This window comes from Sodalis sp. RH16, assembly GCF_047324245.1.
Taxonomy (GTDB): Bacteria; Pseudomonadota; Gammaproteobacteria; order Enterobacterales; family Enterobacteriaceae; genus Acerihabitans; species Acerihabitans ligni.
In genome coordinates this window covers 857,837-1,319,209 of record NZ_CP178737.1, presented here as the reverse complement: position 1 = coordinate 1,319,209, position 461,373 = coordinate 857,837, and the positions used below count along the sequence as shown (strand labels likewise).

The window sequence follows — 461,373 nt, the reverse complement described above, 5'->3', positions numbered from 1 at the left end:
CCCAGATATCCTTGCCGGGGCACTCGGTCCGGACCCGCTGCACCAGGTGCAGCACCGCGGACAGGTTATGCGGATGCAGCGGATCGCCGCCGGAAAGCGTCAATCCCTGCCGGTGAATCCGCGTATCCTGCAGGTCGGCGATAATCTGGTCTTCCAGTTCGCTGGTAAAAGGGAACCCCGAGTCCACCCGCCAGGTGCTTTTATTGTAGCAGCCCGGACATTGATGCTCGCAGCCCGCCACAAACAGGGTGCAGCGGGTGCCGGGACCGTCAATCACATCTACCGGGTAATACTTGTGATAATTCATGACCGTATCAGCCCAGCTGCCCGTCCGGTAAATGTTTAACCCGCCGTTTCACTTCTTCCTGTTTACCCGCGTTAAAAGGCCGCGCGTCCGGACTGCCGAGATAACCGCATACCCGCCGCGTGACAGAGACCTTGGCGGGATTATGGTTGCCGCATTTCGGGCAGGTAAAGCCTTTGCTGGTGCAGGAAAATTCGCCGGTAAAGCCGCATTCGTAGCATTCATCGATAGGAGTATTGGTGCCGTAATAGGGCACGCGGGTATAGCTGTAATCCCAGACGTCCTCCAGCGCTTTCAGGTTATGCTGGAGATTGGGGTACTCGCCGTAGCAGATAAAACCACCGTTGGACAAAGGCGGATAGGGCGCTTCGAAATCCAGCTTATCGTAGGGATTCACCTGCTTTTCCACATCGAGATGGAAGCTGTTGGTGTAATAGCCTTTATCGGTAACGCCGGGGATCACGCCGAACTCGGCGGTGTCCAGTCGGCAGAAGCGGTCGCACAGATTTTCGCTCGGCGTACTGTACAGGCTAAAGCCGTAACCGGTTTCTTCTTTCCATTGCTCGGTGGCGGCCTTCAGGCGGGCCACTATCGCTATCGCCGTTTCGCGCAGATGCTGATCGTCAAAGACATGGGTCTCGCCGCCGAACAGGGCATTGATGGTTTCATGCACGCCGATATAGCCCAGGGAAATGGAGGCCCGGCCGTTTTTGAAGATTTCCGCCACATCGTCATCAGCTTTCAGCCGCACGCCGCAGGCCCCTTCCATATACAGGATCGGCGCAACACGGGCCTTCACGCCGTCAAGGCGCGCGATACGGGTCATCAGGGCCTTCTTGGCCAGCACCAGCCGTTCATCCAGCAACTGCCAGAAACGCGCCTCGTCCCGCTTTGCTTCCAGGGCGATACGCGGCAGGTTCAGGCTGATAACGCCTAAATTGTTGCGGCCGTCATGGATTTGCTTGCCGTCCTCTTCATAAACCCCCAGGAAACTGCGACAACCCATCGGCGTTTTAAACGAACCGGTAACTTTCACCACCTGATCGTAATTCAGGATATCCGGATACATCCGTTTGCTGGCGCATTCCAGGGCCAGTTGTTTGATGTCGTAGTTGGCATCGCCGTATTTGTGATTCAAACCGTCGCGAATAGCGAACACCAGTTTCGGGAACACGGCGGTTTTGCGGTTCTTGCCCAGGCCGGCGATACGGTTGCGCAGGATGGACTGCTGGATCAAGCGCGATTCCCAACTGGTGCCCAATCCGAAACCAAAGGTCACGAACGGCGTTTGTCCGTTGGCGGTATGGAGCGTGTTGACTTCATATTCCAAGGACTGGAAGGCGTCATAACACTCTTTTTCCGTGCGGGAAAGGGCATAGCCTTTGGCGTCGGGAATTTTCCACTGTGCCGCGGTATTGCAATGTTTATCGAAGCTGGCGGCAACGTAGGGGGCCAAAATCTCATCAATGCGGTTAATGGTGGTGCCGCCGTAGATATGGCTGGCGACCTGGGCGATAATCTGCGCGGTAACGGCGGTGGCGGTGGAGATGGACTTGGGCGGCTCAATCTCGGCGTTGCCCATTTTAAAGCCCTTGGTCAGCATGCCCTCCAGATCGATCAGCATACAGTTGAACATGGGGAAGAAGGGCGCGTAATCCAGGTCGTGATAATGAATATCACCCCGCTCATGGGCCAGCACCACGTCACGGGGCAGGATATGCTGCCGGGCATAATGCTTGGCCACGATGCCGGCCAGCAGATCCCGCTGGGTGGGGATGACTTTGCTGTCTTTATTGGCGTTTTCATTCAGCAAGGCCATATTGCTTTGTTCCACCAGGCCGCGTATTTCCTGATTCAGGCGGCCCCGCTGCTCGCGGGCGACGTCTCGGTCGTGGCGGTATTCGATATACAGGCGGGCCAGCTTCTTGTAAGGTCCGGCCATCAGCTGGTTTTCCACGGCATCCTGGATATCGCGTATATCCACGTGGGAACGGCTGTTCATTTGTTCCGCCACCGAGGCGGCGACGGCGGCGCAATACTCGTTATCTTCGACGTCGGCTGCCTGTGCAGCGTGTTTGACGGCCTGGCAGATGCGTTCCTCGTCGAAATTAACCTGGCAACCGTCTCGTTTGATCACTACCGGTTTCACGATGCAACTCCTTGTACGCCTGATGCGGGGTGAGTGGTTAGCTCCTTACCCCCAGTTTTCCCGGTGAAATGCCTGCGGGTGCGATAGCTAGGGATAGGAGTGGTTGCCACTATATATAGTCTAATAGTAATAGAAACGACACTAGATGTAGAGTATGGGCCAGAAAAAGTGAACTAAAATTGACTTCGCGCAAGAAAATCGGCCCCTGGCCGAAGAGTTGACCAGCTCAATTTTTAGGCTGAAAAGGGCAGGTTAAGACTTATCTTGCTGAAAACGAATCGGTAAATCCCTTAAAAACTCCAGCCAAGATGGAAAAAATATTTACTAACACCAGATCACGTCCCGTTTGGCCTTCACCTCAAGCATTTTCAACGCATACGGCTTTTATCGCGCTGGGGGTAACGGCCGGCCGTCTTATTTTTAAGCTATTTTCTGCAAGTAATCAGGAAATGCTTAGACGCTATTCCTATGCGCTGATGGATAAGGCGAATTCCTTTGATGCGGCAGTGTTTGAAGATGAGAATGTGTTAGCCGACTGGAAGAACCGCCTGCTCTCCCACAGCAACACTCTGAAACAATCCCCCTCTATAAAACAGTGAATCGTTTAATTTACGTTTAGAATTTTGGCTGTAAAATGCGCTCCGCTTGGCGTGGCGTTTGTTATGGTTAAACGTCAAAATCCTTGGCCGTACTGAACGGTCAAATCTATGTACGACACATTTAGTTGGATTCCGAAAGTTGACGGCATTGATTTTTAATGACTCCGTCTGGCTATGCGGATTTTTTTCCTTTACCGGAGGTGTTCACCCCATATGGACCCCGCACCTAAACCTGAAGATTATTCGCCCATCCGGTAAGGACTCCCGTCTTTTTACGTCTGCCTAACCGGGTGATTAACGGTAGGCAGAAGTTTCCCTCTTCTGCTGATGACACTTTTTTCCTTTTCCGGCCCTTGGGACCGAAAGAGGCAAGGAAGACAGCATGGTATTGAAAAAAGTTACCCGGCGGCTGTTCACACAGTTTTACCGCCACCTTCCCCGTCGTCTGTTTCAGCGCGACGTCATGCTGGAAGGCATGCAAAAAAACCTCAACCGCAATGTGCCGGCGGCACTGACCCACGCCTGCCTGACGTGCGCCCGTGCCGGCGAAGAGCAGTTGCTGGCGCGTTTCTCCAGCCACCCGGAGGGATTGACCGAGACGGAAGTTTCCGCCGCCCGCGCCCGGCACGGCGCCAATATCATTGCCGGCGAACAGCCCGTGACCTGGTGGCGGCATTTATGGTTGTGCTACCGCAATCCGTTCAATTTATTGCTGACGGTACTCGGCATCGTCTCCTACGGCACGGACGACAGCACGGCGGCGGCGGTGATCGCCCTGATGGTGATGATTGCCACCCTGTTGTATTTTGTGCAGGAATCCCGTTCCAATAAGGCCGCCGATGCGTTGAAAGCGCTGGTGAGCAATACCGCCACCGTACTGCGCTCCGACGATATCAGCGGCGAAAGCCGGTACCGTGAAATCCCTATCGACCAATTAGTACCCGGAGATTGGGTCAAACTGTCGGCGGGGGATATGATTCCGGCGGACTTGCGCATTTTGCAGGCCAAGGATTTGTTTATCGGCCAGGCCTCCCTTACCGGCGAATCGCTGCCGGTGGAAAAGACCGCCCACAGCCGGCTGGACAACCTGCGCAATCCTCTTGAGTGCGATAACCTGTGCTTTATGGGCACCAATGTCATCAGCGGCACCGCGCTGGCGATGGTTATCGGTACCGGCGACAACACCTGGTTCGGCCAATTGGCGGGCCACGCCACCCGAGAGTCGGCGCCGCCCAACGCCTTTCAGGCCGGCATCAGCCGGGTCAGCTGGCTATTAATCCGTTTTATGATGGTCATGACCCCGGTGGTTTTGCTGGTGAACGGCTATACCAAGGGCGACTGGTGGGAGGCGGCGCTGTTCGCCCTATCGGTGGCGGTGGGGCTGACGCCGGAAATGCTGCCGATGATCGTCACCTCATCCCTGGCGAAAGGGGCGGTGCAGCTTTCACGCCAGAAGGTTATCGTCAAACGCCTGGACGCTATCCAGAACTTCGGCGCGATGGACATTCTCTGTACCGATAAGACCGGCACGCTGACCCAGGATAAAATCGTGCTGGAGAGCCATACGGACGTGTTCGGCAGCCGCAGCGACCGGGTATTGCAGAATGCCTGGCTCAACAGCTTTCATCAAACCGGGCTGAAAAACCTGCTGGATAAAGCGGTGCTGGAAAGCGTCGCCGACCATAATCCCGAGCTGGCCCAGCCGCAGTGGCGCAAAATTGACGAGATTCCCTTCGATTTTTCCCGCCGCCGCATGTCGGTGATTGTGGCGGGAGATGACGGCATTCCGCGTTTGATCTGTAAAGGCGCGCTGGAAGAGATGCTCGAGGTATGCAGCCAGGTGCGCCATGATGACGAGATCATGGCAATGACGCCCGCGCTGCTGGAACGAATCAATACCGTTACCGGGGAGCTTACACTCCAGGGGCTCAGGGTGGTGGCGGTAGCCAGCCGCGACATGGCGCCGGAGCGTTGCGATTTCAGCCGGGCGGATGAATCCGACCTGATTCTGGAAGGCTATATCGCTTTCCTCGATCCGCCGAAAGAGAGCACCGAACCGGCACTGACGGCATTAAAAAACCACGGAGTGACGGTCAAAATCCTTACCGGCGACAACGAACTGGTGGCGGCCAAGGTCTGCCGGGACGTGGGGCTGACGGTGAATAGGGTCCTTACCGGCGGCGATATCGAGCAGATGAACGACCAGCAGTTGGCGGTCGCCGCCCATGAAACCACGGTATTCGCCAAGCTGACGCCGCTGCAGAAGGCGCGCATCGTCAGCGTGCTGCGCGGCGAAGGCCACGTGGTGGGCTTTATGGGGGACGGCATCAACGACGCCCCGGCGCTGCGGGCCTCCGATATCGGCATTTCGGTGGATTCGGCGGTGGATATCGCCAAAGAGGCGGCGGATATCATCCTGCTGGAAAAAAGCCTGATGGTGTTGGAGCGCGGGGTGGTGGAAGGACGCCGCACCTTCGTGAATATGCTCAAGTATATCCGGCTCACCGCCAGCTCCAACTTCGGCAATGTGTTCAGCGTGCTGGTGGCCAGCGCTTTCCTGCCGTTCCTGCCGATGTTGCCGCTGCATCTGCTGGTGCAGAACCTGATTTATGATATTTCACAGATTGCCGTGCCTTTTGATCGGGTGGATGAGGATCAGCTGCGTTGTCCCCAGCGCTGGCGCACCAAGGATCTGGGGCGGTTTATGGTCTATTTCGGGCCCATCAGCTCCATATTCGATATTTTGACGTTCTGCCTGATGTGGTGGGTATTCAAGGCCAATACGCCGGAAAAACAAACGCTGTTCCAGACCGGCTGGTTTGTGGTGGGGGTCTTATCGCAAACGCTGATTGTCCATATGCTGCGCACCCGGAAGATCCCTTTCTTGCAAAGCCGGCCTTCCTGGCCGCTGGGGCTGACCACCCTGACGGTTATCGTGCTGACCGTGGGCATGACCTTTACGCCGGTGGCGGGTTTCCTGCATTTGCAGGCGTTGCCATTGGGGTATTTCCCATGGCTGGTGGCTATACTTGCCGCTTATATGCTGCTGGTACAGGCCATGAAAGGCTGGTATGTGCGGCGCTACGGCTGGCAATAATAACAGCCCGAACAATTGATGGCGAGGCCAGGCAACCTGCCGTCAGTAAGTTGTCCAACTAATGCAGATGGGATCCAGGGTGGTGACAATATGCCACCGCCATGTTATGCTTAATCGGTCAATGGTTGGCAAAGCGAGGATATGTAATGGCTACACTCTCTCATTCTGAGCGCGGTCGCATCACGGCGCGCGTTTCAGGTGCCGTTCAAGAAACCTTGGAAGCAGCAGCCGGTATCCTGGGCTCGACGCTCAACCAGTTTATCGTGCAGTCAGCGTTGCGAGAAGCTGAACGCGTTATTGAGCACGAGCGCATCATTCGTTTATCTGAACAGGAGGCCACCGCCTTTTTAGCCGCGCTGGAAAACCCATTACCGCCCAACGATGCCTTAATGGCTGCACTTCAGGACTATACGGCGAGACGAAATGATCAAACTGGAACCTTTGACTGGGCACCACGACCGAAGCACATTTGATTGCGGCATTGAGCCTCTAAATGTCTGGCTCAAGCAAACCGCTTTGCAACACCAGAATAAGGGAATTTCGCGGACTGTTGTCGCTGTACTTCAGGATAACGACGCGGTAAAAGCGTTCTCTGCTGCAGGCTATCCTATCATCGGCATTGCCAGTATCCTGGGCTTCTATGCATTGGCATCCGCGCTGGTTTCATTGGATGTGTTACCGCAAACCCTGGCTAAACGCTTTCCACGCCAAATTCCGGTTACCCGGTTGGGACGTCTTGCCGTACGTGCAGATTTGCACGGCCAGGGATTAGGCAAACTTCTTCTGAGTGATGGTATTACAAAGGCTCGAAATGCGGCTTTGGTTGTCGGTAGCGCCGGCATCATGGTTGATGCGAAAGATGACGCCGGTGCCTGTTTTTATCAACAATACGGTTTTATTCCCTGCGGACTTCAAACGCGCATGCTTTTCCTGCCTCTATGGTAAAGGCTTGTTCAGACTCGGCAGAGTATTCGTCCAAGGCGCTCCCAGGCAAATAAGCCCGCTAATCCGGGCTTAACGTGAAGGATTCAGCACATTGCCAACAAACCTGGACGCAAGCTCACTCCTCCGCCAGGTTCAGCGGCGGCATTTGCAAAAAGGTATTCAACAACCCCTCAGACCAGGCTTTGCGTATGGTGGCGAAATAGGGGTTCTTTTCAGTGATGCGGTATTGTTCGTCGCTGGCGAAACTGTCGCGCCGGTAGATCATCACATCCAGCGGCAGGCCTACCGACAGGTTGCTGCGCAGGGTGGAATCGATGGAAATCAGCGCGCAGCACATGGCCTGCTCCAATGGCGTATCGTAGGTCAGCACCCGGTCGATAATGGGCTTGCCGTACTTGCTTTCGCCAATCTGGAAGTAGGGGGTATCCTCGGTGGCCTCGATGAAATTGCCCTCCGGATAGATATGGAACAGCCGCGGCGGCTCGCCGATAATCTGCCCCCCCAGCAGGATGTTGCAGCTGAAATCGGTGCTGCTGCCGCTTTGCTGGGCGCTGCTGTCGCGGTGAATCACCTCCCGCACCGTTTCGCCGATAAGGCTGGCGGCGTCGAACATGGAAGTGGTATTCAGCAGATTAGCGCGCTCGCCGTCCTTGGCCCGCAGCCGCAGCAGGTTGATAATGCTCTGGGTGGTGGCCAGATTGCCGGCGCTTTGCAACACCAGCGTGCGCTCGCTGTCCTGGTGCAGGACATGCAGCTTGCGGAAGGTGGAGATATGATCCACGCCGGCATTGGTACGGGAGTCGGAAGCGAAAACCACACCCCTCGACAGGCGCATCGCCACACAGTAGGTCATTTAATACGTCCTTCATAAGATATTATTGTTGCTGGCCGCCTTGGCCGCCGGCCTGCCGCTCCTCGGTTTGCTCCACGGTGGCTTCCGAATACATCTCTTCATAACCGCCGCCGATGCGCGAACCGCGCACCGGGCAGGCGTCAAGATAATCAAAACCCACCGCCAGCTTAAGATGCTGGCCGGGATTGCAGGTGTTATTGGTAATATCAAAACTTTGCCAACGATCGTCGAACCAGACTTCCACCCAGGCATGCATGGCCACATGCTTGGTGTCTTCACTGTAAATATAGCCGCTGACGTAGCGCGCCGGGATATGCAGGCTGCGGCAGCAGGCGAGAAACACATGGGCATGATCCTGACAGACGCCGTGCCGGGCGGCAAAGACTTTGGCGGCGGTGTCCTGCACCTGGGTCACGCCGGGCGTATAGGGCATCCGCAACCGCAGCTCAGACATCATTTCCCGCAGGCTCTCATCCGCCGCATCGGCGCGATAATAACGCGCGGCGAAGTTGCGTATCGCCTCATCGGGCAGCGTCAACGGGCTGCAGCGTAAGAATACCAGAGGGGAAAGCGGACCGCACTCCTCAAGAATGCTTTCGCTGTCGTCGGCAATTTCCACCTGCCCCTTGGCGCGGATGGATATCACCTCATGGGGACGGTCCAGGGTCAGTACATGCAATATATTGCCGAAACCGTCGGTGGCGGGAGTGGCCTGTTCCGGCAGGGTCAACGTCCAATCGATAATGCGCTGGCGCGGCGTATTTTGCGGCGTCAGGCGCAAATACTGGGTACTGAACTTGACTTCATGATCGTAGCGGTAATGGGTGAGGTGATCGACGGTCAATTTCATAGCGCCTCCAGATAGGTATGGTTAATGCTCTCCGCCAGCGCGTTGATTTTGCCCTGAAACTGCATCATGTAGGTTTGCAGGCCCTCCGCCAGCACTTCCTCCAGCGAGCTAAAGCGCAGCTCCACGTTCAGGGTATGGGCCAGCCGGCGGGGGACGTTGGCCCGCTGTCCGCCGATACGCTCGAGCTGCTGCACCACATCCCCGACGCAGGCCCGCAGGGAACGCGGCATATCGTTGCGCAGTACCAGCAGTTCGGCCACCGTTTCGCGGCTCACCGGGTGTTTGTAGAGACTGTGATAGGCTTCACGGGCGCTCACCGCGCGCAGCAGGGTATCCAGGCGATAATATTCCCGCACCGGATCGGAGTCGGTGTCCAGTTGCTGGTCCTTCAGTCCCAACAGCTGCGCGGTGGCGTAAGCGCGCTCTATAAGGGTACCCAGACGGATAAAACACAACGCATCATTACGCAGCAGGGTGCCGAACATGGCGCCGCGAAACAGATGCGCCCGCTCTTTAACCCAGTCGAAAAACGCGTCGGTGCCCACCTTGGCCACGCCTTTGCTGCGCATCAGCTTCATTTCGATCCAGGTGGCGTTGATGCTCTCCCACACTTCCGACGACAGGCTGCCGCGCACCGCATGGGCATTATTCCAGGCCGTTTCAAAGCAGCTGTAAATGCTGCCGGGATTGCGGTCGTCGAGAGCAAAAAAATTCAGCAGATTAGTCATGTTCAGGCGCTGGTAATGCTCCTCGAACAGCGCATGAGAGCCGGTGAGGTTCAGCGGCAGGGTCAAATCCTCGTTCTGCTGGCTGCGGATTGGCATCAAGGATAATTTATAGGTGACGTCCAAGACCCGGGCCAGGCTTTCGGCCCGTTCCAGGTAGCGGGCCATCCAATACAGTTCGCTGGCGGTTCTGCTTAGCATTCGTTGTCCTCCATTATCCAGGTGTCCTTGGTGCCGCCGCCCTGGGATGAATTCACTACCAGCGAACCGGCGTTCAGCGCTACGCGTGTCAATCCCCCCGGCACCAGCCGTATCTCATCGCCGGTAAGGGCAAATGGACGCAGGTCGATATGGCGCGGCGCCAGGCCTTCATCCACAAAAGTGGGGCAGGTGGACAGCGCCAGGGTTTCCTGGGCGATATAGTTGTGCGGCATGGCCAGCAGGCGCTGGCGGAATTCCGCCAGCTCGGCGCGCGAGGCCTTGGGCCCCACCAGCATGCCGTACCCGCCGGCGCCGTGGACCTCTTTTACCACCAGTTTTTCCAGATTGGCCAGCACGTAGGAGAGCGCATCGGCATCGCGGCACTGCCAGGTTGGAATATTGCCCAGGATCGGCTCTTCGGACAGATAAAAGCGGATCATTTCCGGTACATAGGGATAGATGGATTTATCGTCCGCCACGCCGGTTCCCAATGCGTTGGCCAGCACCACCCCGCCGGTACGGTACACCGACAGCAGGCCGGGCACCCCCAAGGTGGAATCGGCGCGGAAGGCCAGAGGATCGATATAGGCATCGTCGATGCGGCGATAAATCACGTCCACTTTGCAGGGGCCTTCGGTGGTGCGCATAAACACCGCCCCCTGCTTGACGAACAGATCGGCGGCTTCCACCAGTTCGACCCCCATCTGCTGGGCGAGAAAGCTGTGTTCGAAATAGGCGCTGTTAAAACGGCCCGGCGTCATCACGACAACCGTGGGATCCTCCACGGCAGTGCTTTCACGCAGGGTTTGCAGCAGATCGAAGGGATAGCGTTCAATCGCGGCGATATGCTGATTAGCAAACAGATCCGGATAGAGCCGCATCATCATCTTGCGGTTTTCCAGCATATAGGAGACCCCGGAAGGGGTACGCAGATTGTCCTCCAGCACATAATAATGGCCGTCGCTGTTGCGCACCATATCGGTGCCGACGATATGCGCGTAGGTATTGTTGTGCAGGGCGACCCCTTGCATACAGGGCTGATACTGTTCGTTGGCCAGTACCTGTTCCGACGGTATGATGCCCGCCCTCAGGATATTCTGCTCATGGTAGATATCGTACAAAAAGGCGTTCAGCGCCTTGACCCGCTGACGGATACCGCGGTCCATCCACTGCCACTCTTTGGCCGGGATAATCCTCGGCACGCTGTCGAAAGGGATCAACCGTTCGGTGCCCCCCTCTTCGCCGTAAACGTTAAAAGTGATTCCCACCCGGTGAAACAGCAGCTCGGCCTCTTCTTTTTTTTGCTGAATGGCCTGCTGATCGGCCTGTTGCAGCCATTGCCAATAGGCTTCGTAATGGCTGCGGTGCGTCCCGTCAGCCAACAGCATTTCATCAAAAAACGGCGACCCGGAAAGATTAATTCTTATCATCGGCATACCCTGGCTTGCTTAGCGAGCTGATAATGACGTTATGCATAAAGCGCGCCAGCGCAGGGGGCGGTTCCATAGGAAAAAACGAGGGAATTATAGGGTAACTTGCACTAATACGGTGCGCATGGCGTTTAGAAGATGAGTTATTACCTAAAGAGGGGCAATTATTTAACCATTTAAGAAATAGGTCTGGTTCGTTTTTGAATTTAAAGATAACCAATAGTATTACATGGAGATTTTGTCCTTCGGACTTGATAACGCAGGTAAAAAGGAGGGCTTAAGCTTTCTTTTATCTCTCGCATATCGTGGTTAAATTTGTACTCAATTTATCCTCCCGCGGATGATATGATAAACTCTATCATGATGAAACGAGTGCAGAGTCATATCCCTCATCAGCACAGGATTAACAGGAGAATATAAGCATGGCTAACACGATGTCGCAAAAAACGGCCCGTGAAGGGTTAGGCTCACCGGAACTCTTCAAGGGCGGCGTGTTTGTCACCAAAAATGGTGTCGCTGAGCTGTTCGTCGAAACGGCGGAAGAGCGTGAAGCGGAATTGGTAACCCAGGCAAGGGAACAGCAGGCCAATGCCCTGCTCAAGTTAACTATGCTGGCTAAACAGGATGTATTTCAGCAACGCGTTATGTCTCCTGAAGAGGCATTAAAACAATTGCGCGCAGCGCGTAAATAAGGGATTAGATGGTCAATGTGAACATTACCGAAACGGCATTGTTATGCCTGACCGATATTGAATCTTTTCAAAGTGATTTAAACGGGGCTCAGTCTGCCGCTGAGTTAACCGAGTCACTGCTTTTAGATTCCGTTGCTGCTTTGCAGGAAGATCCCAAACGTTACCGCTATAATTCGATACTGGCTGATTTTGGATTAAAAGTTCGCGAACGGCTTGATCCTAAAGGATATAGACTCCTTTACGATGAAAATGACGAAGACGTTAATATTTTGCTCATACTTCATACCCGCCAGGATCTGGTACGAACTCTTTATCGCTTACAGATTGTGCGCTGATTGTTCACTCCGGCGCACGCGGGTCCGTGCGCCCAATGCCTCAGCGACGACAGGCAATCGCTTCGATTTCTATTTGCACATCTTTCGGCAGCCGCGCCACTTCAACGCAGGAGCGGGCGGGGAACGGCGCGCTGTTTTCCTTGAAAAAGGCTTCATAGGCGGCGTTTACCGTGGAGAAATCATTGAGATCTTTGACGAACACCGTGGTTTTGATGATATCCGCCACCTGTAAACCGGCCGCTTCCACGATGGCTTTGACATTGGACAGGGATTGCCGGGTCTGATCGGCGATATCTTCCGCCACCTGACCGGTTTTCGGACAGATGGGGATTTGGCCGGAGGTGAAGACCAGATTGCCCAGATCCACCGCCTGGACGTAAGGGCCGATGGCGGCCGGCGCGTTTTCGGTACTGATAATGCGGGACATGGCGTCTCCTGGAGTCTACAAACAACAAATAGAAAAAAGGTGCCGGTCATTATAAGGAGTAAACCGGCGAATGCCCAGCCTGTCATTGTTGCGTTACGCTTGCGCCAGCGCGGGTTTGGCCTGCTTTCCTTTAAATACGCTCGGTTCAGCTTTGGTGTCGGCGGGCTTACCGTGGCATGGGGCGCCGCGCGGCCGACTATGGCCGCTTCGGCCCCATTGCCGCGGTCTCCCTTTAACACGCGCTCACTTCAACAGGCCCGGTCGGGACTTCAGGAATTCTGGATCACCGCCTGATGTTCGAACTCTTTTTCGCAATATTTGCATTTCAGGTGTACCTGATTGCCCCGGCTTTTGACGGTGAAGCCGGACGCCACCGGCTCGCTGCGGCTGATGCAGTTGCTGTTGGGGCAGGTCAGCACGCCGTCCACGCGATCCGGCAGCGACAGGGTCAGCTTGCGCACCACCTCGTAATTATCGATGCGGTTGACCGTGGCGTGGGGGGCGTAGATGGCCAGTTGGTTGGCCTGCTGCTCGGTAAGGAAAACGTTTTCGATTTTGATCAGGTCTTTTTTGCCCAACTGATTGGAGGGCAGGTTCAACCCGATGGTAATGCGCTGATCGGTGGCCGTCAGCTTGAACAGGGTTAACAACTTAAAGCCCACCTGCGCCGGAATATGATCGATTACCGTGCCGCGGCTGATGGCCTCAACCTGTAACTTATTGTCCTGAGTCATCATCTTCTCCTTATTCTGCATGATGGTTGTTCAATACCAGGGACAACAATGCCTGGCGCGCGAAAATCCCGTTACCGGCCTGTTGAAAATAGTAGGCATAGGGTGTGGCGTCCACTTCATGGGCGATTTCATCCACCCGTGGCAGGGGGTGCAATACTTTCAGATTGGCGCGGGCTTTCACCAAATCATCGGCGCGCAAAACGAACTGGGCTTTAACATTGGCGTATTCCGACGGGTCCAGTCGTTCTTTTTGTACCCGCGTCATATAGAGGATATCCAGCTGCGGCACCACGTCTTCAATGGTGGCGTGCACGCTGAACCGGATGTTTTTCTCCGCCAGCATATGAAGTATATAGGCCGGCATCGCCAGGGCTTCCGGGGCGATAAAGAAGAAATGATTGCCTTCGAACTTGGCCAGCGCCTGCGTCAGGGAGTGTACGGTGCGGCCGTATTTCAAATCCCCCACCATGGCGATATTGATATTGTTCAGCCGTCCCTGGGTTTCCTGGATGGTAAAGAGATCCAGCAAGGTCTGGGTGGGATGCTGATTGGCGCCATCGCCGGCATTGAGGATCGGCACGCCGCCGGAAAACTCGGTGGCCAGGCGGGCGGCTCCCTCCTGGGGGTGGCGCATCACAATGGCATCGACGTAGGTGCTGATAACCGAAATGGTATCCGCCAGCGTTTCGCCTTTTTTACCGAGGGAGGTGTTGCCCGCGTCAGGGAATCCCACCACGGAAGCCCCCAGGCGATGCATGGCGGTTTCAAACGACAGGCGGGTGCGGGTGGAGGCTTCGAAAAAGCAGCTGGCGATGACCTTATGCTTTAACAGTTCCGGCTGTGGGCGGGTTTTCAGACTGGCGGCGGTCTGCAATACCAGCTCCAGATCTTCGCGGCTGAGGTCGTTGATGGATACGATGTGCTTCTGGTAAAGGGGATTGGCCATGTTTTATCCCTCCTTCGGGTGTTGTTAACGCCGGTGTCTGACGCAAGTTTAGGCAGTGGGCTGAATGCCGCGCAAAAAAAAGCCCCTCAATGAGGGGCGGGATACGAATACTTCACAACGGGCAGCGGGAGCAACAATGGCAACCGGCTGCCCACAGGCAGCCGAAGATCGTTATAAACATTAAATTTCTCAGTGCTGTTCATCGATCCTCCCGGCAAATTGCCCGAAATTATACTCGGGTACCGCTACACTTCAAGCGTAAAAGATCGATTATCCGTGATTAAGCAAACGATTGGCTTGCTAATAAAAATAAGTGTTAAATAATCCTCAGTTTCCCATTGAGTACGGTTATATAATGAAACAACATTTCAGTTTAAGGAATAGTTATGATCAGCGGTAATATTCACCATCTTGAGCTTGTTCCCTATCTGCCGGCAACGCTGCGGGACGCTATTGAGTATGTTAAAAAACACATAACGGCCGATACCCCGCTGGGTAAGTATGAGATCAAGGGGGATCAGGTATTTGTCATAATATCCAACGACAGTACCGATGTGTTTGAGCAGCGCCGCGCCGAATACCATGCCAAATATCTGGATATCCAGATTGTGCTGCAGGGTGAAGAGGGCATGGCCTTTAGCAACCTGCCGGCGGGCAAGCCCGATACCGATTGGTTGGCGGATAAGGATGTGGCGTTTGTGGCGTCCGGCGCGCACGAAAAGCAGTTCGTGATGCGGGCGGGGGATTTTGTGGTCTATTATCCTGGTGAAGTGCATAAACCGCTGTGTGCCGTGGGTGCGCCGGCGCATGTGCGTAAAGCGGTGGTGAAGATTGAAGCGGCGCTGGTGCGGTAACTGGCGCTCTCCCTTTAACCGGCTCGTTGCACGTCCGGTGATAGCGGGCCTGGCGTGCCAAGGAGCGCTCTCCCTTTAACCGGCTCGTTGCACGCCCGGTGATAGCGGGCCTAGCGTGCCATGGGGCGTTCCGGCCGCCGCCAGACGGCGGCTTCGACCCCATTGGCGCGCTCTCCCTTTAGCAGGCTCGTTGTACGTCCGGTGATAGCGGGCCTAGCGTGCCATGGGATTTTTACTCTTTCGACAGCGTTGCCACCATCACCGCCTTGATGGTGTGCAGTCGGTTTTCCGCCTGATCGAACACCACGCTGTGGGCGGATTCAAATACCTCGTCGGTGACTTCCATGCCCCCCGCCAGGCCGTATTGTTCGGCCATCTCTTTGCCGATGGTGGTTTGGTCGTCGTGGAAGGCGGGCAGGCAGTGCAGGAATTTGACCTGGGGGTTGCCGGTGAGTTTGATCATCGCCATGTTCACCTGATACGGGCGCAGCAAGGCAATACGTTCCTGCCAGAAGGATTTGGGCTCGCCCATGGAAACCCATACATCGGTGTAGATAAAATCCACTCCTTCCACGCCTGCGCCGATATCTTCGGTCAGGGTGATGCGTCCTCCCTGCTGTTCCGCCAACTGGCGGCATTGCGCCACCAGTTCATTTTCCGGCCAGCAGGCGCTTGGGGCTACGAGCCGTAGATCGAGCCCGGTCAATGCCGCCGCCTCAAGCATGGTGTTGCCCATATTATTGCGGGCATCGCCCACGTAGGCGAATTTGATTTGGTTAAAAGGCTTATGGGGGAGATGTTCTTGCATGGTCAGCAGATCGGCCAGTAACTGGGTCGGGTGGAATTCGGTGGTTAAGCCGTTCCACACCGGCACGCCGGCATAAGCCGCCAGTGTCTCGACGATCTCCTGACCGTAACCGCGATACTGAATACCGTGATACATCCGGCCCAGTACCCGTGCGGTGTCCTTGATGGATTCCTTGTTGCCGATTTGGCTGCCGCTGGGACCGAGGTAGGTCACGCGCGCGCCCTGATCAAAGGCGGCCGCTTCAAAAGCGCAGCGGGTGCGGGTTGAATCTTTTTCAAAGATAAGCGCAATATTTTTTCCCGCCAGACGCGGTTTTTCCCGCCCGCTGCGTTTTTCCTGTTTCAAGGTGGCGGATAACGCCAATAATTCAAGAAGTTCTGCCGGTGTGAAATCCAGGAGTCTGAGAAAATGACGCTGATAAAACTCTCTCATAAGCATTTTGCTCCATTCATAATCATTAATATCATTTGCATTAAAATTCACTTTATATGTATGAATATTCAATTTCAAGCATTGAAAGCAAATCTTTCATGTTTAAGCTGGAGCCTTAACCGCCGCTGTGGGAAAATAGTGGTCCGAACGGCCGACTCATTGAGGACAGGGGCATGGCACATCAATTTCTGGAAGAGCAGCGCGATGAAACGCGTTTAATAATCGAAGAGCTGCTGGAAGACGGCAGCGATCCGGAGGCGCTTTACACCATCGAACATCACTTTTCCGCTGAAAATTTCGATATGTTGGAAAAAGCCGCGGTCGAAGCGTTTAAACTGGGCTACGAAGTTACCGATGCCGAGGAACTGGAAGTGGAAGACGGTTCCGTGTTGATGTGCTGCGACGCCATCAGCGAAGTAGGGCTCAATGCGGAAGTGATCGATGCCCAAGTCGAGCAGCTGTTTGCGCTGGCGGAACGGCATGGCGTCAATTATGACGGCTGGGGCACCTATTTTGAGGACGGCGAAGACGACGAAGGCGAAGAGGAAGACGGTGGCGATGTGGTGCCGCCCATTCACAATCACCTCATCGATCGGGATGATAACGGCACCCGTCATTGATACCGTGGTCCGGCGTTTTTACCGGCATGGCATTACCGGCGCGGCATTACCGGTGCGGCATAGTCCTTAATCGGTATCGGCGCGGTTAAACCACAACGATACCGGTTAGTCTCGTCACGGCAGGCTCAGGATTTCACAGGCGCTTGAGCATTCTCACTTCACAATCCACATGCCCGGTGCTGCCCAGCGGGCCGTCGATATGTTCAAATCCCAATCGTTCATACAGCGCTATCGCCCGGGTCAGCGCGGCGGTGGTTTCCAGATAGCAATGGGTGAAGCCTTGGCCGCGAGCGAAGGCCAATCCCCTCTGCGCCAGCTCATAAGCTACTCCGCGTCCGCGCAGACTGGGTAAAAAATACATCTTTTGCAGTTCACATGTTTCCGGCGCGGCGCCTTCCAAGGGTGCGATACCGCCGCCGCCGGCCAACCGGCCTTCATATTCGATAATCCAATAGGCGCTGCGGGGACGGCTGTAGAGCTGATACAAATTGTCCAGATTGGGATCGGATACCGTATAGCCTTTGTCCGCGGTTAGGCCAAATTCGGCCGATACCTGGCGGATCACGTCGGCGATGACCTGATTATCACCCGGCGCGATGGGCCTTACCAAAATGTTGACTGAAGTAGCTGTGGACATCGTCATTACTCAAGAATGTGAAATACATTATCTGTTTTATTATTACGAGTAATAGCATTGCAGATACTGGTGATGCAAATAAAATCATGGGGCGAAAGGCTGCCCCTGTCGGGTTTTTTCATGAAAGGCCTAGCATGATGGACGCCGAGGAATCCGGTCTACGGCCGGAAGGCGACATTCAATGAGACAAGTGCCCGCCGCATCCTCATGCGGCAGGCACTCGTTGGTCGGGCGATAGCTTTGCAACCTGCCGGGTTCCTGATCCATAAAGCAGCACAGCCCGGCGCGGCATCAAAGATTGGCGATGGTTGCCCGCTGTTCCAGCAGCGTCTCTTTTGAAGCGACATAACCCGCCAGCTTTTCCCGCTCCTTGGCCACTACCGCTTCCGGCGCCCGGGCGACGAATCCCTCGTTGGAAAGCTTGGCCTCGATACGGCCGATTTCTCCCTCGAGCCTGGCGACTTCATTGGCCAGCCGATCCAGTTCCGCCGCTTTATCGATAAGACCGGCCATGGGAACCAGCAGTTCGCCTTCTTCCACCAGCTTCACCACCGAAACCGGGCCTTTGTCGCCCTCATCCAGCAGGCTCAGGCTTTGCAAACGCGCCAGGGTCTGGATAAAACTCCGATTGGTGTCGATGCGCTGCCGGGTCAGAGGCGTGGCGCCGCGCACCAGCAGATCCAGCGGCTTGCCGGGGGAGATATTCATTTCCGTGCGGACAGCCCGCACCGCCATGATGACCTGCTTGATCCACTCCACGTCCGCCAGGGCCTGTGCGTCGTCCAGGCCAGCATCAAAGGCGGGGAAGGGCTGCAGCATCAGCGTATCGGCTTCAATGCCTTTCAGCGTCTTCACCCGCTGCCAAATGGTTTCGGTGATAAACGGCACGATGGGATGGGCCAGGCGCAGTAAACTCTCCAGCACCTGCACCAGCGTATGGCGTGTACCGCGCAGCTCGGCGTCGCTGCCGCCGTTCATGACCGGTTTGGTGAGCTCCAGATACCAGTCGCAGAACTGGTTCCAGGTGAAGTCGTACAGCACGTTGGCCGCCAGGTCGAAGCGGTAATTATCCAACGCGTCGCGATAGGCTTTCACCGTCTGGTTAAAGGCGGTCAGGATCCAGCGATCCGCCAGGGACAGGCTCATCTCGCCCCCGTTCTGGCCGCAATCCTGCCCTTCGGTGTTCATCAGCACGAAGCGGCTGGCGTTCCACAGCTTGTTGCAGAAGTTGCGGTAGCCTTCCAGGCGTTTCATATCCCAGTTGATATCGCGGCCGGTGGAGGCCAGCGCCGCCAGGGTGAAACGCAGGGCATCGGTGCCGTGCGGCTCAATCCCCTGCGGGAACTGCTTTTCGGTGCGTTTGCGGATTTTATCCGCCAATTGGGGCTGCATCATATTGCCGGTGCGTTTTTCCACCAGATCCGGCAGGGAAATCCCGTCCACCATATCCAGCGGATCGATAACGTTGCCCTTTGATTTGGACATCTTCTGCCCTTCATCGTCGCGGATAAGTCCGGTCATATAGACGGTTTTAAACGGCACCTGCGGACGCTGGTTTTCATCTTTGACAAAGTGCATGGTGAGCATGACCATGCGGGCAATCCAGAAGAAGATGATATCAAAGCCGCTTACCAGCACGCTGGTGGGATGGAAGGTCTTCAAATCGGGGGTCTGTTCCGGCCAGCCCAGGGTGGAGAAGGTCCACAGGCCCGAGGAGAACCAGGTATCCAGCACGTCTTCGTCCTGGCGAAGCTTCACTTCTGCATCAAGATTGTTTTCCCGGCGGACTTCGTCTTCATTGCGGCCCACATAGACCTTGCCGGCTTCGTCATACCATGCGGGGATCCGGTGTCCCCACCATAGCTGCCGGGAAATACACCAGTCCTGGATATCGCGCATCCAGCTGTAATACATATTCTCATACTGCTTCGGCACGAACTGGATCTCGCCGTCCTCCACCGCCGCAATAGCCACTTTAGCCAACGGCGCGGTCCGTACGTACCACTGATCGGTGAGCATAGGCTCAATGACCACGCCGCTGCGATCGCCATAGGGCGCCGTCAGGGCATGGGGCTTGATTTCATCAAGCAGTCCCAGGGCGTCGAAAGCGGCCACTATCGCCCGGCGGGCGGCAAAACGCTCCAGGCCGCGAAACTCGGCGGGGATGTCTTCATTGGCAGCCGAACTCACTTCTCCCAGGGAACTGAATACTTCCGCCTGTTCACGGATATTGCCGTCCAGAGTCAGGATATTGATCATGGGCAGGGCGTGGCGCTTGCCCACCTCATAGTCATTAAAATCATGGGCCGGGGTAATCTTCACGCAGCCGGTGCCTTTGGTCATATCCGCGTGTTCGTCGCCGATGATGGGAATACGACGGCCCACCAGGGGCAACAGAACATATTTGCCGATGAGATCCCGGTAACGGGGATCCTCCGGATTCACCGCCACGCCGGTATCGCCCAGCATGGTTTCCGGACGCGTGGTGGCCACTACCAGGTAATCCTTGCCTTCGGCGGTTGTGGCGCCGTCCGCCAGGGGATAGCGCAGATGCCAGATGTGGGATTGGGACTCGCGGTTTTCCACTTCCAGATCGGAAATGGCGGTGCGCAGCTTCGGATCCCAGTTCACCAGCCGCTTGCCGCGGTAAATCAAATCCTCTTTGAACAGCTGGACGAACACTTCCTTCACCGCGTTGGACAGCCCTTCGTCCATGGTAAAGCGCTCGCGATCCCAATCCACCGATGCGCCGAGGCGACGCATCTGGCGGGTAATGGTGCCGCCGGATTCCGCTTTCCACCGCCAGATTTTCTCGATAAAGGCTTCACGGCCGTAATCGTGACGGTTTTTGCCCTCTTCCGCCGCGATTTTGCGCTCCACCACCATTTGCGTGGCGATACCCGCATGGTCGGTGCCCACCTGCCACAGGGTATTTTTGCCCTGCATGCGCTGGTAGCGCACGATGATATCCATAATGGTCTGCTGAAAGGCATGGCCCATATGCAGGCTGCCGGTCACGTTCGGCGGCGGGATCATGATACAGAAGCTTTCTTTGCCCGGATCGTTGTTCGGTTTGAAATAGCCCTGTTTTTCCCAATGCTCGTAAAGCGGCTGCTCAATATCGTGCGGGTTATATGTCTTTTCCATTATGCGTCGTATTTCACTGCGTTGGCGGCGTGGCCGTGGTCAATTGGAAGCCGACGCTGCGATAGGCTTTATAGCGATCGCGCGCCAACTGTTTCATGTGGTCTTCATGGGGGACGAAGTCTATCACTTCATGGAAAGCGGAGGCAAAATCGGCGCAGTGCGGCAACAGGCTGATCAACAGCTCGCGCGGCGCGTTGCCCCGGCGCCCGGGCCAGCATATTTCCACCGGCGCGCCGTAGCGGGGACCTTCCCCCGCCAGATTGTGCGGCACAAAGGATTCCGGATCCCGCTGCCATAATGCTTCATCCAGTTTTAATGCCTGCGCCTCGTCCTCACAGGCCACCAGCACTCTTTTACCCCCGCGCCAGCGGTTTGCCGCCAGTTCGCAGGCCAGCCGCTCCACGGCGGTCAAGCCGTCCCGGAGATCGTCCTGGTCAAGAAGATAAAAGGTCGCGTTTTTCATGTACCGTTTTCAAAGAACCTGAGAGGGGAAGACAAAAAAATAACGGGCGACCTGAGCCGCCCGGTAAAGCATACCTTTTTTACGCTTATTCGTCACCGTTCAGACCGGCGCGATTAAGCAGAAATTGCGCCAGCAGCGCCACCGGCCTGCCGGTGGCGCCCTTGGTCTTGCCGGAACGCCAGGCGGTGCCGGCGATATCCAGGTGGGCCCAGCTGTATTTACGGGCGAACCGCGCCAGGAAGCAGCCGGCGGTAATGGCGCCCCCCGGACGGCCGCCGATATTGGCCATATCGGCAAAATTCGATTCCAATTGCTCCTGGTACTCATCCCCCAGCGGCAGGCGCCAGGCGCGATCGCCGGACTGTTCGGCGGCGGCGATTAGCTCATGGGCCAGGGGATTGTGGTTCGACATCAGGCCGGTGAGATGATGCCCGAGGGCAATCACGCAGGCCCCGGTGAGGGTAGCCACGTCGATAACCACTTCCGGATCGAAACGTTCAACATAGGTCAGCGCGTCGCACAGCACCAGCCGCCCTTCGGCATCGGTATTCAACACTTCCACCGTTTGTCCCGACAGGGTGGTCAACACGTCCCCGGGGCGGAAGGCGCGGCCGTCCACCATATTCTCGCATCCCGCCAGCACGCCGACGATATTCAGCGGCAGCTCCAGCTCCAGCGCCATGCGCATCACGCCGTACACCGTGGCGGCGCCGCACATGTCGTACTTCATTTCGTCCATGCTGTCGGCGGGCTTGATGGAGATACCGCCGGCGTCGAAGGTCAGGCCCTTGCCCACCAGCACGATCGGCTTGGCTTCCGGATCAGGACTGCCTTTATACTCTATCACCGACATCAGCGATTCATTTTGCGAACCCTGGCCCACCGCCAGATAGGCGTTCATGCCCAGTTCTTTCATCTGCTGTTCGCCGATAACCCGGGTGGTGGTGGTTTTGCCGAACCGATCCGCCAATTGGCGGGCTTGGGAAGCCAGATAAGCCGGGTTGCAGATATTGGGAGGCATATTCCCCAGATCCTTGGCGGCCTTGATGCCGGCGGCAATGGCCAGGCCGTGCTGGATGGCGCGTTCCCCGCCGGTGAGTTCACGGCGGGTGGGAACATTGAACACCATTTTACGCAGCGGCCGGCGCGGTTCGATGCGGTTGCTTTTAAGCTGATCAAAGGTATAAAGGGATTCTTTGGAGGTTTCCACCGCCTGGCGGACTTTCCAGTAGGTATTGCGCCCTTTGACATGCAATTCGGTCAGGAAGCAGACAGCCTCCATGGAGCCGGTGTCATTCAGCGTATTGATGGTTTTCTGGATTACCTGTTTATATTGGCGTTCATCCAGCTCGCGTTCCTTGCCGCAGCCAATAAGCAGAATACGTTCGGACAGCACGTTGGGAACATGGTGCAGCAGCAGCGTCTGCCCCACTTTACCTTCCAGTTCGCCGCGGCGCAGCAGGGCGCTGATATAGCCGTCGCTGATCTTGTCGAGCTGTTCAGCGATGGGAGACAGGCGGCGCGGTTCGAATACGCCGACAACTATACAGGCACTGCGTTGTTTTTCCGGGCTACCGCTTTTTACACTGAACTCCATGCACACTCCTGAATCTTAAAGACAAAGACGGCCAACGAAGATAAAATAGACCTTTCCCTATTGTATCCCCCGCCTTTGCATTAACTCTATGTGTTAATCTAAACGACGCAAAGGACGTTATTCCGGCAATAATCAGTGCGTTCTCATAGCACGGCCGAACGCTTAATGTTGTTATACTCTATCTGGCGATAAAGGTGGCTAATTGATACGTATTATTGGTGGATTAGCAAAGAAATTATCGATTTTCCTGCAAAAAGACAAGTTTTCACAGGCGAAATAAGCGTGATCATCCTTAGATATCTGGTTCGGGAAGTTTTCAAAAGCCAGCTCGCCATCCTGTTTATCCTGTTGCTGATTTTCTTCTGTCAGAAGCTGGTACGGGTGCTGGGAGCTGCGGTTGACGGCGATATTCCGACAAACCTGGTGTTATCCCTACTCGGTTTAGGGGTGCCGGAAATGGCACAGTTAATTCTTCCCCTCAGCCTATTCTTGGGCTTACTGATGACCCTGAGCCGATTGTACACCGAAAGCGAAATTACGGTGATGCATGCCTGTGGGCTGGGTAAGAGCGTTTTGGTCAAGGCGGCGCTGATTCTCAGCGTGCTGACGGCGATTTTCGCCGGCGCCAACGTTATCTGGCTTTCTCCCTGGTCCGCCCGCCACCAGGACGAAGTCCTGGCGGAGGCCAAGGCCAATCCCAGCATGGCGGCGATGGTGGAAGGGCAGTTCCAGGCGGCGCAAAACGGCAATTCGATACTGTTCGTCGGTAATGTCAAAGGACAGCAGTTCCAGAACGTGTTTCTGGCCCAGCTGCGACCCAAAGGCAATGCCCGGCCCTCGGTGGTGGTGGCGGATCAGGGGCACATGACCCAACGTGCCGACGGTTCGCAACTGGTGATGCTGGATAAAGGCACCCGCTACGAAGGCACTGCGCTGCTGCGGGATTTTCGCATCACCGATTTTACCCAGTACCAGGCAGTCATCGGCCACCAGGCGGTGTCGGCGGACAGCACCGACGCGGATCAGATGACCATGCATGAACTCCGCCACTCCTCCGACCCCGGGGCCAAGGCGGAAATGCAGTGGCGCCTGACACTGGTGGTCTCGGTATTTATCATGGCCATCATGGTGGTTCCCCTCAGCGCGGTTAACCCGCGCCAAGGCCGGGTGATGAGCATGCTGCCGGCCATGCTGATGTACCTGATCTTTTTTCTGCTGCAAAGCTCGCTGCGTTCCAACGGCGCCAAAGGTAAACTCGACCCGATGATATGGATGTGGTTGACCAACCTGGTCTATCTGGGCATTGCCGTGTTACTCAATCTTTGGGAAACCGTGCCGGTGAGAAGAATACGCGACGGATTACATTCAAGAGGAGCGGTTTGATGTTTGGAGTACTGGACCGCTACATCGGTAAAACGATTTTCAACACCATCATGATGACCCTGTTTATGCTGGTCTCGCTCTCCGGCATCATCAAGTTCGTCGATCAGCTGCGTAAAACCGGCCAGGGCGACTATTCCGTCGTCGGCGCCGGTCTTTACACGATATTGAGCGTCCCCAAGGACATCGAGATATTTTTCCCCATGGCGGCGCTGCTCGGCGCGCTGCTCGGTCTGGGCACGCTGGCCAGCCGCAGTGAACTGGTGGTGATGCAGGCCTCGGGCTTCACCCGCATGCAAATCGCCGCCTCGGTGATGAAAACAGCCATTCCCCTGGTGCTGCTCACCATGGCCATCGGCGAATGGGTGGCGCCGCAGGGTGAACAAATGGCGAGAAATTACCGTTCCCAGGCCTTGTACGGCGGTTCGATGCTCTCGGTGCAAAGCGGTTTATGGGCCAAAGACGGCAACAATTTCATCTACATCGAGCGGGTGGTGAGCAACGACGAATTATCCGGAGTCAATATTTACAATTTCGACCAGCACAACCGCCTGCAGACTCTGCGCTATGCCGCCGATGCGAAATATGCCGACGGCGTCTGGCATCTCTCCCAGGTGGACGAGTCCGACTTGACGGATCCACAGCAGATCTCGGGCCACCCTCAGCAAATCTCGGGCCGGCAGATGCTTAGCGGCGTGTGGAAAACCAATCTGACCCCTGACAAGCTGGGAGTGGTGGCGCTGGATCCGGACGCCTTATCCATCACCGGCCTGCGTGATTATGTGAAGTACCTTAAGCAAAGCGGACAGGAGTCCAATCGCTATGAGCTGAATATGTGGAGTAAGATCTTCTCCCCCTTCTCGGTAGCGGTGATGATGCTGATGGCGCTGTCGTTTATTTTCGGCCCGCTGCGCAGCGTGGCGATGGGCGTGAGGGTAGTGACGGGAATAAGCTTCGGGTTCTTGTTCTATGTACTGGATCAGATCTTCGGACCGTTAAGCCTGGTATACAGTCTGCCGCCCCTGTACGGGGCATTGTTACCCAGTATGGCATTCCTGGTAATCAGCGTGGCGCTATTGCTTAGAAAACGCTAATCGCGGCGAGGCGCTATGCCTAAATAATTCGAGTTGCAGGAAAGCCAGCAAGCCTGCAACTTGAAGTATGACGGGTATAACAGGCATATTCCTGTTAGCGCCGGTTAGTGGTGAAGACCTCATTGCATCGACCTTCAGGTTGTTATCAGCCGTTACGACCACAAATCATTCATTTAATACTTTCTACAAACAGCACTTTGGTCAGGTCGCGCAGCCACTTATGACAGGGTGAATGGTTATGTTTCGAGTGCCAGGCCTGGATGATGCTGCGCTTGCCTAAATCAAAATCCGCACTGAAAAATTCCACCGCGATATTCAGTTTGCGCAAATTCTTCACCACAAAATCCGGCACGATGGCCAAGGCGTCTGAATGGGTAATAGCATTCATGGTGGCCATATAACCGGGCGTAGCCCCCATGACGTGGCGCGCGGACCAAAAATATTTCATTGCCTCATCCGTACCGGCCGGATACTTCTCCTTGGTCTGGACAAAATGATATTTCAGCAGATTGTCCATGCTCTTATCCGTACAGATGATCGGATGGCCGCAGCGGCACATAAAATAACACTTCGCTGAGTGAATGGTACGTATGGTAATCTCCGGATTCAGATCGCGCATTTCGCCAATGTATAAATCGATATCGTTTGATCGTAAAAAGTCATCATCAAATTCGGAATCATGAACCATATTGATAAACACATTTGGCGCGCTTTTCTGGATTTCCCTGAATAATGTGGCATTGAGGGTGAAAACAATGGTGGCGTTCGCCGCGATGGTAAATGACACATTGGTGGTATGGGGTTCGAAGGCCATATTGGTATTCAACATGGACTCAATGCGGTTAACCAACTGCCGCACATCCTCCTTCAATGCAATTGCCCTCGGTGTGGGAATCAGCTTGGTTCCGCTGCGAACCAGTATCGGATCGTTAAACAAAGCCCGAATCTTGTTCAGAGACTTGCTGATGGCTGGTGCGGTGACGTTCAGTTTCCTGGCCGCCAGATTGACGCTGCAATCTTCCAGCAGCGCGTTCAGTACAACCAATAAGTTAAAATCAAAATTGTTCATATAGTAGTCATAATTAGAAACGCGGGTTTGAGGGATATTCGTTAGGTAACGAATGCAAGGGCACTTAAAATTATAATCTTCATTCTCCTCTACATAACTCATTAGCATGAGAACAATTGACTAACTTCTTTTAGTGGCTAATGATTTTATCTTTTATTTTTTAATAATGACAAGGCTAAAATACTCCTTGCGGAGTGCCCTATCCCTTCATTAACCTATTGGACCGACCGCGAACGGGCGTTACTACTGGCGTGTCCCGTTATTTTAGATATGCTGAATAATATTGTTAAATGTCTTTTAATAGCAGATTAATAATATTATTTGAACTATGTAGAATATGCCTTTCCTAATATACCCAATAGATTTCGAATTGCAGCAAGGTGGCAATTTGAAAGATGATGAGTATCTGCATATTGCATGATAATGAGATCCTGCTCCATCGGAAAAACTGCTGAATGTCCCTTCCGTTGAGGTTACTGTGGCCAAATGTGCGGGTAAGCTGTTGTCCAAGGTCGTTGCCCACGGCGGGCAATCGTTTTAGCATGGGAACGTTTTGAGACGTCGGTTCATCAAGACCCTGAATCGCCGATGTGATTGCAACATTGCGAGGATACTCATGACCCATTTATCCCTGTTACCCGGTTCCGTCGCCGTTATCACCGGCGGCGCGTCCGGCATAGGTTTGGCCGCCGCCAAACGTTTCGCCCAGCGCGGACTGCGCGTCTGCATCGCCGACCTCGAGGCTGAGCGCCTCGCTCATGGGGCCGAAGAGGTGGCCGCGCTGGCGGCAAGAGGCAAGCAGGATGTTTTCACCTTCCAGGCGGACGTCAGCCAGCCGGATTCCCTGGTCAGCCTGCGGGATGCCGTTGCCCAGCGCTTCGGCGGCACCGATGTGCTGATGAATAACGCCGGCATCCAGCCCGGCAGCGGCGTGTTCGGTCCGGCGGAAAACTGGCGGCGCATACTGGAAGTGAATTTATACGGCGTCATCAACGGTACGCAGATTTTTGTACCCGAGATGATGGCCCGCGGCCGGCCTGGCCTGGTGATCAATACCGGCTCCAAACAGGGCATCACCACGCCGCCGGGAGACCCCGCCTATAACGTCGCCAAGGCCGGCCTAAAGGCCTTTACCGAGGCATTGCAGCACGAACTGCGCAATACCGACGGCTGCCGCCTCAGCGCCCATCTGCTGATTCCTGGATTTGTCTTCACCGGGCTCACCCGCCGCGGTCGCGTCGAGAAACCCGCCGGCGCCTGGACCGCGGATCAAACCGCTGATTTTATGATGGAGCGGCTGGACGCCGGCGACTTTTATATCCTGTGCCCGGACAATGACGTGCCCCGTTCCCTGGATGAAAAACGCATTTTATGGGCCGCCGGCGATATCGTCGAAAACCGGCCGCCGCTTTCCCGCTGGCATCCGGATTTCGAATCGGCATTCAACGCGTTTATCAAGCAGCCGCGCCGATAGCGCCGCCGTCAGGAAATGAAGTTCTTGCCCTGTTTCAGCACCAGATTGCAGGCTTTGTATTTCACCTTCTGGCCCAGCTGCGAGGAGCCGAGATCCTTCAGGTTCAGCTGACCGCCCTGGGCGGTATTCAATATTCCGCCGAGACCCTGCTGATAATCCTGGCTCTTGGCGTTGGATGGACTGGAAATACCCAGCTTGCCCATCAGCTTGTCTTTAATTGCCGTGGTGCCGGTATCTGACAGCAGATTGTTTTTCGCACAGTACTCCAGCACCCCGGCGGCATTGGTCATGGTGCCGGCGCTCAGGGCCTTATCGCCGCCCCCCAGCAACCCGGCAAGGGATGCCGTAGAGCCGCTTTGTGCGGCGCCGTTGCCCGTGGTGGTGCCTGATGTGCCAAGGGCGCTGTTAACCGAATCCATCAAGTTGGCCGCCAGGGCCAGGCCAGGGGCCAAAGTCGCCATCAAAGCCAGCGAAAGAAGGTGACGCCGCAGAGTGATTGTCATGGTCAATTTCCTGTTTAACATAAGCATAAAAAGTAAAATCGTATTATTCCATAGGTCCCTTTTTCGGACTTTAGTATGCCGGACAAGTTCATGGCCTAAAGAGAACAGACCAAAGAAGGGGCGATTTAATGTCGGATTTAGGATAATTCTAAGCGCCATTATTTTCATAACGCCCATAACAGGAGAAATGTATGCCGGAAGGCCCTGAAATTCGGCGCGCGGCCGACGCCCTGATGATGGCGGTAGCCGGCCGGGCAATCACCCGGGCGTGGTTTGCCTTCCCGCATCTGAAGCCTTTTGAATCCCAATTGACCGGTCAACGCATCAAAAAAATAGAGACTAGGGGCAAAGCGCTGCTCACCTGGTTTTCCAACGGATTGGTGCTGTACAGCCATAACCAGCTCTACGGCGTATGGCGGGTGGTCAAGGCAGGAGAAACGCCGGTCACCAAACGCGATCTCCGGGTTCGCCTGGAAAACGAACAGTTTGCCATCCTGCTGTACAGCGCGTCCGATATTCAGATTCTGGATGCCGACGCGCTGGCGGCCCACCCGTTTTTACTGCGCATCGGCCCCGATGTGCTGGATCCGGCCCTCACGGTGGAAGAAACAAGATTGCGCCTGCTCTCGCCGCGCTTTCGCGGACGCCAGCTCGGCAGCCTGCTGCTGGATCAATCCTTTATTGCCGGACTGGGCAATTATCTGCGGGTGGAGATTTTATGGCAGGCTAGGCTGACGGCGGGGGTAAGAGGGCGGGATTTGAGCCCGGAACATATTGACCGCCTGTGCGAGGCGATTGTGGCTATCCCCAGGCTTTCCTACGCCACCCGCGGCACAATGGATGACCCGCTGGATGAAGGACAGCACCATGGCGCCCGCTTTCAGTTCAAGGTGTTTCATCGGGCGGGACGGCCTTGTGAACGCTGCGGGCATCCCATTGAAAAAACCACCCACGGGTCGCGGCCGTTTTACTGGTGTCCTGTTTGCCAGCATGACTGAACGGTTAGAGCCAATGTAATAATGACCCACCGTGTGATTGCGACAGAAATCTTGGACTCGTTTATGCCGCAACTATGTCGCAACCCCCGTGGGTTAGGATTTCACTGGCGATGATGCTCAAGCCGTAATCCAGGCCTGGGGAAGGGCATTTTTTCAGCAATCAGAGTGGCTTCGGCCGGATTAGTCTTGCGCAGGAACGCGTTAACGGTATAATGCACCTCGTTTTCCGTGTACGACTTCAGTGCCGAAGTGGCGAAATCGGTAGACGCAGTTGATTCAAAATCAACCGCCTTCGGGCATGCCGGTTCGATTCCGGCCTTCGGCACCATTAGTACACAATCAAGTCACCCACGGGTGGCTTTTTTTATGTCCATATTCTTCCACTGTGTTTCATAGTCATCTGTTAAATAGAGAAAATATTTCACACCTTTCTGAACCGTCGATTTCTTCCTCTTCCATACTGGTCGTTTTTCATCCATTGACATCCGGTCCATTTGGGAGCTTTAATGGGGGGCTCTTTCGGTTCGATTTACACGAGGCCCCCAAAATGCCTTTATAGATCGCGCTGCCCACAACGCCAAACCGCTCGAAAAACCCTACAAGCTCAGCGATGCCCACGGCCTATATCTGCTGGTAAAACCGGCTGGCTCGAAATTATGGCAGCTTAAATATCGCTACCAGGGCAAAGAAAAAAAACTCTCCTTCGGCGCTTACCCGCTTATTGGCTTATCCAAGGCCCGTGAACTGCGGGAAAAAGCCCGCGTGTTACTGGCGGACGGCCTCGACCCCGCCGAAAAGCGCAAAGAAGAAAAGCTGGCCAATGCGCCGGCGCATACTTTCGCCTCGGTGGCCCGCGAATGGCATGCCAGCAATCAACGCTGGTGGGCGGACCATGCCGCCAGGGTGATGCATTACCTTGAGGTATACCTTTTCCCGAGCCTGGGCGACCGCGATATTACCGAGCTGAAAATACGCGATTTGCTGGAGCCGTTAAAAGCGGTGGAGGCGGCCGGGAAATTGGACGTAGCCTCTCGTTTGCAACAACGGGTCACCGGTGTAATGCGTTACGCCATGCAAAACGGCTTGATTGACTATAACCCCGCCCAGGATTTGGTCGGCGCTATTGCCACCCGTAAGGCAAAACACCATCCCGCGTTATCGTTGGAACAGTTGCCGGACTTTTTAGAACGCCTGGATGATTACGGCGGCAGAAAATTAACCCGGTTGGCGGTGCAACTGGCGTTGGTTGTCTTTATCCGTTGTCAACGGCGATTTAAAACGAATACAGTTCGCGCAGCAGGTCGTTTTGGTTGTCACAAGGTGGGATATTCAATAATACGCCGAGGTGTTTCGCCGTGGCTTTACCGAATATCCGCATCTTGACCAGAGTGGTATTGGGGTCGTCCGGGTAGTTATTCTCTGCGGCACAAGCAATGGCGTAAATAAAATCGTTAACGCCTTTCAAAAAATCGAAGTTGGATTTATTCATGCGCATTCCACGACCCAGACAGTCTCAGGCGATGCTGAAATATTAGGGTAATATGTTACAAAGTGAGAGCGTTTTATATTACGCCCCCGGTGGGTATGCAATCAATTGAATAAAACACACCTAACTCAATATTTTTTAAGGTATTATGCCTCGCAATCTTAAATCCGTGGGAGTGACTTGCCGCACAATAGATAGCACAGGCGATTTAATGCTAGATGAAGTACAAAAAATCGTTTATTTCAGCATAATACCCCGTATTGATGTCTGTTAACATTCATCCGGGAGAGAGTTCTGATGACTCACTTCTGATCAATGGGCTTCGTTCAACATCGATATCAATTGATGCAACGGGGAAGGGCAAACATTCCCTTAACCTGGCTAAGGTATTGATTAACATATCAGCGTTTCTGCTATATGATTCCAAGCAGGATGAAATAGCTTAGAAAGGCTGATCGAAGTGGATGATTTAACAATTCAGCAAATCCATGACCGGTGTCTAAGCACCACTCAACAAGCCATTGAAGGTTTTGGGTGGGATAACATCTCGGTTGGCGTGTTAAGCGAAGCAGATAAAGAACGGCTGGAAGTGGGCATTGACCACAGCATCCTCAACTGGCCATGGGCGATGAATCGTTACCAAGGCAACGCCGACGATGGCATCCTAGACATCTCCCTCAAGGTTATCGATCATGATGACCCTGGCTCGTTACATGCGGTCATTATTTGCAAGTATGATGAGCGGCGTGAACAGTTCTCTATCTGCATGTTGGAGAATTTTATCTCTGATAAAGAGACTGCTCTGACAGGCAATGTGCTGATTATTGCCTTAATATACTCAACAACATTCTGCAATATCATTGAATTTGAAGAAATTTTTATTCAAGATCCAATTCCTGATGCCCAGCCACGTTACAGGTCGTATGGCTTTGCTCAAGTGTGGAATGATCATGATAAAATGTCGGCTGAAGTGCGGGACATTCTGGAAATGATCCGTATCAAGGTGAATGGCGTCGATCTTGATGAGTAAGAAGTTACCTCTATGGCTAACAGGGGCTGTTTGTTAAATGAACAGAGTTGATGTAGAATTGTATGCAATGATAGTAAGAAAAAAGGAGGCGTAATGATCAAGCAAACTAAAAGAATCGATTCTGACAAAGCGATGGCTGCTGCGAAACGCTCCTTAGATTTCTGGGCAACTATTGACGGCAATAAACTCGCCAAAGTGGGTCAGAAAGAGAAAGAAATGGATATTGTGGGACCGAGAAAGAAAGTAAAGCCGGCCAAATACGCATAATCTGTGTTCGTCATGAGTACATCTGACACAACAGCTTAAAAGATTGAGAGTTACCGGTTTTGATATGGGTGTCGAATCCTTATACAAAACACAAAATGTAACTCTCATGCTTCTCTCTAACAATCCTGTCATTAAACACAAAGTGGGTTTATTGAATCTCGCCGAAGAGTTCGGTAACGTGCCGAAAGCAGCCTGCGAAGTAGCCTCCCCAAAAATTCGAGCATTTTCAGCCTTAACAAAGATGCCCAGCCCCTTACCGTTTACTCACTCGATGCCAAGACGTGCCTGATGACGCCGCCCGAGAGCTTTGCCCGTAACGGCATGCAAAACCCACTCATCTGCTGATGCTGGCTATTTTATAGGCAAGGTGTATTTACTAGATAGCGTCCACGTTACTGGCCCAATTCACGCAGCAGCCTGGCGTTGATATACTGCTTTTAACGGCCATCAGTCATTTCCTCCAGTACGCCAATGGTCACTAACTGTTTGAGGTATGTTGATGCCGTTTGGCGTTTGGCCACACCTCGTTCAATAAGGTTATCGATCCGGCAATACGGCTGCGCAAAAAGCGCCTGGATAAGTTCATGGGTGTAGATTTTCGGCAGTTGCTCGCGCACGTACACTGTGGTTTTTGCCATTAGTTCTCTGACAACCGATATCTTGTCACTCGTCCACCGAGACGTGTTCCTCACTGCCTCTAATATAAATAAAATCCACGATTCCCAGTCAACCTCTTCTGTCACCCTGCGCAGGAATGTGTAGTAATCATCACGCCTTTCCAGGATGTAGCGGGACAAATTCAGTATAGGCAGCGAAAGCAATCCAGTCTGAATCAGGTACAGGATATTCAGGATGCGACCAGTCCGCCCGTTCGCCGCCGCTGTCTCTACGACGAGTTGCCATAATTTCAAATTTATCTTTAGCGTGGCTTCGGCCTGTGGGCCTGTTAAACAGGCCCACACCTTTACAGCGTTCTAATCAATCGGGCTGGGTTGCCGGCATAAATCCCTTTCACCGTGATGGGATTGACTACAACTCCTCCAGCTCCTATCACTGACCCACTGCAAATGAAATCGGTTAGTATCGTCGCACCGCTGCCGATGGTGACATTATCGCCAAGGCTGATTTTAATCCAATTTCCTGGATCTGGGTCTGGCGCACCACGCCTGAATAGATCATTGGCGAATGTGACATTATGCCCAATAAAACAGTTCTCCCCCAATGACACGTTCTCACAAATAAACGTGTGTGACTGTACGCGGCTGCCGCGCCCAATGACACATCCTTTCTGAATCTCAACGAAGGGGCCGACAAAAACATCGTCATGAAGCTCACATCCATAAATGTTTGACGGTACCATCACTTTGACGTTATCTCCGGTAGTCACGTCTCTTATGTCACAGTTGATAATTTTCATAACCCATCCATAGTTTATTGGTTGCCGCCAATGTAAAAATGCCCCCTTGAAGTCGGGGATGTCAACATGGGTCAATGGAAGTATACTGCGTCCAGCGGAAATCATTTATAGCCCCTACGACAAGTATTGTTGGTACTTATGTTGGTATAAATGAAAGCTGACTAATATTTATTCATTAATAAACAATAGGTTAAATGCTATGTGCGAGTCCGGCCTTCGCACCATTAGTACAAAATCAGGTCACCCAAGGGTGGCTTTTTTTGTGTCTGGAGTTTTCCGCTGCGTTCCTGTTAGTTCGGCCAAAGCACCTGCCCGCGCATTTTTCCAAAATGTGGCTGATAATATGAAGTGCAGGACTTGTCTGATGGCAGAGGGTTGGGTATCTTGGCGCAGAATAAATCAACAAAAACCAAGGAAAATTTTATCAAATCTGACATCTGAGTCAAAATGCCTGAATTAAGCAATAGTTAGATTACTGATAAAATTTATAAAAAAATATAGTAGATGTTTGAAGTAAGGACATAAACAAGAACCAGCGGTATATCTCTATCTATAGTTACAAAAGGAAATCAATCTCATGGAAATTGATATATTTAAGCCGCTAGGATTTGTACTGATAGCAATATTCCTTAGCAAGAAACTCAAAGAAATTAGCGTTAAAACAATTTTATCGACTGCTCTATTGGCTTTTTTGTCAAATTTATCTAAATTACGCTCGCTAGAACAAATAAAAACAGATATCTTAACTAAGGACGGTTTTTTGCATTATTGTATATCGTCGGCCATTACCATGGTTATCGCTATCATCATCCTGTTAATATATGGATTTATCAAGAAAAGGAATACTTATGAATAATTCAAATGTTGGACCTAATAATAGAGAAGTTGCGAGAGGGCTTGCGAATGATGTGGCTTGGGGCGCAGGGTTAGGGTTGGCAACCTCTGGCCCCGCCGGTGTCCCATTGGGTGCGGGTTTGGCCGCCGTACAAAATGTAGTGCAAGCAGCAAAGGGACATTGTCCACTAGATATTCAGATGCCTCACATTCCTATGGACCTGCCCAGCTAAACCGAAGCAGCCAACCTAATGTCCATCATGAAACGTTGTCACCTTCAGAACAGTGGAAAAGAAATTTAAGACCCTAATAAGGCTAAAAGAACAAGTCGAAATTGAATGTAGAAATTCTGCTGACATTCTCAATATATTAGTATTTAAATAATCTTATCGACCCTAAAACATCATTCATTAAGCGGCGCAGGGTCTAAAAAATATAGAGTTTTAGACCCTACGGGATACGGCGACTATGCAATATATAGTGTAAAATATGCTTAAATAAATGGGTAAATAAAAGAAATTTTTAAGCGAAAATTAGTAGTGCGCCTCAATTATCGTTTAGGATTTTTTACGCGCTGTTTTTTATTTTCATTGGCGGCTCGTTCGTTTTTTAATTTCCTAAGTAGCGCCGCCGCACTATTTTCACCGCTTATCAGCTCTGGGGTTTTTTTCCGCCATAGCGCTGTCAGTTCACCGCGAAAAGCTTTCGCCAGAATAGATTGTGTGAGGTTGTTAACGCGGGTAAGTGCGTTGTAAATTTGTTTTTCAATGACGTCGGCGTACGCAAAGAGTTGTTCCACTCGGCGGACAATTTCGAGTTGTTAGATTAGGGAGGAACATTTAAAGGATAAGCAGCTAGCTTTTGAGCGTTAATGTTAGACTGACTCACTCCATCAGTTTTTATGGAATAACAATACGCCAAGGTGTTTCGCCGTGGCTTCACCGAACATCCGCATCTTGACCAGTGTGGTATTGGGATAGTCCGGGTAGTTGTTTTCTGCGACACAAGCAATGGCGTAAATAAAATCGTTAACGCCTTTTAAAAAATCGGAGTTGGATTTATTCATACGCATTCCACGACCCAGACAGCCTCAGGCGATGCTGAAATATTAGGGTAATATGTTACAAAGAGAGCGTTTTAAATTACGCCACTGGTGTGTATGCGATCAATTGAAGAAAACACACCTAACTCAATATTTTTTAAGGTATTATGCCTTTCAATCTTAAATCCGTGGAAGTGACTAGCCGCACAAAAGATAGCACAGGCGATTTAATGCTAAATGAAGTACAAAAATTCGTTTATTTCAGCATAATACCCCCCGTATTGATGTCTGTTAAAATTCATCCGGCAAAGAGTTCTGATGACTTACTTCTGATCAATGAACTTCTTTTATACCGAAACCAATTTTGTAATAGCGTTGGGAAATGCCTCGCAAGTTGATTGATACGCTCAATGCAAAAATTCCACGACTTGTGGCACAATCAATTTGTCTTAAAAAAGAACTGAAATGGGGTAATATCCGTAAAATTACCCCCCTTAATGGGTTCATTACCCTATTTGGCCGAATCAGGCGCTTGTGTAAGGTGGTCATGTACAAAGACCACGGTCATTAAGATCTTTCACGGTCACAAGGGTGGTCGGGGCATGGCCAACTGGTTTCGCTCGCCGGCGGCCTCATGAGTACCTTGTGTCCACAAAATCTACTCTTTATGCAGCTTCAGCCTGTAGCTTCTACTGCACACGTTGAAGTACAAGAGATCACCTATCTTACGGCTTATACGCTGTTTTATTTCTGTACGCCCTATAGGCTGTATTTTGCATTTACAGCTTATAAGGTGTAGTATTCGAAAACAGCTTATAGTCTGTATATATCTCTACAACAATGGTTGACGCTTTATGAATACTGCTTATCCGTTGCAGACCTTGAAACAGTTACGTCCGTTGCTCATTGGCTTTCGAAAAGCTAATGGGCTGACGCAAAAGGATGTTTCTGAAAGACTAGGTGTAACACAGCAAACCTATGCACGTCTGGAGGCAAACCCAGCCAGCGCCAGTATCGAGCGTCTGTTCAAGGTGTTCAATGTGCTGGGTATCGAAATAGTGCTCTCATCCGGCGCATCTTCAACAATCATAAAGCCGTTAGAAGATCCAACAAAGCAGATAAATTCGCCTGCCAGGCGGGAAAAGTGGTGATGATATGCCTAGCAAGCAACAACGTTTAGCGATCTGGATGAACGGTATACAGGTCGGATTCTGGGAAAAGGTTAAGGGTGAAGACAGATTGCGATACCTGCCTGAGTGGATCGCTGACGAGCAAGGCCGGCCCTTGTCGCTGTCTTTGCCTTTTACCCCCGGCAATCAACATTGGCGTGGCAATGTTGTGCGGGACTATTTTGATAATCTACTCCCTGACAGTGAAAGCATTCGAAGGCGTTTAGCGATGCGTTATCAGGCGGATAGCCTTGAACCCTATGATCTGTTGGCTGAGTTGGGAAGAGATTGCGTTGGCGCAATACAGTTGCTTAATGTCGATGAAGAGTCCGCGGATTTATGCTCGGTGAATTTCCGCCTGCTTTCTGAAGCAGAGATCGCCACAACATTGCGTAATACCACGACAGCACTACCTGGTCGACAGGATGATATTGACGACCTGCGCTTATCTATTGCCGGTGCGCAGGAAAAAACGGCTTTACTGTGGCACAAGGGGCAATGGTGCTTGCCGGAAGGGAGTACCCCCACAACGCATATTTTCAAGCTGCCGTTAGGACTGGTTGGCAATATGCAGGCGAATATGAGTAGCTCGGTTGAAAATGAATGGCTATGCTCTTTGATCCTTGAAAACTATGACATGCCTGTTGCAAAAGCGCAGATTGCGCAGTTTGAAGATCAGAAGGCATTAGTCGTTGAGCGTTTTGACAGGAGGTGGTCGGGCGATGGGCAATGGATCGTTCGTTTACCCCAAGAGGATATGTGTCAAGCGCTGGGGATTTCTCCGCTACGGAAATATCAGGCGGATGGCGGGCCGGGTATTACCGATATTATGGATATTCTGAATCATTCTGAGCAAGCAGGACGGGATAGAGAACTGTTCTTCAAAGTACAAATCATTTTCTGGTTAATAGCGGCCACTGATGGGCATGCAAAAAATTTCAGCATCGCGGTGGAGGCTTGTGGCCGTTATCGTCTTACACCGTTCTATGATGTTTTATCGGCATGGCCGGTAATTGGCAAGAGTAATAGCCATTTCCCCTGGAAAAAATGCAAACTTGCAATGGCAGTACGCGGGAACAGTAATTATTACCACCTCTATAGAATTCAGCGGCGGCACTGGATTAATCATGGGAAATTAACCGGATTAGTTCAACAATACGTTGAGTCTATGATGGATGACATTATCGCCATGACGCCGCGAGTGATTGAACGTGTATCCGCGTTGCTGCCGGAATCGTTTCCTACAGAACTGGCTGAAAGTATTTTTACCGGCATGCGGCAGCAGTGTGAAAGATTAGCTCGCAGAGGCTGAACAACAACGAAATATACCCTAAATAATTCGAGTTGCACGAAGGCGGGGCGACCTTACCCCTTTTTTTCATCGGTTTGCTCTCAGAGATTGGCCGCTTCCCACTGACGATATCGTACATAGTCCTGTGCGATATCCTGCTCACTTATCCCCGTCAGAAAGAAAGCAGCGGGGCAGGAGTAGACATCCGTTGTGGGTTTGAGTCGGGCGCCTTCGGCTATTTTCATCACCGCGCTCACAAATCCAGGCAACGTTTCCAGGAAACTCCGCAGTTCAGCGTGGGAAAAAGGACCGGTCTGCGACGCTATAGCATGAACGCAGCGTAATGGACGGATGAGCTGATACCGCTCGCTTGCCTGATAAAATGATTCAGGGCACGTATAAGCATACCTGATCAGTTCCAGCTGATCGCTGCCGGTGGCAATTCGTATCGCTTCAGGATTAGCAGCGCCGGAAACGCGGGCGCCGACTTCAATGAGCGTGGGGCCATCAGGGGATAAGATAAGCTCAGTATGGCCCGCTCCCTTAACAATACCAATTGCATCAAGTGCTTTGAGAGTGTAAGCGATACAACGTTCTGTCTCTGGAGCCTGCGGGGGACACAGTTCATCAAAATCATATAGATTCCTGCCGACAGAAAGTTTTTTAGAAACGCGCCATACATCAGTGACTTTATGTTTTCCGTTCAGGCTAACAGTATTAACGACGTGCTCTTTACCTTCAATGAATTGCTGGATCAGCGCTTTTTCATTACGGTTATGCATGATATTGATTTTGCTAGTGATGATGCGTGCTGCGTCTTCTACCTGAGCTTCATTCGTACAGATATATACGTCATCTGAACCAGCGCTGTCGAGGGGTTTGACCACAACTTTTGATTGACCATATTGCCTGAACCAGTTTTTCAGAACGCAGGGGTCATCACTGGCAGCCTGTTTAACCGTTTTCAGGCCCGCTCGACCTACTGCTTCATTCATCAGAAATTTATTTCTGCGAAGTGCCGTGGTTGCAGGGTTATTGCCATCTCCATTGATGCTCCAGGCAATCTTTTCGCTCAGTTTAACCGCAGATTCATGGCCTGGAATAATTGCCAAAGGATTGTGCAAGGCGATTTGTTCAAGGCATTTTTCTGCCTGGCTACGGTCCCAGTGATAAAAAGCCTTAAAATGATGTTTATGGAAACGGGGATGAGATAATGCGTTGACGGCAACATCTGATTCAATGTGTATCAGGTCATAATGCCCGGCCATCTCCTGCGTGACCAGCGCACCCGCGGAAACGGCATCAACTATCGCCACGACCGGCCTGCAGTTTGCAGAATATTTAGACATTGTCTCGCTTTCCATTTATCTGAGGGGGTAGGTGGTGCCCGTTTTTTTCTTTTTTCCGCAAAACAACCGCCGGAAAACTCTGACAAGCAGGTTCTTTGAATGCTTTTTTTCTTCCATGTTAAATGACTTGTTCATAAATAATCCGTCCCATTTCTTCGTAACCGGCATCGTTGAAGTGCAAGTGGTCGATATAGATATTTTCATTCAAGATAGGTGAGTCTTTCATGAGCATGTTCATATCAAAAAAACAAATGTCTTCATTCAAGCATCCCTGTTTAAGCTGCGAAGAATAAGATTCATGTAAATCCGGCGTTGCGAGTTTTTCAAATAAGCGCCAGAAGTTATTAGCACAGGCGTCGATAGCATAGAACATCTCCTCCTCTGTTTCATGAAAGATCTCTTTACTCCATCTGGACAAAGGCTGCAGGACATAATGCACGCGGGCGCCATTTTTTCGGGCAAGCTGATTGATTTGCGCCGCGGAATCAATAGTGCTGCGAGCGGCCCGGCTGATACGCTCGGCCAGGTCCATGTGAGTATCGGTAAATACCCTTTCTGCCGGGTTCCCTTCAGTATCATCCAGCCAATGATTGAATTTCTCGGTGAGCCGTGGAATTAATTTTTTTACCGCTGATTCATTCATTGAAGCATAAGAATTTGCCCTTTTTTTAATGTCCTCATTATATCTATTCATATAATGCAAAAATTCATAGGAATAATAGTATTTACCATACTCACTGGTATAATCATCAGGCAGTCCTTCCAAGGTAAGCGTGTTTAGACCACTTAATATAATGATGTTATTTATTTTATCGAAGCGATGCTGGTTGAGCATAAAAATGATGGCTTCCTGCACCGAGTTATAGCCCCGCCCGCCAAAGTTCAACCAGACTTCTCCCGTCAGTTTTGACAGCGCGGAAGAGACCGTGCTTGCATCGGATGTCGTACCGGTACCCAGAGCCGTTGAACCGCCAATCACAATATTGACGGGTTTATCAGCAGGGAAATCGGCGGTTGATGCCCAGCCGCAAGGGGAATGACTCAGGCGAAACCCCATGTCATCCGTATTGATAATCGCTGAGGTATAATTCCGATGATGGAAAAACATGGTATAAGGCAACCACCGGACGCCAAGGTACATGAACTCATCGTATTCACGCAGTTGTGGGGTAAGCTCATAGCATCGGTTTACCGCCTCTTGATGGGACATTTTTTTAAATTTCATTACTCATCCTTTGAGAACTTGATTCCGAAAGTATTAATCCAGAGGGTAATGTTTCTTCCAGTCTATTTTTTCTTCCCAGTCGGGTTGATCCTGTTTGCGCAATAGAAAATTTCCCAATACGAGATAATCCATTGATGTGCGCATGAAACAGACATAAGCATCTTTAGGTGATTCAACAATCGGCTCTCCTCTGACATTAAAAGACGTATTTACCAGCACCGGACAGCCTGTTCGAGCATGAAAGGCGTTCAGGAGACTGAAAAAAAGCGGGTTGTGACTCCCATCGACCGTTTGCAGACGCGCCGAATTATCAACATGCGTAACGGCTGGGATTTGTGAGCGGATTTGGTTAAGTTTTCCAAGTCCGCTTACCTGAACGGCACCGGGACCAGGTGGTGTGAGCTTGGAGTTTGCTACCGGGTGGACAAACAGCATATAGGGACTTTTCGTTTTCACGCTGAACCAGTCCTTTGCATGCTCTTCTAATACGACCGGAGCAAAAGGACGGAATGACTCTCTGTTCTTTATCTTGAGATTCATTACCGTCTGCATTTGGCGATTTCGGGCATCGCCCAGGATCGAGCGCGCGCCGAGTGAGCGGGGGCCGAACTCCATCCTGCCCTGGAACCAGCCGGTGACATTACCTTGTGCCAGAATCCCGGCAACCTCCGCGCAAAGTTTATCTTCCGTGAGCTCGGTGAAAACTGCGCCTTGCTCATTAAGGTAATGAAGGATTTCTTCGCGCGTGTAACGGGTCCCCAGATAGCTACCCTTCATGCTGTCTCCTGCATCAGGTATGCGTGGTGCGCCTACGTGTCCATACCAGCCTGAGAGCGCCGCACCCAGCGAACCGCCGCTGTCTCCGGATGCCGGCTGTACCCATATGTTTTTGAAGATACCCGCCTGCGCCAGTTTGCCGTTTGCCACGCAATTCAAGGCAACGCCTCCGGCCAGGCAAAGATTTTCCAACCCCGTCTTTTTCTGCCAATAACGGGCAGTAAGCAATACCACTTCTTCCAGAACGGCCTGTATGGACGAGGCTAGGTTGAATTGCCGTTCAGTAAGCTCGCTTTCCGCATCACGCGGCGGGCCGCCGAACAGGTCGTGAAACTTTTCCGACGTCATCTGGTCGCCCGTGGCATAGTCAAAATAGGACATGTCCATCTCAAAGCTGCCGTCCGGTTGCACCTGTATCAGATGCTTTTTAATCATATCGGCATAAACGGGGCGTCCGTAAGGAGCAAGGCCCATCAACTTATACTCGCCGGAATCAACCTTGAATCCGCAGTAAAACGTGAACGCGGAATAAATCAGACCAAGTGAATGTGGAAATCGCGTTTGCCAGAGCTTCGTGAGTTTACTGCCTTCACCTACCCAGGCTGTTGTTGTGTCCCATTCACCAACGCCATCAATGCAAAGCACCAATGCTTTCTCAAATGGACTGGGAAAAAATGCGGACGCAGCATGAGAATGATGATGATTAATATAGGTAATTTCAGGCACGGGCGTGTTGGCGAAGCCCAGTGCCTTTGTAAGTTTTTTTCTGACGTACAGCTTATTGGTCAACCATCCCGGCACGTGGAAAAAAAGCGATCTGACCCCCGACCAGCCGGAGGTGACGGCGGTGGACATTATGCGTTTAAATTTTTCCGTGGGGTTTTCGTAATAAAAAATCCGAGATACCTGGTCTAAAGTAATTCCTGCCGTGTTTAAGCAGAACTTAACCGCATTTTCGGGAAAAGAAGGATCCTGCTTAATACGGGTGAATCGCTCTTCCTGCGCGGCCGCCACAATTTCTCCATCGCAAAGCAACGCGGCGGCGCTGTCATGGAAGTAGCATGACAGTCCCAGAATATACGTTTTCATTCGAGGCTCCTTAAAAAACGCGCTTTTGTGTCAGCGGAGTGAACTGACGGGATGCCATGAATTCCGGTCGAGGGGAGGGCACTTCGTTTAAACAATTGCTGACCAGGTTGTAGGAGATAAATACGGCTTTTCTGTCCCATGGCGACGAGTTCGCGCTAGAGCAGTGCAGGAGATTGCAATGGAAAAAAAGTACGTCACCCGGGCGACCCTTTGCGGCCACCATTCCCTTATTTTCGATTTTTTTGCGCAGGTACGTTTCAGAGAGACGATACTTGAGCTTTTGCGCAGTCGTGATTGCCCAGTTGTCACCCCCATCGAGTTCGCCGTATGGCCTATCGTGAATCTCGTCGATGAGCACGTCATACTGTGTTCCGGGCACAAGCAACATTGGGCCGTTGAATTCATTGACTTCGTCCAGGAAAATAACCGCGGTCAGGGCTTTCGGTTCCGGCATGCCATCCTCTTTCTTCCAGAACCAGTAGTCTGAATGCCATTCCCAATTCTGGCCCTGGAACGCCTGCTTGGTATTGATTTTATATTGATGGACGTAAACAGGTCCGCCCAGTAACATTTCCGCTTGACCAAGCAATCGCGCGTCGCCGGCTAAATTTTGAAAAAGTTCGCTGTTAAGGTTAGGCCCGTTAATGCTTCTCAAGGTTTTTCCATTGCCTTCCAATACCTTTCCGGCGGAGCTTTCATGCATTAATCGATGGGTTTCAGCATTGAGTATGTTCACTTCCTGGCGAGTATAAAGGGATTCTGAGATGTTGAATCCTTGCTTGCGATAAAGTTCCAGATCTTTAGATTCCATTCCTGAACTCCTGCTATATTATTTTACATAAATTCCTTAAGAAATCAGTTATGCATATATATATATTTTATCCTGCACTTAGATTTAATGTATTGTTACCGGCACAGATAAAATTTACTTACAAGTGAACATTTCGTCAACGCTTAAATGAGCTCTCAGGTAATTTTTTTGGCCTCATTCTGATAAAGATTACATAGAAAATATAACATTTGACATAATTATCAATTGATATAATTCCTGCAATACATGAGCAGTCTTTTAATCTTCTGTTAAAGCCCAAATAAAGTGCATTATTCAGGGCAATACGCGTTCAGAAGAAATAAGTATTTAAAAGGATGTAAAAATGTCTATTGCGGTAGGGGGCACAGTCATTTATAGTAAACAATCAAAATGCGTAACATGCTGTTATGAATATTACGTTTGCACTGAGATATTGCCGTCATTGCCTCTACCGTCATGATGAGGGCAACAATCTCGCCGAATGGGTCGGAAGGAGAAAAAAGTTAATATTTTAATGTCGAGAAGGAAAGTAAAGTCGGTCAGGGTAGCTTAGTCTGTTTGCAATGGATGTATGAATAATATCATTCTTTATTTCAAGGCGTTTAAATAAAGGAAGTTAACTGCATAGAGATTGATGTATGGACTTATTAATGAAAGGAATAGATATGAGTAATTCAACTAATGGGCCAAATAAGAGAAAAGCCATAAGAAGTCTTGCTAATTACGTAGCCTGGAGTGTGGTATTGGTATTGGCTACATGTGGACTTGCAGGTATCTTCTTGGCATCGGATTTAGCCGCCGTACAAAAGGTAATACAAGTTGCAAAAGAGCATTGGCCGCTACATATCCAGATGCCTGATATTCCTATGGGACCTAGCCAATTAGACCTAAGCAGCTAACCCAATAACGATCATGAAACATCGTCAAGTATTTGAAGATTAAATAATGTAATTTTAAAAATTATAATAAGCATGTTGGTTGACGAGGAAGGAAAATGCCTTTGATACAATCTGGATTCAAAATTGAGAGTTGGATATGATTTTTATCGAAGAAGTTAGCGCCACTCTATATAGCATTCCCTTCCATGAAAACAGCACGAACTGAATCAAATTCTAGACCTTCTTTGAGTGCAATTGCATGGGCATGCCTAATCACTGCGCAATCAAGTTCTCTACGCTTGAAGTCAAAATCGACAGTATCAAAACCACTATTGATAGGAATGGGTTTGTTATTGGCATCTAATGATTTAACCATTTCGGAATGAGCGAATTTCACAAAATCAATATGTTTTTGGTCAAGCAAATCCAAGCAATTACCAAGTTCAATTACTGCACCTAAAACAAAAGGTTCTTTGATCTTGGTTTTAGGTCTTTTCATGTCCTCAAGGGCATAATGTTTCGCTCTTTCATGATTGTTTTCCCAAAAATTAACTCCATCACCAAGCCAATCATAAATATTATTGCTAAGACGGAAATTATCTTGATAATTTAAAATTGACATTGCAGCAGCTTTATCCATTCCATTGAATCTATAGACCACACTCGGCTTGGATGAGTACATAAATAACCTTTGAAATAAAAATATCTGAGTATTAGGCTTTACTTTTTTGTACTGTTTCTTTATTGAAAAACCGGGAGTTAAAATTGCCTTCTTTAGTCAGAATTGAATGGTTTTATGCCATCAAGGCACCCATTCCTGGTCTTCATTTTCAACTTCCGCGATCAGCTTTACCCCTTTGCCGGTACGCACCCAGCGAGGGGCTTGCAGTTCGCCGGCGAAGTAGCTGACCAGTTCGAACATCAGCCCAATCAGGGTTTGCTCCATTTCCGGCGTTACCGCCCGGTTCGTCAAAAGGCGCGCCAGCGTCAGACAATATTCGCAGAGCAGATCGGCATCGGGTTCAAAGCCGAGCCTCGGCGAGGGGAGCTCATCAACGGTCAGGCTTTCCATCAAATGAGGCGGAAGGGGGGCATCCATGGTAGGCAGCAGCGTTGCCAGGCAGTCGGCCAGCCGGACGTAGAGCGCCTGCCGCTGCATGGGTTCGTCGACCTCCAGCAGGGTTTCGGCAAATTGTTCGCTATAATCTGCCAGCAGGGTGAAATCCGTTTCGGCGCTAAAGGGTATGGCAAGCAGCGCATCGGCGCGCCGGCATGAAGATAAGGTCATTGTAGGCATAAAAATCTCGCTAGTTTCTTTGAGTAAAAACAACGACACCAAAAATTATGGTGCCGGGAGGCTCAAAACGGTCTAGCGAACCGCGGACTTATTTCCCCGAAGGGTATTGTATTAGTCGCCCTCCCGACGTTGATCGGGCAGCTTGAACCCTCCGTCTAAATAGACGGAGGTCAAAAATAAGGAGTAGCTGATGACCCCCAGTGATCGATTTACCCGGAGAAGATCCCGGCAATGGGATAATCTGGCCGCTATTCGCCATCTCTCTCAGGCAGAGTTAATCCGCGAAGCCTTCAATCTTGCAGATAATCGCGCCGCTAGTAATAAGCATGCGTTTGGATTATGGGCTGATGGAAACACTGACGGAATTCATTATGACATTCAGATCCGCAAGGAGCGGGAATATTTGTTAAATACGCGGCTTGCCTATCGCATCACGATATACGCTACCGCAAGCCGCGATTACCAGCACTTTTATTCTACTCGTCAAAGAACCAGTATCCCTGATTAACCAGCCCGGTTAGCTCAGCCGCAAAAGCCGGATGATGAAGCGCCTCCCCCAGTTCATTTTTACCGATAAAGGTATATTGGCACAGCGCGTCGGCGGCGTCGGGATTGACCGTAACCAGCGGTTCGCCATTGATGAAGAAGCCGTCGCCGACCTGCAGAACCCTCAGACCGTCAAGGCGTTTCAAGACTTGGCCCTCCATCAGCGCGCCGACAATCTCGTCGCTCTTATAGAGCGGCTGGGCGGGAGCGATATCCAGCTCGTGGCGCGGCGTGGTGGCGAAGCGGCCAAACCACTGTTTAAAATCTTCCGGCTGATTAATCATATCGGTCATCATCGTACGCAGGCGATTAAGCTCATGATCTTCAACCCGTCCCGGATGCTCCCGGCAGGTTAAATCAGGATCGCTGTAATGCTCGCCGCCGAGATCGTTTTCCAGCGCATAGTCGGCGAAACTGCTGATTAAATCCCGGCCGTTGGGTCCGCGGAAACCCACCGAGTAGTTGAGGGCGGTTTCGTGGGTGAAACCGTCGTGCGGGAAGCCCGGCGGAATATACAAAATATCCCCCGCATTGAGGTCTTCATCAATGATTGGCGTGAACGGCTCAACGTGCAGCAGCGCCGGATGCGGGCAAAACTGCCTAAGGGGCAGTTTATCGCCGACGCGCCAGCGGCGGTGGCCCATTCCCTGGATGATAAAGACATCGTACTGATCGATATGCGGTCCGACGCCGCCGCCAGGTACGGAAAAGGAGATCATCAGATCGTCCAAACGCCAGTCCGGCAGCACCCGAAACGGGCGCACGAGTTCGGCGGACGGGGCATGCCAATGGTTGACGGCCTGGGCCAGCAGCGACCAGCCGGTTTCACCCAGATCATCAAAGTGTTCAAACGGCCCGTGGCTGGCCTGCCACTCCCCGTTTGCATGGCTTACCAGGCGGCTGTCCACCTCCGCTTCCATGGCCAGGCCCGCCAGTTCGTCCGGCGTAATAGGATCGATAAAGTCCGGGAAAGCGTTCTTTAATATGACGGGTCGTTTTTGCCAGTATTTTTCTAAAAATTCGGGCCAGTTAAGGTTCAGCTGATAAGCCATGCGTTCACACCAGTGAGAAGACAAACGGCCCTGATTATATCGAGTCCCCCCGTGGCCGCCTTGTCATTGGTCAAGGCTACGCGTTCAGCCAGGCAAAAATGAAGAGGGTCAGTCCATTCCCGGGGGTGACGTTGTCTGGCAAAGGCGTATACCCGTCATACTTCAAGCAGCAGATGCGTTGCCGCCTTCCCGCAACTGGAATTATTCAGAGTATAACGTTATCCGGATCGCTTATTCAGAATGTTTCCCAGCCGGCAGTGTCGTTTTGTTTCTCAGCAGGCTTATTGGCGGGAAGAGGCGATACTTTAGTTATGTCTGGTTTGACCTCCTCTGGCCTGCCTTTCGGTTCATGTAATTTGAACACATGAATAGTTTCAAGCAGCAGGCGTACCTGCTCCATCAGCGAGGCGCTGGCCGCTGAGGACTGTTCCACCAGCGAGGCATTCTGCTGCGTTACCCCGTCCATCTGCGAAACCGCGAGGTTGACCTGGTCGATACCGGTGGATTGCTCCTGTGATGCCGCCGAGATTTCCGCCACGGTGTCAGTGACGTGCTTCACTGACGAAACGATTTGATGCATGGTTGCACCGGCGCGCTCTACCTGCCCTGCGCCTATGTTGACCTTGTCTGCGGAGTCTTCTATGAGGGATTTGATCTCTTTGGCCGCGGAGGCGGTGCGTTGAGCCAGCGTGCGCACTTCGCTTGCCACCACCGCGAAGCCCTTGCCTTGCTCTCCGGCGCGTGCAGCCTCCACCGCCGCATTTAGCGCCAGTATATTGGTCTGGAAAGCGATGCTATCGATTACCGAAATAATCTCGGAAATTTTGCTTGAACTGGAAGAAATCGCATTCATTGTCTGGACGACCTCTGAAACAGCCTTGCTGCCGGACTCGGCCATTTGGGAAGCATTGGCGGCGAGTTGGCTGGTCTGTCGCGCATTATCGGCGTTTTGCTTGACGTTGGAGGCGAGCTGTTCCATCGAGGCGGCGGTTTCTTCAAGTGAAGAGGCCTGTGCTTCGGTGCGGGACGAGAGGTCTGTGTTGCCTGCCGCAATTTCTCTGGAGCCGATGTTTATCTCTTCAGCGCCAAAGCGAACTTGCGTGACCAGACGCATCAGGTTTTGTTGCATTCCCTTGATGGCGAAGAGCAATCTACCGATTTCGTTTTTGCTTGATACCCGTATGTCGGCGGTTAAATCGCCTTCCGCCACCGCATCGAGCTGTTCGATGGCATAGTTCAGTGGCCGCAATATGATGTTTCGCAATAAAAACAGCACGGTAATGGCTATCAACAGGGTAATGAATAATACGATTGCCATCGTCCACAGTAACTGGCGGTATTCGCTGTTTCTCATCTGCGCCAGCGTGTTTACAGTTTCACGCGTGTCTTTCTGATACTTCTCCAGCGATGTGGAAAATCGTCCTCCGGCTTTGTCGATATCCTGTATGTTGATATCGTAGTAGCCTTTCACGTCCCCCGCCTGCAACAAATGCTCCGCTTTGTCGAGAAGCTGGCTCAAGGCATTCGCCGACTCGACCAGTTCAGTCTTTATAGCTTCGTCGCTACCGAGCATGACGGGGAGGCCTTTGAATAGTTGGATATTGGCCAGCATGCGCCCGTGGGTGGTCTCGATGTTTTTGTAAATCCAGGGTTCGGCTTTGCCATCTTTCAATAAGCTGGCATAGACCAGGGCAAAACCCGCACGGGTACGAGCAGAATCTTTGTAGACATCATTAATCAGAATTACCCGGCTATCCGCCTGGTGAACAAAGTCAGTAGTGTCGTTTGACCGCGTGAGCGCGAACAGACCTGCGCAGGAAATCGCCAAAATCATCAGCGCAAAAACGGAAATTGCGCCGGTCAACGCAAGTCGAACTGAAATATTCTTCATTAAAAATTAACTTCCATAGTTTAAACAGCAAATTTAGGAACTAGTGCAATTAATTTGTGCTAATTCAACTCGACGCACCGTACCTGCCGAATTTTTCCAGGCACGGGGTACTGTATTTTTGTTATATAACGGCAAGAAACCAGAAAACTTTAATTTTTGACCTTATGCCGCCGTCCTTATCGTTGGCCGATATCCGTCTCGTATGGCACGTAAACACTGGGTACTGGCCGCTTTTTTCATTCAGTAAATTGTTATGGTGGCAAATGATTTCCCGTTGCCATTATTTTTTGCCTGGCATCATTCTAATTTGTATATTGGGTTTTATTTTCTAATAGGTTCATTCATTGCAGAGATTATCATTTATATATTGTGTTTCCATAATAATTATCCCATGAAACTAAGATAAATCAGGTATTTCTAAAGTTTATTTTTAACAATTGATTTTTATTAATAATTTTGGCGACATGGAAAATTGACCCTGCAATAGGAATAGGATAATCTGATTTTTTTTGGTTTTTCGATTAATTGAAATATAATGATAATTATGCATTCATCTTATTTTTTTATTTGGTATTAATCGTATTTCTCCAATGAGCTTGATTAAATTGCCGAAGACCCCGGTGGGGGTTTCATCGTGATGCGCGTATGTGTCTTGCCTATTTCACGTCCGGCCCGGCCGGCAACTCCGGCAAGGTCATCAGTTCAATAGTGAGTCCCCCCAGTAGCGTAATGAAGTGAAATTCAAACCGAGCTTAGCAAGGAAGGCATCTGTAAGAAAGTGTACGGCGGGGCAGTGCTTCAGCTACCGGAAGCCGGCAGTTTTATCAATCGCAAAGAGCGGAATTTAGCAAACAAAGACATGATCGCGCAGGCCTGTGTGGGACTCATTACGGCTGATAGCTGTATTTTTATTGATTCAAGCACGACTAATCTCGCCATTGCCAGAGCACTGCCTGAGGATATCCGGCTGACGGCAGTAACAAATTCTCCTGCCATTGCCGTTGAGTTGATGAAACATCCCCAAAGTGAAACGATTGTGCTGGGTGGACGCATCCAGAAGGCGTCGGGTGGGAGCTTAGGCAGTACTGCTGTAGACCAGCTTCGGGGAATTATCTTCGACCAGGCTTTTATCGGCGCTTGTGCCATGGCTTTGGAAACCGGGCTGACGGGTTTTGATTTTGAGGACTGCGAGTTCAAGAAGGCCGTTATCAAACAGAGTAATCAGGTCGTCGTGGCCCTGACCGCGGAGAAAGTTCCTGGTGTGGCGCGTTATGTTGTCGCCGACCCCAGTGAAATTGATGTAATGGTTGTTGAGGAGAGTTTACGTAAGGAGTTTATTAACTTTTTCAAGATTGTCTGTCGATCGCTGTCTCCAGAGATAATTAGAGACAGCGAAAAGGGTAATTTAATTAAGATGATACTGAAGCGTTATTTCCGCTTTCAGCAACTGCGATACCGGGCAGCCGGCTTTGGCTTTTTGAATGATTTTTTCAAATACCGCATCATCAATGCCCGGCAGCTTCACCGTGCTGTTCAATGCTACTTTAGTGATGGCGAATCCGCCTTCAACTTTATCCAGCGAAACATCCGCTGTGGTATCAATGCTTTCCGGCGTAAAGCCCTCGTCGCCAAGCATCAGGGATAATGCCATGGAAAAACAGGCGGCATGGGCCGCGCCTATCAGCTCTTCCGGGTTGGTTCCCGCCGCGCCCTCGAAACGGGTGTTGAAACCGTAGGGCTGCTGTTGCAGCGCCCCGCTCTCGGTGGAGACGGTACCTTTACCGCGTTTGATATCGCCTTCCCAATGGGCCTGACCTTTCTTATGAATCGTCATGTTTTTCACCTTTGTGGATGAACAAGCCATAAGTATAGAAGATCGTGCCCATTGCGCGTCGGGCAACAAAGCCATCCGAAAATTTTCTCATGGAAGGGGCTAATGGGGGGAGGATTTTTCCGATGCCCTACGCCAACTGTGCATCAGCGTCAGGCTTTGTTCGCGAATGCATTTTTTTATCATCTCTTTTTTTTCCGCCGTAACGCTGCCGGTTTCCGTCAGGGTAGGAAACAGGGTGTGGCGCAAGACGTGAAAGGTGGTGACCTGACCAAGCAACGACAGGGTGCGAAGCTGCACCATCTCATCGTCCATCGGGCTGTCGCAGATGCGAGCCACCAGCTTAACCGCCCCGGAAAACAGCTGTCCGAACAGCTTGTTGCTGAAATCTTCCGCGGTCTTGCCCGGCCCTTGGCCCAGGCGAATACGCGCATAAAACAGCCGCTGGCCGCTGGTGGCGTTTTTGCTTAAAATCCGCTCAAGCAAACTGTCCAGCATTTGACATAGCGTCTCGATGCAGGTGTCCGTATCGGCGCTGTCCTTTACCAGGGTCCGCGCCAGAAAAGGCTGGAGCCATGCCTGATTCTCCTCCACGAGAGATGCCGTGCAGGCGATGTACAAACCTTCTTTATTGTCGAAGTAGTATTGCAGCGCGGGGGGATTGACGCCCGCCTTTTTGGCAATCTGCCGGGTGGACGTACTCTCGTACCCTGATTCGCCAAACAGTTCGATGGCGCTGTCGATGATGCGCTGGCGGGTTTCGCTCCCGCGGGCATAACCTCCGGAAGAGGGATGGCGGAGTCGCTTCGGCTGCATGCTTTTAGGCATATTCTCAGGTCCTGTGCAAAAACATACCGATTATAACCATCGGTGGGACAATTAGGAAATATATCACTTGACACAATTATTCCATATGGAATAGTTGTTCCAATTGGAATAATTTCATAAAGGCTTATCGTCATCCATGGCTACAACAGCTTCAACTCCTAGCGCTTCACAGCCTCCTGTTCCCATACGACCGCGTCGAAAACGCCGCATCCTGCTTTATCTGGTGCTGGCGGGCGCCGTTCTGCTGGCGGCGGGGCTGCTTTACTGGCTGCTGGTCGCCCGTTTTAGCGAATCCACCGACGATGCCTATTTGCAGGCCGACAGCGTGACGCTGGCACCGAAGGTCACGGGTTATGTGCGCGAGGTGCTGGTGAAGGATAACCAGAGGATCGGCGCCGGGCAGCCGGTGGTGCGGTTGGAGGACGATCAGTATCAGGCGCGCCTTGACCAGGCGGACGCCACTATTTTGTCCAACCAGGCGGATATTGACCGCGCCACGGCGGAAATTACCCGCCAGCAGGCGGAAATAGAAGAGGCGCAGGCACGCCAGCGGTCGGCGCTGGTGCAACTGCATTATGCGGAGCACGAATACCAGCGCTACCGGCCGCTGGCGGCCAGCGGCGCGGAAAATCAGGAGAAGCTCACCGATCTGGGCCGTAGCCGGGACCAGGCGCAGGCGGATTACGACGCCAACGTGGCGGCGGTGAAATCGGCTTCGGCGCAGATCCGGTCCATGCAGGCGCAGATTGAACAAGCCAAAGCGCAATTATCCTCCGCCCGGGCGAACCGGCAACAGTCCGGTATCGATCTGCGCGATACGGTGATCCGTAGCCCCATCGACGGTTTTGTGGGCGACCGCGCCGTGCGCGTAGGCCAGTATGTTCAGCCCGGCACTCGGCTGTTAACCGTGGTGCCGAATGATGACATTTATCTGGTGGCGAACTTCAAGGAAACGCAACTGACCAACATGCGCCCCGGCCAGCCGGCCACGCTGCATGTGGACTCTCTTCCGGACCATGACTTCCAGGGCCAGGTGGAGAGTTTCGCCCCCGGCACCGGTTCATTGTTTGCGCTGCTGCCGCCGGATAACGCCACCGGCAACTTTACCAAAATCGTCCAGCGCGTACCGGTGCGCATCCGGATTACCGAACATTCCGACGAGTTGAAACGTCTGGTAGCGGGCATGTCGGTGTCTGTTGATGTGGATACGCATCCGTCCCGGCAGCGTACGCAGCCATGAGTGAGTCAGTGCGGGAAAAAGCCGATATCACGGACTGGATAGCCGTGCTGGCCGGCGCGCTGGGTGCGCTGATGGCGACGCTGGATATCTCCATAACCAACTCGGCGCTGCCGCAAATCCAGGGCGAAATCGGCGCAACCGGTACGGAAGGCACCTGGATTTCCACCGGCTACCTGATGTCGGAAATCGTCATGATCCCGCTGGCGGGCTGGCTGAGCCGCCTGCTGGGCCTGCGCAATTTTCTGGTGGGCTGCGCCCTGCTGTTCACGTTTTTTTCCATTATGTGCGGCACTGCCGACAGTTTGGCGCAAATGATCATCGGCCGAATCGGCCAGGGTTTTGCCGGCGGCGCAATGATCCCCACCGCGCAGATGATTATCCGTACCCGCCTGCCGCGCAGCCAGTTGCCGTTGGGGATGTCGCTGTTCGGCGTTATCGTTATCCTCGGGCCGGTGCTCGGGCCGGTGGTGGGCGGCTGGCTGGCTGAAAACGTCAGCTGGAACTGGTGCTTCTTCCTCAATATTCCGGTGAGCGCCGGCCTGGTGCTGTTATTGTTGCTGGGCCTGCCGCCGGAGAAGCCCGTCTGGGACGACTTTTTCAAAGCGGACTGGCTGGGCATTTTCGGCTTGAGCGCGGCTCTGAGCAGTTTGACGGTGGTGCTGGAGGAGGGCCAGCGGGATCGCTGGTTTGAGTCGAACCTCATCATTTGGCTGACGGTGGTGATGGTCGTGGGATTCATTTGTCTGGCGATAGCCCAGGTTACCGCCAAAAAAGCGGTTATTCGCCTCTCCCTGCTGGCTAACCCGCGTTTTGCCAGCGTGCTGGTCATCGTGTTTGTCGTCGGCATGGGCCTGTATTGCGTACTTTATTTACTGCCGCAGTTTCTGAGCGGAATTGTCGGTTATAACGCCCTGCAGTCCGGCAACGTATTGTTGATTTCCGGCATTCCCAGCCTGCTGATGATGCCCATATTGCCGCGTCTGCTGGGCCGTGTGGATGCGCGCTTGCTGGTTATTACCGGGATTATCCTGTTTGCGGTGAGCTGTTTTCTGGATACCACGCTCACCGCGCAGAGCGCCGGCAATGATTTTTTCTACTCACAGCTGCTGCGGGGCGCCGGGCAAATCATGGCAATGATGCCGCTCAATCAAGCATCGATGGCGGCAGTGAGCAATGAAGAAGCGGCGGATGCCGCCGGGCTGTATAACATGATGCGCAATCTCGGCGGCTCGGTGGGCCTGGCGCTGATGGGCGTGTTTATCGACCGCCAGAACAAATTGCACAGCGACATTATCCGGGAGTCCGTGACCGCCAACTCGCCGCTGGCGGACAGCCGCTTGTCCGGCAATACCGCTCTGTTCGCCAGCGAGCATGGCGATATTTGGCACGCCAAAATGCAGGCCATGGCGCAATTGGCGAATGAAATCAATCAGCAGGCGGCGGTAATGACCTATTCCGAGTCGTTTTTCCTGCTTGGCATCGCCCTGATGTGCTGTATTCCGCTGGCGTTGCTGCTGCGCGCGCCGCGTTTAACCCATAAGTGAAAATCAAAATGACCACTGATGCATACGGGAAACTGTTTTTACCGGCCACGCTGGCTTTGCTGCTGGCGGGCTGCAGCGTGGGGCCGGACTATCAGGGACCGCCCGCCGCGCCCGCGGTGAGTCAATTCCAGCGCTTGCCTTCTTCCGGCGTCGGCACGCAACCGGCGCAGGCGCGCTGGTGGCTGGCATTTCATGACCCGCGGCTGAACGGGCTTATCGATAATGCCCTGCGGCATAACCCGGACCTCGCCATTGCCGCCGCCCGTCTGAAGGAGGCGCGGGCGACGCTTATGGGCGACGAAGCCCAGCAATATCCGAAACTGAATGCCAGCGCCCTGGCGGCGCGCGCCAAATTGCCCGACAGCATCGGCTTGGGGGGCGATAACCCGATGAACCTCTACAGCAGCAGCTTTGACGCCAGCTGGGAATTGGATTTGTTCGGCCAGGAGCGCCGCGCGGTGCAAGCCGGCCGGGCGCAGGCGCAGGCCAGCGAGGCCAGCCTGGCGGATACGCAGGTCTCCATCGCCGCCGAAGTGGCGCGCAATTACCTGCTGTTGTGCGGCACGCGCGAGCGGCTGGCAAACCTCAATCAAAACCTGCAATTACAGCAAAAGGCGCTGGATCTGGTGAGCCAGCGGCGCGAGCGCGGCGCGGCAAACGATAGCGACGTCAACCGGCTGCAAACGCAGTTGGAAAACAGCCGGGCGGAGATTCCGTCACTGCAGGCGGATATTAACGATTACCAGGACCAGTTGGCATTCCTCTCGGGTTTGACGCCCGGCGCGCTGGATACGCTGCTGGCGAGTGCCGACCGTCTGCCGGCGCAGCCCGACCGGGTCAATGCCGGCGACCCGGTGTCCCTGTTGCGCCATCGGCCGGATATCCGTAGCGCCGAGCGCCAGTTAGCCGCCAGTACGGCCACCGTCGGCGAGCATGTGGCGGATCTTTACCCCAAGGTCACCCTGCGCGGTCTGCTGGGTTTTAGCAGTTCAGACAGCGGTCAAATATACAGGCAGGAAAATGAGTCCTGGATGCTCATTCCGATGCTGCAGTGGAATATCCTGGATTTCGGCCGGGTTCGGTCACAAATCAACGTGGCCAAGGCACAGCGGGACGAAGCCGAAGCGCAATGGCGCAAGACCGTGCTGGATGCGCTGCGGGACGCCAACAGCTCGCTGTCGCGCTACGGTCAGCAGCGCCAGACGCTGGTGAATTATCTGCAGGTGGAAAATACCGCCGACCGCGACAGCGCACTGGTCAGCCAACGCTATGGCGCCGGCGTCTCCAGCCTGATTGACCTGCTGGATACCCAGCGTACGGCGCTTACCGCCGGGCAGAACCGCATCCAGGCGCAAACCTCCCTGGCATTAGACTTCGTCGCGCTGCAAAAAAGCCTGGGGCTGGGCTGGCAGGACGGCGCCGGCTGAATGAAGCGCTTCAACCAAACTCGCTTATACGATGGGATACGCAGAGTTTTTTGATTTCATCCCAGTCAAGTTCAACACCCAGGCCAGGTTGTTCCGGGACATGGATAATCCCTTTATCGTCGATAGGAAGCTTATTTAACAGCGGGAACATAAAAGCGTGCTCAGGCACAAAATACTCAAAATAGTCACAGTTTTTAATGGCGCAGGAGACATGGAGATTCGCAATATCCATCAACCCCATGGTGGTGGTATGGATTTCGCAATTCAGTCCGTTTGCTTCAGCCATATGGGCAATTTTTAGTGTGCCGGTGATCCCGGTTTTCCAGGATACATCGGCGCGGACGATATCGGCCGCCTGTTGCGCAATGGCCTGCGCAACTCCCCAATGCGCCCCTCGGGTTGTTTCCGTCGCGGCAATGGCAATGTCCAGACTGGCGCATAACTGCTGGTATTTGGTCAGTTCAAAATCCCTGAACGGTTCTTCAAACCATTCGTAATTCATCTCTTCAAGTGAACGGCCAACCTTGATAGCCTCGCTTAAGGTGTAATCCCCCACCGGATCGGCAAACAGTAAAAAGTCATCTCCTACCGCATGGCGCAGTGCTTCATGAACTTGAATATCTTTTCGCCACGGGCCGGGGGAGTGAACTTTATACCCTTGAATCCCCAAATTTTTATAGTGAAGGGCTTCCTTGATATACTCCTCGGTTTCACCGTGGAACAGCCCGCTGGCATAGACCGGTAAGCTATTACGATAGGCGCCGAGATATCTGAACAGCGGTAAATCAGCCGCTTTCGCCGCAATATCCCACAGCGCCACATCTACCGGGCCGGGCAAATAATTGGGAAAGAAGGTTAGATGACGATCGAGGGTCCAGAGCTCGTGCCAGATGCGTTCCCGTTCCGTCACATCCTGTCCCAGGACCAGAGGCGCGATATTTTCATGCAGATAGTTCTCGGTAATAATGCCTGAACGGGCTGCCAATGCGCATGCTTCGCCCGCGATATCGGCATCGGTGTGCAGCTTAATCACTACAACATCCCATGACATATTGGCACCCGATCTGTTTTCGGGGAATAAGCTGAGGTTTCTTGCACAATGCCATGTTTCCAACGCGGTGACTTTCATTTTTCCCCCTGAATAGGCATTAATAATGTTTTTGAATAGGGCCGGAGCGCATAGGGTGACTGAGCGGATCGTTATTCCGTTAAAAGCCGATCAATGCTCCGCCATCAACCACCAATACATGCCCGCTAACAAAGGCGGCGGCATCAGAGACGAGATAAACAGCAGCCCAGCCAATATCTTTGGGTGTGCCGAATTTTTTCATTGGCGTTCGGTTGAGAATCTTCTGGCTACGTTCTTTATCTCCGGCAATGGCCTTTCTTAACATTGGCGTATCAATCCAGCCGGGAGCAATACCATTGACCCGGATGCCCGAATCCGCCAGTTCAGTCGTCAACGCCCGGACTAGCCCGAGACAGGCTGATTTTGCCGCTGAATAACCCGACACATAAGGGACGCCGATAAAAGACGCCATCGAGGCCATAAAAAGTATGTTGCCGTTACCGTATTGCTTCATATGCGGCACCAGGGCTTTTGTTAATGCAAAGGCACCCACGATATGCACATCGATAATGGATTCAAAATCCCCGACGCTCATCTCCTCGATGGATTTTTTACAGTGATTCCCCGCGTTATTAACCAATATATCGATGCGGCCATGTTCCGCCAGTAAACCGCTAACCCATTGCCGGGTTGTTTCTGTGTCAGCGACGTCAAAAGCATATCCAAAAGCCTGAGGGCCCAGGGCTTCGGCCGCCCGTTGAGCATCCTCCTGGTGCCGTGATGTGATAATAACCTTCGCGCCGCTATCCGCCATGCACTGCGCAATGGCAAAACCCAGCCCGCGGGATCCGCCGGTAATCAAGGCGGTTTTACCTTGCAATGAGAATACGTTTGCCTGCGACATACGCCACCTTATTCTGATTGAAGCTCAACTAAAATTTTAGTGACGGCTCCCGGGTCGCTCGCCCAGTGTTCCAGCGCGCGATCGGCTTTTCCAAGGGGATAATAAGCGCTGATAAGCAATTCCACCGGATAACGATTCTGTTCCATCAGCGCAATAACGGCGCGGAAATCCGCTTCCGTGGCCCCTCGCGATCCGCGGATATCAAGTTCCTTCAGCAAAAAGATCGCGCTATCAAAGGTAACGGGTTTTTTGGCATAGCCGACATAGACAATCCGTCCCGCAAAGGCGACCAGGTCAACGGCAAGCTCGATAGTGCTGCTCAGGCCCACCGCTTCGATGACCAGGGACGGACCTCGTCCTTCATCGAGTCCACCGGCAATCTCAACGAGATCGGATTTGCTGCTATTGATGAAGCGGGTTGCGCCGCAGGCAAGGGCAACCGCTTCTTTCCGGTCGTCAATATCCACGGCAATGACTCTGGCCCCCATCGCCGCCGCCGCCGCAATGGTCCCCAGGCCGATAACGCCGCAGCCAATGATAACCACCCACTCGCCCACGTTTATCGCTCCCCGCCGGGCGGCGTGCAGTCCTACCGACAGCGGTTCAATCAGGGCCAGCTGCCGGCTGTTCAATTGGTTACAGACCAGCGCTTTTTGGAAAGGCACGGCGAGTTTCCTGACCATGCCGCCTTGCCGCTGAACCCCCAGGGTCTGGTTGTATTTGCAGGCGTTGGGCCGGCCTTTTTTACAGGAGCTGCATTCGCCGCAGGCGGTATAAGGCAATATGGTGACGCGATCGCCTACCTGGCACTTGGTGACATCTTCCGCTACCTGCATAACGGTGCCGCCGATTTCATGTCCGGGCAGGCAGGGATAGACCACCAGCGGGTTCAACCCGCGCCAGGTATTCAAGTCAGAGCCGCATAGCCCGACATATTCCACGGAAACAAGCACTTCACCCTCTTTAATCGATGGCTCTGGAATATCGTCAAAGCGGGTTTGACTGTTACGATCAATAATTAACGCTTTCATGAATTTCTGCCCTAAATGATAAGAAATATTTGCTATGTAGGCGATTTCTCAGCAGATTCCATCAATGGAGAGACCCGGACAAACAGGGCCACGCAGAGAGCGCCGATAACGCCTATCACACCTGTAAGGATAAATGCAGCTATGAAATTTCCCGTGTATTGCACAATGAATCCTGTCAAGATCGGCGCGATGACGCCGGCCGTATTGGCAATAAGATGAATAAATCCCCCCACGCTGCCGACATTCCTGCTACTTACATTATCAGCCACCAGAGCCCAGGGCGCCGCGGCGGCAAGATACATAAAGAAGATACCCAGCGCCATCATGACTACCGCCCCTACCAGGGATTGGACATAAGCGGAAAAAATCAGGCACAAGGATGATAAAATAAGGGCAACCACCAGGATCGCTTTTCGGGACAATATAAGATTATTCGTTTTCTTATATAAAATGTCGCAGGCGACTCCTCCTAACGCCATGCCAATACTGCCGATAATCCATGGAATCGAGGAAGCAATGCTCAGCTGCTGGATATTCAGTCCTCTCGACATGGACAAATAACTTGGGAACCAGGTCAAAAAGAAATAGAGAATATAATTAATGGCAAAGAAAGCCATCGCTGTGGCCAGGATCATCGGTTTTTTCAGGTACTCTTTCAGCGGAAGAGTTTGGGTTTCGCTATCATGAGAGGCCTGATCCAGAATGCTGTTCTCATATTCTTCCACCTCTGTTTTGCTGGCGTGGGGATTATCACGAGGGTGGTCGGTAAACGCTTTCAACCAAAAAAAAGTCCAGATAAATCCCAGGCACATCATGATGAAGAATGAAATACGCCAGCTCCACATCACCGCGATAAGGCCGACAATGGGACCCGCTATCGCGCCTCCCAATGGGTTGCCCGCGTTAGCTATGCCTACAGCCCTTACCCGTTTACTCAGAGGTACCCAATTACTGACCGTTTTGTTAACTGTCGTACCCATCGGCCCTTCGCTCATACCAAAGAGCACGCGTATTATAAATAAAATCACATAGTTAAAAGCGACCCCCGTAAGTCCGCAAAATAAAGACCACGAAACCATTGCTATCGCAAATACTTTTCCCGGGCCATAGCGATCGGATAAATAGCCGCCAACAAAATTAAACAGGGCATAGCCAAAAAAGAAACTGCTGAGTATGAAACCTATTTCAACAGGATTTAATCCCAGATGCGCCTTGATATAAGGCATGGCGACAGAAAAAGCGGCCCTGTCAAGGTAGTTTATTGCCCCAGCGATGAACAGCAAAAAAACAATTTTTGAATATTGACGCTTGAACATAGTCAGTTCCTCTGCTCGCCCGGCTTATCCTACCTGGATGATGGAATTGGATGACATTGGCTTGTTGCGGCAATTGCTGATGACCGAGTAGTTAGAAAATAGATACAACGTGTAAACCTGTCAAACAGGTTGAGGCGGGATGTCTTGTATTTGTAACTCAGCTCACATTTTTGCTGCCGCATCCGGCGCTTGACGCGGCGTTCAAGACCTGACGAGTGCCAGGAACCCAGCCAGGATTGCTGACGGATTGCGTTCGTCGTATGCCACGGCGATGCCGCTTGACAGTGTTGCGGCCTCGTCTTTCAGCGGCCGGAAGACCACGCCGCGCCGTTTGACATGCTTTAGCGAGGCGGGGATTAACGCGATGCCTTGTCCTTCGGCGATAAGGCCTAGCAAGATGTGGTGGTCGTCGGGTTCTGGAATCGTTTTGGGCTTGAAGTCGATTTTTTCGAAGAATGCGTGGCAATGGTCGTAATAACCGGGATTCAACCAGCGCTCAAACCGGAAAATCGCCTCGCTGCGCAGGTCATCGAACCCAAGCCTGCGCTTATGGGCAAGAGGATGGCCGGCGGGCAGGGCGGCAATAAGCGGCTCCTCAAGCAGTGTCTCGGTCTTAAGGCCCTTGGTCTCGGTGTGCAGGCCGATAAAGGCGACATCCATTATCCCGTTCTTGATGTCCCGCACCAGGCTTATTGAATGTTTACCCTGGGTGACGAGCCGAAAATCCGGAAAGCGCTGCTGTAAAGGTTCGAGCACGTCGGGTATGACGCTGCGATCAAACACCGTGGTGTAGCCTATGAGAAATTGTCCGCCCGCGCTGCTCCGCGCCGCCCTGGCGGCTGCTATCGCCTTTTCCGCCTGAGCCAACGTGCGCCTGGCCTCCGGTAGAAATGCCGCCCCCGCTTTCGTCAATACCACACCCGATTTGGTCCGCAAAAACAGCTCAACGCCAAGCCGGTCTTCCAACTGGCGGATCTGTCGGCTTAATGGCGGCTGGGATATGTACAGACGTGCGGCCGCGCGCCCGAAATTAAGCTCCTCGCTGACCGCCAGAAAGTAGCGGAACTGTCGCAGGTCAATGGATTCATTCATACCGAAAAGGTATCACAAAAAAAGTATTGGCTGAACCTGCTGCGTAAAACATACAGTGCCTTCAGCGCATCAACCCGGCAACCAAAGAGGATTTATGGATAACGAACGTTACGTACGCGGTTTAGCGAAGCTTAATGAGGTGGATGGCCACGCGGGTGAGAAGGTCATTGACAGTCTGCGTGATATCGCCCCTGACTTTGCCCGGCTGCTCATTGAGTTTCCGTTTGGCGATATCTACTCAAGACCGGGCATTGACCTTAAAATTCGTGAACTTGCCGTGGTGGCGGCGCTCACCGCCATGGGAAACGCTTCGCCACAGCTTAAGGTACATATTCACGGCGCCCGAAATGTGGGTTGTTCCCGGCAGGAAATTGTCGAAATCATTATGCAGATGGCGGTCTATGCAGGCTTTCCGGCAGCTCTCAACGGACTGTTTGCAGCGAAGGACATTTTTTCTCAAGAGCCAGAAGCAAGCTGAGATCATGGTAAGCCTGGCATATTCTCATGCCGCATTGACCCGGCCCGCTTTATCCAGCAGCGCATTAATCAACACATTCGCCCCCGCGGTGGCCCAGTGGGGGTGAATATTTTCATCTTCGTTATGGCTGATGCCGTCGACGCAGGGGATAAAAATCATGGCGGTGGGCGCGGACTCATTAAGATAGCAGGCGTCATGTCCCGCGCCGGATACCATATCCCGATGGGAATAGCCAAGCGCCTTAACCGCGTCGCGTATGCTGGCGATGCAGCTTTGGTCAAATTTCACCGGCGGATAATCTAATATGCGTTTGACAACCGCCTCAAGTTCACCGTTATTGACGATGTTTATGGCTTCACGCAGCAGGCATTCCATTTGCTCAAGTACCGTCTCGTCAGGATGGCGGAATTCGATACTGAAAAAAACCCGGCCGGGCACGACATTGCGGGAATTCGGGCTGATTTGCGCCATACCGACGGTGGCCCGTCCGTCCGGCATGAAGGTCCGGCCGATCCGGTTGACCTCCTCCACCATGCGGGCAAAGCCCAACAGCGCGTCCCGGCGTTTATCCATCGGGGTGGTGCCCGCATGGGCGCTGAAGCCAACTATCTCCGCTTCAAACCAGCGTTGGCCCTGGGCGGCGGTGACGATGCCGATTTGCCGGTTCTCGGCTTCAAGAATCGGGCCTTGTTCAATATGCAGTTCAAAGGCGGCATGGATGGGAAACCCGCCCACCGGGTGTTCGCCTTCGTAGCCGATTTGGCGCAGCGCTTCCAGGAGCGTGACGCCGTTCTGGTCCCGGCGGCTATGACCGAATTGCAGGTCGAAGACGCCGGCAAAGACGCCGGAGGCGATCATTGCCGGGGCGAAGCGGGCGCCTTCCTCATTGGTCCAGTTAATGACTTCTATGGCGCGTTCGGTTTGAATGTGCGTGTCGTTCAGGGTCCGCAGCGCTTCCAGGCCGGCCAGCACGCCATAGACGCCATCGAAACGGCCGCCGTTGGGCTGTGAATCCATATGGGATCCGGTGACCACCGCGGGCAGCTCCGGGCGCGTCCCTTCGCGGCGCAGGAACATATTGCCCATGCGATCCACCCGGACCCGGCAACCGGCGCCCAGCGCCCAATTTTTGAGGCAATCCCGCGCCAGCCGGTCTTCTTCGCTCAGGGCCAGACGACATACGCCGTCTTTGGCAATGGCGCCGAACCCGGACATGATTTGCAAGGTTTGCCATAAACGTTCGCCATTGACGGTAGTGATATTACTCATGCTTGCCGCCCCCGGTGTCTTTTTCGTCCACCGCATAGCGAAAGTCACAGCGCGGCGCCCCGGACATGATGGTTTGCGTGCGGGTCAGTTTGACCTCGGGGGCATAGCCGACGATAAACTTGCTGTCCCGGGCGCAGGAGAGCAGGTGGCCGATTTCCCCCAGCCCCATCTCATGGTACATCTCGGCATAGCGGCAGCGATGGACGTCATAGTCAAAATGCCGATCATCGCTGGAGAGTATTTTCACCTCCAATGCATCGTCTTTCTCCCACAGGTACTGCAGGGCGACAAAGCTTTGGATATCGGCGCCGGCCGGCTCGCGGCGGGCAAAATCCTTGCCGGCGGCGATGGCCGCGTTCTCTACGGCCTCGCCGATGACCTCTTGCGCCCGGGCTTTGCCGAAGTCGCGCACCAGAATCTCATAAATGGGTTTTATGATTTCGGCCTCGATGCGCCGACGGGCCAATATGCCCAGGTCGTTTCTATGTTGGCCGGAATGGTGTTGGCCGGAATGCTGCTGACAGGAATGTTGGCAGGACATCGTCTTGCTCCTTTATGGTATGGCATTATTGCGGGTAATGGGGTCCGGCCAAGGCCGGTCCGGGCCGTAGGGTCAGTTGCCGGCGCCGCCGCCCAGTACGCTTTGCGGCACCCATTTGCCGTTAGTCACCCGATAAACGGTGAATGTGGGATTGAGCAGGTTGCCCTGGCCGTCAAACGCAATGATTCCGGTGACGCCCTGATGTTTGATGACGCGCAGTTTCGGCAGGTATTTCGCCGGATCGGTGGAGTCGGCCTGTTCTATAGCGTCAATCAGCACGCTGGTGGCGTCATAAGCAAACGGGGCGTGCAGTTCTATATGGGTCTTGTAGCGGTCGATATAGGCCTGTTCGAATGCTTTGCCCCCCGGCATTTTATCAATGGGCAGGCCTGGCTCCAGCGCCACCACCCCTTCCCCCTCTTTTTGCGCCAGCGTCAGGAAGGTCTGGCTGACAAAGCCGCCCGCGCCCATCAGCGTGGCGGGCAGCCCGAGCTGTTTAATGCGCCTGGCGAGCGGCGCCGCCTGCGAGTCCACGCCGCCGAAAAAGATCAGATCGGCGTTTTTACTGCGGATATTGGTGAGAACGGCGCTGAAATCAACGGTCTTATCATCGATATACTCGCGATCGATCATATCTACTCCCTGTGCCTTAAGGGACTTGATGAATTCGTCGGCCAGGCCTTGGCCGAAGGCGGTACGATCGTCGAGAACGGCAATACGTTTGGCTTTCAACACGTTTACCGCGTATTGCCCGGCATCATTGCCGCCGTCGTCATCGTGGCCCATGACGCGGAAACTGGTGTCAAAACCCTGTTGGGTATAGGCATGGCCGGTGGCGACCGGCGCCACCTGGGCAATGCCCGCGTCATGGTAAATCCGGGCCGCCGGAATACTGGTCCCGGTATTCCAATGCCCAACCACCCCCACCACGCCTTCGTCCACCAGGCGTTGCGCCACGGCAACGGCGGTGCGCGGATCGGACTGGTCATCTTCCGATACCAGCTTGAAGGTCACGGCCTTGCCGTCAATTACCGGTTTTTTATTATTGGCGTCGGTGATGGCTAACTGCGCGCCGTTCTCCAAATCCTTGCCGATTCGGGCGGAAGGGCCGGTGAGGGGCCCGGCAAGGCCGATCAGGACGGTTTCGCCGTTCGCCGCCGCGCTGTTGAAGGCGGCTAAAACCAAAGATGCCAGCGCCAGTTTGCTAAAGGTATTTTTCATAAAGGTTCCTTGTTGTAAGTAGTGTGAAATCAAGTGGTTATTCCCCTAGATAGGCCTGCCGGATCCTGGCGTCGTCCAGCATGTCCCCGGATTTGCCGCTGTGGCTTATCAAGCCGCTATCCAACACGTAGGCGCGGTGGGTGGCTTGCAGCGCCAGGCGGGCATTTTGCTCCACCAGCAGCAGCGTTACGCCCTGTCCGCCGATGCGGTGGATGACCGAAAAAATGGCCTCAACCATGATCGGCGCCAGCCCCATCGAGGGCTCGTCTAAAATCAGCAGGCGCGGTTTGCCGAGCAGGGCCCGGCCCATGGCCAGCATTTGCTGTTCGCCTCCCGACAGCAGGCCGGCCGGTTGTGAAAGGCGCTCCTTCAGGCGTGGGAATATGCGATAAATTTCCGCCAAATCGCGTTTGACGCCATTGCCGTCGCGGCGCAGGTATGCGCCGATTTGCAAATTCTCCAGTACGGTCATGCGGGCGAAAATTCCCCGGCCTTCCGGCACCATGACCAATCCCTGCTTTAGCAAATGATAAGGCGGTACACCGCGAATGGATTTCCCGGCGAACCGGATCTCGCCGCGAAAGTCCTGCAGCCCGGTCACGGCCCTGAGGCTTGAGGTCTTACCCGCGCCGTTGGCGCCAATCAGGGTCACCTGCTCCCCGTCGGCGACGTCAAAATCGATCCCCTTGACCGCATGGATCCCGCCATAGGAAACGGTTAATCCCCGTACGGAAAGCAGTGGGTCAGACATGAGCGTTCCCTCCCAGATATGCCTGGATTACCGCCGGTTCCCGGCGCACCGTCTCCGGCGCGCCTTCCGCTATCACCTTGCCGTAATCGAGCACGGTGAGCCGGTCGCAGATCCCCATCACCAGTTTGACGTCATGTTCAATCAGCAGCAGGGTTTTGCCGTCATCACGGATGCGCATCAGCAGGTGTCTCAGATCGACTTTTTCCGCGGCATTCATGCCGGCGGCGGGTTCATCCAACGCCAGGAGAAGCGGATCGGTGGCCAGCGCGCGGGCTATCTCCAGCCGGCGCTGGTGTCCATAAGAAAGAGAGCCGGCGCGGTAGTGGGCGAATTGGCTGATGCCGACATACTCCAGCAGCTCGTAGGCCCGTTCGTGGGTCTGCGCTTCTTCTTCCCGCGCGCGCCGGTGGTGGCTGATGGCGGCCCATAACCCATTGCGCGTGCGCACATGCCTGCCTACCATCACGTTTTCATGAACGCTCATGTCATTGAATAAGCGCAGATTCTGAAAGGTGCGGGCAATTCCCGCCCGGGTGACTTTTTCAATGTCATGGGGCCGGTAAGGCATGCCCGCCAGTGCAAATACCCCCCGATCCGCCCGGTATAGTCCGGTAATCAGATTAAAAAGGGTGGTTTTCCCGGCGCCGTTGGGACCGATAAGGCCGTAAATCTCCCCTTGGTTGACGGTCACATTGACGTCATCCACCGCCACCAGTCCGCCAAAGCGCTTGCTGACGTTTCGTAAGGCCAGGAGGGGCGTCATGGATGCTTTTCCCCGTGATGGTGGGTCGGCCATAGCCCGGCCGGGCGAAAGAGCATCACCAAAATCAATGCCAGCCCGTAAAACAGCTGGCGGATGATTTCCGGGTCGATGATTACCTGGCCAAACAGCGCCTGCTGCAACGGGCCGGTGCTGCTGCGTAAAAACTCCGGCAGCGCGGACAGCAGCAGCGCGCCGAGAATAACCCCGGGAATGTTGCCCATCCCGCCGAGAACCACCATTGCCAGCACGGCGATGGATTCCTGTAGCGAAAAGGATTCGGGGGAAACGAAGCCCTGGAAGGCAGCGAACATCGCGCCGGCGATGCCGCCGAAGGCGGCGCCCATGGCGAAGGCCAGCAGTTTAAAGTCACGGGTATTGATACCCATGGTCCGCGCGGCTTCCTCGTCTTCGCGAATGGCCGTCCAGGCGCGGCCGATGCGCGAGTGCTGCAGGCGAATGCATATAAACATGATGAGCAGAATCAGCGCGGCAAACAGGTAGTAATAGAGATAAAGGGATGAGACGCGCACGCCGAACCACTGATGCATGCCGGAGAACCTAAGGCCGAACAGCGAGGCCGGGTCGATGCCTGAAATACCTTTCGGTCCGTTAGTAATGTTCACCGGGCGGTCAAGATTGCGCATCAGAATACGGATGATTTCACCGAAGCCGAGCGTCACAATCGCCAGATAATCGCCGCGCAGGCGCAGCGTCGGCGCGCCGAGCAAAATGCCGAATGATGCCGCGAGCAGAGCCGCCAGGGGAACGATAATGATCACCGACAAATGGAGCCCCTGGGGAAAATACTGCAGCAGCTGCGGAAACTGCGTGGTCAAATGCGGCGAGGAGAGCAGCGCGGCAAGGTATGCGCCGATAGCGTAAAAGGCGATAAAACCCATATCCAGCAGGCCGGTGAAACCCACCACGATATTCAGGCCGAGGGCCAGCATGATATAGAGCAGGGCGAAGTCCACCACGCGGATCCAGTAATTCCCTCCGGACGGACCTATCAGCAGCGGGGCCAGCGCCAGGCCGGCGACAAACAGCCACATGCCGAGGTGCGCGCGCCGGCGGGAAGCCGGGAAAAAAGTATTGAGGGTTGTCATAAGCGGTTCCTAGGCGCGGTTGGCGACGCGTTCGCCCAACAGTCCGGAAGGCCTGAAAATCAGCACGGCGATCAGTACAATAAAAGCGAATATGTCTTGATAGTTGCTGCCGAAGTTACCTTTGGTGAGCTCGCCGAGATAACCGGCTCCCAGGGATTCGATCAAGCCGAGCAGCAGGCCGCCGAGCATGGCGCCGCGAATATTGCCGATACCGCCCAGTACCGCGGCGGTAAAGGCTTTTATCCCCGGCAGGAAACCCATGGAAAAACCGGCGTTGCCGTAGTTGCTGGCCATCATGACGCCGGCCAGCGCGGCGAATGTCCCGCCGATGGCAAAGGTGAGGGTAATAATGCGGTCGGGATTGATACCCATCAGGCCGGCGACCTGGGGATTCTCCGCCGTTGCGCGCATGGCGCGGCCCAGGCGGCTATGTTCCACCAACAGCAAAAGACCGGCCATCACCAGGCAGGCGATAACCAGCGTGGCGATACCGGTAACGGTGATGACCGCCGGAGCATGCGTCCCGTCGCCGCGGGTGAGGGGGATGGGATCCATCGGCAGGAGCTGCGGAAACATCAGCGGATTGCGCGACCAGATAATCATCGCCAGGGTTTGCAGCAGCAGTGACACGCCGATGCCGCTGATCAGCGGCGCCAGGCGGGGAGCATGGCGTAAGCGGCGATAGGCCAGGCGTTCGATTGCCATAGCCACCAGCGCGCATACCGCCATCGACAGCAACACCGCCAGCAGCAGCAGGACATAAACCGGCAGGCCGGGAAAATGGCGCTGAAGAAATGTCACGACGGACAGTGCGCTGAGCGCCCCCACCATCAGCAGATCGCCATGGGCAAAATTGATGATGCGCAGGATGCCGTACACCATGGTATAGCCGAGCGCCATCAGCGCATAAATGCTGCCGAGGGTGAGCCCGTTAATGGCTTGCTGGATAAAGGTATCCATACTGCGGACGTCCTAAATAAAAAGGAATGCATGGGCATACCCTAATCGTTTAGTTTAATTAGTGAAATACCGATAAATAATTATTTATATCAAAAATAGTAGTTTTTAATTTATTGTTTTAATTATATAAATAATAAATTAGCAATTCAGATTGGCGATGAAAGAATCAATATATGAAAAAAACAGAACAATATAGATATGCACCGAACGACCTTATCCCGCCGACGGCCTTGGCCGACGATCCCCCTTTACGGGCCGTCCGGGCTTTCGAGGCCATCGCGCGTTTGGGCAGTGTCACCGCCGCCGCCCATGAACTGGATATCTCACCCTCCGCCGTCAGCCACCAGCTCAAAATTCTGGAAGCCTTTTTGCAAATGCCGCTGACGGAACGGCAAGGGCGCAATCTTATCTTACGTACAGAAGGGCGCGAATATTATCGTTCCATACGCTCCGCCTTTAACGTGTTACGCCAGGCCACGGAGCATGTCAGGGAGCAATCCGCCTCCCGGCAGGTAACCATCAGCCTGATACCGCTGTTCGGCATGGGCTGGTTTATCCCCCGCATGAGCGGTTTTTTGCAGGAAAATCCCGACATTGATATTAACGTTGTCTATGCCAACCATCGCAACTACCCAAGCGACGCGGCGGATATTTCCATTCGCTTCGGCGCGGGCCAGTGGCCGGGATATCGCTGCCAAAAATTGATGTCGGGGGAGATGATTCCGGTTTGCAGCCGGGGCTTTATCAAGTGGCATGGCCTGATAGATACGCCGGATCAGCTCTCAGCCATGCCGTTGCTCCATGATGAAGAGCGCAACACCTGGATGGCATGGTTCCAGAGCATCGGCGTCAAACGGCCGCTGCGCAGTTCCGGACCGTTGTTCGAGGACGGCTTGCTGACCCTGGCCGCCGTGCAATCAGGGTTGGGCTGCGCACTGATGCGCGAGCCTCTGATCGCGCCATATCTGCTGTCGGGAGAGCTGGTGAAATTATCGGACCATGCCATCGACGACGGGCGCGATTATTATCTCTGCGTCAGGCAAGACAGCGAGCTATCAAAGGAAGGGGTGAATTTGCAAAATTGGCTGGTCAAAGAGGCGCAGCGATAAGGCTGTTTTTCCACGCGCCTTCGGCCGGCAGGTTACTCAGGCTTCCGGTTCATGTTAAATAAATAACTATTTAAAGTTAAAATTGTTATTTTTAAATCGTGATATTTAACCGTCTAATAGCAGGCTTTCTGGTCTTAACCACGGCATGGCCGGTGGGATAAGACGTGATTTCGTCGGTGGCTATTGCCCTGACGTTATTTTTTATCCAGGAGCGACTGCATGGCATGGCGTTTAGATCCGCGCAATTTTCCCGATTTCACGCAAAAGAAAATCATCGATAAGCATCTGGACCGGCTGGATACCCATGGCGTGTCCAGGCGCGATTTCCTGACCCTGGCATCCGCCGGCGCGGTGGCCGCCGCCACCGCCAGCCTGACGCTGGGATTTCCGTCGGCGGCCGTGGCGGCCCCCAGCGGGAAGCTGGCCTATCTCTCCTTTAACGTCAACGAATACAACGTGCAGACCGATAAGGCATTCCAGGCGGCCAGCCGTGAGTTCGGCCTGCCTTACGCTTTCCTGGACGGGCAAAACGACGGTCAGCGCCAGGTGAATCAATTTGAAGAGCAAACCGTGGCTGGGGCAATCGGGGCGGTATTCAACCTGGCTGACGGCAGTTCGCTGCGGCGGGTATCGAGCCTGGCGCAGCAAAATAAGCTTTTTTTCGGCAATTTCTGGAATACGCTGCCGTGGTTTACGCCTTTCGACGCCAGTGAGTATTACACCCTGTATGCCGTGCCCGAAGAGTTCGAAGCCCACCGCGCGGTGACGGTGGAGCTGCTGCGCACCGTCACCGAGAAATTCGGCGGCGGCGATATCGTGGCGGTGACCGGCATTGACGGTTATGTATCGGACATCGCCCGAAGCCGGGGCCGGGACGATGCCTTCAAAGACTTTCCGAAAACGCGGCTGGTGGACAAACTGCCGGGTAAGTGGAACCGCGAAGACGGTCTGAAGGCTACCGACGATTTGCTGACGCGCAATAAAAACGTGGTGGGCATCGTGGCGCAAAATGACGATATCGCCCAGGGGGTACTGGCGGCTCTGCGCGCCCGCGGCCTGCGTCCGGGCGAAGATGTCTTGGTAGTGGGCGCCGACGGCACCACCGAAGGGGTGAAATCCATTATCGGCGGCAGCCAGCTTGCCACCAGCGCCAATAGCCCCGCCTATGCGGCGGCATTGTTTACCGCTCGCATCTACGATGTTACGCACGGTTGGACGCCGCGCGCTTCGGAGCGGGTGCTTAACTGGCAATCGCTGAACCTGACCCGGCGCAACGCGGATGTTTATCGTAGCCGTTTTGTCGATAACAACGGCGTGGCGCCTTTTGACTATAGGCGTCTCTCCCATGTGCTGCACCCAAGCGATTGGGATCCCCAGGCGCATGTTTACCCCATCAACCTGGAAAAGGAGTGGACCGGCATTCCCAAGCCGGCGGGTTATCAATTGCCGAAAGAGTATACGGATGCGCGTAATAACGGCGAGTTTGAGCGCGTGCGGGCGGAGTATGCCGATCATTACAAGATCAAGTTTGACGGACCGTCCCCCAATGTTAAAAGCTGACGTTTTTTCCACCGCCGCGCCGCCGGCGGTACTGTCTCCATTGTTGCCAAGGCCGCAGCCGCTATGGCCGCGTGCCGGCGACGCCGCCCGTTATGCGTGTGCATCATCCCTGAATGGCGCGTTTTGGCCTTTATTCAACGGAGCATTCCGCCATGGAGCATAATCTGCTCGCCGTGAACCATCTGGGCAAACGCTATGGCCGCACCCTGGTGCTGGATGACTTGTCGCTGCTCATTCCCGCTAATAAAGTGGTGGCGGTGATCGGTGAAAACGGCGCCGGCAAATCCACGTTAATGGACATCATCAGCGGCATCGTGCCGCCGACGTCGGGGGAGATGCTGGCGCGGGGGCGCCCGTATCAGCCCGGCAATTACCGCGCCGCCCTGGGCGAAGGCGTGTCGCGGGTGTTCCAGGAGCAATCGCTTGTCGCCAATGTGCCGGTCTATGAGAACCTGTTGCTGGGTGAAGAGGCGCGTTTTACCCGCGCAGGGCAATGGCTGGATAAACGGAAAATGATCACGGCCGCCGAGGGGATCGTCGAGGCATCGGGTTTTGATATCGATGTGCGCAAACGCACCGGCGATTATGATTTTTCCAAACGCCAGGCCATTGAAATCGCCCGCGCCTGTTTAACCCCGTCGCTGTTACGCGGCGTCAGCCAGCCGCTTATCCTGCTGGATGAACCTACCTCCGCCCTGGACCGGCGCGATGAGGAGATATTTTTCCGCCTGGTGGCGCAGGTTAGGCTACAAGGTTCGCTGCTGTTCGTTTCACACCGTCTGAGCGAGGTGATGAGCCATGCCGACATTATCTGCGTGCTGAAGGACGGCAGGCTGGTGGCGACGCTCTCCCCCGGCGAGACCGATGAGAGCGGCCTGCACCGGCTGATGGTGGGCCGGGAGCGGTCGGCGGATCACTATTACCAGCAGCGGCAGGAGGACGTCAGCGCGAATCCGATACGGCTGGAAACCCGCCGGCTGGCTCAGTCGGAGTCGTTCCAGGATGTTTCCCTACGGGTGCGGGCCGGCGAGGTGCTGGGCATCGGCGGACTGCTGGATTCCGGTAAAAGCGCGCTGGGCAAAGCGGTGGCCGGCATTACCCCACCGGATGACGGCGAGGTGAGCCTTGACGGGCAATCAACGCGGCGCCCCGACATCAGGCGTTTTATCCGTCAGGGCCTGGGCTATATCCCGGCGGAACGGCTTACCGACGGTTTGATTGCCTGTTTTTCCGTGGCCTGGAATTTCTCGCTGGCCGGCGGCGGCGACCTGTTTGCCGGCCGGCTGGGGCTGTGGCGTCTGCGCCGGGAACAGCGGGACGTTCAGCGCTATATCGAGCAACTGCGGATTCGTTCCGCGACGCCGGTGCTGGCATGCTCCCGTCTTTCCGGCGGCAATCAGCAAAAGGTGGTGCTGGCGCGCTGGCTGTGCCGCAGCCCGAGGGTGCTGGTGTTGGATAACCCGACCCGCGGGGTGGACGCCGGCTCGAAAGAAGAGATTTACCGGATTATCCGCGAACTTACCCAACAGGGCGTCGCCATCCTGCTGATTACCGATGAACTGCTGGAATTGATCGGTTTGTCCAATCGCATCCTGATCATGCGCCGCGGCCGGGTGGTGAAAGAGCTGGCGGCGCCTCCCGACCAAAAGCCGGGGGAGCGCGACATCATCCCCTGGATGTTGCCGGACGGCGCCTCCCGTCCCGACGAACCTTCCGCTTTTCCTCTTCAAGGAGCCGGTTATGCAAACTGATCTCCCAACCGTATCCGCCAAAACCAACCGGGCCGGCGACTTTTTACGGGCCATTGATAAAAGCTTCTGGTTTCCCGTCGGCGTGGTCGTGGCGCTGTTCGTTTTTTTCTCCCTGACCACCGACTCCTTCGCCACGCTGCGCAACTTTACCGCCGTCAGCGGTCAGGCGGGCGCGCTGTTGATTGCCTGTCTGGGGGGCAGCTTTATCATCCTGATGGGCAGCATCGATCTGTCCATCGGCGCGATGGTGCTGCTGTCCGGCGCGGTGGGGGTCACCCTGATTAACGGCACGCCGCTGGGATTTGCCGTGATTCCCGTGGTGACGGCTATCGGCTGCCTGTTCGGCCTGTTGAACGGCGTCATTTATGTCTATGGTCGCATTCCGTCATTTATCGTGACGCTGGGCACCCTCTCCGTATTCAGCGGACTGGCGCTGAAAATCCTTGATGGCCGCGCCATTGAGTTTAATTTGCCGGGCTTTGAAACCCTCTCTATCGGCCAGGCCATACCCCATTTACCCAATATCACGCTTTGTGCGCTGATTGCCTGGGCGCTGATGGTGTTCGTGGCCGTTCGCACCCGGTTCGGCCGCTATATGTATCTTATCGGCGGCGGTGAAACGGTGGCGCACACGGCGGGCGTGCCGGTCCGGCGCTATAAGCTTTATGCCTTTATCGTCGCCGGCGGGCTGGCGGCCATCGCCGCGCTGCTGTCGGTCGCCCGGCTCGGGGCGTCGGGTCCTTCCCTGGGCAGCGATCTGCTGCTCAACAGCCTGGCGGCCATCGTGGTGGGCGGCACCTCGCTTTCCGGCGGGGTGGGCGGCCCCCACCGCACGCTTATCGGCGTGCTGATTATCGCCATGCTCGACAACGGCCTGAACTTGCTGGGTGTATCGCAATATTCACAGATGATGATCAAAGGCGCGGTGGTGATCGCCGCGGTGCTGGTCAGCCGCGAATCCAGCCTGCGCGTGAGCGTCAAATAGGAAAAAACATGCCAAAAAGATTGATATTCAATGCCTTTTCCATGAACGCGGTATCCCATGTCTATCACGGGCTATGGCGGCATCCCGAGACCCGGCAAACCGAACTCAACGATATTTCCGCCTGGGTGGAACTGGCGCGGATCCTGGAAAGAGGCAAATTCGACAGCCTGTTTCTTGCCGACGCCCTCGGACTGGACAGCGGCCATAACGGCAGTTGGGATATTTATGCGGAACAAGGCATCCATTTTCCGGTTAACGATCCCACGGTGCTGGCGGCGGCGCTTATCACCTCCACCGAGCATCTCGGCCTGGCGTTTACCAGCTCTATTTTGCAAAGCCATCCGTTTGATTTCGCCCGGCGGGTGTCCACCCTCGATCACCTGAGCCGCGGCCGCATCGGCTGGAATATCGTCACCAGCACCAGCCGCAACGCCGCGCAAAACTTCGGCTTTGACGCCCCGGTACCCCACGACGAACGCTATCGCTGGGCCGACGAGTATATGGCGGTGGTCTATAAGCTCTGGGAACACTCCTGGGAGCAGGACGCGGTGGTTGCCGACCCTGTGGCGGGGCGTTATGCCGACCCGCGCAAAATCCACGCCATCGATCATCAGGGGGAGCGGTATCGGGTGCGTGGACCGCATCTCTCCAGCCCGTCGCCCCAGCGCACGCCCTTTTTGATCCAGGCCGGCTCGTCCACGGCGGGCCGGGCCTTCGCCGAGCGTAACGCCGAGGCGACCTTTGTGGTCTGCCTGACTCCCGAGGCGGCCCGCGTCGCCATCAGCGGGCTGCGGGCCGGGCTGGCGCGGGCAGGCCGGCGGCCTGAGGATTTACTGGTTTTCCAGGGGCTGTCGTTTGTGGTGGGAAGCACGGAAGAAGAGGCGGCGCGCAAGGCGCGCGCGCTGGACGAATATGTCAGCACCGATGGATTGGCGGCCCATGTGGGACGCGATCTGGGCATAGATTTCGGGCTGTTGGATCCTGATAAGCCGGTGGCGGATTTCAACATCGAAGGCTTGCAGGGCTTCACCCGTTTTTATGAAGAAGCTCATCCCGGCAAAAAGGCGCGGCTGGCGGATCTGGTGACGGCCATGTCCTACAACGGCCGTATCGTAGGTACGCCTGAACAAATCGCCCACCGCCTCGCATTGTGGCAAGAGGCGGGCATTGACGGCGTGAACGTGGCTTACCAGACCACGCCGGGCTCCTTTGTCGAGTTTATCGACCACGTCATGCCCGTTTTAGCGCGGCGCGGGCTGGCGCAGACGGAGTATGCGCCCGGTACGCTGCGCGAACGGTTTTTCCCCGGGGGAGAGGCGCGGATCAATGCGCGGCATCCCGCCCGGCGAAGCGACTGACCACCATTTCTTGCGGCGCGCCCGCCAGGATGCCGCTGCTTTTGATAAGGATAACACCATGACATTAGCTACTAATGCCTGGGGATTGCCCCCAAGCGAGCGTTATTCGTCGCTGGCGGAGCGATTCCGGCCGCTGTTCGCCAACATCAGCGCCGGCGCGCTGGAGCGGGAAATTACCCGCACGCTGCCGTATGAACAGATAGGCTGGCTCAAAGAGGCCCGTTTCGGCGCGCTGCGGGTGCCTGAGGAGTTCGGCGGTTTCGGCGCCACGCTGCCTGAGCTGTTCGGCCTGCTGATTGAGCTCTCCGCGGCGGATTCCAATATCACCCAGGCGCTGCGCGGACATTTTGCCCTGGTGGAGGATATTCTTAACACCCGCATCCCCGGCCGGCGGGAAAAATGGCTGCCGCGTTTCGCCACCGGCCAAATCGCCGGCAATGCCTGGACCGAGCTGGATTCAACGCTTCAGGGATTCTCCAGCCGTGTGAGCCGCGACGGTGACGGTGCTTATTTAAACGGCACCAAATTTTATACCACCGGCTCGGCATTTGCCGATTGGATCCATGTCGGCTGTGTAAACGATAATGACGAGCCGATATCGGCGATTATCCATCGCCACGCCCGCGGCGTCACCGTGGCGGATGATTGGGATGGTTTCGGCCAGACCCTGACCGCCAGCGGGACGACAGTATTCGACCATGCCCCTTTGGAGTGGGACGATGTTGCGCCGGAGGAAGATCGGTTTAACTACTCTCCTGCGTTCTATCAGCTGGTTATCCTCTCCGCCCTGGCGGGGGTCGGCCGGGCGGCGGCAGACGAGGTGGCCGGGGCGGTGGCGCGGCGAAATCGCACCTATTCCCATGCCGCGGCCACGCAGGCCGGCGCCGATCCCCAGGTGCTGCAGATAGTGGGTCGTATTCAGGGCGCGGCGTTCGGCGCCGGCGCCATCGTGCTCAAAGCCGCCGAAGCGCTCCAGGACGCCTATGACACTGCGCGCCGCGGCGACGCCAGGGAAAAAGAGGCGGTGGCGCTGGCGGAACTGCAGGCGGCGCAGGCGCAAACGGTGGTGTCCGGCCTGGTGCTTGACGCCACGGCGCTGATTTTCGATGCCCTCGGCGCCTCGGCGGTAAGGCGCGGAGCCGGCCTGGACCGGCATTGGCGCAATGCACGGACCCTGGCATCCCATAATCCGCGCATTTATAAAGACCGGATCGTCGGCGACTATGCGGTAAACGGCACGCCGCCGCCGCCGCAATGGACGGTAGGCAGCGCCTGAAACAATGGATATTGTCTTCCCCAGGCTACCCCGCCATGCACGCCAGCAGCCACTCCCTTAGCCGGACGATATCCTCACGGCTGGACTTATCTAGAGTGGTAACAAAATAGTAGTTGGCGCCCGGTAGCCGCCGGTGGAAGGGTAGGGTAAGCATCTGCTTATCAATAAAATCCCTCGCCAGCAGGCTGCTGACGATGGCCACTCCCTGGCCGGCGATTGCCGCCTGGATGGCGTGGATCTCATCGCTAAAGCGCGGGCCGGCGTCAATATCCAGCGCGGCGGGGCCAAAGCGGCTGCGCCACTGTTTCCAATCCGGCGATGGCTGCGGGATAAGCCGGTTTTCGACGTGAAACAGCGTTACCGACAGCAAATCGTCCACCTTCTTCAACGACAGGGCCGGGGCGGCCACCAGCACGAAACTGTCTTCATACAATAACGTTGTGTGGAGATTTTCACCGGGTCGGGTGCTGTAGCGGATGGCCGCGTCCACGGTATTTCTCGCCAGATCCACCAGCTCAATGCCGGTATGGAGCCGCAGTTCCATCTCCGGGCAAGACGCTTTCAGGGCGGACAACCGCGGCACCAGCCAATGGGTCAGAAAATTGGAGGTGGTGGTGAGCGTCAGTACCGGCGGCCGCCGGGCGTTGGCAATGGTATTGACCGCCTCCTGCAAATCGGCAAAGGCACGGCGGGTGGCCTGATGCAGTATCTTGCCCGCGGCGGTCAAGGCGACCTCCCGTGGGCCGCGCTCGAACATCGCGGTTTGCAAGGCCTCCTCCAGCGCCCGGATCTGGTGGCTGACCGCGGTAGGCGTCACGTTGATCTCCTGTGCCGCCCGTTTGAAGCTGCCCTGACTGGCGACGGCGTCGAAAGCCTTCAGAGAATTCAGCGTCGGCATGCGCTTGTCTTTCATGGTGAGTTTTTTTCAGCTTATGGTGAAATATTTGATTTTGATTGTCACAAATTAAGCGGTGTAAGCTTTGATTTCAATGCCTGATAAATGAGTTTTTTTCATTATAGGCCAAAGAAGATATGCACATCGCTAAGGCTGAGGACAATCATCAATGATCGCGATTACGGCAGTCAAATCCGGCAAGGAACAAATCGGCCCCGGTGCGTTGGCGGGCATCTCTTTAGCGCAGTTTATCCTGGCGCTGGATTACTCCATCGTTTATCTCGCGTTGCCGTCCATGGCGAAAGACCTGGGGCTGGACACCGCCTTGTCTCAATGGATAGTCTCGGCCTACGGCCTGATGTTCGGCGGCTTTTTACTCCTGGGCGGCAGACTGTGCGACCGGTTTGGCGCGTACGGGACATTTGCCGCCGCCGTATGCCTGTTCAGCGCCGCCTCTTTACTGGGCGGGTTGGCAGGGAACGGCGCATGGCTGATATTGGCCCGCGGCGCGCAGGGTATCGGCGCGGCGGCGCTGCAACCGGCGCTTTTGTCTATGATTGCAGCGCATTTCCCTTCCGGACCGTCACGGGCCAAAGCACTATCGATATGGGGCGCGGTGGGCGCTCTGGGGTTGGTGGCGGGGGTATTGCTTGGGGGCGTTTTCACACTGTTTTCCTGGCGGCTGGTGTTTTTTATCAATTTTCCCATCGGCATGCTTTGCCTGTGGCTGTTGAAACGCAAGATGATGCCGGGTACGGCGCCAAGGCACCGCGCCCCCATTCCGGTATTGGCCGCGCTGTCAGGCACCCTGGCGATGATGAGCGTGGTGCTTTGGCTGACGAGCCTGGCGCAGGCCGGCCTTGACGATATCCATACCCATGCATGGGCGGGAGCGGCGGTAGTAGGGTCGTTAATCTTTTTTGCCGGCGAAAAACTCGGCCCGCGTCCGCTGGTGGCGCGGGCGCTGCGGCGATTGCCCGGCCTGCGCACCGGATGCTGGACCAGCGCATGTTATATGGCGAGCGCCGGGGCGGAATTCTTTTTGCTGACGCTGTTGCTGCAAAACGTCTATGGTTACGGTGCGCTAAGGGCAGGTCTGTGCTTTTTGCCCATGGCGGCGCTGATCGTCATCGGCAATGTACTGGCGGGAAAGCTCATGGGCAAGATGACTGCCGAAAGAGTGCTGTTCGGCGGATTTGCGCTGGCGGCATTCGGTCTGTGGCTGCTCGCCCTGTCGCTTGCCGGCGGGGCATTCCGCTGGCGCTTTGCCGTGGGACTCCTGCTCAGCGGGCTGGGACACGGCATAATTTACGCCGCCAATTTCGCCGCGGGCCTAAAAGAGCTGCCGGAGGATAGGCAAGGGACGGGCAGTGGACTTTTGGTGACCGCCCAGTACGTCGGCGGCGCCATTGCTCTGTCGCTGCTGGTGATTCTACTGGGCTATTATCCGGGTGAAACCGGATATTATTATTCATTTACCCTGCTGGCGTTTTTTGCCTTATCGGGCGCGGCGGCGGCATTAGCAGCGGAAAATTGAATTTTCTGACTGCAGACTATAAAGCCGCGAAGGATAATGTCCTCTCTCATTCCGGGCTAACCGACAGGATTAACCGAACTTGCCATCGCTGGCCCGCTCGCATGTTATTTTTTGGTCAGAGACGGCAGAATACTGTCAAGGCATAGAGACAATATGGCGAATAGACTGATAAAAGAGGGAAATTTTAAATACATATGCCTGATTGCCATTTATAAAATATATATAATCTTTATTAAGAAACAAAGACGGAAATATTCTGCCGTTAATCTGACCCAATCTTGATATCCGCCTATTTAAATATTCATTAATACGAAGTAATTGTTGTATGGCTGGTCAATTGAAATGCAGCTATTTATTGCACTGGCGATATGGGAAAAATAAATTCCACAACAATTGATTGTTAATTAATTGTAAATAAGTAAAAATTTCAGCGTTTTTCCATTTGCCTCCGCGTTTGATAGCATGCCGACCGCTGGCAAAAAACGCCTTGAATTAAACTAAATATTACTCCACAGTAAATGAAAGGTTTTTATAAAACAACAAAATGTGAAATCTAATGCATAAAATATCATATTATTATTTTGAATATCGATAGTAAGTTCTTTTTTCTTAATGCGGGGCGTAATGCGCTCTAAGCCCTTACCGGAGATTTTTAATAATGCAGAAATTTGGACGCTGGGCTTATCCCGGTCTGTTATCTATGCTGGTTATTTCATTAAATATAAGCTTGGCGAGCGGCGCGGAATCCACGGACGGCGAGAAGGAACTCACTATTGGTTTGGCCGAACAATCGCAATGTATCGATCCGCAACAGGACAATTACGGTTATGCGGCAATCGAAGGCCGGGGCCTGGTGGATTCCCTTACCGATCAGAATTATGAAAATCCATCAAAAATAACCCCCTGGCTGGCTCAATCCTGGGAAATAAATACTGATGCGACCCGCTACACTTTTCATATTCGCAAAGACGTCACTTTCAGCGACGGCAGCAAACTCGATGCGCGGGTGATCAAAGCCAACTTCGATAAAATATCAACCATTCCCGGTGCGGCCGGCGCGTCCTATTTTAAAGGGGTAAAGGCCATCACGGCCATTGATGACTACACATTGCAAATCGATTTCAACCAGCCGAATGTCCCGTTCCTGGCGGCCACCTCGACGGGGGAGCTGGGTATCGTCGCCCCGGCGACGTTGGCGAAGTCACCGGAGGAACGCTGCCATACGGGAGTGATAGGTTCCGGACCTTTTGTGCTCGACAGCGTCAAGCTGAACGAGAAGACCGAGCTGGTGAAGCGCAAAGGCTATAACTGGCCGTCGTCGCAACGTAAGCACAGCGGCGAAGCTTACCTTGATCGGGTTATTTACCGCATTATTCCGGAATCGACGGTACGCACCGGCGCACTGAGGAGCCATCAGGTCAATATTATCGAATCGACGGGATATGAGGATGCCGAACCGCTGGTGAAAGAGGGTTTTCCGCTGGAGAAAATCGAATCCCTGGGCACCTCTGTCAATCTGCTGATCAACACCTCCCGCGGCATCCTGGCCGATGAGAAGGTGCGGCAGGCCTTCAGCAAGGCCATCAATCGTAAAGAGGTCGTCGATCTCGCTTTCTCGGGTTTTAAAATTCCCGCCACCGGCGTGTTGACGCGCAAGACGCCGGGTTACCTTGACCAGAGCGCACAGCTGGTTTTCGATCCGGCCGCCGCTGACAAGCTGCTGGACGAAGCCGGCTGGACCAAGGGACCGGATGGTATCCGGGTCAAGGACGGCAAGCCTTTGCGTATTACCGTTTCGTTCTATGCCGCTCCGATCAACCAGGCGTTTCTGGAAGTGGTTCAGCAGCAGGTTCGCGATGTGGGCTTTGATTTGCGTCTGCGCCCGCTCACCGGCGGCGCCTATGATGAAGCGCTGCTGGCGGGAGATTATGATCTTCATCGCTGGGAGTGGTCCCTGGGCGATCCGGACGTGCTGCGCCAGCTCTACTCAACCAAGGCGCTCAACCGATTCCGCCTCCATCCCGATAACGACATCGACGGCCCGCTGGACGCTCAGCGCGCCACCACCGACCCGGCCGCGCGCAAGAAACTCACCGATCAGGTGCAGAAAATCATCCTGGACCGGGCTTATGCGGTTCCGGTGTTTTCTACCCAGGAACTGTGGTCGAACGACGGCACGGTGAGGGATCTGGAGTGGGGCGGGCCGGGAGCCGGTTCAACCAGCCAGATTCTTTACGACGTTACGCTGGCAAAGGCTGCCCGTTAGCGTTTGGCCTCGAGGGGGAAGGCGGCTTCTCCCTTCTTCATGGCAACAAACCCGGATGACGATATTATGACTTTTTTTATTGCCAAGCGGATTGCCCACGCCCTATGTGTTTTATGGGCCACCTTTACCGCCGCTTTTCTGCTGCTGTATGTATTGCCGGGGGATGCGGCGTTAAGCAAGCTGAATCTTGGCGCCGGCGGCAGCGGTTTTTCGGCGGAGGCGTTGCAGAAGATGCGCGCCGATCTCGGGCTGGATCGGTCGGTCTTCATCCAATATGGCCGGGCATTGTGGGCGGCTCTGCATGGCAATTTCGGTCTGTCGGCGCAAACAGGGCAGGATGCGCTCCAGATGTTCGCCGCCGGCGTTCCGGAAACCCTCAAGCTGGCCGGACTGGCGCTGTTCCTGGGACTGGTGCTGGGTATGGGTCTGTCGCTGTTGGCCGCCTATGTGCGTTCGCCGGCTTTACGCAATCTCCTGTTGCTGTTTCCGGTGGTGGGGGTTTCACTGCCCTCTTTTTGGATTGGCCTGATCCTGCTGCAGATTTTTTCCTTCCGGTTAAAACTGTTGCCCGGTATGGGTAACGACGGGGCGGCCAGCCTGGTGCTACCCGCCATCGTGCTGGCCATTCCCACCGCCGCGCTCATCGCGCAAATCCTATCGCGCAGTTTGCACGCCGTGCTGAAGTCGCCTTATATCACCACGGCCAAGGGGCGCGGCGCCAGCCGCCGCCGGCTGCTTATCGGCCACGCGCTGCGCAATTCCATCATTCCGGTATTGACGGCGTTAGGCATGACCACCGGCCATCTCATTGCCGGGTCGGTGGTGGTGGAAACGGTATTTTCCCGCTCGGGCATTGGCTTGCTGACGGTAAAAGCCGTGCTGTTCCAGGATACGCCCATCGTGCTGGTGGCGGTGTTGTTTGCCGCGACGGTATTCGTCTGCGTCAATCTGCTGGTTGACATTCTTTATCCCTTTATCGACCCGCGTATCGACATCGGCGTACGCCGGCCGAAACTGTCAGGCCCGCGCATATGAGTAACATTTCCCTGACCGGCAACGCCTCCCGGCGACCGGATGACGCAAACCGCGATGCTGAAAATGGCTATGGTTTTTCACGGCGTATCCTGTGGCCAACGGTACGGGGCGTCATTACCCAGCCCGGCCTGGCCTTGTCGATCCTGGTACTGTCGGCGGTCATCGCCGCCGCGCTGTTTCCTGACCTGTTCACCTCCTACAACCCCATACGCGGGCAGGGCGGAGCGAGACTTAAGCCCCCCGGCCTCGAACACCTGTTCGGTACCGATCATATGGGCCGCGATTTGTTCGCGCGCGTGGTCTATGGCACCCGGCAGTCGCTGAAGGCGGTGGTGCTCGCCGTGAGCGTCGGCATGATGGCGGGGTGCGGCATCGGTCTGCTGGCGGGGTATATCGGGCGCTGGGTGGACGATGTCCTGATGCGGATGATGGATGTATTGCTTTCCGTCCCGATGCTGCTGATTTCAATGGCCATCATCAACGCGCTGGGTTTCGGCATGGTCAACATCGCCATCGCGGTGGGGATCGGGAGCATTGCCGGGTTTGCCAGGGTCACCCGTTCCCAGGTGCTGAAAATCCGGTCGTCGGACTATATCGAGGCGGCCCTGTTCGCCGGCGTCAGCAAGGGCCGCGTGCTGATGCGCCATATCATCCCTAACGCGCTGGGGCCGGTGATTGTACTGGCGACCCTTGAACTCGGCTGGGCTATCCTGAGCGTTTCGGCCCTGAGTTTCCTGGGATTCGGCCCGCCGCCGCCTACGCCGGAATGGGGGCAACTGGTGGCCGGCGGCCGTGATTATATGACGGCGGCCTGGTGGCTGACCACCTTGCCCGGACTGGTTATCCTCATCACGGTATTGGCCGCTAACCGTGTCGCCGAGGCGCTTGCCGGCCATGAGGCGGCGAACACATGACCTGGAAAACCAAGCCGGCTCGCCGCGGACCGGGGCAAACCTCCGGCCGCACCCTGACGGAGGCGGATACCAGCCCCTTATCCATTGAGCAGCTCTGCGTTGATTATAACGCCCGTGGCCGCCGCGTTTCGGCGGTGCGCGGCGTCTCTTTTGAGGTAAGACCAGGAGAAGTTGTGGCCCTGGTGGGTGAATCGGGATCGGGCAAAAGCACCATCGCCCTCGCCGCCATGGGCATGCTGCCCGACAGCGCCTCCATTACCGGTGGATCTATCTCCCTGGCGGGGCGTGAACTGACGCGCCTGGGGGAGCGCGCGCTCAATCGTATCCGCGGTCGGGAGGTGGGCTGGATCCCGCAGGATCCGATGATGGCGCTCAATCCGCTGCACCGTATCGGTAGGCAGGTGCATGAGCCATTGATAATTCATCATATCGGCGATGGCGGGGGAACAAATGATGCCGCCGTCGCGCTGCTTAATCGGGTGCATATACCGGATGCGGCCAGGCGCGCCTGGCAATTTCCCCATCAGCTTTCGGGGGGAATGCGGCAGCGGGTGCTGATCGCGTCGGCTATCGGCCCGGGCCCGCGGCTGATTGTGGCCGATGAGCCCACTACCGCGCTGGATGTCACGGTGCAAAAGGCGATCCTGGACGATATCGACTCATTGATAAGCACATCGGGCATGTCGATGTTGCTTATTACCCACGACCTGGGGGTGGCGGCGGATCGCGCGGATCGCATTATTGTGCTCAAGGACGGCAGAATCGTTGAGCAGGGGCCCGCACAGGAGGTCTTGGCGAGACCGCAACATGACTACACCCGGCTGCTCATCGCCAGCGCCCCTGGGCTGTCCAACGGACGCCGGCGCGCTGCTTTCAGTGGGAAAGATAACCGGGAGCAGCCTGCCGCCTTCCCCGCCGTGGCCGGCGAACCCCTGCTGTCCCTTCGCCATGTCTCGCGCACATTCGTGTCATCCGCACGGGGAGGGGGTGAACATGCGGTGCAGGCGGTGATCGACGTCAATCTTGAGGTGAAACGAGGCAAGACCCTGGCGGTGGTGGGGGAGTCCGGCTCGGGGAAATCCACTACCGCCCGTATCGCCCTTGGTCTGACGGCGCCGGATCGGGGCAACGTCTTTTTCGACGGCGTGGAGACCAAAAGTCTCGATCTCCACGGTGTCAGGCGAATGCGCCGTTTAATGCAGCCAATCCACCAGAATCCGTTCGCGTCTTTCGATCCGCGCTTCACCGTCGCCGAAATCATCGGCGAGCCGCTGTTGGGATATGGCCTGGGGGATAAATTCAAACGCCGTCAGCGCATTAACGATCTGATGGAGCACGTCAACCTGCCGAGGGGGCTGCTGGACCGCTACCCGGCGGAACTGTCCGGCGGACAGCGGCAAAGGGTGGCCATTGCCCGGGCGCTGGCGCCGGAACCGGCAATATTGATCTGTGACGAGCCGGTATCGGCCCTGGATGTCTCCATCCAGGCGCAAATCCTGGATTTACTGTCCGGACTGCAGGAGCGGTATGGACTGAGCTATCTGTTTATTTCCCACGATCTGGCCGTGGTCAGACAGATGGCCGATGAGGTCGCCGTGATGAAGGCCGGCCGTATTATCGAATACGGTCCCGCCGACTCGTTATTTGCTCATCCACAACATGACTATACGCGGCTATTGCTGGCGTCAATTCCAGGCACCGCCGCGAGGAAAAAATCATGACCGACACCTTGGGTATATCCGCCTGTTCGCCGCGGGGAAATCCGCCCTCCACCGTGGCGGACCGCGATAGCGATATCATCAACGACAACAGGATTTTCCAGGCCGCGGTGGCGGACCTGAATATCAACCGGGCTTTCCAGACCGTGGCCCAGGCGGGAGAAAACGAACCTGCGGCGGCACTGGCGCAGGTTAACCAAACGGTGGCTCGGCTGCTGTTCGGTTCCCTTGACCCTAACCCCCGGGATATTGCCGGCTGGGTGTGGCCCCGGTGGCCGGACGATAGCGTTTATCCTGACGGCGCGTTGACCGCGACGGTCTCGGGAAGCCGCTTGGCTATCAGGGGACAACAATTTTTCCGCACGGCAAACCCCAAAGGGGATACCGCTTTGCTGCTGGTGCGGGACGCAGACCCTGCCAAGGGGGGGTATTTTGTGTCCCTCGACGGGAAAGCCAATATCCATGCCGGCGGAATTATCTTCGACCGGACCGGTTTTCAGAAAGATGAGGTCAGAGCGCCGGCGCCGCTGGCGGCCACCACTCTGGGCGCCATCGATGCCCGAACGCTTGAGCACATAACCGGCTACGCCGCCCTGGTGGAAGAGCTGCTACATGCCGCGCTGGACTTCGGCATTTTGCAGGGGTTCTCGGCGGCGGCCCATACCCATATCACCACCCGTACCCGGCCCTGGCAAGGTCAGTCCCTGACCAGGGCCACGGACGACCCGCACCTGGTGAGGCGCTATGGGGAGTATATCGCCACGCGGCATGCCCTGGCGGAGCTGTTGACCGAGGCTCGGGAGGTGGTGGCGGGGGTGGCTCCCGGTACATCAAGGCAGGCGTTTTCCCAGGCATGGGATGCGGTGGCGGCGGCGAGGCTGTTTGCGATTCTGGCGGGCCGCTCAATCATCAATGGAACCATTGAACTGCTCGGCGCCGGCGCCACCAGCCAACGTTATGGCTTCGACTGCTATTGGCGCGATTTCACCGCCCACGGGGTGGTCTATCCGCCGTACCGGCCGGCCGAGAATATCGGCCGTGAGCTGGTGAATAACAACAAACGGGAGGCCGCGGTATGAGCAAGAAGCAGATGCACATCAATGTCAATATTTTGAGTTCCGGTTCCCATGGCGCAAGCTGGCGCGCTAACGAGGGCAACCCCCTCGGCTATATCCAGATAGAGCATTACCAGGAGATTGCCAAGGTGGCCGAACGCGGATTGCTGGATGCGGTGTTCCTGGCCGATGCGCTGGCCATCTCCTTTAATCCCGGCACGCATCCCAGCTGGGCGCTCGACCCGGCGGTGATTGTGGCGGGCATGGCCGCGGTGACCAGCCGGATCGGCTTTATCGCCACCGCCTCCACGACGTTTTCCCATCCCTATAATATCGCCCGCAGTTTCTCTTCCCTTGATCACATTTCCCATGGCCGCGTCGGCTGGAATGTGGTGACCACCTACGACGAACGCGCCGCCGGTAATTTCGGCGAACTGCATCTGCCCCAACATGCGGATCGTTATGCCCGGGCGGCTGAGTTCGTCGATGTGGTGCAGGGGTTATGGGACAGCTGGGAAGATGACGCCCTGATCCTCGACCGGTCCTCGGGCCGGTTTGCCGATACCGGCAAAATACATGCCATCAACCATGCCGGAACGCATTTTACCGTTTCCGGACCGCTGCAAATCCCCCGCTCGCCGCAGGGAAGGCCGGTGCTGGTCCAGGCCGGCAGTTCGGAGCAGGGGCGCGATCTGGCGGCGCGCTACGCCGAGGCGGTATTCAGCGTTCAGCAGGATTTGGCACAAGCGAAATCCTATTATGCCGATGTCAAGCAGCGGGCGGCCCGTTATGGCCGCAACCCGGACCAAATCAGCATTCTGCCCGGTCTGTTCGTGATCGTGGCCGCGACGGAAGAGGAAGCCCGGCAACGGCGCAAGGCCTTGGATGAGATAGCGGGGGAGGACAGCGTGCTGGCCCGCTTCGCCGGACAGCTGGGGCTGGATCCGGCGGATCTTGATCTTGACCGGCCGATACCGGAAAGGCTCTTGCCGATAATCAACAACTATATGGGGACGCGCGGTTTCGTCGAAGCGACCCTGTCCCTGGCGCGCAACCGCTCCCTGACGGTGCGCGACATTATTGCCCGCGGCGGCGGCGCGCACCGGCTGGTGGTGGGCAGCCCGCAACAGATTGCCGACACCATGGAGCAGTGGGTCGCCGAAGGCGCCGCGGATGGCTTCAATATTATGTGCGATGTCTTTCCGTCGGGGCTGGCCGCCTTTGTGGATCTAGTGATTCCCGAACTGCAAAAGCGCGGTCTGTTCAGGCGGGAATATACCGGCGGCACGCTGCGCGACCATTACGGCCTGCCTCGCCCGGCCAGCCGCTTTGCCGGCAAAGCCGCCGGGGAGGGGCCCGAAGATAACGGCAACGGCCTCTGGGAGGTGGCGTTATGAACCGGCCTGGGGATAAAGAACATGGCGCGCCGGCAACGGCGCATGTTATCGCCACAGCGCAGGAGGCCATTGCGGCGGCCCATGAACTCGCTGCCATCTGGCGGCAAAGCGCGGTGGAAATCGATGCACAGCGGCGTATACCGGTAAGCGAACTTCAGGCGCTGTCGCGCTCCGGGCTGCTGGCGATTACCGTACCCCGTGAGTTTGGCGGCGCCGGCGCGTCCACCGAAACGCTGATGGAGGTTTTCCTGATCCTGGCGGCGGCGGATACCTCCCTGGCACAGGTGCCGCAAAATCATTTTGATTTCGTCGATACGCTGCTGGTGGCTGAACCGGCCACGCGGGACTTTTTTTATGCAAGGGTCTTGGCCGGCGCGCGTTTCGGCAATGCGCTGGCGGAACCCGGCAGACCGTCGCGCCGGGATATCGCCACCACCATAGCCCCCGAGGGGAACGGCTACCGGCTTAACGGGCGTAAATATTTTTCCACCGGCGCGCTCACCGCCCAGTGGGTGCCGGTATTCGGCAAAGATGCGGATGGCCGGATTTTGACGGCGTATATCGAGCGCGATAATCCCGGGCTGGATGTTCTGGCCGACTGGGATGCCTTCGGCCAGCGCGGAACCTACAGCGGCACAACCATCATTAATGATGTATGGGTTCCGGCGCACCAGGTGGTTGACCGGGCAAGGGGCGATGCCGCCGTTCTGCTGGCCCAGTTTGCCGGCAACCAGCTTATTCACGCCGCCATCGAGACGGCGGGCGCGGCGGGCGCCTTGCAGGCCGCCGCGCGCATCCTCTCTGAACATCCGGCGCCGCACGAAGCCGATCTCGCCCGCCTCGGTGAATACGCAGTACGCATTCGCGCCGCACGTTCTCTGGTATTGCGGGCCGCCCGGCGGGCAGACGCGGTCCTCGCCGGCGACATTCCCACGGTGGCGGCGGCATCGGAGGCTTTTGTCGCCACCGATGAGGCGAAAAGCCTCGCCTATGAATTGTCCCCGGCCATCGCCAACGAGATAGCGCATTTCCGCTCGCCGGTGGTCAATGGCGAGCGGCGCGGCCTTGATCGCCTGTGGCGCAACGTGCGGACGCACTCGCTGCATGACCCTGTGCGCTGGCGGCAGTTTTATGTCGGCGACTTCCACCTCAACGGCAATCTGCCCCGCGACGCGGCCGCCATTGCCCAGGGCGGCAAGCGATGACAAATGGAATCGTAAAGCCGGCGGCAGCGTTTAAACCAAAAACCGGTTTGGGCGCATTGACTCGTGAAATCCTGGCGCGCTTCGGTATTTTGCCGGTGTTTATTATCGTGCTTGGCGCTATTGCCGGCATTACGCCGTCCCTGCTTAATGGCGACAATATCGCCCAGGTTTTACGCCAGTCATCCATCGCCGGCGTGATGGCGCTCGGGGCGACGTTCGTGCTTATTTCGGGACGTATCGATTTGTCTATCGGCTCGCTGCTGTCCCTGGCAAGCTTCGTCACGATAGATGTGCATGAACGGGCAGGCGCCGGCGCGGCGCTGCTGGCGGCGCTGGGCATAGGCGGCGCCGTGGGCCTGGTAAACGGCTTTATCGTCGGCTATTTGCGTCTTAATCCGCTGATTGCCACCCTGGCCATGATGTCCTTGTTGCAAGGGGTCACCTTGGTTTACAGCGGCGGCGCGGATATCTACGTCGCCCATCCCGATACCACCTGGTTCGCCGTCTTCGGCCGCGGATTTCTGTTTGGTCTGCCGGTTCCGGTGCTGCTCTTCGCGGCGCTGGCCGTGGCGCTGGGTATCCTGCTGCATATGACGGCGTTCGGGCGAAAAATCTTCGCCATCGGCGGCAATGAAACCGCCGCCGCCTTTTCCGGCATTGATACCAGAAAAACCGTTGCCCTCGCCTACCTTATCGGCGGCCTGACCACCTCGGTGGCGGCTTTGATTATCGCCAGCCGGGTTATGGGCGCTCAGGCCAATACCGGCGCCGGCTACGAGTTCGACGTCATTTCCGCCGTGATCCTGGGGGGCACCAGCTTTCTGGGGGGCTCGGGAACCATGGCCGGGACGGTGGTGGGGGTGGTGCTGCTGGCGTTTATGCAAAACGGACTGCTGCTGCTCGGCCTCCCTTATTACCTCCAGTGGATTATTACCTGGGGCGTCATCATCTCCGCCGTCTGGGCCGAAATGGCGGCGAAGCGCAAAAGGATATTATTGTGAAAGCGACCGGCAACGCCGAAATACCCGCCGCGGGCATTATTGACTCCCTGGCCGGCAACGCGCGCCGTCTGGCGTTAACGGCGCTGGGCAATCCCATTTGGCTGTCGCTGCTGGCGGCGATATGTTTCTTTGCCGCGCTGAGCCCGCATTTTCTGTCATGGTTCAATATCGGCAATATTCTCCTGCAGGCGTCCTTCCTGGGCTTCCTGGCCATTGGGCTTACGCTTGTCATCATCAGCGGCCATATCGATCTCTCTATCGGTTCACTGGTGGGCCTTTGCGCCGGCCTTTGCGTGGTGCTGCAAGGAGACCTGGGGCTGCCCCTCGCCGTTCTGGCCGCCTTGGGGGCCGGTGTTTTTTCCGGTCTGGTAAACGGCTTTTTCGTCGAACGCCTCGGCGTCAATTCCCTGATCGTGACCCTCGCGGCCATGATCGGCCTCAAGGGGCTGACCTTCGCCGTGGTGGGTGAAACCTCAATTATCGCCCAAAGCGCGGTATTTACCTGGATAGGTTCGCTGCGGCTGGGTTCGGTACACCTGATTACCGTGCTCTTTTTCGCGTTGCTGATCGCCGCGCACTGGGTGCTGTCGAACACCAGGCACGGACGGGAAGCGTATGCCATCGGCGGTAATCGCAACGCCGCCGTCAACGCCGGCGTACGGGTTCGCCGGCATGTCATGGTCAATTTTGTGGTCTCGGGTTTTCTGGCGGCCCTGTGCGGGATTGCCATTGCCGCCAATATGGGCGCGGCGGTTCCCACCTACGGCCAGGGCTATGAGGGATGGGCCATCGCGGCGGTGGCCCTCGGCGGCACACGGCTGACCGGCGGCGCAGGCAATGTCATCAATTCACTGGCCGGGGTTTTGTTGCTTGCCGTCCTGCGCAACGGCCTCAATCTGATTCATCTTTCCGCACATTACGTACTGGTGGCTATCGGCCTGGCATTGCTGATAGCGCTCATTCTCGACAAGCGACCCGGCGCGGGCAAGACATTACCGGCATTTTTTCTATTTAACAAAAACAGGAGAGGTTAATGAACAGGTTTAAACGTCTGGCTATGGCGGCCGCAATACTGATTGGGGCATCTTCTTTCGCCGCTGCGGCCGCTGCGCCGGACTGGTTGAATCAACCGCTGAAAAAGCCGCTTGATCAATTGGTTATCGGACTGTCGTTCCCATTGCTCGATCCCTGGAGCGCCTCGTATGAAAAAAATTTCCAGGACTATGCCAAGGCGCTCGGGGTCAAGGTGATCGTGCTGGACTCTCAAGCCGACGTGCTTAAGCAAAGTAATGATATCCGCGACCTGGTGGCACAGGGCGTCGATACGGTCATTGCCCTGCCTTTGAATAACCAGGCCATTGTATCCTCACTTGGGGAGGCGCATGCCGCCGGCATTCCCGTGGTGCTGTCCAATGGCCGCGTCGCGCCTTCGGGGGCGCAATACGTCACCGCCTGGACCGGACCGGACCATTTCAAAACCGGCTATCTTTCGGGACAAATGCTGATTGAAGCATTGGGCGACAAGGCAAACATCGTCATCATCAGCGGCACGCCGGGTACTGAATCCGGCGATCTGCGTGAAAAGGGCTGTCGAACGGCATTATCCGAACATCCGGGCGCGACGCTGCTTGATGCCCAGCCCGCCAACTTCAAACGCGAAAAGGCCCAGTCGATCATGGAAGCCTTTATTACCCGCTTCGGCAACAAGATCGACGGAGTCTGCGCCAATGACGACGATATGGCGCTCGGTGCGCTGACGGCGATCAAGGCGGCGGTTCAGGCCGGGCGCCTCAAACCGGATCATATCAAGATTACCTCCGGCGCCTCGCAAATCGAGGGCTACGATGAAATCAAGAAAAATGGCTATTTCTACGGCTCGGTGCTGATGCAACCCGACGATGCATCCCGTCTAGCGCTAAAAACCGCCGTTGAGGTCGCGGAAGGGCAAAAGGTGGCAAAAGAACAGTATTACGACACCCCGGCCTACACCCTGAAGAATATCGATGGGACGCCCCGTCCCACCTATTAAGCAGGGAGGCGGTTCGAATGCGAGGTGGCGATAGTGAACGACCATGGCGATAACGAAACGGGCGGGGAAATCATCCTGCGCGCCGAAGGCATCGGAAAACGCTTTCCCGGCGTTCGCGCCCTTGATGCGGTGGACTTCGAGCTTCGTACCGGCGAAATCCACGGGGTCTGCGGCGAGAACGGCGCCGGCAAATCGACGCTGATGAAAATCCTCGCCGGTATCTACCGGCCCGATCAGGGGGAGATCCGTATCCGCGGCGAGGAAGTATCCCTTGAAAGCCCCCTGGCGGCGAAAAAACAGGGCATTTTGCTGGTACACCAGGAGCTGTCTGTGGTGCCTGAATTGACCGTGGCCGAAAACCTCTATCTGGGTGAATTGCCGCTGCGTTCTTTCTCGCGGATTGACTGGCCGGCATTATATGGAAATACCCGGCGTGTTCTGGCGTTGCTTGGCTGTGAATTCGCGCCTGAGGCGGTAGTGGGAACGTTATCCATCGCCCAGCAGCAGCAAATCGAAATAGCGCGGGCGGTGGCTTTCGACTCGGCTATCGTCATTTTCGATGAGCCGACGGCGTCGCTGACGCAGCGGGAGGCCGATACGCTGTTCGCGACGATTCGCCGCCTGCAGGGCCAGGGGGTTACCACCGTTTATATTTCGCACAAGATGCGCGAAATCTTCGCGATTACCGAGCGAATAACCGTCTTGCGCGACGGCATTGTCACCGGCGTGCTGGTCACGGCGAAGACAGACGAGCACGAAGTGACCCGTTTGATGATCGGCCGCCATCTCGACAGCTATTTCCAACGCGCCCTCTCGCAGCACGGACAGGAGGTATTGCGGGTCGAGGATCTCAGCGTGCCGGGCCGGTGCCATAACGTCGGTTTCTCCATCCGCGGGGGAGAAGTGGTGGGACTTTATGGCCTTGTCGGCTCGGGCCGCAGCGAAATAGCCGAATCGATTTTCGGTATGCTGCCCGCGTCTTCCGGCCGCATTTATTGGTATGGGCAAATGCGGAAAATCCGTCACAGCCTGGATGCCATTCGGCTGGGCATGGCGCTCGTTCCGGAAGACCGGAAACGGCAGGGGATCATTCCCGGGCTTGGCGCGCGCGATAATATCGCTCTTGCCCGGCTTGATACCCTGTCCCGTTGCGGCCTCATAAGCCGGGCCAAAGAGACGGCGCTGTTCGCGTTTTACCAAAAGGCCCTGCGTATCAGCGCGGCCGGACCGCGGCAGGAAACCTCCACCTTAAGCGGCGGCAACCAGCAAAAGGTGGTGATTGCGCGCTGGCTTGCGCTGTCGCCCAAACTGCTGATCCTGGATGAGCCCACGCGCGGCGTTGACGTCGGCGCGAAAGCGGAAATCCACGGGTTAATCGCCACGCTGGCCGAAAAAGGCCTGGCCGTATTGGTCATTTCCTCCGAAATGCCCGAAATCATGGGTATCAGTCACCGTATTCTCACCGTCGCCGAGGGCCGGATTACCGATGATGTCGGTTATCAGGATTTCAGCGAGGAGAGGATTATCGCCGGTGCCATGGCGCGTGCGCCTGCCTAACCGATATTACATTTACAGGAGATCAACAATGTCACGTTCAATTATCTATGGCGCGGTTACCCATCACACGGCGATATTAAGCCGCTTTGGCATGCAGGCGGGGTTCTTTGTCCGGGAAGGCATCAATCTCACCGTGCAAACGGTATTCGGCGGGCCGGAAATGGCCGCCGCCGTGGAAAGCGGCGCGGTGCATATCGGTGAAGTCGGTACGCCGCCGGGTCTGACGGCCATCGGCGAAGGCAAGAGGATCCGCATTGTCGGCAGTTCACTGGATCGCGGTCTGTCGTTCTTTCTGATAACCCGTTCGGATATCAAGAGCTGGGCTGATTTCAAGGGCAAAACCGTCGCCGCCCTGTCGAAGGGGAGCTGCGGTTACTGGTATCTGCGCGACATCCTGGCCCAGCACGGTCTTGATCCCGATCGGGACGTGGTCTTTCGCCATCTGGGCGCGGATCACGGGCGGCAGCTGGAACTGCTGGCGTCCGGCGAGATAGTCGGGCTGCTTACCGGTGAACCCTACGTCTCGCTGGGCGAGCGCTCGGGCATTACCCGTACCTGGGGCGCGCCGCAGGCCCTTGCCGATGTTCCCTCCATTCAATGGAGCATTCAAATCGCCGGTCAGGATTTCATCCAGCAACAGCCGGATCTTTTGCGCGACGTGCTCGAGGTTATCAGGAATACGGCCCACTACGCCTGGAATCATCAGGATGAATGGCTGGACTTCTATCAAACCCTGTTTGCCGTGGATCGCGAGATCGCCCGCAAATCCATCGATCATGAATGGCCCTATTTTCATTTTGACGGACAGATCGATCTTCCGGGGCTCGAACGGGCGCTCGATTTGCAATACAGGATCGGCTCGACGCCGCGCCGGCTGGCAATCGATGAGGTTCTGGATCTGCGTTATCAGCCGGCGCCCAGTCCTACCGCCCCGCAGTTTATCCCGGGATGATTTTCCATTTCCAACAGGCCGCCGCTGAGGAGAACCTGAATGAATTTACCTGCTCCGATGAGTGAACCCCATAGCTTTGCCCAGGCCCTTCCAACGGAACTGGACAAGATTCTTGAGCCGTTGCCGGCAATCATGGCTGAAATAGCCAAAGACGCCGCCCGGCGGGAGCGGGAGCGGATTTTACCTCATTCGGCTTTCGCGCTGCTGCGCGCCACCCGGCTGGGCTCACTCAGAATACCCGCCGCTTTAGGCGGAGCGGGTGCGTCAATACGCCAGACCCTGGCGGTGGTTAGCCAATTGGCGGCTGCCGATTCCAACGTTGCCCATGCCATGCGATCGCATTTCAACGCCGTCGAGACTCTGCTGCTGTCCCCTGCCGGACGGCTCGATCGTTATATTGCCTCAATACTGACGGGGGAGTTGCTGGGTGGCGCGCACACGGAACGGGGGAGCACCAGGCCGGGAGAGGTCCGCACGCGTTTAACCCGGCGTGACGGAGGGTATCGTCTCAATGGGCAAAAATACTATGCTACCGGCGCGGCATTTGCGGATCGCATCTTTATATCCGCGGTGGATGAAGAGGGCCGGCCGGCCAGCGTTGAGATACAGCCCAATCGAAAAGGGGTGCGGATCGCTGACGATTGGGATGCCGTGGGGCAGCGGTTGACTTCAAGCGGCAGCATTGTGCTTGAGGATGTACAGGTTAGTGCCGATGAGGTCGAATGGCGCGATACGCTTGAACCCGAAGATGAGGCGGGGCGCCATGCCGCCACCTTTCGCCAGCTTTACCTGGCAGCGTGCCAAGCCGGTATTGTGCGTAATGTGTTGTCTGATGCAATTGAATTTGTGAAAAAAACAGCGCGTACCATCACCCACGGCCATACCGACCGGGCCACCGATGACATGTTTGTGCAGCGGACCCTGGGACTGATTTCCGCCCGCTCGTTTGCTATTGACGCCCTGGTGGACAATGCTGCCGGGCACATCGACCTTGCTTTTAGCGCTATCATGGATAAAAACTCCGCTGCGGGCCCTTTGCTGGAGGAGTCGGCCTTGGCAACGGCCAAGGCGCAGGCGGTGATCGGCGAACTCGCCCTGGCGGCGGCCAGCGGTATTTTTGATACCGGCGGAGGGTCGGTAACCAGCCGCTCCTTCAACTTCGATCGCCATTGGCGCAATATCCGGACGTTGCTATGCCACAATCCCAATGACTATAAGTTAAAGGTTATTGGCGCTCACAGCCTGAAAGGCGAGCCGCCGCCGTTATCAGGCGGATTTTTTTAGCGGTACGCCGCTTAGGCGGCGCCTTCCCGGACGTTTTTTGGGCAGCGCCGGTTCGGTGCGCTTGCTCATCATGTGGATGACGAACAGAGATTAAACACGTATCATTCAACCTCTGTCCTTCAAGCCATACGGGATTGTCGGTTTTGGTCTCGCTTTTTCATCTATCGCAGCGACGCATGCCAGCGCTTATCGGGCTGGTAGCGATTCTGATGCTTTTTATCGGTCCGGTGGTATCCAAATCACTGGAACACCGGCGCGTGGGTGTTAACATCGACCCGGGTCATACGGTGGCAACCGCTGCCATGGCGATGGTCGGAATGGACATGTCCGATGATGAGATGAATGGCGACGGCATGTCCGCCATGTCCGAACCTGATAACAGCCAACCGGTACCGGTGCATGATGCTCGGCACGCCGGCCACGATAATCACCTCGCTCATTCTGCGTTATATGCCTGGACGGACGGTAGCACTTCGGGATTGATGAATGATATCGCCTGCGGCTATTGTCAGCTTTTGCTCCATCTGCCTTTAATGGCATGGCTATTCATTCCTTTTGTCTGGCTGATGTTGCTCATCTCACGCGCCCCGCCGGCCGCGATATTTACCCGTCCGTTACTTTCGTTTTTCCCAGGCGATCCACAGCCGCGCGCGCCACCCCTGTTTAATTAATCCAATTTTTAATGAAATAATCCGATCATTTTTCTTGCTCAATGCAGCGGGATGAATTTGTATGCGCAATATTAATTCCTAAATAACAGGTTAATAAATATGAACTCGAATATGTCAAAACGCTTTATTGCCACGGCTTTATTGATGGCAGGTCTGGCCATAAACCAGCAGGCACAGGCTCATGCCCATCTGGAAAGTGCTTCACCCGCGAATCAAAGCGTGGTGGAAACGTCACCAAAGCAATTGATTCTATCGTTTAGCGAAGGAGTGGAACCCGCCTTCAGCGGGATTGAGTTAAAGGATGGCGGAAGTAAAACCATCGCTACCGGCGAGGCGACGGTTGATCCGGCGGATAAGAAAAAGATGATTATCCCGTTATCCACACCGTTGGCCCAGGGTAAATACGAAGTTGATTGGCATGCGGTAGCGGAAGATGGTCACAAAACGAAGGGAAGCTACGAGTTTAATGTAAAATAAGAAGTTTAGGGCGCGCAGGGGACTATGGTCCTTTGCGCGCTCTACAGCATACGTAGCACAGTACGTTATTAACATAACTATGGCGATAGTATAATAGTGGCAGTGCGTGCAGTTAAAATATATAAAATTTGAATAAAGGTGATAGCATCAAATTCTTGAATTTATATAACTTCAAAATCTACTAAATACCTTATGCAGGAAAGCTATCCTATCAAATAACCTGATATCCTTCTTTTAAAGAGATGAAGTAACGGATTGCGGCTTCCGCCAAGCTATCTGCGGTATCTATCATGACAAAGGGCTTTGGCCCATCATAAATCAGCGGACTGATGTCAGTGCAAGCAACGAGTACCGCCTGCGCTCCGAGCGCCGCTGCTTCCGATAGTACGGAGTGCCAGCTTGCTGTTACCGCTTTATCTTTAAAACCTTTTTCTTTGACCAGTATTATGAGTTCGGTGGTATGTTCAAGCAGACCTGCTGACGAGACGACTTTTAAGCCGGCAGCGATAAGACGTTCCTGATAAAAACCGGCCTCAATGGTGGGCGCCGTCCCAATGATTGCAACGTTTTTGGTAGCATCCGGGATTTTTGCAATCGCGCAATCTGCCATATGTAATATAGGGATACCTGCACCGGCCGCTTCAATATCGGCAAAATACCGATGTGCGAGATTACATGGAACCACGATGAAATTCACTTTCGCTTTCACCAGATCGGTAATGCCGCTTTGCAGCGCCAATATCATTTTTGTATCTGAGCGCGCCATCGCATGCGCCAGCATGGCGAAGCGACAAGCGGTTTGGGCAATAATCGGGAAGGATCGGGCTGACGCAGGCAAACACGGATAAGGTAGTGTCATGGAACTCATTTGATTAAAGGAGCGTTTCATGAAAACCATCGGTTATGCGGCGTTAAATGCGAACACGCCTCTGGCGCCATTTATCTTCGAGCGGCGCGCCTTGCGCGATAATGACGTGGCTATCGAGATTTTATACTGCGGCGTATGCCATAGCGATCTTCACCAAAGCCGGGACGATTGGAAAGACTGGGGACCCACGGCCTATCCCTGCGTGCCCGGCCATGAAATCATCGGCCGGGTGGTTGAAACCGGCGCCGGCGTTACCCGTCATGCCGTAGGTCAATGGGTTGCAGTGGGCACCATTATTGACAGCTGCCAGCATTGCGACCAGTGCCGCAGAGATGAGGAACAGATGTGTCGGGAATACCCAACGGTAACCTATAATGGGCACGATCGTATCAGTGGTGAAATAACCCGTGGCGGCTATTCCAAGCATATCGTCGTGCGTGAAGAGTTTGTCCTCAAATTGCCGGACGGGCTCGATCCATCGCGTGCCGCGCCTTTATTATGCGCAGGCATCACCGTTTACTCGCCGTTGCGCACCTGGCATGTCGGGCCGGGGTCGCGGGTCGGTGTTATCGGCATTGGCGGTCTTGGCCATTTGGCGGTGCGGCTGGCCGCCGGTCTTGGCGCCATAGTAACGGTTATTACCCGCACCGCGGAAAAGGCGGCGGAGGCCAAGGCCCTTGGCGCGGAGAAAATGCTGCTGTCAACGTCAACAGAAGATATGTCGGCTGCAAACGCTTCTTTTGACGTGATTATTGATACCGTTCCTGTCTCCCATGATGTGTCGCCTTATGTTCAACTGCTGGATGTCGAGGGTGCGCTGGTGATTGTCGGCAATTTGGGCGATATGGCCGGGTTCAACACCCTGCCGCTGATAATGGGCCGTCGGCGCATTACCGGCTCACCCTCGGGCGGGATTACCCAAACCCAGGAAATGCTGGATTTCTGTGCCAGAAAAGGGATCCTTCCCGACTGTGAAATCATTCCCATGCAGGACATTAATCAGGCCTTTGAACGCATGGAACATGGCGAGGTGAAGTACCGTTTTGTGATTGATATGGCGTCGCTGGCATTGCCATGAAGGTCATCAGAATGTGCTGGGATTGTTAAAGACGGGGGCGCGTAGCCCCTTCACATCCTTGATCGGCGGCGCGCCGAACATGCGCCGATATTCCCGGCTAAATTGGGTGACGCTTTCATAGCCGACCCGTACTGCCGCCGTGGCGGCATCTACGTTTTCCCCGATCAGCATGCGCCGGGCTTCGTGCAAACGCAGATGTTTTTGATATTGCAGCGGGCTCATGGCGGTCACCATGCGAAAATGGTGGTGCAGCGTTGATTGACCCATACCGACGAATGCGGCCAGTTCGGCCATTTTTAACGGTTTATCAAAGTTTTCCCGAAGCCAGGTAATCGCCTTGGCGGTGCGGTGGCTTCGGGTGCCGGTGAGAACCGTCTCGCGCAGCCTGCCCCCTGCCGGGCTGGTGAGAATGCGATAAAGAATCTCCTGCTGTATGAGTTTTCCCAGATGAGGAAGATCCTGCGGTTTATCAAAGATGGCGATGAGTCTGGCAATGGCATCAAAAAGCTCAGGGGTTGCCGGACCGGTTGCCATTCCGGGACCTTTAACCGGCGAATGAGGACCGTGCTGTTCAATGTCAGCCATCAGTTGGCGCGCCATCTGCAAATCCAGCCGCATCAGTAACGAAATATAGGGCGCTTCGGCACTGGCCTGTAGAACTTCCGTGACGGTGGGGAGATTCACCGAGGTCAGCAGAAACCTTGATTCATCATATATATAGGTTGTTTCTCCCAGCTTCACTCTTTTGCGTCCACGTATAATCAGCGACAGGCTGGGTTCGTACAAATAGGACATTGGCGGAGTATATTCACATACCCGGGCAAAGCTAAGCCCTGATGCCGGGGTCATGCGCTCATTTTGGCCGCCCAGGAAGGCCATGATTTTCTCCGCCAATTCTCCGCGGACGCGTTCTGTGCCTTTGCTACGCTTTCGATCTTCTTCTCCCAGTTCAACAATCATGCTGGCCTCGGCGCTTTCTGCTCATGAGCGGGCAGGTTGCTTTCTCAGGGTAGGATTGCCTAATTTAACGTAATCCGGATGAATTAAGCAATGAACCGGATTAACGCCATGGGATGCCCGTTAATTATGCATCTTCCAATAACATCCCGCGTAACACCGTATCAAGCTCGACTTCACCAAAAAACCTGTCTGTTGTTTTGCCTTCAAACGTAATCCATTCATCATTGAAGCCATCAAGCATCTGTATTCGGGGCAGGGGGTTCTGGGCGCCCTGTGCCCGGAAAAGCGATTCCCAGCTCGCGCGCGGAACCGCTTTTGCAACAACCGGGCGTCCCAGTATATCGGCGAAAGCCTTGGCAATATCGTTCGGCGAGACGCGCCGCGGCCCTTCCAACTCCACCACCCGTCGTCCTGACCAGCTCTGCTGCAGCACCATTGCCGCCACTCGTCCGATATCAGCCGTAGCAATCATCGGAACGGCTTTGTCCAGCGGCTGTAAATAGCTTTGGATAACGCCGCGATCGCGCGCCGCGTCAATGTCCAGCGCCGCATTCTCCATAAACCAGCCAGGCCGCAGGAAGGTGACGGGCACGCTTAATGCGGCCAGCTCTTTTTCCATCAGGGTACGTTGCGTCAGCAGATTGGTTTGGACGGCTTGAGCGCCGATGGTGGAAAGGCAAACCGCCTTTTCCGGCATCGCCGCCTTGATGGCGCTGGAAACGGCGGCAATGACCTTTCTGGCTTCAGGGAAGCCCGGGGCGGGATCAAATTCCGGGGGAGGGAGAATAAATACGCCGGTCGCGCCTTTGAATGCCTCGGTGAGCTGGGGGGCATTATCCATGTCGGCGATGGCGATTTCACATCCCTGCGCCCGCCAGTACGCGGCCTTGCCGATATCCCGCATAACGGCCCGCACAGGCTGATGCTCACTGAGCAATTTTCGCGCGGTTGCTCCCCCGACTTTTCCGGTGATACCCGTAATGACATACATTGAGTGAGCTCCTATATAGCGTAAAAGAAGAAAAAGCCGATAAGGCGGGTACTCTTTGCCGGGGAAAGTATATAGTGGGCGCTATATTGACAGAATGAGTATCTGGTCATAACTTTAGTGACTTTAAATCACGAGTAAATCATGGGCTTTGACGGACGACTGCTTTCCAACATCAACGTATTGGCTGCAATAGTGCACAGCGGCAGTTTCGCACGCGCGGCCGAAGCACTGGGCATGACGCCTTCGGGGGTCAGCCGCGCGGTGAGCCGCCTGGAAGCCGGCATCGGCGTACGTTTATTCGATCGGACAACCCGCGCGGTGACGCTGACTGATGAGGGCAGGCGGCTTTATGAAGAGATTAGCCCGCTGCTGGCGGGCATCGACGATGCCGTCAATCTGGTCTGCGGCGCATCCACGGCCGTTCACGGACGGCTCCGGGTCAATGTCGATCCGTTTTTCTCCGGGCGAATGCTGGCGCCCCATCTCACCGCGTTTTTGGAGCGTTATCCCGGATTATTCCTTGAGCTTACGGTGCGCGATCAGTTAGGCGATCTGGTATCAGAAGGATTCGACATCGCCGTGCGCTTCGGACAGCCGCCGTCTTCTTCACTCATTGCGCGAAAACTGCTGGAAACACATACCGTTACCGTGGCTTCGCCGGAATATATCCAGAAACACGGTTACCCCCGGACGCCGGAGGATTTGATACAACACGACTGTATCCAGATGCGCAGTTCCATGACGGGGCTGCCGTTGGAGTGGGAATATGTTTCCGACGGCAAGATCATTCCGGTAAAAATCGCCAGCCGGCTGCTGGTTAACGAGGCCGGTACGCTATTGGGAGCATGTCTTGCCGGCGCGGGTATTGCCCGGATTAAAGAGAGAGGGGTCAAAGGCTTGATCGCACAGGGACGCCTGGTAGCACTGCTTACCGACTGGTCGGGAGAGAAATTTCAGCTCTATGCGCTTTATCCTTCCAGGCATTTAGCGCCGGCAAAGGTGCGGGCATTTATTGACTTCGTGGTGGATATGCTCCGTTCAGAACCAAACGAGGCAATGGAAAATCATTTTGACGCCAGGGCCGAGTAACAGAATCGAAATAGTGTCCACTGTAAAAAGCCATCAATTTTAACACGTTGAAAAAGCTTCCAGGCACGTTATGAAATAGCTTTTTGGTTAAAAACGTTATATGAATTTAGTCTGTATTTATTTATGTGGTGAATATGATATTTAACACCTATGAATCTCTCTACGGATAATTATGTGTATATTGGAAGTGATCAGCATGGGTGAAATTTGAATAATCAATTCATACATAAGCAGTATTATACTAGTTAACACCAGGAGGTAATAGGGTGAATTATGAGGTGGGATCAATCAGGCCGTTACCAAAAATCTATCCCTATGAGCATGAGAGCAATACTTTAACAAAAAATATAATATCTGCGTATTCTTCTGAAAATAAATTATCAAAAAATAATTCATCATTAAATGGCCGTGATCTTTAATATATGGCGATAGATTTTAATAACGAAAACAAAACGATCATTAATGATGAACTCAATAGACAATGGAAACTAAAGCAACCCAAAAATAACATAAAAAAATTAATTTATGGTCTGCTGCTGGTTTCGCCTTTTAACAGCGGCTTTTTGTCCTGCAAACCTCCGAACAGGGATATTTGCTGCGTAAAATTCACCTTGATGATAGTTACCTGAGCACGCTGCGGCCGTTTATGGCGGATTGGCCGGTCCCGAAATGGGTGCCTCAGCATGAATTCACTCTGTTGGCCTTGAACAATGTCTCCGTGATGAAACAGCCAAACGAAACCTTGTCTGTTTTTCTTGAGCGCTACGCAGATTCCCATTACCAGATCTATCGGCTGAAAATCCACGATATGGGCTTTGAGGGGCCGGGGCCTACTTTTGCGGAAATTATGGATACGGCCGCCGGCTATATTGTTCCCTTTTATGGCTGCGTCAGCGCCATTAAGGCCGGGCAGCATCAGGTTGCATTCGCGGAGTGCCTGGTAAATGGCGCCCTGATAGGAATGCCGCTGGTCTTTACCGGCATCAAAGCGGGTTCTGGCCTGTTCCGCGCGGTGGTAATCGGTGCCGGCCGTACTATTGGCGGGCCGAGATTCAGCGCGTCAGGGCAGGTTCTCTTCAAGAACGTTGTCCCCGTCACGACGCAAATTTCCGGCGGCATCATGGCCGCCCGCGACCAATTAGGCAACTTTATGGATGTGATGGGAAAAGAGGTGCTCAGAAGCGTCGATCCGGGATTTGCGACGCTACGCTCGCTGAGCGTATTAGCCAAAGGTCTCTATCTGGCGTTGCTGTGCAGGGCGTCGCTGGGGCTGGTGGGATGGCAACGCAATCTGGCCAAAGTTTCGGGCGATATCCCTAAGTTCGTGGTGGCGACCCACGCCCAGGATTTTCAAATTTCCTATGACAAGGACGGCTTCACGCCGCTCACCGTCAAAGTAAAAGGCGTCACGTATCCGGTTTTCCATATACAAAACAGCAGTATGGTGGCCGTGGAAACAGGCGAGCGGACCCCCGGCGACCAACTGATGTTTGCCCAGTTGGATTTACAGAATCAGTTCGGCATCTATAAAAAATACTATTGCCTGTATATCGGCAGCGCCCGGTGCCAGATGAGGGCCTACGCTTATCCGGATTTCAAGATAGAAATGGATGCGAAGCTCCCCCGCCTGGCCGATTACACCCTTGATGATGTGGAGGACATTTTGGGTTTACCCGCCGTCATTCATGACGACGCTACCCTGAGCGTGCATATCGGCGAATTCCGGTATCTGCTGACGCCCGAAAAGAACGCCGCCACCTTCCTGCTGCGTCATCCCAAGCTGCCCGCCGCGCCGGCATTCCGGGTGGCTTATCTGGTCGGCAATGGCGATTTTGTCTTTGTGACGCCGATGGAGCCTATCAATGCCCATCACATCGGCGAGCAGTTGCGGCAAAAAATCGCCGATATTCCCCAGGCCACGCTGGCGACCCCATGTCGATATATTGTTGCCGCCGCTCTTTAACGGCGCCTTTAGCTACGGTAACAGTATGTTCCTGAAAATCGGCGATCGATTTTTGCCTATCACGCCGATTGACGGGCTTTATCATACTTTGCCCGGAGAAGAAGAGGCTGGGCCGTATAAAATTCGCTGGACACTGCGCTATGAGCTATTCACCGGCAGTTTCGATATTGTCGACATTGACGATTTCACCGTGCCGCACAGAAAAGGGGTAGGGGGGCACACTTCCAGGTTTGAAAGGCTTGCGGAACGTGCTGACCTCAGGCTGTTTATCGTCAACAAAGAGCCCTCCCCTCTGGGGGAGCTATTGGAAAGAGCCTATGAAATACGGATTTTCCCCGATCGGCTGGCGGCGGCGCTCCTCACGAATGAAGGCGGCTTTCGTCGCTGGCTGCCGGCAACGGATGATATTCTGCCTACAGTGGTGACCAAGTTTACCCTCGCGGACACACCGCAGCCGATTTTCTGGGTGGATGATACACAGCAAATTTGGGTGCAGGCGCCGGACGGGGCTAAAACACGATTGTACCGTCCAAACATGAATCGTCCCGTGCTCGATATTATCGTCTCTCCCGACGGCGGCACGGCGGTATTGATTGTTGAGCGAACGGCACAGATGCAATCGGCGCTGTTTTATCATCTTCCGTACATGAGCAGCCGGGCGGCGCCGGCCGAGATAGATTTCTATCAAGAAACCCCGCTGGCGAGGCCTTATTTAACCGGACGGTCAAATTGGGTCACCAATCAAGGCGATTTATATGTCATTTGCGAAAAAAGCTGGTCCTCACTTAATGAAAACTCTCTTCGTTGGACCGTCCCCGAGGGCTACCAACCGGACTTTGTCTCGCCGGATCAGCGCTTTCTCGGCTACATCAGGCGTGACGCCGAAATGCACGATCAGCAGTTATTGCTGATTGATATCATATGCGATAAGTTACTGCATTTACGCCGCAGCCAGCCGGTGAATATTAAGGGATTCGGCGCAGGCAAGGTCTTGAGCGTCGCCTTTTCCGCTCTTAATGCATTGGCGGCGGTGGGTTTTTCCGATGGGTATATCGAGATATACCGCATCGTTGAAAACGATGATACGAATAATGCGCTTTCTCTCGGCCACGCGCGCATGCCGATGGGCCGGCTTGTCCTGGCGCAGGAGTGCTACTTCAAACCCAAGCAGATGGTGTTAGCATTCGACAATGCTTTTGACCGGTTATTGGTTTTTCATGATATCGGTGACTTTCACTCGGACCGTCAAGGCAACGGGACCTATGCCGTGTCGGAAATATATCTGGCCGATCTGGCATAACCATCGCCCTGGGATACTTTGCCGGTCACTCATTCAAATTATATTAATTAATGCAGGCGCTTTTCAAAACGAACCGGTAGCCAAGAGACATACTCTATATATGTCTCCCGGCGCCGGTTATATCGTCTTTCGCCCCGCGCTTATTTATAGATGTCAGCCGCACCGGAATAAGAGTTGTTGCCGCCTGCGGCAATGATACGATAATAACGGGCGCCGGCGGCATCCGCTTTCGTCGCCAGGTTACTCTGTAAATCGGAAAGCGTGCCGGCTCCGCTGTTGTCGGTAACCCGGCCGATGCGGGTCAGTCCGTGGGGCATGGTCGTTTCCGTTGCGGCAAGGCATGACAGGGAAACGGTGCTGAATATAATGGCGGTCAGGATCATTTTAACGGTTTTCATATTTCACCTCGTAGTGACAGGATTAAAGCGGAGGAGAGGAAGTTCTCCTTGGCCCGACGAGATGATTTAACCATTGCCATGTATCCCTACTATTTTCGCCGGCGGCGATAATGTAATCCGATGTAGCTTATTTCGCCCCAGCGACATAGGGATACAATTTAAACTGTCATGTCCGTGAGCGTTATTGTCACCGCCAGTCCGCCGCCGTCCCGATTTGCCAGTGCCAGGCTGCCGTCGAGGGAGGCCACCAGCTGCTGGGCGATAGCCAACCCAAGTCCTGTTCCTCCGGTCATACGATTGCGCGAACTCTCCACCCGATAAAACGGCTGCAGCACCGCGTACAGTTCCGCCGGAGGAATGCCCGGTCCCCGGTCCAGAACCTGAATGATGATGTTACCGGCGGCCTGTCCCACCACCACTTCGGCGCTACCGGAAAATTTCAGGGCGTTATCGATCAAATTACACAGGGATCGCCGTAGCGCATGGGGTTTGGTCAGCACCGATCCCGGCAGTTTGCCCGCCAGGGTAACAGGTTGCCCGGTATCCTGATAATCACAGACCAGGCTATCGATAAAGGCATGGGGCTGGATTCGGCAAGGCTTTTCACTGCTGCTTTCGCTGGTGCGGGCATAGGCTACGCCCTCGCGTACCAGATGGGTCATCTCCTCAAGGTCCTGGAGCAGTTTGGCTTTGATGTCGTTTTCTTCCATCAGTTCGGAACGCAATTTGATGCGGGTTATCGGTGTTTGCAGATCGTGTGAAATTGCCGCCAGAATTTGCATCCGTTCCTTTAGATAAGCGGCGATACGATCCTGCATGGCATTAAAGGCCTTTGCCGCGTTACGCACCTCCACAGGCCCGCTCTCCGCCATTCTCACCGCCGCCGAGGTATCGGGATTTAGGGACTCCGCCGCGCGCGTCAGCGCCACCAACGGGCGCACGGCATTACGGACCGCGAACCAGGTACAGCCCAAAAGCAACACCAACTGAATAACCAATACAATCGGCAGCCAGGTGGCAAACGGCATGGTGCGCGGGACGAGATCGAGGGTTAACGGGCTGCCGTCGCTTAACCGCATATGGGCTTGCAGACGTCCTTGATCACCGGGGATGGCGTTCACTTTCAAGTGGTACCGATCCCCCAGGGCTGCTTTTAATGAACGAGCGGTATCCCGTAATCGTTTCCCGGTGGGATAATCGCCGCTCCGGCCTTGCTGTAATAAGTAGTGATAATTAACCCGATCAAGTCGGGGGATCCAGGCGGGACGCTCAACGGCGGGGAGGCGATCGAGGATGGCAACGCTTGTGGCTACATCATATTCCAGGTTGCCCAGCATCATGGCTTTGGCGCTTTGCGCACGCTCAAGCAGCAGCAGGCCGAGCGTCAGGCCGTTGGCCAGCAATAAACCCAGCAGCAGAATCAGCAACAGGCGCGATACCAGTGTCTGCGGCCAGAGTCGCCAGGCGCGTTTCACTTGTTAGCCTCGGTTATCTCGACGGGCATGGCGAAAACGTACCCTTCGCTGCGCACGGTTTTGATATAGAAAGGCTCCCGCGCATCGTCGTTCAATCTCTGCCGTAAACGGCTGACCAGCAGGTCGATGGAACGCTCGAACAGCTCCGCATCGCGCCCTTGCGTCAGATTAAGCAATTGATCGCGGTTCAGCACCCGCTGCGGATGATCGAGGAAAACCCGTAATAAACGGTACTCGGCGCCGCTTAACGCCACCATCACGCCCTCATTGTCCACCAGATTACGCGCGGTGGTATCCAGCAGCCATTCGCCGAAGGCCAGCATGCGGGCCGCTTCGGTTATCTGTATATTGGGCGGCATCATCCTGGTGCGGCGGAGTACGGCTTTGATACGCGCCAGCAGTTCGCGGGCCACAAAGGGTTTTACCAGATAATCGTCGGCCCCCATTTCCAGGCCGACAATACGGTCGGTATCTTCGCTTCTCGCCGTAAGCATCAATACCGGTATGCCTTTATGGTTTCCGCTGCGTAGTTCCCGGCAAAGCGTGAGGCCGTCATCCCCCGGCATCATGATATCCAGCACAATCAAATCCACCGGTGTGGTTTCCAGAAACGCGCGCATCTGCCGTCCGTCCGCCACCGCCGTGGTGCGTAAGCCGTTTTTTTGCAGGTAATCGGCAATCAGACTGCGAATTTCGCGGTCATCATCAACGATCAGGATATGATCGGTATGTTCCACAGTAGCGTCCTCTTTTAGGGGCGGGGCACGAATCGCCATCAGTTTACCCTAGTTCAACAGGGAAAACGGGCGGCTTTGTATCCCACTGTATCCGCCAACGCGGCGCTTTCAACCGGCGGATGCGGCCAGGGCCGATATTCACTGTTATGTCCGCTGAATTTCCTGCTGATCCCCGCTACATAAAAATACAAATCCCCCGGTATCAGGAAACACTTCCGATACATCCCTTTGCTTTAATTGGCCGCATCTGACCGGCACGGTCATCCGCCATAACGCTGAAGGAAACCCTATGAACGCCATCTCCCGTTATCTCATTATCCTCGGCGGCGCGCTGCTGCTCTGCCAGGGCGCTGAAGCCCATAAACATGCCGACAGTGCGGCGTCCCCTGCGCAAACCGCCGCCGAGCAGCCGTTCCTGCAGGATAACGATCGGGCGATGAATACCATGATGGCCAATATGGCCATCAGCCCCTCCGGCAACGTGGATGAGGATTTTGTCGCCCTGATGACGCCCCATCATCAGGGCGCCATTGATATGGCGGTGGCTCAGCTTCGCTACGGTAAGAACCCACAGCTCAAACGCATAGCCCAGGAAATCATCGTGACCCAGCAACAGGAAATTACCGCCATGTATCAGGCGCTGGGGAAACCGTTGCCTCCCGCCCTGCCGGCGCCGGATCAGATCTCGCCGGCCCGGTGAAACCACACCATAACGAATAGAAGGTAAGGATCATGAAACGACACTTTGCACGTACGGCGATGGCGACTGCCCTGGCGCTGACATCTTATTTGTCCTGGGCCGGGCAAGCGCCTTATGCCGCCGCCGCGCCGGACATTGCCATCAGCCACCGCGATCGCGTTTACGCGGCGGAACAGTTTTCCAATACCGTTTCGGTCACCGACCCCGCCAGCAATACCCTGCTGGGGGTTATCAAATTAGGGGATGCGCAGCCGGCCAACCTCAGCCCGCTCTACAAGGGGCAGGTTTTGGTGCACGGCATGGGCTTTTCCCCGGACGGCAGAACGTTGGCGGTGGTTTCCATAGGCTCCAACTCCGTCAGCCTGATCGATACGGCCACTAATGCGGTGAAGCATGTGACCTATATCGGGCGTTCGCCGCACGAAGCGTTTTTTACCCCGGACGGTAAAGAAATATGGGTCACGGTGCGTGGCGAAGATTATGTGTCTGTGCTTGATGCGGCCAGCGGGGAAGAAAAGAGCCGAATCAAGGTGCCTGGCGGGCCGGGAATGCAGATTTTCTCCCCTGACGGGCGGTACGGCTATGTCTGCTCATCCTTTAACCCCGAAACGGTGGTAATCGGCGTCAGCGATCATAAGGTTGTCGGCAGCATCAAACAGGCCAGCCCGTTCTGTCCGAATATCGCCGCCACGCCGGATGGGAAACAGGTCTGGCTTACCCTGAAAGATACCGGCAAAGTGCAGGTCTTTGATGCAAAACCGCCTTTTTCCCTGCTGAAAACGCTCGATACCGGTCCGATAACCAATCATGTCAATATTGTCCGTAACGCAAAAGGCAGTTTCGCCTATGTGACTATCGGCGGACTCAATCGGGTCAATGTCTATCGTACCGATGATTTTACCCAGACGGCTTCAATTCCGGTGGGTAATCTGCCCCATGGCGTTTGGCCGTCCGGCGATGGCAGCAGGGTGTATGTCGGACTGGAAAACGCCGATGCATTGACCGCCATTGATACGTTGAGTAATAAGGTCATTGCCACCATACCCATCGGACAGGCGCCCCAGGCGGTGGCCTACGTTCCGAACGCCGTTCCCGCCGGCGACGGCATGCAAGGACTGCAACCGCTGGGCATTGCCGGCCAGGCGGTCCATCTGGCGCTGAAAAATGTCAACGCGGTACATAACGCGCCGCCGGCCACCACGCTTTCCCTCTTTGATCAGGGGATTACCCAAATATTACAGGCTTCGGCCACCGGGTTGGAACCCAAGCAAAACTATCTGCTGGGGCTCTCTTCACAGGCGGATGGCGGCGGCAAACTGGAACCCCTGTCTCAATTCATGACTAATCCGGCGGGTGCGGCAATTGTCAACGCGGTGGGGCCCATCAGGCAAATCGTGGACAGTCATCACGCTGATGAGCGCCGTTATCTGGTGATAGTAAAAGGTAACGCCGAAGGATATGGTAAACCCATTCAGATTCAGGTCCGGTAAGGCCGCGTCGAAAGGCCAAGCGCCGGATTGATACCTTAACGCAAATAGCCCGTTCCAGCATGTCTGATACGGGCACTGTGCTATTCACCTTTCCCGAAAGACCGACGCTATAAAGTTCATCACCCTAATGAATAATCTATTTATAGTATTTAATAATTGTATGAGAAACAGATACTTTCAATCCAATATAGCCTAGTGCTGGTAAAAACACTATTTTTATGCTGATTAACATTCTGTCTATATTGCCGCAAATAATAATGATATATATTCCATAATAATTTTGGTTAAAGAGATATGTAGATATTTTATTTTTTTATGGCCATAAATTGAAACTATATAAATAACAAGCTATCCCAAGGAGAAGGTATGCCTATTTCATCCATTCATGATCACCAGCGGACAATCGGCGTCTACCAGCAACGGCACAAAAAAAAAGGTAAATCATCGACGAAGGCCAATACGGCTTTTTACCAATGTAACCCATTTGAGGAAGGAAGGGCTATTCAGCAACTAGCCCATGCCGGTAATGTGACCCTTTGCCGCAAAAAAAATGAAAAGCAGATCAATAAACACATGCTGGCATCTTCCCTTTTGAACGTGACGATACTGTTACTTTCACTGAAGCCCAATCATAATGATCATAACAAAACTATTTCATTTGGCAGGGAAATATTGATAACTTCCTTGCCCGATACGCATAATGCGAGCGGTGCGGTGTTGTCTTGTGGAAACATCTGTTTTTTTGATAAGTTTCCATTGCGAAAACCATCTGTTGCGGGCAGAAAAACGGCGGGCGTTTTTTCGAGAAAAAAAGGCTCGCCCGCCGCGCCCGCCATTGGCAGCCGCCCCGCCAAAACCGCCAAAACCGCCAAACCCGCTCTTCCTGCCGATAAACGCCATGTTGAAAAACCCGCCAAAACGGATCGCGTCGAGGTGCCCCCTTATAACGTGTCTAGCGGGGCTGCAAACCAGCCGGTTCATTATTGTGAAAGGCCTTTTATAGATGGCCTAAGGCAATTTATCAATCCAATGAAATACTATCAATCACTATTTGAACACGAAAAATCGGATCAGTATGGAGCCATTGCAAAAGAAATAAAAAATAATTACAGAACAGAGGATGTGTGTATAAGGTATTTGAAAGATCGTGATACAGATATTCCAGACCGATTTTTTTATCTTAAGAAAAATATGGACATGTTCAGAATTGAAATCAATAAGGTCCAGGGTGTGGTAAGCAAAGCTTTGCTGAAATTAAAACGGTCTACGGAAAAAAATGTGTTTGGCTCTCTGCGTTACCATCCTCAAAATACTATAGTAAGATATCTGCAAAATGCCCTTGGCACTCATGATGATGGCATTTTACAGCAAGCAATGCTTAGGGTGGAATATTATCTATTGCAATTGGAAAACTATTTCCGTAAATACAAAGGCAATATACTTTTTGCTACGTCAAAAATCATGAACGCTCCCGAGATACCTTTTCAAGAACCGCTGATGGGATTTACCCTGCCGATGGACTCTCGCCATAGAATAGTGGTTATGGTGGATTATTTTGATAAAACCGTGGCCCGCAAGGATAGATTGCGGATCACTGAGCTTGCGGAAGATGCAAATATACAGGTCGGAACAACCAGTTTTGTTTATTCTCCCAAAAGCCGACAGCTGGGCGATGGGAATGAGATTCTTGAGTTTTTCGATGAAGACATATTTGCCAATGGTAAGGAGGCCTTTATCTTTGATGATTTGTTTATAAAAAGCTACGAAAACGCTTTAGACGTCAGGGTTGATGCCGCACAGCTTATTCAGGCCATCAAGAGCGATCCTATGCTGCAAAAAAACATCATGATGGATAATGCCCATTTTATGGCAAAGATTATTTATGATATTGCCCATTATCAATCTTATGGTCAGGATTTCCTCTCACCGCCGCATGATAGAAAAAATACCAATGGCCTGGGCCCGGTATTTACCAAAGCGCTGCTTAACCTGATTATCAAACAACACGGCGTGGCCTGAACCGGTCGCGCCCGAGCCGCCGGGTAGTCTGCACGGGCGGCGAACTGCTTGGTAAGCCGGGCCGAAGCGGGACCATAGCGGATTTCTCCGGCCGCTTTGCTCAGCCATCGTTCTACCTGGAGAATAACAAAATGAGCGGTTGCCGGTCTCTTTTCGAATTAGGGGTTGATTACCCTCTCATCAAGAATTAAAGTTCAAATAACATCTAATTTCACAGAGGTCAATTGTGGGAAGATCTACTCGTGCACAGGCTGATCAGAATCGCGCCCGCATCGTTGACGCCGCGTCGGGATTGTTCCGGGTGAAAGGGATTGATGCGGTGAGTATTGCCGAAATCATGGAAGCCACCGGCATGACACAGGGCGGTTTTTATAAACATTTTTCGTCTAAGGAAGCGTTGGCGGCCGAGGCCTGCGCCGAAGCGTTCGAACGCTCCACGACGACCTGGAAAGAACTGGTCAGCGCCGGTCCCGAATCGGGAAGAACCAATAGGCTGCGGCAACTGGCGGAATATTACCTCACGGAAAAACCGCCGGAAAAAACCTGCCCGATGATAGCCCTCGGCCAGGATGCCGCCGGACATGCCGCCGACGAGCCGTTTAGCCAGGTCTATCGGAAAGGCGCGCAAGGGATGTGCGAACTCTTTGTCAACGCGGCATCACCGGAACCGAACGGGCGGCAACGAGAAGAATTGATGCTGCTGTTCGCGTCCATGGTCGGGGCTAATCTGCTTAAACGCGCGGTGGGGAATGAGCCCTGGATCCAGGAGATGCAGCAGGCGCTGATGAAAAAATTATCCTGTGAAGGAAGCGGGGATTAAGGTTTTATAACCATGCCGGCCCATCCGCTGCGGCGCTTGGTAGCGCTGGGATTGCCGCCGAAACAGCGCTTGAAGGGAACATTGCCCCCTCCCGCAAGGGAAAAGGGGCATGCATTAAACGTATAGTAATGGCATCTGTCCGCTGTTAGCGAACGGCGGCCGCCAGGGCCTTTTGTATCCATTCTTTATTCAGGCGGACGCAGTAGGCCGGCGTGCCGGTCTGGAAACGCCAGCCTTCGGACAGCGGTCCGACGTCCACCGCGTCGAAACCGAACTGATCGTAAAGATCCGCCACCCGTTTTTTCGCCTGGGCATCATCGCCGCACAGGGGCAGCGCGCGGCGGTCAAAGGAGCCGGCGGGCTGGCTGTCCCGTTCGATGTGGGTCATCATAATGGCATTGAAGGCCTTGACGATGATGGACTTCGGCAGGTGGGCCGCCAGCAGTTCGCTGCTGGTGGTGGAGCCGTTGTCCAGGACGTCTATTTTGTCGTCGCGCTGGGGATAATAATTATTGGTGTCGATGACGATTTTGCCCACCAGGGGTTCAACCGGGACGGCTTTGTAATGCTTGAGGGTAATGGCGACAATCACGATATCGCCGAATTTAGCCGCGTCGTCTATGGTGCCGGTTTTGCAGCCCAGCATGGCGGCGTCGCTGAATAAGGTATGGGGACCGCGGGAATTGCTTATCATGGCCTCATGGCCGTTCTTTACCGCCGCAGCGGCCAGGGCGCGACCAACATATCCCGCACCGATTATGCCGATTTTCATTTTAAGGATTCCTCTGGTTAAGGTAACATTGCGTTCAATGGCCTGCTTCATAAGTGTAAAACAAGATGGCGCAGAGCCTTGGCCTGAAAGAGCGGCTATTTCCCGAAACCTTTTAATTGTCTATTCGACCGCTTCCGCCCCTTTAATGACCGTTTAACCAAAATTCACGGTTGATTTCTTCATCATTGTCATAGAGTACCGTCTTATCTTTACCTACTGAAGACAGCGAAATGATGAAGAATAATCTGCTTAAACATATACCCTGGATGATCATCGGCCTGATCGGCGCGTGCTGCCTCGGCGTAGTCGCACTGCGCCGCGGAGAAAACATCAGCGCCCTATGGATTGTCGTGTCCTCCGTCGCCGTATACCTGGTGGCCTATCGGTACTACAGTCTTTTTATTGCTAAAAACGTCATGCAGTTGGATCCCGACCGCGCGACCCCCGCCGTGATTAATAATGACGGCCTCAACTATGTGCCCACCAACAGAAATGTGCTGTTCGGGCATCACTTCGCCGCCATCGCCGGCGCCGGACCGCTGGTGGGCCCGGTACTGGCGGCGCAGATGGGATATCTGCCCGGCACCCTGTGGCTGCTGGCCGGGGTGGTATTGGCCGGCGCGGTGCAGGATTTTATGGTGCTGTTTATGTCTTCCCGGCGCAACGGCGTCTCCCTGGGGGAGATGATCAAGGAAGAGATGGGCCCGGTACCCGGCACCATCGCCCTGTTCGGCTGTTTTCTCATCATGATCATCATTCTGGCGGTGCTGGCGCTGATCGTGGTGAAAGCGCTGGCGGAAAGCCCGTGGGGCGTCTTTACCGTTTGCTCCACCGTGCCCATCGCCTTGCTGATGGGCATTTACATGCGTTATATCCGCCCCGGACGGGTGGGGGAAGTCTCGGTCATCGGCGTGGTATTGCTGCTGGCGGCCATCTACTTTGGCGGCGTTATCGCCCATGACCCCTATTGGGGACCGGCGTTAACCTTCAAAGACACCACCATTACCTTTACCCTGATTGGTTATGCCTTTGTCTCCTCCCTGCTGCCGGTGTGGCTTATCCTGGCGCCCCGGGACTATCTGGCCACGTTCCTTAAAATCGGCGTAATCGTCGGTTTGGCCATCGGCATCCTGATTATCGGTCCTGATCTGAAAATGCCGGCGGTGACGCGTTTTATCGACGGCACCGGCCCGGTATGGAAAGGCGCGCTGTTCCCCTTCCTGTTTATCACCATTGCCTGCGGCGCGGTATCCGGTTTCCACGCCCTGATCGCCTCCGGCACCACGCCCAAGCTGCTGGCCAGTGAAAACGATACCCGCTTTATCGGCTACGGCGCGATGCTGATGGAATCCTTTGTGGCCATCATGGCCCTGGTGGCGGCGTCCATTATCGAACCGGGACTCTATTTCGCCATGAATACCCCGCCGGTGGCCTTGGGCATCACCATGCCGGACCTGCATAACCTCGGCGGCGCGGATTCGGCGCTGATCCTGTCCAACCTGCGGGATGTGACGACGCACGCGGCGGCAACGGTGAGCTCCTGGGGCTTTGTGATCACCCCTGAGCAAATCCTGCAAACCGCCCACGATATCGGCGAACCCTCGATCCTCAACCGGGCGGGGGGCGCGCCGACCCTGGCGGTTGGTATTGCCCATGTTTTCCATAAAATCATGCCGGGCGCCGACATGGGCTTCTGGTACCATTTCGGTATCTTGTTCGAAGCCTTGTTTATCCTGACCGCGCTGGATGCCGGTACGCGTTCCGGCCGGTTTATGCTGCAGGATCTGCTGGGGAACTTTGTCCCCTTCCTGAAGAAGACCGACTCCCTGCCTGCGGGTATGGCGGGCACCGCGGGATGCGTCGGGCTATGGGGCTACCTGCTGTACCAGGGGGTAGTGGATCCCCTGGGCGGCGTGAAAAGCCTCTGGCCGCTGTTCGGCATATCCAACCAGATGCTGGCGGCGGTGGCGCTGGTGCTGGGCACCGTGGTGCTGGTGAAAATGAAGCGCACCCGTTATATCTGGGTGACCGTCCTTCCCGCCGTCTGGTTGCTGATTTGCACCACCTGGGCGCTGGGACTGAAACTGTTCAGCCAGGATCCTCAACTGGAGGGCTTCCTGTACCTGGCCCGCGCCTACAGCCGCAAGATCGACGAGCAGGGCGCCAGCCTGACGGCGCAGCAAATAAGCAATATGCATCACATTGTCGTCAATAACTATACGAATGCGGTGCTGAGCGTACTGTTCCTGATTGTGGTCTATGGCATCATATTCTACGGAATCAAAACGGTGATGGGTGCTCGCAAGACCACCCTGCGCACCGATAAAGAAACCGCTTATATCGCGCTCCCCGAGGGTGGGGTAACCACCTCGTCCGGTCACTGAGCGGGATAGATGACTCACAACCCGCATCACCCGTCATGGTGATGCGGGTATCACAGCGGAGATGCCCTATGTTTGGAAATCTGGGTCAGGCAGGAAAATATCTCGGACAGGCCGCCAGGATGCTGGTGGGTATTCCTGACTATGACAATTATGTTCAGCATATGGCCACCAATCACCCCGATCAGCCGGTGATGGACTATGAAGCGTTCTTCCGCGACAGGCAGGAGGCGCGTTACGGCGGCAGCGGCAAAGGGGGATTCCGCTGTTGTTAACGCTAAGGTTGGTCAAGAGGATCCAAGTATGAACACGCCTTTGCCGGCCACCATTTTATCCGGTTTCCTGGGGGCAGGGAAAACCACCCTGCTGCGCCATATCCTGAATGCCGATCACGGCGAAAAAATAGCCGTCATCGAAAACGAATTCGGCGCGGCGCCCATTGACAACGATCTGTTGGGCGACCGCGCCACGCGCATAACCACGTTGAGCAACGGTTGTATCTGCTGCAGCAGCGCCAATGAACTGGAGCGGGCGCTGCTGGATTTGCTCGCCGGTCTTGACCGGGGAGAGGTGGATTTCAGCCGGCTGGTTATCGAATGTACCGGGATGGCCGATCCCGGCCCGATTATCCAGGCCTTTTTTTCCCATGAGATTATCAATACCCGCTTTTTGCTGGACGGCGTGATTACGCTGGTGGACGCGGTGCATGCCGAACAGCAGCTGTCACGGTTTCCTATCGCCCAGGCCCAGGTGGGATTCGCGGACCGCATCCTGCTGACCAAAACGGATGTGGCCGGCGATTGCGAGGCGCTGGTGCGGCGCCTGCAGGCCATTAACGCCCGTGCGCCGGTTTATCGGGTGGTGAACGGCGATATTCCGCTAACGCAGCTGTTTGGCGTCGAGGGTTTTATTCTTAACGATCGGGTGACCGTGGCCAAACCGTTGTTCCGTCCGCTTATCCCAACGCAAAATAGCGTGCAGTCCATCGTGGTGTATCTGGACGACGCGGTGGAGTTGCCGGTGGTGTCGGATTTTATGGAAAGCCTGCTGGTAAAATATGCCGATAACCTGCTGCGCTATAAGGGCATACTAGCCATCAAAGACGATCCCCGCCGGCTGTTGTTCCAGGGCGTGCAGCGGCTGTACAACGCCGACTGGGACCGGGAGTGGCGTGCGGACGAGGCAAAAACCAGCGTGCTGGTGTTTATCGGCATCGATTTGCCTGAGGCAGAGATCCGCGCCGGCTTCGCGGCGCTGGCATAAAGCGGCCTCAAGCCGCCGGCTGTCCGTGGCCGCGGCCGAACAGCAGCATCGCCAGTCCGCCGGCCAGCACCGTCAGTGCGCTATAGGTAATGGCTCCCGGCGGGCCGAAGGAATCCACCAGCACCCCCCCGGCAACCGCCCCCAGGGCGATGGCTATCTGAAAAGTGGTCAACAGCAGGGCTCCGGCGGTTTCCGCATGATCGGGGGCGGTCAGGGTATTCCAGGTCTGGATGCTGACCGGGAAAGCGCCAAAGGCAAAACCCCAGCCCGCGGTGGCGATAAAGGCGATATATATCGATGCGCCGTCGGCCAGCAGGGAAAACGCCATGGCCGACAACAGCAGCGAACCCAGGGCGACCGCCAGTCTGGCGCTGCGCCCGGCCAACATTCCGCCGGCGATATTGCCGAAAAAGCCGCCGATGCCGAACGCCAGCAGCACAAGAGAGATCATGCGAACGTCAAGATGCGGGACCTGCTCAAGGAAAGGCCGGATATAGGTAAAACCGGCAAAATGGCCGGAGATGACAAACATGACGGTGATAAGACCGATACGGATGCCGGGACGGCGCAGCAGGACGCCGAAGGTCCCGAAACCCGCGCCGGCCTCCGGTTGCAGCCGCGGCAGACTGAGCAATTGCAAAAGCAGCGCCAAAACCCCGATACCGGCGGCCGCCAGGAACGTGGCTCGCCATCCCCAAAGCGCGCCGAGATAGGATCCTAATGCGGGCGCGCACACCGTCGCCGCCGAGACGCCGGTAAAAATGATCATCATGGCCCGCGCCAATAACCGGGCGGGAACCAGCCGCAGCACCAGGGCCGCCGCCAGGGACCAGACCCCGCCGAGGGCGATGCCCAGCACCACCCGCGCCGCAATCAGCGCCCAAATAGTCGAGGCTGACGCCGCCAGCAGGTTTGACAGCACCAGCATCAGCGTTAAACCCCAAACGACATTACGCCGGTCGATTCGGCCGGTGCCCAGCACCACTGCCGGTCCCGCCACCGCCGCCACCAGGGCCGTGGCCGTTACGGCCTGCCCGGCGGCGCCGTCTGAAATGCCCAGATCTCCTGCGATGGGGGTCAGCAGGCTGGCGGGCAGGAATTCCGCCGTCACCAGGGCGAATACACCCACTGACAGCGAAAGCACCGCATACCAGGCGGCGCTCCGTTCATCATCGGCACGGGACGCGGGGCAGGCAAGGGCGTCATCGCCGATACAGCTTTTTTCTGTCATGGTTTCTCCAAAAAATGTGTCAGCACTCGCTTTTCAATGCGGTTAAATGGATGTTACAGTCGATGGGTTGGAACTTCCATGCTAGGAAAACCAAAATGCATGACAATTCGTCCAAATCGGCCCCGCCGACCCCTCATGATCCCCTGACGGATATGCTCAAAGGACTCAGGCTGGACGGAGTGGAATATGGCCGCTGCACGCTGGCGGCGCCCTGGGCGTTCGCCTTTCCGGCCCGGCAGGACGCGATATTTCATTTTGTGTCGGAGCGGGGGTGCTGGCTGCTTAACCCTGCCGGCCAATGGATTGAACTGGGGGCCGGCGATGCCGTGCTGTTGCCCCGGGGCAGCGCCCATGCGCTGGCAAGCGAGCCGGGAGCGACGCCGCATCAGTTCCCCCGTTGGCAGTGCAAAGCGCTGAGCGGCAATATTTTCGATTACCATTCCGGGGCCAAGGGAGAAAACTGCCTGCTGTTTTCCGGTTCCATGCGGTTTAATCTCGACAGCCTGCATCCGCTGTTGCGGATGATGCCGGATGTGATGCGCGCCGATGAGCTGATGAAATGCGAGCCTACCATTTTGCACCTGCTGGAAGCCATGGGATGTGAAGTTGAGATGAACCGGGTCGGCGCCTGCGGCATTATCGCCCGCCTGGCGGACGTGCTGGCCGCCCAGATAATTCGCGCCTGGGTGGAACATGGCAGCGTTGATGCCACCGGCTGGATAGCCGCGGTGCGGAATCCTGAAATCGGCCGGGTGCTGGCGGCCATTCATGCCAGTCCCCATCGCGACTGGCCGCTGCGTGAACTGGCGGAGGTTATGGGGGCGTCGCGCTCCAGCTTCGCCAGTAAATTTTCAGCTATTGTGGGAGAAACCCCGGCCCGCTATGTGGCACAGGTACGAATGCATCTGGCGCGGCAATGGATCAGCCGTGATGCCGCGCGTATCTCGGAGGTAGCCCGCCGGCTGGGTTACGATTCCGAAGCCTCCTTCAGCCGCGCGTTCAAACGAATTGTCGGCACGGCTCCCAGTCAGTTTCGGGCGCAAAACAAATAAGCTACCTCTCGGGGGCAGTCGGCGGCCCATGGCTTGCTATGCTGTTATTTCGTTGCAAAAATAAAGGAACGTCTCCCGCTATTTTTAACATTAAGGCTGGCAAAAAATACCATTGCAAAGCAATGGGTTTTCTCTACTATCACTATTAAAAGTAATCATTGACCCTAAATAAATATTGATGCATCCATGCGAGCATCGATTAAGGAACGGCAATGGCACTTGCACCTCCCTTTTTACCACAAATAATGAATGGGCAAATACCGACAGCCAACATCCAATCTGCTGGCGGCGTGATATATCAAATCTTTCGTAACCAGAATCCAGCGGTGGATGATGTCGTACAGGTATTTTGGGATGGTGTATTAATAGGCAGTTATATTATCAGAAATCCAGATACGGATTTCCCCATAACAGGTTTCGTGCCGGTGCAGTTGGTACGGCGAGGCGTAAATACAATATTCTACACTATCACGGATCGTTTCGATAATCCTGCCAGTTCAGATCCTTTGAATGTGAATATAACCATTTCATTGTCAATGATAATTTCAATCGGAGCCGCCAATCTCGATTTCGACGCTATTAGGGTGAATCCATTTAATCGCGGTGTGGTCTATGGCAATCCGGGCGCTAGAATTAGGCTTAGTGTAAGTAACGGAATGGCTTATTTCTATGAAACAGAAGAAAGGACTTATGAACTTAATATCGATTCCACCGGGCAAGGTTTTTTTCGTCTATTTTCATATGATCAGGAAAATTATTTTGTAAGTGCTTATGAACTGGCCACTAGCGCATCTTCTATTTCCACGACGTTTTTCGGTCCCTTCCGGGCCGGTGAAGATAAAATATTATATGTCAATTATACTACCGGCGCACCGGCGAATAATAGAACATACAACTCCATTTATGTGAAAACGGACACCGTTTCCAATCGAGGAACGCCTATCACCCAGATTTTGGCGCAAATTCAGAACAGCAGTACTGCATCCATTATCGGCGGCACGAATATCGGCGGTCCCAGCTATTCGTTGATTTCACTCAACAGCGATCAATCCGCCACCATTGATATTATTGACTCGGTTGCTGAGCCGGTCACCGTGATACTCTCTCTGCCTCAAGCCAGCGGTTCGTCACTGTTTATAGATACTGTGTTCGCTTCGCCGCCTTTAGGACTTCTCAATATTCAGCCGGAGCCTGCGGAGAATTTTGATGCGGAAATACTTTCAAATGGTGGTTAACTTCGTTGCTGTTATTAAACATGCTCCCGATATTTCTATATCAGCCAGAGGTCTATTATGCAAGAAAAACCCTGTTCAGATGAGGAAACCTTCCCCGAAGAGGAGCCATTAGCCGATTACAGCCTGACCCTGGCGGTGACGTCAGGTGCTCTGGCGAATGGCATTGCAACTAATGCCGCAACGGCTACGTTGAAATCTGGCAATAATTACCTGGCTCAGAGGACTATTAACTTTGAGCTAACGGGCAGCGCAAGATTCACCACCAACAACTTGCAACGTGATTCCGTTAATACCAATAGTCTGGGTAATGCCACTATCACTTTTATCAATAGCCTTCCTCAAGAGGTGACAGTCTATAGCAGTTTTACTCCTTTGAATGGTGAAGAGATTTTAGCGAGAAAGAATTCTACCTTTGAAGATGCTGCTTCTCCGGTGCTCATTTTAAATTCAAGAGTTGATAAAAATAATGCTTATGCGGACGGTATTCTGCCTAATACCATAATTTATACAGTGCAGAATTCCGCCGGGCAGCCAGTTTCTGGTGTGCTTATTAATTTTACGCGTTTATCAGGCGAGGCCAACTTAATTCCTGCCGTTGACAGCCGGACCAATTCACAAGGCATGCTCACTCTTTACATGTATACATTGACACCTGGCCCGGTCTCGGTTCGCGCATACATTGCCGATCAGCCGGATATCTATAAGGATGATAATGTTAATTTCAGGTCCAATGACATTTTAATCGTTAGTGTGGAAAATGACTTCGTTCCCGCCAATGGCACGACCCCGGCTCAATTGTTATATCTTCTTTTGGGTAGTCAAAGCCAACCGGTAAGAGATGCACAGCTAGAATTTCGAGCTACCGGTAATGCCATGTTGCCCAGCTCGGGTTATACAGATAACAATGGACAGTATTTATTGAATGTCACTAATTTCTATCCTGAGAGAGTGACGGTAACATGCTACTTGATAGCTGACCCCTCAGTGAATATTCATACCGATGTGACTTTTGTTCCATCATAGCGAAGGCGAAGTTATCGCATAACCCTGATTAATTCGGTTATCGAGACCGTCACGGTTACTGCCGAAATCGTATTAGAGCCACTGACGAATAGCTATGCGGATGTGAGCTTTACCTAATCCTTACGAAGTTATACCCCAGAATCGGGCAGCTTTTTTAGCGTGCCGTATACGGGCTACCGATATAAAGTCAAACAGCCGGAGGCAACTATGTCATACAATACTTTGCCATCAATTCCTCAGGGTGAATGCCATGACCTGACGTTGGCGGCCACCACGAATGCCATAGCCGACGGTTGCGATACCAATAGCGCAACCGCGCGGTTAAGTTATCAAGGCTGCCCGTTATGCGGACAACTCCTCTCATTCAGTTTGTCCGGCGATGCCCTGTTTAGCGATGGAACCCAGCAATGCTCCGCTACCACGGACGGGCAAGGGGAGGCGACGGTATTTTTTACCGATACCCGGGCGGAAACAGTGCTCATCACTTGCAACTATTATCAGACCCAATCCAGGGAAAGCGTCAGTTTTGATAACAATCCCCTGGCAGATATCAATCTCTCCGGGGCGGTATTGCAAAATAACGCACCGGCTGACGGAATTAGCCGAAACGCCATGCGTTATCGCGTTTATCAAGCGGCAGGGAGCGCTCCCGTACCCGGAATAGCACTGGCTTTCAGCGTCGGCGGGGGGGCGATGCTGATTCCACCGACCGGCCCCTGGGTTACCGATGACAACGGGCTCTATGATCTGCATGTCACCAACGGCACGCCCGGCCAGGTGTTGATTAACGCCCAGGTGCCCAGCGTTCCCGGCGCCAATAATAATACTTTCCTGAATTTTACTCCGGCGGCGGTGTATTCCCTCACTTCCAATACGATCAGAAACTATCAACCGGTCGGCGGCCTTTCCAACGCTATTGTCTTCTCCCTCGACCGGAGTGGCGCGCCGGCGGCTAATGAAAGAATGAGTTTTACCGCGACTCCCCCTACCGCGACGATTATGGCCGCCAATGCGACTGACCAGGCTGGTCAATTGCTGGTAGATATTCTTAGCCCCCAGGCCGGGGAAGTGGAGATTACCGCCGTTGTTGATTCACAACCCGGCCTGCAGCCCGTCCATGTCATTGTGACTTTCACCGAACCTGCACAGCGGTATTTTATTGCCAACACCGTAATAAGAGATGATACGCCGGCTGCAGAGCCCATAGGGAATATAGTGCTCTTCACCGTTTACTCGCTCGCGGACAGTACAATTCAACCCGGCATCGTATTGGATTTTTCCACTACCACTCTCGGCACATCGCGGCCCCTGCCAATAACAGGGACAACCGGCCCGGATGGCTCTGTTAGTGTAAGGGTGCTTGCTAGCGATGCCGGGACTGTCAGGTTGACAGCAACCATTAGAACGGAGCCCGCGACAACGTCCAATGTCGATACGACATTTATTTAAGCGTTGCCGGCGAACGGCCATAGCGCCAGGAATATCCATCCCCTTCCCGCGTGACATATCCGGCGGAGGCGCCGGGGAAATGCGCGGGCAGAATAAGCGCGTTGTTTTGTGCCGCCTGTTCCAGTAAAGCCAATCTTGATGCCAGGGCCGTCCGCGGGTCCAGGCAGTAGGTTGATCCCCACTCCGGGCGGGCAACCTGCAGCGGGCTGTGCATGGCATCGCCGGAAAAAATGGCTTCATGGCCGCCGGAGCGCAGGGAAATAATCATATGTCCCGCGCTGTGCCCAGGGGCGGGATGAAAAGCGATGCCCGGCAAAATCTCACCGCCGTCCGCGGCCATGACCACCGCCTGATTGGTACAGATAACCGGCAAGATACTGTCGTCAAACAGCATGCGGCGTTTTTCCCCGGCGGGGGTAAAAAAATACTCCAGCTCGGTCCTGGGCAAAACATATTTGGCCTTGGGAAAGGTAGGTTGCCATGCGCCGTCCACCCAGCGGGTATTCCAGCCCACATGATCGGTATGCAGGTGGGTCAGCAGGACATAATCAATGTCTTCCGGCGCGGCGCCCGCCGCCGCCAGCCGTTGCAGGAACGGGTTTTCCAACTGATGGAACAGCGCGCTGAAAGGCCGGGGCTTATGGTTGCCGATGCCGGTGTCGATGAGGATTTTCAAACCGTCCATGTCAATCAGCCATGAATGCACGCTAAGCGTTATCTCCTGTGCCGCGGTAAAATCCACCGGCAGTTTCCGGCGTGCGACGGCCTCATCCATATCCTCCAGCGCGGCGGGATACAGGGTGTTGAACGCCAACGGAAACTGCGTTTCCACGATGCGGGTGATGACGGCGTTTCCCAGCCGGTAAGAGACGGTATTTTCTGACATACTTTTTTCCCCGCGATAAGCAGGCCTGATGACAACGACCATTCTTTATGATCATGGCAAGCCGGCACGATAAACGCCAATGCCGAATTATTGGTGTTTTGATGCCTGCAAAGCATCAATGCCTTTTGCCGGCATCTTCCGCGACGTGCTGCGCCAGCAGTTCGACGAAACGGTCCAGGGCCGGGTTGAGATGGCGCCGACGCCAGACAAAATAGAGCGGCAAGGGTACGGAGATATCCGTCAGCGGCAGGTAGTCCACCTGCGGCAGGGGCCGGGAAAGATTAAAGCTGTTGACGATAGCCACGCCAATCCCCGCCGACACCAGGCTCAGTACCGCACCCTCGTCACGGGCCGTTTGGACAAAATCCGGCGAAAACCCGGCGGCCCGGCAGGCGCTCAGTAACTGGTCGAAATACGCCGGGTATCCTGCACGGGGGAAACCGATATAAGGCATGCCTTTCAGATCTCTGGCCGCGACGCTTTCGGCAAAACGATGGCCCCAGGCCGAAGGCGCCGCCAGCACGACATTGTCGCGGCGCAGCGCCAGACCGGTCAATGGGTCTTCCAGCGGGTTGAACAGGTAAATAAAACCGCCGTCGAGCGTGTCCGCAAGCATCATTTCCAACTGCTGCGGCGTGTTGCCGGCAATCAGCTCCATACCGATATCGGGACAGGCCGTGGAGAAAGCACTGATAACATCAGGCATGATGCCGCGCCAGGCGGCAATTTCCAGAAAGCCCAGCCTTATCCGTCCCGCCTCGCCGGCGGCAATACGCCGGGTTCGTTCGCCGGCGGAGTCGAGATCCGCCAGTATCCGCTGTACCTCCCGGGCATAAGCCTTTCCCGCGGCATTGAGGTGGATGCCGCGGGGCAGGCGTTCGAATAATCTCATGCCCAGTTCGTCTTCCAGATCTTTTAACTGGCGGGAAAGGGCCGGCTGGGTGACATGCAGATGTTCAGCGGCCAGCCGGACATTTTCCGTCTGCGCAATCGCCAGAAAATAACGCAGATGCCGTAATTCCATATGACCGCCCATGCCTTATAGGCATCAGTTCAGATTACGATCATTATCGTCATAATCGGTCAGCGTTGGCGAGCGGAGTTGTATCGGACCTGGGTGATTACCAGCCCAGGGTTTCGCCCCGGTAGTTCAGGAACGCGATGCCTTTTTTACCCAGGCGGCCCAGCAGCATATCGGCGACCCCGTTGGTGCTGGTTTCAACGTCCAGGATCGCGTCCGGTCCACCCATATCCGTTCTGACCCAGCCGGGCGCCACCGCCGTCAGCGACCAGGGCGCATGCTGACTTTCCGCCGCGAAGCTGCGCAGGGATTGATTCAGGGCGGATTTGCTTGAGCGGTAGGGTTCCCAGCCTCCGTCGGTATTGCCGGAAATACTGGCCAATTCCGATGACATCACCGCCACCGCGCCGCCGGCCCGCACCAGGGGCGATAAAACCCGGGTGGCGGTCATGGCGCCGATAACGTTGGTGCGCATCACCGCCAGCAGCCGTTCGCCGAACGGCAGCGCGGCATCCCCGGCGGTGCCGGCATTCACCATCAGCAGATTAATCTGGCGGCCGGAGAGTTTTGCGGCCAGGGCGTGCAGCTCCTCTTCTTTATCGATATCCACGGTCTCGACGGACAGGCGCGGCTGGCTCGCCGCCAACTGGCGCAGATCGGGCCGCGTGGAACCCAGGCGTTCGGTTGCGATGACAAACCAGCCCCGTTCAAGAAAACGACGTACCAAACCATATCCCAGCCCGCGGCTGGCGCCGATGATAAGCGCGGTAGATTCATTGGTCATAAAACCTCCATTAAGAGTAAACGCGGTCATCCGTAAGGATGTCGGTAATATGCCGTCAGAAAGATTGACTGATAAGATCTTACAATAAGCCAGCATGTCTGACGGAGCGATGTGAATAAAACCCACAGTCTGCTGGGGAGCGACGGGTTTGTCGACAACGCTAACCTCATTTCATTGATGCCATAACGTCATTAATCGACGCCCGGACGCCTCGATAATTCTGTGGCCGTAGAGTTATTGTGTCTCGGCCATGACTTTAAAGCCTTCATTGAAATGTCATAAATCTCGCGCAGAGTGTCCAGCAATAATACCCACCAGCTCGGCTGTCTTTTCCTGTTGTTCAGAACGAAACGGGTGATGATGACGCGTTTTTTTAATCCCTCGGCAACGAATGTACGCCTTCTCGCCCTAGGCTGTGCGGTCCGGGTGTTGTGCGCCATGGCGCTGGATGTCTGGATTGGCGTAAATCCTCGCAGCGAATGCCTGTCCGAGGCGCAACGCATCATGGAGATGATGGCGCAGGCATGTGCCGAATAGCGCATGCCGGGTCAGGCCGGAATAATCCGCTGAGCCTTCAACAGCTCAAACAGGTCGATAAACGCGTCGCGGGTGTCCTGATAGTCCAAAAACCCGGCTTTCCTGCTTTTGCTCATATTGGTCATGACCTCCATCGGCCGGCCGAGATCGGCGTCGGTGTGCCACCATGAGGCCAGTTTATCAACGTCGGCTTCCCGCAGCGAATGACGTGCGGCAATGGCTTTCCACTGGGTCGCCGCATCCTGCATGTGGTGTTCCAGCGGTTGAGGGGAATCGGGGAAAGGCGCCGCCTCGATACCGAAATAGTCCGCCAGTTGCGACCACATCCATTGCCAACGGAACACATCGCCGTTAACCACGTTGAAATCTTCATTTTGTCCGCCGGGCCGGGTGGCGGCCCATTCCAGATGCCTGGCCAGCAGCCGGGCATCGGTCATATCCGTCAGACCGTGCCACTGCATGGCCGAACCCGGAAACACAAACGGCCGACCGGTGTGCTTGCATAAGGTTGCATAGACCGCCAGCGTCACCCCCATGTTCATGGCATTGCCGATGGCATAGCCGATAATGGTATGGGGCCGGTGCACGCTCCAGGAAAAATCAAATTGTTTGGCCGCGGCGAACAGTTCATCTTCCTGGGCATAATAAAAATTATCCACCGGCTGCCGCCCCTGCTCTTCACGAAAGGGCGTCGGGGGAACCGCGCCGGTGCCATAGGCGTCAAACGGACCTAAATAGTGTTTTAATCCGGTAACCAGGGCGGCATGGCCATGGGCCAATGTCCCGCCGAGAGTATGCAGCACGTTGCGCACCATGGTGCCGTTGACCCGGATGTTCTCCTGTTCATTGGCCTGCCGCGCCCAGGCGGCAAAAAATACCCGATCAACCTGCAGCCCTTGCAGCGCCGACCGTACCGACGGCTCGGAGGCGAGATCGGCAATCAGGGAAATCGAACCTTCCGCAACGGGGGTACGGCCGCGGGAGATGCCGTAAACCTGCCATCCGTCTTCAAGCAGTCTTTCCGCCAGCGCGCTGCCGATAACGCCGCTGATGCCTACAATCAATGCGCGATGCTGCATGATGGATAACTCCCATACTGTCAGTGAAATAGCTTTGCCAAGCTCTAGCCTGCCAGCTTAAACTAGAACTGATTTCTTATTTCAGTTATTATTTCCGGCCATTAACGAATATTTGTCCTTAATATGACATCTTCCCTCGAACGCCTGACCGGCATCGCCCCCTTTGTCTATGCCGCCGACTGCGGCAGTTTTGTCGCGGCGTCGGAACAATTGAACCTTACCGGTTCCGCCATCAGTAAAAGTGTAGCCCGGCTTGAACAGCGGCTGGGCGTTCGCCTATTTGAACGCACTACCCGGCAGTTGAAGCTCACCGATGCCGGGCAGGCCTTTTACGAAACCTGCACCCGCATATTGTATGACTTGGCGGAAGCGGAATCGGTGCTGGCGGCCCAAAAGACCACTCCTGCCGGACGGCTGCGCATTGATTTACCGGCCTCGTTCGGACGGCTTAAGGTCATGCCCGTCCTTACCGATTTTTGCCATCGCCATCCTTATTTGCGTCCTTATATCACCTTCACCGATCGTCTGGTTGATTTAGCGGAGGAAGGCATCGACGTCGCGGTGAGAATCGGCGGCATCAACGAGCTGCCGCCGGCCATCGGACACCGCTATCTGGGGTGCGAAAGGCTGATTTTCTGCACGACCCCGGCGTATCTGGCGCGCCGGGGCGTACCGGCAACCCTGGGAGATCTCGCTGACCATGACAACATTGTTTACGGTAACGCCAACGGGGCGATGAAACCCTGGTCTTTCCCGCCGGACGTGGTCACCCGACCTCCGATGATGGGCTATCGCATGATGGTAAGCGACAGTGAGGCGCAGCTGGCTGCTCTGCGGGCCGGACTCGGCATTGCCCAGATCGCCACATGGCTGGTGGACGAGTGTCTGGAAAACGGCACATTTGTCCAGGTGCTCAAGGATGTTTCCCAGGATGGACTGCCGTTGCATCTGGTGTGGCCAAAAAACAAACAGCTGCTGCCTAAGGTTGATGCGCTGCTACAGGCGTTAACGGAGGGTCTGGCAATTCGTTGACGGCTGCGTAGACATTCCGCAGCCGCTCCTGAGCAGTCATGGCCGAGGGGGTAAAACCTTTATTTTATTGACCTATTTTTTATTGACCTGTTTTTTTTGTTGTACCAGGCAGTCGAGCTCCTCATCGGTGAGACCCGTCCACTTCTTGACCAATGCACGATCAGTACCATCCGCTAAAGACTGCCGGGCTACCTCAAGCTTACCTTCCAACTTGCCTTCTATTCGACCGACATGCTTTCCCTCCTGCTTGCCCTTCTTTAGCCCTATCAATTCAAAATGTTGTGCTATGGTTATCATATCCTCTTCCTCCAGACAACCCGTCGATGGGTTTTAATCTCATTATCCGGGATGACCGACAGATCAATCACTGGAAAGGGGCGGGTATAAACATCCCTGGCCAATTCCCCATCGCGGAAACAGCTAAACCAGTCATTGTCATAGGGGTAACCGCTTTTAAGGCCCCCTTGATAAAACAACAGCGGCACCACCACCGGCAGCGTTTTATGCCCCTGATCAAGGTGCTGCTGCATGGCCGCCAGGCTATAACGCAGCAAACGAAACGCCATTAACCGATGCGGGCTGCTCTGGTGTTCCACCAGACAATAAATATAGCCTGTTCCCTTGCGAGTCCGCACCGAATAAAGCATATCCGAGTAATGGGTGCGTAAATTTTTTTCAACAAACGAACCGGAGCATAGGGTCAGTGTATTAAAATTGCAGCGCTGCCGTAAAGAGGGCGGCAAATGTATTTGAAAAAAATCCCGGGCAATGCCGACATCGCTCAAAAATGTTTTGAATAATGCATCATGATGGGAATGATTAATTATCATATAAGATGTCCATATCATTATTAATTATAACAATCGAAACAACACGGCGTTCTCGTTTTTCTCAAAAAAGATTTTCTATGGGGCCTTGTAATGCGTCTTGCGCTTATTTGTAGACGATCATGCCCGTTACGCCGCCGGGGCCGGCCTGATAACCAATCGCCCCGGTTCCACCGATACCGTGACATGCTGGCCGGTCAGAAAGCCGCAGGTCTCAAGCCAGCGGCCGCCAAGATAAATGGCCGGGGAAGGGTTGTCCCTGCCGCCGTTTGGGACGTAGCCCACAATATAACGCCGGTCTGAACGGTCCGCTTGTGCCGTATGAGTTACTGCATGAACAACCTTTTTAGCCATGGTGAGTCTCTCTTTGATTTAACGTTGTTGACGGTGAACGACGAATAAGAACTGCCAACGGTTTGCCGCACCAAGGTAGGGAAAACAACGGGCATGGGAAATAACGAAACGCCAGATAAACCTTGGTAGTTCTGTTATCAGATAAAAAGTGGAAATATACGCCGTCTTAACACTGTATATATTATCAGGAGGATTAAAAAAGTCGAAATAAAAAACAGAAAAGAACGATGAAAAATATTTATTCAAAAAGATATGCTTGATGTAATTTTAAGATATATAACGTTCATTGATATCATTTTTTATTTCACCGCTGGGATAAACTCACATGCATTATATGGGCTGCATATCGACATGATGGCGCACAGTAAATAGGCTGATAGGCAAAAATACCGGCGCGGGCCGGTCTCCTCTCCTCTCTTGCCCGTTGCGCTGCCTGGGGTAAGGCAGTATGTTGAATTGAATCCTTTACAATGTTGAATCAAGTATTTCGTCGCCGCGTTTGGCTTAACGTTTGGCGCACCGAACACAAAAGGGTAATGTCATGATCACGTTTTACTTTAATTTGGCGCCCAACCCCGCCAAAATCGCGCTCTTCCTGGAAGAAGCGCAGCTGCCTTACGACGCCGTTCCGGTGGATACCGCCAAAGGGGAACAACATCTGCCCGCCTTTCGGGCCATCAATCCCAACGGTAAGGTGCCGGCGATTACCGACGGCGAGGGGCCGGGAGGCAAAGAGATCAGGGTGTTTGACTCCACGGCCATCCTGCTTTATCTGGCGGAAAAAACCGGCAAATTCCTCGGCGCTCCGGAGGATCGGCCGGAACTGCTGTCCTGGCTGCTGTTCATTGCCACCGGCGTGGGACCCTATTCTGGCCAGGCGGTGCATTTCCAGTACGCCGCGCCGGACGCTATTCCTTATGCCGTCAATCGCTATCGCCGGGAAGTGGAGCGCCATTACCGGGTATTGGATAACCATCTGGCGGGACGGGAGTATATCGTGGGAGAGGGGTTTACCATCGCCGATATATCAGCCTGGGGCTGGCTCGACCGCGCGCCGAAGATATTCAAGGGCGAAGACGATCCGCTGGGGAAATTTCCCCATCTGAAGGCCTGGTTCCAGCGGGTGGATGCCCGTCAGGCCGTGAGCCGCGCCCGGGCGCTGGGTAAAGATCACAATTTTAAAACCGCCAGCGACGAAGAGAGCCGCCGGGCGCTTTTCCCGTCCAATTATCCGGACAGCCAGGGCTAACGGACAGGACCCTGCGACGGCTTCGCCGGGTCTTACCTCACCATACCGCCCATATCCCGCCCATTAGCCTTATCATCTTTACGCTCTGCGGCGAGGGCAAGGGCTTCGTTCCGTTCTGCGGCGCTCTTCGTAACGGTTTTCTCTACCCTAAATGCAAAGCCTTTTTCCTTCATAACCTGATCAACGTCGGCAGACAATTTATGCAATTGACCTGCCTTTTTGCTGTTATGGGCCGCCTGGTTATTTTTCACCGTGGCAAGTTTGTTGGCCACCTGATCGCGCAATGCCGTTAACTTAGTGTTAATGGTCTTCGGTGTATTGAAGGCGTTGATCGGCGTATTGCGTATTTCTTTGAACTGCTTGGTCAATGCGGTGATTTCCCGGCTTGTGACATGCTCCGCCGGGGTGAGTGCTTGATGTTTACAACTGCCTAATCCGAAAATACTCATTGTTCGCTCTTTATGTAAGTCAAAATAATTAGGCTGAAAACAATGTCACAGTAATCGTCGGGAAAATATCAAAAAACGACCAACTCTGTCAGCCCACAGAATGGAAAATTGATCTTGCTGCGATTGCAACCAAGGAAGCGCTAACGAAAAGCCCAATGCATTTAATGGGCTAGAGGAGTTTAGGGTCCGACTGAACGCCTTATGAACCGAATGGGGAGATTCATCGTTAACGACGGTGAATCTCCCGGGAAACACGTTTAAGGCTTAATGTAGCGGCGCCAGGGTGGAGTCGCTTCGGGGTTGGGAAGGGGATTTGTCATCAAACTTCGGCGCTTTGACAAAGGTCCATAAAATCACCGCGCCGCCCACGTCCAGTACGCTTAAAAAGATAAAGAACGGGTTGTAGCCGATGGTTTTCACCAGCGCGCCCATGATCAATGTACAAATCAGGATACCGGTCCAGCCGGCGGAACCGGCGAAGCCGCTGACGGTGGAGACCTCGTCCCGTTTGAACAGGTCGGTGGCCATGACGATACACTGAGTGGACAACATTTGATGGGCAAATGCGCAGATGGAAACCAGTCCGATGGCCACATAGGCGCTATTGACAAAACCGACAAATGACAGCGGCAGCATCATGAGCGCGCCGAGGGAAAAGGTCAGCCGACGGGCATTGATGGTGTTTACCCCCCAAACCTTCATCATGATTTTATTTAGGAAGCCGCCGGCCAGTCCGCCGAAATCGGCGGCGAGAAAGGGCAGCCAGGCGTATAGGGCAATGTCTTTTAGCTCCATGTGGCGTACCGTTATCAGATATATCGGCAGCCAGAAATTAATGGTGCCCCAGGTGGGATCGGCAAGAAAGCGCGGCAAGGCGATACCCCAGAAATTGCGCATTTTGAAAAAGGACATCACCGCCGGTTTTTTGCCGTCGGCCATCAAATGCCGCTCTTGGCCCGCGCTGATATAATCCGCTTCCTCTTTGGTCACCATAGTGTGTTTTTGCGGCGAGTCGTATAAGAACCACCACATTACGGCAAAAACCAATCCTATGGCGCCGGTGATGACAAAGGACATCTGCCAGTTGTATTTCAACAGCGCCCAGACCACCAGCGGCGGCGCCAGCATGGCGCCGATTGAGGTACCGATATTGGCGATACCGCCGGCGATGCCTCTTTCCGTGGCCGGGAACCATTCGGAATTACATTTTACCCCCGACGGAATGGCGGATGCTTCGCTGAGTCCCATGATGCCGCGCAGGAACGCCAACCCACCCCATGAGGTGCATCCCGCATGGGCCATATTGGTCACCGACCAAATGACAATCATGATGAAAAAGCCGAGTTTCAGGCCAATAATGTCGATGATATAACCGCATATGGGCTGCGCGACGGTATAGGCCAGTTGGAATGAGCTCAGAATCCAGGAATATTGTTGTTCAGTAATATGTATTTCTTTAAATAACGTCGGCGCGGCCACGCTTAACGAGCTTCTTGCCAGAGCGTTAATGATGGTGCCAAGCGAAACCAGGCCAATCATCCACCAGCGAAGATGTTTTATTTTCATTTTGAAAGCTCCTGCGCGCCCAAAGCCGACAGCCAAAGATGAGGCAGTACGGCGGCTACAATGTTCATCACCAGTTGTCCTTTGCAGAGTAATTAATTATGAGAGCAAATTAGAACATGTAAGACTACCATTCAAGTATGATAGGTGTGGTTTTATGAGACGTGTACCATATAAAAATGCAACGCAACTCTTTGCATTGCAAAAGTGTAAGGCCAGGCATTTTAAGCGCTTTGGGCAGGCTCACATTACCTCTCTACTGCAAAATCAGGTATTGTTGGGATCTTGCTGCCGATGATGATGGTGAATGTGAATGGGTCTCGTGGGATTCTCTTTTCCGCTTCTGTGCGCCTTGCTATTGCTGGCTATCGATCTGACGCTGTGGCAATGGATTGCAAACAAATGGTTTCGCTGGAAGGTATTAATTCGTCTGGGTTTGTACTTCCTTTTCAGCCTGGCGTTAATGAATGCCGGATTAAGCCCCTTGTCCCCGATTCCGGCGGCAATACCGTCGTCCTATCATGCACTGGTGATTATCCTGGCTATTGCCTGGTGGCTGTTGGGGGCCCGGACGCTGACCGTGCTGATGATACTGATATTGGCGCCCCGCATCGGCGGTAAAGGCCATCTTCTGCAAGACGTGCTGGGGGCGTTTATTTTCCTGATGGCTGCCTTGGCGGCGTCAACCTACGTGCTCGATTTACCGCTGAAAGGCCTGCTGGCAACCTCCGGCGCCGTGGCGATTATCCTTGGCCTGGCGGTGCAAAGCACCCTGAGCGACGTATTTTCCGGCATTGTGCTCAACGCCACCAAGCCGTTTCGCGTCGATGACTGGATACGGGTGGATGATATCGATGGGAAGGTGATTGAGATCGATTGGCGCTCAACCCACTTATTGACCCCGGAAGGCAGCATGGCGGTGATCCCCAATGCCATGGCGGCCAAAACGCGCATTGTCAATTTCAGCCGTCCCGATCATTTTCATTCCGTTACGCTCAGCGTTGAACTCCCCGTGCGGTTGCGTCCCAGCCTGGCGCTGGACGCCCTGGAGAAAGCGCTGCAAGGCTGCCGGGAATTACTGCTCCAGCCCCAGTCCGGGGCGCTGGTGAAAAAAGCCTATGTACGATACGTGGAATATGAAGTGACCGGCTACGTCAAATCCCGGGATCGTCTCGATGCGGTGCGTAATCAGCTATACGACCTCATTTATCGCCAGCTGTCGGTCATGGAAAGCCTGGATCGCGGGAATCCGGTCAGACCGCAGACGCGGCAGTCGGCTGTGCTCAATACCGTGAGCGCGTTGCGCATGCTCAGCGACGACGACAGGGCCGAGCTCGGGGAAAAAATGCGGCTGACGCTGTTCAGCGCCGGCGAGGTGATCCTTGAGCAGGGCGTAGTGCCGGAGGAATTGCTCATTATCGAGTCCGGGGTGGTGTCGGTGACCACCGGATCGCAGGATAACGAACTGGAGGTAGGCCGCATGGGGCCGGGAGAAGTCATGGGGGAGACCGGCATCGTCGATCACAGCGCCTGCGTGGCGCGGTTCAGCGCCATGACGGACTGCGTGGTTTACCGAATCAGTTACGACTCCCTTGAACCTTGGCTGGAGGAGCATGGGGAATTGCGCGAGGTCATGGTGAGATTGGCCCATTTCCGTGCGCAAAAAAGGGATTCAGTGGTTCAACAGCAGCCCCCTGCGCCCAGAAAAAAAGGCTTTATGCACTGGCTGCGCCAAATGCAGAGGAATCCCAGGGAATGACCCATGCCAGTCTTTACCCTTTGCTCGGCAGCGCCGTCACGGAGCCGGGGTAAATGACTTTCCCACGGATGATCACTTTGCTGGGTTCGACATCCGCATCCGTGGCCCTTCTGATGGCCAGATTCAGCGCCTGATAGGCAATTTCATTCATGTTGTGGGCGATGCAGGGAAAGCTGAAACCGTAGATATTGGCATCGGGTATTTCGTCAATACTGAACAGCGAGACATCTTTCTGGGGTTTTATTTTATGATCGATACAGGACTTGATGATACCCAGGGAAATCTGGTTATTGGTGCCGACAAAATAATCCGGCAGGGGATTGCTTTCGATATAGCGGCTGGTGACCTGGTAGGCCGGCATCATGAAAAAATCGGCGTGCAATATGTCCAGATTCTCAATGGCTCCCTGTAATACCGCGCTGATTCCAATGATGCGATCCCGCGATACGTTTGAGTCTTCCGGACCTGAAACCACCACCACCCGGTTGACCTGCTTCGACAGCAGGTAGCGGCCGGCCTGTAGCCCGCAGTCAAGGTTATCGATATATACCCCGCTGCAGTTCTTGACGTTGAGATCCCGGTCCACCAAAACCACGGGGATATTCAGTATTTCCAGCCGTTTCAAATAGGCGGGGTAATAGGACCTGTCGGAAGAAATAACGGAAAGAATAATCGCATCGACGCCGTAGCCGATGAGCTTGTCAATGATACGGTTTTCTATTTCCTGTGACTCATAGGAATCGAAAATCAGGGTGTCATAGCCTTCTTTATGCGCGGCCAGCGTCATCTCTTTAGCCAATTGCCCAAAGAAAGGGTTGCTCATATCGGGATTGACGATCCCGATGGTTTTGCTGGCCTTGGCCCGCAGGGTCCGGGCCGCGGCATTGACGATGTAACCCATGCTTTCAGCCGCGTCCAGGACGCGTTTCAACGTGTCGGGATGAACTTTTTCCGGATGCGTAAAGGCTCTGGACACGGTGATCTTACTAACATTTGATTGAGCCGCGACGCTCTCCAGCGTCGCCTTCCGATGTCGAGATGCTACCACAGGCGCCCCACAGTCTAAGCTATCATTGTGCATCATTATTCTATCATGACATAACAATGCTGATGATGCCAGTCTCCCGGAGACGGTTGTCGCCGGCGGGCATTAGAGCGTCGAGGCGCGCACGACCTTCGGATCGGTAAAAATATCGTAATCGTCGCGGCTTTCCGAGGAGAATTCCGACACGACGGCGCCCTGCGTACCGGCCTGGAACCAATGCCGGGTATTGGGGGCGATGGTGTATTGTTCGCCGGGCCTTAAGAGTATATATCTATGACAAGTATAATATTTTTCAAAGCCTTCCGGCGGTCGGCACATGAGGGAACCGTCCTGGCGTTTATTCGGCGTCAGGCTATCATCATCCACAAACAGATAGACTTCCCCCCAGCGACAGCGAAACGTCTCCTGCTTGCCCGGCCCCTGATTGAAAGGGGGATGAAGATGTTCCGGGCAGGTCTGCTCGGGCAACAGCACCAGCTCTTTGGCACAGTAGCGCGGCGAATTGATATAGGTCAGCAGTTGCAGTCCCGAACGGGGATAATCACCCAGGCCGAAATCAGCTATCTCAATGTTTTCCCTTTCTTTTGCCGTTAACATGATATGAGCAGATTCGAACATATGCTGCGTTTGTTCGAGAGCACTGGTACGAGAGGTGTTGATCATCTTATCCCCTTAATAATGTTATCGTTTTCATTTAAAAGGCGAACCCATGCCGGCGTGTTGTATGCACTGAGTCGTCACAAATAATACTTTCGAATATTTAATAAAAGTTCTGACTCCGTCACAAAATAATAACAAGCTTTCCATTAGGATTTGCATCAATCAATGTTATCGATATCATTTAATGATAAATTTCGGAGCGATCAAATGAAAGCATTAGTGCTAGAGAAAGCCGGCAAAATCTCCATTCAGAATAAAGCGTTTGATGAAACTCTGGGGGAAACCGACGTTCAGGTCAAAATCCACTCCGTGGGCATCTGCGGCAGCGACATCCATTATTACCAGCATGGACGTATCGGACCTTTTGTCGTTCAGGCTCCCATGGTGCTGGGCCATGAAGCTTCCGGCACCGTGCTGGCGGTGGGCAAGAAAGTCACGCACATCAAGGTGGGCGATCGGGTCTGCATGGAGCCGGGCATCCCGGACATGCAGTCGCCGCAGTCCCGCGCGGGCATTTACAATCTCGACCCGGCCGTGCGTTTCTGGGCGACGCCGCCCATCGACGGCAGCCTGCGTGAAACCCTGATCCATCCCGCCGCCTTTACTTTCCCGCTGCCGGACAATGTGAGTTTCGCCGAAGGGGCTATGGTTGAACCTTTAGCCATCGGCATGCACGCGGCAACCAAAGCCGGCATCAAACCCGGCGACATCGCCCTGGTGATCGGAGCGGGCACCATCGGCGTGGTAACGGCATTGGCCGCCCTGGCCGGGGGCTGTGCGGAAGTCATCATTTGCGATGTATTCGATGAGAAACTGGCAATTGCCGCCAATTATCAGGGCCTGCACGCGGTAAACATCAAAAGCGGCCAACTGGCGCAAAAGGTCAGCGAACTGACCAGCGGCAACGGCGTGGATATCGTGTTTGAATGCAGCGGTTCAAAAGCGGCTATCGCCACCGTCAGCGAACATATCGCGCCGGGGGGCACCGCGGTGTTGATCGGTATGCCCATAGACGCCGCGCCGTTGGATATCGTGGCCGCCCAGGCGAAGGAAGTGACGTTCAAAACCATTTTCCGCTACGCCAATATGTATCCGCGCACCCTGCGCCTGTTGAGTTCCGGAAAATTGAACGTCAAACCGCTTATTTCAGCCACCTACAAATTTGCCGAAGGCATAGAAGCCTTTGAGCGCGCGGCGGCGGGCAATCCTACAGATATCAAAATCATGTTGGAAATGGAGTAAAACATGCCTCTTTATGCCGGGATTGACTGCGGGACCCAGGGAACCAAGGTCGTCATTATCGATACCGAGCAGGGGGCAACCCTTGGCGAGGGTTCTGCGCCGCATGAAATGATTTCCAACTCCAACGGGCGCCGGGAGCAGGATGCCCAATGGTGGATTGATGCCTTGTGCCTGGCGTTTGGGCGTGCGGTCAAGGCCGCCGGGATATCGCCGGCGGATATCGCGGCCATGGCCGTCTCGGGCCAGCAGCACGGCTTTGTTGCGCTGGACAAGGAGGGCCGGGTGCTGCGGGCGGTCAAGCTTTGGTGCGACACCGAAACCGCGGAGGAGAACGACCGGCTGCTGGCGCTGCTGGGCGGCGTCAAAGGCTCCATCGAACACTTGGGTCTTATGGTGGCCACCGGCTATACGGCGTCAAAGATACTCTGGCTGAAAATCCACCATCCGGCGCTTTGGCAGCGGCTGGAGACGGTGCTTCTGCCCCATGATTACCTTAATTTCTGGCTTACCGGCAACCGCGTCGCCGAATATGGCGACGCCTCGGGCAGCGGTTTGTTTGATGTTCGCCGCCGTTGTTGGGACCGGCATACGGTAGAACTCATTGATGACAGCGGCAGGTTATGGAATGCCCTGCCGCCTCTGGTGAGCGCCGACAGCCTGATAGGAACGGTATGCCCGGCGGCGGCCGAGCGGCTGGGGGTCAATGTCACCACCCGGGTCGCCAGCGGCGGCGGCGACAATATGATGGGCGCCATCGGCACCGGCAATACCCGGCCGGGGCGGGTTACCATGAGCCTGGGAACCTCCGGCACGCTGTTTGCGTATTCGGATACTCCCGTGATATCGGATTCGGCGATGATCGCCGGCTTTTGCTCCAGCAATAACGGCTGGCTGCCGCTTATCTGCACCATGAACGTCACCTCGGCGACGTCCGCGGTCCAGAAGCTGTTCAAACAGGATTTGGTGCGGTTTAACCAGGCGCTGGAGCAGTCGGAAATCGGCGCCGGCGGAATCTTGATGCTGCCGTTCTTCAACGGCGAACGGGTGCCGGCCTTGCCTTATGCCAAAGCCAGTTTGCACAACATGGATACCGACAACTTTACCGAAGACAATCTCTGCCGTGCCGTGGTGGAAAGCGCCACCTTCGGCCTGCGGTACGGCCTGGATCTGTTCCGCAGCCAGGGGATCGTCGCCACGGAAATAAGGCTAATCGGCGGGGGATCGAAGAGCCGGCATTGGCGGCAGATGGTGGCAGATATCATGGATTGCCCGGTAGTATGCCTGCGGCAAAATGAAACCGCCGCGCTGGGGGCCGCCATCCAGGCCGCCTGGTGCGACGGATTACAGCCGGCGGCGACGCCGGGGGAACCGGTACCGGCGGCGTCCGACCTGCTGTCCGCGCTTTGCGAAAAGTTCGTGCAGCTGGATGAAAGCACCCTGACACGGCCCATTCCTCGTCAGCAGCAGCGTTATACCGACCTTTATGCAAATTATCTTGCGTTGCTGAATAAAGAATATGCACAGGTGGCTTTATGAATGATGACGCATTGACTCCCGAACCCACGTATCTGCTTGAAGTCACCGGGGTTAAAAAGTCCTTTGGTCCCGTGGTGGCGCTGAAGAATATCGAGTTTTGCCTAAGGCGCGGGTCGATACATGCGCTATGCGGCGGCAACGGGGCCGGAAAATCCACCTTTCTCAGTATTCTGATGGGGTTTATCCAGCCGGACAGCGGCGAAATCTATATTCACGGCAAACGCTGCGAATTCGCTCATCCCCGCGAGGCCATGGATGCCGGCGTGGCCATTGTGCAGCAGGAATTAAGTACTATTCCCGATCTTACCGTGGCGGAGAATATTTATCTGGGCCGGGAGCCGCGCAAGCTGGGTTTTATCGATTTTAAAATGATGAATGCCCAAACCGTCGAGTTATTGAAAAGTCTGGATTTTAAAATCTCTCCTTCGGAGAAGATGCGTAATCTGAGCGTCGCCGAGCAGCAACTGGTGGAAATCGCGAAAGCGCTTTCCCATTCCGATGCCGATATCATCATTATGGACGAACCCACCTCAGCCATCGGCGAGGAGGATGTGAAAAAAATATTTCAAGTGATTCGACAGCTTGCCGCCCGGGGAAAGGGGATCATTTATGTTACCCATCGTCTTTCCGAAATATTCCAAATAGCGGATAGCTATACTATTTTCCGGGACGGGACCTATATCCACGAAGGGATTCTCAGCGACATCAATCGTGAACAGTTGATCGAATATATCATCGGCGGCGAGTTCAAAGATGAATTCGCCAAATTCAACTCCCCCGGTGAAAAAGTCTTGATGGAAGTCAAAGGATTAAGCTGGAAGGACAAGGTTCATAATATCAGCCTGACCCTCAAGCAGGGAGAGATACTGGGTATTTACGGCCTGGTGGGGTCGGGACGCAGCGAGTTTCTCGATCTTATCTTCGGTATCAATCATGCGGATTCAGGGACGATCCATATCGGCGAACGTCTTTTGCATAAGCACTCGCCGGCGCAATCCATCAAGGCGGGCATTGCCTACGTTACGGAAGATCGCAAGGATACCGGATTGGTCTTGAGCAGCTCAGTGACCGAAAATATCAATATCGCTTCCTTTCCCGCCATCAGCCGCGGGGGATTTATCGATAGCAAACAGCAGCAGCGCCGCGCCGATGAGATGATCAAGCTGTTCGGCATAAAAACGCCGGATAGCGAACATATCGTCAGTAACCTGAGCGGCGGGAATCAGCAAAAAGTGGTGCTGGGCCGCTGGGCATTACTGGATCCGGAGGTATTGCTGCTGGACGAGCCGACGCGCGGGATTGATGTGGGCGCCAAAAAGGAAATCTATCGGTTTATGTCAGAATTTGCGCTTAAGGATAAAGGCATTGTTATGGTCTCTTCAGAACTCGCGGAAATTATTGGTATGAGCGATCGAATCCTGGTGTTTAGAAACGGTTGTCTGGCCGGGGAGTTATCAGGTGATAAAGCAACGCAGGCGGACTTGATGAAGTTAGCCGTTTAATCCGTATATTGCGGAAAATTTATCGACTACCTTATATTTAAGAGACTTTATTATGAATAGCACATATTCTGCTTTGCCACGCGCTTCGTTTTTTAATCGTAATAAGCGGCGCCTGCATAAATACGGCATTATCATCGCCTTTTTTATTTTATGTCTTGCTGTCACGGTTATTGGTGAAGTGCAAGTGACCAACGGCGCCTGGTCGAGTAATTATTTTCTAAGCCAGGATAATATATTAATCGTTTTTCGACAGATTTCCATTAACGGTATTCTGGCCATCGGTATGACGTTTGTCATTATCACGGCTGGAGTAGATTTGTCCGTAGGCTCGGTGCTGGCGCTGGCGGGTATTGTGGCCGCCCGGTTCGCCACCACCAACAGCAATATGGCCATTGGCGACACGGCGAATGCGATACTGATACCGACGCTGGTTGCCCTCGGGATCGGTTTGGTCTGCGGCGTGATCAACGGTACTATTCTGGCGCGTTACCGCCTGCAGCCTTTTATTGTCACCATGGGCATGCTTTCCGCCGCCCGTGGCCTGTCTTTATTGACCACCGACGGTAATCCGGTATCTCAGCTGAACGATGATTTTCGCTGGCTGGGGAATGGTTATATTCTCGGCATCCCGGTGCCGGTGGTGCTGTTTGCCGTTCTGTTGGTTCTCGCCTGGATTGTGCTGAATAAAACGACGTTCGGCCGTTATGTCTACGCGGTGGGGGGTAACCAGAAAAGCGCCCGTACTTCCGGTATCAATGTTCTGAAAATCAAGGTTTTGGTTTATACATTATGCGGCGCGATGGCGGGTATTGCCGGTTTGATTTTGACGGCCCGCACCGGCTCCGCACAAACCAGCGCGGGCACTGCCTATGAATTGGATGCTATTGCCGCCGTCGTTATCGGCGGTACCAGTATGGTTGGCGGTATCGGCACGCTGGTGGGCACGTTATTCGGGGTTTTGATTATCGGCGTCATGAATAATGGCTTGGATCTTCTCGGCGTACAGTCTTATTACCAACAGATCATCAAGGGGGCGCTTATTGTCATTGCCGTAATGCTGGATCCGTCACGTAAGCAGCAGCGTGATTAATTTGAAATTTGACGTTTTATCTCTACCTAGCCATTACCCTATATTGTATCCAGGAGAAAATATGAAAAAAATGACGAAATTAACCCTTATTGCCTCTTCACTGATGCTTTGTATGTCAGCGGCGGCACAGGCCGCTCCGGTTAAAATTTCCGTCTTGATGTACGGTATGAAAGCCGAATTCGTCCAGCTCATGGAAAAGGCGGCGAAAGAGCATCCGGAGGTCAAAAACGGCGATGTGCAAATCACCATGTATGACGGTCGCTACGATCCGATGGTGCAGAATAATCAGGCCGAAACGGCGATACAAACCAAAGCGGATGCCATCATCGTCAACCCGATGGATTACGAGGCTAATATTGATGTGGTCACCATGGCCAATAAAGCCAAGATTCCGGTTATCGTCACCAATGCCCGTCTGAATACCGACAAAATGACCAGTGAAGTGGTATCCGACGATGTGCTGGGGGGATATCTTGACGCCAAGGCCGTCCTGAAAAAGATGAATTGCAAAGGTAATGTCGTTATCTTCGAAGGACCCATCGGCGGATCCGGTGAAATCCAGCGCGGTCAGGGCATAGATAAAGCCATTGCCGAATGCGGCAAGGGCAATGTCACCGTTTTGGAACGCAAAACCGCCAACTGGTCCCGTGCGGAAGCGCTGCCGTTGATGGAAAACTGGCTGCAGAAACACCGTGGCAAAATCAACGGCGTGATCGGTGAGAATGACGAAATGGCGCTCGGCGCCATAGAAGCGATAAAAGAAGCGAATCTGAATGTGAAGGATTTCTCCATCGGCGGTATTGATGGCGTGACGGATGCCATACGCGCCGTGCAGCAAGGTGAAATGGTGTCCATTCTGCAGGATGCCCATGCGCAAATGCAGGGCTCCATCGATGTGGCCTTACGCGCGGTAAAAGGTAGCAGCTACCAGCCCAAGTCGGACATTTGGCAGCAGTATAAAGGCCAGATGGATTGGAAGGACGGCACAGCTCAACGTTATGCGGTGCCCTGGACCGAAGTGACCGTGGACAACGCGCAGCAACTGCTGGATGCCCGTAAGTAGGCTGTGTTATTTCTCGATCCCGTTCCTGGCAATATAAAGGGCTTAAATCACGGAAATTCAGCATTATTGGCCGTGGGTTAAACCTTATAAAGCCAACAAGCGTGATGTGTTCGGGTCAGATGGACGCTCTGGTTGGCGCCTGTTGCGGCTGAATGAAATCACTATTTCATTCAGCCGGGGCGGCCATCCGCCATGGGCGTCCATCATAAATCATATCTCTCAGCCTCGGCTTTTCTAACATCCCCAGTGTTCCGCCGCCTGTCAACCCGTATGCGGCGGCGATAAAGTCACTGTTTATTCCGATAGTGCGTATTTATCTGCTTGCTTCAAATGATGCTTAGCCGGAAATAAATGACGAAAAAGAGTTCATTCAACGCAATCAATATTATAGATACATCAAAAAAGCATCCGATATTATTCTATTCTGCTCATGGCGCAAATCATGCCCAATGTTTTCGAGCTATTCTGTTAAGCTACGCCGACCGGCCCGCTTACCCTTGAGCCACTCTTATGCAAAATTTAATTTCGTCAATTCTCATTAAAATGGCAAAAATCGATGCTCAATCGAAAGACCTTGCCGCGCAGGTGGATGCACAATCTCTGCTGATGGCCGCGATGTGTTTAACGTTGCAAAAAGGTGAACACGACTCTTTGTCCACCAATATCCTCAAGGCCATAACCGCCGCTACCCTCGCATCCAAAGAAATTTTGCGGTCGGACGCGGATCTCCTGTTAATGCATATCAATCGGTTGGTCTCGATTACCCATTTTGTTGAGGTTCACGCTGAACCTCTTGCCGAAACCACGCCTTCCTTAGAAGGAGACCGCGCCGGGGATTAACGCCGGGGCGGCGTTAAGAGTTCCAGGTCTATGGCATCCGCCATGGCGCGGTTGCCGGCATTGCCGGGGTGGAGATGATCTCCCGAATCAAATGCCGGTTTGAGCCGGGCAGGGCGGGCCGGGTCACGCAGCAAGGCATCGAAGTCAATCACGGCGTCAAAGGCATGGCTTTCGCGGATCCAGGTATTGACCCGGCGGCGTAGCGCATCTTTATCGGCACGATAGTAATTGTCCAGCGGCGTCCCCGGCAGGGCGCCCTCGAAAGGGGGCAGGGTGGCGCCGATGATGCGGATCCCACCGGTATGGGCCCGGGTGATTAACTGGCGATATCCGGCGATAAGCCCGTCCGCCGACGGCAGCGGGCCAAGGGGATCATAGAGCGTTCCCGGCCAGCTGATGTCGTTAATGCCCAGCAGGACGATAACGCTGCGTACGCCGGCCTGGTGGATAGCATCCCGATCAAACCGGGCCAGGGCATTGGCCCCCATGCCATCGGACAACAGGCGGGCGCCGGAAATACCGGCATTAATCACCGCTACGCCCCGCGGCGCGAGGCGCCGGGCCAGAAAGTCGGGCCAGCGGGCGTTGGCATCCATCGTTGCGCCGTTGCCATCCGTCACCGAATCCCCGATAACCGCTACCGTACCGCCGGTGCGTGGGGCATCCACTAAAACAGCGCTTAAAAGGGTACGGGCGGTAACGGGCTGATTGATGCTGATATTTTCCGCCTGGCTTTGGTCGCCCACCGCAATCCAGGACGTTTGCCGCGCGTCCCAGTGAAAGGTTGTCGTAGGCGTCGGGCCGGGCAAATACACACTCACCGCCAGGCTGGCCAGTGCGGGGACGGCCAGGTCCACCGGGTCGCTTACCAGGGGTGCGCCGGGGGGAATGGCGGCGGTGGTTTTCCCGCCGAAGGTGAGTAAATGAAGGCTGCCCATGTCAATGGCGCCCCGGTCGCCCGCCAGCGCCACCGATGCTTTGCCAAGCGTCAAGGGCGTTTGCCCGTAAGCGTTGGAGAACACTATCCGCAGACGTTTTCCCCCCAGGCTTATTCTCGCCACCTGGCGCAGCGTCTGCTGATTTAACCCATCGGGGATATGGGTGGGGAAGGGGAAATCCTTTCCCCATACCGCTTGCGGGCTGGCGGTCCAACTGCTTACCCAATGGGCGGCCTGCGCTGCGCCGGCGTACCGTGCCGGCAGGGAGAGAAGCGCTAACGCCGCCAATAGGCTGATAAAATCCGTCAAGAGACGGTGCTGATAAAGAGGTTTCGCCACGATTCTTTTTTCTCCACTTATGAATTCATAAGACTGCCGTGAAGAAATAATGAATTAAAACCCCGATATGAAATAGACTGTCGATACGACTAAGAATTGTGACCTGAAATCATATGTCCCGATTAGAAATCAATCGCGCCGGTGAACTGGAAGTGTTTGTCCGGGTGGTGGAGCAGGGCAGTTTCTCCATGGCGGCAAGTTTGTTCAACATGACGCCATCCGCCGTCAGCAAGCTGATAAGCCGGCTGGAAAAGCGCTTAGGCGCGCGCCTGCTTAACCGCACCACCAGGCAACTGCGGCTGACTCCCGAAGGTTGCGTGTTTTATGAGCGCGGTATCCGCATCCTGGCCGATCTGGAAGACGCCGAGCAGGGAGCCGCCGCCGGCAGTTCCCCCCGGGGGCATGTGCGAATCAACGCCAACGTGCCCTTCGGACACCATTTCCTGCTGCCGCTGGTACCGGCGTTCATGGCCCGTTATCCCGACATAAGCCTGGATATCACCCTGGCCGATGAGGTCATCGATATCCTCGAACAGCGGACGGATATCGCGGTGCGCGCCGGGCCGTTGAAAAGCTCCGGCCTGGTGGCGCGCAAACTCGGCCAGACGAAAATGGTGATAGTCGGATCGCCGGAATATCTGGCGCAAAACGGCACGCCGCAACGGGTGGAGGATTTGGCGCGGCATAACCGGCTGGGGGCGAATTATATGCGCTCAATGGCGGGATGGCCGTTACTGGGCGACGGGGCGACAACCCTTATGCCGATGAACGGCAGCGTCCGGATCAGCGACGGCGAGGGTTTGCGCCGTTTGGCGCTGGCGGGCGCGGGATTGGCGCGCCTGGCGCTGTTCCAGGTCCGAGAGGATGTGGCCGCCGGCAGGCTGGTGCCGGTGCTGGAGGCCTTCAATCCCGGCGATAGCGAAGACGTCCATGCGGTCTTCCTTGGACAGGGAGGCTATCTCTCCTTGCGGGTCAGGGCGGTGCTGGACTTCCTGGTGGAGAACGTCAACCTGGCCCGCTAAAACATCAGGCTTTGGCGCCGCGGGCCTCAAGCGCCGCAAGAATGGCGCCGCGAAACGCGGCGGCGGGCTGGCCGCCAATCAGCACCTGGCTGTTGTCGATGACAATGGTGGGGACGGAGTTGACCCCGTTGCTGAGCCACCGGTGCTCATCCGCCCGCACTTCCTCGGCATAGCGGCCGGTATCCAGCACTTCTGCCGCGGCGGCGGCGTCCAAGCCCGCGTCTTCGGCCGCCCGCAGCAGTACGGCGCGATCGGAGGGGTTTTGCCCGTCGGTAAAATAGGCGGTGAACAGCAGCCGTTTCAACGCATGCTGGCGGCCTTCCAGGCGGGCCCAATGCAGCAGCCGGTGCGCGTCGAAGGTGTTATAGATCCGGCCGTCGGGAAAGCGGTTGCTAATGATGAAACCCACATCCTGCGCCCGCTGGCGAACCCTCTCCTGTCCGGCCTGCGCTTCGGCCGGTGACGAGCCGTATTTTTCCCCCACGTGTTCAATCAGGTTCTGACCCTCCGCCGGCATGCCCGGGTTGAGCTCAAAGGGGTGAAAAACGATGTCCGCTTTCACTTCATCCCCCAGATCGGCAAGGGCTTTTTCCAGACCCTGCAGGCCGATAATGCACCAGGGACAGGAAACGTCCGAGACAAAATCAATTTTCAACATGTTCATATTGGGTTGTCCTTTAAAATTTGCTCGGTGGTTTTTAAGGTAATGGTATTACCCGGTATCGAAAGCCCGGCCCAAACTTCATTATGCTGGGCGATAAGCCCCTGCGCCGAAACGTATCGGCGATCGGCGGTGGTATGGGCATCGGACGCAATGGTTAGGGCATAACCCTTGCTGGCGGCAATTTTCACGGTGGTATCGACACAATAGTCGGTGGCGCAGCCGCAAATGGTCAGGTGGGTTATCCCCAGTTCGGCCAGAATATTGTCCAATGGGGTGCGATAAAAAGCATCGCAGGCGGTTTTGGTGACCGAAATAGCCCCCGCCGGCCGATGCAGCTCCGGCAGCAGTTGCCAGAGTTCGCTGCCTTCGGCCATGTCCCCTTCGGCGTGCTGGATGAAAATCGTTTGCCCGGCGCGGGCCGTCAGCTGATTAATGCGCGCTACCCGGCCGGCGCGGTCAAAACGGGGGGTGGCAAAAACCCCGTTTTGCATATCAATCACCAGCAATAAACTATTACCCGTCATGGCGGCTCCTTGAATGCCTGTCTGAATTGACATTTACGACCAAGCACGCTGATTAATAATGTGATATACCCGTCATACTGACGGTTTCAGGTACGTTGGCTGTGCTGCTCGGTTCATCTGTTATGTACGGGATCGAGAATAAAACAACCGCGCTGCGATGGCCTGGACAGACTGATTTATAGCATACCCCGATAGCGCCGGTTTGACATTCCAGGCGGGGGCTGACAGACGAGAGATGAGTATTGGATATGCCTGACCACTCTTTTGCGATATCCCCTGCGCGGGCACGGGAAATCTGGCTCCATGCGCAGCGGCTCGACGTTGCCGCGCCTTTTGGCGAGGGACCCGAAGCGGTAAGGTTGGCGGCGGAGCATTTAGGCTACATACAAATCGATACCATTAATGTCATTGAACGCGCCCATCATCATATTCTCTATAGCCGCATTCCGGCCTATAGCCGCGCCGACCTGGATTTGGCGCAGTCGCTGGACAAATCGGTTTTCGAATACTGGACCCATGCCCTGGCCTACGTGCCGTCCTCCGCTTACCGCATGTATGTTTCGGCCATGGACCGGTTCCGCGCCGAGCCAAGTCCGTCGTTTGCCGGATTGGATGCGAACGACTATAGCGCACTGCTGCGGCGCATTCGTGACGGAGGACCGCTGTCGATCCGGGATATCGACGAAGCGCTGGTGGAAAAAACCCACCCTTGGGGCAGCCGCAAGCCGTCAAGGCGGGCGCTGCGCTACGGCTTTTTTACCGGCGATCTGACGGTCAGCAAGCGCACGGGCATGGTCAAGTCCTATGATCTGTCCAGCCGCCATTTTGGCTGGCGCCGGCGGCCGCGGCCGGTTAACGATGCCCAACTGGCGGATTATCTGCTGCGCCGGGCGCTGCAATCCCAAGGCATGGTCAGCGTGGAGTCCATTTGTTACGGTAATGCGCAGCACAAAGCGCCGATACGCCTGGCCATCGAGTCCGCGGTGAAGCGCGGACGGCTGGCGCCGGTGCATATCGAGGGCAGTCCGAAGGCCCCGCACTGGATCGAACCGGCATGGCTGGAGCGGCAACCGGATCCCCGGTCGTCTCCTCTGGTGCATATTCTCTCGCCATTCGATCCGCTGGTTATCCAGCGTAAGCGTCTGCAGCTCTTTTTCGGCTATGAACATCGTTTTGAAGCTTATGTGCCGGCCGCTAAGCGTCAATTGGGGTATTTTGCGCTGCCGGTGCTGGCAGGGGATGAAATCGTCGCCGCCATTGACCTGAAGATGGACCGCCCGTCGGGGAAATTACTGGTACGGCAATGGACCTGGATGGTGGAGCAACGTCCGGAATTACAGCTATTGATTGATGAAGCGTTGGGCAGGTTCGAGCGTTTCCAGCAAGGGTGACCATAGCAGCACCCCTGTAGTTTGGGTTAATACAAAACGTCGTTTTGTTTGAAATAAACTTTATTAAAATATTTATTAAAAAATATTGCCTATTCGGTGTTTATTACACATTCTTTTAAAGACAACTCCCTGCGCCCTTAGCCGTCTGACCGGAATCATCTTGGTAAACCTTTTGGTAAACTACAGCGCTTTACTCACGGAAAAGCTTAAACATGCCACCTGGTATCAAAAGCGGCATTCCAACCGTGTTCTGTTAAGCCGTGAAGTCATTCCGCTGGCCATACCTATCCTGATTGAAAATCTTTGTGTGCTCCTGATGGGGGTGCTAAGCACATTTTTGGTCAGCTGGCTGGGCAAGGAATCGGTGGCCGCCGTGGGTATGGCGGACAGCTTTAATATGGTGATCCTGTCTTTTTTCGCCGCCGTTGACCTGGGCACCACCGTGGTGGTGGCCTTTAATCTGGGCAAACGTAACCGTAAACAGGCCCGTACCGCCGCCCGGCAGTCCATTACGCTGTTAACGCTGGTGTCGGTTGCCATCGCCTTGCTGATTGAATTCACCGGCCCGTGGATTATTGATTTGATTGCCAACCAGGCCGACCCCATGGTGAAAACCCTGGCCCTCAGCTATTTGCGGGTAACGGTGTGGAGCTATCCGGCCGCCGCCATTGCCCTGATCGGCTGTGGCGCCCTGCGCGGCGCCGGCAATACCAAACTGCCGATGGTCATTAATATCGGCATGAACATTATCAATATAGTTATCAGCAGCGTGCTGATTTACGGCAGTTTTTCCTGGCATGGGCTAGGGTTTGTCGGCGCGGGCCTCGGGCTGACCATTTCCCGTTATATCGGCGCCGCCATGGTGTTGATGGTGCTGCGGTCCGAGCTAAATCATGCCCTGCGATTGCCCCTGAAAAGCTATTTCACCACCCTTAATCCGGCGGTATTGCTTGATGTGCTGAGTATCGGCCTGCCCGCCAGCATCGAGTCGGTGCTGTTCAACGGCGGCAAACTGATTACGCAGTGTTTTGTCGCCGGTATGGGCACCGCGGTCATTGCCGGTAATTTTATCGCGTTCTCCATTGTGTCCTTGATTAACTTGCCCGGCAATGCGTTGGGCTCCACCTCCACCATTATCGTCGGCACCCGGCTGGGTAAAGGTCAAATCTTCCAGTCGGTGCGCCAACTGAAGTTTATCTTCGGGCTGTCCAATGTCGGCGTCTGTTTATTAGGCTTGTTATCGATACCTCTCGCCGGACTGCTGGCGGCCTTCTACACCAACGATCCTGAGGTTATCCGGGTGGTGAAGCACCTGGTCTGGCTGAATGCCCTGTTTATACCGTTCTGGTCCGCCTCCTGGGTCTTGCCGGCCGGCTTGAAGGGCGCCCGGGATGCCCGCTATACCATGTATGTCTCGATGTTGGGCATGTGGGGATGCCGGATCGTCGCCGGTTATACCCTTGGCGTCATTCTGGGATGGGGGGTCAACGGCGTCTGGATGGGGATGTTCCTCGACTGGATCGTGCGCGCGGCGTTTTTCTATCGCCGTATGGAAAGCGGCCGCTGGCTGTGGCGCTACGCCCAGCCCAAAATCGCCAAATAACCGCCGCGCTCCTGTCTGCATGCGCCTTCGGCAAGGTGCCGGCGCCGGCCGCGTCCGACATTCCCCAAGGGCGTATATTATCTGCGCATTATATTAAGCCGGCATCCAGTATAGCCATCATCCGCCGGCTTGCCGTGGCGACCTGGCGTTCTATCTGTGCTTCGTCCGGCAGCGGGTTTCCCAGCAATGCATCATCAAACAATCCGGCCCTGAGCAGGGCGGCAAATACCGCCGCCGCCTGCTGCGTGTCGGCTATCCGCCATCCCGTCGCCGGTAGCCAGTGTTCAAGGTAGCGGGCGAACAGCCTGTCTCTCCTGGTGATGACTTCCTGCCGGTACAGCCGGCCGATTTCCGGGAAACGGGCGGCGTCGCGCATGACAACACGATAAAGCGCCAATTGCGGCGCCGACAGCGAATGTTGCAGATAATCCCGGCCCGCCATCAAAAACGCCTCCGCCGGAGGCTTCTGGAACCATAAGGGCTCGAGGTCATCGGGCTGGTTTTGGTTGCCGACATCGTTACAGGCCGTTTGCATTACCGCGCTGAACAGATCGTCCTTGCTGTCGAAATGCCGGTACAGCGTTTTAATGGAAACGCCCGCCGCGTCGGCGATGCGGTTCACCGAGCTTTCGCCGTAGCCGCTTTCCAGAAAAGCCTGCAACGCGGCATCCACAATCATTTTCCTTTTGCGCGTCATCAGCGCCGCTTTGGGATCGTTCTGTGACCAAACCTTAACCATAAAAGTCCCCTTGGTATGCCTTGACAGATGATACGACAGTTGTCACTATCCCACAAACGACAGTGATCGCTGTCGTTTGTGGGCGGCAGATAAAATCCTTCGGATTCCCAGACGTAGCCAACACGGCTGCACCTGTGGAGATGGTGGGTATATTTGCCGGTGGCTTGCATTCATTTTATTTTGGGATAGCTACCCTAATGACGAATTTACTTTCAGAACCCGTGCCGCTGCCTTGCGGCACGGTGCTCACCAATCGCATCTGCAAAACCGCAATGAGCGAGGGATTGGCGGATAACGCCAACCACGCCACTCCCCGTTTGGAAACATTGTATCGCCGTTGGGCGCGGTCGGGGGCAGGACTGCTGTTGTCGGGAAATATCCAGGTGGACCGGAACCATTTGGAACGACCGGGCAATATCGTCATCGACGATGACAGCGGGATGCGGCAGCTGGCGCGGCTGGCGCAGGCGGGTAAAGCCGGGGGCGGGCATTTTTGGGCACAGCTGAGCCATACCGGGCGGCAAGTGATCCAGGAAATTAATCCGGCGCCGCTGGCCCCTTCGGTGGTGGAACTCGATGTATTGCGGGGTGCCGGTTTTACCTTTGCACCGCCAAGAGAAATGACCGAAGAGGATATTCGCCACGCCATAGCGCAGTTCGCCTACGCCGCGGGTAAAACGCGCGAGGCGGGATTCACCGGAGTGTCCCTTCATGGCGCCCATGGTTATTTGGTCTCGCAGTTTCTCAGTCCGCTCACCAACCGCCGCCGGGATGAATGGGGCGGCTCGCTGAGAAATCGCGCCAGGTTCCTGCTGACGCTATTGGCTGCCGTGAGAGAGGCGGTAGGAAAGGATTTTCCCATCGGACTCAAACTGAATTCATCGGATTTCCAGCGCGGGGGGTTCACCCATCAGGAATGCCTTGAAGTGGTCGCCATGCTTAACGATACGTCGCTGGATTTGCTGGAGCTTTCCGGCGGGTCCCTGGAACAGCCCATGGTAATCGGCGTCAGTTTAAAAGATCAGGGGATAGACGGCTGGCCGGCGGCCACCGTCCGCCGGGAGGCCTATTTCGTTGAATTTGCCGCTTCGATCCGGGCCGTTGCCAGGATGCCGGTGATGGTGGTGGGCGGTTTTCGTACCCGTTCGGTGATGGTGGATGCCCTGCGGCGGGGCGAACTGGATGTGATCGGGCTGGGCCGTCCCATGATTGCCGATCCGGATATTGCCCGCCGTCTCATTGCGGGGGAAACGGACATCGCGCCGGCGCCTGAAAAAAACCTGGATCTCTTACATCTGCTTCCTTGGAATAACATGCAGCTAAAGCGCATGAGCGACGGATTGGAACCGGATCTCCAACTGAAGGGGGAAGCGGCGGCGGCGTGGTTCGCCGCCTGGGAAAAAGAGTATCTCTGCGCATTAATGGCCCATCGGCAGAAACGTTGATACCGCAAAATGTCAAAAAAATGAGGCCGGAAATAAGCTTCCGGCCCCGTGCTCTTGCTGTTATTCTGCTTTTGCCTGTTCAATCACCCTGCCGCCTGACTGTACGTCGGCCCGTTCTATGGTGATCTTTTTCGGTTTTTCCTCTTCCGGGATTTCCTGTTCAAGACTGATTTCCAGCAAACCGTTGGCCAGTTTGGCCCCGTTCACTTTGGTGCCGCGATTGACGCTGAATTGCAGCGAGAAGTTGCTGCGGCTGATGCCCCGGTGAACCCAATTGTCTTTTTCGGTTTTTTTGTCTTCTTCATGCCGGCCCTCAATGACCAACTGGCCGTTGCGGGTGCTGACGTTCAGCTCTGATTCACGGTAGCCGGGCACGCTGACGGTAATGGCGTACTGATTATCGCCTTTTTTAACGATATCGTAAGAGGGACTGCCGGCAACCGGTTCATCGCCGGTCAGTCTGCTGAACAGCCGGTCGATTTGATTAAAACGATCTGACAGCAGCGAGTCGCTGAATGAAGGAATAAGTGAAAACGGATGTGTGATCATGGCTAATCTCCTGAGTGTTCAAAAGTTCAACCTTTTACCGGATTACTTCAATCCTCAGCCTTTAGATAGGGATAAAAAAGCGGCTTTCAAGGGCCGAAAATGAAAAAAATGCCGAGGGATTTTCCTCGGCATCGGTACGTTGGCTATCCGCGGGCTTTCACTTAATAAATAGCCTGATAAAGCTGCTTGATTTCGGCGACGCTGGTCTGGCGGGGGTTGCCGCCGGTACAGACGTCATCGAACGCCGCCTGGGCCAGCGCCGGAATATCCTGCTCCTTCACGCCCACATCCCTTAGGCGCGGCGGGATGCCCACATCCTTGCACAATGCCTTGACCGCGTTCACCGCCGCCAGACGCGCCTGTTCTATGGGCTGGTCTTTGACCTCCGGATGGCCCATCGCCACGGCGATAGCCCGGAATTTTTCACCGGTATGGGCAGCGTTGTATTCCATGATATGCGGCAGCAAAATGGCGTTGGCCACCCCATGGGGCGTATTGTAGAAAGCGCCCAGCGGATGGGCCATGCCGTGCACCAGTCCAAGCCCCACGTTTGAGAAGCCCATGCCCGCCACGTATTGCCCCAGGGCCATATCGTCCACGCCCTGCGCATCGCCTTTCACCGACGCCCGCAGCGAGCGGGAAATAATCTCGATGGCCTTGATATGGAACATATCGGTCAGTTCCCAGGCGGCCAGGGTGGTATAGCCTTCAATGGCATGGGTCAGCGCATCGACGCCGGTGGCGGCCTTGAGAGAGGCCGGCATACTGGCCATCATATCCGGATCGATAATCGCCACCAGCGGAATATCATGGGGATCCACGCAAACGAATTTACGGCGGTTTTCCTCATCGGTAATAACGTAATTGATAGTGACTTCCGCCGCCGTGCCGGCGGTGGTGGGAATGGCAATAATGGGCACGCAGGGTTTTTGCGTTGCGGCCACGCCTTCCAGGCTGCGGACGTCAGCGAACGCCGGATTATTGATGATAATCCCGATGGCCTTGCTGGTATCCTGCGGCGAACCGCCGCCGATGGCGATCAGGTAATCCGCCTGGGCGGCCTTGAACGCGGCCACGCCACGGTTTACCACGCTGATGGTAGGGTTCGGCACCACTTCATCGAACACCGAGAACGCCAGACCCGCCTCATCCAGCAGGGCGGTGATACGGGTCGCTATTTTTACGCGCATCAGCTCTTTGTCGGTGACGATTAACGCTTTTTTATAACCGTGGGCTTTCGCTTCGTCAATAATATGGGAGACAGCTCCTCGGCCAAAATAGGCGGTTTGATTCAAAATCATTCGGTTAGTCATGAGAATTACCTTGACGTGATTAAAAGATTTTTTTAAGAAACATGAAGCCCTGAGTTTTCAGATTCCATGCTTGCGTCCGCCAACTTTAAATACCTTCTGCTTTAAATACCATGACGGCGCGCTCTAATACCGCCCATTATAATAATGAGCTGGTATTATTACCTTCTTGCCACTGCCACCTGCCGATGGAAACTGGCAATTTAATGAAGAATCCCCCTCCGGCGTGTCTATATCTCATTTTTCATGCCGTCAAAATGCGCTGGAATATTCTCTGTCAATAAAATGATGTGATGGATTTGTGATTCAGATCACTCGTTTCTTACGCTGTTTGCCATTTTTGCAAGGAAAATGGCATTGTCAAGAAGGCCATATTCTCCAAATCTTTTAATATATAAAAACTTCTGTAACCGCAGTTTTAAATTAGCTCTCTTTTATCTCTTTTTTAAAGAGGTCCTATTTTTTAAAGGAATTTCTCAAATGGGCAGTTCAATAATTCTCGGCATTTTTTGGCACTTCGTGGGTGCCGCTTCTGCCGCCTGTTTTTATGCACCCTTTAAGCAGGTCCGTCGATGGAGCTGGGAAACCATGTGGTCGCTGGGCGGCTTCTTCTCCTGGATCGTTCTACCCTGGACGGTGAGCGCCATACTGCTACCGGACTTCTGGGGTTATTACAGTTCTTTCTCACTGTCCACGCTGCTGCCGGTGTTTCTGTTCGGCGCCATGTGGGGCATCGGCAATATCAACTACGGCCTGACCATGCGCTATCTGGGCATGTCCATGGGCATCGGCATCGCCATCGGCATTACCCTGATAGTCGGTACGCTGATGACCCCTATCATTCAGGGTAAATTCGGCGCCCTGGTCCATTCCAGCGGCGGCCAGATCACCTTGCTTGGGGTATTCGTCGCGCTGATAGGCGTCGGCATCGTCAGTTATGCCGGCATGATGAAGGAGCGGGCGCTGGGCATCAGTACCCAAGAGTTCAACCTGAAGAAAGGGCTGCTGCTGGCGGTGATGTGCGGCATTTTTTCCGCCGGGATGTCTTTTGCCATGGATGCGGCCTTGCCCATGCATGAAGCGGCGAAAAATGCCGGTATCAGCCCGCTGTATGTGGCTCTGCCGAGCTATGTGGTGATTATGGGCGGCGGCGCGATTGTCAATCTGGCCTTTTGTTTTATCCGGCTGGCCACCAAACCCGAGCTGTCGCTGAAGGCGGATTTATCCCTGGCTAAACCCTTGCTGCTTGCCAACGCCCTGTTCTCCATTCTCGGCGGCGTGATGTGGTATCTGCAATTTTTCTTCTATGCCTGGGGCCAGGCCAATATTCCGGTTCAATATCACTATGTCAGCTGGATGCTGCATATGAGTTTTTATGTGCTGTGCGGCGGCATCGTGGGACTGGTGCTCAAAGAGTGGAGCGGTGTGGGCAAAAAACCGGTGCGCCGGCTGTGCCTCGGTGCGCTGGTGATTATCCTGGCGGCCAATATTGTCGGTCTCGGTATCGCGTCCTGAGATAGGAGATAGCACTGATGACTATACGTAATCTTGCCGCGGTGGATCTCGGCGCCTCAAGCGGAAGGGTAATGCTGGCGAGCTGGCAGTCCGATACCCAAACCCTGGGCATCAAGGAAATCCATCGGTTCGATAACGGCTTCAAACCCGTGGGCGGCCATGACTGCTGGGATCTCGACGGGCTGGAAAAGGAGATACTCACCGGCCTCACCAAGCTTGGGAACAATGTCTTCCCGCTGGACGGTATCGGTATCGATACCTGGGGAGTGGATTATGTCCTGCTGGATGAGCAGGGAGCGCGGGTCGGCGAAGCGGTCTCCTATCGCGACCATAGCACCGACGGCGTGATGGCGCAGGTCACCGCCGAATTGGGATATCAATCCCTTTACCGCCATACCGGCATTCAGTTTTTGCCGTTTAATACGCTTTACCAATTAAAGGCCCTGTGTGCCCAGACGCCGGATATTATTCCCCGGGTGGCGCATTTCCTGATGATCCCGGATTATTTCACCTACCGCCTGACCGGCAAGATGAATCGGGAATATACCAATGCCAGCACCACCCAGATGCTTAATCTGCAAAACGGCGACTGGGATCAAAGCCTGCTTGACTATCTGGGCATTCCGCGCCGCTGGTTCGGCACCCCGCGTCTGCCGGGCAATACGGTGGGGGAATGGGCCGGTCCTTCCGGGCGCCGGGTGCCCGTAATAGCCGTGGCCAGCCACGATACCGCCAGCGCGGTGGTGGCTTCGCCGCTGAAAGACAGGCATAGCGCCTATTTGAGTTCCGGCACCTGGTCGCTGATGGGGTTTGAAAGTGATGTTCCCTATAACAGCGAACAGGCGCTGGCGGCCAATATCACCAACGAGGGGGGCGTCAGCGGCACCTACCGGGTATTGAAAAATATCATGGGACTTTGGCTGCTTCAGCGCATCTGCCGTGAGCAAAACCTGACCGATTTACCGGCGCTGATCGCCCAGGCGGCCGCAGAGCCCCCTTTTGCCAGTCTCATCAATCCCAACGACGATGGATTCCTCAATCCCCCGTCCATGGTGGACGCCATTCGCGCCGCGTGCCGCGAAACCGGCCAGCCGGTGCCGCAAACCGACGCGGCGCTGGCCCGTACCGTTCTGGACAGCCTGGCGCTGTGTTACCGCCGGGTCTTGCAGGAGTTAAGCCAGTTGCGCGGGGCCAAGCTGAACCATCTCTATATCGTCGGCGGCGGCTGCCAAAACCAGCTGCTCAATCAACTGTGCGCGGATATATGTCAGATTCCGGTTACCGCCGGCCCGGTGGAAGCCACCACGCTCGGTAATGTCGGTTGCCAATTGATGACGCTGGGAGATGTGCCCGATCTCGCCTGCTGGCGACGCATTGTGGAGCGCAGCTTCCCGCCGCGTCATTTTTCACCCCGTCGGGTTCCCGAGCTTGCCGCAGTATGGCAGCGGTTTAAGGAAATCTGTCATTTTCAACAGGAAACAGCAATATGAATAACTCTCCCGAACAAGCCTGGCTGCTGGCGAAACAGCGTTTTTCCGATGTGAATGTCGATGCCGAGGCGGCATTAAAATTCCTGGATACCCTGCCGATTTCCATGCACTGCTGGCAAGGAGACGACGTCACGGGTTTTGAGAATCCGGAAGGTTCGCTGACCGGCGGCATTCAGGCTACCGGCAACTATCCGGGCAAGGCGCGCAACGCCGCCGAGCTCCGGGCGGATCTGGAACAGGCATTTAAACTGATTCCGGGGCCGAAGCGCCTTAACCTGCATGCCATCTATCTGGAAGCCGAAGGTAAGGTTGAGCGTAACGAAATCGAACCGAAACACTTTAGCGGCTGGGTAGAGTGGGCGCGCAGGCACCAGCTCGGACTCGATTTCAACCCCACCTGTTTTTCCCATCCCCTCAGCGCCGACGGTTTTACCCTGTCCCACGCCGATAAAGGCATTCGCCAGTTCTGGATCGAGCATTGCCAGGCCAGTCGCCGTATATCGGCCTATTTCGGCCGTGAGCTGGGTACCGCTTCCGTCATGAATATCTGGGTGCCGGACGGTATGAAGGATTTGACCATCGACCGGCTGGCGCCGCGTCAGCGCCTGCTGGAGTCGCTGGATGCCGTCATCGCGGAAAAAATCGACGTCAAATACCATATTGATGCGGTGGAAAGCAAACTGTTCGGCATCGGCGCTGAAAGCTTCACCGTGGGCTCAAGTGAATTCTTTTTGGGATATGCTACCAGCCGGGGTACCGCCCTATGTCTCGACGCCGGCCATTTCCATCCCACCGAGGTCATTTCCGACAAAATTACCAGCGCCATGCTGTTTGTCCCCCGTCTGCTGCTGCATGTCAGCCGTCCGGTACGCTGGGACAGCGACCACGTGGTGCTGCTGGACGACGAAACACAGGCCATCGCCAATGAAATCGTGCGCAACAAGTTCTTTGATCGGGTGCATATCGGTCTGGACTTCTTTGATGCCTCCATTAACCGCATCGCCGCCTGGGTCATCGGTACCCGCAATATGAAAAAAGCACTGCTGCGCGCCCTGCTCGAACCCACCGAACAGCTGCGTCAGTTGGAGCAACAGGGGGATTACACCGCGCGTTTAGCTCTGCTGGAAGAGCAAAAATCCTTGCCCTGGCAGGCGGTCTGGGACCGCTATTGCCAATGGCATGACACGCCGGTGGGCGGCGACTGGCTGTCGGCGGTACGTCGCTATGAAACATCGGTGCTGCCGCGCCGTGGGGGGAATAACGCTTAGCGCGTTAAAAAAACCGGTATTTCCCGTTCCGCGGGCATGTTGCCTGCGGAACGGTGCTTAAGAAGCGCCACCTCAGTCCACCCCACCTTCATTGGCAACAATTCAATTTAATCAAATAGGTAAGTCCCGCAGTTTTATGGATTTGAATGATCTTGGCCGCTATGATGAAACCGGCAATTTTATTCATGCGATCATTTATCTCGATTAAATTTATAGGTGCTTTACTGCGCCAAGGGAGAGGCTTATACGATGGATAATGTGAATGGATATTATACTTCATGCAAGATAACGTTAATTCCATGCAATGTTGAAAATAATAACGAAAAATCATTGAAAATGCTTAATGATCTTTCAGTAAGTTATTTTCAGCTTTGCAAGAGTAATATGGCCTATCAGTTCTATGAGATTGATGAACTGATATCTAAAATACAGAGCGGCGATAAAATCGATAATAAAGATGCGCAGGGAATAAATGAAATTTGTGAGTCATTATGTCAAAAGGAATACCACGCTGTTGAAATGTTAAAATCCTACCAAGCTCTGGCGGGCGAAAACCCCACCCTGACATGTTTTCCCTGGAACGGGCGAATTATTGATTACGCCACGCTACGTCGTAGCCTGGCGGAAGAAATTGTTGCTAAAGAAGTCAGGGCTAAGGTTTTTGAGCAGCTTGCTGAATTATTTACCTGCGCTTTGTTGCTTGATGTTGACAAAGCCGCTATTTATCGGAGCAGCATGCGTTTTCTTGATGCCCTGACGCTTTGCTTATACACGGATAAGGTCTTTGCCGCGAGGGCGAGCGTGGAGGCGCTTGGCAACATGTTTGGATTAAATATGTCCGTTATGCCGGTGTTAACGGACTTTTGCAATGGTATGTGTCTGCGCATGGACTTGTTGCCTTTGTTGGAAAAGGGCTATGGAATCCTTTTCCGTAACAATGATTTGCTTGATGACGACGAAATCAGTTATTTGCGCATTCTTAAAGGCGCGTTCGCTGAAATCGCCGCCGTGGTGGAGCAGCATTACGGTACTCTCGACTATGCTCAAGAGCAGGGTATTCACGTGCCCGAGTGTTTTTTTAGCTATAACCTGATCGATTAACGCACTGCTTTGCCATGCTCAACCTGTTGACAGCCTTGGCCTGACTGGCTCATTGTCGCCTGCGTCATTCCTGAATGGCCCTTTTCCTACGGGCCACTGGTTAATGGCGGCGGTGTCGAATTCGACATTATGATATATAAATCAATGCAATAGACCGAAAGGCAGCACCCCTGCCAGTCATATCTTCAAATTGTCGGTGGGGATGATTGATTATAACAATCTGGATTTAACCGAAAGCGGCGAGAACGAATGGCTGTGCCTCAAAATAGCCGAGCAGTTCGGACTGCCGACCGCACAATCAGGTCCGGGTATAGCGCAACCATACGCCGTCATGGTCGGTTTTTTCCACCGACGCCAGCTTCAGGTAGGCGGGCTTTTGCCAGGCGTCCACCGGGATATCAAATGATGCGGCGTGGCCGGTGCGGCCGTCCACAATGGGCACAATCAACACGCTGACCTCGTCCACCAGTCCGGCATTGACGAACGCGCCGCAGACATGGCCGCCGCCCTCGACAATCAATTTTTTCACTCCCAACTCCCGGGACAGGGTTTCCACCACCGCCGCCAAATCAAGCTCGCTCTTGCCGCCGAACAGATAGGAGACGCCGATGGACTGAAGATAGGCCAGGTAATCATCGCTCACCTGCTCCGTGAGCACTTCGATTACATGGGAATCCAGGGCGGTATTGCGCTGCCAGCCCACCCGTCCCTTGGGATCGATGGAGATGGCGTATTGCGCGGCGTCGCGCACGGCGAATACGTTGGCGCGGGGCAGCGGCGCTTTCGCCAGCCCTTTCGGATACTCAATGCTGTGGGCCACTTCCTGCATGGTTACCCGGCCGCAAATCCAGCCGTCGGCCTTAAAGCTGGCGGCGGTGGATTCATAAAGATCGCCGGTGTATTTCAGGTTCCAGCCATCGGTAAGGCTGCGGCCGTCAATGGCGGACAGCATATGGCATATAATATAAGGCTTCATTTTTTATACCCTTCATCTTTCCAAGTAAAAGTGACCGATTCCCTGAAATCAATCCGGATAAAACGCCGGGTCCATAAATTGTTCAAAGGACCACGGGCAGGAAGAGGGGAAAACGGTGCGTTTAATATTGGTTTCACGCTCCGCGCTTATCACCGCGTCGCCATAGGCATCTTCGATAATTTCCGGCAGGTTATGTTTGAGGCTAGGGCTTTTTTTCAGGCGGCGCTCTATCTTACGGCGCTGCTCCTCAATGGTCAGTCTCCAGCTCCGTCCTTGTCTTTCCGCTTGGAATTGCCATTTCAGCAGATGGATGAACAGAACTTCAAGACGAGACTCAAGCTCATTTTCCGCACTGGTTCCCATCGACTCAATTTCCTCCAGCAGATTTTTGGTGTCCAGCTCAGCGAGACGGCCTGAACGCAATAACTCTGCCTGTTCCTGAGTCCACCCATAAAAGTCGCTGTCATAACGGGTTGTCATAGTTACTCCCCTGAATTTCAGGTTATCCTGCGGATAACCTGAGTTTGTCAGAGAAAAACGCGTCAGTCAAAACTGGCGCATTATTGTAAAATTATTCGATATTTCGGTGGTTCGATGATTAATGCAGAACCACCGAATCTTCGACGATCTCCCCATCCAAGGTTCGGTCCAGCAAATCCAGCCGTTCACTCAGGATATACAGCAGCAGTTCTTTTACCACCGGGTGCGGTATTTCAATGGCGGCATAGGCCAGCGCACGGCAATGATCGACGATTTCTTCCAAATTGAGGGGTGAAGAATCATACATGATTCACCCCCGAGATAAGGTGAGTGTGCTGCGGACGAGTAGGGATAAAAAAAGTAGCCATAGACAGCCCCTATAGTGATGGAGGATCAACTACTACCCGAGACGTCAATCTCAAGGGTGGTAGCCCAGACAGAGTTGACGTTACCGGTCACTACAGCCGGCGCTTTTTGCAAAGCCCCTGCCTGGGCCACCATAATGGGGTGTGCGCAGATGCTACTTGATTGTACTGCATTATCAAGCACTGAGTGATTGTCGGAACGTCAATTCCGGCTGCGGATTTTGCCGTAGCGGGTGGACTATGCCTTAGCCATTTCATTCAAAGCAACCCCCTGGAATAACAAGAATAAATCAGAAAAATTAATTCAGAATCCGCCTCGCAATTCTCTACCTAGGCCTTTGTGAAAGAGACAGATGAAATGCAATAATATGCCAACCCGTAAAAATGCTGCTTTTGAGCTGAACACAGCATCAAATCAGTAAGCGCGCCCAAACGAAATGGGCGCGCTTAATTAACCTTATACAACCAGCGTTCCTATAGGAGATTAATACCGCTGATCATCGTTCTCTGGAGACAGCGGGAAAACCTCCGCAGGACGGCCATTAACCGTGGTGCCGCCCTGGAAGACGGTGGGCCCGACGCCGTTGATCCAGTTGATGAAGGTCTCCGGCGGCGCTGAAAGCCGGGAAAGTTCAGCGATTTCCTCATCGCTCAGCCGTACTTTCAATGCGGACAGGTTGGCTTCCAACTGATCCAGCCGTCGCACGCCGATAATGGATGATGCCACCCCCGGCCGCGACTGGACCCAGGCCAGGGCTACCGCCGCCGGCGTGGCGCCGTGGGCGGCGGCAATAGCGATTAGCGCGTCGATAATGGCATATTCACGATCCCCCAGCGAGTCGGCCTTGCTGTCGCTGCGGCCGCCCTGGGCGACGGAACGGTTATCGCGCCGGTATTTACCGGATAAAATTCCCCCCGCCAGCGGCGACCAGGGTATCACCCCCAGCCCCAGCTCAAGGGCCATGGGGATCAGTTCGTCTTCCACGGTGCGTTGCAATAATGAGTATTCAATTTGCAACGCAATGAGCGGGGACCAGCCGCGAAACTGGGCCAGGGTTTGCGCCTGGGCGACTTTCCAGGCTGGCGTGTCGGAAAAACCGATATAGCGCACTTTGCCGCCGGCCACCAGGCTATCCATGGCGCGCATGGTTTCTTCAATGGGTGTAAAGGCATCCCAGGCGTGCTGCCAGTAAAGGTCGATATAATCGGTCTGCAACCGGCGCAGCGACTGTTCGCAGGAGGCGATGATGGTCTTGGCGCTGCAGCCGCCGCCGTTGGGATCGCCCCGATACATATTGCCGGAGAATTTTGTGGCCAGCACCACCCGATCGCGCCGGCCGCCATCGCGGGCGAAGAAATCGCCGATGATTTTCTCGGAATGGCCTTTGGTATACATATTGGCGGTATCGATAAAATTGCCGCCCCGGTCAAGGAATGTCGCCAGAATGGTTTCTGATTCGCTGACCGATGATCCCCATCCCCAGTCTTCGCCGAAGGTCATGGTGCCCAGGCAAAGGGGGCTGATGCGCAGGCCGGACCGGCCGAGGGTGAGATAAGCGTCGAGAGACATAAAAGGCTCCTGTTAGGCATGGGGCGCACTGATGCACGCTTGTTCAGCAGTGAATCATCGCTTTTATATCGAGAGCATGCCATGCCCAATCGTCCGTTATTTATGCGCAATCGTGCGGGATTATGACGCCCCGCGACATATCCCTACCTGACCGAAGCGCAGCGAGGGAACAGGCCCGGCGGTTATCAGCGGTTGCGATCGAATTCCTCGCGCGCCCGTTCCACTTCGGGCAGATAATCGACGGTCCAGTCGTACAGCGCTTGGAAAGGTTGTTTTAGAGTATGGCCCAACGGGGTAATGCGATACTCCACCGCGATGGGGGAGGCGGTAATGACGCGCCGCGCGACAATGCCGTTGCGCTCCAGGCGCCGTAAGCTCTGCGTGAGCGCCTTTTGGGTTATGCCATCGAGGCGGCGCTTGATGACATTAAAGCGCAGCGGCTCGGCGCAAAGAGCGGCAAGGATCAGTACCGACCATTTATCCGCAATCTGATCCAGCAGTAAGCGGCTCGGGCAATCCGCCGCCGAGAAGATATGGCATTCAGCTGCCGGCGCGGCGTTTTGCGTTATGCTGCCCACCGGGTGTTGCACTTCGGACATGGCGGTTTCCTGTTGGCTACCTGGTAGCGTTAAAGTGCCTGATTGACTCGAGGTATACATAATATACCATCAAAGCCTTGTCGTTAACCGGAGCTTAAATTTATGAACGCACCGCAAGTGGACATCCTGTTCCAGCCTTTCCGGATAAAATCCCTCTCTTTAAAAAACCGTATCGTCATGGCCCCCATGACCCGTTCCTTCTCGCCGGCAGGCGTGCCGGGCGAGAATGTCGCCGCCTATTATCGCCGCCGGGCCGAGGCCGAGGTGGGGTTGATCCTTTCAGAGGGTACGGCTATCGATCGGCCGGCGTCCAGGAACGATCCGCAAGTGCCGTTTTTCCATGGTGAAGCGGCGCTGGCGGGCTGGCAGCGAGTGATAAATGAAGTCCACGCCGCCGGCGGCAAGATGGGGCCCCAGCTTTGGCACGTAGGCGCGGTGGCCAGTTTCCAAACCGACTGGGTGCCCGATGTCCCGGTTGAGAGTCCGTCGGGCCTGGCGGCGCCGGGAGTGCCCCGGGGCGAGATCATGAGCGATGAGGCCATTGCCGATACCCTTGCCGCCTATGGCCGGGCGGCGGCCGATGCCAAGCGGCTGGGCTTCGATACCTTTGAGATCCATGGCGCCCATGGCTACTTGATTGACCAGTTCTTTTGGTCCGAAACCAATCTGCGCAAGGATCGTTTCGGCGGCGCCACGATAAAAGATCGCGCCCGGTTTGCCGGCGAGGTATTAAAGGAGATGCGTGCGGCGGTGGGTCCAGACTATCCCATTATCTTGCGGATCAGTCAGTGGAAGCAGCAGAATTACACCGCCAGGCTGGCCGAAACCCCCGATGCCATGGCCGACTGGCTTGTGCCGCTGGTGGAAGCGGGGGCGGATGTGCTGCATTGTTCCCAGCGACGTTTCTGGGAGCCGGAGTTTCCGGACCAGGATGGTGCAAACGGGCTGAACTTTGCCGGCTGGGCCAAGAAGTTAACCGGCGCCGCCGCCATCAGCGTCGGTTCGGTGGGATTGTCGGGGGATTTTCTCGGCAGCTTCGGCGGGGAAAGCGCCAGTCCGGTGGGATTGGATAATCTTGTCCAGCGGATGGAGCGGGATGAGTTCGACCTTATTGCCGTTGGCCGTGCGCTGATCACCGAGCCGCGCTGGGCCGCCAAGGTGCGCACAGGAGAAACCGAAAATATGCCGGATTTCAGCCCGGCGGCGCTGGGTGAACTATTCTAGGGGGAAAACGAATAAAACCCCATTGCCGCGGTCTCCCTTTAACACGTTCGTTGCACGGTTGGTGATAGCGGGCCTACCGTGGCATGGGGCGCTCCGCGGCCGGCTATGGCCGCTTCGACCCCATTGCCGCGGTCTCCCTTTAACACGTTCGTTGCACGGTTGGTTGTAGCGGGCCTACCGTGGCATGGGGAGCTTATAGGACAATGGGCGCTTTAGTGCTGCTGCTTGCGGCCCTGCTGGTCGAGCTGTGCAAACTCTTCATCGGTCAGGGTCACATTGGCCGCCGCCACGTTTTCTTCCAGATGCTTCACGCTGCTGGTGCCGGGAATGGGCAGCATAACCGGGCTGCGCTTCAATATCCAAGCCAGGGCGATTTGGCTGGGAGTCGCCCCTTTCTGTTTCGCCAGCGTATCCAGCAAGGAGCCGGGTTTGGCCAGGTCGCCTGAGGCCAGGGGGAACCAGGGGATAAAACCGATATTGTTTTCGGTGCAGTAATCCACCACCGCTTCATGGCTGCGCGTCACCAGATTGTACATGTTCTGCACCGAGACCACCGGGAAGAACTTTTGCGCTGCTTTGATCTGCGAAACGTCCACTTCGCTTAATCCCACATGGCGGATCAAACCCTCTTTTTGCATCTGCGCGATGGCGCCGAACTGTTCTTCCGCCGGAACTTTGGCATCGATACGATGCAACTGCCACAGGCCGATTTGTTCGACGCCCAGTTTACGCAGGCTCAGCAATACCGCCTGGCGCAGATACTCCGGACGTCCCACCGGCTGCCAGATATTCGGTCCATGGCGGGTCAGTCCGCCCTTGGTGGCGATGAGCAGGCCTTTATAAGGATGTAACGCCTCATGAATCAGCTGTTCGCTGACGTCGGGACCATAACTGTCGGCGGTATCGATAAAATTGACGCCCAGTTCAGGAAGGCGGCGCAAGGTGGCGAGACAGGCTTCCCTGTCGGCCGGTTGTCCCCAGATACCATCGCCGGTGATGCGCATGGCCCCAAAGCCCAAACGGTTAATGGTGAAATCCCCAAGCTTGAATTGGCCTGATGCGGCTGCGTTAATCGTACTCATAATGTGTTCCTTATGATAGGAAAGAGGAATTGCTCAAAACGGCCCCAAGCAGCGGCCGGTGATAAAGATGCATAACGCGGTTCGATCTAAAATGTAGCTTGCGTCATGGCTTTCGACATGGCGGGCGGGGAATCGTTTGTGGAATTTACACTCAACAGGGCGTAGAACAATCCCGCCATCCCAGGCCGCCAAAAATGATAATTGACAGTACTACCAAGGCAATACTAGCTCTCCGGACTTAAGGGGGAATGACAATGCGTGCCATGCCTGATGCTTATTCGAAGACGGAGGCCAGGAAGCTATCGAACGTCCGCTGGGTGAAGGCAATTGTAGTCGCATCGGTGAGTTTGCCCTCCTTCACCTTGGCGCTGATATTGCTCATGGCTATTTCCGGCAGAGGCGCGCGTATGGCCTATCATCAACATCCCTCCGCCAGCTTACCCAGGTCATCATGGGGACGCTATCGATTCAAACCGAAGAGAGCCTTCGTCTGGTTCCGCCCGGACGGGCCGTTTGGATAACAGACGGATTGCCCACTTAGCGTTTATTACAGTGAGCCATCCGAAATCATCAATTGCTTTATCTTGGCCGACCAAGCCGTACGCGTGCAGGCTCAGTGCCGGACTTTTACCATCACGCCGCTGTTAAAAGCGTCGTTGGAGGAAGTGGTGACTTTTTCACGGCCTGTGTTTGGCTTTTCAAAACGAGTAGGGGCGAGGTGCATGAGCAAAGGATATCAGTATCCTACTAAGGATTAATTATTTCAGCTCTCACTATCAAGCATAGTTATCCAATGATTCAGCGCGACAGAATACATTGCCCCGAAGATGCTGCCGAGTCCCATACCCACGGTGCCGCCTATAATCAATAAGATATTCTTGTGATCGGCATAAAAATCGGGGCGGTTACTGAGCTTGATACACTGCCTGAGAACCATCGCAGCCGACAATCCGGTGATGATTCCACCCATTGCGCCATAATTTAAGCCCAGATGAATGATGTCTTTAGGAGAGCCGCTTTTTCCCGGCTCCCCCGGCGCCAAATGGCTGTTTAAATCGTAAACCGCACTGGTAATGGCCTTGCCGCTGATGTATGTCGTGGCGGCCATAATTACTCCGCAGGAGATGCCGATTAAGCAGGATCGTACCGGCGCTGGGGCAACATTGGATATTGTTTGAATACGCGTGCCCATATCAACATGAGTTTCGGAAAGAAGTGTTGTCATGGGGATATAATCATACCCTCGTGAACTATTATCGATGATCATATTTTTCTCTATTCTATTTGGAACATAAAAATGTATGAAACGGATCATCACATTATTATGGCTATTTTACTTTAAACATCAAACTACGGCATTCAGGTGAATCTGACTCAATAAGTATTGGCGCTTATTGAGCCTAAAACAATACCCGTGGGTTGTTGGTTTGGCTTAATGGCGGAGAATCGCTCTTCGGGGCCTCATAAGACGCCGCCTCTTTCGCCGGGAAAATGGTTAAATATCAAAATGCTGTTCTCTGATGATGATAGGGGGATGACCTGAGCAGGCCAAATGGCTATCGTCCGTATTATGAACTTGTTGCAAATGGACAGCATACAGCATGCCGGCAATAGCGCCGAATGATAACCCTATGGCCGCGCCAATTTTCAACAGTTGTTTCTTGGCGTGATCATAATCTTCGCTGACGTTTATGAAATTCATGTTTCTCCTGATAATAGCCGCTACCGCCAACCCGGATAAGATGCCGCCGGACAGGCCATATTTCAAACCTGCACTCATTACCTCGCCATAAGTCTGAGGTGAGACGCTTTCGCAAGGCGCCAACAACTCGTTTATATCATAGACCGCGGATGAGATTAATTTAGCGCCGGCATACGAGGCGGTTGACACGAGCGCGCCGCAGGCAAAGCTGGTACGGCAGGCCGGATCTTGCCACAGGGGGGAGTTGGACACGCGCTGAAAAATAGCGCTTATGCCGCGTTTGCTTTTTGATAAAAACGTACTTCCGGGGATAGCGGTATCATTAGTTCTGATTGGCTCGGAATCAATATTCATATTTTCCTCTATAGCATTGAGTAGACATGGCTTTTTTAAAATAAATGAAGGCATAGGGTATCAATAAGCATTTTACGGTTAGTATATATTATCGTACCCGCTGTGCGGTGGCGGCCAAGGGTTAATCGTTAATCATTGACGGATTATAATTTGCGTGGTGATGGCCATTTGCATGGTAATTATCCTGTGCGTGATGATAGTAATCAGGATAATCTTGCTGTAGTGAAACGGAATACACCGCGCCGGCCAGACCGCCGGCTATCATCCCTAAGGTCCCACCGATGACCAATAATAAGTCTTTGGAATGGCCCTTATCCGGGGAGCGGTTACTGATTCTGCTTAATTCATTGAGCAGCAGCGCTGTTGATAAGCCGTAAATGGCCCCGCCCGCGGCGCCATAACCTATACCAGCGGATAACAGTTCTTTGATAGCCTGGCAGGCGCTGCCTTCCCTATAAAACAGCGAGCGGTTTATATTATGGACGGCGGCTGAGATTGCCGTGCGGCTGAGATAGATGGGGAGCGTTAACATTGCGCAGCCCGCAATGCCGGTTATCCAAGAGAATGCTTTCGGCAGGGCGGCGTTGGATGCGCTTTTGAAAGATTTACCCATGCCGTTGTTGCGTTGGGATGAAGGCTTTGTTGTGGAAGAAAAGTAGTATTGATTAATATTTGAAGAAAAATAGGTAGTCATATTTATTCTCTGCAATTTTTAGAATTTAAATAAAATATGTTTGAGTGTCCGCAATAGTGTGAATAGTGTGTCCAGACGAAATTTATCATCTGCGAGATCTGAATCCATTAAATACCTTCACTTGTTGAGCCTGTGTTAATATTTCCAGCAGTGCTGATTTATAGATAGCCCGGCGTGGCAAAGTTCCCTGACAAACTTCATCTGGCGCTGTCCCTTTTCCTGCGATATACCTTACCCAAGGCTATAACCATACGGCGGGCCCGCTCGCCGGGCGGCACAAGGGCTTTGTTATGCATAAACAGGATTGCTGGTGGCATCGTTCGTCGGTTTACCAAATTTATCCACGCAGTTTTTGTGATAGCGACGGCGATGGCATCGGCGATCTGGCCGGTATCCGGTCCAAGCTGGACTATCTGGCTTTGCTGGGGGTGGACGTGCTGTGGCTGTGCCCGGTTTACGCCTCCCCCAACGATGACAACGGTTATGATATCGCCGATTATGGCCGGATTATGCAAGAGTTCGGCACCATGGCGGATATGGAACTGCTGATAGCCGAGGCGGGTAAGCGCGGCATGAAAATCATGATGGACATTGTCGCCAATCACACCAGCGATGAGCATAAATGGTTTATGGAAGCGCGGAAATCAGCGGATAACCCTTATCGAGATTATTATATCTGGGCCAAACAACCCAATGCATTGTCTTCCACCTTCGGCGGCAGCGCCTGGCAGTATGAAGCGGAAACCGGTGAATATTATCTGCATCTCTTTAGCAAAAAACAGCCGGATTTAAACTGGCGCAATCCCCGGGTGCGCCAGGAGATCGCGGATATTCTCATTTTTTGGCTGGACAAGGGCATCGGCGGCTTTCGGTTCGATGTTATCGATCTGATTGGCAAGGTTCCGGAACAGGGCATTACCGCCAACGGTCCCCGGCTGCACGAGTATGTCCGCGAGCTGAATGAAAAAAGCTTTGGTCCGCGGAATGTGCTGACGGTGGGGGAATCCTGGACGGCGACGCCGGAAACCGGCCCTCTGTGGAGCTCTCCGGCGCGGCATGAGCTGAGCATGATTTTCCAGTTCGGCCATCTTACCCTGGATCAGGCGCAGCCCGGCGGGGAAAAATGGGATCTCGCTCCATACTCTCTGCTTGATTTGAAGTCGTTGTTGAGCCGGTGGCAGACAGAGTTATACGGCAGGGGCTGGAACAGCCTGTTCTGGAACAATCATGATACGCCGCGGGCGGTGTCCCGATTCGGCGATGAAGGCGAATATCGGCTAAAAAGCGCCAAAATGCTGGCTACCGTGATGTACGGTATGGCCGGAACGCCGTTTATCTACCAGGGAGAGGAAATCGGTATGACCAATGTCCGCTTTACCGATATGGCGGATTATCGTGATATCGAGACCCTTCATCTCTACCGGGATCGGCTGGCTGCCGGCCATGGCGCGGGCAGCATCATGGCTTCAATCTACGCCAAGGGCCGGGATAACGCCCGTACGCCGATGCAGTGGGATGGGGGCGAGCATGCCGGTTTCAGCAGCGGCGCGCCCTGGATAAAGGTGAACCCCAACTATAGCGAGATTAATGTCGATGCGGCCTTGAGGGATCCCTACTCGATTTTCCATTTCTACCGCCGTTTGATAGCGCTGCGCAAAACCGCGGACTGGCTGGTTTACGGCAGTTATGAATTATTACTGCCGCGGCATGAACAGCTTTTTGCTTATGTGCGTGAATACGATAACCGCCGGTATCTGGTGTTCGGTAATTTCAGCCGTCAGACCTTGGCCATCAACCCGGCGGACCTGCGGATCTCTCCCCAGGCGGCCAGCATATTGCATAATTATACCGCTGTGCCCCTGCTGGAGCAGGGGATTATCCGGCCATGGGAAGGAGGTATCATCAGCCTGTGAGGGCGAATCCGGCTTAAGCCAGTACGGTGGCGTCCCCCCGCACAAATACCGGTATGGTATCGATGGGGGTGTCCACCTCTATCCAGCTGCCGCCGGGCCGCCGTTGATCGGTTAACAGGTCCCGCCAGCCGTCGCCGGGTGGGAGGTAGACCCGCCGTGACTGCATGCCCTGGGCCAGTACCGGCGCCACCAAAATCTCCGGGCCGAACATATACTGGTCCTCTATCTCCCAGCAGGCCGGGTCGTCGGGAAAATCATAAAAGAGCGGCCGCATGACCGGCGTGCCCTTTTGATGCGCCGCCACCATCTGGTCATGAATATAGGACCGCAGGCGCTCGCGGATGCCCAGCCAGCGGGACATGATCCGTTCGTTTTCCTCGCCGAAGCTCCAGAGCTCGTTGGGGGATCCGCTGTTGCACTGTTCAACGCCGTCGCGGTACATTTCCGGCGGCGGGATTTCCGGTTCCCGGCACCCGTGCAGGCGGCACACCGGGCAAAATACCCCCCACTGGAACCAGCGGATCAAGAGTTCCCGGAAGGCGGGATCGTCATGCCGTCCCCCCTGGAAGCCGCCGATGTCGGTGGTCCACCAGGGAATGCCCGCCAGACCCATGTTCAAGCCGGCCACCACCTGATTATGCAGGGCATGGAAAGACGAGTGTACGTCCCCTGACCAGGCCAGCATGCCGAAACGCTGGCTGCCGGCCCAGGCGCAGCGAACCAGGTTGAGAACATCCCGCTGCCCCTCCCGCCGTTGGCCGTCATACAGGCACTGGGCGAATTTTTGCGGATAGATGTTGCCCACTTCCAGCGCGGTACCCATAAAATAACGATAATTGTCAAAATGGTAGGTCCGGTACTCCGGTTCCGCCATATCGAGCCAGAACCAGCGGATACCGATATCGTAATAGTTCTGTTTGATTTTTTGCCAGACATAATCCCGCGCGCCGGGATGGGTGGTATCAACAAAAGTGGTGCTGCCCCTGGAATCAAGAGTGATAGGTATGCCGCGATCGCTGCGGACCAGAAAATCTTCGGTTTCCATTTCGTTGTAGCTTTCGGCCCGCTGGTCCACGGTGGGCCACACGGAAACCATCAGTTCGATACCCATGGCCCGCAGTTTATCCACCATGGCCTTCGGGTTCGGCCAGTCAATGTCGTTGAAGCGCCAGGTACCCTGGATAGGCCAGTGAAAAGAGTCGATCACCAGTACCGACAGCGGCAGTTTGCGGCGTCGGTATTCTTCCGCCACCATCAGCACTTCGTCCTGGGTTCGGTAGCGTAATTTCGATTGCCAGAAACCGGTGGCGAATTCCGGCATCACCTCCACCGTGCCGGTGACCGCGGCATACTGCTCCACCAGCTCCGACGGCCGGTCCGCTGCGGTTATCCAATAATCAAGCTGATGGGTGACCCGCGCCCGCCAGAGGGTTTGGTTGTTGGCGAAATGCACTTCCCCCACCGCCGGATTGTTCCATAACATGCCGTAGCCCAGACTGGAGAGCATAAAGGGTACGCTGGACTGGGAGTTGCGCTGCGCCAGTTCCAGCACGCAGCCTTTCAGGTCCAGCATCGACTGCTGGTATTGCCCCATGCCGAATATTTTTTCATCCCGGTGGGCTTCGAAATATTGGGTCAGCTGATATTTCCCGCCGGGTATAGGGTTGAATTCCCGTGCCTCGATTTCCAGCGGACTGACGTATTTTTCCTTTTTGATATCCCCCGGAATATCTTCGGTGGTTCTTTGCCGCCACCACTCCGACAGCAGCAGCTCTCCGCGCTGGTTGTAAAAAGCCAGCCGTCCGCGATTATCTATCTCCGCCGTGATATTGCCGTGGGTAATACGCACCATCGACGGCTTTTCCTTGATTTTCACCTGGTGATTGTCGGGGTCGGGCAGCAGGGCCCAGTTCTCTTGCAGATCCAGATGCGGTGAGCAGGTGGCCCGGATCCGCAGGCTATTTTTTCCCCAGGGTTCTATCACCAATTGCTGGCCGCTGGCGCGCCAGTAAACTTTATGATTTTTTACCGATAAGTTTGTCATTTCCAATCCTCACAGCGCGGGTGAAGCCGGTATTCAGGCCAGCGGAACGGTTACCGTTTTTTAACTATAGCAAGGCGGGTAAAAAAGCGAGGCGTGCGATCCTTTCCTGCCTCGGGGCGGCCTACTCGATTGCGGTCGCGGGATAACCGACGTTTTTTCCGAATTGTATTGGAGGGATCACTAATTTCTAGAATTGCCGGCCTACTCTCTATATAACTTGATGCTAGGATTCGCGGCCAGCTCTCTATCGAGCGGTATCCGGGACGCTTGTGGCGGGGTTGTGGGGGATTCCGTTGAAAGAGTGCGCAAACCAGGCGGGGGCATATGCTAACACTGCGGCAGTTACGGCATTTTATCGCAGTGGCGGAAGCCGGCTCCATTTCCGGCGCCGCCCAGGCGACGTTTGTGGCTCAGTCCTCTTTGACGCTGGCGGTTCAGCAGTTGGAGGATGAACTGGCGGCGCCGCTGTTCGAGCGTCACGCCAAGGGTATGACGCTGACCCACCAGGGGCATCAGTTCCTGCGGCAGGCCAATTTGATCCTGGCCACGGTGGAGAATGCCAAATTCAGCGTTCGGCAGGGGATGGAAAGCCTTAGCGGCGATCTGACCCTGGGGGTGACCAGTCTGGTGTCCGGTTATTTTCTGATGGATATACTCACCCGTTTTCGCGCCTGTTATCCGGGGGTCAACGTGCGCATCGTTGAGGATGAGCGGCGCTATATCGAGCATTTGCTGGTTAACGGCGAGATCGATATCGGGGTGTTGATACTGAGTAACCTTGAGGATCGCCACGCTTTGCAGACCGAGGTGCTGGTGCATTCTCCCTATCGGCTGTGGCTGCCGCCGCTGCATCCTCTTTTGGAGCAGGAGTCTATTGCCCTGGCGGATGTTGCTGCCTATCCGCTGGTGCAGCTTAACGCCGACGAGATGGAACGGCATGCCCGTCAAATTTGGGCCCGTGCCGGCCTGCATCCCTGTATCGCCATGCGCACCGCGTCTACGGAGGCGGTGCGTAGTATGGTGGCCGCGGGGCTGGGGGTATCTATTCAGCCCGATATGGCCTATCGGCCCTGGTCGCTGGAGGGCAGTATGATCGAGGCGCGCCAGTTGTCGGATCTTAACGAGCATTTGAATGTGGGCCTGGCCTGGCGGCGGGGCAATAGCCGGCCTGAGCTGATTGCGCCGTTTCTCGCGTTGGCGCGGGAAAAAACGCCGGGCCGCAAGCCGGTGGCATAAAGGTTCGGCCCCATTGGCACGGCCTCCCTTTAACAGTACGGTTTAAGCTTTAGTGATAGCGGGCCTACCGCGCCATGAGGCACTCGGGCGGGCGGAAAAACCACGCCCGCTTCGACCTCATTGGCACGGTCTCCCTTTAACACGTTCGGTTTAACCTTCGCTTAAAGCTGTTGACTTGCTAGAAGACCGCTATCCGGCTGTTTGGCAATTCATCCCGCATCCCTTCGCTTTTTCCGAACGCCACGTTCGTTATTTAGTATTTGTCGCTGGGCCCGTGGGCGGGATAGTCTCATCGATAAGATTATGTATAAGGTTATGTATATAAGTTGTTAACTCCCATGTCCGGGCCGGAGGGTTATCGCTTTGATCGATCAATCGCTGTTAACCGGGATTCCCTGGGTAAATTATATCGGTGGAGAAAAGGTCGCCGGCGAGGGATCGGCGGAGAATATTGTCAATCCCGCCACCGGCAAGGTGATTCTGACGCTGCGGGAAGCCGGCGAGGAGCAGGTGATGGGCGCGGTAGCCGCCGCTCACCGGGCCTTCCGGCAGTGGTCCTCCACCACGCCGGCCCATCGTGCGGGGGTATTGCTGGACATCGCGGCGGTCATTGAGCGCGATGGCCGGCAACTGGCCGGGCTGGAGGCGCTGAACTGCGGCAAACCCTTCCATCAGGCATTTAACGACGATATCGCCGCCGCCGCCGATGTGTTCCGTTTTTTCGCCGGGGCCGTGCGCTGCCGGCAAGGGCAACTGGCGGGTGAATATCTTCCCGGCCATACGTCGATGCTCAGACGCGATGCCATCGGCGTGGTGGCGTCTATCGCGCCGTGGAATTATCCGCTGATGATGGCCGCGTGGAAAATCGCGCCGGCCCTGGCGGCCGGCAACACCCTGGTGTTTAAACCTTCCGAGCATACTCCGTTATCCATTCTGGCATTGATGCACCGCCTGGACGGTCTGCTGCCGGACGGCGTCATTAACGTGATGTTCGGCCGGGGCGAGACCACCGGGGCGGTGCTGGTGAATCATCCCCTGGTGCGGATGATTTCCGTGACCGGCGATACCGTGACCGGACAAAAGATTCTTCAGGCGGCGGTCGGCGGCATTAAACGTACCCATCTGGAGCTGGGGGGGAATGCGCCGGTGATTGTCTGCGATGATGCGGATCTGGCGGCGGTGGTGGCCGGTATCCGGCAGTTCGGTTATTACAATGCCGGCCAGGATTGTACGGCGGCCTGTCGCGTTTATGCCCAGGCCGGTATTTATCCCCGACTGGTGGAGGCTCTGGGAGAGGCGGTGAAAAGCCTGCGTTTCGGCCGGCCCATCGACGATGAAAACGATCTTGGCCCGCTGATTTCCGCCCGCCAGCGCGATCGGGTGGCCAGCTTTATCGAACGGGCGCTGGAACAGCCGCATATTTCCCTGATAGCCGGCGGCGGCGCCCATGACGGCCCCGGTTTTTTCTACCGGCCGACGCTTCTGGCCGGCTGTCTGCAACAGGATGAAATCATTAAGCGCGAGGTGTTTGGTCCGGTGGTCAGCGTGACCTGTTTCGACGATATCGAGCAGGTGCTGGAGTGGGCTAACGACTCGGAATACGGTCTGGCATCCTCGGTCTGGACGCGGGATGTGGATCAGGCGTTTTACCTGGCGTCGAAGTTGCAATACGGCTGTACCTGGATCAATACCCATTTCACTCTGGTGAGCGAGATGCCGCACGGCGGGCTGAAAAGCTCCGGCTACGGCAAGGATCTCTCCGGTGAAGCGTTACAGGACTACAGCGTGGTTCGCCACATCATGGCGAAATTCGACGGCCGGTTTCCCTCACGGCACTGAGCCTTTATGGTATGACAGGAGACAGGCGATGATGAAGATAACGCAGGCGGGTATGCTATGTTTGAGCTGGTTGTGCGGCGTAACGCTGGCCCAGGCCGTCGATCTGCCGACGCAATTGGGAAAAAGCGAGGGGCAGGTGGATATCATCGCCTGGCCCGGTTATATCGAACGGGGCCAGACCGATAAAAACTATGATTGGGTCACCGCGTTCGAAAAACAGACCGGCTGTCAGGTCAATGTGAAAACCGCCGCCACCTCCGACGAGATGGTCAGCTTGATGGCCAAGGGCGGCTACGATCTGGTGACCGCGTCGGGAGACGCTTCGCTGCGGCTGATTTACGGCAAGCGGGTCCAACCCATCAATACCGCGCTGATTCCCAATTGGCATAATGTGGATTCCCGTCTGTCGGGTGGTCCCTGGTTTAACGTCGACGGCAAGGTGTACGGTACCCCTTATCAATGGGGGCCGAATGTGCTGATGTACAATACCAAGGTTTTCACCACGCCGCCGGACAGCTGGGCGGTGGTGTTCGAGCCGCAGAACCTGCCGGACGGCAAAAGCAATAAGGGGCGGGTGCAGGCTTACGACGGCCCCATCTATATCGCTGATGCGGCGCTTTATCTCAAAAGCACGCGGCCTGAACTGGGTATCAAGGATCCCTATCAGCTGAACGAAACGCAATACCAGGCGGTGCTGGCTTTGCTTAAGCAGCAGCATCCGCTGATCCACCGTTACTGGCACGATACCTCGGTACAGATGAGCGACTTTAAAAACGAGGGCGTGGTGGCATCCGGCGCCTGGCCGTATCAGGCCAATGGCCTCGAGGGGGAGGGGCAGCCTATCGCCACGGTAATACCCAAGGAGGGGGTAACCGGTTGGGCGGATACCACCATGCTGCACGCCGACGCCAGTCATCCCAACTGCGCCTACCGCTGGATGAACTGGTCGCTGGAACCGAAGGTCCAGGGTGACGTGGCCGCCTGGTTCGGTTCAGTGCCGGCGGTGCCGGACGGCTGTAAAGCCAGCACCCTGCTGGGGGCGAAAGGCTGCGAAACCAACGGGTTCAATCAGTTTGCAAAAATTGCCTTTTGGAAAACCCCCACCGCCAAATGCGATAGCGCCGGCGGCGGTCAGTGCGTGCCCTACAGCCGCTGGACGCAGGATTATATCGCCATTATGGGCGGGCGCTGAAGAGGTAGCCGCAGCGTACGGGGCGGCAAAGAGCGGGACATCAATGCTGAGGCGGATGTCCGTTGACCTGGAGGAAAATGACTATGACCAGCGCCGTTGCCCTGGATAATGTGTCCCGTCGTTTCAACGGTGTGGCCGCCGTGGATCGGGTGTCCCTCGATATTACCGACGGGGAATTTTTTTCCCTGCTGGGACCGTCGGGATCGGGCAAAAGCACCTGCCTACGGCTGATCGCCGGTTTTGAGCGGCCGGATACCGGCACCATCCGCCTGCATGGACGGGATACCGTCGATCTGCCGCCCTATCGGCGCGATGTGAATACCGTTTTTCAGGATTACGCGCTGTTCCCTCATCTGTCGCTGCTGGATAACGTGGCCTATGGCCTGATGGTAAAAGGGGTGGGACGCGGCGAACGGATGAACCGCGCCCGCGCCATGCTGCGGCTGGTGGAGCTGGAGGACGTTCATAACCGCAAGCCGGCCCATTTATCCGGCGGCCAGCGGCAGCGGGTGGCGCTGGCGCGGGCGCTGGTGAACGAACCCCGGGTATTGCTGCTGGACGAACCGCTGGGGGCGCTGGATCTTAAGCTGCGGGAGCAAATGCAGGGGGAACTGAAAACCCTGCAGCGGCGGCTGGGCATTACCTTTATTTTTGTCACCCACGATCAGGGCGAGGCGCTTTCCATGTCCGATCGGGTGGCGGTATTCAATCGCGGGCGTATTGAGCAGGTGGACAATCCCCGTCAGCTCTATCTCACGCCCCGCAGTACCTTTGTGGCCAATTTTGTCGGCAGCGCCAATGTTATCGAGGGTGAACTGGCGCGGGAGCTGACCGGCGAGAACGGCATCTTCGCCATCCGGCCGGAGTTCGCCCGCATTCACCGGCTAACCCGGCCGGCGGCGGATGAACTGTCGGTCAACGGAGAACTGAGCAATATCCTGTTTCAGGGAGCCATGACCCGGTATGAATTAACCTTGGCCCGGGGCGTGCGGTTTACCGTCAGCGAAACCCATCCGGCGGGGGTGGGGACGCCGGACGGACCGGCGCTGGGTCAGCGGCTGACGGCGTCATGGCCCCGGGCGGCCATGACGGCGCTGCGGGAGTGAGAGGTATGGATATGATCGTGCCGGATTCCTCCCAGCCCCGTTCACCGTCCCAGCCGCCGCCGTTGCCGAATCCGTCCGGGCCCGGCGGCGCCCTCGCCACGTTTTTCTATCGGCGGCCGACGTTTTTCCTGCTGTTGCTGCTGTTGCCGCCATTGATGTGGTTCGGCATCGTGTATATCGGCGCATTGCTGGCCCTGCTGTGGCAAGGGATGTACACCTTTGACGACTTCACCATGACGGTCCAGCCGACGCTCACCGCCGCCAACTTTGCCGCGCTGTTCAGCCCGGCCAATTACGATATCATTTTACGCACCCTGTGCATGGCCCTGGCGGTGACGGCGGCCGGCGCGCTGCTGGCTTTCCCGCTGGCCTATTATATGGCCCGCTACACCCGCGGCCGCACCAAGGCTTTTTTTTATATCGCGGTCATGATGCCCATGTGGGCCAGCTATATTGTCAAAGCCTATGCCTGGACCCTGCTGCTGGCTCATGACGGTGTGCTGCAATGGTTCTTGCAGCATCTCGGGCTGGAGGGGGCGCTGCAGGCGGTGTTGACCGTGCCGGGTATCGGCGGCAGCACCCTGTCCACCTCCCATCTCGGCCGCTTTATGGTGTTCGTCTATATCTGGCTGCCGTTTATGATCCTGCCGATCCAGGCCGCGCTGGAGCGCCTGCCGCCGTCATTGTTGATGGCCTCCGCCGATCTGGGCGCCCGTCCCGGCCAGACCTTCCGCTATGTGATCCTGCCTTTGGCGGTTCCCGGCATCGCCGCCGGCTCGATATTTACCTTTTCCCTGACCATGGGGGATTTTATCGTGCCCCAGCTGGTGGGGCCGCCGGGGTATTTTATCGGCAGCATGGTCTACGCCCAGCAGGGAGCCATAGGGGATATGCCTATGGCGGCGGCCTTTACCCTGGTGCCGATAGTCCTGATCGGTATCTACCTGACGCTGGCCAAACGCCTGGGGGCATTCGATGCGCTGTAAGTCCGCGAACCGGGAGGAGGGTTAAATGAAGAGTGAACGCGCGCCGCTGGCGCTGAAGCTGTCCGCCTGGGGCGGCCTGGTGTTCCTGCATTTTCCCATCGCTATCATCGCGCTGTATGCGTTCAATACCGAAGACGCGGCGTTCAGCTTCCCGCCCAAAGGATTCACCCTGCATTGGTTTGTGCTGGCCGCCGGACGGCAGGATATCCTATCGGCGCTGTTGCTGTCTTTGGAGATAGCCGCCATGGCCACCGCCATTGCGCTGTTCCTCGGCACGCTGACGGCGGCGGCTCTTTACCGGCGCGATTTCCTGGGTAAGCAGGCCATTACCCTGATGATGATCCTGCCTATCGCCCTGCCGGGCATCATTACCGGCATCGCGCTGCTTTCCGCCTTCAAGGCGCTGGGAGTGGAGCCGGGCGTGGCCACCATCGTCATCGGCCACGCCACGTTTTGCGTGGTAATGGTATTCAATAATGTCATTGCCCGCCTGCGGCGCATCTCCTACAGTCAGATTGAGGCGTCAATGGACCTTGGCGCCGACGGCTGGCAGACCTTCCGGTACGTGGTGCTGCCGGGACTGGCCTCGGCCATGCTGGCGGGAGGGATGCTGGCCTTCGCGCTGTCGTTCGATGAAATTATCGTCACCACCTTTACCGCCGGCCATGAGCGGACCTTGCCGCTGTGGCTGCTCAATCAATTGGGTCGGCCGCGGGATGTGCCCATCACTAACGTGGTGTCGCTGCTGGTCACGCTGGTGACCATGCTGCCCATACTGTGGGCCTATTATCTCACCCGCGGGGGCGAAGAGACGGCGGGGGGCGAGAAGTAAATTTTATCTCACCGGCGGTAGCAGGGCTATTTGGCCGGGTATCTGAATAAGGAACAGGCTATGCATGATAAATTACTGATAAACGGCCGGGCAGAGGCGGGAACGGGTAAACAGACCGCGGTCATTAATCCGGCCACCGGCGATATCATCGTTACCCTGGCTGAAGCCGGTGTTGAACAGGTGGATGCCGCCGTACGGGCGGCGGATGCGGCGTTCGACAGCTGGGGGCAGACCACGCCAAAAAGCCGGGCCGCCATGCTGCTGCAACTGGCGGACGCCATCGAGCGGCACGGCGAATCCCTGGCGCGGCTTGAGTCCTTAAACTGCGGCAAGCCTTATCACTGCGTGATCAACGATGAAATCCCGGCGGTGGCGGATGTTTTCCGCTTCTTCGCCGGGGCTTGCCGCTGCCTGGGCGGCAGCGCCGCGGGAGAGTATCTGGAAGGTCATACCTCCCTTACCCGGCGCGACCCCATTGGCGTGGTGGCGTCCATCGCCCCTTGGAACTATCCGCTGATGATGGCGGCCTGGAAACTGGCCCCGGCCCTGGCCGCCGGCAACTGCGTGGTGTTCAAGCCCGCGGAGCAGACGCCGCTTACCGCGCTCTATCTGGCGGATCTGCTGGCGGACATTTTCCCGCCGGGGGTGGTAAACGTCCTGTTCGGTACCGGCAGCGAGATAGGCGACGCCCTGACCGGCCATGAGCGCGTGCGCATGGTATCGCTCACCGGCTCCATCGCCACCGGCGCCCATATCCTGTCCCATACCGCCGGCGGCATCAAGAAGACCCATATGGAGCTGGGGGGCAAGGCGCCGGTCATCGTCTTTGACGATGCCGATATCGCCGGGGTAGTGGAGGGCATCAGAACCTTCGGTTTTTATAACGCCGGCCAGGACTGCACCGCCGCCTGCCGCCTGTATGTTCAGCGCGGAGTGTACGATCAACTGGTGGACGCCCTGGGCCGCAGCGTCGCCACCCTCAAAGCCGGCGATCCCGCGGATGAAAGCACCGAACTGGGGCCGCTGATTACCCAGGCGCAGCTGCAGCGGGTGACCGGTTTTGTCGAGCGCGCGAAGGCCCTGCCCCATATCCGGGTCATTACCGGCGGCGCGCCTCTGGAGGGAAAGGGCTTTTATTTTGCCCCCACGGTGCTGGCGGATGCGCGGCAGGAAGATGAAATCGTCCAGCGGGAAGTCTTTGGACCGGTGGTCACCGTCACGGTATTCGACGACGAGGCGCAGGTCATCCGCTGGGCCAACGCCTCGCCCTACGGACTGGCCTCCTCGGTCTGGACCTCGGATATCGGCCGGGCTCATCGGGTCACCGCCCGCCTGCAATACGGCTGCACCTGGGTGAATACCCATTTTATGCTGGTTAGCGAAATGCCCCACGGCGGCCAAAAGCTCTCCGGATTCGGCAAGGATTTGTCCATGTACGGTTTGGAAGATTACACCACCGTACGTCATATCATGATCCGGCATTAAACCCGGTCCGCCCCGTGGGCTACGGGGCGGGGCCGATGCCGCCGCACGAAATCCGGACTGATATTATTTATAAAGCTTATTGTAATCTTTTGGCTCCATAAGTTTGGATCGCCCTGATTAATGTGTTTACCGCAATAGGCAGTTCGCAGACTCATTTTTCTTCGGGCTATAAGGCCTGTCGCCGATACGGTATTAAATATTCATTAAGACGGTGTAATTAATTAAATAATAAATGTATAAATTGGTCTAATAAATATATTCACTTCTTCCCTTAAAAATACATCCCCCATTTGCGCATGACGCATTATTACGGCACGGGTTAGCGAAAGTTTGTTTAAATAATTTATTAGTCTCCTGTTAATAAGCTGACTCACCTCTCATTGATGGCGGTAATGGGCTGTTATTATCCTATCGCATACCATTGTCTGCTCGCGAGCGGAAAGTCGCTTTTGGCCCGGCTGGGCCAGGGGGATTATCGGCAATATTTCCGTGCGGGATAAATCGGACTTTTAATTATTACTTGCGAATAACAGGTATATGTTTGCCATTTGGAGGGTCCTGCAATGAATACCTCACCGGTAACGCCGTCTATTTCACCGCAGAGTCAGGATAATGCTTGGTATAGGCTGGATACGGAAGAAACGCTGCGTCGGCTCAATACCGGCAATGCCGGATTAGGGACACAGGAGGCCGCCGAGCGGTTACGCCATTATGGTCCCAATACGTTGCCTGCCCGGAAAGCCCGCCATCCTTTATTGCAATTTCTGGCGCATTTTAATGACGTGCTGATCTACATACTGCTTATTGCGGCGGTGTTAAAAGGGGTTATGGCACAGTGGGTAGATATGGTCATTATTCTGGCCGTGGCGGTGATTAACGCGTTGATTGGTTTTGTGCAGGAAAGCAATGCCGAAAGGTCGCTCAAAAGCATCCAGAATATGCTGTCCACCAAGGCGGTGGTTATCCGCGAGGGGGTAACCCAGACCATTGAAGCCGGGGATTTGGTGCCCGGCGATATCGTCACGCTACGCCCTGGCGACAAGATTCCGGCGGATCTGAGATTAATGGAGGCCCATAACCTGCTGGTGGAGGAAGCGATTCTCACCGGCGAATCGACGGTGGTGGAAAAACAGACCGGGGCGATTGACCGTGAAGTGACCATCGGCGATCGCATCAACCTGCTGTTTTCCGGCACAACCATCAGCGCGGGCACGGCCAAGGGCGTGGTTATCGCCAGCGGCGGCGATACCGAGCTTGGCCATATCAACCAGATGATGGCCGCCATAGATCCTCACCGCACGCCGCTTTTGGCGCAAATGGATCGTCTGGGCAAAGGGATTTTCATGCTGATCCTGGTGATGATGGCGGTGCTGTTTGTCTTCGCCTTCTTCCTGCGGGATATGCCGTTCACCGAGCTGCTGCTGGCGCTGATAAGCCTGGCGGTCGCCTCGGTGCCCGAAGGTTTGCCGGCCATTATCTCGATTATCCTGTCCCTGGGCGTACAGTCTATGGCGCGGATACGGGCCATTATCCGCAAGCTGCCGACGGTGGAAACCCTGGGGGCGATGACGGTGGTCTGCTCTGATAAAACCGGTACGCTGACAATGAATGAGATGACGGTGAAAGCGGTGGTCACGGCGGACGGCGGCTATCGGGTCAGTGGGGAAAGCTATGAGCCGGTCGGTGTGATCTCTTCGCCGGGGGAGGAGCAGGCCGTGGACCTCTCTGCCCATCCCGCCCTGGCGCGCTTTATCACCGCGGTTGAGCTTTGTAACGACAGCCAAATCAGTCAAGACGAGCGGGGCCGCTGGGGCATTACCGGCGGACCGACGGAGGGCGCGTTAAAGGTCCTGGCCGCCAAAGCCGCCCTGCGGCTCGGCGAGGTGGAGCTGCGGGATAAAATCCCCTTTGATTCCGCGTATAAATACATGGCGACCCGTCATCGGATAGGAGGTGAGACCCTTGTTTTCATCACCGGGGCGCCGGATGTGCTGTTTGCCTTTTGCCATCAGGAACTGGCACAGGAGGGAATGCGTCCGTTCCGCCGGGAATACTGGGAAGAGGAGATGGCGCGCTATGCCAAGCAGGGATTGCGCATGGTGGCGGCCGCCTTTAAAAACAGCGCGGAAGGCGAGTCGGCGCTGGAGCATGAGGCTTTACAGCAGGGCATGATCTTCGCCGGTATGGCGGGAATGATGGATCCGCCCCGTCCGGAAGCCATCGATGCCATTGCCCAGTGCCAGCGGGCCGGTATCCGGGTAAAAATGATAACCGGCGATCATCAGGAAACCGCCATGGCCATTGGCGCCATGCTGGGTATCGGCAACGGGGCCGACTCAATCACCGGCAGCCGGCTGGAGCATATGGACGACGATGAATTGGCCGACGCCGCGGTGCGTTATGATATTTTTGCCCGTACCAGTCCGGAACATAAGCTGCGGCTGGTAAAAGCATTGCAGAACAGGGGCGGAATTGTGGGTATGACCGGTGATGGCGTTAATGATGCGCCGGCGCTCAAACAGGCCGATGTGGGTATCGCCATGGGGATCAAGGGAACCGAGGTCACCAAGGAAGCGGCGGATATGGTCTTGACCGACGATAACTTCGCCACTATCGCCAACGCGGTGAAGGAAGGGCGGCGCGTCTACGATAACCTGAAAAAAACCATTCTGTTTATACTGCCCACCAACCTGGCGCAGGGCCTGCTGATTATCTTTGCCATCCTGGCGGGGGCCGTTATTCCCCTGACCGCTCTGCAGATATTGTGGGTGAATATGGCCACCTCGACAACGCTTTCGTTCGGCCTGGCCTTTGAGCCGGCGGAAAAAGGCGTTATGCGCCGCCAGCCGCGGGATCCCGCTCGGCACGTGCTGGACGGCCACGCCATCTGGCGCATCGGTTTTGTCGGTACGCTTATCGCCTGCAGCGCCTTTTTGCTGGAATCGCTGCTGCTGCCCCGCGGCTATAGCGGCGAATTTATTCGCACCCTGATAATGCAGACGCTGGTTACCGCGCAGTGGATTTATATGTTCAACTGCCGCGTGGCGGATCGTTTCCCGCTGAATCGGGAAATGTTTTTGAATAAGGGATTATGGCTGGTCACCGCCGTACTGGTAGCGCTGCAATTGGCCATCATCTACCTGCCGTTTATGAACCGGGCATTCGGCACCGAACCGCTGCCGGCCTATTACTGGGGGGTGACCCTGCTGGTGAGTATCGGCATCTTTATCATTGTCGAAATAGAAAAATGGCTGTTCGCCCGTTTCAGACCGGCGGCCAATGCGGCGTGAGACACGGCGGTCAAGCCTGCCTCGACCGGACACTTTGTCAAGAAGCTCAGCCCGGCTGGCTGCCGGGCCGTTGAATATTTTCAGCCATATACCCGCAGATAAGCAAAAAGCAGGGACAGCGCCACGATAATAATCCCGGTGGCCAGGGCCAGCCGTTCGGCAAAAAGTCGTTGCATAGCCGATTCTCCTCAAGCGAAGTTATAGCGTTCGGTATGGTATTTGGACATCGGCACGTGCATCTGTGCCAGCGTCTGTTCAATGGCATCCATCATCATATGGGGGCCGCAGATAAAATATTCATGCATATCAAAGGGCGGCGGCAAATGACGTTTGAACAGCCCGGCGTCGATATAGCCTACTTCACCGGTCCAGCCCTCGTGGGGGCGGGTCAGGACGTATACCAGCTTCAGATCGAGCCGCGCCTGCAGGGCATCCAGCTCTTCGCGAAAGGTGATGGATTCCCAATCCTTGCTGCCGTAGATCAAGACCACCGGCCGTTTGTCGCCGCGATCGGCTAAGGTGCGCAGGATGCTCATCATGGGCGTAATACCGACCCCGCCGGCGATAAGTACATGCATATCCGCCGGATTGCCAATGGTGAAGGCTCCGTAGGGACCGTCGATATAGACCCGCTGTCCCACGGCAACCCGGCTGACTTTGGCGGTAAAATCCCCCAGTTTGCGGATCGACATTTCGACGCTGCCGTCGCTCGCCTCTGCGCTGGAGGAAAAAGAGAACGGATGGCCGGTGATTTGAAACGGACTGCCCCAAAGCGTCAGCCAGCCGAACTGTCCCGGCGTAAACCGGAACCCCTGGTGACCCTCGGGTTTCATCACAAGGGTCGTCGTATCGCCGCGTTCGACCTTAACCTGTGCCACCCGGTAGGGCCGGCGCAGCATAAACAACGGTTTCACTATACGGACGTAGGGCAGGAGCGTGAGCCAAAACAGCGCCAGTGCGCACCATAGCGCCTTTTTTACCGGGTCCACCAGATAGACGCCCCAGGCCACCATATGCAAAATCCCCGCCGCTACCGCCGCCACCGCCAGAATGATGTGGGTCAGATGCCAGGCTTCATAGCTTAACTTCAATTTCACCCGCCACAGCGCCATAATGATAAGGGCAATCAGTGAATAAGTGGAAATCGCCGCCAATCTGGCGCGCCATGGCGCCGCGATAAAATTGAGCAGCGCCAGCAGTTCCGGCCGGATAACAAACAGAATCAGCGGATGGGCCAGTACCAGGCCCAGGGCGATGAATGATATTCTTCGATGGAAATGATAGATCACATCCTCGCCCCAGGGTTTGGTTACCCAGCGAAATCGAGATGTCAGGCCGAACTGCAGCCCCATTATCGCCAGCCCGGAATAGCCCAGGGCAATGGATAGCTCGGTCCAGAAGCTTCTGGCGGGAGGCAGCGAACCGAATAATAAAACAAATAGCGGAGCTAATATAAAGAAGAGATATATAATCAACCATAATATATTACGCAGCGCAAAGCTAATCATTGTTATCTCCCTGCACAGGACTATTATTTGAGTTCCGGCATTATAATCCGGCATATTATAAAATAAATTGCGTCGGCTCTCCGTTTATAAATATTTTTAAGAAAATGATCTTCATTATTTCATTAAATAATACTTATATTTATTCTGTCTTTCGCGAATATGTCCGGACCGGATAATTAACGTCAACGTTGCTTAGCATTAACGTAAGGAGGGCACGGCCGAAGGCGACGATGCAGGCCGGGCCGGGAGAGGATTCTCTAATGGATTCCGCGTTTACCGCAAAAAAACCATTGTGATTGTTTTTTTTATTTGCTATAAAAGTCTGCGTTAAAAATTCATCGGCATCCTCAGTTTCGCCGTTTGCGCTTATTTGGAGCAGTGCTGCACTTTTAAGGTGCATTCTACGCAATGTTAATATTTTCTGATATTTTCCTCTCAGCGTTTAATTCGATTAACTCAGGTTTCACTTAATAGAACGTCTGGGTTCGTCGCATTTATTAATATTTTGTTCTGATGCGACATTATTGGTTACAGTTGGCCCGGCCCCTGCAAGGGTGACAGCGATATCATGTGATATCTCATTCCCGGGAGCTTATTTTGTCCAGTATATCCGATAACCTTACCCCGCTAGAGTGTACTCAGCAGGCTTTGAAGTGGATTGAAAAAAAAACTCTGACGCAAGATGAAATGATCGACCTGAATAATCAGGTGATGAATAATTTTAAAGAATATGTGAATCCCGGTTTTCTTGAATATCGAAAATCGGTGACGGTAGGCGGGGATTACGGGGCCGTAGAATGGCGGGCCAGCGGCCTAAATACGCTGGTGGACACCCAGGGTAGGGAATATATTGATTGCCTGGGTGGTTTCGGTATTTTTAACGTGGGGCACCGTAATCCAAAAGTTCTATCCGCCGTCGAACATCAACTGGCCAAGCAGCCTCTTCACAGCCAGGAATTACTCGATCCGTTACGCGCCCTGCTGGCTAAAACCCTGGCGGCGGTCACGCCGGGAAAGCTTAAATATACCTTCTTCAGTAACAGCGGCACCGAGTCGGTAGAGGCAGCGTTAAAACTGGCCAAAGCCTATCAGGCGCCACGGGGAAAATTCAGGTTCGTCGCCACGAGCGGCGCCTTTCACGGCAAGACTCTCGGCGCGCTTTCCGCCACCGCCAAAGCGGCGTTTCGCCAGCCGTTTATGCCGATGCTGCCGGGTTTTGATCACGTGCCGTTCGGCGACATTGACGCGCTGCGCGTTCATCTTCGCGCCTATAGCGATGTCGCGGCGGTGATCCTGGAGCCAATTCAGGGGGAAGGCGGCGTCATTATCCCCCCGGCCGGTTATCTGACGGCGGTGCGGGCGCTGTGCGATGAAACGGGAGCGCTGTTGATCCTGGATGAAGTGCAGACCGGCATGGGTCGCACCGGCAAAATGTTCGCCTGCGAACACGAAGGCGTCCAGCCGGATATACTGTGCCTGGCCAAAGCCCTCGGCGGCGGCGTGATGCCCATCGGCGCTACCGTCGCCACGGAAGAAATATTTTCCGTGCTGTTCGACAATCCTTTTTTACATACCACCACCTTTGGCGGCAATCCCCTGGCATGCGCGGCGGCGCTGGCGACGTTTAACGTGCTGCTGTCGGAGGATCTGCCGGCTCAGGCGGCGCAAAAGGGCCACGTCTTGCTGGCAGGCCTTTCCCGCCTGGCGGCGGACTATCCCGAGTTTTTAGTCGAAGCGCGCGGCCGAGGGCTGATGCAGGCATTGGAGTTCCGGCGCAATGATATAGGCTACGCCTTCTCACAGGGTATGTTCCGCCATCAGGTATTGGTGGCCGGCACCCTGAATAACGCCAAAACCATCCGTATCGAGCCGCCGCTGACCATTACCCTGGAATATTGTCACCAGGTATTGGGCGCAGCGGAACGGGTTCTGGCGGCGATGCGAATCAATGCGCCGGGCGCGCAGGTATTCATGAAGCCCACGGCCATAGCGGTAACTACGCCCATAAAAATCGCCGCCCCTGTTGGGGTAGCGGTTATGGCGTCTGCCTCACTGCGGTAGATCCATTGACTGCATTCATTAAAAAGCCCCCTTCCGGCAAAGCGGATGGGGGCCAAGGCGGGCTTGATATTGTCCGAGAAACTTTTTAATGCGCCAGAGCGGCCAATTGTTCATCGCTAAGTGCAGTGACGCTTTTTATCATCGCTTTGTCGAAGCCGCGTAAAAAGAGCTGGCTGGCAACTTTACGTTTTCCTTCCAATTCACCTTCCAGTTTTCCTTCCAGTTTTCCTTCCAGTTTGCCTTCCAGTTTGCCTTCCTGTATTCCTTCTAGTCGGCCTTTCTCGGCCAACTGTTGCGCTATGGTCATGATATCCTCCTTATAAAGGGGCGCCAGGCGTTGCAGCCTGTCGATAAAGAGTGTGGCGTCCGGACTATTCCCGCTCTCGCCGATATAAATCATCAGGCTTTTGAACAGTTCCGTCGGTAGGGGCCGATGAGATAATATCGTACCCAGGCTATCCGCCAGTTCAATCATATCCTTAAGCCGGATATGTTTTTGCACCAACTCCAATGCGGCAACGCCGCCGTGCGTCATGATCTCCTTATCCGGCGTCACCGTGATATCCACAAGGGGAAAGGGATTGCCGTACACCATGCCGGCCAGTTCAGGATTCTCAAAGCAATCCAGCCAGTTGTTGGAGAAGGGATAAGGACTTTGACTGCCATGGTAAAACAAAATCGGTACGACAAGCGGTAATTTCCTATTGCCCTTATTGAGATGCTGCTGCATGGCCGCCAGGCTATAACGCATCAATCGGAAAGCCATCAATTCATCCGAGCGGCTCTGGTGTTCCACCAGGCAATAAATGTATCCCTCCCCCCACTGGGTTCGAACCGAATACAGCATATCGGAATAATGCTGACGCAGGTTGGTTTCCACAAAAGAGCCGGAGCACAAATTCAGTGTATTAAAATCACAGTGCTGCCGTAAAGCCTCTGGAACATGTTTTTGTAGAAAATCACGGGCAATGGAGGGATCGGCCATATGTAATTTGAATATTGCATCATGTCGTAAGATATTACTTGTCATATTTTATATCGCTATTAATAATATTATTGGTATGATTATAAATCGCAATAAAACACCATAGATTACTTATTAATCATGGGGGGCACGCGACACTATTACAAATCAAGTATTGCTAAATATGCATCGGAAAATAAATATTGGCATACAGGGATGCCCCGATAACAAACCAGCGATGTGGAAAATCCAATTGGCGTGGAGTATTTAAACTACGATTCACAAGGTTGCCGGGATGATGAATTAGGTTGAAAAACGGGCGTTGCCTTTGATAGTAAAGGAAATGGTTGACCAAATTGCGTTAGACACGCATGCGTTTGACCAGGATGTATTTTGCTAGAATGCCTATGGCCAGGAAATAGTTTTCCAAAACGCAGATGGCCAGAATGTATTTGATCAGGACTTTGCTGTTTGGGAGAAGATGATGTTATACGGTGTTTATTCATGTGATTTTGCCGATATTATTAAGGTAAGATAAATGAAAAGGCTGGCTATTCTAAAGCCGAGATTAACAAGGTAAAATAAATATCACTAAATATTTATGCTCCTGATGATTTCTGGGAAAGGACGTCGGCCGGGACAGAAGCAATATTATCTATTTCTCATAAAATGTCGAATAAAAGATATTCTGTGAGAAAATAAAAAATATTTATTAGAAAGTTTATGAATGAAATGGTCGCAAAAATAAAGTTGCAAACAATAAAAACTGGCGACCTTTTTTTAAAAAATATAGACACAGTATCGGGGATTGATTGACGAAAGGTGTGCGCTGCTCAAGGGAAGGGGAACGTGTACCGGCGGCAAGGTGGCGTTTTTCGCGCTGGATTTAGCAGGTATTCAGGTAGACAGAGCAAGCAGTTATGCCGCAGCCGATAAAAGAGGTGCGCCGAAGCGCACCAATAATCTGCCAAATATCAGCAGTATAGGGATAATGTCATCCCTTGCCTTTTACACTGCTGATAAATGTTTGCCGCGCCGACGTCGAGCCCAGACGCTCTGCTTCATTGAGCAGTTTCAGTGCCTTGTCGATATTGCCGTCGTGCACCGCCTGTTTGATGGCCCGGTTAAAATAGCTTTCGGTGTCGTTCAGCATCGGCGCTGCGGGGGCCGCCGGTACGACGGGAGCAGCAGCCGCAGCGGGTGTCGCCGGGGTATTGACGGCGGGCGCCGTGCTGCCCACTACCACCGGCTGCGATTCCCGTGAGGAGAAGATTTGGCCGATCATGATATTGCCGCTGTTTTGTTCAGAGCGGACCTTTACCTCAACAGTGCCGTTCGCGCTGTGGCGGGCGTAGGGATCCGGCACATCCGGAATGGCGTTGCCGACGCCTTCGGCATAGAGTTTGGCCGGATTGATCATTTTAGTGCGTCCCGTGAGATCCTGGCGGGTGGTGTAAATCAGCAGAAAGATCTGTTTTTGCCCCAATACCGGCGTCAATTTCAGGGTGCCTTCCAGCCGGTTCGACGAGGCTATGCCCGGTTTTTGATAGGGGAAGTAACTGCTGGGAAAAAAAGCCGCCGGATGCATCTGCTCATCCAGCACCAGGACGTTGGGAGCATATACGCTTTCATGTTTGATTACGCTTGCGAGGGTAATTTCCAGCGATCCTTGATTGGCGGGCAGCGTTAACGCGACCGCCGGTCCGGTCATGTCGCCCTGATTGATACCGGGAGCGGAGGCGTCAAGCACGAATTCACGCGCCGTCGGCGGCATCAGCGGCTGCCATGGCAGGCTTTGCAGCTTGGCCACGGAAACGGCGGGCGCGACGGATACATCCTGCGGGCCGGAGAACGGCTCGGCGGAAAATGACGGTAGGGATGACAGGCTCAGGGCCGGAAACAGGCAGAGGGCCAGAAGATGTTTTTTCATTTTTTTTATCCTCGGAAAATCACGGCCCGTATTCCTCAGGCAAGACGAATACGGGCCAAGGTATTATGCGTACCGGCGGGCATCAGATGCCCGCGCGGACGGGGTGTTTACCACCAGGCTTCCGCCTGGACACCGAACGTTACCTCATTGTCGTCGCCACGGCTGAAGGTGTGGGTGCCGGTATCGCTATAGGCGGCGCCTTCCACCAGGTCAGGATTTGCCCGAACATCGTCGCTGGTGGCATAGCCCCATTTTTCATTCCATTTAGCATAAGTGGCGAACAGGCGAATGGCCGGACGGGACCAGATACTGTTGCCTGCCTGCCATTGCTGGGCCAGGGTAACTTTATATTGGCTGTTGCGCTGGTCGGTGGCCTGGGATTTGACGTTATCGTAACCGGCTTCCAACAGGGTGCTCATGGTTTCCGTCCATTTGAACATCGGACGGACGCCCACGGTGTACCAGGTGGAACCGCTTGAGTTATCACGATCCACATCCTGGTACATGCCGACATAGGCCAGGCTCCAGGTGTCGTTGAAATCGATCGCGCCATGGTCGATAACGCGGAACATATGGCCGTCATTGTTCATGTTGGTGATGGGATGGCCTTTACGATCTTGGGTCATCGCGTCGGTGGCGTACTGCACCACAAAATTATTCAGGCTGGTGTCATGGAAGGTCTGGGTATGTTGGATGGTTGCCATCCAGCCATCTTTGGTGGCGCCATCGACGTTGGGGCGATAACCGTCGGTTTCGTTGGCGCGGCCGTAGTCAAAACCAAATTCCAGCGAGCCGCCGGGATTCAGTCCTACCTGAGCAATACGGGCGTCGAAAATGTCGTTGGACAGGGCCTTGGTTCTGGTCACGCCGTCGACAAATGCCTCGGAACCGCCCGCTTCACTGTTACGCGTCGTGGCGATTGAGAGTTTACCGAAGCCCAGGTCGACATTTTCCAGACCGCCGCCAGGACCGGAGATGTCCCAGTAGTAGAAGTCGATCATATCCACGTTGTGACGTTGATAGTAACGTTTACCGGCCCAGATGGTGGATCCCGGCAGCGAGTCAATCACGTTCACGCCCTTGACGTTCATCTGTCGAACGCTGGGGGAGGTGGATTCATCGTCATTCAACTGGGATACGGAATAACCGATCATGGAATCGACATAAAAACTTTTATCGCCGTCCTTCCATACTTCCTGTCCCAGTTCAATTTCGGCGTAGGTTTCGCATTCGTTGCCCAGACGGTATTTACTGTCGGCGCCGGTGGCCTTGAAACATTGCTGTTCGCCGCCGCTGCCTGTCCAGCCGATACCTGAACGTAAATAACCTTTGAAATCGACCGCGGATGCATGGGCCGATATAAGCGCTGTAGCCACTGCCACTGCCGCCAGAGAATATTTGCGCAGCATTATCATCGTTTATCTCCTATTATTTTCATTGCTTATTTTGCTGGTGTACTTCAACACCCGGCTCACGGTGTAGCCGGCGACAGGCGGTGCCATCCTCACGGAATAGATGGCAGCGCTGCGGCGGCAGGCCGATGGCGTAAGGGGCACTCTCCTCAACCAACACCACGTCGTTCTGGCGGTACACCAGGTTTTGACGCAGAGCCGGAATTTGAATATGTATCTGTGTTTCTCGGCCGAGCTGCTCTACCAACTGCACTACCCCGCTGAGGGTGACGTCGGCGATGTCGCTTGGCAGCAAATGTTCCGGACGGATGCCGAGGGACATATTGCTGCCGGTCTGCACGCCGCTGCTGTCAACCGGCAGCCAGATCCGCTGTCGGTTCGGCAGTTCGACCTGCACCTGGTCGATGGACGTTGTCGTCACCTTCACCGGTAGGAAGTTCATCTTTGGCGAACCGATGAACCCGGCGACAAAGCGGTTTGCCGGGTAGTGGTACAGCTCCAGCGGTTTCCCCACCTGCGCCACGCGGCCGGCATCCAGCACGACGATCTTGTCCGCCAGCGTCATGGCTTCAGTCTGATCGTGAGTGACGTAAATCATCGTGCGTTGCAGGCGCTTATGGAGCCGGGAAATCTCAATACGCATTTGCACCCGCAGCGCGGCGTCCAGATTGGACAAGGGTTCGTCCAGTAAAAAAACCTGCGGCTCGGCCACCAGGGTTCGGCCGATAGCCACCCGCTGGCGTTGACCCCCTGACAGCGCCTTTGGGCGGCGGCTCAGCAAATGACCGAGCTGGAGAATGTCCGCTACCTGACCGACGCGTTTTTCGATTTCAGCCTTCTTAACCCCGGCCAGCCGCAGGCCGAACGACATATTGCCCGCCACCGACAGATGCGGATAAAGCGCATAGGATTGGAAGACCATCCCAACCCCCCGCTGAGCGGGCGGCACCTCATTCATCCGGCGATCGTTTATTTTCAGTTCGCCGGAAGTAATGTCCTCAAGCCCGGCAATCATCCGCAGTAATGTGGATTTCCCGCAGCCCGACGGCCCGACAAATACCACAAACTCCCCCTCGCCGATATCCAAAGAGATATTGCTGGAAATCACATTTTCACCGTAGCTTTTGCAGATATTCCGCAATGTAACGCTCGACATTTGCGCTTCCTTTGTGATGCCTTTCTACGCGCCATCCGTCGGTATTCAGAGGGGCGGACTGACGGCAAGTGACGGCAAGTGTGAGTTAAATGCCAAGAGGGGAAATCATCCGGGCAGGTTTTTTTCTAGGGGGAGGCTTAAGGATGAAAAGAAAACGCTGATTGCCGCGCTTAGCCTGACGCCGTCAGATAAAGCGTGATAGCGGCGGCAAAATTTCAGCGGGTTTTATGTGGCATGGACCGCATATTTCCCATCGCTGTTATAGCGGTCACATTCGGACCGTTCAGGGCGTAGGGCGGGGGAGGATGAGGGGGTAAATGGTTTTGCTCAGTATGTCCGATGTGGAATTGCATGGCGATCCTCTCTCGCCGGTACCCCCGCTTACTCTGTAAAGGACGGAATATTATGACCATAATGACATCCGCTTTACGTATCCTGGCTCTCTCCTCGTTAACCTCGGCCATGCTGTGCGGTTCGGCTTTCGCCAAAATAGAAGAGGGCCGGCTGCTTATCTGGATCAACGGCGACAAGAGCTACAACGGCCTGGCTGAGGTCGGCAAGAAATTTGAACAGGATACCGGCATTAAGGTCAGCGTGGAGCACCCGGATAAGCTGGAGGAAAAATACCCGCAGGTGGCGGCCACCGGTGACGGGCCGGATATCGTCCTGTGGGCCCACGATCGCTTTGGCGGCTACGCCCAGTCAGGCCTGCTGGCGGAAGTGACGCCGGATAAAGCCTTCCAGGATAAGTTTTTCCCCTTTACCTGGGATGCGGTGCGTTTCAATGGCAAACTGATCGGCTATCCCATCGCAGTGGAATCCCTCTCGCTGATTTACAATAAAGATCTTCTTTCCGCGCCGCCAAAGACCTGGGAAGAAATCCCGGCGTTGGATACCAAGCTGCGCGCCAAAGGCAAAAGCGCCATTATGTGGAACCTGCAGGAACCCTACTTCACCTGGCCGATTATCGCCGCCGCCGGCGGATACGCCTTCAAAGCGGAGAACGGCGGATACAATATCAAGGACGTTGGGGTCAACAACGCCGGTTCCGTGGCCGGTTTGCAGTTCATCATTGACCTTATCAAGAACAAACATATCAGCGCCGATACCGACTATGCCGTTTCCGAAGCCGCCTTTAACAAAGGTGAAACCGCTATGACCATCGACGGTCCCTGGGCCTGGGGCAATATGGAAAAAAGCGGCATGCATTACGGCGTCGCGGTACTGCCGACCTTCAAAGGCAAGCCTTCCAAACCCTTTGTCGGGGTATTGAGCGCCGGCATCAACGCCGCCAGCCCCAACAAAGAGCTGGCCAAGGAGTTCCTGGAGAACTACCTGCTGACCCGCGACGGCCTGAGCACCATGAATAAAGACAAACCGCTGGGTGCCGTGGCGCTGAAAAGCTACCAGGCCGAACTGGCCAAGGATCCGCGCATTGCCGCCACCATGGTGAATTCGCAAAACGGCGAAATCATGCCGAACATCCCGCAGATGAGCGCCTTCTGGTATGCCCAGCGCAGCGCGGTGGTCAATGCCATCAACGGCAAACAAACGGTTAAGGAAGCCTTGGACGGAGTAAAAGACCGCATCACCAAATAACGAGGAATGCAAGCGCCCATGGCACGGTAGGCCCGCGATCACCGGACGTGCAAAAAACGTGTTAAAGGGAGACCGTGGCACGGTAGGCCCGCGATCACCGGACATGCAACGAACGTGTTAAAGGGAGACCGTGGCACGTTAGGTCCGCGATCACGGGACATGCAACGAGCGAGTTAAAGGGAGACCGTGGCACGATTAGCCCGCGGTCATTGAACGGGCAACGAACGTGGCGTTCCGCCGCTTAAGGAGGGGGTTATGCCAGTTACCGATCCATCCCCGCCCGGCGGGAGAAAAACACGCTGGTGGCACCATCCCTGGGTAAAAGGGGGATGGGTGGCCGCCATGGCGTTATTGATTGCCTGGCTGGTGATCCCCATGTACGCCCGCGGCGAATATCTCTTTGCCATGGTGACGCTGATATTGACCGGCACCGGCGTCTATCTTTTTACCAACCGCCGGGCTTACGCCTGGCGCTACGTATACCCAGGCGTGGCGGGCATGGGATTGTTCGTACTGTTTCCGCTGATTTGCACCGTCGCCATCGCTTTCACCAACTACAGCAGCGTCCACCAGCTCACCTATGAACGCGCCCGGGCAGTACTGCTTGACCGGCAATTGCTCTCCGGCACGCCTTATGATTTCAGCCTCTACCCCGACGGCGGTCAATGGCGCCTGGTGCTCACCGACCCCGACGGCGGCGGGACCCTGGTTACGCCGTCATTCAGTTTTACCCCCGGGACGGAAAGGACCCTGCCTCTATCCCGATCCGACGGGCCGCCGGCGGGAGAGCGGGGCACGCTACGCAGCATCACGCAACATCGCCAGGCACTCAGCGGCTTGACCCTGCAACTACCCGACGGCACCCGCTTGCGCATGAGCTCGCTGCGGCAATTTTCCCGCTTGCGGCCTTTGTACATTCCGGGAGCGGGTGAAACTCTGACCGACAGCGGCACGGGTACGGTCTATCGGCCGAATCCGGCCACGGGATTTTACCAGGCGGTTACGGCCAACGGCGGCTTCGGCGACGATAAACTCAGCCCCGGCTATACGGTCTCGGTGGGCTGGAAAAATTTCCTGCGGGTATTGCAGGATCAGGGCATCCGCCAGCCATTCCTGGCGATTTTCATCTGGACGCTGCTCTTTTCGTTTTTCACGGTGATAGCCACCGTAGCCATCGGCATGGTGCTGGCCTGCGTGGTGCAATGGGAAGCGTTGAAGGGGCGGGCCGTTTACCGCTTACTGCTGATCCTGCCCTATGCCGTGCCGTCGTTTATCTCCATACTGATCTTCAAGGGATTATTCAACCAGAGTTTCGGCGAAATCAATCTCATGCTGCAGGCCCTGTTCGGTATACAGCCGGCCTGGTTCAACAATCCGGAGCTGGCCCGGCTGATGCTGGTGGTGGTTAACAGCTGGCTGGGTTACCCCTATATGATGATCCTCTGCATGGGATTGCTGAAATCCATTTCGGACGATTTATATGAAGCCTCGGCGATGGACGGCGCCGGGCCTTTCCAGAATTTTTTCCTGATTACCCTGCCGCTGCTGATTAAGCCGCTTACGCCGCTGATGATCGCCAGTTTTGCCTTTAATTTTAATAACTTTGTCCTGATACAACTGTTGACCAACGGCGGGCCGGACCGTATCGGCACCGCCACGCCGGCCGGCTATACCGACCTGCTGGTGAGTTATACCTATCGCATCGCTTTTGAAGGGGGCGGCGGACAGGATTTTGGCCTGGCGGCGGCCATAGCCACCCTGATATTCCTACTGGTGGGCGGCCTGGCGGTGCTCAACCTGAAAGCCAGCAGAATGAAGTTTGATTAAGGAGGCGCACCGATGGCTATTGTTCAATCCCGATCCCATTATCTGCGTCTGGCGGCGACTCATGTGATCCTGCTGGGATTTATCGCCCTGATCATTTTCCCGCTGCTGATGGTGGCGGCCATTTCACTGCGGGCCGGCAATTTTTCCACCGGCAGTTTGATACCGGACCATATTTCCCTGGAGCACTGGCGCCTGGCGCTGGGTTTCCCGGTGCAGCATCCGGATGGCAGCGTAACGCCGCCGCCTTTCCCGGTCATGTTGTGGCTGTGGAATTCGGTAAAAGTGGCCACGATTACCGCAGTGGGCATTTTGGCGTTATCCACCACCAGCGCCTACGCGTTTGCCCGCATGCGCTTTCGCGGTAAAAACTCGCTGCTCAAAGGCATGCTAATATTTCAAATGTTTCCGGCGGTGCTGTCGCTGGTGGCGTTATACGCCCTGTTTGATCGGCTGGGCCAGTATTTGCCGTTTATCGGCCTCAATACCCATGGCGGCGTGATATTCGCCTATATGGGCGGCGTTGCGCTGCATGTCTGGACCATCAAGGGCTATTTCGAGACCATCGACGGTTCCCTTGAAGAAGCGGCGGCTCTTGACGGGGCCACGCCGTGGCAAGCCTTCCGGCTGATACTGCTGCCGCTATCGGTGCCCATACTGGCGGTGGTTTTTGTGTTGTCGTTTATCGCGGCGGTGACCGAAGTTCCGGTGGCCTCGCTGCTCCTGCGGGATGTCAACAGCTATACCCTGGCGGTGGGAATGCAGCAGTATCTCAGCCCGCAAAACTATCTGTGGGGGGATTTCGCCGCCGCGGCGGTGCTCTCGGCCTTGCCCATCACCCTGCTGTTTTTATTGGCCCAACGCTTCCTGGTCAGCGGACTGACCGCCGGGGGGACAAAAGGTTAACGTCACTATTGTGGTAATTGTTGTATCTATCTGTGTCTGTGTGCTGTGTCTTCGGCGACCTAATGTGGTCGCCGTTTTTTTGGTCCGTTATCCCGCTTTGCCGCGACGCCGGTTAATCTCGCGCAGCAGGCGGTTAACGCTGCTGTCGGCGAAGATTTCGTCCAGTGAACGGGACAGTTTTCGGCGCCAGTTCGGGTATTCATCGCTGGTGCCGGGAACGTTCACCGGTTCCGCCATATCCAGCCAGTCTTCCGGCTGCAATCCCAGCAGGGCGCTGGCGCTGTCGGCGAGAAACAGGTGCATCCCGCGATTAAGCACCGGAGACATCAGCAGGCGGTCGGCCTGTCGCCGGGTGCGTTCGGGCACGCTGCCCTGCCGGTGCAGGGCGTCCAGCAGCCCTTGCCGCGCCAGCCGGCGGTCCTGGTGCAGGAAGGATAATATGCCGTCGTCGGAGTAGAGTCCCAGTGCCCGGCCGAGCCGCAAATCATCACTGGTCCAGTAACCGCGCAGCGTCGGCAGATCGTGGGTGGTGAGGGTGGCCATGGATTGAGACGGATAGCCGGACGGCGGCCGAAAGACGTGGTGATCGTCCTGCTCGAAGTAGAGCACTTTGTAGGAATAGATGCCGTTATTAAACAGGCGGCTAACGATTTCCTGCGGTACGGTGCCCAGATCTTCGCCGATCACCATGCAATGGTTGCGCTGGCTCTCCAGTGCCAATATGGCCAATAAATCGTCCACCGGATAGTGGATATAAGCGCCTTGTCCGGCGGTATCCCCCAGAGGTATCCACCATAGGCGCAGCAGCGACATGACGTGGTCGATACGCAGCGCGCCGCAGCCGCGCATATTCGCCCTTAATAAATCGATAAAAGGCTGGTAGCCGCGGGACGCCATTTCATGGGGCGACATCGGCGCCAGACCCCAGTTCTGACCACGGGGGCCGAGCACATCCGGCGGCGCCCCCACCGAGGCCCGCAGGCAATACAGCGCCGGTTCGCTCCAGGTTTCCGCTCCGCCGTCGCTAACCCCCACCGCCAGATCCCGGTATAGGCCGATAGGCATCTCCAGGGTGCGGCATAAGGCGAAACAGTCATTGAATTGCCGATCCGCCAGCCACTGCAGCCAGATATAAAACGCAATCTCCCCGGACGAATGGCGGCAAAATTCTTCTATGGCCGGACCGCGGGCGTCGCGGTACTCTTCCGGCCATACCTGCCAACTCCAGTTCCCCTTATCCCTGGCAATGAGTTGCCCCTGCAACGCGTCGAAAATGCCCTGATAGCGCAGACTGTCGCCGCCGCGGCGTACGAACTCCTCAAAGTCCCGCCGCCGGACGTCGTCTGCGGCGCGCCGGTTGAATTGCTGCCAGGCCAGGCGCAGCGCCGTATATTTCAATGCCGCCACGCGCCGATAATCCACCCCTGGGCTGGCCCGGACTTCCTCCAGGGCCCGTCGAGTCTCTCCGCGGGCCCACCACGCGCGTGCCGCCGGGCTGAGTTGAAAATCTTCCACGTCTCCCACATCGATATAGAGCGTGTTAAGCCAGCGTCTGGAGGAGGGGCTATAGGGACTGGCATTGTCCGGCAGGGTCGGATACAGGGCATGGATGGGATTGAGGCCGACAAACGATCCGCCGCGCCGGGCGATTTCCCGGATAAGCTGTTTTAAATCGCCGGTATCGCCAATGCCCCAATTGTGTTCGGAGCGGAGGGTATAGAGCTGAACACAGGTACCCCATAACTTACGCTGCGCGAGCAGCTCGTCGGGTTCAAAACAGCGTCTGGGGGCGATGATTATCTGGCAATGCCACTCCCGGCCGTTCTGGTTCAAGGTCAGGCGATGATAACCCGGCGGCAGCGATACCGGCAGAGACAGCCGTTGCCCGGCGGCGATTTTTCCATGATGGATGCGGCCCTGTTCGGTATGCAGCCACCAGCGGAAATTGCCCTGTCCGCCGGGGATCAGCCAGTGCCGGTCATCGGGACCGTTCCGGTAGGGTGTTTTTTGTCGGTACACCCGTACCGGCGGCAGCGGGGCGGCGTCGGCAGGGCCGGGTTGGGCGGTGTAGCCCATGGCGTCAAGCAATCGTTGTATGGTATGAGGCGAGATGCTCTGCCGCTGACCGAGGGCATTGATGTAATCGGCGGCGATGCCGGCGTTGGCTGAGAGTGATTCTGATCCGGTTTCTTCCATGCTCATCCCCTCCGGCGCTAATACCTGCCGGATACATTGCGTCCTCGCCTGCCAAAGGCAACAGGCGGTATCGATGACTCAATGGGTAACCTAACGTATGGTTCGGGTATTTCTCATCCTCCAGTGAATAAATAATGAGGGATGAGCGATAAGGCGTAGTGAAATTTGTGACCGTGCGCAATTTACCGAAGCAGGAAATAGATAACCCTGTATTAATAATTACTTACATAATCCTTACTTTCAATAAACATTAAGATTGAACTTTTTTTCGCCATTCAATACCTCTGGATAATAAAAAAATGCTGATCCCCTCTAAACTCAGACGGCCTGCAAGGCTGCAAAATACGGTTGTTCGGCAACGCTTGTTAGATAGACTTTCCGCGGCGGCTAATTACCGTCTGGCTCTTATCACCAGTCCCGCCGGTTATGGCAAGACGACGCTGGTGGCGCAGTGGGCGGCGGCAAAGCAGGATTTAGGATGGTATTCCCTGGATGAAAGCGATAATGAGCCCGAGCGATTCGCCAGTTACCTGATTGCGGCATTCCAACAGGCAACCGGCGGCCACTGCCAGCGCAGCGAGGCGCTGGCGCAGAAACATCAATATGCCACTCTGTCGACGCTGTTCATCCAACTGTCGGTGGATTTATCCGACTGGCCGACGCCGGTATTCCTGGTGATCGATGATTATCATTTGATCACCAATGAAGTGATTCATGAGTCCGTGCGGTTTTTGCTGCGCAATCAGCCGGATAACCTCAAGCTCATCGTGCTGTCGCGCAATCTTCCTTCATTGGGTATCGCCAACCTGCGGGTGCGGGATCAACTGCTGGAGATAGGCAGCCAGCAATTGGCCTTTACCCACGAGGAGGCTAAGCGTTTTTTCGACTGCCGGCTGGGAATGCCCATTGACCCCCCCGACAGCAATCGGTTATGCGATGAGGTGGCCGGCTGGGCAACGGCCCTGCAATTGATCGTGCTCTCCTCGCGCCAGTCCGATACGCCCGCCAGTAAGACGGCGAAGCGGCTATCCGGCATCAACGCCGGTCATCTCTCCGATTATCTGGTGGACGAGGTGCTGGATCGGGTGGATGAGTCCACCCGGCGTTTTTTGCTGCGCTGTTCGGTGCTGCGTTCCATGAACGATGTGCTGATCGGCCATTTGACCGGCGAAGAAAACGGTCAGCACCGGCTGGAGATGACCGAGCATCAGGGCTTGTTTATCCAGCGCATGGATGATTCCGGCGAATGGTTCTGTTTTCATCCGCTGTTCGCCAGTTTTCTGCGGCAGCGCTGCCTGTGGGAATTGGCTGCGGAGTTGCCCGCCATCCACCGCAGCGCCGCCGAAGGCTGGCTGACGCTGGGCTATCCGGCGGAGGCTATCCACCATGCCATGTCCGCGGGGGACCGCGAGATGATGTGCCGCATTCTGTTGGACAACGGCTGGCGGCTGTTCAACCGCGGTGAACTGGCCTTGCTGGATCGCTGTCTGAAACATGTGCCTTATGACGATCTGATCACGCTTCCCAGGCTGGTGCTGCTCAAGGGCTGGCTGGCCCAAAGCCAGCACCGCTGCGGCGAGGTGGCGGATATGCTGGCCCATGATAAAGCGCAAATGGAGGCCCGCGACGTTGAGATCAGTCCGATGCTGCAGGCGGAATTCAACGCGCTGCTGGCTCAGGTGGCGATAAACACCGGCCAGACCGACCAGGCGGAGTTTCTGGCCGCCGAAGCGCTGCGCCATTTGCCGATGTCCAGTTTTTACGGCCGTATTGTCGCCATGTCGGTAACCGGGGAAGTCGCCCACTGCAAAGGGCGCTTGACCCATGCCTTGACCATGATGCAGCAAACCGACCGGATGGCCCGGCAGCATGAGGTCTATCATTACGCCCTGTGGGCGCTGCTGCAGCAAAGCGAAATATTGATTGCCCAGGGCTATTTGCAGGCGGCTTACGATATCCAGGAGAAAGCGTTCGCGCTGGTGAGGGAACAGCATCTTGAGCAATTGCCGATGCATGAATTTCTCCTGCGCCTGCGCGCGCAGCTGCTTTGGTCCTGGGCGCGCCTGGAGGATGCGGAGCAGGCCGCCAAAGCCGGACTGAACGTGCTGGCCAGCGCCCAGCCGCAGCAGCAGTTGCAGTGTCTGGCGATGCTGGCGAAATGCGCGCTGGCGCGCGGCGATATCGACGATGCCCGCCGTTTGCTGCACCGTTGCGATAATCTTATCAACAGCGGACAATACCACAGCGACTGGATAACCAATGCCGATAAACCGCGGGTGATTTATTGGCAATTGACCGGCGATACCGTCGCCGCCGCCAACTGGCTTAATCAGACGGTAAAACCGGATTGCGTCGATAACCATTTCCTGCAGGGACAATGGCGTAATATCGCCCGCGCGCAAATTCTGCTCGGCCAGTTTGATGAGGCGGAAGTGGTGCTGGATGAATTAAACGACAACGCCAGGGCGCTGCAGTTGGTGAGCGATTTGAACCGCAATCTGTTGCTGAACAACCTGATCTATTGGCATACCGGCCGCAAAAGCGAGGCCCAGAGCGTGCTGATAGAGGCGTTGACCCTGGCCAATCGTACCGGGTTCATCAGTCATTTCGTGATTGAAGGGGAGACGATGGCGGTGCAGTTGCGCCAGCTGTTGCAGCTGGGCATCCTGCCGGAGCTGGAGCAGCAGCGTACCCAGCGTATCCTGCGGGATATCAATGCCCATCACCGGCATAAGTTCGCTCACTTCGATGAGGAGTTCGTGCATCAGTTATTGCAGCATCCCCAGGTCCCCGAGCTTATCCGCATCAGCCCGCTGACCCAGCGCGAATGGCAGGTGCTGGGCCTGATTTATTCCGGCTACAGCAATAATCAGATTGCCGGCGAGCTGGATGTCGCGTCCACCACCATCAAAACCCATATCCGCAATTTGTATCAGAAACTCGGTGTGGGGGAGCGGCAGGAGGCGGTGTCGCAGGTGAAGCGCATGCTGACGATGATTGGGTATCAGGTGTAGGGCACGGTCTCCCTTTAGCACGAATAGTGGCACGATCGGGAAAGCGGGCCCGGCCCGTCTAGAAATGGGTATTCAGGCTCATATAGAAGGTCCGGCCCGGTTCGTTGTAGGTGGCGGCGCCTGCGCCGTACATATAGGCGCCGGTGGTATCGTTGCCGGTGGTTTGGGCGTTGCCGGCCCGGAATTGGCGTTTATCGAACAGGTTGTCGATGCCCAGGGTGACGCTGGCGTTCTTGGTCACCTCATAGGTTCCGCTCAGGCCGACAATGGCATAGGGGCTGACCTCCCTGGTTTCGCTGCCGGTTACCGGTTCGCCTTTGTAATTGTATTTTTTCGGTTTTTGGCGTCCGTACCACGATAACGTCGATTGAACCGATAAATCTTGCCGCGCCTGCCAGCTGAGGGTGGAGTTTAAGGTATATTTCGGAATGATCGACAGATAATCTCCGGTCTCTTTGTTCTTACTTTCAATCATATACGTCATATTATTACTCCAGGTCACCGTATTGGTCACCGGGATGTTCAGCATACCCTCCAATCCTTGCACCACCGCTTTGGGTACGTTTTCCCATTTATAGATGTCGGAAGCACCATTGGAAGAGACGCCGGTGGGCACATAGCCCGCCTCGATTTTATTGCGATAATCGTTACGGAAATAGGTCACTCCCGCCTGATAACCGCCACGTTTGAATTCCAGACCGATCTCTTTATTGATGCTGGTTTCAGCATCCAGGTCCTTATTGCCCAAGAGATAACAGCCGCCGGTGCTGGCGGCGCAGCCCTGGCCGCGGCTGTACAGCAGGTAATTGGGGTTGGTTTGAAACAGGCTGGGGGCTTTGTAGGCGCGGGCGATGCCCATTTTCAGGGTGAAATCGCTGCCGAATCCCTGGGACAGATTGAGGGACGGGCTCCAGTTGTCGCCGACGATGGAGTGATGATCGAACCGCAGGCCCGGCACCAGACTTGTGCTGTCGGTAAGCTCGATATTATCGTCGGCGAATAACGAAAATATCTCCGCCGACGCGTACGGGCTGCGGCCGGTGCTGGCGATACCGGGAATGTTTCCCCCCAGCAGGGTCTGGGTATTGGAGGCCGGGTCTTTCATCTTCTGCTGATTCCATTCGGTGCCGAAGGTTGCGGTCTGGTTTACCCCAAGCTCAAAGGGGACGCTTAACTCACTGTGCGCCAGCAGGCTGTCCAACCGGATGGTGGAAAAGCTGTCGTCGGAGAAAATGCCTTCGGTGCCGCCGGCCAGGCCTTCATCCAGGCGGGTGTTTCGGGTTCTTTCAAATTGCAGGTAATTGAGGGTGCTGATGCCGCTGTCCCAGTAGCCGCGATAGCTCAAGGCATGGGTTTGCCGGTACAGCCGATTGGTTTCTTTGCCGTAATTATCTTTAACCAAATCACTGGTGTTGGTGTTTTGGGTATCGCCGGCGTACAGATTGCCCTGGCGGCTAAAGGTGGTTTCATACTCCAGCGTTTGCATCGGCGCGAAATCCCAATGCAGCAGGGCATCGATATTCTTGTCAATCACCCCTTCCCGGCCCGCCGGCAGGGTATCGGCGTAGGTACCGGTGCGCAGGGACTGGTGGCCCCGGTTGATATCCCAGGCGTCGGCCTGGGTTTTGCCGTAGCCGCCGGTGAGGCGAAAACTGAACTGATCGCTTAGCGGGCCCTCCAAACTGAAATTGGTGCGCTTGGTGGCGCCTTCATCGTTATGTTGCGGCACATTGAAATAGGTATTCCACGATCCGTGCCATTCGCGGGTTTCGCGCTTGGTGATGATATTCACCACCCCGCCGGCGGCGCCATTGCCGTAACGGGCGGCGGCCGGTCCGCGCAGAACGTCGATATGGTCGATCATTTCCGGCGGCACCCAGGCGGTATCGCCCCGGGTATCGCGCTCGCCGCGCCAACCCTGGCGCACCGAATTGCGGCTGCTCACCGGCAGTCCGTCGATGAGGATCAGGGTGTTTTCCGGCCCCATGCCGCGGATATCGATCTGGCGGTTATTGCCGCGCTGGCCGCTGGTGGAGTTGCCGGTCAGGTTGACCCCCGGCATGGTGCGGATGATTTCCGAAACGTCCCGCGCCGGCGGACGTTTCCTGATTTCTTCGGCGCTGATGGTGGAGACCCCCGGCGCCTGTAGATTTTGCTGTGCGGCGGTGACTACCATGGTTTCGCCGCCGGCGGTTTTTTTCTCATTGTTTTCGGCGCTTTTATCCGCCGCCGCCACGACTTCCTCGTCGTCATTGGCCGTCAATGCGGCGGCTGCGAGCGCCGATGTGCCCAGCCCAAGACCTATAAGGGTCGCTAAGGAATAACCTGCTAATTTCATGGCTAAGATCTCGAATTCTCTGCCGATTCTCAGGCGGAGCGGGGTTAGCCACCGTCTGGAAATGGCACATTGTTATCGTGAAAACAGACGCCTGCGGCGCTGCTTATACCGTTGCGGCGTTCCCTGGCCGATTAAAAAAATTCCCATGGCAAAGCCGCCATCCTGGCAAAATGACTATGAATACATAGGAAGCTTTACACATTATTGCAAATAGAAATAATTATCAATAGTATTAAGATTGCGTTTTACAAAGGCTGATTACCAATGGTCACAATAATGCTGGGACGGGCGGATGCAGGGACGAAGGAGTGGTGGCGGGAGATAGCGGATCACGGCACCCCATGGGTGGAAAAAGATCGGGACGGCCGCTATCGGGTAACTTTTTTGTGGCGCGATCCCGGCGGGAATGCGCAAACGTCGGCCCTTCGCCGGGTATGGCTTAATATCAACGGCATTACCGACCATCATCAGTCCCTGGCGCCGCAAAGCCTGGAACGTTTGCCCGGCACGGATGTCTGGTACCGGCAAACCTGTCTGAGCGCCACCTGGCGCGGAAGTTATTGCTTTATTCCCCGTGAGGACGATACTCCCTTTCCCGCGGCGGCGGGGAGTCGCCCGGAGACGGAGATGTCGGCATGGCGTCTGTGGTGGGGAGGGCTGCTGGACAGCGCGGTACATGACTCACTAAACCCGTTGCGCTGCTGGGTCGGCGCCCGCGGCCATGGATTATCCCCCCTGCATATGCCGCTGGCGCCGCCGCAAACGGCTTGGACCGATGTGGACAGGCGGGGCGCGGACTCGCGGGCCTTGCGACCGCCTTCGCCGGCGCGGCTTGAATGCCGCCGCTGGCACAGCCGGCGGTTGGGCAATAGCCGTGATGTCTGGGTTTTGACCACCGGGCAGCAGCAGCCCCATCGCCGGCCGTTGGCGATATTGCTCGACGGTCGGTTTTGGTCACAGGAGATGCCGGTTGCCGTTCCGCTCAGCCGGCTTACCCGCGAGGGCCGCTTGCCGGAGGCGGTGTATGTGATGATCGACAGTGTCGATACCCGGCAACGAAGCCATGAGCTGACCTGTAATGCGGAGTTCTGGCTCGCGGTGCGGGAAGAGCTGATGCCGTGGCTTGGGACCTGGGCGCCCTATCGGCCCGATCCGGCCACTACGGTGGTGGCCGGGCAAAGTTTCGGCGGGTTGGCGGCGATGTACGCCGCGCTGCATTGGCCCCTGAGCTTCGGCCTGGTGCTGAGTCAGTCGGGTTCCTTTTGGTGGCCCCATCGGGACCCGGGACGCATCGATGGCGATACCCGCGCGTCCGGCGAGCTGTTAAGGCAGTTGGAAGACGGACTGGGCGCCGGTCTGGCTCTTGGAATGTATATCGAAGCCGGCATTCATGAACCGTTGATTTACCAGGCTAACGAACGGCTGCTGGCGCTGTTGCGGCCGTCCCGCCATCGCCTCCGCTTCCGGCGGGTGGACGGCGGCCATGACGCCCTCTGCTGGCGCGGCGGCCTGCTGGACGGCCTCGAGTCGCTCTGGCGCGGCCCGGATACCCAAACGACGGTCTAGGGTAAACCCCGGCTAATGCGGGTGGCAGGCTCCGACGGACGCCGGGACGATGGGTGGCATCGTCCCGCAGTTTGCGCCCGCGCGGGCGGATTCACGGCGTGTTCGGGATGTGACAACCCGTCCCGGCAGGCCGTGTTGGCCGGCGACTCATGTTGACGCATCCGCCGGGTCGCGGCCCAGCGGCACAATCAGCGGCGTGTGGGATACCGGGTCGTCGATAATGATACAGCGCAGGCCGAAGACCCGCTCCACCAGTTCGGCGGTGACGATGTCCGACGGCGTCCCCTGGGCGACAATCTGCCCATCGCGCATGGCCACTAAATGAGTGGCGTAACGGCAGGCATGGTTAAGATCGTGCAGCACCATCACCAGCGTTTGTCCGGCGGTACGGTTCAGGTGCCTGAGCAGTTCCAGCAGATCGATTTGATGGGCGATATCCAGCCAGGTGGTGGGCTCGTCCAATAACAACAGCGGCGTTTGCTGCGCCAATACCATGGCTATCCAAACCCGTTGGCGCTGTCCGCCGGAGAGGGTATCCACCGGCTGCTGCGCCAGCGCTTCGATACCGGTGGCGCGCATGGCTTCCCGTACCGCCGCTTCATCCTGTTCCCGCCAGCGGCCGAACAGCGATTGATGGGGATAACGCCCCCGGGCCACCAGGTCGCCCACCAGGATATCTCCGGGGGCGGCGGGGCTTTGCGGCAATAATCCCAGCCGGCGGGCCACCTCTTTGGTGGCGTAGCGGCGGATATCCTCGCCGTCCAGCCATACCCCGCCGCCATCGGGGCGCATCAGCCGGCTCAAGGCGCGCAGCAGCGTGGATTTGCCGCAGGCGTTCGGGCCGATAATGACGGTCAGGCCGCCGTCGGGAATGGACAAGGACAAATCACGGGCAACGATCTTTTTATCATAACCCAGGGTCAGGTTTTCCGCCCGCAGGCGAGACGGCGGCAAGGGGCAGGGGTTCATGTTTTACGGGACTCCCGGATTAACAATGCTATCAGGTAGATGCCGCCGATGCAGACGGTGACCACCCCCACCGGCAATTGATAGGGGCTGAACAGACGCTGAGCCGCCAGGTCCGCCGCCAGCAGCAGCAGCGACCCGGTTATGGCGGCCAGGGGAATCGAGGCGGTGCCGCCGACCGCCAGACGGCGGGAAATTTGCGGCGCCACCAGCGCGATAAAGGATATCGGCCCGGCGACGGCGGTGGCGGCGGCGGTAAGCGCTACCCCCGCCGACATCAGTCCCAGGCGCGTGCGCTCCGCCGATACTCCCAGCCCGCGGGCGGCATCGTCGCCCATTTCCAGTAGCCGCATGGAACGAGCCAGCGCCAGCGCCAGCAGCAGCGCCAGGGCGATGATTACCGCCGCCGGCAGGCATTTGGCCCAGGTGATGCCGTTGAGGGATCCGGCGCTCCATAACCCGGCGGAGAGGGCGGATTCAAGCGAGGCGCCCACCACCAGGGCCGTATTCGCCGCCACCAGCAGGGCGCGGACGGCAATACCGACGATAATCAGCCGGAAGGTATGAATGCCGTTGCGCCAAGCCAGCATATAGACCGCTACGGCGGTCAGGCCTCCGCCGGCCATGGCGGCGGCGGTAATAGTGGAGTAGCCGCTGTTGAACAGGACTATCGCCAGTAAGACGCCGCTGTGGGCGCCGGTATTGAAACCCAATATATCCGGGCTGCCGAGGGGGTTGCGCATCAACGATTGAAAAATGGCGCCGCTGGCGCCGAGGGCCGCCCCCAATAACAGCGCCACCGCCACCCGCGGCAGCCGCCAATGGGTGACCACAATCCGCACCGGGTCGGGGGCCGTTCCCCATAAGGCCTCCATCACCTGCGGGATGCTGAGGGGAAGCGAGCCGGTGCCCAGCGACAGAACCGCCAACGCCAGACAGCAGCATACCAGCAGGCCGCCGGTGAGGAATAAACGGGGTCCGCGCCGGACGACGTAATTCATAATCGTTTAAGCTCCCGGTGATTACGTACCAGCGCAATCAAAACCGGCGCGCCGATAAACGCCGCCACTACTGAAACCCGCAGTTCCCCCGGCACGATGACCCGGCCGAGTATATCCCCGGCCAGCAGCAGCACCGGCGTCAACAGCAGGATGAAGGGCAACAGCCGCCGGTGATCCTCCCCCGCCAAACGACGCGCCATATGGGGCGCCATCAAACCGATAAAGGCGATGGGGCCGACCAGCGCGGTGGCGCCGCCGCACAACAGGGTAATGGCCGTCACGCCCAGCGCCTGGGTCATTCCTATCCTTGAGCCCAGGCCTGCGGCCACATCGTTGCCCATGGCCAGGTTATTCAGTCCCCGGGTCAGTCCCAGGGCCAAAACCGCCCCCAGCATGATGGGCGCCGCCACGATTTTTATCACCGCCATAGAACGGATATCCAGCGATCCGGCCTGCCAAAAGCGCAGTTGGTCATAGATAAGGGGATTGATCAAGGCGATGCCCGAGGCAATGCCGTCAAGGACCGCTCCCAGCGCCAGGCCGGACAGCGTCAGGCGAATGGGATTTAGCCTGCCGCCCCCCGCCGCGCCGATAAGCGCCACCAGCAGCGTGGCGGCCAGCGCGCCGAGCAAGGCGAACATGACATAGAGGTCCGGCGAAGCGGCGCCGAAAAAGGCCAAGCCCAGCACCACGGCGAAACCGGCTCCGGCGTTCACGCCCAGTATGCCGGGATCCGCCAGGGGGTTGCCGGTCAAGGTTTGCATCAGCGCCCCTGACAAACCCAGGGCGATTCCGGCCAACAGGCCGGCCAGCGTTCTCGGCAGGCGGGCGTCGAGCACGATAAGGCAATCGGTGGTACGGCACGCCTTCGAGAGCGCCTGGACAACCGTGGCGAAGCCGATGCTTTTTGCCCCCACCAGCAGGCTGGCGGCGAGGGTCAACGCCAACACCAGGCATAACAGGACTAACTTATGGGACGGGCGCATAATCCTCCGCATCATCATCGGGATAAAGACAAGAGCCGGCTATTCTTTGCGGCGCAGGCTGCCCGATAACGCCGCCGGCGCCGACTCGTGCGGGCTACCCCTGGACGAAGTAGTGCTCGAGCGTTGTCAAAACATGGGAGGCGCTGTAATAGTCGAGGCGAAAGGTATCGCGGCCCAGAGCGTATACGCGCCGATTGCGCACCGAGGGCAGATGCGCGAGAAAAGGATTCGCCAGCAGGGCGTCGGCGTCGGCCTCGTCGGCGGCAAACAACAACAAGCTCTCGCCATTCAAGCCGTCCGCCAGGTTCTCGCCGGAAAGCTGCAGGATATCGCCGCGCCGGCCCATGCTATGGCTTTGCGCCAGATTGTCCGGCGGTACGGCCAGTACGAAACCCAACTGCAGCAGCAGCCGGCCCTGGGGAGAATCGGCGGTCCACAGGTTGGCGGCTTTGCCGTCGCGGTGGTACACCAGCGCGGATACCGGCTGCGGCGGCAAAGCCAGTCGCTGCCGCAGGGCCTGCCGTCGGCTATCGAAATCTTTGACAATTTTTTCGGCGTCGTCTTCACGCCCGGTGGCCCGGCCGAGCTCCACGGCCACCTGCTGCCAGCTCTGGTTGTCGTAATTCACCACCAGGACCGGGGCGATGGCCGATAATTGATCGTGAAGCCGCAGGGCCGAATCGCCGCCGGTGGCGGCGATGATAATCAGGTCCGGGGCTTGTGCTGCGATGGCCTCGGCATCGGGTTCGCCGATATAAAGCCGTTTCACGCCGCGCCGTTGCGCCACCTCGCCCCACTGGCGTAAAAACCCCTGCCCGTCGGCGACGGCGTTATTAGGGGTGGTGGCGCCGCTGGCAATGACCGGCGCGCCGATGGCCAATAACGTTCCGGTAAGGGTAACGCTGGTGGATACAATCCGCTGCGGCATCCGAGGTAGGGTAATGTCCCCTTGGGCGCCGGCGATCTGGCGGGGCCAGCCCTCTGACGCCGGGCACCAGCCGGGGGCAAGGATAAGCAGCAATAGCGCCAGCAGGGGAATGATTACGCGGTGGGTACTCAGGAGACCGGGCATGGGATACGCGTCCAGGGGACTAATTAGGAATGCGTATCATTTTCATTGTTAACGGAATAAAAGTCCAGCAATTCGCAAAGAGAAGGCCTCGGTTAAGAGGCCCGGGTACTTCAGCCCACCGGCAGGATTTTGCGGCCGAGCTGCTCGTTAATGACCTGCGCCATGGCCAGGTAAATGGCGCTGGCGCCGCAGAACAGCCCGACATAGCCTGCAATCACCAGCAGCGGTTTGTTGGCGGTGATATCACCGATGGCCAATAAAGCGAACAGCAGGGTCAAGGTGCCGAACACCACCTGTAATGCCCGGCTGGCGGCCAGGGTGGCGAAAAACATGAACAGCGTGAACACGCCCCATAGCGCCAGATAGACGCCGAGGAACACTTCATCGGCGGGATCGGCAAGCCCCATGCGCGGCAGGACCAGAATACCCACCAGGCTGAGCCAGAACGCACCGTAAGAGGTAAAGGCCGTAGTGCCGAACGTATTGCCGTGTTTGTATTCCATAATGCCGGCAATCATTTGCGCGATGCCGCCGTAAAAAATGCCCATACTGACGATAATGGACGTTAAAGGGAAAAAGCCCGCGTTATGCAGATTAAGCAATACGGTGGTCATACCAAAACCCATCAATCCCAGCGGGCCGGGGTTCGCTAACTTGGTGGTGTGCATATAGCCTCAGTGATAGAAAGAAAAAGCGAATTCATTATCCCCATGGCCGCGCGGTGAGGAAAATCATCCCATCGCGCAGCCTGGGCCGCAGCATCATAAAGATCCCGGCGCGATGAAACAATGATTTGAACAGGCTATTAGTAGGGGAATATCCGGCGGTTTGCCTGGTGATGTTAATGCCATCCCAGCCGGCTGCTCAGTATGGCGGCGTAATTTTTCACTGCGGCGATAAGCGCCTCGCCGTTTTCGTTGAACCGGCTGGAAATGGCCGCCACATTCAATGCCGCCACGGTTTCGCCTTTGCCGTTGAGCACCGGCGCCGCGACCCCCGAACCGCCGATGTCGATCTCCTGATCGGATACCGCGTACCCGTCCCGTCGGGCCTTGGCGATATGGGCCTTGATTTGTCCGCGGTCCACCAGGGTATGCCTGGTGTACTGCACAATACGTTCCCGTGACAGGTAATTATCGATTTGGGCGTCGTCCCGCCCCGCCAGCAGGGCACGGCCCATGGCGGTGCAATAAGACGGCAGACAGCTGCCGAGGGGGGATTCATACCGCACCGGTTGCGTGCCGCTGCAGCGTTCCAGCGTTTTCAGGCGGCCTTCGCCGTTGAGCACGCCGAGCATAATGGTTTCACCGCAGCGATCCCGCAGTTCGCGCATTACCGGCAGCGCCATTTCGCTAAGGCGCGCCTCCGGCCCGCAAATCCAGCCCGGACCCTCGCGAAAGGCGTTATTCAACTGATAACGGTCCGTTTCGTCCCGTATGGCGTAACCCCGCGATACCAAGGTGGCCAGCAGATTATGGGTACTGCTTTTCGGATAGCCCAATTCGTCAACAACTTCTTTCAGGGACAGGGGTTTTTCCTCATGGGTCAATAATTCAAGCACTTCCAGCACCCGCACCGCGCTTTTTACTTCGTTCATGTATGTGAATCCTATTCTTGTTGCTGAACCAATTTTTACTATGCTAGAACATTTATTACAATCATTATTCACTGGCAGAGTTACCGATGAGCCATGCAGCGCCGCTGGACCCCATAGCAATCGAGCTTGTTCGTCACGCTTTCCATTCCATTTGTGATGAAATGGCGGAGTCTCTGGTGCGTTCCAGCCATTCCCCTAATATCAAAGAACGGCGGGACTGTTCGTGCAGCGTTTATGATGTCAACGGCGATATCGCCGTCCAGGCGGAGCATATTCCCATCCACCTGGGCGTTATGGCGGGGGCCTTGGGTCACATCCTGGCCGCGTATCCGGCGGCAGAAATGGCGCCGGGAGATGCTTTCCTGGTTAATGATCCCTACTATGGCGCTAATCATCTGCCGGATTTTATCGTCGTCGGACCGCTGTTCGCCGGGGGCGAGATGGTGGGCTTCGCCGCCAGCATGGCGCACCATACCGACGTGGGCGGACTGACGCCGCGCAGCATGCCGGCCACCGCCACCGAAATTTTCCATGAGGGCTTGCGCATCCCGCCGGTGAAGCTGGCCGCCGCCGGCGCGGTGGATCAAAACCTGCTGACCCTGATCGGCGCGAATTCGCGTTTGCCCGAGGAGCGCATGGCGGATCTCGGCGCGCAGATTGCCACCATTCAGGTGGCGCAAAACCGTATCGACGAACTGGCCCGTCGTTATGACATGGCGCAGTTGCGGTTCGCCATGGCCCAAATCATCCGCCTGTCGGAACAGACCACCCGCGCCTGTATCGCCGCACTGCCCGACCAGGTATGGACCGGCGAGGCCCAGGCCGATTTCGGCGGCGTCATGATTCCCCTGCGGGTCGCCATCAGTAAAAATAACGACGTGCTGAATATCGATTTCACCGGCAGCGGGCCGCAAACCGAGAGCCCGTTCAATTCCTGCCTGGCCAATACCCTGGCCTGCGTGTATATGGCGGTTCGCATTACCCTGGCGCAGGGCATCCCGGCCAATGCCGGCATGTACCGCGCCCTGAATATCACCATCCCGGACGGTTCAATCCTTAATCCCCGCTTCCCGGCGGCCATTTCCGCCGCTACCCAGGTGTCTTACCATACCTTTGAAGCCTTGATGGACGCCCTGTCGGCGTTTTCGCCGGCGCTGGTGCTGGCGGGAACCGGCGGCGGCGGGGTATTTTCCTTTGGCGGCCCGAATCCGCGCACCGGCCGGCTGTTCGCCTATGGCGAGGCGCTGGGGGGCGGTTCCGGCGCCAGTCATGTGGCGGACGGTGAAAGCGGCATGATACCGCCGGTGGCCAATTTGCACGATACGCCGGTGGAAGTGCTGGAAATGAGCCTGCCGGTGCGCATCCTGCGTTACGAACTGGTGGAGGGATCGGCGGGGCGGGGGCGCCAGCGCGGCGGCTTCGGTCTGCGGCGCACCTTCCAGATGCTTACGCCGGTGCGCTGCTCCTTCCAGGTCAGCATGCCCACCCGCGGGCCGGACGGTTTACTGGGGGGAACCGCCGGCGCGCCGACCCGCATCATCGTGACGCCGCCGGATGCGAAACCGCGGCACATTACCGGTTTTAGCGAGCTGTCGGCCCCGGCGGACACACTCATAGAAGTGGAAACCGCCGGCGGCGGCGGATACGGCCCGGCCGCGGAACGGGACTCCATGGCCGCGGAACAGGACAGGCTTTATGGCTATGGCGTCCATGGGTTGGGCTTTCAGGCACAGGAGAAGCAAGCATGACCGGTTTATTGGCAGCCGTGGACGTGGGCGGCACGTTTATCGATGTGGTGGTCAGCAACCCCGCCTCGGGAGAAACCCGTATCGCCAAGGTTCTGCACCGCAAAGGGGATCAGGGCAACGATATCCTGGCGGCCCTTGATGCCCTGGCGGTGGAAATGGGCGCCCGCGCCGCCGATATCGAGGCGGCGGTGGTGGGGACGACGGTGGTCACCAACGCACTGCTTGAAGGCGCGCTGGCAAAAACCGCCTTGTTGACCACCGAAGGATTTCGCGATGTGCTGGAAATCGCCCGCATGACCCGGCCCTCCTCCTACGATCTTCACGCCAGGCGCGCGCCGGTAGTGGCGCCCCGGCATTTGCGCCTTGAGGTGCCGGAACGCCTGGATTTCCAGGGCCGGGTATTGAAACCCCTGAATGAAGCGGCGCTGGACCGTTGCATTGAGCGCCTGCGGGAAGCCCGGGTGGAGGCGGTGGCGGTAAGTTTGCTGTTTTCGTTCGTCAATCCGGAACATGAACGGCGGATCGGCGAGAAGCTGGCGGCGCTGGGGGTGCCCGTCTCGCTGTCATCCGAGGTTTTGCCGGTATTCCGCGAGTACGAGCGCACCACCGCCACGGTGCTTAATGCCGCCACCATGCCGGTGATGGGGCAGTTTCTCACCGGTCTCGAAACGCTGAAAGATAACGGTCCGGCGCGGACCTTTGTCATGGGTTCCGCCGGCGGCTGCCTTACCTTTGCCGAAGCCCGGCGCTTTCCGGTGAAATGCGCCATGTCCGGTCCGGCGGGCGGCGCGGTGGGGGCGTTGGAACTGTCGGCCCGCCACGGACTCGGCGAGGCCCTGACGCTGGATATCGGCGGCACCAGTTCGGATATCGCGCTGCTGCGCGGCGGCGCCATTCCGGTCACCGATGAACGGACCATCGGCGGTTATCCGGTGGCGGTGGCCTCGGCGGAAATCGAAACCATCGGCGCCGGCGGCGGTTCCATTGCTTATCTGGATCGCACCGGATCCCTCAAGGTCGGTCCCCAGAGCGCCGGATCCACGCCGGGGCCGGCCTGTTATGGCCGCGGCGGCGACCAGCCGACGGTGACCGATGCCCATGTGGCGTTAAACCGCCTTGGCGTGCGCAGCATGCTCGGCGGCGATTTTGTCCTGGATCGCGATGCCGCCGTGGCCGCCATCGAACGGCATATCGCCGCGCCCCTGGGCCTGAGCTGGCAGCGGGCGGCCCAGGGCATTTTGCAAATCGCCACCGCCAACATCGTGCGCGCCATTCGGGCCATGTCGGTGGAGCGGGGGCACGATCCGCGCCATATGACCTTGATTGCCTTCGGCGGCGCCGGCCCGCTGCACGCGGTGGATGTTGCCCGCGCGCTGGATATCCCCAGGGTGTTGATTCCCTATTATTCCGGCGTGTTTTCCGCTCACGGCATTTTGTCGGTGGATATCGCCTACGACGCCCAGCGCACCTGGCTGCGCACCCTTTCCGCCATCGATGCGGCCGAACTGGCGGCATTAACCGGCGAAATGAGGGAGGCGCTGCTGGCGCGGGCCGCCGCCGACGGTTTTATGCCGGCGGAGCTGGTTATCGCCTGGTCGGCGGATTTGCGCTATCAGGGGCAGTCCCATGCCCTGACGGTGGATTTACCCATCGCCGACAGCGAAGGATTGGCCGCCAGCCGGACGGCATTTCTAGCAGAGCACCGGCGGCGCTACGGCCATGCCTCCGAGACCCTGCCGGTGGAGTTACTGAATCTGCGGCTGAAAATCAGCCGGCCGCGCCCCGCCGCCGGCGAAGCGGCCACCGCATCGACCCGGACCGCTGAGCCGGCGGGCCGGCGCCAGGTCTGGCTCAGCGCGGAAGCGTGCGTCGAATGTCCGGTCTACCGGCGTACCGAACTGCCGGAAAATTGGCGCGCCATTGGCCCGTTGGTGATCGAACAGTTCGATACCCTGACGCTTATCGGCGCCGGCGACCGGGTGGAGGTATTGCCCGGCACCCGAGCCTTGTCCATAGTTATCAACCCCCAAACCGTTTGACAACCAAGCACCCCGAGGAGATACCGAATGAAATTTTCTATAAAGCACGGCACGGCACTGCTGGCACTCGCCGCCACATTAAGCGTCTGTGCCTGGTCGGCCCAGGGGGCTGAAGGGTTTACGAAACTGCGGGTCGCCGCCGATCCCAGCTATCGGCCGATCTCCTTTCAGGATCCGTCGGGCAAGCTGGTGGGATTTGACGCCGACTTCGCCGCCGCACTCGGTAAGCATATGGGCGTGCCGGTATCCTACGAGGGGATGGCTTGGGACGGTATTATTCCCGCCCTGCAGGGAGGCAAGATCGATGCCATCACCAATCTGGTGATTAGCGACGATCGCAAAAAAGTGGTGGCGTTTTCTGAACCGATCATGACGCAAACGATTGTCCTGGTAGTCAAAGCCCATTCCGGCCATGAACAGCTCACCGCCGCCGATCTGGGCAAACTGAGGGTGGGCGTCATGGTCAATACCGCCGCCGCCACGGCTCTGCAGTCCATGCAGGGCGTTACGCCCACCACCTACAATACGGTTGTGGACGCCTATAATGATTTGATGCTCGGCCGTATCGATGTGGTGGCGGTGGAAAGCGTTAACGGAGCCTACATCGTCGCCAGCCAGTACGCCGGTAAGCTGGCGGTGGTGAAACAGCCGCTGACCAATGACGTTAAATTGAACGGCGTGGCGCTGCGCAAGCAGGACACCGCCGGATTGCAGCAGGTCAATACCGCCATCGACAAAATGAAAGCGGACGGAACCCTGGCCGCCATCGCCGTCAAGTGGTTCGGCAACGCCGACAACGTGCCGAAATAAACCGGGCGCCGGTGTGTTTATAAGATTGCTATGAGGCCGCAAGATGCCAGATATGACGGAGAGGCCGCCGGGGAACGATGAAATGCCGGTGCTGCGAATCGCCGGACTTTGCAAATCGTTCCACGGCGTTCCGGTGCTGACTGATGTCTGTCTTGATATCGCACGGGGTGAAACCGTCGCCATCATCGGGCCCAGCGGCGCGGGCAAGACCACCCTGCTGCGCTGCGTAAATTTCCTTAACGGTTACGACAGCGGCAGCGTGCTGATCAGGGGCGAACAAATCGGTTACCGCCAGGTGGGACAGCGGCGTATCGAAGACAGCGACGCCAATAACAGCCGCATGCGCCGCAAGACCGGCATGGTGTTCCAGCGTTTTGCGCTGTTTCCGCACCTGAGCGTGCTGGAGAACCTCATTGAAGGACCAATCCGGGTCCTTCGGCAGCCGCGCAGGGAGGCGGTGGCGCGGGCCATGGCGGTATTGACGTCGGTGGGCCTGGCGGATAAGGCCCAGGCTTATCCCGCCTGGCTTTCCGGCGGCCAGCAGCAGCGGGTGGGCATTGCGCGGGCGCTGTGCATGGAGCCGGAACTGCTGCTGTTTGACGAGGTGACGTCGGCGCTGGATCCCGAGCTGGTGGGAGAGGTGCTGGCGGTTATGCGGCGCCTGAGCGAGGAGGGGCGCACCATGCTGATGGTCACCCATGAACTGCGTTTCGCCCGTGATGTTGCCGACCGCATCGTGTTTATGGAGCAGGGGCGCATCATCGCCGATCTCCCGGCCCGGCAATTCTTTGAACAGCCGCCCAGCGTTCGTATCGAAGCATTCCTGGCGTCCAGCGCGTCAAAATAGCGATGGCTTAGTTGTTAATTAGGGGATGGTCCGAGCAATGATTGACTTTTTGGTGGCGTATTCGCCGCTCTATTTAAAAGGCGCCCTGGTGGGCCTGTCGCTGACGGTTTTCGCCATGATCGGCGCATTGCTGATAGGTCTGCTGGTGGCCTTGGGCCGGCTATCCCGCCGTACTCCGCTGCGTTTGCTGTGCCTGTGTTATGTCACGCTGTTTCGGGGCGTGCCGCCGCTGGTATTGCTCTATCTGGTGTATTTCGGACTGCCGGCCTGGGCCAGTCAGGCCGGCAGCCCGGTATTGATAAAACTGCTGAGTCCGCTGGATAACCGCCTGTTCGCCGCCACCCTGGCATTTGCGGTAAACGCGGGCGCCTACACCGCCGAAATCATCCGCGCCAGCATTACCTCCATCCACAGCGAGCAGTTGGAAGCCGCCCGCTCCATCGGCATGACCTACCCGCAGGCCATGCGGCGTATAATACTGCCGCAGGCCTTGCGGGTGGCGTTCCCGCCGTTATGCAATGAGTTCATCATTGTGCTCAAGGGCACCTCCCTGGCCTCGGTGATAGGCGTGACCGAACTGATGCGTAACGCGCAGATGGTCGCCTCTGCCACCTTCCTGAATCTTCAGGCCTATCTGCTGGCGGCGCTGTTTTATGTGGTCATGGTTATCGTGCTGCAAATCGCCTCCAGCGCCATAGAGCGGCGGCTGGGCTCGCCCGGAGGCAACCGGTCCTAATCTTTTTCCCTTGGCCGTTTAATTTGTTACAGTACTCTTTTAGCGGGCGTTGGGACGACCAGGGGAATGATGGACAATAAACAGCGCGAACCTGAAATAAGCGCCGTGGCCATGGCGGGAGAGCTGCGGCTGGTGCTCGGCAATCTGAGCCGTCGATTGCGTGAACAGGCGCATCCCGGGGATTATACCCAGTCGCAAAAATCGGTTATTCTGCGCCTTGAGCGTGAAGGCCCCGCCACCGTCACGACCCTCGCCAAGGCCGAGGGCGTCCGCCCCCAGTCCATGGGCGCCACGGTGGCAACGCTTGCGGCCGCCGGTATGATAAGCGGCACGCCGGACCCCACGGACGGCCGCCAGACGCTGTTATCCCTGACCGAGCGCTGCCGCGAGCTTATCAAGGCCGGCCGGGCGGCACGTGAAGACTGGCTGTTCCATGCCATCAGCCATCATTTCGCCCCTCACGAGCTTGAACAGCTCGCCGAGGCGATCCAGCTGCTTAAGCGCCTGGCGGAAGCCTGAGCGAGGCAATGCCGGCGGTATAAGCCGCTGAGCTTGTTGACAAAGTGCCCGGTCGAGACAGGCTGCAAGCGCGTAAACACGCCGTGACTCCCCCTCCGTCACCGGGTTTTTTCTCCTTCCCTTCATGCCCCATGCCCTATATAATTAACGAATGTTAATTAAAGTAGGTTTTTGCCGGCGATTCGAGCTTGAAAACAAGAAAATTTAAACTTTTTTTATGATTATTTTCAGTCTCTTAAGTAATAAATTAACGATCGATAATAAAAAGTTGTTGATCGGCCGAGGTGAGAGGGATAGTATTTAGTTATCGAACGTTAAGAAATTAACGTCAAAGACAAAAACCCTTAAATTACGAGAGAGACAACATCATGAAAAACGTAAAATACACCATCGCCGCCATCGCACTGGGCACCCTGTCATTCGGAAGCTTCGCCGCTGATCTGGTCAGTTCCGCTCCGGCCAACCAGCAGCAAGTCGGCGTCATCAGCGTGAGCGGTGGCCACGACGTAACCTCCATCGAAAGCCAGCTGGCGGACAAAGCCGCCCAGTCCGGCGCCAAATCATTCCGTATTACCTCGGTCACCGGTAATAACCAAATGCACGGCACCGCGGAAATATATCAGTAAGCTTATTTATCGGTAAACGAATAGCCCCGGCGGGGAATTAAATCCCCGTCCGCTGAATAAAAAACGCATCTGCAGGAAATAACGATATCGCTGTCGCTATTTCAAAAGCACTTTATTAAAGAGAGACCGTGGAAATGAAAAACATTAAATACGCCATCGCCGCCATCGCATTAGGTAGCTTGTCATTCGGTAGCTTTGCCGCCGACCAGGTCAATTCGGTCCCGGCCCGGCAGCAGTCAATGGGCGTGATAAACGTCAACGGCTACGACGTGACCTCTGTGCAAAGCGATCTGGCGGAAAAAGCCGCCCAGGCCGGCGCCAAATCGTTCCGTATCATCTCGGTGACCGGTTATAACGAAATACACGGCAAGGCCGAATTATATCAATAAGCACTGTTTGAAATTGATAATCAGCAAAAAGAATTAGCACTAACAAATTGCCCCGGAGGGAAAAGATATTCCCCTTCGATGAAAATAATCATCTGCATGAAATAACGATATCGCTAATCGGTATTTCAAACATTACTTTTAAAGAGAGACCGTGAAAATGAAAAACGTAAAATACACCATCGCCGCCATCGCACTGGGCACTCTGTCATTCGGTAGCTTCGCCGCCGATTTGGTCAGCTCGGCTCCGGCCGAACAGCAGCAAGTGGGCGTAATCACCGTTACCGGCGCCCATGACGTAACCTCTGTTGAAAATCAGCTGGCGGAAAAAGCCGCCCAGTCCGGCGCCAGATCGTTCCGTATTACCTCTGTTACCGGCAATAACCAAATGCGCGGCACCGCGGAAATCTACGAATAATGGTATGACGGATAAATGAGCCAGGGTAGGATGCCCCGGCTAAGCATCAGATTCAAAGAAACGCCGGCAAAATCCAGTGATTTGCCGGCGTTTTTTAATGCCAAATTTTATTCGAAAGAGCCTAGATAATCTTTTTTACCGATCGCCAGGCCCAGGTGACGCAGGATGTCGTAGGCGGTGGTGATATGGAAAAAGAAATTCGGGATCGCCATTTGGAATAGGTAGTCATTACCGGTGAAGGATTTTTCGCTGCCGCGCATGTTCATCACGACGGGGCGTTCGCCGCTGTGTTCAAACTGCTCCGGATGTAAATTACCCAGAAAAGTCAGCGTCTTGGCAATACGGGTCTGCAATTCGTCAAAGGTGCTTTCGGTATCGGGGAAGCTGGGGATTTCACAGCCCGCCAGGCGCGCAGCGCCGCCTTTGGCCGCATCGCTGGCGGATTGGACCTGTCTTGCCAGGGTGAACATATCCGGCGCCAGCCGCGCGTTGATCCAGTCTGACGGCTCGATGCCCTGTTCCTGGACATGGGCCGCCGCTTTAGCCAGCAGGTAGGATAGATTGGTCAGCATGCGGATAAAAACAGGCACTGATGCCTGATAAAAACTGATGTTCGGTTGTGCCGTGGTAACCATACAAAACCCTCTTAGGGTAATCGAACAGAAAAAAAAGAGTAAGGCGCCGGTGGCGCCCTCTCGCAGCCGCTATCAAATTAGGGCCGACGCCCGGTGCCGTCAATGTTTTTCTAACGAGCGCTATTAAATTCCCCCCGCCGGGCCAGGCCAAGATGCAGCAAACCGGCAATCAACAGCGACGGCAGGGTGGCGCCCACCTGGGGATAGTCCCGCAACAATAGCTGATACACCGCGATACCCACGATCCAGGCGGCGAATGCCCGCCAGGACAAACCGGCGCCGGGGGCCGGATTGCGGCGGCGGCGGACCAGGAAATGTTCCGCCAGCACCACGCCGAACAGCGGTGAAAAAACCGACCCGATAAGCAGCAGGAAATTTTCGTATTGGGATAACGGTACCTGCCAGGCGATGAGGGTGCAGATGAGGCCGATAATCAAGGTCAAGGGCTTCACCTGGCGCGGAATGAACAGCGCCGAGGAGAGCGCCGCCGAATGGATGTCGGCAAAGGCGTTTTCATTTTCGTCAATGAGGATCAATAGCAGCGGGATGCCCAGGGCGGCGCCGGACAGCGCCACCAGCAGCGCGTTGGCGTCGCCGTTGCCCACATACGCCAGAGCATAGGCTCCGCCCAGAACCATCATCCACAGGCTGCCCAGCAGGTAACCGCCGAGAGTGCCGAGAAAACTTTGCCGCGCGCTTTTGCCGAAACGGGTGTAATCCCCGATAAGCGGCAGCCAGGACAGCGCCATGGAGATAACGATATCGCAGCCGGCGGCAAACGGCAGGCTGCCGTTGCCCGTCGCCGCCGCCAGCCGGTGAATGTCCCCGTGCCGCCACAGGGACAGGCTCAGCCAGGCACAGGCGATAAGCAACAGATAAATACCCCAGCGCCGTAATACCAGCCGGATAAAGGCCAGCGGGCCACCCAGGGCGATGGCCGTGGCGCCGATGCCGAACAGCCATGTCCACAGGGCGGCATTGGCCCAGATACTCTGGCTGCCCAGCGCGCGAGCCGCCAGCAACGACGCCGCATCGCGCATCATGACAATCTCGAAGGCGCCCCAGCCAATCAGCTGCAGTAGATTCAGCAGCGCCGGCACCGAGGCTCCCTTTTTACCGAGGCTGTAGGCCATGGAGGCCATGGAGGAGCGTCCGGTATCGAAACCTATCACGCCGGCCAGCGCCAGCAGCAGGCATCCCAACAGCGAACCCAGCGTGATGGCATAGAGGGAATTCACCATGCCCATGCCGGGGGAGAGCACGGCGCCGGCCTGCAGCACCGCCAGGCCGATGCCCAGGGAGAACCATAACGAAAAGAAGTCCCGCCATCCCAGGACCCGGTCGGTCTCGGTAATGATCCTGTCCGGAGCGTATATATTGTTTTTCATCGGGTTATCAGTTTTTTTGCACGGATAACGACAATAGCACAACCTTATTCCGGCGTAGACGGCGAATCGATGCCGCGACCGACAATTAATTTCAGTGAGCCGTCAAAACGGCGCATCTCCGCCAGTCCCTGGACCAGGTTCTGCCATTGATGTACCATGAACGTCGCCATGCCGGCATCAAAGATCCCGTCGGCAAAGGGTAGCGCCTCGGCCACGCCTTCAATGGCCCGGGGCAAATGCGCCGGCCGCTGGGCGCGCATCGAGGCGGAGGGTTCCAGGGCGGTGACCTCAAGATCGGTGGGTTCGTAGGAACCGGCGCCGGCGCCGACGTTCAGTACCGTGCGCGCGGGCCGGAGGGCCTCTCTGATTAAACCGGCGATGGCGGGATCGGGGCGGCGGTAGCGGGAATATTCCCGGCCGATAACCCCGTAATCCGCATCGCCGGCGCTGCCGTCGTCGAAACGCTCAGACAAAATTAACCTCCTGATGGATATAGTGGCAGGTCTTCTCTCTCTATAGCTTAAATGGTTCTCCATGTGCCGCGGCACGGGCATGGCTAGTCCAGGTTTTCCCCATCCGCCAGCGCAAGCTGGGTCAACCAGAGACGGGTATCGAATTCAAGCTGATGATAGCGGGGCTCCATATGGCAGCACAGCTGATAGAATGCCTTGTCATGCTGTTTCTCCTTCAAATGCGCCAGCTCATGCACGGCGATCATCCGCAGCAAGTCGGCGGGCGCCTTTTTGAATACCGTGGCGATACGGATTTCCGCCTTGGCCTTGAGTTTGGCTCCCTGAATACGCGATACGGCGGTGTGGAGGCCGAGGGCATTCTTAATCACATGAATCTTGCTGTCCCAGGCAACCTTGTCCACCGGCGGCGCATTCCGCAAATAGGCGTTTTTCAACCCGACCACATACTGGTAGAGCGCTTTGTCGCTGGTGACGCTATGGGTTCCCGGATAGCGCTGCTGCAATACCGCTCCCAGGCGCTGCTCGCGAATCAAGGTCCGCACCTGCGCCAGCAGATGCTCCGGGTATCCCTGCAGATAAGTCAATTCGGTCATGCGTGGTCGCGCCGCTGTAGTTATCGAGTTATGTGGTTACGCCCGGAGAGTCCAACGGCGTCCATGAGACGATTATACCCGCTAACGGGCAATAGGGCGAAGGAGGGATAACGGCACCCGCGGCCGATAATCACGCCGGCCGGCGGTGGGGTAACGATTTCGTGAAGTGCAGCACTTTCTGGCCGGCGTAACCATGGAAAATGAAAAGCACAGGGAAGCAGTGGCTTTTGACAATAATCTAAAAAGGATAGCGCACGGACCGATATCTGCCGCTGAAAGCCTGGAACCGCCGGGCATCAAGCGGACGGGGCGTGCGCATTTTTTTCGCCGCGCCAACGGCCAGGGGGAATCAATCAGACCGCTACGGACATGCCGCCATCCACAAACAGCAGGTGTCCGTTGACAAAATCAGAGGATTTCGCCGCAAGAAATACCGCCGCGCCGATGAGTTCCTGCGGATCGCCCCAGCGTCCGGCGGGGGTACGTTTGGTGAGCCAGGCGGTAAAAGCGTCATCTTCTTCCAGGGCTTTGGTCATATCGGTACTGAAATAACCGGGGGCAATGCCGTTTACCTGGATATTATAGCGGGCCAGCTCAACGCACATACCGCGGGTCAGCATTTTCACCGCGCCTTTAGACGCGGCATAGGGTGTAATATTATCCCGACCCAGTTCGCTTTGCATCGAACCGATATTGATGATTTTGCCGCGGTTCCGTTTCACCATATACCGTGCGACGGTCTGGGAAACCAGAAACACCGCCTTTTGGTTCACGGCGATAACGTCATCCCACTCCTGCTCCGGAAATTCGGTAAAGGGATGGCGCCGCTGGATACCGGCATTATTTATTAACACATCTATGGCGCCGATAGTGGATTCAATGCGCTGGACGGCGTCCTTGACGGCGCCGCTGTCGGTAACGTCAAACGGCATCGCATACGCGGTATAACCCTCTTCCCGCAATTCACGCACCGCGTTATCCGTACCCTCGGCGGTGGTGCCGTTGATAATGATATCCGCGCCGTACTGCGCCAGTCCCCGGGCCAGAATAAAACCTATACCCCGCGCGGAACCGGTGATTAATATCTTTTTGTTCTGCAATGAAAAGAGCTCGTTCATTAGAACTTCCTCTGGAATCGACTCAAATAACCAACCGTACCCAGGATCGTAGCCGCTGTTTTATCCTTTGCCATGTAAAGGTTTGACTATTTCGATGCTTCGTTCCAGTTTTTCTTTTGCTCCATGATAGTCCTGCAAAACAAGGGCAATAAACAGCGTATCCAGCAAATTGAGCTGAATAATGCGGGCTACGGCATTCTGGCCTAATAACGGACCGCCGCGGGCGGGGCTGAAGATGGACAAATCGGACAGTTGCGACAGAAGCGAAACATTATCATTGGTAATACAGATGATTTTTGCGCCCCGGTCCTTAGCCACCTGCACGGCCTGCAGCAGTTCTCGGGTATCGCCGGATTGCGAAATAACAATCACCACATCCCCTTCCGCTAGCTGGCAGGCCACCATGAGCATCAGGTGATAATCGTTATAGGAGTGGCTGAGGATGCCGATGCGTAATAGCTTGTGCTCAAAATCCAGGCACACCGTGGCCGAACCGCCGACACCGAACAGCGTAACATGCCCGGCCAGCAGTATCAGTCTGGATGCTTCGGCGATAACCGTCGGATCAGCGACGGACTGGGCTTCTTTTAACGCATTGATGGAATTATTGAATATTTTATCCAGCACCAGCTCAATGCTGTCGTCCTCAGAAATTTCTTCTTCTTTATCAAAAGGCAGAGCGGCAAAATAGGACCATAACGCCTGACGCAATTCACGAAAACCGGTATAACCCAGTTTTTTAGCCACTTTGACGATAAGGGGTTCCGAGACATTCAATGACGAAGCGACGTGTTTGATGCTGGTTTGTTTATCCACGTTTCCTCTGGTGATGAACCACTCGGCAATGCCGCGCTCCGTCGTATTGAGCTGCGAGAGCGACATTTTTATCTTAGCGCCAATCGCCAAGGCATTTTCATTGTTGATCAAATCCACCATTTACCACCCTCCTTAACAGGTCAAGGCTGTCAGTTATAGCAAACCGGCCGGTGACAATGCCATCCCGCCAGGGTTTGAAAAAGCATGACAATACCGGCCATGGCGGAATATTCATAGAAGTAAAAAAATTTGTGAAGATTTGCCAAGGGCCAATAAAACGAAAGAACCGGCGCGGTCTGCCGAATGCATCGTTGACTCACGATGGGTATTATTGCATTACGCAGTGTTATGCCATAAAATCGGTCAGATGACAGGCATGGCGTGATAAAAGATGTCTTGTTATTGCGATTTTTTGAAAGGCATAACTTCACAATAATTTTAAATTATATTAAGTATTTTATTGTGAAGTTTAGTATCCATGAACAAATGCGCCGGTGATATCTCCCGGTTCAGGGGGCCCTATTCGGGTAGCTCTCTCTATGCGGATAATAGCCCAGGACGGAATTGAGGTTAGCGAATGATGAAAATTGCCATCGGCTGCGATCATGTGGGCTGGTTATTGAAGCCCGAGATAGTCAGCCATTTGGAATCCAAGGGTATCTCTGTCATCGATAAAGGCACCTATACGTCGGAGCGCACCGATTATCCCCTCTACGCCAAGTCGGTTGCCGATGCGGTGATGAACCATGAAGCGGATCTGGGTATCCTGATCTGCGGTTCCGGCATCGGTATTTCCATCGCTGCCAATAAAGTGCCGGGTATCCGCGCCGTGGCCTGCAGCGAGCCCTATTCGGCCAAACTCTCCCGCCAGCATAACGATACCAATATCCTGGCCTTCGGCTCCCGCGTGGTAGGCGGCGAACTGGCGAAGATGATCGTTGACGAGTGGCTGGCCGCCGAGTTTGAAGGGGGTCGCCATCAGCGGCGGGTAGAGCTCATCGGCAAACTCGAGCAAGGGGATTCCCTGGACTGACCGAACGAAACAGTGCGCGCCGGGTATCAGAGGGCCTGCCCATAGGCCTGATGTGACGCCGCCTTGGTCTATACGCTATTAGCATTTTTCTTGCTAAGGTAATCGTTAATTAGCATGGAAAAGCCCCCATCGCCGGTAGACCTGGCGGCGCCGTGGCAGGCATAATGGAATAACGAACCGGCGTCAACGCTGTAGCCGGCATGACTTTGCATGACGTTGTGGCGCGATCGGTATCGATCTCGCCGGCATTCAAATCAGCATAAGAATTGGAATCAGCAATGGACTTACCCATTTACGCACCGCTGGCGATTGTCCAGATGGGAGAACCGCCGACGGCCATCGCCGCCGAGGTGGGGGAGCAGTACCAGTGGTTTGTGGACAGACTCGGCCTGGAATCCCATGAATATGTCTTGATCCGTCCCTATCGCGGCGATCGGTTGCCCGATCCGGATCGGATTTCAGCGGCTATCATTACCGGGTCCTGGTCGATGGTTACCGATCATGCTCCCTGGAGCGAGATTACCGCCGCATGGATCCGCGGGGTCCATGCCCTGGAACTGCCGTTACTGGGCATCTGCTACGGACATCAGCTTATCGCTTATGCGCTGGGGGGCATCGTTGCCGATAATCCCCGCGGCTGGGAAGGGGGATTGCAACAGGTGCGGATCACCGCCCGCGCCGACGACGATCCGCTGCTTGGGGGGTTGCCGGGGCAATTCGCCGTCTGGCTGTCCCATTTGCAGACGGTGCTGCGTCCTCCCGCCGAGGCGCGGGTATTGGCCGTCTCGCCCCGGGATGATTGCCAGATCATCCGCTATAGCCCGCAAACCTTTTCGCTGCAGTTCCATCCCGAATTCAGCCGCTCCCTGATGGCGAGCTGTCTGCGCCACAGCACCCGGAGCGGCGCCAAAGAGCAGTTGGCAAGCCTGCAGTCGCAGACAGAACCGGAGTGGCCGGCGCTGATTTTGCAGCGCTTTTATGAGAACTGGCGTAATAACCGTTCCGGGCTGGCGAACAGCAACGCCGCATAACGTTAGGTTAATTCCATAGCCGGCGGGGCGCTTGGTATTCAGCTTCCCGGCATGGCATGATGTCGGCTGTCCGGCGGCAGATGATTAGCCATATCCGCTCAGTGGGTTCGCATGCCGGCCGCGGTCATCAGCAGCCGGAACAGCGTGGCGACCACCCCCAGCGCCAGCACGCTGGCCGCCCATAGCGCCAGCAGCCATAACAGCCGTTTAATGGTATCCCTCGTGGGGATTGATTTTTCCGCGGAAGACAAAATAGCTCCAGAAGGTGTAAACCAGAATTACCGGGATGATCAGCAGCGCCCCCACCAGCATGAATCCCTGGCTTTGCGCCGGCGCCGAGGCGGCCCGGATGTCGATGGCCGGCGGAATGATGTTGGGCCAGATACTGATGCCCAGGCCGGTGAAACCCAGAAAAACCAGTATCAGCGTCATCATGAACGGTGAAAAATCCGCCCGGCGGCCAATGCCCCGCCACAGCCACCCGGCGCAAAGCAGCACCAGCAGCGGCACCGGCAGAAAATAGAACAGATTGGGCAGTGCAAACCAGCGCCGGGCTATGGCCGGATGCGCCAGGGGCGTCCACAGGCTGATAACCGCTATCGCGGCCAGCAGCGCCAACAGCAGGGGTTTCGCCAGCCGGTACATATGCCGCTGCAGATCCTGTTCGGTTTTCATAATCAGCCAGGTACAGCCCAGCAGGGCATAGGCCGCCATCAGTCCCAGTCCGCAAAACAGGCAAAACGGCGTCAGCCAGTCAAAAGCCGCGCCGGCGAACCGCCGTCCCGTCACCGGGAACCCTTGAATAAAGGCGCCCACCACGACCCCCTGGCAAAAGGTGGCCGCCAGTGAACCCAGCATAAAGGCGCGATCCCAAAAAGGCCGATGGGCAAGGGTGGCTTTAAAGCGGAATTCAAACGCGACGCCGCGAAAAATCAGCGCGAACAACATCAGCGTAAGAGGGGTCGACAGCGCGTCGATAATCACCGAGTAGGCCAATGGAAACGCGCCGAACAGTGCGGCACCTCCCAGCACCAGCCAGGTTTCATTCCCGTCCCACACCGGCGCCACGCTGTTTACCATCTGGTCGCGGGCAGAGCGGTCCCGGGTCATGAAAAACAGGATGCCGATGCCCAGGTCAAAACCGTCCATGACGATATACATCAGCGTGGCGAAAATGATAATCACAAACCAGATGACGGGCAGATCGATACCCATGTTATTTCCTCTCAACCATGTTCTCTTTACCAGAAGGAGGGCCTTGACGTATCAGCCGCATCATATAGCCGTAGCCCACGCCGAATACCGAACAGTAAATCAGGACGAATGCCAGCAAACTCAGGCTCATATGCAGTGAACCATGGGCGGAAACCGCATCTTTGGTACGAAGCAGACCGTATACCACCCAGGGTTGCCGGCCGGCTTCGGTGGTGACCCAGCCCGCCAGGATGGCGATTAATCCCGCCGGTCCCATCAGCAGGGCGAAACGCAGAAAAATCCGTGAACGATACAAGCGCTGGCGGCGGCGCAGCCAAAGGCCGGACAGCCCCAGCAGGATCATCAGCATGCCCAGGCCGGCCATGACGCGGAATGACCAGAAAACGATGGTGGAATTAGGCCGGTCCTCCTTGGCAAAACTGTTGAGCGCCGGCACCTGCCGCTGCAGGCTATGGGTCAGGATCAGGCTGCCCAGATAGGGTATCTCCAGCGCATAGCGGGTTTTCTGCGCCGCCATATCGGGCAATCCCGCCAGAATCAGCGGGGTCGCCTGGCCGGGGATATTTTCCCAGTGCCCTTCGATGGCGGCGATTTTAGCCGGCTGGTATTGCAGGGTGTTCAGTCCGTGCATATCGCCGATGACCGCCTGGATCGGCGCGACAATCAAGAGCATCCACATCGCCATGGACAGCATTTTCCGTATGGCCGGGGTATCGTTGCGCCGCAGCAGATGCCAGGCGGCCGATGCGCCGACGAATAGGGCGCTGGCCAGGAAGGCCCCGGTGGTCATATGCAGCAGCCGGTAGGGAAAGGAGGGATTGAAAATCACCTCGAACCAGTTGACCGGCACTACCTGCCCCCGTTGGACGATATATCCCTGCGGGGTTTGCATCCAGCTGTTGGAGGCCAGGATCCAGAACGTGGAGATGAGCGTGCCCAGCGCCACCATGCAGGTGGCGAAGAAGTGCAGGCCGTTGCCCACTCGCTGCCAGCCGAACAGCATGACGCCGAGAAAGCCGGCTTCCAGGAAAAATGCCGTCAGGACCTCGTAGGTCAGCAGCGGCCCGGTAATGCTGCCGGCGAATTGGGAAAAGCCGCTCCAGTTGGTGCCGAACTGATAGGCCATCACCAGCCCCGACACCACCCCCATGCCGAAATTGACGGCGAACACCTTCGACCAGAAGTGATACAGGCTGCGGTAGTCTTCATCGCGGGTTTTCAGCCATAAGCCTTCCAGCACCGCCAGATAGCTGGCCAGTCCGATGGTAATGGCCGGGAAAATAATGTGGAAAGATACCGTAAAGGCAAACTGAATTCTGGCAAGGTGGAAAGCATCTACCCCGAACATGGCGAACCTCGTGCTAACGGCTGAATCGTTGATAACGGCTGGGTTATCTTCCATGAGGATCATAGAGGGTTGAGACGGTGTATAACAGCAACAGAAAAGCTGATTTATGCTATAACAGTTTCCGCCGGGGTGAGGTTTTCCGCCGGCGGCGGCGCGGTTGGCGGGGTGTTTAAACAAGGAGGCCGGTGGGTGCCGAGTAAATATGAGGTGCTGGTTCAGCAGGTGCGCGAACAGATTACCGCCAATATCTGGCAGGCAGGGGAGAAGCTACCCTCGCTGCGTGAACAGGCGGAAAGTTCCGGCATAAGCCTGATGACCGTGATGCATGCCTATCAAATTCTGGAAAGCCAGGGCTGGATTTTTTCCCGTCCCCAGTCCGGTTATTATGTGGCGCCTAAGGCCGAATTTCTCACGCAGCCGGCGGTGCATCAGCAGGTACAGCCCGCTGAATCGGTGGATATCAATGACTTTATTTTCGAGGTGCTGCAGGCCGGGCGCGATCCCGATATCGTGCCCTTCGGGTCGGCGTTTCCCGATCCCGGCCTGTTTCCTCGCCAGCAGTTGACGCGATCCCTTTCCCGGGTCGCCCATGCCATGAGCGCCCTGAGCGTGGTGGATAATCTGCCTCCCGGCAACGAGGCGTTGCGCAATATTATTGCCAAGCGGTATGCCTTGCAGGGCATGAAGGTGTCGCCGGATGAAATCGTCATTACCGCCGGCGCGATGGAGGCGCTGAACCTGAGCCTGCAGGCGGTCACCCGCCCCGGGGACTGGGTGATTGTGGAAAATCCGGCCTTTTACGGTGCGCTTCAGGCGCTGGAGCGGCTGCAACTGAAAGCCCTGGCCATCGCCGCCCATCCTCGGTTCGGCATCGATCTGACGGCGCTGGAACAGGCGCTCAACGACTATCCGGTGAAAGCCTGCTGGGTGATGACCAACAGCCAGAATCCCCTGGGCTGTACCCTGTCCGACGAGAAAAAGCAGCGGTTGGCGGCGCTGTTGCAGCGGTACAACGTCTATTTGATCGAGGACGATGTCTATCATGAGCTCTATTTCGGCGCGCACAAGCCCCTGCCGGCCAAAGCCTATGATACCCGTGGCATGGCCATGCACTGCTCTTCGTTTTCCAAAAGCCTGGCGGCGGGTTTTAGGGTCGGCTGGGTGGCCGCCGGTGAGATGGCCGGCAGGATCCAGCGGCTACAGTTGATGAGCACCCTGTCCACCAGCGCGCCGATGCAGCTGGCGCTGGCGAATTATCTCGCCACCCGCGGCTACGACAGCCACCTGCGGCGATTACGCCGGGTGCTGGAACAGCGTAAAAACAGCTACCGGCAGGCCTTGCATCGCCTCCTGCCCGAGGTGCGCATCAATGAATGCCACAGCGGTTATTTCCTATGGATCGAGCTGCCGCCGGGGGTGGATGCCACCGAGCTCTATCGCCGGGCGCTGCGGCAAAAAATCAGTATCGCCCCGGGCCGGATGTTCTCGGCCGGCGGTCTTTATAACAACTACTTCCGCTTTAACATCTCATATGAATGGAACGACCGGCAAACCCGGGCGGTTGAGGTATTAGCCCGGTTGATAAAAGAGATGCTGCCGGTTTGACAGCCTGCTTATGCGTTGGACATTTCGGCGGACAGGCGCGCTTTTATCCCTTAGAAATCTTGACGGTAGAGCGTGGCGAGGCGCTGGTATTCATTGGTTTGGGTCCGTTCAAAAGTCAGCGGCGTAACCGAGATATACCCTTCCTCATTGAGCTTCAGTTCGCTGTTGGCCGGACGGTCAAGCCGGCCGTGCTGCACCCGTATCCAGAAGTAATCTTCTCCATGGGGATCGCGGGTGGCGTCCACCGTCAGTCCGTCCACCTTGCCCATGCCCTGGGCGGTGACCCGAATGCCTTTGACCTTGTCCGCCGCGATATCCGGGAAATTCACGTTCAGACAGACCTGCTTGTCCCAGGGATGCTGCAAAAGCTGGCGCAGGGTCTTCACCACGTGGTGGCGGGCGCTGTCCCAGTTAACCTCGTTATCCGGATCCCGGTTCTGGCTCAGGGCGATGGAGGGAACGCCCAGCAGCATGCCGGTAGTGGCCGCGCCCACCGTGCCGGACAGCAGGGTTTCGAATCCCAGGTTGGAGCCGTTATTGATGCCCGACAGCACCAGATCCGGCGGCGTGTCCTGCATGGCCTGGCGAATGGCGAACGCCACGCAGTCGGCGGGCGTGCCGTACACCGCAAAGAGCCGCTCGCCCCGCTTGACCACCCGTACCGGCGCACGCATGCTCAGGGAATTGGCCACCCCGCTTTTGTCCTGGGACGGCGCCACTATCCACACTTCCTCGGCGATTTCCCCCGCCGCCTGGGCCAGCAATGCCAGTCCCGGCGCATCAAAGCCGTCGTCATTGGTCAGTAATACCCGATTCACTATTTTCATACTCAGACCTTCTAGGGTTGGTGAAGTTAAAAATGTGATCTATGCATGATTTATATCCCATGGGACGCAAGGATAGCAAACCGAATAGAAAGATTTGGTTACCGGTATGGCGGGTAAATACCCAATAGATTTCACGTTGCAGCCAACACAGCTGCGGCTTGAAAGATGACGGGTATAGTAGGGGCGGAAATAAGTTAGAACTGAACGGTATTGGGCGGCGGGGAGGGCCCAATGCTAGGTTTGAAACCTTAACCGATGGTGTTGAACATAAAACTCTCACGGATATTCGGCCTTTTATCGGAGTGAATCATGACTGAAAACTGTTGTTGCTGCGCGGCATCTTGTGTCCTTCCCCCGGAATCAACAAAGATCAACGGAGCAGCCTATGAGTACTACCTCTTTACCGCTATTGGATCTGTCCCGGCTGGAAAATAGCTCGGCGGAACGTAGCGCTTTTCTTGCCGAACTGCGCCACGCGGCGCGCGATATCGGTTTTTTCTACCTGACCGGCCACGGCGTCGATACGCATTTACTGGACCAGGTGCAACACTTATCCCGTGAATTTTTTGCCTTGCCCGACGCCCAAAAACAGTCGGTGGCGATGGTGAATTCCCCTCATTTTCGCGGCTATAACCGCGCCGCCGCCGAGCTGACCCGCGGACAGCCCGACTGGCGCGAGCAGTTCGATATCGGCGCCGAGCGCGAGCCGTTGCCGCAAACCCCACAGTCACCGGGCTGGACCCGGCTGCAAGGCCCCAACCAATGGCCCGCGGGTGTCCCGGCGTTAAAACCCGTTCTGCTGCGCTGGCAAAACGAAATGACCGCCATGTCCCTGCGCCTGTTGCGCGCCTTTGCCTTGGCGCTGTCGCTTCCTGAACAGGCGTTCGACACCCTTTATGGCGACAAGCCGAACGAACACATCAAGCTGATCCGTTATCCGGGACGGGATAATACCGGCAGTACGCAAGGGGTCGGCGCCCATAAAGATTCCGGATTTCTGAGCTTTCTGCTGCAAGACCGCCAAAAGGGCCTGCAGGTGGAGGTGGAGGAAAACCACTGGCTGGACGCCGAACCCGTGGCCGGCACTTTTGTGGTGAATATCGGCGAACTCCTTGAGCTGGCCACCAACGGTTATCTGCGCGCCACGGTCCATCGGGTGGTCTCGCCTCCCGCCGGCCGGGATCGCCTCTCCATCGCTTTCTTTCTCGGCGCACGGCTGGATGCGGTGGTGCCGGTGTATCAACTGCCCCCCGAACTGGCCGCCCAGGCCCGCGGACCTGCCAGCGATCCGCTGAATCCGCTGTTGCGGGACGTCGGCTGGAACTACCTGAAGGGGCGTTTGCGATCCCATCCCGATGTGGCGGAGCGCTATTACGCCGACATTTTGCGCAGCGATTTGCGCAACGACAGCGGCGAACTTACCGTCTGATTTGACAAGGAATATCACCGATGAAAAATGTTGCCATGATCCGTTTGGCCGGGGCGGCCCTTGCCGTTTCCCTGGCTTTCTCCGCCCAGGGGGCCGATGCGCTGCGGGTTGCCGCCGATCCGGTGCCCCACGCGGAAATCCTGAATTTTATCAAAACCTACGATCCGGCGCTTAAGCTGGATGTCATTGAACTCACTAACGGCGTCAATGCCAACGAACTGCTGGCCCACGGCGATGTGGATGCCAACTATTTCCAGCATTTGCCTTATCTGCGGGATCAGGAAAAGGCGCTGGGACGAAAGTTTGCCGTGGCGGCCACGGTGCATATCGAGCCGCTGGGGATTTACTCCGCCAAATATAAGACGCTAAAACAGATACCGGATAACGCCAAGGTGGCGGTGCCGAACAATGCCACCAACCTGAGCCGGGCGCTTTATCTGTTGCAGAATAAGGGCTTGATCAAGCTGAAGGCCGGTTATGACGACCCGTCGCTGAACCAGGCCACGCCGCAGGATATCGCCGACAATCCCAAGCATCTTAACATCCTCGAAATCGAAGCGCCGCAAATACCCCGTTCCCTGGACGATGTGGATCTGGCGGTAATCAACGGTAACTATGCCCTGGAAGCCGGGCTGCAACCGGCGCGGGACGCCCTTGGCCTGGAGAGCGCCGTCAATAATCCCTATGCCAATATCCTGGTGACCACGCCGGAGCTGGCAAAGGACCCGCGGATTGAAAAGCTGGCGCAGGATCTGCAATCCCCGGCGGTGGCAACGTTCATCAAAGAAAAATATGCCGGTTCGGTGATCCCGGTGGAGGGCGGAAAGTCATGATCGAGATCGACCGACTGGGCAAGGTCTATGACGGCAACGGTCGACCCGCGCTGCACGATGTGTCCCTGCGCATCGAAGACGGCGCCATCTACGGCATTCTCGGCCGCAGCGGCGCCGGCAAGAGCACCTTGATTCGCTGTCTCAACCTGCTGGAGCGGCCCAGCTCCGGCAGGATCCTGATTGATGGCCGCGATATCACGGCGCTCGATCCCCGCGAACTGCGGCTACAGCGCCAGCGCACCGGCATGGTTTTCCAGCAGTTCAATCTGCTCCATGCCCGTAACGTGTCGTCGAACGTCGCCGTGCCGCTGGAAATCGCCGGCGTGCCCCGGCGTGAACGGGCGCGGCGGGTCGGGGAACTGCTGGATCTGGTGGGGCTGGCGGATAAGGCCCGGGCTTTTCCATCCCAACTGTCCGGTGGTCAAAAACAGCGGGTGGGCATTGCCCGCGCGCTGGCGGCCCGGCCCCGATATCTGCTGTGCGACGAAGCCACCAGCGCGCTAGATCCGGAAACCACCGCCTCGGTGCTGGCGTTGCTGGAAGATATCCATCGCCGGCTGGGATTGACCATCGTGTTGATAACCCATGAGCTGGAGGTGGTGAAAGCCATTTGCGACAGCGCGGCGCTGCTGGAGCAGGGCCGGCTGGTGGAAAGCGGGCCGCTATCGTCGCTGTTGCGCCAACCCGAGTCCCGGCTACGCCAGGCACTGTTGCCGGACAGGCAGGCGGAGCAGGCGTTTTTGCGGCGCCACGGCGTCGAAGGGGTATCCCTAAGCGTAGTGGCATAGCCCGGAGGATATTTTAATATGCGTAGTGGCATGAGCTGGGATGCGTTATGGCCGTTGCTGTGGAACGCCACGCTGGAAACCCTGTATATGGTGGTGCTGGCGACGCTGTTTACCGTCTTGATCGGACTGCCGCTGGGGGTGGTGCTGTTTATCAGCCGCCGCGGCGGTGTCTTACCGCTGCCGCGCCTGCACGGTATCCTGGGGGCGATAATCAATATCGGCCGCTCGCTGCCCTTTGTGGTATTGCTGGTGGCCCTGATCCCTTTTACCCGCCTGATAATCGGCACCACCCTCGGCAGTACCGCCGCCGTGGTGCCCATCACCATCGGCGCATTTCCTTTTTTTGCCCGCATCGTTGAGACCGCCCTGGATGAAGTGGATAAAGGCCGTATCGAAGCCATTCTCTCCATGGGCGGCTCGGTGCGCCACGTCATAGGCAAGGTGCTGCTGCCCGAGGCGCTGCCGTCATTGTTGGCCGGCATCACCCTGACCATGGTAATGCTGATCGGGTTTTCCTCCATGGCCGGCGTGATCGGCGGCGGCGGACTGGGGGATTTGGCCATCCGCTACGGCTACCAGCGCTTCAACAACGAGATGATGGCGGCCACGGTGGTGGTCCTGATTGTAATGGTGCAGGGGGTACAATCCCTCGGCAACCTGCTGGTGCGTTCCCTGTCGCACCGCAGGTAGGGTTGATTCACCGGCCGCTTCCAAGTGGCTCCGGATTGTTGGCAAACGTACTCGACGTTAATAAGGCGGTACAGGACGCCAGAAGGGTAAACCGTCCTTGAATACCCGCCTTTATCACTACAGTATCGCCAGTCCCCGGCCGAGATCCTCAATCAGATCGCCGGCATCCTCGATGCCCACCGACAGCCGCACCAGCTGCGGTGTGATGCCGTTGGCCAAACGCTGCTCCAAGGGAATCGAGGCATGGGTCATGGTGAAGGGCTGGCTCACCAGGCTTTCCACGCCTCCCAGGCTTTCCGCCAGGGTGAACAGGTTCAGGCCGCCGATAAACCGTTTGGCGGCGCTGTCGTCATCGCCTTTCAGTCGGATGGAGATCATGCCGCCGGGGCCGCGCATTTGCCGGCGGGCCAGCTCGTATTGCGGGTGGTCGGACAGGCCGGGATAATACACCGCCGCGATTTCCGGCCGCCGGGCCAGCCATTCGGCGAGGCGCTGCGCGCTTTCGCTGTGGCGCGCCATACGCAACGCCAGGGTACGTATGCCCCGCAGGGTCAAAAAGCTGCTGAAGGGATCGAGCACGCCGCCCACGGCGTTTTGTAAAAAGGCCAGCTGTTCCGCCAGCGCCGGATTGTCCCCCACCACCGCCAGCCCGGCCACGACATCGGAGTGACCGTTGATGTATTTGGTGGCGGAGTGCACCACGATATCGAACCCCAGGGTTAACGGCTGCTGCAGGACCGGCGAGGCAAAGGTATTATCGGCGACGCTTATCAGGTTATGGCGCCGGGCGATGGCGGCGACGGCCGCCAGATCCGCCAGCTTCAGCAGGGGATTGGTGGGGGTCTCCACCCAGATCATCCGGGTCTGCGGCTCAATGGCCCGCTCCAGCGCGCCGGGATCCCCCGGCTTGACCCAGCTTATCCGCAAACCGGCGCTGCGGCGGCGCACTTTTTCCAACAGGCGGTAAGTGCCGCCGTAAACGTCGTCCACCGCCACCACGTGGCTGCCGTGGTCCAGCAGTTCCAATACCGTGGCGCAGGCCGCCAGCCCCGAGGCGAAGGCAAATCCGGCGGTGCCGTCCTCCAGTTGGGCAATGGCCTGTTCCAGAGCGTGGCGGGTGGGATTGCCGCTGCGGGAGTATTCATAGCCGCTGTGCTCCCCCGGCGCGGTCTGGGCAAAGGTGGAAGTAGCGTAAATCGGCGGCATTACCGCGCCGGTGGCGTCCGGGGTGTAGCCGCTGTGAACGGCGAGGGTCGCGATGTCGGTCATGGTTAATCCTTATGAGTGAATGCGGTTGCGCCAGGTGTTCAAGACATCGGCGCGGGTAATCAGGCCCAAAAATTGTTCGCCGTCCATGACCACCGCCACATGCCCCCGGGCGAAGGTCTTTAACAGGGTGGCTTCATCGGCTTCTTTCGGCAGGGTAAATACGTCGCCGGTCATGGCATCCGACACCGGCAGGGCGAACCTGCCCGCATCCGCCCGTACCCGCGTCAGGATGTCCCATTCGTCAATCAGCCCCACCAGCCGGCCCTGATCCAGCACCGGCAGTTGGGAGATATCGTACAGACGCATGCGGGCGTGGGCGGTGGCCAGGGTGTCGTCCGGCAGGGCGAACACCGTCGCCCCCTCATCGTGGCGAAAGGCGATGAAATCACGCAAATCGCCGATGGTCGGCCGCTGACGCAATCCCTGCTGCCGCAGCCAGTCGTCGTTAAACATCTTGGAGAGGTATTTGTTGCCGCTGTCGCAGGCGAAGGTCGCCACCCGCTTGGGCGTCCGCTGCTCCCGGCAATAGCGCAATGCCGCCGCCAGCAGCGTTCCGGTGGAGGAGCCGGCCAATATGCCTTCTTTAAGCAGCAGGTCGCGGGCGGTATCAAAGGACTCGCCGTCGCTGATGCGGTAGGCCTTGGTCAACTGCTCCACCTGGCTCAGCGGCGGAATGAAATCCTCGCCGATACCCTCCACCAGCCAGCTGCCGGCCGCGGGCAGGGTGCCGTGTTCCACCCGATCCGCCAATACCGACCCCGCCGGATCCGCCAGAATGAATTCGGTGCCGGGGGAGACTTCGCCGAAAAAGCGGCGCAAGCCCCCCAGCGTACCCCCGGAACCGACCCCTACCACGATGGCGTCAATCCGTCCATCCATCTGCTGCCACAGTTCCGGCGCGGTGGTGCGGTAGTGGGCCAGGGGATTGGCGGGATTATTGAATTGATCGATATAAAACGCGCCGGGGGTCTCCTGCGCCAGCCGGCGGGCGTAATCCTGATAATAGGCGGGGTGGCCTTTGCCCACGTCGGAACGGGTCAGCAATACTTTTGCCCCCAATGCCCGCAGATGGAAAACCTTCTCACGGCTCATTTTATCCGGCACCACCAGTATCAGCCGGTAGCCTTTCTGGGCCGCCACCAGCGCCAGTCCCAGTCCGGTATTGCCGGCGGTGGCCTCGATAATGGTGCCTCCCGGCGCCAGCACGCCGTCACGCTCCGCCTGTTCAACCATCGACAGCGCCACCCGGTCTTTAATGGAGCCTCCGGGGTTTTGGTTTTCCAGCTTCAAAAACAGACGGCAGGGGCCGCTGTCCAGCCGCGTGAGTTCCATGGTCGGCGTATGGCCGATAAGATCGAGAACGGAATCGGGTAATGGCATAGCAGTTTCCCTTGGTTGTCGGAAAGGGCTTTTGCCGGATGATAGGACTGAAACGAGGCAGGACTTAAAGAATATATAACTACTTCATATGCTATTAAGTAATATAATCTGCTGTTTAGACGTGGAGATGGATAGCCGTATGGCGTTAGAGAAGGATAAAATAAAATGATAGCCCCGCTCAGGGCGGCACTGCGCGGGATGCCGGCTGTAAAGGGTGGCGGAAAGGTAAAACAAATTGCGGGTAATGGCTAAGCTTTACGGAAATATGTCTAAGGATATGAATGGACTTGAGCGTGTAGGGGAAGCCTTTGACGGCATTAACGCCATCATGATTCATTTATTGCCGGAAACCTTGCGGCATTGCCCCAAGGTCAGACTGCTGACAAACATGCTCGGAACCCAAAAGGCGGGACAGGCTGCTGGAAGAGTAAACCGTCCGCGCCAGGGACGGCGCGGATCGAGCCTCCAGGGAGGGATTCACGGCGTGTTTACGATCCGGCAGCCTGTCCCGACCGGGCACTTTGTCAACAAACTCACTTTGAGGCATTGGCTCATGGTTCGTTTGGCGCATTATTTCGGCCGGGCCGGATAAAACACTGCTCCGTCATCTCCTTACCCCACTGACTGCCGGTGAATTCCCGGTCCAGGACAAAACCGGCGGCCTCATAAAGCCGTCTGGCGGCGTCCAGCCCGCTGAAGGTCCACAGCTCGGTTTCGGCAAATCCCGTCTCGTCGCAAAAAGCCAGGGCGGCGGCTAATAATTGTTTGCCGACGCCCCCGCCGCGCCGTCCGTCGTCCACGATAAACCAGCGTAAATGCGCGCGGCCGGAGGCCAGGTCTTCACCGTCAATGGCAATGGCGCCGATGACATTGCCCTCCTCCAAGGCCAGCCAGATTTCATTGCGCGGATGCTCAAGCCGGCTGACGAAGTCCGCCATGCCGGCGGCAACCTTGCTTTCGAAAAAGGCGCCGAAACCTACCGTGCGCGAGTAGTAACAGGCGTGCATGTCCACCGTCCGGCCGATGGCGCCCGGACGGTATCCGCTGTTGATACTGACGGCGGATACCGGCGCAACGGACCTGCGGCGGTACGCTTCCAGGGCGCCGGCATAGGTTGACAGACCGTACAGGACTTTGCCGTGGACGTCGGCAGGCAGTTTTTCCAGCGCCCCCGCCACCTGCGCGCGGGCATAAGCATCGATGGCCGCCAGGGTTTCCCGCCCTTTAGGGGTCAGGGCGAGGGTTTTTGACCGCCCGTCCCGCGGGCTGGCGTCCGCGCAAAGCTGCCCGGCGGCGATAAATTTGCGCAACATCCGGCTGACGCTGGATTTTTCCAGCAAAAGCACATCGCAAAGCTCCGCCGCCGTCATCGATCCGCGGTTGCCGATTTCAACCAATGCATGCACCGATGAGGGGGAGAGATCGGAACCGGCCAGGGTAGGATGCATAAAGCCGAATTCGCGCACCAGCCGGCGGGAGGCGGCGCGTACGGCATCGAGGTGAGTCGCAGACATGATGGTTTCCAAGGAGAGAGGATACATATAGTTGTATCATGCAACTATATCTCAATCAACCCGCCGGGACTCGAATATCCGCTATGCCGATGCGGCGGTGGGCGATTGTCAGCCGGCTTTCACCGGGCAATCAGTTGGCTTCGGCCAGGAGTTTCGTTGCCGTTTCTTCATCGGTTACCAGGCCGTTTACCCAGCCGCCGGTTAACACCGCCTGGATAGCCTGGAATTTTTCACTGCCGCCGGCAAAAGCGATAACCGGTTTGTCGGGGTGTGGACTGATGGTAATGCTGGTAAGCCGATCGTCCATTTCACTCACCACCCGCAGGCCGTTCGCGCCGATGAAATGGCCGATGATTTCCGCCACCACGCCCTCTTCCATAAGATGGTTCACCTCGTCATCGGTAATGAAACCGTCGGTATGCAATGGGCAGTGATAGTTCAACTGGCCGATGCCGACAAACGTGACATCCGCCTGCGCCGCCTTATCGGTGACCATGCGGTAAATACGATGATTACACCACAGCTCTTTATCCGTCAGGCTATCGGCGAACAGCGGCGCCGGCAGGATAAAATACTTGCCCTGGGTCTTCTCCGCCATCCATAACGGCACGTCATAACGGGTACAGGAACCGTCCGAGGCGATGGCGCCGATCATCGAAACGCAGCTGTGCTGGGGACGATCCAGCCGGGCCATTTCGTTAATGGTGGCCCGCAGCGCCCGTCCGGAACCCACCGCCATAATCTTTGGCTCTTCCTGTTCGGCAAACTGCATCATCACTTCGGCCCCCGCCACCGCAATCATGCTATTGATGCTGTCCGTTTCCATGCCGCCGGAGGGGACCACCTGGCAGACCGTTAAATGGAAGCGTTGGGCCAGACGTTCCGACAGCGCGGTGCATTCGGCCACCGGGTGGGTAATGTTCACCCGTACCAGGCCGTTTTCAGACGCCAGCGCCACCAGGCGTTGCGCCGCCTGGCGCGACACGCCCAACACTTCGGCGATTTCATGCTGCGTCTTGCCCGCGACGTAATACATCCAGGCGGCCCGCGCGGCCTGATCCAGCTTCCGGAAGCTTTTACTCATCTTCACACTCATATTTTAATTGTTAATGAAATATACCCGCCCTGGTCCCGTCCCGTAAATCGATCATTTTTGATATGTGAGCTAAAGCTCATTTAGTGGGCTATTATTCGATTAAGCTTCCCATCTAAGCAATTACCCGTTTTGTGAGCTTATGCTCAATCACTCTATGCGAGGTACGATAAGTTATGTCCACTCTTAATCATTTTTTCTGGATGCATATCGGCGCCGGCTCATTCCATCGCGCCCATCAGGCCTGGTATCTGCACCGCCTGCTGGTGCAGGGCGACAAGCGTTGGTCCATCGCCCTGGGCAATATCCGCGACGACGCCAAACCGCTGTTGGAAGCATTGACAGCCCAGAAGGGGGAATACGCACTGGAAACCGTGACACCGGCTGGTGAGCGCCAGTATGAAAAAATCACCTCCATCAGCAAGGTCATCCCCTGGGATGAAAAGCTGACGGCGCTGGTGGAACAAGGCGCCGCCGCGGATACCCGCATTATCTCCTTTACCGTCACCGAAGGCGGCTATTACCTGGATACCCATTTCAAACTCGATCAGGCCAATGCGGATATCCAGGCGGATCTCAACGGCGGCACCCGTACCATTTACGGCACCATTGCCAAGATATTGCAGACCCGGCGTGCCCGGGATACCGGCAGCGTTACCTTGCTCAGCTGCGATAATGTCCGCCATAACGGAGAACGGTTTCGCGACGGCCTAACCGAGTTTCTCACCCTGCGCGGGGAAAACGAATTACTGGCCTGGTTCAAAGCCAATACCACCACGCCCAATACCATGGTGGACCGGATCACGCCCCGTCCGTCGCCGGATATCGCCGGTCGCGTTAAACAGGCGTTAAATATGGACGACCGGGCGCCGGTGATGGGGGAATCCTTTATCCAGTGGGTAGTGGAAGACAATTTTATCGCCGGCCGGCCGGCGTTGGAAAACGTCGGGGTGGAGATGGTGGAAACGGTCGTCCCCTATGAAGAGGCCAAAATCCGGATCCTGAATGCCAGCCATAGCTGTATCGCCTGGGCCGGTACGCTGATCGGCCAATCCTACATTCATGAAAGCACCGGTACCGATGCCATACGGCAAATGGCTTACGACTATGTTACGGAAGATGTCATCCCTTCCCTGACCCCAAGCCCCCTTGACCTGGCCCAATACCGCGACGTGGTGCTCGATCGTTTCAGTAATCCCTATATTCGCGATACCAACCAGCGGGTGGCCGCCGACGGGTTTTCCAAAATACCGGGCTTTATCACTCCCACCCTGATCGAGTGTTATCGGCGCGGACAACAGCCCAAGGCCACCGCCGTCCTGCCGGCGCTGTTCTTTATCTTTATGCGGCGCTGGCATGAAGGCGAACTGCCTTATACCTACCAGGACGGGATCCTGGACGAGGCCGCCGTTCACGCGATGTTCACCTCCGCCGATCCGCTGGCGCGGTACGCCCGTGACGGCAAGATGTTCGGCCCCCTGGCCGCCAGGGCGGAATTCGAACAGCTGTTAAGGGATACCGTTGCCCGGCTCGATAGCTGGGTCAAGGCGAATACGCCGCTGGCGACCACGCATTAATCAAGGGGATGAATTATGTATCTCGGTATTGATTTAGGCACCTCGGAGATAAAAATCGTCATTATCGACGACACCGGCCGGCTTGTGGCCGCCGAGGGAGAGCCCCTTACGGTGCAGCGTCCCCATCCGCAATGGTCGGAACAGGATCCCGCCCAGTGGTGGTCGGCAACCAACCTGGCCATCGGCCGGCTGCGCGCCCGCCATTCGGATCTCTGGAGCCGGATCCGCAGCATCGGCCTTTCCGGCCAAATGCACGGCGCGGTATTGCTCGATGAGCATGATCGGGTGTTGCGTCCCGCCATTCTGTGGAACGACACGCGCAGCGCCGCAGAGTGTACCTTGCTGACCCGGCTGGCGCCGGAGCTGCATGCGGTGGCCGGCAACCTGGCCATGCCGGGATTCACGGCGCCGAAATTGCTGTGGGTGGCAGAACATGAACCGGCCGTTTTTGCCGCGGTCCGCACCGTGCTGCTGCCCAAGGATTATCTGCGGCTGCTGATGAGCGGCGAAAAGGTCTCCGATATGTCCGACGCCGCCGGCACCCTGTGGCTGGATGTGGCCAAACGGGATTGGTCCGATTCCATCCTGGCGGCCTGTGGGCTGACCAGGGACAACATGCCGTCGCTGGTGGAAGGATCGGCGCCGTCCGCCTGTCTCAAGGCCGATGTGGCGCGGGCCTGGGGCCTGTCCGAACAGGTGGTTATCGCCGGCGGCGGCGGTGACAACGCCGCCAGCGCGGTGGGCATTGGCGCGGTGAACAGCGGCGACGCCTTTATTTCGCTGGGTACCTCCGGCGTGATTTTTGCCGTGAATGACACATTCCGGCCCAATCCGCAGTCGGCGGTGCACGCCTTTTGCCATGCCCTGCCGGGCCGCTGGCATCAGATGAGCGTCATGCTCACCGCCGCCAGCGCCCTTCGCTGGCTGTGCCAGATACTCGGCACCCATGAAACCGCCCTGCTGGAAGAGGTTGCGGCGCTGAGTCTCGAGGAGCAGAGCCGGGCGCCGATTTTCCTGCCTTATCTGTCCGGTGAGCGCACGCCCCATAACGATCCGGTTGCCAGCGGCTCGTTCCACGGGCTGACCCATTCGACGGAACGCGCCGCGCTGGCTTATGCGGTGCTGGAAGGGGTGGCGTTCGGCCTGGATGACGGGCTGGATGTGATGAAGCAGGCGGGCAGCCATATCAGTCAATTTTCCCTGATCGGCGGCGGCGCCAGGAGTCCGTGGTGGGCGCAGCTGATAGCCGACGTGGTGAAGATTCCGGTGGTTACGCACCGCGACGGCGCTGCGGGCGGCGCGCTGGGCGCCGCGCGGCTGGGCTGGCTGGCGGTGGGCGGCAACGAAGCCGAGGTGTGCCGCAAACCGGAGGTACATGCCCGTTTTGAAGCCGACGCCGGACGCGCCAGGCAGTTGGAGAGCCGTTTGAAGCGCTACCGCCTGTTTTATCAGCAGCAGGTGGAGGCGAGAAGGCTGGCGCCTTAAAACATCGTTTTCCATTACATGCTGAAGTTTCGGATAACTTAAGGAGCGTATTTACAACAACCCGTAATGTGTTGTTCCGAGACGGCTCATCATGGATGAGAGCCTTTAGACTGCTGACAGATTCTCCCGGAGCTGATAAGGCGGGACAGGATGATAGAGGAGTAAACCGTCCGCGCCAAGGATGGCGCGGATCGAGCCTCCATGGATGGATTCACGGCGTGTTTACGATCTATCGTCCTGTCCCCGCCCAAACACTAATGAGACTGTCAGCAAGCTCAGGTTGTTCATGGATGAGTGCCTTCAGATTGCCGATGTGGCCCGATACCTCCGGTGGCACCACCCTTGGTTTTATAAACAAGTCGTTCTATAAGCACGCAGTTTTCGCAACAAGAGTTTGATAAGCAGAAAAGAGCATCAGTCTTACGAAGTGACCTCTACCCAACGTAACAAACAAAAGGAAGGATTTTAATGAAAAAAGCATTCATGAGTCTTCTGTTGGCTTTGGCAACGGTGACGGTATCGGCTCACGCCGCGGATAAAATCAAGGTGGGCTTTGCCAACCGGACCCTGAACGGCGCCTTTTTTAACGGCCTGACTGAATATATGAAGATTCACGCCAAAGAGCGCGGATATGATTTGATCACCACCGATGCCCGCGGCGATCTGAATAAACAAATCTCCGACGTGGAGGATATGATTTCCCAGGGGATCAATTACCTGGTGCTGAATCCGCAGGATCCGGAAGCCGGCATGCGCATTACGCAAATCGCCAAACGAGCCGGCATCCCCACCGTTATCCTGGACAGCGATATCTCCCTGGACGCGCCGGTGATTACCCGGGTGCAGGCCAATAATGCCAAAGACAATATCGAAATTGGCGAGTATGCGGTGCAGCAATTCGGCGACAAACCGATGAACTGCGTCATCATCAGCGGCAATCAGGGCAATCTGGTGGGAGAAGCCCGCCGCACCAATTTCGTCCGCGGCGTTATGGAAGCTCAGTTGCGCAAATATAACCATACCAGCCTGACCGTCGTCAGTCAGGGCTGGGGCAACTGGGATCAGCAGGGCGCCCAGAAAGCCATGGAAGATATCATTGTCGCCCAAGGCAACAAGATCAACTGCGTCTACAGCGAAATGGACGATATGGCCCTGGGCGCCATACTCTCCCTCAAGGCCGCCAATAAACTGCAGGACGTGAAAGTCTATGCCCATGACGGTTATAAAAAGGGCCTGGAAGCCATTGAACGCGGCGATTTGCAGGCCACCGCCGCCAATAACCCCAATACCCTGACCGATACCGCCCTGGGGGTTATCGCCAAATATTCCGCCGGCAATAAAGACTTCCCGGACTATGTCTATACCCCCACCATCATGATTAACAAAGATAACGTGAAACAAGTCTACGATCCCAAGTCGCTTTTCTGAGGCCGTCCCCCCTTGTCATGAGGGGGGCTGAAAATGAGGTGTTGTCATGGACCAGTATGCGGTCGTTATCAATAATGTGAAAAAAAGTTTCGGCGGCGTCCATGCGCTGAAAAATATTGATCTGAAGGTGAAGCATGGCACTATTCATGCCATCGTGGGGGAAAACGGCGCCGGTAAATCGACGCTAATGAAAATACTGTCCGGAATCTATATCAAGGACAGCGGGACCATCGCCATCAATGGCAAAGAAGTCCACTTCACGTCGCCGAAGCAAAGCCGGGAAAACAACATCGGCATTATCTATCAGGAACTGGCGCTCTCGCCGGATCTGACCGTGGCGGAAAATATCTTCCTCGGCGATCTGGGGTTCGGCGGCCATTTTGTCAATTGGAAAAAAATGAACCAGAGAGCCGGCCGGGTACTGTCGAATCTGGGTTTCCAAATACCGCCCACCGCCCGTCTCGGCAGTTTGAGCGTGGCGTATCAGCAAATGGTGGAAATCGCCAAATCCTTGGCCAGGGATGTCAAGATACTGATTCTGGACGAACCCTCGGCGGTATTATCCAGCCGGGAAATAGATATTTTATTCAGCCAGCTGAAATTGCTCAAGGGCCAAGGCGTCACCATTCTTTATATTTCCCACCGGCTCGATGAGATATTTGCCATCGCCGATGCGATTACCGTGATTAAAGACGGCGAAACGGTTACCGATCTGGATCCTAAAACCTGCACGGAAGATGACATTATCTCCAGCATGGTGGGGCGTAAATTTGAAAATCTTTATCCGAAAAAAAACACTCCGGGAGAAGAGGTGATCTTGGAAGTCCGGGGCATGTCCACCAAGTCATTGCTTAATGATATCAACCTTACCGCCAGAAAAGGTGAAATCGTCGGCCTGGCGGGATTGGTAGGGTCCGGCCGTACGGAAATATCGCGCTGTCTGTTCGGCCTCGATCGGATGAGCAGCGGCAAAGTGATTAAAAACGGCAAGGAAATCGTTATCAAACATCCTGCCGACGCCATGCGGCAAGGCATCGGCTTGGTACCGGAGAACAGGAAAGAGCAGGGGGCGATATTATCCCGTCCCATTCGGGAAAATATGACGCTGTCCAGTTTAAAACGCGTCTGTTATAAGCTTGGAATAATCAATTACCGCCATGAAAAATCCTTCAGCGAGCAATCCCGAAAACGGCTGGCGATTAAATTGGGGTCCATCGAAGATCCTATATCCAGTCTCAGCGGCGGCAACCAGCAAAAAGTGGTTATCGCTAAATGGCTGAATACTGATTGTGATTTGCTGATTCTTGATGAGCCAACCCGTGGGGTCGATGTCGGCGCCAAGGTGGAAATTTATAACGTCATTCATGAATTAGCGCAAAAGGGCTATGCCATTATTGTTATTTCTTCCGAAATGATTGAGGTTATTTCCCTCGCCCATCGGGTCTATGTCATGAGCGAAGGATCCATAACCACCGAATTGCAGGGCGCTCAAATCACCGAAGAAAACATCATGAGATTCGCCATACCTAAACGTGCTTTAGCGTAAATGAGGAAAGATTATGGAAACGGTAACCCATTCCACTGATTCGGCGGGTTTTTCCCTGCGGACCAAGGTGCTGAAATTTTTTTCCAATAACTCTACGTTGTTGGTGTTTTTTGTCATGCTGATTGTCGCCAATTTTTTATCCGATCGGTTTTATAGCCCGGAAAATATCACCAATGTGCTCAGGCAAAGCGTACCGCTGGGGCTGGCGGCAATCGGTATGCTGTTTGTTATCCTCACCGGCGGCATCGACTTGTCGGTAGGGTCGATTATGGCTCTGGTGTCGGTGGCCGTGGCGCTGTTGATTCCGGAAATCGGCGTGCTGCCGGCCATTGTGGCGGGGGTGGGTATCGCCACTCTGGTGGGGGCGGCGGCCGGCTGCCTGGTGACCTTTTTCAATATCGCGCCGTTTATATCCACCCTGGCCATGATGACCATCGCCCGCGGTTTGGCGCTGATTGTGTCCAAGGGCCAGCCGATATTTATCGATGACGTTTCCTATGTGAATTTCGGCACCGGCTATTTGTTCGGACTGCCGCTGCCGGTCTATGTGTTTATCGCTTTTGCCCTTATCGCGCACTTCGTTTATCAGTATACGGTGTTCGGGCGGCTGGTGATTTCCATCGGTTCCAATGAAACCGCCACGCGCTTTGCCGGCGTGCGGGTGGATTGGTACAAATTCGCCGTTTATGCCCTAAGCGGGTTGGCCTGCGGCCTGGCGGGAGTTTTGGCCTCCACCCGTACCGGAGTGGGTTCGCCGGTAATGTCCATCGGTTTCGAACTGGACGTCATCGCGGCGGTGGTGGTAGGGGGCGCCAGCCTGGCGGGGGGCAAGGGGACGGTGGTGAATACCATTATCGGCGTGCTGATCCTGAGCATCATCTCCAATCTGATGAACCTGATGAATATCTCCGGCTACAACCAGCAGGTGGTGAAAGGGGCGATCATTATCATCGCCGTGATGCTGGAGAGCTTTAAATCCCGGGCGCGGGCATGATTCCTCCCCCAGTTAGGGGTTTGCATTGGGCATAGAGCTCACGAAAGCGGGGATAGAATTCGCCGTAGCAACCGTGATTACCGGCGTCGGGCTGTATAAGTTCGCCGAACCGCACAAAGGCCCCGGCGCCGTTCCAGTCGTCGCTTTGGCCGGTACCGATGGCGGCGGCCCAGGCGGCACCCAGGCACGAGCCGGGATGTCCCGTCAGACGCTGCAGCGGCGCGCCGAGCACGTCGGCAACGATTTGCATCCACAGCCGGCTGGCGGAACCGCCGTCGGAGACGATATAGCGGCGGGTGGGATAACCGATATCATGCAAGGTTTCCACATGATGCTTGATAGCGTAGGCATAGGCTTCCAGCAACGCGCGCCATACGTGGCCCGCGTCGTGTGAAAGGGTCAGCCCGAACAGCACGCCGCGCGCCGCCGGATCGTGCAGCGGGGTTTTTTCGCCGAGAAAATAGGGCAGGCAGAGCACGCCGTCGGCCCCCGGCGGCTTTTGCTGCGCCAGGCTATCGAGATACTGGTGCAGTGACATGCCCGCCTCTTTTGCCGCCGCCCGGTGCTGGCCGGCAAAATTTTCCGCGAACCAGTTCAGGCCGGAGCCGCCGGTGGACATACAGCCGTTGGGCATATACAGTCCGGGAATCAGATGATAGTCCAGGTATAAGCGGGCATCGGGATAGACGTCCGCCGCCGCGGTCAGTACATCCACCGACCCGCCGAATTTCAGCAGCGCATCCCCCGGCCGGGTGACCCCGGCGCCGAGGGCGGAGGCAATCATATCCGCCGCGCCGCCGATGACCGGCGTGCCGGCGGCCAGACCGGTCCACCGCGCGGCGTCGGGCGTCACGACGCCGAGAATGTCATGGGAACGCACCAGCCGGGGAACCGTTCGGCGCGGCAGGTGCGCCAGGGCAATCTGCCCATCGTCCATTTCGTGGGTGGCGATATTCACAAAACCCGCTTCCAGCGCCCAGTTCTGCTCAACGGCTTTTTCGCCCGTGAGCTTCCAGTTGATATAATCATAGGAGCCGAATACCGTGGCTATGCGTTGATAAACCTGGGGTTCATGCCGTTCAAGCCAGCGAATTTTCGCCCCCACCAGTTGCTGATTGATGCCGTTGCCGCTGCGGGCGATAAAGGCCTTTTCATCCTGTTCAGCGCGGATTTCGGCCACCTGCTCTCCGCAGCGGCCGTCGCTTTGCTGGATGCTGGGGCGCAGCAGGTTTCCCCCGTCGTCCAGCAGGACCACGGCGGGCAGCATGCCGGTGACGCCGATGCCGGCAATTTCGTGGGGGTCAAGCGCCGCGGTCGCCAGCAGCTCACGGCAGATGTCGCCGACGTTACTCCACCACTGTCCGGGATCTTCCTCCGTCCATCCCGGCTGGGGCGACGAGAGCCGCACCGGACGGGAAACAATGCCCAGCACCCGATCCGGCGGCCGGATCAGGATGCCGATGGTGGACGTCGTTCCTATATCAATACCCAGCAAACACGTCATGCTTTCTCCCGTCATGCTGCCGTTGCGGTGCCTCTTAACGCAGGGTTTCCACCACGTCCATAAAGCGTTTCACCCGATCGCCGTCCACCGCATTCCAGGTATAACCGTCCACCTTGAAATGGGTGCCGATAATGACGCCGCTGGCCAGGCTTAACACCTCGCGCACATTATCGATTTTAGTGCCGGTATTGGCGAACACCGGCACGTCGGTTACCGCTTCACAGACTTTACGCAGATGGGATTGGTCCGCCGCTTCGCCGGTAATCGGGCCGGAGACCAGAATCGCGTCCGCCAGGGAAGAAAATACCGCGCTGCGGGCCCGCAGTTCTATCGGCCGGCTGTCCAGGGAGTGGGCAAATTCGGCGTTGATATTGAACAGCAGTTTCATATCGTCGCGGCCGAGATTATGCCGCAGGCGGGAGGCGGTGGCGCAGTCGGGCTGCCAGATACCCATATCGGAAGCGAACACGCCGGTAAAGATTTCCCGCACAAAGCTGGCGCCGGTGGCGGCGCCGATGGCGACGCTGGCTTTCGGATCCCACAGGTAATTAACGCCGAACGGAACCTTCAGCGACGGTTTCACCGCCTGCACCACCGCCGCCATGGCGGCAACGCCCTCCGGCGCGGCGTTGAAGACATAGGGGCGATCGTTCTCATTGCCGAACATGACGGCATCCACGCCCCCCGCCTGCAGTTTTTCCACATCCGCCAGCACGCCTTCAATCAGCTTGTCGATGCCGCCGTCGGCATCATAAAGCGGCGATCCCGGCAGAGCGCCGATATGGGCCATGGCGATAACGGCTTTCTTTTTATTACCCAAAAATTCAAAAATCATAGGATGCTCCAGACGATTTACTAGGGAACCCGCTGTTCCCTTCCACGTATCAGCCGATCTCGGATAAAGGGGGCGCGACAACCACCTTGATCTTTGCCGCTTCCAGCGCGAGGGCGATGGCCGGCGGCGGCGCGCTGTCGGTTATCAGCATGTCCACGCCCGGCAAGGGGGCGATATTCACCAGGGACATGCGTTGAAATTTTGAGGAGTCGCACAGTACGACTTTGAAACCCGAGCGGCGCAGATAGAGCCGTTTGAGTTCAACATCTTCAAAGGAGTAATCGTAAAACCCGCTGCCGGTGATGCCGGAAACGCCGATAAAGGCAATATCGAACCACAGCGGTTCGAACTGGGCGACGGCGGCCGGGCCGCCCATGGACATTTCGTCGCCGCGCATATGTCCCCCCGCCAGATAGATGTCCGGCGCGCCGCTGCTCATGCGGTAGGCAATGCGCACGCTATTGGTGAAAATCTTCAAGCGGTGGCGTTCCATCAGCCGTTCCGCCATCAGGTAAGTGGTGGTGCCTACATCCAGCGCCACGGTCCGATAGCCGCAGGCGATGTCCGCCGCCGCCGCCGCGATACGGGCTTTGGCGTCGCAATGCAGCGCCAGCCGGGACTCGAAACTGGGTTCTTCGCGATCCATGGCCACCGGCGGGCTGCTCTCCGGCAGCACCGCGCCGCCGTGGATGCGCACCAGTTTCCCTTCCGATTCCAATTCCACCAGGTCGCGGCGGATGGTCATATCCGAGACGTCCAGTTCGGCCGCGATGCCGGTAACCGAGACCGAGCCTTCCCGCGCCAGGGTGTCAATAATATGCAGTTGCCTGTCCTGGGCCATTAGCCGGGTCCGTTCCGGTTTGTCCGGAAATACCGGCAGAACGTCTTTGTTTGCATTCATGTTGAGATCCTAAAAGTCATAATGTTTGAAACATCCGTTAATTCAAACATCGTTTCAAACATAATACGGGTAATTATTTTTTTATCAAACAAATTTTGTTTTGATTTGTTTGCTTTTTTGTTATAAGTAATAGTACATCTCTTTCAGGAGCCGTAACATGAGCCTCGATACTTCCAGTCCCTGTCAGTTCCCCGGCCTGGCCGGCCAAGCCGCGGTGGTGACCGGCGGCGGCGCCGGCATCGGCCGGGCCATTGCCCGCTCGCTTATGGCGCAGGGGGTCCGTGTGGCCATTGGCGATATTAACGAGGTTACGGCCAAACGCACCGCGGCGGAGCTGGGGGGCGAGACCTTCGGATTTCATTTGGACGTGCGCTCCCGCGAGTCGGTTAACGAGGGATTCGCCAAAGTGAACGATGCGTTCGGCAGCTTTCAGATTCTGGCGGCCAATGCCGGGGTATCCACCATGCAGCATGCGCTGAAGCTCACCGATGAAGAGTGGGATTTCAATTTTGACGTTAACGCGCGCGGCATCTTTCTCACCAATCAGATTGCCGCCCGGCAGTTCGTGGCCCAGGGTCAGGGGGTAATCGTCAATACCGCGTCGCTGGCGGCGAAGGTGGGCGCTCCGCTGCTGGCGCACTATTCCGCCAGCAAGTTCGCGGTGCTGGGCTGGACCCAGGCGCTGGCCAGGGAACTGGCTCCCAAGGGCATACGCGTGAACGCCGTTTGCCCGGGATTTGTCAAAACCGGCATGCAGTCGCGGGAAGTGGAGTGGGAGGCCGAACTGCGGTCCGTCACGCCGGAGCGGGTCATTGAGGATTATATCGCGCAGACTCCGCTGGGACGGCTGGAAACACCCGAAGATGTGGCGGATGTGGTGACCTTTCTCTGCTCGGATGCGGCGCGCTTCATGACCGGGCAAGGCGTCAATGTCACCGGCGGTGTTTATACCGGCTGACAAGTGAACAAAAGACAACATTGTTTTTGATTTAGAACAATACGCCTCTTGTGGCTCATAGAGGCCGGCAGTCAGTTAACGCCATCAATGCGGCAACCGTTTGCGTTGATGGCGGATCGCTCGTGCGTCAGCGTCGGAGACAACGCCCATGGCTTCTATTGAATTGCAGCAAGTATCAAAAATCTATCAGAATAATCAATACAGCGTGCGCGACGTTAACCTGAAGATCAACGACGGCGAATTCGTTATTTTCCTCGGCCCGTCCGGCTGCGGTAAATCCACCACCCTGCGCATGATTGCCGGTTTGGAAAGCATTACCTCCGGCGAGCTGCGCATAAACGGTCAAAACGTCAACCGGGTGGCGCCGCGCGACCGCAATATCGCGGTGGTATTCCAAAGCTATGCGCTGTATCCCCATATGACCGTGGCGGAAAATATGGCCTTCGGCCTGAAAATGCGCGGTACGCCGGCGGCGATTATCCGGCAGAAGGTCGCTGAAACCGCCGCGATGCTGGGACTGGATCAGCTGTTGCACCGTAAACCCGCCGCGCTGTCCGGCGGCCAGCGCCAGCGGGTGGCGCTCGGCCGGGCCATTGTCCGCGAACCCCAGGCGTTTTTACTGGATGAGCCGCTGTCCAACCTGGATGCCCAGCTGCGTGCCGAAATGCGCACCGAACTGATAAAGCTGCATCGTCGTTTGGGTAAAACCATGGTTTATGTTACCCACGATCAGGTTGAGGCCATGACCATGGGGGATCGTATCTGCATCATGCGCGACGGATATCTGGTGCAAAGCGGCACGCCCCTTGAGGTTTACGCCAACCCGGCCAATACCTTCGTGGCGCAGTTTCTCTCCTCGCCGCCCATTAACCTGGTTTCCTGCATTGTGCGCAGTCGGGCCGGCGAAATCTTCCTGGAGCTGGACGGCGGCCGGCTTATCCGGGTGTCGGATTACGCGCAGCAGCATTATCGCCGCCATGAAGGCAAGCCGGTCATCCTGGGTATCCGGCCGGAGGATTTCCACGCGCGCCAGCACGGCGCCCACTGGCAGCCGCTGCCCTTCAACGTCACCGCCGTGGAGGCCCTGGGGGCGGAAAATATCGTCACCGGCACCATCGACAATGTCAGGTTTGTGGTGCGCCTCGACCGCCATACCCTGCCGGCGCCGGGGGAGCGGCTCACCCTGTATATGGATCCCGATCCCCTGCATCTCTTCGACAGCCATACCGGCGATGTCCTTTCGCGTCCGGCGTCGCCGCCCTTTATCAATTAATCCGGGAGTCAGGTTATGTTACGTAAAATTACTCTGCACCTGGGCCTGATAATCGCTTGCCTGGTGGTGATCCTGCCGCCGCTTTGGGCCCTGCGCACCAGCCTGGTGCCGGAATCCCTCTCTTACAGCACGGCGGTTTTTCCCCACTGGACCTGGGAAAATTACCGGGGCCTGCTGGAGCAGAATGATTTTCTCACCCATTACGGCAATAGCCTGATCGTCTCGTTTTGTTCGGTGATTCTGGCGATGCCGTTTGCCGCCGCCACCGGCTACGCGTTCGCTCGCTTTCGAACCGGCGGCAGCGGGGCGCGCTTTATCATGTTGGCTACCCAGATGCTGCCGGCGGTGGCGCTGGTGCTGCCGGCGTTCGCGCTGCTGCGCACCCTGGGTCTCACCAATTCCCTGCTGGGGTTGACGCTGGTGTACGCGGCGCTGAACCTGCCGTTCCTCACCTGGATCCTGATGGGTTTTTTCGAGGGAATTCCGGTGGATTTGGAGTGGGCGGCCATGACCGATGGCGCCACGGCCTGGGGCGCGTTCCGCCATATCGTCTTGCCTGTTTCCCTGCCCGGACTGGCCGCCGCCGCGGTGCTGGGTTTTATCCTCTCATGGAACGAGTTTTTATTCGCCCTGGTGCTGAGCGGACCGCAAACCTCCACCATCCCGGTAGCGCTGGCGGCCTTGCAAACCTCTAACGGCGTACAGATAGGCAAAGTCTCGGCGGGGGTGGTACTGGCCATATTGCCGCTGATTATCGCGTCGCATTTTATCCAGCGTTTCATCGTCAAGGGCCTGACCTTCGGCAGCGTTAAGTAGTACTGAGAATTTATCAACCGCATTGAATCGTCAATCCAGACGAAACAGGAGACGACCATGTTATCCATGAAAAAAAGCTTTTTTTTGGCCGGTTTGGCGATGTTGTCCGCTGCCAACGGCGCGCAGGCAAAACAGGTGGTGCTGCACGCCCTGATGGAAGATGTGCCCGAAACCCATATTATCGAACAAATGTTACCGCAATTTGAACAACAGAGCGGTATCAAGGTGGAATTTGAAAAAATCGGCTACGGCGATATGCATGATAAGCTGGTGGCGCAGTTGATTGCGCCGCAAAGCTATTACAATTTGCTGGAAGTGGATTTTCTCTGGGCGGGAGAATTCCCCGCCGCGCAGTGGCTGACGGATTTGTCGCCGATGATCGCCAAATCGAAATTCGATACCTCGGCGTTTATCCCTTCCACGGTGTCGCTGCTCAACCACGACAAAAACAAGATGTTTATCCTGCCGATGTACAACTACTCCATGGGGCTGATTTATCGCACCGATATCCTGGGGGACAAAAACCTACAACAGCAATTCCAGGCCGCGAACAACAAGCCGCTGGCCCTGCCGGCTTCCCTGGATGAATACGTGGCCCTGGCGAAATTCGTCAAGGAAAAACAGAATATCGCCGGCGCCGCCATGCAGGGGCAGCGGGGCGATCCCAACAGTATGGAATTTTCCAACTATCTGTTCGCCGCCGGGGGCGATTATCTTGACGGCGACAACAAGGTGGTATTGAACAGCCCTGCGGGCAAAAAGGCCCTTGCCCTCTATGTCGACGCCATCCAGCACGGCGCCCAGGCCGGCGCGCTGTCCGCCACCCTGGATGACACCCAGCGCCTGATGTGCAGCGGCAAGGCTTTCAGCATGATCACCTATTGGTGGATGCTGCCGCAGCTGGATAATGCCAAATCCTGCCCGGCGGTGGCCGGTAAGCTGGCGCTGACGCCGATGCCCGGCGGCCATGGCGAAAGCGGCGGCTGGGGCTGGGGTATACCGAAAAACGTTTCGCCGGAAGAACAGCAGGCCGCCTGGACCTTTATCCAATGGGTGCAAAGCAAAAAGGTCGAAACGGAACGCGCCCTGCAGGGCCATGCGCCGGTGAGGACCGACGTTTATAGCGATCCGGCGGTGCTGGCCAAGTTCCCCTATTACCAAACCGCGCAGCAGGTGGTGGCCGGGGGGAAATCCTTCCCGATCTTTACCTATTCCGCCCAGTATGAGGATGTGCTCGGCACCCAGCTTTCCCAGGCGGCCGGCGGCAGCGGCAATACGGACGGCGCTCTGGCGGCGGCGGCCACCCAGCTTGAAACGCTGATGAAAAAGAAGTAATTGATGATGCTCACTAAAACCTCCGCCGCTCCTTTGCGGCGCCCTAAACCCCGGTGGCCGGGGTTTGACAGGTTTCGCCTCACCGGATGGGCGTTCGCGTCGCCGGGGCTGCTGGCGCTGGCCATTGTGCTGGGTTTCCCTGTGCTGTATGCCGTGGCGCTGGCGTTTTCATCCTTTACCCTGATGCGTCCGGCGCTGGCGCCCTTTATCGGCATTGATAACTTTACCGCGGTTTTGAGCGATGGAGCCTTTTGGGTTGCGGCCTGGCTGACTATCAAATACTCGGTGATAACCGTCGCCGGGGAATTCGTCGTTGGGCTGGGCATCGCCTTGATGCTGAACCGGACGGTCAGGACCCGGCCGATCTATTTCGCGCTGCTGACCATTCCCATGGCGATGTCGCCGGTCTGCGTGGCGCTGATTTGGCGGATGCTGCTGCAGCCCAATCTGGGCATAGTGAACCATCTGCTGGAGACCTGGGGATTGCCGCGCCTGGATTGGCTGGGGGATCCTACCATGGCCTTCTGGACCATGGCGTTTATCGATATCTGGCAGCAGATGTCGTTTGTGGTGCTGATCCTGGCGGCGGGCCTTGCCGCGCTGCCACGGGAGCCTTATGAGGCGGCTGAAATGGACGGCGCCCGGCGCTGGCAGCAGTTCTGGTTTATCACGCTGCCGATGCTGCGTCCGGTGGCGGCCATCGCCGTGGTCATCCAATTGATCAATGAACTGCGAACCTATGATTTGCCCTATGTGCTCACCCGCGGCGGTCCCGGCACCGCCACCGAAGTGTTAAGCTTTTTTGCCTACCGCCGGGCTTTTCTCGGTCTGTCCGTCAATGAGGGCTCAGCCGCCGCGCTGGTGCTGCTGCTTATCGTGCTGGTGATGACGGTGCTGTTTTTCGCCATGCTGGAGCGCCGCCGCGGTTAAGGCGTGTTATTTCTCCTGCCGGAACGTCGCCGCGGCTAACGGCTTTTCATTTTCGCTGGATTAACGGATGGATGTTTTCACCTGGCCGGACTATGTTGTTAGTCTTGCCGTGACGGCCCCTGCCGGGGGCCTGTGAAACATCAGGAGCGTTATGACAGCGTTACCCTCCCATCGTCTGGCCATCGCCGAACACATCGTCGCCGAGGCGGCGGAGTTGGCGTTATGGCATTTTTCACGCCGCGCCGAGCTGCGCCTTGACAGTAAACGCAGCCAGGATTTCGTTTCCGAGGCCGATATGGCGGTGGAACGATTAATTCGCGATCGCCTGCAACAGCATTTTCCCGACGATAATGTCGTTGGCGAAGAGCTGGGCGGCGAACTGGGCCCGGGGGCTAACTGGGTCATCGACCCCATTGACGGCACGGCGAATTTTTTGCGCGGTTCGCCGTTATGGGGCGTTTCCCTGGGCCTGCTCGAGGGGCAAAAACCGGTGTTGGGGGTGGTCGCCCTGCCGGTGCTTACCGAACTGCTGGCCGCTGAAACCGGCCAAGGCGTATTCAGTAAGGGACAGCCCTTTGTGCGGGATAGCCGCTTTGACGAAGTGAAGATGGTGTCTCTCGGCGACAGCGCCGATGACCGGTTACCGGACGCGGCGGCCTTTTACCAGGGCCTGCGCGGTGCGGAGTGGTCGGTGGAATGTTACCGCTGCACCACGGTAGGCATGCTATTCGCCGCCAAGGGCCTGATTGACGGCCATCTGCAGCGTCGTACCACGCTTTGGGACATCGCCGGCGGGCTGGTTATCTGCGCCGAGGCGGGACTGGAGGTCACCCATGCTTTCCGGGACGGCGATATACGGCATATGTCGGTGGCGGCCGGCACGGCTTCCCTGCTGGATGACGTGCGACCGCTGTGGCCGAACCTCCAGCCGTGCTAATTTAAACGGTTAATCAGCCCGCGGTTCTTTTATTGGCTTGACAGGGACATACAGACTTTTATCACCTGGGTTGAAGTGCTAAAGTTACCGACATTGCAGATATTTCCGTCAGCGGTGTTATACCCGTCACGCATTATTCAGGGTATTTAAAACCGCGCTTCATCCCTTAAAACATGGCGGTAGAGAGCTGTATGGACTTCAAAGACTATTATGCCGCATTGGGCGTCGAGCCCACTGCCGATCTCAAAACAATCAAAACCGCCTATCGCCGGCTGGCCCGCAAATATCATCCGGATGTCAGCACCGAACCCAACGCTGAAAGCCGGTTCAAAGACGTGGCGGAAGCTTACGAGGTGCTGAAGGATACCGCCCGCCGCGCCGAGTACGATGAATTGCGCAAGTACGGCCAGGGCGGCCGTTTCGAGGCGCCGCCGGGCTGGCAGCCCAGCGGCCGTGCCGGTGGCGCCCAGACGGGCGATGATTTCAATTTCCAGCAGCATGATTTCTCCGATTTCTTTGAGTCGGTGTTCGGCGGCAGGGGCCAGGCCCGCGCCGCGCAGAGCGGGAGGACGGCCGCCCGCCGCGGCCAGGATGTGGAAATCGAGGTGGCGGTTTTCCTTGAGGAAACACTGAAAGAGCATCAGCGCACCATCAGCTTCCAGCTGCCGGGGTCGGTGGAGTATGGCCGTCAAACCCCGCCGGCGGCCAAAACGCTGAAGGTCAAAATCCCCGCCGGCGTCGGCGATGGCGATCGCATTCGTATCAAAGGGCAGGGTCCCGCCGGCGGCGGCGGCGGCCCTAACGGCGATGTCTACCTGATTATCCGTATTGCGCCTCATCCGCTGTTTGATATCGACGGTAATAATCTGCTGGTGACACTGCCCCTCGCCCCGTGGGAAGCGGCGCTCGGCGCCAAGGTGACCGTTCCGACGCTGACGGGCAAAATAACCCTTACCGTTCCCCCCAACAGCCAGACCGGCCAGCAGCTGCGTATCAAAGGCAAGGGATTGGCGAACAAACAGGGCACCGGTGATTTGTATGCCCTTATCAAGGTGGTGATGCCGCAGCAGACGGATGACAAGGGGCGTAAGCTGTGGGCGGAAATCGCCGAGCATTGTGCATTTAATCCTCGTGCGGAATGGGAGTGACAGGTCATGACCGACATTAGGGTAACTCTGGAAATTACCGAATTTTGTCAATATGCCAGTATTTCCCGGGATGAACTGTTTGAAGTGGTGGGTCTGGGCATCATTACCCCGCAAGACGACGCTGATGATAACTGGCGTTTCGAGCCCGCCGCGCTGCATGAAATCAAGCGGGCGCAGCGTCTGCGGCAGGAACTGGAGCTTGACTGGCCGGGTATCGCGCTGGCGGTGGGCCTGCTGGATGAGATCAAGCGCCTGCGCCAAGAAAATCGCCACCTGCAGCAGCGGCTGGACCGGTTTTTGCAAAAATAGCCCCGGCAGCAAACCGCCAGCCCGGGGCTTGGCGCATTGCCGCCCCGGCGCCGTGCTGGCGCCGGCAGGTTCTCAAAACGCCACTGACGCTTTCTCGCCCCTTGATCAAGGATATTGCGGCCGTGCAGGGCGTTCTTTCACTCTGATACTCTTATCACACACTTTTATTCACTGATTGGTTTATGCTCGAATTTTAAACTGTTAAAAGTCTATTTTCCTCGTGAGTGAACCCTTTATTGGGGAGATTGTCATATCTCCAGCCAGGGGCATTGGCCGGTCGGCCCTAAATCAGCATTCATTTAACGACAAGCCGAAATTATATATAAGCATAAGCGGAGACTTAGCATGAAAGCTCTGGTGGTTTGTCGGGATAATATCGGTGACACGCTGTTAACTACCCCCTTGATAAACGCATTGGCTAATGGAGGATTTTCAGTCGATGTATTAGCCAATAGCTACAATGCGGCGGTATTAACGGGCAACCCCGATATATTTCGGGTACATGTTTATAAAAAAAATCATCATCGCACCCGGGGCGAGTCTCTGCTTAAAATACTTTTGCACCGGTTGCGCATTATTTGGGATATCAGGCGCATTCATTACGATATCGCCATTATCGCCAAAAGCCGGTGGGATAAACGGGTCTTAAAATGGTGCACGTTATCCGGCGCGCCGAAAATCATCGCGCTTGGCGCCGTTCCCCATCCGGCCATCACCGAACTGGTGCCTTTGCCCGCGCCCCATACCGAGCATCTGGTGCAGCTGTTTCATCGCATGCTGGCCCCGTTGGGCATCCGGGACGCCGCCGGACCGCTCCATCTGTTCGCCGATCCGGCAAAAGTCGCTGCCTTGGCTCAACAATACGGTATTGATAACCAATTGCCGATCCTGGGCTTGCAGATCAGCGCCCGCCGGGTACTGCAACGCTGGCCGGAGTCTCATTTCGTCGCATTGGCGCAGATGGTGGCCGCCTTGGGGCCCTGCCAGATTATCCTGCTGTGGTCGCCGGGGGCGGAGGACAACCCCACCCATCCCGGCGACGATACCCTGGCCGCCCGTATTGTCGCGGCCTGTAATCTGCCGTGCCTGATACCGATCCCTACCCGGACGCTGGAAGAGCTTATCGGCGCCATGCAGCTGTGCGAAAGAGTGGTCACCAGCGATGGCGGAGCCATGCATATCGCGGCGGGACTGGGTAAAAGCATTGTCGCCCTCTTCGGCGACAGCGATCCCGTTTGTTGGGCGCCCTGGCAGGTACCCTATATCCTGCTGGCGGCGCCGGAAAATAATGTAGTGAATATTGCGCCCAAGGAAGTATTCCAGGCGTTGCAGCATTTGGCTGAGAAGGGTGAAGACGCTGCTATTTTGCAGCCCGAGTCCGCGCTGAATCTTGGCTGGAATAATTAATAATATTAATATAACAGCAAGCAAATTTTATTTTTTCAGAGAAATGCCTGGAAAGAAAATTTACGATCACATCATTATTACATAATGATTAATTTAGAAAACTAAAAAGCTTTCTTTATTTAAGTAAAAATATTTATGGATAATTAACCAAGTAACCCCTCAGTTGCCCCGTTTACCCGCAATTTTTCCTTTCATCAAGGGACGGACTCCGTTCCTTTCCGCTGCCGCGCAGAGAAGTAAATAATTTCCAATGGTGATAGTACCGGAACGAATCCTTTACAAAAAAGTGTGAGTTAAATCGAATTTTTCGACGTGCATCACAAAATTTGTGTGATGTACATCTAATTTCTTGCCTTTTAAGAGGGACGGCCGGACTATTGTTACCGGTAACATTCACATTCGCCAGCTGAGATGCATACTCATCTGGCCAAGATCAATTAAACGGCAGCGGAACAAGACGTGGCACGTTTTTATTCCAGTGGAGTGAACAGGTGTTTGAATCAAGCATAAAAGAAAATGATGTCCCGGCGTTGGACGCCCCGGTCTTTGAATTTGGCTACGCCGGGCGGATTAACGCATGATGAGCACCTTAACTCTGGTCATCACCGCCATCGGCTCGGTGTTGATATTACTTTTTCTGGTCATGAAAGCGCGTATGCATGCATTTGTCGCTTTACTGCTGGTGTCCGTCGGAACCGGGATTTTTTCCGGAATGCCGCTGGAAAAAATCGCCGATACCATGCAGGCCGGCATGGGAGGCACTTTGGGTTTCCTGGCCATTGTCGTCGCGCTGGGATCAATGTTCGGTAAAGTACTGCATGAAACCGGCGCCCTGGATCAAATCGCCACCAGGATGATCAAAAGCTTTGGCGAACGGCGGGCGTTCCTGGCCCTCGGCATCGTCGGGCTTATTTGCGCGTTGCCGCTGTTTTTTGAGGTGGCGGTGATGCTGTTGATTGGGGTGGTGTTCGCCGTTGCCCGCCGTACCGGCGACAATCTGGTGAAACTGCTGGTGCCTTTATTTGCCGGCGTGGCCGCGGCGGCGGCGTTTTTATTGCCCGGACCGACGCCGATGCTGCTGGCATCGCAGATGCATGCGGATTATGGCTGGATGATAGCCATCGGCCTGGCGGCGGCCATCCCCGGCATGCTGGTGGCCGGGCCGCTATTCGGCAGCATTATCAGCCGGTATGTGACCATCCCTTTGCCGGAAGATATCGCCGCGCCGGCATTAAAAACCGAGGCATTGCCTTCCTTTGGGTTCAGCGTGTCGCTGGTGTTGTTCCCCTTGATCCTGGTGGGATTAAAAACCATCGGGGTACGTTTTGTGGCCCAGGGCTCGACGCTTTACCGCTGGATGGAATTGGTGGGCCATCCTTTTATCGCCATTTTGCTGGCTTGCCTGGTGGCCATCTACGGCCTGGCGTACCGGCAGGGCATGAGCAAAGACAAGGTGATGGGAATCTGCTCGGCGGCGCTGCAACCGGCGGGGATCATTCTGCTGGTGACCGGCGCCGGCGGCGTCTTTAAACAGGTATTGGTGGATTCGGGGGTGGGGCCGGCGTTGGGTAATGCGTTAATCGGCACCGGCCTGCCTATCGCGGTGGCCTGTTTTGTGCTGGCGGCCGCCATCCGTATTATTCAAGGATCGGCTACCGTGGCGTGTTTAACCACCGTAGGACTGGTGATGCCGGTTATCACCGGCCTTGGTCTGAACGGCGCCCAGCTGGCGGCCTTATCGGTATGCATCGGCGGCGGTTCCATTGTCTGCAGCCATGTTAACGACGCGGGATTTTGGCTGTTCGGCAAGCTGACCGGCGCTACCGAGCTGCAGACCCTGAAAACCTGGACCCTGATGGAGACGATTCTCGGCACCACCGGCGCGCTGGTGGGCATGGTGGCCTATACGCTGTTTTGAGTGTGGCTTTCAGCCTGATGGTTCGGTCTATTTGATGGCCTTGGGTTGGCGGTACAGTGTTAAACAGTGTTGTTATAGTGGGTTTGCCTTTAATGAGATAGGCGGCAGGCAGGACGTTTTCCCTTTAACACGCTCGGGTCATGGCTCGGTGATAGCGGGCTTACCGTGCCGTGGGGCGCTCTGTCGGGCAGAAAACCCATGCCCGATTCGACCCCATCAGCACGGTCTCCCTTTAACACGTCTGGTACTCGCTTCGGTTAAAGCTGGTGATTTGCAAGGCGGCTGCACTGTCGCGCCGGCGGGCTCTCCCGCTGTAAAGGCGCGATTCGCATTCAGGCCTTTATTGGTCGGCCTGAATGCGGATTAATCGATAACGAGGGAACAACGTAGAGTTCAATCAGAACCGGTAACCGACGCCGACGTTAAAGCCGTTGATGGAATATCTGTCATTGTCATTATCCTTCGCCCTCGAGCCTTCATAGCCTATATCCACGGTAATATTATGGCGCGGATTTATTTGTATCCCGGCGCCATACATAAACCCAGTGCTTTTATCAGTACTGCTACTTTGATCTGTTTTGTTTTTACTACCATGCGTAACGGACCATACATTATCAGAGAATTTATCAAAGCTGGCCCCTATTAAGGTGTAAACACTGACAAATTCATTAAAACGGTAAGCTGGGCCAGCCGACAGGCTTAAATATTTGAATTTTGTTTTCTCGAATCTACTATCAAAACTGTGCCGTTCTTCCTCAGTATGGCTTGCACCCATATACGTCAATGAAGAAATGATGCTTACAGGGCTATCCCACTCATAGCGGTATTTGGCATTCACCCCTTTTAAGCTGGCGCCATCTTTAATCTTACTCTGTGCATAACCCATTGAAACCGTATGGTTACTGTCGGCCAGGGTGTTGAAGGTTGTTCCCAGGGTGGTGCAGGCTAGCAGCGCTAAACAAAGCTTTTTCATGATGTCATCCTTATTATAAAAATCCACGTTACTTATTATGAAGCAGGTCTAGTATTTGTTATTTCATCCGCGGGATTATCCTGACGTAATGACGAGATAAAAGCGGCAACAGCGATCTTCGAAGGCAGATAATAAATATAAATTTTTAAAAAATCTCGAAAAAAATGAACTATCAGGAATTTTAGTGCTGCAAATGAAATTTGTTTATCAACGGTAGAGATAATGCTCTGTTAATTATTTTTAATCAAAGTGATATATTTTTTAATAAAATCATAACTGCATGTATATAAAGTTCTCTTCGGCCCATCGATAATAATAAATATGAAAGTGGCGGCAGTCACAGTGCCGATAGGTTCACCCGAATGCCCCGTGACCTCATCCGTTAATCCTGGCGCATCTTCTCTTGATCCCATACGAAACAGGGCTGCCTGAACCCGCAGAGAAGGCTCAGCCGATGAAAAGATGAAAAGAGGGAGGCCGCGGGGCAAGGGCGCTCACCGTCGGAAAATGTTGTTTACAAAATTCGGAAAACTCTCTCGACAGCGGTAACAAGATTTTTTATAGTGGACGTTAATTATTTTCTGCCACTCCACCGAATACGAGGAAAGTTATGAGCACAGAGCAAGTAGCGGCATGTCTGAAGAAGGGTCGCGGGCGCCCAAAGCAGTTTGACCGTGATTCCGCTCTGGATAAGGCGCTGGAGATGTTCTGGCGCCATGGCTATGAAGCTACCTCGATGTCCGATCTGGTGGAGGCCACCGGTGCCAAGGCACCGACGCTTTATGCCGAGTTCGGCAATAAAGAAGGGTTGTTCCGGGCGGCGGTGGAACGTTATGTCATCAAGTTCGCCGAGAAGGGCAAGGCGTTGCTCGCCCGTCCGGATTGCACCGTCGCCGAGGCGGTGGAAAACTTTTTCCGCGCGGCCGCCTCAATGTTTACCGATAAGAGCCTGCCGTCGGGCTGTTTCATCATTTGTACCTCGGCCGCGCTCTCCGCATCGTCCGAAGAAGTGGCGCAGATGTTGAAATGCCGCCATCATTTGCAGGAAAACACCCTGAGGGATTTTCTGCAATCCCGCCAGGCGCTGGGCGAGCTGTCCGCCGACGCGCCGGTGGCGGCGCTGGCAAAATATCTGGCCGGTACCTTGCAGGGCATGTCGGTGCAAGCGCGCGACGGCGCTACCCAGGCGGATCTGGATCTCATCGTTTCCACGCTGATGGCGGTATGGCCGCATCTGGTGAACCTGAGCGCCGAGCGCTTACAACCGCTGCCGGTAGCGGTGGCCGAAGAAGCTTGAACCTCGGCTGGGCCGGCGTACCCGGCCCGCGATTGTTTGACGGCGTCCGTGCCCCATGATTCAGTCAACCACTCCGTGGCCTGAACCCTGCCATGGTTCTCATGCCAATGATTATGCCGCAATCAGTTTTTGCGCCAGCGCGTTCAGCTCCGCCGGCGGGTTATGGCCAATCAGCATATAACGGTGGCCTCCCGTAGCCCAGTACACCACGTTCATTCCGCGCAGTACTTCATTTTCCGGCCCGTCTTGCCGGCCGTCGCCGGCGCGGGTTATGCACAGCGCCAGCGGCCCGTGCCTTTCATCCAGATAGGCAATTTGCGCTATGGGCTGTCTGTCGTAGCTCAGCAGCCGGGCGAACTTCAGCTCGGCGCCCGGCAGGCTGAGCCGCCCGGGATCAAGGGATAATCCCAGCCTGGCGCCGACGGTCTTTAGCTGCTGCTGCTGCAGGTCCGGCGATGTTGCCGTATCCGCGAAGGTTTCGTCGGTATAGAGCGACATATATTCCGCCACCAGATCCCGCCAGTTATCCTGATGTCCCGCCGGTGTGAACAGTCCGAACGACAGCCGTCCGCCGAGGATGCCCACCGCCAGGCCGGCCACCGCCGCCGCCATCAGATTTCTGCGACTGATGCCGCGACCGGCGGCCGGCGCCGTTATCGGCGCCCGTCCGTCCGGCCGGTCTACGCCATTTGCAATGCTCAAGCCATCATGACTATCCACCAGGCCATTCGGATTACCCGAGCCATCATGCCTATCCAGGCCATTCGGATTACCCGAGTCGTCGAGCCCATCCCCGTCATGCGGAATATCCAAGCCATCGGGCCGGTCTAAGCCATTCGGGCTGTTTGCTTCCGTCAGACTCTCCAGCCTGGCCCGCAAACGCGCCGCCGGCGCCTGATTGAGCATAACGGCGTAAGCCGCACTGAAAGGCAGGCTGGCCTGGTCCAGCAGCGACAGCCGTTCGGCGAGCTGGGGATCGTCGCCGAGCCGCTGTTCAATCTGTCGGCGCTGGTCGGCATCCAATTCATTATCCAGGTAAGCCACCAGCAGTTCATCGGTCAGCGGCGGAACCAAGGGGCGTTTTGTCATACCTTGTCGCCCTCCACCTGGGGCCGGGCCGATGATATGGCGGCGTCTTTAGCCAGCGTCAGCCGGGCGGCGGCCAGCCGGCTCATAATCGTGCCGATGGGCACGGATAGGGTCTGTGCCGCTTCCTGATAGGTAAACCCCTCCACATAGACCAAAAAGACCGCATTGCGCTGCGCCTCCGGCAATTGGTTGACGCGGGCCATGATTTGATTCGCCCAGATATGACTTACCGAATCCGATTCACCGCTGTGTGCCGTCACCTCGTCTATATCGACAAATCCTTGCCCCTGGCGAATCTGCCGCGATCGGATCTCGTTGATCCAGATGGAGTGCAGAATCGAGAAAAGCCAGCGGTCCAGCGCCGTGCCGGCGGTAAATTGCCCGGCACGTTCCATAGCCCTTACACAGGTGGACTGCACCAAATCATCCGCTATATCCGGTTTGCGGGACAACACCATGCCGTAGCGCCATAAGCGCGTCAAATAGTGCCCCAGCTCGTCGCGGATATCATGGGTATCGATGATAGCGATCTCCTGCCCCAATTCAGTGTCTCGGCAGATTATAGGAACAGCTTTTTCCAGAATACAAGGACCGGTTAAGGAAGATAACATAAGGTGGCGTTTATGCCTCGGGCCCGTCAGGATTCAGGGTGGCCTTGGATGGCGTTGGACAAATCGCGATACTCCTCGCAGCCGGTGCCGCACAAGGTTTTTATGGTGGCCAGCTGTGCTTTGGCCAAATCGGGCCGGCCTTTGATCATCCAGGCCTCGCCCAGGTACTCCCGTACCTGGGCATAGTGGGGGTCCAGGGCGATGGAGCGCTGATAATAACCGATGCCTTCGTCGGTGCGGCCCAGCTTGCGCGTAGCATAGCCGCGATAGTTCCAGGCCTGGGCGGTATTAGGTTGTTTTAAGGTGTCCAACACCGCCAGGGCTTCCTGATAACGCTTGGCTTTCGCCAGGGTATAGGCGTAGCGGGTGCGGTCGGCGTCGGAGATCATACTGCCTTTATCCACCATGCAGGTTTTGGTGCGCGAATCATAAATTTGTCCTTTCGGGCAGGTGGGAGTGGTTGATGAATCGTCCCCCATGGCATGACTCAGGCCGGATATCAGCAGCAGGGCGCCTCCGAGCAGCAGTGGGAAATGTTTGGCGGCGGCAATTGATGTCATCGGTTTCAACATGGCGATATGTCCTTTTGTGGAGTGGATTTCAACCCCACCGGCCGATAATGCGCCGGCGCGGGCCGCAGGTACTGATTTTTGGGTATGTCTATCCGGCTCCGCCTGGGCGGGGCTGGCAATCAGGGATAAATGCCGGCATGCGTCGCCGGCGGACGGGCGGCGTTATTCCGCCGGCGGCATCATTCTTCTCAGCGTGTCGTCACGCAGGACGTAGTGGTGAAACAAGGCAGCGCAGGCATGCAGGCCGGTCAGGATAATGATGGTCCAGGCGGTATAGAAATGCAGCATGCCGAAAGTTCTGCGCAACATAGGATCAACGTTGAATATATCAGGTACGGTAAATAAGCCGAAAAACATGAAGGGCTCGCCCTGCGCCCAGCGGAAAAGAAAACCCAGCGTAATTTGTGCAATTAATAAAAGATATAACGCCCAGTGGGTTAATTTGGCTAAACGATGCATCAATAACGATGAAGAGGCTGCGGGTAATTTTTTTCCAGCGGTCGCGCGCCAAATGAGGCGGATAATAATTATCGCCGCCAATGCAATGCCGAAAGAAATATGTAGTGATTGTAGTGTTTTCCGCCAAAATGTTCCGCGCTCAAGCTGTTCCCATATTTGCGAGCTGGCAAAAAGAAAAATCACTATCAGCGCCGTTACCCAATGCAGGGTTAACGTTAATTTATCATAATAGTGTTTCACGGTGCTGGTTCGTGCGATGGAATTCACTGACATACTATCATCCTATTCTCATGGTTTGCATACCGAGTAAACACCTCGTAAGAAGATTTTATTCGGTCTTTTTTGAAAAATAAATAATGCCATATAAATCATATAATTGAATTATTTTATTGTTTTTTTACCTTCGGATGGGTTGAATCCTGGCGTAAAAAGCACCAACCTTATCAGGCCCGACACCCTATTTAAAGGTATGGCCGCCATGATTAATGCACGACCGGTTTTACTCGAGGTGACTCATATAACCGAAGAAACAGACTCTGATGAGACGGCAACGCTTGAACAAATAGCGCTGTCCCTGCAAAGAATAGAGGCATCGCTGGCCTCGAGGCAGCGAGAATTAAAGTTATTGGAATCCATTAACGCTTCACTGAATTCTTATACGATAAATATGATATTAGGCGTTTTTTTTCTATTGGCTTTTGGAACATTGGCACTTTATTTTTTCAGCGATCGGCTTTTTTCGATAATGCAGGTGATGCAGGATTTACCTCTGGTGACGCGATAAAGATGTGCGCACATTCCGGCGATGAAATTTCGGCCAGAATGGCGGTTAATGCCACGGTCTGATTAGCCGGCATAATGGTCTCGAAACGCCGCTGCGCCGCCTGCCATAGCGGCTGCGATGCCGCCAGTTTATCCCGCTCCGCCGGGGTAGGCCTCAAGGATTCGCGCCATGATGGGAGAACGTACACAGCGTTTTGTTACTTTGCGGCAAACCGCGGGAGATCATCCGTGGATCCGGGACGGTATCCACGCCATGTAGGGGCCGCGCATCGGACTGAATTGATACCGCCAACCCGGCGGGACGTTGCCCTTGAGGTATCAGCAAGCGAAAAGGGTAGATATTGGCAAAGACGCCACCAAGGGCATTGTTGGTGGTAAGCCGAATCATGGCCCGCTGCTTTGAAAAAAGGGTTGGACCGAATCCATTACGTCTCTCTCTTTCAAAAACGCGATGGTCCGGTCCCGGCTGATTCAAAATATAAATTAATAATGATTAATGTTCTAAAATTAAAAATTATTGATATTGACGTTCACGGTGCAATGATCCCGAAAAATGTTTTGCTCGATAAAAAAAATTCCACCGTGGGAGAAAAGGTTTCATCGCCATATCTGTTTGTCTGGCCGTAATAGGATTGATTATAAAAGTCAAAAATCCAATAAACCGGGTCATCAAATGTCACCAAAATTGGTTCGCTGCCCCCTAGATATACGGCTTGACGCATATCATTGTTTAAGCGCACTGATATGACATCCCCAACTGAAAAGCTGGCATCAATAGGTATCAACACAAAAATACCATATGCCGCTTCAATCTGGGCCGTGGTGATTACGCCGTTAACCGCTTGTGGTAAAATCGGTGGTGAAAGAGCCATATAAACTCCTTGATTTTTGGTATTTATACAAAAAGGGTTCACCTATCTTTTAAAATAATCAGTATTAAGCTCAATACAGAGCTTACATTTTTTTCCATGATAAACAATGATATTTTTTGATAGCAGGCTTTTCTTTTTTTGAGAATAACAATTTTCGAACACTTGAATGCTATAAAAGGGAGACATTGCTAAATAAGAGAATATATTCTTATGGGAAAGCTTGTCATTGAGAAAGAGTAATATTCAATTGTTAACATAAACTTCGGTAAAAATATAGTTTTCAATTATTTGCCTGAAAAATAAAATTTAAACCGGGCTAAGAAGCTTTTGCCATGTTTTTGCTTCGATGCTCTTTCACCGGTAAATCGGCAGGCCGGATGCGAGGCCATCAGCCTGTACCGGGGGTCTTGACGCGAGAGCCGATGGCGGCCGATGACTTCGCGGCGGCGTCAAACGCCATCCATAACAAACAACGCCGCCACGATGACTCCTAAGCGTTACCGCGCGCGGCCCGGTATACGCACAGGTTGACATAGGTTGCTTTCAGCAGCGGCACCGACAGCGCTGCGCGGCCGGCGATGTCCACCAGATCGCCTATCACCTGGTCTGCTTCTATTTCGTAGCCCTGCATCAGGTCGCGGTACATGGAAGAGGTTTGAACCGATTCTTTCCGGGTTAACAGGTCGATGGTCTGCTGTATATACTCTTCCCGCCGGACATAGCCCTGAGAAACCAGCACCGCCAGGACTTCGTTTATCACCCCGCGGGCAAATGCGTCGCCTCCCGGCGCGGAGGCTACCTGGCCGATATTACCGCGCATCAGGCAGGTAATGGCCCCGAGGCTTGCCAGCAGCAGCCATTTTTCCCACATCTCGCTGATGATATTCGGCGACAGGCGAGCATTGAAACCGGCGCCCTGGAAAAAGCGATCCAAACGGGTGATGCGCTCAGAGGCCGCGCTGTCCAGTTCTCCATACGTCAGTTCATGCAAACTGCTCAGCTGTACGATTCTCCCCTTATCATCCAAGGTCCCGGCTATTTTGCACAGGCCGCCGATAACGGCGTTTTTGCCGTAGCGTTCCGCCAGGACTTCAAGGTGCTTCATGCCGTTGAGAACGGGCATAATCAACGTGTTTTCATCCACTGCCGGCCTAAGGGCTTCTAATACGCCGTCCAGGCTGAACGCTTTGACCGCAATCAAAATGGCGTCGTAGGGCCTGGTTATCTCTGCGGCTTCCGTCACCTGGGGTTGCAGCGCCAGCTCGCCCGACGGGGTGATAATACGCATCCCCTCGGAACGCAGCGACGCCGCGCGTTTACCACGCACCAAAAACGTCACGTCACGTCCTGCCAGCGCCAGCCGGCCGCCAAAATAACCGCCGGTGGCGCCGGCGCCCACAACCAGCATACGCATGTTGTTATCCATATTGTTTTCAGCAATTAAGTGAAACAGCATGGGATTAGAATAGGGGCATATGCCAGTATGTGTCCAGCGCTTATCAGTGGCGGTTCAGCGTGCGGATTGTCCTATGCCTCACTTGATGCGGATTGAGGGCATTATCGTCCGCGTCGGGTGATATTGAAATGAACACTTTTGCCGGAAGCGGGCCGGTTACCCCTTGCTTTAAGCTTTAGCAATAAATATTAAAGAAACGGTTTTCCGGATGATAACATTTCACTTATTTCATACTAATATCTTTAAGAAAATATGAATTTTAACGATCTGGTTGTTATCTGAAACCAAACTGATATCGTTCATCAAAAACAGTCCGGCAAGACTATACAATTTTTCAAACTCTTAAAAAGAACATAATCATGCCGGGCTGGCTATCTTTTGACTATTTCCCTTCATCGACAAATAGACTGACCGGGAACGGTAAACATCACTTGTGCTGAAGTGCTTGTGGCGGGATTCGTTCCAAGTTCAATATTAAGAATGACGACTCCAGGAACGGTATTTGTTATTGGTATAAAAGCATTTCCCGTAACATCTGTGACGACAAATTGAGGATGTTGGGCTTGACCGGAAGCCGTCAAACGCAGCACTTGCCCCGAGGAAGGATATCCACTAGCGTCATATAACGTGGCTCTGACGATATTTGTTGAAACGCCATCGGCCAGCGCGTTATTAGCAAGGACCGTGGCCGTGAGTAAGCTGTTTTGCTGCAAGCTTTGAACTATTTGGAAATCAACTCTTTCAGATATTGACGAATTACCGGCAAAATCCTCCGCCACATAAAAAGCAAAATGCGGTCCCACGGTCGCTACGCTGGCCGGGAACAGAAAGCTTCTTGGTAAACCCGGCAGTGTTTGTATAATGAAACTGACTAGCGGGAAGTCGTTACTAGAAAAAAATACATGGATAATGTCGTTGATCTCTACGTCGGGATAGAGAGGCACCTGTAAGTAAAGACCACCGGCAAGATCGATTTGAATGGTATGGATTACACCATTAAAAACTTGCGGAAGCAGCGGAGGACGCAAGGTAAAAAGAGGTCGAGTACAGGGATATGCTGATGACATATAATCTCCTTAATTTCATATTTGCTATGATCAACTTCAAAATTTTTTATTTTATGTAATTTCGTTTGGAGTGTACTTTCAAAAGTTTATATGAATATTACCTGCAAAAAAATTATTAGACAATGTTGTTATTTACGTGAGAAGTTGCGAAAAAAAACATTTTTATAATAATGTTATAATATTATTTTTTTACTATAAACCCGTGGGTATTGTGTGCCAATCATTGGGACACAATACCCATAATTGCAACTAAATCCTAAACCCGAGTATGGCATGGGTAGTCGTCAGCGGGGTTACAAGCAGTCTCCGGCGTGACGTTTCCAATTGAATTGGGCGATTCCGCATTATCTGAATGTTCTAACAGCAAATTTTCTTGTTTACCGAGTATCGCGGGTATGGAGAATATGCTATCAGTTGGCCCGTGGTCAACTACAGTCACGAAGGTATATCCTGAATTTGCAGCATTGTAATAAGGTGCATATCGGGAATAAAAGTCGGCGCCAGAACCGGTTTTAAGCGGTTTTATATATGAGAAACCATCGCCAAGAAATAAAAAGTCCGTTGGCCGACCTGAGGCGCAAACAGTACCCGCTCCTGAATATATATGTGCATAATTTACGCCACAATCCCAAATATAATTATATGTCCGGCTGAGTGATACTTCATACACATGTCCTTGTTGAAAATATATAGGCCCAAATAACGTACTCACTGGAACATACTCTCCTACCCATACTTCATATGAAGGAAAAGTAATGGGGTAGCTGGGAACGAAATTTATGTCTACATTTGTTTGAACGTTATAGTCAGATTGCAGAGAAATAATGACGTTCATTGACCCAGGGTTAATAGTGGAAATATATATGCTGGCCTCACCAAACGGATTGGTCGTGACGGTATTCGGGTAAGTGGCGGCGCCGCCGACGTAAACTTGCAGCACTCTGCCGCCGATTCCTGCCTGCGTTGCGCTATTCACCAGTTTTGCCACCACCAGATTAGTGGCCTGGCCATTCGCGGGCTGGTTATTAACCTGAGGCGTGGCGGACAGGCTATAACTGATAGGCGCTTCAACGAAATTCAGCACCTGAGAATTGGTCACCGTGTTATCTGTGATCAGCGTGGCGACAATTAAAACACGTTCACTGATGCTGCTGGTAACAAACAAACTGGATATCCCGGCGGCATCTGTCTGGACGAAAGGATCACTTAGGCCAACGCCGCCGGAATCATAGTGCGCAAAAGTGATAAACTGGCCGGATACCTGCTGACCCGTCATGCTGGAGAGAATGTAGATAATCTGGTTTCGGTCGGAACCATCAGCATTGGCATCATTCTGTATGACTTGGGAATTTAGAACATAGCCGCTCACGGAAGCGCTTTGAACTACTGTGAAAGAGGCGGGGTCAGATGGACTTGTGTTACCTAACCTATCGGTGGCTGTATATTGCATAATATTGCTTCCTATAACAGCATATCTGCCGGGGATAAGGAATTGGTGGGGTAAATCACCAATATTTACAATATCATAAGTAATGACTAACGAACCGTTGAAAAATATTCTAACGGTGTCATTTATTCTCAAATTCCCGTAAGAAGGAATGTCGACAATTATACCACCATCCGCGGATATTTTTGCCGTAGTAATAGTGTTATTGGTAAGTTGTGGTAAGGTAGGTGGTTGGAGTGCCATAAATCCCCCTCATATGCTCTAAAATATTTTGTAAATAATTAATGTTTCCCGAAAATATAAATATGTCCCTATTTATTTATAGTTTAAAATAAACTAATGATGCTATATCAAAGCCTGTAATATCAGCGGTAAATATTTTTTGGCCATTTGAATATTGTGACGCAGAGATAATATTTTCATCGCTGACCTACTCCTTTATGCGCTTAAAACTCAGTGCGGCAGGAATATACCGTTCATAAGTGCGTCAAAAAATAAAATTATGCTGAGTTGAGCATCATTATGTTCAATATTACCGGCCTAGAAAAATTAGGCAATGTTGTTATTTGCATGAGGATTGCTAAAACATAACATAAATATAGGAGAGTGGAAGCCATGTTATTCCGGGGCATCCATAACCTAATGTTTTCGCTCTATGATTTGATCGTAGTTGCCTGCTGGAATGATAGCCCCGCTTCGCCGGTCTAGCAGACAGTACAGCGGCTGGGCTTGGTTCTATCGCATATGCAAGCGTTAAGCATAATCGTTTACAAGCCCGGCGCTTTCCACATCGAGGTGGTGAGTCCGTTATCCACCAGCCCCAGCTGATCGGCGTATACCGCCTGCCAGCTGGCTTTCATTTGGCGATAGAGCTGGTGATTTTCCACATTCGGCTGATACTCCCGTTGCCAGCGCACCAGGCGTTCGCCGGTTTGGGCCAGGGAAGGGTAGATGCCGGCGCCCACCCCGGCGGCAATGGCGCAGCCCAGGGCGGTGGCTTCCTTAACGTCGGGCACTTTTACCGTCAGTCCGGTGACGTCGCTGAGAATCTGGCACCATAATTTGCCTTTGGAGCCGCCGCCGGCAAACACCACCGACTTGGGCTGGACCCCGGAGAAACGGGCTATTTGTTCCAGGTTGCAGGCGGACACGATGGCGGCGTTTTCCTCCAGGGCGCGGAACAGCGTTTGTTTATTACAGCGCTCCGGGTCGATGGAGAGATTGATAAAGGAGGGCGCGGCGTGATACCAGTTTTTAAAGCGCATGGCATCGGAAAAAATCGGCATGACGCCGTAGGACCCCGCCGGCACGCGGGCGGCCATGTCTTCCAACAGGCTGTAGGTATCCACTCCCATCCGCTCGGCAATCAGCTTCTCTTCGCCGCAAAAGGCGTCGCGAAACCAGCGCATGGTCAGGCCGGTGAAAAAGCTGATGGATTCCGCCTGCACCATGCCGGGGATGACATGGGGATTGACGCGGATATTCATGTCCGGGTCGGTGATGGGCGCGGGCAAATTGACCACCTGCTGCCAAAAGGTGCCCCCCAGCACCGCGGTTTGTCCCGGCCGGACGATGCCCAGTCCGAGGCTGCCGAGCTGTACGTCGCCGCCCCCCGTTACCACGGGCGTGCCGGCCAATAGTCCGCAGGCCTGGGCCGCCGGCCCGGTCACCGCGCCCAGCACGGTGCCGGTTTCCCGTACCGGGGAGAGCATATCGGCGCGCAGGCCGGCCATGTCCAGCAGGCTGCGCTGCCAGTCCCGGCTTGCCAGGCTGAGCATGCCGGTGGTGCCGGCGTTAGAGGGGTCCACCGCCAGCTCTCCGCTAAGCATATAGGCCAGCCAATCGCTTATCATGGTGAGCGTAGCCGCCCGGCGATAGACATCCGGCCGATGGTGGGCCAGCCATAACAGGCGCGGCATGGCGCTCAGGGCCAGGGTTTGTCCCGAACATTGATAGACTTCGCTCTCAAAACCGTTATCGTGCAGCTCCTTAAGCTCGCTTACTTCACGGCTGGCGCGGGCATCGACATTGGCGCAGGCCCAGATGGGTTTGCCCTGGCGATCGTAAAGCACGATGCCCTCGCGCATTGAACAGGCGGCCACGGCATGGATTTGCCGGGGTTCGATGGCGGCGGCGGCCAGCGCCCGCTGAATGCAGTTGCACACCAACTGCCAGTTTTTTTCCAGATCGAACGCCATGGAACCGGGGATGAGCGGATCCGCCAGATGCCGCCATTCCGCCTGGCCCACCGCCAGCTGATTGCCTTCGATATCAAAAATCACCGCACGAAAACTGCCGGTGCCGGCGTCCAGCGCCATAAGATAGCCGGAGTGAGCGGCGGGTGATGCAGGAGTACAGAGTGTCGTCATTGTCATTATCTCTGTGTCAGCGGCGCCGGAGCGCAGGATAAAAGCCGGGCTGCCGGGCGAACCGTCCTGTTTGATGAGTCAGAGCAGCGCCAGCATGGTTCGTACCGTGCTTTCCTCGGTAATCAATGCATTAATGTGTTTGCCCGCCAAAGCCGCCAGGATGGCCTCGGCTTTTTCCGTGCCGCCCGCCACGCCGATGACCTGCGGGATATTCGCCAAATCCTGTAACGACACCCCGATCAGCTCCTGGTGGATCGGCATGGCCTCGGCCAGCTCTCCGCTGCGCTGCATGAAATAACCGAGAATGTCTCCCACCGCGCCCTTGCGGCCGAACAGCTGTTGTTCCCCTTCGCTGATATAACCTGAACGCATTATGGTGGCCTCGCGTTTCTGGTTCAGCGCGCCGATGCCCACCACCGCGATATCGGCGGCGCAGGCGGTCAGCATGACGTCATGCACGCTGCGTTCCCGGCGGAATATGGCGGCGACCTCGGCGGAGGACGCGCGCAGCGGCGCCGGAATAATGCTGACGCTGCACGCGGCGTCCAACTGGCCGATACCGGTCATATAGGGGCCGACGCCGCCGGACAGCGTCACCAGCCGTACCTGCTGGGAACTGATAAAACCGCTCAAGTGCTGAAGGGTACTCATGGCGGTTTCGCCAAAACCCACCGCCAGCAGCTGCTGCGGCTGTAAATGGCTCATGATCACCTGGGCCGCCCCCACGCCGATGCGCCGGTTGATCTCACGCTGCGGCAACGCCGGCAGTACCCGGACATGCTGTAGCTTGAATCGTTCAAGCAGCACATTCTCCAACTCCAGACAGCCTTCGTAACGGGAGTTGATCTGTACGCGGATCACCCCCGACTGGCGGCCTTTCTCCAGCAGGCGCGACACTTTAAGCCGCGTCAGCCCCAGATGGTCGCCGATTTCTCCTTGGGTCAGGCCATCGTGGTAATAGAACCAGGCTATGCGCGCCAATAATTCGGATTCAGCCATGCCGTTATCCGCCGGGCCAACATTTTCGGAGCCCTTCATTTCACGACTGGTTTTTTCATGGCTATTTTTATTCATATAGAACACTTCTTAAAATTATATTCAATTGTTCAGTTTGCGGGAGAGGTGAACTGTGACCGGACCTGCAAAAACGTGATGACCTTATTTCCCGATACGACAATGGATGTGCACATGAATGAAATGTGATCAATTTGGCGTTTTTATTATATCACCCCGACTAGGATTATGAACAGTTTTGAATTTAAAATTCATTTGTTCATTCCGGTAGAGAGCGATATGACGCAACGACCCCCGTTATCCCCGGCGCCGCTGCTGCAGGTGCAGAACGTTTGCAAGCAGTATGCAGGCGTGACGGTATTGAAAGATATCAGCTTCACATTGATGGCCGGGCAAGTCCATGCCTTGCTCGGCGGTAATGGGGCCGGAAAATCGACGTTGATGAAAATCATTGCCGGGGTTGAGTCGCCGGACAGCGGTTTAATATCCATTGATGACCGGCCCTGTGAGCGTCTTACCCCGGCCCGCGCCCATCAGTACGGTATTTATCTGGTGCCGCAGGAACCCATGCTGTTTCCCAATATGACGGTGAAGGAAAATATCCTGTTTCGTTTGCCGCGGCGGCAGGCGGACGTCGGTAAATTGCAGCAATTGCTGGAACGTCTCGGCTGTGAATTATCGCTGCAGGCAGCCGCCGGAACGCTGGAAGTGGCGGACAGGCAACTGGTGGAGATCCTGCGCGGACTGATGCGCGACGCGCGTATCCTGATTCTGGACGAGCCCACCGCCTCGCTGACGCCGACGGAAACCCGGCGGCTGTTCAAACAGGTGCGGGACCTGCTGGCCCGCGGCGTCGGGGTAATTTTTATCTCTCATAAACTGCCCGAGGTCTATGCGCTGGCCCACCGGGTCAGCGTGATGCGCGACGGGGTCCTATCCCTGAGCGGTCCTATCGGCGATTTCGATACCCAGACGCTTGTCCAGGCCATCGCGCCGATCAATGGCGGCGACGGCCTATCCGCGGCGCAAAAAATGTGGCTTGAGCTGCCCGGGCAGCGGCATACCGCCGATCCGCGCCGGCTGGTGCTGGAGGCGGACCGCTTGAGCGGCGAAGGCTTCCGCCAGGTGTCATTTACCGTACATGCCGGTGAAATCGTCGGCCTGGCGGGGGTGGTGGGGGCCGGCCGCACCGAGCTGGCGGAAACCCTGTACGGCCTGCGTCCGCTGTGGGGCGGTCAACTGCGGCTGGAAGGGCGGGATATCGGCGGGCTGGGGTTGTCCCAGCGGCTTGAGGCCGGCCTGGTCTATTTGCCGGAGGACCGCCAGTCGTCGGGCCTTTATCTTGACGCGCCGCTCTACTGGAATACCGGTGCCCTGGCCGCCGAACGCCATCGCTGGTGGCTGCATCCGAAACGGGAAATGGCGGTGCTGGCGCGGTATCAACGGGCGTTGGGTATTAAATATGCTGACGGCGGCCAGCCGGCGCGTACGTTATCCGGCGGCAATCAGCAGAAACTGCTCATCGCAAAATGCCTGGAGGCGCAGCCGCGGCTGCTGATTATCGATGAGCCGACCCGGGGCGTGGATGTGTCGGCCCGCGCCGATATTTACCGTTTGCTGCGGGATATCGTGGGGCAAAACGTGGCGGTGCTGCTGATTTCTTCCGATCCGGAAGAGATAGCCCTGCTGGCGGATCGGGTTTTCGTCATGCACCAGGGGGAATTGAGCCCGCCGATGCAGGGGGAGGCCGCCACGGTGGAGCACATGATGCGCATGGCCTTCGGTTCCGGCGCCGAGGAGTCCGCCGATGCTTAAATTGCTGCAAAATAATCGCGAACTCACGGCGCTGCTGGCGATTGTGGCCCTGTTTGTGCTGCTGGGGGCGCTGGATCGCAACTATATCGGTATGCAGACATTGCTGATGATTTTCAGCAGTGCGCATATCCTAATACTACTGGCCATGGGCGCCACCCTGGTGATGCTGACGCGCAACATCGATGTCTCGGTGGGATCCATAACCGGCCTTTGCGCGGTGGCGCTGGGCCTGATGTTAAACCACGGTTTCGGATTGACGTCCGCGCTTCTGCTGACCCTGCTTACGGGCGTAGGGGCAGGGATGTTCAACGGCATATTGGTGGCCTGGTGTCGAATTCCGGCCATTGTCGCCACCCTCGGCACGCTGGGCTTATATCGCGGTCTGATGCTGCTGCTTACCGGCGGCAAATGGATCGAAAACCTGCCCGCCGGCCTGAAAGCCTTGTCAAACCCGCTCTGGTTCGGCATTTCCCCCTTCGGCTACGTGATCATTGTGCTTTTTGCCGCGCTGTTCTGGTTATGCCGCCGTACCTCGTTCGGCCGCAGCTTCTATGCGGTGGGGGATAACCTGCCCGGCGCGCGCCAGCTCGGCGTGCCGGTGGATACCGTTCGCATGGCGGCTTTTGCCGTCAACGGCTTGATGGCGGCGCTGGCGGGTATCGTCTTCGCCGCGCAAATCGGCTTCGTGCCCAACCAGACCGGCAGCGGACTGGAGATGAAAGCCATTGCCGCCTGCGTGTTGGGCGGGGTAAGCCTGCTGGGGGGGACCGGCACGGTGGCCGGGGCCATTCTGGGAGCCTATTTCCTCACCCAAATCGACAGCGTGCTGGTATTGCTGCGCTTGCCCGCCTGGTGGAACGATTTTATCGCCGGCCTGGTGCTGCTGGGCGTGCTGATTTTCGACGGCCGCCTGCGGCGGGCGCTGGAACTGAGCCGTCGGCACCAGAAGTATGCCCGTTTTATGCCCGACCCTTCGACGACGAAGCCAAAAGGCCGCAAACGCCGGTCAGGCGGAGCCAGACGCACGGCCATCGCCACCGATAAAAAGGGCGGGGTGGCCTGATGAACAGACTGAAAGAGCACGGCTGGGAAGGCGCGCTGGTGGTCCTGCTGCTGGCGGAAATCCTGCTGTTCGGCGCCGTGAATCCGCGCATGCTGGATGTGAATATGCTGCTGTTCAGTACCAGCGATTTTATCACGATCGGCATTGTCGCCCTGCCGCTGACCATGGTGATTGTCAGCGGCGGTATCGATATCTCTTTCGCCTCTACCGTCGGACTGTGCGCCATTGCGCTGGGCGTGCTGTACCAAAGCGGTCTGCCCCTGGCCCTGGCGGTTCCGCTCACTTTGCTGCTGGGCCTGGCCTGCGGGCTGCTCAATGCCGGACTTATCCTGTATACCGGGGTCAATCCGCTGGTTATCACCCTGGGCACGCTGTATTTATACGGCGGCAGCGCGCTGCTGCTGTCGGGGCTGGCGGGAGCCACCGGCTATGAGGGCATCGGCGGTTTCCCCTCGGCATTCACTGATTTCGCCAATATGACGGTGCTGGGGCTGCCGATGCCGTTATCCCTCTTTGTGCTTACGCTGCTGGTTTTCTGGCTGCTGATGCATCGCACCCGCCTGGGCAGGCAGGTGTTTGTCATCGGCCAGAATCCGAGGGTGGCCCGCTATAGCGCGGTACCGGTGGGCTCTACCCTGTGCGCGGTGTATGGGCTGACCGGCCTGGGGTCCGCCGTGGCCGCCGTACTGATGGTGTCCTATTTCGGCTCCGCCCGTTCCGATCTCGGCGGCGCGCTGTTGATGCCGGCCATCACCGCCGCGGTGCTGGGCGGGGCGAACATCTATGGCGGGTCGGGCTCGATCCTCGGTACCGCCCTGGCCACGCTGCTGGTGGGGTTCCTGCAGCAGGGCCTGCAAATGGCCGGCGTCGCCAGCCAGGTTTCCAGTGCGTTATCCGGCGCATTGTTGATTTTGGTGGTGCTAGGCCGTTCCGCCAGCCTGCATCGCGAAGCAATAACGCGTCTACTGGCCCGCCGGCTGCGCCCGCGGGTTTCTTCCTGAACCCTTCCCATGACCGATGGAGAACCAACATGGCTCATAAAATCTGGCGCAAAGTGATATTGGCGGCGGCGCTCGGCCTGGCATCGGCCAGTCTTGCCGGGGCTCAGGCCGCAGAAAGAATTGCGTTTATACCCAAGCTGGTAGGGGTGGGTTTTTTCACCAGCGGCGGCAACGGCGCCCTGGCGGCGGGTAAGGAACTGGGGGTGGACGTTACCTATGACGGCCCCACCGAGCCCAGCGTCTCAGGCCAGGTCCAGCTTATCAACAACTTCGTTAACCAGGGCTATAACGCCATCATCGTGTCGGCGGTGTCGCCGGACGGCCTGTGCCCGGCGCTGAAGCGCGCCATGCAGCGCGGCGTGAAAGTGCTGACCTGGGATTCCGATACCAAGCCGGAATGCCGTTCAATCTATATCGATCAGGGCACGCCGGCCCAGTTGGGGACGCTGCTGGTGGATATGGCGGCCAAACAGATTTCCAAGCCCCAGGCCAAGGTGGCGTTCTTTTACTCCAGCCCCACCGTGACCGATCAGAATCAGTGGGTAAAAGAGGCCAAGGCTAAAATCGCCGCCGAACATCCCGGTTGGACCATTGTCACCACTCAGTTCGGTTACAACGACGCCACCAAGTCCCTGCAAACCGCCGAAGGCATTTTGAAGGCCTACGGTGATTTGGACGCGATTATCGCCCCGGATGCCAACGCGCTGCCCGCCGCCGCCCAGGCCGCGGAAAACCTCGGCCGACACGATGTGGTTATTGTGGGGTTCAGCACGCCGAACGTGATGCGTCCTTATGTGGAGCGGGGCACGGTGAAAACCTTCGGCCTGTGGGATGTGGTGCAGCAGGGGAAAATCGCCGTGTATGTCGCCCATGAAATGCTGCAAAAAGGCGACCTGAAGGTGGGAGATAAGCTCACCATTCCCCAGGTGGGCCAGGTTGAGGTCTCCCCCAACAGCGTGCAGGGCTATCAATACGAAGGGAAAAACAACGGCATCGTGCTGCTGCCGCAGCGGGTGCAATTCGACAAGGACAATATCGGTAAATATGACTTTTAATCGGTACTCAGGAGGCCGATACCATGGCTGATTTGGATGATATCAAAGACGGGAAAGACTTCGGCATCGGCGTGGCGCAGCAGATTTCGCCGTTCTTCCTCAAAGGAAGCGGGGCGCTGGATTGGGGGATGCAGGCCAGGCTTGCGCGTATTTTCAACCCGGCATCCGGCCATACGGTGATGCTGGCGTTCGATCACGGTTATTTCCAGGGCCCCACTACCGGACTGGAGCGGATCGATTTGCATATCGCGCCCCTGTTTCCCCATACCGATGTTTTGATGTGCACACGGGGCATTTTGCGCAGCGTCGTCTCGCCGGCGGTAAACAAACCGGTGGTGCTGCGGGCTTCCGGCGCCAATTCCATTCTCGGCGAGCTGTCCAACGAGGCGGTGGCGGTATGCATTGAGGACGCGCTGCGATTGAACGTGGCGGCCATGGCGGCCCAGGTCTATATCGGCAGCGAATACGAGCACCAGTCCATCAAAAACATCATCCAGTTGGTGGATCAGGGCACCCGTTACGGTATGCCCACCATGGCGGTGACCGGGGTGGGGAAGGACATGGCGCGCGACCAGCGCTATTTCTCGCTGGCGACGCGCATCGCCGCCGAGATCGGCGCGCAAATCATCAAAACCTACTACACCGACAGCGGCTTCGAGCGGGTGGCGGCGGGGTGTCCGGTGCCGATTGTTATCGCCGGCGGTAAAAAGCTGCCGGAGCGGGATGCGCTGGAGATGTGTTATCGCGCCATCGATCAGGGCGCCTCCGGGGTGGATATGGGGCGCAATATATTTCAGTCCGCCGCGCCGGTGGCCATGTTGAAAGCGGTGCGGGCAGTGGTGCATGAGGGTGAAAACGCCGAGCGGGCCTATCAGCTGTTTTTGAGCGAACAACACTCGGCCTGACGGTCTGGGAGGGGAACGAAATGCATGTGACGCTGGTGGAAATCAATGTCAAGCCGGACCGGGTGGAGGAGTTTCTGGCGGTGTTCCGGCAGAACCATGTGGGCTCCATTCGAGAGCCGGGCAATTTGCGTTTTGATGTGTTGCGGGACGAGCAGTTGCCGAACCGTTTTTATATCTATGAAGCGTATAAAGACGAGCAGGCGGTGGCGGCGCATAAAAAGACCCCGCATTATTTACGCTGCGTGGAACAGCTGGAGCCGCTGATGACGGGCCCGCGTAAAAAAACGACGTTTGTCGGCCTGCTGCCGGAGTAAGGTGAGTAAGCACTGACTGGGGTGGCGTCAACAGGTTCGTTGCACGCTCGATGGACGTGGGCCTGTGCTGCGCCTTGTCCGGCATAGCACCCTGGTTGACATCATGCGCTGTTTGGCTTGTTAACATACAGGTACACTAACGACCAATGAGCACAGAGTGAGTGAGGCGGGACAGGATGCTGGAAGAGTAAACCGTCCGCGCCAGGACGGCGCGGATCGAGCCTCCAGGGATGGATTCACGGCGGGTTTACGATCCGGCATCCTGTCCCGCCCGGGCCCCGGTTGAGCTTGGAAGATGGCTACTCGGTTGGCTTGCGCCGATTCGACCCCATCCGGAACGCTCTCCCTTTAACAGGCCTACCTCGAGCTATGGTGATAGCGGGTCTGCTTATTTCGCCGCTGCCTCCGCTTTTTGAAACAGCCCGTTTTTCAAAATATCCTCGGCGTACAGAAAGCCGATACCCATCACCTGCTGCTGCCGGGTCAGGCCGCCCACGACGATTTGCGTGGCGTTTTCACGCGTAGTGTTGCCGCCGTCGAAGGGATTGTAATGGGTCTGTTCATGGATGATATTCAGCCAATCGGCGCCGAATTTACAGCTGCGGCCGTAAAGATAGATATGATTGATGTTCAACACATTCAGGAAATTATACAGGCTCAGGCCGACGGCCCGTGCGGCATTATTCACCATCAGGCGTATCTCGGGGTTGCCGCCGTGATATTCATTGATCAACCAGGCGGTGTCGATAGGGGTGTTTTCCAGGCCGCTGTCGGGGGTCATTTTCAACTGCATGCGGGCGCGTTTTTTCAGCGACGAAAGCGAAGCGATGGTTTCCAGGCAGCCATAGCGCCCGCAGGGGCAGGCCGCTCCGTCGGGATCGATAATCGTATGGCCTATCTGACCGCTGCCGAACAGGTTGCCGCGATAGATTTCCCGGTCGATAACAAATGACGAACCGATACCGTAATCGACATTGATAACGCAAAAATCATTGGCGCTGGCGGGATTTTGCCACTTTTCCGCCAGCGCCAGCATGACGCAATCATTGTCAAGCAGCAGCCTGGTGCCGAGTTTTTCTTCCAGCAGATAGCGCAGCTCAACGGGTTCATGCCACACCGCCTGGGGCATTCTCTCGGAAACGCCGGTACGGGGATTGACCTGGCCGTGTACCGACAGCGCGATACGCAGCGGGGTCTGGGGATCGTATTGCCGGTAAGAATGGTACTGCCGTTCAATTTCCTGCTGCAGCTGTTGCGGAGTCATGATCTCTGTTTTCAGGCGTTGCAGGGGCTGCAGCGGGCGGACCAGCCCGTCCGTCAGCACGCTTTCAATCAGAAACGGCGAAATATTCAAACACAGGATATTCCCCCGTGTCGCTATCTGATAACTGCCGCTGTTATTGCCCCGCGTATGTAAATTCACCGCTGACCGGTTCAGGTAGCCCTCGGCCAACAGTTCGTCGAGGATATTGCTCACCGCCGGGATGCTCAACTGGCTCAGGCGGGCCAGGGACGATTTACTGGCGGTTTTCTCGCGGTATAAATGGCTGATTATCACCGACTTATTATGGCTGCGCATAAACTGGTTGTTAATACCGAACAGGCTCATTCACTAAACTCACTTAACTGTATAGCGTGAAGCTTCACAGATATAGGCCAGATATTGTCCTCTATACTGCCTCCACTGGAATGTTTAATCAAAAGATTGAGTGAGGCGGATATGGCAGGTGCAGTGAAGGTGTGGCAGGAAAGCGTCTCGATTCCCACCTACCGGACCGGTGAACAGGATACCCATCCGATGTTTCTGGAGCATCGGGTCTACCAGGGATCGTCCGGCGCGGTGTATCCCTATGGCGTGATTGATACCCTGACCGGAGAGAAATCGCCGCGGGAGTATCAGGCGCTCTGGCTGGAAAATGATTACCTGCGGGTCATGCTGCTGCCTGAGCTGGGAGGGCGTATCCAGCGGGCCTATGACAAAATCAGGCAGCGTGATTTTATCTATCACAACGAGGTCATCAAGCCGGCGCTGGTGGGACTGCTCGGGCCCTGGATTTCCGGCGGCATCGAGTTCAACTGGCCGCAGCATCACCGTCCCACCACGTATATGCCGGTGGATTACCGGCTGCAAACCGGTGAAGACGGCGCCTGTACGGTTTGGCTGGGAGAAATCGAACCCATGCGCGGCCTGCAGGTGATGACCGGCTTTACCCTCTATCCGGACCGGGCGCTGATTGAAATTTCCGCGCGCATCTTTAACGGCAACGATACGCCGCGGCCGTTCTTGTGGTGGGCTAACCCGGCGGTAAAAGGGGGCGACGATCATCAAAGCGTCTTCCCTCCGGACGTCACGGCGGTTTTCGATCACGGCAAGCGGGATGTTTCCACCTTCCCTATCGCTACCGGCACTTATTATAAAGTGGACTACTCCGCCGGGGTGGATATCTCCCGTTATAAGAACATCCCGGTGCCCACTTCCTATATGGCCTACAAGTCGGATTACGATTTTGTCGGCGCCTACAGCCATAACGAGCAGGGGGGATTGCTGCATATCGCCGATCATCACGTTTCCCCCGGTAAAAAGCAGTGGACCTGGGGCAACTGCGAGTTCGGCCGCGCCTGGGATCGCAACCTCACCGACGTCAACGGTCCTTATATCGAGCTGATGACCGGTGTGTACACCGATAACCAGCCTGATTTCACCTGGCTGGATGCCGGGGAAGAGAAACGTTTTGTGCAGAATTTCCTGCCCTACAACACGCTGGGCATGGTGCAAAACGCCAGTACCGACGCCGCCCTGAAGCTGGAACGCACCGCAACCGGACTGACCTGGGGCCTGTACGCCGTGACCACGCTGCATGATTATCGGCTGGCTATCCATAGCGATGGGCAGTCGGCGCCGCTGTTCGAGACCGGCGTGAATCTCACCCCCGCCCAGGCGTTGAAACAGGATCTGGCGGGGGATTTCCCCGGCCGGCTGTCCATTCGGCTAACGGATAACCAGGGCAATATCGTGCTCGATTATCTGGAACATCAAGCCACGGACGCGCCTCTGCCGTCCCCCGCCACGCCGCCGCGTCCCGCCGCCGAGATCAACAGCGCCGACGAAGCCTGGTTTATCGGTCAGCATCTTGATCAATACAACCATGCCGGCCAGGGGGCTGACGACTATTACCGGCGCGGCCTGGCGCTGGATGCCGGCGATTATCGCTGCAACCTGGCGCTGGCGGTGAAAGAGTACAACCGCGCCGAGTACCGGCGGGCCATTGACTATGCCGATATGGCGCTGGTCCGGGCACACCGGCTGAACAAAAATCCCCTGGACGGCGGCGCCAGTCTGATCCGCGCCTGCGCCCATGAGCGTTTGGAGCAATGGGACGACGCCTATGAAGATTTTTACCGGGCAACCTGGAGCGGTAACGGCAAAGAGGGCGGATTTTTCGGCCTGGGACGTATCGCCGCCCGGCGGGGATTATGGCGGCAGGCGCTGGCCTTCGCCGATCAGGGCTTGCTGAGCAACGGCGCCCATTACGGACTGTTGTCCCTGCGGGCGGCAATGCTGCAGCGCAGCGGCCGCCTGGCGGAAAGCCTGGATTATATCGATGGGCAATTGCAGACCTACCCGCTGCATTATGTCCTGCTTGCCTTGCGCTACCTGTTTGATAATCGGCCGGAATCCCTGGACGAACTGCGGCGGGTCACCGGCGGCCGGGGCATTAACGCCCTGACCATCGCCAATACCCTGTTGTCGTTCGGCCTGCGCCAAGAAGCCCTGGCGGTGCTTGATCTGCTGGACAGCCGGGAAACCCTGCCGGTTTATCTCCGCGCCGTGCTGCTGAAGGACAGTATTCCCCATGAACAGTATCTGGCGTTGCTCGGGCAGGCGCGGGATAACTTCGGCCAATGGGTGCGGTTTCCCAATCAGCTGGCGGAAGCGGCCATGCTGGAACAGGTGCCGGAGTGTTATTTCGCCTGCTATCTGTTGGGCTGCTTTCATTACAGCAAACGCAGCTACGAACGGGCGGTAGCCTGCTGGCGGCGCTGCCTTGAGCTGGAGCCATCATTTGCCGGCGCCTGGCGCGATCTGGCGGTGTTTTATTTCAATAAGCGGCATGACCGGGCGCAGGCCGAGCACTGTTTGCAACAGGCCTTCACCTTGGCGCCCCTGGATGCGCGGCTGTTGTTTGAATGGGATCACCTGCGCAAGCTTTGTGGCGTTCAACCTGCCGAACGGCTGAGGTTGCTGTCGGCGCATCTGCCGGTGGCGCTAAAACGCGACGATCTCATTGCCGAGCTGCTGAGTTTATACAATCAGCTGGGGCAGCCGGAAAAAGCGCAGGAGCTGTTGCATACCCATGCCTTCCACCCTTGGGAAGGCGGCGAGGGCAAAGTCACCGCCCAGTATGTGATAACGCAGCTGCGCCAAGCCCATGCCCTGCTGGCGGACGGGCGGCCCCAGGCCGCTATGGCGAGCCTGGATGCGGCGCTGCATTATCCGCCGAACCTGGGGGAAGGCCGGCTGGTGGGGCAGACCGATAATGACATCGCCTTCTGGCAGGGGGTCTGCGCGGCCCGGTCAGGGGACAGCCGGCAGGCTCGGGAATACTTTCAGCGCGCGGCCCAAAGCAGCGGTGACATGAATGAGAGCCGTTATTACAACGACCAGCCGGTGGACTATCTGTTCTACCAGGGCGCGGCGCTGATGCGTCTGGGGCAACGGCGACAGGCGCGGGACATTTTCAGCCGGATGCGGGACTGGTCGGCGGAGGCCATCAGCCGGCCGGTAGAAACGGATTTCTTTGCCGTGTCTCTTCCCGACCTGGTGGTGCTGGATAGCGATCCGCAGCAAAACCATCAGCAACATTGCCTGTTCGTCAGCGCCCTGGCTTATCTGGGGCTGGGGGACGACGCCCGCTGGCAACAGCAGCGCGCCGCCTTGCTGGCTTGCAATCCCAACCATGATAAAGCGCAGATATTCTCGACGTTGGCGGACATGCTGGCCACAGAGATGCAGGACTGCTCACCACAAAACCAATAGGGTGGTCGTATGAAACACAAAAGTCAGCTTAATCTTGCCTATGTCTGGTCTATTTGTCTGGTGGCCGCCTGCGGCGGTCTGCTGTTCGGTTATGACTGGGTGGTGATAGGCGGCGCCAAGCCGTTTTATGAAGCCTATTTCGGTATCACCAATCCAGCCCAGTCCGGCTGGGCGGTGAGTTCAGCCCTGGCCGGCTGCGTGGTGGGGGCCATCATCTCCGGCACGCTGTCCGACCGTTTCGGCCGTAAACTGCCGCTGCTGCTGGCGGCGGTGCTGTTCACCGCGTCGGCCTGGGGAGCGGCCACGGCGCATAACTTCGAGGTGTTTGTGGCATTCCGGATTATCGGCGGCATCGGTATCGGCCTGGCGTCGGCACTCTCCCCCATGTATATCGCCGAAGTCAGTCCGGCGGAAAAGCGCGGCACCTTTGTGGCGGTGAACCAGCTGACCATCGTCATCGGCGTGCTAGCGGCCCAGTTGGTGAACCTCATGATAGCCGAGCCGGTTGCCGCTAATGCAGGCATGGCGGCCATTGCGCAGTCATGGAACGGTCAAATGGGCTGGCGCTGGATGTTCGGCTCCGGCGCGGTACCGGCGGTGGCGTTTTTGATTCTATTGTTTACGGTGCCCGAATCCCCTCGCTGGCTGGTGAAGGTCGGCCGCTTCGAGAAGGCGGAAAAAGTGCTGGTCAAAATCGGCAACGCCGATTATGCCCGCGCGATGCTGGCGGAAATTCGCCGCTCCATGGACTCGGACGATGCTCGGCGGGTCCGGTTGCCGCAGCTGTTCGCCCGCCGGGTCCGGCCGGTGATGATTATCGGTATCGTACTGGCGGTGTTCCAGCAGTGGTGCGGCATCAACGTTATCTTTAATTACGCCCAGGAGATCTTTGCTTCCGCCGGCTTTGATATCAACGATACGCTGAAGTCCATTGTCGCCACCGGCCTTATCAATCTTATCTTTACCATTGTCGCCCTGCCGCTGGTGGACAAGCTCGGCCGCCGCAAGCTGATGCTGCTGGGTTCCCTGGGACTGACCATTATCTATGCCCTGATCGCCGCCGCCTATGCGTTCGGTATTATGGGTATGCCGGTATTGTTGCTGGTGCTGGTGGCCATCGCCATCTATGCCCTGACCCTGGCGCCGGTCACCTGGGTATTGCTGTCGGAAATTTTTCCCAACCGGGTACGCGGCATGGCCATGGCGGTGGGGACCTTCTCCTTATGGGTGGCCTGTTTCCTGCTGACCTATACCTTCCCGCTGTTAAACGCCGCGCTGGGGGCCTCGGGCAGTTTCCTGCTGTACGGCATTATTTGCCTGGCCGGGTTTACCTTTATCTGGCGTAAAGTGCCGGAAACCAAAGGCGTTACGCTGGAGGCGCTTGAACAGCGCTTCGGCGACCAGGCGGAGCTGGATTATGCACAACATCACGCTGAATAATAACGAGATTTCCCTGCGGTGCAGACTGCAGGGGGGCGCGCTGTTAAACCTCGCCACGCCGGACGGCGTCAATATTCTACGGCCCACCATCAACCCCCTGGCCGAGCCGGGGGAGTGCGCCCTGTTTCCCATGCTGCCCATGGCGAACCGGGTGGAGAGCAACGCTTTTCACTGGCGGGGCAAGAGGATAAGCTTGCCTTCGTCGCCCTACGATGAGCGCTTTTTTCTGCACGGCGACGGCTGGCTGCGGCCCTGGACTCTGGAGCAACGGCAGCCCGACTCGGTCACCCTGGCGCTGGCATCGGTACTGCCCGGGGTCTGCAGGTATGATGCCCGGCTGCGCTATCAGCTGCAGGGCGGAACGCTGCTGGCTACCCTCGGCATCACCAATACTGACGACCAGCCCTTTCCCTTCGGGCTGGGGTTTCATCCCTTTTTTACCAAAACCCCCGCCATGACGCTGTGGTTCGAGGGCAACGGCTATTGGCCGGAACGGGAGCACCATCTGCCTGCGCCCTGGCGTGATACGCTGCCCGCCGGGTGGAACTTTTCCTCACCCCGCGCGCCGGGGGATAAATGGATCAATAATGCTTTCTCCGGCTGGCCGGGCAGGGCGGCGCTCCATGATGCCCTTGACGGCTCCATCGTCACCCTGAGCAGCAGCGCCGATATACTGATGGTCTATCAACCTGACGGCAGCGATTTTATCTGCCTTGAACCGCAGACCCACCCGGTGAATGCCCATCGCCAGCCGGGACTGCCCGGCCTGGCCATACTGGAACCGGGTGAATCCGTGACGCTGTCCATGCAAATCAGCCGCACCGTCCAGCAAGGAGCGGCTTGAAGGTTGACAAACGTTCTCGGTGTCAATAAGGCGGGGCACTGTGTCAACAAACTCACCGCTGCGTAAGGTCGTTAGCGCATCAAGGTTGCCAGAGCGGCTCGCCGCCGTTCAGCTTGCGCTCCAGGAAAAATGCCGCGCTGATCAGGGCCAGGTGGGTCAGCGCCTGGGGCGTGTTGCCCAGGGCATATCCCCGCCGGTCGAACTCCTCGGCATACAGCCCGAGGGGATTGGCATAGCTGAGCAGCTTTTCAAATTCAAAATGCGCTTCCTCCAGGCGATCGGCGCGGGCCAGGCACTCCACGTACCAGAAGGAGCAGGCGGCGAACGCCCCCTCATCGCCGGGCAGCGGATCGGAAGGGGTATCGGCATTGTTGTAGCGCCGGACCAGCCCGTCCTGCACCAGGGAGTGTTTAATGGCGTCCAGGGTGGCAAGCCAGTCGGGATCGGTGGCGCCGACGAACCGGAACAGCGGCATCAGCAGCATGGATGCATCCAGATCCCGCCCGTGGCGGGTGGCGGTGAAATGGCCCAGATCCTTATTCCAGAAGTGGGTCCAGATATCCTCGCGGATCGCCGTGCGGGCCTGATCCCAGCGCGCATAGGGCATCGGCAGGGATCGTTTCGCCGCCAGCCGCAGGGCGCGATCGATGGCCACCCAGCACATCAGGCGCGAATGCAGAAAATGCCGGGGCTCGCCGCGCATTTCCCAGATGCCGGCATCCGCCTGGTTCCAGTTTTCACACACATGATCGATCATCTTGGTGATATGTTCCCAGCCCCGGTGGGATATGGCTTCACCGTATTTATTGGCCAGGTACACCGCGTCCATCAGTTCGCCATAGATATCCAACTGCACCTGCCGGTAAGCCAGGTTGCCGATGCGCACCGGCCTTGAGCCGGCATAGCCGGACAGATGGGGTAAATCCTCCTCCGGCAGGTCGGTTTCGCTGTCCAGCCGATACATCACCTGCAGCTTATCCGGCTGGTACTGACTGTGCTCCAGACAGCGGGCAACCCACTTGATAAAGGAGGTCGCCTCTCCGGTATAACCCAGGCGCATCAGCGCATAGACGCTAAAGGAGGCATCGCGGATCCAGGAGGCGCGATAATCCCAATTGCGTTCGCCGCCAAGATGTTCCGGTAATCCGAAAGTTGCGGCGGCGGCAATGGAACCGTGGCGCAGGGAGGTCAGCAGTTTCAGCGCCAGGGCTGAACGGTTCACCATCTCCCGCCAGCGGCCTTTATAATTACCGGCGGCACACCAGTTTCGCCAGTACTGCAGGGTGGCGGTGAAACAGGCCAGATTGTCCCCCGCCGCCACGCGCTCATCCTCGGCGCTGCCGAAAACGAATTCCAGCGACTCTCCGGACTTGAGTACAAAGCGGGCCACCGCGGCATGCCCCTCGACGTGCAGCGGAACGCCGGCCGCCAGACGCAGCACCGGCTGTCCCGGCGCGCTGAAATCCACCGCATCCCCATGACGGGCGGCGCGGGTGGCGGCGCGGGCATAGTCATGCACCGGTCCGCAGCGCAGCTCAAAATTCGCCTCGCCCTGTAATACCGCCAAACGGCGGATGATCCGCGGCGTTTGGTGCGGATCGTCGCAGATCGGCATATAGTCGGTCACTTCAGCCACGCCGGCGTCGTCAAGCCAGCGGGTTTGCAGGATATTGGTATCCGGCAGATAAAGCTGCTGGCGCCGGGCATCGGGCCAGCGTGGAGCAAGACTGAAGATACCGGCGGCATCGCTGTCCAGCAGGGCGGTGAAGATCGACGGGCTATCGAGATCCGGCCAGCAAAAATAATCGATGGTGCCGTCAACGGCGACCAGCGCGCAGGTGCGTAAATCGCCGATAATGCCGTGATCGCCTATGGGCCGCGCCGCGTCGGTTTTGCGTCGTTGGGTCATGCTTGATTTCCTTTCCTGATGTCAAGAACGGGCGCATAGGCCGTCAGATGTGAAGAGTGTATGCTTAAACTATAGTGTAGCCTTTATCGGTGAGGGATCGTTTTCCGCGCCGTAGCGGCCGAAGAGGCCTTTCCGTTTTGTTCCCTGCACAGTGTATAATGCGGCCATGAATATAAAAGCATCCCCCCATGCCGGGGTTCGGGGTCCGGCGGACCATAGTATCCGCGATCAGATTCTGCTGGCGGCCGACGAGCACTTCAGCTACTACGGCTACGGCAAGACCACGGTGTCGGATCTGGCGAAAGCCATCGGTTTTTCCAAAGCCTATATTTATAAATTTTTCGATTCGAAACAGGCCATTGGCGAAGCCATCTGCCACAAGTGCCTCAGCAGCCTGCTGGACAAGGTGCGGGAAGCGCTTGGGGAAGGCTCAACCGCCGCCGATGGGTTGCGCATCTTGTTTACCACCATCGCCGCCGGCAGCACCGATCTGTTTTTCTCCGATCGTCGGCTGTATGACATTGTCATTTATTCCACCGGAGAAGAATGGCCTTCATCCCAGGAATATGAGCGGCAGGTGCGGGAACTGCTGAAAAATATTCTCCGCCAGGGGCGGGAAACGGGTGAATTTGAAACGCGAACTCCGCTTGAAGATCAGTGCCGCAGCATCTTCCTGGCCATGGAGTCGTTTGTTAACCCCTTATTATTACAGCATAAACTTGACGGCATCCCCGCCGCCATTGATGATCTCATCAAGCTGGTACTGCGAAGCTTGACCCCGTAGCCGATTGTACTGATTTGCCTCATAGGTTTAACGTTACTCTTTATCCTGACGGCGGTTCATATCGATAAATTGTATCAAATGATCGCCTTAAGTGACTATTGACATATTTGGTCACTAGGTGTCAGACTGGCTCCTCTGTTTTCCCGGAGGATTACCATGTTTCGCAATAGTTCCACCTTTCTGGTTTTTGTTGCCGTCCCCCTGGCGCTCGGCTTGACCGCCTGCGGCCAGGCCCAACAGCCGGATCCCCGCACCGGGTCGCCCCTGGTGCGCACCGCTGTGGTGGAGGAATTCAGCCACGCTGAAAAAGCCTACACCGGCACTGTGGTGGCCAGGGTGCAGAGCGAGCTGGGTTTTCGCGTCGCCGGTAAGGTGGTGCGGCGTCTGGTGGACGCCGGCGCGACGGTGAAACGCGGCCAGCCGCTGATGCAAATCGATCCCGCCGATTTAGCCCTGGCCGCCCAGGCGCAAACCGGCGCGGTGATGGCCGCCCGGGCGCTGGCGGCGCAAACTTCCGCCGACGAGCGGCGCTATCGGACGCTGGTGGCAAAGGGGGTGGTCTCCGCCTCCGCCTATGATCAGGCCAAGGCCGCCGCCGATTCGGCCCGCGCCCAGCTCAATGCGGCGCAGGCGCAGGAGGATGTCGCCCGCCATCAGGCCGGTTATTCGGTGCTGACCGCCGATGACGACGGCGTGGTGATGGAGACCCTGGCTGAACCGGGGCAAGTGGTCTCTGCCGGGCAAACCGTGGTGAAGCTCGCCCACGCCGGACCGCGGGAAGCGGTGGTGTACTTGCCGGAAACACAGCGGCCCCTCCTTGGCACCACCGGGCAGGCCAGGCTGTATGGCGACCGGCCCATGAGCGGCAGGGCGACGCTGCGCCAGCTATCCGATACCGCCGATCCGCAGACCCGCACCTTCGAGGCCCGTTATGTCCTGTCGGGAGCCATGGTTACCGCTCCCTTGGGCGCAACCGTCACCGTTGCCCTGCCCGATCCCGGCGCCGACGGATTGGTGAGCGTACCGCTGGGGGCGTTGTTCGATGAAGGTCAGGGGCCCGGCGTCTGGCTGGTGGCGGGGGATAAACCCAAAGCGGTGTGGCGGGCGGTTCGGCTCTCCGGCCTGACGGAGGAGAGCGCCATTCTCTCCGGCGGCCTGAAACCCGGCGATCGTTTTGTCACCCTCGGCGCCCATCTGCTGCATCAGGACGAAGCCGTGCGCCTGGCCGATAACGGCGGGGCGGTGAAATGAGCGGGTTTAATCTTTCCGCCCTGGCGGTACGTGAACGGGCCGTCACGCTGTTTCTTATCGTCGCGATTTCCGCCGCCGGCGCCTTCGCTTTCCTGAAGCTGGGACGGGCGGAAGATCCGGTATTTACCATCAAGGTCATGACGGTAGTCACCGCCTGGCCCGGCGCCACCGCGCAGGAAATGCAGGATCAGGTTGCCGAGCCGCTGGAAAAACGGATGCAGGAGTTGAAATGGTATGACCGGACTGAAACCTATACCCGGCCCGGTCTGGCCTTTACCACCGTTACACTGAAAGACTCCACGCCTCCGTCGGAGGTCCAGGAAGAGTTCTACCAGGCGCGCAAGAAGCTCGGCGATGAGGCCGCCAATCTGCCGGTGGGTGTTATCGGCCCCACCATTAACGATGAATACGCCGATGTCACCTTTGCCCTCTATGCCCTGAAAGCCCGGGGAGAACCGCCGCGATTACTGGTGCGCCAGGCGGAAACCCTGCGCCAGCGCCTGCTGGGCGTGCCGGGAGTCAAAAAAGTCAATATCATCGGCGAGCGGCCGGAACGGATATATGTCGAGTTTTCCTATGCCCGCCTGGCCATCCTAGGGGTTTCCGCCCGGGATATTTTTACCGCCCTCAACGCGCAAAACAGCGTGACGCCGGCGGGTTCCATCGACGCTAACGGACCGCAAATCCAGATTCGCCTGGACGGGGCATTCAACAGTCTGCAAAAAATCCGCGATACCCCCATCGTTGTCGCCGGCCGGACGCTGAAGCTTTCCGATGTGGCCGATGTCAAGCGCGGTTATGAAGATCCCTCCACCTATCTGATCCGAAATCAGGACGAGCCGGCGCTGTTGCTGGGTATCGTGATGCGCGATCGCTATAACGGGCTGGTGCTGGGTAAAGCGCTGGAGAAGGAAGCGGCGGACATCTCCGCCAGGATGCCGCTGGGCCTGACGTTCACCAAAGTCACCGATCAGGCGGTAAATATCAAAGAATCCTACAACGAATTCATGCTGAAATTTTTCGTTGCCCTGGCGGTGGTGATAACCGTCAGCCTGGTGAGCCTCGGGTGGCGAGTGGGAATTGTGGTGGCGGCGGCGGTGCCGCTGACCCTGGCCGGCGTGTTTATCATTATGCTGGCCACCGGCCGCGACTTCGACCGCATTACCCTCGGCGCGCTGATATTGGCGCTGGGTCTGCTGGTGGACGATGCCATCATCGTCATTGAAACCATGGTGGTGCGCATGGAGGAGGGGTTTGATCGCATCTACGCCTCCGGCCAGGCCTGGGTCAGCACGGCGTCGCCCCGCCTGGCCGGCGCGCTGGTGACCTCCATCGGCCTGATGCCGGTAGGCTTTGCCGCCTCCAGCGCCGGTGAATACGCCGGCAATATCTTCTGGATCGTGGCCTTTGCCCTGCTCACCTCCTGGCTGGTGGCGGGGGCGTTTACCCCCTATCTCGGCGTGAAGCTGCTGCCGGATATCAAGCCCATTCCGGGCGGTCATAAAGCGATATACGGTACGCCGCGCTATAAACAGCTACGTTCCCTGATCGCCCGCGCGGTAGCCCACAATAAGAAAGTAGTGCTGGTGGTGGGTCTGTTTTTCCTGGTGGCGTTTTTTGGTCTGGGGGCGGTAAAACAGCAGTTTTTCCCCGTCTCCGACCGGCCGGAAGTGTTATTGGAAGTGCAACTGCCCGAAGGCAGCACCATCGAGGCCACCAGCGCGGCGACCGCTAAAGTGGAGGAGTGGCTGAAGCGGCAGCCGGAAGCCAGACTGGTCACCTCTTACATCGGCCAGGGCGCGCCGCGGTTCTATTTAGCCATGTCGCCGGAATTGCCCGATCCCTCCTTCGCCAAGATCGTAGTACTCACCGAGAATGAACAGGCCCGGGAAACGCTCAAGTATCACGCCCGGCAGGCGGTGGCCGACGGATTGGCCCCCGAGGCGCGGGTGCGGGTCACGCAATTGGTATTCGGTCCCTACTCGCCGTTTCCGGTGGCGTTCCGGGTCATGGGGTCCGACAGGGAAATCGTGCGGGAAATAGCCCGGCAGGTCCGGCAGGTAATGCTGGACAACACCTCCATGCGCCAGGTGAATACCGACTGGGGCGAGCGGGTGCCTGCCGTCCATTTCGTGCTGGATCAGGATCGGCTGCAATCCTTCGGCCTCAGTTCCCAGGACGCCGCGCAACAATTGCAATTTTTACTGAACGGCGTGTCGGTAACCCAGGTTCGCGAGGATATCCGCACCGTCGAGGTAGTCGCACGTAGCGCCGGCGGCGAAAGGCTGGATCCGGCAAAACTCGGGGACTTCACCCTTACCGGCAGCCAGGGGCAGCGGATACCCCTTGAACAAATCGGTCATACAGACATCCGCATGGAGGATCCGATTATTCATCGCCGGGATCGCATGACCGCCATTACCGTGCGGGGGGATATTGCCGACGGTCAACAGCCGCCGGAAGTCGCGTTGCAAATCATCAAAAGCCTCCAGCCCATCATGGCTAAGCTGCCCGTGGGTTACCGCATTGAAACCGGAGCCGCTCTGGAAGAAGCGGGCAAGGCCAACACCGCGCTGGCCGCGATTTTTCCGTTAATGCTGATCCTGATGATGATTGTGATTATTTTCCAGGTGCGTTCGCTGTCCGCCATGGCCATGGTGCTGCTCACCGCGCCGCTGGCATTGGTGGGCGTGGTGCCGACGCTATTGCTGTTTAACCAGCCGTTCGGGTTCAATACCATTCTGGGTCTTATCGGGCTGGCGGGTATTATCATGCGCAATACCCTGATTCTCATAGGCCAGATACACAGCAACCAGCATGAGGGGCTAACGCCCTACGACGCGGTGGTGGAGGCCACGGTGCAGCGGGCGCGTCCGGTAATCCTGACGGCGCTGGCGGCGGTGTTGGCGTTTATCCCGCTGACCTTTTCGGTTTTTTGGGGTTCGCTGGCGTTTACCCTCATCGGCGGTACCATTGGCGGTACGGTGCTGACGCTGATTTTCCTGCCCGCGCTCTATGCCGCCTGGTTCCGCATTAAACCGCCGATAAAAGCCGCCGTCTGAAGGCGATGGTTAGTGAGAATACGACCGGCCCGGCGGGACACCCGCCGGCCGGTATATTCTAGGGGATTGATTTCATCCATAGGCTTTTTTGCGGCGATGCCGTGCCGCCAAGCTAAGACGGCATAGGGCAAATGTATAACCTCATATATACGGTTTAATACGAAATTTGTTTACCGTATCGAGCTGGTTTTTTTGTTCGACTTATTATTTAGGTCCGTTATGATGTTTAGCATAATTTGTAAATAACTCTCTTTGGAATAACCGACATTTATTATTAATATTAAATTAGTGATAAGGATATCCTATATGATAATAAATTATTCTCATCATGATGCTTTATTCAAGAAGTTTCTCGGCGAAATCGACGTCGCCCGAGATTTTTTTAATAATCATTTACCGCCCTCTTTACGCCACCAGTGTCATTTCAATACACTCTCATTGTGTTCAGGCTCTTTTATAGAACTCAATCTGCGTCATCACTGCTCGGATATGTTGTATTCGGTGCGGACCCGGCGAGGCAAGGGTTATATCTATTGTTTGATTGAACACCAGAGCAGCCCGCAGAAAATGATGGCCTTTCGTTTGATGCGTTACAGCCTGGCGGCCATGCAGCAGCATCTGGACAAAGGCAATAAACGGCTGCCGGTAGTGGTACCTCTACTGTTTTATCATGGGGTCCGAAAAGGTTATCCCTACAAAAACGGCTGGTTTGATTGTTTTGACGATAATGCATTAGCCCGGCAGGTATACAACCACCCCTTTCCGGTAATCGATCTCACCATGATACCGGATGATGAAATCAAGACTCATGGCCGGGTTGCTATGCTGGAATTGGTGCTTAAACATATCCGTATCCGGGATATAGGGACGTTGGTGGAGGATCTCGGCACCCTGATAAACCAGTGGCAACCGTCCTTTGAGCTGCGTATAAGCCTGTTTCGCTATATCTTGCAGGCAGGGAAAACTTTTGATAGTCAGCTATTAATTAATAAATTAAAGGAACAAGCGCCGCTTTTTTTGGAGAAAGAAGAAATGATGACCATAGCGCAGCAATTGAAAGATGAGGGTAGGTTGGAAGGCAAAAGAGAAGGCAAAAGAGAAGGCAAAAGAGAAGGCAAAAGAGAAGGGAAAAGAGAAGGGAAACAGGAGGTGGCACGACAGCTCTTATTGCGCGGCGTGAACCGCATCATGATCAAAGAAGTGACCGGCTTTTCGGATGACGAACTGAAGCTGGTGTCGGACTGAGCCTATCACCGGTGTTTGCGCTACCGGCTCTGTAAGTCCTTCCTCTTGGCAGGCAGACCCATGGCGTGATAACGAGAGCGCATTGCCGTTGGGACATTTGTCAACGTTCCGGCTCTATCATCAAGGTAGGATACTTTCTGACGGGAGGCCGCTGTTCTCGCGGCGGTAATATAAACAGCGGTCATACAATCGCCACGGAGAAATACTCATGTCTCATTTTATCAACGGTAACTGGCTGTGTGGTCACGGCATGATATTTACTAAAGAATGCCCGGTTTCCGGCAAGCATTTATGGATAGGTCAGGAAGCGGATGGGTCAGATGTGCAGTCCGCCTGCCGAGCCGCCCGTGCCGCGTTTCCCGCATGGGCCAGGCTGCCGCTGACGGAGAGAATCCGTTTTCTTGAGCGTTTTGCCGCGCTGCTGGCACAGCACAACGATGAACTGGCCACCATTATTTCCCAGGAAACCAGCAAGCCTCTTTGGGAGAGCCGGACAGAAGTGCAGTCCATGATCAACAAGGTGGCGATTTCAGTACAAGCCTACCGGGTCCGCACCGGTGAAAGCGATACGCCTCTGGCCGACGGCCGGGCCACGCTGCGCCACCGTCCCCATGGCGTTATGGCGGTGTTCGGTCCCTATAATTTCCCGGGACATCTTCCCAACGGCCATATCGTCCCCGCGCTGCTGGCGGGTAATACCCTGGTGTTCAAGCCCAGCGAACATACGCCCATGACCGCCGAGTTCCAGGTGCGGTTATGGCAGCAAGCGGAGCTGCCGCCGGGAGTGATCAACCTGGTGCAGGGGGGGCCGGATACCGGCGCGGAGCTGGGCATGAGCGCTGAAATCGACGGGGCGCTGTTTACCGGCAGCGCCGCTACCGGTTATCGGTTTCACAAATATATGGGCGGCCGGCCGGAGAAAATGCTCGCGCTGGAGATGGGCGGCAACAATGCGCTGATTGTGGAAGACGTAGAGGATATGGACGCGGCGGTGAATGTGATTATACAGTCCGCGTTTATCTCAGCCGGCCAGCGCTGTACCTGCGCCCGTCGTCTGCTGGTGAGGAGCGGGGCCATGGGGGATGCGCTGTTGCGCCGTCTGGTGGAGGTGAGCGGGACATTGCGTATCGGTGCTTGGGACAGCACGCCGCCGCCCTTCATGGGGGGCCTGATAACGACCACGGCGGCCACCAACCTGCTGTTCACGCAACAGCGGCTGCAGGCGCTCGGCGGCAAGCCGCTGCTGTTAATGACGCAACTGCTGCCCGACAGCAGCCTGCTGTCGCCGGGTATTATCGATGTCGGCGGGATGGCGGATATCCCCGACGAAGAGTATTTCGGTCCGCTGTTGACGGTGAGGCGTTATGACCGGTTTGATGAGGCCATTGCCATGGCGAACCATACGCGGTTCGGCCTGTCCATGGGACTGATTTCCCCCCATCGCAGCCAGTTCGAACAGTTGCTGCTGGAGGCCCGTGCCGGCATCGTCAACTGGAACAAGCCTCTTACCGGCGCCGCCAGCAATGCGCCCTTCGGCGGCATCGGCGCGTCAGGCAATCATCGTCCCGGCGCCTATTATGCGGCGGATTACTGCGCCTGGCCCATGGCTTCGCTGGAGAGCGAACTGCTGACCCTGCCGGAGACCCTGACGCCGGGTCTGAGCTTTGATACTCCGTCTGATTGAAAAGGAGCGTTTTCATTGACTGATGCTGACTTTCTTGAGTTGACTCTGGCCGGCCACCCGCCGGCTGAACGCTGGGGAGAAACGCCGTGGCTGACCTGGCGCTGGCTGGAGGAGGGAGTGATAGAGCTATTGCCCCGACGGCCGGCGGCGATGTCCCTGGTGCTGTCCGCCGGTATACATGGCAATGAAACCGCGCCGGTGGAGCTCATCAATCTTCTGCTGGCGGAGCTTATAACCGGACGGATGCCGCTGGCGCCGCGTCTGCTGGTGATATTAGGCAACCCGCAGGCGCTGCGGGCCGGAAAACGTTATATTGATTACGATTTGAACCGGCTGTTCGGCGGCGGCGCCAGCGACAAAGCCTGGGATGAAGCTAATGTCGCCGGCAGGGACCCCGCGGAAAAGAATGACCATGGCCTTTTGCGGCATGCCGATGCGCAACCAGGTCATGCGGATGCCGACCCGGCGCTCCCCATGGGCGCGCCCCTGCCGCAGAGCAACGAAACCTTACGCTGTCGGCTTTTGCAACGGCATCTCGGCCGGTTCTTCCTGCCGGAGGATCGCTGCCGCTGGCACCTGGATATGCATACGGCGATTCGGGGATCCCGCCACGGGCGTTTCGGTCTGCTGCCCTATCAGCCCGGCGGCCATGACCCGGCGCTGCTCCATTGGCTCAACGCCGCGCAGTTGGATGCCCTGGTCAGGCATCGCGCCGCCGGTACCACCTTTACCCATTACAGCAGCGAACAATTTTCCGCTGCCAGCGTCACGCTGGAACTTGGCAAGGCGCTGCCGTTCGGCGCAAATGACCTCGCCCAATTCAATGGCGTCCGCGCCGCCCTGTGGGCGCTTATCAGCGGCGAGGCGTTGCCGGAACGTCTCGGGCCGCCGGTCAAACACTATCGCGTCTGCCGGCAGATCACACGAACCCAGCCGGATTTCACTTTGCTTATCCCCGCCGATACCCTGAATTTCACCATGTTTGACCGAGGGGAGCTGCTGGCCAGGGAGACGGGTAATGAATATCGGGTCCGGGAGGAAAAGGAGTGGGTGCTCTTTCCCAACCCCGACGTGGCGATAGGTTTACGGGCCGGGCTAATGCTGGTTGAGGATGAGGATAATCAGTGCTAAATCCACTCTTAATACGTCTAAGTACGGGGGCGTTGCCGCCTTCACGAAACTCGAATGATTCAGAGTATGTCCGAATTGACATGTTCCTTGCAGTAGCGTTTTTTGTATTCCAGCGGGGTTAAACCGGTCAGCCGGCGGAAGAGACGGCGAAAGTAGGCGACATCCGGAAAGCCGCAGCGTTTCGCGATATCGGCAATGGCGCCGCAGTCGGCCACCAGCATTTTTTCAGCGTTGCCGATGCGCCGCCGGTGAATTGCCTCGGTGAGGGTCATGCGGAAGGTCATTTTAAATACACGCCCAAGATAATCGGCATTGCAAAATAACTGTGCCGCCAGACCAGAGGCGGTGAGAGGTAAATGAAACTGGGTGCCGATCAGCTGCTGCGCCTTCCAGGCCAATGCCATTCCCGGTTCCGCCGGTTCAGTGCTTTCGGTCCAGCCGTCCGCCACCTGCTGTAGCAGCAACAGCAGAATCAGCTCCAGAGAGGATGGGGGTGACCGATTTTCCTGTTCGCTGAGGAAAAGTCTGAACAGCGTAATAAATCGATGAGGATCGCGTATTTTACTGTATTGCGGTATGGGTAATTTCAAAGCGTCCTGAATCGCGGGGCGGGCGGCAATAATACCGAAATGCAGCCAGTAAAATTTTAAATCCGGCGGAAAATTGCCGATTCCCTCGTGTTTTCTACCTGGCCATAATAAAAGTGATTCCCCGGCTTTGACATGAAAATCATGCTGGTCTTCCGAAATCGCTAATATCCCCTGCTCAACAAAAATCAGTTCGTAGGATTCCAGGATACGGGTAGGATGATGGCCCAATCCACGGGAAATAAACAGTCCGCCATTTTCAATCCTGATGGGGTAATCAACTGATATATCTAGCATAATTAATCACTTTTATCGCTGGATTAATTAACATTAGCAAACATCGCCGGATATGTCAGCTTCTCTCTGCGCTCTATTGATCTGCTTCACAAATTTAAATTTATGTCGGAATCGTACCGTTTTTATGCCTTTTCCACACCTTGTTGCCCCGGGATTAGTGTGCGACTTTTAATCCCGGGAAAAATAAAAAAACATTTATATTACTCTAAATAATTCTAGTTGCAGGAAAGCCAACACGCCTGAAACTTGAAGTATGACGAGTATATTGCCTATTAAATTTCTCAACCCATAGGCATGCCAATAACTCGTTACAAGCGAGGAGAAAAATATGTCTACCACCTCTCTACCCAATACCGCCGGCCAGGCCATTGCCGCCAGCGGCTATTTGTCCATCCGCGAAAAAATCGGCTATGGTCTAGGCGATGCGGGGGGCACGGTAATAACCTGCCTTATCATGAATTTCCTGACATTTTTTTATACCGACATTTTCGGCCTCACCCCCGCGCTGGTTGGGACGATGTTTATTGTACTGCGGGTAGTGGACGCGGTGTCCGATCCCCTGATGGGAATGGTGGCGGACCGGACCGTCAGCCGATGGGGCCGTTTTCGCCCCTGGCAGCTGTGGATTGCGCTGCCCATCGGCATTATCGGCGTCCTGACCTTCACGGTACCGGACGTCGGCGTCAATGGGAAAATTCTCTGGGCCTTCGTTACTTATCTTATGCTGTCCCTGAGTTATACCGCCATCAACGTGCCGTATTGCGCGCTGATCAATACCATGACCGGCGTTCACCGCGAGGTGATCTCCTGTCAGGCCTGGCGTTTCGTTCTGTGCGGCATTGCCGGGTTCCTGGTTTCCGTGGGTTTGCCCTGGCTGGTGGACAGCCTGGGGGGCGGTAATAACGCCCAGGGCTATCAACGCGGGGTTGCCGTGCTCTGCGTTATCGCGGTGGCGATGTTTTTATGCTGCTTCTTCTGGGTGCGTGAACGGGTGCCCTTGACGGTAATGGGTAAATTTTCACCGCGGGAACATCTGCGGGGACTGCGTCAAAACGACCAGCTATTGCTTATGCTGCTGATGTCTTTTCTTCTGATGAATGTTTTTAATATTCGCGGCGGCGGCTACATGTATTTCATTACCTATGTTCTGCACGGCGGGGCCGGTTATGCATCGCTGTTTTTCACCGCCGTCACGGTGGCGTCCATTATCGGCGCCGTGATCATCAACGGTTTATCCCGGCGTATCGATACGGTAAAGCTTTATTATTATACCAATATCATACTGGCGGTCTTGGGTATCCTGATGTGGTTTATCCCGACCGGGGAAGGGTATCGCACCCTATGGCTGGCGGTGATTTTCATTAACGATGTCATCCTTGGTTTTACCCTGACGCTGCATTTCTCCCTGATGGCGTTTGCCGATGATTATGGTTTTTGGAAAACACGTATTCGTTCTTCCGGCATGAGCTTTGCCTTTAACCTGTTTTTTATCAAACTCTCCTGGGCCTCCAGCGCCGGTATTATCAGCCTGGTCTTTATTTTGGTTGCTTATGCCCCCGGCATCGGTAATCAAACCCCCGCGTCGCTGCACGGCATCCGGATTATGGAAACCTTCTTGCCGGCACTGTTTCATCTATTTCTGGCGGTAGTCCTGCGCTATTGCAGACTGGACAATAACAGCATGGCCCGTATAGCCGGCGACCTGCGGGATCGTCAGTTGTCATAAACGTTGAGTAAGGAATCAAAGATGAAAAAAACATCCGAAATCGACCTGCATCATCTCCAGCTGACGGATCCTTTTTGGCTGGGTTATCAGCGACTGGTCAGGGATGTGGTGTTGCCATACCAGTGGGAAGCGTTGAACGATCGCGTCGCCGACGCGGAGCCCAGCCATGCGATTGAAAATTTTCGCATTGCGGCCGGACGCAGCCAAGGGGAATTCTACGGCATGGTATTCCAGGATAGCGACGTGGCTAAATGGCTGGAAGCGGTGGCCTGGATGCTCTGCCAGCAGCCGGATGCGCAGTTGGAACACACCGCCGATGAAACCATTGAGCTGATTGCCGCCGCGCAGCAGCCGGACGGCTATCTGAACACCTATTTCACCGTTAAAGCGCCGGAACAGCGCTGGACCAACTTGGCGGAATGCCACGAGCTCTACTGCGCCGGGCATATGATTGAAGCCGGCGTCGCCTATTATCGTGCCACCGGTAAGACCCGTCTGCTGAAGGTGGTCTGCAGTCTGGCGGATCACATCAACCGGGTATTCGGCCCTGGGCCGCAACAGCTGCACGGCTATCCTGGCCATCCGGAAATCGAGCTGGCGCTGATGGAGTTATATGACGCCACCGCCAATACGCGTTATCTCTCCCTGGCGCGCTATTTTGTCGAACAGCGCGGTACCGAGCCCCACTTCTACGATCTGGAATATGAACGCCGCGGCCGCACATCCTATTGGCAAAATTACGGCACCGCCTGGATGGTGAAAGACAAGGCCTACAGCCAGGCGCATAAACCCATTGCGCTGCAGGAGACGGCGGTGGGGCATGCGGTGAGGTTTGTTTATCTGCTGGCCGGCGTCGCCCATCTGGCGCGCATCGGCGGGGATGAAGAGAAGCGTCGCGCCTGTCGTCGTTTATGGGACAATATGACCCGGCGCCAAATGTATATCACCGGCGCTATCGGCGCTCAAAGCCACGGCGAGGCGTTTACCTCTGATTATGATCTGCCCAACGATACCGCATATACGGAAAGCTGCGCCTCCATCGGCCTGATGATGTTCGCCCGGCGTATGCTGCAAATGGAGGCCGACGGCCAGTATGCGGATGTGATGGAGCGGGCGCTGTATAACACGGTATTGGCGGGAATGGCCCTTGACGGTAAGCACTTTTTCTATGTAAATCCGCTGGAGGTCCATCCGGGCGCCATAAAGTGCAACCATATTTACGATCATGTGAAACCGGAACGCCAACAGTGGTTCGGCTGTGCCTGCTGCCCGCCCAATATTGCCCGGTTACTGGGTTCGCTGGGCAATTATATCTACACCCAAACCGAGGATACCCTGTTCGTTAATCTCTATATCGGTAGCGAAGTCACGGTACCGGCGGGGAACGGCTTTCTGACGCTGCGGCAAACCGGTAATTATCCCTGGGACAACACCGTTGATTTGACGGTGACCAGCCAATCTCCGGCGGAGCACACCCTGGCGCTGCGTTTACCGGGCTGGTGCCCGGCGCCGGAGGCGGTCTTGAACGGCGAACCGGTTGAGATCCGTCCTCGCCAGGGATATGCCTATTTCACCCGGACCTGGGAGGAAGGAGACAGCATCCGGCTGACGTTGCCCATGCCGGTGCGCCGGGTCAGAAGCAATCCCCTGGTACGCCAGAACCTGGGCAAAGTCGCCTTGCAGCGGGGACCGTTGGTGTACTGCCTCGAACAAGCGGATAACGGCGCCAATTTACATCAACTGCGTCTGGCCGCCGGTACCGATTTTTCCCTGGCGCCCGGCCAGGGTGTATTGGCGGGAAAAATAGTGATACAGGCCACCGGGGATAGCGTGCAAGATACCGATGCCGGACAACAGCCGCTCTATGGCTATGACGGCGAGCCCCCCCGGCGGCGGTCGCGGCAGCTGCTGTTTATCCCCTATTTCTGCTGGGCCAACCGCGGCGAAGGTGAAATGCGGATATGGATTGAGGAGGCATGAGGCGGCTTGGGCAGGGCCGCCTTTCGGCGAGGCCGCGGCTCAGATGTTTCGACTGGCGAATTCTTGTCCGATCCAGTCGATAAATACCCTCACCCGGGGAGAGAGCTGGCGGTTGCGGGGGTAAAGCACCGATACCGGTATGGAGGATGAAGTAAAGTCTGTCAGTAAAGGCACCAGGGTCCCTTGGGCCAGGTCGTCGCTGACATGGTAGCGGGGAACCTGGATAATGCCTAATCCCAGCCGCGCCGCCGTGACCATGCTCTCCGCGCCGGTGACGGATACCGCGGCGGGCAGCAGATAGGGCCGGGATACGCCTTCGGCGCTGAACTCCAGCGGCATCAGCGCGCCGGTGGCCGAGGAGCGGAAACCCACCATCTGATGCCCCTCCAGGTCCGCCGGCGAGGCCGGCCGGCCATAGCGTTTTACATATTCCGGCGCGGCGCAGGTGATTTCCGCCAGTTCTCCCAACCGTCGCGCCACCATGTCGCTGTCTTTGAGCTTACCCACCCGCAGTACGCAGTCTATCCCTTCACGCACCAAATCCACCAGCCGGTCCCCTTCGCTCATGAAAAATTCGATATCCGGATACTGCTGCAAAAAAGCCGGCAGCCCCGGCAATAAAAAATGACGGGCCAGTGTGCCGTGTACGTCTACCCGCAACAAGCCCTTGGGCTTGGCGCCGGCAAAGGCGGTCTCCGCATCTTCCACCGCCGCCAGGATCATCAGGCAGCGCTGATAATAGGCTTCACCATCTAGAGTCGGGTTGACGTGGCGCGTGGTGCGGTGCAGCAAACGCACCTTAAGCCGGGCTTCCAGCAGTTTTACCGCATCGGTGGCGGTGGAGCGGGGAACCCCCAGATCCTGCGCCGCCAGGGTAAAACTGCGCTGTTCCACCACCCGCGTAAAGATTTTCATCGCATCATATCTATCCAAGGTATTGTTCGCTATTTTCGCATGGTAATGACGAATAATAGGCAATTATGCGGCTAATAAAAAGGTCCATACTCTCTTTACCGGCCCACAATGGGTGTGCGGCCGCAAAAAAGGCAGGGGAACAACATGAATCAGTCAACTCAACGGGTAGCCATTATCACCGGCGCATCAAGAGGCATCGGCGCCGCGGTCGCGCAACGGCTGGCCCGCGACGGTCACGTCGTCATCATCAATTACGCCCGTCAGCAAGGGGAAGCGGATGCGCTGGTTAGCCGTATTGAACAGGCCGGCGGCCGCGCCCTGAGCGCTCAAGGGGACGTCAGCGACCCGGCAACCTTTACCAAGCTGTTTGACCGGGCGGACGAGGCTTTTGGCGGCGTAGATGTGCTGGTGAACAATGCCGGCATCATGAATCTGAGCAGCCTGGCCGACAGCAGCGACGACCTCTTCGACCGCCAGATGGCCATTAATCTCAAGGGCACTTTTAACGGCATGCGCGAAGCGGCCCGGCGTCTGCGCAACGGCGGCAGCATTGTCAACTTCTCCACCAGCGTGGTGGGTCTACGGCTGGAAACCTACGGCGTTTATGCCGCCACCAAAGCGGCGGTGGAAACCCTGACCGCCATCCTGGCCAAAGAGCTGCGCGGCCGCTCAATCAATGTTAACGCCGTGGCGCCCGGACCCACCGGTACCGACCTGTTTTTGCAAGGCAAGCCCCAGGAAGTGATCGATCGCATGGCCAAAATGGCGCCGCTGGAAAGATTGGGTACGCCGGAAGATATCGCCGCCGCGGTGGCCTTCCTGGCCGGGCCCGATGGCAGTTGGATCAACGGCCAGGTATTACGTGCCAATGGCGGTTTGATTTAAGTTTCCGGGAATCATTTTACTATGCCCAAGAGATGTCGGGTTGCAGGAAGGCGGCAAGCGAGTAAATCCCGATGAGCTTACTAAAGCAAGTGATTCGGGTTAACGAGTGTAGTCAACGCACCTGCAGCTTGAAAGATGACGGGCATGTTCATCTGCGAGGTTACATCATGAACCAAGTCATCGTTATTACCGGCGCTTCCAGCGGTTTCGGCGCCCTCACCGCACGCGCCCTGGCGGACGCCGGACATACCGTTTACGCCGGTATGCGTGAAACAACCGGGCGTAACGCGCCGCAGGTAGCTGATGTTAAACGTTACGCTGCCGAGAATAAGGTGGATTTGCGGGCGGTGGAACTGGATGTCGCTTCCGACGATTCGGTTGAGGCCGGCATAACCCGCATCATCGATGACTGCGGACGGTTGGATGTGGTTATCCATAATGCCGGTCATATGTCCTTCGGCCCGGCGGAAGCGTTTACCCCGGAACAGTATGCCCAGTTGTTTGATATCAACGTCCTAAGCACTCAGCGGGTGAACCGCGCCGTCCTGCCGCAACTGCGCAAACAGGGACGGGGCCTGGTGGTCTGGATCTCTTCAAGCAGCGCCCGTGGCGGCACGCCCCCCTATCTTGCACCGTACTTTGCCGCCAAGGCGGCCATGGATTCACTGGCCGTATCCTACGCCTCGGAATTAACTCGTTGGGGCATTGAAAGCAGTATTATCGTACCGGGGGCCTTCACGAAGGGTACGAATCATTTCGCTCACTCAGGATCTCCTGCTGATCGGGCCCGCGCCGAGGAGTATCACCAGGGGCCCTATGCCGGATTGGCGGAACAAAGCATGAAGGGGCTTTCAGCCCTGGAACCGGCCGATGCCGATGTTGCCGAGGTGGCGAAAGCCATCGTCAGCGTGGTGGATATGCCGTTTGGCACGAGACCTTTCCGCAGCCATATCGACCCTTCACAGGATGGTTGTGAAGTGGTCAACGGCGTGGCGGACCGGGTACGCACCGAACTGTTCCGGCGTATCGGACTCCAAGACCTGCTTACACCGCACATACGCACATAAGTGAATAATCTCCAACTATACCATCACCCCCGCCGCGGTATAACGCGGCGCTCTTATTCAATCTGTATATGGCCACAACGGCAGCGTGCCGTTGGCGGCGATGGACGGCATGGGATAAATGGTCTCGGCCAGCTGTTGGAACCGCTCAACGGAAAGCAGGAGGTCAAAATAACATTGCAGGTAATATTCATCTCCTTCTGAAATATAACCCTGATATTCTTTAAGGATATGATACAGTTTTTCTTCCGACTCTTTATCCATCCGATATTGTCCGATGAATTCATAAAAATTCATATCACGAATGACCAGACGCGCAAGATCGCTGAAAATTGCCGGCAACAATCCAACATTCCTTTTGATACGTGCATTATTGAGCGATGTTCTGATAGTGATAAGCATTTCAACCATATCGGCGAGATGTTTTATTTTCCTGTTATCGCGGTAATCTTCCTTAGCCAGTGGTGTATCTGCCGGCATATGCAACGGATCCCCCAATTCCTGTGCCGCCGGCGAAAAGCGGGTAAACCATTGGGGCTGGCGCTGCCTGATGCCGTTTGTGGCCAGGTAAGGGCATAATTGAACATCCAGTCTCAGGTCATTGGCCAAAATCTGTCCCCGAAGAGATACCGCTGCAAAACCATCAAATAAAGTGATTAACTCGATGCATTCTACCTCTGCGATATCGGGAAACCGGCTGTTGGCATAAAACATGCCGCGGATAATATGCGCCATTTCCCGGCTGGCCACTGGATAGATGTTTTGAGAGACAGCCTCCATTTTGAGCGTCAGCAATGAGCTGTTCGGCGACGCGAACAGTGTCCAGTTGTCCTGGGTCAACATTCTTTCCCTCGAGGCATAGACAATTTCCTCGGAGGGTTCTCTGTCCCCCTCAGGTTTCGTGGCAAAACTTTTTAGCGCTAATTTATCCAGCATCAGGGTTTCATTTGCCGGAGCGTTAACGGGATTACCCGCTAAAACGGTATATAGCTCATTCGTACCTCTCATGGCAAGCTTGCCTTCGTCAAACGTGCCCATTTCTTCGGCCACGATAATCGAGGGTCCGGATTCGAACAGCGGATCGAATAAATTATTACCTACGCCTGCGAAGCGGCCCTCTCCGACGCTAATTAATAAATGGCTTAGGAAAACATCATCGTAATATAGACCCAACAGCTTGCCCGGTTTTAGTTTTAACAGATCGGTACTATCAATCAGTTCCAGAATGGAAGACATATATGATTGCGCAGGATAATTTTGGCCGAAGGCCAGCGTGACTCTTTGCTGCATCTCGTTTGCATCACGTGCATCGAGAACTTTCGCTTCCTTCAATATTAAAAAAGGAAAAGTCACATTCAGATTATAATCTGTTTGCATGCGGTGATGATGATTATATGAAGAGATCATGGTCCGTGCGGCTGATAAAATTGATGAGTCTGCGTCCAAAGTATTGGAAGGTTCTTTTTTAACATATCGATAATAATATTTTATCGCAACGGTTTTATACCATATAGGCTCGCGCAGCAAGATTGCCCCTTTAATATATTTTCCCGGATGCCCGGCTTCACGATAGGGGAAAGAAATAGCCGTGCTTATTTTGGCAAAATCTTTGTATTTTATCAAAGGGAAATCACTACTAATGCTTTTTTTGGTCAAATGAGCCCACTCAGGTTCATTAAAAACCTGGCGATCGATAATCAGCCCTGCCCCATAGGGTCGCAAATGAAGCATATCAATGATATAATCATTTTTATTAATTCTCAGTATAATAACCAAATGATCCACCGGTGAACGGTCATGCTCGTTTTGCCATAAGCGCTGCATTCGGTAACCGACGTTAACGCCGCCGTCCACACTTAATCCTTTGATAAACTGGAGCAGCAAAATATTTACATTACTGTCGGTCTCATGGGTGAAGACTTCGCGAAATTTAGCTTCACTCGTCAGGCAATTGACAAAATCGGTCAACATTTTACTCATATCACCGTTGTTGAGAAACAAAGATTCTATATGATGAACATAATCATTCACCATAAGTTCCAACATATGAATATACATCCATTTATTATCTTTATAATGGTCTATAGGAAGAGTAATGGAACGAATTGGCTCCATATGGATAAAGTCAACATCGTCATTGATGTATCTTGTCCTACGTCCAGAACGGGCCGTTATAGAGAAACGATCGTTATCCAAAAAAGAAGAGGCCGCCCACTTACCCTTCTCATTCTTATACATGGGAACAGCGTAGTTTAAATTCATCACCTCTGTCGGTTTGACCACGCGCCAAGTCCTTATGGCGGCATCCCAGATGACCTGAAAAAAATATTCGTCTATTTCGATGAAATTTTGCGTCGTACCTTGCCCTTGATCCAGTACAAAACTTCCGTCATCTCTCTTTTGTATCAACAAGTTCCTATCAATATCAGAAGACCATTGAATAAATTTAGTCATCTTTTGTTCCATATTGTTTAAAATGAAATTGCTCATCCATGTAATCACTGTTGCCATATTTGCTGATAAATGATGTTTTATTTTTTTTGAGAAAATAGCATGTATGGGTAGCGGGTTCAAATAACCAATAACACTGCTGAAAATAGACCCAGAACTCTTTCTTGCGATATAAGGTAATTCTTCAGCCAGCTTTTGTGATATGGCTCTATTCAATTGCTTAACCGGCAAGGTTTCAATGTTTGCGATATTAATTAATCGCTTGTATATTACCCCGGTTCCTTTTGCGGCACTGGTGGTTAATTGTCCAAGCATAAAGGCCAGATCAAAGGTATCGAATATAACTTCTATCCCATTGAATTCATTGTCAGCGTCATTTACATATTTCCATAAGATTTCATAAAAAGGTATCAGCGCAAGCAGTTCTTGCCACCACTTTTTAATGCGAAGTGATATTTTCAGCTGATCCACTATTTCTCTTAGCATTATGGCATTCCAATAATCTAAAATTTCAATCATCGTCTGATAATCCTCTTTTTCCTCTCCTGCAACCAGTACGTAATCCGGCTTTGGCATACTTCGGATTATTTCTTCAGGCTCAATCAGGAAAAGACTTAAAGGAGACATGCGTAGTTGTGTGCTGTCATAGGGTATATCAAAAAGCTCCAATATATCATTAGCGGTGACAGGAATTTTAAGCCGATGGATCCAATCAATGTCAAAATTGGTTTTTTTATATTCATCTATCAAATTATTAAAAAATATATTATCCGGATCCATTGAAATGGTTTTAATGAATGGCGCGCTAAAAAGAGTCGAGGCGATAATGACCTTATGACTATAGGTTTTGATTAAAGAGAAAGTGCCAAAGTTATTATTTGGTAAGTAGACATCTTGATTAGGCGCCAGTGAGTTTTGAACATAATTTCTGGAATAAATTTTAAAGGTGTACACTTCTTTGGGGGGGTAAATCATATCCAGGTAATCTAATGCCGACCGGGAAATGATTTTATAGGTAAATTGCCTGGCTTCCTGTTGTAATGAATAGTCCTTGTAATGAATAAATTGATTATAAAATTCCCTGGCCGACTGAAACTCATCCGAGGGTTTCAGGTCAAAGATTTTTTTGAAATTTTCAGAGGATCGTGATTCGAAGTCTAATGAAATCTGCTTTTTTTCTGCCTGGAATTCCTTGATAATGTACAAAGCACTCAATCCGCTCAACTGGTCAGAACGAATGTGATGATAATCAATATACCAGTAGATTGCTGCTCTCAACAATAAGGAAACATCACCCGCCGTAACGCTGGTGAAATATAAAGTAAGTATTTCCTGCCGCGTTTTCTGGAATGAATCACCAGGGGACGCCATTATCATAGCCTGAATTTTTGCCTCCGCCAGTCGCTGTTCATTTGTTCTGCTGCCTAGCTGAATGTGTTCGTGCTGATGTTCGCTGACAATTTCAATGAGGTAGGCTTGCAGTTTTTCGAGAAAGCTCAATAATAAAATGCACTCTTTATCATATTTTACTTGATCAACCAGCTCATTTATCCATTGAGGATTTTGCTGGTACAGGGTATTGTCCATGCGTTCGAGATTTGTTTTTACGCTTTTATCAAGAGACTGCAGGGTCTCTTTATAGGGGCGCATGTTGTCCTCTGCCCAATTTTCTTTATCAACGCTGTTGGTTGAGTGGATGCGGTAATATTCAATGTCTCGGATCAGCCGGTCAATGTGTGGATGATATTTATTGCTGCCGTGAATATAATCCACGATTTGATTCGCCACCAGCTCGGCAATCTCCGTTTCGGTTAACGGCGCTTCCGTCTGGTCGAACAAACTCCTGTATTCAGTAAGCTCGCCGGGGATGATAAGATAATTCCCCTGAATGCTAAGTCCATTATTTCTGCTGTATTCGAATATATAATAAAAAAACCGCTTTAACAGTATTCGCCGAAGGTGTATTGGTCGTTCATCTAACATGTCATGAAATATCTCTCTGCTATTGAAGTAGATTAGCCGGTCAAGCAGAGGGATTGAATCGCTGATTAATAACTTTTCATAGGTATGTTGGGCTTGCTGCATTATAGCCAACATAAAAAGTTGTTCTTTATAAATTTTTGCTTTCTCCGCCGGAGATTCATCGATGAGCTGCTTCAAATTTTTTTTTGCATCGGCGTAAGAGATGCCGTTTTTAAAATCTATCAGTTCACGAAGTGTTTTAAAATTAATATCGTAAATTGTTCTTTCAATTTGTATATTTAAGAGTGGGAAGAAATCTGCGATCGTTCTGTATTCACTAAAATAGTCTCGGAGTATATCGTCATCCAATTTTTTTTTGCTGCTGGAATTCACACAATTCTCGATATTCTTTTCGATGTATTTTTTTAACATTATCATATCGGTATACTGCGTTTTGTTATCTAAGTAAGTTCCATCATTATAAATTTCGGATAATTTATCATAGAGAAAGACGTTAAGTTCTGACATCCATGCAAGCGAGTAGATTTTTTTGTTGGTCAATGGGATAAACTGTTGCTTGATTGCCTGATAGAGTTCCCTTGCGGAGTGATTGGCAATATTCAGGTTGGTCTCACAAATAGCATCTTCATGACTATTCTTGCCTTCGTTTGTTGGCGGGTCGGATATCAAGGGCAAGGCGGCAGGACGTGCATTTGTGACATTCGCGGCTTGGCGGGGAGGTCGTTTTAAGGCAAAAGAGGGATATTTGTCTGATATTTTAAGCCAGGGGAATAAAACCTCCGGCGGCGGCGGTTCCACCTTTGCCCCGTCAGCGACGGGGAAAAACCATGTTAAGCCAGACAGATGCGATAGCATCGAAAAGGGCGTCGGGATCCGGGTGTTGCGTGCCCACGAGGATAACAAGGATTCGCCGCTGCATAATCCTACGGGCGGGCTTGGCATCGCCGCCCTCGGCTCGGGGGCTGCTTGGGGTGACGGCGGGAATATTCGGGTTCCGCCGTATCCCGGAGCGACCCCGGTCAGGTGGCCGAGCAAATAGATAATAGTGTCCAGCCAGGTGTCGGGCGGGCTGACCAGATCGTCAATATGGTATATCACGCCGTCGGAAACCAGCCACCGGTCGGCTACCCGCCCAACAAAGGCAGTATAGCCGCCGGGTAAAGTGATTTTTTTCGTGGTAATGCTGAGAGTCTTTTCCGCAAGCTGGATGGTAATGTTTTTTCCAGGCTTGGCGGTGGACAGACTTTCCGGGTGTTTTTTAAATAATGCCGCGCAGGTGAACAAACGATCCGCCTGTGATTTTTCTTCATCGGTTTCGTGGGGTGCTTCTATAGGATGCAGCGTTAGTAAGGCCGGGTTTAGAACCGAGTATGAAGAGGACAGAACTGTATTAGGGTGATTATAAATCTTTTTTATTGTTTCATTATAATTATTATTTTTAAATAGCGAAATAGTATGGCGGCCACTAAGTTTACATTCATCTTTAGAATAGCCATTATATCGGCTGACTGTATTATTAAACATATTATCTCCAGTAAGTCATATTTGAGCGCAATGAGAATTACCATGTAAAAATACGGAAGGAGATGCCAAAAATTTAATAATGGCATTGAACTGAAGGCATATTTGAACATCTTAATAAAGAAAGGGCAGCGAAAAGGTGTTCAAGATATTCTTAACAAAAAGATGCTTGTCAAAATAGAGAAAAAAAAGAAACCCTTCTCAGGGCTATTGCAGCCACAGCTGCAATAGGGCCGGCAAAGCGGGCGAGAACGACAGCAAATACAGGATCAAACCGATAACCCCCCCCACCAGCGTGCCGTTAATGCGGATAAACTGCAGGTCTTTGCCGATATTCAGTTCGATTTGCCGCGACATATCCCGCGCGTCCCAGCTTTTCACCGTATCGCTGATATGCTGGGTAAGGAATGCCGAGAAGTCGGGAGCTATGCGCAAAGCCGCCTGCTCCAGATGCTGGTTCAGCGAGGAGCGCAGGCCGTCATCCCGCGCCAGCGTTTGGCTAAGCCACAGCCCCGCTTCGGTCACCTTGCCATGCAATACCGAATCCGGCCGATCCAAATCTTCTTTAAGCCAGCCGCGCATGTCGTCCCATAAGCCGCTGATGTAAGTATTCAGTACGGCATCGTTTTTCAGGTAGTGCTTGATTTCCTCGGCCCGGCGGGCGGTGGCGGGATCGTTCTTGAGCCGCTGGATAAGTCTCAGCGCCAGCCGGTCGAAACGCCGGCGCAGCTCATGGCCGCGGTCGCGGCTGATCTCATCTAGCCAGCTATTCACCGCGTTGGCCACGGCGACGGCGCTGTGTTCACCGAGCCATTCCGTGGGCAGCACTTTTTCTTTTAGCGGATGCTCGCGCTTAAGCCACTGGATTATCTGATCGGCGATAAGGACGCGGGTAGAGGGTTTGTTCAGCAGTTTAACCAGCTGGCGCAGTCCGGCGTCCAGCAAATCCTGATGCCGGCCGTCTTTGGTCAGACTGTCCAGAATGGCGCCGACGGAAGCGGACAGATCGATCTTATCAATAACGGCATCAAGGGCGCTGCGGATAAAAGCCTGGATGCGCCGATCGTCGGTAAAGTCGAGAAAGCCGCGCATCAATTGCAGGATCTGGCGCCCCAGCCGGTGGGCATTGTCGGGCTCTGCCAACCAGCCGGCAATAGTCCGCGCCGGATCCTGACGTCTGATAAGCTCCACCAGGGACGAGGTATCGAGGAATTTCTCCTGTATGAAGATGCCCAGGTTATCGGCGATTTTATTTTTATTTCGGGGGATAATGGCGGTATGGGCGGCGATAAACGGGATCGGTACGCGTCTGAACAGGGCAACGACGGCAAACCAGTCGGCCATGGCGCCCACCATTGATGCCTCGGCAACCGCCTTGAGTCCATCGCGCCAAAAACCGGGCGGTATAAACAGGGTTACGATAAATATCATCGCCGCGCCGGTCAATAACAGCAGGGCCACCCGTTTAATTTTTTTCAGTTCTGTTTGTTTAGTCATAACGTATCAATTGTCGGCGTGTTCAAGAGAAGTCTTAACGCGTGTGCCGGTAATTTCCCATAAAATATCGTCGGCGATCGCCCATGACGATAATCTCTTTTGTTAATGATGAATACCATTACTATGAGTCTGTTAACTAGCCTTTAACGTAAAAGGTAGAGTTGGTGTAACGTTTTTTATGAATAAGTGTAATATTAGCCGATCGCCTCCGGCAGGGCGGTTTTTAGCCGGCAGGTCTGGTGGGTAAAACAATTGTTGCTCGGTTATGGGCAGGATAGGATTATCCGGCATAGCGGCCTTGATATCGTTGATTTTCGGAATTAATTATTCTATGTATAAACTTTTACGGATTCTATTTCCCGCCTGGCTGCTGCTGGCGTTTTTAGCGGCGGCGCTTTCCCCTGTTATTCCCGCCGTGGCCGCCGATCAAACGTCCACCGGCGCTCCGGCCGCGCCGGTTAAAATCAATGCCGCCGCCGAGCTGGTCAAGCTGCAAAAACAGCTCGACGGCATGAAGCAGAAAGTCTCCGCCGCCACCATGGATAATCAATTGCGGGAACTGAATGACGACACCTTGAAGCTGGCCGCGGACGCCGATGCGCTGGCCACCGCCCTGCAGCCGGAGCAGGCCCAGATCCAGGCGCAGCTCGCTATTCTCGGGCCGCCGCCGGCCGCCGGGGCAATGCCGGAAACCGCCGTCGTCGCCCAGCAGCGTACCGCATTGAACGCCCATAAGACCCTGGTGGACGCGCAGGTGGAACATGCCAAAGCCATCAGCAAGAGCGCGGCCACCCTCGCGGCGCAAATCGTCGATATCCGCCGTAACGCCCTGCGTACCCAGATGGCGCTGAACTCCGGCAGCATTCTTTCCCCCGGTTTCTGGTCGCCTTTGTTTCAAACCCAGTCCGAAGACAAGCAGCGGCTGGATGATTTTTTCCAAGACGTTCAAGACGCCTGGCTGGCGGCCTGGGAACCGGGATGGCGAGTGGGTTCCGGGATATTTTTGGCGCTGGCCTTGCTCATCTGGGCGTTCGGTTCCCGCCTGTTGGACAAGCCGCTGGGATGGTTCAGTATCAATGTCTTGCCTGAGGGCCGTCTGCGGCGCAGCTTCCTGGCCTGCGCCACGGCACTGGCCACGGTACTGTCGGTAGGGGTGGGAGCCCAGCTGATCTATATGCTGTTCATCCGCCATCCCGATGTGTCGCAGCAGGTGCAGGATTACGCCGATGAGCTCTTTCGTCTGGCGCTGTTTTCCGGTCTTATCGCGGGTCTGGGACGGGCATTTTTGTCCAACCAGCGTCCGACCTGGCGTTTGCCCACCATCGCCGACCCGGTGGCGCTGGCCATGCGATCCCTGCCGCCGACGCTGGCTGCGTTCATCTTGATTTTCGGCGCGGTGGAGCAAATGAACCGCATGGTGGGCACCAGCCTGGCCACCACCATTTTCGGTAACGGCATATTATCGCTGCTGGTGGCGTTAACCGCCGCCATGGCGGCGCTGCGCACCAACCGGGTCCGGCGCAAGATGATGGCCGAAGGGGGACAGCCCGAAGCCCGTTCCACGGTGGCCGGCCTAATCCATTTAAGCACCACGGTGGTGTCCATTGCGATACTGCTGTCGCTGTTGATCGGGTATATCGCCCTGGCGCGGTTTTTGACCTATGAACTGGTGTGGGTGGGCATGATTTTCTCCTGCCTTTATCTGCTGATACATTTGGTGGTGGATCTGTGCGACAGCCTGTTTTCACCCCATACGGTAGTGGGGCAGCGCATCAAACACTCCCTGGGCCTTGACGACCGGCATTTGGAACAGGCCGCCACCCTTTTGTCGGCTATCGGTAAAACCGTGCTGATTCTGCTGGCGGCGGTGGCCTTGCTGAACGGTACTTTCGGTTCCACCACGCCGATGGCGCTGTTTGACAAGGCTGTGGATATGTGGGGCGGCAAGGGACTTGAAAAGCTGAATATCGTCCCGGCCCATGTGATGAACGCCCTGATATTCCTGGCAATCGGCATTTATGTCCTGCGCTCGGCGCGGCGCTGGCTGGATAAGGATTTTCTGCCGAAAACCAAGATGGAAACCGGCATGCGGGCCTCGCTGGTGATTTTGTTCAGCAATATCGGGTATATCCTGATTACCCTGCTGACATTGTCGACCCTGGGCATTCAGTGGAACAATCTGGCCTGGATAGTCAGCGCCTTATCGGTGGGCATCGGTTTCGGCCTGCAGGAGATTGTGAAGAATTTCATCTCCGGGCTGATACTGTTGATTGAACGCCCGGTGAAAGTGGGGGACCTGATTACCATCAGCGGTATTGAGGGGGATATCCGGCGCATCAATGTGCGGGCCACGGAAATTCAGCTGGGGGATCGGTCCACGGTAATCGTGCCTAACTCGCAGTTTATCTCGCAAAATGTGCGTAACGCCACCATGGGCAATGCTCAGGGCGTGGCCACCATCCTGCTGACCTTCCCGCTGGATATCGATCCCGAGCAGGTGCGCAATCTGTTGCTGGAAACTTATCGCGATCATGAGTCGATCCTGGCCGCCCCGGCGCCGTCGGTAACCTTCAGCCAGTTGAGCTCCAATGGAATCGTGCTGAGCGTGACGGGGTTTGTCAACAGCCCGCGGATTGTCGCCAATGTAAAAAGCGATTTGCTGTTCGAGATTCTCAAACGCCTGCGGGAGGCGGGCATCGCGCTGTCAATGCCGCAGAAGATGATCTTTGAGAACTCCCCGATGCCGTCGCCGCCGGTGGAGGCCCCTGACCAAACCGAACGGTAATCAGCGGGTTGGCATAGGCTGTGCCGTGCCCCATCGGCACGGTCTCCCTTTAACACGCCCGTTGCACGTTCGGTGATCGCGGGCTTACCGCGCCGTGGGGCGCTCGGGCAGGGTGGTTTGGCCTTCGCCCAGCGGACGCTGCATTAATAGCGTGTCTACCCAGCGGCCGTGCTTGAATCCCACCGCGGTCATAATGCCGGTTTGGCTGAAACCGAGCTTCTCATGCAACCGGATGGACCCCCTGTTTTCGCTGTTGCCGATAATGGCCAGCATCTGGCGCCAGCCGCCCCGTTCCGCCCGTCCGATGGCCTGGGATAACAGCAGGGAGCCTATGCCTTGTCCGCCCCAATCAGGATGGACATATACCGAGTCCTCCACGGTAAACCGGTAGGCGTAGCGCGTGCGGTATAAGCCCAGATAGCAATAACCCAGCACCTGACCGTCTCGTTTCGCCGTCAGCCAGGGCAAGCCTTTTTCCAACACCGATGCGCGCCGTGCCAGCATCTCCGCCAGACTTGGCGGCTCGGTCTCGAAGGACGCGATTCCGTTAATCACATGCCAGGCGTAAATATCCCGTATGGCGGCTACCTCTGCCTCGGCGGCATCGCCAATGACTATCTCTGAAACGGACACGTTTTTTATCCCGAAAAAATAGTGAATATTAATCATAAAGGAGAATTGTCCACGTCGGTAGCGCCGCATCGAGTGTCCGCCGTAAAACCCGGAGAATGCCGTTTCGCAGAGTCGATGCCGTTGCAGTTACCGGATATTGCAGTAAACTCTTCAGGTTGCCATTGGCGCCCGGCCTTGTGGCCGAGCCGTTGGGGAACAATTTCGAATCGCACTGGAGTGCCGTGCCCGCTGTGCTGTAAAGTGTGCCGCCGACCGGTAACCGGCTCCATGGGATCAAAACATTGCCAGCACAGGAACCTTTTCCGGCATGGAACGAAGAAAGTTTATCAAAGCATCACTCGCGCTGGCCGCCTACTGCGGCACGACCGGTTCGGCGGCGTTATTTATGCGTTCGGCGCTGGCCGCCGGGGAAATTGCCGACGGCAGCGCCACTCCGTTCGATTTCTCCCTTTTGCAATCCATGGCGGCGGATTTGTCCCGCCAGCCTTTCGGCGGCCCGCCGGCGGAGCTGCCCAAAACCCTGGCGGAGCTGACGCCGCAGGCTTACAACGATATCCAATACGATGCCAGTCATTCTCTCTGGCACGATATAGCGGGTCGCCAGCTTGATGTACATTTGTTCCATGTCGGCATGGGGTTCAAACGGCGGGTGCGGATGTATTCCGTCGATCCCGCGTCTCATCAGGCCAGGGAGATTCATTTTCGGCCGGAACTGTTTAATTACCACCATGCCGGGGTGGATACCTCGCAGCTGGTAGGCCGAGATAATCTGGGGTTTGCCGGTTTCAAGGTGAACAAAGCCCCGGAGCTTACCCGGCGCGATGTGGTCTCTTTTCTCGGCGCCAGCTATTTCAGGGCGGTGGACAGCACCTACCAATACGGGCTGTCGGCCCGCGGCCTGGCTATTGATACCTATGCCGGCCAACCGGAAGAGTTTCCGGATTTTGTCGCTTTCTGGTTTGATCGGCCGAAAGCCGCGGATACGGTATTTACCGTCTATGCATTGCTCGACAGTCCCAGCGCCACCGGCGCCTATCGTTTTGTTATCGATTGCCAGGCCGAGCGGGTGGTGATGGATATCGAGAAGCATATCCATCCCCGTACCGCCATCAAGCAACTGGGCATCACTCCGATTACCAGTATGTTCAGCTGCGGCACCAACGAACGGCGTACCTGCGATACCATTCATCCGCAAATCCACGATTCCGATCGGCTGGCAATGTGGCGCGGCAACGGCGAATGGATATGCCGGCCGTTGAATAACCCGCAGAAGCTGCAATTTAATGCCTATATGGATGAGAATCCCAAGGGGTTCGGCCTGCTGCAGCTTGATCATGATTTCAACGATTATCAGGATGTTATCGGCTGGTATAATAAGCGGCCCAGCCTGTGGGTTGAGCCGGTGGGCAACTGGGGCAAAGGTACGGTGAATCTGATGGAAATTCCCACCACCGGCGAGACCCTGGATAACATTGTGTGTTTTTGGCAGCCGGCCGAACCTATCGTTGCGGGTCGGGAGTATACCTATCGCTATCGTCTCTACTGGAGCGGCGAGCCGCCGGTGGTCAGTGGGATGGCGCGGGTCATGGCGACTCGTACCGGTATGGGCGGCTTTCCGGAAGGCTGGGCGCCAGGGGAGCATTATCCGGCGAGTTGGGCGCGCCGTTTTGCCGTCGATTTTGTCGGCGGCGACATTAAAGCGGCGGCGCCGAAGGGTATTGAGCCGGTTATCAATGCCTCTGCAGGCAAGATAGATAATATCGAAATACTGTTTGTGGAACCGATGGACGGCTATCGTATTCTGTTTGACTGGATCCCTGACAGCGATAAGACGGATCCGGTGGAGCTGCGGATGTTTTTGCGCACCGGTGTTACCGCCTTGAGCGAAACCTGGCTGTACCAGTATTTTCCGCCGCCGCCGGATAAGCGCCGCTATGTTGACGATCGGCAGATGAGCTGAAGGAAGCGCCGGATGCGCTGCGGTCCCCCTTTAACACGTCCGGTTCAGCTTCAGTGATGGCGGGTCTAGCGCGCCATGGGGCGCTCCGGCGGGCGGTAAAACCACGCCCGCTTCGACCCCATCGGCACGCTCTCCCTTTAACACGCCCGGTTCAGCTTCTGTGATGGCAAGCCTGAGCGCCAGCGTTGCATTAGCGGTTTATTGCCTCAAATTGGTGCCGGAGGATTTTGCCGCTGCACCAAAATGAGGGCGTCTTGTCTCGTCGCGCATGACAATGCGTTGTGTTATCCCGTTGGCCGGCGCTGAAACGCCGGTACAATCTTTCTTAAACTTCCCTGCGGTGTTGGCCCTTTAATTGCTTGGTCTTGTATATACATGTACATAATCAAACTTTTTACGGGGAATCCGCGCTATGAAATATCATCATCGATTTACCGGTATGTTAGTGGCTGGCGTTTTGGGGGCGGCATTTCTTGCGGCCCTGCCGGCGCAGGGTAAAGAGTGGAAATCCGTTACCATTGCCACCGAAGGCAGCTACGAGCCCTGGAACCTGACGCTGCCCGGCGGCAAGCTGAGCGGCTTTGAACCTGAACTCATGACGATACTCTGTGAACGGATGCAGATGCAGTGCAAGCTGGTGGTGCAAAACTGGGACGGCATGATAGCCGGTCTGCAGGCGGGTAAATTCGATGTGCTGATGGATGCCATCGTTATCACTCCGGACCGTCAGAAGGTTATCGACTTTACGGTGCCCTATGCCGCCACCGCCGCCAGCTTTGTCTCGGTGGGCGGCAAGATATTGCCGGAAACCACCGGTGATAAAGCCATTATCAAGCTCACCAACGATCCCGCCTCCATTAATCCCGCCATTGCCGGATTACGCGCCGCGCTGAAAGGCAAAACCATCGGTATTGCTTCCGGCACCGTATACACGCCGTTTATCGACCAATATTTTAAGGATATCGCCACGGTGCGGGAATATAACGCGTCGGCGGACGCTATTCTCGATTTGCAGGCGGGGCGTATCGATGCGGTATTTGATGACGTGACCTTCTTTACGTCAATCATGTCCCGGCCGGAGAACAAGGATCTGGGTTTTGACGGCCCGAAAATCGCCGGGCCGGTCTGGGGGCAGGGGGAAGCGCTGGGGATACGTAAAAGCGATCAGGATTTAAAAGCCAAGTTCGATGGGGCGATTAAAACCGCCATGGCGGACGGAACGGTGAAACGACTCAGCGAAAAATGGTTTAAAACCGATGTGACGCCGTAAAGATCCCATGATGGTCCGGGGCGAAAATCGATAGTTCCCTGCCGGGGTGATTCAGCGGTAACAGCAATAGGGGTGGTGAACATGTTGGAGATGCTGGGATTTTCGAGTGATGGCTGGAGCGGCATGATGCTGTTGGCCGCTCTGACCACCCTGGGCCTGACCTTTGCCGCGCTGCTGGTGGGGTCTGTGTTCGGCGCCTGGGTGGCCGGCGCAAAGCTGTCCCGCCGGCGGTTGTGGCGTTTTTTCGGCGACGGCTATTCGGTGATTTTCCGCGGAATACCGGAATTGCTGATTATTTATCTTTTTTACTTCGGCGGTTCTGGTTTTTTGACCGTGATCGGTCGGTTCTTCGGCGCGGACGGCTATATTGAAGTGCCGGCGTTTCTCATCGGCGCTCTGGCAATCGGCATGATTTCCGGCGCTTATCAGGGGGAAGTTTATCGCGGCGCGGTCATGGCGGTATCGCCGGGGGAGCTGGAAGCCGCTTACGCTATGGGGATGACCAAAGCCTGTGTGCTGCGGCGGATCCTGCTGCCGCAGGTGCTACGTTATTCGCTGCCGGGCCTGGCGAACGTCTGGCAAATGAGCCTGAAGGATTCGGCGCTGGTGTCTGTAACCGGCATCGTCGAGCTGATGCGCGCCAGCCAGGTGGCCGCGGGGTCTACCAGGCAGTATTTCACTTTCTATATTATCGGCGGCCTGTGTTATCTGGTGTTGACCGGTCTTTCCAATCCCTTGATCAGCAGCGCGGAGAAACGTCTTGGCCGCTCAGGAAAAACGCCTTTTGCTTCCCGTTAAGCCCTTGTCCAGCGCGGGGACCCGATTATGATTGATATTGCCTTTCTCAGCGATACCATGCTCAAGCTTCTGGCGGCGCTGCCCACTACGCTTGGGCTGTTTATCTGCTCATTTATCCTCGGCGGCCTGCTGTCGCTGGTGATAGTGACGCTGCGCGTCAGCCGTTATCCGGTGCTGAGCTATTTTGCCCGCGGCTATATGATGGTGTTTCGCGGCTCGCCGCTGTTGATCCAGATGTTCCTGCTTTATTACGGGCTGGGGCAGTTCTCCCTGGTACGTGAAAGCCTGTTCTGGCCGGTATTGCGCTCCCCTTATTCCTGTGCGGTGCTGGCGCTGGCGTTGTGCACCGCCGGCTATACCGCCGAGATTATCCGCGGCGGCCTGCTGTCCATTCCTCACGGGCAAATTGAAGCCGGATTGGCCAACGGCATGTCGCGCTGGGTACTGGTGCGTCGGATTATCGGCCCCATTGCCCTGCGCTATGCGCTGCCGGCCTACTCCACCGAAGCGATTTTGCTGGTGAAGTCCACCGCGCTGGCCAGTTTGGTTACCGTCTGGGACGTCACCGGCGTCGCGCAGCAGATTATCCAGCGTACCTATAGGACGATGGAGGTATTTGTCTGTGCCGCGGTGATTTATCTGCTGCTGAACTTCATCCTGGTGCGCTTGTTCGCCGCCTGGGAAAAACGGCTGTCCCATCATTTACGTCCTCGCCCCGCGTTGGCCGACAACAGTGACACCCTGCTTAGGGAGAGAGAATGAACAAACCCGCCCCCATTACCCTGTCGATGATTGATATCCGTAAATCTTTCGGCGATCAGCAGGTGCTGAAAGGCATTTCGCTGGATGCCCGGCAAGGAGAAGTTATTTCCATACTGGGCGCCAGCGGCTCAGGTAAAAGCACCTTTCTGCGCTGCATCAATTTGCTGGAGATACCCGACGAAGGCACGGTAGCCATCGGCGGCGAAACCATCCGGATGAAGCGCCACCCGTCGGGTCGGCAGTTTCCCGCCGACCGGCGCCAGATTGACAGCATCCGCGCCCGGCTGGGCATGGTGTTCCAAAGCTTCAATCTTTGGTCGCATATGACCGCCATGCAAAACGTGATGGAAGGCCCGCTGCACGTATTGAAAAAATCCCGCAAAGAGTGCCTGGAGCAGGCCGAACGTCTGCTGGCGAAAGTGGGACTGTACGACCGGCGGGAGTATTACCCGTCGCAGCTGTCCGGGGGGCAGCAGCAGCGCGTCGCCATTGCCCGGGCGCTGGCGATGGATCCGGAAGTGATGCTGTTTGACGAGCCCACCTCGGCCCTGGATCCCGAACTGGTGGGGGAGGTACTGAAAGTGATGCGCGCCCTGGCGGAAGAGGGCAGGACCATGCTGGTGGTCACCCATGAAATGGGCTTTGCCCGCGGCGTATCGAACCGGGTGGTGTTTATGCATCAGGGGTATATCGAGGCGCAGGGCACGCCTGAGGCGCTGTTTACCCACCATGAATCCGAGCGCTTCCGGCAATTTATCTCCAGCCATCATTAGCGGGCGTGGGGCAACAGGAGTTTTCATGTCATCAACCAAAACAATCGTTTATGGAGACGGGCCGCTAAGCTGGCGCGATCTCACCGCCGTGGCCCGCGGCGGTGCGGCGCTGGCGTTGTCGGAGACCGCCTGGGGACGTATCGATAACGCCCGCGCCATCGTCCATCGAGTAGTGGCGTCCGGCGAACGCGCCTACGGGATCAATACCGGTCTGGGCGCGTTATGCAATGTGGCGCTGCGGGAGGACCAACTGGCCGCGCTGTCCCGCAATACCTTGATGAGCCACGCCTGCGGCGTCGGTCCGGCGCTGCGAAGCGAACAGGCACGCGCCATTATCTGCGCCGCCATCGCCAACTACAGCCAGGGTAAGTCCGGCATCGGGCGCGACGTGGTGGCGGGGCTGTTGGATCTGCTCAATCACCATATTACCCCCCTGGTGCCGTCCCAGGGTTCGGTGGGGTATTTGACCCATATGGCCCATATCGGCCTGGGGCTGATGGGCATAGGTGAAGTGGATTATGACGGCCAGCGCTGCGCCGCCGCCGAAGCGCTGGCGGCGGCGGGGGTTACGCCGCCGGAGCTCGGGGCGAAGGACGGCCTGTGCCTGGTGAACGGCACGCCTTGTATGACCGGCCTGAGCAGCCTGGCGCTGGATGATATGGTGCGTCTGGCGGATTGGGCCGATGTTATCGGCGCCATGAGCTTCGAGGCCCTGCGGGGGCAGGCCAATGCCTTCGATGCGGAAATCCTGGCCTTAAAACCCCACCCCGGCATGCAGAAAGTGGGCGGGCATCTGCGTCTTATGATTCGGCACAGTAAAAATATTGCTGAAAGCGCCAACCTGCGCACCCAGGATGCGCTCAGCCTGCGCTCAATACCACAAATTCACGGCGCCTGCCGGGATCAGATAGACCATGCCGCGCGGCATATCGGCATCGAGCTGAATTCCGCCACCGATAACCCGCTGGTACTTGGCACGCCGGATCAATTTCGCGTGGTATCCCAGGCCAATCCTCACGGTGAATCGGTGGCGATGGCCGCCGATTTGCTGGCGGTGGCGGTGGCTGAATTGAGCGGCGTGGCGGAACGGCGTATCGATCGGCTGGTGAATCCGCTGGTGAGCGGTTTGCCGCCGTTCCTGGTCAGTGAGCCCGGCGTGAATTCCGGCATGATGATAACGCAATACGTCGCGGCCGCCCTGACGGGTGAGAACCGCCAACTGGCGCAGCCGGCGGTGGTGGATAATTTCGTGACCTCCGGCTTGCAGGAGGATCATCTGAGCATGGGCACCGGCGCGGCGCTGAAGCTGGATCGCGCTTTGCAAAATCTTGCGCAGATACTCTCTATAGAATACCTTCTGGCGGCGCAGGCGCTGGAATTTATCGGGCCGGAAAAGTGCGGCGACGGCACGGTCCGCGCCTGGTCGCTGCTGCGCGAGCAGGTCGCGCCCTATACGGCGGATCGCTGGCTGGCGCCGGATATCGGTACCGCGGCTCGGCTGATAACCGGTCAAAATCTCTTGGCAAGACTGCTGGCGGAAGAAAGCGCCGCGGAGGTCTGATCCGGGCGATAAAGGGGGTGCGGTTCAGGAAACTATTGATTAGACTGCTGACATACAGGTTCATCCCGACCGGTCATTGTGTCAATAAGTCCGTAAGCAAGCGACATTTCCTGATTGTCATCCGATCCACGACTTCGCCGGAGAAAAGAAATGACGATAAAAAGCCTTACCCGCGCCGCTGTCCTCATGGCTGCCGTTGTGCTGGCCCCCGATGCCGACACAGCCTCCATACCGCTGGTGAAAAACCAGGCGCCGGGCTATTTCAAAATCATGGTGGGCGGCGCCCAGGTTACCGCCCTGTATGACGGCAGTTCGACATTTCCCTTAACCTTATTCAAAAATGCAGCCCCCGAAACGCTGCAACGAGAGGTGGCCGCCGTGGACGGCGACGCTCCCAAAGTAGTGAACGGCTCGGTTAACAGCTTTCTCATTAATACCGGCGACCACCTGATCCTCATCGACAGCGGCGGCGGCAAGCTGTTGGGACCGGGGTTCGGCCAGGCCATGGCCAATCTGAAAGCCGCCGGCTACCGACCGGAGCAGGTGGATATGATTTTGCTGACCCATATGCACCGCGATCATATCGGCGGGCTGGTGACCGACAACGGACAGCCGGCGTTTCCCAATGCCGCGGTATGGGCGTCGAAACCGGAAGTGGATTACTGGCTTTCCCAGGCCAATCTCGACGGTGCGCCCAGCGATCAGCAGGCCGCCTTCCAGCGCGCCAGGGATATCCTTGCGCCCTATGAGACGGCGGGCAGACTGCACAGTTTCAGCTACGATAAAGACCTGCTGCCCGGCCTGAAAGCAGTGGCGTTGCCAGGCCATACGCCGGGCCACAGCGGGTTTATGCTGGAGCGAAACGGTCAGAGCATATTGTTCTGGGGGGATATCGTCCACTACTCGGCGCTGCAGTTTGCCCATCCCGAACTGGGTATCGGCTTTGATTCCAATAGCGCCCTGGCGATTAAAACCCGGCAGGCGCTGCTAAAACAGGTGGTCCGTCAAAAAACCCTGATTGCCGGCGCCCACATCACCTTCCCCGGCATCGGTTATCTGCGCGCCGACGGCAGCCAGGGCTACCGCTGGACGCCGGTGGGCTTCGGCGAGGTGCGCTGAAAGGGAAATTTATTGCCGCCCGCCGTCCAGGTAGCGACGTCCCTGTCCGTCATCCGGCGGCAGGGTGCCGGCAGGCAGTTTACCGAACCAGCGATAGCGGTTGCGGGCGACATGGTTATACATTCCGTCGCGCAGTTTCCGGGGTAAAAACCGCAAGATTCGCAGTGCGCGCCACGGCCAGCCAAGCTGGATCAACGCCTCGAAAAAAGCGTCTGAGCGAATGGAAACCTGGCCGTCGGCAATGTAGGCGATAGTATTAAAGTTTTCATCGGACAATCCCGACCAACGTAACAGATCCTTTCCCGGCTTTGATTGCACCGTCGCGAGATGGATCTTTTTTCTCCAGTCGGCGCGGATAAGCGTTTGCACCAATCGCCGGCACAGGACGCATTCGCCATCGAATAACAGCACCCGTTCACCCGCCAGCAGATGCGGTGGCGGCGTGAGGCGTTCATTACGGATTAGATAAAGCGGCGGCACGGTAGATTTGCGTTTGGCATTTTGCATATAACCACCCTCCTCAAGACCTATTTACCTGTCGCCAATAAAATCACCCGAAGTGGCAGGTGGGGTACCTTTTTGAATATAAAGTATTTTCAGCATAATCTATCTTAACGAAAATGTAGGGATCGGGGTCACATTGTTAATAGCCGGCCAAAAATCATTTTGAACGGAGGCGAGCTGACCAAAAAACATAACTAAATGTGCTTTTATTTACGGATTATATAAGCTGTTGAGCTTAAATCAGCTTTCGAATTACGGCTGGTAAATGAATATTTATTTTAGGCTGCTCTGTATTATTTAATAAAACAACTGCTTTTGTGTAAAATCTGCATTCTTGGTTCGCCTTGATTGTGTGCATCCCAGTAAATTTATCAGTCTAAGTCTATATATTATTCATCGGAGTTGCCTATGCCAATATCTCAACAGTTATATAGAAATCATGTCGGTAATTATCATGCTACTATTAATAAAAAAAGCATCAATCAGGTTGCTCAGCAAAACATGCTGTACGATCTGTCAAAAAACCCTGGAGACGCAGCCAAAAGGGCGAGAGCGTTATTGATACTGCAATCAATATTAATGATTTCCAATATTTCACTGACGACCGGCGAGGCCTTGGTCCGATCGCAAGCGGTCAAGACCGCGAAGACCCGTAACCTGGCTGGCCTGGCTAAAACGCGGTATTCCTTGTTGCCGTCAGCCTACAGCGATGTCGGCGCTATTACCGCCGATCATCATTCATCATTTTTTCAGCGTGCAGGCCGGCGCAATCGCGGCGCTGCTACGGGTAAATCCACAGGTATTTACGCTTCAACACGATTGGTCAAGCCGAATTCCACCCTGGCATTGTCAGCTGAATCCGTATCAGACATCGAATCTCCAACCTCCGGCAGGACGAAACGGGGCAAAAAATACCAGGAAGATCGGAAAAAAAATCCAGTGTTCCAGCTGACCAAAAAGAGTATACGATTTCTGGAAAAATATTTTAAGGAAAATATCAAAAATGACGTTGAAAGCATTATTGACAAAACAATTCTTTATATTATTAGCTGTCCCGATGGGTTAGAGTCTCTTTCATCTTTTTTGGTGAAAGATTCAGGAGAGTATGGCGCCCATGAGAATGAAAAATTAAGCCTCGAGCAACAATACGGCATCACAAGACACTGGCTTAGTCAGCTGTTATTCAAATATAGCCTCGGCGAATTTATCGGCCGGGTTATCGCTCAGACCGTGTTGAATAATGGTTGCAGCGGTCGGCAGCCGGTAAAATTGTCAAACGACATTCTTTTTTCATATATTTTAGGCAAAATTGGTATGTCCAAGGAGGGGGCGGCGGAGCGTATTGAAGAAGTATATTCTTTTGATAAAACCGCCCAAAACTATCTTATCCATGAAGTTCTTTTTATGGAGTTGCCTTGTTTGGCGTTAAGACATGAAGATATGGATAATCACAATCTCCATGCAGGCACCGTGGACTGGGGATTTTTGCATGTCGGTCTGCTTATTGCCCGACGTACGGAAAAAGATATCAGCCAAATTTCTATCGATGAACTGATTCAACTTGGTCGTTCTTTAGAAGATATGTTGCGGGAAGGGGTGATTGAAGCGGAACTTGTGAGTCTGTTTTTACTCCCCGCCAAGCTTTTGTATATCAAGCAACAGGCCGAGCAGAGCGGGGAACTGTCGATGGAAAAAATTTTCCGCTCCGTGGAAGGGAATGAAATGGCTCTAGAGGCCTTTTTTGCCGCCAGTGAACGGCAAAAGGTGGAAGAAAGTCCCTTTAACCAATTCAGCCAGGCTCTTGGAAATTTTCGTACCCGTACCCAGATAAGAGAAATGCTATCAACGTCGGACGTCATGGTGGACAATAACCGGACGGCCCTGAATGAAAAGGCCGTCGGCCCCCTTTGCCAGGGCGGACTGCGTCCCTCCGTTCTTGAAAATGCCGATGCCGAGCTGCTGTTCAAGGAACAGAATGAAAACATCGCGGCAAAATTTGCAGTGGTGGATATGTTGATGGTCGCATTAGCCTTTGAACAGCTGCCGCGGGATGAAGTTGACTTTTTGCGAACGGCGACAATTTATAAGGCATCAGCGGATTTTTCGGCGTTTGATGAGATTCGGTATCAAATAGCGGTACGGGTTTTACCCCGGCGCGCCCACACCGTCCCTTTATCGCTTAATGTCGATTTGTTTGCCGCTTCCCAATATGGAAATAAAAGAATTTATGCATTGCAATATATGGGCGAAAGGTATGAATTGAATCGTGTAGATTATGATGAAAAATTATATTATGAATTGATGGCTGACAGCATACAGGTTCGTCGGAATAAAGAATATAAATTGCGAGTCTACGATAACAATGAACGAGAGCTTTTGAAAAGCGCGGCGGAGCCGCTTGAACAATTGGCCGGCCGGCTTATACAAAAACATCGGAATAATTTCCTTCATCAGCTACATGAGCAGGGATATGAAGAAACGACCGGGGAAAAGGCGCAAAGATTCCTATTATCGTTGATTCCCTTTTATAACTGCATCAGCGGCATTGTTAATCAAGAAAATGATGCGCCTATTTCCTGCGCCTTGGACATGATTCTGTTGGTACCGATGGCCGGGCAGGGCTTGGGACTGGCCTCCCGTTTTGCCCAGCAAGGTTTCAAGGGGGGAATAATGGCATATCGGTCCGCCATGGGCTCCCTTGTGGCTCGCGAAACGCTAAGGACCGCCATACGCCAGGCTAGCAGGGAATTTGTTCGCCACGGGGTGGTTACGGCAGCCGGGGAACTGAATAAAAAAGCATTTATCCAATTGGGAGTGACGTTGCTCAGAAGCGTTGATCCCGGCGTGGAATCGGCGGGCATAATCGGTACCCATGCACTTCGCCAGATGACTGCGGCGGGCCGCCTGCTAAAAGAAATAATTCCGGCCTGGAAAAAAGTGCTGCCTGATTTGGAGGCGGTATTATTGCATCAACGTGAACCCCTGATTTCCGCTAAGTATATTGAAACCGGCCGCCTGCCGGGGATAGATAAGGATGTGCAGGTGAAAAAACTGCAGGGGGCAAAATATAAGCGGCAGCCGGTTTATGCACAAGTCGACCTCGTCACGGGCAATGTTTTTGGCAAGAAATATACGCGTGATTCCATGGGGATGTTGCATACGGTGCCCAAACCCATGGCGCAGCGCCTGAAAAATATCCTTGAGTCGGGGTTAAGCGGCCGGGGCGCCGGCCGTGCCGCCTCGCGGATGGCCGTCCAGCGCAGAAGGGGAAGACCGCCCTTGCAAAAATCGCCTCCAGTAAAGATAGATCACATACTGCGCTGGGTGGAAAATGCACATAGTCTCAGTCCGCTGGGAAGGCAAGAATTTTTAACTCACTTTGGGTTAAGCGAAAATGTCTGGTCGGATTATGTCAGTCCGGCGGGAGAGTTGACCGGGGCGGCGCAAAATGTGATGAGGGCGGCGGGAATGTATGAATATAACTTATTGTTTACCTTATCATCTGAACTGCAACGTGAAATCATTCAAAAACTGGATATCGGTCCTATACAAAATTTGCTTCGCGCTTTCCCTCCCCATGTAAACGAACCCATTCGGGCCGCCAGTTTAAGAGCGTTTGCGGCAGAAAGGTTGGCATCGTTACAACAACGATATGCTCGTGCGTGGGGCTCATGGCTGGCTCAATCCTTGCCGGCGGAAAAGAGGTGGCTGGCATGGGAAAGGCTGAACATCTATTTCGACGGGCTACACCCTCAGCTTATCCTGAGAGACCTTTTTCTATCCGATTTGCCCGCGATTTTACCAGATGATGTTATCAATCTTGATCTCGGCGGCAACCGCTTGTCTGGTGTGACGCAGCCATTATCGGACAATATACTAAGCCTGGATATCAGCACCAATTTCTTTTCCCAGCTACCGACCCCTATTCCTGCCAGGCTGTCTATGCTGGATGCCAGTCATAATTTTCTTACTCAGATCCCCTCGTCTTTATCTCAGCGGCTGGTTTTTCTTGATTTAAGCCATAATATGCTGACTTCACTGCCGGTTCTGCCGGACTGTTTGTCTTTTCTGGACGTCAGCGATAACAATATATATCAGCTGCCGCTGCCGCTGCCGAAATCGCTCACCCGTTTATCCGCTAATAATAACCAGTTGAGGGCGCTGCCGGATCTGCCGGATGGGATGTTGTGGCTGGAGGTTCGCAACAACCAGCTGCTGAGCCTGCCGGTCGAGCTGCCGCCTAAAATAACCTTTTTGGACATTGCAAGCAATCATTTTGTCTCTTTGCCGCCCATGTTGCCAAAAAGATTGAAAACCCTTGATATTACCGGTAATCGAATAGTGGAGTTGCCTTTTTTACTTCCGCCGCGCTTAGAAAAATTATATGCCTCGAAAAATTTATTAACCTTTTTTCCTCCCTATTTGCCTCCGAAATTAAGTAAATTATACGCATCAGGAAATTTGCTGGTTTCAACACCGCCCTATTTACCGCCAGGCTTGAAAGTATTAGTTTTAAATCATAACCTTATCGAAGTGGTGTTGCCAAATTTGCCTCACGGATTAAAGACCCTTCAGCTCACTAATAATTTTGTTTCAACGATGCCGGAAGCGTTGCCCGGAGCACTGCAAATCCTCTTCATAAACCGCAATCCCATCGCCCGGTTACCTGGAAGCTTTCCCCCATCGATGAAGGAAATTGATGCCAGTGATACCAATATACCGGGCCGGCCGGCCAACTTGCCGGTAGGCGTTAATTTTATCCAGAATCCCTAGGTAAAACGGACTATTATTTACTCTTTCGGCATAACGTTTCCCGCCATTTAGCGGCAAGCGTATGAGATTATGTCTGCAAAAATGTGGAGAAAAACATGTCCTTTAAAATTTTGGGTTATGCGGCGCAAACCGCGAGTTCCGCGCTGGCAACGTATTCCATCGACTGGCGCGATCCCCGGCAGGATGATGTCGTCATCGATATCCTCTACTGCGGCGTTTGTCATTCCGATCTCCATCAGGCCCGCAATGACTGGGGCTTTAGTGTTTTCCCGGTGGTGCCGGGACACGAGATCATCGGCAAAGTGGTGAGCGTCGGCGCCGGCGTGAAAAAATTCAAGGTCGGGGACACTGTGGGGGTAGGGTGTCTGGTGGACTCCTGCCGGCATTGCAGCTCTTGTGAACAGGGGCTGGAGCAGTACTGTAAAGAAGTGGCGACCCAAACCTATAATGATAAGGACCGCCATGACGGCACGCCGACCTACGGCGGCTATTCGGAAAAGATCGTCGTGTCTGAAGATTTCGTTCTGCGGATACCGGACAATCTGGATGCCAAATCGGCAGCGCCTCTTCTGTGCGCCGGTATCACCACCTATTCGCCGTTGCGTCATTGGGATGTGAAAAAAGGCAGTAAAGTCGCGGTTGTCGGCCTCGGCGGCTTGGGCCATATGGCGCTTAAGCTGGCGAAGGGCATGGGAGCGGAGGTGACTTTGTTCACCCGTTCACCGGGTAAGGAAGACGAAGCCCGCCGGCTGGGTGCTGATGGGGTGGTATTGTCTACTAACCCGGATCAAATGAAGGATGTGGCGGATCATTTTGATCTGATTATCGATACCGTGCCCTATGAGCATGATGTGAATCCCTATCTCTCGACTTTGAATCTCGACGGGACCTTGGTGCTGGTGGGATTAGTGGGGGCGCTGAATCCCGCGGTCAGCACCGTGCCGCTTATCATGGGCCGCAAGTCGGTGGCCGGATCGTTGATCGGCGGTCTGCCGGAGACTCAGGAAATGCTGGATTTTTGCGCCGAAAAAGGCATTACCTGCGATGTGGAAGTGATTGATATTCAATATATCAACCAAGCTTATGAACGGATGCTGAAGAGCGACGTGAAATACCGGTTTGTGATTGATATGGCGTCGCTGAAAAAAGAAGCGGCATAACGGACGGAACACACTCTCCTTTTAACGGGCTCGTTGCACGATCGGCGATGGCGGGCCTACCTTTGTTTTGGCGCGCCGGCGGCGGGGGTATCTTGCCAGCCTCCCCCCAGCGCCAGGAACAGCAACACCTGATCGTCCACCAGTTGGCCTGATGATTGCGCCAGGGCGGCATCGCTGGCGGCCATACCCCGTTCGGCGTCCAGTACATCCAGATAGCCTATTTTGCCGCTGGCATAGAGCATGCGGGTTTTTTCCGCCACCTGTCGGGTTTCATCTGCGGCCGCCAGCAGGGCCTGATGCCGGTCCAGCTCGCGGGCGTAATTGTTCAGCGCCGTTTCAACTTCCCCCACCGCCGTCAGGACGGAACCGTCAAAGCGCGCCAGATCTCCCTGTAATCCGGCCTGTGCCTGGGCGATGCGCGCCTGAACCGCGCCGGTGTTGGGCAGGGTCCACGAAATCAGCGGGCCTAGACTCCAGCCGTAGGTGTCGCCTCCGCCGATATCTTTCATATAGCCGGCGGAGCTGCCGGCCAACCCCAAGGTGATTTTCGGGTAAAGATCGGCCATCGCCACGCCGACCCGGGCGGTAGCCGCGGCCAGACGGCGTTCGTTCTGGCGGATATCCGGACGGCGGCGCAATAATGCCGTGCCGTCTCCCACCGGGATAAGCCGCGTCAGCTGCGGCGGCGAAACGCAATTCGCCACATCCCGGGGGAAATCCTGCGCCAAGGCGCCGGTGAGCGTAGCCAGCCGGAACAGGGCATTCTGCTGTCTAGCCTGTAGCGGCGGTATCGCCGCTTGCAACTGCTGCAATTGCGCCCTGGCCCGCAGGGTATCCAGCTCGCCGGTGCGTCCGGCCTGGAGCAGGCGATCGGTCAAGGTCACCGATTGCTGTTGCAGGTCGATGGAGCGGCGGGCGGTCTGGAGCTGTAAACCGGTGGCGCATACTTCGGCGTAAGCGCGGGCGGTATTGGCGGCCACGTTGATTTTTACCAGATCCAGGGCGGCCCGAGCCGCCTGGCTGTCGGCATCGGCCGCTTCGATGGCCCGTTGTATCTGCCCGAATAAATCCACCTGATAGGAGAGATTCAAGCCGCTGTCATAGTTCCAGGTATTGGGCGGGACATAATCAGGCGCCAGCAGCGCGACGCCGGATGGGTGGCCGAAGCTGGGTTCGGCATTGGCCGACAGGGCAGGGTAGCGGGCGCTGCCGGCTTCTTTTAACAGTGCAAGCTCGCGTTCCAGGTCGGCCTGTGCAATACGTAAATCGGTATTATGCGCCAGCGCCTGGCGCACCAGGCTGTCCAGACGGTCATCCCGGTACAGCCGCCACCAATGATCCGGCAGCGGTTGCGCATCGGCCGTAGCGGACTGGGAATTGCCCCCCGCGTTCAGCAGGGGCTGGCTGCCGGCGCGATGAAGCAGCGGCGATGCGGGCGGACGGTAGTCCGGCCCGACCGGGAGCATGGCGCAGGCGGACAATCCGGCCAGCGCCAAGGATAAGAAGGCTCTTTTTAATAACGCGCCCGCTTGGCGGGCCGAGGGCTGGCAGGCGAAATCCGGCATGCTTATTGTCCCTGCCGGATAAACGTCAGGCCGCCGATGCCGCCGGCGTTAGGGGCGGTGACTTCCACGGTGACGGTTTGGCCCGCCACCAGGCGCTGGCGGGCGATATCCGAAGCATTGATTTTCACCCGGACCGGCACCCGCTGCGCCAGACGTACCCAGTTAAAGGTAGGGTTGACGCTGGGCAGCAGATTGTCGCCGGTAAGCCGGTCGCGTTCGGCGATGCCCGCCGCGATGCTTTGCACGGTGCCGGTGAAGGGGCCGTGGCCGCCCATGGGAATGACCCGCACCGGATCGCCGATATGAATGCGCGGCAGCTTGGTCTCTTCAAAATAGCCTTCCACATACATCGAACCAACGTCTACCAGGGCCAGAACCGGTTTGCCGGTGGTGGCGTAACTGCCCTGCCGCAGATCGAGATTGGTGACAATACCGTCCACGGGGGATCGGACCTGGGCGCGCTGCAGGTTCAGCTTAGCGCTATCCAGCGCCACTTCGGCCTGGGCCAGGGCGTTTTGCGCCTGCTCCAGGCGGGTTTGTGTCCGTTCGCGCTCCTCCAGAGGCACCAGCGTGCCCAATTGGGCGTTGCGTTTGTCTTCGCGCTGGGCCTGGGCGATGGCGATGCGCTGCGAGTCGAGGGCCACCTGCGCCTGCCGCACCGCCAGTTCGTAACGGCTGTGATCCACCTCGAACAGCAGCGAACCGGCGGTTACCCGCTGGTTATCCTGAATCGCCACGTCGGTTACCAGACCGGAAACATCCGGCGCAATGACCACTACATTGGCCCGTACCCGTCCATCTCGGGTCCAGGGCGCCAGTTCGTAATGATCCCAGAGTTTCAACACTGCCCAGATGGCCGCCAGGGTGACCAGCAAGGTGATGAATACCCGAATGAATTGGCGTGTGCGTAAAGTCATTAATTCAGATTTCATCGCAAATTATCGCTGAACAAAAAAAGTAACATGAGTCATCCCGTAGAGCAGAAGAAAATAGACGGCGATATCGAACAGCGCCGGATGCCAGACCCAGCGATAGAAGCCGACGATAAACAGCAGGCGCCGTACCAGCCAGAATACCGCCAGCGTGGCCAGCGACAGCAGCATTAACCAGGGGATATAGAGGCCGCAGAAACTGGCTTCACCGATCATGCCGTTTCTCCCGCGGCGAGCAGTTTGACGGGAGCGTCGGGGAACAGGTTATGGCGCAGCCCCACCAGCGCGGTGATGGCGGTGCGCCAGTGCGCGGATTTTTCCGGCATCCTGAGGATTTCCGTCAAGGCGCCGTCAATGGCGGCCAGTAAGGTCCCCGCGGGCTGGTTTTCGGCGGTGCGGAAAAGGGCGGCCAATTGGGCCAGCAGGGCGGGAAAACCGATGGAGGGAAAAGCTCTGCGCGCCTGCTGAAGGGCGATGACATTGGTGCCCAGACGAAGATCCCGCAGGGTTTCGCGGGCGATAATATTATTGCGGGTGACTTCCCCTTGGGCGATACGGGTCACCAATAACCCGATACGGTCCACCATGCGGACGGCGAAAATCTGCAGCTGATGCGTGCGGTTTCCGCTGGACATGACCACCAGATCCCGGCGGATGGCCTTGCGGATGCGCCTGGCGCTCCAGTCGGCTCCCACTGAACGGAATAACTGGGTCACTCGAGCCGCCACAAAGGTGCCGAACAGTTGTGCCGTGGTGCTATTGATAAAGGTAATAACATCCGCGTGGTCGGTGTCATGGGACGAGAGTGTGCCGGCCACGCCGAACAGCAGCGGCAGGGCGACCATCAGCAGGGCCGGCCGGGCGCTATAGCAGCCCAGGACAATAAACAGCGGCGCGCAAACCAGCACCAGCATGCCGAAGTCCTGCACCATGGGCAGCAGCACCAAAATATAAATGGCCGAGAGAGGCGCTGACCAAAAGGTGTATTTCAGGAAATTGTTAATGGCGGGCACCGGATCGTCCATCACCGCGAAAAAGCTGCAAAAGACCGCCGCCATCATGGCGGCCGTCGCCCCGGAATCCCAGCCGAGCATAATCCAGAACAGACAGCAGAAACCGATGGCGATAAACGCCGCCAGAGACGACAGCAGCGCCATGCCGAGATCGCGATGGAGCACCCGGTTACCGATGGCGGCGATACGGCGGCGGGGCATCACCCCGTGGCGCATCCCCTGGGTAATATCCTGGCGCAATATCATGCAGGCCTGCCATTTCAACACCAGTTCTTCCAGATAGCTTGCCAGGGAAATCCGCAGCGCCCGCGACCACGGCGTCTGCCCTGAGCCGGACTCCAGCCTCTGTATGGCATCCCTTAATTGCAGACGCTGGTCGTTAAACTCCGCCGCGGTGAGAGATTCGGCCAGGTCAACGCGGTCGGTCAGCGGGTCATGCTCCGTCAGCCATTGGCTGATGCGGTTAATCACCGCCACGACATCCGGGCTGAAGCCCTCTTCGGCCTTGTACAGCGCCTTAAGCCGGTCTTCCACCGCCGAAAGCGTGGGGATCAGTTCCGCCACCCGGTCCTGCATGGCGCGAACCGCCCCCGCGGTCCAGGTGAGGTTTCCCGTATCGTAGGGAATATGGGTGGCCAGCAGGCGCAGTTGGGTAATATCCACCGACAGCCGCAGGCGGGACGCGGATATAGCGTCATAGTCTTCCTTGGGAACCGGTGCCCCGGTGGAGAAGATATCCTTCAGCCAGCGTCGGGTATCGGTCAGGGTTTTATCCAGCAGGCCCATCACGCTGTTGGTCAAGCCGGCGGGCAGCACCACGCTGTGCAGCAGGGTAGCGCACAGGATGCCCAGGCTGATTTCCTCCACGCGGGTCACGGCGGTGTTGAAAATCAGATCAGGCGTTTGTACCGTGGGAAAACCGATTAACGCCGCGGTATAACCGGCCAGCATAAACGTATAGGAGCGGGGGGTCCTGTCCATCAGGGACACAAACAGGCAGACACTGACCCACAGCGCCATCGCCAGGGATAACAGCACCGGAGCATTGGATAGCGTCGGGATCAGAAACACCGTCGCGGTGCTGCCGATAAAGGTGCCGCACAGGCGATAGACCGCTTTTGAGCGCACCATGCCCGCCAGCGGCTGGCTTACGACATAGACCGTCAATAATGACCAAAAACTGTTGGGCAGCCCGGCGCGGCTGGCCAGATATAACGCCAGCATGGCAGCGGTAAAACTTTTGAGGGAATAGATGATCTCGGCGCGAGAGAACAGCTTAATCGTCGGCATGGTCATCGTCATTCAGGGCGTATCTGTCATGTTCTCGGCATCGATGGAAGAGGAACCATTGATACCCAATCGTTTCTCAAGCACACAAAATGTCCGCAAACAGGCCTGGACGTCTTCGTCGGATACCCCATCGAACAATTCGGCGCGCAGCTCGTTGAGCAGGTCTTCGATCCGGGTCCGAATGGCGTTGCCCGCAGGCGTCAGGCACAGAATTTTGGCGCGTTTGTCTACCTTATCCTCCTGGCGCAGGACCAGATCGGCATCCACCAGCTGATTCAGCGAGCGCACCAGCGAGGGCCCTTCGATACCCAACTCTTCCGACAGGCCGCCGGGGCGAATGCCTTCCGGATGGCGGCCAATCAGCACCAGCGGCCAGGCCATGGCGGTTGACAGGCCCAGCGGCGCCACCACTTTGTCGGCCTTGGCCCGATATGCCCGCTGCAATAATCCCAGGGCGACGGTGAGGGTCATTAATGTCTGTTCGCGATTTTTGGGCAAGGTCATGATTATGCGTAGCATATAATTAGGTAGTTTGCTAACTATATGGCGAGGGGCAAGGGGAGTCAATACCTCATATAGGAGTATGTCCCTGCCAAAGCACCAGCCCTTGATTCTGGTAACCCCTGTTTCCGCGCACTAAGCGCGCCAACGTTAACCGGCCAAGGGATTATCAAGCCTGCGCCAGGCTAATGGGTCTTAGCCAGCAGCGGACAGTATCCTTCATCACCGCCAGGCGATCTTCCAGGGCCTGCGCGGCGGTCAGGTCCCGTTGATAGACCAGGGACAGGGTGGCGCTGTTGATCAGGTAAAAGAAGCCCAGCGCCGAAATGTTGATATTCAGCTGCATGGCGTCTATATCGTCTCGAAGGGTTCCTTCGCTGCGGCCGCGCGCCAGGAGGTTTTTGGCGATAGCCAGCCAGCTGGCGTTGATGTGCAGCACGTCGGCGGAGTGGTTGAGATGACGGGCCTGCATCTGGTTTTCGCTGTTGAGCAGACGGATGAATTCCGGATGGGCCAGGTAATAGCGCCAGGTAAATTCCACCAGCGCCATTACCGCTTGATCCGCCGGTAAATGATCCAGCGCCAGGGCGGCTTCCTGCTGCCGGATATCGCGGTAGGCGTCCTCCAGCACCCGCGTAAACAGACGGTCTTTGTTTTCAAAGTAGTGATAGAGCAGTTGCTTATTGACCTGTGCGGCGGCGGCGATTTTTTCCACACGGGCGCCGTCGAAACCCTTCTGGGCAAACTCTTCGCGGGCCGCCGCCAGAATGCGGCTTTGGGTCAGGGCGGGATCGCGTTTGCGTTTGCTGCCGATGTCAGCCGACATGTTATTTCCTCACTGAATGATGCGTAACGATGAATTGCTATCGGCAATCTATGCCATGGGTTGCCGCCGATATTGCGCTCGCGCCTGGTCCTTAGTCAACCGCCCGGTTGATTATGCGAAGTGGATCATCTTTTTAACGGTCCCGTAACGTTATACTTCGCTAATCAACCATCCGGTTGATTAGGCGTTCAATTTACGGAGGTAAAAAAGATGAACCATGCCGGTCCACCGGTCGCCTTTATCACCGGGTCTACCCGGGGGATAGGGAAAAGCTGCGCCGTCGCCCTGGCGCGGGCCGGTTTTAACGTGGCGATAAATGGCCGCGATAACGAGGAGGGACGACAACGACAGCAGGCGTTGGTGGCCGAACTGCAACAATACGGCATTGATGCCTTGGCCTGCGCCGGCGATGTCGCCGACCTGAATAGTCAGCAGTCCATGATTGACGCCATTGTCCATCGCTGGGGTCGCCTGGATTGTCTGGTGAATAACGCCGGTACCGCCGCGCTGCGGCGTGGGGATTTGCTGGACGTCACCCTGGAAAGTTATGATCATTGCCAGAACATCAACAGCCGGGCCATGTTTTTTCTGTGCCAAAAGGCCGCCAGGCAGATGCTCTCTCAGGGAGGGCTGAACGCGGCCTATCGCTGCATTATCAATATTACCTCCTGTAGCGCCCACATCCTTTCGGTCTCCCGCGGGGAATACTGCGTCTCCAAGGCGGCGGCCAGTATGGTGACCCAACTGTTCGCATTACGCCTGGCGGACGAGGGTATCGGCGTCTATGAAATCCGCCCGGGCATTATTGAAACCGACATGACCCAAGGGGTTAAACCCAAGTACGATCAATTGATTGCCGACGGTCTGGTGCCGATGCGGCGCTGGGGACAGCCTGAGGATATCGCCAGGGTCATCCAGTCCATCGCCGCCGGGCAATTGCCGTTTACCGTCGGCCAGGTAATCGATGTGGACGGCGGCCTGGGCAAACCGCATTTCTAGCCCGGCGCGAATATACCGGTACGCTATCAACCAGCTCCGCGATCGTGAACGATCGCGTTGAACGTTAAGCAAGGAAATATCCTATGAATGAGCCGGACGGCCAATTGCTCTCCATCAACACCGCCACCCTGCGCCGGCAGTGGCGCCTGGATCAGATTATCGACGGCTGCGCCCGGCACGGCATCCGCGGCATCTCCCCCTGGCGGGATCAGGTCCAGGCCCTGGGGCTCAATGAGGCCGGACGGCGGATCCGCTCTCACCAGCTAAAGGTGACCGGCTATTGTCGCGGCGGCATGTTCCCCGGCAACACCGCCGAAGAGCGCCGTCTGGCGTTGGATGACAACCGGCGGGCGGTTGACGAGGCCCTGGAACTGAATGCCTCCTGCCTGGTGCTGGTGGTGGGGGGCTTGCCGGGTTCATCCAAAGATCTTCCCGGCGCCCGTTTGCAGGTAATGGACGGACTGGCGGAACTGCTGGAGTATGCCCGGCCGGCGGGCATGCCCCTGGCCATCGAGCCCTTGCACCCCATGTATGCCGCCGATCGGGCCTGCGTCAACACCCTTGAGCAGGCCAATGACCTGTGCGACGAACTGGGAGACGAAGGGCTCGGTCTGGCGGTGGATGTGTACCATACCTGGTGGGACCCGAAACTGTTCGGGCAAATTGAACGGGCCGGTAAAAAGCGATTGCTGGCCTTCCATATCTGCGATTGGCTGGTGCCGACCCGGGATATGCTGGAGGATCGCGGCATGATGGGGGACGGCGTCATCGATATCCGCCGCATGCGCCGGGCGGTGGAGGCCCAGGGCTACCGGGGCTCTCATGAGGTGGAAATATTTTCCGAAAAAAACTGGTGGCGGCGGGACCCGGATGAGGTGCTGGAAACCTGTAAAGAGAGACACCGCCGGCACTGCTGATGGGATTCGGACTATGGCGGCGATAACCGGCACAGGTTCCCTGTGCCTTCGCAGACTGCTGACAAACATGCTCGGAGTCAATCTGGCAGCCTGCCCCGACCGGACACTTTGTCAACAAGCTCCTTTAGTTTATCGGCTGCCGGCTTGCGTGCATTCCGCCAGCCGGATCGTCAGCTGCTCGGCGCCCTGGTCCGGAGTAATGATTATGCCCTGGGCGTCGTCCGCGACCAGGCCGCCGCTTACCGACGCAATGCGGTGTATATTGCGCAGGCACAGGGTCCAACCACGGGCTTCCCCTTCGGCCCGCAGAGAAATATCCTGCCCGCGACGCTCCGCCACCAGGGTGAAACGCGTTTTAGCCGAGCAGGAAGAAAGCCGGCACACCGCCTGCCGGCCGTCCCCGAGGGCAAACAGGTGAAACGCCGGCTCAACGGTATAATCATAATCCGGCTTTTGATCGTTTTGCCCCAACGGCAGCAGGGTATTCTCCCGTACATAGAGCGGCAGGCTGAGAAAATCATGGCGCTCTTTACGCCAGCCGCCGACGGCCTCCTTATTGCTGAACAGATGGGTCCAGCGGCCCGGCGGCAGGTAAACATCAACCTCGCCATGCTCGCTGAATACCGGCGCCACCAGCAGGGCATCCCCCAGCATATATTGACGATCGAGATAATCGCAGCCGGGATCGTCGGGAAATTCCAGCATCATGGCGCGCATCATCGGCGTACCGGCGGCGGCGGCCTGGATCGCCGCCTGGTAGATATAAGGCATCAAGCGGCATTTCCACTGGGTAAAATGCCGCAGCACGTCGCAGGCCTCCTCGTCGTAGACCCAGGGGACGCGATAGGATTTGCTGCCGTGCAGCCGGCTATGGCTGGACAGCAGGCCAAAGGCGCACCAGCGTTTATAGACGTGGGCGGGAGCGGTATTTTCAAACCCGCCGATATCATGGCTCCAAAAACCAAAGCCGGACATGCCAAGGGAGAGGCCGCCGCGCAGGCTTTCCGCCATGGATTCATAATTGGCATAACAGTCGCCGCCCCAGTGCACCGGGAACTGCTGCGCCCCAACCGAAGCCGAACGGGCAAACAGCACCGCATCCTCCCGTCCGCGGCTTTCCTGTAAGAGCTGAAAAACCACTTTATTGTATAAATAAGCGTAATGATTATGCATTTTCTGCGGATCGGCGCCGTTAAACCAGGCCACATCGGTGGGAATGCGTTCGCCGAAGTCGGTCTTGAAACAGTCGGCCCCCATCTCCAGCAGTTTTCGCAAGTGGCCGGTATACCAGGCGCAGGCCGCCGGGTTGGTAAAATCCACGATGCCCTGGCCCGGCTGCCAGCGATCCCATTGCCAGACCCGTCCGTCGGGACGTTTGAGCAAATATCCCTGCTCCATGCCCTGCTTGAACAGCGGCGATTTCTGTCCGATATAGGGATTGATCCATAAACAGATCTTGAGTCCTCTCCCTTTGAGTCGTCGCAGCATGCCCTCCGGGTCGGGAAAGACTTCCGGGTCCCAGGTAAAATCGCACCACTGAAACGCCTTCATCCAAAAACAGTCGAAATGAAACACATGCAGCGGCAGGCGCCTTTCCGCCATGCCGTCGATAAAACGGTTCACCGTTTTTTCGTCATAGTCGGTGGTAAAGGAGGTGGTGAGCCACAGGCCGAAAGACCAGGCCGGCGGCAGGGCAGGCCTGCCTGTAAGGCGGGTGTAGCCGTCCAGCACCTGTTTGGGCGTCGGACCGTCGATCACCAGGTATTCCAGATACTCGCCTTCGACGCTGAACTGTACTTTGGACACTTTTTCCGAAGCCACTTCGAAAGAGACGCACTCCGGATGATTTACCAGCACGCCATAGCCACGGTTGGTGAGATAAAAAGGAATATTTTTGTAGGATTGTTCGGTGCTGGTACCGCCGTCCCGATTCCAGGTCTCAATGGCCTGGCCGTTTTTTACCAGCGCCCCGAAGCGTTCGCCGAGGCCGTACACCGTTTCCCCCACGCTTAAATCCAAGCGTTCGAAGACGTAATTTTTGCCCTTATGCTCGTCCTGGACATAGCCGCCGGACCGGGCGCCGCTGCCGGTGATGCGCCGGCCGTCATGGAGAAAGTCCAGGGCCCAGTTTTCTCCTTTGCTCACCCGTACCGACAGGTCGCCGCTGCTTAAAGAGGCATATTCCGCGTTATCTTCGATGCGGGTTAGGGTGGAGTCATCCTTGTTTAACGGATAACAGGGTGTTTGGGCGGGAAGCCCCTGGAAATGTTCAATGCGCACGCCGATAACGCCGGTTTGCGGCGAGAAAAAATGCAGGGTAAGCAGAGGGATATCCAATTGGTCCCCCCGCGAGCTGACGTCCCGGGGCGCGGCGAATACCACCAGATCCCGGCCTTGCCGCCGGACTTCGAATACCCGCAGCGGATGTGTCAGCTGCAAACCGGGCTGTATCAGCCAGTTGCCATCGCTTATTTTCATCTTATCGCCTTAAAACGTTATAAATGATTCAACCTGATTAAGCCTGTTTCAACGCGGCCGCCGCGGTTATTTGCGTCCTATGCCCAAGGATAACTCGTCTAAAATACGGTTCATCATCGGGGTGCGCAGGGTATAAAAACGCTGGGCCACTATGGCGCTCAGCAGGTAACAGATACCCGGCGCCAGGGTAAACAGGGCTATCACGCTCGCCAGCGTCCCGCTGTTCTGGGTGGCGGCTCCCGCTTGATAACCCGCGCCGGCCAGCACCCAGCCAATCACCGCGCCCCCCAGGGCCAGCCCCAGCTTAAGGACAAACAGCGTGCCGGCGAAGCTGATGCCGGTGAGCCGTTTACCGTTGGTCCATTCGCCGTAATCCACGGTATCCGACATCATCACCCATTGGATCGGGGTGACCATCTGGTGCAGCACGCCGATGATAAAGATAAAGCAGAACATGGCGATATTTGCCCCTATCGGCACCATAAACATGGCAAAGCTCAATACCGCCAGCGCGGCGTTGGTCCACCAGAATACCGCCACTTTGCAATACCGGTCGGTGACCGGTTTCGCCAGGGCGCTGCCGATCAGGTTGCCCACCGAATAGGTGCCGAGGAACAGGGCGAAAATCGCCGGACGGCCGAGGATATAGGTGACGTAATACATCATGGCGCCGCCCCGTACCGATACCGCCAGGATATTGAGGATGGTCAGGATGCCGACGATACGCCATTGATCGTTATGGATAATATCCCGCAGGTCTTCGCGCATGGTGCCCTGCAGGGCGGTGCGATCGCTGATTCGCTCCCGGGTGGTGGCGAAACACAGCGCCAGCATGATAATCGCCACCACCGAAAGAATGGCGATACCGCCCTGGAATCCACGGGCCTGGTTCGTGCCCCCCACCAGTTTCACCAGCGGCATCATCAGTACCGTGCTTAGCATGCCGCCGGCGGTGGCCAGTACGAAACGATAGGACTGCAGCGAGATACGCTGGGTCGGATCGTTGGTGATGACCCCTCCCAGGGCGCAATAAGGAATATTCACCACCGTGTACAGCAGCGTCAGCAGGGTATAGGTCACCGAGGCATAGATCATTTTACCGGTCAGGCCGAGATCGGGAGTGCTGTAGGTAATGACGCAAACGATCCCGAAGGGTATCGCCCCGAACAGCACATAAGGGCGGAATTTGCCCCACCGGGTACGGGTACGGTCGGCCGCCAGCCCCATAAGCGGGTCGGAAACGGCGTCCAGCGCCCGGGCGAACAGAAACATCGTGCCGGCGAAGCCCGCCGGGATACCGAAAATATCGGTATAAAAAAACATCAGATACAGCATGACGTTATCAAATACGATATGGCTGGCGGCATCCCCCAGCCCATAACCGATCTTTTCTTTTACAGAGAGTATTGAATGAGAAATTAAGGAATCTGCCATCGTTTTTATCCTCAACGACTGTCGCGGTTGGAAAGACAAAAAGCTTAGATGGCTAATAAGTTAGGGGGTTACAAATCTTCATGCCATTACGATATTTCATAATGTAATTATGTTTGTTGTTTTATGTGATCATGCAGGCTTATTTGCCGGTTGCCGCGACGGCGTTGCCGCTAACCCTGGAACAGCTTATGCGCCAGCACCGGCACGATGCGTGAGTCGCCCGCATCGGATATGATTCGTTCCACCTGGGTCAGCGGGCCGATTTTCACCGTGCTTTTACGCCCGAGCTTGCTTTTATCCATCAGCAGCAGGGATTGGGTGGCTTTATGGAGCAAGATGGTTTTGTATTCGGCGTTGATGGCGTTGGAGTCCCACATCATGCCTTCACTATCAATGCCTTCGCAGGAGAAGATAAACAGGTCGATATCCAGATGCTTAAGCAGTGAAAAAATCGAGCAATTGTTATAACAGGCATATTTACGCTGCAGGGTGCCGCCGGAGCTTATCAACGTAATACGGGATTTTTTTTCCAGTTCATGACAGACCCTGACGCTGTTGGTAAACACCGTCAGGGGGATATCGGGCAGTTTTTTCGCCAGATACCAGCACGTGGTGCTGGCGTCCAGGGCAATCACCATGTCCTCGTCGATCCAGGTCAGGGCCTGTTCGGCGATGTCGGCCTTGCTGTATAGGTGGCTTTTCACCCGCTCGTTAAACGAGTCGCCGTTGTCCGGAACGCCTCGTCTAATGTTTTTTGCCCGGCCATGCTGGCGGATAAGCAAGCCCCTGTCCTGCAAACTGTTGAAATCACGGCGGATCGTCTCTTTGCTGACCTGGAACCAGGCCGCCAGTTCGTCCACCTTCAGGATCTCCTGTTGGGATATTAACGCCAGAATATCTTGCTGCCGCGTTGATTTCATATGCCCTCCGATGCCTTGGGTCAGGATAATCGGTACTTACCGTCGGCATAAGATACGACATAGACCGGTCAAAATATGGGCGTCACCCCTTTTTTTAACAAGATATTGCCGTATTTAGCCGTTTCACCGGTGAGGACAATGGCAAAAGCCCCCCGTGCGCGTTGGTAAAACGCGTAACGATCGATGCGGGCTACCGGCGGATGGCTGCCTTTACCGAACAGGGCTTGCAGATAGCGGGCCTCCACCGCGGGATCCAGCTCATCGCCGGCGCCGGGGGCCATCATCACCAGCGGCGGGGTATAACTGTCCAGCTCGAACAGCGGGATGATGGCCGCCAGCAGCGCATCCACCGGCAACCCGTCGGCGCGCACCACCTGCGGCCCAAGGGAGTGAGCCGGAAAAAACGCGTCCGCCAGGATGATTTCATCGCCGTGGCCCATCTCGGCGAGAATTTTCAGCAGCGCGGGAGAAATGAGCGGGGAAATATTTTTCAGCATAAAGCATCTCCTGTTAAAGAAGTAACGCGACAGGGCGGGAACAGCTGCTGATAACAGGCGGCGTCGTCCCCCGGCCTGTACCATTGGTATTGATAAGCCACCTGCTGCCGAGCCGCTTCCGGCGTGGCGTAATAGCCGATACCGCTCCAGGCGAACATGGACGCCCCCAGCACGGTGGTTTCAGCTTCATTGAGCACCTTGATGGGTAAATTCAGCACATCCGCTTTGATTTGGTTCCATAAATCGTTGCGGCTGCCGCCCCCCACCAGCGTCAGCTCTTGGCTGGTGAAATGGCCGATTCGCTCAAGCAAGGTGAGATTATCCCGCAGGGTGGCGGACAGTGCTTCCAGAGAAGCGCGATAGATATGGCCGCGCCGGGCCGACAGCGACAGTCCCTGCCAGCCGGCCGCCGCGTCTACCAGGCTGCCGTGCAGACGCACGCCGTCGGTACCCGGCGGGATTGACCGGGCTTCTTCAATCATTTCCCGATAGACCGCGGCGGGGGCGCTGCCGGCCCAGCACAGCTGGCGGACCCATTCCAGTACGCCGGAGGCCAGCCATTGCAATCCCGGGTTAAACAAACCGGCGCGGCTGTCCAGTTCGCAGGTGGATCCGGCTATTTCCGGCAGCATGGCGGTATTCACCCGTTGACTGCGGACCATGAGGATCTCCCAGGTGCCGGAAGAGAGAACCGGCTGATCGAGGGCGGCGCCGGAACCGAACAAGGCAAACTGGGTATCGTGGCCGGCAGAGACCACCGGCAGTCCGGCCGGGAGTCCCAACCGTTCGGCGACGGCGGGCAACAGCGTGCCCACCCTGTCGCCGGCTTCGGCGATAGCCGGGAAAAGCCTGTTATCCAGCCCGACGCTCTGCAAAATCCGCCGGCTGAAATCCCCCTGCTGCACATCCAGCAGCTGACTGGTGCCCGCCATGGTGCGATCGGTGGTGAACGCGCCGGTCAGCCGGTGGTTGATTAGGGATGAAATAAACAGCCAGGCCCGGGCCTTCTCCAGCAGGCGCGGCTGGTTTTCACGCAGCCATACCAGCTTATAAAGGGTATTGAAGCTGAATTGCCCCACGCCTGAGATGCCCTGGAGCTCCGCCGGGGAGATATAGCGGCCGATATCCGCCATGACGGCGGCGGTGCGCGGGCATTTCCAGCTGATAACCGGATAGAGCAGTTCCCCTTGGGCATCCACCAATGCGCCGTCCACCCCGAAGGTGGTGACGGTCAGGGCATGAATGCGGCAGGAGGAAAGCTCTGCGGATAAGCGGCGGCAGCACTGGCCGAGGCCGGCCATTATTTCGTCCAGGGACCATATCTGCCAGAGGGGGTTTTCCCCGCCGGGCCGGCTGGCATTGGGGATAACCGCCTTCGCCACCACCATGCCCTCGGGGGAGAGGGCGACGGCCCTGAGATTGGTGGCGCCGCAATCCAGTACGATGACAACATTTTGGCTCATGGCGGCTTTAGCCTCCGGATAGATTTTGCGAGCTTGTTGACTCAATGCCCTGTCCCGCCTTTTTAACTCCGAGTCCGTTTGTCAGCAGTCTGACGAATTGCCGGCGCGGCTATTTTTTGTACAGCGGGCCGTAGTTTTGGCAGGCGCGGTAATCCTGTCCTTCCGGGTCCATGCCGTGGGCGGCCCAGGCGGTGGGGCGGTATATCTGTTCCTCCGCCACGTTGTGCATACATACCGGAATGCGCAGCATGGCCGCCAGGGTGATAAAATCCGCCCCCACATGGCCGACGGTGAGGACGCCGTGGTTGGCGCCCCAGTTGGCCATCACCGAATAGACATCACGGAAGGGACCTTTGCCGGTCAGGCGCGGCGCAAACCAGGTGGTGGGCCAGGTAGGGTCGGTGCGCTGGTTCAGGGTATCGTGCACCGCCGCCGGCAGATCGACGCTCCAGCCTTCGGCGATTTGCAGTACCGGCCCGATCCCGCGGATGATATTGACCCGCGTCATGGTGAAGGGCACGCCGCCGCGGCTCAGAAAACAGGACGAATAGCCGCCGCCGCGGAAATATTCATGGATGGCCGGGCACCATTCGGTGGCCGCCAGGCAGGCCTGGGCCTCCTCATCGCTGATTTCCCAATGGGGCTTCAAAGTGGGCTTGCCTTCGGCGTCGGTCTGGCGGCAGGTGCCGTCCAGCGCCGCCGAACCGGAGTTGATAAGGTGGATAATGCCTTCGGCGGCATGGCCTTCCAGCTGGTATTGCGTAACGCGTTTTACCGCATCGGGGGACCAGTAGGTACGCACATCGGCAAAAATCTGCGCGGTGCCGGTCAATGTATGGCCGAACAGCATGGCTACCGCGTTCAGGCTGTCGTTTTCCGTCGCCACCACCATGGCTTCCCGCACGCCGTTCCAGTCAAAGGAGCTGTTGAGCAGTGCCTCGGCGGTATCGCCGTTGGGGTATTGATCGGTCCAGTGACGCTGGCCCTGAAAACCGGCGGCAATGGCGTTGTAGCCCAGGGATTCTTCCACAAAGCCCCGTTCAGCCACTTTGGCGCTGCCCTGCATCATGTCGCGGATGCAAATCGCCATCAGCAGGCTTTCGCGCAATATCCCGCGGCTCTGTTCCTCGGACTGGCGGTATTGCTGCGCGTTTTTATCCTTCCCGAAACGGAAATACTTGTCAGCCCAGGAGAGGGCCAGCTCCAGCTCATCGGCGTCATAAATCTGCTGATCCATCCGGCGGCGCAGTTCGGTCATATCCACCGCCTGGACTTTCATGCCCAGCCAGGATTCAAAAAAGTCATGATCCACAATGGAGCCGGCAATGCCCATGGCGACGCCGCCGATGGACAGGTAGCTTTTGCCTTTCAGGGCCGCCACCGCGATGCCGGCCCGGGCGAAGCGCAGCAGTTTTTCCTGTACATCGCCGGGGATGCTGTTATCGCCGCCATCCTGCACATCGTGGCCGTAAATGGCGAAAGCCGGCAGCCCTTTCTGATTATGGCCCGCCAGCGCGGCGGCCAGATAGACGGCGCCGGGCCGTTCGGTGCCGTTGAAGCCCCAAATCGCCTTCGGCCGGAACGGGTCCATATCGATGGTTTCGCTGCCGTAACACCAGCAGGGCGTCACGGTGATGGTCAGGCCGATATTTTCCGTGCTGAATTTTTCTTCGCAGGCGGCGGATTCCGCCATGCCGGCGATACAGGTATCGGCTATTACGCACTGCACCGCTTCACCGTTGGGATAACGCAGGTTATCCGTCAAAAAGGCCGCGGTGGCGCGGGCCATGTTCATGGTTTGTTCTTCCAGGGATTCGCGGATACCCAGCCGGCGGCCGTCGATAACCGGACGGATACCCACCTTGGGAGCCGGGGAAGCATGATGGGGAGATAGATGTTGACTGCTCATAAAGATTCCTTTTCTGTTCCAAACAGCATTGGCGGCGCCGGCCGGGCTTCGGCGAACGGCGCGGCGCCGCCCTTTATTGATTCAGAGAGCTACTTTTTACCGAACGGGTAGAGCAATTTCTGAATCGCCGGTTCGTTCAGGTTGCTTTGGGTGACAAATTTCACCGGAATATCAACGGATTTAGGTACCTTCTGCCCACGAATGGAGTTCACCAGGGTAGTCAATCCCTGATAGCCGATCTGATAGGCGTCCTGAACGATGAAACCCTGGATAGCGCCGATTTTGAGGTAGTTGATGATGGCTTCGGTGCTGTCGAAACCGATGACTTTAATCTTGCCGGACAGTCCCAGGGTTTTAATGGCATTGGCCACCCCCAGGGTCGAGCCTTCGTTGGTGGCGTAAATACCCGCCAAATCGGGATTGGCCCGCGTCATATCGATGGTTTTATCCATGGCTTTCTGCGGATCGCCGTCGCTGTACTGCACCGGCAGCAGCGTAATGTTCGGGTATTTTTCCTTGATGGTCTTGGTGAACCCCTCCGTGCGTTCGATGGCCGACGTGGTGCCGGCCACATGGGCGACGATGCCGACCTTTCCCTTACCGCCCAACTCCTTGGCCAGCGCATCCGCCGCCGCCGAACCCGCTTTCACATTGCTGGTGGCGACAAAGCTGACCGGGATATCGGAATTCACCCCCGAGTCGAAGGTCGCCACGGTGATATGCTGGCCGTTGGCTTTCTCCACCAGGGGAATCAGGGCGTTGGCATCCAGGGACGAGAGTAATATCCCGTTGGGATGGCGGGTGATGGTATCCTCCATCAGCTGGATCTGCTCGGCGATTTGGGTTTCATCGGACGGGCCGACAAAACTGGTTCTTACCGACAGATCTTTTGCCGCCGCCTCCGTGCCTAATTTCACCGTCTGCCAGAATTCTTGCTGGTATCCCTTACTGACCACCGGGACATAAAGCTGGTCAGCGGCATAAGACTGGCCTATGCCGAATATTGCCATCATTGCCAGGCCGCAAAGCGTTTTTATTTTCATCATGACAACCTCATGTGATTTATCGTTATACCCTTGGGTAATACAGTTCAGGTAAGAATGACGTCGGGGAATTAAATTCTTTTACGGACCGTATCCAAATAAACCGCCGCAACCACTACGATGCCCATGGCCACCATTTGCCAGAATTGCGATACGCCGATTAAATTAAGCCCGTTATTCAGCACGCTCATAATGAACGCCCCGATAATCGTGCCGCCGATGGTGCCGACGCCGCCCATCAGGCTGGTGCCGCCGATAACCACCGCGGCGATGGCCTGCAATTCATACCCCATCCCGGCCGTCGGCTGGGCGGAATTAAGCCGCGACGCCAATATCACGCCGGCAATGCCGGTCAACACGCCGCAGAAAACGTACACGAACACCTTGACCCGATTGACTTTGATACCCGACAGGTGAGCGGCTTCCTCATTGCTGCCGACGGCGTAGATATAGCGGCCGATAACGGTTTTGTTCAGGATATAGGCCGCCCCGGCGGCCAGCACTATCAGATAGATCACCGGATAAGGCAGGAAATTGAATAGCTTGCCCTGCGCCAGCATCTGAAAGCCGGGATACTGCAGAAAGTACAGGGCTCGGCCGTCGGTAAGCACCAGATTGACGCCGCGCGCCGACATCATCAGCCCGAGGGTGGCGATAAACGGCGGAATGGTCCCTTTGGTCACCAGAAAACCATTGATAAATCCGCAAATCCAGCCTCCCAGCACGCCGGCCAGGACGCACAGGGAGATAGGCAGCCCGAAGGAGGCGGCCAGCCCAACCAATACGCCGGAAAAAGCCACCACCGAACCCAGGGAAAGGTCAATGCCCGCCGTGATAATCACATAGGTCACGCCGATGGCCAGGATGCCGATGACCGAGGTTTGCAGCGCAATGGTCATCAGGTTGTCGGTGTTTAAGAAATAGGGCGAGCTCAGGCTGAAAAATAACATGAGCAGGATCAAACTCAGCAGGGGCGCGAAACGCATCAGCAACACCTTATTGCTTAGTTTTTTATTCGTGCCAGTCTGTAAATATTTGGTTATGCCAATCATGATTCAGCCCTCTAACGTCGCATATTTCATTATATTTTCCTGATCCGCTTGCGTTGATTGCAATTCGGCAGTAATACGCCCTTGACGCATGACCAATATTCTGTCGCACATGCCGAGGATTTCCGGTAATTCAGACGAAATCATAATGATGGATTTGCCTTCGGCGGTAAGACGGTTCATCAGTTCATATATTTCGAGTTTTGCTCCAACATCAATACCCCGCGTCGGCTCATCAAAAATCAGTATTTCCGAGTTTTTGCATAACCATTTGGCAATAATAATCTTCTGCTGATTACCGCCGCTTAGATTCACCGCCAATTGAGCCAGATCGGGCGTTTTGATCCGCAGCCGGCGGCGGAGATCCTCACCGGCTTCCCGGCAGCGTTTCTCGTCGATGACGCCCCAGGCGTTGGCATATTGCCGGTAGCTGCTCAGCATGATATTGGTGCCCACGGACAACCCCAGGGCCAGGCCGTCCTTTTTCCGGTCTTCGGTGAGATAGCCGATGCCAAGGGAAATAGCGCGGTAAACGCTGTCCACGGTCACCTTGCGGCCTGACAATGTAATCTCGCCGCTGTCGATGGCATCGGCGCCGAACAGGGCGCGGGCCACCTCAGTGCGACCGGCCCCCATCAGACCGGCGAACCCAAGGATTTCCCCCCGCTTAAGTTCAAAGCTGATGTTATCCAGCACCCCCCTGCGGCACAGGTTTTTGACGCTAAGCACCGTCTCCTCGCCGGGAGCGGCGGCCCTGACCGGGTAGATATCCCCCAGTTCCCGGCCCACCATCATGGTGATCAACTGGGCGATGCGCACCGTTGTGTAGTCTACGGTGGCAATGTATTTACCATCGCGCATCACCGTGGCCCGATCGGCGATTAACGCCAGTTCCTCTAGCCGATGGGAGATATACACAATGGAGACTCCCTGCGTTTTAAGCAGACGGATGACGTTAAACAGACTATCGATTTCACTTTCGGTCAGCGCGGCGGTGGGCTCGTCCATAATCAGTATTTTGGCGTTCACCGACAGCGCTTTGGCTATCTCCACCATCTGCTGCTGCGCCACGGTTAACGCTAAGACCAGCCGGGTAGGGGGGATGGTGAGGTTCAGCATGGCCAGCAGCTCCTCCACCGCCTTGCGCTGCGATGTCTCATCAAGAATCCATTTGATGTTTTTATGGTGTTCCCGCCCGATAAAAATATTTTGCTCGACGGTTAAATCCGGGAAGAGATTAAATTCCTGATGAATAATGGCAATGCCCAGGGCGGAAGCGGCAATGGGACTGGTGATATTTACCGGCTGACCCTCAAGATATATTTGCCCTTCGTCACAGATATACACCCCGGACAAGACTTTCATCAGCGTGGATTTTCCTGCCCCGTTTTCGCCGAGCAGTGCATGGACTTCTCCCCGCTGCAAATCAAAACTGACATTATCCAGTGCCAAAACACCGGGGAATCGTTTCGTAATATGGTTCATTTGCAAAACTGTTTCGGGCATGTGGCCTCCGGATAACACTCCGATTAGCGGACTAATCTTTCAGGCGATGATCCTTAAAACCCAGCGCGCAGTCACCATGGTGCTTTTTGAGCGGCTTTTGCTTACGCTAACTCGAGTTAGCAATTTATGAAATGTGCTGTTCAGACACAAAGCCTTTATATGAATTTTGTGATGGTGATCGATACGTATGCTTTAATGTGCTGAAAAAAATGCTTTTATTTATTGAGCGCCGAATCAAGACCCGTTGCCGGCGACGGCCATCGGTTCTTGTCGTATCCCTTATTGCCGGTGGAGAAAATTCTAAACGGTCAATTTAAAAAACATACGCTGTCTGCTCCATAACCGGCTTTATGTAAATAAAATGTGAGTTTAATCACTAAAATAACGGACTTTATTGCGTGGATTTAACATCATCGAGGAAAAGACATTGTTGTTAAATGTCCGTATTGGTCGGTAATTAAAAAAGCGGGCATCATTTTATTAACGTACAAAGTTTGATCACGGCCGCCGGCATTATTAATGCTGTATCGATCACATTTTTACAGCAGCTGGATTTCGCGAATATCCCTTCAGTTAATTATATCGGTCAGGGTTAAATGCAGTGTAACTATATATATCCTGAATAATTTGGGTTGCTGGAAGGCCAACGCATCCGCAACTTGAAGTATGACGGGTATGTCGAGGAAAAATAATGGAAAGAACAACCTTAGCGCGAGAAATTATCGATACCTGCCTGGAAATGACACGCCTGGGGCTTAACCAGGGTACCGCCGGTAACGTCAGCGTCCGTTTTGAGGACGGCATGTTGATAACGCCTTCCGGTATCCCTTACGACCGGCTCGGCGAACAGCAGATTGTGTTTGTCGACGGCAAAGGGCGGGGTGAAACAGATAAAATCCCGTCCAGTGAATGGCGATTTCATCTGGCGGTATATCATACCCGTCCGGACGCCAACGCGGTCATTCACAACCATGCCCTAAACTGTACCGGGGTATCAATTTTGAACCGGCCGATTCCGGCCATTCATTACATGATTGCCGCCGGCGGCGGGGATGATATTCCCTGCGCGCCTTATGCCACCTTCGGCAGCCGGGAATTGTCCGAACATGTGGCGGTCGCCATGGAGCACCGTAAAGCGACGCTGCTGCAGCATCATGGGCTCATCGCCGCCGAAGAGAATCTTTCCAAGGCGTTATGGCTGGCCCATGAGGTGGAAGTCCTGGCGGCGCTGTATCTGAAACTGCTGCCCATCGTCCAGCCGGTGCCGGTATTGCCGTCTGATGAAATCGCCCGGGTGGTGGAAAAATTCAAAACCTACGGTCTGCGGGTGGAACGCTGATTACGATTATCCGTGGCGCTATCCATCCCTTCCTATAGACCTTGTTACTGAAATAATAAGCAATATGTCTATGACCCTTAGGCCATTGCTTCGGCTATACCGCTGAACAAGACTGACATAAGTACGCTAAATGCCGCGGCACAAGGCCTTTTCCCTGCGCCGGACCTATCCGGGCGCAGCGGCCGTGGCCGCAGTGGGTTCGAAAAGCAATTTCATTAAGCGTTTATTCTAAAAGGGTCATCTGAATGAATCGTAAGCTTCGTGTTGGAGTCATCGGCGGAGGGATCGGTGGCGCTGCATTGATTGCATCATTGCGGCAACGGGGCATGGAAGCGCATCTGTTTGAACGTACCGCGGCATTTAGGGAAGTGGGGGCGGGGGTGCAAATGTCCCCTAATGCGGTAAAAATTCTCTATGCGCTGGGATTACGGGATACTCTGGTCCGGCTGGGCTATGTGCCGGAAGCCGTTATCGGCCGCCACTGGCGCACCGGGCGGGAAAATTTCCGTACCCCGCAGGCGGGTGCCTGCAGGCGGATGTTCGGTACCGACTGTTATCATCTGCACCGGGCCGACCTGCTGGCGATGCTGGTGAATTTAATCAATCCGCGACAGGTTACCATGAATGCCCACTGTATTTCGGTGACCAATCATGGCCAAACTGCGGTGGCGCGCTTTTCCGATCATGAAGACTTCGAGGCGGATGTGATAGTGGGCGCCGACGGAGTGCATTCAGTGGTACGCGATAGCCTGTTCGGCGCCGAGGCGCCGTTATTCACCGGCAATATCTGCTGGCGCGCGGTCATACCGGCGGCGCTGCATCCGGAATTCATCAGCCCGGTCACCGCGGTCTGGCAGGGGCCCAACGGCCACGTGGTGACCTATGCCATCAGCGGCGGCAACGCGCAGAATATCGTGGCGGTGAGTGAAACGCCGCACTGGATGGCCGAGTCATGGCATGTGCCCAGCAGCCGGGAAGAAATGCTGCAGGCATTTGCCGGCTGGCATCCCGACGTGCTGCGGGAACTCTCCGCGGCCGAGAGTGTGTTCAAATGGGGCCTGTTTGATCGCGATCCCATGGAGCAATGGTCGAAAGGGCATATTACGCTGCTGGGAGATGCCGCCCATCCCATGCTGCCGTTCCTGGCCCAGGGCGCGGCCATGGCCCTGGAAGACGGCTATATCCTGGCCAGCCTGCTGGCGGTGCCGGGGATTGATGCGACGGAAGCGCTGCAGCAGTATGAAGCGGAACGGATGCCGCGCACCAGCCGGGTCCAGCTTTCCGCGCGGGCGCGGGGCAAACGCTTTCATCTGACGTCCCCCTGGCAGCAGTTCAAACGGGACTTCAGCTATAAGCTGAAAACCATACTTAGCCCCCACGCCGCGGGACAAGAGGCCCATTGGGTCTTTTCCTACGATGCCACGGCGTTTCGCCCGTCCGGCCGGCGGGTTGCGTCGTCGGTTTCCGCTCCCGAGCCGGTAAACGGCTGAAATATAAGCCCCCGGCTCTTCGGCGGATTATTTCGCCGGGCATTTTTCCCGAGCCGGTCAATGGCCGTAATACCTGCATCGGGGCGGACGGGTTTTATAGGAAAGTCCGCCCCGATTTCTTCATTGCCAACCGAGACTTCCTTGCCGCCCGGCGGACGGGCCGTTAGAATGCCCTTACTGACCGGAGAGGTATTCGGCGGGCAGGGACCACTGCGGGAATATCCCCCCAAGCCCATCACTCCGGCCGGCCAGGCCCTTCATAACGCAACGGCGGCGGCCGTTGCGGCACGAGGACAAAACACCTCATTTCGCCGTCAACGCGGCCATAGGTCATAGCGGTCATGACACCAAAAACGCAGCCGGAGCTGCAGGGTCCGGAACGTTCATTGCTAAAAAAATTACATCTGGCTTCCCTGGTGGAAGGCTGCACCCTGGTTATTCTGACCTGTATCGCGGTGCCGCTGAAACATCTTGGCGGCTATCCGCAAATTGTCGCGGTGATGGGTCCGGTGCATGGGCTGGCCTTTCTGTTTTACGCCTGGATGGTGATAAATACCGCCTCCGGCGGCATGTGGCGCAAGGGGCAGGTGGCGCGGTTGCTGTTGCTGGCGTTTATCCCCTTCGGCACTTTTTTTAATCTGGGTATGATCACCAGGCGGTCAGCCGGATCGGATGCCCTTGATATTTAGGCTAAGGAAAAGAATTCATGACAACTTATTTACTGCTGCTTTCGCTGCATCTTGTCGCCTTCACGCTGTGGATTGGCGGCATGCTTATTCTGGCCCTGGCCATGAACAGCTGGAAAAAGATCCCACCCCTGGAGCTTTCTCCCTCCCTGCGTATCTTTACCGCCATTCAACGCTGGAATCAGACGGTGACCATGCCCGCCATGCTGTTGAGCTGGCTGTCCGGCCTGGCGTTGCTGATGATGGGCAATTGGCCGCCATCCTACTCATTGCTGCTTAAGGGCGTGTTTGTGCTGGCGCTATCGGCTTTGCACGGTATCCAGTCGGGATCCTTTCGGCGCAGCCTGGGGGAATCCCAACTGCAGGCGCCCGCCATTTTGCGCCATGCCGCCGGTTTTACCCTGGCGGCGCTGGTGATTATCGTGCTGCTGATCCAGCTTAAGCCGTTTTAAGGCCGGCGGGGGCAATGCTGTTAGGGTGGGGTTAACAGGCCGGGGCACGCCATCTAGGCCCGGCTAACCTCTTAGGGCGGTATCTGACCCTTAAGGGGCGGTTACCACCCTCGATCCGGTTAAGCTGCCGCGGTCGGTTTGATCGCCGCCGCCACGGTTTGCGCCATCGGCGTGGTGGGGCGGCCGATAAGCCGGCTCAGCTGGCGGCTGCTGTCGAACAGTCCGCCCTTGGCCGTTCCGGCGGCGGAATCCGCCAGCATGGCGGCCACCGGTTCCGGCAGGCCCGCCTGTTTGAGCAGCTCCTGATACCCCGCCTGCGTCAGGTTGACATAATTCACCACCGTGCCGGACTGGCGGGAAATTTCCGCCGCCAGGTCCGTCAGCGTATAAGCCTCGTCTCCCGCCAGTTCATAAATCTTGCCGGCATGACCGGTGCCGGTGAGCACGGCGGCGGCGGCGGCGGCATAATCGGCGCGGGTGGCGGAGGAGATCAGGCCGTCCCCGGAGCATCCGGCCAACGAGTTGATGGCGATGGCCGCCGGGATACCCATGGCGTAGTTCTCGTTATACCAGCCGTTGCGCAACAGCGCTACCGGCAGGCCGGAATCCTGTAACAGCGCTTCAGTGGCGCGATGTTCTTCGCCGAGGATGGTTAACGGGCTGGTGTCGGCATGCAATAAACTGGTGTAGGCCAGCAGACTTACGTTTGCCCGCTTGGCGGCCTCTATCACGGCGCGGTGCTGCGGTACGCGCCGGCCGACGTCGCTGGAGGAGATCAAAAGCACTTTTTCCGCGCCCTCGAATGCCTTGTCCAGCGTAGCGGGTTCGTTATAGTCGGCCTGGCGGACATTGATGCCCAGGGCGGCGAGATCTTGGGCCTTCGCCGGCGAACGCACGGCGGCAATCAGCTCTGCGGCCGGCCGGGTTTTTAATAATTCGGCAATAACCAGACGGCCCAATTGGCCCGTAGCACCAGTAACAACGATCATATTTTTTTCTCCTGTATGGTTTAGTAATGCCACTTTAGCCTTTATACTAACTTTTAGTAAGTACTAACAAAAAGGTAAGTATGATGATAATAAACGGCACGCCGAATGACTCCCTGGCTACCAAGATGCAGCGAGGGGAATTGCTGGATGTAAACTGCCCCTCCCGTGAAATTTTGAAGCACATGACCAGTCGTTGGGGGGTGCTGGTGCTCATCGCGCTGGCGCAGGGCACTCACCGTTTCAGCGAATTGCGCCGCAAAGTGGGCGGCGTCAGCGAAAAGATGCTCTCACAGACGTTGCAATGGCTGGAGGACGACGGGCTGGTGGTTAGAAAGCCGTTCCCCGTCGTGCCGCCCCATGTAGAGTATAGCCTGAGTCCGTTGGGGGAAGAGGCGGGGGAAAAAATCGAGGCATTGGCGGATTGGATTGAATTCAATATGCCGCGGATTGTGCGGTCGCGGGCCGCCCGGCCCCGGTCGATGCAAGAGGCCGGCTCCCTTTAACCGGCTCGCTGCACGCCCGCTGTTTCCCGTTCGGTTAGAAGTGAAGTTCCATATGGTTATCGCGATACTCTTTGGGGGTGATTTCAAAGCCCTTTTTAAACACGGAATAAAAATATTGCAGCGAAGGATAGCCGCACATTTGCGAGACCTCGTTGATGGTCAACGAGGAGGAGACCAATAAATTGCGCGCGCTCTCCAGCTTCTCTTCGTGGATAACGTTATGGATGGTTTTGCCGGTCTCGTCCTTGAAGCGTTTTTCCAGGTTTGAACGGGACATGCCCACCACGTCGAGCACCTGCTCCACCTTGATGCCCTTGCAGGCATGATAGCGGATATAGTGCATGGCCTGGATCACCGCCGGGTCGCGCAGGGAGCGGAAATCCGTGGAGCGCCGTTCCACTACCTTGAGCGGCGGCACCAAAATGCGCTGCAACGGCAGACGGGAGTGATTCAACAGCTGATGCAGCAGCTTGGCGGCCTGGTAGCCCATTTGGCGGGTGCCCTGGGCCACGGAGGATAAGGGCACCCGCGACAGGCAGCGGGCGAGCTCTTCGTTATCGATACCGATAATGCACAGCTTCTCCGGGATGGCGATATTCAGATGCTCGCACACTTGCAGCAAATGGCGGGCACGGGCATCGGTAACCGCGATGATGCCGGTATGGGACGGCAGGGATTGCAGCCAGTCCGCCAGCCGGTTCTGGGCGTATTGCCAGTTGTCCGGCGTGGTCTCCACCCCCTGGTAGACTATCGGCTGGTAATATTCATCGGCGGCGAGCTGGCGGAAGGCCTGCTCCCGTTCCTGCGACCAGCGTTTGCCGCTGCTGGGGGGCAATCCGTAAAAGGCAAAGCGGTTGATGCCTTTTTCCTTCAGGTGCATAAAGGCGCTGGCCACCAGCGCGTGATTATCCGTGGCGATATAATGCACCTGCGGGTAGTCCTCGTCGTCCTGATAGGAGCCGCCGACCCCGACAATGGGCACGTCGACGCCGCTCAGCAGCTGCTCAATTTCCCGATCGTCATAATCGGCGATAACGCCGTCTCCCAGCCAGTCTTCGATACGATTGATCCGCCAGCGGAAATCGTCCTCGATAAAAATATCCCAATCGCATTGGGACGCCTGCAAATATTCCCCCACGCCTTCCACCACTTGGCGGTCGTATACTTTATTGGCGTTAAATAACAATGTGATGCGATAACGTTTTTCGAACATACAGGGTGTTCTCGCAAAAATCGTCCGGTAGCCAGCATATACCCAGTAACGCGGCAGAAGTATTAACCGCGTGTGCGCCAGCTAGCAAATCCGCGATAAAAACCGGCAAAAAATCCGGGTTCAGGGGCAGTGCTGCTTCCCTCTCATTTTCCATGGTAAGCAGCTGCTGAAGACTCTCAATGACGGTGGCCTAAATCGGGTTTGCACAACCGCAACACACTGCAGACTGAGATCAGCATGTTGCGGGAAGTCGCTACTTTGGCCGATTACTGCCCAGCCTAGCTCAACCAGTTGGTCTAGACATTGTGTTTCGACTTAGCCGTATTCGCTCATGCTGAGTCCTCTTCTGCATTCCAGGCCAACTCCCGCTCCAGTTGCTCGATGCTTGGCAAGCTGGTTTGCAGCTCCGCAGGCAGGGATTCAACTAATTTGTATTCAGCGATGCTCATAGGCTGGGACTTGTCGCCTAAGGCATATTCGGCAACCACTTTTTTTTTGCTCTTGCACAGCAGAAGACCAATGGTAGGGTTGTCCTGCTCGTTTTTCACCTGGCGATCAATGGCTGTCAGATAGAACCCCAGTTGCCCCAAATGCTCTGGCCTGAATTTTCCGCCTTTGAGTTCGATTACTACATAGCAGCGCAACTTGAGATGGTAAAACAACAGGTCGATAAAGAACTCATCGCCACCCACATCCAGCAACACCTGTCGCCCGACAAAGGCGAAGCCCGCGCCCAGTTCCAGAAGAAACTCGGTTACATGTTTTACCAAAGCATCTTCCACCTCACGTTCTTGGGCCTCCTCAGTCAGCCCTAGGAAATCGAAACGGTATGGGTCTTTGAGTGATTCACGAGCTAGGTCAGACTGCGCCTGTGGCAGGCTGACATCGAAGTTAGTCACAGCGGTGCCGCTTCGTTGTAACAAGCGACTTTCAATCTGCATGACCAGTACATTACGCGACCAGTTATGCTCAATAGCCTTGAAGGCATACCAGCGGCGATCTTCAGGGCGGTTAAGTTTGTCCAACAGGGCCAGTTGGTGATACCAGGGCAATTGTGCAAGCACCGCTTGCACAAATTCTGAATCCGGCCACGCTTCGGCAAAAGCCCGCATATACTTGAGGTTACGCGGTGAAAAGCCCTTCATTTCGGGGAAAGCTGTGCGTAAATCATGCGCCAGCCGTTCAATGACTTTGGCACCCCAGCCCTGCTCAGCTTGCCGTGCCAGGATATCGCGACCTATCTGCCAATACAGGCCCACCAGTTCCCGGTTGACCGCCAGGGCGGCACGCTGCTGGGCGTTATGGATACGACACTTCAGGTCGGCCAGCCAGGCGGCGTAGCCGCTGGGTACTAGAGTCAATGAAGCATGGAGCTCTTGTGTCATGCCGTCACCTCCGTGTCGGGTTCGTCAACCTGCACAGGCGCTGTGCCGGTTAGCAAGCCTTGCATTTTCTTTCGCCACCGTATACGCCGGCTTGATTACGAATCGTCCTCAATGATCAATCATCACTCGGGTTGATGTACTTAAAATGGCCCGCTTTAGCGGTGCCCGTGAGCCGGGGGCTGTACTCCTCCCCTCTCGTTATAGGTCTGCAAGGGCATAAAAAGGGTTGCTACGTTAATGCGTGTCGTCGATCTTCATGGATGTGGTCGCCGGCAGCAGCATATCCAGCTGCTGCTGTTTTTCCATCAGGGTATATAACAGCAGCTCTCTCACGTCTTCATCTTCGATTTTATAGGCGGCAAAGGCCAGCGCCCGGCATTGGCACTGGACGTCGTCAAAACACAGCTTGGCGGGGTCAATAAGATTTTCCATGGTTTTCACCTGATAAAGGTGAGGCGCAGCGCAGATGTTTTATAACAAGCAAAAAAAACAGATACGGCGACCTCGGTTGCGAGCTCCACCGCATAAAAAACTATCAATGGCGGTGACCCAAATCGGGATCTCACAACCGCTACACACTACTCCTCGGCCAGCCCTAAAGCTGCCCGATCTGAGCCACCATTGATTTTACACGCGAGTTTAGCTCGCGTTACAATGATTACTTAGGAGACGACATAATACAATATGCATACTACGTCGCCGTGTGTAGCAAGGGAGTGAGGGTCCCTACATTAAAAAACTAATGCCGGGCTATAATAACGGAATTATTTTAACGATGGCAAGAGATAAATAACAAAAACATTACTTACTAAGTTAATATAATCAATAGGTTATATAATTTTTATCGTGAGATGAGGTTACATAAAGATATTATATTATTACGCGAATATTTATTTTTATCTGTATTGTTTGAGGACAAAATTGGCATAAGTAAATTTAAGTAAATATTACTTATAATTGAAATTAGTGATGCGGTGATATTACTTGTAAAGTGATTAAAAATAATACCCGGCTTGACTTAGACTATTCATGATTGAGTAAAAGGGGAGTTCATGTAAGCGCTATTACACTATGAGAAAAATAAATAAGACCAAAAAATGTATGTTTCATAGTAAAAACGTAAGGGCTGCCGCAGAAATCGCCATCCTTGAAACGAATGATTACTTCCTAAAAACTAATAGCTCACTAAGAGTCAACCGTATGTGTCAGGAGGATTTACGATGGTGCATACACTTTTCACGACAGTCGCCCTTTCCGCTTGAATGGTTAAATGTCGGACAGGATATAGATCATAATGAACACTACAATTTTTGTTTTAAGATCTTTTCTAATGGAGAAAGGCCCGCGGACTAGGTATCTTTATTGAAAACCCTGTAAATGAAGAAATTCTTCAACATTATATGAAGAACTTCCATTTTAAAGATGTATTTGGGGACGGCTCTCTGCGCTATAGGTCAACTGGCGATTCAGACTATCTAACTCCTGAATGGTTACGAAATAATCAATATATTTGAAAATAGAAAAATTTGAGCGGTAATATCATTACATAGAAAAAAGGAATTTAGCGATGTCTTTTGTTAACAAATTGAACTCCTCCAGCAATCCAATGCTGGAAACTGAATCGCTTGTTCAAGGAAAAGAAATCTCCCTTACGAAAGAGCAAATTAGAAAAATGTTAATTGCTGCTGCGCCAGCGATTAGGGCAATGAAAGGTCCTCATCATGAAGCGGTAGGGAAACGTTTAACGAGCAAATGAAAAAGGTCACAGTTGTGACCTTAATTAAAATCATGGCTACTTTTTCAAGCTCTTTAATCATGAATATGAACCGCTGTAATTACCCATCGACAGCCTGGCGGTTGCTGAAAAAGCAAAACTAAAAATTGACGAATTGAGTGAAAGGAGAAGTACAGCATAAGTTTTTTTGATGGTTTGGGAGCATCTCTTGAAGAAGCTGTCGATGGGTGAAAGAGCAAGGTTACGGTTTTTAAATGTCTAATTTTGATCGAGCTTATTATTCAATATATTTCTTTTGATCGGAATTTTATCCCATTGATAGACGCGTTTCAAACTGCCCGTTTTACCGTTAATTAATGACCCGGGGGCTGTACTCCTCCCCTCTCGTTATAGGTCTGCAAGGGCAAAAAAAGGTCGCTGCGTTAATGTGTGTCGTCGATCTTCATTGATGTGTTCGTAGGCAACAGCATATCCAACTGCTGCTGTTTTTCCATCAGGGTATATAACAGCAACTCTCTCACGTCTTCGTCTTCGATTTTATAGGCGGCAAAGGCCAGCGCCCGGCATTGGCACTGCACGTCGTCAAAACACAGCTTGGCGGGGTCAACAAGATTTTCCATGGTTTTCACCTGATAAAGGTGAGGTGCAGCGCAGATGTTTTTAATGAGCAAAAAAACAGATACGGTGACCTCGGTTGCGAGTACCACCGCATAAAAAAACTATCAATGGCGGTGGCCCAGAACGGGTTTGCACAACCGGTATCAACTATTCTCGGCCAGCCCTTAAGCTGCCCGAACTGAGCCACCATTGATATTACGCGCGAGTTTGGCTCGCGGTACAATGATTACTGAGAAGACGACATAATACAATATGCATATTATGCCGCCGTTGATACTAGGGAGTGCAAGTCCCTGCATTAAAAAACTAATGCCGGGCTATAATAACGGAATTATTTTAGCGATGGCAAGAGATAAATAACAAAAACATTACTTGCTAAGTTAATATAATCAATAGTTTATATAATTTTTACCGTGAGATGAGGTTACATGAAGATATTATATTATTACGCGAATATTTATTTTTATCTGTATTGTTCGAGGACAAAATTGGCATAAGTAAATTTAAGTAAATATTAATTATAATTGAAATTGATGGATTAAAAAATCAGCTTGAGAATGTGATGGCAGGAAAACCAAACTGTGTTACTTGGGAAAAAATGGGATTCATCGCTGATTTGAGAACCGATTCCCTCTGGACTCGTTCTGTAAATCCGCCGCCTCAATTATAATAGCGATTGAGCTAACAGGGGCGTGCCGCCTTTTTTGGGATTGGATAGCGTTGGCGTTTTGCCGAAATTTTGTGAAACGCACTGTTTGAATAACGTGATCATCCATATCGTAGAACTTTCGCACTGCGCGGGTTAAAACGAACGTAAGGGGCTGGGCATCTCGCCTTGTTGATCTCATTTCGTTAAGGTGAGTTCACCAGCCGCTTACGGAGCAACTAAGGGCCCAGAGGTTAAGCCATCTGGGTCAGGCGCTGGAGCAACAATGGTCGCAACCGGGAACTTACCTTGAGTTGAGCTTCGATGAACGTTTGGGGTTGCTGCTTAACCACCGTTTGCATGGTTTTGGGGTTTACTGACTGCTCGGGGTTTTATTCTGCTCCGGCACAGGCATGAAGTTTTCGGCCAGGGCTTTTGACTCAGCTTTGTCCTGCGCTTCCTGTTCTTTAAATTTACTGTAAGTATCAGTATCAAAAAAAGAAAGACCTTCAATCTCGCCCTTAGGTATCAATGTTCTGAAATCGTAGAAATTAAGGGATCCAATCCCCTGCTGTATGCCGGTGTTAATGTAATGCTTCTGATAGTTCGTCGTAACGTGGATCGTCAGATCATCCTTGTCGCGGTATCCGCTCAGCAAAGGCAGCAACTCTAAAAATTCCGAGGCACCTTGCTCAAATGCTGGACAGTGTATAAAACCAACATAAAATTTGCGCGATTTTAAAGTAATAATCACCGGAAACTGCCTGACTGACGCTTCCATCAGCAAATTTTCCAGGGCATTATCACCCACCGCTTTTACTAAGGCATCTATCCGTCGATTCCCTCTTCCTGTCCACCATTTTCTGAATGCCCCTGCAGCACATGCAAGCAGTAACGACAATGCCCCCCAAACGGCGAACTTTAAGTCTTTATATCGAGCAGCATCATCAGTCGAGATAGGGAATACACGCTGAAAGACATCTGTTTTGAGGCTCAATAAATGCAGAGAACCATTAACGACCCAACGAAAAAAACCAGCGACGCTTAAGAATGAACAGATACCCCAGGATAAGGTGACGAAGAGGGTACCCCAGGCTGCAACAAAAAAATAAGCGTCCCAGCCGGTGGAACGCTTAAATATATATCTGGCTGATAGTGAAAGAGTTACATATATATATCCACTAATCAGGATCACGACTAATAATACGGTATTCATCTATGAGATTAACTTCGTTCCTTGATATACGCTAGTTTCGAGACTTGTTTCTCAATTGCAGCCTGCACATCCGCGTTGTCCAGATTGATGGAGATGAAGCCATCTTTACTGATGTTGTATCGATCTTTGTTTTCTTTGAGTACCCGCGCCAGCCGCTCGGTAGGGCTTCCTGTCGGGATACCTATTTTCAATGCAAGTGACATTGACATAAGTGCCTCCTATGCTGAGGGCGCGAGATTATACATCCCGCGCGATGATGGTACAACATCGCCACAAACGATAAGCATTATAATAGTTATGGCGATGTGGGAGGATTCAAAAAAACAACCATATGTTGTTAATAAGTTAAGCTGTCCAACCTCGGTTTAGCAAGTTCTTTCTTATCTTAAAGGTAAGAAACCTAAGCCGCCAATCATCTAAAGATCCCCTTGCCTGCTGCCCTACGCCGAAAACAGCTTTAGCGGATAGCCAATCCCTTGATATCCCATCCCCCATCGTGGGTGGTTGGTCCCGGAAGTCCCACCGGCACTTCGTTGCCCACTATCTGGCCCAACTGGCCCATGCTAATCGGCCTTCTTAATAAAAGGGCTGTCACGGATATTTTCTGATGAGCGGTAAACATAAGCTCATACCCCAGGTGACTGGCGTGCGTAATGGTCAGGGTTTAATTGCTTATGAGTCACAGCGTGATTGCCAAGCGCTTGAGTTGAACATCTATAAATTACACCCGCCTAAGGGCGCCGCATCTGTGCAGCCACCGATCTCAACAGCTCGATAAAGGTGGCCTGCAGTGCAGTAGGACGCCAATCGTTCCGGCGCGTCAGGGCGATAGTTCTCCAGAAGTCCGCGCCGGGCGATCCGATTTCCGCCAGTTGTCCAGCCTGGCTTTCCAGACGGAATTGATCCCGCGACATCAGCGTCAGCCAGTCGCCTTCCAGCATCATGCCGCGTTTAAGGGTCACAGACCCGCATTGCACCCGCAGGATCGGAGGGGTTTGTCCGCGCACGGCGAACATGCGTTCCCAGTTCACCCGCATCGGCGTGCCTGGCGCCGGCATCACCCAGTGATGATCCAGCAGGTCGGCTGTGGTCAGGGGGGTTTTGCCATGCAGCGGATGTCCGGTACGGCCAACGATCACCAGTTCGTCGTCAAACAACGCTTCCTGGGTTACGTCATGGGTGGGGACCCACTCGCGTTGCGAACCGATCAGCAAGTCCACATCCCCCTGACGCAGGTGGCTCAGTAACTCGGCATGCGGCCCTTCGACAATCTCCACTGAGGCGGCCGGCCACTGGGTACAGAATCCGGCCAATACCCTGGACAGGAAGTAGGAGCGGGCCACGGGCAACACGCCGATGCGCAGCGTGCCGCTCAGACCCTGGTTGCGGGTGGCGATTTCGTCGATCCCGGCCCGCAGTTCCGCCAGCATCAGGCGCACGTAGTGCACCAACTGACCCGCCGGCGCCGTAGGTCGGATCGCTCTGCCCGTGCGCTCCAGTAAAGGGATTTCAACGGTCTCCTGCAATTCACGCATCGCCCGATGCAGCGAAGGTACGGAGATGTCCAGTTGCCTCGCCGCGACAGCATAACTGCCGGCGCCGACTACCGACACCAGCGCGCGCAGCTGGCTCATGGTCACCCGCTGGTCAAGCTTCATTAACACCGGTTTGCCGGAGCCGCGACGGATTTGCCGCACGCCGCTGGCCAGGTAGGCGAGGGCCCGCTCGGTACGGATGATGAAACCGGTGCCGGCGTCGGTAATGGTCACTCCACCCGGACGTCGCTCGAACAGGCTTACGCCGAGTGTCTGTTCAATCTTACTGATGGCCTGGGCCAGTGCCGGTTGCGATAAATTGACCGTCTTCGCCGCGCCGCTGATATTACCTGTCGCCGCCACCGCAAGCAGGGCGCCGAGGTGTCGCAGGTTAAGTGAATAAGCTTGAGTCATTTTTATTCGTTAGCCAAATTCAATAGCCGGAGCGTAATTCGAATTTTCTCTCTCAAATACATCCATATATAGTCGGAGGATATCCGAAGCGCTAGTGAAAATAAAATAACTCGATCAATAGTTAATCCGGATATCTCTGTCACCCTACAAAAAAGAGGCACCTATGAAGCTGCTAGATACCCATACCCATGTGATCTCTCCCGACAACAAGCGTTATCCCACTGACCCCATCGGTGGGCATCAGTCGCAATGGTCGCAGGCTCGTCCGGTGGATGCCGACAGCCTGTTGCGCGCGATGGACGCCGCCGACATCGAACAGGCCGTGGTAGTCCAGGCCTCTACCGTCTACGGTCACGATAACCGCTATGTCGCCGACACCGTGCGGGCACACCGTGACCGCCTGGTTGGCGTGTATTCACTGGATGCGCTCGCCGCCGATGCGGTGGAAAAGATTATTTACTGGCAGGAACAAGGGCTGTCGGGCTTCCGGTTGTTCACCACCGGCAGCACCATGCCCGGTCAGGGCGACTGGTTGGGCCATGTTGATTCTTATCCGGCCTGGGCCTGGGCCGAGGCGCATGCCATTCCGGTGTGTCTGCAAATGACCATGGAAGGCATTCCTGCCCTGCGCAGTCTGCTTGAACGCTTCCCCAAGGCGATTGTGCTACTAGACCATTGCGCGCGTCCGGTGCTGTCCGCCGGCGCCCCGTACCAGGCGGCCGACGCTCTGCTCGCTCTGGCGGCGTTTCCGGGCGTTCATTTGAAGCTGACCAACCGCACCCTGGCCGCCGCCGCCGAAGGCAAGTCGACCCCCATCGACTTCTTGCGCACGATCATCGCCGCGTTCGGTGCCGATCATATCGCCTGGGGCTCAAATTTCCCCGCGGCGGCGGGCACGCTGGCCGAGTTGGCTGACACTGCTCGCGAGGTACTGGGCGGATTGTCGGTGCAAGATCGGCAGGACATCGCCGGCGGCACCGCCCGGCGCCTGTATCCGTTCGCCTCGACGGAGCAACGCTGATGAATACTGCGACAACTTTACGTACCGTACTCGGCCACTATCCGCATACGGCGGCGCTGCATTCCGGCGAACTGACCGATCCCGCCATACGCCTGGACTTCCAGAACGTTGGCGTGGTGCACAAGGCCTTCGCGCCCATGGTCCGTGACCAGGCCTATGATTTGTGCGAATTAGCCGTGGTCACCGCGTTGCAAGCCATTGCCTATGGCCGTCCGGTGGTGCTGTTACCCGCCGTGGTCGCTTCTCGCTTTCAGCGCGGCTGCCTGATTGGTTACGGCCCCAACGGCGTACCGGCCGAGACTGATTTGGCCGGTAAGCGCATTGGCGTGCGTGCTTATACCCAGACCACCGGCATGTGGGTTCGGGCGCATCTGGCCGAGGATGTTGGACTGGACATCGCCAAAGTGCGGTGGATAACCCACGACCCGGCGCACGTTGAACAGTACCGGAACCCCGGATTTGTCGAACAGATCCCCGGCACGAAGGGCTCGTTGCAGATGCTGCGCGACGGCGACGTGGACGCGGCGATCCTGGGCAATGACTTGCCCTCGGGTGAAGAATACATTGCGGTCATCAAGAACGCAGGAGACCGGGATCTGGCCTGGTGGCACAGGCATCATTTCATGCCGATCAACCATATGGTGGTGGCGAGTGCCGATGCTTGCGCACGGCAGCCGGATGCCATTCGACATGCCTTTGCGCTGCTGCGCGAAGCCGATCGGCGCAGTATTCCCGCTACGGGCGAAGCCAAGACATTGAGTCCGACCTTGTTCGGTTTCGAAAGCCTGGCCGGTGCTCTCGACTTCACCATTGATGCGTGTATGGCACAGGGGCTGTTACCCCGACGTTTGAGCCTGAAAGACGTGTTCGATCCAGCGCGCAAGCTGCTGGGCAGCGACGCCGATTAAGCAGCTCCCGGCCATCTCACCTATTATTGTGGAGTCCACTATGACTCGTAACATTTCTACCAGCGCCGTCCTGGGTACCCAGCGTACGCGCCGTTTCTACGAAGACCTGACTTTTCAAGTGCTGGTCGGCATGGTCCTTGGCATTGCGGTAGGCGCCCTGGCGCCCGACATCGGCCAGACGCTCAAGCCGCTTGGCGATGTGTTCATCCGTCTTATCCAGATGGTGGTCGGACTGATCATCTTCTGCACGGTCACCCACGGTATCGCCAGCGTCCGTGATCTGGGCAAGGTCGGTCGTATCGCGATCAAGGCCATCGTCTATTTCGAGGTGGTCACCAGCATCGCTCTGGTGATCGGCCTGGTGACCATCAACGTCCTCAAGCCGGGTGTCGGGATGAATATCGACCCCGCGCTGTTGCGAACCGCCGGTGAAGCGGCGCACCCCGCTTCGCACATGAGTGTGGGCGAGTTCATGCTCAACCTGGTACCGGAGAGCGCCATCGGTGCGTTCGCCCGGGGCGAAATCCTGCAGATTCTGGTGTTCTCGGTGCTGTTCGCCTGTGGCCTGGCCTCTATGGGGGATAAGGCGCAACCGGTGCTGAACATGGTCGACACCGTATCCCAGTCTCTGTTCTGGGTGATCCGCCTGGCGATGAAACTGGCCCCCATCGCCGCTTTCGGCGCCATTGCCTTTACGGTCGCCAAATTCGGCCTCAAGTCGCTGGTGCCTCTGGCGGCGTTGGTGGGGGAGTTCTACCTGACCTGCGCGATCTTCTTCCTTATCGCGCTGGCGCCGGTCGCCTGGTACGCCGGTTTCAGCCTGCTCAAGCTGATGCGTTACATCCGTGAAGAGTTGATCCTGGTGATTGGCACCAACTCCGGGGAAAGCGTGTTCCCGCAACTGATCGGCAAGCTCAAGCGACTCGGTATCGAAGAGTCGGTGGTCGGGCTGGTGCTACCCACCGGCTACAGCTTCAACCACGACGGGACCTGCCTGTATTTCGCCGCCGTCGCGGTGTTCCTGGCCCAGGCCACCGGCACCGCGTTGGGTTGGGAACAACAGCTGTCGCTGCTAGGCGTATTGCTGGTCACCTCCAAAGGCGGCGCCGGCGTGGCGGGTTCGGCCATCGCGGTCCTGGCCATGACCCTGGCCGCCACCAAGTCGATCCCGGTCGGCAGCATTGCCTTGATCCTCGGCGTCCATCGCATCCTCGCCTCGGCGTTTGTCTTTACCAATATCACCGGTAACTGCGTGGCGACCCTCGTGGTGGGCAAATGGGAAAACGCCATCGACCGCAGGCAACTGGAAAGCGAACTGGACGCGGGTTACCGCGAAGTTTGACCACCCGATTTATCACAACAGCATCGACCGGATTGCCACGCGCAAGGGTAACCTGCGCGCAATACCGGCAAGGGCACGCACCATGAAAACGACAATAAATATTCTGGCAGTAAGCATTCTCGGTTTTTTGATTCAAGACACTACCCTGGCCGCAACCGTTTCGCCATCCGCCTCCCTCCCCGGCGCGCTGGCCGATACACCGGATACTCCGAAAGTACCGAACGACACCCAGGGGGAACCGGCCGCTGCGCCAACCGTCAGCCAGGAGCCCGGTACCCCCGACCCCGGCGCCGCGTTGAGAAAACTGGCCGGCCAGGGCGTGTTGCTGCGGGCCAATCTGATCAATCAGTATGCCCGCAACACCCGCGGCGGCGTTGGGCAGGGCCACACCAACGTTGGCCAATTCAACATCGGCGCCGATCTCAATCTCGACAAGCTGATTGGCACCCACGGCAGCAGTTTTCATTTCACCGTCTACAAAGATTATGGCTCCGGCCTCAGTCATGACGTCACCGGCACTTTCCCCAAACAGCAGAACATCTACAAGAACGAATTCCCCGCCTGGCACCTGGGGCTGTTCGCCTTCGAGCAAAAACTGCTGGACGACCGACTGGATGTGGTCGCCGGCCGACTGGGTACCACCGCTTATTACGCCAAGCTGCCCACCAACTGTCAGTTTCAGAATGGCGACAACTGCGGCGTACCGCGCCTGGTCAATTCCGAATCCGGCTACAGCCTGCTGCCCTCGGCCACCTGGGGTCTCAACATGCGCTACCGCACGACCCCTCATACTTATATTGAAACCGGCGTATACGAGGTCAACCCCAGCACCGCCGCCAGTAACGGCCTGGACTTCTCCACTGCCGAGTCCACCGGCGTGACCGTGCCGCTGGAGTGGGGCTGGACCAAGCCCGGTAACTTCGATCTCAAGGTCGGCGGCTACATCAGCACCGCATCGCATTCCGACCCTTACTACAACACCGCTGGCCGTTCGCTGGGGAGTTTCGGCGGCACCGCCCGCAAGGTGAACGAGGATCGCAAGGGCGTTTATCTGCTCGGCGACAAGGTGGTCTGGCGGCCCGGTGCGGACTCGAAGCGCAACCTCGCGGTATTTGGCGGCGTGGTCCAGCAACTGGAAGATGAGGAGATCATGAAGCAGCAGTTTCTGAGCGGCGTCGTGCTGACCGGACCAATGGCATCGCGGCCGCATGACACCATCGGCTTCTCCGCGTCATTGTTCAATCTCACCGACAAGGAAACCGCCTTCCTGCGCGATTCCCGGGCCAAGGCCGGGGGCCACGGCAGCAACGATCCTCATGAGTATTCCTTGGAACTCAACTACGGTTGGCATGTCAGCCCTGGCGTAATCGTCATGCCCAACGTCCAGTACATCATCAACCCGGATAATTCCGGCATGCCGAAAACCGCAATCTTGCCCAAGAACATGCTGGTCTATGGGCTCAACGTGCAAATAAACTTCGGCGGCATGTTCGGCCTCAGCTCGCCGGGCGGCGGCGACTGAACATGGGATAGATCTGCTTCTCCCTCTCTGACTGAACCGCCCCTGGAAACCGGGGCGGTTCATAAAATCTGAAGGCCGGGTCAGTGACTATTGTCTTTGACTCGGCCATTGTATTGGTTTCTCCCTTGAAAATAGCGGCGTAACAGTAACGAACTTTTTTCACTAACCGGAAAGGAGTGATGTTACGCAGGGGGTGTAAACCCTCATTTTTTGCTGGAAAATTCAGCCCGATGGTGTACTATGTACATCATAAAAGTAAGGGAGTATTTAAGTGAGTCATGCAATAGAGTTTATCGAGACGGCAATGTTTACCCGGCAGATAAAGCAAATTGCCACGGACGATGACTTGAAGGATCTTCAGAAAGAATTAATCGAATTTCCGGATAAAGGCGATTTAATACAAAAAACGGGTGGGCTGCGAAAAATCAGAATGGCGACGGGGTCGCAGGGGAAAAGCGGGAGTGCCAGAGTTATTTATTTTCTTGCCACAGAAGAGGTTATCTATCTGATTATGGCCTATCCGAAAAACATCAAAGACAGCCTGACTGATGCTGAAAAGGCAGAACTTAAAAAACTGACGAAATTACTGAAAGATGAGGTATATCATGAGCTTTTTTGACGATCTGAAAGCATCTCTTGAAGAAGCTGTTGAAATTAAAAATGGTGTTAAAGCGCCTGCACGGGTCACCAGTTATGAAGTGGCCGATGTGAAGGCTATCAGAGAACAACTCAATGTCTCACAGGGTGAGATGGCAAAGGTCCTGGGAACCAGCATTGATACCATTAAAAGCTGGGAAACAAAGCGACGCAATCCTACCGGACTGGCGGCAAAAGTTCTGGCGACTATTCGGGATAACCCGGCGTTCTTCCGGGAGCTGGCTGTACATTAGGTCTTGATGGCCGATAATATTTCCAACGATGAGAGCCCGCGGTTGCGGGCTTTTTCATTTATGCGCCGGGCATGGCGCGTAGCGCCTTGACGGGCGTTGTCCCCGGTTCGTGGTGGTCAAGGGACAGCTTAAAGGTCAAAAAAAGCCCTCTACACACCCGTCAAAGGTGTCAGTTGCAGGTATATCTGTCGGAAGGTGCGCCGTTGTTCCAGGTAGGCCTCATGACGGTTTTTATCAGGCCGATAGCTGGCCTCCAGCGGCAACGGCGGCAGAATTTCCGACCAGGGCGTATCGGGATGGCAGCTGAGCTGCGCCAATCTGGCCGCCCCCAGCGCCGGACCCACATCGCCGCCGGTGCGGTAATCCAGCTGGTGTCCGCTGATATCCGCCAGCAACTGCCGCCAGTATGCGCTGCGCGCCCCGCCGCCGATGAGGGTGATGCTGTCCGGCCGCAGTCCGGTTTCATGCAATACGTCCATCCCGTCCGCCAGACCGAAGCTGACGCCTTCCACCACCGCCCGCGCCAGCTCCGCCGGGCCGTGATCGTGGGTTAGTCCCCAAAAGACGCCGGTGGCGTTGGGGTTGTTATGGGGCGTTCTCTCCCCGGACAGATAGGGCAGGAAGAAGGCCGGCGAGATATCGGCGCGGCTGCCGGCGGCGGCGTCCAGCAAGGCCGGGACGCTGCCCAGGCCGGTGGCTTTTGCCGCCCAGTCAAGACATGAGGCGGCGCTGAGCATCACCGACATCAAATGCCAGGTATTGGGCAGCGCGTGGCAAAAACTGTGCACGGCTTTTTCCGGATTGCTGAGAAAGCCGTCGCTGACGGCGAAATAAACGCCGGAGGTTCCCAGCGACAGCATGGCCTGGCCCTGGCGATAGAGACCGACGCCGATGGCGCCGGCGGCGTTATCGCCGCCGCCGGCCACCACCGGTACCGGCGGCATTCCCCAGCGGGATGCCAGGTCCGGGTGCAGGGTGCCGGTGACCTGGTTGCCTTCGAACAATTGCGGCATATGCCCCCGGTTCAGGCCGCAGGCGTCCAGCAGTTCATCGCTCCAGTCGCGGCGGCCCACGTCCAGCCACATCGTGCCAGCCGCATCGGACATGTCGGTGGCAAACTCGCCGGTCATGCGCCAGCGCAGGTAATCTTTTGGCAGAAGAACTTTGTCCACCCGGCTGAATATCTCCGGTTCATGCTCGGCCACCCAGCAGAGTTTGGGGGCGGTGAATCCGGGCATCATCAGATTGCCGGTTATCTGCCGGGAGCGGGGTACCGCTGTTTCCAGCGTCCGGCATTGGGCAAAGCTGCGGCCGTCGTTCCAGAGAATGGCGGGGCGCAGCACCTGCTGTTTGTTATCCAATAGCGTAGCGCCGTGCATTTGCCCGGTCAGGCCCAGGGCGCGCACCGAAGAGAGATCCTGTTTGGCCTTTAATGCCAGCATGGCCCGGTCGGCGGCCTGCCACCAGTGTTCCGGATTTTGCTCCGACCATAGCGGATGGAGACGGGAAACCGTCAGGCTTTCCGTATGGCTGCCCAGGATATGCTGCTGTTCGTCGAGGAGAATGGCTTTGACGCCTGAGGTACCTAGATCTATGCCGATATACATGAGGTATCCCTTAATTGTTTATAAGTAGCGCGGCTGTCGCCGCTTGGGAAAACCGATGCGGCAGCCTGTATGCCGCAGCCCGCTTTAACTGGTTCGTTGTCCGCTTGGTGATCGGGGGCCTAGCCTGCCATGGGGCGCTCTGTCGGCCAAAAAATGGCCGATTCGACCCCATCGGCACGCTCTCCCTTTAACACGGTCGTTGCACGATCGGTGATCGCGGGCCTAGCCTGCCATGGGGCGCTCTGTCGGCCAAAAATGGCCGATTCGACCCCATCGGCACGCTCTCCCTTTAACACGGTCGTTGTACGATCGGTGATCGCGGGCCGTGCTCCTTTAGCTGTATAGCACCTGATTGACGATATTTTCGAACAGTTCCTGCTGTCCGCTGTGGTGTTCCGGCGCCAGGGCGTGCTGTTGGGCGTAGGCCGCCACGTCGGCCAGGGAGAGATTGCCTTGCAGTACACGCTGTCCCAGGTCGCCGTTCCAACCGGCGTAGCGGGCTTTCACCAGTTGATCCAGCCGTCCGTCCTCAATGAATTTCGCCGCCACCTTTAATGCCAGCGCCATGGTATCCATGCCGCCGATGTGGCCGTGGAACAGATCGTATTTATCGGTGCTCTGCCGGCGCACCTTGGAATCGAAGTTCAGGCCGCCGGTGGTAAAGCCGCCGGCTTTCAGGATTTCATACATCACCAATGCGTTTTCTTCCACGCTGTTGGGGAACTGGTCGGTATCCCAGCCCGATTGCGGATCGCCGCGATTGGCGTCCACCGAGCCGAAAATTCCCAGCGCGATGGCGGTGGCGATTTCATGATGGAAGGTATGTCCCGCCAGGGTGGCGTGGTTGGCCTCCACGTTGACCCGGATTTCCTTTTCCAGACCGAACTGTTTCAAGAAGCCATATACCGTGGCGACGTCGTAATCATATTGATGTTTGGTGGGCTCCTGGGGCTTGGGCTCGATCAGCAAGGTGCCCTGGAAACCGATTTTATGTTTGTGCTCCACCACCATCTGCATAAACCTGCCGATTTGTTCCCGTTCCTGCCGCAGATCGGTGTTCAACAGGGTTTCATAGCCTTCACGGCCGCCCCATAACACATAGTTTTCGCCGCCGAGGGTCTGGGTGGCCGCCATGGCGCTGTTGACCTGCGCGGCGGCCCATGCGAAGACTTCCGGGTCAGGATTGGTGGCGGCGCCGGCGCCGTAGCGGGGATGGCTAAAGCAGTTGGCCGTGCCCCATAGCAGTTTTATGCCGGTCTGCTGCTGATGCTGCGCCAAGACTTCCGTCATGGCCGCCATGTTATCGAGATACGCCTTTACCGTATTGCTCTCCGGGATCACATCCATATCGTGAAAGCAGTAGTAAGGCGCTCCCAGTTTGCTGAAAAATTCAAAGGCCACTTGTGCTTTCAACCTCGCCTGTGCAAGGGCATCTCCCGGCTGCTGCCAGGGGCGTTGAAACGCGCCGGTGCCGAACATATCCACGCCGGGCCAGCAGAAGGTGTGCCAGTAGCACACGGCGAAACGCAAATGGTCTTCCATGCGTTTACCTAATATGATTTCATCAGGGTTGTAATGATGGAAAGCCAAAGGTTCGGTGCTCTTGGGCCCTTCAAAACGGATTTTTTCAATTTTGTCAAAGTATTGAGACATGATTATGGCTCCTCGAAAATACAGGGTCCGTTCTGAAGCGGACATGATTTAACCCGGCGTCCGGCAATAACGCCGGCGGGTTAAGGGGATTCACTGCAATTGATTCTGGTTAGAACAGCGGGGGCGATCAATTACGTTATTTCACATATGGATTCATGAAATTATTTATTGTGCGTGAGATCACATAGAATGACCGATAAAAATTATTACAAATGCAATAATGTTAAAAATTAAATCATCCGGGGCGAGAACGGCATAAAATAAGCTTTAGCTCACAGAAACCACATTTCAGTTAAATATCGTAATGGCGTTGTGAAAATTTGCAATTGCCGCCTGCTTTTTTCCCCACTAATACTAATTGGGTTTGCTGTCGATTATTTTTTTAGCGGCAATACGTTGTCGTCACATTGTAAAGGTTTGTATCTTATCTTATAAAACAGCGAGTTCCCTTGCTGGTTATGTTCTTAAAAAAGCAACATAAGGAATGAAAGATGAAACTGAAAACCCTCTTGCTTTCTGCCTGTGCGGCACTGGTGTTGACCTGCCAGCCGGGTATTGCCAAACAAATCAAAATCGGCATGGCGGTGGACGATCTGCGCCTGGAACGCTGGCAGAAGGATCGGGATATTTTTGTCGATAAAGCCAAGTCCCTGGGGGCGGATGTGTTTGTTCAATCCTCCAACGGCAATGAAGAAACCCAGATGTCGCAAATTGAAAATATGATTAATCGCGGCGTGGATGTATTGGTGATAATTCCTTATAACGGGAATGTGTTAAGTAATGTTATCGCGGAAGCGAAACAGGCTGGAATAAAAGTCCTGGCGTATGACCGGATGATTAATAATGCTGATGTGGATTTTTATATCTCCTTCGATAATGAAAAAGTCGGTGAGCTACAGGCGCAAAGCGTCGTCAATCGCGTTCCCCAAGGTAATTATTTCCTGATGGGCGGGTCGCCGGTGGACAGTAATGCCAAGATGTTCCGCGCCGGTCAGATGAAAGTACTGCAACCGTTAATCGACAGCGGCAAAATCAAGGTGGTGGGCGACCAATGGGCCGATGGCTGGCTGCCGGAAAACGCGCTGAAAATCATGGAAAACGCGCTGACCGCCAATAACAACAAAATCGATGCCGTGGTGGCTTCCAATGACGCCACCGCCGGGGGCGCCATACAGGCTCTGGCGGCGCAGGGTCTGGCCGGTAAAGTGGCTATTTCCGGGCAGGATGCCGATCTGGCCGGCATCAAACGTATTATTCAGGGTACCCAAACCATGACGGTCTATAAACCCATCAAGCAGGAAGCCTCCAATGCCGCCATTATCGCTATAGAGCTGGCCAAGGGTGAAAAACCCAAATCCAACGCTTCGCTGAACAATGGCTTGCGGGCTGTCCCTTCCTATCTGTTGACACCTATTGCGGTGGACAAGAGCAATATCGACAGCACCGTGATTGCCGACGGTTTCCATAAGAAGTCCGAGCTGAACTGATCCGCCGTTACGCCGATTGTTGTTTGTGACGTGAATTATACCCCTAAATAATTCAAGTTGTAGGAAAGCCAACGCACCTGCAGCTTGAAGTATGACGGGTATATGTGGGCCGCCGAACCGGGCGGCCTTGCTGCGGAGGGAAATTATCATGGCGTCTGTGTTACTGGAAATGAGAAATATCACCAAGCGGTTCGGTGTGGTAAAGGCGGTGGATAATGTGTCCCTGAGCGTTGAACCGGGCCAGGTATTGTCGTTATGCGGTGAAAACGGTTCGGGCAAGTCCACCCTGATGAAAGTGTTGTCGGCGGTGTATCCTTACGGCACCTTCGAGGGAGAGATCCTGTTCGGCGGCGAGCCGCTGGTGGCCCACGGCGTGCGCGACACGGAGCAAAAAGGGATCGCCATTATTCACCAGGAACTGGCGCTGGTGAAGCAGATGACGGTGCTGGAAAATATTTTCCTCGGCGCCGAATGGGCCAAATATGGCGTTATGGATTACGACAATATGTATCTGCGCTGTATCCGTATGCTGGCGCAGGTGAAACTGGATATCGATCCCAATACCCGCGTCGGGGAGCTGGGGCTGGGGCAACAGCAACTGGTGGAGATTGCCAAGGCGCTGAACAAGCAGGTTCGCCTGCTGATTCTGGATGAACCCACCGCCTCCCTGACCGAAAGCGAAACCGCCATCTTGCTGGATATCGTCAACGACCTGCGCAATCACGATATCGCCTGTATTTATATTTCCCACAAGCTTAACGAGGTCAAGGCCATCTCGGATGTGATTTGCGTCATCCGGGACGGTAAGCATATCGCGACCCGGGCGGCCGAGGGCCTTAGCGAAGAGGACCTGATCCGGATGATGGTGGGGCGCGAGCTCACCGAGCTTTATCCCCATGAACCCCATGCCGTCGGCGAGGAAATTTTGCGGGTGGAGGGACTGACGGCCTGGCATCCGGTGAATCAGCATATCCGGCGGGTGGACAATGCCGCCTTTAGCCTGCATAAAGGGGAAATCCTCGGCGTCGCCGGCCTGGTTGGGTCGGGCCGCACCGAGCTGGCGCAGTGCCTGTTCGGCTGCTATCCCGGCCGCTGGGAGGGCCGGATCACGCTGCACGGCAAGCCGGTTCGTTTCAGCAACTGCCGGCAGGCCATGGCCCATGGAGTGGCCATGGTGCCGGAGGACCGCAAAAAAGACGGTATCGTGCCGATCATGAGCGTGGGCTCCAATATTACCCTGGCGGCCCTCAGCCAGTTCAGCGGATCCCTTAGCGTCGTGGATGAGGCCGGCGAACAGGCGGCCATCCGCGACGCCATTGCGCGTCTCAAAGTGAAAACCACCTCGCCGGAGCTGGCCATCGGCCGCCTGAGCGGCGGTAATCAGCAAAAAGCCATCCTGGCGAAATGCCTGTTGCTGAATCCGGCAATCCTGATCCTTGACGAGCCGACGCGCGGTATCGATATCGGTGCCAAGCAGGAAATTTATCGCTTGATAAACCAGCTGGTACAGCAGGGTATCGCGGTCATCATGATCTCTTCGGAACTGCCGGAGGTCCTTGGCATCAGCGATCGGGTGCTGGCGATGCACCAAGGGGTAATCAAAGCCGATCTTATCAACCGCGACCTGACACAGGAACAGGTAATGGAAGCGGCACTCAGGAGTGACTCCCATGTTGAAAATCACGCGGTCTGACCGCTTGGCGGCTACCGGCGATACCGCCGCCGGCAAAAACAAGCCATTAAATTTACAGGTATTCGTTATGTTGGCCGCTATCGTGGTCATTATGCTGTTCTTTACCTTTACCACCGAGGGAGCCTATCTCAGCGCCCGCAATATCTCCAATCTGCTGCGGCAAACCTCCATTACCGGCATCTTGGCGGTGGGGATGGTGTTTGTGATTATCTCCGCCGAAATCGATTTGTCGGTGGGCTCCATGATGGGCCTGCTGGGCGGGGTGGCGGCGATATTCGATGTCTGGCTCAAATGGCCGCTGACGCTGACCATCCTGGTGACCCTGTTGCTGGGATTGCTGCTGGGGGCCTGGAACGGATGGTGGGTGGCCTATCGCAAAGTGCCGTCATTTATCGTCACCTTGTCCGGTATGCTGGCCTTTCGCGGCATACTAATAGGTATAACCAACGGCACCACCGTCTCTCCCACCTCGGCGGCCATGTCGCAAATAGGGCAGAGCTATTTGCCGGACGGTGCGGGGTTCGGCATCGGTTTTATCGGCCTGGTGCTGTTTATCGCCTGGCAATGGCGCCGGCGCGGCAAACGCCAGGGCCTTGGCTTATCGGTTCCCACCCGCACCGGGGATCTCGCCCGGCAGGTTATCACCGCGGTCGTGGTATTGGGGGCTGTGTACCTGCTGAATGATTATCGCGGCGTACCCACGCCGGTGCTCCTTCTGGTGGCGCTGATGCTGGCGGGATTGTTCCTGGCGGCCCGCACCGCCTTCGGCCGCCGGATTTACGCCATCGGCGGCAATATCGATGCCGCCCGGCTGTCCGGGGTGAACGTGGAGCGCACCAAGCTGGCTGTATTTGCCATCAACGGTTTGATGGTCGCCGTGGCGGGTCTAATCCTCAGTTCCCGCCTGGGGGCCGGTTCGCCCTCCGCCGGCAATATCGCGGAGCTGGACGCCATCGCCGCCTGCGTTATCGGCGGCACCAGCCTGGCGGGCGGCGTCGGCAGCGTGGCCGGCGCCGTAATGGGGGCCTTTATCATGGCGTCGCTGGACAACGGCATGAGCATGCTTGATGTGTCCACTTTTTGGCAATATATCGTCAAAGGCGCCATTTTGCTATTGGCGGTTTGGATGGATACCGCCACCAAAAAGCGGGCCTAGCCGTACGGCAATAGATTTCCGGGCGGATCGAGCTCCCAGGGAGGGGTTCACGGCGTGTTTACGATCTGGCAGCCTGTCTCGACCGGACACTATGTCAACAAGCTCGGGGGGCGGATACGCCCCTTTTGTCATGGGAGGGTGTTTCACGTTTTTTATTTGATGGCGTGCTTATCCCCTAAATCGGTTATTTTATTGTATACCTATGGTCAATATCATTAATTAGGAGGTTATGTAAAATGAAGACATGAATATATCATTGATAAAGGGGTGCAATATATCAAGGATATTAATTAATAAGAATCTGAATGGACAATCGCGAATTTCAAGTGCCTCAACGCCCTTAACGTCGAGACAATCAGCCGATGATATTGAATGAGTTTTATTATGACGTTAAATTGAATCCCGTACCGGCAGTATTGGGCATTATCATTAGCGCTATCGGCTTTGTCACGACCTTCCTCACCTTGGCGTTATTCATTTCTGATTTTCGTACCGACAGGTTTTATCCCGATTATCGCCACATTTATCGGCTTGAATCCCAGCTTTTATTGCCTAACGGCGTCCGGGTACGTTCCGCGCAGGTGCCGCTGCCCTTGATCGACGCGTTGAAAAAAGAGCCGGGAATTACATCCGTCAGTTATGCCCACCGTTTTTTCACTACGATCCGCAGTGAAGGGCGGGTAATGTCCGACGTGGAAATTTTCGCGATCAGCCCTGAATTCTTAACCCGATTGAATCCTTACCGGCAGTCTCTGGCCCCGCTGGAGGCCCACGAAATTTATATTACCCCGGCCTTCAACCGGCGATATCTCGGCTTCTCTTCGCCCCGCGGCAAAATAATCGAGGTGGGAAATCAAGGGAAATTCATCATCAAGGACGTGGTGGAACCTCATAAAGACAGCAGCCAAAACATGCCGATAATGATCGCCTTTTCACCCTGGATGATGGAGGGTTATGACGATAAGCGCCGTGACTGGTACAACAACCAGGTTTATGCTTTTATCCATTCGGCGTCGCCGCAAACCTTCGATAATCGCCTACTTGACCAGGTGGTTGAACGCTATGCGCCGCAATTGCCCGGTGCGCCCGCTACTCCCGCGCAATCTCTTCATTTCAGCGCCCGCAATATCCTGGCTATGCACTATGGTCAGGGTTTTCCTGATGAATTGGCCGCCGTGCATTCCATGGCATTGTTGCATACCCTTTATGGCGCGGCGATATTTGTACTGCTAACCACCCTGGTAAATTTTCTCTCCATAAACGGCATTATCAATGCCGCCAAAAGAAGCAGTCTGCATATCAAGCGCTGCATCGGCGCCTCGGATAAACAAATCCTCGCGGAATACTGCGGTATCATCTTCCCTCAATTTCTCTGCATCATGATTCTGGCCCTGGGAATGCTGCTGGGATCCGCGCTATTGTCCGAACCGATACTGGCGTTATTGCATCAAGTTCCCTGCCGGCTGCAGGTTGGGGTATTTATATCCGTGTCGCTGATAATGGGTGGCATGATTGTTCTGAGCCAATGGATTTACCTTCGCCTGTTTGTCTTTAGCGTAAGAAATACACGCGGGGATGCCCGTTTTGAAAGCAAGGCAACTTATTATATCAATAAGCTGTCCATGGTGGCCCAGCTATTGCTTTCCGGAAGCATGGTTTATATTTGGGCCGGCGCCATAGCGCAAAACCACTATGTTATGGACACCGACTTCGGATATCACAAAAAAAATCTGCTGACTTTTGAAATTAATGAGCCGTTGCGCTCTCTCGCAATGTTGCGGATGTTGCAAGACCGGCTAAAGGAAACCACCGGTACATCCAATATTGCATTAAGCAGCTGGCGGCCCTTTGATATGTCCCCAGCGGTGATGACGGTACAGCATGGCCGGCAGCAGCAGGATCAGTCCGTCGCCATTAACGCCTTTTCCGCAGACCGTAACTTCCCCCTGGTGTGGGGCCTGGAGACCCTGGCCGGCAAAGAAAACGCCGTCAGTGAAAGCCGGGATCCGGCAATCCTTCACGTCATTGTCACCCGGGCGTTTATGAATGCGATGGGACAGTCCTCCTATGATGAAGTGATGAATAACACTTTTTATATTGATCTCAACGGAAAGAAAAAAGCGCTGCGTGTGCTGCGTATCGTGGACAATATCTACCTCGGCGAGCGGACAACATTACCGCAGCCGTTAATGATATTTATAAAAGACAACATCGAAAAATATGGCTCGATTAAATATTCCACGCGTCGGCAACGGGATAACATCATCTCGCAGCTCCAGGATTATGGGCTTTCCGAGAGTCAAATAGTATTGGTGGATGATTTGCACCGCCGGCATTTTAAAAACCATCTGTTGATAACCAATGTAATACGCTTGGTGGCGGCGCTTTCTCTGCTGTTGCTGCTGGGCAGTGCCGTGATTATCGGTATATCCGAGGCCGTCCGGTTGAATAAGACCCTAAAAATCATGGAAGCGGTGGGCGGCTCGGTCTATACCGGCATCGTTTTCTTTTTGCAGCAAAACATGGCGCCGCTGCTTATATCCTCCGCCCTTGCTTTTATAGTAGGTTTTGGTTTTTTACATCGCTGGCTCAAGCGATATGACCTGGTGACCGGGTTAACCTATACCTATGCACTCGCCGCGCTGCTGCTGCTGACTCTGGGCGTGGCGGCGGTGATGGCGTTGTCGCTGATGGCGGGCGGTCGGTGGTTCCGGGCCACAGGGCGCACGCAGAAGGGGGAGGCATGGATGTAAAGCTGGAAAAAAAATCCTTCATACATTGGCGGTCCAAATGGCTGGCCTGGGGTGCGTTGCTGTTATTTATTTCACTGTGCGGGTTCATGTATCGATTGGCCACCGCGGATAATTTTTTGCGGGTGCCTTCTTCCGGGGTGAAATTTCATGAGATCAAACGCGGCTCGTATAATGATACGTTGGTGACACGGGCTGTCGCCATTCCAAATGAAAGCGTGGTTGTCTCCTCCGAACGGGGCGGGAAAGTGGTGGAAATTTACAAATTTTCCTCCGGTTTTGTCAAAAAGGGAGAGGTTATCGCCCGGCTGTCCAATTATGATTTTGTTTTACAGGTGACCTCCCGTATCGCTGATGCCACTGAGCAAATTAATAACTTACGTAATATGCGTATGCTGCTTGAACGCAATAGCCGCGACACCAAAATAGAACTCGAGAAATCGGGCTATAACTTAATGAAAACAAAAAAGGAACTTCAAAGGAATAAAAAATTGTACGAGAAATCCATCATTGAAAAAGCCAAATATGAAAACCTGGTGGATGAGCTGGCATATTGGAAAAAGACCTATGAAATCCTATCCGAACATAATGAACAGCAAGCCATCATTTTGCCCCATCAATATCGGGAGATAGACGAATCCATCAAACGTCTGGGGAAATTGGTTGATCTGATCAAAGGCGGTTTGGAACAGCTTACGATAGTCTCCCCCATAGAGGGTACGCTCACCGCTCTGGATATTAAAATCGGCCAGCAAATCAAACCCGGCGAAAAAGTCAGCGTAGTGGATAATTTGCATTCCTACTACTTTGAGGCCGCCTTCAGCGAGTATTACCTCGATAAAATAAAGCCGCAGGTGAATGTAATGGCTGATGCCGGCGGCATTAGCATCCCGCTGACCATCGAGACGGTTTCATCGGTAGTAGATAACGGCAAGTTCAAAGCGAAGCTGCTGATGTCCCGGCCCAGACAGATTGCATTGAAACGCGGCCAGTCCATTGATCTGCGCGTCTCTCTGGGCACCTCCCGCAATGCGCTGCTGGCGCCCTCGGAAGCGATATTCTTTCAGGACGGCCAGGCCATGGTGTATGTCTTTGATAAACAGACGCGGCGGGCGGTGAAAACCCCGGTGAAGATCAAGCGCCAAGGGGCGGCGCAATCAGAAGTTATCGATGGCCTGGCCGAGGGACAGCAGGTGGTGACCTTCGCTGACAACGACTATGAAAAATCCAACATCATCGAGTTCGATTGATATGATTAAATTGGAACATGCCGGAAAATTCTATCTCACCAAGACCATCAAAACGCTGGCGCTTAATAATGTGGATCTTGCCATTATCCCTGGGGAATTCCTGTCGGTCATGGGCCCCTCCGGCTCGGGAAAATCCACCTTGCTGAACGTTCTGGGTTTATTCGAGTCCCTGGATACAGGGCGTCTTACCCTGGATGGCGAAGTGGTGGAAGGGCTCTCTTATTCCCAAAAAATAGCACTGCGGCGGCGCTTGATAGGCTATATTTTTCAGTCCTTCAGCCTTATTTCCCATATGACGGTAAATGAAAATGTCGCCCTGCCGCTTAAGTATCGAAATGTGCCCAAAACGGAGCGTAAAGCGCGGGTCAAGCAGACTTTGGAGACGTTTGGACTGACCCCAAGGGCGGAACATTACCCGTCTCAGCTTTCGGGCGGCCAGCAGCAGCGGGTTGCCATTGCCCGCGCCATGATCTCACATCCGGCGCTGATCCTGGCCGATGAGCCCACCGGCAATCTGGACAGTAAAAACAGCCGGGCGGTACTTGAGCAGCTTAAAAAAATCAATGGGCAGGGAACCACAGTGGTAATGGTGACCCATTCGCGGGAGGCGTCCAGCTATGCCGGGCGCGTTCTTATGATGCGGGATGGCCGGCTTGACAGCCATTGACAAGCCACCCCGGTTAGCCGGGGACAATGACGAATTCGTCCGGCGAATGGCCTTGATTACCGGCTTTGTCGATGCGCCTCGCCTCGGGCTGGATTTACCCCTGGATATCAAGGGCGCCGCGTTTCAGCCGCGGGTCTGGCAGGCTTTGCAGGACATTCCCCCCGGCAGCACGTTAAGCTATGCCGAGGTGGCAAAACGCATCGGCATGCCCATCGCCGTTCGCGCCGTGGCCGGCGCCTGCGCCGCCAATACGCTGGCGGTGGCCATCCCCTGCCATCGGGTGGTGCGCAGCGGCGGGACCTTGTCCGGCTATCGCTGGGGTATCGAACGCAAAAGACGTTTGCTGGTAATCGAGGGGCAACGCTGAAGAGTTTCGCATAATAACGCGACGTTTTGTCCGTCCATGTGCATGACCCGGATTTCATTGCTTTATCAAGATGGCGCGCAATAGCTGGTTTGATATAGTATATAATTGGAATAAAAATGCAGCGATTATAATTAATTATCTTATCAGTATTCTGTAGTACCCCGTTCAGGATATTGATAATTAATCAAGAGATGCAAAAGCGCCTTCTGTTCTAATTCAATAAAAGGATTATTCAGACAGGCATCTCTTTCAGTCATAAGCGGACTCGGAAATTCTGCCGGAATATCAAGGCTGTCTCCAAACTGTTTAACGAGACGATGGTAGGGTGATATATTATGTCAGTGTGCCGTATCATATGCGATACGCAGTATGAATGTGGATTATTGGAAAATCTGTTAGAGATGTGTTTAACTTGGCTGTTATAGGATTTTGCTGATTCGTACTTTAACCCAATTTTGTAGTATAAGGTCTTAAGTAATTGATTACAACGGCAAGCAAAAAACAATAATCGATAAAGATTCATCTGTAGGATGTATTCATTGGCTAATGCCTGAAAAAACAATAAAAATAAATCTATTTTAACTGGCTTTCAGGCCCGACACAAAACGACAGGAGTTGTTATAAGCGTAAATATAGTTAATAAAACGGGCTATAGCTTAATCTTTATCCCTGATTGAAACGGTGAAAATTTGTTTTAGTGAACTACGCTCAAAATAAGTCATTAGTTAGTAGTGAATTATTTATTCATATGGCCGAAACAGTATAAATAGGATTGAGGACAACATTATGCAAATTACCGGAAATACACAACCACCCGCAACTTCACAGCCAAACGAAACCCGCACCGGCGCGAGTAGTCAGAGCACTGATCCATCATCGGGATTTTTCCTGAATGTGGCGACGCAAAAATTTTCCAGCGCGCGAAACAACCCTGATGGGCGACAATCATCTTCATCTTCATCTTCATCTTCATCTTCATCTTCATCTTCATCTTCTTCCCGTCCGTCCACCCCGGATTCTGACCACGGCGATTGGACAGAAGTTAACGGTGATGTGATTGCCAATAGCGGTGATGTTTATATAGCGGAAAATATAGGTAAAATAGAATCGGTGAAAAATTATGGGGCGGGAAACACCGATAATCTTAATAATTTGGAAGAAATCATCAAAAAATCCGTAAATTGCAAGGGCGATCTTGTCGCTAACACAGGCGACGTCATTAAATCCAAAATAATAGGCGATATAACTTCGACGAGACATTATCATTCCGACGATATTAATTTAGATGAACGTTTTGAACGTTTGAATAAGATTTTGGAAAATGCCGATGGCATTTAGGGAGATATAATCGCCAATAACGGTGATTCTATTAAGGCGGATACGATTGGCCTATTAAATCTGACTTCCACTTTTTTTTCGAGCGGATCGACATTTACGAGCCGTCATGACAAAAATAAAATCAAGACCCCTGGGAATCCAGCAAATAAAGACAGTGCCCGTTCTGCTGGTGCAAACTCCACTCAAGGATCATCAAACAATGCCGGGGTCAGACCGGGTCCCTCAACCGGAACGACTAACGTTTTCGGCGGAGAGAGTTCTTTCATAAGGACAGAGAAAGTAACTGGCACCATTTCCAGTTGTGAAAATATAAATGGTTTGAAGTCCCATGACGTTCATAGAGTTCCGCGGACGGGTATCATAATGAGCTCTAAGGGCACTGTCGAAACTTATAACCACGGAAAACCGGTGTAATAGCTCTTTTATAACGCTGCTTGAAACACACCACCCGGCTTGGGGAAATCTCCCGCGGGCCGGGTTTGTTTTATGCCCGCGCCAACCCCTGTCCCAACGGCGCGCATCAGTTGGCAATCGCCATGCTCACCGTCATATGCCTTCCGTAGAATACCGCCCGGCCGATGAGCTCGCCGCCGATAATCAGCACCAGTCCCAGCGCCAGCCCAGCAGCGGTCCGCCGGTAAATACCGTCAGCACGAAACCAAGAGGGGTATAAACGGTATCCCAGGTGGGCACGGTATCTATCATATAGACCCGGCCCATGGCATATAAAAACAGCGAGCCGGCGGCGATCTCGTTGGACAGCAGCGAGGCGCCGATGCGGTACAATGAATTCAAGGCCCGCAGCGGCGAACCCAGATGCATCATGGAGGCAAGGAATCCCAGCCCCATCAATAGCCATAAAAAGAACATCGACAGATGCACTTTGCGGGCGCCCGCCGCCGTCAGGTTACCCGCCAACAGCACCATGGCCATGATCAGGTAACCGCCAATCACGCACTGGCCCGCCACGGTGAAAAACATCAGCGGCCACTCCGACCATCCGTTACCCATATTAAACCTCCTTAGGATTGGCAAGATAACCGGTGGTATCACCCAGCGGATGGCCGTTTTATTTTTACCGCCTGTTCAAATCCATTACCGCACTGACGCCTAGGGCCTATGCTTCAGCCGGCCGTGGCCGGCGCCGCCAACCAGCTGGAGGTGGCCATCCCCTTACATCTGGTGGTGCGCAGCGGCGGTGCGCTGTCCGGCTAGCGCTGGAGGATTGAACGCAAGCGGTTTCTGATTGAAAAGGAGACTAAAATAGCAAAATCGTAGATAAGGTTATTTCAGCGAAGGCGAAAATTTATTATGCTCGCTGGTACGTATTTTATCCGCAATGGTACGCTTCATAACTCACGTTTAGAATAAAGTTGTTAAGCGTTCGTTTAATTAATTCTTATTATAATCAACGCTCAGTTTATAGTGCTTTTTTTGTTAAAGGCATATGATCACATCAAGTTTTAAGAGAATAATATTATGAATATTTCAAGCCCCTCATTATCCTCAATCATAGCTACCGGCAGTAATTGTCCAACAAGTAATAATATGCGTGGTGGTATTCAAAAGATAGCGGAAAGATTGTCTTCTGATATTTTTTCGAATGGAAATGATATTAATTTGATAAGCTGTTTTACTAATGAGGGAGACAATACAATAACAATCGATAGTCAGCAAGGTCGTATATCAATAGAAAACGGTGAAATGAATGCCAATGTTAAATCAACCACTGGAAACGTCGAGATAAAGGGAGCGAATTTAAAAGCGATAAGTACTGAACAAGGCGCTGTTGAGCTGTCCGAAAATGCAAAAGTTGCCGCCATAGAAACTAAGAAAGAGACCGGTTCTATCAAGGTGTACGATAGTGAAGTTGAAAATAGTATTACTACTACTCAAGGATTTGTTGAGCTAATCAGCGGTTCGAAAGCAAAAAGCATTAAAACCACATGCGGAAGCGGTATCGTCATAGTCACCGGAAGTGAAGTTATTGATGATGTCCGAACTATCGGCGGGAAGGTCCGACTCTTTGGAAAATCAACGGTGGGCACGATTGCTACCTTATGTAGGGGTGCCGATGTCTTAGTGGAATACAGTTCTGTTAAAAATGAAATTAAAACCGACGGTGGCTCCGTTAAACTTGAAAGTGACGCAAAAGTAAAAAAAATTAAGACCAATCAACAATCCGGGTCAGTCACATTGGATAATTCTGATGCTGAAGAAATTGAAACAACAAGCGGAAATATTTTCATTAAAGGTTCTACCTGCTATATGCCGGAAAAATTGATAACGGACTCCGGTGAAATCACAGTCGAAAGAATTAAAACCGACAAAAACACATGCATTGAGCAAAAAACAGGTAAAACAGTTTTTAAAAATACTGTTCATAAAGCAAAGATTACAACGAATAGCAAAAATACGGTTATTGATGAAAAATCAAGCTTGAACCATCTCCATTGGGTTATACCTGAAAAGCCTTGTGAGAAAAATAATCCCACAACAAGTCATGAAATCCCTAAGAAAAGGTTTGCTGGTTCAATCACCTTTGGTAATAGTTATACAAATTGCAGTGCCAAATCAATTGTGGATAACACTCAGATCTTTTTTGGTCCACAGCCCGATAAATACCAGATTGATGTTTCCAACTCTGTTAATATAGAAAAAAATATTTTTGAAATCTTTCTTTACGGGAAGATTTCGACACTAACGGTGGATAATTCGGCTAACCCGGATGCTAAATTACAGTTGGTCACTAAAGGTACCGGCAGTGTGGATTATATAGATAATATTATCGAGGTGGTTTCATAATTCCAAAAACGTTGTTTTGCTGGTAATAAAAGATCAGAAATAAAAAGGAAAGCGAGAGAAAAAGGCTTTAAGAATATCAATTTAGGTATTTTTAGAGCTCATTGCAATAGAAGAGATGGAGTAAAAGAATATGCAAATTTCAGGAAATTCACAGCCAGGCACCAGTCCAGCCACTGCGGATCAATGCGCTCATTCATCCGGTACAGATGTATTAGAAAATTCATTAAAAATTAAAATCTGAATGAAATTTTAAACCTAGCCGAAAATGTTAAAGGCAATGTATACGCTAATGTCGGTGACGTTCTCATTGCGGATACAATAACAGGGTCCTTAACCCTAAGTTACAGTTCTGTTGCAAGCCGCGCCGAATCCCAGAAAAAAGTGAAACAATAAATTTTTCATGGCAAATCTGATGGGTTAGAAAACCGGTCGCCTAAGCCGGCAGGTTCCACAGTTAGCGCAATAAGACCAACGGCCAGCCTGAAGCATGGAGATCATGCATCAGCTGGCAATCGCCATGCCCACCGTCATATGCAAGCCGTAGAATACCGCCCGGCCGATGAGCTCGCCGCCGATAATCAGCACCAGTCCCAGCGCCAGCCCGGCTACAGGCGGCGTTTTGCCGCGGGCCACCGGCCAAAGCCAGCAGGCCAGTCCCAGTACCAGCAGCAACACCCTTCCCGCCATCAGCAGGCCGTAATCGGGGACCATTGCCGAGGCCTGCTGTACCGAACTGTGGATAGCGGCCAGACCGGCGGCCTGCATCATTACCGCCGCCACGCTTATCATCACCGCGATAACGCTTACCCAGGGCAGGTAGCGCCAGCCCGGACCGCTGATGCCCGCGCCCTGCAATAGCAGGCAGCCCAGCAGCGGTCCGCCGATAAATACCGTCAGCACGAAACCAAGAGGGGTATAAACAGTATCCCAGGTGGGCACGGTATCTATCATATAGACCCGGCCCATGGCATATAAAAACAGCAGGCCGGACAGGGCGGTGATCACCAGCCATATGCTACCCGCCATCCGGGGCATGCGATTAAGCACAGCTATCAGCCAGTAGATGCCTCCTAGAGCGAAAAACAGCGAGCCGGCGGCGATCTCGTTGGACAGCGGCGAGGCGCCGATGCGGTTTAATGAATTCAAGGCCCGCAGCGGCGAACCCAGATGCATCATGGAGGCGAGGAATCCCAGCCCCATCAATAGCCATAAAAAGAACATCGACAGATGCACTTTGCGGGCGCCCGCCGCCGTCAGGTTACCCGCCAACAGCACCATGGCCATGATCATGTAACCGCCAATCACACACTGGGCCGCCACGGTGAAAAACATCAGCGGCCACTCCGACCATCCGTTACCCATATTAAACCTCCTTAGGATTGGCAAGATAGCCGGTGGTATCACCCAGCGGCCGGCTGCCGGCGTTGGGCTTGATAACCAGATTGGGCTGGGTGAACATCGGGTCGGGCAGCGGCGCCACCGCGGCCAGATCGCCGTATTTGTCGCGCAAGTCGCCGATGGGCGCCAAATCAAGCGCCCGCAGCGGGCAGGATTCCACGCAAACGGGTTTTTGCCCCACCGCCACCCGTTCATGGCAGCCGTCGCATTTGGTCATATGGCCTTTCTCGGCGTTGAACTGCGGCGCGCCGTAAGGACAGGCCATATGGCAGTAGCGGCAGCCGATACAGATATCTTCGTTCACCACCACGAAGCCGTCGTCGCCTTTATGCATGGCGCCGCTGGGACACACCTTGACGCAGGCGGGATCTTCGCAGTGGTTGCAGGCAATGGAAAGATAATAGGCAAAAACATCCTGATGATAACCGTAGCCGTCTTGCTGCCAACTGCCGCCGGCATATTCATAGACGCGGCGAAAGCTGACATCGGGGCCCAGATTTTTGTAATCCTTGCAGGCGAGCTCACAGGTTTTGCACCCGGTACACCGGCTTGAATCAATATAAAAACCGTATTGCGTACTCATCGGCTACTCCTAAACCTTCTCTATCTCAATCAGGTTGGTATGCTGCGGGTTACCCTTGGCCAGCGGCGACGGGCGCTGGGTAGTGAGGGTATTGATGCAGCCGCCGTGATCAATCTTGTCCCCCGCCATATCGGCCTGGTGCCAAGCCCCCTGTCCGATGGCGGTGACGCCCGGCAGGATGCGCGGCGTGACCTTGGCGAAGATCCGGATTTCACCCCGGTCGTTAAATACCCGCACCCGATCGCCGTTATTGATATTTCGGGTTTGCGCGTCCAGCGGGTTGATCCAGACTTCCTGTGGACAGGCCGCCTGCAATACGTCGATGTTGCCGTAAGTAGAGTGAGTGCGCGCCTTATAGTGGAATCCGGCCAGCTGCAGCGGGAAACGTGAGCGCAGCGGATCGTTCCAGCCTTCGAAGGTGCTGGCATACACGGGCAGCGGGCTGATGACTTCGTCCGCTTTCAGTTCCCATGTGGCGGCGATGGCGGCCAGGGCGGTGGAATAAATTTCGATTTTGCCGGTAGGGGTCTTTAGCGGATGGGCCTGGGGGTCCTGGCGGAAATCCCTGTAGGCGACAAAATGTCCGTCCGGGTCACGGCGTTTATAAATCCCCTGGGCCTTCAACTGATCGTAAGAGGGCAGCAGGGGATCTTTCGCCAGCATCTTGCCGTAGAGAAACTGCAGCCATTCGGACTGGCTGCGCCCTTCGGTAAACTTCTGTTCGATGTCCGGCCCCAGCCGCTGCGCGATTCCTTTGGTTATCTCATAGATGGAGCAACGTTCGAATTTCGGCGTGGTGGAGGGCTGGCCGAAGATCAAATATCCCATATTGCCGGCATAGTCATTGGGCACGATATCTTCCTGTTCGGTGGTCATCATGTCCGGCAGCAGGATATCGGCATACTTCGCCGAAGAGGTCATAAAGTTTTCGATAACCACAATCATCTCGCAGTCCTGCTCGTTTTGCAGAATCTTGTGGGTACGGTTGATATCGGAGTGCTGGTTCACCAGGGTATTGCCGGCATAGTTCCAGATAAACTTAATGGGCACATCCAGCTTGGCCTTGCCTTTGACGCCGTCCTTCAGGGCGGTCATTTCCTTGCCGCGATAGATGGCGTCGGTCCACATGAATACCGGGATCTGGGTTTTAACCGGGTTTTTCAGCACCGGCATACGTTCGATGGTAATGGTGTAGGTGGATTCACGGGCGCCGCTGTTGCCGCCGTTGATACCCACATTGCCGGTGAGGATCGGCAGCATGGCGATGGCGCGCGCCGTCTGTTCGCCGTTGGCCTGCCGCTGGGGTCCCCATCCCTGGCAAATATAGGCCGGTTTGGCGCCGCCGATTTCACGAGCCAGCTTGATTATCTGATCCCGCGGGATGCCGGTGATTTTTTCCGCCCAGAACGGCGTTTTGGCGGTCTTATCGTCCCCTTGGCCTAAGATATAGGCTTTATAGTGGCCGTTGGCCGGTGCGCCGGCGGGCAGGGTTTTTTCGTCGTAACCGACGCAATAGGTATCGAGAAACGCCTGATCCACCAAATTCTCGGTAATCAACACCCAGGCGAGGGCCGAGACCAGCGCCGCGTCGGTGCCGGGGCGGATGGGAATCCATTGGTCCTCCCGCCCGGCGGCGGTATCGGTATAACGCGGGTCGATAACAATCATGCGGGCGTTGGAGCGTTCACGGGCCTGCTCCAGATGGTAAGTGATGCCGGCGCCGCTCATGCGGGTTTCCGCCGGGTTATTGCCGAACATCACCACCAGCTTGGTATTGACGATGTCCGAGGTGCTGTTGCCGTCGTTGCTGCCGTAGGTGTAAGGCATGGCGGCGCTGATCTGCGCCGTGCTGTAAGTGCCGTATTGCTGCAGGGAACCGCCGTAGCAGTTCATCAGCCGGGTCACCAGCGAGCCAGACGGGGAGGAGCGGGTAAAGTTGCCGCCGGTGATGCCCGATGAATAATGGATATACACCGCTTCGTTGCCGTAGTCTTTGACGATGCGTTTGAGATTATCGGCAATGGTATCCAGCGCCTCGTCCCAGCTGATGCGAACAAATTTGCCTTCACCACGCTTACCCACCCGTTTCATCGGATATTTAAGCCGGTCGGGATGGTTCATCCGGCGGCGTATGGATCGGCCTCGCAGGCAGGCGCGCACCTGGTGATCGCCATAAATATCCTGACCGGTGTTATCCGTCTCAACCCAGTAGACTTCGTTATCGCGGGTATGCAGACGCAGCGCGCAGCGGCTGCCGCAGTTCACCGAGCACATGCTCCAGACCGTCTTATCGTCTGCCCCGGCCGCCGGGATCGGGGCCATGGCGCTACGGGCGAATGTGAAGGGTAACTGCAGCGCGCTGCTGGCGATAAGCAGTCCTCCCGCCGCCATGCCGCCTTTCACCAGGCTGCGCCGGCTGATGCCCGACTCGGCCAGGGCGGTTAAAAGAAAGTTTTCCTTCATCTGCCATCCCCCGATATATTTTTATCATCCTGTCTGCCGGCGGCACGGATATACATAGTGTGCTTATGGTTCTTTGATGAATTACTTTTATGATGATGAATGAAAAATAATCAGCGAATATTGTTCTCGGACAATTTTGTTATAAAAACCCCGTTTTTTAAAAAGCAAAAAATATGATCCGTTAGGTAATTTATTATATAACGGTGCGATAAATGAGATGATTTATAAAGGCGGCACAGCCTTAACCCGAAAGCGATAACTGAATATTTCCTGTTAACAACGGGTTGGCTGTTTACCGGGGGAGGGTGGCTTCACAAGGCGAAGCGCATGCCGCTATACTGTATTTAATTACAGTATTCAGGCGAGCGCATCCATGTATGCCCTGGTAGACATCAATTCCTTTTACGCATCCTGCGAGACGGTATTCCGGCCGGAGCTGCGGGACCGGCCCGTCGTGGTGCTCAGTAATAACGACGGCTGTGTGATTGCCCGTTCGGCGGCGGCCAAACGGTTGGGTATCAATATGGCCGAGCCCTATTTCAAAATCCGCGAGCATCTTGCCCGCCACGGCGTGGCGGTCTTTTCCAGTAACTATGCCCTATATGCCGACATGTCCCAGCGTGTGATGACCCTCCTTGAGGAGATGGCGCCGGCGGTGGAAATCTACAGTATCGATGAAGCTTTCCTCGACCTCACCGGCGTCAGCGCGTGCGCCTCTTTGGAACAGTTCGGACGCGAGGTGCGGCAAACCCTGCTGCAGTGTACCAAGCTCACCTCCGGGGTGGGCATCGCCCCTAGCAAGACCCTGGCCAAACTGGCGAATCATGCGGCCAAGAAGTGGCGTAAGACCGGTGGGGTGGTGGACCTCTCCTCACCCCTGCGCCAACGCAGGTTAATGGCGCTGATGCCGGTGGAAGATGTGTGGGGCGTCGGGCGGCGCATGGGTAAAAAACTGCGGGCCATGGGCATTTGCACCGCGCTGCAGCTGGCGGATTCCCCGCCGGCGTTTATCAGGAAAAATTTCAGCGTGGTATTGGAGCGCACCGTCAGGGAACTGTGCGGCGAATCTTGCCTGGCGGTGGAGGAGGTGCCGGCGGTTAAGCAGCAGATTATCAGCAGCCGCAGCTTCAGTTCCCGTATCAGCCGCTATCAGGACATGCGCGAGGCGGTATGTGATTATGCCGGCCGGGCGGCGGAAAAATTGCGCGACGAGAAACAATATTGCCGGCAGGTATCGGTATTTATCCGCACCAGCCCCCATGCGCAGGGGGAGCTCTTTTACGGTAATCAAGCCACCGGCCTGATTACCATTCCCACCAATGATACCCGGGATATCATCGCCCAGGCGGTTCAATGCCTGGAGAGTATCTGGCTGGAGGATCAGCGCTATTTGAAAGCGGGCGTCGTGCTGGGGGATTTTTTTGATCAGGGGGTGGCGCAGCTCGGCTTATTTGATGACTACAAGCCGAGGGTAAACAGCGGGTCATTAATGAAGACGCTGGATAAACTGAATCGCGGCGGCGAAAACAGAATCTATTTCGCCGGCCAGGGCATCCGGCGGCAGTGGCAAATGAAACGGGAAATGCTGTCGCCGGCCTATACCACCCGATTAAAGGATTTGCTCCGGGTGTCGGTGTGATCGGCGGACGCCTTGGCAATGCCCCATGGCGCGGGGAAGCCATGCGTCGGACGGCATCAGGAATTCAACGCCTGCATAGATCGCAAAATGATGGTTTAGGCATATTTATTATTAGGGTTTGGCAACAAACAATGTCATACATTTTGCCCATACCTTGCTGTCGACAATTTGGATGTTAGCTATTACATCACCCCGCGCCGGCAAGACTTACCCGGAGAGCTTATGCAGCGTCCTTTTCATTTGATGGCCAAGCCCGCCAGCTATCAATGCAATTTAACCTGTGATTACTGTTTTTACCTTGAGAAAGAGCAGGGCGCCTTGAAAACCCAACGGCCACGGCGACACATGGACGATGAGGTGCTGACGTCCTACATCCGCCAGTATATCCAGTGCAGCCCCGGCGGGGAGGTGGAGTTCTCCTGGCAGGGCGGCGAGCCGACCCTGGCGGGTCTGGACTTTTACCAGCGGGTACTGGCCTTGCAGCGGCACTTTGCCGACGGCAAAGTCATACATAACAGTATCCAGACCAACGGCGTATTGATAAATGAGCAATCGGCGCGCTTTCTGGCGGAGAATGGGTTCCTGGTGGGCATCTCGGTGGACGGTCCGGCGCCCCTGCATGATAGGTATCGTAAGACCGCGGCGGGGAAATCAGTGTTTGACCGGGTTATCAATGCCATTTCGCTGCTGCAGAAATACCGGGTTGATTTTAATATCCTGACGGTGGTGAACAGCGCTACCGCCGAGGCTCCGCTGGAAATCTACCTGTTTTTGACCCGGGAACTGGGCGCGCGGTTTGTCCAGTTTATTCCGGTGGTGGAGCAAAGGTCCGCGTCGCGTCCCAGCGGGGAGTTGATTTATCCCCAGGCCTTGGGAGACCACGGGCTGACTCCCTGGTCGGTGAGCGGCGAGCAGTACGGCCGGTTTATCAACGCTGTTTTTGATTATTGGGTCAGGCACGATGTGGGCCGGGTGTATGTCCAGCTGTTTGATAACGCCCTGGCGGCCTGGACCGGTGAAAAGCCAAGCCTGTGCATCATGCAGCCCACCTGCGGCCATGGGCTGGTGGTGGAACAGAACGGCGATCTCTACAGCTGTGACCATTACGTCTATCCCGAGCATCGCCTGGGCAATATCAAGCGGGACCGGCTCGAAGAGGTGGTCTACGGCAAACAGCAAAAACGTTTCGGCATGCAAAAAGCCTCACTTCCCCCGGATTGCCAACGTTGTGAATACCGGTTCGCTTGCCGCGGCGGCTGCCCGAAACACCGGATTCATCAAGTGGATAACCATTGGCATAACCATCTGTGCGCCGGCTATAAAGCCATCTTCAGCCATATGGATCCCTACATGCGCTACATGGCCCGCCAGATTCAGCTGCGGCAGCCACCGGCCAATGTGATGGCGGCGGCGGCAACCATCAGCGGATCGCAAATGCCCCGCGCGCCAGGCACTCGCCGTTGATAAAAATTTCCACCACATGTTTACCGGCGTAATGCGTCCGGGTGGTGAAATTCCGGATTGTCTGGCTGCGGGTTATGGCTACCGTTTCATTAGGGGCCAGGGTCAAGGTCTTGAGCTTGAACACCTTGGCTGAGGTGGCGCCGGATTTTTTGACATAATGAACGGTATAGTCGATAACCAGCCGCTGCGGAAGGGCCGAGGTAGAACGCAGGCTGAAAGCCAGGACTACCGGTTCCCCCAGCGCCAGCGCCGCCGGAGTGACCGTGAAGGCTTCAACGCTGACCTGTGCCGCGCTGCCGGCCCCTACCAGACCCAATGCGCGGCGATCTCCCTGCTTGATCAGGGTGCGTAAGGCATGGCGGGCAATCCAGGCACTGGCGGGATCCTCCAGCGGCCAGCCCGCCAGGAGATCCATGACCCATTCCGGATGATCCTTGGTGATATCATTAAGGTGATTTGCCACGGACTTTCGCACGTATAGGCTGGGATCGGCGCGCAGGTTGTTCAGTATCCCGCGTACCGGCGAGGGATCGGCCCGCAGCGCTTCCAGACGAAAGGACCAGGGTAACCGCGGGCGGCTGCCTTCGCTGGCCAGCCGCCGGACGTGCTCGTTTTCATCCCGGGACCAGATTTCCAGCAGCGCCAGCCCGTGGGACATATCCTGGCGCAGGAAATGCCGCACCGCGAATTCCGACGAGCCGAAGGAGGTAAAAAAACGCAGCGCCTCCATAGACAGCTCATAGTCTTCCAGCCCGTACATTGCCACGTATTCCGGTAAAATCAACGTGACGAAGCCCCTGTCCAGACGGGGAGCGAGACGGCGCAAAATCTCCAGCGCCGCGGGGAATTCCGCCGGCAGGCCGTCGTGAAGACAAGCACTGACCCGGCGCAGCCGCGCCATCAGCGACAGTTCGTCCAGTCCGGCGGCGGCGGCGGACAAAAAACGCGCCTTGGGAAAATCCCCGTAAACGGACTCGGTTTGCGCGGCGATAAACTCCAGCCGCTGATGGTTGAAAATCTCTTTCAGCGCCGGGGCGCTTTGTTCGGACATTCCCTCTCTCCATCCGATGGCTGCGATACAGCAGGCTAATGAAAATTACCGCTAGCCGCAAGGGCGAAGAACCCGCCGGCCGGCCGCCGCGGAAGGCCGTCGTAACGCCGATGGGTTAACGTGGATGTCATAACGTATCCAAAGGTAACAAAACGTAATCTTGAATCAATTTTTATAACTTTTTTATTTGTTGCGCGTCAGCGCCGCCGTGGCCGGAATGAGGGCCGCCATGGGGGTAAAAGTCAGGATTATTAATCAGATAAACCGGAACCGTCACGGGCGGCCACTGGCACGGCCACTCAATCGCCGGGGGATCGCCATTGGCGGAGTTGCCCCTGGATGGCTACGATAATAAGCATGATCATAAATTTCAATAAAATGAGGAAACCGCACCATGACGGTTTCCATCAATTTTGCGGCCCGATTTCACGGCATAAGCCGTCGAACTCCGCACCGTAATATTCGCGGTTCAAACCAACCTTGTATTTTTCGCCTGCCGTCATCGGAAGCGGCGGGCTTTTGCCAAAGGATAACCCAGGGGTTTTGCACCATGCTTCGAACGAACCTTCACGTAGAGAAAAAAGAAACAGTGAGCATGACGACATCAGCGGAGCAGGGATTCTCCTTCAAGGTATTAACCATCAATACCCACAAAGGCTTTGCCGCGTTTAACCGGCGTTTCATCCTGCCGGAGCTGCGCGAAGCGGTACGTACCGTCGATCCCGATATCGTTTTTTTACAGGAGGTATTGGGAACCCATGAAAAACATTCGCGGCGGTTTGAAAATTGGCCGGTGGTGCCGCAATACGAATTTCTGGCCGATACCCTGTGGGCCGATTTTGCCTATGGCCGCAACGCGGTCTATCCCGACGGCGATCACGGCAACGCCCTGCTTTCCCGCTTTCCCATCGCCAGCTACCATAACCTGGATCTCTCGGTTGAGGGCACCGAGAAGCGCGGTATGCTGCATTGTATCCTCCAGGTGCCGGGCCGGGATATGCCGCTGCACATGATGTGCGTGCATTTAGGATTAAGGGAGCGGCATCGTCGTGCGCAGATGCTTCTCATAAGCAAACATATCGCCACCCTGCCCGAGGGCGCGCCGCTGGTGCTGGCAGGCGATTTCAACGACTGGCGCCAACAGGCCAATGCCCTGCTCGGCCGGGAGGCCGGTCTGGAAGAGGTGTTTACCAAAGCCTACGGCCGCCCGGCCAAGACATTTCCCGCCCGTTTTCCGGTATTGCGCCTGGATCGCATCTATGTCCGCAATGCCCGCATCAGCCGGCCCACTTCCCTGGCCAATCAGCCCTGGTCGCATCTGTCCGATCATGCCCCGTTGGCGGTGGAGATCTCGTTATGAATATGGAATGGCGTGACGGCAATAAAATCTCCCTGCTGGAAAACGGCGAGGAATTCTTCCCGCGGCTTTATGACCGGATAGGCCGGGCGGAAACGGAAGTGCTGCTGGAGACCTTTATCCTGTTCGAGGATAAGGTCGGCTTAGCACTGCAAGAGAATCTCATTGCCGCGGCGCGGCGCGGCGTTAAGGTGGAAGTCATGGTGGACGGTTACGGTTCGGCCAATCTTTCCGAGGGATATATCGCCGCCTTGACCACCGCCGGGGTTCGTTTCCGCTTTTTTGATCCCCGCCCGGCCTTTATGGGGATGCGCACCAATATGTTCCGCCGCCTGCACCGTAAAACGGTCGTCGTGGACGGACGCATTGCCTTTATCGGCGGTATTAACTTCTCCGCCGAGCATTACAGCGATTACGGCCCGCAGGCGAAACAGGATTATGCGGTAGAGCTGGAGGGGCCGGTGGTGGCGGATATTCACCGTTATACCCTGGAAACGCTGTACAGCGAGGCCCGGCAGCGCAACTGGTGGGGCCGACGCTCGAAACTGCCGGCCTATAACCGTCAGCCCGGCGATGCCCAGGCGCTGTTCGTCTATCGTGATAACGACGAACACGATACCGATATCGAGCGGCATTATCTCGATATGCTGCGCACCGCCAAGCAGGATGTGATCATCGCCAATGCCTATTTTTTCCCCGGCTACCGGCTGCTCAAGGAGATGCGTAACGCGGCGCGGCGGGGCGTACGGGTGAAATTGATCGTGCAGGGGGAGCCGGACATGCCCATCGTAAAGGTGGGGGCGCGGATGCTTTATAACTATCTGGTGCCGGAGGGGGTAATGATATATGAATATCTCCGCCGTCCACTGCACGGCAAAGTCGCCGTCAAGGACGACTATTGGGCCACCGTAGGATCCAGTAATCTCGATCCCCTGAGCCTGTCGCTGAACCTTGAAGCTAACGTGATGATTCACGACAGTCAGTTCAACCATACGCTGCGTAATAAACTCGATCGGTTAATCGCCGAGGACTGCCAGCTTATCGATGAAAGCCAGGTGCCGAAACAGACCTACTGGCATCTGGCGAAAAGCGTTTTGGTGTTCCATTTTTTACGGCATTTTCCGGCCTGGATCGGCTGGCTGCCGGCCCATACGCCGAAATTATCCCTGGTGCCGCCGCCGGTGCAGCCGGAAATTGAAACCCAGGACCGCGCCGAACCTGAAAACGAGGGCGCCAAGCCATGAAGCATGACGACTCTTCCCGCCGCCATGGGAGGCAGCCGAAACAAAAGCACGGGCGCTGGCCCGTAATAAAAAAAATGCTGACGGCGCTGTTTTTTATCGCCGTGGCGGTGTTGCTGGTGGTGTATGCGCGCAAGGTGGACTGGGGCGATGTCGCGCAGGCCATTACCCATTACAGCCGGCGATCGGTACTGATTGTGACGGGGCTGGTGGTGGTCAGCTATCTGCTGTACGGCATTTACGATCTCATCGGCCGCGCTTACTGCGGCCACAAACTGGCGGTGTCGCAGGTCATGCTGGTTTCTTTTATCTGTTATGCCTTTACGCTGACCCTGAGCACCTGGGTCGGCGGCATCGGCATGCGCTACCGGCTCTATTCCCGTCTCGGGCTGTCCAACAGCGCCATCACCCGCATATTCAGCCTGAGCCTCGCCACCAACTGGCTGGGGTATATTCTGTTGGCCGGCGTGGTCTGCGCCTTCGGCGTGATAAAGCTGCCGGGAAAATGGGATATCAGCGATATAGCGCTGTGGCTCATCGGCATCGGCTTATTGCTGTTTATCGCCGCTTATCTGTGGTGCTGCGCCTTTGCCAAACACCGCCGCTGGACCGTCAGGGGCCAGAAGCTGGTGCTGCCGTCGCTGCGCATGGCCGGCATGCAGTTGCTGGTGTCTTGTACCAACTGGATGGTGATGGCGGCCATTATCTATGTCCTGCTGAATAATAAAGCGGATTTCCCGCTGGTGCTCGGCGTATTGCTGGTAAGCAGCATTGCCGGGGTGATTGTGCATATTCCGGCGGGCATCGGGGTGCTGGAAGCGGTATTTGTCGCCATGCTCGGCGGCGAGCATCTTAGTCACGGCACCATTATCGCCGCCCTGCTGGCCTATCGCGCCATCTATTTTATCGCGCCGTTATTGCTGGCGATTGTGCTCTATTTCGGCTTGGAGAGCCGCGCCGATGCGCTGCGGGCGAAAACACCCTCACGGGACAAGAACGTGGGTCCCGATATAGCAGAGGACGGAGAATCCTAGACCGGTAAGGTTTTGAAAAGAACCGGTCCTATGAGGCTGGAGGAAAGAGTTCAAACCGGGCAGCGACGGCAAGGAAAACAATTTAAGCCTGCTGCCACATATGGATAAATGAATATTATCGGCGGGTATCGGAATTTATACACTGGCATAAAAAACTGCGCCGCCAAACTCCGGGGAAACACACAGGCGGTTGGGGCGCAGCTCTCAAGGCAGCTTTTAAAAAATCGGATTAATAATGGCGATGGTATCCGCCGCCGTCATGGCCGCCATGGCCCCGGCCCCACGGTCCACCCCAAATGCAGCCGCTTAAAGCAACGCTGAGCATAATAATCCCGAGGTAAGTTAAAATACGACGCATTGGCAAGCTCCAGTTAATTTATCATTACATACGCTGTAATGATTAACCTTAATGAATAATAGGTCAATGAGACTAACCGTAAAAATAGTTACTACAAATGTATCAAATTACGATTAATGACGGGAAAGGAAGCTCTTGAGGACAGAATAAACATACTCGCTATTTAGAAATAAGAAAAGGCTTAATTTAAATATTTATTTGTTTTTTCGGATTAGTCTATTTTAGCGGAATATTTCTGAAAAACACAGGCCGGAACGGCATAAAAAAAGCGTTTGCCAAACTATTAACAAACGCTTTTTAAATAGACCGTAACGCATGAAAAATGCGCCGCCGTTGTCGAGGGCTCATTATTCATACACAACCGACGTACTGTGCATATTCCGCTGGCCGGCAACAGAAGTCATCGGATAAGAACGGGTACCGTCAGGTACGGCTTTTTCATTCAACGCGCCATTGGCCGAGGAGGCCAGGACAGCGCTCGCGCTTACGGCGGTGTCTTGCGCCGGACCTGTCCCCTGGGTGGTTATCTGCATTGCGCTGCTGCCGAAAGATAACGCCCCCAAGACAATAGCCAGGCTTACTGCTTTTACCTTACGCATGGTGCTTACTCCTTACGGCAAAGATGACTATTTTCATCACGCCGCAAATTTATTAACATTCGATAAGTAAATGGTAGTACAGGGACACGGCAGGATCAAGTAAATAATATAATGATCGTTAAGATAAAACTTACCGCGTTGTTTTATCATATTTTTTTCTTGTACCCAGCAAGGTTGCCTCGCTGCCCGGTTAAGGTTGCGCGTTCCTTTGGCGTCCCGGTTGAGGCTCAGGCGCCATACCTGTCGAAACAGGCGGCCTGACCTTGGCGTTTGAAGAGGTGAGTTACGTTAAATTAAATTTTTATTAACGTTCGATAATTAAATAATAGTGGTAATTGTGACTGAGATCAACTAAAATTTTAACGATCGTTAATATTATTGTTATAATGTTGATTTGGGGAACGAAACGCCATTCTGTTTCGCTTGTTCGTTCTGTGCTTGAGATATGAAAACCAACGTCTGCAAGGAGCAACAATATAGTTACGATGCTAATGAATTACCCCATTTTTGTCATTTTGACAAAAAGTGGTTGTAATTTTTTTAACGATCATTAATTATATGGTGATGGCATTTTTTGCTAAGAGAGGACCTGATGAGTACTGAGCATGTTGTGTCCGCCAAAAAGGGACGCGGACGTCCAAAACAGTTCGATCGTGACGATGCGCTGGACAAGGCGCTTGAATTGTTTTGGCGCCATGGCTATGAAGCGACTTCGCTGGCCGACTTGGTTGAGGCAACAGGCGCGAAGGCACCGACACTGTACGGTGAATTCGGCAATAAAGAAGGGTTGTTCCGTGCGGCGGCTGAACGTTATATGACTAAATTCGCCGAACGGGGCAGGGCGCTGCTGACCAATCCGAACTGCACGGTGTCGGAGGCAACGGAAGATTTCATGCGCGATACCGCGGCGCTCTATACCGATAAAAACCTGCCGTCGGGCTGTTTTCTTATCTGTACGTCCGCGGCGCTTTCTTCACAATCGGACGATGTGGCGCAAATGCTGCGCGCACGCCATCATTTCCAGGAAAATATGCTGGCGGATTTCCTGCGGGCCCGGCAGGCCAAGGGAGATATCTCTCCCGCGGCCGATATTGCCACGCTGGCCAAGTACCTGATGTGTATTATGCAGGGCATGGCGGTGCAGGCCCGTGACGGGGCGACCCAGGAAGAGCTGGATAATATCGTTTCCACTCTGATGGCCGTCTGGCCGGAGCTCACCAGCGCCGGAAAGAATAAAGCCCCGGTAGCGGAAGAAGCCTGACACAGGCGATGAAAGGAAATCAGGCGCGGATGGCGGCGCTCTCACTCCGCCATCCTGGCCGGGGGGACCCCAAAGGTTCACACCGACCAGGCACTTAGGGCTGCACTCCTTCTCCATGCCAACCACCCCCTAACGCCACAATCAGCTGAACGCTGGCCACCCACTGGGTGCTGCGCAGGGACAGCAGATTTTGCTGCTGGGAGAGGCTGGTGTTCTGCGTCGTGGCGACATCGAGATAATCTATCATGCCGGCCTGGTATTGATTGTAGGTCACCCGGGCGGATTCCTGGGCCGATTCCGCGGCGCGCTGTTGGGCGGCGGTTTCCTCTGCCAAGGTCGATAATTCCACCAGATAATCCTCCACTTCCTGGAAAGCATCCAGCACCGATTGACGATAGCTGGCGACGCTTGCGTCATACGCCGCCTGCGCCTGCTCCACGCCGGCCTTGGTGGCGCCGAAATCCAGCAGGGTGCCGCTCAGTTCCGGCCCCAGCGACCAGACCCGGTTCGGCATGGAAATCAGGTTATGCAGCACTGAACTTTGGAAACCGCCGCTGGCGCTCAGGGTCAGGTCGGGATAATAGGCCGCCTGCGCCACGCCGATGGCGGCGTTGGCCGCCGCGACGTTACGCTCGGCGTAAGCGATATCGGGCCGCCGCTCCAGCAACTGCGCCGGCAATGCCACCGGTATGCGCGGCATGGCGGCGGTCAGGGGTGCGGCCGGCAGGCTGAACTGCGCCGGCGCTTTGCCCATCAATACCGCGATGGCATGTTCCAACTGCGCGCGCTGCCATTGCAGATCCAGCGCCGAGGCGCGGGCGCTCTCCAGCTGGGTTTGCGCCTGGGCCAGGGTGGCGCGCGACTCGCTGCCGGCCCGGTATTTATTGTCTATGATCTGAAGGTAGCGCTGATAAGCCTCGACGCTTTGCTGATAGAGGGCGATTTGCTGATCCATAACCCGCAACTGGAAATAATCCTGCGCCAATTCCGACTGGGCGCTCAGGGTGATGTTGGCCAGTTCGGCGGCGCTGGCCTGCGCGCTGGCCTGATTCTCTTCCAGCGTGCGGCGCAGTTTACCCCAGATATCCAGCTCCCAGCTGGCGCTGACCTCGGCGTTATGGGTGGCGGCGGCGCTGCCGGCGGTACCGCTGCGGGTGCTGGACGCGGTGCCGGTTACCGTGGGATAAAGATTGGCCCGCGAGGCGGCGCTCAATGCCCGCGCCTGCCGGTACAGCGCTTCATACTGCGCCACGTTCTGATTGGAGATCTTCACCTGGCTCAGCAACCCGGACAGGACCGGATCCCGATAGACTCCCCACCACTCTCCCTTGTCCGCCTGATCCTGCGGCACCGCCTGCGTCCAGCCCTTGGCCTGTTTGAACTGTGCCGGCGTCTGGACCGTTGGGCGTCGGTAATCCGGCCCTACCATACAACCGGTGAGGCAACCGGCCATTAAGAGCACGGCGGTCAAAGGGAGCAGCTTCATGGCGGGCAGTCCGCGTTTCTTTAGCATAATTCCATCGTCATTATCAGGTTAAACCGCGTCGCGCTTAGCATAGCGCCGCCAGACTCGTCGGCTGCCTCGGCTCAGGCGATCCATATAGAGATACACTACCGGCGTGGTGAACAGGGTCAGCAGCTGGCTTAACGCCAGGCCGCCGGCAATGGCCATCCCCAGCGGGCTGCGCAGAGCGGCATCGCCGCCGCCGCCCAGCGCCAGCGGCAAGGCGCCGAAAAAAGCCGCCAGAGTGGTCATCATGATGGGTCGAAAACGCATCAGGCAGGCTTGGGTAATAGCCTGCTGCGGAGTAAGCCCTTGCTTACGTTCCGCCGCCAGCGCGAAATCTATCATCATAATGGCGTTTTTCTTCACAATGCCGATGAGCAGTAAAATACCGATCAGGGCGATAACCGTCAGCTGCGTGCCGGTGATGAGCAATAACAGCAGCGCCCCCAAGCCGGCTGAGGGCAGGGTGGAAAGAATGGTCAGGGGATGGATATAGCTCTCATAAAGCATGCCCAGCACGATATACACCGCCGCCAGGGCCGCGAGAATCAGCCAGGGCATCGAGGCGGCCAGCGACGTAAAGGCCTTGGCGGTGCCCTGGAAACCGGACTGGATGGTATCCGGCAGGCCGATTTGCGCCATGGCGGTTTTGATAAGGGCCTGCGCCTGCTCCAGCGACACGCCGTCCGCCAGGTTGAACGCCACCGTACTGGTGGCGGATTGCCCCTGGTGCGCCACCGATAAAGGCGTATTGGCGCCGCTGAAGCTGGCGAAAGCGGACAGGGGAATCTGTTTGCCGTCGTTGTTCACCACCAGCAGATCGTTGAGGACCGACGGGTCGGCGGTAAAATCGCTGTCCAGGGTCATCACCACATGGTATTGGTTCAACGTCTTATAGCGGGTGGCGATTTGCCGCTGGCTGAAGGCATTGTTCAACATGGTATCCAGCATCTTGACGTCCACCCCCAGCCGGGTGGCTTTATCGCGATCGATGTTGAGCATCACTTCCTGGCCGCCGGTTTGGGCATCGCTGTCCACGCCGGTGAGCTGCGGGATTTTTTCCAGCGCCGCCTCTACCTTGGGCGTCCAGATTCGCAGCAAGGACAGGTCGTCCGCCTGCAGGCTGTACTGATACAAGGCGTTGGCGCTGCGCCCGCCTACGCGTAAATCCTGCGCCGGCATCAAAAACAGCTGTACGCCCGCCTGGTTGCGGGTTTTGGCGCTCAGCCTGTTCGCCACCTGCGTGGCATCGGCGTCCCGCTGGCTGAAGTCTTTCAAATGCACGAAAAAATTGGCGGTATTACGCGATCCGAAGCCGCCGCTGCCCATGGATGCCAGCACGCCGTCCACCGCCGGATCCTGCTGTACCAGCTTAGAGAACTCCGCCAGCTTGGGTTTCATTTGCTGGAACGACACGTTTTGGTCGGCGCGCAGCATGCCCATCAGCAAACCGGTATCCTGGTTGGGGAAAAAGCCTTTCTGTACCACGGTGTACAGGAAGATATTCAATACGATGGTGAGCAGCAGTGTCAGCAGCGTGAATCCCTGATGGCGCATCACCCAGGCCAGCCCCAGCGAATAGCCCGCCAGCATCCGCGCCAGGCCCCGTTCGATCAGCAGATAAATGCGGGGCGGCCGGCGGGTGGGCGGGGCCTTGCGCTTGAGCAGGCGCGAGCACAGCATCGGCGTCAGGCTCAGGGACAGCAGCATGGAAATCAGCAGCGAGACGGTGAGGGTAATGGCAAATTCCCGGAACAGCCGCCCGACGATACTGCCCATCAGCAAGATGGGAATAAACACCGCCACCAGCGACACCGTCATGGCCAGCACGGTAAAACTCACCTCTTTCGCCCCTTTCAGGGAGGCCCGTACCGGACCGAGCCCTTCCTCGATATAGCGGGTGATATTCTCCAGTACCACGATGGCGTCATCCACCACAAAACCGGTGGAGATAATCAGCGCCATCAGCGACAGGTTATCCAGGCTATAGCCCAGCAGGTACATCACCGCGCAGGTGCCGATCAGCGACACCGGCAGCGCCAGCGCGGGGATTATCACCGCCTGCAGGTTGCGCAGAAAGATGAATACCACGCCTATCACCAGTGCGATGGCGATCAGCAGCGTTTCTTCGGTGGCGCGCAGGGATGAGCGAATCGTCGGCGAGCGATCGATGACGATATTCAGGCTGACGTCGCCGGGCAGGGTGGCGGCCAAGGCCGGCACCCTGGCCTTGATGGCGTCGATGGTTTCCAACATGTTGGCGCCGGCCTGGCGGGTAACGCCTATCATCACCGCCGGGGTCTGGTTGTAAAAACCGACGTTGTATTTGTCTTCCACCGAGTCGTAGACATTGGCCACATCCCCCAGCCGCACGGCCTGGCCGTCCCGGTAGCTGACAATCAGCGCGCGGTAGTCCCGGGCCTGATCCAGCTGGCCGTTGCCGTCCACCAGCCAGGATTGGTGATCCCCTTCCAGCATTCCCTTAGGCAGATTGGTGGTGCTGTCGGCAATGGCGCTGCGTATGCTGTCCAGGGAGAGGCCGAAATGGGTGATCATCTGCGGCCGTAAATCGATACGCACCGCCGGCAGCGAGCTGCCCACCACCGAGACCTGGCCGACGCCGTCCACCTGGGCGATTTTCTGCTGGATCTGGCTCGAGGCCAAATCGTACAGTTCGCCGCTGCTGCGGGTGGTGGAGGTCAGCGCCAGCATCACGATGGGCGCATCGGACGGATTGGCCTTGCGGTAGGTGGGAAGCGAGGGCATGCTGCTGGGCAGCAGGCTGCGCGCGGCATTAATGGCCGCCTGCACATCCCGCGCCGCGCCGTTGATATCCCGGTCAAGATCGAACTGCAAAATGACGTTGGTGGAGCTCTGGGAACTGTTGGAAGTCATTTCGCTGACGCCGGCGATCTGTCCCAGCGCGCGTTCCAGCGGGGTGGCCACCGTGGCGGCCATCGTCTCCGGACTGGCGCCGGGCAGGCTGGCGCTGACCATAATGGTGGGAAAATCCACCTGCGGCAGCGGCGCCACCGGCAACAGCCGGTAGCCCAGAATGCCCAGCAGCAGGATGCCCGCGGTCAGCAGCAGGGTGGCCACCGGCCGGAAGATAAATACCCTGGAAATATTCATTAGCGCGCCTGCCGGCCGAACCGCTGCCATACCTGCCGGCTGCGCTGGGACAACCGGTCAAATCCCAGATAGATAACCGGCGTGGAGAACAGGGTCAGCACCTGGCTGAATATCAGGCCGCCGACGATCACCAGCCCCAGCGGCCGCCTGAGCTCCGCCCCCGACCCATGGGCCAGCATCAGCGGCAGGGCCCCCAGCAGGGCCGCCATGGTGGTCATCATGATGGGACGAAAGCGCAGCAGGCAGGCCTGGTGAATGGCGTCACGGGGGGAGAGATGCTGTTTGTGCTCCGCTTCAAGGGCGAAGTCTATCATCATGATGGCGTTCTTTTTCACAATGCCTATCAGCAAAATGACGCCGATTAACGCAATCAGGCTGAACTCGGTATTGGCGAACAGCAACGTCAGCAGGGCGCCCACCGCCGCCGAGGGCAGGGTGGATAAAATGGTTACCGGGTGGATAAAGCTTTCATAAAGGATGCCCAGCACCACATACATAGTCAGCAGCGCCGCCAGAATAAGCCATAGCGTATTGTCGGTGGAGCTTTGGAACGCCGAGGCCTCCCCCTGGTAACGCAGGGTAATGGTGTCAGGCAGCTTCATCTGCTTGCTGACGCTGGCGATGGCCTTTTGGGCATCCTCCAGCGTATAACCGTCCCGCAGATTAAACGAGAGCGTGACCGCCGGGAATTGATTAAGCCGGGCATACACCAGCGAACCGGTGCGCAGGTGCACATGGGCAATGGAGGTGAGCTTCACCATGCCGGTGGTGGTGGAAGAGGAACCGGAATCGTTGGTGGTGCTGCTGCTCGTGCTGCTGGAAGATGTGGAGCTGCCGGAGGTACTTGACGTGCTGGTGCTGCTGGAAGAATCGGTGCTGCTGGTGGAACCGGCGGCCAGATAGATATCGTCCAGCGACGCTGGCGACTGCTGGAATTTCGGTTCAACTTCCAGCACCACGCGATATTGATTGGCTTGGGTAAATATGGTGGACACCAGCCGTTGCCCAAAGGAGTTGTACAGCGCGGTATCCACATCGGCGGCGGTAATGCCGTAACGGGCCGCCTCATCGCGGTTCAGCTCCACATACGCCACCTGACCCTGGTCTTGCAGATTGCTCACTACGTCGCTGAACTCCGGCCGCCCTTGCAATGCCGCTACCATTTTGGGCGTCCAGGTCACCAGATTTTCGCTGTCGGCATCATCAAGAGTGAACTGATACTGGCTGGGGGTGACCTGATCGTTCACCGTAAGATCCTGGGACGATTGCAGATAATGCCGGATGCCGGCGACGTTTTGAGCGGCGGTGGAGAGCTGTTGAATGATCTCCGTTGCCCGCAGGTCCCTATCGGAGAACGGTTTGAGATTGATCTGCAGCCGCCCGCTGTTCAGGCTGGTATTGTTGCCGTCGATGCCGATGGTGGACGAGATGCTTTCCACCGAGGGATTTTTCAGGATAACGTCCGCCAGCCGCTGCTGGCGCGTGGCCATTTCCTTAAATGAGACATCCTGGGAGGCGATAGTGATGCCTTGGATAAGCCCGGTGTCTTCGGTAGGGAAAAATCCTTTCGGCACGATAACATACAGCAGCGCGGTAAACAGCAGGGTCGCCAGGGCCACCAGCAGGGTGAGGGTCTGGTGATCCAGCACAATGGACAGCAGGCGATCGTAACCGGCAATCAGCTTATCGAAAATTTGCCCGCCCTTGCGGTTGAACCTGCTCTGCCGCTCCTCCGGAATATGATGCAGCAGATAGCCGCACAGCATTGGCGTCAGGGTCAGCGACACCACCATGGATACCAGGATCGATACCGCAAGGGTAATGGCGAACTCCCGGAACAGGCGCCCCACCACGTCCCCCATGAACAGCAGCGGGATCAGCACGGCGATCAGGGAAAACGTCAGTGAAATAATGGTAAAGCCGATTTGCGCCGAGCCATTAAGGGCGGCCTGCATCGGCGTCTCCCCGTCTTCCAGCCGGCGCGAGATATTCTCCACCACCACTATCGCATCGTCTATGACAAAGCCGGTGGCGACGGTCAGGGCCATCAGCGACAGGTTATTCAGGCTAAAGCCCGCCAGATACATGACGCCGAACGTCCCCACCAGGGACAGCGGCACGGCGATGCTGGGAATCAGGGTGGCGGCCAGGTTGCGCAGGAACAGGAACGTTACCATTACCACCAAGGCTATCGACAGCAGCAATTCGAACTGTACATCGCTGATGGAGGCGCGGATGGTCTGGGTCTGATCGGATAAAACCGTGACCTTGACCCCGTCCGGCAACGCCGCCTGCAGGGTGGGAAGCTGCGCTTTGATGGCATCCACCACCGATATCACGTTGGCGCCGGGCTGCCGCTGGACGCTGATGATAATGGCCGGCTGCCGGTTTGCCCAGGCGGACTGGTAAATGTTCTCTTCCGCCTCATCGATCTGCGCGATATCCCGCAGGCGCAGAGCGGCGCCGTTCTGATACGAAAGGATCAAATCGCCGTATTGCGCCGCGGTGCGCAGCTGATCGTTGGCATCAATGGTAATGGAGTGGTGCTTGCCGTCGAATCCCCCTTTGGAACCGTTGACATTGCTGTTGCCAATCAGGGTATTGACGTCTTCCAGCGTCAGGTTGCGCGCCGCCAGGGCCCGGGGATCCATCCGCACCCGAATCGCCGGCTGATGGCCGCCGGCCAGCGTCACCATGCCGACCCCGGAAATCTGCGACAGCTTCAGCGCGATGCGGGTATTCACCAGATCCTGTACCTTTATCAACGGCAAGGTATCGGATGTGGCCGCCAGGGTAATCACCGCGGTATCCGCCGGATTGACCTTCTTATAGGTGGGCGGATTGGGCAAATCGTCCGGCAGCAGGCTATTGGCGGCGTTGATGGCTGCCTGTACTTCCTGTTCCGCCACATCAAGTGATAAATCCAGCGAAAATTTCAGGGTGATGGTGGACGCGCCGCCGGAGCTGGCGGAATACATCTGGCTAAGGCCGGCCATCTGGCCCAGTTGCCGCTCCAGCGGAGCGGTAACCGCAGACGCCATCACATCCGGACTGGCGCCGGGATAAAGCGTGGTGACCTGGATGGTGGGATAATCCACCTGCGGCAATGCGGAGGTGGGCAGCAGCCGATAGGCGAAAATACCGGCTATCAGCACGCCGATCATCAACAGGATAGTGGCGACCGGACGCTCAATAAACAGACGGGATGGATTCATTGCGCGGTCACGCTTTTATTCTGGATCGCCTTATGCTCCGGGGAGCCGGCGGCATCCCGGGCTTTTTCCGGGACCGGCGCGGCGGTGCCCACCGGTGCGCTGTTCACCACCGACACTTTGCTGCCGGTCTTCAAACGATCAATACCTTCGGTCACCACGCGGTCATCAGGCGCCACACCGGAAAGAATGGCCTGCATATCGTCGCCGAAGGTCGGCCCGGTCTTCACCGCCTGGCGCGCCACGGTATTGTCGGGTTGGATGACATAGACAAAATCGCCGTCGCTGCTCAGTTGCAACGCCTGGGCGGGAATCACCGTCGCCTTTGCCAGCGTGCCGGTTTGTAAGCGGATATTTACGAACTGGTTAGGGTAGAGGCGCTCGTCTTTATTATCAAAAATCGCCTTCAGCTTGATACTGCCGGTATCGCTGTCGATCTGATTGCTGATAAAGTTAAGCTTGCCCTGGGCTAATACCGTCACGCCGTCCTGATCTATGGCGGTGGCGGGCAGGCCGTTGCCCTGGCGGAGCGCCTGGAGCAATGTCTGCAAATAGACCTGCGGCACGCTGAAGGTTGCCGCGATGGGCTGGGTTTGGGTAATGGTCACAATCCCCGTGGTATCGCTGCTGTGCACCATATTGCCGGGGTCCACCAAACGCAGGCCCGCCCGGCCGGACAGGGGCGCGGTAATGCGGGCATACTCGAGATCAAGCTTGGCGGCATCAATCTGCGCCTGGTCGGCTTTGATGGCGCCGAGGTATTGGCCCACGGTGGCGGTCTGGGTATCCAAATCCTGCCGGGCCAGGGAGTCCTGCGCGTACAGGGTTTTGTAGCGCGCCAGTGTCAGCTGGGCGCTTTTCAGCAGGGCCTGGTTTTGCGCCAGGGAGCCCTGGTATTGCTCAAGGGTGGCCTGATAGCTGCGCGGATCGATTTGGGCCAACAGCTGCCCTTTGGCCACCTGTTGGCCTTCGGTGAAATAGACCGCCATCAATTGGCCGTCCACCCGGCTGGTGACGGTGACCGTGGCATTGGCCACCACCGTGCCAAGCGCGGAAAGGTACTCCGGCACATCCGCTTGCCGCGCCACGCCGCTATGCACCGGCGTGGCGAGGTCCATACCCGGTTTGCCGCGTCCATCCCCTGCGGCGTGACGAAAGAAAAAGTAATACACCAGAAATACGATAAGCAATACCAGGACTAACAGCAGTATGACGTTACGCCATTTAATTTTGGAGGCTGAATGGGTTTTCATGCGATACGGGCGGCCAAAGGTGATGATCATAAGATAAATGATTCAATAAGGATAAAGTATTTTACTCATAGTTACTGTAAAAGTTTTGACAAAAACCATTTCACTTATCTTCGATTAAGGGCGACCAGACGGGTTTTCCCTGCGAGTTTGCGATGGTAGCGGGTGAAAAACTGTAAAAAAATTGTCAGGCATCTATAAATGGGATGAATTAATTTCCAAGTTTATTTGGTGCAATGTGCATAATGAAATCAAGATTATTATCAGGCAGCGGTAGGAACCCAAGAACGACAAGATTCGTAATGATTTGATATTAATAGTTTATTTTTGCAATTTCCTGTTGTCCTCATTCCATTTAGTCCCTTGTTTATGAAGATATTTTTTTAGCAGGTCATATTTTTCCTTTCGTAAAACGGCGTTTAAATCATCAATGTGATTTGTTTCATAAAAGTTAAAAATGTTAAAATAATGATTATTTATGCGGATTTAATGTTTATTCCGGCCGTGGTTTATTCCGAAATATCTCCCCTTCCCCGTTCCGGCAACGTCGGATGCCATAACTTTACACATCGCCATTTTGCTTAATTTGACTGTAAGCATACTCACTATATACTCGACACAAATCTGATGTAGCGACCGGTCATTATCCTTAGTGAATTTTACCTGAAGAGGTAATAGGTTTTAAGGTACACTCTTTAAGACCTGAAAGCATGGGTGGTGTTAATGACGCTGAGAGGCGCCAAAGTTAACGGTCGTAAATTTAAGATTTAACATTTTTGATCTGCGCAGCAAAAGTTATGTCTTTTTATCTGTAAGCTTTAGTTATCATTACATTTGGAAAAGGATAACAGTGAGCTTATTCGCTTATAAAATATATTACATCATTGATGTGGATAATTATTGCATATTATTTAATGCCCGGTGTTAATTTTATTCATCGAGGATCGTATAAAAAATGAATTGCACAGATGTCAATAGATAATAGTTAATCTGTTTCATTTATGAAGCATACACGAATTTTATCATATTCTTAGGCGAGTCGTGATAAATATTAGGCGTATATTAATTTCGTTGGGGTGTTAAATTACAATGACATCATTAAATGAGCCGCATGCTGAGAAACCCCTCTCTCTTCCCATCAAAGGGGTGAGAAAAGAGGTAATCAATCGTATTAAAGCGCAATACTCTTTTGGCGATTTTATTCTACAGCCTTCTCGCGTTTTGTTTCATAAAACCCGGCAAATCAACGTATCGCCGAAAGAGTTGGCCGTGCTGGTATTACTGCTGGAATCGGCCGGCGAGGTCGTTACCAAAGAGCAGCTGATCGATAACGTGTGGGCCGGCGGCAACGTTGGCGAGGAGTCCCTGACCCGGTGCATTTATGTCTTGCGCCGCATTTTGCAGGAGGGTAAGCATCAGCGCTTTATCGATACGGTCTACGGCAAGGGCTATCGTTTCTCCCTGCCGGTCACCAAGATTGTTCCGGCGGAGCGGCCGGTCTGCGCCAACTGCATATTCGCCGTGCTGCCTTTTAAACTGAACAACCGGCCGGAAGCGCCGGGCCTGCATGACGCCATCGTACAGGAATTATCGGGTTATGCGGCATCGGGGCTGCACGTCTTGCCGTCCTCATTGACCCTCAATTGCGGCACCATACTCGAGACCCTGGATATGCTGGATAAAATCCGTGCTGATTTTTATCTCACCGGCTATGAACTGCTGCTGTCAGACGGGCCTTGCCTGCGTATGGAACTGATTCGGGCCCACGATCACGTAGTCCTGCACCGCACCGGCATAGCCTTGGGCAATCCCCCGGACGCGGATAATATCAATGCCGCGCTAAGGCCCCTTGTCCAGCGGCATCTTTCCAGCCTGGGGATCCGGCAAGAAAACACCCTGAACCCGCAGGGGGGAAACGATCCGCAAAAGCTGCTGCGGTCGGGGCGCGAGGCCTTCCTGCAATACACCCCGGAGAGCCTGGCCCTGGCCCTCTCCTTATTCCAGCAATGCCGGCAGCGGCTGCCTGAGGACAGGGAGGTGCTATGCCATCTCGCCGAGTGCTATTTCGCCCTGGGACAAATGGGAATGCAGGGGCTGGACAGCGCGTTGCGGGAGTGCGGCGCGCTGGTGTCGGCGATTCTGGCGCTGGAGCCGCGGCATCCTTTGGCGCTGGCGCTGGGAGGGGTATTGCACGGCCTGGATTCCCAATTGGGCCAGGCGGCGGAAATGTTCCGCGCCGCCCTGACGCTGGCGGCGGATTGCCCGTCGGTAAATTATTATTATGCCTGGCATTTATTCCTTGTCGGCGAAATCAAACGGGCGCGGCATTTTGCCCGGCAGGCCCATGGCATGCTGCCGGCGATGACGGCGATACGGGTATTGATGATGTGGCTGGCGTATTGCGACGATAACGCGTCCGTCGCCCTGCAAATGGCCGATGGACAGCCGGACGGCATCGCGCGGCATCCGGTCCTGATAAGCATGAAAGCGGTTATCCTTTGCACCGAGGGACAGCCTCGCCGCGCCAAGGAATTGATCGAACACCTGCGGCAAGGCAGTGAAAGCGACGGGATTGTTTTTTTCAATACCTTGTATGCCCGCCTGTTTTCACAGCCCGCCGCCGCGGATACGGAGCAATTCGCTCAAATGATGCAACAGCCGGAGCATCCCATGCCGTCGGCGCTGCTGCCGATGATCATGCAATGCCAGGGACTGCGCGCCGCTAAAAAATGGTATGACCGCTTAAGCCGCTCATCTTCACGCTGTTTGATGCTCTGGCGCCACGATCCGCGCGTAAAACAGCTTTATAGCCTGACGGGGGAGTAAACGCGCGATCATGTCTTACCGCCGAATACGTTGCCTGCTGTTGCTGATTTTGGCCTCAACCCCCGCGTCCGCTACCTGCTGGAGCGATGCGGAGCGCCATTTCGGCATCGAAGCCAGATTATTGCAGGCCATAGCCATTACCGAATCGAACATGAATCCCCAGGCTACGGGATTCAATAAGGACGGCAGCCGGGATATCGGCCTGATGCAGATAAACAGCATCCATTTGCCCCGCCTGAAAGCACTGGGCATTGATGAGCATCTTCTTTATAACGACAGCTGTCTTTCCGTTATGGTAGGAGCGTCGGTCCTGGCGGATATGATGAAAAGGTACGGTTATTCATGGGAGGCTGTAGGGGCCTACAACGCCGGCACGGCTGCCCATCGCCGGGATTTGCGGCGGCGCTACGCCAAACGGGTTTGGGGTCATTATGAAAAACTCCCTGCCGAACGGCCTGGAAATGCGCCCGCGGCGCCGGCAAAATATCCCGCCAGCCCCAAGTTGAAAGGTATTACTAATACATAATTAAATTCACTTATAAATAAAGCGGAATATTACCTTTGATGCGCTAATTGCTTCGGCCGTTAAGGATGAATAAAGTTCTTCACCTTGTTCAAACAGCGAGGTTATTTAGGCTTTATTATATTTCGCTATGTCTTATAGAATAATGAATATTTGACCATGAATCAGATTCCCATCATGATTTTTAAAAAATAGATAGGCATTATAATGAATGTAAAGGTAAATCAAAGACGGACGGGACTAATAATGCACAAGGAAAATATTATTGCTCCCGAAAGGCTGCTGGCGGCAACCTTCAAAGAGGATATTAATTCACCAAAATGCTGGCTGTTTGAAACCGGTGAAAAAGGGTGCCGTTTTCATTTCCACTCCGCCCGGGAATCCAACTGTCTTGCCGTGCCACAGGGCTGGCGCGGCATATTGATGATGAATCGCGTCAATATCGAGGTGATATCCGGCGCCATGAAACAGCAGGAATTGCCGTTATTTGCCTTGGTGAAATTGCAGGTCTTTATTGATGAGTCTAAAAATCTGACGTTGAAATATGAGCAGCCGCAACACTGGGAATCAATTGAGCTTAATAATTATCCGCATATCACGTCCTGCGGCGACGTGGAGCGCTGGTTATTATCGCAAACCCATACGCTGCCGGTGGAAATGGCGACCCTGGCCTCTTTTTTGCGCCGGACCGAATGGTACTGGCTGATCCGTTTTTTACTCAATGAATCGGTGAATAACGGCAAGCTGCAAGAGCTGGGGGCGCGCTATGGTTTGTCCTATTCCCACTTTCGGCGTTTATGCCGCAACGCCCTGGGCAATTCGGCGAAAAGTGAATTGCGAGGCTGGCGCATAGCCAGGGCGTTATTGGATGTGGTGGAAGAGGGTCAAAGTCTGACCCAGGTGGCCATGCGATACGGTTATGCCTCATCTTCACATCTTTCCAACGATATCAGAGATGCTTTTGGCGTCTCTCCCAGGGGTTTGTGGAACATGATCAACAAGAAATCGGAAAAATGAAATCGCTACGCTATTTGAGATTAACATTCATCTGCTGGTGCCTGTCCGGCGGCCCGCTGTCCACTCACCTGCAGGCGGCGCCCTTGGCCGACGGCGGCCGCGCCGATGCCGAAGGGTACATTGCCAATAAAGACGGGCTGAAAATATTTTTCGATGCGCTCTCCTCGCGCCTCGGCAAGCCGGTGATTGTCAGCAAGCTTGCGGCACGCAAACACATCAGCGGCGAGTTTGATTTCAGTCATCCGCAAGCCTTGCTGGAACAGATATCGCAACAGTTGGGACTCATCTGGTACCACGACGGACAGGCCGTTTATGTGTACGACGCCGGTGAAATGCGCAATTCGGTCATGTCGCTGCGCAATATCTCCTTCAGCGCGCTGAATAATTTTCTGCGCAGTTCGCAGCTTTACGACCAGCGCTATGCGCTGCGCGGCGACGACAATAGCGGCACGTTCTATGTCTCCGGTCCGCCGGTGTATGTGGACCTGGTGCTCAATACCGCCAAGTTTATGGACGAGCAGCCCGAAACGCAGAACGGAGGCGAAAAAACCGCGGTCATCCGCCTGAGCAACACCTTTGTCGGCGACCGGACCTATGAATCCCGCGGTGAGAAAATCACCATTCCCGGCATCGCCACGGTGATAGACCGGCTGCTGCACGGGGAAACCAAAAAGGGGGAAAAAACGGTGCAGCCCCAGGTGATGAATCTGGTGCCCGACGGCATGCCGGCGCCGGCGATGCCGACGTTCAACGGAGAGAATATCGGGGCGCGGGGTATGGAGTACCAGCCGCGATCGAGCCTGGCTGAAGCGCTGCGCGCCGAGGCCGGCACCGGAACCGGCGCCGTCAACGTTATCGCCAATCCCGATACCAACAGCCTGCTGGTAAAAGGCACGCCCAGGCAGGTGCAGCTGGTGACCAATCTGGTATCGGCGCTGGATATCGCCAAACGCCATGTGGAACTGTCGCTGTGGATCGTGGATCTGCAGAAAGAGGATCTGGATCAGCTGGGCGTCGATTGGCAGGGCAGCGTCAAGATTGGCAGCCAATTGGGCGCCACCTTCAACCAGGGGTCCTATTCCACGCTGGACGGCGGGCGCTTTGTCGCCTCGGTACAGGCCCTGTCGCAAAAAAAGCGGGCCAATATCGTTTCCCGTCCGGTGGTGCTGACCCAGGAGAACGTCCCGGCGCTGTTTGACAACAACCGCACTTTTTATACTGAGCTGCTGGGTGAGCGGTTCGCCGATCTGCAGCACGTTACCTACGGCACCATGATAAGCGTCTTGCCGCGCTTCGCCGCCGACGGGCAGATAGAAATGGTGTTGAATATCGAAGACGGCAATGAGCTGCCGCAAAATGACGAATCGGCACAGGCCCTGCTGCCTAAGGTCGGCCGCACCCATATCAGCACCGTGGCGCGGGTACCGAAGGGGAAGAGCCTGCTGGTGGGCGGATACACGCGGGATGAATCGAGCAACAAGATAGGGAAGATACCGGTTCTGGGCAATATACCCCTTATCGGCGGCCTGTTCCGCTATAAGCACGAAAGCCAGTCCAATACCGTGCGGATTTTCCTTATCCAGCCGCGCGAGATTACCGAGCCCTTGCCGGCGGATGCGAGTGAATTCGCCACGGGGCTTATCAAAAACCGCGAGAACGATCATTTACCCGATTGGTCCCGTAACTACCTGGACAGTCAGAAATGGCGCTGAGCATTAATAACCCTATGCCCCAACCCGCGGTTTACAGCAATCCGGCGCAGTCGGAGACAAAACCGCATACGGTGCCGACAGCGGCCCATGACTTGGCCGAAAATCTAGAAAGCGAGGAGGCGCCGGTCGGGCAGCTCTTGAAGTTTCTCCAATCCAGCGACGAAATGTCGGCGCTGGCGTCCCAATTCGCCAACAGACGTCTTTTTGATAAAAAAGGGGAATCTCTGTCCGATGGTTTTGAGCGGGTACTGGAGGAAGACGCGATACCGAAAGCCAAATCACTGCTGAAGGTCGCATCGGTAAAAGAAGAATCTCTGGTGAATCTGCTGCTTTACGCCCGCTCGATGTTTCCCGACGACAGCGATTTGATCATGGTGCTGAGGGAGCTGTTGCGTCACAAATTAAGCGAAACCTTGAAGAAGAGGCTTAAAGCCCTGCTTGATGAAGTGGTGGCGCAAGCCAATCCCCGCGAATCCAAAGCGGGCATCAACTGCGCGTTGAAAGCGCGCCTTTTCAGCCAAAAATACCTGGCGTTGAAACCGTCTTTATTACGCAGTAGCTATCGACGTTATCTGCAAAACGAACAGCACGCCATGGAGGATTACAAAGACTGGATCGCCTGCTATGGTTATCAATATCGCGGCGTGGTGCTGGATTTCATTAAAGCGGCGCTGCTAACGGATATTGATTCGCAGGACCCAAGCTGTTCAAAACTGGAGTTCGGCGACCTTATCGGTAAACTAAGTCAGGTAAAGCTCATTCGTTCCGGCGATGAACTATTCATTAAAAAATTAATGAACAATAATACCATGGCCGCTTTGAATAAAAGCGAGCCGGAGTGGTTGATGCTGTTTTTTTCACTGCTGGAATATCCGGAAGAAATAGGTAATCATCTTCATATATTATTAGGGGATAGATTTATGTTAACTTACCATAGAGAGCGATCGGCCATTTTACAATTACTCTTTCAGGCATGTAAATCATTACCGCATGGATTATTTCACAGTGCCGAATCGGCATTCAGACTGCTAAGGGATTTGCAATCATTCGCCTCGATTGCCTATAAGCATGAATTGATTGAAGACAGAATAAAATAGTTCATCATCATCTATATAACTGGTAATGGAATAGTTACGTGTTTAATAAATTTCTTAACAATCTGCGTTCGCGGCCTGAGCTGCTGATATTAGCGTTGGTCATTATGATCATCGCTATGCTCATTATTCCATTACCAACTTATTTAGTGGATTTTTTGATTGGACTTAATATTGTCATAGCCATACTGGTGTTCATGGGCGCTTTTTATATCGAGCGTATTCTGAGCTTCTCCACGTTCCCCTCCGTGCTGCTGATTACGACATTATTCAGGCTCGCGCTCACCATCAGCACCGCGCGCCTTATACTCACCAACGCCGATGCGGGCGAAATCATCGCCACCTTCGGCCAGTTCGTCATCGGCGATAACCTGGTGGTGGGATTCGTGATTTTCGCTATCGTGACCGTGGTGCAATTCATTGTTATCACCAAAGGATCTGAACGTGTGGCGGAAGTGGCGGCGCGGTTTTCCCTCGACGGTATGCCCGGTAAACAGATGAGTATCGACGCCGACCTCAAAAGCGGCACCATCGACGCGGACGGCGCGCGCGAGCGGCGCAGCGTGCTTGAGCGGGAGAGCCAGCTGTACGGCTCTTACGACGGCGCGATGAAATTCATCAAGGGCGATGCCATCGCCAGCATCATCGTCACCTTCGTTAACTTTATCGGCGGTATGGCGGTGGGGATGAATCAGCACCATATGGACATGTCCACGGCGCTGGCCACCTACACCATGTTAACCATCGGCGACGGGCTGGTGGGCCAGATACCGGCATTGCTCATCTCTATCAGCGCCGGCCTGATTGTCACCCGGGTCAATGGGGACGGCGACAATATGGGCCGCACCATCATGCAGCAGTTGCTGGGCAACCCATTCGTTCTGGTCATCACCGCCATGCTGGCGCTTTGCATCGGTATGCTGCCGGGATTCCCCATGCCGGTGTTCATTCTACTGGCGGTGGCGCTCAGCGGCCTGTTTTATTTCAAGCATCGCCAAACCCGGCGGGCCAGCGCGGGCGCCGCTTCTTCCCCCATGGCGTTTCAAGAGGGAACGCCTGGACAAAATCCCGGCATGGAAAGCCAATTGGGCATTATCAACGATCTCGATCAAATGACCGCCGAAACCGTCGCGCTGATCCTGCTCGTCTCCCGCGGCAACCACGCCGTGCTGGCAAAAGATCAGCTATGCGAGCGACTTCGCAGCCAGTTCTTTGTGGACTATGGCGTCAAACTGCCGGAGCTGATGTTGCGCGCATCGGATAATGTGGACGATCAAACGGTAGTGGTCTTGATCAATGAAATTCGCGCGGATGCGTTCACCATCCATTTCAATTTGATGAGGGTGATAAACGGCACCGATGAACTTTATCAACTGGGCATTGAAACCCGTAAGGAAAATGACGCTATCTGGGTGCCGCGCCAGGCGCAGGAAACGTTATTACAATTAGGCTATCAGCTACGCTCCGCTGTAGACGAAATCTACCATTGCTTCTCGGTGTTGCTCACCCATCATGTCAACGAGTTCTTCGGCGTGCAGGAAACCAAGCACATGCTGGATATGATGGAAAGCAAATATCCCGACCTGCTGAAAGAAGTATTGCGCCACGCCACGGTACAGCGTATCGCCGAAGTACTGCAACGGCTGTTAACCGAGCGGATCTCCACCCGCAATATGAAGCTTATTATGGAGTCGCTGGCCTTATGGGCGCCGCGGGAAAAGGATGTCATCACCCTGGTTGAGCATGTGCGCACCGCGCTTGCGCGCTATATCTGTCATAAATTTGCCGTTAATAATGAACTTAGGGCGATAATTATTTCAGCCGAAATTGAAGAAATGATTCGGGGCGGTATCAGAAATACCTCCTCAGGCGCTTTTCTCAATCTCGAGCCGGCAGTATCGGAGGAATTAATGGACCTATTTACCGTAGGTTTAGAAAACATATTGATTGCTCATAAAGACATGGTGTTATTGACGTCGGTGGATATTCGCCGATTTGTTAAAAAATTGATTGAAACGCGGTTCCGCGATCTTGAAGTGATGTCTTTTGGTGAATTGACAGAAGTTGTCAATGTTAATGTTATCAAAACAATATAATTAACCTTGGAGTATAATACATGCATGTTGATATTGCAGAGTTGGTCCGAGAAGCACTGTTAGAAAGCGGTTGCGATCCGAATCTGCTGAGTAATTTCGATAGTCATTCCACTATCGCACTTGATTTTAATGATTTGCCAAGTATCTATATCAGCAGTCAGGAAGAGGATATTTGGCTGTGGTCGCGACTGGCGGAATATAGCGATAATATCCTGGAGCAACGGGCACATGCCTTGCTTGATGAATTAATGAGCGGCGCTGATTTTATCCGCGGCGAACAGTTTCATTTATCCAGGAACGAGGGCTACCTCGAACTCAAAGCCCTGCTAAAACCCATGTGCTTGAACAGCGGGCAGAATTTTGCGGTTGCCCTAAGCGGTTTCTTTGAGCGACTTGAACGCTTCGTCGTGGTCATGCAGTAAATGACCGGCACCTTGCGGTTGTTGCGACGGCAGGCCATGCCCCTGCGTCTGGCCGGTCCCATCATCGAGGCGGCTTTGCCGGGCGTAAAGGTGGGTGAGATATGCGAAATCCGCCGCAACTGGACCTCTTCGGAGGTGATTGCCCGCGCACAGGTCATGGGGTTCCATCATGAACGTACCGTGCTGAGTTTAATCGGCAACGGCCGGGGCCTGTCGCGGGATGTGGTCCTGCATCCCACCGGCGCGCAGCTGACGGTAAGCGTCAGCGATGCTCTGCTGGGGGCGGTTATTGATCCGCAAGGGGCTATTACCGAACGGCTCTGTCGGCCCGATGAGGGCCTTTTGCCGGAAATCAGGCCTATAGACACCGATGCGCCTTCCTATCAGCAGCGTATCGGCATCCATTCGCCTTTCATTACCGGCATCCGGGCCATCGATAGCGTATTGACCTGCGGCGCCGGCCAACGGGTCGGCATTTTCGCCTCCGCCGGCTGCGGTAAAACCGTGCTGATGCATATGCTTATCGAACGCTCAGACGCGGACGTGTTTGTCGTCGGTCTTATCGGCGAACGCGGACGGGAAGTCACCGAATTTACCGAAGCATTGCGGCTTTCCGGGCGACAGCACAAGGTGGTTCTGGTCTACGCCACCTCGGATTACTCCTCCCTGGATCGTTGCAATGCCGCCATGGTCGCCACCACCGTAGCGGAGTACTTCCGCGATCAGGGCAAAAAAGTGGTGCTGTTTCTGGACTCCATCACCCGCTATGCCCGCGCCCTGCGCGATGTGGCCCTGGCCGCCGGCGAGGCCCCCGCGCGGCGGGGGTATCCCGCATCGGTTTTCGATGCCATGCCGCGCATCCTTGAACGGCCCGGCAACACCCGCCGTGGCAGCATTACCGCGTTTTATACCATTTTGCTGGAAAGCGACGACGAACCGGATCCCATCGCCGATGAAATACGCTCTATTCTCGACGGGCATATTTATCTGAGCCGTAAACTGGCGATGCAGAACCATTACCCGGCCATCGACATCCTGCGCAGCATCAGCCGGGTTTCCGGACAGGTGACGGACAATAACCAGCAGCTTATGGCAGGGGAGATCCGCAAACTGCTGGCCAAGCTTGAGGAGCTGCAGATTTTCCTCGATCTGGGTGAATACAAGCCCGGCGAAAATCCCGAAAACGATCGCGCTATCAACAAACGCCAGGCATTGCGGGATTTTCTATGCCAATCCACCGTCGAGGCCACCGATTTCACGGCGACGCTGCAGGGGATGTATGACGTTATTTCATAAGATAAAAAACCTTATCGGCCGTTGTGATGTCAGCCGGCAGCGCTGTGAACTGCAGTTGGCCAACGACGAACGGCGCCGGCAGGGCTTCCTCGAAGAGATTACCGCGCTGCAGCGGCATAACGAGGGGATGCGGCGATTAATCGAACTGGAGCGGCCGCAAGGCCAGCTGGACCGGGCGCAGCTTTTTTTACGCCAACGCCGCCTGGCGGTCCTGCGTCGGAAATTTCATGAACTGCAGCTCCAGGAAAAAAAGCTTCATCAGGAGGTTGAGGAGCTCGGTCAGCAGATGCGCGAAGTGCAGGCCCGCCGGCGGCACTGGCACCGGCAGCAGGAAAAATATCAGCGTTGGGCCGACCGGCAGCGACAGCAGCGCAGCGCCGTTCGGCTACGCCAGGAGGAAAATGAAATGCAGGAGATCATTACGTGGAAATCTTAACGACCTCAGGACATGTTTACGCCGATTCGTTCAGCGGTCAGCAAACCGCCGTCGATATTAAACAGATCGTTGCCGGCAAGGGAGCGTTTCAATTCCCGGCCAGCCCGTCGCCGGCGGAGAAACCGGTTGACTGGGCCAACACGGAGGACAACGCCGCACAGCCATCGCTCGGACAAGAGCTGTCTCGGGAGGATCGCGTCGGCAGGAAAAAGAAGCAGCCCGGTCTCGACGGTGAAGCGGGTGCCCTTGTTCAAGGCGCCATACCTTTGCAGGAGTCTGCGGCCATGGGGGAAAATAAATCCGCATCCCGGCTTAAAAACCGTCATGGCGCGGGACAGGATATCCAGGGCGCCTTGGTTGATAGGGAAGGCCGCCGCCGGTTAACAGCCGCCGCTACGGGGGAAACACCGTTGCCGCCGGCGGCCAAAGTCGCCGCTATGGGGGAAGCCCTGTTGCCATCGGCGGCCAATGCCGCCGAACCCAGGCTTGCCGACATGCCCGACACCGTTGCAGACAGCGCCGGAGAGGGCGAGGATAACTCCTTCAACGGCCTGGCGTCCGCCGGCGTTCCGGTGAACGCGCGCCCGGCGGGAGAATCAATGCCGGCACAGTTAAAAACCCCAGACCCGCTGTTGAATGAACGGCACCATATCGCTCAATTCGCGCCCGAGACGAAAAGCCGTGACAGCGAACGCGACGGCACGCTGCTCTATACCTTTAATAATGGTAAGGCGCTCGCCTCGGGAGCCCTGGAAGTCAATCAGGTGAAGATTGCCTTCCAAGGTTCGACGGTACTGACCCCGTCCAATAGAATCACCCAGGAGAATCTGCTGGCGAACCAAAGCGAGGCGCGGGGGTATCTGGTAAAACCCCCTTCCGATCGTGAACAGCAGCAGCGACAGCGGCACGACCAGGAAACGGGAGAGGATCAGTGAGCTACCGGCAACTGCGGTCTCTGCCCCGTACGCAGATGAACTGGCGACGCGTACTGGCGAGCTGGCGAACGCAGGATATCGCTGTCTCCCTGGAGACGCCGGTGCATGTCGGCCGTCGCATGCTGGTCAGCGCCGATGGCGGCGTCTGGCGGGCGTTAATGGATCCCAGGGAGTGGCTGTGCCATGAATTTCCAGAGCTGGCGACTCTCGCCGGCGCTGCCTGCGATGACGAAAAAATCATGGCGCTGTTCAATATCCGATCGCGTCCGCTGACCTTTGCCCACAAAGCCCTGACGTACCGCGCCTTGCGGGCCGAAGGTCTGATCGAGCAAGGCGGCGGACATTCAGAACCTTTACCCCGCGTATCCGCACGGGAATGTACGCTGTGGATTACCGACATCGCCGACAGCCTGGTGATGAAGCCACGATCCGCGGGGACCTGCTTGTCCGGTATGCCGTTGGCGGTTGAGTGGATAATCGGCTCAAGCCGTGTACCCGGCGCCCTGGCGAAACAACTTTCCGCTGGCGATGTCTTGCTGATCAGCAAGACGGAACACCAGGTGCGCTGCCAGGGGATAACAATCGGCACCTATTGGCAAAAAGAAGAGATGATTATGATTAAAGAGAACCATCAGCTTGGCGACCTGCCGGAAGGGGATGGCATGACGTCCCCGGCGGAAGAACCCGTTTCCGGCGCATTGGCGGCGGTACCGTTGAAGGTGGAGTTTATCCTGCAGCGGCGCTATCTGCCAATTGGTGAGCTACAGCAACTGTTTAAAGGTCAAGTGTTGGAAATCGATCCGTCCGGTGAAAAAAATATAGAAATCCGGGCCAACGGGCATGTGATGGCGGTGGGTGAACTGGTGCAATTGGAGGACAGGCTTGGAGTTGAGATAATGTCGTTACACCAGGACCGTTCCAATGAACACTGATATAGGCCTTATCGGCACATTATCGTTCTTGTCGTTGTTGCCGTTCCTGATTGCGTCCGGCACCTGTTATATCAAGTTCTCCATCGTTTTTGTCATGGTGAGGAATGCGCTGGGTTTGCAACAGGTGCCGTCTAATATGACGCTCAACGGGGTAGCGCTGCTGCTGGCGCTATTCGTTATGGCGCCCGTGGCCCGCGACGCCTATCAGTCATTTCACGATCAAGGCGTGGATATGGCCAGCTCGGAATCCGTGATGAATTTTATGGAAAACGGGTTGGACGGCTATAAAACCTATTTGCAAAAATATACCGACCCCGATCTGGCCCGCTTTTTTGAAAAAGCGCAATCACATAAAAATGGGGACACCGACATTGAGGATGAGCTTTCCTCTCCCTCGATGCTTGCCCTGTTGCCGGCTTATGCCCTGAGCGAGATAAAAAATGCCTTCAAGATAGGTTTTTATCTCTATTTGCCGTTTGTGGTGGTGGATTTATTGATTTCGAGCATTCTGCTCGCCTTGGGCATGATGATGATGAGCCCCATAACCATTTCGGTGCCGATAAAACTTATTTTATTCGTGGTGCTCGATGGTTGGACGCTCCTCTCCAAGGGCCTTATTTTACAGTACATAGATTTGGCTACTTAATGAAAGAGAATCTGGTGTAATAATGAATGATATTGTCTTTGCCGGTAATAAAGCGCTTTATCTGGTGCTTATTTTATCCGCCGGACCCATATTGGTGGCCACCGTGGTCGGTCTGCTGGTGGGTTTATTCCAAACCGTCATGCAATTACAAGAGCAAACGTTGCCTTTCGGCATAAAATTATTATGCGTGACGTTATGCATTTTTCTATTATCCGGCTGGTACGGTGAGACGCTGCTTGGTTTCGGCCGGGAAGTCATCAGAATGGCCTTGAGCCGACCCTGATCATGAATATCTCATCGATTTTCGACATTCAGCATGGATTGGCCGCCATGGTGCTGGGTTCAGTAAGAATCACGCCGGCTTTTTTTTTGCTGCCCTTTTTAAGCAGCAGCGTTGTCAGCGCCACCATCCGTATGCCGGTCATCATGTTGATTGGCCTATCATTATGGCCTCACCCCATCAACGCCCTGCCTCTCGAGCATGTCGCTGATTATATGAAAATTCTTGCCCAGGAAGCCTTTGTCGGCCTGATCCTGGGCATCGTCTTCGCCATGCCGTTCTGGATCATGCACGCCATCGGCAGCGTTATCGACAACCAGCGCGGCGCTACCATCAGCAGCACGCTTGATCCCATGTCCGGGGTCGATACCTCGGAATTGGCCAATTTATTCAATCTTTTTGCCGGTGCGCTGTTCCTGTTTGGCGGCGGCTTGTCACTGATGATGGAGGGTTTCAGGCGGAGCTACCAGATATGCGATCCCTTGTTGACATGCTCGCCGCCCCTGATTCCGGTGTTGGGATTATTATCTTATCTGGTCACCAAAATGATGATCCTGGCCAGCCCGGTTCTGGCCGCGTTATTGCTATCGGAAATGCTGCTGGGGCTGCTGTCGCGTTTTGCGCCACAAATGAATGCTTTTTCAATCTCATTAACCATTAAAAGCTTAATTGCATTCTTCATTCTCATACTCTACTTTTCACCGGTTGTGCCCGACGCATTCAGGGCGTTATGGCCTCAGGGCGATCATTGGAATATTTGGCTGTTAAAAGATGTAATAGGTTCATCTATTAACTGATCACCAACGGATAAGGCCCAGCCGCAGGAAACCCGATGTCGAACAAAACAGAAAAGCCGACCCCGAAACGCTTAAAGGACGCGGCGCAAAAAGGCCAAACCTTTAAATCCCGCGATCTTCTGGTGGCCTGCATGCTGCTATGCGGCGTTCTTTGGCTGACGTCCGTGAGCTCTTTGTCAGAATTGATGGAACTGTATCGTAATCTGATAGCCGTCAATTTTGAATTGAACCTAAAAGCGTACAGCACCGCAATAATCATTCTGGCATTAAAGCTGATTATCCCTATATTGCTGATATGCTTGGCGACCTCGGCGCTGCCCACGCTGATTCAAACCGGCTTTGTTCTTGCCACCAAGGCGCTGAAGCTGAATTTCAACGCGTTGAATCCTACCAAAGGCTTCAAGAAAATATTCAGCATGCGGACCATCAAGGATGCGGTAAAAGCGTTCTTATACTTTGCAAGCTTTGCCCTCGCTATTGTTATCACCTGGCATAAAAATAAACACCTTCTTTTTTCTCAGGTCCACGGTACCGGCGCAAGCATTGTTTTTATCTGGCGCGATCTGCTGTTGTCATTGGTGTTAACCTGCCTGGCCTGTCTTATCCTCGTTTCGATGCTTGATGCTCTGGCGGATTATTTTTTGCATTTAAAAGAATTGAAAATGGATAAGCAAGAAGTTAAACGAGAAATGAAAGAACAAGACGGAAATCCAGAGATTAAATCACGGCGGCGCCAGCTGCATATGGAGTTGCTTTCAGAGCAGACCAAATCGGATATCAGGGGCTCAAAGCTTATCATCGCCAACCCGACGCATATAGCCATCGGGATTTATTTCAACCCGGATGTCGTGCCGGCGCCCTTTATTTCGGTTTTTGAATGCAACCAGCGGGCATTGGCGGTCAGACGCTATGCCGAAGAGGTCGGCGTACCCGTAGTACGTGATATACAGCTAGCCAGGAAGATTTATAAAACCCATCGTTTATATACCTTTATTAAATTAGAAGAACTTGATGAAGTGATGCGTTTATTAACCTGGCTTAAAGAAGTAGAAGATGCCTGGCAAAGTGAATCACATCCTTGATGGATTTAAAGAAAAATTTTATTTTAAATATTCAATAAAAATTTATTAATATTCTGAATCTGATCACACTCGTCTGGTTAAAAAAACTATCTCACTTTTTTTTAGTAAGCGATAGTTGAAAGTAATGCCATTAGTTTCATGTTTCAATCAAGTCACCATCATTATCGATGGTGACATTTTCAGGAGTTATTTATGAATGTAAATGATAATGTCAGCGATGAGCAAATCGCGTCTATGTTGTGGAATGCGGTTAAAAGCGGAGTAACGTTAAAAGACGTGCATGAGTTGCCGGATGAAATGATGGAAGGGCTTTATGCGCACGCCTATGATTTTTACAATAAAGGGCAGTTGGACGAAGCCGCCACTTTTTTCCGCTTTCTATGTATTTATGATTTTTATAATCCTGATTATTACATGGGGTTGGCGGCGGTATATCAATTGCAAAAGCAATTCCAAAAAGCGGCGGATATTTATGCCGTGGCTTTTTCTCTTGCACAAGATGATTATCGGCCGGTGTTTTTCAGCGGGCAATGCCAGCTGCTGATGCAAAAGGCCAATAAAGCAAAACAATGCTTTGAATTAGTGGCGGAACACTCACGGGAAGAAGCTTTTCGCATCAGAGCCAACGCTTATTTGGACCAACTCAATAAGGATGTTGAAAAAAAAGATTCAGTTGCTGAACATAAGGAGCTTACATGACGGATATCTCAAAACCCCTGAGCAGCAGTCAAGTTCATATTTTTACGACACCCGCTAAGGGCAATGAAGCCGTTAATACGGCTTTATACAATAAGACACATATTACGCAGGAAAAAGCGCTGTCGCTTTTTCAGGAATCGCAGAAGGCTGCGCTGGCCATGTTGGCCGTCATTAACGATAACGCTGCACAATCCACTTCGCGGCCTTTGGCTGAAAGTGGCGCGCCTGAGTTAAGAGAACCGGCGAAACCGGTGGGCGCGGATGCAAAACTCAGCGGCAGCGCCGTGTTCACACTGTTGGCCGGAAACGCCATGATGCTGCTGGGGAATCACTCCCTGGTGCAGTTGGCCGATCGGTTGCAGATAATACAGGCCAATAGCGAAGCTTTGCAACAGGCTAACGAGGCTTTGGCGCAGCAATTCCAGCAGGCTGTGGACAGCAGCGCGGCCGCGCTCAGTGCCGCGGAAGCTGATAGCGCATCATTGCAAACCGCACAAAATTCGCTGGCGGAAAAACAGGAAAATTATGATCAGGCCAAAAATCGATTGGACCTGCTTTCTCCCGAGGACCCGGAATATACCGCCGCACTAAGCCGGTTCGAATCGGCCGAGCGGGAATTGTCCGACGCCGCAAGGGATGTTGCCCAGGCGCAGGTAAAAGCCGGTGAGTCCTATCAGGCCGCACGGGAAAGTTCTTTATTACTGGACGATCTGTTCCGGAAAATGCAGGGAACGGCAAATATTCCGTCCCCGATGATGAAGGAATCGGCGGAACAAAGCCTCAGCACCATGGCCCGCATGTTATTCCTTATCAGCACCCTGATGAAGCTGATGGGTGAAAACAATGAAAAAGCGCTGGCAAACGATCAGGAATTATTTCTGAACATCCAGGAAAGCGAACAGCGATCGTTGAAAATCCAGGGTGACAAACACGCCGAAGAGATGAAAAAAGCCGAGGCCTTGAATACGGCAATGGGCTGCGTCGGCAGAATTCTTGGCGGCCTTATCACGCTGATAAGCGTCGTCGGGGCGATATTTTCCGGAGGCGCCAGCCTGGCCATCGCTGCCGTCGGTATCGCTTTGATGGTGGGTGATGAAATCAGTAAAGCGGTCACCGGCGTTTCTTTTATGGAAAAAGCACTCAGCCCGATCATGGACAATATCATCAAACCCCTGGTGGATGCCCTGAGCAAAGGCATTGCCAAAATGCTCGAAAGGCTGGGGATGGACGCCGCCACCGCCAACATGATCGGCGGCATTGTCGGAACGCTGGTGGCCGCGGCTCTGGTCATCGCCGTCATGATTGTGGGCAAAGCCGCGGCCGGAAAAGTGGCCTCCACCGCCTTTGCCAATATGGTGAAGGAAGCGCTCAAGGATATCCTGCCGGTGGTGTTGAAGAATGCCGCCACCACGGTGAACAGCGCGGTGAGAAGCGGTGTGAGACGCGCGCTTGACCGGTTGAAGATGGCGTCGGATAAAGAGGCCCTTCAGCTCTATTCCAATCGTCTTAACACTATCAGTGCCGGTACCGCATTGGGTTCGGAAACGATACAGGGGGGCATCGGCGTGGCCAGGGGATTCGCTGAAAAAAATGCCGCTGACATTGAGGCAAGCTTCACCCTGTCCAGCGCGGTGATGGCGCAAATCAGGCAACTGATTGAACAATTAATCGAGAAGTTCGCCGATTCGCAACAGGATCAGCAACGGCTTATGGCGATGTTGTCAGACGCGCAAACCAATACTGGCCAAACCCAGAAATCCATACTCAGAAATTCAATAGCTTAAAAAGGAAATTATCATGTCCGCAATATCTTCGCAAGGCATAGCCTCTAGTGTGCTGAACCAGGAAGCTCTCACCGCAAATGCTCAAACCAGCAATGCCGAGGCCAACGGGAAACCGATATCATCCAGCCAATCTTTTGCCGGTATCGTCACCGACAAAATGCTTGACTCTTTATTAGGTACCGGTGCCGCCGTCACGTTAAGACATCCCGATAGCGCCGGGCGCATGCCGGTCAAGGAACTGCATGCCCAGGTGGAAAAAATGCTGGAACGCCCGGATCTCTTGCAGGTTTTGGAGCAACGTGCAGCCGAAGGCACGGAAAAAAAGGAGGTAAAAAAGGAATTTGATATCAGTAAATTAACGTCCAGTAATATCGCCGCCATATTTGCCGAAATTTTAAAGGCGCTGCAGGCAAATAAAACGGCGGAAAATAATAATAAAGGGGATATGGCGATCCTGAAAGGGCAAATGACCGCGGGTGCCGCGGAAGCCATTATAAAGAGTGGACAAACAGCACTCAACGGCGCTATCGGCCAGGCGGCATTCGGCACCGCTATTTCCGGGGCGGGTTTCAGCACGCAACAAAAAGGCCTCGCTCACGAAAGCCAAGTGCTTAAGAATAATAACAGGGACATTGTTGAAAAGAAGTTTACGTTGGAAAACGATCGAATGAATTTTTCAAGAAGCGGAACTTCAACCCCCGATTCCGCCATGGATATCGAGCCGCCGCGTTTCAATAATGCCGACGGTCAAAACTTTGTCCGCGGACAAAGTAATGAAACGGCTAAAGAGGCGTATGGGGAGCATGTCAAAGATGGCGCCCGATTCACCGCACGGGAGAATGAAATCAATCATCTTGAAATTGATATGAAGGATGAGATGGCCAAAGCTGAAAAAATCAAAAACCTAGGTATGTTCATGTCACAGATGAACCATCCCGTCACGGGCATCACCGCCGGCCAAACCCAGGCTATTCAGGCCAGTGAGAATGCGCAGCAGCATATTCTGCAGCAGGTGGGTCATGCCGCCGACGGTCTGGGGGAAACCAGCAGCGCCAATTCCCGTGATTTCGAGAGCCTGCTGCAAACCATCGCGCAAAAACTCGCGGAAATCATACGGGCCCATTTGGACACCGCCGGCATGATAGCGGGTAAATCAGTTTGATTATAACAAGCGCCGCCGGCAATGACGCGGCGGCGCGCAGTATGGAGCGTTAACACCATGTCTTATGAAATTTCCTCGTCAATAACAAATCATCCCAAGCCCTTTTTTATTGCCAAAAATGTGGATAAGACGTCAAACCAGCTTACAAACGCCGTTGAAGTGTACTCTCTTGACGAAACGCCTACTGCAGAAAGCGGCGCTAATAACAACTCGGCGCTGGTCAATGAGATGGAATCCTTAACGTCCCAGGCCCTTGTCGATCTGAGAAATTGCCGTGAAACGTTGAGCAGAAACGATAATACTATAAAAAACAACACGGCGAAGTTGGAAAGTCAATTCCACGCGAGCCAACGGCAGCTTGATAATGCCATGGACGCCGGCCTGCGGAATGAAAACCCCGCTCAAGGGCAAAACGTCTCCTCTTTGGCGTCGGCTAAAACCGATCCGGGCTGGCAGGTTGAATTGAAGTCGGCCATGGATAAGTTGAATGGGGTCATGGCCCTTGAGCAGAGCGCGGTAGGTTCAGATACCTTTGCCAAAAGCATTGATGACGGCGCCTCGGTCTTTATCGCCGATCTGGATGAGAAAAGGGCCAAAAGCTACCGGGAGCTTTGGCAGGATGCGGCGGACGGCATTAACAGCATCAAATCGGGCTATCTGGAAGTGTATGAAACGGTCGTGGAGCGCTATACCGCCTTTTACAGCAGCTTCAGCGATTTTATGAGTGGATTGACCGCCCTGATTACCTTTAGTACGGATGATAAAGGCACTCAGACCATGGAATTCAAACCGGAAGCGCTGCAGAAAATTAATGCCTTGATTAGCTCTTATTCCGGGGACAAGGCCGTGCTTTTCCCCGCCTCCGGCACGGTGAGCGAAACCGAGGCGAAAAAGTGGGCCTCCGAACTGGGTTTGCCCGCCGGTTGCGTCAAGCCCTCCGGCAGCGGTTTTGTGGTAACGATAGACCTCTCTCCGTTGACCACCATCCGCGATAATCTCAAAGAGATGTCCGGTACCATGACGACTTTCCAATACCAGTCGTGGAAAAGCGGATTTGATGCTCAATCGAGTAAATTTCAAACAACGTTGCAAACGCTAACCACCAAATACGGCAATGCCAACGGGATGTTCGATACGATAAATAAGATTTTGAGCTCTACGATAACCGCCGGCGCCGAAACGCTTAAACAAATCCTTGCCTCCATGTAGCATAGGTGAAAAGACTATGACCACTATTAGCGCGACAGCAAACGCCATAGGCGCAGCTTTACGTAAAGTCGGCGATATTTTAGATCCATCGCCGTTGGCAAGCCGCATGAAGGGTATCGGCAACGTGACAGCACGGGCCGCATCATCATTGGTGCCGCCGGCCAAATCGGCGCCGATGGCTAAATCAGATGCCCGTCGCGTCTCTCGTGGCGCCGTAGGCAAGGAGGTCCCGGGCCAAACACGTTCAACCCGTTCAGCGGGTGTAAAAGGTATCGTCCGGTCGTCGAGTGTGGATGATAGCGATATTCACGACGACATGGCGAAAGCCGCGGATGAGTTAACTGCTTCCGCGATGGGGCAAAAGAGCCCGCCGCGAACGCCGGTTCATCTCGACGAATTTAAAAATGATTTTGATCAGGCCTGTTTGCACTCGCTTTTTGATGCCGCCGGTAAAAATAAGGACGCCCTGGTCACCTTGTTCGGCAAATGTGAAAACAAGGCTGCTCTACCTCGATTGAGAAGGATAGCCACCGCTTATCATGTGGCTGTAATGGCGCGTCCTTCCAATGATGCGATGAGTGAAATCAATGGCGTCATGGCAAAACTGACCACGATGATGGTAAAGGACGGCCTGGGCCAAAAATCCAGTTTCGGCAGCTACCGGCCGGGTGGGAAAGATGATTTCAAAAAGGTAAAAGGCCTTGAGACGGAATTGATGGCGGGATTGGCGAAATTGGTTGGGGAGGGTACCTTTGCCGCCGGGAATTTTTTACGCACGAAAGGTGCTGAACCTTTTATTAGAACTTATGTTGAGAAAAAATTAGGCATTTTGCTTACGCCGGAACAATCGAAAACGATCGACGAGCTCCTTGATAGCCGGGCCAAAGCGACCTGGGAAAATGTGCTTCAAGGCATCAAGGAACATAAAACCGACGAGATAGAGAAGGTCTGCCTAGCCATCGATATGGTCTTGAAGTTGCCGAATTTATTAGGGCCATTAATCGAAGACCGGGTTAAAGAGAAGCGGCCCTCGGAAACAGCCACCCTGGAGCAGCAGCCCAAGCCTAAACCATTGACGACTGAGACGGATGAGGATGAGATTAACCCCGCCACCGTACTTTCGGGCAGCGAGCAGGATAAAACAAACGGGCCGCCTAAACCAGCCAGTATCTATAATATCAATAATTCATACGATTTCAGCACTCATATCACTCATAATCCTATTAACATCAATATCAACCAGGGCGAGGAAAAGCCGGACAGTAAGAAACCGCATACCGAACGGGCGGATGCCTCTACCCAAACAGATTGGATCCCGGTTCAAATACAGGAAAAGTATGAGATTGGTGTGTGGCCAAAGCCAATGTTTGCTGAGGTGGAGGAAAAGCCAGTTGAGCAAATCCTCAGCGCGAAAATGCTCAGCAAGCTAAAGACCATCAGCATCGTTGAGCCGCCTCTCCAGGTTGCGGAACATATTTCGCCGCGCCAAGTTGAAGCGCCGTTATCCACCGTTATCCATTCGCAGCCGCTGACAGCCCAGGCGCCGCAGTATGCCGCACCGCTGTCTAAGGCGCAGGACGTGCCGCTTTCCGGCATCAACCACACCATGGCGGACGATAAACGCTTCGCCGAAATAACCAGGTCGCCGATTTCCCGTGCCCAGGTTCATAATTTGCCGCCATCGGATAATGACCAACGGGTCATTAAGGACGAAGATGCTTCGTGGACCCACGAGCAAACACGTTCCCATGCGCTGGAAGAAACGCAGCCGGTAGTGCTCACCAATCAGGGCAGGCAGCTGTCGCAACTGCCGCGCGTTGAGCCGAAAGTAAAGCATTTCGCGCCGTCAAATATGAAAAAGGAAGATTTGACAGCCGTAAGGAATCGGCTCAAAAGAACCGGCATGGATACTCTGTCGCCGCCTCTGGAGGCATTTACACCCCAGGCAGGCGGCGGCGCCGAAACTCGGGCCAGGGCACAGCAGCTGTCGCGTGCTGATGTCGCTCAGACGATGGCCCGAGATATGCCGGCCCCGCAGGCTATTCCGGCCGCTGAAACAAAAGCAGTACCGCCAAGCAAACCCTTGGACACATCCCCAATCGAGCCGCCGATTTCTCAGCAGACGGTAGCATATGAACCGGTGGTGCTTTCCGCGTCGGGACTTCGGCGGTCCAACCGTACGCACGGGACATCGGGCGTAAAACATTTCGTGCCGATGGACGGAACGCCAGAGGTTTGGCCAACGCTGGCAAATGGCAAAACGAATTATACGTCAAAACGCCTGGCCGCTTATAAACCCGGGGCCAACGACATCAAAGAAGACGGCAAAAGCTGAAATCCGGCCCACCGCCCTTAGGGCGGCAGGCCTATACGTAACTGGATAACGCACGAGGCTAACATACCATGACCAACACTCCGCTGCTCCAATGTGATGACCCGATCAGAGAGCGTCTGCATGCCTTGCTGGCCTATAAATTGGGCCGACAACAACACGAGATCTTAAATCACCTTCATCTGGTAAATGAGCTGTACGTTGATTCTTTAGATCTCATCGAAATTGAAATCGGTATTTCGGAAACATTTGATGTTCATATTTCGGAAAAAGAGGTGCTGCAAATGGAAACAGTGGAAGATCTTTATCACATCGTAAAAAGGCATATCGCAGATAAATAGATCCATGGAGCCGGATGCCCCGCAACCGTACGAGACGGTAAAGCTATAAACCGCTTCATGCTATTTTCATTCGTCGACAATACGTGTTAATTGGGTTATATCCTGGGTTGAAGGCCGGGTAAAGACGATTCATCATCAAAATAAAGAAGTGATTATGGTGATGTTGAAGTCACTGCTGTTAAAATTCTTGAAGTAGGATAGTCATGCTATATCTTACAGAAATCGTTGACGATCAAGCATGCGTAACCTCAAGAGGCTCATCAATATATGCCACGATCGCCGGCGCTATGATAAAGAAAGCGTCGGACAGGTTTTGATGCTAAACGTTGTAATTCGAGATAATAAAATTATTAGGCATCATTATTATTGAGGATACTTTATCAGATTGTCATCATGAAGTGATATAGGGAACGGCTTATACTCCATTTCATTATGACCCTATGGAATACCAATAAATTTTAACATGCATACTGAACAAGATAGATTGGTCGACCCCCATGACGTTTTAGTTGTTCGATTGCTGAATGGGTTGTTGAAAGGGTGTGAATATCATCTCTCCTCCGGTAAAACGCTGTTTATCGCGGCGGATGGAGGCGAGCTTGACGCCTGCGCGCTACCCTCCTTTCCCCAGGACAGCGTGCTGCTGCTGGCGGAAGGCGAAAGCGTCAATTTCGAGATTATCACCGCGCCGGCCACCGGCGAGACGGCCGTTTTACACATTCTTGACGATAGCGAAGCGCGTGAAACCACGCTGGAGACCAACCGGGCATACCCGGTTGGTAGCCTGATGCTGGCCATACGGAAAGGGAATGAAACCTGGTCGGACGAAATTCTGAATTTCCAGGTTGATAAAGCGCCGGCGCCCGTTCCCTTACGCAATAAAAATCGCAACCGTTGGGTTATCGCCGCCCTGGCCTGCACGGCGGTCACCGCATTTATCCTGGTATTACTCCTGGGGAAATGGGATGTCCAGCAGCGGGAAATCATGGCGCTGGCCAATCAGCTGAGCGACGAACCGGAAAAATACCGCATACTTTCCGGGCGTGACGGCACGATGCATGTGCTGACGGCCGATGATCAGGATGCCTCCTGGGGACGCCAGTCCCTGGTGCGTAGCAAAGCGTCGCAAAAGGTCACTATCGCCAGTTACCGTGAAGAGACGCAGCGCATTGGGCGCTGGCTGGAGGCGAATTATCCCTTTATCAAGCTGCACCACTTCAATCTTGAGCAACCCACGCAGCCGTTGCTATTGATAAGCCGGCAAAGAAATGTGGTGGACGATGCGGGAATAAACCTATTGCACAAAGGATTGATGGAGCAATTGCCCTACGCCCAGGATATCCGATTGGAAAATATGGATGACCAGGCGGTGGCAACGGACGCGGAGGAGGGCGTTAAAAAACTCGCCGTGCCTTATACCCGGATAGACAATGCCGATAGCGTGACATTTGTTATTACCGGCGCATTAAACGATGGCGAGCGTCAAAGGATACGTTCTTTTGTCGAAGGGTACGAGCGCCGCTGGAATGGGCATTACGTGCAATTCGCCGTCGAGCTGGAAGATGATTGGCTAAAAGGCAAATCATTTAAATACGGGCAGCACGGCTACGTTAAAATGACGCCCGGGCACTGGTATTTCCCTAAACCTTAATCACCTGTCACTGGAGAACATTATGGGTTCGATAACCGCGATTTATGATGCATTGGAGCCGAGTACGATAGCAGCGAATATTAGCCAGCAGGAAGCGCTTGAGAAAGCCAAAAGCGATCCGTCCAATCCCTTTTACCTGGCGGAATATCAGGCCAAGCTCAATGAATATAGCGTTGTGCAGAGCTTGAGCGCAACGGCGATCAAGAAGATTGCCGATCTTGATTCATTAATACTATCGAAGTTTTAGCGCCAATTTATAAGTGCTCATTATACCTTGGTCATAAGATGCGCTCCCGCATCTTCCAGCGGTATTAAAAGCGATTTATGTATAGTAAGGACAGAGTATGCCTATTAACAGCATAACTGAAGTCAACCGGCTCCGGGCAGTGGATATTAATCCGGCAATCGGGGAAGTGGCTTCCATTAACGATATTATAAAAGAGACGATGGCTAAAACCACCGCCGATATTCACGTGGAAAAGCAGGATATCGCCCGAATGATGACTGCTGATAATCTTGCCGATCCCGCGGTCGTGGGTTCAATTCAAAAGTCGATGCTGGAGTACAGCAATACCGTGGCTTTTATCGGTACCGCGGCGCGTAAAATTGTCGGCACGGCGGAAACGCTGCTTCGGTCATCATGAAGAAAAAGCCGTTATTGCTTGTTCCACTGCTGGTATTTACCCTGGCGGCCTGCAAGGACGAACCTCTGCTCAAGGGACTGGATCAACAGCAGGCCAATGAGGTCATCGCCGCCCTGCAGCGGAATAATATCGAGGCCGCCAAGTCCGATAAAGGAAAAAGCGGCTATAGCATCAGCGTTCATAAGGCGGATATCCCCGCGGCGGTGGATTTGCTCAAGGTCCATGATTTGCCTTCGCGGGCGCGTATGGAAATCGCCCAGCTTTTTCCCAGCGATTCGCTGGTCTCTTCGCCGCGGGCCGAAAAAGCCCGCCTTTATTCGGCTATTGAACAGCGGCTGGAGCAATCTTTGCAGACTCTGGCCGGCGTAGTGTCGGGCCGGGTGCACGTGAGCTACGATATTGACTCCGGCGAGACCGGCCGGGCCCCGGCCCCGGTGCATCTCTCGGCGCTGGTCAGCTATCGAAGCGACGCCGATCCTTCGCTGCTGATAAGCGATATCAAACGTTTTTTGAAAAATAGTTTCAATCAAGTGGACTATGACAATATTTCCGTGGTGATGTCCAAACAGCCTGCGATTCAGCATCAGTCGCCCGTGGATAATCGGGCGGGCAAAAGCGGAGGATCCGCTGGGCTGTTAACCATGGCGGGGGGATTCCTGTTATTGATAGCCTTGGCCGCGGGGCTGGTTTACTGGCGCAAGGTAAAAACACTGCAACCGAATCGGACCGCCCCTGATGAAAATAACGCCGCTTGATACGATACTGTTCAATCCGCTGTCCTGGATGCATCCGCAGCGTTTGACTCTTAAAAGAGGATTTGACGGCATTGCCCAACGTTCGATTATCAACGATATGATTATCCGGGCCCATGGCTGGTCCATCGAGCGTCCGGTGTTAGCGGAAACCGGCCTCGCTGAGCATTTCATCCATCAATGGGAACATTTGCCCCAGGTCGCGCTATTGATAGCCTGCCAGCGCCACCGGGCGGCGCTGACCCGCCAAGGCCGCATAATGTCCCTGCCGGCCTGGGTGCGTCGCTTTGCCCAACTGGATATCGTTGATTCAGCCGCCCCCTTGCCGTTTATGCCATGGGAACCGCTTACCTTGATAGCCTGGGGAAAAGACGAGCTCGCTGCCTGCGGGCAGCAGTTGCCGGAGGCTCTCCGGCAACGCATTTCCCTGTTGTTTCCACCCCATATGGATAGGGATGATGCCGCTTCGCGGCAGTTATCTCCCAATCCGTTACTGATTAAGCTTGCCTTTCAACATGCCAAGAGAGATCCCGATACGCCGGATGCCGCCGAGTTCAGGCGGCGTTTTGATTACCCGCGCACAGCTCAAGCGCCAGCGCCAATGCCTGGATGTATTAAGTGATGCCCGCCGCCAGGCCGCCAGGTTGGTGAAACAGGCCCAGGAAGAATCCCAGGCTATACGCGCTCAGGCCGTCGGCGAGGGTTATCAGGAAGGTATCCTGGCGTCGGCGGCGGCCGTTGCCGGCTTTCTGGCGCAGGAGCGGCAACTGGCCGCGGATGTGCAAAAACGTATTAACGGACATGCGCGGCAATTGTTGTCTTCCGCTCTGAACCATCCGGACATCCTTCTGGAACTGGTGGACGAGTGGCTGGCGGCCTTACCCGATCCGGCGTCACCGGCGGTCCTTGATTTGCTGATACCGGAGGCGGCCCGTAAATCACACGCCGCCCTTAAGCAGAGGGTTGAGTCGGGGTGGGCGGGTAAATTCACCTTGACCTACCACGACGATAGTCGGTTTGTGATGAAGTACGGCGATCAATTGGCTGAGTTCGACGCCGATGCATTTATGGCCGCCGGCATGCAGCGCCTCGTTTCGACAGATAGCTTGCCGGAGCAGTGCCGGGCCCTCAGCGAAACCGCCCTGGGCAGGCTAAATGAGGTATTTTTACAATTTGCGTCCGGAGATAATCTGGACAAAGAGGAAGACAACTGATGTCGATACCGATTCAACCGGTGGAAAATCAGCCACTAAATTCGGCGGTAAATGCGTCAAAGCCCACCAGCATCGAAGAGCGCGTTCAGGACGCAATACAAAAAGCCAAAGCCGGGATACCGGCCACGGAAGGGGGGGCGGAATCACCGGATAATGCCGAGGTATGCAGAATAATATCGTTGGACTTTTTCACCATGAATATGGTGACCAATAAACCACAAGATTGGTGGGACGCATGGAAAGACGAATGAATATGATTCAGGCACAGCTCAAACAGGAGGGCAAGCAATGAACACCCGCGCCCTGGCGACAATAGCGGTGGTGATGATCCTGACTGGTTGTACTTCCTCGCCCATGAAGTCCACTAAAAAGGACAGCCCCGGCGGCAAGTATTTAACCCAGGTCGCCAACCCGGGGTGTCTGCCGCACGCCTCCTTGAACAATACCCTGACGCCGCCGGTGCTGTATCAGGGCATGGTAAGTTGCATTAAAGCCAATAACCTGAACGATGGGGCGCTGCTCTTCGCCCTGGCGGGGACGTATTCCTATTTCGACGCTCTGCGTGTTGATACGGACCAGGCCAGGCAGGCGCACTCCTCGATGCTGGGAGAAGCGTTGCAATCCATTAATAACGATCAGCGGCAGGCCTTTTGGCAGGCGATCAATGCGCGCTTTAGCAATAAACAGCAATTGGCCGCACTGTGCCGTCAGGTTCAGGATATCGGCAAGCCGATCTATGCGCCCTCCTATGTTCTGACCGGTCGGGAGAATGCCGGCGCAGGGGACATAACGTTATGGAACAACGCGTTGAACGGCTATATGCACTGTGCCACCGATGTATTGAATATCCGGTAATTACCGCACACCGGTGCCGTCGGCAGTCTTGGCATCGGACTATTTCCGCGCTCAAATACCCCCCGAAATCCCGGCCAATCAGCTAATCGCTGGTTATCGGCCGCGGTAGGCTATACCCGTATTGCTGGTGCGTCGCCGCCTTCCTGCAACTCGAATTATTTAGGGTATATACTTTCATCTGACATCTCGCCGGGTGCGCCGGTTATGCCGCGCATGATATTCTCACCTCGGTAAATATCGCTGGTTTAGCGAAAACTGTGACTTTCCTCAAAAAATACTAGCATCGATACTTGTATGGTAGTAGACATGAAGGGGTGTCCGTGATATCGATGACGGTTCTCTGTGAAATGGGTAATTAACCTGACTATGCAGGATAAAAAAGTGCAACTGACAACCAATACGTTAAAACATCTGGCCGGCCGGGTCACCACGCCGTCCTACGATCGCGACAAGCTGAAAATCCGTATCCTTCACCTGGGATTCGGCGCCTTTCACCGGGCCCATCAGGCGGTATTCGCCGATTTGCTGGCATCCGGGCACGGCAGCGATTGGGGTTACTGCGAGGTTAATCTTATCGGCGGTGAGCAGCAAGTAGCGGCTATCAAACAGCAGGATTTGCTGTATTCCGTCTGCGAAATGAATGGCGATCACTGGAACGGCCGGGTGGTGGGCGTGGTACGCCAGGCGCTGCACGGCGCCGTGGACGGCATCGATCGGGTACTTGAAGCCATGGCGCAGCCGGAAATCGCCATCGTTTCATTGACCGTGACCGAAAAGGGCTACTGCTATCTGCCCTCCACCGCCTCCATCGATAAAGAAAACCCGCTGATACAGCATGACATCAGCCATCCGCGTCAGCCGCAATCGGCTCCGGGGGTGATTATCGAAGCGCTGCGCATTCGCCGGGAAAAGGGATTGCCGCCGTTTTCCGTCATGTCCTGCGACAATATGCCCAATAACGGCCATGTGACCCGCAATGTGGTGCTGGCGCTGGCAAAAGCCGGCGATGCCGAGCTGGCTGAGTGGATAGAGCAGCATGTCAGTTTCCCTTGTACCATGGTGGACCGGATCGTGCCGGCCATGACCCCCGCCAGCCAGGAAAAAATTACCGATTTGCTGGGCGGTATGACGGATGCGGCGGGGATCGCCTGCGAACCGTTCAGGCAATGGGTTATCGAGGATAATTTTGTCGCCGGCCGGCCGGAATGGGAAAAAGCCGGCGCGGAGCTGGTGGCCGACGTGCTGCCCTATGAAGAAATGAAGCTCCGGATGCTCAACGGCAGCCACTCCTTCCTGGCCTATTTGGGCTATCTGGCGGGTTATCAATACATCGATGCGTGCATGGAAGATGAACATTATGCCCGCGCCGCGCGTCAGCTGATGCTTAACGAGCAGGCGCCGACCCTGCATACCGAAGGGGTTGATTTAAACGCCTACGCCGAGTCGCTGCTGGCCCGCTATCGTAATACCGGGCTAAAGCACCGCACCTGGCAAATCGCCATGGACGGCACCCTGAAGCTGCCGCAGCGTATGCTGGATTCCATCCGCGTTCACCTGGAACGCGGTACGCCGTTTCCGCTGCTGGCGCTGGGCGTCGCGGGCTGGATGCGTTATGTCGGCGGCGTGGACGATCAGGGCAACGCCATCGATATCAGCGATCCCTTGAAGGACAAGCTGGCCAGGTTGGTGAAGTCTTCCGCCGACGGCAATGAACGGGTCAAGGCGCTGCTCTCCTTATCCAGCGTGTTCGGCGACGAACTGCCGGCCAACGATCTCTTCGTCAAAAGCATTTGCGATGCCTATGCGCTCTTGAAAAACCACGGCGCAAAACAGGCGGTAAGCAAGGTTGCGGACATTTAATCCGCCCGTGCGCCACCAGTGACCCGACAATACGGCGAAGGCCTATTTGTCGGGTCGCTCCTATCAGACAGCTACTTCACTCCTTTCATGAGAAGGCGTTATGGAATTCATTGGTAAAGATTTCATGTTAACCAACGAGGCCGCGCGGGAGATCTACCATCAGTTCGCCGCCCACCAGCCTATTATCGACTATCACTGCCATCTGGATCCGCGGGCGATTGCCGAAAATAAACCTTTCGATACCATTACGGATTTATGGCTGGAGGGAGATCATTACAAATGGCGGGCCATGCGGGCCAATGGCGTACCGGAAGAGAAAATAACCGGTAGCGCGCCGGCGGTGGAGAAATTCCAGGCCTGGGCGGAGACACTGGATTCCTGTATCGGCAACCCGCTTTATCATTGGACGCATCTGGAGCTGAAGTTTTATTTCGGCATTACCGAAACCCTGAATGGCGATAATTGGCGGCGTATATGGGACCAGTGCAATCGGTTATTGCAGCGTCCGGAATTTTCTCCCAAGGGCCTTATTACCCAATCCAACGTCGCGGTAATCTGCACCACGGATTCACCCACGGATACGCTGGAATACCATGACGCCATTCGGGCCGATGAGGCGTTCCCCTGCAAAGTCCTGCCCACCTTCCGGCCCGATGCTGCCCTGGATGCCGAAGGAGAAGCCTTTATCCACTTCGTTTCGGTGATGGCACAACTGACCGGTAAAGAGATTACCCGGTTCGGCGATTTCGCCGCCGCGCTGGAAAACCGGGTGGAGTATTTCCATCAGCACGGCGGCCGCCTGGCGGATCACGGGCTGACGGAGGTGAACTATCTGCCCGCCGATGAAAAGACCCTGGACGCACTGCTGGCGAAAAAATGCCGGGGCCTGACCTTGGCGCCGGACGAGAAAATACGCTTTCAATCCGCGGTACTGCTGGCTTTGGCCGGGGCTTATACCCGGCGCCGCTGGGCCATGCAAATTCATTTCGGCGCGCTGCGTAATAATAATACCCGTCGCTTTAACGAACTGGGGGCCAATATAGGGTGTGATTCCCTTTGTTCCCAGTCGGATATAGCACAGCAGCTTAACGCTCTGCTGGATGCCATGGACCAGCGGGAAAGTTTGCCGAAAACCATTCTTTATAATCTGGATCCGGCGCAAAACGACGTGGTTGCCTCGGCACTGGCTAATTTCCAGCGGCCCGGGGCGGTGAAATCTCCCATGCAATTTGGATCCGGCTGGTGGTTTAATGATACCCGCCGGGGCATGGTCAGGCAATTGACCACCTTGGCGGATCAGGGGTTGCTGATGAATTTCGTTGGCATGCTGACGGATTCACGGAGCTTTGTTTCTTATCCCCGCCACGATTATTTCCGGCGGATTTTCTGCAATTTGGTCGGCCTTTGGGTTACCCAGGGAGAAATTCCCAACGATATGAAATTGCTCAAACGACTTACGGAAAATGTTTGTTATAACAATGCTCGGGATTATTTCCAATTCTAGCAAATCGGCCCGATGGATTTGGTATAATATACGGTAACGATATCGGGTTTAGCAGGGGAAAAATGCACTCGCATGGATACATTATTTTCATTTAATAATAACGAGCCGGTTAATCAGCAAATTTACCGGCTGCTGCGCAAGGATATCGTCGAGTGCGTTATTCCTCCCGGCAAGCTGTTGTCTGAAAAAGAGACGGCGACCCGTTTTGAAGTATCCCGCCAACCCGTGCGGGAAGCCTTTATCAAATTGGCGGAAGCCGGCCTGGTGCAAATCCTGCCGCAGCGCGGCACCTTTGTCATGCGAATCTCGGCGAAGCGGGTGGCGGACGCCCGTTTCATCCGCCAGGCGCTGGAGTGCAGCATCGTGCGCCGCGCCGCGTCGGAACGCACGGACGAACAGGTTATGCTGCTGGAGCATAACCTGCATCGCCAGGAGCTGGCGGCGCAGAACCGGCAGATAGGGGAATTTTTCAACCTGGACGACGATTTCCATCAGCTGCTGACGGAAATAGCCGATTGCGCCCTGGCCTGGGATATCATCGAATCCATCAAGGCCACCATGGACCGGGTGCGTTTTCTCAGCCTCGGCGAGGTCTCGCCGCCGCAGAGCCTGATAACCCAGCATTATCAGATATTCAACGCCATCAGGGATCAGGATCCCGATGCGGCGGAACGGGCCATCCGCGAGCATTTGCAGGAGCTTATCTATACCATCACGCCTATCGCCCAGCAAAACAGCGACTGGTTTGAAGACAAGTAGCTAGCGGTCTTTCTTGTTCAGCATCGCTTTCAAATCAGCAAAAGGGTTATGGGTGGCCACCCCTATATCCTTTTGCGCATCCTCTCCCGCCACCACCGTGGAGCCGTACTGATCCGCCTCGGTGTATTTCGAATGCTCATGGTCATGGCAATAGAGACATAACAGTTCCCAATTACTCCCGTCCGCCGGATTGTTGCTGTGATCGTGATCGATGTGATGCACGGTGAGCTCCCGCAGATTGGAATAGACAAACTCTCGGGAACAGCGTCCGCAGACCCAGGGAAAAAGCTTCAGCGCCTTTTCACGGTAGTCGGTCTCGAGCCGCGCGTAATTTTTCGGAATGTATGCCATAGGGAACCTGTTCTTAGCCCAGTGCAAAGGATATAGGGTTATACTAACGCTAAAACAGGGCTAATTACCATGTTTTAGCCCGTGCTGAAGTATGTCGGGTACATGTTGTAATAGCATCTCTCTTCCGGCGGAAACGCCGGCTGGCAGTCGCGGATTTACAGGAAACTGAATACCTTGCATTTCACTCATTTCATCATGCTCTATGGTTACTGGGCGCTATTCGTCGGCTGCCTGGCCGAGGGAGAAACGGTCACGCTGCTCGGTGGCCTGCTGGCCCACGATGGCCTGCTGAACTACGGCTATGTCGTGGCGGTGGCCGCCCTCGGCGGCATTACCGGGGATATGCTGCTCTATTTTCTCGGTCGCCGGTACGGCGCCAAGTTATTAAGGCGTTTCAAGAAAGCCCAGCCCAATATCCGGCGCGCCAATAAAATGATTCTGCGCCATCCGTTATTTTTTGTGATGGCTGTTCGGTTTATGTATGGCTTTCGCCTGGTGGGGCCGATGATGATCGGCGCCAGCCGGCTCTCGCCCGTCAAGTTCATTATTTTTAATGTCATCGGCGCCGTGCTGTGGGCGCTTATTTTCGTCACCCTGGGTTATCTGGGGGGCCAGATGGTCGCGCCGTGGCTGGCAAAAGTCCACCATCACCTGAAATACGCCTTTTTCCTGCTGGCGGTGGTGGTGGTGGTCTGGCTGCTTCCCAGAACCATTCGCTACTTTCTGAAACATCGCAGGTCATAGCAAACTCCGCATTTAACCCGCCCAAATCCGGGCGGTAAGCCGCCACATGATTTTTTTGTGATTCAATTCGCATCGGTCTATACACCCGCCCAAAAATACCGCGGGCAGTGAATATAATTCTGTGCTTTTGACCGCTGCCGCCGCCATTGCCGTTTCTTATACTGCTGCCTGATGTGTGCTTAAACGTCATTTCACGCTTTTTTATGATTATCAATGGATTTGAATGCACGGATTCCGGCATGTCTTTCTATTCGCCTTATAACGCTCACCGTCGGGGAAGACCAAAAAATGCGAAATGCTTTATCTCTTTACGGCCGTATCGGCCTGATTGTTTTAGCGGCCTTGGGCGGTACGGCGCGGGCGGCGACATTCGCCTATATATCCAATGCCGACAGCGGCGATATTTCGGTCTATCGGCTCGATGAAAACAGCGGTTTACTGACAAAAGCGGCCACTCAGCCGGCGGGGGGAACCGTGATGCCCATGGCGGTATCGCCGGATAAACACCATCTCTACGCCGCGCTGCGCTCCAAGCCCTATCAGGTGCTGAGCTTCAGCATCGATCCCGCCGACGGGCGCCTGACGCAGGTCAAATCCTCACCGCTGGCGGAGAGCATGGCGTATATCTCCACGGATGCCACCGGGCGCTACCTGTTTTCCGCCTCCTATGGCGGCAATCTTTTGGCGGTGAATCCTATCGGAGCGGATGGCCTGGTGGGGAACGTACAGCAAGTCATACCCACCGGCCCCATGGCCCATGCCATAAGAAACGCACCGGATAATCGCTATGTATTTGCCTCGGTTCTCGGATCTGATGCCTGGCTGCGGCTGAAATTTGATGCGAAAAACGGCCGTTTGACGCAGGACAAGGCCCCGGCGTTCAAGCTGCCGGAAAAATCCGGACCCCGGCATTTTGTGTTCTCCCCCGACCACCGGTTTGTCTACCTGATTGACGAACTTGACGGGAAACTGCACGTACTGGCCTTCAACCGGCACCACGATACCGTTAAACCGGTGCAAACCGTGTCCATCGTGCCGGCGGATTTCAACGGCGCCAAACCTTGGGGCGCCGATGTGCATCTCACCCCCGACGGACGCTACCTGTTTGCCTCGGAGCGCACCTCCAGCACCCTGGCGCAGTTTCAGGTGGACCATGCCAGCGGCAAGCTCACCCGCACCGGCACCTGGCCTACCGAGAAACAGCCGCGGGGATTCGCCATTGACTCCTCCGGGCGTTATCTGCTGGCGGTGGGACAGCTTTCCACGCAAATGAGCGTCTATGGTATCGATAAATCCACCGGAAATCTTACCGCCATCGGACACTATCCGGTGGGGAAGGGGCCGAACTGGATTGAGACGGTAACTTTTAACTGATATCAAGGGCGGACATCATTTCGCCCATGAGCCGGACCGGGCAAACGGCGCCGCAGCAAGGTCATAACGTTGGAACGCGGAAACGCCGGAACGCGCCTGGCGCGCCGCCGTTCCCCGACCGCTATCAGGCGTTGACGCCGCCGTCGACGTTAATGCCGGTACCGGTGATATGCTGTGCCGCCGGGCCGGCCAGGAAGGTCACCGCGGCCGCCACGTCGTCGGGTTTGCCATACCGGCCCAGGGCGATAAACTGGCGTTGTGCTTCGGCGCCTTCGCCGTCGGCCGGATTCATGTCGCTGTCGGTAGGACCGGGATGCACCAGATTAACGGTAATACCCTTGGGACCCAATTCCCGCGCCAGTCCGCGCGTTAACGCCAGCAGCGCCGATTTGGTCATGGCATAAACGCTGATGCCCGCCATGGGAACGCGTTCCGCCAGGCAACTGCCGATATTGATGATGCGGCCGCCGGCGCCCAGATGAGGCAGGGCCGCTTGAGTCGCAATCACCAGGCCGCGGATATTGACGTTAATCATTGCGTCGATATCCTCCTGCGACAACTCCTCCAGCATACCGCCGCGCGCGATGCCGGCGTTATTCACCAGAATATCCAGGCCCCCCAGCGCGGCCACGGTTTGAGTTACCGCGCCGCGCACCGCCGCGGGGGATGCGCTGTCGGCCTGAATGGCTACCGCTTTGCGGCCCATCGCTTTGATCTCTTCCACCACCTGTCGGGCTTTATCCGCGGACTTTTCATAGGTTATCGCCACATCGGCGCCCGCCCGCGCCAGAGACAACGCCATGGCCTTGCCCAATCCGCGGCTGGCGCCGGTTACCAGCGCACGCTTATCTTTTAGAGAGTTCATCTTGTTTCCTATTTATGTGTTGATCGATACACAATTACAGTAAACGTAATTGTCTCCCAGGGTCAACAGGATTATTATATCGATTGGCACAAAATTAATGAGAGCGGGTCGATGGTTGTAAGAGGACGTCCGAGAAGTTTTGATCGCCGGCACGCATTGGCCGCGGCGATGGCGCTGTTTTGGCAAAAGGGCTACACCGCCACGTCGATGGCGGATCTTTATCAGGCGATGGGAATAAATTCGCCCAGCCTGTATGCCGCTTTCGGCAATAAAGAGGATCTTTATCTGGAGGCCGTCGCCTATTACGAGCAAAGCATTGCGCCGCAGTTATGGTCGCCGCTGGATACCGCCCCCAGCGTCCGCGAAGGGGTACGGCAGTGGCTCAAATGCTCCGCGAAAGTTCTGACGCGCGATGATGCTCCCCTGGGCTGCATGGTAACGCTGTCCACCGTCGCCAGTGAAGGCAACCCCCGATTGGGGGAAATCGTTATGCGGCTGCGCCAAAAGGGCATCGATAAGCTGGCCGGCCGCCTGGAGCAGGGGGCGCGAATGGGCGAACTGCCCGCCGGCATTGATACGGCCGCGCTGGCAAGGATGTATGTCGGCATTCAGCAGGGACTGTCGATACAGGCCCGCGACGGCGCCGGCTTCGAGGCCCTTGATGCCGTAGCGGAGATGGCGATGGCCCTCTGGCCGGCATAATCGGGCCCGACCGGACGCCATGTTATCAAACTTTACCGCCGGCACCCGCGGCGCCGGTGATGCCGCCTTACAGTGCCGAGCGTTTGTAAGGCCGGTAGTCGGCCTGCCAAAATTCGTTTTTTATCGCCTGCGCCAGGTCTTCATCAGAGATTATCGGCGCCACGCCGTCTCGCTGGGCGACTTTGGCCACCTCAATGGCAATCGCCTGCGAGACCTGACGGATATCGGCGATGGCGGGCAGCAGAGAACCTTGGCCGGTGGAGGCCAGCGGCGAGTGCGCGGCCAGGGCCTGGCTGGCCGCCAGCAGCATGGCGTCGGTCACGCGTTTGGCTTTGGCGGCCAGAATCCCTAAACCCAGCCCCGGGAAGATATAGGCGTTGTTGCACTGCGGAATATCATACGTCCGGTCATGATAGAATACCGGTGCAAAGGGGCTGCCGGTAGCGAGCAGGGCGGTTCCCGACGTCCAGTCGATGATATCCTGCGGCAGCGCTTCCGCCCGTGAAGTGGGGTTCGATAGGGGCATGATAATCGGGTGCTCACAATGCCGGTTCATTTCGCGCACGATCTGCTCGGTGAACAGGCCGGGCTGGCCCGATACGCCGATAAGCACCGTGGGCTTTGCGTTGCGCACCACGTCGTACAGCGATATTTTGTGCGGATCCACCGTCCAATGGTTTATCTTGTCGCGTTTCGTCACCAGCCGCTGCTGGAAGTCGAGCAGGTTCGGCATCTCATCGGTCAATAAACCGAAGCGGTCCACCATAAATACCTGGCCGCGCGCTTCTTCTTCATCAGCGCCCTCATCCACCATTTGCGCGATAATTTTTTCCGCGATACCGCAACCGGCCGAGCCGGCGCCTAAAAAAGCCACACGCTGATCGCGTAAATTCGTTCCCGCGGCATGGCTGGCGGCAATCAAACACCCCAGCGTCACCGCCGCCGTTCCCTGGATGTCGTCGTTAAAACAGCAAAGCTGGTCGCGGTAGCGTTGCAGCAGCGGCATGGCGTTTTTCTGGGCGAAGTCTTCGAACTGAAGCAACACGTCAGGCCAGCGCGCTTTCACCGCCTGGACGAACATATCCAAGAAATTCCGGTAATCTTCGCTGGTAATGCGGGGATGGCGCCAGCCCATATATAAAGGGTCATCCAGGCGCAGCGCATTATTGGTACCGACATCCAGCATAATGGGCAGCGTATGGGCGGGATTGATGCCGCCGCAGGCGGTATACAGCGAGAGCTTGCCGATAGGGATTCCCATCCCGCCGATGCCCTGATCGCCAAGGCCGAGGATCCGTTCTCCATCGGTCACGACAATGACCTTAATATCGTTTTTGGAGAAATTCTGCAGCATATCTTCGATGTGATCGCGATCGGGGTAAGAGATAAATAAACCTCTTGCCCGGCGATAAATATCGGAAAATTGCTCGCATGCTTCACCCACCACCGGCGTATAGATGATGGGAAGCATCTCTTCAAGATGTTCGGTAAGCAGGTTATAGAACAGGGTTTCGTTGGTATCCTGAATATTTCGCAGATATATGTGTTTGGAGATATCTCGCTTGAAATCCTTGAATTGCGTATAGGCGCGATCGGTTTGCTCCCGAATGGTTTCAACCTGTTGAGGCAGCAGGCCGGTGAGATTCAATTCCAGCCTTTCTTCCTGGCTGAACGCTGAACCTTTATTAAGGAGCGGATTATCGATCAACAACGAACCAGTGTAGTGGGTATAGAGCGGACGTTTTGTTAGCATGAAATGGCCTCATGAAATGCATTACGGCATGTCTTTATGCAGCGGTTTTTTTAAGATCTTGCTATCCAGTCTGTTGAATTATTATACTTAATTTTTTGCTAAAACGGCTTCGGGAATAGCGGTCGATAGAGATTGAAAAATGTCTTTTCAGCGTTTTTTTCTTATTTTATGCTGCCGGACGACGCATATCTTCGCCGCTTGCTGGAACAGCGGCGGTCCGACGGCGCCGTTGCGTCCGTTATCGCCGCAAATCAGCTGAGGGATTGAACCCGACCGGCTTAACCCGCCCGCTATGGCCGCTCAATGGGGGCGGGAGCCTCCTCGCCATTCTCCCTGACATCGTCATCGTGCCGGCGTTCGCCGTGGGGAAAGGTCAACTGAAAACAGGTTTGTCCCGCCGCGCTGGTGGCCCGCCAGCCGCCCTGATGCAGTGTCATGATACCGCGCACAATGGCAAGCCCCAGGCCGCTGGCCTGGTTGGCGGTCGTGCGGGAAGCGTCGGCGCGATAGAAACGTTCGAACAGGCGTGCTAAATGTTCTTCCCCGATATCCGCACCCAGGTTGCTGACGCTCAGGATGGTATGGCCGGCCTGGTGTTCCGCGCTGAGGGTCACCGTGGAACCCGCATCGGCATACTGTATGGCGTTGGCCAGCAGATTGGCCAGCGCCCGGCGCAGCAGTTGGGGGTCGGCATAGATCCGCCCGGCGCCGCTGAACGCCAGCCGCAGGTCCCGCTCCTGCGCCGGACCCTCGAAATAGTCGTTAAGGGTGGCGAACTCGTCATCGATATCCAGCCAGACGCGGCCGATGGCATGGCCGGCCTGTTCGGCGCGGGCCAGGAACAGCATATTCTCGATCATTTTCGACAGGCGGCCCAGTTCCTCAAAATTGGAGCCCAGCAGCCGGGCATAGTGCTCCGCCGGGCGCGGGCGGCTGAGGGCCACTTCCGTCTGGCCCATCAGGGTGGCGATGGGGGTGCGCAGGTCGTGGGCCATGTCCGCCGATACCTGGCTTAACTGCGTAAAGCTCAGCTCCAGCCGATCCAGCATCAAATTGAAGGCGTCGATAAGGGCCTTGAGTTCACGGGGCGCATCTTCGCTATCGATGCGTATGGACAGGTTTTTGCTGCCGATACGCCCGGTCTGGGCGGCAAGGCGATGGAGCGGCAGCAGCCCGCGGCGGGCCACCAGCCCCGCCAGCAGCATGGTCAGCAGCGACGCGCCGGCCACCACGGCGAAAATCTGGTTGCGATAGGATGCCAGCATACGCGTGCGCTCCATCATCAGTCGGCCGGTGATGATTTCAAGCCTATAGGGCGGGCGGGTGGTCCTTGCCTGGGCAGCGGTATAGATAAAGGGGATATCGTCCTGGAGCCGATGGTGCACCGCCGCAAGGGACAGCTTGCCGTCGGCGGGCACGGCGGCGATATCCGGCACCGGGGAGTTTCCGGGGTTCACTTCGATAAGCGGCGTGCGGCCGGGAAAGCGCAGCACCAGCAGCGATTCGGTATTGCCCAGCATATTGGCGAACAGCTGCGGTTTGTTATGGATGAGATCCAGTACATCCTCATCGTGCAGCAGGGCGCGGATCTGCTCAACGCGGGTCACCAGCGCCCCATCGTCGCGCACCATAAGCTGCCGCTCCAGCGTGCGGTACATGATAAAGCCCACGGCGGTCATGACCGTCAGCGTCAGTACCGCCAGGATAATGGACAGCCTGGCGGTCAGCGAGAAGCGACTCATGCTTCGTCGTCGCAGCGGTAGCCCACGCCGTGGACGGTATGCAACAGGCGGCGGGAAAACGGCTCATCGATTTTTTGCCGCAGGCGCCGCACCGCCACGTCCACCACGTTGGTGTCGCTGTCGAAATTCATGTCCCATACCCTGGAGGCGATGAGCGTGCGGGAGAGTACCTGACCCCGATGGGTTAAAAAGAGATGCAGCAGATTGAATTCCTTATTGGTCAGCGCCAGACGCACGCCGTCGCGCTCCACGCGGCGTTTCGGCACGTCCATTCGCAGGCCGGCCAGCTCCAGCAGATCGGGCTGGGGTTCCCGCCCGCCGCGCCGCAGCACGATACGGATGCGCGCCAGCAGTTCGGCAAACGAAAAGGGCTTGACCAGATAATCCTCCGCGCCGGAGGCCAGGCCTTTCAGCCGATCCTCCAGCGTGCCGCGCGCGGTCAGAAACAGCACCGGCGTAGGGACATCGTGATTTTTCAGCGCGGCCATCACCTGCCAACCGTCCATATCCGGCAGCATCACGTCCAGCAAAATCAGGTCAAACTGAAACTCCCGTGCCAGGTGCAGCCCGGTGATGCCGTCAGCAGCCACGTCGGCGACGTAGCCGGCCTCGGTCAAGCCCGAGCGCATATACTCGCCGGCTTTCGGCTCGTCTTCAATAATCAGGATCCTTTGCATGGCCGGCCGCCTGTCGGGTGGAAGGAGGGTTATCTTAGGGCATTCTGCGCCGCGTTTTCAATCAGGCGGGCCACCTCTCGCGGGTGGGAGCGATAGACCGAGTGGCTGGCCCCTTTCACTTCCACCGTGGTGCTGTGGGCCCGTTTGGCATACATGCGTTCCAGATCCGGACTGATGATTTTGTCGGCCTGAGCCACCATATACCAGCTGGGCTTCACTTTCCACGCCGGGTCGGGAATGTTGGCGGTAAACACCGAGGCGGAAGTGAGTATTTGCGAGTCAGCTTCAAAACGCGCTACGGCGGGAGGCAGGTCGGCGGCAAAATCCGCCGGGAAATTCTTGCGGTCAATATATAAATAGCCATCCGGGGTTTTGACAAACGGGTGCGCCGTGTTCGGCAGCTTTTTGCCGTTGCTTGCTTCCGTTTCCCCACTGTCCAGCGCGTGGGCGGCGATATAGACCAGGGCGGAGACATGAGGGTCGTTGCCGGCTTCGGTGATGATGGCGCCGCCGTAGCTATGGCCCACCAGCACCGTCGGACCGTCCTGCTGGTCGAGGATGCGCTTGGTGGCCGCCACGTCATCGCTAAACGAGGTCAGCGGTTCCTGCACCAGGGTGACGTGATAACCGTCTTTGACGAGGAGGTTATAGACCGGTTGCCAGCCGGCTCCGTCAACAAAGGCGCCGTGTACCAGCACGATATTTTTAATGGGCGCGGCCAGGGCGGATGCGGTTCCCGCCCCTAACAGCAGGACGGAGCATAACAGGGATAAGGCGGTACGTTTGGTGGTCATGGCAAGTCCTTAATGGATAACGTTGGTTGAGTGGTGTTGAGCACATTTCCCAGACTACGGGCGGGCCACCAACAGGACCATGACCAGGTTATTACAAAAAAATGACGGGCCCGGGCCGAACTGCCCTCGCCCAGTCTCTTTGACGCTCTTGAACCAAGTACATTATAAGCCGGAAGCATGGCGATGAAGGCAGCGCTGGATAGCGTTAATTAACCGATGCGACTATTTTTAAAGCAGACAGACTACATTCCACCCACCTTCCCGTCACATCCGTGGCGTTTGCGCAAAGGAGAAAACTGATGCGCCCTGAGTTTATCAAGCACTGGAGCGAACTAGAGGCTAAAGACGCGAAATCCTATGAGGACAGCGATGAACCGATGTGCATTGAAGCCCCGCTGGGCCGTGCGTTGGGTCTGACCCGTATCGGCATTAACCACGAACGCCTGCTGCCCGGACACCGCACCAGCTATCCTCATGCCGAGAGCGCGGAGGAGGAGTTTATCTATGTGCTGGAAGGCTCCCCCCATGCCTGGATCAACGGCTATCTGCATCAACTCTCGCCGGGGGATGCGGTGGGGCTTCCCGCCGGGACCGGTATCTGCCACACCTTTATCAATAATAGCGCCAATGAAGTGCGTTTACTGGTGGTGGGGGAAGCGTCGAAAGCGGAAAACAGGATTCATTATCCGAAAAACCCGCGCTATGAACTGACGCGTGAAGATCGCTGGATATCGCCGCCGGAGCAGGCGTTCGGCGGGCACGATGGTTTGCCGGATGTTAGGCCTGGAGATGAGGGCTCTCTGCCTGCATCAAGATGATACCGTTATCTCTATGCCGGCCGGCTTCTCAAGGCAGCAGACCGTTGGAACGGTACGCGTCAATGGTGTGGTCATAGACGGCGATATCGCCGCGGCTGCGGGCGATAAGCTGAGCCCCTTCCACCGCGGCGTAGATAGCCAGCGCATGGGACTGAAGCTTTGCCGCCGGCTCTTCCTTGCGAAAAAGCGCCAAGGCGCGGCTCAGCCACAGTACATTAACCTCGGAAAAACACGCGACTTCTTGTTGCACTTCCGGCGGCAGCTCGTCATGCTCCGCCGCCATGATTCCGCACATGCACATCCGATTGTCATTGGCGAGGGCGGCGCGAAACACGTTGGTATACCGGTCCATAAACGCTGCGGCGTCCGGGCTTTCAGCGAGGGACTGCTCAAGATAATCATTCATTTCCTGCGTGTAGCGGCGCGCAAGTTCCGCTCCCAGGGACCCCTTGGTGGGGAAGTGGTAGTGCACGCTTGAACTTTTGACCCCCACGGCGGCGGCGATGTCGCGAAAGCTCAGGGCGGTATAGCCGTTGGCCTGCACCATCAAGCGCGCAATCGCCATGATATTTTCCTTTGTGTCCGCACTGCCCATTTCGGTGCTCTCCCGTTGATTCCTGCAACGATTAATAAATGTTGACGGCTGGAAATGCAAGCCTTATTGTCTATCTATCGATAGATTCATAGAATCTGTCATGTCAACCACCGGCCCCGCGCTTTTTTACAGGAAAAACATTATGAAAATTTACGACACCCCGGGCTTTCCCAATCCCCTGCGCGTGCGCATTGTTCTCGGCGAAAAAGATCTGCTGTCACAGGTGGAGTTTATCAAAATCGACCTGATTGCCGCCGAGCATAAACAGCCGGCGTTTCTCGCCATTAATCCCACGGGTACGGTACCGGTGCTTGAACTGGATGACGGCACGTATATTTCTGAATGCACGGCCATTACCGAGTATCTGGACAATCTTACGGGGAATCCAACCCTCACCGGCAGGACGGCGCGGGAAAAGGCGGTGATCCACATGATGCAAAAGCGCGCCGAGTCTGAGCTTATCGATGCCATCGGCATCTATTTCCACCACGCCACGCCCGGCCTGGGTCCCATCTTGCAGGCCCATAAGCATCCGGAATGGGAGGGACGGACACAATGGGGCCGGATGCATCGCGAACAGGCGGAGGGCGGTCTGCACTATTTCGATAGGGTACTGCGAGAGCAGCCATTCATTGCCGGAGAGGCATTTTCCATGGCTGACGCCACCGTATTGGGGGGACTGCTGTTTGCGCATTATGCCGACATCCCGGTGTCGGCAGAGTATTCCGCGCTCTTGGCCTGGAAGGAGCGCATGTACCAGCGCCCGAGCGTGGCCAACGCCTGAACCTTTTCCCCCTATACCTCTTCGGCTTGGTGAAGGGTGCCGCGACGGACGGCATCTGACGCGGCGCCCTGTTTACGGCGCCGCGGGCGGAGTTGATTTCAATATTCAGTGCTTACCGCCCTTTTTTGTACGCGCACCAGGGCATATATAGCGATAAAGGTCGCCAGGCAGCACAGGGACATATACCCCGCCACATAATAGGGGCTGCCGCCGGCCGCCGCCACCAGCGCCGTGGCGATAAACGGGGTGGGCCCGGCGATAAGCATAGCGTTGAGTTCGCGGGTGATGGCGATGCCTGAATACCGGTAGCGGGTCGGGAAGAGATTGGACAAAAACGCGCCCTGGGCCCCCGCCAGGGTGGCAAAACCCACGCCATAGGCAAGGGACATGGCCAGGATGGAGAACAGCAGGTTCCCCTGTTGCAAGATCATCAAAAGCGGATAAACGTAGATGCCGGTGAACACAGCGCCAAAGGCATACACCGGCGCGCAACCGATTCTATCGGCGATTTTCCCGGCCAGCGGCGTCATCAGCGCGCCAACGAGAGTAGAGATCATCACCACAACCAGCCCGTCGCTTTTGGGCATTTTTACGGTGTTGGTCAGATAGCTTAATACAAAGCTTCCCAACAGGTACGCATTGGCGTTATGTCCGGTGATCGACAGGAAACCGAATATCACTTCTTTAGGGGAGTTTTTAAGCAGATCCTTAATGGGAATCTGTTTTTCGCGCTTATTCTTCGCCGCCTTGGCCATGGCTAAATTGTATTCAGGCGTTTCTTCCAGATGTTTACGGATATAAACGGCAATAACAAATAAAAAGATGGAAAGTAAAAAGGGTATCCGCCATCCCCATGCCAGCAATACGTCTTCCGGCAACTGCGCCACCGCTAGAAATACGATGGTTGAGAGCAGTATGCCGCCTAACGAGGCGGATTGAAGTATGGCGGTGAGCTTGGCCTGTTCGCCGGGGGGGGAATATTCCGCCACCAGGGTCACGGCGCCGGCGTATTCCGCACCCGCGCCGAAACCCTGCAATACGCGGGTAAGCACCAACAGTATGGGCGCCAATATGCCCACCTGGGCATAGGTGGGCAACAGCCCCATGCCGACGGTGGCGATACCCATCAGGATAATGGTCAGCAATAAGGCCGGTTTCCTGCCGAATTTGTCGCCGATATGAGCAATGATCATCCCGCCGATAGGCCGAACGAAAAAGCCGATGGCAAAGGTGGCGAATGCGGCGAGAATGCCGGCCAAATTGGAAAGCTGGGGGAAAAAAAGTTTATTGATAACCAGGGCCGACGCGGAGCCATACAGGGCATAATCGAACCATTCAATAACGGTACCAACGGTGGATGCGATAACCGCGCGCCTTATTCCCGACTTTTGCTTGACCAGAGTGCTTTGTGGCAGAAAACTTTTTTCAGCGTTCATTCTGTCTCTCCTGAATTCGATACCATCTTGATATACGCCAATACGGGTAAATAAAAAATAATGTCATGCAAAAAAATAAACAGCACCGCGGCTCAGCAAAAGCCGATATATAAAGAGAGTCTTTGGAAAAACCGCTCCCGAACGCTGGCGCGTTGCGAGAGTATTGATTTATTTTTTAATCAATAAACAGTTCAGCCCGCTTTTTGAAAATGAACTCCCTGAAGTTTTCCACTAATTTAAGATGGTCGATGAGAATTTTACTCACGCCGTCATCATCCTTGTTTTTGATGGCCAGCAGCAATGCACGGTGTTGCAGAATGGCCGTTGCTTCGTGATGTGCTTCCTGCAATTCGATATAGCGAAGCCGGTTCAAATGGGAACGCATTTCTTTAACGATATAAGCAAGGCTGAGATTTCCGGAAAATTGAATGATGCAATCATGGAATTCTTCATCTAATTTGGTGAATTCATAATAATCGAGCTTTTTTATCTCTTCTTCCTGTTTTGTTATCAGCATTTCTGCTTTTCCCAACAGCGTAATGCTTTCCAGGGCGGTTTTATCCCATTTTCCCGCGGCTTCCGTGAAAGCCTCAAGTTCCAGGACTTCCCGGATCCTTTGTGCCTCCCTGACTTTTCGTTTGGAGATAAACGATACCAGCGCGCCTCTCTGCGGCATAATTTCCAGCAATCCGTCAACCGACAGGCGGAAAAAAGCCTGCCTGATAGGGGTACGGCTGACGCTGAATTTATTGGCCATTTCATTCTCGGAAATCATCTGTCCCGGCAGAATTTGCACCGAAACAATCCTGTTTTTCAGTTCTTTATAGATCTGGTTTTCCAATGTGTTTCTGTCGAGTTCAAAAGCATTGGATGTATTTGCGTTCATACCTGTCTCCGGTAAAAAGCCGCCGTTATTTACTGCCGCCTTTAAATGAATTTCTGACATCATCGGGATTTAGCTTTATCGATATTAACGCTTTTTTATCAAATACGATGCCATGGCCTGGTTTTTCACTGGGATAGGCTATGCCATTTTCTATCGTGACGGACCCTTCCGCTATGCCCAGTTCCTGGAAAGAGCCGCCGATAACGTTTTCCAGCATGAAGCCGTTCGGCACGCCGCACAGCATATGGACGGACAGCTCCATCATAAAATGCGGCGCCACCAATTTACCGAAAGCCTGGGATAAATGCGCTATTTTGAGCCATTCGGTGAAGCCGCCGACAAACGCTACGTCCGCCTGGACAAAATCGAT

At 55.4% G+C, this 461,373-nt stretch carries 391 protein-coding genes, 1 tRNA gene and 9 pseudogenes (2 of these 401 only partly in view); 224 read left to right on the top strand and 177 right to left on the bottom strand.

The annotated features are described in order from the left end of the window. Both nrdG and nrdD read right to left on the bottom strand, forming a co-directional pair. Positions 1–307, bottom strand: the 5' portion of a protein-coding gene (gene nrdG / locus ACL2XJ_RS06040; protein ID WP_132924630.1) for an anaerobic ribonucleoside-triphosphate reductase-activating protein. 158 nt of this gene lie to the left of the window's left edge; only the first 307 of its 465 coding nucleotides appear in the window; the start codon lies at positions 305–307; its stop codon lies off the left edge, out of view. A 7-nt stretch (positions 308–314) separates the two neighbouring features. Continuing rightward, positions 315–2,453: an anaerobic ribonucleoside-triphosphate reductase gene (gene nrdD, locus ACL2XJ_RS06035; protein ID WP_132924632.1), complete on the bottom strand. Its 2,139-nt coding sequence runs from the start codon at positions 2,451–2,453 to the stop codon at positions 315–317. Positions 2,454–2,761: 308 nt separating this feature from the next. Between nrdD and ACL2XJ_RS06030 the strand changes: the two genes are divergently transcribed. The 4 genes from ACL2XJ_RS06030 (at position 2,762) to ACL2XJ_RS06015 (ending at position 7,094) form a co-directional block, all read left to right on the top strand. Continuing rightward, positions 2,762–3,052, top strand: a complete 291-nt coding sequence (locus ACL2XJ_RS06030; protein WP_413725978.1) for a hypothetical protein — start codon at positions 2,762–2,764, stop codon at positions 3,050–3,052. 382 nt (positions 3,053–3,434) lie between these two features. Next, a complete protein-coding gene (gene mgtA, locus ACL2XJ_RS06025) occupies positions 3,435–6,149 on the top strand; it encodes a magnesium-translocating P-type ATPase (RefSeq protein WP_413725977.1) in 2,715 nt (904 codons plus the stop codon). A 146-nt stretch (positions 6,150–6,295) separates the two neighbouring features. After that, positions 6,296–6,622, top strand: coding sequence for a DUF1778 domain-containing protein (locus ACL2XJ_RS06020; protein ID WP_203523697.1), 327 nt, complete (start codon positions 6,296–6,298; stop codon positions 6,620–6,622). After that, positions 6,573–7,094, top strand: a complete 522-nt coding sequence (locus ACL2XJ_RS06015; RefSeq protein WP_413725976.1) for a GNAT family N-acetyltransferase — start codon at positions 6,573–6,575, stop codon at positions 7,092–7,094. The genes ACL2XJ_RS06020 and ACL2XJ_RS06015 overlap by 50 nt, the downstream gene beginning before the upstream one ends. A gap of 115 nt (positions 7,095–7,209) precedes the next feature. Here the strand turns inward: ACL2XJ_RS06015 and ACL2XJ_RS06010 are convergent, their stop codons facing one another. The 4 genes from ACL2XJ_RS06010 to ACL2XJ_RS05995 are packed head-to-tail and all read right to left on the bottom strand — an operon-like array spanning position 7,210 to position 11,153. Beyond that, positions 7,210–7,947: a peptidase gene (locus ACL2XJ_RS06010; protein ID WP_413725975.1), complete on the bottom strand. Its 738-nt coding sequence runs from the start codon at positions 7,945–7,947 to the stop codon at positions 7,210–7,212. A 22-nt stretch (positions 7,948–7,969) separates the two neighbouring features. After that, entirely contained in the window at positions 7,970–8,797 is an 828-nt protein-coding gene (locus ACL2XJ_RS06005) for a transglutaminase family protein (protein ID WP_132924640.1), read from the bottom strand. Then, complete coding sequence (locus ACL2XJ_RS06000; RefSeq protein WP_132924642.1) at positions 8,794–9,723, bottom strand: alpha-E domain-containing protein; 930 nt, start codon at positions 9,721–9,723, stop codon at positions 8,794–8,796. The genes ACL2XJ_RS06005 and ACL2XJ_RS06000 overlap by 4 nt, the downstream gene beginning before the upstream one ends. Then, complete coding sequence (locus tag ACL2XJ_RS05995; RefSeq protein ID WP_413725974.1) at positions 9,717–11,153, bottom strand: circularly permuted type 2 ATP-grasp protein; 1,437 nt, start codon at positions 11,151–11,153, stop codon at positions 9,717–9,719. The genes ACL2XJ_RS06000 and ACL2XJ_RS05995 overlap by 7 nt, the downstream gene beginning before the upstream one ends. A gap of 422 nt (positions 11,154–11,575) precedes the next feature. Here ACL2XJ_RS05995 and ACL2XJ_RS05990 point away from each other — a divergent pair, with 422 nt between their 5' ends. Then, entirely contained in the window at positions 11,576–11,845 is a 270-nt protein-coding gene (locus ACL2XJ_RS05990) for a hypothetical protein (protein ID WP_203523693.1), read from the top strand. 8 nt (positions 11,846–11,853) lie between these two features. Next, entirely contained in the window at positions 11,854–12,180 is a 327-nt protein-coding gene (locus ACL2XJ_RS05985) for a type II toxin-antitoxin system RelE/ParE family toxin (RefSeq protein WP_413725973.1), read from the top strand. Positions 12,181–12,220: 40 nt separating this feature from the next. Here the strand turns inward: ACL2XJ_RS05985 and ACL2XJ_RS05980 are convergent, their stop codons facing one another. The 3 genes from ACL2XJ_RS05980 to pyrB form a co-directional block, all read right to left on the bottom strand. Further along, positions 12,221–12,607, bottom strand: coding sequence for a RidA family protein (locus tag ACL2XJ_RS05980; protein WP_132924649.1), 387 nt, complete (start codon positions 12,605–12,607; stop codon positions 12,221–12,223). Between the two features lie 269 nt (positions 12,608–12,876). Further along, the gene (gene pyrI / locus ACL2XJ_RS05975) at positions 12,877–13,341 is read right to left on the bottom strand and encodes an aspartate carbamoyltransferase regulatory subunit (protein WP_132927952.1); all 465 of its coding nucleotides are present in this window, start codon (positions 13,339–13,341) and stop codon (positions 12,877–12,879) included. 10 nt (positions 13,342–13,351) lie between these two features. After that, positions 13,352–14,287 (bottom strand): aspartate carbamoyltransferase, encoded by a 936-nt coding sequence (gene pyrB / locus ACL2XJ_RS05970; protein ID WP_132924651.1) that lies wholly within the window; start codon positions 14,285–14,287, stop codon positions 13,352–13,354. Between the two features lie 386 nt (positions 14,288–14,673). Here pyrB and ACL2XJ_RS05965 point away from each other — a divergent pair, with 386 nt between their 5' ends. Next, positions 14,674–15,141 (top strand): YhcH/YjgK/YiaL family protein, encoded by a 468-nt coding sequence (locus ACL2XJ_RS05965; protein WP_413725972.1) that lies wholly within the window; start codon positions 14,674–14,676, stop codon positions 15,139–15,141. Between the two features lie 232 nt (positions 15,142–15,373). On the opposite strand, the gene argF is transcribed toward ACL2XJ_RS05965, so the two are convergent. Further along, positions 15,374–16,381, bottom strand: a complete 1,008-nt coding sequence (argF, locus tag ACL2XJ_RS05960) for an ornithine carbamoyltransferase (RefSeq protein ID WP_132924655.1) — start codon at positions 16,379–16,381, stop codon at positions 15,374–15,376. Positions 16,382–16,554: 173 nt separating this feature from the next. Between argF and rraB the strand changes: the two genes are divergently transcribed. Then, a complete protein-coding gene (gene rraB / locus ACL2XJ_RS05955; protein ID WP_413725971.1) occupies positions 16,555–17,001 on the top strand; it encodes a ribonuclease E inhibitor RraB in 447 nt (148 codons plus the stop codon). A 133-nt stretch (positions 17,002–17,134) separates the two neighbouring features. Here the strand turns inward: rraB and ACL2XJ_RS05950 are convergent, their stop codons facing one another. The 4 genes from ACL2XJ_RS05950 to pepA all read right to left on the bottom strand — a co-directional run bounded on the left by ACL2XJ_RS05950 (position 17,135) and on the right by pepA (position 22,845). Then, entirely contained in the window at positions 17,135–17,638 is a 504-nt protein-coding gene (locus ACL2XJ_RS05950) for a GNAT family N-acetyltransferase (protein ID WP_413725970.1), read from the bottom strand. Positions 17,639–17,929: 291 nt separating this feature from the next. Beyond that, positions 17,930–20,785, bottom strand: coding sequence for a valine--tRNA ligase (locus ACL2XJ_RS05945; protein ID WP_413725969.1), 2,856 nt, complete (start codon positions 20,783–20,785; stop codon positions 17,930–17,932). 13 nt (positions 20,786–20,798) lie between these two features. Then, positions 20,799–21,248 carry a DNA polymerase III subunit chi gene (locus tag ACL2XJ_RS05940; protein ID WP_132924663.1) on the bottom strand — a complete coding sequence of 150 codons (450 nt, stop codon included), beginning with the start codon at positions 21,246–21,248 and terminating at the stop codon, positions 20,799–20,801. An 85-nt stretch (positions 21,249–21,333) separates the two neighbouring features. Then, positions 21,334–22,845 (bottom strand): leucyl aminopeptidase, encoded by a 1,512-nt coding sequence (gene pepA, locus ACL2XJ_RS05935; RefSeq protein ID WP_132924665.1) that lies wholly within the window; start codon positions 22,843–22,845, stop codon positions 21,334–21,336. Between the two features lie 282 nt (positions 22,846–23,127). On the opposite strand from pepA, the gene lptF reads away from it, so the two are divergent. Both lptF and lptG read left to right on the top strand, forming a co-directional pair. Then, a complete protein-coding gene (gene lptF, locus ACL2XJ_RS05930; protein WP_132924666.1) occupies positions 23,128–24,228 on the top strand; it encodes an LPS export ABC transporter permease LptF in 1,101 nt (366 codons plus the stop codon). Further along, positions 24,228–25,319, top strand: a complete 1,092-nt coding sequence (lptG, locus tag ACL2XJ_RS05925) for an LPS export ABC transporter permease LptG (RefSeq protein ID WP_132924668.1) — start codon at positions 24,228–24,230, stop codon at positions 25,317–25,319. The genes lptF and lptG overlap by 1 nt, the downstream gene beginning before the upstream one ends. Positions 25,320–25,488: 169 nt before the next feature. Here lptG and ACL2XJ_RS05920 read toward each other — a convergent pair whose 3' ends face one another. Further along, positions 25,489–26,388 (bottom strand): LysR family transcriptional regulator, encoded by a 900-nt coding sequence (locus tag ACL2XJ_RS05920; RefSeq protein ID WP_132924670.1) that lies wholly within the window; start codon positions 26,386–26,388, stop codon positions 25,489–25,491. Between the two features lie 616 nt (positions 26,389–27,004). Between ACL2XJ_RS05920 and ACL2XJ_RS05915 the strand changes: the two genes are divergently transcribed. Further along, the gene (locus ACL2XJ_RS05915; protein ID WP_203523685.1) at positions 27,005–27,862 is read left to right on the top strand and encodes an SDR family NAD(P)-dependent oxidoreductase; all 858 of its coding nucleotides are present in this window, start codon (positions 27,005–27,007) and stop codon (positions 27,860–27,862) included. Positions 27,863–27,870: 8 nt separating this feature from the next. Here the strand turns inward: ACL2XJ_RS05915 and ACL2XJ_RS05910 are convergent, their stop codons facing one another. After that, positions 27,871–28,365, bottom strand: coding sequence for a DUF2501 domain-containing protein (locus tag ACL2XJ_RS05910; protein WP_132924674.1), 495 nt, complete (start codon positions 28,363–28,365; stop codon positions 27,871–27,873). A gap of 191 nt (positions 28,366–28,556) precedes the next feature. Here ACL2XJ_RS05910 and nei point away from each other — a divergent pair, with 191 nt between their 5' ends. From nei to ACL2XJ_RS05895, 3 genes are all read left to right on the top strand, one after another. Beyond that, entirely contained in the window at positions 28,557–29,363 is an 807-nt protein-coding gene (gene nei, locus ACL2XJ_RS05905; RefSeq protein ID WP_413725968.1) for an endonuclease VIII, read from the top strand. A 243-nt stretch (positions 29,364–29,606) separates the two neighbouring features. Beyond that, positions 29,607–29,691 (top strand) — tRNA-Leu (locus ACL2XJ_RS05900). A 227-nt stretch (positions 29,692–29,918) separates the two neighbouring features. Continuing rightward, positions 29,919–30,746, top strand: coding sequence for a tyrosine-type recombinase/integrase (locus ACL2XJ_RS05895; protein ID WP_413726853.1), 828 nt, complete (start codon positions 29,919–29,921; stop codon positions 30,744–30,746). Here the strand turns inward: ACL2XJ_RS05895 and ACL2XJ_RS05890 are convergent. Then, a pseudogene (locus ACL2XJ_RS05890) lies at positions 30,649–30,852 on the bottom strand (hypothetical protein); the annotation flags it as partial. The gene ACL2XJ_RS05895 and the pseudogene ACL2XJ_RS05890 overlap by 98 nt on opposite strands. A 457-nt stretch (positions 30,853–31,309) precedes the next feature. Here ACL2XJ_RS05890 and ACL2XJ_RS05885 point away from each other — a divergent pair. Both ACL2XJ_RS05885 and ACL2XJ_RS05880 read left to right on the top strand, forming a co-directional pair. Continuing rightward, the gene (locus ACL2XJ_RS05885; protein ID WP_413725967.1) at positions 31,310–31,879 is read left to right on the top strand and encodes a hypothetical protein; all 570 of its coding nucleotides are present in this window, start codon (positions 31,310–31,312) and stop codon (positions 31,877–31,879) included. A 93-nt stretch (positions 31,880–31,972) separates the two neighbouring features. Then, entirely contained in the window at positions 31,973–32,146 is a 174-nt protein-coding gene (locus tag ACL2XJ_RS05880) for a hypothetical protein (RefSeq protein WP_165934208.1), read from the top strand. Positions 32,147–32,583: 437 nt separating this feature from the next. Here the strand turns inward: ACL2XJ_RS05880 and ACL2XJ_RS05875 are convergent. Together ACL2XJ_RS05875 and ACL2XJ_RS05870 are read right to left on the bottom strand one after the other, a co-directional pair. Next, positions 32,584–33,018 (bottom strand): annotated as a pseudogene (locus ACL2XJ_RS05875) (Fic family protein); the annotation flags it as partial. A 92-nt stretch (positions 33,019–33,110) separates the two neighbouring features. Continuing rightward, on the bottom strand, positions 33,111–33,563 hold the full coding sequence (locus ACL2XJ_RS05870) for an acyltransferase (RefSeq protein ID WP_413725966.1): 453 nt from the start codon (positions 33,561–33,563) through the stop codon (positions 33,111–33,113). Positions 33,564–34,140: 577 nt separating this feature from the next. Here ACL2XJ_RS05870 and ACL2XJ_RS05865 point away from each other — a divergent pair. Then, a complete protein-coding gene (locus ACL2XJ_RS05865) occupies positions 34,141–34,419 on the top strand; it encodes a hypothetical protein (RefSeq protein ID WP_413725965.1) in 279 nt (92 codons plus the stop codon). Positions 34,420–34,947: 528 nt separating this feature from the next. Here ACL2XJ_RS05865 and ACL2XJ_RS05860 read toward each other — a convergent pair. After that, positions 34,948–35,217 (bottom strand): annotated as a pseudogene (locus ACL2XJ_RS05860) (restriction endonuclease subunit S); the annotation flags it as partial. Between the two features lie 87 nt (positions 35,218–35,304). Next, positions 35,305–35,463, bottom strand: a pseudogene (locus ACL2XJ_RS05855) (hypothetical protein); the annotation flags it as partial. Positions 35,464–36,293: 830 nt separating this feature from the next. Between ACL2XJ_RS05855 and ACL2XJ_RS05850 the strand changes: the two are divergent. Both ACL2XJ_RS05850 and ACL2XJ_RS05845 read left to right on the top strand, forming a co-directional pair. Further along, on the top strand, positions 36,294–36,590 hold the full coding sequence (locus tag ACL2XJ_RS05850; protein WP_413725964.1) for a helix-turn-helix transcriptional regulator: 297 nt from the start codon (positions 36,294–36,296) through the stop codon (positions 36,588–36,590). Positions 36,591–36,594: 4 nt separating this feature from the next. Further along, positions 36,595–37,920 (top strand): type II toxin-antitoxin system HipA family toxin, encoded by a 1,326-nt coding sequence (locus tag ACL2XJ_RS05845; protein ID WP_413725963.1) that lies wholly within the window; start codon positions 36,595–36,597, stop codon positions 37,918–37,920. Between the two features lie 80 nt (positions 37,921–38,000). Here ACL2XJ_RS05845 and ACL2XJ_RS05840 read toward each other — a convergent pair whose 3' ends face one another. The 4 genes from ACL2XJ_RS05840 to ACL2XJ_RS05825 form a co-directional block, all read right to left on the bottom strand. Continuing rightward, positions 38,001–39,248 carry an ATP-grasp domain-containing protein gene (locus ACL2XJ_RS05840; protein WP_413725962.1) on the bottom strand — a complete coding sequence of 416 codons (1,248 nt, stop codon included), beginning with the start codon at positions 39,246–39,248 and terminating at the stop codon, positions 38,001–38,003. A 118-nt stretch (positions 39,249–39,366) separates the two neighbouring features. After that, positions 39,367–40,473, bottom strand: a complete 1,107-nt coding sequence (locus tag ACL2XJ_RS05835) for an SGNH/GDSL hydrolase family protein (RefSeq protein ID WP_413725961.1) — start codon at positions 40,471–40,473, stop codon at positions 39,367–39,369. Positions 40,474–40,506: 33 nt separating this feature from the next. Next, positions 40,507–42,339 (bottom strand): carbamoyltransferase, encoded by a 1,833-nt coding sequence (locus ACL2XJ_RS05830; RefSeq protein WP_413725960.1) that lies wholly within the window; start codon positions 42,337–42,339, stop codon positions 40,507–40,509. A 10-nt stretch (positions 42,340–42,349) separates the two neighbouring features. After that, positions 42,350–43,150 (bottom strand): phytanoyl-CoA dioxygenase family protein, encoded by an 801-nt coding sequence (locus ACL2XJ_RS05825; RefSeq protein ID WP_413725959.1) that lies wholly within the window; start codon positions 43,148–43,150, stop codon positions 42,350–42,352. 665 nt (positions 43,151–43,815) lie between these two features. Between ACL2XJ_RS05825 and ACL2XJ_RS05820 the strand changes: the two genes are divergently transcribed. Beyond that, positions 43,816–44,049, top strand: coding sequence for a hypothetical protein (locus ACL2XJ_RS05820; protein ID WP_413725958.1), 234 nt, complete (start codon positions 43,816–43,818; stop codon positions 44,047–44,049). A 166-nt stretch (positions 44,050–44,215) separates the two neighbouring features. On the opposite strand, the gene ACL2XJ_RS05815 is transcribed toward ACL2XJ_RS05820, so the two are convergent. Together ACL2XJ_RS05815 and ACL2XJ_RS05810 are read right to left on the bottom strand one after the other, a co-directional pair. Beyond that, the gene (locus ACL2XJ_RS05815; RefSeq protein ID WP_413725957.1) at positions 44,216–44,668 is read right to left on the bottom strand and encodes a hypothetical protein; all 453 of its coding nucleotides are present in this window, start codon (positions 44,666–44,668) and stop codon (positions 44,216–44,218) included. 162 nt (positions 44,669–44,830) lie between these two features. After that, entirely contained in the window at positions 44,831–45,325 is a 495-nt protein-coding gene (locus ACL2XJ_RS05810; protein ID WP_413725956.1) for a hypothetical protein, read from the bottom strand. Between the two features lie 190 nt (positions 45,326–45,515). Between ACL2XJ_RS05810 and ACL2XJ_RS05805 the strand changes: the two genes are divergently transcribed. Next, positions 45,516–45,833, top strand: a complete 318-nt coding sequence (locus ACL2XJ_RS05805; protein ID WP_413725955.1) for a hypothetical protein — start codon at positions 45,516–45,518, stop codon at positions 45,831–45,833. Here the strand turns inward: ACL2XJ_RS05805 and ACL2XJ_RS05800 are convergent. Both ACL2XJ_RS05800 and ACL2XJ_RS05795 read right to left on the bottom strand, forming a co-directional pair. Next, complete coding sequence (locus tag ACL2XJ_RS05800) at positions 45,802–46,923, bottom strand: JmjC domain-containing protein (RefSeq protein WP_413725954.1); 1,122 nt, start codon at positions 46,921–46,923, stop codon at positions 45,802–45,804. The two genes, ACL2XJ_RS05805 and ACL2XJ_RS05800, sit on opposite strands and share 32 nt — an antisense overlap. Before the next feature lie 235 nt (positions 46,924–47,158). Continuing rightward, a complete protein-coding gene (locus ACL2XJ_RS05795; RefSeq protein ID WP_413725953.1) occupies positions 47,159–48,814 on the bottom strand; it encodes a methyl-accepting chemotaxis protein in 1,656 nt (551 codons plus the stop codon). 778 nt (positions 48,815–49,592) lie between these two features. Here ACL2XJ_RS05795 and ACL2XJ_RS05790 point away from each other — a divergent pair. Next, a pseudogene (locus tag ACL2XJ_RS05790) lies at positions 49,593–50,117 on the top strand (DeoR/GlpR family DNA-binding transcription regulator); the annotation flags it as partial. Between the two features lie 102 nt (positions 50,118–50,219). Here ACL2XJ_RS05790 and ACL2XJ_RS05785 read toward each other — a convergent pair. After that, complete coding sequence (locus ACL2XJ_RS05785; protein ID WP_413725952.1) at positions 50,220–50,648, bottom strand: OsmC family protein; 429 nt, start codon at positions 50,646–50,648, stop codon at positions 50,220–50,222. Between the two features lie 99 nt (positions 50,649–50,747). After that, positions 50,748–51,473 (bottom strand): CerR family C-terminal domain-containing protein, encoded by a 726-nt coding sequence (locus ACL2XJ_RS05780; protein ID WP_413725951.1) that lies wholly within the window; start codon positions 51,471–51,473, stop codon positions 50,748–50,750. 136 nt (positions 51,474–51,609) lie between these two features. Between ACL2XJ_RS05780 and ACL2XJ_RS05775 the strand changes: the two genes are divergently transcribed. Genes ACL2XJ_RS05775 through ACL2XJ_RS05765 form a run of 3 tightly spaced genes read left to right on the top strand, consistent with a single transcriptional unit; the run spans position 51,610 to position 55,684 of the window. Continuing rightward, positions 51,610–52,713: an HlyD family secretion protein gene (locus ACL2XJ_RS05775; protein WP_132924710.1), complete on the top strand. Its 1,104-nt coding sequence runs from the start codon at positions 51,610–51,612 to the stop codon at positions 52,711–52,713. Continuing rightward, positions 52,710–54,257 (top strand): DHA2 family efflux MFS transporter permease subunit, encoded by a 1,548-nt coding sequence (locus ACL2XJ_RS05770; RefSeq protein ID WP_132924711.1) that lies wholly within the window; start codon positions 52,710–52,712, stop codon positions 54,255–54,257. Before ACL2XJ_RS05775 ends, ACL2XJ_RS05770 begins: the two co-directional genes overlap by 4 nt. An 8-nt stretch (positions 54,258–54,265) precedes the next feature. Then, positions 54,266–55,684 carry an efflux transporter outer membrane subunit gene (locus tag ACL2XJ_RS05765; protein WP_413725950.1) on the top strand — a complete coding sequence of 473 codons (1,419 nt, stop codon included), beginning with the start codon at positions 54,266–54,268 and terminating at the stop codon, positions 55,682–55,684. Positions 55,685–55,694: 10 nt separating this feature from the next. Here the strand turns inward: ACL2XJ_RS05765 and ACL2XJ_RS05760 are convergent, their stop codons facing one another. From ACL2XJ_RS05760 to ACL2XJ_RS05740, 5 genes are all read right to left on the bottom strand, one after another. After that, positions 55,695–56,735 (bottom strand): enolase C-terminal domain-like protein, encoded by a 1,041-nt coding sequence (locus ACL2XJ_RS05760; RefSeq protein WP_207917909.1) that lies wholly within the window; start codon positions 56,733–56,735, stop codon positions 55,695–55,697. A gap of 157 nt (positions 56,736–56,892) precedes the next feature. Further along, positions 56,893–57,657, bottom strand: coding sequence for an SDR family NAD(P)-dependent oxidoreductase (locus ACL2XJ_RS05755; RefSeq protein ID WP_203520406.1), 765 nt, complete (start codon positions 57,655–57,657; stop codon positions 56,893–56,895). 8 nt (positions 57,658–57,665) lie between these two features. Next, positions 57,666–58,688 (bottom strand): zinc-binding alcohol dehydrogenase family protein, encoded by a 1,023-nt coding sequence (locus ACL2XJ_RS05750; RefSeq protein WP_413725949.1) that lies wholly within the window; start codon positions 58,686–58,688, stop codon positions 57,666–57,668. A gap of 32 nt (positions 58,689–58,720) precedes the next feature. After that, positions 58,721–60,004, bottom strand: a complete 1,284-nt coding sequence (locus tag ACL2XJ_RS05745) for an MFS transporter (protein WP_413725948.1) — start codon at positions 60,002–60,004, stop codon at positions 58,721–58,723. Positions 60,005–60,205: 201 nt separating this feature from the next. Then, positions 60,206–61,096, bottom strand: coding sequence for a LysR family transcriptional regulator (locus tag ACL2XJ_RS05740; RefSeq protein ID WP_413725947.1), 891 nt, complete (start codon positions 61,094–61,096; stop codon positions 60,206–60,208). Positions 61,097–61,190: 94 nt separating this feature from the next. Here ACL2XJ_RS05740 and ACL2XJ_RS05735 point away from each other — a divergent pair, with 94 nt between their 5' ends. Further along, positions 61,191–61,574, top strand: coding sequence for a carboxymuconolactone decarboxylase family protein (locus ACL2XJ_RS05735; protein ID WP_203520414.1), 384 nt, complete (start codon positions 61,191–61,193; stop codon positions 61,572–61,574). A 24-nt stretch (positions 61,575–61,598) separates the two neighbouring features. On the opposite strand, the gene ACL2XJ_RS05730 is transcribed toward ACL2XJ_RS05735, so the two are convergent. The 7 genes from ACL2XJ_RS05730 to ACL2XJ_RS05700 form a co-directional block, all read right to left on the bottom strand. Further along, entirely contained in the window at positions 61,599–62,843 is a 1,245-nt protein-coding gene (locus tag ACL2XJ_RS05730) for a M20 family metallo-hydrolase (protein WP_413725946.1), read from the bottom strand. After that, positions 62,836–63,384 carry an L-2-amino-thiazoline-4-carboxylic acid hydrolase gene (locus ACL2XJ_RS05725; protein ID WP_413725945.1) on the bottom strand — a complete coding sequence of 183 codons (549 nt, stop codon included), beginning with the start codon at positions 63,382–63,384 and terminating at the stop codon, positions 62,836–62,838. The genes ACL2XJ_RS05730 and ACL2XJ_RS05725 overlap by 8 nt, the downstream gene beginning before the upstream one ends. 72 nt (positions 63,385–63,456) lie before the next feature. Next, positions 63,457–64,605: a branched-chain amino acid ABC transporter substrate-binding protein gene (locus tag ACL2XJ_RS05720; protein ID WP_413725944.1), complete on the bottom strand. Its 1,149-nt coding sequence runs from the start codon at positions 64,603–64,605 to the stop codon at positions 63,457–63,459. Positions 64,606–64,642: 37 nt separating this feature from the next. Continuing rightward, a complete protein-coding gene (locus ACL2XJ_RS05715) occupies positions 64,643–65,356 on the bottom strand; it encodes an ABC transporter ATP-binding protein (protein ID WP_413725943.1) in 714 nt (237 codons plus the stop codon). Then, positions 65,349–66,119, bottom strand: coding sequence for an ABC transporter ATP-binding protein (locus ACL2XJ_RS05710; protein WP_413725942.1), 771 nt, complete (start codon positions 66,117–66,119; stop codon positions 65,349–65,351). Before ACL2XJ_RS05710 ends, ACL2XJ_RS05715 begins: the two co-directional genes overlap by 8 nt. Continuing rightward, on the bottom strand, positions 66,116–67,225 hold the full coding sequence (locus ACL2XJ_RS05705) for an ABC transporter permease subunit (protein WP_413725941.1): 1,110 nt from the start codon (positions 67,223–67,225) through the stop codon (positions 66,116–66,118). The genes ACL2XJ_RS05710 and ACL2XJ_RS05705 overlap by 4 nt, the downstream gene beginning before the upstream one ends. Before the next feature lie 9 nt (positions 67,226–67,234). Next, a complete protein-coding gene (locus tag ACL2XJ_RS05700) occupies positions 67,235–68,185 on the bottom strand; it encodes a branched-chain amino acid ABC transporter permease (RefSeq protein ID WP_203520428.1) in 951 nt (316 codons plus the stop codon). A gap of 173 nt (positions 68,186–68,358) precedes the next feature. Between ACL2XJ_RS05700 and ACL2XJ_RS05695 the strand changes: the two genes are divergently transcribed. From ACL2XJ_RS05695 to ACL2XJ_RS05670, 6 genes are all read left to right on the top strand, one after another. Next, the gene (locus ACL2XJ_RS05695) at positions 68,359–69,294 is read left to right on the top strand and encodes a LysR substrate-binding domain-containing protein (RefSeq protein WP_413725940.1); all 936 of its coding nucleotides are present in this window, start codon (positions 68,359–68,361) and stop codon (positions 69,292–69,294) included. A gap of 219 nt (positions 69,295–69,513) precedes the next feature. Then, positions 69,514–70,854, top strand: a complete 1,341-nt coding sequence (locus ACL2XJ_RS05690) for a sugar ABC transporter substrate-binding protein (protein ID WP_413725939.1) — start codon at positions 69,514–69,516, stop codon at positions 70,852–70,854. Positions 70,855–71,006: 152 nt separating this feature from the next. After that, the gene (locus ACL2XJ_RS05685) at positions 71,007–72,605 is read left to right on the top strand and encodes a sugar ABC transporter ATP-binding protein (RefSeq protein WP_413725938.1); all 1,599 of its coding nucleotides are present in this window, start codon (positions 71,007–71,009) and stop codon (positions 72,603–72,605) included. After that, positions 72,595–73,590: an ABC transporter permease gene (locus ACL2XJ_RS05680; protein WP_413725937.1), complete on the top strand. Its 996-nt coding sequence runs from the start codon at positions 72,595–72,597 to the stop codon at positions 73,588–73,590. Before ACL2XJ_RS05685 ends, ACL2XJ_RS05680 begins: the two co-directional genes overlap by 11 nt. Positions 73,591–73,598: 8 nt before the next feature. After that, positions 73,599–74,948, top strand: a complete 1,350-nt coding sequence (locus tag ACL2XJ_RS05675; RefSeq protein WP_413725936.1) for an NtaA/DmoA family FMN-dependent monooxygenase — start codon at positions 73,599–73,601, stop codon at positions 74,946–74,948. Between the two features lie 58 nt (positions 74,949–75,006). Further along, positions 75,007–76,224 carry an acyl-CoA dehydrogenase family protein gene (locus ACL2XJ_RS05670; RefSeq protein WP_203520445.1) on the top strand — a complete coding sequence of 406 codons (1,218 nt, stop codon included), beginning with the start codon at positions 75,007–75,009 and terminating at the stop codon, positions 76,222–76,224. Between the two features lie 25 nt (positions 76,225–76,249). Here ACL2XJ_RS05670 and ACL2XJ_RS05665 read toward each other — a convergent pair whose 3' ends face one another. Then, positions 76,250–77,137: a LysR substrate-binding domain-containing protein gene (locus ACL2XJ_RS05665; protein ID WP_413725935.1), complete on the bottom strand. Its 888-nt coding sequence runs from the start codon at positions 77,135–77,137 to the stop codon at positions 76,250–76,252. Between the two features lie 151 nt (positions 77,138–77,288). On the opposite strand from ACL2XJ_RS05665, the gene ACL2XJ_RS05660 reads away from it, so the two are divergent. From ACL2XJ_RS05660 to copC, 16 genes are all read left to right on the top strand, one after another. After that, the gene (locus ACL2XJ_RS05660; protein WP_413725934.1) at positions 77,289–78,656 is read left to right on the top strand and encodes an MFS transporter; all 1,368 of its coding nucleotides are present in this window, start codon (positions 77,289–77,291) and stop codon (positions 78,654–78,656) included. A gap of 658 nt (positions 78,657–79,314) precedes the next feature. After that, positions 79,315–80,922, top strand: coding sequence for an ABC transporter substrate-binding protein (locus ACL2XJ_RS05655; protein ID WP_413725933.1), 1,608 nt, complete (start codon positions 79,315–79,317; stop codon positions 80,920–80,922). Positions 80,923–80,988: 66 nt separating this feature from the next. Next, positions 80,989–81,957: an ABC transporter permease gene (locus tag ACL2XJ_RS05650; RefSeq protein WP_413725932.1), complete on the top strand. Its 969-nt coding sequence runs from the start codon at positions 80,989–80,991 to the stop codon at positions 81,955–81,957. Further along, positions 81,954–82,871, top strand: coding sequence for an ABC transporter permease (locus ACL2XJ_RS05645; protein ID WP_413725931.1), 918 nt, complete (start codon positions 81,954–81,956; stop codon positions 82,869–82,871). Before ACL2XJ_RS05650 ends, ACL2XJ_RS05645 begins: the two co-directional genes overlap by 4 nt. Beyond that, positions 82,868–84,592 (top strand): dipeptide ABC transporter ATP-binding protein, encoded by a 1,725-nt coding sequence (locus tag ACL2XJ_RS05640; protein ID WP_413725930.1) that lies wholly within the window; start codon positions 82,868–82,870, stop codon positions 84,590–84,592. Before ACL2XJ_RS05645 ends, ACL2XJ_RS05640 begins: the two co-directional genes overlap by 4 nt. After that, positions 84,589–85,668 (top strand): hypothetical protein, encoded by a 1,080-nt coding sequence (locus ACL2XJ_RS05635; RefSeq protein WP_413725929.1) that lies wholly within the window; start codon positions 84,589–84,591, stop codon positions 85,666–85,668. Before ACL2XJ_RS05640 ends, ACL2XJ_RS05635 begins: the two co-directional genes overlap by 4 nt. Further along, entirely contained in the window at positions 85,665–87,041 is a 1,377-nt protein-coding gene (locus ACL2XJ_RS05630; protein WP_413725928.1) for an LLM class flavin-dependent oxidoreductase, read from the top strand. The genes ACL2XJ_RS05635 and ACL2XJ_RS05630 overlap by 4 nt, the downstream gene beginning before the upstream one ends. Continuing rightward, positions 87,038–88,246, top strand: coding sequence for an acyl-CoA dehydrogenase family protein (locus ACL2XJ_RS05625; protein WP_413725927.1), 1,209 nt, complete (start codon positions 87,038–87,040; stop codon positions 88,244–88,246). Before ACL2XJ_RS05630 ends, ACL2XJ_RS05625 begins: the two co-directional genes overlap by 4 nt. Continuing rightward, positions 88,243–89,247: an ABC transporter permease gene (locus ACL2XJ_RS05620; RefSeq protein WP_413725926.1), complete on the top strand. Its 1,005-nt coding sequence runs from the start codon at positions 88,243–88,245 to the stop codon at positions 89,245–89,247. Before ACL2XJ_RS05625 ends, ACL2XJ_RS05620 begins: the two co-directional genes overlap by 4 nt. Continuing rightward, positions 89,244–90,281: an ABC transporter permease gene (locus ACL2XJ_RS05615; RefSeq protein ID WP_413725925.1), complete on the top strand. Its 1,038-nt coding sequence runs from the start codon at positions 89,244–89,246 to the stop codon at positions 90,279–90,281. The genes ACL2XJ_RS05620 and ACL2XJ_RS05615 overlap by 4 nt, the downstream gene beginning before the upstream one ends. Next, positions 90,281–91,276, top strand: coding sequence for a sugar ABC transporter substrate-binding protein (locus ACL2XJ_RS05610; protein ID WP_413725924.1), 996 nt, complete (start codon positions 90,281–90,283; stop codon positions 91,274–91,276). The genes ACL2XJ_RS05615 and ACL2XJ_RS05610 overlap by 1 nt, the downstream gene beginning before the upstream one ends. Before the next feature lie 33 nt (positions 91,277–91,309). Continuing rightward, positions 91,310–92,833 (top strand): sugar ABC transporter ATP-binding protein, encoded by a 1,524-nt coding sequence (locus tag ACL2XJ_RS05605; RefSeq protein ID WP_413725923.1) that lies wholly within the window; start codon positions 91,310–91,312, stop codon positions 92,831–92,833. 28 nt (positions 92,834–92,861) lie between these two features. Further along, positions 92,862–93,785: an ABC transporter substrate-binding protein gene (locus tag ACL2XJ_RS05600; RefSeq protein ID WP_413725922.1), complete on the top strand. Its 924-nt coding sequence runs from the start codon at positions 92,862–92,864 to the stop codon at positions 93,783–93,785. 39 nt (positions 93,786–93,824) lie between these two features. Further along, the gene (locus tag ACL2XJ_RS05595; protein WP_413725921.1) at positions 93,825–95,069 is read left to right on the top strand and encodes an acyl-CoA dehydrogenase family protein; all 1,245 of its coding nucleotides are present in this window, start codon (positions 93,825–93,827) and stop codon (positions 95,067–95,069) included. Between the two features lie 176 nt (positions 95,070–95,245). Then, positions 95,246–95,740 (top strand): DUF2946 domain-containing protein, encoded by a 495-nt coding sequence (locus tag ACL2XJ_RS05590; protein ID WP_413725920.1) that lies wholly within the window; start codon positions 95,246–95,248, stop codon positions 95,738–95,740. A 99-nt stretch (positions 95,741–95,839) separates the two neighbouring features. Continuing rightward, positions 95,840–96,217, top strand: coding sequence for a copper homeostasis periplasmic binding protein CopC (copC, locus tag ACL2XJ_RS05585; RefSeq protein ID WP_413725919.1), 378 nt, complete (start codon positions 95,840–95,842; stop codon positions 96,215–96,217). A 211-nt stretch (positions 96,218–96,428) separates the two neighbouring features. On the opposite strand, the gene ACL2XJ_RS05580 is transcribed toward copC, so the two are convergent. Continuing rightward, positions 96,429–97,106, bottom strand: coding sequence for an aspartate/glutamate racemase family protein (locus tag ACL2XJ_RS05580; RefSeq protein WP_413725918.1), 678 nt, complete (start codon positions 97,104–97,106; stop codon positions 96,429–96,431). Here ACL2XJ_RS05580 and ACL2XJ_RS05575 point away from each other — a divergent pair. Continuing rightward, entirely contained in the window at positions 97,105–98,163 is a 1,059-nt protein-coding gene (locus ACL2XJ_RS05575) for an NAD(P)-dependent alcohol dehydrogenase (protein WP_413725917.1), read from the top strand. The two genes, ACL2XJ_RS05580 and ACL2XJ_RS05575, sit on opposite strands and share 2 nt — an antisense overlap. Positions 98,164–98,169: 6 nt before the next feature. Here the strand turns inward: ACL2XJ_RS05575 and ACL2XJ_RS05570 are convergent, their stop codons facing one another. Together ACL2XJ_RS05570 and ACL2XJ_RS05565 are read right to left on the bottom strand one after the other, a co-directional pair. After that, positions 98,170–99,123, bottom strand: coding sequence for an AraC family transcriptional regulator N-terminal domain-containing protein (locus ACL2XJ_RS05570; RefSeq protein WP_413725916.1), 954 nt, complete (start codon positions 99,121–99,123; stop codon positions 98,170–98,172). Positions 99,124–99,247: 124 nt separating this feature from the next. Next, a complete protein-coding gene (locus ACL2XJ_RS05565; protein ID WP_413725914.1) occupies positions 99,248–100,114 on the bottom strand; it encodes an NmrA family NAD(P)-binding protein in 867 nt (288 codons plus the stop codon). Positions 100,115–100,255: 141 nt separating this feature from the next. Here ACL2XJ_RS05565 and ACL2XJ_RS05560 point away from each other — a divergent pair, with 141 nt between their 5' ends. The 3 genes from ACL2XJ_RS05560 (at position 100,256) to ACL2XJ_RS05550 (ending at position 104,466) form a co-directional block, all read left to right on the top strand. Further along, positions 100,256–101,203: a LysR family transcriptional regulator gene (locus tag ACL2XJ_RS05560; RefSeq protein WP_413725913.1), complete on the top strand. Its 948-nt coding sequence runs from the start codon at positions 100,256–100,258 to the stop codon at positions 101,201–101,203. A gap of 592 nt (positions 101,204–101,795) precedes the next feature. Continuing rightward, a complete protein-coding gene (locus ACL2XJ_RS05555; RefSeq protein ID WP_413725912.1) occupies positions 101,796–103,166 on the top strand; it encodes a hypothetical protein in 1,371 nt (456 codons plus the stop codon). Then, positions 103,066–104,466, top strand: a complete 1,401-nt coding sequence (locus ACL2XJ_RS05550; RefSeq protein WP_413725911.1) for a hypothetical protein — start codon at positions 103,066–103,068, stop codon at positions 104,464–104,466. The genes ACL2XJ_RS05555 and ACL2XJ_RS05550 overlap by 101 nt, the downstream gene beginning before the upstream one ends. Before the next feature lie 140 nt (positions 104,467–104,606). Here ACL2XJ_RS05550 and ACL2XJ_RS05545 read toward each other — a convergent pair whose 3' ends face one another. The 3 genes from ACL2XJ_RS05545 to ACL2XJ_RS05535 form a co-directional block, all read right to left on the bottom strand. After that, a complete protein-coding gene (locus ACL2XJ_RS05545; RefSeq protein ID WP_413725910.1) occupies positions 104,607–104,864 on the bottom strand; it encodes a DUF1471 domain-containing protein in 258 nt (85 codons plus the stop codon). A 158-nt stretch (positions 104,865–105,022) separates the two neighbouring features. Next, a complete protein-coding gene (locus ACL2XJ_RS05540) occupies positions 105,023–106,339 on the bottom strand; it encodes an ATP-binding protein (RefSeq protein WP_413725909.1) in 1,317 nt (438 codons plus the stop codon). Further along, positions 106,336–107,076, bottom strand: coding sequence for a response regulator (locus tag ACL2XJ_RS05535; RefSeq protein WP_132924741.1), 741 nt, complete (start codon positions 107,074–107,076; stop codon positions 106,336–106,338). The genes ACL2XJ_RS05540 and ACL2XJ_RS05535 overlap by 4 nt, the downstream gene beginning before the upstream one ends. Positions 107,077–107,365: 289 nt before the next feature. Between ACL2XJ_RS05535 and ACL2XJ_RS05530 the strand changes: the two genes are divergently transcribed. From ACL2XJ_RS05530 to ACL2XJ_RS05515, 4 genes are all read left to right on the top strand, one after another. Then, on the top strand, positions 107,366–107,776 hold the full coding sequence (locus tag ACL2XJ_RS05530) for a DUF305 domain-containing protein (protein WP_413725908.1): 411 nt from the start codon (positions 107,366–107,368) through the stop codon (positions 107,774–107,776). Between the two features lie 32 nt (positions 107,777–107,808). Then, a complete protein-coding gene (locus tag ACL2XJ_RS05525) occupies positions 107,809–109,266 on the top strand; it encodes a YncE family protein (protein ID WP_413725907.1) in 1,458 nt (485 codons plus the stop codon). A 366-nt stretch (positions 109,267–109,632) separates the two neighbouring features. Further along, positions 109,633–111,285 (top strand): hypothetical protein, encoded by a 1,653-nt coding sequence (locus ACL2XJ_RS05520; protein WP_413725906.1) that lies wholly within the window; start codon positions 109,633–109,635, stop codon positions 111,283–111,285. Positions 111,286–111,511: 226 nt separating this feature from the next. Beyond that, positions 111,512–112,105, top strand: coding sequence for a TetR/AcrR family transcriptional regulator (locus ACL2XJ_RS05515; RefSeq protein ID WP_413725905.1), 594 nt, complete (start codon positions 111,512–111,514; stop codon positions 112,103–112,105). Positions 112,106–112,250: 145 nt separating this feature from the next. Here ACL2XJ_RS05515 and ACL2XJ_RS05510 read toward each other — a convergent pair whose 3' ends face one another. After that, the gene (locus ACL2XJ_RS05510; RefSeq protein ID WP_203520470.1) at positions 112,251–112,877 is read right to left on the bottom strand and encodes an NADPH-dependent F420 reductase; all 627 of its coding nucleotides are present in this window, start codon (positions 112,875–112,877) and stop codon (positions 112,251–112,253) included. A 230-nt stretch (positions 112,878–113,107) separates the two neighbouring features. Here ACL2XJ_RS05510 and ACL2XJ_RS05505 point away from each other — a divergent pair, with 230 nt between their 5' ends. The 3 genes from ACL2XJ_RS05505 to yjiA all read left to right on the top strand — a co-directional run bounded on the left by ACL2XJ_RS05505 (position 113,108) and on the right by yjiA (position 116,521). Next, on the top strand, positions 113,108–115,261 hold the full coding sequence (locus tag ACL2XJ_RS05505) for a carbon starvation CstA family protein (protein ID WP_132924753.1): 2,154 nt from the start codon (positions 113,108–113,110) through the stop codon (positions 115,259–115,261). A 68-nt stretch (positions 115,262–115,329) separates the two neighbouring features. Beyond that, positions 115,330–115,533, top strand: coding sequence for a YbdD/YjiX family protein (locus ACL2XJ_RS05500; RefSeq protein WP_132924755.1), 204 nt, complete (start codon positions 115,330–115,332; stop codon positions 115,531–115,533). Positions 115,534–115,561: 28 nt separating this feature from the next. Continuing rightward, a complete protein-coding gene (gene yjiA / locus ACL2XJ_RS05495) occupies positions 115,562–116,521 on the top strand; it encodes a GTPase (protein WP_413725904.1) in 960 nt (319 codons plus the stop codon). Between the two features lie 7 nt (positions 116,522–116,528). Here yjiA and ACL2XJ_RS05490 read toward each other — a convergent pair whose 3' ends face one another. Then, entirely contained in the window at positions 116,529–117,752 is a 1,224-nt protein-coding gene (locus ACL2XJ_RS05490; protein ID WP_413725903.1) for an MFS transporter, read from the bottom strand. Between the two features lie 95 nt (positions 117,753–117,847). On the opposite strand from ACL2XJ_RS05490, the gene ACL2XJ_RS05485 reads away from it, so the two are divergent. From ACL2XJ_RS05485 to ACL2XJ_RS05470, 4 genes are all read left to right on the top strand, one after another. Further along, positions 117,848–118,804, top strand: a complete 957-nt coding sequence (locus ACL2XJ_RS05485) for an AraC family transcriptional regulator (protein ID WP_413725902.1) — start codon at positions 117,848–117,850, stop codon at positions 118,802–118,804. Positions 118,805–119,016: 212 nt separating this feature from the next. Next, complete coding sequence (locus ACL2XJ_RS05480; RefSeq protein WP_413725901.1) at positions 119,017–120,039, top strand: hypothetical protein; 1,023 nt, start codon at positions 119,017–119,019, stop codon at positions 120,037–120,039. A 57-nt stretch (positions 120,040–120,096) separates the two neighbouring features. After that, entirely contained in the window at positions 120,097–121,062 is a 966-nt protein-coding gene (locus tag ACL2XJ_RS05475) for an Ig-like domain-containing protein (protein WP_413725900.1), read from the top strand. 261 nt (positions 121,063–121,323) lie between these two features. Then, positions 121,324–122,511, top strand: coding sequence for an Ig-like domain-containing protein (locus ACL2XJ_RS05470; RefSeq protein ID WP_413725899.1), 1,188 nt, complete (start codon positions 121,324–121,326; stop codon positions 122,509–122,511). Here ACL2XJ_RS05470 and ACL2XJ_RS05465 read toward each other — a convergent pair. The 3 genes from ACL2XJ_RS05465 to ACL2XJ_RS05455 all read right to left on the bottom strand — a co-directional run bounded on the left by ACL2XJ_RS05465 (position 122,504) and on the right by ACL2XJ_RS05455 (position 125,202). Then, the gene (locus tag ACL2XJ_RS05465) at positions 122,504–123,397 is read right to left on the bottom strand and encodes an MBL fold metallo-hydrolase (protein WP_413725898.1); all 894 of its coding nucleotides are present in this window, start codon (positions 123,395–123,397) and stop codon (positions 122,504–122,506) included. The genes ACL2XJ_RS05470 and ACL2XJ_RS05465 overlap by 8 nt on opposite strands. Before the next feature lie 115 nt (positions 123,398–123,512). Next, entirely contained in the window at positions 123,513–124,421 is a 909-nt protein-coding gene (locus ACL2XJ_RS05460; protein ID WP_413725897.1) for a LysR family transcriptional regulator, read from the bottom strand. A gap of 97 nt (positions 124,422–124,518) precedes the next feature. Then, positions 124,519–125,202 carry an SDR family NAD(P)-dependent oxidoreductase gene (locus ACL2XJ_RS05455; protein ID WP_413725896.1) on the bottom strand — a complete coding sequence of 228 codons (684 nt, stop codon included), beginning with the start codon at positions 125,200–125,202 and terminating at the stop codon, positions 124,519–124,521. Positions 125,203–125,559: 357 nt separating this feature from the next. Between ACL2XJ_RS05455 and ACL2XJ_RS05450 the strand changes: the two genes are divergently transcribed. Next, positions 125,560–125,739, top strand: a complete 180-nt coding sequence (locus tag ACL2XJ_RS05450; RefSeq protein ID WP_413725895.1) for a hypothetical protein — start codon at positions 125,560–125,562, stop codon at positions 125,737–125,739. Positions 125,740–125,750: 11 nt separating this feature from the next. On the opposite strand, the gene ACL2XJ_RS05445 is transcribed toward ACL2XJ_RS05450, so the two are convergent. Then, complete coding sequence (locus ACL2XJ_RS05445) at positions 125,751–126,818, bottom strand: SDR family oxidoreductase (RefSeq protein ID WP_413725894.1); 1,068 nt, start codon at positions 126,816–126,818, stop codon at positions 125,751–125,753. Positions 126,819–126,941: 123 nt separating this feature from the next. Here ACL2XJ_RS05445 and ACL2XJ_RS05440 point away from each other — a divergent pair, with 123 nt between their 5' ends. Then, positions 126,942–127,850, top strand: a complete 909-nt coding sequence (locus tag ACL2XJ_RS05440; RefSeq protein ID WP_413725893.1) for a LysR family transcriptional regulator — start codon at positions 126,942–126,944, stop codon at positions 127,848–127,850. A gap of 72 nt (positions 127,851–127,922) precedes the next feature. Here ACL2XJ_RS05440 and ACL2XJ_RS05435 read toward each other — a convergent pair. Then, positions 127,923–128,680: pseudogene (locus ACL2XJ_RS05435) on the bottom strand (Rpn family recombination-promoting nuclease/putative transposase). 126 nt (positions 128,681–128,806) lie between these two features. Beyond that, positions 128,807–129,031: a SymE family type I addiction module toxin gene (locus ACL2XJ_RS05430; protein ID WP_413725891.1), complete on the bottom strand. Its 225-nt coding sequence runs from the start codon at positions 129,029–129,031 to the stop codon at positions 128,807–128,809. Between the two features lie 541 nt (positions 129,032–129,572). On the opposite strand from ACL2XJ_RS05430, the gene ACL2XJ_RS05425 reads away from it, so the two are divergent. Next, the gene (locus ACL2XJ_RS05425; RefSeq protein ID WP_203520549.1) at positions 129,573–130,280 is read left to right on the top strand and encodes a glutathione S-transferase family protein; all 708 of its coding nucleotides are present in this window, start codon (positions 129,573–129,575) and stop codon (positions 130,278–130,280) included. Between the two features lie 32 nt (positions 130,281–130,312). Here ACL2XJ_RS05425 and ACL2XJ_RS05420 read toward each other — a convergent pair whose 3' ends face one another. Both ACL2XJ_RS05420 and ACL2XJ_RS05415 read right to left on the bottom strand, forming a co-directional pair. Further along, positions 130,313–130,729, bottom strand: coding sequence for a hypothetical protein (locus ACL2XJ_RS05420; RefSeq protein WP_413725889.1), 417 nt, complete (start codon positions 130,727–130,729; stop codon positions 130,313–130,315). 264 nt (positions 130,730–130,993) lie between these two features. Further along, positions 130,994–132,295, bottom strand: a complete 1,302-nt coding sequence (locus ACL2XJ_RS05415) for an MFS transporter (protein ID WP_132924844.1) — start codon at positions 132,293–132,295, stop codon at positions 130,994–130,996. A gap of 310 nt (positions 132,296–132,605) precedes the next feature. Here ACL2XJ_RS05415 and ACL2XJ_RS05410 point away from each other — a divergent pair, with 310 nt between their 5' ends. Next, on the top strand, positions 132,606–134,051 hold the full coding sequence (locus ACL2XJ_RS05410; protein ID WP_413725888.1) for a mechanosensitive ion channel domain-containing protein: 1,446 nt from the start codon (positions 132,606–132,608) through the stop codon (positions 134,049–134,051). Between the two features lie 13 nt (positions 134,052–134,064). Here ACL2XJ_RS05410 and ACL2XJ_RS05405 read toward each other — a convergent pair whose 3' ends face one another. Then, entirely contained in the window at positions 134,065–135,099 is a 1,035-nt protein-coding gene (locus ACL2XJ_RS05405; RefSeq protein ID WP_413725887.1) for a LacI family DNA-binding transcriptional regulator, read from the bottom strand. 102 nt (positions 135,100–135,201) lie between these two features. Then, entirely contained in the window at positions 135,202–135,759 is a 558-nt protein-coding gene (locus tag ACL2XJ_RS05400) for a D-lyxose/D-mannose family sugar isomerase (protein ID WP_413725886.1), read from the bottom strand. A gap of 204 nt (positions 135,760–135,963) precedes the next feature. Between ACL2XJ_RS05400 and ACL2XJ_RS05395 the strand changes: the two genes are divergently transcribed. From ACL2XJ_RS05395 to iraP, 6 genes are all read left to right on the top strand, one after another. Further along, entirely contained in the window at positions 135,964–136,998 is a 1,035-nt protein-coding gene (locus tag ACL2XJ_RS05395) for an NAD(P)-dependent alcohol dehydrogenase (RefSeq protein WP_132924850.1), read from the top strand. A 3-nt stretch (positions 136,999–137,001) separates the two neighbouring features. After that, positions 137,002–138,534 carry a xylulokinase gene (gene xylB / locus ACL2XJ_RS05390; protein WP_413725885.1) on the top strand — a complete coding sequence of 511 codons (1,533 nt, stop codon included), beginning with the start codon at positions 137,002–137,004 and terminating at the stop codon, positions 138,532–138,534. Then, entirely contained in the window at positions 138,531–140,036 is a 1,506-nt protein-coding gene (locus ACL2XJ_RS05385; RefSeq protein ID WP_413725884.1) for a sugar ABC transporter ATP-binding protein, read from the top strand. Before xylB (ACL2XJ_RS05390) ends, ACL2XJ_RS05385 begins: the two co-directional genes overlap by 4 nt. A 52-nt stretch (positions 140,037–140,088) precedes the next feature. Further along, entirely contained in the window at positions 140,089–141,126 is a 1,038-nt protein-coding gene (locus ACL2XJ_RS05380) for an ABC transporter permease (protein ID WP_132924856.1), read from the top strand. Between the two features lie 61 nt (positions 141,127–141,187). Next, positions 141,188–142,189: a substrate-binding domain-containing protein gene (locus tag ACL2XJ_RS05375; RefSeq protein ID WP_132924858.1), complete on the top strand. Its 1,002-nt coding sequence runs from the start codon at positions 141,188–141,190 to the stop codon at positions 142,187–142,189. Between the two features lie 510 nt (positions 142,190–142,699). Continuing rightward, the gene (iraP, locus tag ACL2XJ_RS05370; RefSeq protein WP_413725883.1) at positions 142,700–143,029 is read left to right on the top strand and encodes an anti-adapter protein IraP; all 330 of its coding nucleotides are present in this window, start codon (positions 142,700–142,702) and stop codon (positions 143,027–143,029) included. On the opposite strand, the gene ACL2XJ_RS05365 is transcribed toward iraP, so the two are convergent. After that, positions 143,026–144,306: an SGNH/GDSL hydrolase family protein gene (locus ACL2XJ_RS05365; RefSeq protein WP_413725882.1), complete on the bottom strand. Its 1,281-nt coding sequence runs from the start codon at positions 144,304–144,306 to the stop codon at positions 143,026–143,028. The two genes, iraP and ACL2XJ_RS05365, sit on opposite strands and share 4 nt — an antisense overlap. A gap of 113 nt (positions 144,307–144,419) precedes the next feature. On the opposite strand from ACL2XJ_RS05365, the gene ACL2XJ_RS05360 reads away from it, so the two are divergent. Beyond that, the gene (locus ACL2XJ_RS05360) at positions 144,420–145,328 is read left to right on the top strand and encodes a LysR family transcriptional regulator (RefSeq protein ID WP_413725881.1); all 909 of its coding nucleotides are present in this window, start codon (positions 144,420–144,422) and stop codon (positions 145,326–145,328) included. A gap of 4 nt (positions 145,329–145,332) precedes the next feature. On the opposite strand, the gene ACL2XJ_RS05355 is transcribed toward ACL2XJ_RS05360, so the two are convergent. Together ACL2XJ_RS05355 and ACL2XJ_RS05350 are read right to left on the bottom strand one after the other, a co-directional pair. Next, a complete protein-coding gene (locus ACL2XJ_RS05355; RefSeq protein WP_132924864.1) occupies positions 145,333–145,992 on the bottom strand; it encodes a DsbA family oxidoreductase in 660 nt (219 codons plus the stop codon). Continuing rightward, on the bottom strand, positions 145,989–146,516 hold the full coding sequence (locus tag ACL2XJ_RS05350; RefSeq protein ID WP_132924866.1) for an isochorismatase family protein: 528 nt from the start codon (positions 146,514–146,516) through the stop codon (positions 145,989–145,991). Before ACL2XJ_RS05350 ends, ACL2XJ_RS05355 begins: the two co-directional genes overlap by 4 nt. 248 nt (positions 146,517–146,764) lie before the next feature. Between ACL2XJ_RS05350 and ACL2XJ_RS05345 the strand changes: the two genes are divergently transcribed. After that, on the top strand, positions 146,765–147,907 hold the full coding sequence (locus ACL2XJ_RS05345) for a winged helix-turn-helix domain-containing protein (protein WP_413725880.1): 1,143 nt from the start codon (positions 146,765–146,767) through the stop codon (positions 147,905–147,907). Between the two features lie 160 nt (positions 147,908–148,067). Further along, positions 148,068–149,510 carry an EmmdR/YeeO family multidrug/toxin efflux MATE transporter gene (locus ACL2XJ_RS05340; protein ID WP_413725879.1) on the top strand — a complete coding sequence of 481 codons (1,443 nt, stop codon included), beginning with the start codon at positions 148,068–148,070 and terminating at the stop codon, positions 149,508–149,510. Between the two features lie 88 nt (positions 149,511–149,598). Here ACL2XJ_RS05340 and ACL2XJ_RS05335 read toward each other — a convergent pair whose 3' ends face one another. Then, positions 149,599–150,249 carry a TetR/AcrR family transcriptional regulator gene (locus ACL2XJ_RS05335; RefSeq protein WP_413725878.1) on the bottom strand — a complete coding sequence of 217 codons (651 nt, stop codon included), beginning with the start codon at positions 150,247–150,249 and terminating at the stop codon, positions 149,599–149,601. Positions 150,250–150,446: 197 nt separating this feature from the next. On the opposite strand from ACL2XJ_RS05335, the gene ACL2XJ_RS05330 reads away from it, so the two are divergent. Further along, positions 150,447–151,694 (top strand): NADH:flavin oxidoreductase/NADH oxidase family protein, encoded by a 1,248-nt coding sequence (locus tag ACL2XJ_RS05330; protein WP_413725877.1) that lies wholly within the window; start codon positions 150,447–150,449, stop codon positions 151,692–151,694. Between the two features lie 60 nt (positions 151,695–151,754). On the opposite strand, the gene ACL2XJ_RS05325 is transcribed toward ACL2XJ_RS05330, so the two are convergent. Next, complete coding sequence (locus ACL2XJ_RS05325; RefSeq protein WP_132924886.1) at positions 151,755–152,243, bottom strand: Hsp20 family protein; 489 nt, start codon at positions 152,241–152,243, stop codon at positions 151,755–151,757. Between the two features lie 161 nt (positions 152,244–152,404). Then, on the bottom strand, positions 152,405–153,556 hold the full coding sequence (fucO, locus tag ACL2XJ_RS05320; protein WP_413725876.1) for a lactaldehyde reductase: 1,152 nt from the start codon (positions 153,554–153,556) through the stop codon (positions 152,405–152,407). Between the two features lie 477 nt (positions 153,557–154,033). Here fucO and rhaT point away from each other — a divergent pair, with 477 nt between their 5' ends. The 4 genes from rhaT to ACL2XJ_RS05300 all read left to right on the top strand — a co-directional run bounded on the left by rhaT (position 154,034) and on the right by ACL2XJ_RS05300 (position 158,927). Beyond that, a complete protein-coding gene (rhaT, locus tag ACL2XJ_RS05315) occupies positions 154,034–155,068 on the top strand; it encodes an L-rhamnose/proton symporter RhaT (protein WP_132924890.1) in 1,035 nt (344 codons plus the stop codon). 17 nt (positions 155,069–155,085) lie between these two features. Then, positions 155,086–156,558, top strand: coding sequence for a rhamnulokinase (gene rhaB / locus ACL2XJ_RS05310; protein ID WP_413725875.1), 1,473 nt, complete (start codon positions 155,086–155,088; stop codon positions 156,556–156,558). Continuing rightward, positions 156,555–157,826, top strand: coding sequence for an L-rhamnose isomerase (locus tag ACL2XJ_RS05305; RefSeq protein ID WP_132924893.1), 1,272 nt, complete (start codon positions 156,555–156,557; stop codon positions 157,824–157,826). The genes rhaB and ACL2XJ_RS05305 overlap by 4 nt, the downstream gene beginning before the upstream one ends. Positions 157,827–158,075: 249 nt before the next feature. Beyond that, a complete protein-coding gene (locus ACL2XJ_RS05300; RefSeq protein WP_413725874.1) occupies positions 158,076–158,927 on the top strand; it encodes a hypothetical protein in 852 nt (283 codons plus the stop codon). A gap of 298 nt (positions 158,928–159,225) precedes the next feature. Here the strand turns inward: ACL2XJ_RS05300 and ACL2XJ_RS05295 are convergent, their stop codons facing one another. From ACL2XJ_RS05295 to ACL2XJ_RS05270, 6 genes are all read right to left on the bottom strand, one after another. Then, the gene (locus ACL2XJ_RS05295; protein ID WP_413725873.1) at positions 159,226–159,903 is read right to left on the bottom strand and encodes a RibD family protein; all 678 of its coding nucleotides are present in this window, start codon (positions 159,901–159,903) and stop codon (positions 159,226–159,228) included. A 48-nt stretch (positions 159,904–159,951) separates the two neighbouring features. Further along, positions 159,952–160,383 (bottom strand): DUF29 domain-containing protein, encoded by a 432-nt coding sequence (locus tag ACL2XJ_RS05290; protein ID WP_203520594.1) that lies wholly within the window; start codon positions 160,381–160,383, stop codon positions 159,952–159,954. A gap of 118 nt (positions 160,384–160,501) precedes the next feature. Then, the gene (locus ACL2XJ_RS05285; protein ID WP_203520596.1) at positions 160,502–160,690 is read right to left on the bottom strand and encodes a hypothetical protein; all 189 of its coding nucleotides are present in this window, start codon (positions 160,688–160,690) and stop codon (positions 160,502–160,504) included. An 86-nt stretch (positions 160,691–160,776) separates the two neighbouring features. Next, positions 160,777–160,884 carry an ash family protein gene (locus tag ACL2XJ_RS05280; protein ID WP_132927966.1) on the bottom strand — a complete coding sequence of 36 codons (108 nt, stop codon included), beginning with the start codon at positions 160,882–160,884 and terminating at the stop codon, positions 160,777–160,779. A gap of 348 nt (positions 160,885–161,232) precedes the next feature. Next, positions 161,233–162,318 carry an aldo/keto reductase gene (locus ACL2XJ_RS05275; RefSeq protein ID WP_413725872.1) on the bottom strand — a complete coding sequence of 362 codons (1,086 nt, stop codon included), beginning with the start codon at positions 162,316–162,318 and terminating at the stop codon, positions 161,233–161,235. A 185-nt stretch (positions 162,319–162,503) separates the two neighbouring features. Next, on the bottom strand, positions 162,504–162,917 hold the full coding sequence (locus ACL2XJ_RS05270; RefSeq protein WP_132924907.1) for a winged helix-turn-helix transcriptional regulator: 414 nt from the start codon (positions 162,915–162,917) through the stop codon (positions 162,504–162,506). Positions 162,918–163,019: 102 nt separating this feature from the next. Here ACL2XJ_RS05270 and ACL2XJ_RS05265 point away from each other — a divergent pair, with 102 nt between their 5' ends. Beyond that, positions 163,020–164,141, top strand: a complete 1,122-nt coding sequence (locus ACL2XJ_RS05265) for an NADH:flavin oxidoreductase (protein WP_413725871.1) — start codon at positions 163,020–163,022, stop codon at positions 164,139–164,141. Between the two features lie 212 nt (positions 164,142–164,353). On the opposite strand, the gene ACL2XJ_RS05260 is transcribed toward ACL2XJ_RS05265, so the two are convergent. The 4 genes from ACL2XJ_RS05260 to ACL2XJ_RS05245 all read right to left on the bottom strand — a co-directional run bounded on the left by ACL2XJ_RS05260 (position 164,354) and on the right by ACL2XJ_RS05245 (position 167,973). Then, positions 164,354–165,223, bottom strand: a complete 870-nt coding sequence (locus ACL2XJ_RS05260) for an aldo/keto reductase (protein WP_413725870.1) — start codon at positions 165,221–165,223, stop codon at positions 164,354–164,356. A gap of 763 nt (positions 165,224–165,986) precedes the next feature. Further along, entirely contained in the window at positions 165,987–166,490 is a 504-nt protein-coding gene (locus ACL2XJ_RS05255) for a hypothetical protein (protein WP_413725869.1), read from the bottom strand. Positions 166,491–166,718: 228 nt separating this feature from the next. Next, positions 166,719–167,333 (bottom strand): hypothetical protein, encoded by a 615-nt coding sequence (locus ACL2XJ_RS05250; protein WP_413725868.1) that lies wholly within the window; start codon positions 167,331–167,333, stop codon positions 166,719–166,721. A 67-nt stretch (positions 167,334–167,400) separates the two neighbouring features. Beyond that, positions 167,401–167,973 (bottom strand): hypothetical protein, encoded by a 573-nt coding sequence (locus ACL2XJ_RS05245; protein ID WP_413725867.1) that lies wholly within the window; start codon positions 167,971–167,973, stop codon positions 167,401–167,403. 290 nt (positions 167,974–168,263) lie between these two features. Here ACL2XJ_RS05245 and ACL2XJ_RS05240 point away from each other — a divergent pair, with 290 nt between their 5' ends. Then, positions 168,264–169,886, top strand: coding sequence for a glycoside hydrolase family 13 protein (locus ACL2XJ_RS05240; RefSeq protein WP_413725866.1), 1,623 nt, complete (start codon positions 168,264–168,266; stop codon positions 169,884–169,886). A gap of 13 nt (positions 169,887–169,899) precedes the next feature. Here the strand turns inward: ACL2XJ_RS05240 and ACL2XJ_RS05235 are convergent, their stop codons facing one another. Continuing rightward, positions 169,900–171,930 (bottom strand): TIM-barrel domain-containing protein, encoded by a 2,031-nt coding sequence (locus ACL2XJ_RS05235; protein ID WP_413725865.1) that lies wholly within the window; start codon positions 171,928–171,930, stop codon positions 169,900–169,902. Positions 171,931–172,254: 324 nt separating this feature from the next. Here ACL2XJ_RS05235 and ACL2XJ_RS05230 point away from each other — a divergent pair, with 324 nt between their 5' ends. The 8 genes from ACL2XJ_RS05230 (at position 172,255) to ACL2XJ_RS05195 (ending at position 183,896) form a co-directional block, all read left to right on the top strand. Then, entirely contained in the window at positions 172,255–173,166 is a 912-nt protein-coding gene (locus ACL2XJ_RS05230) for a LysR substrate-binding domain-containing protein (protein ID WP_203520613.1), read from the top strand. Positions 173,167–173,529: 363 nt separating this feature from the next. Next, positions 173,530–175,005 (top strand): gamma-aminobutyraldehyde dehydrogenase, encoded by a 1,476-nt coding sequence (locus ACL2XJ_RS05225; RefSeq protein WP_413725864.1) that lies wholly within the window; start codon positions 173,530–173,532, stop codon positions 175,003–175,005. Positions 175,006–175,033: 28 nt separating this feature from the next. Further along, the gene (gene ydcS / locus ACL2XJ_RS05220) at positions 175,034–176,197 is read left to right on the top strand and encodes a putative ABC transporter substrate-binding protein YdcS (RefSeq protein WP_413725863.1); all 1,164 of its coding nucleotides are present in this window, start codon (positions 175,034–175,036) and stop codon (positions 176,195–176,197) included. 83 nt (positions 176,198–176,280) lie between these two features. Beyond that, positions 176,281–177,303: an ABC transporter ATP-binding protein gene (locus ACL2XJ_RS05215; protein ID WP_413725862.1), complete on the top strand. Its 1,023-nt coding sequence runs from the start codon at positions 176,281–176,283 to the stop codon at positions 177,301–177,303. 11 nt (positions 177,304–177,314) lie between these two features. Continuing rightward, the gene (locus ACL2XJ_RS05210) at positions 177,315–178,289 is read left to right on the top strand and encodes an ABC transporter permease (RefSeq protein ID WP_132927967.1); all 975 of its coding nucleotides are present in this window, start codon (positions 177,315–177,317) and stop codon (positions 178,287–178,289) included. Positions 178,290–178,314: 25 nt separating this feature from the next. Next, positions 178,315–179,121, top strand: coding sequence for an ABC transporter permease (locus ACL2XJ_RS05205; RefSeq protein ID WP_132924930.1), 807 nt, complete (start codon positions 178,315–178,317; stop codon positions 179,119–179,121). 60 nt (positions 179,122–179,181) lie between these two features. Continuing rightward, positions 179,182–180,606: an aminobutyraldehyde dehydrogenase gene (gene patD, locus ACL2XJ_RS05200; RefSeq protein ID WP_413725861.1), complete on the top strand. Its 1,425-nt coding sequence runs from the start codon at positions 179,182–179,184 to the stop codon at positions 180,604–180,606. A 563-nt stretch (positions 180,607–181,169) separates the two neighbouring features. Then, the gene (locus ACL2XJ_RS05195; RefSeq protein WP_413725860.1) at positions 181,170–183,896 is read left to right on the top strand and encodes a cation-transporting P-type ATPase; all 2,727 of its coding nucleotides are present in this window, start codon (positions 181,170–181,172) and stop codon (positions 183,894–183,896) included. A gap of 188 nt (positions 183,897–184,084) precedes the next feature. Here ACL2XJ_RS05195 and ACL2XJ_RS05190 read toward each other — a convergent pair whose 3' ends face one another. Continuing rightward, positions 184,085–185,404 (bottom strand): ferric reductase-like transmembrane domain-containing protein, encoded by a 1,320-nt coding sequence (locus tag ACL2XJ_RS05190; RefSeq protein ID WP_413725859.1) that lies wholly within the window; start codon positions 185,402–185,404, stop codon positions 184,085–184,087. A gap of 597 nt (positions 185,405–186,001) precedes the next feature. On the opposite strand from ACL2XJ_RS05190, the pseudogene ygjG reads away from it, so the two are divergent. After that, positions 186,002–187,366, top strand: a pseudogene (ygjG, locus tag ACL2XJ_RS05185) (putrescine aminotransferase); the annotation flags it as partial. Between the two features lie 184 nt (positions 187,367–187,550). Here ygjG and ACL2XJ_RS05180 read toward each other — a convergent pair. From ACL2XJ_RS05180 to malK, 4 genes are all read right to left on the bottom strand, one after another. Further along, positions 187,551–188,495, bottom strand: a complete 945-nt coding sequence (locus ACL2XJ_RS05180; protein ID WP_413725858.1) for an Rpn family recombination-promoting nuclease/putative transposase — start codon at positions 188,493–188,495, stop codon at positions 187,551–187,553. A gap of 928 nt (positions 188,496–189,423) precedes the next feature. Further along, entirely contained in the window at positions 189,424–190,359 is a 936-nt protein-coding gene (gene malM / locus ACL2XJ_RS05175) for a maltose operon protein MalM (protein WP_413725857.1), read from the bottom strand. Positions 190,360–190,466: 107 nt separating this feature from the next. Next, entirely contained in the window at positions 190,467–191,774 is a 1,308-nt protein-coding gene (locus ACL2XJ_RS05170) for a maltoporin (protein ID WP_413725856.1), read from the bottom strand. Between the two features lie 19 nt (positions 191,775–191,793). Then, complete coding sequence (gene malK / locus ACL2XJ_RS05165; RefSeq protein WP_132924943.1) at positions 191,794–192,927, bottom strand: maltose/maltodextrin ABC transporter ATP-binding protein MalK; 1,134 nt, start codon at positions 192,925–192,927, stop codon at positions 191,794–191,796. A 405-nt stretch (positions 192,928–193,332) separates the two neighbouring features. Here malK and malE point away from each other — a divergent pair, with 405 nt between their 5' ends. From malE to malG, 3 genes are all read left to right on the top strand, one after another. Continuing rightward, entirely contained in the window at positions 193,333–194,526 is a 1,194-nt protein-coding gene (malE, locus tag ACL2XJ_RS05160) for a maltose/maltodextrin ABC transporter substrate-binding protein MalE (RefSeq protein WP_132924945.1), read from the top strand. A gap of 255 nt (positions 194,527–194,781) precedes the next feature. Next, positions 194,782–196,353, top strand: a complete 1,572-nt coding sequence (malF, locus tag ACL2XJ_RS05155) for a maltose ABC transporter permease MalF (protein ID WP_132924947.1) — start codon at positions 194,782–194,784, stop codon at positions 196,351–196,353. 12 nt (positions 196,354–196,365) lie between these two features. Then, positions 196,366–197,256 carry a maltose ABC transporter permease MalG gene (gene malG / locus ACL2XJ_RS05150; RefSeq protein ID WP_413725855.1) on the top strand — a complete coding sequence of 297 codons (891 nt, stop codon included), beginning with the start codon at positions 196,366–196,368 and terminating at the stop codon, positions 197,254–197,256. Between the two features lie 87 nt (positions 197,257–197,343). Here the strand turns inward: malG and malQ are convergent, their stop codons facing one another. Next, entirely contained in the window at positions 197,344–199,452 is a 2,109-nt protein-coding gene (gene malQ, locus ACL2XJ_RS05145; protein ID WP_413725854.1) for a 4-alpha-glucanotransferase, read from the bottom strand. A gap of 299 nt (positions 199,453–199,751) precedes the next feature. Here malQ and malT point away from each other — a divergent pair, with 299 nt between their 5' ends. After that, positions 199,752–202,466: an HTH-type transcriptional regulator MalT gene (gene malT, locus ACL2XJ_RS05140; protein ID WP_132924953.1), complete on the top strand. Its 2,715-nt coding sequence runs from the start codon at positions 199,752–199,754 to the stop codon at positions 202,464–202,466. Between the two features lie 58 nt (positions 202,467–202,524). Here the strand turns inward: malT and ACL2XJ_RS05135 are convergent, their stop codons facing one another. Then, the gene (locus ACL2XJ_RS05135) at positions 202,525–204,804 is read right to left on the bottom strand and encodes a TonB-dependent siderophore receptor (RefSeq protein WP_413725853.1); all 2,280 of its coding nucleotides are present in this window, start codon (positions 204,802–204,804) and stop codon (positions 202,525–202,527) included. A 264-nt stretch (positions 204,805–205,068) separates the two neighbouring features. On the opposite strand from ACL2XJ_RS05135, the gene fes reads away from it, so the two are divergent. Beyond that, on the top strand, positions 205,069–206,370 hold the full coding sequence (fes, locus tag ACL2XJ_RS05130; protein WP_413725852.1) for an enterochelin esterase: 1,302 nt from the start codon (positions 205,069–205,071) through the stop codon (positions 206,368–206,370). 147 nt (positions 206,371–206,517) lie between these two features. On the opposite strand, the gene ACL2XJ_RS05125 is transcribed toward fes, so the two are convergent. The 6 genes from ACL2XJ_RS05125 to ACL2XJ_RS05100 all read right to left on the bottom strand — a co-directional run bounded on the left by ACL2XJ_RS05125 (position 206,518) and on the right by ACL2XJ_RS05100 (position 211,992). Beyond that, entirely contained in the window at positions 206,518–207,339 is an 822-nt protein-coding gene (locus ACL2XJ_RS05125; protein ID WP_203520636.1) for an ATP-binding cassette domain-containing protein, read from the bottom strand. Next, a complete protein-coding gene (fepG, locus tag ACL2XJ_RS05120; RefSeq protein WP_413725851.1) occupies positions 207,336–208,337 on the bottom strand; it encodes an iron-enterobactin ABC transporter permease in 1,002 nt (333 codons plus the stop codon). Before fepG ends, ACL2XJ_RS05125 begins: the two co-directional genes overlap by 4 nt. Continuing rightward, complete coding sequence (fepD, locus tag ACL2XJ_RS05115) at positions 208,334–209,323, bottom strand: Fe(3+)-siderophore ABC transporter permease (RefSeq protein ID WP_413725850.1); 990 nt, start codon at positions 209,321–209,323, stop codon at positions 208,334–208,336. Before fepD ends, fepG begins: the two co-directional genes overlap by 4 nt. A 94-nt stretch (positions 209,324–209,417) precedes the next feature. After that, entirely contained in the window at positions 209,418–210,395 is a 978-nt protein-coding gene (gene fepB / locus ACL2XJ_RS05110; protein ID WP_413725849.1) for a Fe2+-enterobactin ABC transporter substrate-binding protein, read from the bottom strand. A gap of 110 nt (positions 210,396–210,505) precedes the next feature. Further along, entirely contained in the window at positions 210,506–211,063 is a 558-nt protein-coding gene (gene satP, locus ACL2XJ_RS05105) for an acetate uptake transporter (RefSeq protein WP_132924967.1), read from the bottom strand. Between the two features lie 173 nt (positions 211,064–211,236). Continuing rightward, complete coding sequence (locus ACL2XJ_RS05100) at positions 211,237–211,992, bottom strand: IclR family transcriptional regulator (RefSeq protein WP_203520644.1); 756 nt, start codon at positions 211,990–211,992, stop codon at positions 211,237–211,239. An 86-nt stretch (positions 211,993–212,078) separates the two neighbouring features. Here ACL2XJ_RS05100 and ACL2XJ_RS05095 point away from each other — a divergent pair, with 86 nt between their 5' ends. From ACL2XJ_RS05095 to bhsA (ACL2XJ_RS05055), 9 genes are all read left to right on the top strand, one after another. Next, positions 212,079–213,740 carry a hydantoinase B/oxoprolinase family protein gene (locus ACL2XJ_RS05095; RefSeq protein WP_413725848.1) on the top strand — a complete coding sequence of 554 codons (1,662 nt, stop codon included), beginning with the start codon at positions 212,079–212,081 and terminating at the stop codon, positions 213,738–213,740. After that, positions 213,737–215,779: a hydantoinase/oxoprolinase family protein gene (locus tag ACL2XJ_RS05090; RefSeq protein WP_203520649.1), complete on the top strand. Its 2,043-nt coding sequence runs from the start codon at positions 213,737–213,739 to the stop codon at positions 215,777–215,779. Before ACL2XJ_RS05095 ends, ACL2XJ_RS05090 begins: the two co-directional genes overlap by 4 nt. Positions 215,780–215,806: 27 nt before the next feature. Then, positions 215,807–216,589 (top strand): ABC transporter substrate-binding protein, encoded by a 783-nt coding sequence (locus tag ACL2XJ_RS05085; protein ID WP_413725847.1) that lies wholly within the window; start codon positions 215,807–215,809, stop codon positions 216,587–216,589. Between the two features lie 52 nt (positions 216,590–216,641). Then, on the top strand, positions 216,642–217,436 hold the full coding sequence (locus ACL2XJ_RS05080; RefSeq protein WP_413726852.1) for an amino acid ABC transporter ATP-binding protein: 795 nt from the start codon (positions 216,642–216,644) through the stop codon (positions 217,434–217,436). Between the two features lie 37 nt (positions 217,437–217,473). Next, positions 217,474–218,172, top strand: coding sequence for an amino acid ABC transporter permease (locus ACL2XJ_RS05075; RefSeq protein WP_413725846.1), 699 nt, complete (start codon positions 217,474–217,476; stop codon positions 218,170–218,172). A 66-nt stretch (positions 218,173–218,238) separates the two neighbouring features. Continuing rightward, positions 218,239–218,691, top strand: a complete 453-nt coding sequence (locus ACL2XJ_RS05070; protein WP_243701507.1) for a MarR family winged helix-turn-helix transcriptional regulator — start codon at positions 218,239–218,241, stop codon at positions 218,689–218,691. A gap of 368 nt (positions 218,692–219,059) precedes the next feature. Continuing rightward, complete coding sequence (bhsA, locus tag ACL2XJ_RS05065; protein ID WP_132924981.1) at positions 219,060–219,317, top strand: multiple stress resistance protein BhsA; 258 nt, start codon at positions 219,060–219,062, stop codon at positions 219,315–219,317. 134 nt (positions 219,318–219,451) lie between these two features. Next, the gene (gene bhsA / locus ACL2XJ_RS05060; protein WP_132924983.1) at positions 219,452–219,706 is read left to right on the top strand and encodes a multiple stress resistance protein BhsA; all 255 of its coding nucleotides are present in this window, start codon (positions 219,452–219,454) and stop codon (positions 219,704–219,706) included. A gap of 157 nt (positions 219,707–219,863) precedes the next feature. Beyond that, a complete protein-coding gene (gene bhsA / locus ACL2XJ_RS05055) occupies positions 219,864–220,121 on the top strand; it encodes a multiple stress resistance protein BhsA (RefSeq protein WP_413725845.1) in 258 nt (85 codons plus the stop codon). A gap of 107 nt (positions 220,122–220,228) precedes the next feature. Here the strand turns inward: bhsA (ACL2XJ_RS05055) and ACL2XJ_RS05050 are convergent, their stop codons facing one another. From ACL2XJ_RS05050 to ACL2XJ_RS05025, 6 genes are all read right to left on the bottom strand, one after another. Beyond that, positions 220,229–220,756, bottom strand: a complete 528-nt coding sequence (locus ACL2XJ_RS05050; protein WP_413725844.1) for a DUF1993 domain-containing protein — start codon at positions 220,754–220,756, stop codon at positions 220,229–220,231. A 110-nt stretch (positions 220,757–220,866) separates the two neighbouring features. Beyond that, entirely contained in the window at positions 220,867–222,144 is a 1,278-nt protein-coding gene (gene cytX, locus ACL2XJ_RS05045; RefSeq protein ID WP_413725843.1) for a putative hydroxymethylpyrimidine transporter CytX, read from the bottom strand. Positions 222,145–222,188: 44 nt separating this feature from the next. Next, positions 222,189–222,617, bottom strand: a complete 429-nt coding sequence (locus ACL2XJ_RS05040) for a class I SAM-dependent methyltransferase (RefSeq protein WP_413725842.1) — start codon at positions 222,615–222,617, stop codon at positions 222,189–222,191. Between the two features lie 83 nt (positions 222,618–222,700). Continuing rightward, positions 222,701–223,210 (bottom strand): YgjP-like metallopeptidase domain-containing protein, encoded by a 510-nt coding sequence (locus tag ACL2XJ_RS05035; protein ID WP_132924993.1) that lies wholly within the window; start codon positions 223,208–223,210, stop codon positions 222,701–222,703. A 353-nt stretch (positions 223,211–223,563) separates the two neighbouring features. After that, positions 223,564–224,328, bottom strand: a complete 765-nt coding sequence (gene idnO, locus ACL2XJ_RS05030; protein ID WP_413725841.1) for a gluconate 5-dehydrogenase — start codon at positions 224,326–224,328, stop codon at positions 223,564–223,566. Between the two features lie 60 nt (positions 224,329–224,388). After that, on the bottom strand, positions 224,389–225,264 hold the full coding sequence (locus ACL2XJ_RS05025) for an SIS domain-containing protein (protein WP_413725840.1): 876 nt from the start codon (positions 225,262–225,264) through the stop codon (positions 224,389–224,391). 457 nt (positions 225,265–225,721) lie between these two features. Here ACL2XJ_RS05025 and rpiB point away from each other — a divergent pair, with 457 nt between their 5' ends. After that, the gene (gene rpiB / locus ACL2XJ_RS05020) at positions 225,722–226,177 is read left to right on the top strand and encodes a ribose 5-phosphate isomerase B (protein WP_132924999.1); all 456 of its coding nucleotides are present in this window, start codon (positions 225,722–225,724) and stop codon (positions 226,175–226,177) included. Between the two features lie 109 nt (positions 226,178–226,286). On the opposite strand, the gene ACL2XJ_RS05015 is transcribed toward rpiB, so the two are convergent. Further along, positions 226,287–226,469, bottom strand: a complete 183-nt coding sequence (locus ACL2XJ_RS05015) for a hypothetical protein (RefSeq protein WP_413725839.1) — start codon at positions 226,467–226,469, stop codon at positions 226,287–226,289. Here ACL2XJ_RS05015 and ACL2XJ_RS05010 point away from each other — a divergent pair. After that, a complete protein-coding gene (locus ACL2XJ_RS05010; RefSeq protein WP_413725838.1) occupies positions 226,456–227,208 on the top strand; it encodes a glutamine amidotransferase in 753 nt (250 codons plus the stop codon). The two genes, ACL2XJ_RS05015 and ACL2XJ_RS05010, sit on opposite strands and share 14 nt — an antisense overlap. 98 nt (positions 227,209–227,306) lie before the next feature. Here ACL2XJ_RS05010 and ACL2XJ_RS05005 read toward each other — a convergent pair whose 3' ends face one another. From ACL2XJ_RS05005 to ACL2XJ_RS04995, 3 genes are read right to left on the bottom strand one after another with little or no spacing between them, the layout of a single operon-like run. After that, positions 227,307–227,438 carry a DUF2474 domain-containing protein gene (locus ACL2XJ_RS05005; protein ID WP_413726851.1) on the bottom strand — a complete coding sequence of 44 codons (132 nt, stop codon included), beginning with the start codon at positions 227,436–227,438 and terminating at the stop codon, positions 227,307–227,309. Beyond that, positions 227,416–228,423, bottom strand: a complete 1,008-nt coding sequence (gene cydB, locus ACL2XJ_RS05000; RefSeq protein ID WP_132925004.1) for a cytochrome d ubiquinol oxidase subunit II — start codon at positions 228,421–228,423, stop codon at positions 227,416–227,418. The genes ACL2XJ_RS05005 and cydB overlap by 23 nt, the downstream gene beginning before the upstream one ends. Position 228,424: 1 nt before the next feature. Beyond that, entirely contained in the window at positions 228,425–229,771 is a 1,347-nt protein-coding gene (locus tag ACL2XJ_RS04995) for a cytochrome ubiquinol oxidase subunit I (RefSeq protein ID WP_132925006.1), read from the bottom strand. A 189-nt stretch (positions 229,772–229,960) separates the two neighbouring features. Here ACL2XJ_RS04995 and ACL2XJ_RS04990 point away from each other — a divergent pair, with 189 nt between their 5' ends. Continuing rightward, the gene (locus tag ACL2XJ_RS04990; protein WP_413725837.1) at positions 229,961–231,376 is read left to right on the top strand and encodes a PLP-dependent aminotransferase family protein; all 1,416 of its coding nucleotides are present in this window, start codon (positions 229,961–229,963) and stop codon (positions 231,374–231,376) included. Between the two features lie 50 nt (positions 231,377–231,426). On the opposite strand, the gene surE is transcribed toward ACL2XJ_RS04990, so the two are convergent. Then, a complete protein-coding gene (gene surE, locus ACL2XJ_RS04985) occupies positions 231,427–232,203 on the bottom strand; it encodes a 5'/3'-nucleotidase SurE (RefSeq protein ID WP_132925010.1) in 777 nt (258 codons plus the stop codon). Positions 232,204–232,588: 385 nt separating this feature from the next. Between surE and ACL2XJ_RS04980 the strand changes: the two genes are divergently transcribed. The 4 genes from ACL2XJ_RS04980 to ACL2XJ_RS04965 are packed head-to-tail and all read left to right on the top strand — an operon-like array spanning position 232,589 to position 235,943. Beyond that, positions 232,589–233,632, top strand: coding sequence for an isopenicillin N synthase family dioxygenase (locus ACL2XJ_RS04980; RefSeq protein WP_413725836.1), 1,044 nt, complete (start codon positions 232,589–232,591; stop codon positions 233,630–233,632). Between the two features lie 20 nt (positions 233,633–233,652). Beyond that, positions 233,653–234,465 carry a MetQ/NlpA family ABC transporter substrate-binding protein gene (locus tag ACL2XJ_RS04975; RefSeq protein WP_203520677.1) on the top strand — a complete coding sequence of 271 codons (813 nt, stop codon included), beginning with the start codon at positions 233,653–233,655 and terminating at the stop codon, positions 234,463–234,465. Beyond that, positions 234,462–235,253 (top strand): methionine ABC transporter ATP-binding protein, encoded by a 792-nt coding sequence (locus tag ACL2XJ_RS04970; protein WP_413725835.1) that lies wholly within the window; start codon positions 234,462–234,464, stop codon positions 235,251–235,253. The genes ACL2XJ_RS04975 and ACL2XJ_RS04970 overlap by 4 nt, the downstream gene beginning before the upstream one ends. Positions 235,254–235,271: 18 nt before the next feature. Then, the gene (locus tag ACL2XJ_RS04965) at positions 235,272–235,943 is read left to right on the top strand and encodes a methionine ABC transporter permease (protein ID WP_413725834.1); all 672 of its coding nucleotides are present in this window, start codon (positions 235,272–235,274) and stop codon (positions 235,941–235,943) included. Between the two features lie 117 nt (positions 235,944–236,060). On the opposite strand, the gene ACL2XJ_RS04960 is transcribed toward ACL2XJ_RS04965, so the two are convergent. The 4 genes from ACL2XJ_RS04960 to ACL2XJ_RS04945 form a co-directional block, all read right to left on the bottom strand. Next, positions 236,061–237,212 carry a trans-sulfuration enzyme family protein gene (locus tag ACL2XJ_RS04960; RefSeq protein WP_132925020.1) on the bottom strand — a complete coding sequence of 384 codons (1,152 nt, stop codon included), beginning with the start codon at positions 237,210–237,212 and terminating at the stop codon, positions 236,061–236,063. A 9-nt stretch (positions 237,213–237,221) separates the two neighbouring features. Further along, positions 237,222–238,592, bottom strand: coding sequence for a pyridoxal-phosphate dependent enzyme (locus ACL2XJ_RS04955; protein ID WP_413725833.1), 1,371 nt, complete (start codon positions 238,590–238,592; stop codon positions 237,222–237,224). Positions 238,593–239,143: 551 nt separating this feature from the next. Continuing rightward, positions 239,144–240,106: a GNAT family N-acetyltransferase gene (locus ACL2XJ_RS04950; RefSeq protein ID WP_413725832.1), complete on the bottom strand. Its 963-nt coding sequence runs from the start codon at positions 240,104–240,106 to the stop codon at positions 239,144–239,146. 130 nt (positions 240,107–240,236) lie between these two features. Continuing rightward, complete coding sequence (locus tag ACL2XJ_RS04945; protein WP_203520689.1) at positions 240,237–241,190, bottom strand: sugar-binding transcriptional regulator; 954 nt, start codon at positions 241,188–241,190, stop codon at positions 240,237–240,239. A 185-nt stretch (positions 241,191–241,375) separates the two neighbouring features. On the opposite strand from ACL2XJ_RS04945, the gene dalD reads away from it, so the two are divergent. From dalD to ACL2XJ_RS04920, 5 genes are all read left to right on the top strand, one after another. Continuing rightward, the gene (dalD, locus tag ACL2XJ_RS04940) at positions 241,376–242,776 is read left to right on the top strand and encodes a D-arabinitol 4-dehydrogenase (protein ID WP_132925028.1); all 1,401 of its coding nucleotides are present in this window, start codon (positions 241,376–241,378) and stop codon (positions 242,774–242,776) included. 15 nt (positions 242,777–242,791) lie between these two features. After that, positions 242,792–244,261: a xylulokinase gene (gene xylB / locus ACL2XJ_RS04935; RefSeq protein WP_413725831.1), complete on the top strand. Its 1,470-nt coding sequence runs from the start codon at positions 242,792–242,794 to the stop codon at positions 244,259–244,261. 468 nt (positions 244,262–244,729) lie between these two features. Next, positions 244,730–245,689: a substrate-binding domain-containing protein gene (locus ACL2XJ_RS04930; protein WP_132925032.1), complete on the top strand. Its 960-nt coding sequence runs from the start codon at positions 244,730–244,732 to the stop codon at positions 245,687–245,689. Between the two features lie 46 nt (positions 245,690–245,735). Further along, positions 245,736–247,235, top strand: a complete 1,500-nt coding sequence (locus ACL2XJ_RS04925) for a sugar ABC transporter ATP-binding protein (RefSeq protein WP_413725830.1) — start codon at positions 245,736–245,738, stop codon at positions 247,233–247,235. Positions 247,236–247,350: 115 nt separating this feature from the next. After that, entirely contained in the window at positions 247,351–248,229 is an 879-nt protein-coding gene (locus tag ACL2XJ_RS04920; protein ID WP_132927969.1) for an ABC transporter permease, read from the top strand. Here the strand turns inward: ACL2XJ_RS04920 and ACL2XJ_RS04915 are convergent. Genes ACL2XJ_RS04915 through ACL2XJ_RS04905 form a run of 3 tightly spaced genes read right to left on the bottom strand, consistent with a single transcriptional unit; the run spans position 248,207 to position 251,469 of the window. Further along, positions 248,207–249,733 (bottom strand): FGGY-family carbohydrate kinase, encoded by a 1,527-nt coding sequence (locus tag ACL2XJ_RS04915; protein WP_413725829.1) that lies wholly within the window; start codon positions 249,731–249,733, stop codon positions 248,207–248,209. The two genes, ACL2XJ_RS04920 and ACL2XJ_RS04915, sit on opposite strands and share 23 nt — an antisense overlap. A 34-nt stretch (positions 249,734–249,767) precedes the next feature. Then, entirely contained in the window at positions 249,768–250,568 is an 801-nt protein-coding gene (locus tag ACL2XJ_RS04910) for a BtpA/SgcQ family protein (RefSeq protein ID WP_132925038.1), read from the bottom strand. 49 nt (positions 250,569–250,617) lie between these two features. Next, on the bottom strand, positions 250,618–251,469 hold the full coding sequence (locus ACL2XJ_RS04905; protein WP_413725828.1) for a DeoR/GlpR family DNA-binding transcription regulator: 852 nt from the start codon (positions 251,467–251,469) through the stop codon (positions 250,618–250,620). Between the two features lie 157 nt (positions 251,470–251,626). Between ACL2XJ_RS04905 and ACL2XJ_RS04900 the strand changes: the two genes are divergently transcribed. From ACL2XJ_RS04900 to gntU, 10 genes are all read left to right on the top strand, one after another. After that, entirely contained in the window at positions 251,627–252,427 is an 801-nt protein-coding gene (locus ACL2XJ_RS04900) for an SDR family NAD(P)-dependent oxidoreductase (protein WP_132925041.1), read from the top strand. 148 nt (positions 252,428–252,575) lie between these two features. Beyond that, positions 252,576–253,700: an ABC transporter ATP-binding protein gene (locus tag ACL2XJ_RS04895; protein WP_413725827.1), complete on the top strand. Its 1,125-nt coding sequence runs from the start codon at positions 252,576–252,578 to the stop codon at positions 253,698–253,700. Positions 253,701–253,715: 15 nt separating this feature from the next. After that, a complete protein-coding gene (locus ACL2XJ_RS04890) occupies positions 253,716–254,516 on the top strand; it encodes a carbohydrate ABC transporter permease (protein WP_413725826.1) in 801 nt (266 codons plus the stop codon). 57 nt (positions 254,517–254,573) lie between these two features. Continuing rightward, the gene (locus ACL2XJ_RS04885) at positions 254,574–255,851 is read left to right on the top strand and encodes an ABC transporter substrate-binding protein (protein WP_413725825.1); all 1,278 of its coding nucleotides are present in this window, start codon (positions 254,574–254,576) and stop codon (positions 255,849–255,851) included. Between the two features lie 3 nt (positions 255,852–255,854). Beyond that, a complete protein-coding gene (locus ACL2XJ_RS04880; RefSeq protein WP_203520709.1) occupies positions 255,855–256,781 on the top strand; it encodes a carbohydrate ABC transporter permease in 927 nt (308 codons plus the stop codon). A 151-nt stretch (positions 256,782–256,932) separates the two neighbouring features. Beyond that, positions 256,933–257,718, top strand: coding sequence for an inositol monophosphatase family protein (locus tag ACL2XJ_RS04875; protein WP_413725824.1), 786 nt, complete (start codon positions 256,933–256,935; stop codon positions 257,716–257,718). 191 nt (positions 257,719–257,909) lie between these two features. Further along, complete coding sequence (gene cbpA / locus ACL2XJ_RS04870; RefSeq protein ID WP_413725823.1) at positions 257,910–258,866, top strand: curved DNA-binding protein; 957 nt, start codon at positions 257,910–257,912, stop codon at positions 258,864–258,866. Positions 258,867–258,872: 6 nt separating this feature from the next. Next, the gene (locus ACL2XJ_RS04865; RefSeq protein WP_132925060.1) at positions 258,873–259,175 is read left to right on the top strand and encodes a chaperone modulator CbpM; all 303 of its coding nucleotides are present in this window, start codon (positions 258,873–258,875) and stop codon (positions 259,173–259,175) included. A 345-nt stretch (positions 259,176–259,520) separates the two neighbouring features. Next, entirely contained in the window at positions 259,521–260,582 is a 1,062-nt protein-coding gene (locus tag ACL2XJ_RS04860) for a glycosyltransferase family 9 protein (RefSeq protein WP_413725822.1), read from the top strand. A 580-nt stretch (positions 260,583–261,162) separates the two neighbouring features. Continuing rightward, positions 261,163–262,500, top strand: coding sequence for a gluconate transporter (gntU, locus tag ACL2XJ_RS04855; protein ID WP_132927971.1), 1,338 nt, complete (start codon positions 261,163–261,165; stop codon positions 262,498–262,500). 397 nt (positions 262,501–262,897) lie between these two features. Here the strand turns inward: gntU and ACL2XJ_RS04850 are convergent, their stop codons facing one another. Then, positions 262,898–263,473 carry an Ail/Lom family outer membrane beta-barrel protein gene (locus ACL2XJ_RS04850; RefSeq protein ID WP_413725821.1) on the bottom strand — a complete coding sequence of 192 codons (576 nt, stop codon included), beginning with the start codon at positions 263,471–263,473 and terminating at the stop codon, positions 262,898–262,900. 610 nt (positions 263,474–264,083) lie between these two features. Here ACL2XJ_RS04850 and ACL2XJ_RS04845 point away from each other — a divergent pair. Beyond that, a complete protein-coding gene (locus ACL2XJ_RS04845; protein WP_413725820.1) occupies positions 264,084–264,770 on the top strand; it encodes a TetR/AcrR family transcriptional regulator in 687 nt (228 codons plus the stop codon). Between the two features lie 111 nt (positions 264,771–264,881). On the opposite strand, the gene ACL2XJ_RS04840 is transcribed toward ACL2XJ_RS04845, so the two are convergent. From ACL2XJ_RS04840 to lsrR, 12 genes are all read right to left on the bottom strand, one after another. Continuing rightward, entirely contained in the window at positions 264,882–265,859 is a 978-nt protein-coding gene (locus ACL2XJ_RS04840; protein WP_413725819.1) for an anti-sigma factor family protein, read from the bottom strand. Beyond that, positions 265,856–266,470 carry a sigma-70 family RNA polymerase sigma factor gene (locus ACL2XJ_RS04835; protein WP_413725818.1) on the bottom strand — a complete coding sequence of 205 codons (615 nt, stop codon included), beginning with the start codon at positions 266,468–266,470 and terminating at the stop codon, positions 265,856–265,858. The genes ACL2XJ_RS04840 and ACL2XJ_RS04835 overlap by 4 nt, the downstream gene beginning before the upstream one ends. A gap of 26 nt (positions 266,471–266,496) precedes the next feature. Then, positions 266,497–267,030: a tetratricopeptide repeat protein gene (locus ACL2XJ_RS04830; RefSeq protein WP_413726850.1), complete on the bottom strand. Its 534-nt coding sequence runs from the start codon at positions 267,028–267,030 to the stop codon at positions 266,497–266,499. A 174-nt stretch (positions 267,031–267,204) separates the two neighbouring features. Then, positions 267,205–267,774 (bottom strand): cytochrome b, encoded by a 570-nt coding sequence (locus ACL2XJ_RS04825; RefSeq protein WP_413725817.1) that lies wholly within the window; start codon positions 267,772–267,774, stop codon positions 267,205–267,207. A 449-nt stretch (positions 267,775–268,223) separates the two neighbouring features. Continuing rightward, positions 268,224–268,442 (bottom strand): hypothetical protein, encoded by a 219-nt coding sequence (locus ACL2XJ_RS04820; RefSeq protein WP_413725816.1) that lies wholly within the window; start codon positions 268,440–268,442, stop codon positions 268,224–268,226. Beyond that, a complete protein-coding gene (locus ACL2XJ_RS04815) occupies positions 268,439–268,672 on the bottom strand; it encodes a hypothetical protein (RefSeq protein ID WP_413725815.1) in 234 nt (77 codons plus the stop codon). The genes ACL2XJ_RS04820 and ACL2XJ_RS04815 overlap by 4 nt, the downstream gene beginning before the upstream one ends. Positions 268,673–268,814: 142 nt before the next feature. After that, complete coding sequence (locus ACL2XJ_RS04810; protein WP_413725814.1) at positions 268,815–269,156, bottom strand: hypothetical protein; 342 nt, start codon at positions 269,154–269,156, stop codon at positions 268,815–268,817. 490 nt (positions 269,157–269,646) lie between these two features. After that, positions 269,647–270,570 (bottom strand): ketopantoate reductase family protein, encoded by a 924-nt coding sequence (locus ACL2XJ_RS04805; protein ID WP_413725813.1) that lies wholly within the window; start codon positions 270,568–270,570, stop codon positions 269,647–269,649. A gap of 434 nt (positions 270,571–271,004) precedes the next feature. Continuing rightward, positions 271,005–271,679, bottom strand: a complete 675-nt coding sequence (locus ACL2XJ_RS04800; RefSeq protein ID WP_413725812.1) for an Ig-like domain-containing protein — start codon at positions 271,677–271,679, stop codon at positions 271,005–271,007. Positions 271,680–271,935: 256 nt separating this feature from the next. Continuing rightward, positions 271,936–273,369 (bottom strand): Ig-like domain-containing protein, encoded by a 1,434-nt coding sequence (locus ACL2XJ_RS04795; RefSeq protein WP_413725811.1) that lies wholly within the window; start codon positions 273,367–273,369, stop codon positions 271,936–271,938. A 524-nt stretch (positions 273,370–273,893) separates the two neighbouring features. After that, positions 273,894–275,495, bottom strand: coding sequence for an autoinducer-2 kinase (gene lsrK, locus ACL2XJ_RS04790; protein ID WP_413725810.1), 1,602 nt, complete (start codon positions 275,493–275,495; stop codon positions 273,894–273,896). Between the two features lie 78 nt (positions 275,496–275,573). After that, on the bottom strand, positions 275,574–276,533 hold the full coding sequence (gene lsrR / locus ACL2XJ_RS04785; protein WP_413726849.1) for a transcriptional regulator LsrR: 960 nt from the start codon (positions 276,531–276,533) through the stop codon (positions 275,574–275,576). Between the two features lie 255 nt (positions 276,534–276,788). Here lsrR and lsrA point away from each other — a divergent pair, with 255 nt between their 5' ends. Genes lsrA through lsrG form a run of 6 tightly spaced genes read left to right on the top strand, consistent with a single transcriptional unit; the run spans position 276,789 to position 282,662 of the window. Further along, a complete protein-coding gene (gene lsrA / locus ACL2XJ_RS04780; protein WP_413725809.1) occupies positions 276,789–278,324 on the top strand; it encodes an autoinducer 2 ABC transporter ATP-binding protein LsrA in 1,536 nt (511 codons plus the stop codon). Then, positions 278,317–279,387: an autoinducer 2 ABC transporter permease LsrC gene (gene lsrC / locus ACL2XJ_RS04775; RefSeq protein WP_132925090.1), complete on the top strand. Its 1,071-nt coding sequence runs from the start codon at positions 278,317–278,319 to the stop codon at positions 279,385–279,387. Before lsrA ends, lsrC begins: the two co-directional genes overlap by 8 nt. Next, positions 279,387–280,388, top strand: coding sequence for an autoinducer 2 ABC transporter permease LsrD (lsrD, locus tag ACL2XJ_RS04770; RefSeq protein WP_132925092.1), 1,002 nt, complete (start codon positions 279,387–279,389; stop codon positions 280,386–280,388). The genes lsrC and lsrD overlap by 1 nt, the downstream gene beginning before the upstream one ends. A 29-nt stretch (positions 280,389–280,417) precedes the next feature. Next, positions 280,418–281,443, top strand: coding sequence for an autoinducer 2 ABC transporter substrate-binding protein LsrB (gene lsrB, locus ACL2XJ_RS04765; RefSeq protein WP_132925094.1), 1,026 nt, complete (start codon positions 280,418–280,420; stop codon positions 281,441–281,443). A 23-nt stretch (positions 281,444–281,466) separates the two neighbouring features. After that, a complete protein-coding gene (gene lsrF, locus ACL2XJ_RS04760) occupies positions 281,467–282,348 on the top strand; it encodes a 3-hydroxy-5-phosphonooxypentane-2,4-dione thiolase (protein ID WP_413725808.1) in 882 nt (293 codons plus the stop codon). A 20-nt stretch (positions 282,349–282,368) separates the two neighbouring features. Then, positions 282,369–282,662 (top strand): (4S)-4-hydroxy-5-phosphonooxypentane-2,3-dione isomerase, encoded by a 294-nt coding sequence (gene lsrG, locus ACL2XJ_RS04755; RefSeq protein ID WP_132925098.1) that lies wholly within the window; start codon positions 282,369–282,371, stop codon positions 282,660–282,662. A gap of 388 nt (positions 282,663–283,050) precedes the next feature. On the opposite strand, the gene ACL2XJ_RS04750 is transcribed toward lsrG, so the two are convergent. Next, complete coding sequence (locus ACL2XJ_RS04750) at positions 283,051–284,271, bottom strand: ROK family protein (protein WP_413725807.1); 1,221 nt, start codon at positions 284,269–284,271, stop codon at positions 283,051–283,053. Between the two features lie 111 nt (positions 284,272–284,382). Here ACL2XJ_RS04750 and ACL2XJ_RS04745 point away from each other — a divergent pair, with 111 nt between their 5' ends. The 3 genes from ACL2XJ_RS04745 to ACL2XJ_RS04735 are packed head-to-tail and all read left to right on the top strand — an operon-like array spanning position 284,383 to position 289,984. Beyond that, positions 284,383–287,700, top strand: coding sequence for a DUF5107 domain-containing protein (locus ACL2XJ_RS04745; RefSeq protein WP_413725806.1), 3,318 nt, complete (start codon positions 284,383–284,385; stop codon positions 287,698–287,700). 9 nt (positions 287,701–287,709) lie between these two features. Further along, positions 287,710–289,140 carry a sugar porter family MFS transporter gene (locus tag ACL2XJ_RS04740; RefSeq protein WP_413725805.1) on the top strand — a complete coding sequence of 477 codons (1,431 nt, stop codon included), beginning with the start codon at positions 287,710–287,712 and terminating at the stop codon, positions 289,138–289,140. Beyond that, on the top strand, positions 289,118–289,984 hold the full coding sequence (locus tag ACL2XJ_RS04735) for an aldose 1-epimerase (RefSeq protein ID WP_413725804.1): 867 nt from the start codon (positions 289,118–289,120) through the stop codon (positions 289,982–289,984). Before ACL2XJ_RS04740 ends, ACL2XJ_RS04735 begins: the two co-directional genes overlap by 23 nt. A 79-nt stretch (positions 289,985–290,063) precedes the next feature. On the opposite strand, the gene ACL2XJ_RS04730 is transcribed toward ACL2XJ_RS04735, so the two are convergent. Beyond that, positions 290,064–291,893 carry a glycoside hydrolase family 15 protein gene (locus ACL2XJ_RS04730; protein ID WP_413725803.1) on the bottom strand — a complete coding sequence of 610 codons (1,830 nt, stop codon included), beginning with the start codon at positions 291,891–291,893 and terminating at the stop codon, positions 290,064–290,066. Between the two features lie 166 nt (positions 291,894–292,059). Between ACL2XJ_RS04730 and ACL2XJ_RS04725 the strand changes: the two genes are divergently transcribed. The 6 genes from ACL2XJ_RS04725 to ACL2XJ_RS04700 all read left to right on the top strand — a co-directional run bounded on the left by ACL2XJ_RS04725 (position 292,060) and on the right by ACL2XJ_RS04700 (position 301,050). Then, on the top strand, positions 292,060–292,677 hold the full coding sequence (locus ACL2XJ_RS04725) for a TetR/AcrR family transcriptional regulator (RefSeq protein ID WP_413725802.1): 618 nt from the start codon (positions 292,060–292,062) through the stop codon (positions 292,675–292,677). A gap of 156 nt (positions 292,678–292,833) precedes the next feature. Continuing rightward, positions 292,834–293,928: an efflux RND transporter periplasmic adaptor subunit gene (locus ACL2XJ_RS04720; RefSeq protein ID WP_413725801.1), complete on the top strand. Its 1,095-nt coding sequence runs from the start codon at positions 292,834–292,836 to the stop codon at positions 293,926–293,928. Beyond that, positions 293,925–296,990, top strand: coding sequence for an efflux RND transporter permease subunit (locus ACL2XJ_RS04715; protein WP_413725800.1), 3,066 nt, complete (start codon positions 293,925–293,927; stop codon positions 296,988–296,990). The genes ACL2XJ_RS04720 and ACL2XJ_RS04715 overlap by 4 nt, the downstream gene beginning before the upstream one ends. A 306-nt stretch (positions 296,991–297,296) precedes the next feature. Beyond that, a complete protein-coding gene (locus tag ACL2XJ_RS04710) occupies positions 297,297–298,235 on the top strand; it encodes an Rpn family recombination-promoting nuclease/putative transposase (RefSeq protein WP_413725799.1) in 939 nt (312 codons plus the stop codon). A 208-nt stretch (positions 298,236–298,443) separates the two neighbouring features. Then, positions 298,444–299,919 carry a succinylglutamate-semialdehyde dehydrogenase gene (gene astD, locus ACL2XJ_RS04705; RefSeq protein WP_413725798.1) on the top strand — a complete coding sequence of 492 codons (1,476 nt, stop codon included), beginning with the start codon at positions 298,444–298,446 and terminating at the stop codon, positions 299,917–299,919. A 15-nt stretch (positions 299,920–299,934) separates the two neighbouring features. Continuing rightward, positions 299,935–301,050 (top strand): succinylglutamate desuccinylase, encoded by a 1,116-nt coding sequence (locus ACL2XJ_RS04700; RefSeq protein WP_413725797.1) that lies wholly within the window; start codon positions 299,935–299,937, stop codon positions 301,048–301,050. A 59-nt stretch (positions 301,051–301,109) separates the two neighbouring features. Here ACL2XJ_RS04700 and ACL2XJ_RS04695 read toward each other — a convergent pair whose 3' ends face one another. Continuing rightward, positions 301,110–301,934, bottom strand: a complete 825-nt coding sequence (locus ACL2XJ_RS04695; protein ID WP_132925122.1) for a helix-turn-helix domain-containing protein — start codon at positions 301,932–301,934, stop codon at positions 301,110–301,112. 328 nt (positions 301,935–302,262) lie between these two features. On the opposite strand from ACL2XJ_RS04695, the gene ACL2XJ_RS04690 reads away from it, so the two are divergent. Both ACL2XJ_RS04690 and ACL2XJ_RS04685 read left to right on the top strand, forming a co-directional pair. Then, positions 302,263–303,660 (top strand): MFS transporter, encoded by a 1,398-nt coding sequence (locus tag ACL2XJ_RS04690; RefSeq protein ID WP_132925124.1) that lies wholly within the window; start codon positions 302,263–302,265, stop codon positions 303,658–303,660. A 21-nt stretch (positions 303,661–303,681) separates the two neighbouring features. Then, positions 303,682–305,640 carry a glycoside hydrolase family 127 protein gene (locus tag ACL2XJ_RS04685; RefSeq protein ID WP_413725796.1) on the top strand — a complete coding sequence of 653 codons (1,959 nt, stop codon included), beginning with the start codon at positions 303,682–303,684 and terminating at the stop codon, positions 305,638–305,640. Between the two features lie 39 nt (positions 305,641–305,679). Here the strand turns inward: ACL2XJ_RS04685 and ACL2XJ_RS04680 are convergent, their stop codons facing one another. Further along, complete coding sequence (locus ACL2XJ_RS04680; RefSeq protein ID WP_132925128.1) at positions 305,680–306,573, bottom strand: LysR family transcriptional regulator; 894 nt, start codon at positions 306,571–306,573, stop codon at positions 305,680–305,682. 126 nt (positions 306,574–306,699) lie between these two features. On the opposite strand from ACL2XJ_RS04680, the gene ACL2XJ_RS04675 reads away from it, so the two are divergent. Continuing rightward, positions 306,700–307,440 carry an SDR family oxidoreductase gene (locus ACL2XJ_RS04675; RefSeq protein WP_413725795.1) on the top strand — a complete coding sequence of 247 codons (741 nt, stop codon included), beginning with the start codon at positions 306,700–306,702 and terminating at the stop codon, positions 307,438–307,440. Between the two features lie 167 nt (positions 307,441–307,607). Further along, positions 307,608–308,507, top strand: coding sequence for an SDR family oxidoreductase (locus ACL2XJ_RS04670; RefSeq protein ID WP_413725794.1), 900 nt, complete (start codon positions 307,608–307,610; stop codon positions 308,505–308,507). A 57-nt stretch (positions 308,508–308,564) separates the two neighbouring features. Here the strand turns inward: ACL2XJ_RS04670 and ACL2XJ_RS04665 are convergent, their stop codons facing one another. Continuing rightward, a complete protein-coding gene (locus tag ACL2XJ_RS04665; protein ID WP_413725793.1) occupies positions 308,565–314,462 on the bottom strand; it encodes a hypothetical protein in 5,898 nt (1,965 codons plus the stop codon). 204 nt (positions 314,463–314,666) lie between these two features. After that, complete coding sequence (locus ACL2XJ_RS04660; protein ID WP_413725792.1) at positions 314,667–315,956, bottom strand: DUF445 domain-containing protein; 1,290 nt, start codon at positions 315,954–315,956, stop codon at positions 314,667–314,669. A 331-nt stretch (positions 315,957–316,287) separates the two neighbouring features. On the opposite strand from ACL2XJ_RS04660, the gene ACL2XJ_RS04655 reads away from it, so the two are divergent. Further along, positions 316,288–318,741, top strand: coding sequence for a DUF3772 domain-containing protein (locus tag ACL2XJ_RS04655; RefSeq protein WP_413725791.1), 2,454 nt, complete (start codon positions 316,288–316,290; stop codon positions 318,739–318,741). An 84-nt stretch (positions 318,742–318,825) separates the two neighbouring features. Here ACL2XJ_RS04655 and ACL2XJ_RS04650 read toward each other — a convergent pair whose 3' ends face one another. After that, a complete protein-coding gene (locus ACL2XJ_RS04650; protein WP_341785751.1) occupies positions 318,826–319,374 on the bottom strand; it encodes an N-acetyltransferase family protein in 549 nt (182 codons plus the stop codon). 307 nt (positions 319,375–319,681) lie between these two features. On the opposite strand from ACL2XJ_RS04650, the gene ACL2XJ_RS04645 reads away from it, so the two are divergent. From ACL2XJ_RS04645 to ACL2XJ_RS04615, 7 genes are all read left to right on the top strand, one after another. Then, a complete protein-coding gene (locus tag ACL2XJ_RS04645) occupies positions 319,682–321,334 on the top strand; it encodes a glucan biosynthesis protein D (protein ID WP_132925148.1) in 1,653 nt (550 codons plus the stop codon). 439 nt (positions 321,335–321,773) lie between these two features. Beyond that, the gene (locus ACL2XJ_RS04640) at positions 321,774–322,604 is read left to right on the top strand and encodes a transporter substrate-binding domain-containing protein (RefSeq protein WP_413726848.1); all 831 of its coding nucleotides are present in this window, start codon (positions 321,774–321,776) and stop codon (positions 322,602–322,604) included. Between the two features lie 81 nt (positions 322,605–322,685). After that, positions 322,686–323,402: an ABC transporter permease gene (locus tag ACL2XJ_RS04635; protein ID WP_132925152.1), complete on the top strand. Its 717-nt coding sequence runs from the start codon at positions 322,686–322,688 to the stop codon at positions 323,400–323,402. A gap of 27 nt (positions 323,403–323,429) precedes the next feature. Beyond that, positions 323,430–324,164 carry an ABC transporter permease gene (locus ACL2XJ_RS04630; protein WP_132925154.1) on the top strand — a complete coding sequence of 245 codons (735 nt, stop codon included), beginning with the start codon at positions 323,430–323,432 and terminating at the stop codon, positions 324,162–324,164. Next, positions 324,161–324,937 (top strand): ABC transporter ATP-binding protein, encoded by a 777-nt coding sequence (locus ACL2XJ_RS04625; RefSeq protein ID WP_132925156.1) that lies wholly within the window; start codon positions 324,161–324,163, stop codon positions 324,935–324,937. The genes ACL2XJ_RS04630 and ACL2XJ_RS04625 overlap by 4 nt, the downstream gene beginning before the upstream one ends. Before the next feature lie 25 nt (positions 324,938–324,962). Continuing rightward, positions 324,963–326,498 (top strand): HAL/PAL/TAL family ammonia-lyase, encoded by a 1,536-nt coding sequence (locus ACL2XJ_RS04620; RefSeq protein ID WP_413725790.1) that lies wholly within the window; start codon positions 324,963–324,965, stop codon positions 326,496–326,498. A 150-nt stretch (positions 326,499–326,648) separates the two neighbouring features. Further along, positions 326,649–327,617 carry an MBL fold metallo-hydrolase gene (locus ACL2XJ_RS04615; RefSeq protein WP_413725789.1) on the top strand — a complete coding sequence of 323 codons (969 nt, stop codon included), beginning with the start codon at positions 326,649–326,651 and terminating at the stop codon, positions 327,615–327,617. 9 nt (positions 327,618–327,626) lie between these two features. On the opposite strand, the gene ACL2XJ_RS04610 is transcribed toward ACL2XJ_RS04615, so the two are convergent. Further along, positions 327,627–328,124, bottom strand: coding sequence for a thiol-disulfide oxidoreductase DCC family protein (locus tag ACL2XJ_RS04610; protein ID WP_203520803.1), 498 nt, complete (start codon positions 328,122–328,124; stop codon positions 327,627–327,629). Between the two features lie 405 nt (positions 328,125–328,529). On the opposite strand from ACL2XJ_RS04610, the gene ACL2XJ_RS04605 reads away from it, so the two are divergent. Together ACL2XJ_RS04605 and ACL2XJ_RS04600 are read left to right on the top strand one after the other, a co-directional pair. Next, entirely contained in the window at positions 328,530–332,894 is a 4,365-nt protein-coding gene (locus ACL2XJ_RS04605; RefSeq protein ID WP_413725788.1) for a hypothetical protein, read from the top strand. Positions 332,895–332,989: 95 nt separating this feature from the next. After that, on the top strand, positions 332,990–334,054 hold the full coding sequence (locus ACL2XJ_RS04600) for an NAD(P)-dependent alcohol dehydrogenase (RefSeq protein ID WP_413725787.1): 1,065 nt from the start codon (positions 332,990–332,992) through the stop codon (positions 334,052–334,054). 56 nt (positions 334,055–334,110) lie between these two features. Here the strand turns inward: ACL2XJ_RS04600 and ACL2XJ_RS04595 are convergent, their stop codons facing one another. The 6 genes from ACL2XJ_RS04595 to ACL2XJ_RS04570 form a co-directional block, all read right to left on the bottom strand. Continuing rightward, entirely contained in the window at positions 334,111–335,619 is a 1,509-nt protein-coding gene (locus ACL2XJ_RS04595; RefSeq protein ID WP_413725786.1) for an efflux transporter outer membrane subunit, read from the bottom strand. A 2-nt stretch (positions 335,620–335,621) separates the two neighbouring features. Then, positions 335,622–336,536 carry an HlyD family secretion protein gene (locus tag ACL2XJ_RS04590; RefSeq protein ID WP_207917953.1) on the bottom strand — a complete coding sequence of 305 codons (915 nt, stop codon included), beginning with the start codon at positions 336,534–336,536 and terminating at the stop codon, positions 335,622–335,624. 21 nt (positions 336,537–336,557) lie between these two features. Then, the gene (locus tag ACL2XJ_RS04585) at positions 336,558–336,767 is read right to left on the bottom strand and encodes a DUF1656 domain-containing protein (protein ID WP_413725785.1); all 210 of its coding nucleotides are present in this window, start codon (positions 336,765–336,767) and stop codon (positions 336,558–336,560) included. Further along, positions 336,764–338,866, bottom strand: a complete 2,103-nt coding sequence (locus tag ACL2XJ_RS04580) for an FUSC family protein (RefSeq protein ID WP_413725784.1) — start codon at positions 338,864–338,866, stop codon at positions 336,764–336,766. The genes ACL2XJ_RS04585 and ACL2XJ_RS04580 overlap by 4 nt, the downstream gene beginning before the upstream one ends. Beyond that, positions 338,867–339,358, bottom strand: coding sequence for a MarR family winged helix-turn-helix transcriptional regulator (locus ACL2XJ_RS04575; RefSeq protein ID WP_413725783.1), 492 nt, complete (start codon positions 339,356–339,358; stop codon positions 338,867–338,869). A gap of 166 nt (positions 339,359–339,524) precedes the next feature. Next, on the bottom strand, positions 339,525–340,181 hold the full coding sequence (locus tag ACL2XJ_RS04570; RefSeq protein WP_413725782.1) for a TetR/AcrR family transcriptional regulator: 657 nt from the start codon (positions 340,179–340,181) through the stop codon (positions 339,525–339,527). A 210-nt stretch (positions 340,182–340,391) separates the two neighbouring features. Here ACL2XJ_RS04570 and ACL2XJ_RS04565 point away from each other — a divergent pair, with 210 nt between their 5' ends. Together ACL2XJ_RS04565 and ACL2XJ_RS04560 are read left to right on the top strand one after the other, a co-directional pair. After that, a complete protein-coding gene (locus ACL2XJ_RS04565) occupies positions 340,392–341,180 on the top strand; it encodes a 3-ketoacyl-ACP reductase (protein ID WP_413725781.1) in 789 nt (262 codons plus the stop codon). Positions 341,181–341,263: 83 nt separating this feature from the next. Further along, positions 341,264–342,097, top strand: coding sequence for a sugar phosphate isomerase/epimerase family protein (locus ACL2XJ_RS04560; RefSeq protein WP_413725780.1), 834 nt, complete (start codon positions 341,264–341,266; stop codon positions 342,095–342,097). Positions 342,098–342,226: 129 nt separating this feature from the next. Here ACL2XJ_RS04560 and yicI read toward each other — a convergent pair whose 3' ends face one another. The 9 genes from yicI to ACL2XJ_RS04515 all read right to left on the bottom strand — a co-directional run bounded on the left by yicI (position 342,227) and on the right by ACL2XJ_RS04515 (position 354,396). Further along, positions 342,227–344,575 (bottom strand): alpha-xylosidase, encoded by a 2,349-nt coding sequence (gene yicI / locus ACL2XJ_RS04555; RefSeq protein WP_413725779.1) that lies wholly within the window; start codon positions 344,573–344,575, stop codon positions 342,227–342,229. A gap of 66 nt (positions 344,576–344,641) precedes the next feature. Further along, positions 344,642–345,994: a glycoside-pentoside-hexuronide (GPH):cation symporter gene (locus ACL2XJ_RS04550; protein WP_132927976.1), complete on the bottom strand. Its 1,353-nt coding sequence runs from the start codon at positions 345,992–345,994 to the stop codon at positions 344,642–344,644. 185 nt (positions 345,995–346,179) lie between these two features. Beyond that, complete coding sequence (gene fucR / locus ACL2XJ_RS04545) at positions 346,180–346,929, bottom strand: L-fucose operon activator (RefSeq protein ID WP_413725778.1); 750 nt, start codon at positions 346,927–346,929, stop codon at positions 346,180–346,182. Between the two features lie 68 nt (positions 346,930–346,997). Continuing rightward, positions 346,998–347,426 carry an L-fucose mutarotase gene (gene fucU / locus ACL2XJ_RS04540; protein ID WP_413725777.1) on the bottom strand — a complete coding sequence of 143 codons (429 nt, stop codon included), beginning with the start codon at positions 347,424–347,426 and terminating at the stop codon, positions 346,998–347,000. Then, complete coding sequence (gene fucK, locus ACL2XJ_RS04535; protein WP_413725776.1) at positions 347,420–348,889, bottom strand: L-fuculokinase; 1,470 nt, start codon at positions 348,887–348,889, stop codon at positions 347,420–347,422. The genes fucU and fucK overlap by 7 nt, the downstream gene beginning before the upstream one ends. A 109-nt stretch (positions 348,890–348,998) precedes the next feature. After that, positions 348,999–350,798, bottom strand: coding sequence for an L-fucose isomerase (gene fucI, locus ACL2XJ_RS04530; protein ID WP_132925201.1), 1,800 nt, complete (start codon positions 350,796–350,798; stop codon positions 348,999–349,001). Positions 350,799–350,887: 89 nt separating this feature from the next. Continuing rightward, positions 350,888–351,811 (bottom strand): ABC transporter substrate-binding protein, encoded by a 924-nt coding sequence (locus tag ACL2XJ_RS04525; RefSeq protein ID WP_338091505.1) that lies wholly within the window; start codon positions 351,809–351,811, stop codon positions 350,888–350,890. A 101-nt stretch (positions 351,812–351,912) separates the two neighbouring features. Next, positions 351,913–352,893, bottom strand: a complete 981-nt coding sequence (locus tag ACL2XJ_RS04520; RefSeq protein ID WP_413725775.1) for an ABC transporter permease — start codon at positions 352,891–352,893, stop codon at positions 351,913–351,915. Between the two features lie 3 nt (positions 352,894–352,896). Further along, positions 352,897–354,396, bottom strand: coding sequence for a sugar ABC transporter ATP-binding protein (locus ACL2XJ_RS04515; RefSeq protein WP_413725774.1), 1,500 nt, complete (start codon positions 354,394–354,396; stop codon positions 352,897–352,899). 691 nt (positions 354,397–355,087) lie between these two features. Between ACL2XJ_RS04515 and ACL2XJ_RS04510 the strand changes: the two genes are divergently transcribed. From ACL2XJ_RS04510 to ACL2XJ_RS04495, 4 genes are all read left to right on the top strand, one after another. Beyond that, positions 355,088–355,735, top strand: a complete 648-nt coding sequence (locus ACL2XJ_RS04510; protein WP_413725773.1) for an L-fuculose-phosphate aldolase — start codon at positions 355,088–355,090, stop codon at positions 355,733–355,735. 245 nt (positions 355,736–355,980) lie between these two features. Next, a complete protein-coding gene (locus ACL2XJ_RS04505; RefSeq protein ID WP_413725772.1) occupies positions 355,981–357,225 on the top strand; it encodes an FAD-dependent monooxygenase in 1,245 nt (414 codons plus the stop codon). A 341-nt stretch (positions 357,226–357,566) separates the two neighbouring features. After that, positions 357,567–357,914, top strand: a complete 348-nt coding sequence (locus ACL2XJ_RS04500; protein ID WP_413725771.1) for a DUF3817 domain-containing protein — start codon at positions 357,567–357,569, stop codon at positions 357,912–357,914. A 17-nt stretch (positions 357,915–357,931) separates the two neighbouring features. Then, a complete protein-coding gene (locus ACL2XJ_RS04495) occupies positions 357,932–358,363 on the top strand; it encodes a CopD family protein (RefSeq protein ID WP_203520839.1) in 432 nt (143 codons plus the stop codon). Positions 358,364–358,482: 119 nt separating this feature from the next. On the opposite strand, the gene ACL2XJ_RS04490 is transcribed toward ACL2XJ_RS04495, so the two are convergent. Further along, complete coding sequence (locus ACL2XJ_RS04490) at positions 358,483–359,352, bottom strand: SDR family oxidoreductase (protein ID WP_413725770.1); 870 nt, start codon at positions 359,350–359,352, stop codon at positions 358,483–358,485. Positions 359,353–359,432: 80 nt separating this feature from the next. Here ACL2XJ_RS04490 and ACL2XJ_RS04485 point away from each other — a divergent pair, with 80 nt between their 5' ends. Beyond that, on the top strand, positions 359,433–359,855 hold the full coding sequence (locus ACL2XJ_RS04485; protein WP_132925215.1) for a winged helix-turn-helix transcriptional regulator: 423 nt from the start codon (positions 359,433–359,435) through the stop codon (positions 359,853–359,855). 34 nt (positions 359,856–359,889) lie between these two features. On the opposite strand, the gene xylR is transcribed toward ACL2XJ_RS04485, so the two are convergent. From xylR to ACL2XJ_RS04470, 3 genes are all read right to left on the bottom strand, one after another. Beyond that, positions 359,890–361,068 carry a D-xylose utilization transcriptional activator XylR gene (xylR, locus tag ACL2XJ_RS04480; protein WP_132925217.1) on the bottom strand — a complete coding sequence of 393 codons (1,179 nt, stop codon included), beginning with the start codon at positions 361,066–361,068 and terminating at the stop codon, positions 359,890–359,892. Positions 361,069–361,397: 329 nt separating this feature from the next. Further along, the gene (locus ACL2XJ_RS04475; protein WP_413725769.1) at positions 361,398–362,453 is read right to left on the bottom strand and encodes a PDDEXK nuclease domain-containing protein; all 1,056 of its coding nucleotides are present in this window, start codon (positions 362,451–362,453) and stop codon (positions 361,398–361,400) included. A 234-nt stretch (positions 362,454–362,687) separates the two neighbouring features. Then, complete coding sequence (locus ACL2XJ_RS04470) at positions 362,688–362,885, bottom strand: hypothetical protein (RefSeq protein ID WP_413725768.1); 198 nt, start codon at positions 362,883–362,885, stop codon at positions 362,688–362,690. A 1,135-nt stretch (positions 362,886–364,020) separates the two neighbouring features. Between ACL2XJ_RS04470 and ACL2XJ_RS04465 the strand changes: the two genes are divergently transcribed. Next, complete coding sequence (locus tag ACL2XJ_RS04465) at positions 364,021–364,209, top strand: hypothetical protein (RefSeq protein ID WP_413725767.1); 189 nt, start codon at positions 364,021–364,023, stop codon at positions 364,207–364,209. Positions 364,210–364,610: 401 nt separating this feature from the next. Here the strand turns inward: ACL2XJ_RS04465 and ACL2XJ_RS04460 are convergent, their stop codons facing one another. The 5 genes from ACL2XJ_RS04460 to ACL2XJ_RS04440 form a co-directional block, all read right to left on the bottom strand. Beyond that, the gene (locus ACL2XJ_RS04460; protein ID WP_413725766.1) at positions 364,611–364,808 is read right to left on the bottom strand and encodes a hypothetical protein; all 198 of its coding nucleotides are present in this window, start codon (positions 364,806–364,808) and stop codon (positions 364,611–364,613) included. 5 nt (positions 364,809–364,813) lie between these two features. Beyond that, a complete protein-coding gene (locus ACL2XJ_RS04455; protein ID WP_413725765.1) occupies positions 364,814–364,996 on the bottom strand; it encodes a hypothetical protein in 183 nt (60 codons plus the stop codon). An 829-nt stretch (positions 364,997–365,825) separates the two neighbouring features. Continuing rightward, positions 365,826–366,668 carry a hypothetical protein gene (locus ACL2XJ_RS04450; RefSeq protein WP_413725764.1) on the bottom strand — a complete coding sequence of 281 codons (843 nt, stop codon included), beginning with the start codon at positions 366,666–366,668 and terminating at the stop codon, positions 365,826–365,828. A gap of 8 nt (positions 366,669–366,676) precedes the next feature. Further along, entirely contained in the window at positions 366,677–366,877 is a 201-nt protein-coding gene (locus tag ACL2XJ_RS04445) for a multidrug ABC transporter ATPase (protein WP_413725763.1), read from the bottom strand. A 522-nt stretch (positions 366,878–367,399) separates the two neighbouring features. After that, positions 367,400–368,617 carry a LysR substrate-binding domain-containing protein gene (locus tag ACL2XJ_RS04440; RefSeq protein ID WP_413725762.1) on the bottom strand — a complete coding sequence of 406 codons (1,218 nt, stop codon included), beginning with the start codon at positions 368,615–368,617 and terminating at the stop codon, positions 367,400–367,402. Between the two features lie 163 nt (positions 368,618–368,780). Here ACL2XJ_RS04440 and ACL2XJ_RS04435 point away from each other — a divergent pair, with 163 nt between their 5' ends. The 6 genes from ACL2XJ_RS04435 (at position 368,781) to nadS (ending at position 374,300) form a co-directional block, all read left to right on the top strand. Further along, complete coding sequence (locus ACL2XJ_RS04435) at positions 368,781–369,638, top strand: amidohydrolase family protein (protein WP_413725761.1); 858 nt, start codon at positions 368,781–368,783, stop codon at positions 369,636–369,638. Beyond that, complete coding sequence (locus tag ACL2XJ_RS04430) at positions 369,638–370,546, top strand: hypothetical protein (protein WP_413725760.1); 909 nt, start codon at positions 369,638–369,640, stop codon at positions 370,544–370,546. The genes ACL2XJ_RS04435 and ACL2XJ_RS04430 overlap by 1 nt, the downstream gene beginning before the upstream one ends. A gap of 40 nt (positions 370,547–370,586) precedes the next feature. Next, a complete protein-coding gene (gene dctA / locus ACL2XJ_RS04425) occupies positions 370,587–371,888 on the top strand; it encodes a C4-dicarboxylate transporter DctA (protein WP_413725759.1) in 1,302 nt (433 codons plus the stop codon). Between the two features lie 82 nt (positions 371,889–371,970). After that, positions 371,971–373,410, top strand: coding sequence for a carbohydrate porin (locus ACL2XJ_RS04420; RefSeq protein ID WP_413725758.1), 1,440 nt, complete (start codon positions 371,971–371,973; stop codon positions 373,408–373,410). Between the two features lie 271 nt (positions 373,411–373,681). Beyond that, complete coding sequence (locus tag ACL2XJ_RS04415; protein ID WP_413725757.1) at positions 373,682–374,029, top strand: type II toxin-antitoxin system RelE/ParE family toxin; 348 nt, start codon at positions 373,682–373,684, stop codon at positions 374,027–374,029. After that, positions 374,016–374,300, top strand: a complete 285-nt coding sequence (nadS, locus tag ACL2XJ_RS04410; protein WP_132925237.1) for a NadS family protein — start codon at positions 374,016–374,018, stop codon at positions 374,298–374,300. Before ACL2XJ_RS04415 ends, nadS begins: the two co-directional genes overlap by 14 nt. A 149-nt stretch (positions 374,301–374,449) precedes the next feature. On the opposite strand, the gene xylB (ACL2XJ_RS04405) is transcribed toward nadS, so the two are convergent. Next, the gene (gene xylB, locus ACL2XJ_RS04405) at positions 374,450–375,907 is read right to left on the bottom strand and encodes a xylulokinase (protein ID WP_413725756.1); all 1,458 of its coding nucleotides are present in this window, start codon (positions 375,905–375,907) and stop codon (positions 374,450–374,452) included. A 333-nt stretch (positions 375,908–376,240) separates the two neighbouring features. Then, complete coding sequence (gene xylA, locus ACL2XJ_RS04400; RefSeq protein WP_132925241.1) at positions 376,241–377,560, bottom strand: xylose isomerase; 1,320 nt, start codon at positions 377,558–377,560, stop codon at positions 376,241–376,243. A 491-nt stretch (positions 377,561–378,051) separates the two neighbouring features. On the opposite strand from xylA, the gene xylF reads away from it, so the two are divergent. The 8 genes and pseudogenes from xylF (at position 378,052) to ACL2XJ_RS04360 (ending at position 388,268) form a co-directional block, all read left to right on the top strand. After that, positions 378,052–379,047, top strand: coding sequence for a D-xylose ABC transporter substrate-binding protein (xylF, locus tag ACL2XJ_RS04395; RefSeq protein ID WP_132925243.1), 996 nt, complete (start codon positions 378,052–378,054; stop codon positions 379,045–379,047). A gap of 148 nt (positions 379,048–379,195) precedes the next feature. Further along, on the top strand, positions 379,196–380,740 hold the full coding sequence (locus tag ACL2XJ_RS04390; RefSeq protein WP_132925245.1) for a xylose ABC transporter ATP-binding protein: 1,545 nt from the start codon (positions 379,196–379,198) through the stop codon (positions 380,738–380,740). After that, on the top strand, positions 380,718–381,896 hold the full coding sequence (gene xylH, locus ACL2XJ_RS04385; RefSeq protein WP_413725755.1) for a xylose ABC transporter permease XylH: 1,179 nt from the start codon (positions 380,718–380,720) through the stop codon (positions 381,894–381,896). The genes ACL2XJ_RS04390 and xylH overlap by 23 nt, the downstream gene beginning before the upstream one ends. 368 nt (positions 381,897–382,264) lie before the next feature. Then, complete coding sequence (gene darB, locus ACL2XJ_RS04380; protein ID WP_413725754.1) at positions 382,265–384,649, top strand: darobactin export ABC transporter permease subunit; 2,385 nt, start codon at positions 382,265–382,267, stop codon at positions 384,647–384,649. Then, positions 384,640–385,896: a darobactin export ABC transporter periplasmic adaptor subunit gene (darC, locus tag ACL2XJ_RS04375; protein ID WP_413725753.1), complete on the top strand. Its 1,257-nt coding sequence runs from the start codon at positions 384,640–384,642 to the stop codon at positions 385,894–385,896. Before darB ends, darC begins: the two co-directional genes overlap by 10 nt. A 1-nt stretch (position 385,897) precedes the next feature. After that, the gene (gene darD, locus ACL2XJ_RS04370) at positions 385,898–386,563 is read left to right on the top strand and encodes a darobactin export ABC transporter ATP-binding protein (protein ID WP_413725752.1); all 666 of its coding nucleotides are present in this window, start codon (positions 385,898–385,900) and stop codon (positions 386,561–386,563) included. After that, a pseudogene (locus ACL2XJ_RS04365) lies at positions 386,562–386,930 on the top strand (methylated-DNA--[protein]-cysteine S-methyltransferase); the annotation flags it as partial. The gene darD and the pseudogene ACL2XJ_RS04365, both read left to right, overlap by 2 nt. Positions 386,931–387,716: 786 nt before the next feature. Further along, positions 387,717–388,268 (top strand): hypothetical protein, encoded by a 552-nt coding sequence (locus tag ACL2XJ_RS04360; RefSeq protein ID WP_413725751.1) that lies wholly within the window; start codon positions 387,717–387,719, stop codon positions 388,266–388,268. 615 nt (positions 388,269–388,883) lie between these two features. Here ACL2XJ_RS04360 and ACL2XJ_RS04355 read toward each other — a convergent pair. Beyond that, a pseudogene (locus ACL2XJ_RS04355) lies at positions 388,884–389,279 on the bottom strand (DmsC/YnfH family molybdoenzyme membrane anchor subunit); the annotation flags it as partial. Between the two features lie 468 nt (positions 389,280–389,747). On the opposite strand from ACL2XJ_RS04355, the gene ACL2XJ_RS04350 reads away from it, so the two are divergent. Further along, the gene (locus ACL2XJ_RS04350) at positions 389,748–391,073 is read left to right on the top strand and encodes a hypothetical protein (protein ID WP_413725750.1); all 1,326 of its coding nucleotides are present in this window, start codon (positions 389,748–389,750) and stop codon (positions 391,071–391,073) included. Between the two features lie 501 nt (positions 391,074–391,574). Here ACL2XJ_RS04350 and ACL2XJ_RS04345 read toward each other — a convergent pair. From ACL2XJ_RS04345 to ACL2XJ_RS04335, 3 genes are read right to left on the bottom strand one after another with little or no spacing between them, the layout of a single operon-like run. Beyond that, on the bottom strand, positions 391,575–392,435 hold the full coding sequence (locus ACL2XJ_RS04345) for a DmsC/YnfH family molybdoenzyme membrane anchor subunit (RefSeq protein ID WP_413725749.1): 861 nt from the start codon (positions 392,433–392,435) through the stop codon (positions 391,575–391,577). A 1-nt stretch (position 392,436) separates the two neighbouring features. Further along, a complete protein-coding gene (locus ACL2XJ_RS04340; RefSeq protein ID WP_132925258.1) occupies positions 392,437–393,054 on the bottom strand; it encodes a DMSO/selenate family reductase complex B subunit in 618 nt (205 codons plus the stop codon). 9 nt (positions 393,055–393,063) lie between these two features. Further along, entirely contained in the window at positions 393,064–395,517 is a 2,454-nt protein-coding gene (locus ACL2XJ_RS04335; protein ID WP_413725748.1) for a DmsA/YnfE/YnfF family dimethyl sulfoxide reductase, read from the bottom strand. 373 nt (positions 395,518–395,890) lie between these two features. Here ACL2XJ_RS04335 and umuC point away from each other — a divergent pair, with 373 nt between their 5' ends. Further along, positions 395,891–397,156, top strand: coding sequence for a translesion error-prone DNA polymerase V subunit UmuC (gene umuC, locus ACL2XJ_RS04330; protein ID WP_413725747.1), 1,266 nt, complete (start codon positions 395,891–395,893; stop codon positions 397,154–397,156). 222 nt (positions 397,157–397,378) lie between these two features. Further along, positions 397,379–398,620, top strand: coding sequence for an anaerobic sulfatase maturase (locus tag ACL2XJ_RS04325; protein WP_413725746.1), 1,242 nt, complete (start codon positions 397,379–397,381; stop codon positions 398,618–398,620). Here ACL2XJ_RS04325 and ACL2XJ_RS04320 read toward each other — a convergent pair. Next, on the bottom strand, positions 398,577–399,671 hold the full coding sequence (locus ACL2XJ_RS04320) for a DNA alkylation repair protein (RefSeq protein ID WP_413725745.1): 1,095 nt from the start codon (positions 399,669–399,671) through the stop codon (positions 398,577–398,579). The genes ACL2XJ_RS04325 and ACL2XJ_RS04320 overlap by 44 nt on opposite strands. 595 nt (positions 399,672–400,266) lie before the next feature. Between ACL2XJ_RS04320 and ACL2XJ_RS04315 the strand changes: the two genes are divergently transcribed. The 3 genes from ACL2XJ_RS04315 to ACL2XJ_RS04305 are packed head-to-tail and all read left to right on the top strand — an operon-like array spanning position 400,267 to position 403,303. Continuing rightward, positions 400,267–401,031 (top strand): endonuclease/exonuclease/phosphatase family protein, encoded by a 765-nt coding sequence (locus ACL2XJ_RS04315; protein WP_413725744.1) that lies wholly within the window; start codon positions 400,267–400,269, stop codon positions 401,029–401,031. Beyond that, on the top strand, positions 401,028–402,272 hold the full coding sequence (gene clsB, locus ACL2XJ_RS04310) for a cardiolipin synthase ClsB (protein WP_203520905.1): 1,245 nt from the start codon (positions 401,028–401,030) through the stop codon (positions 402,270–402,272). Before ACL2XJ_RS04315 ends, clsB begins: the two co-directional genes overlap by 4 nt. Next, positions 402,269–403,303, top strand: coding sequence for a lysylphosphatidylglycerol synthase domain-containing protein (locus ACL2XJ_RS04305; protein ID WP_413725743.1), 1,035 nt, complete (start codon positions 402,269–402,271; stop codon positions 403,301–403,303). The genes clsB and ACL2XJ_RS04305 overlap by 4 nt, the downstream gene beginning before the upstream one ends. Before the next feature lie 705 nt (positions 403,304–404,008). Here ACL2XJ_RS04305 and ACL2XJ_RS04300 read toward each other — a convergent pair. Next, complete coding sequence (locus ACL2XJ_RS04300; RefSeq protein ID WP_132925274.1) at positions 404,009–404,260, bottom strand: hypothetical protein; 252 nt, start codon at positions 404,258–404,260, stop codon at positions 404,009–404,011. Between the two features lie 592 nt (positions 404,261–404,852). Here ACL2XJ_RS04300 and ACL2XJ_RS04295 point away from each other — a divergent pair. Then, complete coding sequence (locus ACL2XJ_RS04295; RefSeq protein ID WP_132925276.1) at positions 404,853–405,521, top strand: TetR/AcrR family transcriptional regulator; 669 nt, start codon at positions 404,853–404,855, stop codon at positions 405,519–405,521. A 94-nt stretch (positions 405,522–405,615) separates the two neighbouring features. Here the strand turns inward: ACL2XJ_RS04295 and ACL2XJ_RS04290 are convergent, their stop codons facing one another. From ACL2XJ_RS04290 to ACL2XJ_RS04275, 4 genes are read right to left on the bottom strand one after another with little or no spacing between them, the layout of a single operon-like run. Continuing rightward, positions 405,616–407,007 carry an efflux transporter outer membrane subunit gene (locus ACL2XJ_RS04290; RefSeq protein WP_413726847.1) on the bottom strand — a complete coding sequence of 464 codons (1,392 nt, stop codon included), beginning with the start codon at positions 407,005–407,007 and terminating at the stop codon, positions 405,616–405,618. A 48-nt stretch (positions 407,008–407,055) separates the two neighbouring features. Continuing rightward, a complete protein-coding gene (locus ACL2XJ_RS04285) occupies positions 407,056–410,160 on the bottom strand; it encodes an efflux RND transporter permease subunit (protein ID WP_413725742.1) in 3,105 nt (1,034 codons plus the stop codon). Further along, positions 410,160–413,375 carry an efflux RND transporter permease subunit gene (locus ACL2XJ_RS04280; protein WP_413725741.1) on the bottom strand — a complete coding sequence of 1,072 codons (3,216 nt, stop codon included), beginning with the start codon at positions 413,373–413,375 and terminating at the stop codon, positions 410,160–410,162. The genes ACL2XJ_RS04285 and ACL2XJ_RS04280 overlap by 1 nt, the downstream gene beginning before the upstream one ends. Beyond that, the gene (locus ACL2XJ_RS04275; protein ID WP_413725740.1) at positions 413,372–414,655 is read right to left on the bottom strand and encodes an MdtA/MuxA family multidrug efflux RND transporter periplasmic adaptor subunit; all 1,284 of its coding nucleotides are present in this window, start codon (positions 414,653–414,655) and stop codon (positions 413,372–413,374) included. The genes ACL2XJ_RS04280 and ACL2XJ_RS04275 overlap by 4 nt, the downstream gene beginning before the upstream one ends. A 1,056-nt stretch (positions 414,656–415,711) precedes the next feature. On the opposite strand from ACL2XJ_RS04275, the gene ACL2XJ_RS04270 reads away from it, so the two are divergent. The 32 genes from ACL2XJ_RS04270 (at position 415,712) to ACL2XJ_RS04115 (ending at position 447,482) form a co-directional block, all read left to right on the top strand. Continuing rightward, complete coding sequence (locus ACL2XJ_RS04270) at positions 415,712–417,448, top strand: winged helix-turn-helix domain-containing protein (RefSeq protein WP_413725739.1); 1,737 nt, start codon at positions 415,712–415,714, stop codon at positions 417,446–417,448. A 10-nt stretch (positions 417,449–417,458) separates the two neighbouring features. Next, positions 417,459–417,974, top strand: a complete 516-nt coding sequence (locus ACL2XJ_RS04265) for a transglycosylase SLT domain-containing protein (protein ID WP_413725738.1) — start codon at positions 417,459–417,461, stop codon at positions 417,972–417,974. A 243-nt stretch (positions 417,975–418,217) separates the two neighbouring features. Beyond that, positions 418,218–418,988, top strand: a complete 771-nt coding sequence (locus tag ACL2XJ_RS04260) for a helix-turn-helix domain-containing protein (RefSeq protein WP_413725737.1) — start codon at positions 418,218–418,220, stop codon at positions 418,986–418,988. Next, on the top strand, positions 418,985–420,700 hold the full coding sequence (sctC, locus tag ACL2XJ_RS04255; protein ID WP_413725736.1) for a type III secretion system outer membrane ring subunit SctC: 1,716 nt from the start codon (positions 418,985–418,987) through the stop codon (positions 420,698–420,700). The genes ACL2XJ_RS04260 and sctC overlap by 4 nt, the downstream gene beginning before the upstream one ends. Continuing rightward, positions 420,691–421,797, top strand: coding sequence for a type III secretion system gatekeeper subunit SctW (gene sctW, locus ACL2XJ_RS04250; RefSeq protein WP_413725735.1), 1,107 nt, complete (start codon positions 420,691–420,693; stop codon positions 421,795–421,797). Before sctC ends, sctW begins: the two co-directional genes overlap by 10 nt. A 38-nt stretch (positions 421,798–421,835) precedes the next feature. Continuing rightward, the gene (locus tag ACL2XJ_RS04245) at positions 421,836–423,890 is read left to right on the top strand and encodes an EscV/YscV/HrcV family type III secretion system export apparatus protein (protein ID WP_132925294.1); all 2,055 of its coding nucleotides are present in this window, start codon (positions 421,836–421,838) and stop codon (positions 423,888–423,890) included. A 20-nt stretch (positions 423,891–423,910) separates the two neighbouring features. Further along, entirely contained in the window at positions 423,911–424,312 is a 402-nt protein-coding gene (spaK, locus tag ACL2XJ_RS04240) for an SPI-1 type III secretion system chaperone SpaK (protein ID WP_413725734.1), read from the top strand. Then, positions 424,313–425,608, top strand: a complete 1,296-nt coding sequence (gene sctN, locus ACL2XJ_RS04235; RefSeq protein ID WP_132925298.1) for a type III secretion system ATPase SctN — start codon at positions 424,313–424,315, stop codon at positions 425,606–425,608. Beyond that, positions 425,592–426,044, top strand: coding sequence for a hypothetical protein (locus tag ACL2XJ_RS04230; protein ID WP_413725733.1), 453 nt, complete (start codon positions 425,592–425,594; stop codon positions 426,042–426,044). The genes sctN and ACL2XJ_RS04230 overlap by 17 nt, the downstream gene beginning before the upstream one ends. Further along, a complete protein-coding gene (locus ACL2XJ_RS04225; protein WP_413725732.1) occupies positions 426,032–426,979 on the top strand; it encodes a hypothetical protein in 948 nt (315 codons plus the stop codon). The genes ACL2XJ_RS04230 and ACL2XJ_RS04225 overlap by 13 nt, the downstream gene beginning before the upstream one ends. Next, positions 426,976–427,911 carry a FliM/FliN family flagellar motor switch protein gene (locus tag ACL2XJ_RS04220; RefSeq protein WP_413725731.1) on the top strand — a complete coding sequence of 312 codons (936 nt, stop codon included), beginning with the start codon at positions 426,976–426,978 and terminating at the stop codon, positions 427,909–427,911. Before ACL2XJ_RS04225 ends, ACL2XJ_RS04220 begins: the two co-directional genes overlap by 4 nt. Next, positions 427,901–428,557, top strand: coding sequence for an EscR/YscR/HrcR family type III secretion system export apparatus protein (locus ACL2XJ_RS04215; RefSeq protein WP_413725730.1), 657 nt, complete (start codon positions 427,901–427,903; stop codon positions 428,555–428,557). The genes ACL2XJ_RS04220 and ACL2XJ_RS04215 overlap by 11 nt, the downstream gene beginning before the upstream one ends. A 22-nt stretch (positions 428,558–428,579) precedes the next feature. Next, entirely contained in the window at positions 428,580–428,840 is a 261-nt protein-coding gene (locus ACL2XJ_RS04210) for an EscS/YscS/HrcS family type III secretion system export apparatus protein (RefSeq protein WP_132925308.1), read from the top strand. Positions 428,841–428,842: 2 nt separating this feature from the next. Further along, positions 428,843–429,634 (top strand): type III secretion system export apparatus subunit SctT, encoded by a 792-nt coding sequence (sctT, locus tag ACL2XJ_RS04205; protein WP_413725729.1) that lies wholly within the window; start codon positions 428,843–428,845, stop codon positions 429,632–429,634. 35 nt (positions 429,635–429,669) lie between these two features. Continuing rightward, positions 429,670–430,716, top strand: a complete 1,047-nt coding sequence (locus ACL2XJ_RS04200) for an EscU/YscU/HrcU family type III secretion system export apparatus switch protein (RefSeq protein WP_413725728.1) — start codon at positions 429,670–429,672, stop codon at positions 430,714–430,716. 192 nt (positions 430,717–430,908) lie between these two features. Then, entirely contained in the window at positions 430,909–431,415 is a 507-nt protein-coding gene (sicA, locus tag ACL2XJ_RS04195; RefSeq protein WP_413725727.1) for a type III secretion system translocator chaperone SicA, read from the top strand. Continuing rightward, positions 431,412–433,199, top strand: a complete 1,788-nt coding sequence (sctE, locus tag ACL2XJ_RS04190) for a type III secretion system translocon subunit SctE (RefSeq protein WP_413725726.1) — start codon at positions 431,412–431,414, stop codon at positions 433,197–433,199. The genes sicA and sctE overlap by 4 nt, the downstream gene beginning before the upstream one ends. A 13-nt stretch (positions 433,200–433,212) precedes the next feature. Further along, on the top strand, positions 433,213–434,361 hold the full coding sequence (locus tag ACL2XJ_RS04185) for an IpaC/SipC family type III secretion system effector (RefSeq protein WP_413725725.1): 1,149 nt from the start codon (positions 433,213–433,215) through the stop codon (positions 434,359–434,361). 57 nt (positions 434,362–434,418) lie between these two features. Then, positions 434,419–435,570 carry an IpaD/SipD/SspD family type III secretion system needle tip protein gene (locus ACL2XJ_RS04180; RefSeq protein WP_413725724.1) on the top strand — a complete coding sequence of 384 codons (1,152 nt, stop codon included), beginning with the start codon at positions 434,419–434,421 and terminating at the stop codon, positions 435,568–435,570. A gap of 16 nt (positions 435,571–435,586) precedes the next feature. Further along, on the top strand, positions 435,587–437,905 hold the full coding sequence (locus ACL2XJ_RS04175; protein ID WP_413725723.1) for a hypothetical protein: 2,319 nt from the start codon (positions 435,587–435,589) through the stop codon (positions 437,903–437,905). A gap of 68 nt (positions 437,906–437,973) precedes the next feature. Then, entirely contained in the window at positions 437,974–438,243 is a 270-nt protein-coding gene (locus ACL2XJ_RS04170; protein WP_413725722.1) for a phosphopantetheine-binding protein, read from the top strand. 463 nt (positions 438,244–438,706) lie between these two features. Beyond that, positions 438,707–439,894 (top strand): PrgH/EprH family type III secretion apparatus protein, encoded by a 1,188-nt coding sequence (locus tag ACL2XJ_RS04165; RefSeq protein WP_413725721.1) that lies wholly within the window; start codon positions 438,707–438,709, stop codon positions 439,892–439,894. 22 nt (positions 439,895–439,916) lie between these two features. Further along, complete coding sequence (gene sctF, locus ACL2XJ_RS04160; protein WP_413725720.1) at positions 439,917–440,141, top strand: type III secretion system needle filament subunit SctF; 225 nt, start codon at positions 439,917–439,919, stop codon at positions 440,139–440,141. Positions 440,142–440,238: 97 nt separating this feature from the next. Continuing rightward, positions 440,239–440,538 carry a type III secretion system inner rod subunit SctI gene (sctI, locus tag ACL2XJ_RS04155; protein ID WP_132925330.1) on the top strand — a complete coding sequence of 100 codons (300 nt, stop codon included), beginning with the start codon at positions 440,239–440,241 and terminating at the stop codon, positions 440,536–440,538. Beyond that, on the top strand, positions 440,535–441,293 hold the full coding sequence (locus ACL2XJ_RS04150; RefSeq protein ID WP_413725719.1) for an EscJ/YscJ/HrcJ family type III secretion inner membrane ring protein: 759 nt from the start codon (positions 440,535–440,537) through the stop codon (positions 441,291–441,293). The genes sctI and ACL2XJ_RS04150 overlap by 4 nt, the downstream gene beginning before the upstream one ends. Continuing rightward, on the top strand, positions 441,274–441,912 hold the full coding sequence (locus ACL2XJ_RS04145) for a type III secretion apparatus protein OrgA/MxiK (protein WP_413725718.1): 639 nt from the start codon (positions 441,274–441,276) through the stop codon (positions 441,910–441,912). Before ACL2XJ_RS04150 ends, ACL2XJ_RS04145 begins: the two co-directional genes overlap by 20 nt. Next, a complete protein-coding gene (locus ACL2XJ_RS04140; protein WP_413725717.1) occupies positions 441,857–442,504 on the top strand; it encodes an HrpE/YscL family type III secretion apparatus protein in 648 nt (215 codons plus the stop codon). Before ACL2XJ_RS04145 ends, ACL2XJ_RS04140 begins: the two co-directional genes overlap by 56 nt. Then, entirely contained in the window at positions 442,504–442,755 is a 252-nt protein-coding gene (locus tag ACL2XJ_RS04135; RefSeq protein WP_413725716.1) for a hypothetical protein, read from the top strand. The genes ACL2XJ_RS04140 and ACL2XJ_RS04135 overlap by 1 nt, the downstream gene beginning before the upstream one ends. A 37-nt stretch (positions 442,756–442,792) precedes the next feature. Continuing rightward, positions 442,793–443,359 carry a hypothetical protein gene (locus ACL2XJ_RS04130; protein WP_413725715.1) on the top strand — a complete coding sequence of 189 codons (567 nt, stop codon included), beginning with the start codon at positions 442,793–442,795 and terminating at the stop codon, positions 443,357–443,359. A 381-nt stretch (positions 443,360–443,740) separates the two neighbouring features. Further along, on the top strand, positions 443,741–445,219 hold the full coding sequence (locus tag ACL2XJ_RS04125) for a mannitol dehydrogenase family protein (RefSeq protein ID WP_413725714.1): 1,479 nt from the start codon (positions 443,741–443,743) through the stop codon (positions 445,217–445,219). 100 nt (positions 445,220–445,319) lie between these two features. Then, the gene (uxaC, locus tag ACL2XJ_RS04120) at positions 445,320–446,723 is read left to right on the top strand and encodes a glucuronate isomerase (RefSeq protein ID WP_413725713.1); all 1,404 of its coding nucleotides are present in this window, start codon (positions 445,320–445,322) and stop codon (positions 446,721–446,723) included. A gap of 72 nt (positions 446,724–446,795) precedes the next feature. Continuing rightward, positions 446,796–447,482: a GntR family transcriptional regulator gene (locus tag ACL2XJ_RS04115; protein WP_132925342.1), complete on the top strand. Its 687-nt coding sequence runs from the start codon at positions 446,796–446,798 to the stop codon at positions 447,480–447,482. Here the strand turns inward: ACL2XJ_RS04115 and yajD are convergent, their stop codons facing one another. After that, on the bottom strand, positions 447,483–447,833 hold the full coding sequence (yajD, locus tag ACL2XJ_RS04110) for an HNH nuclease YajD (RefSeq protein ID WP_132925344.1): 351 nt from the start codon (positions 447,831–447,833) through the stop codon (positions 447,483–447,485). A gap of 195 nt (positions 447,834–448,028) precedes the next feature. Between yajD and ACL2XJ_RS04105 the strand changes: the two genes are divergently transcribed. After that, a complete protein-coding gene (locus ACL2XJ_RS04105) occupies positions 448,029–448,577 on the top strand; it encodes a DedA family protein (protein WP_413726846.1) in 549 nt (182 codons plus the stop codon). Between the two features lie 288 nt (positions 448,578–448,865). Further along, on the top strand, positions 448,866–449,951 hold the full coding sequence (locus ACL2XJ_RS04100) for a lactonase family protein (protein WP_413725712.1): 1,086 nt from the start codon (positions 448,866–448,868) through the stop codon (positions 449,949–449,951). A 124-nt stretch (positions 449,952–450,075) separates the two neighbouring features. Here ACL2XJ_RS04100 and ACL2XJ_RS04095 read toward each other — a convergent pair whose 3' ends face one another. Beyond that, positions 450,076–450,816 (bottom strand): SDR family NAD(P)-dependent oxidoreductase, encoded by a 741-nt coding sequence (locus ACL2XJ_RS04095; RefSeq protein ID WP_413725711.1) that lies wholly within the window; start codon positions 450,814–450,816, stop codon positions 450,076–450,078. Between the two features lie 111 nt (positions 450,817–450,927). Here ACL2XJ_RS04095 and ACL2XJ_RS04090 point away from each other — a divergent pair, with 111 nt between their 5' ends. Continuing rightward, on the top strand, positions 450,928–451,518 hold the full coding sequence (locus ACL2XJ_RS04090; protein WP_413725710.1) for a TetR/AcrR family transcriptional regulator: 591 nt from the start codon (positions 450,928–450,930) through the stop codon (positions 451,516–451,518). A 67-nt stretch (positions 451,519–451,585) separates the two neighbouring features. On the opposite strand, the gene ACL2XJ_RS04085 is transcribed toward ACL2XJ_RS04090, so the two are convergent. The 4 genes from ACL2XJ_RS04085 to ACL2XJ_RS04070 form a co-directional block, all read right to left on the bottom strand. Further along, on the bottom strand, positions 451,586–453,271 hold the full coding sequence (locus ACL2XJ_RS04085) for an NAD-dependent malic enzyme (RefSeq protein ID WP_413725709.1): 1,686 nt from the start codon (positions 453,269–453,271) through the stop codon (positions 451,586–451,588). 290 nt (positions 453,272–453,561) lie between these two features. Next, positions 453,562–455,013 (bottom strand): heavy metal sensor histidine kinase, encoded by a 1,452-nt coding sequence (locus ACL2XJ_RS04080; RefSeq protein WP_413725708.1) that lies wholly within the window; start codon positions 455,011–455,013, stop codon positions 453,562–453,564. Beyond that, complete coding sequence (locus ACL2XJ_RS04075) at positions 455,010–455,690, bottom strand: heavy metal response regulator transcription factor (protein ID WP_413725707.1); 681 nt, start codon at positions 455,688–455,690, stop codon at positions 455,010–455,012. The genes ACL2XJ_RS04080 and ACL2XJ_RS04075 overlap by 4 nt, the downstream gene beginning before the upstream one ends. 29 nt (positions 455,691–455,719) lie before the next feature. Next, positions 455,720–456,484 (bottom strand): alpha/beta hydrolase, encoded by a 765-nt coding sequence (locus tag ACL2XJ_RS04070; protein WP_413725706.1) that lies wholly within the window; start codon positions 456,482–456,484, stop codon positions 455,720–455,722. A 299-nt stretch (positions 456,485–456,783) separates the two neighbouring features. Between ACL2XJ_RS04070 and ACL2XJ_RS04065 the strand changes: the two genes are divergently transcribed. Continuing rightward, complete coding sequence (locus tag ACL2XJ_RS04065) at positions 456,784–457,302, top strand: cupin domain-containing protein (RefSeq protein ID WP_132925358.1); 519 nt, start codon at positions 456,784–456,786, stop codon at positions 457,300–457,302. Positions 457,303–457,330: 28 nt separating this feature from the next. On the opposite strand, the gene ACL2XJ_RS04060 is transcribed toward ACL2XJ_RS04065, so the two are convergent. Beyond that, on the bottom strand, positions 457,331–457,867 hold the full coding sequence (locus ACL2XJ_RS04060) for a TetR/AcrR family transcriptional regulator (protein WP_413725705.1): 537 nt from the start codon (positions 457,865–457,867) through the stop codon (positions 457,331–457,333). 172 nt (positions 457,868–458,039) lie between these two features. Between ACL2XJ_RS04060 and ACL2XJ_RS04055 the strand changes: the two genes are divergently transcribed. Further along, the gene (locus ACL2XJ_RS04055; protein WP_132925361.1) at positions 458,040–458,681 is read left to right on the top strand and encodes a glutathione S-transferase family protein; all 642 of its coding nucleotides are present in this window, start codon (positions 458,040–458,042) and stop codon (positions 458,679–458,681) included. 98 nt (positions 458,682–458,779) lie between these two features. Here ACL2XJ_RS04055 and ACL2XJ_RS04050 read toward each other — a convergent pair whose 3' ends face one another. The 3 genes from ACL2XJ_RS04050 to ACL2XJ_RS04040 all read right to left on the bottom strand — a co-directional run. Then, a complete protein-coding gene (locus ACL2XJ_RS04050; protein WP_413725704.1) occupies positions 458,780–460,117 on the bottom strand; it encodes an MFS transporter in 1,338 nt (445 codons plus the stop codon). 175 nt (positions 460,118–460,292) lie between these two features. Then, positions 460,293–461,003, bottom strand: a complete 711-nt coding sequence (locus ACL2XJ_RS04045) for a GntR family transcriptional regulator (RefSeq protein ID WP_413725703.1) — start codon at positions 461,001–461,003, stop codon at positions 460,293–460,295. Between the two features lie 25 nt (positions 461,004–461,028). Continuing rightward, positions 461,029–461,373, bottom strand: the end of a protein-coding gene (locus ACL2XJ_RS04040; protein WP_132925365.1) for a mandelate racemase/muconate lactonizing enzyme family protein. It continues 792 nt past the right edge of the window; 345 of the gene's 1,137 nt are visible here — the last part of the coding sequence; its start codon lies off the right edge, out of view — the gene reads right to left on this strand; the stop codon is at positions 461,029–461,031.

What these genes read in the sequence shown, in the direction of transcription:
- ACL2XJ_RS06030 (WP_413725978.1), top strand. Translation starts at nt 2,762, where the DNA reads ATGGAAAAAATATTTACTAACACCAGATCACGTCCCGTTTGGCCTTCA.
- mgtA (WP_413725977.1), top strand. Translation starts at nt 3,435, where the DNA reads ATGGTATTGAAAAAAGTTACCCGGCGGCTGTTCACACAGTTTTACCGC.
- ACL2XJ_RS06020 (WP_203523697.1), top strand. Translation starts at nt 6,296, where the DNA reads ATGGCTACACTCTCTCATTCTGAGCGCGGTCGCATCACGGCGCGCGTT.
- ACL2XJ_RS06015 (WP_413725976.1), top strand. Translation starts at nt 6,573, where the DNA reads ATGATCAAACTGGAACCTTTGACTGGGCACCACGACCGAAGCACATTT.
- ACL2XJ_RS06010 (WP_413725975.1), bottom strand. Translation starts at nt 7,947, where the DNA reads ATGACCTACTGTGTGGCGATGCGCCTGTCGAGGGGTGTGGTTTTCGCT.
- ACL2XJ_RS06005 (WP_132924640.1), bottom strand. Translation starts at nt 8,797, where the DNA reads ATGAAATTGACCGTCGATCACCTCACCCATTACCGCTACGATCATGAA.
- ACL2XJ_RS06000 (WP_132924642.1), bottom strand. Translation starts at nt 9,723, where the DNA reads ATGCTAAGCAGAACCGCCAGCGAACTGTATTGGATGGCCCGCTACCTG.
- ACL2XJ_RS05995 (WP_413725974.1), bottom strand. Translation starts at nt 11,153, where the DNA reads ATGATAAGAATTAATCTTTCCGGGTCGCCGTTTTTTGATGAAATGCTG.
- ACL2XJ_RS05990 (WP_203523693.1), top strand. Translation starts at nt 11,576, where the DNA reads ATGGCTAACACGATGTCGCAAAAAACGGCCCGTGAAGGGTTAGGCTCA.
- ACL2XJ_RS05985 (WP_413725973.1), top strand. Translation starts at nt 11,854, where the DNA reads ATGGTCAATGTGAACATTACCGAAACGGCATTGTTATGCCTGACCGAT.
- ACL2XJ_RS05980 (WP_132924649.1), bottom strand. Translation starts at nt 12,607, where the DNA reads ATGTCCCGCATTATCAGTACCGAAAACGCGCCGGCCGCCATCGGCCCT.
- pyrI (WP_132927952.1), bottom strand. Translation starts at nt 13,341, where the DNA reads ATGACTCAGGACAATAAGTTACAGGTTGAGGCCATCAGCCGCGGCACG.
- pyrB (WP_132924651.1), bottom strand. Translation starts at nt 14,287, where the DNA reads ATGGCCAATCCCCTTTACCAGAAGCACATCGTATCCATCAACGACCTC.
- ACL2XJ_RS05965 (WP_413725972.1), top strand. Translation starts at nt 14,674, where the DNA reads ATGATCAGCGGTAATATTCACCATCTTGAGCTTGTTCCCTATCTGCCG.
- argF (WP_132924655.1), bottom strand. Translation starts at nt 16,381, where the DNA reads ATGAGAGAGTTTTATCAGCGTCATTTTCTCAGACTCCTGGATTTCACA.
- rraB (WP_413725971.1), top strand. Translation starts at nt 16,555, where the DNA reads ATGGCACATCAATTTCTGGAAGAGCAGCGCGATGAAACGCGTTTAATA.
- ACL2XJ_RS05950 (WP_413725970.1), bottom strand. Translation starts at nt 17,638, where the DNA reads ATGTCCACAGCTACTTCAGTCAACATTTTGGTAAGGCCCATCGCGCCG.
- ACL2XJ_RS05945 (WP_413725969.1), bottom strand. Translation starts at nt 20,785, where the DNA reads ATGGAAAAGACATATAACCCGCACGATATTGAGCAGCCGCTTTACGAG.
- ACL2XJ_RS05940 (WP_132924663.1), bottom strand. Translation starts at nt 21,248, where the DNA reads ATGAAAAACGCGACCTTTTATCTTCTTGACCAGGACGATCTCCGGGAC.
- pepA (WP_132924665.1), bottom strand. Translation starts at nt 22,845, where the DNA reads ATGGAGTTCAGTGTAAAAAGCGGTAGCCCGGAAAAACAACGCAGTGCC.
- lptG (WP_132924668.1), top strand. Translation starts at nt 24,228, where the DNA reads ATGTTTGGAGTACTGGACCGCTACATCGGTAAAACGATTTTCAACACC.
- ACL2XJ_RS05920 (WP_132924670.1), bottom strand. Translation starts at nt 26,388, where the DNA reads ATGAACAATTTTGATTTTAACTTATTGGTTGTACTGAACGCGCTGCTG.
- ACL2XJ_RS05915 (WP_203523685.1), top strand. Translation starts at nt 27,005, where the DNA reads ATGACCCATTTATCCCTGTTACCCGGTTCCGTCGCCGTTATCACCGGC.
- ACL2XJ_RS05910 (WP_132924674.1), bottom strand. Translation starts at nt 28,365, where the DNA reads ATGACAATCACTCTGCGGCGTCACCTTCTTTCGCTGGCTTTGATGGCG.
- nei (WP_413725968.1), top strand. Translation starts at nt 28,557, where the DNA reads ATGCCGGAAGGCCCTGAAATTCGGCGCGCGGCCGACGCCCTGATGATG.
- ACL2XJ_RS05880 (WP_165934208.1), top strand. Translation starts at nt 31,973, where the DNA reads ATGATCAAGCAAACTAAAAGAATCGATTCTGACAAAGCGATGGCTGCT.
- ACL2XJ_RS05870 (WP_413725966.1), bottom strand. Translation starts at nt 33,563, where the DNA reads ATGAAAATTATCAACTGTGACATAAGAGACGTGACTACCGGAGATAAC.
- ACL2XJ_RS05865 (WP_413725965.1), top strand. Translation starts at nt 34,141, where the DNA reads ATGGAAATTGATATATTTAAGCCGCTAGGATTTGTACTGATAGCAATA.
- ACL2XJ_RS05850 (WP_413725964.1), top strand. Translation starts at nt 36,294, where the DNA reads ATGAATACTGCTTATCCGTTGCAGACCTTGAAACAGTTACGTCCGTTG.
- ACL2XJ_RS05845 (WP_413725963.1), top strand. Translation starts at nt 36,595, where the DNA reads ATGCCTAGCAAGCAACAACGTTTAGCGATCTGGATGAACGGTATACAG.
- ACL2XJ_RS05840 (WP_413725962.1), bottom strand. Translation starts at nt 39,248, where the DNA reads ATGTCTAAATATTCTGCAAACTGCAGGCCGGTCGTGGCGATAGTTGAT.
- ACL2XJ_RS05835 (WP_413725961.1), bottom strand. Translation starts at nt 40,473, where the DNA reads ATGAAATTTAAAAAAATGTCCCATCAAGAGGCGGTAAACCGATGCTAT.
- ACL2XJ_RS05830 (WP_413725960.1), bottom strand. Translation starts at nt 42,339, where the DNA reads ATGAAAACGTATATTCTGGGACTGTCATGCTACTTCCATGACAGCGCC.
- ACL2XJ_RS05825 (WP_413725959.1), bottom strand. Translation starts at nt 43,150, where the DNA reads ATGGAATCTAAAGATCTGGAACTTTATCGCAAGCAAGGATTCAACATC.
- ACL2XJ_RS05820 (WP_413725958.1), top strand. Translation starts at nt 43,816, where the DNA reads ATGAGTAATTCAACTAATGGGCCAAATAAGAGAAAAGCCATAAGAAGT.
- ACL2XJ_RS05815 (WP_413725957.1), bottom strand. Translation starts at nt 44,668, where the DNA reads ATGGATAAAGCTGCTGCAATGTCAATTTTAAATTATCAAGATAATTTC.
- ACL2XJ_RS05810 (WP_413725956.1), bottom strand. Translation starts at nt 45,325, where the DNA reads ATGCCTACAATGACCTTATCTTCATGCCGGCGCGCCGATGCGCTGCTT.
- ACL2XJ_RS05805 (WP_413725955.1), top strand. Translation starts at nt 45,516, where the DNA reads ATGACCCCCAGTGATCGATTTACCCGGAGAAGATCCCGGCAATGGGAT.
- ACL2XJ_RS05800 (WP_413725954.1), bottom strand. Translation starts at nt 46,923, where the DNA reads ATGGCTTATCAGCTGAACCTTAACTGGCCCGAATTTTTAGAAAAATAC.
- ACL2XJ_RS05795 (WP_413725953.1), bottom strand. Translation starts at nt 48,814, where the DNA reads ATGAAGAATATTTCAGTTCGACTTGCGTTGACCGGCGCAATTTCCGTT.
- ACL2XJ_RS05785 (WP_413725952.1), bottom strand. Translation starts at nt 50,648, where the DNA reads ATGACGATTCATAAGAAAGGTCAGGCCCATTGGGAAGGCGATATCAAA.
- ACL2XJ_RS05780 (WP_413725951.1), bottom strand. Translation starts at nt 51,473, where the DNA reads ATGCCTAAAAGCATGCAGCCGAAGCGACTCCGCCATCCCTCTTCCGGA.
- ACL2XJ_RS05775 (WP_132924710.1), top strand. Translation starts at nt 51,610, where the DNA reads ATGGCTACAACAGCTTCAACTCCTAGCGCTTCACAGCCTCCTGTTCCC.
- ACL2XJ_RS05770 (WP_132924711.1), top strand. Translation starts at nt 52,710, where the DNA reads ATGAGTGAGTCAGTGCGGGAAAAAGCCGATATCACGGACTGGATAGCC.
- ACL2XJ_RS05765 (WP_413725950.1), top strand. Translation starts at nt 54,266, where the DNA reads ATGACCACTGATGCATACGGGAAACTGTTTTTACCGGCCACGCTGGCT.
- ACL2XJ_RS05760 (WP_207917909.1), bottom strand. Translation starts at nt 56,735, where the DNA reads ATGTCATGGGATGTTGTAGTGATTAAGCTGCACACCGATGCCGATATC.
- ACL2XJ_RS05755 (WP_203520406.1), bottom strand. Translation starts at nt 57,657, where the DNA reads ATGTCGCAGGCAAACGTATTCTCATTGCAAGGTAAAACCGCCTTGATT.
- ACL2XJ_RS05750 (WP_413725949.1), bottom strand. Translation starts at nt 58,688, where the DNA reads ATGAAAGCGTTAATTATTGATCGTAACAGTCAAACCCGCTTTGACGAT.
- ACL2XJ_RS05745 (WP_413725948.1), bottom strand. Translation starts at nt 60,004, where the DNA reads ATGTTCAAGCGTCAATATTCAAAAATTGTTTTTTTGCTGTTCATCGCT.
- ACL2XJ_RS05740 (WP_413725947.1), bottom strand. Translation starts at nt 61,096, where the DNA reads ATGAATGAATCCATTGACCTGCGACAGTTCCGCTACTTTCTGGCGGTC.
- ACL2XJ_RS05735 (WP_203520414.1), top strand. Translation starts at nt 61,191, where the DNA reads ATGGATAACGAACGTTACGTACGCGGTTTAGCGAAGCTTAATGAGGTG.
- ACL2XJ_RS05730 (WP_413725946.1), bottom strand. Translation starts at nt 62,843, where the DNA reads ATGAGTAATATCACTACCGTCAATGGCGAACGTTTATGGCAAACCTTG.
- ACL2XJ_RS05725 (WP_413725945.1), bottom strand. Translation starts at nt 63,384, where the DNA reads ATGTCCTGCCAACATTCCTGTCAGCAGCATTCCGGCCAACACCATTCC.
- ACL2XJ_RS05720 (WP_413725944.1), bottom strand. Translation starts at nt 64,605, where the DNA reads ATGAAAAATACCTTTAGCAAACTGGCGCTGGCATCTTTGGTTTTAGCC.
- ACL2XJ_RS05715 (WP_413725943.1), bottom strand. Translation starts at nt 65,356, where the DNA reads ATGTCTGACCCACTGCTTTCCGTACGGGGATTAACCGTTTCCTATGGC.
- ACL2XJ_RS05710 (WP_413725942.1), bottom strand. Translation starts at nt 66,119, where the DNA reads ATGACGCCCCTCCTGGCCTTACGAAACGTCAGCAAGCGCTTTGGCGGA.
- ACL2XJ_RS05705 (WP_413725941.1), bottom strand. Translation starts at nt 67,225, where the DNA reads ATGACAACCCTCAATACTTTTTTCCCGGCTTCCCGCCGGCGCGCGCAC.
- ACL2XJ_RS05700 (WP_203520428.1), bottom strand. Translation starts at nt 68,185, where the DNA reads ATGGATACCTTTATCCAGCAAGCCATTAACGGGCTCACCCTCGGCAGC.
- ACL2XJ_RS05695 (WP_413725940.1), top strand. Translation starts at nt 68,359, where the DNA reads ATGAAAAAAACAGAACAATATAGATATGCACCGAACGACCTTATCCCG.
- ACL2XJ_RS05690 (WP_413725939.1), top strand. Translation starts at nt 69,514, where the DNA reads ATGGCATGGCGTTTAGATCCGCGCAATTTTCCCGATTTCACGCAAAAG.
- ACL2XJ_RS05685 (WP_413725938.1), top strand. Translation starts at nt 71,007, where the DNA reads ATGGAGCATAATCTGCTCGCCGTGAACCATCTGGGCAAACGCTATGGC.
- ACL2XJ_RS05680 (WP_413725937.1), top strand. Translation starts at nt 72,595, where the DNA reads ATGCAAACTGATCTCCCAACCGTATCCGCCAAAACCAACCGGGCCGGC.
- ACL2XJ_RS05675 (WP_413725936.1), top strand. Translation starts at nt 73,599, where the DNA reads ATGCCAAAAAGATTGATATTCAATGCCTTTTCCATGAACGCGGTATCC.
- ACL2XJ_RS05670 (WP_203520445.1), top strand. Translation starts at nt 75,007, where the DNA reads ATGACATTAGCTACTAATGCCTGGGGATTGCCCCCAAGCGAGCGTTAT.
- ACL2XJ_RS05665 (WP_413725935.1), bottom strand. Translation starts at nt 77,137, where the DNA reads ATGAAAGACAAGCGCATGCCGACGCTGAATTCTCTGAAGGCTTTCGAC.
- ACL2XJ_RS05660 (WP_413725934.1), top strand. Translation starts at nt 77,289, where the DNA reads ATGATCGCGATTACGGCAGTCAAATCCGGCAAGGAACAAATCGGCCCC.
- ACL2XJ_RS05655 (WP_413725933.1), top strand. Translation starts at nt 79,315, where the DNA reads ATGCAGAAATTTGGACGCTGGGCTTATCCCGGTCTGTTATCTATGCTG.
- ACL2XJ_RS05650 (WP_413725932.1), top strand. Translation starts at nt 80,989, where the DNA reads ATGACTTTTTTTATTGCCAAGCGGATTGCCCACGCCCTATGTGTTTTA.
- ACL2XJ_RS05645 (WP_413725931.1), top strand. Translation starts at nt 81,954, where the DNA reads ATGAGTAACATTTCCCTGACCGGCAACGCCTCCCGGCGACCGGATGAC.
- ACL2XJ_RS05640 (WP_413725930.1), top strand. Translation starts at nt 82,868, where the DNA reads ATGACCTGGAAAACCAAGCCGGCTCGCCGCGGACCGGGGCAAACCTCC.
- ACL2XJ_RS05635 (WP_413725929.1), top strand. Translation starts at nt 84,589, where the DNA reads ATGACCGACACCTTGGGTATATCCGCCTGTTCGCCGCGGGGAAATCCG.
- ACL2XJ_RS05630 (WP_413725928.1), top strand. Translation starts at nt 85,665, where the DNA reads ATGAGCAAGAAGCAGATGCACATCAATGTCAATATTTTGAGTTCCGGT.
- ACL2XJ_RS05625 (WP_413725927.1), top strand. Translation starts at nt 87,038, where the DNA reads ATGAACCGGCCTGGGGATAAAGAACATGGCGCGCCGGCAACGGCGCAT.
- ACL2XJ_RS05620 (WP_413725926.1), top strand. Translation starts at nt 88,243, where the DNA reads ATGACAAATGGAATCGTAAAGCCGGCGGCAGCGTTTAAACCAAAAACC.
- ACL2XJ_RS05610 (WP_413725924.1), top strand. Translation starts at nt 90,281, where the DNA reads ATGAACAGGTTTAAACGTCTGGCTATGGCGGCCGCAATACTGATTGGG.
- ACL2XJ_RS05600 (WP_413725922.1), top strand. Translation starts at nt 92,862, where the DNA reads ATGTCACGTTCAATTATCTATGGCGCGGTTACCCATCACACGGCGATA.
- ACL2XJ_RS05595 (WP_413725921.1), top strand. Translation starts at nt 93,825, where the DNA reads ATGAATTTACCTGCTCCGATGAGTGAACCCCATAGCTTTGCCCAGGCC.
- ACL2XJ_RS05590 (WP_413725920.1), top strand. Translation starts at nt 95,246, where the DNA reads ATGCCAGCGCTTATCGGGCTGGTAGCGATTCTGATGCTTTTTATCGGT.
- copC (WP_413725919.1), top strand. Translation starts at nt 95,840, where the DNA reads ATGAACTCGAATATGTCAAAACGCTTTATTGCCACGGCTTTATTGATG.
- ACL2XJ_RS05575 (WP_413725917.1), top strand. Translation starts at nt 97,105, where the DNA reads ATGAAAACCATCGGTTATGCGGCGTTAAATGCGAACACGCCTCTGGCG.
- ACL2XJ_RS05580 (WP_413725918.1), bottom strand. Translation starts at nt 97,106, where the DNA reads ATGAAACGCTCCTTTAATCAAATGAGTTCCATGACACTACCTTATCCG.
- ACL2XJ_RS05570 (WP_413725916.1), bottom strand. Translation starts at nt 99,123, where the DNA reads ATGATTGTTGAACTGGGAGAAGAAGATCGAAAGCGTAGCAAAGGCACA.
- ACL2XJ_RS05565 (WP_413725914.1), bottom strand. Translation starts at nt 100,114, where the DNA reads ATGTATGTCATTACGGGTATCACCGGAAAAGTCGGGGGAGCAACCGCG.
- ACL2XJ_RS05560 (WP_413725913.1), top strand. Translation starts at nt 100,256, where the DNA reads ATGGGCTTTGACGGACGACTGCTTTCCAACATCAACGTATTGGCTGCA.
- ACL2XJ_RS05550 (WP_413725911.1), top strand. Translation starts at nt 103,066, where the DNA reads ATGCCCATCACATCGGCGAGCAGTTGCGGCAAAAAATCGCCGATATTC.
- ACL2XJ_RS05545 (WP_413725910.1), bottom strand. Translation starts at nt 104,864, where the DNA reads ATGAAAACCGTTAAAATGATCCTGACCGCCATTATATTCAGCACCGTT.
- ACL2XJ_RS05530 (WP_413725908.1), top strand. Translation starts at nt 107,366, where the DNA reads ATGAACGCCATCTCCCGTTATCTCATTATCCTCGGCGGCGCGCTGCTG.
- ACL2XJ_RS05525 (WP_413725907.1), top strand. Translation starts at nt 107,809, where the DNA reads ATGAAACGACACTTTGCACGTACGGCGATGGCGACTGCCCTGGCGCTG.
- ACL2XJ_RS05520 (WP_413725906.1), top strand. Translation starts at nt 109,633, where the DNA reads ATGCCTATTTCATCCATTCATGATCACCAGCGGACAATCGGCGTCTAC.
- ACL2XJ_RS05510 (WP_203520470.1), bottom strand. Translation starts at nt 112,877, where the DNA reads ATGAAAATCGGCATAATCGGTGCGGGATATGTTGGTCGCGCCCTGGCC.
- ACL2XJ_RS05505 (WP_132924753.1), top strand. Translation starts at nt 113,108, where the DNA reads ATGATGAAGAATAATCTGCTTAAACATATACCCTGGATGATCATCGGC.
- ACL2XJ_RS05500 (WP_132924755.1), top strand. Translation starts at nt 115,330, where the DNA reads ATGTTTGGAAATCTGGGTCAGGCAGGAAAATATCTCGGACAGGCCGCC.
- yjiA (WP_413725904.1), top strand. Translation starts at nt 115,562, where the DNA reads ATGAACACGCCTTTGCCGGCCACCATTTTATCCGGTTTCCTGGGGGCA.
- ACL2XJ_RS05490 (WP_413725903.1), bottom strand. Translation starts at nt 117,752, where the DNA reads ATGACAGAAAAAAGCTGTATCGGCGATGACGCCCTTGCCTGCCCCGCG.
- ACL2XJ_RS05485 (WP_413725902.1), top strand. Translation starts at nt 117,848, where the DNA reads ATGCATGACAATTCGTCCAAATCGGCCCCGCCGACCCCTCATGATCCC.
- ACL2XJ_RS05480 (WP_413725901.1), top strand. Translation starts at nt 119,017, where the DNA reads ATGGCACTTGCACCTCCCTTTTTACCACAAATAATGAATGGGCAAATA.
- ACL2XJ_RS05475 (WP_413725900.1), top strand. Translation starts at nt 120,097, where the DNA reads ATGCAAGAAAAACCCTGTTCAGATGAGGAAACCTTCCCCGAAGAGGAG.
- ACL2XJ_RS05465 (WP_413725898.1), bottom strand. Translation starts at nt 123,397, where the DNA reads ATGTCAGAAAATACCGTCTCTTACCGGCTGGGAAACGCCGTCATCACC.
- ACL2XJ_RS05460 (WP_413725897.1), bottom strand. Translation starts at nt 124,421, where the DNA reads ATGGAATTACGGCATCTGCGTTATTTTCTGGCGATTGCGCAGACGGAA.
- ACL2XJ_RS05455 (WP_413725896.1), bottom strand. Translation starts at nt 125,202, where the DNA reads ATGACCAATGAATCTACCGCGCTTATCATCGGCGCCAGCCGCGGGCTG.
- ACL2XJ_RS05450 (WP_413725895.1), top strand. Translation starts at nt 125,560, where the DNA reads ATGATGACGCGTTTTTTTAATCCCTCGGCAACGAATGTACGCCTTCTC.
- ACL2XJ_RS05445 (WP_413725894.1), bottom strand. Translation starts at nt 126,818, where the DNA reads ATGCAGCATCGCGCATTGATTGTAGGCATCAGCGGCGTTATCGGCAGC.
- ACL2XJ_RS05440 (WP_413725893.1), top strand. Translation starts at nt 126,942, where the DNA reads ATGACATCTTCCCTCGAACGCCTGACCGGCATCGCCCCCTTTGTCTAT.
- ACL2XJ_RS05430 (WP_413725891.1), bottom strand. Translation starts at nt 129,031, where the DNA reads ATGGCTAAAAAGGTTGTTCATGCAGTAACTCATACGGCACAAGCGGAC.
- ACL2XJ_RS05425 (WP_203520549.1), top strand. Translation starts at nt 129,573, where the DNA reads ATGATCACGTTTTACTTTAATTTGGCGCCCAACCCCGCCAAAATCGCG.
- ACL2XJ_RS05420 (WP_413725889.1), bottom strand. Translation starts at nt 130,729, where the DNA reads ATGAGTATTTTCGGATTAGGCAGTTGTAAACATCAAGCACTCACCCCG.
- ACL2XJ_RS05415 (WP_132924844.1), bottom strand. Translation starts at nt 132,295, where the DNA reads ATGAAAATAAAACATCTTCGCTGGTGGATGATTGGCCTGGTTTCGCTT.
- ACL2XJ_RS05410 (WP_413725888.1), top strand. Translation starts at nt 132,606, where the DNA reads ATGGGTCTCGTGGGATTCTCTTTTCCGCTTCTGTGCGCCTTGCTATTG.
- ACL2XJ_RS05400 (WP_413725886.1), bottom strand. Translation starts at nt 135,759, where the DNA reads ATGATCAACACCTCTCGTACCAGTGCTCTCGAACAAACGCAGCATATG.
- ACL2XJ_RS05395 (WP_132924850.1), top strand. Translation starts at nt 135,964, where the DNA reads ATGAAAGCATTAGTGCTAGAGAAAGCCGGCAAAATCTCCATTCAGAAT.
- xylB (WP_413725885.1), top strand. Translation starts at nt 137,002, where the DNA reads ATGCCTCTTTATGCCGGGATTGACTGCGGGACCCAGGGAACCAAGGTC.
- ACL2XJ_RS05385 (WP_413725884.1), top strand. Translation starts at nt 138,531, where the DNA reads ATGAATGATGACGCATTGACTCCCGAACCCACGTATCTGCTTGAAGTC.
- ACL2XJ_RS05380 (WP_132924856.1), top strand. Translation starts at nt 140,089, where the DNA reads ATGAATAGCACATATTCTGCTTTGCCACGCGCTTCGTTTTTTAATCGT.
- ACL2XJ_RS05375 (WP_132924858.1), top strand. Translation starts at nt 141,188, where the DNA reads ATGAAAAAAATGACGAAATTAACCCTTATTGCCTCTTCACTGATGCTT.
- iraP (WP_413725883.1), top strand. Translation starts at nt 142,700, where the DNA reads ATGCAAAATTTAATTTCGTCAATTCTCATTAAAATGGCAAAAATCGAT.
- ACL2XJ_RS05360 (WP_413725881.1), top strand. Translation starts at nt 144,420, where the DNA reads ATGTCCCGATTAGAAATCAATCGCGCCGGTGAACTGGAAGTGTTTGTC.
- ACL2XJ_RS05355 (WP_132924864.1), bottom strand. Translation starts at nt 145,992, where the DNA reads ATGAACATGTTGAAAATTGATTTTGTCTCGGACGTTTCCTGTCCCTGG.
- ACL2XJ_RS05350 (WP_132924866.1), bottom strand. Translation starts at nt 146,516, where the DNA reads ATGACGGGTAATAGTTTATTGCTGGTGATTGATATGCAAAACGGGGTT.
- ACL2XJ_RS05345 (WP_413725880.1), top strand. Translation starts at nt 146,765, where the DNA reads ATGCCTGACCACTCTTTTGCGATATCCCCTGCGCGGGCACGGGAAATC.
- ACL2XJ_RS05335 (WP_413725878.1), bottom strand. Translation starts at nt 150,249, where the DNA reads ATGGTTAAGGTTTGGTCACAGAACGATCCCAAAGCGGCGCTGATGACG.
- ACL2XJ_RS05330 (WP_413725877.1), top strand. Translation starts at nt 150,447, where the DNA reads ATGACGAATTTACTTTCAGAACCCGTGCCGCTGCCTTGCGGCACGGTG.
- ACL2XJ_RS05325 (WP_132924886.1), bottom strand. Translation starts at nt 152,243, where the DNA reads ATGATCACACATCCGTTTTCACTTATTCCTTCATTCAGCGACTCGCTG.
- fucO (WP_413725876.1), bottom strand. Translation starts at nt 153,556, where the DNA reads ATGACTAACCGAATGATTTTGAATCAAACCGCCTATTTTGGCCGAGGA.
- rhaT (WP_132924890.1), top strand. Translation starts at nt 154,034, where the DNA reads ATGGGCAGTTCAATAATTCTCGGCATTTTTTGGCACTTCGTGGGTGCC.
- rhaB (WP_413725875.1), top strand. Translation starts at nt 155,086, where the DNA reads ATGACTATACGTAATCTTGCCGCGGTGGATCTCGGCGCCTCAAGCGGA.
- ACL2XJ_RS05305 (WP_132924893.1), top strand. Translation starts at nt 156,555, where the DNA reads ATGAATAACTCTCCCGAACAAGCCTGGCTGCTGGCGAAACAGCGTTTT.
- ACL2XJ_RS05300 (WP_413725874.1), top strand. Translation starts at nt 158,076, where the DNA reads ATGGATAATGTGAATGGATATTATACTTCATGCAAGATAACGTTAATT.
- ACL2XJ_RS05295 (WP_413725873.1), bottom strand. Translation starts at nt 159,903, where the DNA reads ATGAAGCCTTATATTATATGCCATATGCTGTCCGCCATTGACGGCCGC.
- ACL2XJ_RS05290 (WP_203520594.1), bottom strand. Translation starts at nt 160,383, where the DNA reads ATGACAACCCGTTATGACAGCGACTTTTATGGGTGGACTCAGGAACAG.
- ACL2XJ_RS05285 (WP_203520596.1), bottom strand. Translation starts at nt 160,690, where the DNA reads ATGTATGATTCTTCACCCCTCAATTTGGAAGAAATCGTCGATCATTGC.
- ACL2XJ_RS05280 (WP_132927966.1), bottom strand. Translation starts at nt 160,884, where the DNA reads ATGGTGGCCCAGGCAGGGGCTTTGCAAAAAGCGCCGGCTGTAGTGACC.
- ACL2XJ_RS05275 (WP_413725872.1), bottom strand. Translation starts at nt 162,318, where the DNA reads ATGTCTCTCGACGCTTATCTCACCCTCGGCCGGTCCGGCCTGCGCATC.
- ACL2XJ_RS05270 (WP_132924907.1), bottom strand. Translation starts at nt 162,917, where the DNA reads ATGTCCGAAGTGCAACACCCGGTGGGCAGCATAACGCAAAACGCCGCG.
- ACL2XJ_RS05265 (WP_413725871.1), top strand. Translation starts at nt 163,020, where the DNA reads ATGAACGCACCGCAAGTGGACATCCTGTTCCAGCCTTTCCGGATAAAA.
- ACL2XJ_RS05260 (WP_413725870.1), bottom strand. Translation starts at nt 165,223, where the DNA reads ATGAGTACGATTAACGCAGCCGCATCAGGCCAATTCAAGCTTGGGGAT.
- ACL2XJ_RS05255 (WP_413725869.1), bottom strand. Translation starts at nt 166,490, where the DNA reads ATGATCATCGATAATAGTTCACGAGGGTATGATTATATCCCCATGACA.
- ACL2XJ_RS05250 (WP_413725868.1), bottom strand. Translation starts at nt 167,333, where the DNA reads ATGCCTTCATTTATTTTAAAAAAGCCATGTCTACTCAATGCTATAGAG.
- ACL2XJ_RS05245 (WP_413725867.1), bottom strand. Translation starts at nt 167,973, where the DNA reads ATGACTACCTATTTTTCTTCAAATATTAATCAATACTACTTTTCTTCC.
- ACL2XJ_RS05240 (WP_413725866.1), top strand. Translation starts at nt 168,264, where the DNA reads ATGCATAAACAGGATTGCTGGTGGCATCGTTCGTCGGTTTACCAAATT.
- ACL2XJ_RS05235 (WP_413725865.1), bottom strand. Translation starts at nt 171,930, where the DNA reads ATGACAAACTTATCGGTAAAAAATCATAAAGTTTACTGGCGCGCCAGC.
- ACL2XJ_RS05230 (WP_203520613.1), top strand. Translation starts at nt 172,255, where the DNA reads ATGCTAACACTGCGGCAGTTACGGCATTTTATCGCAGTGGCGGAAGCC.
- ydcS (WP_413725863.1), top strand. Translation starts at nt 175,034, where the DNA reads ATGATGAAGATAACGCAGGCGGGTATGCTATGTTTGAGCTGGTTGTGC.
- ACL2XJ_RS05215 (WP_413725862.1), top strand. Translation starts at nt 176,281, where the DNA reads ATGACCAGCGCCGTTGCCCTGGATAATGTGTCCCGTCGTTTCAACGGT.
- ACL2XJ_RS05210 (WP_132927967.1), top strand. Translation starts at nt 177,315, where the DNA reads ATGATCGTGCCGGATTCCTCCCAGCCCCGTTCACCGTCCCAGCCGCCG.
- ACL2XJ_RS05205 (WP_132924930.1), top strand. Translation starts at nt 178,315, where the DNA reads ATGAAGAGTGAACGCGCGCCGCTGGCGCTGAAGCTGTCCGCCTGGGGC.
- patD (WP_413725861.1), top strand. Translation starts at nt 179,182, where the DNA reads ATGCATGATAAATTACTGATAAACGGCCGGGCAGAGGCGGGAACGGGT.
- ACL2XJ_RS05195 (WP_413725860.1), top strand. Translation starts at nt 181,170, where the DNA reads ATGAATACCTCACCGGTAACGCCGTCTATTTCACCGCAGAGTCAGGAT.
- ACL2XJ_RS05190 (WP_413725859.1), bottom strand. Translation starts at nt 185,404, where the DNA reads ATGATTAGCTTTGCGCTGCGTAATATATTATGGTTGATTATATATCTC.
- ACL2XJ_RS05180 (WP_413725858.1), bottom strand. Translation starts at nt 188,495, where the DNA reads ATGACAAGTAATATCTTACGACATGATGCAATATTCAAATTACATATG.
- malM (WP_413725857.1), bottom strand. Translation starts at nt 190,359, where the DNA reads ATGAAAAAACATCTTCTGGCCCTCTGCCTGTTTCCGGCCCTGAGCCTG.
- ACL2XJ_RS05170 (WP_413725856.1), bottom strand. Translation starts at nt 191,774, where the DNA reads ATGATAATGCTGCGCAAATATTCTCTGGCGGCAGTGGCAGTGGCTACA.
- malK (WP_132924943.1), bottom strand. Translation starts at nt 192,927, where the DNA reads ATGTCGAGCGTTACATTGCGGAATATCTGCAAAAGCTACGGTGAAAAT.
- malE (WP_132924945.1), top strand. Translation starts at nt 193,333, where the DNA reads ATGACCATAATGACATCCGCTTTACGTATCCTGGCTCTCTCCTCGTTA.
- malF (WP_132924947.1), top strand. Translation starts at nt 194,782, where the DNA reads ATGCCAGTTACCGATCCATCCCCGCCCGGCGGGAGAAAAACACGCTGG.
- malG (WP_413725855.1), top strand. Translation starts at nt 196,366, where the DNA reads ATGGCTATTGTTCAATCCCGATCCCATTATCTGCGTCTGGCGGCGACT.
- malQ (WP_413725854.1), bottom strand. Translation starts at nt 199,452, where the DNA reads ATGGAAGAAACCGGATCAGAATCACTCTCAGCCAACGCCGGCATCGCC.
- malT (WP_132924953.1), top strand. Translation starts at nt 199,752, where the DNA reads ATGCTGATCCCCTCTAAACTCAGACGGCCTGCAAGGCTGCAAAATACG.
- ACL2XJ_RS05135 (WP_413725853.1), bottom strand. Translation starts at nt 204,804, where the DNA reads ATGAAATTAGCAGGTTATTCCTTAGCGACCCTTATAGGTCTTGGGCTG.
- fes (WP_413725852.1), top strand. Translation starts at nt 205,069, where the DNA reads ATGGTCACAATAATGCTGGGACGGGCGGATGCAGGGACGAAGGAGTGG.
- ACL2XJ_RS05125 (WP_203520636.1), bottom strand. Translation starts at nt 207,339, where the DNA reads ATGAACCCCTGCCCCTTGCCGCCGTCTCGCCTGCGGGCGGAAAACCTG.
- fepG (WP_413725851.1), bottom strand. Translation starts at nt 208,337, where the DNA reads ATGAATTACGTCGTCCGGCGCGGACCCCGTTTATTCCTCACCGGCGGC.
- fepD (WP_413725850.1), bottom strand. Translation starts at nt 209,323, where the DNA reads ATGCGCCCGTCCCATAAGTTAGTCCTGTTATGCCTGGTGTTGGCGTTG.
- fepB (WP_413725849.1), bottom strand. Translation starts at nt 210,395, where the DNA reads ATGCCCGGTCTCCTGAGTACCCACCGCGTAATCATTCCCCTGCTGGCG.
- satP (WP_132924967.1), bottom strand. Translation starts at nt 211,063, where the DNA reads ATGCACACCACCAAGTTAGCGAACCCCGGCCCGCTGGGATTGATGGGT.
- ACL2XJ_RS05100 (WP_203520644.1), bottom strand. Translation starts at nt 211,992, where the DNA reads ATGAACGAAGTAAAAAGCGCGGTGCGGGTGCTGGAAGTGCTTGAATTA.
- ACL2XJ_RS05095 (WP_413725848.1), top strand. Translation starts at nt 212,079, where the DNA reads ATGAGCCATGCAGCGCCGCTGGACCCCATAGCAATCGAGCTTGTTCGT.
- ACL2XJ_RS05090 (WP_203520649.1), top strand. Translation starts at nt 213,737, where the DNA reads ATGACCGGTTTATTGGCAGCCGTGGACGTGGGCGGCACGTTTATCGAT.
- ACL2XJ_RS05085 (WP_413725847.1), top strand. Translation starts at nt 215,807, where the DNA reads ATGAAATTTTCTATAAAGCACGGCACGGCACTGCTGGCACTCGCCGCC.
- ACL2XJ_RS05080 (WP_413726852.1), top strand. Translation starts at nt 216,642, where the DNA reads ATGACGGAGAGGCCGCCGGGGAACGATGAAATGCCGGTGCTGCGAATC.
- ACL2XJ_RS05075 (WP_413725846.1), top strand. Translation starts at nt 217,474, where the DNA reads ATGATTGACTTTTTGGTGGCGTATTCGCCGCTCTATTTAAAAGGCGCC.
- ACL2XJ_RS05070 (WP_243701507.1), top strand. Translation starts at nt 218,239, where the DNA reads ATGATGGACAATAAACAGCGCGAACCTGAAATAAGCGCCGTGGCCATG.
- bhsA (WP_132924981.1), top strand. Translation starts at nt 219,060, where the DNA reads ATGAAAAACGTAAAATACACCATCGCCGCCATCGCACTGGGCACCCTG.
- bhsA (WP_132924983.1), top strand. Translation starts at nt 219,452, where the DNA reads ATGAAAAACATTAAATACGCCATCGCCGCCATCGCATTAGGTAGCTTG.
- bhsA (WP_413725845.1), top strand. Translation starts at nt 219,864, where the DNA reads ATGAAAAACGTAAAATACACCATCGCCGCCATCGCACTGGGCACTCTG.
- ACL2XJ_RS05050 (WP_413725844.1), bottom strand. Translation starts at nt 220,756, where the DNA reads ATGGTTACCACGGCACAACCGAACATCAGTTTTTATCAGGCATCAGTG.
- cytX (WP_413725843.1), bottom strand. Translation starts at nt 222,144, where the DNA reads ATGAAAAACAATATATACGCTCCGGACAGGATCATTACCGAGACCGAC.
- ACL2XJ_RS05035 (WP_132924993.1), bottom strand. Translation starts at nt 223,210, where the DNA reads ATGACCGAATTGACTTATCTGCAGGGATACCCGGAGCATCTGCTGGCG.
- idnO (WP_413725841.1), bottom strand. Translation starts at nt 224,328, where the DNA reads ATGAACGAGCTCTTTTCATTGCAGAACAAAAAGATATTAATCACCGGT.
- ACL2XJ_RS05025 (WP_413725840.1), bottom strand. Translation starts at nt 225,264, where the DNA reads ATGGTGGATTTGATCAACAATGAAAATGCCTTGGCGATTGGCGCTAAG.
- rpiB (WP_132924999.1), top strand. Translation starts at nt 225,722, where the DNA reads ATGATGAAAATTGCCATCGGCTGCGATCATGTGGGCTGGTTATTGAAG.
- ACL2XJ_RS05010 (WP_413725838.1), top strand. Translation starts at nt 226,456, where the DNA reads ATGGACTTACCCATTTACGCACCGCTGGCGATTGTCCAGATGGGAGAA.
- ACL2XJ_RS05015 (WP_413725839.1), bottom strand. Translation starts at nt 226,469, where the DNA reads ATGGGTAAGTCCATTGCTGATTCCAATTCTTATGCTGATTTGAATGCC.
- cydB (WP_132925004.1), bottom strand. Translation starts at nt 228,423, where the DNA reads ATGGGTATCGATCTGCCCGTCATCTGGTTTGTGATTATCATTTTCGCC.
- ACL2XJ_RS04995 (WP_132925006.1), bottom strand. Translation starts at nt 229,771, where the DNA reads ATGTTCGGGGTAGATGCTTTCCACCTTGCCAGAATTCAGTTTGCCTTT.
- surE (WP_132925010.1), bottom strand. Translation starts at nt 232,203, where the DNA reads ATGAAAATAGTGAATCGGGTATTACTGACCAATGACGACGGCTTTGAT.
- ACL2XJ_RS04980 (WP_413725836.1), top strand. Translation starts at nt 232,589, where the DNA reads ATGAGTACTACCTCTTTACCGCTATTGGATCTGTCCCGGCTGGAAAAT.
- ACL2XJ_RS04975 (WP_203520677.1), top strand. Translation starts at nt 233,653, where the DNA reads ATGAAAAATGTTGCCATGATCCGTTTGGCCGGGGCGGCCCTTGCCGTT.
- ACL2XJ_RS04970 (WP_413725835.1), top strand. Translation starts at nt 234,462, where the DNA reads ATGATCGAGATCGACCGACTGGGCAAGGTCTATGACGGCAACGGTCGA.
- ACL2XJ_RS04965 (WP_413725834.1), top strand. Translation starts at nt 235,272, where the DNA reads ATGCGTAGTGGCATGAGCTGGGATGCGTTATGGCCGTTGCTGTGGAAC.
- ACL2XJ_RS04960 (WP_132925020.1), bottom strand. Translation starts at nt 237,212, where the DNA reads ATGACCGACATCGCGACCCTCGCCGTTCACAGCGGCTACACCCCGGAC.
- ACL2XJ_RS04955 (WP_413725833.1), bottom strand. Translation starts at nt 238,592, where the DNA reads ATGCCATTACCCGATTCCGTTCTCGATCTTATCGGCCATACGCCGACC.
- ACL2XJ_RS04950 (WP_413725832.1), bottom strand. Translation starts at nt 240,106, where the DNA reads ATGTCTGCGACTCACCTCGATGCCGTACGCGCCGCCTCCCGCCGGCTG.
- ACL2XJ_RS04945 (WP_203520689.1), bottom strand. Translation starts at nt 241,190, where the DNA reads ATGAGTAAAAGCTTCCGGAAGCTGGATCAGGCCGCGCGGGCCGCCTGG.
- dalD (WP_132925028.1), top strand. Translation starts at nt 241,376, where the DNA reads ATGTCCACTCTTAATCATTTTTTCTGGATGCATATCGGCGCCGGCTCA.
- xylB (WP_413725831.1), top strand. Translation starts at nt 242,792, where the DNA reads ATGTATCTCGGTATTGATTTAGGCACCTCGGAGATAAAAATCGTCATT.
- ACL2XJ_RS04930 (WP_132925032.1), top strand. Translation starts at nt 244,730, where the DNA reads ATGAAAAAAGCATTCATGAGTCTTCTGTTGGCTTTGGCAACGGTGACG.
- ACL2XJ_RS04925 (WP_413725830.1), top strand. Translation starts at nt 245,736, where the DNA reads ATGGACCAGTATGCGGTCGTTATCAATAATGTGAAAAAAAGTTTCGGC.
- ACL2XJ_RS04920 (WP_132927969.1), top strand. Translation starts at nt 247,351, where the DNA reads ATGCTGATTGTCGCCAATTTTTTATCCGATCGGTTTTATAGCCCGGAA.
- ACL2XJ_RS04915 (WP_413725829.1), bottom strand. Translation starts at nt 249,733, where the DNA reads ATGACGTGTTTGCTGGGTATTGATATAGGAACGACGTCCACCATCGGC.
- ACL2XJ_RS04910 (WP_132925038.1), bottom strand. Translation starts at nt 250,568, where the DNA reads ATGATTTTTGAATTTTTGGGTAATAAAAAGAAAGCCGTTATCGCCATG.
- ACL2XJ_RS04905 (WP_413725828.1), bottom strand. Translation starts at nt 251,469, where the DNA reads ATGAATGCAAACAAAGACGTTCTGCCGGTATTTCCGGACAAACCGGAA.
- ACL2XJ_RS04900 (WP_132925041.1), top strand. Translation starts at nt 251,627, where the DNA reads ATGAGCCTCGATACTTCCAGTCCCTGTCAGTTCCCCGGCCTGGCCGGC.
- ACL2XJ_RS04895 (WP_413725827.1), top strand. Translation starts at nt 252,576, where the DNA reads ATGGCTTCTATTGAATTGCAGCAAGTATCAAAAATCTATCAGAATAAT.
- ACL2XJ_RS04890 (WP_413725826.1), top strand. Translation starts at nt 253,716, where the DNA reads ATGTTACGTAAAATTACTCTGCACCTGGGCCTGATAATCGCTTGCCTG.
- ACL2XJ_RS04885 (WP_413725825.1), top strand. Translation starts at nt 254,574, where the DNA reads ATGTTATCCATGAAAAAAAGCTTTTTTTTGGCCGGTTTGGCGATGTTG.
- ACL2XJ_RS04880 (WP_203520709.1), top strand. Translation starts at nt 255,855, where the DNA reads ATGATGCTCACTAAAACCTCCGCCGCTCCTTTGCGGCGCCCTAAACCC.
- ACL2XJ_RS04875 (WP_413725824.1), top strand. Translation starts at nt 256,933, where the DNA reads ATGACAGCGTTACCCTCCCATCGTCTGGCCATCGCCGAACACATCGTC.
- cbpA (WP_413725823.1), top strand. Translation starts at nt 257,910, where the DNA reads ATGGACTTCAAAGACTATTATGCCGCATTGGGCGTCGAGCCCACTGCC.
- ACL2XJ_RS04865 (WP_132925060.1), top strand. Translation starts at nt 258,873, where the DNA reads ATGACCGACATTAGGGTAACTCTGGAAATTACCGAATTTTGTCAATAT.
- ACL2XJ_RS04860 (WP_413725822.1), top strand. Translation starts at nt 259,521, where the DNA reads ATGAAAGCTCTGGTGGTTTGTCGGGATAATATCGGTGACACGCTGTTA.
- gntU (WP_132927971.1), top strand. Translation starts at nt 261,163, where the DNA reads ATGAGCACCTTAACTCTGGTCATCACCGCCATCGGCTCGGTGTTGATA.
- ACL2XJ_RS04850 (WP_413725821.1), bottom strand. Translation starts at nt 263,473, where the DNA reads ATGAAAAAGCTTTGTTTAGCGCTGCTAGCCTGCACCACCCTGGGAACA.
- ACL2XJ_RS04845 (WP_413725820.1), top strand. Translation starts at nt 264,084, where the DNA reads ATGAGCACAGAGCAAGTAGCGGCATGTCTGAAGAAGGGTCGCGGGCGC.
- ACL2XJ_RS04840 (WP_413725819.1), bottom strand. Translation starts at nt 265,859, where the DNA reads ATGACAAAACGCCCCTTGGTTCCGCCGCTGACCGATGAACTGCTGGTG.
- ACL2XJ_RS04835 (WP_413725818.1), bottom strand. Translation starts at nt 266,470, where the DNA reads ATGTTATCTTCCTTAACCGGTCCTTGTATTCTGGAAAAAGCTGTTCCT.
- ACL2XJ_RS04830 (WP_413726850.1), bottom strand. Translation starts at nt 267,030, where the DNA reads ATGACATCAATTGCCGCCGCCAAACATTTCCCACTGCTGCTCGGAGGC.
- ACL2XJ_RS04825 (WP_413725817.1), bottom strand. Translation starts at nt 267,774, where the DNA reads ATGTCAGTGAATTCCATCGCACGAACCAGCACCGTGAAACACTATTAT.
- ACL2XJ_RS04815 (WP_413725815.1), bottom strand. Translation starts at nt 268,672, where the DNA reads ATGATTCGGCTTACCACCAACAATGCCCTTGGTGGCGTCTTTGCCAAT.
- ACL2XJ_RS04810 (WP_413725814.1), bottom strand. Translation starts at nt 269,156, where the DNA reads ATGGCTCTTTCACCACCGATTTTACCACAAGCGGTTAACGGCGTAATC.
- ACL2XJ_RS04805 (WP_413725813.1), bottom strand. Translation starts at nt 270,570, where the DNA reads ATGCGTATGCTGGTTGTGGGCGCCGGCGCCACCGGCGGTTATTTTGGC.
- ACL2XJ_RS04800 (WP_413725812.1), bottom strand. Translation starts at nt 271,679, where the DNA reads ATGTCATCAGCATATCCCTGTACTCGACCTCTTTTTACCTTGCGTCCT.
- ACL2XJ_RS04795 (WP_413725811.1), bottom strand. Translation starts at nt 273,369, where the DNA reads ATGGCACTCCAACCACCTACCTTACCACAACTTACCAATAACACTATT.
- lsrK (WP_413725810.1), bottom strand. Translation starts at nt 275,495, where the DNA reads ATGACGACACTCTGTACTCCTGCATCACCCGCCGCTCACTCCGGCTAT.
- lsrR (WP_413726849.1), bottom strand. Translation starts at nt 276,533, where the DNA reads ATGAAGGGCTCCGAAAATGTTGGCCCGGCGGATAACGGCATGGCTGAA.
- lsrA (WP_413725809.1), top strand. Translation starts at nt 276,789, where the DNA reads ATGACGCAACGACCCCCGTTATCCCCGGCGCCGCTGCTGCAGGTGCAG.
- lsrC (WP_132925090.1), top strand. Translation starts at nt 278,317, where the DNA reads ATGCTTAAATTGCTGCAAAATAATCGCGAACTCACGGCGCTGCTGGCG.
- lsrD (WP_132925092.1), top strand. Translation starts at nt 279,387, where the DNA reads ATGAACAGACTGAAAGAGCACGGCTGGGAAGGCGCGCTGGTGGTCCTG.
- lsrB (WP_132925094.1), top strand. Translation starts at nt 280,418, where the DNA reads ATGGCTCATAAAATCTGGCGCAAAGTGATATTGGCGGCGGCGCTCGGC.
- lsrF (WP_413725808.1), top strand. Translation starts at nt 281,467, where the DNA reads ATGGCTGATTTGGATGATATCAAAGACGGGAAAGACTTCGGCATCGGC.
- lsrG (WP_132925098.1), top strand. Translation starts at nt 282,369, where the DNA reads ATGCATGTGACGCTGGTGGAAATCAATGTCAAGCCGGACCGGGTGGAG.
- ACL2XJ_RS04750 (WP_413725807.1), bottom strand. Translation starts at nt 284,271, where the DNA reads ATGAGCCTGTTCGGTATTAACAACCAGTTTATGCGCAGCCATAATAAG.
- ACL2XJ_RS04745 (WP_413725806.1), top strand. Translation starts at nt 284,383, where the DNA reads ATGGCAGGTGCAGTGAAGGTGTGGCAGGAAAGCGTCTCGATTCCCACC.
- ACL2XJ_RS04740 (WP_413725805.1), top strand. Translation starts at nt 287,710, where the DNA reads ATGAAACACAAAAGTCAGCTTAATCTTGCCTATGTCTGGTCTATTTGT.
- ACL2XJ_RS04735 (WP_413725804.1), top strand. Translation starts at nt 289,118, where the DNA reads ATGCACAACATCACGCTGAATAATAACGAGATTTCCCTGCGGTGCAGA.
- ACL2XJ_RS04730 (WP_413725803.1), bottom strand. Translation starts at nt 291,893, where the DNA reads ATGACCCAACGACGCAAAACCGACGCGGCGCGGCCCATAGGCGATCAC.
- ACL2XJ_RS04725 (WP_413725802.1), top strand. Translation starts at nt 292,060, where the DNA reads ATGAATATAAAAGCATCCCCCCATGCCGGGGTTCGGGGTCCGGCGGAC.
- ACL2XJ_RS04720 (WP_413725801.1), top strand. Translation starts at nt 292,834, where the DNA reads ATGTTTCGCAATAGTTCCACCTTTCTGGTTTTTGTTGCCGTCCCCCTG.
- ACL2XJ_RS04715 (WP_413725800.1), top strand. Translation starts at nt 293,925, where the DNA reads ATGAGCGGGTTTAATCTTTCCGCCCTGGCGGTACGTGAACGGGCCGTC.
- ACL2XJ_RS04710 (WP_413725799.1), top strand. Translation starts at nt 297,297, where the DNA reads ATGATAATAAATTATTCTCATCATGATGCTTTATTCAAGAAGTTTCTC.
- astD (WP_413725798.1), top strand. Translation starts at nt 298,444, where the DNA reads ATGTCTCATTTTATCAACGGTAACTGGCTGTGTGGTCACGGCATGATA.
- ACL2XJ_RS04695 (WP_132925122.1), bottom strand. Translation starts at nt 301,934, where the DNA reads ATGCTAGATATATCAGTTGATTACCCCATCAGGATTGAAAATGGCGGA.
- ACL2XJ_RS04690 (WP_132925124.1), top strand. Translation starts at nt 302,263, where the DNA reads ATGTCTACCACCTCTCTACCCAATACCGCCGGCCAGGCCATTGCCGCC.
- ACL2XJ_RS04685 (WP_413725796.1), top strand. Translation starts at nt 303,682, where the DNA reads ATGAAAAAAACATCCGAAATCGACCTGCATCATCTCCAGCTGACGGAT.
- ACL2XJ_RS04675 (WP_413725795.1), top strand. Translation starts at nt 306,700, where the DNA reads ATGAATCAGTCAACTCAACGGGTAGCCATTATCACCGGCGCATCAAGA.
- ACL2XJ_RS04670 (WP_413725794.1), top strand. Translation starts at nt 307,608, where the DNA reads ATGAACCAAGTCATCGTTATTACCGGCGCTTCCAGCGGTTTCGGCGCC.
- ACL2XJ_RS04665 (WP_413725793.1), bottom strand. Translation starts at nt 314,462, where the DNA reads ATGTTTAATAATACAGTCAGCCGATATAATGGCTATTCTAAAGATGAA.
- ACL2XJ_RS04660 (WP_413725792.1), bottom strand. Translation starts at nt 315,956, where the DNA reads ATGACTAAACAAACAGAACTGAAAAAAATTAAACGGGTGGCCCTGCTG.
- ACL2XJ_RS04655 (WP_413725791.1), top strand. Translation starts at nt 316,288, where the DNA reads ATGTATAAACTTTTACGGATTCTATTTCCCGCCTGGCTGCTGCTGGCG.
- ACL2XJ_RS04645 (WP_132925148.1), top strand. Translation starts at nt 319,682, where the DNA reads ATGGAACGAAGAAAGTTTATCAAAGCATCACTCGCGCTGGCCGCCTAC.
- ACL2XJ_RS04640 (WP_413726848.1), top strand. Translation starts at nt 321,774, where the DNA reads ATGTTAGTGGCTGGCGTTTTGGGGGCGGCATTTCTTGCGGCCCTGCCG.
- ACL2XJ_RS04635 (WP_132925152.1), top strand. Translation starts at nt 322,686, where the DNA reads ATGTTGGAGATGCTGGGATTTTCGAGTGATGGCTGGAGCGGCATGATG.
- ACL2XJ_RS04630 (WP_132925154.1), top strand. Translation starts at nt 323,430, where the DNA reads ATGATTGATATTGCCTTTCTCAGCGATACCATGCTCAAGCTTCTGGCG.
- ACL2XJ_RS04625 (WP_132925156.1), top strand. Translation starts at nt 324,161, where the DNA reads ATGAACAAACCCGCCCCCATTACCCTGTCGATGATTGATATCCGTAAA.
- ACL2XJ_RS04620 (WP_413725790.1), top strand. Translation starts at nt 324,963, where the DNA reads ATGTCATCAACCAAAACAATCGTTTATGGAGACGGGCCGCTAAGCTGG.
- ACL2XJ_RS04615 (WP_413725789.1), top strand. Translation starts at nt 326,649, where the DNA reads ATGACGATAAAAAGCCTTACCCGCGCCGCTGTCCTCATGGCTGCCGTT.
- ACL2XJ_RS04610 (WP_203520803.1), bottom strand. Translation starts at nt 328,124, where the DNA reads ATGCAAAATGCCAAACGCAAATCTACCGTGCCGCCGCTTTATCTAATC.
- ACL2XJ_RS04605 (WP_413725788.1), top strand. Translation starts at nt 328,530, where the DNA reads ATGCCAATATCTCAACAGTTATATAGAAATCATGTCGGTAATTATCAT.
- ACL2XJ_RS04600 (WP_413725787.1), top strand. Translation starts at nt 332,990, where the DNA reads ATGTCCTTTAAAATTTTGGGTTATGCGGCGCAAACCGCGAGTTCCGCG.
- ACL2XJ_RS04595 (WP_413725786.1), bottom strand. Translation starts at nt 335,619, where the DNA reads ATGCCGGATTTCGCCTGCCAGCCCTCGGCCCGCCAAGCGGGCGCGTTA.
- ACL2XJ_RS04590 (WP_207917953.1), bottom strand. Translation starts at nt 336,536, where the DNA reads ATGACTTTACGCACACGCCAATTCATTCGGGTATTCATCACCTTGCTG.
- ACL2XJ_RS04585 (WP_413725785.1), bottom strand. Translation starts at nt 336,767, where the DNA reads ATGATCGGTGAAGCCAGTTTCTGCGGCCTCTATATCCCCTGGTTAATG.
- ACL2XJ_RS04580 (WP_413725784.1), bottom strand. Translation starts at nt 338,866, where the DNA reads ATGACGATGACCATGCCGACGATTAAGCTGTTCTCTCGCGCCGAGATC.
- ACL2XJ_RS04575 (WP_413725783.1), bottom strand. Translation starts at nt 339,358, where the DNA reads ATGACCTTGCCCAAAAATCGCGAACAGACATTAATGACCCTCACCGTC.
- ACL2XJ_RS04570 (WP_413725782.1), bottom strand. Translation starts at nt 340,181, where the DNA reads ATGTCGGCTGACATCGGCAGCAAACGCAAACGCGATCCCGCCCTGACC.
- ACL2XJ_RS04565 (WP_413725781.1), top strand. Translation starts at nt 340,392, where the DNA reads ATGAACCATGCCGGTCCACCGGTCGCCTTTATCACCGGGTCTACCCGG.
- ACL2XJ_RS04560 (WP_413725780.1), top strand. Translation starts at nt 341,264, where the DNA reads ATGAATGAGCCGGACGGCCAATTGCTCTCCATCAACACCGCCACCCTG.
- yicI (WP_413725779.1), bottom strand. Translation starts at nt 344,575, where the DNA reads ATGAAAATAAGCGATGGCAACTGGCTGATACAGCCCGGTTTGCAGCTG.
- fucR (WP_413725778.1), bottom strand. Translation starts at nt 346,929, where the DNA reads ATGAAATCAACGCGGCAGCAAGATATTCTGGCGTTAATATCCCAACAG.
- fucU (WP_413725777.1), bottom strand. Translation starts at nt 347,426, where the DNA reads ATGCTGAAAAATATTTCCCCGCTCATTTCTCCCGCGCTGCTGAAAATT.
- fucK (WP_413725776.1), bottom strand. Translation starts at nt 348,889, where the DNA reads ATGAGCCAAAATGTTGTCATCGTACTGGATTGCGGCGCCACCAATCTC.
- fucI (WP_132925201.1), bottom strand. Translation starts at nt 350,798, where the DNA reads ATGAGCAGTCAACATCTATCTCCCCATCATGCTTCCCCGGCTCCCAAG.
- ACL2XJ_RS04525 (WP_338091505.1), bottom strand. Translation starts at nt 351,811, where the DNA reads ATGATGGCAATATTCGGCATAGGCCAGTCTTATGCCGCTGACCAGCTT.
- ACL2XJ_RS04520 (WP_413725775.1), bottom strand. Translation starts at nt 352,893, where the DNA reads ATGATTGGCATAACCAAATATTTACAGACTGGCACGAATAAAAAACTA.
- ACL2XJ_RS04515 (WP_413725774.1), bottom strand. Translation starts at nt 354,396, where the DNA reads ATGCCCGAAACAGTTTTGCAAATGAACCATATTACGAAACGATTCCCC.
- ACL2XJ_RS04510 (WP_413725773.1), top strand. Translation starts at nt 355,088, where the DNA reads ATGGAAAGAACAACCTTAGCGCGAGAAATTATCGATACCTGCCTGGAA.
- ACL2XJ_RS04505 (WP_413725772.1), top strand. Translation starts at nt 355,981, where the DNA reads ATGAATCGTAAGCTTCGTGTTGGAGTCATCGGCGGAGGGATCGGTGGC.
- ACL2XJ_RS04500 (WP_413725771.1), top strand. Translation starts at nt 357,567, where the DNA reads ATGACACCAAAAACGCAGCCGGAGCTGCAGGGTCCGGAACGTTCATTG.
- ACL2XJ_RS04495 (WP_203520839.1), top strand. Translation starts at nt 357,932, where the DNA reads ATGACAACTTATTTACTGCTGCTTTCGCTGCATCTTGTCGCCTTCACG.
- ACL2XJ_RS04490 (WP_413725770.1), bottom strand. Translation starts at nt 359,352, where the DNA reads ATGATCGTTGTTACTGGTGCTACGGGCCAATTGGGCCGTCTGGTTATT.
- ACL2XJ_RS04485 (WP_132925215.1), top strand. Translation starts at nt 359,433, where the DNA reads ATGATGATAATAAACGGCACGCCGAATGACTCCCTGGCTACCAAGATG.
- xylR (WP_132925217.1), bottom strand. Translation starts at nt 361,068, where the DNA reads ATGTTCGAAAAACGTTATCGCATCACATTGTTATTTAACGCCAATAAA.
- ACL2XJ_RS04475 (WP_413725769.1), bottom strand. Translation starts at nt 362,453, where the DNA reads ATGACACAAGAGCTCCATGCTTCATTGACTCTAGTACCCAGCGGCTAC.
- ACL2XJ_RS04470 (WP_413725768.1), bottom strand. Translation starts at nt 362,885, where the DNA reads ATGGAAAATCTTATTGACCCCGCCAAGCTGTGTTTTGACGACGTCCAG.
- ACL2XJ_RS04465 (WP_413725767.1), top strand. Translation starts at nt 364,021, where the DNA reads ATGTCTTTTGTTAACAAATTGAACTCCTCCAGCAATCCAATGCTGGAA.
- ACL2XJ_RS04460 (WP_413725766.1), bottom strand. Translation starts at nt 364,808, where the DNA reads ATGGAAAATCTTGTTGACCCCGCCAAGCTGTGTTTTGACGACGTGCAG.
- ACL2XJ_RS04455 (WP_413725765.1), bottom strand. Translation starts at nt 364,996, where the DNA reads ATGGTGGCTCAGTTCGGGCAGCTTAAGGGCTGGCCGAGAATAGTTGAT.
- ACL2XJ_RS04450 (WP_413725764.1), bottom strand. Translation starts at nt 366,668, where the DNA reads ATGAATACCGTATTATTAGTCGTGATCCTGATTAGTGGATATATATAT.
- ACL2XJ_RS04445 (WP_413725763.1), bottom strand. Translation starts at nt 366,877, where the DNA reads ATGTCAATGTCACTTGCATTGAAAATAGGTATCCCGACAGGAAGCCCT.
- ACL2XJ_RS04440 (WP_413725762.1), bottom strand. Translation starts at nt 368,617, where the DNA reads ATGACTCAAGCTTATTCACTTAACCTGCGACACCTCGGCGCCCTGCTT.
- ACL2XJ_RS04435 (WP_413725761.1), top strand. Translation starts at nt 368,781, where the DNA reads ATGAAGCTGCTAGATACCCATACCCATGTGATCTCTCCCGACAACAAG.
- ACL2XJ_RS04430 (WP_413725760.1), top strand. Translation starts at nt 369,638, where the DNA reads ATGAATACTGCGACAACTTTACGTACCGTACTCGGCCACTATCCGCAT.
- dctA (WP_413725759.1), top strand. Translation starts at nt 370,587, where the DNA reads ATGACTCGTAACATTTCTACCAGCGCCGTCCTGGGTACCCAGCGTACG.
- ACL2XJ_RS04420 (WP_413725758.1), top strand. Translation starts at nt 371,971, where the DNA reads ATGAAAACGACAATAAATATTCTGGCAGTAAGCATTCTCGGTTTTTTG.
- nadS (WP_132925237.1), top strand. Translation starts at nt 374,016, where the DNA reads ATGAGCTTTTTTGACGATCTGAAAGCATCTCTTGAAGAAGCTGTTGAA.
- xylB (WP_413725756.1), bottom strand. Translation starts at nt 375,907, where the DNA reads ATGTATATCGGCATAGATCTAGGTACCTCAGGCGTCAAAGCCATTCTC.
- xylA (WP_132925241.1), bottom strand. Translation starts at nt 377,560, where the DNA reads ATGTCTCAATACTTTGACAAAATTGAAAAAATCCGTTTTGAAGGGCCC.
- xylF (WP_132925243.1), top strand. Translation starts at nt 378,052, where the DNA reads ATGAAACTGAAAACCCTCTTGCTTTCTGCCTGTGCGGCACTGGTGTTG.
- ACL2XJ_RS04390 (WP_132925245.1), top strand. Translation starts at nt 379,196, where the DNA reads ATGGCGTCTGTGTTACTGGAAATGAGAAATATCACCAAGCGGTTCGGT.
- xylH (WP_413725755.1), top strand. Translation starts at nt 380,718, where the DNA reads ATGTTGAAAATCACGCGGTCTGACCGCTTGGCGGCTACCGGCGATACC.
- darC (WP_413725753.1), top strand. Translation starts at nt 384,640, where the DNA reads ATGGATGTAAAGCTGGAAAAAAAATCCTTCATACATTGGCGGTCCAAA.
- darD (WP_413725752.1), top strand. Translation starts at nt 385,898, where the DNA reads ATGATTAAATTGGAACATGCCGGAAAATTCTATCTCACCAAGACCATC.
- ACL2XJ_RS04360 (WP_413725751.1), top strand. Translation starts at nt 387,717, where the DNA reads ATGCAAATTACCGGAAATACACAACCACCCGCAACTTCACAGCCAAAC.
- ACL2XJ_RS04350 (WP_413725750.1), top strand. Translation starts at nt 389,748, where the DNA reads ATGAATATTTCAAGCCCCTCATTATCCTCAATCATAGCTACCGGCAGT.
- ACL2XJ_RS04345 (WP_413725749.1), bottom strand. Translation starts at nt 392,435, where the DNA reads ATGGGTAACGGATGGTCGGAGTGGCCGCTGATGTTTTTCACCGTGGCG.
- ACL2XJ_RS04340 (WP_132925258.1), bottom strand. Translation starts at nt 393,054, where the DNA reads ATGAGTACGCAATACGGTTTTTATATTGATTCAAGCCGGTGTACCGGG.
- ACL2XJ_RS04335 (WP_413725748.1), bottom strand. Translation starts at nt 395,517, where the DNA reads ATGAAGGAAAACTTTCTTTTAACCGCCCTGGCCGAGTCGGGCATCAGC.
- umuC (WP_413725747.1), top strand. Translation starts at nt 395,891, where the DNA reads ATGTATGCCCTGGTAGACATCAATTCCTTTTACGCATCCTGCGAGACG.
- ACL2XJ_RS04325 (WP_413725746.1), top strand. Translation starts at nt 397,379, where the DNA reads ATGCAGCGTCCTTTTCATTTGATGGCCAAGCCCGCCAGCTATCAATGC.
- ACL2XJ_RS04320 (WP_413725745.1), bottom strand. Translation starts at nt 399,671, where the DNA reads ATGTCCGAACAAAGCGCCCCGGCGCTGAAAGAGATTTTCAACCATCAG.
- ACL2XJ_RS04315 (WP_413725744.1), top strand. Translation starts at nt 400,267, where the DNA reads ATGACGACATCAGCGGAGCAGGGATTCTCCTTCAAGGTATTAACCATC.
- clsB (WP_203520905.1), top strand. Translation starts at nt 401,028, where the DNA reads ATGAATATGGAATGGCGTGACGGCAATAAAATCTCCCTGCTGGAAAAC.
- ACL2XJ_RS04305 (WP_413725743.1), top strand. Translation starts at nt 402,269, where the DNA reads ATGAAGCATGACGACTCTTCCCGCCGCCATGGGAGGCAGCCGAAACAA.
- ACL2XJ_RS04300 (WP_132925274.1), bottom strand. Translation starts at nt 404,260, where the DNA reads ATGCGTAAGGTAAAAGCAGTAAGCCTGGCTATTGTCTTGGGGGCGTTA.
- ACL2XJ_RS04295 (WP_132925276.1), top strand. Translation starts at nt 404,853, where the DNA reads ATGAGTACTGAGCATGTTGTGTCCGCCAAAAAGGGACGCGGACGTCCA.
- ACL2XJ_RS04290 (WP_413726847.1), bottom strand. Translation starts at nt 407,007, where the DNA reads ATGAAGCTGCTCCCTTTGACCGCCGTGCTCTTAATGGCCGGTTGCCTC.
- ACL2XJ_RS04285 (WP_413725742.1), bottom strand. Translation starts at nt 410,160, where the DNA reads ATGAATATTTCCAGGGTATTTATCTTCCGGCCGGTGGCCACCCTGCTG.
- ACL2XJ_RS04280 (WP_413725741.1), bottom strand. Translation starts at nt 413,375, where the DNA reads ATGAATCCATCCCGTCTGTTTATTGAGCGTCCGGTCGCCACTATCCTG.
- ACL2XJ_RS04275 (WP_413725740.1), bottom strand. Translation starts at nt 414,655, where the DNA reads ATGATCATCACCTTTGGCCGCCCGTATCGCATGAAAACCCATTCAGCC.
- ACL2XJ_RS04270 (WP_413725739.1), top strand. Translation starts at nt 415,712, where the DNA reads ATGACATCATTAAATGAGCCGCATGCTGAGAAACCCCTCTCTCTTCCC.
- ACL2XJ_RS04265 (WP_413725738.1), top strand. Translation starts at nt 417,459, where the DNA reads ATGTCTTACCGCCGAATACGTTGCCTGCTGTTGCTGATTTTGGCCTCA.
- ACL2XJ_RS04260 (WP_413725737.1), top strand. Translation starts at nt 418,218, where the DNA reads ATGCACAAGGAAAATATTATTGCTCCCGAAAGGCTGCTGGCGGCAACC.
- sctC (WP_413725736.1), top strand. Translation starts at nt 418,985, where the DNA reads ATGAAATCGCTACGCTATTTGAGATTAACATTCATCTGCTGGTGCCTG.
- sctW (WP_413725735.1), top strand. Translation starts at nt 420,691, where the DNA reads ATGGCGCTGAGCATTAATAACCCTATGCCCCAACCCGCGGTTTACAGC.
- spaK (WP_413725734.1), top strand. Translation starts at nt 423,911, where the DNA reads ATGCATGTTGATATTGCAGAGTTGGTCCGAGAAGCACTGTTAGAAAGC.
- sctN (WP_132925298.1), top strand. Translation starts at nt 424,313, where the DNA reads ATGACCGGCACCTTGCGGTTGTTGCGACGGCAGGCCATGCCCCTGCGT.
- ACL2XJ_RS04230 (WP_413725733.1), top strand. Translation starts at nt 425,592, where the DNA reads ATGACGTTATTTCATAAGATAAAAAACCTTATCGGCCGTTGTGATGTC.
- ACL2XJ_RS04215 (WP_413725730.1), top strand. Translation starts at nt 427,901, where the DNA reads ATGAACACTGATATAGGCCTTATCGGCACATTATCGTTCTTGTCGTTG.
- ACL2XJ_RS04210 (WP_132925308.1), top strand. Translation starts at nt 428,580, where the DNA reads ATGAATGATATTGTCTTTGCCGGTAATAAAGCGCTTTATCTGGTGCTT.
- sctT (WP_413725729.1), top strand. Translation starts at nt 428,843, where the DNA reads ATGAATATCTCATCGATTTTCGACATTCAGCATGGATTGGCCGCCATG.
- ACL2XJ_RS04200 (WP_413725728.1), top strand. Translation starts at nt 429,670, where the DNA reads ATGTCGAACAAAACAGAAAAGCCGACCCCGAAACGCTTAAAGGACGCG.
- sicA (WP_413725727.1), top strand. Translation starts at nt 430,909, where the DNA reads ATGAATGTAAATGATAATGTCAGCGATGAGCAAATCGCGTCTATGTTG.
- sctE (WP_413725726.1), top strand. Translation starts at nt 431,412, where the DNA reads ATGACGGATATCTCAAAACCCCTGAGCAGCAGTCAAGTTCATATTTTT.
- ACL2XJ_RS04185 (WP_413725725.1), top strand. Translation starts at nt 433,213, where the DNA reads ATGTCCGCAATATCTTCGCAAGGCATAGCCTCTAGTGTGCTGAACCAG.
- ACL2XJ_RS04180 (WP_413725724.1), top strand. Translation starts at nt 434,419, where the DNA reads ATGTCTTATGAAATTTCCTCGTCAATAACAAATCATCCCAAGCCCTTT.
- ACL2XJ_RS04175 (WP_413725723.1), top strand. Translation starts at nt 435,587, where the DNA reads ATGACCACTATTAGCGCGACAGCAAACGCCATAGGCGCAGCTTTACGT.
- ACL2XJ_RS04170 (WP_413725722.1), top strand. Translation starts at nt 437,974, where the DNA reads ATGACCAACACTCCGCTGCTCCAATGTGATGACCCGATCAGAGAGCGT.
- ACL2XJ_RS04165 (WP_413725721.1), top strand. Translation starts at nt 438,707, where the DNA reads ATGCATACTGAACAAGATAGATTGGTCGACCCCCATGACGTTTTAGTT.
- sctF (WP_413725720.1), top strand. Translation starts at nt 439,917, where the DNA reads ATGGGTTCGATAACCGCGATTTATGATGCATTGGAGCCGAGTACGATA.
- sctI (WP_132925330.1), top strand. Translation starts at nt 440,239, where the DNA reads ATGCCTATTAACAGCATAACTGAAGTCAACCGGCTCCGGGCAGTGGAT.
- ACL2XJ_RS04150 (WP_413725719.1), top strand. Translation starts at nt 440,535, where the DNA reads ATGAAGAAAAAGCCGTTATTGCTTGTTCCACTGCTGGTATTTACCCTG.
- ACL2XJ_RS04145 (WP_413725718.1), top strand. Translation starts at nt 441,274, where the DNA reads ATGAAAATAACGCCGCTTGATACGATACTGTTCAATCCGCTGTCCTGG.
- ACL2XJ_RS04135 (WP_413725716.1), top strand. Translation starts at nt 442,504, where the DNA reads ATGTCGATACCGATTCAACCGGTGGAAAATCAGCCACTAAATTCGGCG.
- ACL2XJ_RS04130 (WP_413725715.1), top strand. Translation starts at nt 442,793, where the DNA reads ATGAACACCCGCGCCCTGGCGACAATAGCGGTGGTGATGATCCTGACT.
- uxaC (WP_413725713.1), top strand. Translation starts at nt 445,320, where the DNA reads ATGGAATTCATTGGTAAAGATTTCATGTTAACCAACGAGGCCGCGCGG.
- ACL2XJ_RS04115 (WP_132925342.1), top strand. Translation starts at nt 446,796, where the DNA reads ATGGATACATTATTTTCATTTAATAATAACGAGCCGGTTAATCAGCAA.
- yajD (WP_132925344.1), bottom strand. Translation starts at nt 447,833, where the DNA reads ATGGCATACATTCCGAAAAATTACGCGCGGCTCGAGACCGACTACCGT.
- ACL2XJ_RS04105 (WP_413726846.1), top strand. Translation starts at nt 448,029, where the DNA reads ATGCTCTATGGTTACTGGGCGCTATTCGTCGGCTGCCTGGCCGAGGGA.
- ACL2XJ_RS04100 (WP_413725712.1), top strand. Translation starts at nt 448,866, where the DNA reads ATGCGAAATGCTTTATCTCTTTACGGCCGTATCGGCCTGATTGTTTTA.
- ACL2XJ_RS04095 (WP_413725711.1), bottom strand. Translation starts at nt 450,816, where the DNA reads ATGAACTCTCTAAAAGATAAGCGTGCGCTGGTAACCGGCGCCAGCCGC.
- ACL2XJ_RS04090 (WP_413725710.1), top strand. Translation starts at nt 450,928, where the DNA reads ATGGTTGTAAGAGGACGTCCGAGAAGTTTTGATCGCCGGCACGCATTG.
- ACL2XJ_RS04085 (WP_413725709.1), bottom strand. Translation starts at nt 453,271, where the DNA reads ATGCTAACAAAACGTCCGCTCTATACCCACTACACTGGTTCGTTGTTG.
- ACL2XJ_RS04080 (WP_413725708.1), bottom strand. Translation starts at nt 455,013, where the DNA reads ATGAGTCGCTTCTCGCTGACCGCCAGGCTGTCCATTATCCTGGCGGTA.
- ACL2XJ_RS04075 (WP_413725707.1), bottom strand. Translation starts at nt 455,690, where the DNA reads ATGCAAAGGATCCTGATTATTGAAGACGAGCCGAAAGCCGGCGAGTAT.
- ACL2XJ_RS04070 (WP_413725706.1), bottom strand. Translation starts at nt 456,484, where the DNA reads ATGACCACCAAACGTACCGCCTTATCCCTGTTATGCTCCGTCCTGCTG.
- ACL2XJ_RS04065 (WP_132925358.1), top strand. Translation starts at nt 456,784, where the DNA reads ATGCGCCCTGAGTTTATCAAGCACTGGAGCGAACTAGAGGCTAAAGAC.
- ACL2XJ_RS04060 (WP_413725705.1), bottom strand. Translation starts at nt 457,867, where the DNA reads ATGGCGATTGCGCGCTTGATGGTGCAGGCCAACGGCTATACCGCCCTG.
- ACL2XJ_RS04055 (WP_132925361.1), top strand. Translation starts at nt 458,040, where the DNA reads ATGAAAATTTACGACACCCCGGGCTTTCCCAATCCCCTGCGCGTGCGC.
- ACL2XJ_RS04050 (WP_413725704.1), bottom strand. Translation starts at nt 460,117, where the DNA reads ATGAACGCTGAAAAAAGTTTTCTGCCACAAAGCACTCTGGTCAAGCAA.
- ACL2XJ_RS04045 (WP_413725703.1), bottom strand. Translation starts at nt 461,003, where the DNA reads ATGAACGCAAATACATCCAATGCTTTTGAACTCGACAGAAACACATTG.